Origin of the sequence: Paraclostridium sordellii, assembly GCF_000953675.1 — a bacterium.
Classification (GTDB): domain Bacteria; phylum Bacillota; class Clostridia; order Peptostreptococcales; family Peptostreptococcaceae; genus Paraclostridium; species Paraclostridium sordellii.
The window spans coordinates 914,954-1,376,326 of record NZ_LN679998.1 but is presented as its reverse complement, the minus strand read 5'-3'; the positions used below and the strand labels follow the sequence as shown (position 1 = coordinate 1,376,326).

Below are 461,373 nucleotides of genomic sequence, written 5' to 3'. Positions count from 1 at the left end.
AGTTTTATAAAATTAAAGAGATAAGTATATATGTTAATTAATAATATAATTTAAATATATACTCATCTCTCTTTTTCAATATCTTACTTTTTCAATTTCGCTAAAGCTTCAGCAAAAGGATTATTAAAAGTTTCTTCTTTTTTATTTTGGGTTTTTAAATATTTATTTATATCTCTTTTAGAGGCCTTATTACTTTCCTCTTTCTTTCTTTTATTAAAGCTACTTAGCTTCTCACGATGCCCACAACTACAAACAAACGTCTTTCCTTCTCCTTCGCCACGAAGTTCTAATCTCTTATGGCAAACTGGACATCTAGCATTAGTGGTTTGTGAAATTGTCTTTCTAGTATTACAATCTCTATCTTGGCAAACTAACATTTTTCCCCTTTTACCATTCACTTCTAGCATATACTTACCACACTCTGGACACTTATTTTTAGTTAAGTTATCATGTTTAAATGTAGCATCACTGCCTTTAATATCTTTTACAATATCTTTTGTATAATTTTTCATCTCATTTACAAATACATCTTTTTTCAGCTTTCCATTTGATATATCATTAAGTTTTCTTTCCCAAGAAGCAGTAAGTTCTGGTGATTTTAACTCACTAGGAACTAAATCTAATAGCTGTCTTCCTTTAGAAGTTATAAATATATCCTTACCTCTTTTTTCAACTAAAAAAGAATTGAATATCTTCTCAATTATATCTGCACGAGTTGCAACAGTTCCTAATCCATCCTTTTCCATTTGAGCAAGTAATGTTGCTTCATTTAAAGGTTTTGGAGGCTGAGTTTTTCCACTTGTCATAATAGCCCTACTTATCTTTAATATATCACCTTTATTTAAATTAGGAAGTTTTTGTTCTTTATCATCATCTTCATCAAAATTAGTATAATTTTCTTTCCAGCCAAGCTTTATAATTTTTTTGCCTTTGGCAATAAATACTTCATCTTCTATAATTGCTTTAATAGATGTTTGCTCATATTCAAAAGGTTCACTTAGAACACTTAAAAACCTTTTAACAACTAAATCATATATTTTTCTTTCTTTATCACTTAAATCTCCTAAAAACACTCTTTCTTCAGTAGGTATTATAGCATGATGATCAGTAACTTTTGAGTTGTCAACAAAAGATTTATTTCCCTTTATATTTCCTTTTAATATTTTTGTACAAACCCTAGTATAATCACTTACATTACAAGCTTTTACCCTATCTTTTAATGTATCTACTATATCAGTACTTATATACTTAGAATCTGTTCTAGGATAAGTAAGAACCTTATGATGTTCATATAACTTTTGCATTATTGATAAAGTTTCTTTTGCTGAAAAATTAAATATTTTATTTGCATCTCTTTGAAGTTCTGTTAAGTCATACAATCCTGGTGAATATTTTTTCTTATAAGATTTATTGACGTCTACTATATGTGCATTTTTATTTTCTACTCTAGCTAATATTTTTTCTATTTTTTCTTTATCAAAACTATTTTGACTATTAGTTTTACTATCTACCCAAGCTAATTTAAACATAGGAGCTTGTAATTCTATACCATAAAACTCTTTTGGTTTAAAGTTTTGAATTTCTAGTTCTCTTTTATAAATCATATTCACAGCAGGTGTTTGAACTCTACCACAAGAAAGTTGAGCATTGTATTTTGTAGTAAGTGCACGCGTGGCATTTATGCCTACTAGCCAATCAGCTTCAGCTCTTGCAAGTGCTGAACTATATAAATTTTCATACTCTTTTCCATCCTTTAATTTATTAAACCCTTCTTTTATAGCCTTATCTGTACTTGATGATATCCATAAACGCTTTATAGGCTTTTTAACTTGTGCTTTATCTATTATCCATCTAGCAACAAGCTCTCCTTCTCTACCAGCATCTGTTGCTATAACAATTTGTTCTACATCATTTCTATTAAGCTGTGCCTTTACTGTGTTAAATTGTTTCGATGTTTTTTTAATTACTATAGTTTTTAAATATTTAGGAAGTATTGGCAAATCATTTATATCCCAATTTTTATATTTATTTGAATAGATTTCTGTTTCAGCAAGTGTAACTAAATGCCCAAGTGCCCAAGTTACTATATAATTACTTCCTTCTATATATCCATTTTTTTCTTGTTTACAATTTAAAACTCTAGCTAAATCCCTTCCTACAGAAGGCTTTTCAGCTAATACTAGTGTTTTTCCCATTATTTTTTATTTCCTTTCATAACTCTTTCTTATATAATACCATAATTTTCATCAATGTATAACTACAGTAGTAGTATCTAGTATATTATCATAAATCCACTTAGCATTATCTAAGCTTAATCTTATACATCCATGACTTAATGCTTCTCCTAATCTGCCATCTATAACATAACTTCCTGTTGAATCATAAAGTATAGAATGATAATAGTATCCATCTTTTATTCTTGTTGCATACTTAACCATATATTCATCAGTTCCAAATGAAGGTTTTCTGCCAGATATATAAAAAATACCTGTTATGGTCGGAGTGCTTGGCTTTCCTACTGTGCTTTTCCATTTATATATATTTTCCCAAATATTGTTATTCTTCTTAAATACATAAGTATATTTATTTTTTAAATCTGTCACTAGTAAATAATCTGTTGTACTCTTTATGTTATTTTCATTAACAAATCTTGTTATATCGTCATAAAAATAAGTATAATCTAACATACCAGGTTTATTTCCATCATCAGATAAAAAATAATTAAAAACATAGCCAGATAAGTCACTGTAAATTATCTTACTCCAGTCTCCAAGATTTTCAATAACTTCTACCTTACTTTTTTTAGGAATTATTAAAATAGAATTTGACTCAGTTGATGGTCTTTCCCTTAAGTTTAAGTTACTCCATGTATACTTGCTTATAGATAGAAGTTCATTGTGTATATATCCTACATCAAAGTTATATTTAATTTTGCTCCATTCATCATAAGCTTCTATAAGTTCTACCTTTGATAATTTAGGTATAACAGTTAAAATTTCAGAACTGATTGAGCTTTCTTTTCTCAAATTAGAATTAGCAATTGTATATTTATAATTTGGTAACATATCTATTTGTATAAATTTTTTATCTATCATTTAATATTAACACTTCCTTGTTATATAATTTATAATCTATTATATGAACACAGACAAAAAAGGCTTATATACTTTTAAATATTTAAAAATATATAAGCCCTTTTCTTATAATTTTTTTTCTAATTCTTTTATTTTTTTCTCAATTTCTTTTATTCTTGCTTTTAACTCATAACATTTGTTATCTACCTTCATTGCTGAAGTATAATTCATTTCATTACTATGATATTGTCTCCATAGTTCTTCATACTTGTTATGATGCTTATCAAATTCTTTTTCTAAACACTCTTTTTCTAATTTTAACTCATTTATCTCATCTTTAATTTTTTTCTTACTTCCTTTGAAAAAATCTAAAAAAAACATAGCCATATATCCCTTCTATTTATGATTAAGTTTTTAATTTTAATATTCTTGATAACCTTTACCCACATTTTCATTATATGAGTACCATATTTAATATTATACCTTTTTTTTGCATAATATTACAAGGAATTTAATTTTTTGATTATTTTATTAAATTTTTCTAGTTATACTTAAATTTGTATTTAATTCTAGGTAATCTTCCATCTTTAGAATATCTCTCTTTTTTTTGTTTAATTTTCACAATTTATTTCAATTATATATCCATAACTCATTATATTTCATCTGTAAATACTAATACTTTATCAAAATATATAATAATTAACCACTTATAAAATTTTTAAATATTAGAAATCTATATATCTATACTTTATATCATAATTTATATATGTTATTAGTTTATTTCTATATATACTAATATTAAATAAAATTGATATTGTTATAAATATAGTTAATCTAACTATATTATAAATTGTAATATAACTAACATTAATAGTATTATAGATATCCTTATAAAAAATACTCTTATACTGTATAATTTCTCCTCTTCATATCTTTCATTATTTATTACACTATAAACTATATCAAGGATACCTTAATTATTCCTTAATAATATTTTAATTTATTAAGCTCAATTTAGGGTATATTATATTTATAAAATCTATAAAAAGGAAGTGGTTTTATGATTATAAATATTAGTAATCCTGCTAAAGATGAGTTAAATAAGATGTTTAATGAGTATAAGCTTAGCAATAAAATTTTCCGTGTTTATATAAAAGAATTAAGCGCTTGATACGGTCCAATCTTTAGTTTAGCTCTGGATGAGCCTACAGAAAAAGATACCGTATTTGATTGTGATGATTTTAAAATTATCATTAATAATGATTTATGTGATAAAATAAGTGTTATTAATATATACTATAAATCAGCTTTATCTAGTGATATTTTTAGAGTTTCAACCGATTTAATTTGGAAAGAAGAATATTATGGATTACCTTGGACTAAACCCTGGTAATTTATAAAAACTTACTCAATATTTATAAATTTTATGCACTAAATACTAGTTTAATTTATATCAAATTTGTAACCTTAAAATTTTAAAGTGTAATTTTACTTTTTTTGGGAATATATTAATATATATTTAATGAAGAAATAATTTATATACTTATGGTAATCATATCAAAAATATCTTTTGATATGATTAAATTCGAAAGGAGTTTTTAATAATGAAAAAAATATCTTTATTCATAGTGGTTAATGCTATATCCTTATACTTAGTATCATTACTAATGAGTAGTGTTCAAATTAGTTCATTTGGGTCTTTAATTGTATTAACAATTATATTTGGAGTTTTAAATTTAACTATTAAACCTATACTTCAATTTTTCTCTTTACCAATAACATTTTTAACTTTAGGTTTATTTTCTTTAATTATAAATGCAATTGTTTTAAAATTAGCCTTTAGTTTAGTTCCTGGTGTTTATTTATATGGATTTTTAAGTGCTATAGGAGCTTCTATACTACTTTCTGTAGCAAATACTATTATATATAATGTATTAGACTAATAAAAAGCATATAGACTAATTTTATACGGATATAAAAAAAACAATTAACTTATATAAGTTAATTGTTTTTTTTATATTTTATTAAACTACATATTCTTTACTTTCGTTTTTAATATTTTCTTTAACCTTTTCAACTTTCTTTTTCATAGTGTGATGAGTTATCATAGTAAATATTCCACTACCTACTAATACTGCATAATATACAAATCCTCCATATAAGAATACTGCATAGCCCATAAGTGGCTTAGGAAATACGCTTTTAAATATAGCAAAGAATGCTAACTCGCTTGCTCCAGCATTTCCAGGAGTTGGTATTGGAGATATGGCCATATATAAAAACGCTTGTAAAGTTAACATATGAACATATGTGTGTCCAGTTAAATTAAATGCTTTATATATCCAAAATGAAATACTAAAATAAACACTTAATTGAATTACTGTTATAATTGTAGTTAAAAATAATGCTTTTTTATTTTTTATAAATAAATTAACAGAAGTACTGTATTCATCTGCAAAATTTTCTATTTTATCTATTTTAGTTTCTAAAAACTTAAATAATTTAAATTTAGCTAAACGCTTTATTACAAATTTAGTAGCAACCTTTACTTTTTCTGGATTATATATAACTAACATTGACATAATTAAAGTAAACGCATTTATAGCTATCCCAATTAAAATTAATGGCATAATCCCTCTTAATTCTTTTAATATTGTTGTATTTAATAATACTAATATTGAACAGTAAACAGTAACTACGACTTGATATATTATAGATTTGTTCATGATAACCGCTGTGGCTTTACTTGCAGGCATCTTACATTTATTTAGAACATAAATTTGCATTGGTTGGCTACCTGATGCAAAAGGTGTTATTAGATTATAATAAAATCCCATAGTTGCTAACTTAAACCCTATAAATCTTGTTTGAACTTTGTGTATACTATCTATCACTATTTTTAAAACTAAACCTTCAAGTAGCATATGAGCTATTACTGCACACATACCTAAAAATATAAATTTTTTATCTACCATTTTTACAACTTTTCCAAGCATGTTTATATCTAAAGTTTTATAAACTAAATAACTTGTTATTCCTAATATAAATACTAAGAAACTATATTGTATTATGTTTTTATTTAAAAACTTCTTTGTCTCCATAGACAACCTCCATCCCTATAATTGTCAAATGATTATTCGATTTTTTAAATATTTTTTATCTGATTCTCTTATTATACAATATATTTATGGTTTATAGTATTACATATTTCTTACTTTTTTGTAATAATAAAAAAACTACTCTAAAAGAATAGTCTTTAATTTAAATTTCAACTCAGTTCTTTTAAAGTAGTTTATATATTTTTTATAATAAATTGCTATTTATTACTTCACTTATATTTGCCTTTTCTAAAATCAAGCTTATAGTTTTTACATTTGAACTTAAATCATTTATAAATATTGCTCCAGTTAAAATATCATCTTTAAAGAATAATTTTTTATATTTATTATCATTATTTAAACTTATACATCCATTTGAATTCTTTATATCTCCAATGCTGAATACTTTTGTGTCAAATACATCAAGCATTACAGAATAATTTTCAACTTTAAACGAAGTATTATCTCCACATGCATTAGCTCCTGCTACTTTACCCATGTCTATTGCTGCTGGCCATATTGCCCAAACCATTGAATCAATTTCAGCAACATCTCCACATGCATATATATCATTTACTGAAGTTTTCATATTTTTATCTACTATTATACCCTTATCTATCTTTATATTTGTTTCTTTTGTAATGCTTGTGTTTGATCTAACTCCTATTGAGAAAAGAACCATATCTGCATCTAAATAACTTCCATCTTTAAATATTACTTTAGTTACTTTTTCTTCTCCTTCTATACTTTCTAAAAACGTATTTGTCATTAAATTTAATCCATTTTCTTTAAGTATATTCTCTAGTATTAAACTTCCATCTTTATCTAATTGTTTAGATAGTAAGTTTGGCATAGCCTCTATAACTGTAACATCTTTTTGTGCTAATTTCATTTCATAAGCAGCTTCTAATCCTAAAAGTCCTCCACCTATTACTACTATTTTATTAGCATTATTTAAATTATTTTTAATTTTTTCTAAGTCAGATTTATTTCTTAAAGTATATACACCATCTAAATCATGACCTTTTATAGGTGGTATAAAGTTAGAACTACCATTAGCTAGTATCAATTTATCATAGCTAACTTCAGTATTATTATCTAAGTTAACTTTTTTAGAATTTTCATTTATTTTATTTACAGTTACTCCAAGAATTACATCTATATTATTTTCATTATACCAACTTTTATCAACTACATAAAAATCCTTGTCTTTAACTTCTTCATTTATAAAATCAGATAATGCAGGTCTAAAATAAGTTAGCTCATCTTCATTAGATATCATTGTTATTTTAGCTGTATTATTTCTCTTTCTTATCGCATCTGCTGCATAAAACCCTGCTGCTCCATTCCCAACTATAACAAAACTTTCATTTGTATCATTTTTATAAGATATTTCTTCTTCTATAACTTCTATAAATTGGTCATGCTTTGCTCCACATACAGGACAAACATCAGGAGCTTCATCACCTTCGAATACTTCATTACAAATTACACATTTCCATTTTTTACTACCTTCTTTTTTAGTATAAGCATCTATAGTTTTCTCAACAAACTTTTTACCTAAAAGCTGAGCTTCATATAAATCTTTTTCACTTGGTTTAAAGTTTACAACTAATGGTTCTATAGTTTTCATACGAAGCTGTCTTAACCTATCCATAACATTTGGAATTCCTTCTCCACTCCATCCATAAGATCCAAAAGCTGCTGCTAATTTTGTACCATGTACTATAGGATTTAAATTAACCAATATATCCCATATAGGTTTTAATGCATCTCCATTTATTGTAGGTGTTCCAAATAATACACCTTGTGAATATGTTATAGAATTTAAAATCTCTGCAATATCATGATGTATAACATCATACATTTTTACATCGTAATCACTATGCTCCTCTATTCCTTTTTTAATATTTTGAGCTAATTCTTCCGTGTAACCATATGCACTTACATAACAAATAGTTATATCTTTTCTTGGTATTACAATTTCTTCTTTACTCCATTTTTCATATATATCTACAATTTCTCTTGGATTTTCAACTAATACTGGTCCATGTCCTGGGCATATAATATCTAGTTTTAAAGCTCTAATTTTATCTATAGCTTTTAATACATATGGTTTAAATGGCCCCATTATACACTCATAATAATATCTTAAAGCTTCCATGTAATGATCTTTATTTTCTATTTTAGTATTTATTATTCCTTCACAACTATAATGACTACCAAATGAATCACAAGTAACTAATACTTCATCTTCTTTTATATATGTGTATATAGTATCTGGCCAGTGAAGCAGTGGAACAGAATAAAACTTTAATGTTTTATTGCCAATTTTTAGTTCATCATTATCTTCTACTTTTATATAATTAAAATCACAGTTGACTATTTCCTTTAAATAATTTATTGCATTTTGGGATGCTATAACCTTTGCCTTTGGAGATAATTTTAATATTCGTTCAACACTTCCTGCATGATCTGGTTCAGTATGACTAACTACTATATAATCTATTTTCTCTAAATCTATATTTAAACTTTCAAGTCTAGCTAAATAACTGTCAAAATGCTTAGCTTTAACTGTCTCAAATAATATCGTTTTCTCATTAGCTTTTAAAACGTATGAATTATATGTCGTTCCATACGGTGTATACATTATTATGTCAAACACTCTTAAACTTGGATCAAGCGATCCCACCCAATATAAATCTTTTTTTAATTCAAGTGATTTTAATTCCATATATACCCTCCTAATATTTTTATAAGTTTTTGTTTATTTATTATTTAACTTATGTTTGATATATACCTTTTATTTTTTAAAATAAACACTTTTTTATATTTTTATTTAAATAATAAATATAAAAATAATAAAGGGTTATTCCATGGATAAAATCCATAAAATAACCCTTTATTATTTTTATATTTCTGTTTTTGATCTAACCGCATTTATTATTCTTATAACATCTTCTTTAAATATATCTACATCATCAAAACACACTCTATCACCTACAGTATCATCCATAAGATGCTCCATTTCATCTAGCTCCTCTTTGGATAATGTCTTGTAGTAGGCTTCTAATTCCATTAAATACTTTTTATATTCTTCTTGTGTTGTCATATGTACACACCTCTTTAAAATTTATTTAAATAAATTATACAACTTTTAAGTATACATATGTCAATGTTTTTTATTTAGAATATAAGTATATATATAAAGTGTGCTGATATACCTGCACATAATCCACCTATAGTATGAGATATTATCGCTTTACTTGTAAGATCTCTTGCATTTAATGCATCCATCATACCTACATGTGTACTTAAGTATCCACTCCAGCACATACCCATTGCTGTAAATACTGCTATATCATTAGGAGTTATAACCCCTTCACTTATAAACTTAGGAACTAAACTCATTGCAGCTCCAACTGCACCTAATGATGTTATAGGGAATGCCATTGCTTGTGGATTTGTAAATCCAAATAATGGTCCTAATATAAACATTAATTTATTACCTAAAGCAGGAAGTAAAGCTATTCCTTCATATGCAGCTCCTGTATAAATTTCTGCTCCTGTTTTAGGATCTACTGATGGTCCAAATGTTAAAAGCATAACTAGTGTACATACAACTAAAACTCCTGGTATTATTGCCATACCTAGTTCCACTCCATTTTTTCCACCTTCTAGCATAGAATCTAAAACTCTTTGGAACAAGCTTCCATTTCTTATTTCTCTATATTCCATAGCATCAATTTTGCCAGATGCCTTTACTTCAGTTTTTGGATTATAATTATAATATTTTTTAGTGAATATAAGCATTATCCTAACACTTATTATACTACCTATAATTGCAGCTAAATTTCCAACTAATGCAGGTGCAACATATTCTGCTCCCTGAGTCATCATAAAAGTTGTAACTATAAGTCCCATACCAAATGATGTTCCTAAATTACATAAAGCTGGTATTTGATAATTTTTAAAATATTTAGTGAAACTTTTATCATTAGCAAATGCTATTATAGCTGGGTTGTCTGATAAGTAAGTAGTTACTGCTCCGGCTATACTAGCTCCAGGCATGTTGTATAACGGTTTCATAAAACCTGCAAACAATTTATTAAGAAGTGATGTAACTCCAAACTCAGAAAGTAGTGTACTTAGTGCTCCTGCAAGAACTGCTAATGCCATTATTAAAAATACAGTGTTTAATAATAAATCGTGGGCTGTATTCATTATAGACTTAAACATAAGCCCCATCCCCATTTTGCTACCTACATATCCAAACCCAATTAATAAAACTCCTATAAACACAAATGTTTCTGTGCTTACAGCTTTTACCTTTCGTTTGTCACTAGAAATTTCCTCATTAATGGTGTTCTCCCTACTCGTAGTAACCTCCATTGTATTCCCTCCTTAGATATTCTAGATAAAAATAAAATGATTTGTTAAATAAAATTTAATTTTTGTTTTATCTTTAACAATCAAAAATAATAATTTTTTTGTTTACACAAATTATACTATATATATCTATATTTTTCAACTTTTTTGAATTATCTTGTATTTTTACACCATTTATACTTTTCTTAATAATAAAAAGACTATATAAAATTTATTTACATAGTCTTTTTATTATTAAAATAAGCCATATATGATTGTGCTTACCATAGTCATTATAAACCCTACAATAATTTCATAAGGTATAAGCTTAAACCTCTCTTCTATTCTCATATTTATACCGCCTGCACTTGAATGAAATAAAGATCCATGAGGTAAATGTTCAAATACACTTGATCCTGCATTTATCATAGCTCCTCCTGCAATAGGACTTATTCCAACTCCTATTATAGTATCTGCAAAAGTAGCAGACGCTATGGTTGCTCCTGCTGTCGAAGAAGCTGTAGCTAATGACATAAGCATCCCCGAAATAGGTGCTAATAAAACTTCTGGCATATCAAGCATATTAAGTAAGTTTATAGTTGTTTGTTGTACCTCAGAATTTTTTATTATACCAGCTAAAGTTCCTGTTCCTAATAATAATATAGCAACGCCTATCATTTTACTTAGTCCATAAGACATATATTCATTAAAAAATTTAACTTTTTTCATTGAAATAAGGCCTATAAACCCTCCTAGTGGAAGTGCTATCAAAGGATCTATTTGAATTTTTGTAAAAGTCCCTAATGATAATAATATTATTGCACTTAAAGGTCCTATTATAGCTGAAGTAAAACTTGGTAAGTCCTCTCTTTGACTTTGTAAATCTTCTTCTTGTATTTTATCTCCCTTAAATAAAATTAAATTGCATATTATTATAGTAACTATAAGTCCAAATATAGAAGGTATAAAATTTGCAAACATTAATTTTGCTAAATCTATATTAAAGTTTTCTGATATAGCTATTGTATTAGGATTTGGAGATATGATATTTCCTGCCTTTCCACCTCCAACCATAGCTAATAAAATAGCTAATTTAGAATAATTTAGTTTTTTACCTATAGATAAAGCAATCGGTGATACAGTTATAATAGCCACATCCAAATTAACTCCAACCCCTGCTAAAATCATAGCTGATAAAGCTAGGGCAAGTATAGCATGTTTTTTCCCCAGAACTCTTATAATCTCTTCAGATATTTTATCAACTGCACCAGTTTTTATAAGTATCCCAGCTAATACTCCAGATGTTAATACTCTAAGTATAGAAGGTGAGATATCCTTAGCTCCACTCATCATTACTTCAACAGTTTCAGTTAAGTTAAGTCCTCCTACAAGTCCTCCTACTAATGCTCCTAGCATTAAGCTATACACTGGTTGAAACTTTCTTATAATCAAAAATATAGCCATACATAATCCAACTATTGCTCCTAAAGTACTAATTTGTACATTCAATTTTCATCCCCCCGATGTGTTAAATATATTTCACTTTTGTTAAATATAATATAACAAAGTAAACACTTTCTGTCAATTCTATTTTTTGATATAATTTAAATATATAAATTGTTAAGAAAGGAATTATATATGGATAATATAGATATAGGTGAAAAAATATCACATCTAAGAAAAGAAAAAAACTTAAGTATCAGAGACTTAGCTAAACTAGCAGATGTTACTCCATCTTTATTAAGTCAATTAGAAAGAGGTTTATCAAATCCATCATTAAACACTATAAAGGCCATATCTAAGGCTTTGGATGTTCCATTGTTTTCATTTTTTATTGATGAAGTTAATAACAAAGATTTAATTGTAAGAAAAGATTCTAGGCGTAAAGTAATATTTACTAAAAATAACGATATAGTCTTTGAGATTCTTTCTCCTGAATCTGCCAATTCTGTTGAATTTGCAATAGTAAATTTAATACCATACTCTCAAATATCAAATGAGTTAATGTCTCATAAATCAATAGAACTTGCATACGTCTTAGAAGGAAAAATAAAAATTTATATAGAAGATGATGAATTTATATTAGAATCTGGAGATAGTGTAACTCTTCCTCCTGGCACAAATCATAGATGGGAAAACCCATTTAACGAACAAGCCAAAATTATATTTTCTATAAATTTCAAATAAAATAAAAAAATGATTTATCAAAATTAATACTTATTTTGATAAATCATTTTTAATTTTATCTTATCTTATTATTTTTACAATTTTCCTATAGCTTCATTCCAGAATTTATCTATATTAACTACTTCTTTGTTTAATCTTGAATATTCTGCTGCAAATGCCATTATATGACTTTCAACAGACTTAGTTGCACTAGTCCTTCCTTCACCTCCATTTTCAGCAACTAATTTCACAAACTCTTTCATTATTCCATAGTCTCCACCGCCATGACCACCTTCAACTTCTTCAGGTATTATAGTTTTTATTGTATTTTGTCCAAAATGTTCAAATTTTTTAACTTCTATTGTATTTTTAATATGGTTTCCTCCAACTTCTCCATGTGTAAACATTAACTTTATAGTTCTATTACAATCTTCTGTAAATGCCGATAAATTAAAAGTGGCTGTTATATCATCTTCAAATTCAAGAATAGTTACCATATGGTCTACTACATTATTATCACACTTATATACGCATCTTCCATAAGGTCCTGTTTTCAAAGCTATTTCTAAATTTTTCTTTGTTGGTTTAGGATGTACAACTTTTGCAAATATAGGATTTTCTGATAAGTATAATTTCTTTGCTGAATATGGACATTTCTCTTCTACTTTACAGTCAAGACATCTATCAGCCATTCCATCTTTAAAGTTTTTATCTCTCATATGGGTTAAATGACCAAAAGATGATATATTTTTACACTTTTTACCTGTTAGCCATAATAATATATCCATATCATGACAGCTCTTTGCAAGTATCAAAGGACTTGTTTCATTGCTATTTCTCCAATTACCTCTAGTGAACGAATGTGCAAAGTGCCAATATCCTATATTTTCATTGTGTTGTACACTTACTAAGTCTCCTAGTTCTTTGCTTTCAACGATTTCTTTTAATTTAGAAAAAAAAGTAGTATATCTAAGTACATGGCAAATCATAAATACTTGATTTTGGTATTGCTTAGCAAGTTCTCCTAATCTTACTATATCTTCTAATTTATTTGACATAGGTTTTTCAAGAAGTACATGATATCCTTTTTCAAGTGCAAGTTTAGTAGGCTCATAATGGGATTCATCATTATTAGCAATTATTATAGCATCTGCTAATTTATCTTCTTTTAATAAATCTTCCCAACTTCTAAATATATTTTTTTCATCTATACTATGTTCTTTAACGCATATCTCTCTTCTTGTATCATGAGGCTCTGCAACAGCAACTACTCGCCCTAGTTCCTCATGTTGTTTAAAATATGGTGCATAAGCATACATTCCTCTTGCTCCAGCACCAATTATAGCCACAGTAATTTTTTTCATTCCCTAATACCCCCCTCGTATTTAAACTATATATTTTCTTACTTATATTTTAATATTTTATATAAATTATGTATTTGTACTTTTGTGTAAATATTTTATATTTTTATGCTTTTTGTTAATTAAAATATTCATAAAATCTTAATTTATATAAAATATGTATGTAATATATAATTTTTTATATTAAATTATCTAAATTCTATAAATAAAAAACATCAGTAATCTAAGATTACTGATGTTTAATACTAAGCAATAACTTCATCTGAACTTTCGTCATCGCCAATCATATTAGTTAACTTTTTATTAAATGTTAAGATTATAAATACTCCAACTATTAATATTACAGGTATTGCTATAAATGTTTGCATAAGACCCATCTTGTCTATTATCATTTGTACATATCCTGCTGCTTTATTTGCAAAGAATGTAGCACATGCCCAAACTCCCATAAGTAATGATAAATATTTAGCTGGTGCTATTTTGCTTACTAATGAGTTTCCAAGTGGAGAGAAACACATTTCTCCTATTGTTTGGAATATTACAAAGAATACTAACCATAAAACACTAGCCTTAACAGTAGCAGGTGATCCTACTCCTCTTACAAATTCAGCCGCTATAACAAATCCAAATGCTACTGCTAAAAATGCATATCCTAAAGCGATTTTTTGAGCCATACTTAAATCGCCCTTTTCTCTTTTAGATAATTTAGTCCATATAGCTGCCATAACAGGTCCTAAAGCTACACATAAAAATCCATTTAATGCAGTTTCTATCCACATTACAGGTATCTCAAAGCTTCCTACATACATGTTTACATAATCTTTCATATATAAAGTTAATGAAGAACCTGCTTGGTTATAAAACACCCAGAAGAAAATTGAGAAAAATGATAATATGAATATTACTTTTACTCTATCTTTTTCTCTCTTAGTTAAAGGTCTATCTCCAGTTTTTCCAGTTTTTCCAGTTTTTCCAGCTTTACCACTGTTAGTTTTTCCAACTTGCTTATCAAGCATTTTTTGAGGATATTTTCCAGCTTCCCCTAAATACTTCATAGTACATGTAAATAATAATCCACCTAAAAGCATAACTATAGCTGCCAACATAAAACATTGTCTAAATCCATATTCAACTAAATGACCATTATCTATAACCGCAAAAGTTTTTGTATATAATATACCTATAGTTAAAGATCCTATAAATGAACCTAAATTAACAAATGTATATAATATTGAAAACGCTGCATCTTTTCTAGTGTTATCATCATATAGTTCCCCTACTAGTGCATTTAAATTTCCCTTAAAGAAACCAGTACCTATCGAAATTAAAATTATCATTGCATGAACCCAAATTACACTAGTTGCAAAGTATCCTAATGCATACCCTGCTGCCATTATAACCGAACCTATAATTACACAATATCTAGCTCCTATCCATCTATCACATATCATTCCCCCAAATATAGGTGCTAAATAAGTAAATGCTGCTAAATTTGCTGCTATAGCTGTTGCATCAGCATAGTCTATACCTAGACCACCCTTTGCTACCATTTCTGCTAAAAATAATAACAGTAATGTTTTAGATCCGTAATATGCGAATCTTTCAAAAGTAAAAGTTAACCCACAAGTATACAATCCTTTAGGATGCTTCGCAGGCGAAGATGTTGTATTTGCCATTTGTCAAATCCCCCTTAAAATGATATTTATAGTAAAGTAGCTTTGAAAGCAAAGCTACTTTATTATTATTTTTAAATTTCTTTAGTATAATTCTTTAACCATTGAACTTCATCTTCTTCTAAATAAGGAGATATATTTTTATAAACTAACTTATGATAATTATTTAAATACTCCCTCTCTTCTCTATTTAGATCATTTACGTCAATTGCATCTATATCAATTGGAGCAAATGTTACAACTTCAAACTCCATAAATTGACCATATTCATTTTTTTCTGCTTTTTTAGTAATTAATTCATTTTCTATTCTTATTCCATGAGAACCTTCTATATATATTCCTGGTTCATTAGTTGTTACCATTCCTTCTTCAAGAGTTGCTGTTTCTAATCTTTGAGGATTTATTCTCCATCTAAATCCATTTGGTGCCTCATGAATAGTACCTAAGAAACCTACTCCATGTCCTGTTCCACATTTATAATCTAATCCTATATTCCACATTGGTCTTCTTGCTAATATATCTAAATTATATCCTTTTACCCCATATAAAAATTTAGCCATTGATAAATCTATCATACCCCTAACAACAGCTGTAAAATGTTTTTTAAGCTCACTACTTATCTCTCCAAGTGCAATTGTTCTAGTTATATCTGTAGTTCCATCATAATATTGGCCACCTGAGTCTATTAAAAATAAATCTTTAGGCTCTAATTTATAATCGCTTTCTTTTGTAGCACTATAATGCATCATAGCTGCATGGTCTCTATATCCTGCTATAGTGGCAAAACTAGGTTCTATAAATCCTTCCTGTTCACGTCTTAATTCCTCTAATTTTTCAGATGCACTAATTTCAGAAATTTCGATTTTACCTATATTCGTTTTTAGCCAATACATAAACTTGGTAAATGCTACACCATCTTTTAAATGGCTGTTTCTTATATTTTCTAATTCTATATTATTTTTTACTGCTTTGAAGTTCATAGTAGGATTAAATCCATTTATCTTTTTGACTTCTCTCGGTAAATTATTATATATTGAATAACTAACTTTATTTTCATCTAATAATATTTTTTCATCTAAATTTATTGATTTAACAAATTCATATATACTGTCATAAGGCTTTATTATTACATTTTCTTTTGATAGCTCAGTTATTATCTCTTCATTTAATTTATCTTCATTTATAAATAAATAAACTTCATCTAAAGTTATTAATGCATAAGATAAAACAACTGGAGTGTATTTTACATCTCTCCCTCTAATATTAAATAACCAAGCTATATCATCAAGGGTTGTTATAACATGTACATTTGCACCTTTTAACTTCATTTCATCTCTCAGTCTTTTTAATTTAGAACTAAAAGTTTCTCCTGCATACTTAATATTTAATAAAAATGCTTTTTCACCTGATAATGAAGGTCTATCCTCCCAAACTTTATCTACTAAATCATATTCATATTTTATGCTAACATTTTTACTTCTTAGCTTTTCTTTTAACTCGTTACCTTCTTTTGCAGATATTAATCTACCATCAAACCCTAACACTGAGTTTTCCTTCATAGTATTAACTATATATTCTTCAGTAGTAGGAACTCCTTCTTCTCCCATTTTAAAAAGCTTAATTCCAGTATCTCTTAACTGACTTTCTGCTTGTATGAAATATCTACCATCTGTCCATAATCCTGCTTCTTCCATAGTCACAACTAATACCCCTGCTGAACCTGTAAATCCTGATATATATGCTCTTGATTTAAAAAATTCTCCAACATATTCACTTTGGTGGTTATCAGAAGATGGTATTATATAAGCATCTATACCATGTTCTTTCATGTTCTTTCTTAGACTTTCTATTCTTCCCCTTATCATAATAAGCCCCCTTATTATTTAATATAAATTTTATACATATCAATTTCCTTTTATAATATTACCATGCCATGACATCGTTTTCAATATATTTACAAAATTTTTCTTATTTTTAAAATTTTTTATTAGATAGTGAAAACTCTAACAATTTTTAACTGTTTGATTTCTCTACAACTTAAATAATTTTAATATTTTTCTAATTTATTAATAAAAAAATAGCACATGATTTTAAAATCATGTGCTACTTATATGATATTTATTATATTGCTTTAGTATATTCTTTTAACCAAGCCTTTTCATCCTCTGTTAAGAATGGTGATACCTTATTGTATACTAATTCGTGATACCAATTTAAGTATGCTTTTTCTTCTTTATTCATTTCTTCTGGATCTATAGCATCTAAATCTATTGGAGCAAGAGTAACAACTTCAAACTCCATAAATTGTCCATATTCATTTTTTTCTGCTTTTCTAACAACTAACTCATTTTCAGTTCTTATTCCGTGAGAACCTTCTACATATATTCCCGGCTCATTAGTTGTTACCATTCCTTCTTCTAAAACAGCACTATCAAATCTATCTGGAATTATTCTCCATCTAAATCCGTTTGGTGCTTCATGAACATTCAATAAGAATCCTATACCATGACCTGTCCCACACTTATAATCTATACCCATATTCCACATTGGTCTTCTTGCTAATATGTCTAAGTTATATCCTCTAACTCCATATAAGAATTTAGCCATTGAAAGATTTATCATCCCTCTAGCAACAGCTGTAAAATGTTTTTTAAGCTCATCATTTATTTTTCCTAAAGCTATAGTTCTAGTTATATCTGTAGTTCCATCAAAATACTGTCCACCTGAATCTATTAAGAATAAGTCACTTGCTTCTAGTTTAGCATCACTTTCCTTTGTTGCACTATAATGCATCATAGCTGCATGATCTCTATATCCTGCTATAGTTCCAAAACTTGGTTCTATAAACCCTTCTTGTTCACGTCTTAAATCTTCTAATTTTTTAGATGCACTTAATTCAGATATTTCTATTTTTCCTACATTATTTTTTAGCCAATACATAAATTTAGTAAATGCTACCCCATCTTTTACATGGCTATTTCTTATATTTTCTAACTCAATTGGATTTTTTTGAGCTTTCATAAACATTGTAGGGTTAAATTCATCTACTTTCTCAACTTCACTTGGTATATTATTTAATATAGCATAGTTTATTTTAGTTGAATCAAGAAGTATTTTATCATTTTTATCTAAAGTTTTTATAAATTCATATATATCATTGTAAGGTTTAATTTCTACATTTTCTTTTGATAACTCATTTAATATTTCTTCATTTAATTTGCTTTTATCTAAAAATAAGTAAACTTTATCTAATGTTATTAATGCATAAGATAATACTACAGGATTAAATTTAACATCTCCTCCTCTTATATTAAATAACCATGCTATATCATCTAATGTTGTTATAACATGAACATTTGCATTTTTTTCTTTCATAGATTCTCTTACTCTATTTAATTTAGAACTAAATGTTTCCCCTGCATATTTAACATCTAATAAAAATGCTTTAGCTGTTGATAAATCAGGTCTATCATTCCATATCATACCAACTAAATCATAATCATAAACTATTTTTATATTCTTCTTAGCTAATTTTTTTTCTAAATTAATTCCTTCTTTTGCACATATAACTCTACCATCAAAGCCTAATGTTTTACCTTCTTTTAGAGATTCATATAAATACTCCTCAGTAGTAGGAACACCTTCTTCTCCCATTTTAAATAGCTTTATAGTACTTCCTTCTAACTCTTTTTCAGCTTGTATAAAATATCTACCATCAGTCCATAGTCCGGCTTCTTCCATAGTTACTACTACAGTACCTGCTGATCCTGTAAACCCTGATATAAACTCTCTACATTTAAAATGATCTCCTACATATTCACTCTGATGATTATCTGATGATGGTATTATGTAAGCATCAATATTTTTTTCACTCATGTATTCTCTAAGTTTAGCTAGTCTTTCTTTGATCATGTTAAAGCCCCCTATTTTAATTTTTATATTCTTAAAGGAGATTAACTAATAATCTCCTTTATTAGCTTATTAACTATACCTATAATATATTAATTTATTTTTCATTTACATTTTGTTATTTATTTGTCTAAATAAATTTTACCACTTGCTGACATCGTTTTCAATGAAATGCACACATTTTTTTAAGTTACATGCAAATCATTTTATATTTTAATGATTTTTTTTAATTTTAAGTGTATACTATTATAAACAAATTTGAAAGGGCTGAAATTTTGGATTCATATATTGTAAAAATTGCTGAAGTAGAAGATATTAAAAGTATAATTGATTTGATTTATGAAACAGAGTTAAATCCAAATTATGAATGGGGTTATGGTACAGAAGCAGATCAAAAAGAAAAGCTTAATATCCTTTTAAATACTACTAATACTAGATTTAAATTAAACAATATCCTTGTTTGTAAAAAAGAAAATCAGTTTTGTGGATTTATATTATCTTTGGGTGGAAAAAACATAAAAAAAGAAACACTTGTATCAGATTTTAATCTTATTAAAATGGAAAAAAAACTTAATTTTAAATTTAAATTTTTATTAGATACTATTTGTTATATTTTTTATAAAGAGTGTGCTAAAAATGAATATTATATATCTAATATAGCTGTAAAAAAAGAATTTAGAGGAATGGGTATAGCTCATAAGTTATTATATTCAAGTTATGAGCTCGCTAAAAACAAAGGTTATAATAAGATTGTTCTTCATGCTAATAACGATAGACTTGTTGATTATTATAAAAATTTTGGATTTAAAATTGATGATTTAAAATCAAAAAAAATGACTAAGGATTTATAAATCCTTAGTCATTTTTAATTAAATTCAATTATTCCTTTTTCTAAATTGTATATGTTTTTAAATCCTTCTATTTCTAATAAATTACAAGCAGTTATACTTCTATGTCCACTTCTACAATACACAATAACATTCTTATTTTTAAATTCCTCTATTTCATCAATATCATACATTAAGTTTTGAAGAGGTATATTAATAGATCCTAAAATATTTCCTTCTTCAAACTCTTCTTTTGTTCTTATATCTATTAATACAGTATCTGATTCTTTTACTAATTCCTTTAATTTATTATTATCTATATTTATATAATTCATTTCATTCCTCCATAATTAAATCTTATTTTAAATATACCCAAATTACCCTAATAAAAACAAAAAGAATAGTAATAATTATTACTATTCTTTAAATACTAAGTTTATATTTAATCTATCCATTCCTAATATAGTATTTTCAAATATATTAGTTGCATTTTCTATATAAATACTTGGATCTTTTAATATAGGGCTATAATGAGTTAATAAAAGCATTTCTGATTGAGAGTCTTTTGCAATATTTGCACTTTCACTAAAAACCATATGTTTATTTTTTATAGCTCTATCTATATCACTATTATCACCATACATACCTTCACATATTAATAAATCACTGTTTTTTACAAATTGTTCAATAGCTTTATTAGGTCTTGTGTCTGTTACAAGACTTACTTTTAATCCTTTCCTAGGTTGTCCCATAACCATGTCTTTTGTATATAATGTATCTTCAACTCTTATATCTCTTCCATTTTGAAGTTTATTCCAAAGTTCTTTTGGAACATTGTTCGAAATAGCTTTTTCTAAGTCAAACTTAGCCTTTCGCTTTATATAAAAGCTATAAGCTATGCAAGGTGTTGAGTGATCTACCTCTAGTGTTGATATTATAATATCTTTACAAATATAATTGTTATTTACAATTATATCTTCCTTTGGATTTTCTATAACTCTTAATTCATATGGAAGATCTCTTACTATTACCATAAAGGCATCTACCGCTTCTTTTATACCTTCTGGTCCTATTATTGTGAGGGGTTCTTCTCTTCCACTATTTCCAATAGTCGATAATAATCCAGGTAATCCTATTATATGGTCTCCATGTATATGAGTTATACAAATGTAGTCAATAGATTTAAATCCAGAATTTACAATCTTCATAGAAACCTGTGTTCCCTCTCCACAATCAATTAGTATTTTTCTTCCTCTATAACTTATAAGTGTTGAAGAAAGATATCTATCTGGTGTAGGCATACTTCCTCCACACCCTAATAAAGTTATATCTATCATAATCTCGCCTCTTTATATTTTAATTTTAGGCAATAACATTTTCGCTTTTTTTATAGTATTCTTTTTTTACTTTGTTAAAATAATTTGCTAAAGTTTGGTTTTTATATGGGTTAACCCATATAGATGCTAATTTAAAAGTAAATATATCTAATATTAACCAAGGTACAAAGCTTAAAGTTATTCCTATATATTCAATTAATCTTCCTCTCATCATTAGCATACTATCTTTTAAAACTTCAGTTCCCTTAAGTTCCTTATTGCATACCATTATATAATATATTTGAGAAAGATAAGTTTGTAGTATAAATGATGGTATGAATATAACTATAGCCATTATAATTGGAACCACTGCCTGATTAGGCTTAAGTATCATGATTATAGTTGTTGCTAGTGTTACCAAAGATGAAGTCATTAAATATGTTATCATACTTTTTATTACGTATACAATCCCTTGACGCTTTAGGTTTTCCCTGTATCCATAAAATAAATCTGCTAATTTAACAACCTGTCCATCTAAAGTACAATTATAATGTATATATGCTATACCTAAAAATAGTGGCTGAACTAATATCATTATTATAAACTTTAAAACTGAATTTAATTCAGTGTTAGATATAATCTGTATTATTGGTATTAACATTGTAAGTACTGTAAATATTAAATTTGAAATTATTAGTATTCCTGTGTTACCTTTCATCTGTGATTTTGCTAAGTTTTTTAATTCACCTATCTCCAAAACCTTTTCCTCCCCTGTGAAATTTAATGTCTTAAAATTTTAATTTGTATCTAATTATATTATACATTTTAAATTTTATCTATATTAAAATTTTTAAAATAATAAATTTTCTTAAAATATTTTCATTTGAATGGTCCATATTGTAGAGAATATTCTAAATTTTTGTTAATATATTATTAGCGATTAATTTTTTATATGAAATGTGGTGAAATTTTAATGAAAGATTTAACAGTTGGAAAAGAAAGTAAATGTATTTTTAACTTTGCTCTACCAATGCTTATTGGAAGTTTGTTTCAACAGCTATACAATACAGCAGACAGCATAATAGTAGGAAGATTTGTTGGTAAAAGTGCGATGGCAGCAGTTTCTGGTGCAAATCCAATAATGTTTTTATTAACATCTTTTTTAATGGGAATAACTTTAGGCTTTTCTATTTTAATATCTCAATACTATGGATTTAAAAATATGGAAAAAGTAAAATCCGCAATAGATACCACTTATGTATTTATATTTATCGCATCATTTTTTATAACTTTTATAGGAGTATTTTTTAGTGGTAAAATTCTTGAAATTATGAACACCCCAAGTGAAATTTTTGATCTTTCCAAAGGATATCTTATCATTATATTTGCAGGAACATTATTCTCAACTGGATACAATTCAATTTGCGCAATTTTAAGAGGCCTTGGAGATTCCACTAACCCTTTATATTTTTTAATAATTGCTACAATATTAAATATTATCCTAGATATAGTATTCATAATTTATTTTAATATGGGAGTAAATGGAGTTGCCTTAGCTACTATAATAGCTCAAGCAGTTGCATTTATATTTAGCGTATTATATCTTAATAGAAAACACGAGGTCTTAAAAATTAAAGTTAGAAATCTTAAATATGACTTAGAAATTTTTAAGACAGGTTTAAAATTAGGATTGCCTTCAGCTATACAACAAACTCTTTTTTCTATTGGTAATATAACTCTTCAATCTTTAGTTAATAGCTATGGAACTTCTGCAATGGCTGCCTTTGGTGCTGGTTCTAAAATAGAAACTTTTATTTCACTACCTATTATGAATTTAGGTAGTGCCGTATCAACTTTTGTAGCTCAAAATATTGGTGCAAATAAGGTGGATAGAGTTAAAAAAGGAGTAAAATCATCTATAAATATGTCACTTTCAATTTCTTTGTTTGTTATTATTATATTTTTCTTATTTAAAGAAAATCTAATTAAATTATTTAATACCGATCCTGAAGTTGTTTCTATAGGTTGCCGTTACTTACTTACTATAGGCCCATTCTTCTTCCTTATAGGTACTTCATTTATGTTAACTAGTGCAATTAGAGGTGCCGGTGCCTCAATGTTTGCAATGATTAGTTCTATGATATCTTTATGGATTGCCAGAATACCAGCTTCCTATTTACTATCCTCTTTTTATGGAGTTAACGGCATATGGATGGGTATTCCTATTGGTTGGTGTGTTGGTTTAATAGTTACTGGAATTTACTATAAAAAGGGTTATTGGAAAAACAAAGCTGTAGTAAATATTAATAGTAAAAATAAAATAAACCCAGAATTCGCATCTACTAAGTCTGATTAAAAGAAAGAGACTTTTAAATAAATTATTTAAAAGTCTCTTTCTTTATAATAAAAAATAATAATTGATTATTTTTATTTTTATAGTATAATCTAATTATCACTAGGTACTAATACTTAATATAACCATCTAGTGAAATAGTTTTTTGGAGGAAATAAATGAAACCATTGATTATAGGAGATTTAATAGCTAAAGTACCAATAATTCAAGGTGGTATGGGCGTAGGAGTATCTAGGTCATCACTTGCATCAGCTGTAGCATCTTGTGGCGCAATAGGAGTTATCTCAGGTGCACAAGTTGGTTATGATGAAGATGATTTTGAAATAAATCCACTTAAAGCAAATTTAAGAGCTTTAAAAAAACACATATTAAAAGCGAAAGAAAATTCAAAAGGGGGAATAATAGGAGTTAATCTTATGGTAGCCATGAACTACTATGAAGAACACGTAAGAACTTGCATAGAGTCTGGAGTTGATTTAATTATATCTGGTGCTGGTCTTCCAACTGCTCTTCCTAAATTAGTTAAAGATAGTTCTGTTAAAATAGCTCCTATAGTATCTACATCTAAAGCCTTAAGTGTCATATTAAAAATGTGGGATAGAAAAAATAATGTTACAGCAGATATGATAGTAGTTGAAGGCCCTAAAGCCGGTGGACACTTAGGTTATCATAATGAAGAACTCGAAAATATAGATAGTATAGATTATGATAGTGAGTTTCTTAAAATACTAGACATAGCAAAAAATTATGGAGATAAATTTAATAGACATATACCAGTTGTAGCCGCTGGTGGAATTTTTACTGGAGATGATGTAAAAAAGTACATAGATATGGGAGCTAGTGGAGTTCAAGTTGGAACAAAATTTGTAGCAACTCATGAATGTGATGCATCTTATAATTTTAAGATGACCTACGTAAACGCTGATGAAAAAGACATTAAAATAGTTAAAAGTCCTGTTGGTATGCCCGGACGTGCTATTGAAAATAAATTTATAAAATCTGTTTCCAATGATAAAGTAAAAATTACAAAATGCTACAATTGCTTAATCCCTTGTAATCCAGATAGTACTCCTTACTGTATATCTAAAGCACTTATAGATGCAGTTCGTGGTGATACTGAAAATGGACTTTTATTCTGCGGTAGCAATGCCTATAAAATAGATAAATTGCAAAGTGTTTCACAAGTTATAAATGAATTAACATCAAATCTATGAAAGCAAAAATAGATCTTGATTTAAATCAAGATCTATTTTTTTATTTATGTATATTTTCTTCTTAATTAAAAGTATTGTATTAAAAATAAAAAAATTGTATATTAAAATTCATCGCATTTAACTTCAAAAAATGCTTTTGGATGTTTACATATAGGACATACCTCTGGAGCATTTGTACCCTTGTGTATATGCCCGCAATTTTGACATCTCCACTCCATTGTTTCTTCTTTTTCAAAGATTTTATTAGCCTCTAAGGCCTCAAGTAATTCATTATATCTTTTATTATGTTGCTTTTCTATAGAGCCAACACCTCTTAATAAAAATGCAATTTCTAAAAATCCTTCTTCCTCAGCTTCCTTTGCAAATTTCTCATACATATCAACCCATTCATAGTGCTCTCCTGCCGCTGCATCTCTTAAGTTTTCTTCAGTTGTGCCTATTCCATCATGAATTAACTTAAACCACATTTTTGCATGAGCTCTTTCATTATTAGCTGTTTCTTCAAAAAAGTCAGCTATTTTATTATAACCTTCTTTTCTAGCCTTTGAAGCATAATATGTATATTTATTTGTAGCTTCAGACTCTCCAGCAAATGCAGTAACTAAATTTTGTTCAGTTTTAGTTCCTCTTATGTCCATGTCCATCCTCCAAATATTAAATATATTTGTCTGGGAATAATTTATTTCCTCATACAAGTGGTATTATATACCATTGATTATTTCCAGTCAATATACTCATATAATCCTACTTTTTTATATTAAAATAATTTTGAATTCCATATTATTAGATTATATACTTTTTAAAGTCTATATATAATATTTTCTAGAAAATTTTATTTTTAATAGACTATTAACAATATATTTATATCTACTAATAATTCTAACATGTAAATATTTCTTCTCCAAACAAAGCAAAACTTTGAAGTACCATAAAAGCCTTAATATCCATCTTTTCACTTTTATTTAATAATTTTTTAGCTTCATCTCTATTTACAAGTATGGGAGTAATATCTTCATCTTCTTCAAGATATTTTGTACTTAAATCCCCACTACATGTGCAGTAAACTAAACTTGCACTTTCTTCTGTCATACCAGGCGATAAGTATAATTGTTTGCTTCCTAATCGATCATTAATTTTTATAATATCTAAGCCTGTTTCTTCTTTTAATTCTCTTTTTATTGTAATAGCACAATCTTCATTATCATCAACTAAGCCTGCTGGAAGTTCATATACATAATCATTTAGAGGTACTCTAAATTGTCTAACTAATACTAAACTTTTAGATTCTTCGTGAAAGGTCGCTATTACAACAGCATCAACTTCATCAGATTTACCATTAAAATATTTATCTGCTAAAACTTCATACCCTTTTCTAGATGCTATCATCCAACTTTTTTCATTTCCATTTTTATTTTCATATTTAGCATCATACATATTTAAAAACCTAGTCTGAACTAGTGGCTTTAATTCTTTTATTCTGTTTATCTTCATATCTTTAACCTCTTTCAAAATATACTTATAATACCCTAACTATACTTATAAAAAATAAGAGTTATATTATTAATATAACTCTTATTTTTATTTTTTTAAATTGTTTTTAAAGTAAATTATATTTTTAGGCTTTATATCTATACTAACTTCATCACCTATATTGTAAAAACTTTCACTTGAACTTGAAATTATTGTTTTAGTTTTTACATCGATTTCGTAGTATGTTATATCTCCTGCATAAGTTTTTTTAGATATAATACCCTTTAATCCATAAATTTTTTTATTATGAATTTTTACATCTTCTCTAGATATCATAAGTTCAATATTATCTATATTTTCATGGCCTTTTAACTCAATATCAAATATATCTGAAATGAAAATTCCATTTTTTATTCTTCCTTTTAAGTAGTTTCGTTGGCCAAATACATTTGCAATATCTTTAGATATAGGCTTTTCATATAAATTCATAGGAGAATCAAATTGAGCTATATTTCCATCTATCATAACCGCAATTTTATCACTCATCATCAAAGCCTCTTCCTTATCATGAGTTACTAATATAGTGGTTATATTTAATTTTTTTTGTAATTCTAAAATGAAGCTTCTCATCTCATTCCTTAAATTTATATCCAAACTTGAAAAAGGTTCATCTAATAATAATACTTTTGGATTTACCGCCAATGTTCTAGCTATTGCAACTCTTTGTTTTTGACCACCAGATAATTCGCTAGGAAACTTTTTTTCAAATCCATCGAGTTTAACAAGTTCCAAAAGCTCCATTACTTTTTTCTGTCTTATTTTTTTTTCTATCTTTTTCATTTTCAATCCAAATTCTATATTTTCAAAGACATTCATATGTGGAAACAAAGAATAATCTTGAAATACTATAACAGCTTGTCGCTCTTGAGTTTTTTGATTTAATATAGAATTTTTGTCAAATAATATATCTCCTTTATCTGGACTTATAAGTCCTGCTATTAACTTTAAAGTTGTGCTTTTACCACATCCTGATTTACCTAAAAGTGTAATAAATTCACCTTGATTAATATCTAGATTGATACTATTTAATACATTTACATTGTTAAAACTTTTAGTTAAATTTACTATTTTAACAGATGCCATCTTAATTCTCCTTATTATAATATTTTTCTAGTGATTTTTTCATTAACATAACTACAATTAAACTGATTATAATAAAGACTATACTATACATAGATGCTAATATTCTATCCCCACTTTGTATATAAGGAAACATCAATAAAGGATAAGTTATTACACTTCCTCCTCCTATTAGCAAGGTTAAAAAATATTGGCTAAAGGAAATTATAAAGCACATGCTAGATGCCCCTATTATTCCTGGCAATATAAGCGGTATAGTAACATATCTAAGTGTATCTATTTTTTTAGCTCCTAACATACTAGCCTGTATCTCATATTTAGCCCCAATTAATTTATATACATCAGCAATTATCCTTACTCCATAAGGTATACAAGGTATTATATTTATAAGAATAACTCCGGTTAAAGTGTTGGCTATCCCAAACTTAATAAAAATTAATTGAATTCCCATAGCAACTGAAATCATTGGAATTATTATTGGTGATAATATCAATAATTCAAAAAATTTTTTCCCTTTAAATTCATATAATGCTATTGCTTTAGCCGCAGGTATACTAATTATTAAAGTTATTATAACTACCACTATTGAAATAAATATACTATTTAATAAAACTTTTATATTTTCTTCATTTAGTATGTACTCAAAACCCCTTAATGAAAATTCATTTGGAATTAAATTTGGATATACCCATGAAGATGTAATAGCCCATATAAAAAGAATTCCTAATGGTAATATAAGTGTAAGTAAAATAATATTAACAATTAATTTTTTTAATTTTTTACTCATTTTATCACCTACAATTTATACTTATATATTTTTTTAAATATAGTATCATAAATTATTAATAATATAAAACTTATACCTGCTAATACTGTATTCATAGCCATAGAAATAGGTCTTTTAGTTAAATCTGATCCTATATAGTATAAGTATGCATTTACAGGTAATGCTTTTGGACTTGTTGCACCTATTAAATAAGGAACTTCAAATGAACCAAATGAAAATGCAAAAATTATTATAAAAGAAGATATAATACTTGGAATAATTTGTGGCAATATGATAAATTTAAAAGCTTGAACATTATTTGCTCCTAAGTTTCTAGCTACATCTTCTAAGTTTTTATCTAAACTTTTTAAAATATTATAAGTTGTCAACGCTATAAAAGGTATCCCTTTATAAATATAAACAAGTATTATACCTATTCCATATTTATCATTAACTAAACTTATAAATTGGTTTGAATCACTTATTAAATCTAGATTATATAATATCCTAGATATTATACCTGATTTTGAAAAAATAGCAAAAGTCAGTAGTATAACTACAATGTGAGGAACTATTATAGGTAAATTTATCAAAAAATATCTAAACTTAGAAAACTTTTCTTTTGAAATAAAGTACGCTAAAATAACGCCCACTAAAACAGATATAATAGAAGATATTAAAGCAGTTCTTAAACTTATATAAATTGATTCTACAAACTGTTTATCACTTAATAATTCTTTGTAATAACTTAAGGTTATATCTGTCATTCCTATTTGAGGAAAATATCCTAAACTTTGACAAATACATGTAAAAATCCCCATTCCTATTATAGTTATTAATAATATAGCTACAGGAGCTATATATAAGTAAGGTTTAAACTTACTCATTGCTATTGGCTACCTCTTCAATCCAAATTTTTTCAATTATAGGTACTAAGCTAGCTTTAATTTCAGGTACAGGATTTTTAATATCTATTGAAGATTTGAATTTACTTCTATCTTCAGATGGCACTTTATTTAAATCTAATATAGTCATATCTCCCCAGTTTTTAGGATTACTCTTAGAAGCTTGAGCATCTATACTAGTTAAGTAATTTATTAAAACCATAGATCCTGCTTTATTCTTTGCATTTTTAGGTATTGCTAAAAAGTGAGTGTTTGATATGTTTCCTTTATCAAAATTTATAAACTGAGTATTTTTATTAAATTCACCTGAATCAATTTTTCCTTTAACCTCATTAGGTGAATAACTCATACTAAAATAAACTTCATTGTCTGAATACATATTATTTAATTGAGCTATAGTTGATGGATATGTCTTTCCTTTATTCCATAAATATGGTTTAATTTCATTTAAATAGTCAATTGCCGGTTGTATAGCTTCTTTGACTTGTTTTTCATCTTCAGGTAAGTTGGCTACTTTTTCATACCCTACAGTATCATATATAATATTTCTTACAAATGCACTTCCAGTAAAATCTGGTGGTGCCGGATATGTAAATTTCCCAGGATTTTTCATTATAGCTTCTTTTAAACTTTTTGTATCTGTAATTTGATTTTCAACTTTTTCTCCATTTTTAAATACTGTAAAAGTTGCCTTACCCCAAGGAGATTCCATATTATCAACTGGAGTACCAAAATCAGTAGTTATATCTTTTGATTTTGTATCTACATATTTTTCATAATTTTCAATTTTACTTGTAAATGGTCCAAAAAGTAAATCATTATCTTTAGCAGATTTGAAGTTTTCTCCATTTAACCAAAATACATCTATATTTCCATTATCATTTTGAAGTTTCTTTTCAGATAACAGTTTATTCATTATCGTATCTATATCCATTCCAACTCTTTTAACAGAAATATCATATTTTTCTTTCATATTAGGTATAACATATGTATCAAACCATTTATTAAGTACTTCGTTTCCTCCCCATCCATAAAAGTTAACTGTACTTCCTTTAGCTGACTTTTCAATTTCTTTTTGATCTTTGTTTAAGATATCTTCTGTGTTTTTTGCACTATTGCTACTGCATCCAACCATAAAGATTAGACTTAACGTCATTACCAAGGCAATAATTTTTTTCATATTAATTCTCCTTTTTTATTTTTATAATAATATAACCTCCTAGCTAAATATTATCAGTCTAGGAGGTTATTTTTACTTAACTAATTTATAATCATGCTCTTCAACACCATCTGTAGCATTGTAAACTTTTTTAAATCCATGCTTTTGTAAAATTTTAGCTGCCTTTTCACTTCTATTACCTGTTTTACAATAAAGTAATACAGGCTTTTCTTTATAATCATCTAATATAGTTAAATTGTTTTCAAAGTCATTAAAATCTATATTTTGAGCTCTATCTATATGCCCTTCATCATATTCCCCTTTGCTTCTAACATCTACAACCGCTATATCATCTCCACTAGCTAATAAATCTTCTGTCTCTTTTGCATTTATATTTTTATAACTACTTTCAGATTTGCTTGATGTATCATTTCCTTTATTTGATGAGCATCCCACTAGGCTAGTAATTGATAAAGCAAATAGCAACCCCATAACTAACATTTTTAACTTTTTATTTTTTTTCATTAATCTCTCCCCTTTAACATTTTTATGATTTTTTATAATTTTCTTAATTTCATAATCAATTATATCAAATTTCTACGTTTTTTTACATTGATATTTTCTATAGTTTTCCAATTGATTATAGTTTTTTTCTATAAAAAAGTAACTTCATTTTTTTAAATGAAGTTACTTTGACTTTAGTACAATACTTACTATTTCAGGTTTACAGTTAAATCTAATCAATACTTTAGATCCCCCTAACCCTTTACTTAGAAGCATAGTTGTATTATTTTTTTCATACTTCCCAAAATCATACTTTGGGAAAAATTCTCTATTAGGAGAAAGTACCCCTCCTATACCTGGTATTCTTATTATTCCTCCATGTACATGTCCCGATAAAACTAAATCAACTCCATATTGTTCATAATCTTCAAAGAAAAATGGTGTATGTGCAAGCATTATATTATAATTTTCTTTATCGATTTCTCCAAGAGAATCACAAATTAAGTTTTTTTCAAGATCTTTTTTCCTATTTTTATAGTTTTTAAAGAAATAGGGATAGTAATCTAGTGGAACTATAAAACCAAATAAATTAATACATGAGTTTCCTTTATTCAAGCAAACTTTATCATTATGTAAATTTATAATAGGTTTTTTTTCTAATTCCTTAAAGTACTCTTTGTATTCTTCTTTGTATTTCTTTATTAACGACTTTTGTTCGTGATTACCTACTATATAATAAACCTCATATTTTTTTGTTAACTCTTCTACTAAATTTAAGGCTACATGATATTTATTATTGTCACCTTCAACTAAATCTCCAGTTATAACTACTATATCAGGCTTTTCATCTTCAACTTTTTTCAAAAGTTTTTCATTATTTTTCCCAAAACTTTTATTGTGTAAATCACTTATTTGTATTATTTTAAAACCATCAAAATCTTTTGGTATCTTGTTATTTTCTACCTCATGTTTTGTTATTTCTAATTTTTCAGTTTCATTTTTTAAAAATAATGTAGTTCCCAAAACTATGGTTGAGCCTATTAGAATTTCTACAAACATAATATTTCCTTTCTAACTTGCTTTAAAATGCATTCTCTAATAATTTAATATATTTTTTTCCTATAATTTTATACAATGGAACACCTATTATAGTTATAACAACAAATTCTCCAAATCCAACTTGTATCATAGATAAAATCAAAGGCATTCCAACGAAAATATTTAGCATAAAACCTATTATAACTGCATTTATAAGTGTTGGCCAAATCGATGCTATTAATATTGCATATTTTTTACCTTTCATAACTTTACCAGTTAAATATATAGCATAAACACTTAAAAATGTAGCTGTTGTCCCAAAAACTATATCAGGAGCCCCATATGGCCCTATCACATTTGCTAAAAAGCACCCTATAGTAAGTCCCCATATATAATCTTTTTTTATAAAAGCTAATAATACCATAATTTCCGCTATTCTAAATTGTATAGGACCATAACTTATAGCACCTAATACTAATGTTAAGACAGCATATATAGCTGCAACTAAAGATGTCATTACTAATTTTTTTGTTTTGTTAGTCATTTATTCTCTCCTTAAAGTCTTAAAATAAAAAAAACCGCAGAATAAAATCTACGGTTTAAAATCTAAATAATAATATAAAATATTACATTTTAAGACTTAACCATAGTTTTGTTTAAAGACAGGAGGCTTTCGAACTGTCAATTTAAGTTTTAACGTAATTTATATATTATCAAAGTAAAATAATTTTTTCAAGTTTATAACTTATTTAAATGTATATTTAACTTCTTTCAATTTGTCTATTATATTTATATGCTGCGGGCACATTGCTTCACATTTTCCGCACTCTATACACATAGATGCATCACTTTCATTTTCTTCTATAAATTTATACATGTTAATTTTAACTGACTCAACATCATCAAACATACTTGCATTATTAAGAGCCTCAAAACATCCAGGTATATTTACTCCTCTTGGACATGGAATACAATATTTACAAGCAGTGCAATCTATTTTAATTTTTGATTTAAACTTTTCTCCTAGATTATCTATTATTTTTTTTTCATCTTTAGTCATAGAATTTGCTTCTCCCTCTTCATCACAAATTTTTATATTTTCAATTACTTGTTCCATGGTAGACATACCGCTAAGTACTATGCCTATTTCACTTTTATTATATAAAAACTTAAATGCCCATTTAGTAGGTGATTTTTTTGTGTTTGCAAATTTTATTATATTTTTAATATCATCAGATAAGTTATTTACTAGCTTTCCACCTCTAAGAGGTTCCATTATTACTATGCCCAACCCTTTTTTATAAGCATATTCAAGTCCCTTGGTTCCAGCTTGATACTCTTCATCTATATAGTTGTATTGTATCTGAGTAAAATCCCAATCATAATCATCTATAATTTTTTCAAATACATCATATTTATCATGGAAAGAAAAGCCTACATATCTAACTTTCTTATTTCTTTTTATTTCATCTAAAAAATCAAAGATTCCATTTTTAACTAAATTATCCCATAGTTCTTCATCTAACGCATGAACTAAATAAAAATCAATATAATCTGTTTGTAATTTTTTTAATTGTTCATTTAGATATTTATCCATATCCTCTCTACTTTTTATATTCCATGATGGCAGTTTGGTTGCTAAATTTACTTTTTCTCTATACCCATCCTTTAATATTCTTCCTACAACCAGTTCACTTTCTCCTCCATGATATGGATATGCAGTATCTATATAGTTAACCCCATTATCTATTGCATATCTAACCATTTTTAACGTTTCATCTTCATTAATTTTTCCATCTGTTTGCGGAAATCTCATACATCCAAAACCTAGTATAGAAATTTTTTCTCCTGTTGACCCAAATTCTCTATATCTCATAATACTCCTCCTTAAATTACTATAAGTTAATTATATAAAAAATATATTAAATTTTCTTAATTACTTTAGTTATATTTTTTATTTAACTTTGATTTAGTATATTATTGTATTGGCATTTATTTTATGGTATTATAAGTTTATGTGACCTCTTAAGCAGTAATGCCGATGTGGTCTTTTTTACTAAATAAAATAGAAGGAGTGATATTACAAATGGACAGTATTCCATTGCGGATATGTTTATTTTTAAAATCGCTTAAGGTAACTTAATAACTGCTTAAATTCCTTTATTTCATTATATGTTTAAGCAATTATGTAGATAATACTTAAGTGATTGCTTTTAAAACTGAATAAAGGAGTGATCAAATGATAAGATACTATAAAACTATCGACTCTAAATTAGAAAAACTAAAATCATTTGAAAATGGTTGTTGGATTAATTTAGTTGAACCTACTACAGCTGAAATCCTAGATATATCAACTAAATTTAATATAGATATAGAGAGTATTAGAGCTGCCCTTGATGAGGAGGAACGTTCAAGAATTGATATAGAAGATAATCATATATTGATACTTATTGATATACCTGTCGATGAAAGTGATGCGTCTTCTGCACATTATTCGACTATTCCTCTAGGCATAATATTATTAGATAATACAATAGTTACTATATGTACAGCTCAAACTAAAATATTAAATGACTTTATAGTAGGACATGTTAAAAATTTTTTTACTTTCAAAAAAACTAGATTTATTCTTCAAGTACTTTATAAGAATGCAAGCTATTATTTACATTATCTTAGAAGAATAAATAAAATGACAATTGCCATAGAGAAAGAAATTTATAAATCAATGAAAAATAAAGAACTAGTGCAACTTCTAGAGTTAGAAAAATCACTTATATATTTTTCTACTTCTTTAAAGGCTAATGAATTAGTTCTTAATAAAATGCTTAGGACTGAATCTATAAAAAAATATTCAGAAGATGAAGATTTACTTGAAGATGTTATCATAGAAAATAAACAAGCTCTTGAAATGGCTACAATTTATGGAGATATATTAAGCAGAATCATGGATGCATTTAGTGCCATAGTAAGTAATAATCAAAATACTGTTATGCAGTTTCTTACATCCATTACACTTATAATGTCAATTCCTACTATTGTATCTGGTTTCTTTGGTATGAACGTAGAAGGATTGCCATTTTCTAACCATGTAAATGGATTTTGGATAGTAATCTTAATAACATGTATAATGTGTTTAATTCTTACATTTATAATGTCTAGAAATAAATTGTTATAAATTGGTTGACTTTTTCTAAAAATTACATATAATTAAATTATAAAAACAAATCCCTAGAAGGGGAGTAGCTTACACTTTGGTGTTAATTGATCGTCATATCAGTGTTTAAAATATCACTCGGTCAATTAGCGAGTTTAATCTTGTTAGCAAGACCTTCTAAATGAGTAGAAATTTTTTCTATTTATTTAGAAGGTCTTTTTTATTTATATAAATAAACTTAAAAGGAGATATTTTTATGGTTTACTTATTTTTATTGCTTGGCTTTTTATTTTTAGTAAAAGGGGCTGATTATTTTGTAGATGGCTCATCTAGTATAGCCAAATATTTCAAGGTACCTCCATTGATTATAGGTCTTACTATAGTTGCCTTTGGAACTAGTGCTCCTGAAGCTGCTGTTAGTATAACAGCCTCTATTCAAGGTCAAAATGGAATAGCACTTGGAAATATTATTGGTTCTAATATATTTAATCTGTTATGCGTTGTAGGTATGTCTGCTTTTATATCAACTTTACCTGTAAAAAAATCCATACTTTTAAAAGAATTTCCTTTTCTTTTATTATCATCAATTGTTTTATTTATACTTTGTAATGATTTTGTATTTCAAAAGAGTTCAATTTCAATTCTATCTAGCGGAGATGGTTTAATACTTTTACTATTTTTCATAATATTTATTTACTATTTGCTAGGAGTTGCACTTAAATCAAGAAAAGAAACAAAAATTGATTATGATGACTTAGTATTATCTAAAGATAATTCTTCATGTAATACATGCACTTGTGAAATATCTCTTTCAAAAGCTCTTATAATGTCTATTGTTGGTATTATAGGCATTATATTAGGCGGAAAGCTAGTTGTAGATTGTGCATCTGATATAGCTATGACATTTGGAGTTAGTGAAAAAATGATAGGTCTTACTATAGTATCTATAGGAACATCATTACCAGAATTTGTAACCTCCGTTATAGCTGCAAGTAAAGGCGAAAGTGACATAGCACTTGGAAATGTTATTGGTTCTAATGTATTTAATATTTTATTCATCTTAGGTTTATCATCATTAATTTCTCCTATACCTGTAGATCCAAGCTTGTTTTTTGATATATCTATAATGATTTTAATAACAATTGTAACTTACTTGTTTTCAATTAGAAAAAAAGATGTTAATAAATTTGAAAGTATTATTTTAATAGCAGCTTATGCTATCTACATGATGCTAGTTATATTTAAAGTTTAAAAAAGAGATATAGGATTAATCCTATATCTCTTTTATTATTTATTAATTATGCTGCAGGAGATGGTGTTCCCTGTTGATTTGGATCAGCCGGTGGCGTTGGTGTCGGTGGCGGCACTGGATTTGGATCTGGTGCCGGTGGTGTCGGATCCGGTGCCGGTGGTGTCGGCGTTGGATTCGGTTGATTTGGATCAGTCGGTGGTGTTGGCTGATTTGGATCAGTTACTGGCTGATTTGGATCAGTCGGTGGCGTTGGCTGATTTGGATCAGTTGCCGGCTGATTTGGATCAGTTGGTGGTTGTTCCTCTGTCGGTGGTTCAACCGGCTTTGGACTTGAACTTGCCCCTTCTGAATATCCTACATCCACATTAGCAAATGGACCTGTTTTATCAAATTGTCTACCTTCTAGTCCACTATGAACTGGGTCCATAATATCTCTCCATAAAGAAGCCGCGATTTTACTTCCTTGTGATAAAGAGTTAGCTCTATCATTTCCTATCCAAACAGATGCTGTGTAATATGGAGTATATCCACAGAACCATGCATCTCTATTGTTGCTTGTTGTTCCTGTTTTCCCGGCAACTGCCATACCTGATAATCTAGCAGCTTTACCTGTACCATCATTTACTGCTCCTTCTAGCATTTTTGTCATATAATATGCTGTATTTTCAGAATATACTCTTTTTTTCTTTGGTTTATTTTCTAATAAAGTACTTCCATCTGATAATTCTATTTTTGTAAATGTCATAGGTTCTACATAAACCCCACCATTTGCAATAGTTGCATATGCTGCAGTCATCTCAAGTGGTGAAACTCCTTTATCCATACCTCCAAGTACAGTAGGATAATATTTGTCTTTTGTGTCATTTATTGTAGTTATTCCAACATCTTTTAATGCTTTAAGTACTATTTCCATAGATTCAGATTCATTTTTACCTAACATAGCTGCCCCTTGAACTACAGAAGCATTGTATGAATGTTTAACTGCTGTACTCATTCCTACTGTTCCATAATATACTCCTGCAAAGTTTCTAGGCCAATCTTTTCCATTTAATTTTTTTATAGGTTGATCTGGAAGATTTGACTGAGGAGTCATTCCCACTCTTTCCATTAAAGGTAAATATACAGCTAATGGCTTTATTGATGATCCTGGTTGTCTTGGATTTGTAGCTCTATTATAAAGGCTTTCTCCTCCTATACCACGACCTCCTATCATAGCTTTAATTTGACCATTGTTATTATCCATTATAACCATTGCAGATTGAGGTTGAAGATTTCCATGTCCATCTGTATATGTTCCTGGGAAATTAGAATCATCTTCATATTCTTTCTCTACTATATCTTGAGTAGCAGAATCTATAGTAGAATATATTCTAAGTCCTCCATTATATAACATGTCTTCTGCCTCATCCTTAGTATATCCTTCTTTAACTAAAGCTTGCATAACATCTTTTTTAACTAAACTGTTAAAATATGATGAGTTTTCATTTTCGGCTTTATCACCTAATTTTATTTTAATTTCTTCTTTTATAGCTTCATCATATTGACTTTTTGTTATATACCCAAGCTCTAACATTCTTGATAATACAACTTCTTGTCTTTTTTTAGACTCTTCATTGAACTTAGCTTGATAAATAACTTTTCTACCTTTTCTTAATGCATCATATGTTAAATCATCTACTTTTCCATTTTCATGTAAGATTCTATACATTTCAAGATCATCATCTGTTGGTACATAATCTTGAGAGTATATTAAAATTTGAGCATTATCAAGATCATCATTAAGATTTAATTTAGATGTTTTATATGCTGAATATTTACTAGGATATTTAGTTATTCCTGCAAGTAATGCACATTCTGCTAAATCTAGCTGTGATACATCTTTGTCAAAATATTTAGCAGCTGCAGCTTTTACACCTCTTGTTCCTTGTCCTAAAGATAGTGTATTTAAGTAAGCTAATAAAATTTCATCCTTACTTAATTCTTTCTCTAATTTAAGTGCATAATATAACTCTTTTATTTTTCTTTTATAAGTTTTCTCATTAGTTAAATACATATTTTTTGCTAACTGCTGAGTAATAGTACTTGCACCTTGTGATTTATACCCAGATTTAAAATTTTGTACAAATGCACCCATAGTTCTTTTTATATTTATACCATGGTGTTCATAGAAAGTGTGGTCTTCTATAGCAAGAACAGCATTTTTCATGTTACTTGGTATTTCACTCATATTTTTAATCACATATCTTGATTCAGAAGGTCCTTTGATTTTTTCTGTCACCTTCTTGTTTGCATCATAGATAATAGAATTTTCTGCAAACACCATTTTATGTGGATCTATATCTGGAGTAGTTATTAGTATTCCTATAATAAATAAACTAACAGCCGCAACTCCACAACCAAATAACACTAAAAAACCTATTGCTATTTTTTTTGCAAGGCTACTTTTCTTTCCTGTTTTGTCACTCATATTTTCGTTATTGCCCCCCATCTTAAGTTTTGATATGGTTTGTTATCATGTAATATAATTGCATATTTATAAATATTACATATATAAGTTAAATTTCCTTCATACTTTTACAAAAGTTTTCATAAATTCACTTTATATTTTTACTTTTTTGAATGTTTTTTTAATATAAGTATTTTTAAATAGCTTTTTTGTATTTTACTGAAAATCTAATATCCAGTTTGATATACTAAAACATCCACACCCATAACTTTTTAATAATATATATTTTTATGTATTTATCTATCTGGTTACAAGATTCATATCGTCTATTATAAGTGGTATTTGCATTATTTGCAAATATTAACTGCCTATTATCCCTATTTGATAGACAAGCTTATCCTTAAAAAATAGTCATTTACGTACATTTGTTCTTATAGCAAAAATATTTTAATTTTAATGCTATACTTATGTTTGTAATTTTATGATTAGATAAATTATTTTATTCCTTTTAGGTTTTTCATAACATATATATTACTTATTTAATATGTTCTAAGCTATAATTTTAAAATTTTTCTTAATTTGATTTAAGTAATACATTAAAAATATATATTTTTTCTATTATACAATAATTGTTAAAGTTTTTCTATTAACTTCCAAATTTTTCTTAATACATAATCTAAATTATAGGAATACTAATTATATAAAATTATATAGGAGGTATTTGCTATGAATGATAGTTATTTAAGAAGAAAAGCTGTTGAAGAAGCTAAGTCTATATATGAAGATTATTTTTCTGCATCTAAAACATTAGATACTTTTAATTCTATTCCCGGCATAGAAGTTTATGCAGTTCCTAAATATTACCATAGTACTTGTTGTAGATGTCTTAACCCTTATCCTCATAATGAAAAAAATTATTTTCCCAATGAAGGCTTTATATGTGATGATTGTTTAAATAATACAAATACACTTTCTTAGCTTAATAAATCTTGTTAATTTATCTAATTTACCTTATTATTGTATAAGTAAATTAAAATTTAACCTAGGAGATTTAAAATGAATATACAAATTTATAATTCAGCAAAGGTTCAACTTGATAAATTGCTTAAAAATGAATCAAGTAAGAAATACATCAGGATATTCATTAGAACAATAAGCTTTTGATGTGATGCCCGAGTGCATTTAACTCTGGATGAGTTACAGAAAGATGATCAATTATTTGAATTTGATGGATATAGTATAATTATAAGTAAAAGATTAGCATCACAAATTAATAACATATGTATATCTTTTGGTGGGCTTCTAAGCCCTAATGAATTTAGTGTAGATTGTGATTTTAATGAGTACTATTAAAAAAGAGTGTCTATAAGACACTCTTTTTTATTTTAGAAAAACTTTCATACCATCTGCAACAAATTCTACATTTGTTCCAACTATAACCTGAGCACTTGTTTTGTTTAATTTAACAATTCCTTTTGCTCCTATAGATTTTAATCCTTTTTCATTTATTCTATCTGTATCTAATAATTCTAATCTTAATCGAGTAGCACAATTCTCTACCTTAACTATATTTTCTGATCCACCTAAAAACTCGATATATTTCTTTGCTACAGCTTCATCTCCACCTACATTAACTTGTGCTCCATTTTGATCAAACTCATCGCAATCTTCTTCTCTACCAGGTGTGGGTAAATTCAGTTTTATTATTAATATATAAAATACGATAAAATACAATACTCCCATTCCTAAGCCAACTAATAATAAAGTCAGTGGATTTGTCGCTAGTCCAAAGTTCATTAAATAATCTATAGCTCCCGCTGAGAATGTAAATCCATGTAATATACCTAAACTATCTACTATAAAAAATGATAGTGATGTAAGTATTGCATGTGCAACTAATAACATTGGTGATAAGAATATAAATAAAAACTCAATTGGCTCAGTAACTCCTGTTAAAAAAGAAGTAAGTGCTAATGATAAAAGCATTCCTCCTACAGCCTTTCTTTTTTCCTTATTAGCTGCAAAGTAAATAGCAAGAGCTATTGCTGGTAATCCAAACATCATTATTGGGAAAAATCCTGCCATAAAATGTCCCGCTGTTGGATCCCCTGCAAAAAATCTAGCTATATCTCCTGTTTTTCCATTATAGCTTCCTAATTGGAACCAGAAAAATGAGTTTAAAACATGATGTAGGCCTACAGGTATTAATAGTCTATTAAAAAGTCCAAATATTGCAGCTCCTACAGCTCCAAATCCTACTATTGACATTGAGAATTGAGTCAATGCTCCCTGTACTGTTGGCCATATCATAGCTAAAGGTATAGCTATTATAACAGATATAAGTCCTGCCACTATGGGAACTAGTCTTCTTCCTCCAAAGAAAGCTAAAAACTCTGGTAGTTTAACTTTCCTAAATTTATTATAGCAAAGTCCTCCTATTAATCCTGCTAGTATACCTCCTAAAAATGATATATTTAGGGTTGATACTAAGTCTGAGCTTAAGTTCATAGTCCAGTACTGTTTCGTAACATTTGTTAATGTAAAATATGATATGACTCCTGCTAATGCAGATGCTCCATTTTGATCATCTGAAAAACCTACAGCAACTCCCAGAGCAAATAATAATGGAAGATTATCAAATAAAGCTGATCCAGCAGCTCCGAAAAATGGTAGTATCGTTTGCATAAATGGTATACCACCTAGAGCATTAACTACATCTGCTTGTCCAAGTCTTAACATTATCCCAGCAATAGGTAAAGTTGCTATTGGTAGCATTAATGATTTACCTATACGTTGTAAAAATTTTAACATGATATATTCTCCTTTTTAAAATTTAATTTAATATTCGCCTTAATTATACGATGTATTTTTCCATTTTTCAACAATTAGGTAAAATGATATCAATTTTCAATTATTTTTGAAAAATTTTTTAAATCATGAAATTTTATTAGTTCTTGTATGTCTCTTTTAAAGTCTAAATTTCCACAATTCATATTAACTATATTGCATTTACCTAAATATCCACCATTTATAGTTAAGTATAAAGGATCATTACATGTTATATAATTTGTTACTATTTCTTCGTAATCTTCAAAATCACTTTCTTTAAATTTATGATTATTTATATCTACAAATCCATTGTAATCAATACTTTTAATTAAAAATTTATTTATACTAGTCAAATCAACTATATAACCTTCATCTTTTTGATTAATTACATCTATATATGCATTAATATAATCCTTTACTAAGCTTGACTTTATTATAGGAGGTGCATATTTCCCTTGCATATGTTTAGGATTAAAACTATTGGCAGAATTAAATGTTATAGTTTTAATATTCTTATAACCTTTATTTACTAAATCATAGGTTACATACTGAGCTAATAATCCTCCTAAAGAATGTCCACATGTATATATTTGTACATTTTTATTTATAATTGGCTCTGTGAACTCTATAGCATATCCTCTTTGAGGGTGAGGCATAAATTGAGTTGTAAAGTTTTCAATCCAATCTCTAAAGCTTCTAGTTGGCTTATATGAGACTATAATGCTATCGCCTAAATTAAGTGCAATTGCTCCAAAGCCATTTTCACCACTTTCAAATCTTATTATTTTAAAATTTTTTATAGATTTATATTTATCTAAAAAAACTTCTCCTACAGTTTTACCTGTAGGATTTTCATAAAACTTTTCACTTGCAATTTGACAACTTTCAAATATCATTTTTTCCGTTACATTTATTTTATTATTTAAATCAAAATTATCACTTATATATTTATTATTAAGCTTATAATGATAATTTCTATTTAAATCTCTAACATTAGGATCAAGTCCTAGTTTTATTTCTTCTTCATCATTTATATTGTCTTTATCACTATCAAAATTATATTTGTCTGTACCTATTAATTCTTCAAAAGCATCTGGTAAACCATCTTTATCACTATCTATATCCCACTTAGGATTATTTTCATCTAATAAGTCTAATTTATTAAATCCAATCATACAAATTGACAAGCAAAGTATAAGTGTTAATTTAATTATTTTCATAATTATTTACTACTTAAATTTGGATTTAACATATAATCTATATTAGATATAAATCCAACTTTGTGATTATATATATAACTAGATCTTACTCCACCTACTAATTTATTATCTTGTATAATTGGAGATCCACTCATTCCACCTATAACTCCGCCTCTATATTCCTTTAATTCTTTGTCTTTAACTTTTATTTTTGCTCCGTCTTTATATACTTTTACTATTTCTATTTCGTGTAATTTTTTTTCATTTGTTATTGGTGATTTACAATAAATATATGCAGTTCCTTTTTTAGGTCTTCCTATTTCCATTGCTTTGTTTGAATTAAATTTATTTTCTTTTAACTTTCCATGTACTCCATAGTCACTATACCCTTCTATATCTCCCATATAATTTAATTTTCCATCTTTACCTTCTTTTATATGTGGTTTTAATCCCCCACTATTAAATAATTTTGCTTTTATAGAATGAACATATGAAGTTTCATAAACTTGTGTACTTTGAGCAGCTTCTGATCCTTCTATATTATGACTTAATCCAACAAAACTTCCATCTTCTTTAATAGCAGTTATAGTTCCACAAAATTGTTGAACAAAGCTTAAGTATATTCCTCTAAAATCAGTAGCTGTAAATACTTGTGAATTTTCTTTTTTATCTCTTATAAATCTAACTAAAACTTTTTCATCTTCTTGTTTATAAAGTTCTGTTAAATCGTTTAAATCATAGACCTTCTTTTTACTAAGTGAAATTACAGATAAAATTACATCGTCCTCTTCAAAATCACTATCTTTACTTAATTTGCTCTGAACTATCGGAAACTTTAAGTTTAAATTTACAAATACCACTTCAGCAGAAGGCATAAGCTTTTCTACTTTTTCTTGTGAAAAACATATATTAGTTGGTAAAAGTATAGCTATAATCGCTGTAATTATTATTGTCTTAAAATTTTTCATAGCTTATCCTTTCTTAAAACATTTTATATTCTTTATTATTTTTATATAAATAAGAACTTTTTATTATACTTTTATAAATTTAGGAATATATTTTATTATTTACTAATATATAGGTGGTGTTTTTATGAACTTCAATCCTAATAAATTAAAAGTAAATTTTATAAATTCAGATATTATTAATTCTCAAATAAAATATAGAAAATATACTCTAAGATATGATTTTGATTTAAATAATTCATTTTTAGATATAGCTAATTTTTATAATTATAATAAAATTGACTTTACTTTAAGAAATGAAGTTTTAGGAGAATGGATTCTAATAAATAAAAATAAATATACACTATGTTTATATATTTATTTAAAGGGATATTTCCCTTATGAAATAAAACTTAAATATGAAATGTTTAAGGCTTATTTGCCTAATATAATAAAATCCATTTTATACGGAGATAAAAATTTTATTTATATAAATGATTTTTTATTAAACTCAGAAATTATTGTGAATTTTAATTCTGACTCTTTTATGTTTAATACAAGTGAAAACTATAAAAAGGTAAAAAGCTATTTTATAAATTAAATTTTTATAAATAAATTAGATTATTATTCTATTTATATTTTTATCCTTTATTAAGCCTAAAAATAAACTAAGGTTAATTAACCTTAGTTTATTTTTTATCAAATTCATATAAGACTTTGTACGTATTTAAAAATGAATTTGCTAGTTCATTAACTTTTCCATTCCAATTTTTATTTAATCCCTCATCAGGACAATAATTAATTTGAACTGCATCTACGGATAATCCATTATAATAAATTGAATCTTTAGTTAGATAGTTTTCTTTTAAATGTTTTGCAGTTTGTAGTATAGACTCATATTGACTTGTAAATAACTTTCCTTCAGAATCATCATTATATACTTCATATCCTGTTAAATTGTTATCTTCTATAGCTCTTCTTGAAGTTGCAAATCCACTCTCAAGTGCAACTACACCAGCCATAAAAAATGCATTTACTCCATATAAGTTTTCTGCATCTACAAAAGCTTTTGCTAAATGAGACATAGTTTTTGCCCCAGTTGTATTTATTAACACTTCTCTCATTTCATCTTCCGTTATTCCTGTTTTAAGAGTTACATCGTCTCTTAAATAACTTATATTAACCGTATTATCTTCATCCATTTTAGATATTTTAAATTGATTATTATCTTCTTGTATTTCTTTAATTTTTATATTATTTATATTTTGTATATTCAACCTATCTTGTTTTTCTTTATATCCTATATTAAATCCAACTAGCATAGATGATAAACAGACTAATATTACTATTTTTTTTAATAATTTCACATTTATCTATCCCTTCATTAAAAATTTATACTTTATAAAAATTCAATATATATGTTTAAATCACCTTTTCGCAAGTTTCCTCAATAATTAATGATTATATACATTTTTATACATTTTTAGCTTTCATACGCATTATAGTTATTATTATGTAATTTAAAATTTTTAAATATTAAATATAATTTTTTTAAAGGGTTATAATAAAATCAGAACTTCATAGAAAATATAATGTCAAACAATAGGTAGGTAAATACTATGTTAGTTATATTTTTCTTAATTTGACTATTTATTTTCATAGTTTTTTCCGTATTACCTGATAGATTTAAGTATTTATTTTCTATAAGTTTATCTATAGTTAGTAAAGCAATTTGCCTATTTTTAGTCTTATTGTTGTTAATATATAGCTATAATTTATTAATTTAAATTTAGATATATATTAAAAAAGGTGTAGCATTTATATGCTACACCTTAAACTTATTAAATATTTAGCCTAATTATCTAATCTATACGTTCTAATTTCTTTTCAATTAATATAAATTCTTTAACAAATAAAGCAATAGTTTTAATTACTATATATCCTATAACAGCAACCGATACAATCACTTGTATATATAAAATATACCTTAAAATTTCTTCCATTCCTGAGCCGATACTATTTAAATACTTTATATACCTTTGAGCTGCAGTAACTCCTATACCTAATGGAAATGTTAAAGGAGCTAAAGCAAGAGTGAATTTAGTATTTATTAATCTAGGTAATAATATGAAACTATATATTATTGATGCATATCCTAGTAAAGCTAGAATTTGTAATAAAACAATATTTGGTTTTTCATATACCGCCAAGTATCCCGCCAAACAAATATTAGCTGGAGCAGTCATTATCATTAATGTAAACTTTTTATTTCCTTCTAATTTTTCCATAAAAATAAGTCTATATGTCATTATAATCCCTAGTACAATAAATAATATTAAAGAATAATAAAATATAGCTCTTGATAAGTATGGCATTTCCATAGGTTTACTAGTAACTGCTGCTAATCCTATACCTACCGTTGATATAAACCAGCTAGGAAGCATATTTGTTATTTTAAAATTTCTTAACATATGTACAGTAAACATAATAAAAATGACTAAATGTAGAATTGTTGCACCTATCCACAATACTTTTGCAAATTGAAGGTTAAGTTTGACTATATATACAGCTATTAACATAATAGTCATAGAAATAGTTGGATATATACTTCCAGCTAATGGATTTTTAAGTTCTTTCCAAACTTGTTTAGGATGTAGGAAAGTTTTCATTAGTAAAATTAATATAGATATGCTAGAAAATATAACAGCTAAATGTCTAACCCAAAATATATTAAACTCTACAAGAGCCGTTGATATACTCATAAATCCAAGTGATATACCCGCTATAGCTATTGGTATATTTTGAAAATCGCTTTTAGAAATTTCTTTTCTTATAGTTTTCATATATACTCACCTATTACTTTAATTGATCATCTTCAATTAATTTTTCGGCTATATATGCTGCTACCTCTCCAGTTATTTTTATACAATGAGCTTTTCTCTCTGGTGATTGAAATTCAAAATTTCTAGTAATAACTCTACAACAAGTACTTTTATATAGTTTCTTTATGTGATCATGTAAATCTGCAGATGCAGTAAACATTTTGTCATTCATAGGTTCTTTATGACATCTTCCATAAACCATTCCAAGTGCCATTACACCTCCACTTACTGCTCCACATAAACATCCTGATTTTCCAATACCAATAGGAAATCCTGATGCTAACTTAGTTACGTCATCTCCAAAAGGTTTACCAAGTTCATCATTTATAGTTTTTACTACAGCTTCTGAACAGTAAAATTCTCCTCTTTCAAAGTACCCTTCTGCTATTTTTCTTATTTCTTCTACTCTTGATTGTTTTGTCATAATTTTTCCTCCATAGCATAATTTCATTTATCTTTAATTATAAATAAATTGCATTTTCTTGTAAAATAGATAAAATCTATATTTGATCTTGTCATTATAAGTTTTATTTATACAAAAATTATTTTTACATAAAATCAACAAAAAAGTTCCTAATTAAAGGAACTTTTAAAATAAATAAATTTAATTTTAAAATAATTTTTTTACTTTAAACCATTTTATTTTGTATTATTATATCGATTAGGTTTTCTAAATTCAAATTATCAGTATCAATATTTTCTACTTCTAGTATATAGTCTTCAAATTCTACTTCTACAAATCTATTAGATTTATTGTCTTCATCAATGTAATCTATTACTTTAAAATCTTTAATTGTTTCCTCTAAGTATTCTTTAAGTTCATTATATTCTTCTTCGCTAATTTTATTTTTATTACATTTACAATTTGGACATCCCATAATTATTACTCCTTTTTATTTATATTCATCTAGGTTTATAGTAAGTTGTTCAAATAAAATTTTATTTTTTGCTTCTTGATTAATTTTTTTATCTTTTTCTATTACATTCATCTTTGTAAGTAATTTTTTTAAAGATGCCATGCTATCTATAGATATACTTTCATTATTTACTTCCATAGCATATCCTACTCCAGTTTTCTTTATAGTAAAGCTTGGATTATACATTTTTATAGATAATACTCTAAAGTTTTCATACTCTACAGAAAAATTATTTTTTTGTTTAGAAAACAATTCTACTAATGGATCTTTTTTTGTATTTTCTTTTTTTAATTTATGCTTTTTATTTTCTATTGCATTCATTTTTATAAGAAGTGGTTCTATATTCTTTAAATCATTAAAAAATATAGGCCCTCCTTTTAAATTTATACAAAATCCTTTACTTGATGCTTCTATTTTTATATCTTTTTCCTTAATATAAACGTCAATAATTTTTCCATCTATATATTTAACTTCATAAGGTTTATCTATTTTAGCTAGTACACTAGTAATTTTATTCGGCAAATACATACAAAATCCTCATTTATTTTAGTTTTTAATTAAAATATATCATTTATTCGACTTTATTACAATATAATAAAATAGACTATTAAAAATAGTCTATTTTATTATATTTCATTATTATCTTTATAATCATAACTAAATTCATTCATTCTTTTATAATTACCCTTTACTAATAAATAAAAATTAGCCATTGTCATTTGATAGTAAGGAACATACCATAACAAACCTATTCCAAATGGTATTGAAGCTAATATTAACCATCCTATAAAGCTTAATTGAAGTACAAAGAAGTGAAATTTGTAACCTTTCATCATATTAATACTTTCTTTTATACATTCTATAGCTGATTGCTCTGGATTTTCGGCTAATATATAATTGGCTTGAGAGAACATTATTCCAAATATTATACCAGGTATAATAAATAGCATTGACCCAATTACTACACATACACTTATTATTAAATTCATTACTAATGCTTTTATAAATACGTCAAATCCTGAAAATAAATCATTAAATTGAGTAGTCTCATCTTTATGAGCTAGTTTTAAAGTAAATCTGCACATACCAACTTCAATAGATCCAAAAACTAATAACCCTACTATATTTAAAGATATCCCAAGCATTGATCCTTCCATTGAATTTGTAAGATCTATATTTATTAACTGTAATATAACCGAATAGCAAATAAAAACTAAAACTGCTAATAGCCATTTTCCTCTTAATTGATCTTTTGCTCCATTTTTTAATTCTGCTCTTGAAAACATATTAAGCCTCCATATTTAATTTTTTGTTATTTTTATATATACCAATAAATTCCTAATTAAAACAAAGAAAATTTATTTCATATCAAAAAAACTTATTATTAAATATTATTTTCATTTTGTATATAATATAAGCTATAAAAATATCCCTTTAAATTTATTAGTTTTTCAAAATTTCCTATTTCAATTACTTTTCCATCTTTCATAACTATAATTTCGTCATAGCTTATTAGCAAACTTTTTATAAGCTTATGTGTTACAACAATCATAGTCAAATCTTTTAATTCAAGTAATGATTTTTCCAAATTATATGCTGTTTCATTGTCTAGTGCAGAAGTAGACTCATCTAATATAAGTACTTTTGCTTTATTAATTAATGCCCTTGCAATTGCTACTCTTTGTTTTTCTCCTCCAGATAGCCTATTTCCATTTTCACCAGCTAAGGAATCTATTCCATTCCCAAGTCTATTTATTAGTCCCATTAGCCCTGCTCTATCACAGCTTTTTATAACCTCATCATCACTATGATTAGAGAAAAGTTTAATATTTTCTTTAATAGAATCATCAAACATAAAAACATTTTGTTGTATCATAGATATATTTTTATATAAATCTGAACTATATATACTATTTAAGTTTTTGTTATCTATAACTATATTTCCTTCATATTTAGTATAATATCTCATTATCATCTTTATTAGTGTACTTTTCCCACATCCACTTTCACCTACAATTGCATATTTTTTATTTTTTTCAAAGGTTAAATTTATATTATCCAATGCTAATCTATCTTTTGAATATGAAAATTTAACATTTTCAACGTTTATACATTGTTTAAAATCTTCCAAACTTTCATTTTCTAAATTTTCATTTGGTGAATCTAATATAGTTTTAATTTTTTCTGATATTAAAGTTACTGATTTTATCTGGTTTATCAAAGATATACTTGTTTTAACAGGTCCTACGATATGTGTACTCAATTGAATTATTATTATAGCTGTACCTACGGATATATTTTTCTTATACATTAAATATCCACCTAATATTAAAACGCCTAAGTATATAGTTACACTAAAAGATAAAGAAAATCCTTTTATTAATGCTTCTAGTATAGATGATTCTCTTTTTGCATTTTCAACTTTTAAAGAATTATCTATAAATATTTTGTTCATTTTCTTTGTTATATTAAAACATTTAATAACCTCAAAACCCGAAAATAAATCTTTAGTTATAGATGTTATATCTTCTAGACTTTTAGAATATTCATTTTTTTGTATTATTAACTTTTTAGACAATCTATTTGGAATTATAAATCCTAATATTCCAAATATCACTATAAATATTACTATGTAAGGACTTATATAAAAAAGTGCACATAATGAAATTATAAAAGACAATAATGATGATATAACTAAAAATATATTATTTAAAAAACTGTCTTCGATTAATTTTACATCATTATATAGTATAGAGATATATTTTCCACTATTATCTAATGAAAAGTTCTTAATATCTTTACTTATTATTTTAGAAAATATATCACATCTTAAATAATTAACAGTATTTTTTATATATTTAGACATTACTAATCCATCTAAATACTCAGCTAAAAACATAACAATTATGAGTGTTACTGTAACTATAATTATAGGTATGAATTTTTCAACCTCCCCATTTGAAAATATATCTACGATAAATCCCATCATAAAATCAAAACATATACTTGCTAGCGCTACTAGTGATATGGTTATTACCCTTGCAAAAAAATGCCACTTATATTCTAGCGCATACTTAAAAAGCATCCTCATATTTGTATTACTCCTATATTCTTAATATTTAAATAGAAAGAGTGTGAACTTATTATAAGTTCACACTCTTTCTATTTAAATATTAACAAATTTATGTTTCTATTACTATATTTAATTTTAGTGATGACCGCAACCATCATGAGAACAAGTATGGTTACTTGGGAACTCTTCTAATTTATTTTCTTCAAATAATTTTATATTTTGTCCAACTGTATCAGCATTAGCTTTATATACTTTTACTCCCATAGAATTTAGTTTTACTATTGCCCCTTGACCTATTCCTCCTACTATAACTGCATCTACTACATTTCCTAATAATGCTTTTATAGGTTGGCATTTACCATGTTCATGTTCTAAATCTCCATTATCTAGTTTTGATAACTCTTTGTTTTCTGAATTATAAACTAAAAACATAGGAGCTGAACCAAAGTGTCCAAATGGTTTACTTTCTAATCCTTCATTTAATTCTACAGGTATGCAAATTTTCATAATTAAATCTCCCTTCTTTTACAACACTTTTTAAATGATTTACAATTTTTTGTACAATCAGTAGTGTCCAAGTTAATATTTGATTTTTTTAAAATATCACTATTTGTTTTTCCAACAGATCCAAAAAAGGTTATACATTCATCAAATGCATCTTCATTTACATGGTAAAACACATAATAACCTTCTTTATATCCAGTAATTATCTCAGCTTCTTTCAATATTTTTACATGCTGAGAAACTGATGAATCAGTTATGCCTAAGTATTTAGATATACCCTTTTGGCATATATCCCTCTTCGAAACTAGTAAAAGAACCTTTAATCTAGTTTCATCACTTAAAGCTTTAAATTTTTTAGCTAACTTTTCCATATTAACCTCTTTTTTACTTAAGTAATTACTTAATTAGATTATAATATTCTTAATCATTTTTTTCAAGTATAAATATAAAACTATTATTAAAATTTCTTTTTTATATAGCTTCTTACAATTAAAATCAATAGTAAAGCCTCTATATTTAGTTTTTGATTTTTAACTAAACACAGAGGCTTTACTTATTTATATGAAATTTTTATTTTTTTATTTTTACTATCTATATATCTAATAAATAAAGATATATTTCTCTTTGCAACTTCTTGATTTATAAAATCTATTTTTCTTATTTCTTTTCCATTTTTTATTAAAATATCATCTTCATTGTATATATTGCAATTTATATCTTTAAGAATTTCTTTAAATGTTTTTACCTTCCAGTTCTTAAAGTCTCTTGCCACACTGTTAACTAAACATGATTTATCCATCTTTTGTATATTACAATTATGTAAATCAGTTTGAAGTTTATTAAATGTTTTGTTATTGTTTCCAATATCTAAAATAATAAAATATCCATAATCATACTTACTTCTTATAAGTCTACCATAAGCTTGTTTTACTTTAATACTTAATTGTGGATAATTAATATCTTCATAGTTAATCTTTTTAAAACGCCTTATTGATGAGTATAATGGATCATCTAAACTTTTATTTGGAAGCTTATCTAAAATCACACATGTTAGCCCTTCTCCCTGTATATCAATTCCTTCAAAACAGCTCTTTGATGCTAAAACAACACATTTTTTGCTTAAATCCCTCAATTGATTTACTGATGATTTATGTTTATAAAGTTCTATATTATGTTTATTAAGGTTATGAATAAGAATGTCATGTACTTTTTCCAATCTATTTTTACTGTTAAATAAAGCTAAAATATGTCCATTACTGTTTAAACAAATTTTTTCTATTAAATCAGCTGTTTCTCTTACAAAATCCTCTTTTATATCATTGTATTTAGGAAATTTATCCATAGCAATTATTTTTGTCTTTCCTTCATAATCATATATAGAGTCTATAGTTCTATCATAGGTAAAATGTTTATTTAAGCCTAGTGTGTTTTTAAAATTTTTCATAGTATTATTTATATTAAGAGTTGCAGATAAAAATACAACTGTATTTATATTGCTTAAAAACATACTTTCAAACATATCAGCTATATCAATAGGTATAACTCTTATATTAAAATATTTATATTCAAAATCTATATCCATCACTCTACAATAATTATCTGAAATTTCCTCTTTAAAGTTTTCTATAGTAGATATTAAACTATCTATATCTGTAGTTTTAGCACTTATACTATTAAATATATAGCTATCATCTTCACCTTCTTTTTCACACTGGTCTATTATATAATTTAATATAGATAAAATTTCTTTTAATGATATTACTATACTTTTTAATTCATTCCTTATAAAACTACTTATATCAATATTATTATTTTTTGCAAATTCATTTAGTGGAGCCTGTTGTCTATTTATCTCCCACGAGTGGTTGTATAGATCTCGTTTTAGTGATTTATTACATCCTTTTAAAATATTTTCTATATGTTCCTTTACCTTAACAATTTTTTCTTGAAGCCTTTTTCTAATAGTAGGATCTAATTGTAATCTACCTGAAAAACTTATATATAACTTATCTATTAGGCTTACATTTTTATGACTTATTTCATTATGAGGATAAAGATCTTCCATTAATTTAAGCAATATTTTACTATCGCACTCAAGAGTAAAAAAATCATAGCTTTTTTCCATAAGATTATGAGCTTCATCTATAATTAGATAGTCTAGTTGCTTTTGCTCTTTATATGGCCATTTTGCTAGTAATGAATGATTTATAACCGTTATATTTTCTTTTTTTAATTCATTTACACGCTTTTTGTAAAAACACCTTTCTATGCACTTTTCTGGATAACATATATCAGGTTCACATCTTAAGTTATAAATTAATTCATCTATATTTTCAAATACAAACTTTACACTATCCGGTATTTCTTCTATATCTCCATAATCTCCACTTTGTATTAATCTCTCAATATATATATATTGAAGTAATTCTTTTTTATTTTTAAATACAGTATTTTTCCTATATTCATATAGTCTTTTATTGCATAAGTAATTATTTTTACCTTTCATACAACCATACTTTACTTTTTCATGTAGATTCATTGACTTTAAAATTGTTGGTATGTCTTTGTTTATAAGTTGCATTTGCAAATTTTTTGTATCTGTAGATATAATCAAATTTTTATTATTATATAAAGATTCCATAATTGCAGGAATTAAATATCCAACACTTTTACCAATACCTGTTGGTGCTTCAATACATCCTATTTTAGGGGTCTCTTTGTTGCTTTGAAAAACATCTTTAATAAATTTAGTAAATTCATACTGTCTTGTTCTAAAAGTATAACTAAAATTTTTTGATTTTGACCATAGATCTTTTATTTTCAATAACTCTTCATATGAATTTCTATATTTAATAAAATCAACTTTATGCTTATTTTTTTCAATATTTACATCTTCTTTATATATGACATAATTTTCTTTAATAGAATTTTCGTCTATATCTTTTAAATATTTACTCCAATCCCATTTAGAAAGATTTGCAGTTTGAAAATATTGGTCTAAATTAAAATATAATTTATCTAGTTTCAATTCTTCATTCTTCGATAGCCTCAAAAGTAAAGCGTTAACTATTCTTATATTTAATTTGCAATTATTTAAAGTTCTGTTTTTTATTTTTCCATCGTATTTAGTAATTGTATTTAATAAATACTCAAATTTATAATCTTTATGATAAGGCTCTAATATCATAGCTAACTCCATTATATCTAAAACTTCATTTTTTATTTCGTCATTTGAATATATAAATTTTTTCAAAAAACTCTTTTTAAAATTTAAATTATATAAAATGATAGGGTAATCCTCTATAAATTCTAAAAATTTGTTTTTTATTTGATATATAGTGGGAGCATTCTCTAAATCTTTTGGATTTAAATCTTTACAGTTTCCAAATACATTTGCTGAGACTTCTTCAAAGGGTTTAATTAATGTATTAAACTTTGAAATTTTATCATCAGTTATCTTTATAGCTGATATTTCAATTATCTCTGATATATTAGAATTTGTTCCACTAGTTATAATGTCTAGATATATTACATTTTTTAATATACTTTGCATTTTTATTTCTCCTATAAATTAGTATAATAATTATAGCATTTAAAATAAATTTATCAAAAAGTTTATAAAAATAAAAATCTACTTAACTTATTGATAAGTTAAGTAGATTTTTATTTTTAATGCATCATCCCTATAATAGCGCCAATTATATATGGTATTAACCATAAAAACCATACAACTATGCTGAATTTATGAAAAACTAGTTGTTTTTCTTCATCATTTTTGTAAATTACCCAAGTTGCCCAAACTGCATGAAACAACATAAGTAATATAGCAATAGTTCCTGTCACCCCATGTATAGTCTGTGCTGTAGAAGAAATATTTATATTTCCTGATTTAGCTATTTGACTCATTAAAAAAGTTCCAGTTGTATCACAAATTAGTCCTAAATAAAATATAACTACATGACTTTTTTTCAATTTTTTGGCTTTTCTTTCACTAAATACACCTACTGTATAAAATACTAAAGCTAGGGTTATCGTAATTATAGCAAATATCAATTTTGTACTCATATATTCCTCCTATAAAGTTTGCATGCAAACTATTTTTATGTAATAAATATATACCCTTCACTTTATTTTGTCAAACAATTATTTTAATCTCTCTTTTATTAAATTTAAAGTATCCATAATTTTATTTATTTCTTCTTCACTTAAATTTTCAAAAATATCATCAAAAGTCTCTTCTTTTTTAATTCTAAATTCCTTAGCAAATTTTAAACCATTATCTGCAAACTGTATATAAGTATTTCTTTTATCATTATCATGTTTAATCTTTTTTATATAATTTGAATGTTCTAATCTGTTTACGATGCCAGACACAGTCCCTTTTGATAAATTCATTTTTTCACATAATTGACTTATGTTAATCTCTTTATTGTGTGCAACAAATTTTAAAACCATTATTTGCTGATGTGTAAGACCACTATCTGCTAAGTTTTCTTCTATCTTTCCCATAGATTTTGAATATATTTCTCTTATTAACATCAATATCTTAAATGAATCGCTCATTTCAACCTCCTATTATACTTATTTAATCTAAATTTCTATAAATTTTCATATCTATTTTTATACCCAATTATAAATAGTGTATAATAAGTTTTTTTAAATAAGTTATGAAGACTCTTTGTCTTCATAACTTATTTTATAGAGTTTAATCTAATTAAATCTAGTTCTTCAGCTGAAAAGATATTATTATTATAAAGCATTAAATACTCTTCACTTACATTAGAGCCAAACACAATTAAATCATCTGTATTTATACTTATATCAACACCTTTATTAAATAGTTCCTTTGCTGGATGGTTTTTTATATTGTCTATTGCCTTTAAATATAAATTACTCGTAGGACATATATTTAACCTTATGTTCCTTTCTTTTATCATATCCACAACATATTCATCCTCTATAGCTCTAAATCCATGTTGAATTTCATCTAAATTTAAAACTTCTATAGCTTCTTTAACATTATTAGCCCCTAAAAACTCACCTGCATGAGCTTTTAATTTTAACCCTTTTGTCTTTGCGTATTTATAGTAATCTTTATATCTTTCAAAACCTGTAATTGCTTCATCTCCATATAAATCAATAGACCTAAATACACCACTTTGTATAAGTTTTGAAACTAAATTTTTTAAATTTTCATCTGTTATACTTTTTGCTACTCCTATTTCTGGTTTAAACTCTATTTTATCGTTATACTTATCAACTATACTATATATACTGTTAAAAAAATCATTTTCATCTTCAAATCTAAGAATTTCATGACAATCTATACTTGCTTCAAGTTTAGTTATCCCATCATTTATAGCCTCTTTTACAGTTGCTTCAATAGTCCATAAAAAATCATTTTTAGTTTTTATATGATTTATATACTCATTAAATATAAAATCGTCTAACCCTTTTATTCCATACATATTTTCACTTGGTCTTTTTATTTGTTTATCAGTATATTTGTATATTGTTTCAAATTTCATACCTAAGCCACCATGATTATGTAATTCTCCCTTAGGTATACTTTTTAATCCTTCTATATCTTGATTTGTTAAGTACTCTTTAAATTTTTTACTATTATTCATATATATCTTCCTTTCAACATACATCTAATTTTTTTATTATATCATATATACAATTTTTTTAAATATAAGTACATATTAAAATTACTTATATATTTTTATTTTGGTACAAAACATAACTGAAGTTAATATTATAAATTATACATGTAAAAGAGGTGATATTCATGAATGAAGTTTTAAAAGTCAGCAACTTGTCAAAAACCTTTTATACAAAAGATGGAGAACTTGAAGTTTTAAAAAACATAAATTTTACTCTTAATGAAGGTGAAATATTAACATTTTTAGGACCTTCAGGTAGTGGAAAGTCAACTATTCTTAATATTTTAACTGGATTACTAATTCCTTCTGAAGGAAATTTTTTCGTTGATGGAACTGTTGGATATATGTTTCAAAAAGACCATCTTCTTGAGTGGAGAAACGTTATGGATAATGTGTTGATTGGGCTAGAAATACAAAATAAAAAGTCTAGTAAATATATTAATTTTGTTGAAAAATTACTAAAAACCTATGGTTTATGGGATTTTAGAAGTATGTATCCAAAAGAACTTTCTGGAGGTATGAGACAAAGAGTTGCTCTTATCCGTACTTTAGCAGTAAATCCTGATGTGTTATTGCTTGATGAGCCATTTTCTGCTTTGGATTATCAAACAAGAATTTTAGTTAGTGATGATATTTATAAAATAATAAAGAATGAAAATAAATCTACTATTTTAGTTACCCATGATATATCAGAAGCTATTTCTATGTCAGATAAGGTCGCAGTTTTATCCAAACGTCCTGCATCTATAAAAAGTATCTATAATATAGATTTAAAAATATCAGAAACTAGAACTCCTATAATATCAAGAAGTGCTGAAAATTTTAAAGACTATTTTAATATCTTGTGGAAGGAGATTGATTCTAGTGAAACAAAATAATGTATCACAAGGTCATAAACAATATTTAAAATCGCTAAAAAAAGAAAAGAATCTAATCTTTTTTTATCAAATATTTATATTGGTTGGATTTATAGCTCTTTGGGAATTACTTGCTAGACTTAATATAATAGATGTATTTCTATTTAGCAAACCTAGTGATATTTACAATCTTTTTATAAAATATATTCAAAATGGAGAATTGTTTAAGCATATATTAATATCTAGCTATGAGACAATAGTTGGATTAGCAGTTGGTACAATTTTGGGAATATTAGTAGCTATAATGCTTTGGTGGTCAGAAAGATTGTCTAAAATACTTGATCCATTTTTGGTTGTACTAAATGCACTTCCTAAAACAGCATTAGCACCAATTTTAATAGTTTGGGCTGGAGCTGGTTTAAATGGAATAATAGTTATAGCTATTACTATATCTGTTGTTGTTACTATATTATCCGCCTATAATTATTTTATAAGTGTTGATGAGGAAAAAGTCAAAATGCTTAAAAGTTTTGGAGCATCAAAACTTCAAATTCTTACAAAATTGATATTTCCTTCTAACATAGGAAATTTAATAAATTTAACTAAAATTAATATAGGTATGGCTTGGGTTGGCGTAATAGTAGGTGAATTCTTAGTATCTAGATATGGGCTTGGGTACTTAATAGTTTATGGTGGCCAAGTTTTCAAATTAGATTTAGTAATGATGGGAGTAATAGTATTAGCCCTTTGTGCTTTAATTATGTATCAAGTTTTAAATATAGCAGAAAAAATTTATAAAAGTAAAAGATAAAATTTAATATAAAAACAAAATAACTGAGTTCAAGTTTGTTATAAACAGGCTTGAGCTCAGTTATTTTTTATATATTACAATATCCTATTATTTCATAATCTGTTGGTACGTCATAATTTCTATTACCGTTTTCTAGAGTCCATTTTAAATCAAACATAGTTGTATCAATTATTAATGAAAAGTATAGCATAACTATCCCTACATCAACTTTACCTTCATACTCACTTGCAAATTCATCTTTTCTTACTGCAAGAATCACTTTGCCTCCATCAATTATAAATCTCCAAGGTTGTCTATTTAATGTAGATGGTGCCATTCTAGCAAAACTAAATGCATCTAATAATCCTCTTTCTTCTAATAATTCTATGGTTGCATTTTCTCCCCATTTATCTATATAAACTATCTTTTCTACACCTAATCTAGATGAGTCACTAGTAGCTAATTTAGTTTTTACAGTATCTCCATAACCTAGTGCAATAATTGCTGTAACTTCCTTATCTGATAAAATTTCAAGTTTTTCTTTTATAAGCGAACTCTCTTTAAAGGTAACCCAACATGAGTCGATTCCTAAGTCCATGGCCTTTAAAGTTAAGTTTTCTCCTATATATCCTGAATTTTCTATGTATCCTTTATCTATATCAGATAAAATGATTACATAGTTTGGTGCTTCTATCATATGTCCATTATATCCTGCTATTTTATCAAGTTTTGGATAAACTTTATCTTTATTAAAAACTTTAATTTCAGTACTTATTTCTGGTACAAGTTTTTTAGACATATTTATATATTCTTCTATTATTCTGAAATCTGATTTTTTTATTTCTTGATTTTTAAATTTTCTTACTGACCTTTTATTGGATATAAGATATTTGTAATTCATAATTTCCCCTCCCTAAAGTTATATTAAATTTTATTTTATATTTTTTATACCCAAAATCAACACAAAGCAAACATTTTCCTGGTAAATATAGTATTTTTACAAATATCTAAAATAGTTTTATCACCAATCAATTTATTTTTTAATAATATACATTATCTTTAATTTTAAGGGGTGATTTTTTTGCTAAAAAAATTAATAATATTAATAACTTTAATTACTAGCCTATCTTTGCTTCTCATCGGATGTACTCCTAAATCTAAAAGTATTAAATCTAAAAATTTAACTAAGCTAACTGTTGCAGAGGTAACCCATTCAGTATTTTATGCTCCACAATATGCAGCTATAACTCAAGGTTTTTTTGAGGAAGAAGGTATTGAATTAGATCTTATAAATACTCAGGGAGCAGATAAAACAATGGCTGCACTTCTTTCTGGAGAAGCAGATATAGGACTTATGGGGCCAGAAGCATCTATTTATGTATATAATAAAGGAAATTCAAATTATGCAGTAAATTTTGCTCAATTAACTCAAAAAGATGGAAGCTTTTTAGTTGCCCGTGAAAATACTGATAATTTTTCTTTTGAGGATTTAAAAGGTAAAGAAGTTTTAGGTGGTAGAAAAGGTGGAGTTCCTGAAATGACATTAGAGTATGTTATGAAAAAAAATGGTCTAACTATAGGCACTGATACTCAAAATGGTAAAGTAAATGTCAGAACCGATATTCAATTCAACGTTATGAGTGGTGCATTTGCTGGAGGTGAAGGAGATTACGTTGCGTTATTTGAACCTTCTGCTTTAGAGCTTGAAAAACAAGGTAAAGGATACGTAGTAGCTTCTATTGGTGAAGAATCCGGTTTAATACCATACACTGCTTACTCAGCTCCCGTAAACTATATTAAAGAAAATAAAGATACTATTCAATCTTTTACAAATGCAGTTTATAAAGGGCAAGTTTGGGTTCAAAACAACTCAGCTGAAGATATAGCAAATGCTATAGAACCATTCTTTACTGATTTTAATAAAGAAGATTTAATATCCGTTATAAATAGATATAAATCTATAGATGCATGGTCACATACACCTATACTTGAGGAAGAAAGTTTAAATCTCTTAATGGATGTTATGGAAGAGGCAGGAGAATTAGATAAAAGAGCTCCTTACGATAAAATAGTAGATACTAGTTTTGCTAAGGAAAGTATAAAAAATAAAAAATAATTTATTATTTTAGTAACATTTTAGTAAAACTTTAATATAATTTAATATATACAATTTGATGTATATGGATTCGACCTATATAAAATAAATTTTATTAAAGGCGGATACCTCTAAAGGAAAATGTAAAAAACATTTTCCTTTTTTTCTTCTCTTCTAGTATACTCTTAGTATATGAACAAAGGAGGAATATTTTATGAAGAGAATTGATGAAAGAGATATTATATTTTCAAGAGCAAACTACAAAAAAGGATCCCCCTCTTATAATGACTATTATAAAAATAATCCTGATAAAAAATTAATTGACGATAGTATACGCTCTCGCCCAAATATTTGTAGTGAAGGTTCTATGACATATAACGAAATTAATTCACCAATGGCATCTTCAGCATTTGACTTTCTAAGTGATATTAAACACCTTTGTGAAGGAAATAAAAGTCCATGCAAAATTGAAATAGATAAATATACAATTACAAAAAGATTAAAAGGTCTAGCTAATCACTACGGTGCAAAATTGGTAGGAGTAACAAAGCTTAAAGATTATCACTTTTATACACATCGAGGTAGAAATGAAAATACTTATGGAGATGAGATTAAATCAAACCATAAATATGCTATAGCATTTGCTGTACCAATGGATGTTAATATGATTAATAGGGGACCTATGTTAGCTGAAGTTGTTGAAACTAGCAAAGCTTATGTAGATGTTTCAATAATTGGTATGATACTTAGCTATTATATAAGAAATTTAGGATACGATGCCAGAAATCACATGGATTCAAACTACCTCTTAATGCCTGTTTTAGTAGCTAAAGATGCAGGTCTTGGTAGTATAGGAAGAAATACTATCCTTACATCAAAAGAATATGGATCTTGTATAAGATTAGGAGTAGTTACTACAACACTTGAGTTAGAAGTAGATGAACCTAAGGACTTTGGACTAGATGATTTTTGCTCTATATGTAAAAAGTGTGCCTATAACTGTCCTTCTTCATCTTTATCTCTTGATAAAAAGTTTCAAGAAAATAAAAATTATAATTGGAATATAGATGCTGAATCATGCTATATAAAATGGAGATATCTTGGTACTGATTGTGGAATATGTATATCGGTTTGTCCATTTTCTCAACAACTAGACTCAATTAAAAATGTAACTACCTTTAAAGATAATCTACCTTTGATAAGTGAAGTTTTAAAAGAATATACAAAAAAATTTGGCAAAAGACCATTTGTTCCAGGCAACCCATCTTGGATGAGATAATTTTAGCCGTCTAAATAATATCTCCATATTATTTGACGGCTACTTAGCTTACTTCTTTAAATTCTTCACCATTTCGCAAAATATTTTTCACACCACCCTATAGTATTTTTTACTTCTATATACCTATCTTTATATTTTATATATCCAAATATAATACCTACTTTTTGAAATTCCTTAAATCTAAAAAAGATTGCGTTATGACTTTTATTATTATCTTCAATTATTTTAAAATATAAATTCACTTCATCATTTTTTAAAGATTTTATATTTATTAATTTTTTATTTTTATCATAATTAAAGCAAATATCACTTTTAAATTTATATATTTTATCATTTATTTTAATACAATTTTCATTTAACCCTGTGTTATCAGTATATTTATCTACCAAATTTATTGATATATTTTCATTTTTATCAGATTTAAACCATGTGATTAATCCTTCCCACTCAGCTTTTTTATTCCAAACACCTCTCCCATAATCTATAAAACAATTGCTATTATCTAAATCATATTTTTTGCTTTCTATATTTAAATAGCCTTGTGTCTTAAGTCTCATATGCTTAGATGTATAGTGAAAATACTTGCAGTCCCAAGGGACTACTAAATTTAGAGATTCATAATCTAAATATACCTTAGAATTTAAATCCATATCATCCCATTTAAAATCTATATTTATATAGTTAGAACTTCTTAATATATTTATAAATTTATTTCTACTTTTAAAATGTACATATGAGTTTATTTTATCATCTAAAATAATACTTTTACTTATAGGATACTTATACTTTTTACTAACTTTTAAAAAATTTTCTAAATCAAAAAAACTCATATTCAAAATAGATATATATCCTAAATCAAATATAGAAAAATTTAATATAAACTCTTTGCTAATCCACATATACCTATTCCATATTTTTTTTATGAATATATTTTTATTTATACTACAATCCTTGAATGGAATATTCCCCCATCCAATAGAATATTCGTTTAAACTACCATTTTCATTACATAAATATTTAGTATTTTTTATTTGCCTCATCCTAATCCCCCTATACTAAATTATTAAATTAATATATGATTTTAAAGGCTAAATAGTTCCTATTTTTACAATATAAAAGAAAAAAGACCTATAAAATATAATAGGTCTTTTCTTTATGCATTTTTATACATATATAAAGCTTCTACTCTAGCAGTATATATATCTTTTTTATCATATCCTATATACTTTGCGTACTTCTCTACTTTCTCTTTTTCAAATTCAATATCATAACTAGGATTTAAATTTATAGATTCTACGTATTTATCCATTAAAAGTTTTTTATAACTCTTTATATCATATCCTAAAAATTCTGTTAGTCTCTCTATTTCTTTATTAAAATCTCCATCTTCTTTTATAAAAAATTCATAAATATCTTGTCTATACGGATTTAAACTTATTATTTGATTTATTACATAGCATTCATTAGTTTTATCTATAAACCCATCTGTGTAGTTATTAAATAGTGCATTTCCTTTCATTTCACTGTTTGAATCTATGTAGTTTGATACAATATCTACCCCATTATCTAAAAGTGCATCTATTACCGCATAATGTATTTTAAAGCACTCTTCATATATAAAACTTCCCAACGAATATATAAATCTTTTATCTTCTACGGATTTTTGTCCTAAACTAATTTTTTTACACTTTGTTTGTATTGAATAATCTTTTATTTTATTTTTTAAATTTTGTAAATTTACATATTTATTACAATAATTTTTAGTAAAAAGATTTACATCTAAAGTAATTATTCCATAGTTTACAATTATCTCTACACCTTTTTTTATACAGTTTCCTATATAACGTTCATATAATTTTATTCCAGCTTCATTTAAATCTTTAGTTTTATAATTTTTTCCAAACTCCTTAATAAACTCTTCACTATAATTTTTAGCTTGTTTTAAAAACTCTTTTCTAATACTATTATACCTAACCTTTTCTTCTGAGAATATTATTATAGAACCATTTATATCAAATTTTTCACTCAAATTTATCCCCCCTAAAAAAATTGCTAATATAAACATTATATATACTTTGCTAAAAATAGCTTTTTTCCTTCTAATTCTATTAACTTATTTAATATATTTTTCTCAAATTAGAACTATTTTCTTTTTTTTACATATTAATATAATTATCAACATTTTATAAATAGGTGATATTTATGTCAAATATATATACTTCACGTTTTATTATATTAAATGATGAAGTAACTAATATATGTTTTATGAAAATTCCTTATAATTGGGTTAGTAGAAAATATGAATATAAATGGGCAATGAACTTTATAGATTCAGATGATATTTGTTTAGATTCAGCTTGTGGTTTACCACATCCATTTAAATTTTTTCTTGCTAGTGTAGCTACAGAAGTTTATGCTTTTGATATATCTCCAAATATAGTAGATAAATCTTATATACTACATTCAATTTCAAAATTTTTTGATAAAGATGATATTGATAAAGCAAAAAAGTATATTGATAAAATCAACTTTTCTGTTGCTAATTTAATTTCCTTACCTTACCCTAATAATTTTTTCACTAAAATATTTTGTATAGGTGCTATAAGTAATCTATCTAATATTGATTTAAATATCTGTATAAAAGAATTTTATAGAGTATTAAAAAATAATGGTTATTTAATTTTAACAACAGATGTACCTCCAACTAATATTATAAAATTAATTAATTCAATTTCTAATAATGGTTTCTCATTTGTCGGAAATCTAGATTTAACAAAAAATGAAAATATATTCACAACTTCTTTGCCAAGTTGTAATAACTGTTTTAGATTATTAGCAAAAAAATAAAAAGATCTCAGTAAAACTTTTACTGAGATCTTTTCATATTATTTTACAAATTCTAATGCTTTTTCATAATTAGGTTCATTAGTTATCTCATCTAAGTATTCAGTATAAACAATTTTATTGTTTTCATCTACAACTATAACTGCTCTAGATACTAAGCCTAATTCTTTTATATATAACCCGTATGCTTTTGAAAATGCTCTATCTTTATAATCTGAAACTGTAACTACATTTTCAATTCCTGAATTTCCACACCATCTTGCTTGTGCAAATGGTAAATCCATTGAAATAGTATATACCTTTACATTATTTAATTTTGATGCTTCTTGGTTAAATTTTCTAACTTCCATATCACATACAGGTGTATCTATAGAAGGTACTGCCACTAATATTTTTTTACCTTCTATATCACTAAATTTTACCGGATTTAAATCATTTCCTACTACTGTAAAGTCTGGAGCTATATCTCCAACTTTAACTTGATTCCCTTCTAATGTTAATGGTGTTCCATTAAATGTAACTTTCATATCTATATCCTCCTATACCTATAGTTTATTTTTATCTTAATTCTTAATTTTATACAAAATAAAAGAAGTATAAAATTTTATACTTCCTTTATACCCGCCTATTAACTTGTTAAACCTATTTTAATTTTATTTTTTCATAAAATTAACTATATTTGCATTTTCATCTATTATCCCTTCTATTTTAGGAGTTTTACTAACCATTATAGTTGTTACTCCAGGTCCATGTCCAAGTGTAACACAATCACTATGAACTATAACACCTATACTAACCGCTCCTTTTAAATAACCTCTTCCATATGTATTATCACAATCTTCAAGCATAACTAAATCCCCAAATTTTAATTTATCTAGTCCTAGCCTTTTTATCTCTTCAAAATCAGCCGTCATTATATCATAATCTCCTGTATAAGCATTAGTAGATCCTATTCCTGAACCCATTAAATATGGTGGTACCTTAGCTACAACTGGAACATGTAGTTTTCCATTTTTTTCTTCAACACCTAATTTTTCAAATAAATCTGGATCTATACTCATTACATGAACATCTTCATGTCCTTCTATATTTAACCCTTGCCCATAAGCTTTAACCATAATCTTATCATCAATTGACAAATTATCTAAAACATCATCTTCAAAATGTATAAGAACATGTTCTATACCTCCATGCATACCAGTAACATATCCTTTAGAACCTTTTGCATCTCCACTTACTACTTTTGCTTCATTACCTATACATGAAAATGTCATAAGAGCATTGCTTTCTCTATTCTCTTCATTTCTTATGGATACTCCTGGCTCAACATGATCACCAGCTAAACCGTATACACTATCTCCTACCTTTACATTATAAGATATACCTCCTGTTGATGGTAGTACTACAGGTTTTCCTTCATGCGTGACTTTATAGCTTAATGCTAGTGGATGATGAATTTTGCCTTGTACTGACCATTTAACTACTTTTTCTTTATTTGTTTTTATCATAATAATTCCCCCTATTTTTCAATTTAATAATATACTTTTCATAAAATAAAAAAATCCTTTAATAATATATTATTAAAGGATTTTTTTATTTATTCTAATTATTATGTTTAGCTTCTATTTTATTATTTATTTTTCTTCCTATTAAAAATGATACTACTATAAGTAATGACACGAAAATTATCTTCATAGGGCTATGTAAAAAGCCATATAAATCATTTCCAATATAGCTTGCAACTAAAAACATTACTATTCTCCCACTTATCATAGCTGGCACGAAACTATCTGCTTTCTTTTCTGATATACCACAAGCAATCGTCACTAAACACCCTGGTATAAACGGGCAAGAATAGGCTATAAATAAGCTCACAAATCCTTGGTATTTAACCCACTTTATAACTTTATCAACTTTATCATTATTTTTCTCTATCTTTTGAAAAACTTTAAGATGTCCAAATTTATTAGATAATAAAAAAAGTAAATATGTTGCTCCACAAGAACCTATTGTCGATGCTAAAAGCCCAAATCCCCAACCTAACACCATGCTGTTTGCAACAACGATTCCCATAAGAGGAAGGGCTGGTATAAAACTTTCTAAAAAACTTGCACAGGTTCCTATTATAAATACTAATAAATAATTGTCTCTAGCTAATGTAAATAGCGTCTCTATATGCTCCATACTTCTATCTCCTCAATATACGCAAGTAATCTTTTAACTTTAAATTAATTCAGTATTTAAATTACTACTATTTTACTCCTAATATTTTTTTATAGCAATATGTATTACATAATTGTAATATAACTACATAAGGTTCTAAAATCTCTTTTTTTATATAAAAAAATGACAACTCAAACGAGTTATCATTTTTTATTAGTTATATCATATATATATATATTACTTTCAGTATAGCTAGCTCCGTCTACAAAATAAGCTAATTTATTATTATCACTTATATCTATATATGGAATGCCTTTTATCATAGGTATAGATCCAAGCTTATAAAAATCAAAATCTGAATCATATCCACTTATATTATAAACATCTATAGTACTCTCACTATTTCCAGTATAATAAACTGTAACTAACTTTGTTTTATCTTTACTAATATACATATCATCTAGATGTATCCCTTTTATAACCTTTTTTTTATGGTTTTGAATATTGTAAACACATATATAATTTTGTTTTGAATTAGATGCTTTGATTAAAATATTATTATCATTTAAAACTTCAAAATCATATATATTTTTTACAGAGTTAATTTTCTTAGTTGTATCATTTTTCAAATCATAGATACAAATTTCATTTTTAGAGATATTTAGACTATATAGTTTTGTTCCATCTTGTGAAAATGCAATTTTATCTATATATCCATAACTTTTTAAATTATATTTGTATTTATTATTTATTTGATTATCATCTATACTATATTCAAATAATTCACCTTTTTTATAACCATAAAATCCACTGCTATCAGGTATCCACCCTAATATATTAAAGTAAAAATCTAATGTAACCTTACTTTCATCTGCCATATTATAAACTATACTTTTGACATTATTAAATTGATTTGATTTATTTTCACTTATAGTATCATACACTATAATATCTCTTGAGGGTGATATACTTCCCATTTTATACATAATATCATTTTCACTTTTTATAGTTTCTACATTTTTAATTTTTTTATTTTCAATATCTATATCATATATATTTATTTCAGACTTATTATTAGATATATGATCACTTATAGCCATTAATTTATCTCCATTAAATTTCATATCTAAAATATAATCTTTTACAGATATCATAGATTCTAGTTTTATTGTTTCATCTTTAACTTGAGATTCACTATTTTTATAGTTATATGTTTCTATGTTTAAATTAACATTTTTAGTATATTCTTTGTGGGAATACACAGTTACATATACAATGAGTGATAGTATTCCTACAATAAAAAGTAAAAGTATTATATTCTTTATATCTTGCTTTATATTTTTTAGCATTATATATGTCTCCTTAACTTATTGTAGGAAGCTTTACAATAACTTGAGTTCCTTTGTTAACTTCACTTTTTATATATATTTTTCCATTATAGCTATCAACTATAGACTTTACAATTGCTAGACCTAGCCCAGTACTTCCAAGTTCTCTAGTTTCACTCTTTGATACTCTATAAAAAGGCGATAGTATATTGTCTATTTCCGAAGCTTCTATACCTTCACCTGTATCTAAAACAGATATATTAACATATTTTCCATCTCTATGAGCATCTAAATATATATCAGAGTTCACTTGGCCATACTTAATTGAATTATCTAATAAGTTTATTATAATCTCTTTTATTTTATCCTCATTAGCTATAATTTTTATATCACTCTCTACATCAAATTTAATATCCATATTATATTTTCTAGCTTTGTGTATCATATCTTCACACATACTAATAATAATTTTTGATAGATCAATTTTTTTCAATTCGTAGTCGAAATTTTTATTAGTATTTTTAGATATTTCTAAAAGTTGAACTATCATCCGATTTAATCTATTAGCTTCAGATATAATTCTATTTATTCCTTTATTAAAAAATTCTATATCACTAAACTCATTATCTTTTATAATCTCACTATATCCAATTATAGTTGTCATTGGAGTTTTAAGCTCATGTGTAACATTATCAAAGAATTTTTTCTGTTTTTCTGATAATTCTTTTAAGTTATCCCTATCAGTTTCTATAGTCTTTATTTGTGTATTTATAGTTTCTAGCATATTGCTAAAATCTGAAGCAAGTATTCCTAATTCATCTTCAGACTCAATATCTATTTTCACATCAAAGTTTCCTCTTGTGACTTCTTTTGTTTTATTAGCTAATTTTTTTATAGGTAATGTAATTTGCTTAGAAATTATATATGCAATAATCATACTTATAGCAAATATCATTATTGAGAAAATCAAAGTTTTATCAACAAAAGATGTTGTCTGTTCAAATAAAGGAGTGTAATCACTTACAAACCTTATCATACCAATAAACTTATCATCTCTTAAAATAGGATAGGATACATAAACCAATGCTTTATTGTCCTTATACTCTATAGTATATGATAATTCTCCATTTCTGGCATTTTCCATATCTTTAGTAACCTTAGGTATTTTATGTGCATCTACTTTAGGATACACTAATCTGCCTCTATTGTTGTATATATATACGGTTTTTCCTAATCTATAAGTTAAATCTTTAGAAATATGGCTACTTTCCGCTGTAAATGCAATTTTGTTAAATTCCATTTTATTAAATCTAAAGTACTGTTCTAGATATAAATTTATACTCTTTGTTGTTTCTTTTATTTCATTACCAATTAAATATTCTACTATTTTATTTAAAGAAGAATTACTATACATTACGATAGAAAATATAACAAAGAAAATTATAACTAAGAAAAACATCATTATTTTATTAGTTATTGACTTATTCATACTTAAATTTTATTCCCAGATAATTTATAACCAGTGCCTATTACAGTTTGTATACAGTTATAATCGCCTAATTTTTTTCTTAGTCTTTGAATATGAGTGTCAACCGTTCTACTCTCACATTCAAAGTCTATTCCCCATATACTATCAAGTAATTGAGCTCTGGTTAATACTGTATTTATATTATCAACAAAATATAAAAGGAGTTCATATTCTTTACTAGTTAGATGTATAATTTCATTATCTATTCTTACTTTCATTTCTTTTTTATTTATCTCTAATCCATTATCTAGCCTTACTAATTCTATATCTGTTTTAATATTATCAGATAATAAACTTATTCTTCTAAATATAGATTTTACTCTTGCGATTACTTCTCTTATATTAAATGGTTTTGTTATATAATCATCAGCTCCTAGTTCTAATCCTAAAACTTTATCTATAGTGTCTGACTTGGCAGTTAACATTATTATAGGAATAGAATACATAGTAGTTACTTCTTTGCATATATCAAGTCCATTCATATCAGGTAGCATTAAATCTAATATTATTAAATTAGGTCTGAAACTCGAAGTCCATTCAAGAGCTTCCTTTCCTGTTCCTGCTATTTTCGTTTCATACCCTTCTTTTTTTAAAGAATATGAAAGTATATCTGATATGTTTTCTTCATCTTCAACTATTAATATCCTTTTCACTTTTATATCCTTCTTTCATTTATAAAGAATCTATGCTAATTCCTTCAACAAATATTTGATGCCATAAACAAAATGCAAAAACTGTCCAAACTTTTCTTGAGTTATCTTTAAATCCTCTTATATGTTCATCTAATAAATTTATAGCATATTCTTTATTTATAATATCATCCGTTTTTGAAGTATTTATAACATTTCTTACATATTTTCCTAAATCAGATTTTAACCATACTCTTATTGGCGTAGGGAATCCTAATTTTTTCTTTTCTACCATATGAGGAGGCACTGCATCTTTAAATGCTTCTCTAAGTAAAACTTTTGTATTTTTATTACTTATTTTTTGATCTAATCTTAAATTTTTAGCAACTTCAAATACTTCTTTATCTAAAAACGGAACTCTAAGTTCTATTGATGATGCCATTGACATTTTATCACCTTTTAATAAAATGTCTCCTTCTAACCATGTATTTATATCTATATCTTGCATAGTTGTTACATAGTCATAATTTTTCTTCTTACAATCATCATATAATGGCTTTAATAACTTATCGTAAGTATTATTTTTATCAAAATTATTAACTATTTCTTTTACTTCATTATTTTCAAATATTTTAGCATTTCCTATATATCTTTTTTCAAGCGGAGTAGTAGCTCGTAGAAGGTAATTTTTACCTCTTACATTAGGTAATTTTTTAAATATTTTATTTAAAGCATGATTCATATTGTCTGATAAGTTTAAAAATGGTTTTACACTGTCATATTCTTTGTATATGTTATATCCTGCGAAAAACTCATCAGCACCTTCTCCTGATAAAACAACCGTTACATGTTTTCTTGCTTCTTTTGATAAGAAGTATATTCCAACACAAGATGGATCTGCTAAAGGATCATCTAGGTTGTACATAACTTGGGGTAAAGCTTTTATATAATCTTCTTGGTTTACTCTTATTTGTATATTTTCTATATTTAAAGCATCAGCTGTTTTCTTTGCAACTTTTAACTCATTATACCCATCAACCTCAAATCCTACAGAAAAAGATTTTATTTTTGGATTTATTTTAGATGCTAAACTAGCTATTATAGTTGAATCTATTCCTCCTGATAAGAATGTTCCAACTTCAACATTAGATATCATATGATGCTTAACTGAGTCATTTAATATGTTATACACATCTTCTTTTGTAACTGTTTTTTCATTTGTAAAGTTTGCTTCGAAATACTTTTCAAATTTTATTTCATTATTTTCTATAGTAAAACAAGTTCCATTAGGTACCTTTTTTATATCTTTCATCATAGTTTTATAATTTGGAACATATTGGAAAGATAAGTAATTTTGTAGGCTTTTATTATCTACATCTTTTTCTTTTACTAAAGGTATTAAAGATTTATATTCTGATCCAAATGCTATATATTCATCATTTTCAGTATAGTATAAAGGTTTTATACCAAAATGATCTCTTGCTCCAAATATAGTATTTGTTTCTTCATTATATATTACAAATGCAAACATACCTCTTAAATCTTTAACTGCCTCCTTTCCATTTTCTATATATGAAGTTAATAAAACCTCTGTATCTGAATCCGTTGAGAATGTATGCCCTTTTTCTATAAGATCATCTCTTAATTCTTCATGGTTATATATTTCACCATTAAAAATTATAGTAGCTTGTTTTTTGTTAAATGGTTGGTGTCCATGAGCTAAGTCTATTATACTTAATCTTTTAAATCCAAATCCAACGTTATCTTTTACAAAGTATCCCGTGTCATCTGGTCCCCTGTGATTTATCTTTTCTGTTAGCTCTTCTAATAAATGTCTATCTACATTGCCCTTTTTATTGTATATAAATACGTGTCCACACATACTAACTCTCCTCTTCTCATCTGTTATATCTATTATTCTACTTTTTTTTATTATTAATTGCAAATTTTAACACAATCATGTGACAAAATCGTTACATAAGTGTAACAAAAATGAAAATTTAAAATACTTTTAAAAATAAATTAAAAAAACAAAAAAAACTAGAGAAATATCTCTAGTTTTATTCCCTAATTGTGTTTTATATATAAACTCAATTATTCTGCTATAGTTACGTTAGCAGCTTGAGGTCCTCTTGCTCCTTCAACTATTTCAAAGTTAACTACTTGACCTTCTTCTAAAGATTTGAAACCATCTTTTTGTATAGCTGAGAAATGTACGAATACATCGTCTCCACCTTCTACAGATATAAATCCAAATCCTTTTTCATTATTAAACCATTTAACTGTTCCATTCATCATTTCTGAATCCTCCTAAAACCTTGTTACACTAAAATTTAACATTTATTAATGTTAGTCTTAGTGTACCATAATTGGCTTAAATTTACAATATTTTTATACTAAAATTTAACAAACTTCATCGCATTCTTCAAACTGACTATTGTATAAAGATGAGTAGAATCCTCCCTTTTCTAATAGCTCCTCATGACTGCCTTGTTCTACTATATCTCCATCCTTCATAACAAGTATTAAATCAGCATCTTTTATAGTTGAAAGTCTGTGAGCTATTATAAAGCTAGTTCTACCTTCCATAAGATTTTCCATAGCTTTTTGTATAAGTACTTCTGTACGAGTATCAACAGAACTTGTAGCTTCATCCAATATAAGTATTTTAGGGTCAGCTAAAATAGCTCTAGCTATAGTTAAAAGTTGTTTTTGTCCTTGTGAAACATTATTAGCCTCTTCATTTAATTCCATTTTATATCCATCTGGAAGAGTCTTTACAAAGTGATCTACATGTGCTGATTTAGCAGCCTCTATAACTTCTTCATCACTTGCATTAAGCTTTGAATATCTTATATTTTCCATTATACTTCCATTAAATAACCATGTATCTTGAAGAACCATTCCAAATAGACTACGTAAGTCACTTCTATTGAAGTCTTTTATATTATGTCCATCTATTAATATAGCTCCTTTGTTTACATCATAAAAACGCATTAATAATTTAACTATTGTAGTTTTACCTGCACCCGTTGGTCCCACTATAGCTACTTTTTGACCAGCTTTTATATTAGTTGTAAAGTTATTTATGATTATTTTATCTTCACTGTATCCAAAGTTTACATGGTCAAAACTTACATTTCCTTCTATATTTTCAACGCTTGCTGGATTTTCACTTGTTTGAACTTCTTCATCTTCATCTAAAAATTCAAAGGCTCTCTCAGCTGCAGCGGCCATAGATTGCATTATATTTGCAACCTGAGCAGTTTGTGCTATTGGTTGGTTAAAACTTCTTACATATTGTATGAAAGATAATATATCTCCTACTTCTATAGTCTTTTTAATTGTAAAGTATCCACCTAATATAGATACTAAAACATATCCTATATTACCTATAAAACTCATCATAGGCATCATCATTCCTGATAAGAATTGAGATTTCCATGCTGATTCATATAATTTATCATTGAGTTCATTAAATTCATTTATTGCAGCTTCTTCCCCATTAAAAGCCTTTACTATATTATGTCCTCCATAAGTCTCTTCTACTTGACCATTTACATGACCTAAGTACTCTTGTTGAGATTTAAAGTGACTTTGAGATTTTTTTACAACTACAGATATTAATATTCCTGAAATAGGAAGTATTAATAATGCAACTATAGTCATTTGCCAACTTATAGATATCATCATTATAAGTACACCTATTACAGTAGTAACAGCAGTTATAACTTGAGTCATAGTTTGATTTAAGTTTTGACTTAATGTATCTATATCATTTGTCACCCTAGATAAAACTTCTCCATGAGTTTTCTTATCAAAATATGATAGTGGCATACGATTTATTTTTTCTGAGATCTCTTTTCTTAATTTATATGATACCTTTTGTGATATCCCAGACATTATAAATGACTGAACATAGGAAAATAATGCACTAATTACATAAAGGCCTAAAAGTATTCCAAGAATCTTACCTATATAATTAAAATCTATTCCTCCATTACCTTCTCCACCAATTTTTCTTACTACTCCCTCAAAAATTTCTGTAGTAGCATTTCCTAATACTTTAGGTCCTACAATAGAGAAAGCTGAACTCCCTATTGCAAATATAATAACTATTAATATAGATAATCTATATGGTTTTAAATAGTTGAAAAGATTTTTCATAGTGCCTTTAAAATCTTTTGCTTTTTCTCCACCTTGCATGCCTTTAGGTCCACCCATTCCTGGGCCTTTTGGCATAGTTTTTTTATTATTAGCCATTTGCAAGTTCCTCCTTTGAAAGCTGTGATAGTGCTATCTCATTATATACTTCACAAATTTTAAGAAGTTCTTTATGAGTTCCTATTCCTACAACCTTACCTTGGTCTAAAACCACTATCTGATCTGCATTTATTATTGTACTTATTCTCTGAGCTACTATAAGTACTGTAGAATCTCCTGTTTCTTCATTAAGTGATTTTCTAAGTGCTGCATCTGTTTTTAAGTCAAGTGCAGAAAAACTATCATCAAATATATATATTTCTGGATTTTTAGCTATTGCTCTAGCTATTGATAATCTTTGCTTTTGACCCCCAGAAACATTAGTACCACCTTGTGAAATTTCTGTTTCAAATTTCTTAGGTTTAACATCTATAAATTCACTTGCTTGAGCGATCTCTGCTGCTTTTCTTACAGTTTCTTCACTAACATCCTTCTTACCATATCTTAAGTTAGAGTTTATAGTTCCTGAGAATAATACACCTTTTTGTGGAACATATCCTATCTTTTCTCTTAATTCATGTTGAGTAACATCTTTTACATTTACTCCATCTACTAATATTTCACCTTCTGTTACATCATAAAAACGAGGTATTAAATTTATAAGAGTTGACTTTCCTGATCCTGTACTACCAATAAAAGCTGTAGTTTGACCTGGTTTTGCCGTAAATGTTATATTACTTAAAACATCTTCTTCTGCGTTAGGATATCTAAAACTTACATTTTTAAATTCAACTATACCTTTTTTATTTTCATCAAAACTTTTAGTTTCTTTTTTATCTTTTATTACTAAGTCAGTAGATATAACTTCATCTATACGTCCCATAGAAACTACTGCACGAGGTAGGATCATAGAAACCATTGATATCATTAAAAATGCCATTATTATTTGCATAGTATATTGGATAAATGCCATCATATCTCCAACTTGCATGCTTCCCGAATCAACACTATGAGCACCATTCCAAACAATTACAACTGTTATTACGTTCATTATAAGCATCATTGTTGGCATCATCATTGACATTGCTCTATTTACAAATAAATTAGTTTTCATTAAATCAGTATTAGCTTTATCAAATCTTTTTTCTTCATGCTTTTCAGTACTAAAAGCTCTTATTACTAACATTCCTGTTAACATTTCACGAGTTACTAAGTTAACTTTATCAACAAGTTTTTGTACAGATTTGAATTTAGGCATAACTAATCCAAATAATACTAAAACTACAGAAAGTATTGCAAGAACTGCTACCCCAATTATCCATGCCATAGATGTATTTGTATTTAATACCTTTATAAATCCACCTATTGCAAGTATTGGAGCATAAAATACTATTCTAAGTAACATTACCATAAGCATCTGTACTTGTTGTATATCATTAGTACTACGAGTTATTAGTGATGCTGTAGAAAATTCATCCATCTCTTTGTTAGAGAAAGATACAACCTTTCCAAATACTTGTTTTCTTAAATTTCTACCAAGTTTTGCTGCTACTCTAGCTCCTAAGTATCCAACTGCTACTGTTGCTACCATACTTATAAGTGCTATTCCAAGCATTATAGCTCCAGCTTTAAATATATAATTAGTTTGTAGTTTATCTACGTTCATACCAATAGCTTTATATTCAGCTTTTACATATCTTATTGCACTTTGACTTACCATACTTTCTGGCATCTTACTTATTTTTTCTTCAACTGAAGATTTCATATTATCTAAAGCTTCAGTTGGCATTGTTCTAAGTACAGACATAACATCTGTATTTTTATTTACTGGTACTCCTGGCGGTGTAATTTTTTTTAATATTTGTGTTTTGTTTTGTTCAATTCCAGAAGCAATCATCATAGATTTAGCCATTATAGGGTCTAAGTTATCTATTACTGATTTATCTTTTGTGTTCAGTTCATAAAGTTTTTCATCTACATTACTATCTTTATATTCACCTTTGTTTAATAATGTATAATATTTCATTACTTCGTCTTTATCGCTTTTGCTCATGAACAAAGTAAGATTGTTCATTTGACTTTCTCTTATGACCTTTGGAACTGCATTTTCAATTCCGCTTTGTTGTATACCAACATTTACTATATCAGATGTATAATCTGGTAAAGATAGATCACATGTTGCTTGAATTGCTAAAAGTACAACAATAAGCAACACAGAACCTATTGAGTTTCTTAAATGTTTAATCAGCTTAATCATTTCGCTCGTTCTCCCTTTTAGATATTAATTAGTTATGTTTTAATAATAATTATATTTTTATAATAATTATAAGTCAATAACTTTTTTAAATTGTACAAAATATTATTTTGGTTTATAATAGTAATATAATTATACATTAAAGGAGTTTTTTTATGAGTAATGTAGATTTAACTAAAATAACTGATGAGCTATTTACTTTGCTAATGCAATTAAATAGCAAAGTATTCAATCAAGATAAAATGGTTAAATGCTCGCCGCTCCCTCCGTCTCATGTAAAGGTTATTTTCTACCTTTATAATAACGGATCATCATCTATATCTGATATAGCTGCTAGGCTTGCAATTTCAAAACCTAATATGACTCCTGTCATAGATAAACTATTAAAAGAAGGTCTTGTATATAGAACAGAAGACCCTAATGATAGAAGAATCGTTAGAATAGATTTAACTCAAAAAGCCCATGATCTTACACTAGAACATAAAAGAAAGTTAAAAGAATTACTTTTATCCCAGTTAACATCCCTATCTCAAGAAGATTTATTAAAAATGAGTGACTTGGTATCTGAACTTACTAAAATTATTGTTAAATTAAATTAAAAAAAGAACTCCTAGGAGTTCTTTTTTATATAATTTATCTTTATTCTACAGTTATAGCACTTACAGGACATCCATCTTGTGCTTCAACAGCACTTTCTTCTAATTCAGCTGGAACCTCACCTTCTTTAGCTACTGCTAAACCATCATCTTCCATTTCAAAAATTTCTGGACATATACCTGTACATGCTCCACATCCAATACATACGTCTTTATCTACAAATGCTTTCATTTTATTGCCTCCATTTAATTAAATATTATTTATGCTAGCACTATATATACTAGTATTATTTATTTACCCTTCAAAGACAAAATTAAATCATATATATTTATTATTTTTTTAATTTCACAATTATATATAATATGTAAATTAAAAGAGGTATCCAAATTGGATACCCCTTTTAATTATTATGTTAATATTTTACATCAATAGGTATTTTTAAAATTACCTTTTTTTCTTTTTGCCAACTTCCATAATCTTTTACAATTTTACCTTCTATTACTTTGTATATATATCTAAACTCAACACTATCCTCTAACTTAATATGTTGATTCTTATTTATTGGTTTATATTCATTTAAATTTAACTTTAAAGAATGGCCTATGACATCAAGTTCATCCTTAGATAAATTTACATTATACTTAATTTTATAGTCTAAACCATTATTTAAGTTTAGCAAAGGACCTTTTTCAAATTCTTCTTTGACTTTCTCAAAATACAAATCATAGTAATTTATACTATATACATTTATATTAGAGAAAATAAAGCAGACTATGAGTATAAAAAATATTTTTACTAGTTTTTGCATAATCTCACCTCTAAAGACTTTTACCTTATATTATGCACATTTTTTGTATAATTATTTTGTTTACTCTATTTTTTAATATCCTTACTTAAAAACTTAAAAACTATAAAATCTGCAACCTCTAAAGCTATTAAAATTAAAAATAACTTCTTATTATTAAAAAATGTTAATATGTATAATATTGGTGTGGTTATTATAGTAAATAACCCTAGTTTGGCTAAGCTTTCTGACTTTTTGTCTTCATATGGTTTTAAAAACTTATCAAACAACTCATCTATGTCTATGTTATTTGCTATTATTAGCAAATTAATAAACCTATCTATTATAACAACTATCCAAAATAGTTTTTTAAAATAGTTATATAAAATTGTATAGGTAGGTATATATAAAACTTCTTTCCATAGAATTAACCTTAACAAAATTTCATTAGATTTGTTGCTCATAAACTCGTACTCCTTTTTGAATTTCATAAAATATATTATAGTATAACAATACATATTAGTCCAAATTTATTTGTATAATCTAATACATTTTGAATTAAACTGAAATTAATGTTATACTATAAATCTAATTCAGAAATTATATATTTAAAAAGGAGTAAAAAATGAATAAATCTTATGATATTAACTTAGATTTTAGCTTATCTAAAGCTTTACAAAAGCAAGGTATAAAAAGTCTAAATAAAATACAATCACTAGTCTTTGATGATATAAAAGACCATAAAGACTTAATAGTTCAAGCCCAAACAGGAAGTGGTAAAACATTAGCTTACTTACTACCTTTATTTCAAAAAATAGATACTTCAAAGCGTGAAACTCAAGTTTTAATTTTAGCTCCAACACATGAGCTTTCTATGCAAATAGTAAACCAAGTTAAATTACTATCTGAAAATTCAGGCATAAATGTAACAACGCTTCCTTTAATAGGCGAGGTTAATATTCAAAAACAAATAAAAAATATAAAAAGCATAAAGCCTCATATAGTAGTTGGAACTACAGGAAGAATTTTAGATTTAATCCAACAAAGAAAATTAAAAGTTCATACTGTAAAAACTATTGTATTAGATGAAGTAGATAGCTTAATAGGAGGAAAAAGCTTAAGATCTGTAAAAGACGTAATTAAATGTACATTAAAAGATAAACAATTGTTAGCATTTTCAGCTAGTGCAGATGATAAGTGTGTAGAAATTTTAAAAGATTTAATGAAAGATCCTAAGATTGTTAAAACAGAAAATAAAGTAAGTGTAAACAAAAATATAAATCATATGTACTTATTAGGTGATAAAAGAGATAAATTTAAATTACTTAGAAAATCTTTAGCTGCTGTAAATCCTAAAAAAGCTATAGTTTTTGTAAATGATGAAGAAAGCATAGAAGTAATAAATAATAAGTTAAACTTCCATAATAGAAACTCAGTTTGTATATATGGAAGAATGACTAAAGAGGATAGAAAAAATGCCTTAGATAAATTTAAATCAGGTAAATCTAATGTTTTAGTTTCATCAGATTTATCAGCTAGAGGTATAGATATTAAGGATGTTACACATGTTTTTAACCTAGACTTCCCTGTTAGTAGCAATGAATATATACACAGAGTAGGTAGAACAGCTAGAGGTACAAATCAAGGAGATGCAATTTCTATAATAACTCCAAAAGAACTAGCATCAGTTAGATTTTTATCAAAAGAATTTAACATAAAAATTTCACATAAAGATTTATCTGAAGGAAAACTAATAGATTTTAACAAATAAAAAAACCTCATAATGAGGTTTTTTTATTTGTTCTTTTTCATATATTGATATGCCTTTAAAGTTCCCATTTTAGAGTGATCAAAAGTTAATCCACCTTGGAAATATACATTATATGGTGGTTTTATAGGAGCATCTGCACTTAATTCTATAGATGATCCTTGTATAAATGCACCTGCTGCCATTATAACTTCACTATCATAACCTGGCATAGCCCATGGTTCTGGTTTTACAAATGAATCTACTGGAGCTGCAGCTTGTACTCCTTGACAAAAATCTATAACTTCTTGTGCATTATTTAATCTTACACATTGAATTATATCACTTCTTAAATCATCATATTTTGGTAAAACTTCATATCCTAATTTTTCAAACATCCTAGAACAGAAAATTGCTCCCATTAATGCTTGTGATACCACATATGGAGCTAAGAAAAATCCTTGTAAAACAGTTCTACTTGTTCCAAATGTAAGTCCACATTCTTTTCCTATTCCAGGAGATGTAAGTCTATATGATATAAGTTCTACCAACTCTTTCTTACCTACTATATATCCTCCAGTTAAAGCTAATCCTCCTCCTGGATTTTTTATAAGAGATCCTGCCATTATATCTGCACCTACATCAGTTGGTTCTTTAGTCTCAATAAATTCTCCATAGCAATTATCAACCATTACTATAACTTCTGGTTTTATGCTTTTAACAGTCTCTATAACTTCTTTTATATCTGATATTGTTAAAGATTTTCTCCAAGAATATCCTTTAGATCTTTGTATCATTACTAATTTAGTTTTATCATTAATTTTTTCTTTTATTCCCTCTAGGTCTACCTCTCCATTTTCTAAGAAGTCTACTTGATTGTATGTAACTCCAAACTCTTTTAATGATCCTTTTTCTTCTCTTATACCTATAACACCTTCTAGTGTATCATATGGCTTTCCAGTAACTGATAAAATTTCATCCCCGGGTCTTACAATCCCTTGTACACATAATGTTAATGCATGAGTTCCATTAACTATTATCGGTCTTACTATAGCATCCTCAGTATTAAATACTTTAGAGTATATTTCCTCTATTTTTTCACGCCCAATATCATTATATCCATACCCTGTTGTCCAGTTAAAGTGATTATCACTTAAATTAGATTCTTGCATAGCCTTTAAAACTTTATATTGATTGTATTCTCTTATTTCCTTTATCTCTTCAAATCTTCCTTTTATATCATCCATAACTTCATTAGATAAGTTGAAAATTTCATCATCCAATTCATAAAAGTTTTTTAATAATTCTTTTGTCTCATTTAGCATTTTATCACCTGTTTCTTATATTATTAAATTAACATTTGAATTTTAACATATATAGTATATTAGTGCAAGCTAGCCTTTTCAATAAAATAAGGACTACCATAGTAGCCCTTATTTTACAAATTGATTTATAAAATCTATCATCATTAACTTGAACTTTCCACTATAATCAACAACTTGTGCAATTTGTTGATTATTTGCTGCTTCCCAATTAAAGTTAGCAATTTTAAAACAAATTTCATTATCATTTTTTTCTATAATATATCCAAAATCTTTAGTTTGTGATACATCTAAATCTCCCATATCCACATTTATGTCAGTAATAACTTCTTTATTAGCACACATTATCTCCCTTGATTGAGAATCGGATTCTAATCCAAATAAAACATACATACTATCAGTTTTTAATATATCTAAAATCGATTGTTCTTTTAAATTACTTAGGTCTATTTCTGTACTTTCCTTTACAAAAAGTCTATCTGTTAAATTACTTTTTCTCATTTTTAAAACTATAGAATTAGAATCAACTTCTTCCTCTAAATTTTTTATAGTTTCTTCTAAAAATAAGTTAAAATTAAATTTATTTTCTTCTATTTTAAGTATATTTAAGTTTTCTATATTTTCTTTAGGTATGTATTTAATAACATTTTGAAATACATCATATATATCACAAATTTCATAGCCTTTTTTTATATAGCTTTTCTTAATTTCATACTCTTCATCAAAATCTTCTAGTAATTTATCTAAGTTTTGTTTTGTTTCACCATCTTTTATAGAAGTTACAAATGGAATTACTTTATTTGGCTTCATTAAAAATGTTTCTAAAGGTTTTATAATATCATTTGCCTCATTTATATCAGCTTCTTCAAATGCTTGCTCTATGCCATCTTCTAAAAAAGCAACTTCTACTTCCATTTCATATTCTTCTTCACTCATAGTGTTCTCCCCAACAGGGCACATAACTATTAATTTACTCTTATCAAATACATATCCAAACGAATATGATATTTCTAAACTTTTGCTCATTACAAACTCTCCTTATTACGTCTTTATTAATCAATAAATGTTACTACTTCTTCTAGTGATTTTCTTTTAGCTCTTGGATGTTTTTCATCTGTAGGTACTCCTAAAGGAGTCATACATGCTAATTCAAATCCTTCTTTTTCAAATCCTATTAATTCTTTAATTTCATCTCTTGCAAAATTAGGTCCTGTCATCCAACAAGTTCCATATCCCATAGCACTAGATGCAAGTAAAATATTTTCCATAGCTGCACCTATATTTTGAATACCCGGATTTGAAAATAAAGCTTTTTGTAAATATTCATCAGATTTATTTGCTAATTTTAATATATTATACTCTGTATTTGGGTATTCACTTGCGTAAACTAATATTAAAACAGGAGCACTTTTAAATACTGTATAGTATGGCAACATTTTTAAAAATGATGACTTTGATTTATCGTCATTTACTTCTTTAATTAATTTATTACCTTTGTTTATAACACATTCAGAAATTTTTTTTATTTTTCCAACATCGGAAACTACTATAAAATGCCAGTTTTGAAGGTTTTTCCCTGAAGGTGCATAAGTTCCGGCTTTTAAAATTTCGACTATATCTTCTTTTGGTATAGCTTCATTTTTATATTTTCTTACACTTACTCGATTGTAAATAAACTCTAACTTATTCATTATAGCATCTCCCCTTAATTATTAATATTAAAATTTATTTAACAGTAATAAACTTCTACTATTTTCCCAAATTTTTTAAGCGTTTTTTCTAATTGTTTTATAACTTCTACTTTGGGATTTTCTATTTCATTATTATACATACACTTATTAGCTGAATTTATAGCACATCCTACTATGAATTTTATATGAGTAGATTGTTCTAAAAGTATTTTTACAAGTTTTGAAGCTCCATCATCCTTTAACTTTGTGTTTTCTCCATCCTTTATGCTTTCTAATATTTCTATAGACCTTTTTAAAGTTAGCATTCCCTCTGTTACAAGGTCAATTCCTTTTATTCTAGCAATTGGAGGTATATCTTCATCAATTATATTAAAATTCATATCTATTTTTTGATTTAACTTTCTTGCTATAATTTTGGCAGAAGTTCCCCCACATATGACTTTTCTCCCTTTATTTTTTAAAAATTCACTTGCTACATATTCATCATGCTTTTTATCTTTAGGAGGACCTGTAAATATAGTTGTATATTTAGGTTTTGATATTTTTATAGTTGCTACAGTAGTATCATCTCCTGGTTTTTGCATATATAATTGATCACAAGCTCCAATTAAAGTTCTTGTAATTTCTCTAGATGTCATATTAACCGCAATAAATTTTTCAATATATGCTTTTACATCTTCCCATTTCCAGTTTAAGTTTAATACTGTTCCTCCTCCAGCATATATAACTCCATCACTTACAAATATAAGTATATCATCTTCTTTTATTTTAAATCTACTCTCTCTTATTTTTCTATTGTTTATACTAAGTTCTATCCAATTTATATCTTGAACTTTTTTATTGCTTAGGTAAAATATACTTGGATTATCAAACTCAGCTATATAAACCATACCCTCAAAATCTATTGTAATTATCGTGAAAGTTGAATATGCTAAATTTCTTTCTAAACATACTGGAAGAGTTTTTAAAATAGTATCAACAACTTCAGGTAGTTCAGCCCCTTCTTTCAACATAGTTATAGCTATTTTAGATGTTAGTGTAGCTAAAATATTAGCTTTAACTCCACTTCCTAATCCATCTGACAATACAGCTATAAACTTTTCATCACTATTTAAAAATTCAACTTTATCACCACAAAGTTCTTCATTATATTTATTCATACTAAAACTTGAAAAATCAAAGTAGTAATTCATTGCACTACCTCTTCCTGAATAAGTTTTTTTAATTTATTCAATGTAACTTTAGTTTCTGCTGTTGTCTCACCTAAAAGACTTGCGATTTCCTGGGCAACTCTCATTTGCTTATCTATTACAGCCTGAGTTATATTCATAGCATCTATTTTCTTTTCCATAAGTTTTTTTTCAAGTTCTTCATTTTCAGTTATGTCATCCGCTATCCAAAGCATAACCTTATTATGTTCTAGCCATAATATACTTTGAATTATAACTTTAGAACTATCTTTTAAAAATACTTTTTCTTTTATTATATTTTTTTTATTATCTAGTACATACTCAAAAGGCTTTTCGTCCAAATATAAAATTACAGGCAACCCTTTATACTTTTCTACATTTGTATTAAAAAACTTTTCACTAGATTTATTCATCTTTACAATATCTAGATTTTTATCTACTATAGTTACCATATTTGGAGTTACATCAACTATAGTATTTGCTAGATTTTCAGCCTTATCTCTCATATAAGGAAGACACATTTCAATCTCAGCCATATTATTATATACAGCAACAGCTTTTTCTCTACAAGTAGAGTATCCACAACTGCCACAGTTTAACTCATCTTTTTTTATATATTTTCCCATACTTTTTAAAATTTCTCTAAGTTCTATTGCATTTGGTATTTTTAAATCTTTCTTTAAACACTTATACTCTCTATTCATATTTATACTAAAATTATTTAATGGATATATTTCATCTACCTTCTCATCAGTATTATTTCCCATACTATTTGCATAATTTCTAACTCTAATTCTTCGTTCATAACAATTTATATTGTCTTTTGGCATACCAGAACCACCTAAACAACTATGTCTACAAAAACTTAATTCTAAAAGAGTATTTTTAAATTTTCCTATTTTAATTGCCTTGAGCATTTTTATACAATCTTTACTTCCTTCAACCTGAATAATTGTTTTTCTAGGATTTTTATTTTCTATACTTTTAGTGGGTTCCCCTACTATAGGAAATAATCTTTTTTGCGAGTTATTACAATCAAAATTCTCTATTTCTAATTTCTCTATGTTTATATTTTCATAGTTTATCCATTCTATTAACTCAACAAAAGTTAATACATTGTCTATATTCCCGGATTCAACTCCTTCAATTTTTTTTGACAAACAAGGTCCTATAAACACAACCTTTACATCTTCTCCATATTTAGCCTTTATTAATTTACTATGACAAACCGCTGGAGATATTATAGGAATCAAATTTTTTATAAGTTCTGGGTAATGTTTTTGTATTAGTCCTGTAACAGAAGGACAAAAACTTGTTATATAGCATAAATCATCTTCTTTATTTGCATATTCTTCATATGCTTTTTCTACTAAATCGATTCCATAAATAGCTTCTTGTGCATCATAAAATCCAAGCTTTTTTAATAAAGATTTCAATTTATTACTGTGTTCTCCAAATATAGCTGAAAAGCTTGGTGCTATAGATGCAATAACTTTATCTCCTTTTGATATATACTCTTTTACTTTATATACATCTGATTTAATTATTTTTGCATATTGAGGACAAACCTTAAAGCATTTACCACATATAATACACCTTTCTTCTATAACCTGGGCATGTTCATTTTTTATTTTTATTGCATTAACTGGACAAACTCTAGCACAGGCATAACAATTTTTACAATTTGCTTTTGAAAAACGCATAAACCACATAGAATCTACCCCTTATATGTTTTCATATACTCTTATAATTTAATTATAGTTATTTATAAGTGTAAACTTCAATAATTTTGTTAAATTTTTATCTTTTTATTCATATTAATTAACTTCATAAAATATAAATATTTAATAAAAATAACCTTGTAAAGTTATATGCTTCTTTATAGAAGTCAAACACTTTACAAGGTTATTTTTAAAATGGTAATGTAGCTTCATCTATACTGTTTTTTTCATCTAATTTAAATACATCATTTCCGCTAAATATTTTTTTACTATGTTCTAATAAATGTACCTTATATGTAGTTACTTTAGTCATATATTTATTGTTCCCATTACTATCTTTATATTCATCTATTCTTAGTTCTCCTGTTACAGAAACTAAACTTCCTTTTTTAAATCTATCTATAGCTAAGTCTGCAGCTTCTCTCCAGGCTTCTATTTTTATAAAATCTGTTTTTTGACCTTTACTTTCTTTTTTTAATTTTCTATCAACCGCTATTGTAAAATTAGCAACTGGTATTCCTTTTTCTCCAATATATTTAATTTCTGGGTCTTTTGTTAATCTTCCTAATAATATTATACTATTCAAAATCTTAGCCTCCTCTTAGCTTATTAATAAGATTATAGCCAAACATACGTTCATTTATACTTTATCATTATTTATATTTTTAATTATTTTATGATATAATTATTTTCATATATAAATTGGGAGGTAAATTTAATGAGTAAAAATAACTTTTTTTCTAAATTATCAAATTTATTTAGTAAACCTAGCATAGAAAAACAATCTAATGTAGATATAGATCCTAAAATGCTTCCTATAGCATATATATCAGTAGAAGATGTTGGCGTTATAGAAGCAGAACTTTATCCTAATATAGCTCCAAATACAGTAAATAATTTTATATCTTTAGCTAATGATAATTTTTATAATGGATTAATATTTCATAGAATAGTAAAGAATTTTGTTATTCAAGGTGGATGTCCAGAAGGGTCTGGTATAGGAGGTCCTGGATATACAATAGAAGGAGAATTTAATAAAAATAAATTTAAAAATAATTTAAAACACACTGAAGGTATTTTATCAATGGCTAGAAGTCAATCTAAAAACAGTGCTGGTAGTCAATTTTTTATTGTAACAAAAGCTGCACCTCATCTTAATGGTAAATATGCTAGTTTTGGAAAAGTTATAAATGGTTTAGATTTAGTTCATAAAATAGAAGATTTAGGTTCAAAAGGCAAAACATTTGTGATATCTTCTATAAAAGTAGATACTAAAGGAGTAAACTACAATGCTCCAGTAAAATATAAATAAGGCTATAAGTAAGCTACAGCTTACTTATAACCTCATCTATACATTCTTTGCATACATTAACCATCTTATCCATATCTTCTTCAGTTATAATATAAGGAGGATTAAAATATAATATATTTCCTAAAGGCCTAAGAAGTACCCCTTTTTTAAGAGCTATTTTATAAATTTGATACCCTATTCTTAAGTTAGAATCAAACATTTCCTTATTCATTTTATCTTTTACTAACTCAATAGCATTAATTAGACCTATAGATCTTATTTCTCCTACATTTTTATGTTCATTTAAACTTTTAATAATTTTTTCATTAAATTTTTTCGCTTTTTTTTCATTTTCTACAAGTATATTTTCATCTTCAAATATATTTAAAACTTCATTTGCTATACTGCATCCTATTGGATTTCCTGAATATGTATGGCTATGCATAAATGCTTTATAAGTATTATAATCATCATAAAAAGCATTATATATTTTATCTGTTGTTAAAACTAATGCCATAGGTACATATCCTGCTGTGAGCCCCTTAGACAAGCACATAAAATCAGGTGATATATCAGCATGTTCACAAGCAAACATCTTACCTGTCCTTCCAAACCCTACAGCTATTTCATCAGCGATTAAATGTATATCAAATTTATCACATAATAACCTTAACTTCTTTAAATATATAGGCGAATAAATTTTCATTCCTGCTGCACCCTGTACCATAGGTTCAATTATTATAGATGCAACTTCTTCATGATTTTTATTTATATACTCTTTCATATATACAAAACATTCAGCATTACAAGTTTCTCTTTTTTTATTAAACTTACATCTATAACAATCAGGCCCTTCAATCCTAGCTGTATCTAACATTATAGGTTTATATACTTTACTATATAAATCTAAATCTCCAACAGAAAGTGCTCCTATAGTCTCTCCATGATATGCATCAGTTATAGCAACAAATTTAGTTTTTGATGTGTTTCCAACTTGAGCATGATATTGAAAACTCATCTTTAGAGCGCATTCTACAGAAGCTGATCCATTATCTGTAAAAAATACCTTACTAAGTCTATCTGGAGAAATTTTTATTATTCTCTCACAAAGTTCAATAGCTGGAGTATGAGTAAAATTTGCAAATATAACATGTTCTAAATCATTAACTTGATTATTAATTGCATTATTAATTCTTTCATTAGCATGTCCAAATAAATTACACCACCAAGAACTTATTGCGTCAATATATTGATTACCTTCTATATCATATAAGTTTATACCTTTTCCCTTTTCAATTACTATAGGTTTAAAAGTTTCATAGTCTTTCATTTGAGAGCATGGATGCCATATATATTTTAAATCTTTTTCTACTAAATTCATATTTTATAAATCCCCCTAATTTTTATTAAATTATAACCTTGTTTATATCTATATCAATTTCTTGACTTTCTTTATACATCTTAGGAACATAAGCTATAATTTTAACTCCAGTTAACAACTCTATTGTTTTTGCATTATCTAAATGAGCAATATTTTCTCTATCAAATTCGTTTAAAATAATTCCTTTAATTTTAAAATTCTTGGATTTCAAGTATTTGACAGTAAGAAATGTATGGTTTATAGTTCCAACTGATGATCTAGCTACAAGTATTATTTCAAATCCAGTCATTTTTACTATATCTTCTAACATTAAGGTTTCGCCGTCTTTGATTTTTATAGGACATACTATTCCTCCACTTCCTTCAGCTAAAATAAAATCATATTTTTTATATAAATTTTGAAAATCATTTTTTATTTTTTCAAATTTTATATCTATATTCTCTATATTTGCTGCTAAATGAGGTGATACAGGATTTTTTAAAGAATATGAAACTATATTTTCATATTTTTCATCAAGTCCTGAAATTTCGCATACATGTTTAGCATCTCCTGGTATTAATTTATCATTTTCCTCAATTGCTCCACTTAATACTGCTTTATAATAAGTAGCATTAATATTTTTATCAATCAACTTTTTCATTAGAATTGCACTAATATACGTTTTCCCCACATCAGTATCCGTTCCTATAATAAAAATTCCTCTAGATTTCATATGTCCTCCTATACTTCAAATCCCATTGATTTTACTAAATTCAAGTCATTTTCTATACTATTTCCACAAGTGGTTAGTAAATCTCCTGTTATAGTTGCATTTGCTCCTGATTTAAATGCATGCTCTCCATAATTAGTTAATACATTTCTTCCTCCTGCAAGCCTTATAAAACTTTTAGGATTTATAAATCTAAAAATTGCAATGGTTTTTAATACTTCATCTTCAGTTATCTGATCTTTAATTTTTATACTCGTTCCCTCGATGTAATTTAATACATTAATAGGTATAGATTTAATATTTAAATCTCTTAATTCAAAAGCCATATCTATTCGATCTATAAAAGTCTCACCTAGCCCTAGAATTCCTCCACTACAAACTTCTAACCCTGCTCTTTGTGCAGCTTTTATAGTTTCAATTTTTTCATCATATGTATGAGTTGTACAAATTTTATTAAAAAAATTTCTAGAAGTTTCTAAGTTATTATGATATCTTTTCACCCCAGATTTTTTTAACTTTTTAAGTTCATTTTCACTTAATAGACCATGGGATGCACATATCTTTATGTCTACATTTTTTCCTATCTCTTTGTATGAATTGCAAATTTTATCTAATTCTGATTTATTTAATTTTTTACCTGATGTAACTATAGAATATCTTTTAACTCCTTTTTCAAAATGATATTTAGCATCTTGTATAAATTTTTGTGTTTCTAATAATGGATATATCTCTATATCTGTTTCATGAAAAGATGACTGAGAACAAAACTTGCAATCTTCACTACATCTTCCACTTTTCCCATTTATAATAGAACAGGTGTCAAATTGATTGCCTAAAAAGTAGTTTCTTAATTCATTTGCATATTTAGCTAGTTCACATGTTTTTAAATTTAAAAGTTCTATAGCTTCTTTTTTATCTATTCCATAACCATTTTTTATAAGTTCATATAGTTTACTTACCATATTTTTTCTCCTTAGCAATAAATTATTAATTTTATTTTAGTATTTGTTTTTATTTTAGTCAACCTTTTTAATTTTATAAGTTAACCTATTAGAATAAAAAAAAGCCGCTATTTGCGACTTATATTTTTAAATTTAATTACTTTCCTTTTTAAAATACTCAAACCATATATTCACTATTTCAGATGTTTTTAAACTTTCTAGTTTTTTTCTAGTTACCGGGTGTCTCCTAACATTTACAGAATGTAAATCTCTTATTAATTGGCTTTTCATAATTTTTCCCCCTTAGTTTAAATAAAAATAAATTCTATATTAAAATTTATGCACTAAGATTCAAAAAAATTACTATATTTATAAAAAAAGAGTCTAAAATTTAGACTCTTTTTAATTACTTAACTATTTCTACTTTACCAGCTTCTCCTACATTTACAGGACCTTCTGTCACTTTTATAGATTCATTAGATTCTAAGTTTGTAAATATAACTGGACTTATAGACGATTTAGCGTTTGCCTCTATAAATGGTAAATCCATCTTAACTAGTTTATCTCCAGCTTTAACTTCATCACCTACATTTACAAATACTTCAAACCCTTCACCTTTTAAGTTAACAGTATCTATACCTAAGTGTAAAAGTATTTCTTTACCTTCTTTAGATTCTATTATTATTGCATGTTTTGTTTCAAAAACCACTCCTATTTTACCATCTACAGGAGATACTATAACACCATCTGTTGATTTTATAGCGAATCCATCACCCATCATTTTAGTTGAGAATACCTCGTCTGGAACCTTACTTATATCTAGTAATTCTCCATTTGTAGGTGATACTATTCCTTTAGCAGACTCTTCTTGCTTTGATTTTTTGAATATATCAAATAGACCCATATTTTACACTCCTTAGTATTGAATTACGTTTTCATAAACAAAATAAAATTTTATTTAATTTTATTATATCTATTATTATATAATTAAATTTTTGTAGAATCAAGTGGTTTTGATTAATATATGATAACTTTTTCTCAATTTATTTTTTCCATTAAATGTAAATATATTTATTCTTTTATTAAGTGTTTTTATTAACTTAGCTTATCTTATAAAGTATATTTTATTTTTAGTTGCAATTTTATTTTTTAATTATTCATATCAAAACATTAACAAAAATGTTTTCCTAGGTTTTTACAAGGTTTTTAATATTGATCTTTTGTTAATTTTGTTGTATAATTTAAAAAAATGAATTTTAAATTTTAAAAATTTCTTTTTTAAGAATTTGATAAATTAAGTTTTATTAAGGAGGTATTTTAATTGAGTATGTTTAATAATTTAGTTACATCTTTAAACAATATTTTATGGTCGTATGTCTTAATTGCTTTATTATTAATCTTAGGTATTTATTTCACGATTAAAAGTAATTTTGTTCAATTTAGGTATTTTAAAGAAATGATTAAGTTGCTAGGTGCATCTTCTACAGATAAAAAGAAAGGACAAATTTCTTCATTTCAAGCCTTTTGTATAAGCACTGCATCAAGAGTTGGTACTGGTAATATAGCTGGTATTGCAATAGCAATTACTCTTGGTGGTCCTGGTTCTGTATTTTGGATGTGGTTAGTTGCCTTAATAGGAGCTGCATCTAGTTTTGTAGAATCTACTCTTGCCCAAATATATAAAGTAAAAGATGGAGATGGTTTTAGAGGAGGTCCTGCATATTATATAGATAAAGGACTTAATAATAAGTTTTTAAGTGTGACGTTTTCAATACTTATAACAATTTGTTTTGGATTTGTTTTTAATGCAATTCAATCAAATACAGTTGCGGAAGCTTTCCAATCTGCATTTGGCTTAGATAAAATGTTTATAGGTATAGTCTTAGCAGTTTTAACAACTGTAGTAATTTTTGGGGGAGTTCATAGAGTTGCTAAAATATCAGAAGTTATAGTTCCTATATTTGCAGTTGCCTATATAATAGTTTCAATACTTGTTGTTGGTATGAATATAACTAAACTTCCTGATATCTTAAAATTAATAATAGAAAATGCATTTGGAATAAAAGCAATTGCTGGTGGTGGAATTGGAGCTACTATACTTATGGGTGTAAAAAGAGGTTTATTCTCTAACGAAGCAGGTATGGGTAGTGCTCCAAATGCAGCAGCTACAGCGTCAACATCTCATCCTGTTCAACAAGGACTTGTACAAGCTCTTGGTGTGTTTACAGATACGATAGTTATTTGTAGTTGTACAGCATTTATAATTTTAACTTGTTCAGACTACGGTTCTAGCAATCTATCAGGTATTCAATTAACGCAATATGCACTTTCATCTCAAATAGGATCTATAGGACATTATTTTATAGCTATTTGTATATTCTTATTTGCATTTAGTTCTATAGTAGGAAACTATTACTATGGGCAATCAAATATAGAATATATGACAAAGAGTAAAAGCCTTTTAAATGTATATAGAATATTCGTTATAGGAATGGTTATATTCGGTTCTTTAACTGCAGTAGAAATTGTTTGGAACCTTGGAGATTTATTTATGGGCTTCATGGCTATTATAAACTTATTTGCTATAGCTAAGTTAAGTAAATTTGCTTTCCTTGCCTTAAAGGATTATTCAAACCAGAAAAAATCAGGTATAAAAGAACCTAAATTTGAATCTTCAAGTATAGAAGGTCTAATTGGTTGTGAGTGTTGGGAATCGAAAAAAGATTTAACTAATGATGTAGCTTAAATAAAAAAGGATTAATACAATTGTATTAATCCTTTTTTATTTAAGACTCTTTTATAAGCCCTTTTCTATATGCTAAAAGTAGTAATTTTAAATCTTTTATACTTTCACAAATATCTTTTCCAATATCAGTATCTCTTATATATTTTCGATTTAGATTTCTCTCTACTATAGATGTAGTTGACAAAATATCACTTTCCTCATATATTACTTGTTCTGTAGTTGTAAAATGCTGATGTGATACCAATTGAAGACTATAAGAGTTATATATAAGTGTGTATCCAGCTATACCAGTCTTTTGTTGATAAGCTCTTGAAAATCCTCCATCGATAGCTATTAATTTCCCATTAGCTTTCATAGGACTTTCTCCTTTTTTACATTCAACAGGTACATGTCCATTTATTATATGCGATTCTTTTTTATCCAGACCAAACTCTTCAAATATCATATTGCACATATTTTCAGTATCTCTTAATTTAAAATATGCATTTTTATTTTCTTTATGGGTTTCTTTTTCTTTTATAAAATATCTTTCAAAAGTTGCCATATCATCTTTTCCAAATAAAGGTGATGCTTCTCCTGTCCATAAGTACCACATAATATCCATTCCATATTCTTTTTGTGAGTTTCCTTCTCTATAGAAATACCCTTCTCTAGCTAAAGAATCAAATTTATCCATTAATTCTTTTCCTTTATATTCAATTCCTTCTATTGTAAATTTTTTAAAACTTCCATCTTCATTTAGTGGTATACATCCATGAAATAAAAGATTAGAGTTAAAGTTTAAATATATACTTCCTTTTGAGAATAAAAACGAAGTATGCTTTTGAAGTTTTTCACTATTAATAAATGATGACTTCAATTTATCTATAACTACTTCTTCCTCTTTAGTTAATTTATAAGGATTTTTTGGATCTATTGTAGGAAAATTAGTATCTTTAAGCTTATATTCTTTTCCTTTTAAAGTTATAATTCCACGTTCATAGTTTATTTTTTCTAATAAACATCTATGGTTCATATTAAATTCAGGTCTTCTTTTTATAATTTCATGTTCTAATTTAAATTGTATTATAGATATAGCTTTGTGCATTTTAGCTATTAATGAAATTTCACTTTTATTATATTCACCCTCAGATATTTTAGGTAAAAAAGCCTCACAAGGATCATCTTTATAAATATTTAATGCAAAAGTTGCTAGAGGAAGAATATTTATTCCATATATATCTTCAACAATATCTAGATTTGCATATCTAGCTGAAATTCTTAGTGCATTAGCAATACATACCTTTTGCCCTGCAGCTGCTCCCATCCATAATATATCATGGTTACCCCATTGTATATCAACACTATGATAATCCATTAAAGTATCTATAATTATATCCGGTCTTGGCCCTCTATCATATATATCTCCAATAATATGTAATCTATCTATTACTAACCTTTGAATTAGCTTAGATATAGCTGTTATAAACTCTTTTGATCTATCCGTATCAATTATAGTATTTATAATTTGCTGATAATATTTTTTCTTATGATCTATATTACAATCTGTATTTAAAAGTTCTTCAATTATATATGCAAAATCTTTTGGCAGATATTTTCTAACTTTATCTTTTGTATATTTTGTTGATGCATATCTACACAATTCAACAATTCTATGAAGAGTAACTTTATACCAATCATCTATATTTTCTTCTTCTTTTAAAACTATTTCTAGTTTTTGTTCAGGATAATAAACTAAAGTTGCTAAAGTTTTCTTTTCACTTTCCATTATAGAATCACCAAATAGTTCTTCTATCTTTCTCTTAACTACTCCAGATCCATTTCTTAATACATGGACAAAAGGCTCACTTTCTCCATGTATATCAGATAAAAAATGTTCTGTTCCTTTAGGTAAATTTAAAATTGATTCTAAATTTATTATTTCATTTGCGGCTTGAGATATTGTAGGATATTGTTTAGAAAGCAAATTTAAATATCTTATATTATCTCTGCATAGCTTTTCTGACACTTCTAAGCTCATTTTTTTCCCCCTAGTTCTTTTAAGTAATTAATATATATTTAATTATATCATAACTATTCTTTAAATATAAAAAAGTAAGATTTATTACCTTACTTTTTTAGTAAAATCAATATTCTCGATTTTAATTGTTTTAATACAGCTTTAACTTCTTTTATATTGAAAATCACGCTTAAAATCAAATAAATTAATGCACCTATTGTTGTAGCTATAGTTAATCCTAAAAATATTAAGTGTTTTTTTTCATCTATAAAACTATCTCCTATTATTATAATAAATGTATATAGCTTATTAACTGTAAATCCCATTATCAAAGATGCAGTTATAGCCTTTAAAAAAGTTATAACACTACTTTTTATTCCTAATCTTCCTATCTTTTTTCTTAGAGCAACCATAAGTAGTATTGCTCCAAATGTAACAGATATAGATGTAGATAATGCTAGTCCACCTATTCCCATTATCTTCACTAAAATTATAGAAAAAACTATATCAACAAATACAGCTGCTACAGCATTTTTAACTGGTGTTTTAGTATCTTGTAAAGAATAAAATCCTCTAGATAGCATGTCTCTTATACCAAAAGATACCATTCCTAAAGCATAAAACAAAAGTGCTGTTGATGTTAAGAAAGTATCTCTACTGCTAAAGGATCCACCCTCAAATAATAGGCTTACAATAGGTGTTGCAAATACCATCATACCAACCATAATCGGTAACATTATAATTATAACTAGATTTATACATCGTATTAAACTTCCTTTAAAAGCTTTCATATTATTTTGACTAGCAAATTTAGAAAGTATAGGATACATTATAGTAGATATGGATATAACTAAAATTCCTATAGCAAATACATTTAATTTATTTGCATAATTAAGTGCCGTTATACTACCTGTATCTAGTGTAGATGCTAAAGTTCTATTTATAACATTATTTATTTGATCTACATATGAACCTAAAAACACAGGTATAATTAAATAAATTATATTTCTTACATTATTATCTTTCATATCTACTTTTAAATTGTGTTTATATCCAGTTTTTTTTAGAAAAGGTATCTGAAAGATCAATTGAGCCATATATGCAAATAATGTTATCCATACCATAGTGTAAGAATTAGTAAAGCTTCCAATAATTATAGCTAATATGCATATTATATTAAATGGTATAGATACAATTCCTGATATATAAAACCTTCCATTTGCTAATAAATAAGATGAAACTAATCCATTAGCTGCAATAAACATTATAGATGGCATAAGAATTTTTGAAAACTCAGTTGTAATTCTTAATTCTTCACCTTTAAATCCCATTGCAAATACTTTGACAATATATGGAGTAAACAGAGTCCCTAAAACTATAATTATAAAACTTAGTATGAGAACTATATTTAAAACATTACTCGTAAACTTATTAACTCCTTCTTGACCTTGCTCTTCTTTAATTTTAAAGTACATAGGTATATATGTAGTCCCAAGTGATGCACTTATTCCGGTGAATAATACTACTGGTATATTTAAAGCTGTTATATAGGCATCTGTTACAATACTTGCACCAAAATGTTGAGCTAATATTATGTCTCTTAAAAAACCAGTTATTTTAGATATAAACGTTATAATCATTAAAACAACTGCTGACTTCTTAGCATTTGACATACGATACTTCCTTCTTCCTTATGTTAATTATAGCTTGATAAAGTACTTATTTTATTTTTCTTCCACAACACCCACAAAAAACATCATTTTCATCTATGTAGTTTAGGCAATAGTCACATTTTAAAGTAATTTCTTCATCTACTTTCTTTCCACAATTACAGCAAAAATTACTTCCTTTAATTAATATATTTCCACATTCACAAGTTTCATTCTCTTTTTGACTGATATCATTAATATTTAAATTAGCTTCATATATTATTTCATCCCAATCAGTTATATGATCAAATAAATCAATAATTTTTTTATTTTCTACCTCGTTTCGTCTAATCATTTCATATATTTTGATTCCTGAATTTAAAAAAATCTTAATTTTTTCATCTTCAGCTTTTTCTATTATCTTCTTTAACTTAGATATTTCTTTCACTTCTTCTATCTTTTCTCTATTTTTATTTATAATATTCACTATACTATTCATTTTATTTCTCCTAATCCTTAATACTATTCTTTATTTAGTTTATATCCTATGAATAACATTATATAACAGTATAAAAAAGAAATCATCATACCTAAAATTGCACTTGAACCTATATAAGAATAAGTTTCATAACTTTTAGATTCAAGTAAAGATATTGTTCCATTTGTATCTATTTTAGTTAGATGTATACTGGCTCCAATTACTATAGAATATATTAAGCTAAAAATCTTTATGTATTTCTGATTTTTAAACTTATTTTTCACATCATATCCTGCAACTATAAGTAAAATAGCATTAAACAGTATAATAGAGTATATAACCAATAGCATATTATCATTTATGTACATAACTAAATTGCTCATGCTAAAAATCGATATTATAGAATTTATAATTATCATAGGTATTAAATTAGCTAAATGAATTATATAAGTAGATATTTGAACCAACATAACCAAAGTCATTATACCTTTACTATTTAAATATAATTTATTAAAAACAAAACAAACAATTAAGGTTATTAAAATTATTATTAATAAAGTTCCTATTGTTTTTAATACTTTATTAATAATTTTATAAATATTTTCTTTTGGCTTTACTTTGTTATAAAGTGTTATGTATGTAGGTATAAAACAAACTAAAATTCCATTTATGAAACTTTTACAAAGACTATATCTTAAAATAATTGATAAATTATAGTATTCATTCATAGATAAAGAAATAGTCCTTTTTCCTAAAACAGATACAAATGCAATAAATGCACCATAAATAATACTAATAATCAAAGTTTCTTTTAATATATTTGTTTTATCAATTTCATCTTTTTTTATAAAAATAATACTTGAAATTGTTATACATATAGCAGGAATAATAATCCATAAAATTATACCTAAGTTTATATTTATTTTTCCAAATCCTAAATTCGAAGATGATGATATATCAATTGGAACTAAATTAATTCCCATTAGTATATTAAAAACATTTAAGTATTTATTTATATCCGATTCTACAAATCCTAAAATACACTTAATTATTATAGATATTAAAATTAACATTAAAATAGAGACTATTGGAACTTTAAAACGACTTTTTATAAAAGCTTTTATATTATCAGGGTCTTTAAAATTCCACTTTATTTCTTTATCCTTATCAATAAAACTCAAATTGTTTCCACATTTACTACAATACCTATTACCTTTATTTTGTTTTTCTCCACAAATTTCACAAAAATCATTTTTATAAAATTTAATTGTATTAGTATTGTATTTTTTTAAATCATCTCCACATAATTTACAGTAATTTTGCTGATTAGAGCATTTTAATTCGCAATTATTACAATTCATATTTTTCCTCCATAGCTTAAATAGCCTTAAGAAAATCTTAAGGCTATTTTTCATAACTATATTATATCAAAAGGATTTAAATTTACATCACTTTTTATAATATCCATATCAAAATTTTCATCTAAATATTTAAACATTATATCTGCAAATACTTTTTCAGTATCAAAGTGTCCACAATCAATTACTTTCATACCCATATCTAAAGTATCTTGTGCATCATGATATTTCATATCTCCGGTTATTAATACATCACATCCAGATTTAAAAGCTTTTTTTACCATATCGGCTCCTGATCCAGTAACTATTGCAACTTTAGATATTTCATCTTCTAAATTTCCAACTACTCTTAAATGCTTTATATCTAGTTTTTCTTTAAGAATCATACCTAAATCTTTGAAAGTCATTTTTTCCTCTAGCTTTCCATACCTTCCAAGCCCTACAGCTTCACCTTTATTTTCTAACTTATACAGATCATATGCAACTTCTTCATAAGGATGAGATTTAATCATAGCATTGATTACTCTTCCTAAAATTTTTTGAGGAACTATAGTTTCAATTTTAACTTCATTTACACTCTCTAATGCACCTTCTTCCCCTATATAAGGGTTAGCTCCTTCACATGGCTTAAATCTTCCTTCACCTTCTATACTAAAAGAACATTCCTTGTAATTTCCTAAATGACCTGCATCGGCATTTCCTAAGGCTGATCTTACCTTATCTAAATGAGTTTTAGGAACATAAACTGCTAATTTATATAAAACCTCACTATTAGTCTTTTCAAGTATCTTCGCATCTTTTAAATTTAATAAATCAACAAAATAATCATTTAATCCATCAAATGCAATATCAAAATTTGTGTGCATAGAGTATATTGATATGTTATTTTTTATAAGTTTATGTATAAGTTTTCCTTTTAAATCTTGAGTCGTCACTTTTTTCATTTTTGAAAAAATAAACGGATGATGAGTTATGATTAAGTCTATTTCTTTTTCTATAGCTTCATTAACAACTTCTTCATTTGCTTCAAGAACTACCATAATCTTCTTTACTTCGTTTTCATAGTCTCCAACTAAAAGTCCTACATTATCCCAATCATAAGCTAAGTTTAAAGGATACTTTTTTTCTATTTGTTTAATTAAACTTTTAAGTTTCATTATATCAACCCCTTAAGTTTGTCTATTTTTTCCATAGTTTCTATTCTTTTTCTTTCTACTCCTTCTCCAATTTTTCCATCTAACTTATCTAATAATCCTTTGTATGCATTTATTTTCTTATCTAAAAACTCTTCCAATAAGTCATCTTTATTCTCAATAAGCTTTTTCCCCACTTCATAGTATATATCATCTGTAACTTCTGTGTTTTTACCAGTATATTTAGTTTCAATTATCTCATATATTCTAAAATCTTCTTTAACTAAAACTTCATTTATTATTTCGTACCCATTATTGTATAAATATTTCCTTAACTCACTTTGAGCTTGCATAGGTTGTAAAATAAGCTTTTCAGCACTTTGTGAAACATCTTTTTTTACATTTAATAATTCGCTTATTAATATACCACCCATACCAGCTATTATTATTTCATCTACCTCATTTATTTTTAATACTTCAAGACCTGAACCTAATCTTAAATCAACTTTATTTTCTAATTTATTATGCTTAACTTCTTTTCTAGCATTTTCTAATGGCCCTTTGTTTACATCTGCTAGTATTGCATAATTTATCTTATTATTATTTAATAAATAAACTGGTATATACCCGTGATCAGTTCCTATATCAGCTATTTTTTTATTTTCTCCTACAAGACTCGCTATCTTTAATAATCTATCTGTTAACTTCAACGTTTTAATTCCTTTCAAATATATTCTGCATATATAAAAATTCGCCCATTATAGACGAATTTTTATATTAATCTAAGTAATCTCTAAGTTTTTTAGATCTACTTGGATGTCTTAGTTTTCTTAAAGCTTTAGCTTCTATTTGTCTTATTCTTTCTCTTGTTACATCAAATTCTTTTCCAACTTCTTCAAGAGTTCTTGCACGACCATCTTCAAGTCCAAATCTTAGTTTTAAAACTTTTTGTTCTCTCTCATTTAAAGATCCTAAAACTTCTTCAATTTGTTCTTTTAATAAAGAATAAGCTGCTGCTTCAGCTGGTGCTGGAGCATCATCATCTGGTATAAAGTCTCCTAAGTGACTATCTTCTTCTTCTCCTATAGGAGTTTCTAATGAAACTGGGTCTTGAGCAATTTTCATAATTTCTCTAACTTTATCTTCTGTCATATCCATTTCTTTTGCAATTTCCTCAGGCTTTGGATCTCTACCTAACTCCTGTAGCAATTGTCTTGAAACTCTTATTAATTTATTTATAGTTTCAACCATATGAACTGGTATTCTTATTGTTCTTGCTTGATCTGCTATAGCACGAGTTATAGCTTGTCTTATCCACCATGTAGCATAAGTACTGAACTTAAATCCTTTTGTGTAGTCGAATTTTTCAACAGCTTTTATAAGACCTAAGTTACCTTCTTGGATTAAATCTAGGAATAACATACCTCTTCCTACATATCTCTTAGCTATACTTACAACTAATCTTAAGTTTGCTTCTACTAGTCTTTGTTTAGCAATTTCATCACCTTCATGCATTCTTCTTGCAAGTTCCGCTTCCTCATGAGGTTTAAGTAAAGGTATTTTACCAATTTCCTTAAGATACATTCTAACAGGGTCATCTATGCTGATTCCTTTAGGTAGAGTTAAATCAATTTGTTCTATTTCCATGGTATTTTCTTCTTTAGAACTTTCTTCATCAATACTGTCATCTATATCTAGACTAGACATATCTACGTCTTCTACACTAAATTCTATATCTGCATCAGCCTTTTCTTCTTTCTTTTGTATTACTTCTATTCCTAAATTTCCTAATGTTTCATATAAATTCTCAACCTGATCTTTATCAAGTTCTGTTTCAGAAAAAGCTTCCATTATCTCCATTAATGTAAGACTTCCTTGCTTTTTACCTTTTTCTATAAGAGATTTAGCGGTTACTCTCTTTGATTCTTTTTTTGGTGTTTTAGTTTCCATGCTCAATCCTCCCTTCATTTATATTTGTTGTAATAATCTTCTTAATTCAACTATTTTTATAGCAATTTCCATAACTTGTACATCTACCTCTTTCGCATTTGAATTATCATTAGATTTATTTGTTTCTAATTCTTTTTGCATCTTCAATAAATTATCTATATCATATTGAAGTTTATTTCGTTTTACCTTCTTTATTACTTCTTCTATACTTTTATTATCATTTAAATTTATATTTTCAATTTTAATAGAATATAAATTTTCAAGATATTCTTCGGATAAGTTTAAACTTTTCAATTTGTCAATAGTTATTTTATCCAAATCTTCATTTTTAATTATAAATTTTAAAATTTCTTTATTTTCTTTTAAAATAAAGTCATTTTCATCAAACTTTAAATTTATCCAAGTTCTTAAATCTTTATTTTCTAAAATTATTCTTATTAGAGTTTTTTCTATAAACTCGTTTCCATTATTTATTATGGAAGGTTTTTTATAAGCATTTTCGTCTCTTTTTACATATTTTTGATTTTTAAATTTTTCATTATATCTTGGTTTATAGTTATTTCCGTAAACTTCTTTTTTCAATGAATCTTCACTAATTTTACTTTCTAAGCTTAAAAATTTAATATAGTAATCTATATCTACAGCACTTTTTAAAGTTTTTATTATTTTTGTACTTTCTTTTGTAAACTTTAGTCTGTCTTCATCTTTTGTTAAGTCATAATTTTTTTTACATTGAACTATTTTGTATTTTATATAATGAACTGCATTTTCTATAGCTTGTTGATATTCAACTAAACCATATTTTCTAATAAATTCATCTGGGTCCTTTACATCTTTTAAATTCAAAACTTTAACATTTATATTTGCGCTAGTTAATATATCTATAGCTCTTAAAGTTGCTTTAACTCCTGCTTCATCTGAATCATAAGAAATTACTACATTATCTACATATCTTTTTAATAATTTCCCTTGTTCTAAAGTAAGGGCTGTTCCAAGTGTAGCACAAACATTTCTTATACCGTATTGATATAGCGAAATTAAATCCATATATCCTTCAACGAGGATCATTGTTCTATTTGATATATTTTTTCTAGCAAAGTTAAGCCCATATAAATTATATTTCTTGTTAAATGCTAATGTATCTGGTGAATTTAAATATTTAGGAAGCGCATCATCTAAAACTCTTCCACCAAAACCTATTACATTTCCTCTATAATCAAATATAGGAAAAATCACCCTATTGATGAATCTATCATAATACTTATTTCCATTTTCTTTATATGTAACAAGACCACATTCAACAAGGGTATTTTTATCATAGCCCTTGCTTATTAAATAATCCATAAGATTAGTCCATGCTTTAGGTGCATATCCTAATCCAAACTTTTTAATTATCTTATCATCAAGACCTCTTTTTCTTAAATATTCATACCCATAATTCTTATCTTTAATTAGATTTGAAAAATAATATCTAGCAGCTTCTGTATTTATATCTTGGAATTTCTTTATTTTTTCCATCCTAATTTTAGATTGCTCGTCCATATTTGTGTTTATTTCAATTCCACAATCTTTTGCTAATAATTTGACTGCATCCATAAATTCAAGATTTTCAATTTTCATAATGAAGTTGATAACATCTCCACCTTCTCCACACCCAAAGCATTTATAAATTTGTTTTGAAGTGTTTATATAAAATGAAGGAGTTTTTTCTCCATGAAATGGGCATAAACCTTTATAGTTAGATCCTGACTGCTGTACTTTGATGTAATCTGATATAACCTTTACTATATCAGACCTAGATTTGATTTCTTCTATCGTATCTTTTATATCAATCATATTACCACCTTCTGGTGTAATTTTTTTAACATTACTATTTTACAATATATTAGAAATTTGTCAAATGTTCATTATACATATTTCGACTTTTTTTATAAAATTCCTTCTTTTTTATCTAAATTTTTTTAATGTATAATTTACTTGAATTAATTTCTACTTAAAAATTTGTCACTTTATTATTTTGCATAATATTTATCATTTCAATACCTTTTTTTATAAAATATAAAAATAAAAAAGAGGCTTTTAGCCTCTTAAATACTAATATAATCCTTTTATACTATTCATTAAGTCTTCAAACTCATCAAAATTAAGCGACTGTGGCCCATCTGATAAAGCTTCACTTGGATTTGGGTGTACTTCTATCATAAGACCATCTGCTCCAGCTGCAAGGGATGCTATAGACATAGGTTTTACCAAATATCTAACACCAGTTGCATGACTTGGATCTACAACTACAGGTAAATTTGTCTCTTTTTTTATTATAGGCACTGCAGCTATATCTAAAGTGTTTCTAGTATAATCATTGTAGGTTCTTATACCTCTTTCACACATTATTATATTAGAATTACCACCTATTGCGATATATTCAGCTGCTCCAATCCATTCGTTTATAGTAGAGCTTATCCCTCTTTTTAGCATAACAGGCTTATCTTGTTTTCCTACTTCACTTAAAAGAGTAAAGTTTTGCATATTTCTAGAGCCAATTTGAATTATATCTGTTACATCATATATTTTTTCTAAATCTCTAGCATCCATAAGTTCTGTTATTACAGGTAATCCTGTTTCTATTTTTACAGCTTTTAAAATTTCAAGGCCTTCTTCTTTTAATCCTTGGAATGAATTTGGTGAAGTTCTTGGTTTATACGCTCCACCTCTTAGCATATTAGCACCTTGTTTTTTTATAAATTTAGCCGTTTCTAAAAGTTGTTCATAACTTTCTATGGCACATGGGCCAGCCATAATTATTTTATTTTTTGGTAGTTCTAAATTTTCATTTATCTTTATATTTAAATTATTATTAAATAGGTTTTTCTTCATTACCTATAAACTCCTTTACTTCTTCTCTTTCCTCAGCCGTCAAAGATTCTAGGTATTCATTTATATGCACATCATTTATTTTTAAATTGTTGCTTATATCTAATAATGGAATTAATACAAATGCTCTTTCCTTTATTCTTGGATGAGGAATTTCTAATTTTTCTTCTTGTAAAATTATATCATTAAAAAATAATATATCAATATCTATAGTTCTTGGCCCCCATCTAATTTTTCTCTCTCTATTTAATTCTAGTTCAACCTTTTGACACTCATTTAAAAGTTCAATCGGTGATAAATTGGTTTCTATTTCAATGCACATATTTAAAAAATCATCTTGTTCTGTATAACCCCAAGCCTTAGTTTCATATAATTTAGATTTTTTAGTTATCTTTATATCTTTGTTAGATTGTAATTTTGATATTGCTTGTTTTAAATAATTTAATCTATCACCTATATTAGTCCCCAATCCTAAATATACTTTATTCATATCTTCGTCTCCTTATTTCAACCCCAAAATAATCATATATTCCAGGTACTGGAGCTTCTGGCTTCTTTACTCTAACCATAATTTCTTCTATTAATTCAAATCTTTCAAAAACTTGTTTTGCTATATTTTCAGCTAATGCTTCCAATAAATTAAATCTTTGTTTTTCAACTATATCTTTTACCACTTCATAAACATCTCCATAGCTTACAGACTTCTCCATATCATCTGTAATTCCAGCTTCTTTAGTATCTAAGTAAAGTTCCATATCAACAAAAAACTTTTGACCTAACACGCTTTCTTCCTTGAAGACACCATGATATCCATAAAATCCCATATTGTTTAATAGTATTTTATCCATAAAGCACCTACTTTCTACATATAGCATCTGTTACTTTAATAGCTCTTAAATTGGCCTTTATATCGTGTACCCTTACTATATCTACCCCTGCATTTATACCTAAAACAGTTGTAGCTATAGTCCCTTCAACTCTTTCCTTTGGTTCTACATTAAGAATATTTCCTATCATAGATTTTCTAGATGTTCCTAATAAAATCGGATATCCTAATTTCTTTAACTCATTTAAACGACTCATAACTTCAATATTTTGTTCAAATGTTTTTCCAAAACCTATTCCTGGATCTAGTATTATTTTTTCATTACTTATACCTGATTGTTGTGCAATTTTGATACTTTCTATAAAAAACTCCTCTATAGACTTCATTATATCTTTTTCATAATCAGTTCCATCTTGATTATGCATTATACAAACATAGGCATCATATTTAGCTATAGTATTTGCCATTTTAGGGTCTTTTCTAAGCCCCCAAATATCATTTATCATATCCGCTCCTAACTTTAAGCTTTCCTCTGCCACCTGAGCCTTATATGTATCAATTGAAACTTTTACATTCAATTTTTCTTTTAACGCTTTTAAAACAGGTATAACTCTTCTTAGTTCTTCATCTTCATCAACCGCTTCATGCCCTGGTCTTGTTGATTCTCCTCCAATATCAATTATATCCGCACCTTCATTTATCATTTCTTTTGCATGATTTAATGCTCTTTCTAAACTCGTGTAACTCCCTCCATCTGAAAAACTATCTGGAGTAACGTTTAAAATTCCCATTAAATAAGTTTTTTTGCCATAGTCAAACATGTAATCTCTCCTATCTCATATTTATTAAACTCATCGCTTCAGCTCTAGCGGCTATATCTTTTTCAAATATTCCTCTTACTGCAGAAGTTATAGTCTTTGATCCAGGCTTTTTTACACCTCTCATAGTCATACACATATGTTCAGCTTCTAAAACCACTATTACTCCATACGGTTTTAATTCCTGCATTATAATATCTGCAGTTTCCTTTGTTATTCTCTCTTGTAATTGTGGTCTTTTAGCTAAATCTTCTATAACCCTAGCAAGTTTAGACAGCCCAGTTAATCTACCATCCTTAGGTAAATATGCAATATGAGCTTTACCAAAAAACGGAACTAAATGATGCTCACAGCATGAATAAAAAGGTATATCTTTTACTAAAACTAGTTCTTCATGTTCCTCAGATTGAAAAAGAATTTTTAAATGTTCTCTTGGATCCTTATGTATTCCCGAAAAAATTTCTTCATACATCTTAGCAACCCTACTAGGAGTATCTAAAAGGCCTTCTCTATTTGGATCTTCACCTATTGCTTCTAGGATATCTCTTATCGCATTTTCAATTTTACTTTTATCTACACTATACATATGGTTAACCCCCTTAATTTTTTCAACTAATATTTTTATTTATTAGAAAATACATACTCGTATACATTTTTTAAGTCTCTATAATCATGTTTTTCATATACCTTAGTCACTAATTTAAATAAGTCTTTTTCATTTTCTCTTAAATATTTAAATATTTTTTTATCTTTTAGTATCCATTTTCTATTTTTTATAAAGTATCCCTTTATTATATCTTTTAGATATGTATTAGTCAAAAACTCATATTCATAATTTTCAAAACTATCTTTTTCTTCTAAGCTAGATATATTGCCATATAAAATGTTTGCCATAATATCTATTTCTTCTTCAGATATTTTTTTTGGACCTTCATTATACTTAATAATTGATGAGTTTATAAGTTCACTCGATAAATTACTTTTATCATATATAACTTTTGCATCTTTCATTTCATTTATAAAAAAATATTCGCCATTTTCTATCATATGTTTTGTATAATCTATAGAAAATTTATTAATATCAAACTCTATATTTTTTATTTTTTTTATATATCTTATTTGATTATTTTCTTGATTGCAAATTACAAATATGTCAATGTCATTAATATTTTTTACTTTCATGTTTTCAATATTTTTACTTGATCCAACTAAGAATATAGCTAAAGTATTTTTATCATTTTTTATAACCTCAACTACTTCATTATAGCAATGTAAAATTTCATTTAAAGTTGTAAGTGTTCCCATATAGATTTAAACACCTCACTATAATTTTTAAATTTAAAACTGTCTATTTGTACAACTTTCATAACTTCCATCAAGCTATTACTTACAAAGCAAAAATCAAACTTTTCTATTTCCGTAATTTCTATATCACATTCTATAATCTTGATATCTAATTCTTCACATATTGATTTTACCCTTTTTTTCATCGTTCCATTTAGAATTGGAAGATTGCTGTTAGGAGTGTAAATTTTATCATCTTTAACAAAATATATATTACTTATAGAACATTCTAAAATTCTATTTTTATGGTCTATAAATATAGAATCATTAAAGCCTTTACTAATAGCGTAATCTCTGCTATATATATTTTCAAAATAATTTGTTGTCTTATGTCTATATAATATACTTTCACCTCTTATAATAGGTGATACTGTCAGTTTAAAACCCCTATCATAGGAACTTTTGTCATATGTTATATCTCTCGTCGTTATGTTATACCCTTCATCAAATAAAGTTAATCTCAAAGCTTTATCTTTTATATTTTTTTCATTTATATAATTTTCTATAATATTAATTATTTGTTTCTTATCTATATCTATATTTAACCTTAGTTCTTCTATTGAATTTAAAATTCTATTTATATGCATATCTAAATAAATAGGTTTGCCTTTTTTTATTTTTATAGTTTCAAATACTCCAATTCCAAATTTACATAAATCACTATTAAAACTTACACTATTATTCATAATATCCATTTATAGCCTTCATTATAGACTTAGCCTTATCTAAAGTTTCTTGATATTCATCTTCTGGATTAGAATCCCAAGTTATTCCTCCTCCAACTTGAAAATGTATATTAGAATCTTTTTTGATTAGAGTCCTTATAGCTATATTAAAATCCATATCACCATTAAATCCTATATATCCTATAGATCCTGTATATACATTTCTTTGAGTAGGTTCTAACTCATCGATTATTTCCATAGCCCTAATTTTTGGAGCTCCTGTTATAGATCCACCTGGGAAAGTTGCTTTTATTAAATCTATACTATCAAGAGAATCTTTAAGCTCTCCTGTTACTGTAGAAACTAAATGACTAACATTTGCATATGGTTCAATAACAAATAGTTCAGGAACTTTGACAGTACCAACTTTTGAGACTTTTCCTAGATCATTTCTTTCTAAATCTACAATCATTAATAATTCAGCTTTATCTTTTTCACTATTTCTAAGTTCCTCTTGAAGTAAAACATCCTCTTCTATTGTTTTTCCTCTAGGTCTAGTACCTTTGATTGGTCTTGTTTCTATATTTTTAGAAGTACATTTTATGAATCTTTCTGGAGAGTTGGATAAAACTTGATACCCTTCAAAGTTTAAAAATGCAGCAAATGGAGCTTTACTTACATTTCTTAGTCTTTTATATAAATCATAACTAGATAAGTTTATATTTCCACTGAATCTTTGAGTTAAATTTGCTTGGTATATATCGCCTTGTCTTATATATTCTCTCACTTTCTCAACAGAGTTTATATAATCCTCTTTTGTAAAATTAGATGTTAGTTTTATTTTCTCTGTAATTTCTTTTTCATCTGTATTTGTTCTACATTTTTCAAATGTTTTTATAAGTGCTTCTATTTCATCTACTACCTTAGCTTCTAACTCTTTATTCAAATTTGGAGTCGCAATATATTTTTTATTTTCTAAGTGATCAACTACTATAACAAAGTTATAAAGTCCAAAATATAAATCATATACATCAGTGTCATCTAAAGCTGTTCTTGGAAGATTTTCCATATAATTACCTATATCATAGGATAAATAGCCTACAGCCCCACCTATAAAAGGTAAACTTGTGTTATTATCCACTTTATATTTTTGCATTTTTTCTTTTAAAGTATCTAAAGGATTTTTTTCACTATTTTTTAATTTAACAATTTCAAATGGTCTAGAACTTATAAACGAATATCTACCTAACTTTTCTTCATCCATACCACTATCTAGTATAAAACTATTCTCTTCATCTTTAAATATTGTATATATTTCAAAGGAGTTTAAGTTTGTTTTCAATTCTCTTAACATTTTGATTCCTCCTTAGTTAATCTTGCCTGATTTAAAAAATTTCTTAAAAGTTCATGCCCCTGCTCTGATAAAATTGCTTCTGGGTGAAATTGAACACCTTCTATATTATAATTTAAGCATTTAATTCCCATTATCTCTCCATCTTTGCTTTTTGCTGTGACCTCAATTTCTTCTGGCAATGTTTTTTCATCTATTATAAGAGAATGATATCTAGTTACATTTAGAGGGTTTTTTAGTTCATTAAATACACCTTTATTAATATGATTTATAGGATGAACTTTACCATGTACAGGCTCTTTAGCCTTTATAATTTTTGCTCCAAATGCATGTCCTATTATCTGATGTCCTAGACATATACCCAGTATAGGAATACTTTCTTTAAAATATCTAACTACATCTATACATATCCCAGCCTCATTAGGTGAGCATGGGCCTGGTGATAATACAATGATTTCTGGATTCATATCCATAATATCCTTTATCTTAATTTCATCATTTCTTTTAACTATAACTTCTTCACCTAATTCACTCAAAAACTGAACTAAATTATAAACAAAAGAGTCATAATTATCTATCATTAGTATCATAAACTGCCCCCTTAAAATTAACATTTTACACAAAAAATCATTATTCTTTAAATTTTTTATATTTATTATATATTAATTATATATTCCTTAAGAAATTAATGTCAACATAGTCATTTTTGATGAAATAGTCAAGAATATGTTGAGTATATTTATTTAATTAAATCAAAAAATACTATCTATAATAATATAAATAGTAACACATATCTTAGGAGGTTGTATAATGAATAAATATATTATAATAAGATCTGACACAAAGTCAATTTCTCTTCCCATGTCTCAAAAAGAAGCTATAAAAAAAATTCAAACTTATGAAAAACAGGGAATATCATCTTTAATAATATATGATAAAAAATATGCAAATTTAACTCCTCTAAAAAATTAAATTTAAAAGGAGCCTATGAGCTCCTTTTTGTCCATCTATAACCAACATTATAATATTTTTCTTTCTTACCTTTTTTATTTCTAATTTCAATTAACTCGTTTATTTTTTCAATATAATTTTCATCATTTGTAAGCCTTATTAAACTAGTTAAATAATATACATTTGTACTTTTGGGTATCTTTTTACTTATGACTAAGTCTATAGCCTTTTTTGCTGCATCAAAGTGCTTTAGGTGTGTATGTCCTTCCTTAAAATCTTTTTTTGTATTATAAGCTATATAACCTTCCTTTACTTGAAATATTATAAACTCTTTTCTTTCAAATATTTTATTATACATACACTTCACCCTTTTTAGAAATAGTCTTATTATATAATATTAATTTCTAAGGAAAAGTGTATCTAAAATTTAATTATTTTCAAATTAATTATAAAGTTCAGATACAGTTACAAATTCATACCCTCTCTTTTTCATTTCTGGTATAAATATGTCTAAAGCCTCTACAGTGTTATTAGTTGCATAATCATGTAATAAAATTATATCTCCATTTTTAGCATTATTTATTATAGCATTAGCTATATTTGATGCTCCTGGATTTTTCCAGTCTTTTGTATCAACAGTAGTCCATAAAACAACTTTATATCCATGTTTTTTAGCAATATTTGATAGTTCACTTTCTTTATAGCTTCCATAAGGAGGTCTAAATAAAGTAGGTTTTTTCCCAGTTATTTTGGTTATAATCTCTTCACACTTAAGTATTTCATTTTCTATTTCCAAAGGACTCATATTTGAGATATCCGGATGATTAAATGTATGATTTCCTATCTCATGACCTTCTTTGCTAGCCCTTATAAAAGGTTTTGTATACCAGTTCACATGTTTACCTGCCACAAAGAAAGTTGCTTTTACATCATGTTTTTTTAAAACATCTAAAACTTGTTCAGTTTCTTTAGGATGAGGACCATCATCAAATGTTATTGCTAATTTTTTTTTATCTCTAGGTCCATTTTTAATAAAAATTTCTTCATTTTTACTAAGTGCTGTTACTGAAACCATAGATACCATTAAAAGTAATGTAATTAGAGCTAGTGAGTATTTTTTTTTTGATTTCTTCATAATTATACGTCCTTTCATTTTGTCAATTTATCTACTATAAAAATTTTGTGTATAATATATTTTATAGTGTCCACCAAAACTAACTCCTACTCCTACATTCTCATAATCCCCTAAAATATTTCTTCTATGCCCTAATGAATTCATTAAAGCCTCATGAGCATAGACTGAATTTATTTGCCCTGCTGCAATATTTTCTCCAGCAATGCTGTATATTATATCTTCTTTTTTCATCCTATCAAATGGAGTTTCATTTTCCTTATTTAAATGATCAAAGTAATTATTTTCTTTCATATCTTCACTGTGTTTTTCAGAGCTTATTTTCGCCTTTTCACTAAAAGTTAACCTATCTAAATCATTTTTATCTCTTTCACTATTTATTAAATCTATAGTTTGCATTTCAAAACTATATTTTAATTGTTCATTGAAAACTGGATATATATCACTTGTTTTATTTTCTATATTTTTATCTATTATTTGATATGATCTTACTTTAGAATTATTATGGATATCATAAAATAAAGTTATATATTTATCGTCTTCTAACAAGATATCAAATTGATTTTTTGATTCAACTACAAATTTAATATTTCCCTTTTTTTTATATTCTATTGGTTTATATTTTTCTCTTACATCAACTAACTTGTCTCCTATCTTTATTCCTTTAGTTTCACAAGAGTTCAAAGAATTACTATATAACCCAACAACTTTTTCATTTTCTATTCCTACCATAATAAAATTATTTTTAAATCTATTATATACGTACCACGTAAATCCATATTCACTTAAATCTTTTCTATCTGGTAGTCCAATTTTACTAATTACGCTTTCTTTGTCATCTCCAATTTTAATATATTCATAGCTTTTTATATTCTCTGTATCTAATATTATAGTTTCTGTGTATTCATTTGAGTTTTCGTTGTATTCATTTATAAATACATATCCTAGAGATAGAACTATAAATAATAATATGCATATAATTTTCTTCAAATCTTCACATCCTCAATTAATATAACTTTTAAAGCTTTTTAAATTATATACACTTATTAATATTTATATTCTTTTTCTAGTATAAAATAAGCCAACCTAAAATTAGGTTGGCTTATTTTATACTAGAAAGGATTTCATCTAAGCTTCGATTGAATATACTCGGCTTATCAAACTTCCAATTACCTTGATATGAAATTTCATTATCTATATAGAAAGTGCCTTGTCCATGTTTTTTCCCATGTCTAAATTCACCAATATATTTTTTGTTATCTGGCCATATATAAGTTCCCTGTCCATGTGGAAGATTATTTTTAAATTCACCTTCATATATAACATTGTTATTTTCATCATAACAAGTTCCTATTCCATCCATCTTTCCATTTTTAAAGTCTCCAATATACATACCTGAACTTTTCCATATGTATACTCCATTGCCTTCTTTTTTACCTTGCTTCCAATTTCCTAGATACTCATCCTCACTCTTATATACCATCTTTCCTATTCCATCCATTAAATCGCATTTCCATTCTCCTATATAAATACAACCATTGGGTAATTCACACATTCCATGGCCATCTTTCATGTCATCTTTAAAACTTCCTATATATTCTAAATCTTCTTTTTTATCTTGATGAAAAATATATATACCTTTACCATTCATTTTTTCATCAACTAATTTTCCAATATATGTATCTCCATTGTAAAAAGTATGAATTCTGCTAGAGTCTTTTTTGCTTGAAACAGTTATACTTTGTCCATTCTCTAATGCTAGCTGTTCTTGCCCGCAATTAATCATTTTTTTAGAAGCAAATTTATTAAAAAGACTTATACGTTTAATTTCTTTTTCAATATTATGTATAGTTCTCCTATACATATCTAATAAATCTTTGTTTTTTTGATGTGCATTCATATAACTACCCCACTACTTTCAAATTATAAGTTTATATACTATTATATATTAAAAATCTACTTTTTTTCCATACTTTCAATAAAATTTATTTTATTACAACAATAAAGCATACTATATAGTATGCTTTATTGTTGTAATAAGTTTTCCGTTTAATTGTTTTTAATACTTCCGTTCTAAATAATTACCGTACAAAATAATATATTAAATTTTCAATTTAATATGTACTTTAATCGATACCTTTTTAACAAATCTAGATTTTGTTTTATGTGATAAAATTTACCACATTTAATATATTATCTAAATTTTTAATTTTTATTCATATTTTATAAATATTTTTCTTTAAAACCTCTACCTTTAACTTCATTTACATCGTTTACAGATATAAACGCTTTTTTATCATATTTTAGTGCAATCTCTTTTATTTTAGGAATTTCATTAGATGCAACTATACAATATACTATTTTCTTCTTTTCATGTGTATAAGCACCTTCAGCTTCAATTAATGTTACTCCTCTTATAAGATCTTTCATTATACATTTTGAAATATCATCACTTCTGCTAGATATTAGCATTACAGATTTTTGTGTATTCATCATATCTTTAACTATATTCATAGAATACACATTTAAAAACATTCCTATTAAGGTATATAATCCTAATTCAAGTCCAAAAAGTGCTGATCCTAAACATACTATAAGAAAATTCATAAAAAGACCTGTATCTTTCATAGGAATATTTTTCTTTATTTTTAGTATAGCAGCTATTATATCTGTTCCACCTAATGATGACTTAGCTTTAAATACTAAACCTAATCCTATTCCTCCAAGTATACCTCCATAAACAGTTTGAAGTAATACATCATTTACAGGTATATAATGTCCTACATTTTGCGTTAATCCTAATACTGTAGAGAATATAAGCATATTCACTAAACTAGTTATGCAAAATTCCTTTTCTAGAAATATAAATCCTAATATAAATATCGGTATATTAATTAAAAACGATAAAACCCCAATATTCATATTACTAACATAGTTTAGTGCAACAGATAGCCCTGCTACACCTCCACCTAATAAGTGGGCTGGCTTTAAAAATCCATTAATGCCTATTGAAGATATTGTTATTCCTGCCGTAATTACAATGTACCTCAAGAATATATTCTCATCCAAAGTATTTTTTACCTCGCTCATTATAATCCTCCATTCAAATAATTAAGCTTATTACTTCATAAAATTTATTAGTATAGGTACAAGAATTACTGTTATAGTTCCTGATATACCTATTGCTAAACCACTCATTGCACCCTCAATTTCTCCTAACTCAAGAGCTTTTGTAGTTCCTAATGCATGTGATGCTGTTCCTAATGCTATACCTTTTGATACAGGATGCTTTGTATTTATAAATTTAAAAACAGGAGTTGCTATCATTCCACCTATAATTCCTGTTAATATAATCGCTACTATTGTTACGGATTCAATACCGCCTAATGTAGATGTTAGCGAAATTCCCATAGGTGTAGTAATAGATTTACCTAATAATGAGTTCATTATTAATTTATCAGAATTAGTTAGTTTACTTATAATTATTATACTTATAAATGAAACTACTACTCCTGATGTTATTCCAACTATAATTTCATAAAAATGTTTTTTTAATAAATTATATTGTTTATATAAAGGTAGTGCAAGTACAATAGTAACTGGTGCTAAGAAAAAGTTTATTGTATCTCCACCTGATTTATAACTTTCATATGGTATATTACATATTTTTAAAAATACAATTATCGCTAAAATAGCTATTAATAGTGGATTGAATATAGCTAATTTCGTTTTCTTTTGAATATATAATCCTAAATTAAAAAATAATATAGTAACTACAATTCCAAATACTGGTGTTTGTAATACATTATACATGTTATTAACCTCTCTTACTTTTTATTTCTATCATTTTCTCAACTATTATAGCTGTTACAACCATAACTAAAGTAGTACTAATTAATATAGTTGCTGCAAGTACAATTACATTTGAACCTATTAATCCTAAAGACTTTATTAGTGATACTCCCGCTGGAACGAAGAATATGGCCATATTGTCTAAAAAGAAATTGCTAAGTTCTTCTATAGATTCCACTTTTACAACTTTAATTTTTAACAGTACAAATAATAAAATCATACCTATTATACTTCCAGGTATAATAATTATATGGCTTAAAAACGAGCTGATGTACTCTCCTATAGCCCATATTATAAGAATTAAGGCTAGCTGTCTTAATAATTTCATTTATCCTTCTCCTAAACTTATTTTTTTGCAAAATTAAAGGGAGATTTTTTAACTCCCTATAACTTCCTTATATATATTACTACTATATCTTTATTTTTTCAAACTTAATTTTCACATGTTTTTGGCTTAATTTATTAAAATTTCTCCATTTTTATCTATATAGTTATTGTTATCTCCTTCAATTATCTGTGCATATCCATTTTCAAAATCCGAAACCGCTTTCAAAGTTGGCAATATTTTAATTTTTCCTTCTTTATTCAAAAAACCCCATAATCCTCCTTTTGGTATACACATTCCTCTTGATAAGGAATCTGATCCTATATTAAACCTTGCCAATCCATCAGAAAATTCACATGCATAATCAAATATAGGTTCTATTACCATTTCTCCTAATGTATTAATATATCCCCACTTATCATTTATACATACAGGTGCTAACCCTTCACTAAATGATTTTGCTCTATCATATTTAAAATCTATAATATTATCTCCGTTTTTATCTATATATCCCCACTTATCATCGATTTTTATTCCTGCTATTCCTTCTGAAAAATCATTTGCTATATCATATTTAGGTTTTATTATAAATTCTCCACTTTTATCTATATATCCATATTTATTTTTACTTTCAACTAAAGCTATCCCTTCCTTGAATTTATTTACATAACTAAAAGAAGGTTTTATAATCATATCTCCATTCCTGTTTATAAATCCCCATTTTTTATTTATCTTCACCCCCGACATACCTTCACTAAAGTTAGATGCCCCTTCATATTTAGGCTTTATGCTTTCATCTAAATTCAAATCTAAAAATCCATACTTTCCATTAATTTTAATCTTAGATAAACCTTCGCTAAAATCTGAAGCACTATCTAAGTGTAGAAATATATTGTTATATCCATATTCATCTATGTATCCAAAAACCCATTTTACAGACTTTCTTATTCTTTTTATATATGTAACAACACAATATCCATCTTTAAATCTTTCTGAAACATATTTAAATTTTGGTTTTATTACTATTTCATTTTTATTGTTTATGAAACCATATTTGCCATCTTTTAATATAGGAAGAAATAATTTTTTATTTGTCATTTTTACCTCCTTAAAAAAATAATACCTATATTAATAATTAATATTATAAAATTTAATTTCATATACTATTTTTAAAAATTTTAATAAAAAAAAGAGCGTATCCGCTCTTTTATCTTTCTTTTAATATATCTTCTACTTGTGAATTATTGTACATACTATCTGGATCTTCGGCCCTTAAACTATAAAATACTTGTTGAGCTTCTTCTAAATCCCCTTCTTTATAATAAAGCATTCCTAAATTATAATAACTATCATCATAATAATTGTCAGAAGGTTTATAAGTATTTATATATTTTTTATAATATTTTATAGCTTCTTCATTATTTTTTTCATTTTCATTTAGTAAAGCTAATTGATAAATAGCTTCTGAAACATATTTTTTAGTTTTACCATTTGATACAACTAACTCTAAATATTTTATAGCTTCTTGGTTATCTCCTTCTTGCTTTAAATCCATAGCTTTATTAAATAAATCTTCTTCATCTCCAACTATGACTTCCGTATTATCTTGAGATTCTTCTTTTTTCTTTTCATCTTTAGCTTTATTTAATTCATTTTTTGTTTTATCTAGCTTTTTATTAGTTTTATCTATTTGTTCATCCTTTTTAGTAATTTGGTTAGAAAGCTTATCTAATTGTTTTTTATTATTTAAGTATAATGCTCCAGCTACAATTACTAAAACTACAATTAATGCATATAGTGTTTTATGACTCTTAGCTTTTTTAGGTGATACTGTTTCTTCATTTTCTTTGACTGGTTGAATACTTGCTTCTTTTTCAAATAAAGGATTATCTTTATCAACTTTCCTCAATGCACCTAAATATTCATTTGCTTTTTCATTGTTTCCTAATTTTTCATATATTAAATGTAAAACTAAATATGGCTCTATAAGTTCCGGCTCTTCATTAACTATATTTTCAAGAATTTGTATACTTTCTTGATTTAAATCATTATTTATAAATCTAATAGCATGATTATATCTGCTTAAAAATATTCCAAACTCTTCAGATGTTAAAATCTTTACATATTTCTGAGCTAGTTCATTATTATCGTAACATGTGCTCTTATAGAAACTTTCAAAAGATTCATCAAAGTTACATTTTAAAAATTTTAATAATCCTTTTAAATTTAGTATATCAACATCTTTTGGATTTAATTCTAAAGCCTCATCTATTATTTCTGTAGCACTTGTTATAAAGTCTCTATCAATCATATTTAAAGCTTCATTAAATTTCTTGTATGACTCAAGTTTTAATGTTCTAGTATCTTTAATTTGTTTTTTTGTTTTGTGCTTTAAGTTAAGTATAGTTTCATCTTTGCTATTTGATGTTACATAGGTCTTTTTTAAAGTTTTTAAAGTTTCATGTATTTCTTCATCATCTATATTAAAAAAGGTAATGTCGTTACTATCTTCACTTATAAGAGCTATATCGATTATCTTTTTATGTAAACTTTTTATATCATTTTTTATATTTAACTTTAAAATAATAATCACCCTTTCATTAATTTCTTATGTACTATAGAATACCATATTAAATTAATTTAGTCAAAATTATACATTTTTTACTAAATTTTTATAAAAAAAAATAAAAGCGTATTACTCACGCTTTTATTAAATCTTGCTAATTTTATCTTCTGAAACTTTATATATTTGTTTAGTATATGGATTTATTAAATATACTTCTTTTGATTTAAAAAATCCTCTATTTACAACAGCATAATAGTAAATATCATTGTTTTTTCCTATAAATTTATCTAATTGTTCTTTATTTTCGATATATTTTAATGCATTATTTTTTTCTTCAATTGTAACGTATTTATATTTTTCACTATGTTCTTTTAATTTTTTCTCTAGAATGCTAATTGCAGTATTTTTGCTTATAGTAAATTCTACACTTCCATCTTTTGTCGCTCTCCAATAACCATCACTATAATTATTGTTATAAGTTTTTTTCTCATCTAAATAAGAATATACTTTTTTATTTCTAGGATTAATTAAAAATTCATCTACTCTGTCTTTATTGACAAAAGTTTCAACATAGTAATATTTACTTCCATTAACCATTTGTTGGAATATGTTTGTTATTATATCAGCTTTGTCCATTCCACTTTTTTTAGATATTAATGCCACTATTTCATCATTAGTCATAGAATACATTTTTAAATTTTTCTCATATTTACTTGATAATTCATTTAAATAATCATCATCTAAGTAATATTGTTTTAAGTAGTCTATATATTCTAAAGCTTGTTGATAATTTCCGTTTTCATTTTCTGTATTTGCTTTTTCTATATAATAATCATACATATCCTTTATACATTCTTCTTTTTTATCTTGAGCTAAATCATAATACTTTTTATCTTCTGACATAACTTTATCATAATTTGAAATTGCTTCTTTATACATTTTCTTTTCTTGATCTTTAACTCCTAAATTATATACTTTTCTAGAGTCCTCTATTACATCAATTTTTTTTGCATAAACATAAATTTCATTTTTAGATATCTTAAGGGTTGATACTGCTTGTATATACCCCATAGCTGTTTTGTAACTTATTTTTTCTTGTAAGTATAAATCATTTACTCTTTTAGCTTGATCTATTATATTGCTTGCATCTATATATACTGTGTCTAATTCATTTATTATGTTTATAAGTGATATAAAATAGTCTTTGCCTATTTCTCCTTTTATATATCTATCTCCGTAATTAACAAGTATTTTATTAATTTTTTTAGATAAACTCTTACTAAACCTATCCATCTTACTTTCAGAAAATTCCTCTTTGACTTTATTATAATAAGATGTTGCTTCGCCATAGTTTCTTTTTTCAATATAATCTACAAGTTTGTTACTTTCACTACTTACACTAAAACTATTAGCACTAAAAAATATAGTCAAACTCAATAAGATAACACCTAAAATCACAAGAGCTGTTTTTACTATAACTTTATTGTGTTTATCTACAAATTCTACTATTTTTATAAAAAAATCCTTCATAATCATTATCTTACCTTTCTTAAACAGTAATATAAATGTTTTACGATTTATTATAACATATAAAAAGAGTATTAACCATATTTTGTAATTCAACTCAAAAAAACAACATTTTAGATAATGTTGTTTAAAATATAAACGCTATAGTAATATCATCTTTGCTTTTATTTAAAGTCAAATACTCTAAGTAATTTTTATATTGTTTTTTTAAATTATATCTTGAAAATACACTTTTTTTATATCCTTCAATAGTATTTGATATACTCTCACTTAAATTAATTAAACTTCCAAAACTATTTGTAAATCCATCTGAAAATAAAACCACTGATTTTAAATCTTCATTTTCTAAAATATCAAATTTTATATCAATATATAAGTATGCATCATCTAAATACATTGAATTTAAGACTCCTCTTACTTTATTTTTTTTATTATATTCTATAATCTCTATATCTTTTGAAACTTCTAATATATTTCCATCTCCGATTTGCATATACAATTTCATTTTATTTGTTATTAAAACTCCTATAAGAGTAGTCCCATAAAGTATATAATCAATATTGTAAACATTTGGAATATGTTTTATGAAGTGATTTTTTGCATAATCTCTCCAAGTATCTTGAATTTTTCTTTGTATTGATTTATTTTCTATCATACTTTTAACCCTATCCACTTGAATTTCTTCACTATCATTTTTAATATTTTCATATAAGTCTTCTATTACATCCATAAATGCACTACAAGCAAGTTCTGATCCTTTTTGACTATACATACACCTATTAATTCCATGTCCATCTCCAATTGAACAAATAATGCCTTTATCTAATTTTTTATATTTTAAAAAATCTTGTGACTCCTTATTTTTAGCTTTATTTTTATATCCAGTTACACTTTCATAAAAAATTTCAAAGTTCATATTATCCCCCCATCCCATATTTATTATATTGTTTATAATAAAAAAAAAGCACAGCATACGCTGTACTTTTTATGATATTTTTCTTCGTCTAATAGGTTCTTTACTTCTCGAAGTCCTTTTATTTCTAACACTTTTGCTTTTAATAACTCTACGTGGCTGTCTTCCAAAGATTCTTTTACAATCACATAAAATCCAACATGGAGTCAACATAATAATCATTCCTAAAGCTAACATAATATAATATCTAAATCCTATGAATACCCCAGTTACTGAGTTAATTATTAATAAAATACTAGTAATACTTACGGATATTGCAGATGATAAAACAAATATTCTTGAAATGTCTGAAAATGTCTTCATAAATCTTGGCATTTTTTTAGTTTTTCGGCTATTTTTCATCTTTCGCCTCCTAATAACAACAAATCATACATATATTCTCATATAATAAATATACCAAATTTGTATTAAAATAGCAATTCTTATTAGTAACATTAATTTAACTTAATTAATAAATTAAATTAAGACTAACTTTAAAAGGAGTGATTTAATTGCCATGTCTTCCTAGTTTAGGTACTAAAGCCCCTAACTTTAGTGCTAATACAACCTTTGGCCCTATAAAATTATCCGATTATAAAGGAAAATGGGTTGTATTATTTTCTCATCCAGGTGACTTTACACCAGTATGTACTACAGAATTTTTATGTTTCGCTAAATACTATTCAAATTTTCAAAAAAGAAATACGGAGTTAATAGGCCTTAGTGTTGATAGTAATAGCTCTCATTTGGCATGGGTTTATAATATCTATAGAAATACAGGTGTTGAAATACCATTTCCTATAATAGATGATAGAAAGATGGAAATTTCACAACTATACGGTATGATTTCTGAGCCTATGAGTGATTCTTCAACAGTTAGATCTGTATTTATAATCGACCCTAACCAAATTCTAAGAACTATTTTATATTATCCTTTAACTACCGGTCGAAATATTCCTGAAATAGTAAGAATAATAGATGCTCTTCAAACATCGGATGAACAAAAAGTTGTTACTCCAGCAGATTGGTTACCAGGTATGCCTGTTATATTACCTCCACCTAAAACTTACAAAGAATTAAAACAAAGAATTTCTAGTTGCGAAAAAGATAAGGAATGCATAGATTGGTATCTTTGTTTTGTTCCTGATAAAAACTTAGGAATAAAAAGTAATAAATCTATAAATAAAAAGAAGTTAACTGCTAAATCAAGACCTCAAATAAATTCTCCAGAAGATTATGTTCCACAAAACCCTAATTGTCCAGATATAAATAGATTAGTTGGAACATATGTTCTTGGCGATCCTTCAAGTGTAGATGCTTTTTTACTTGATTTTGTTATATATGCATTTGCAGAAATAAAATCTGATGGGACACTATTCATACCAACGCCTAGATATTTGCGTCAATTATTAGCTCTTAGACAAGATAATCCCGATTTAAGGGTTATAGTAGCTATTGGCGGCTGGGGACAGGATGGATTCTCAGATGCTGCCCTAACACCATCCTCTAGATATAATTTTGCAAGAGAAGTTAATGCTCTTATTAAGGAATATAATTTAGATGGAATTGATATTGACTGGGAATATCCAGCAACTAGTGCTGCCGGAATAAAATCAAGACCTGAAGATAGGGAAAACTTTACTTTATTATTGACTGCAATTAGAGATGTAATAGGTTATGATAAATGGCTAAGTGTTGCAGGTACTGGAGATAAGGCCTATATAAATCAAAGCGTAGAAATTGATAATATAGCACCTTTAATTGATTACTTTAATTTGATGAGCTATGACTTTACAGCTGGAGAAACAGGACCTAATGCTAAAAAGCATCATTCAAACTTATATGATTCTAATCTATCTATTCCAGGCTATAGTGCAGATGCTATGGTTAGAAACTTAATAGCTGCAGGAATGCCATCTCAAAAAATTTTACTAGGAATTCCTTTTTATGGTAGGTTAGGTGCTACAATTACAAAATCATATGATCAACTTAGAAAAGATTTTATAAATAAAAATGGTTATACTTATAAATTTGATAGAGATGCTCAAGCTCCTTATTTAGAAAGAGAAGGAGAATTTGCAATGTCCTATGATGATATACTTTCTATATATATAAAAGGACAATATGTAATAGATAACTGCTTAGGTGGTATGTTCTCTTGGATGGCTCCATATGATAGAGCTAATATACTTGCAAGAGCTATGAATGAGGGTATTAATGATCCAAATAAATTAAGACAAGAAATTGAAGATACGTACGGTCCTGGTTTCTTAAAATAAAAAATAGTCTATCAAATTTGATAGACTATTTTTTATTTTAAGAAAATTTTAATTTTTTAAAATTCACCTTTACTTTTATTAATATTATGCTATAATGTATATTACAAAACAGAATATAACTAATGGTAGAGGTTGCATTATTAAATAGTACTATTATCGAGGTCAAAGCGCTTATGACGTAATAGGAAAGGTAATAATGCCGAAATATATAAACTATGCTTAAAGTTTATATGTTGGGGTTATGCATAATATGTATAACACTGTCACTTATGTGAAGAGCTATCTTTAGATTAAGTTATTATATTAATTTGTAATTTCAAGTCTAGAAGTATCTCTATACCTTCTAGACTTTTTTTATTACTCATACTCCATTCATTGTTATATTCTTATAAATTATTGGAGGTTATTATGGTAAAAAGAGAAAAAAAACAAGCTTCACTGGGAGATTCTATTTTATGTATAGGATTTCTGATTTTCATATTATGTATTTCACTAACAAAATTGGGAGTATCTGCTCATATCCCCCTTGCACTAGGTGGTATATTTACAGGATTTATAGCAGTTTTTAAATTAGGTTTTACATGGAAAGAATTAGAGGAAGGAATTTTATCTACTATAAGTTCAACGATGCAGGCTATTATAATTTTATTGATAGTTGGTATGCTTATTGGAACATGGATAATATCTGGTGTTGTTCCTAGCATGATTTATTGGGGACTAAATATATTATCACCTGGAATTTTCCTAGTTGCTACAACACTAATATGTTCAATAGTATCAATTTCTACTGGTTCTTCTTGGACTACAGCCGGTACTATAGGTATAGCCCTTTTAGGTATAGGTAGTGCTCTTGGCATTCCTAAGGAAATAATAGCTGGTGCAATAATATCAGGTGCCTATTTTGGTGATAAAATGTCTCCACTTTCTGATACAACAAACTTAGCTCCTGCTATGGCTGGAACTAATTTATTTACTCATATAAAACATATGCTTTATTCAACAATACCAGCATATTTAATAGCTTTAATTATATACGGATTTATAGGATTTAAATATGCAGGTCAAACTATAGATAACAGTCAAATAACTCAAATACAACAAGCTCTAGCTGCTAGTTATAATACATTATCTCCATTTTTACTACTTATACCTGCTGCAGTTATCTTAATGGTAATACTTAAAGTACCAGCTATTCCAGGTCTTATAATAGGTACATTACTAGGTGGGTTTGTTGCAGTATTTTTCCAAGGAGCTTCATTTAAAGAAGTTTTAGAAGTTGCTCAGGTTGGATATACATCTCACAGTGGAATGGCTTTTGTTGATGAACTATTAACTAGAGGTGGTCTAAACAGTATGCTAGGAACAGTTTCGCTTATGTTATGTGCACTAGCTACAGGTGGTATTCTTGAAAAAACAGGTATGCTAGAAGCTCTAGCCAATGCTATTCTTAAATTTGCAAAAGGAACTTTTGGTTTAGTAGCTGCTACAATATTTACTTGTATAGGAACCAATCTAGCTGTTGCAGATCAATACTTAGCAATAGTAATGCCAGGAAGTATGTATAGAGAAGCTTTCAAAAAACAAGGACTTTGTCCTGAAAATCTATCTAGAGCATTAGAAGATAGTGCAACTATTACATCTCCACTTATACCTTGGAATACATGTGGAGCTTATATGAGTGCTACACTTGCTATAAATTCATTTGCATTTTTACCATTTGCATTTTTCAATCTATTATGTCCTTTAGTTTCTTTAACACTAGCTGCTACAGGATTTGGCATCACTAAATTATCAGATGAAAAACCAGTTAAAACAGAAGAATCTATTGCATAAAAAATAAAGGGTGGCTAAGCCATCCTTTATTTTTTATATCCTACAATTGCAGCCCCTAAAGCTCCTATTATTTGCGTATCATCATATATATATATATCTTTTTTTAAATTTTCTTCTAACATTTTTACAAGTATTTTACTTTTTGCAACTCCACCTGTAAAAGCAACTTTATCTACTATATCTATTCTAGATAACATTGATTCAGACCTATTTGCAATTGATTGTAAAATACCAGCTGCTATAGATTCTTTTGATATATCTTTTGCTAATAAACTTATAATCTCTGATTCTGCAAAAACAGTACACATACTTGATATTACCTGTGGCTTTGCTCCATTTGCCAAATTATCTATGCTGTCAACATCTGTACCTAGTAAGTTAGAAGTTACTTGTAAAAATCTTCCTGTACCTGCTGCACATTTATCATTCATTATAAAATTAGATACATTTCCTTCATTATCCAGATTTATAACTTTACTATCCTGCCCACCTATATCTATTATAGTTCTTACATTCCTATTTAAAAAATGGACACCCTTTGCATGGCATGTTATTTCAGTTACTTTTTTATCAACAAAATCCATACTAACTCTTCCATATCCAGTCCCAACAATTTTTTTTACATTTTCTTTATCTATACCTGTGATTAAATTCTCATAAACTTCCTTTGAAGCAATTTTAGGACTCCATCCTGTTGGTATTATTATTTTTTTTACTATATTCTCTCCATCAAATAATACACCTTTAGTTGCAACTGATCCAGAGTCTATACCTATACTATACATAAAATCCCCCTAATTAATCTATCATTTCTATAAATGCCTCGAATCTAGTTCTTAATTGTTCTGTATCAGATTTTGAATAATCTGTTTCAATAGCCATATAAGGTTTATGTTTAACATCATTTACAAATTTCTTAATTCTGTAACTTTCCACATTAAACGTATGACAAGCTTGTAAAATAACATCAATTACTCCATCTACTTTATACTCATCTATTAATCTATCTAAAAGTTCGATTCTTCCATCATTATTAGACATACATGAGCAAGCTATATTTATGTATTTTTTAGCTATAGCGTCAATTGGGTCTGGATTGTTTTCATCTACAAGTTCATCATTTGATCTAATACCTCCACAAAGCTCATAAGCAACTACAACAGCTCCACTTTCTTCTAATGTTTTTACGATTTTTTCACTTACCCCACCAATTGGACATCCTGTAATTAAAATTCTTGGTTTATCTTCACTTACTGGTCTCTCTCCATTTTCATATTTTTCTTTTATAGATTTAATCATATCTCTTATACTATCTTTTAATTCATCTCTATCAAATTTAAATCCAGAATTATATAAAACTTGATGCATTTCAAAACCATTCATTGGTGGTGGTACTAATTTTCCTAATTCGTAAAATTCTTTTAATAACTTTCTCTCTTCATTTTTATCTCTAATTGCTTCTTTTAAATCTTCTTCTGTTATTTCTACATTAAATCTTTTTTCTATATCATTTTTCAGTTCAATAATTTCATTTTTCCAAAGCTCATAAGCATATTTTCCATTTTTACTATTTGGAAGTTGCATTAAATGTAGGTCTTTAATTTTCTCTAGCTCTTCGTACATTTTTTTCTTTCCATCGCATGTTGTTTCTCCTATTAGCAAATCTGAAAAATAAAAATATGGACATGTATCTGTTATAGCATGTCCAAAACTTGATTTTATAAGTGGACAAAGATTTCTCGGTAATATTTTTTCAGCTTCTGGAATTGGCTCTTCACTAACTCCACAAACACCTACCGTAACAGCTTTAGCTGCCATTGGAATCTCAACTGGCGTAAATGCACAAAATACCCCTACTAATTTTTTACCACTCTCTTTTAATTCTTTAGCTTTTATAAATCCATTTCTTCTAGCTTCACTGAATTCTTCAAACTTTTCTGGTAATGATATCATATTGTCTCCCCCAATAATTATAATGATTTACAATGCAATTTTAACATAGGGGCCCTTTTTATGTACAATAGTAAAAACCTATAACTTTAAATATATATATAGGTTTTTACTATATACTATTGTCTAATTATTATAAATACCATGTAAGAAATATAAATCAATACCATTAAAAGGCCTTCAAATTTATTAACTTCTCTCTTTGTAGTTGCAAATATATATGCAATTATAGAAATTATAAACATAATGAACATATCTACAAATACTATAGGATGTACTGATATTGGATTTATAAATGCCGATATTCCAAGTACAAATAAAATATTAAAGATATTAGACCCTACAACATTTCCCATAGCTATATCGCTTTCTCCTTTTTTTGCTGCAACTACACTAGTTACTAACTCTGGTAAAGAAGTTCCAATAGATACGATAGTAAGTCCTACTAGATTTTCACTCATTCCTATTGATAATGCTATATTACTTGCACTATCTACTACAACTTGTCCTCCAAATATAATTCCTATTATACCTAATAAACTAATCATTAAGCTCTTTGGAATAGATGCTTTTTTACTTCCTTGTTCTACTTGCATATCTTCTTTTGATGTTATAGCCATCTCTAGTAAGTAGTACATAAATATAGAAAATAGAGCCAATAACATAAGTCCATCTGATTTTGTTAATTCATTGTTACTATATCCTTGAAATTTAGTATCATGAGATAATATTAATAAAACTAATGATGATAAAAGTATAAATGGAAATTCTTTTAAAATAGTAGTTTTTTGAACCTTAACAGGCTTTATCATTGATGCAATACCTATAACAGCCAGCAGGTTAAAAATATTAGATCCAACTACATTAGCTATTGCAATATCATTGTTTCCTTTTAAAGCAGCTGTAACACTAACTGCTGCTTCAGGAGCACTGGTTCCAAACGCAACTATTGTAAGACCTATAATTATGGTTGGTATTCTTAATGCTTTAGCAATAGAAGATGCCCCGTTTACAAAAAAGTCTGCTGATTTAATAAGTATTATAAATCCAATTATAAGTAATATGTAGCTCATATTGTTTCTCCTTTTTTGCTTTTACATTTATTTTATCCATATATATTAAATTTTATTTACAAGTCTTTATCTAAAATTGTACTAATACAATTTGTTTTTTTACTTATTAATATATTAATTTGTTTTTTTTCATAGTAATATATAATTATAATTAATTTTAAAGGAGTTTTTAATATGATAAAAAAAGTGGCTGCTATTCATGACTTATCAGGAATTGGCAGATGTTCTTTGACAGTTGCTATTCCTATTTTATCAGCTTTGAAAATTCAATGCTGTCCTTTTCCAACAGCTATATTATCTGCTCAAACAGGCTATCCTAATTATTCGTTTTTTGATTTAACTAATCTGATGAATGATTATAAAGACAATTGGAATGAATTAAATATAGAATTTGACTGTATATATAGTGGTTTTTTAGGATCAATTGAACAAATAGATATAGTATCTGACTTTATAAAAAAAAATAAAAGTACATTAGTTGTCATTGATCCGGTTATGGGTGATGATGGTAGTTTATATCCTGTTTTTAACAATGAAATGTGTACAAAAATTAAAAATTTAGTTAAAAATGCTAATATAGTTACACCAAACTTAACTGAAGCACTTATTTTAACAGATAAAGACTATACTAATACAAATCTAAAAAAAGAAGAGCTTTTATCTCTAGCAAGAGATGTTTCAACTCTAGGTCCATCAAAGGTAATCATAACAGGTATAATTATAGATGATAAAATTCATAACCTAGCATTTGATAAAGATTTAGATGAGTTTTACTTTACCTCTGCTGAGTTTAATAATATATCTTATAGCGGAACAGGAGATATATTTACCTCTATACTTACAGGCTTATTGCTTAATGGTGAATCGTTAAAATATAGTATTATTAAAGCTAGTAGCTTTATTCATAAAACAGTTTTATATACATCGCAATTTGAAACGGATAGAAATGATGGTGTAATGTTTGAAATGTTTTTATCAGATTTAATAAAATAAAGAACTCATATAAATATGAGTTCTTTATTTTATTAAGTATTATTTAAAAGTTTATAATTAACTTTCAACTTAAATTTATTGTCTTTTATAATTATTTTATATCCACTTAAATACAATTGTTTAACTTTATTTAATAATTCTGGTTTATTATCTATAAATTTAAACTTATGAATTTGTATTTCATTGTATTTAATTTTATTATTTAACATATTTAATTCTGATTTTAAATTTTGTTTAGTTTGAAGATTTTTAACATTATTTATATATACATCATCAAAACTTTTTTGATAATCGTTTATACATTTTTCATTATATAATATAAATTTGTTTAATATTATTTTTTTCATCTTTCTATTTTCAATATTTGAATAATTACAATCTAAATAAGATAATATATATTTTGAATCAATTTCATTATTAATAAACTTATTTAACTTATTATTAATATTTTCATCATTACAAAAGCCATATATATTTATATTCAAAATTATAATAACAATAAAAAAAATTAATATGAGCTTTTTCATGTTTGTCTCCTTTCAATGTTTTATTCATATATATTCTTCCTTTAAATAAACTTTTATATCCTATATTTTCTTAGGTTATATTTATAAAAACTGTAAAAAATATATTTAAATGCTTATTATAGAGGTGATTATATGAATAATAATACAAATATAAAAAATTCTTTTTTTATTATCACAATTTTTGTACTAGCTGGATTTTTAATTAGTGGAGAATTTGGAATTTTCAATAAATTAAAAACTCAAATTTTTAATCCTAATTCTCAAACTAAAGAATACAATTGGTATTTTAATCCTAGAAATGATGGTAAACAACCTACTCCAATAAAAGAAGCATCTTTTTTTAATAAGTACGGTGCATATTATGTTGGAGATCCAAAGGAGAAGGTAATATATCTAACCTTTGATGCAGGTTATGAAAGTGGTAATACAGAAAAGCTATTAGATACTCTAAAAAAACACAAGGTTCCAGCAGCTTTCTTCGTTGTTGATCATTATTTAAAAACCAATCCAGATATGGTAAAAAGAATGGTGGATGAAGGTCATCTAGTTTGTAACCATTCAAAGAGGCATCCTTCAATGGCTAGTATAACTGACTTTGAAAAATTTAAAGAAGAAATAAATTCAGTTGAAGAATCTTATAAAGAAATTACCGGTAAAGATATGCCAAAATTTTTTAGACCTCCTATGGGTAAATTCAGTGAGCTTAGCCTAAAATATACTCAAGATTTAGGATACAATACTATATTTTGGAGTTTTGCATATGTAGATTGGTATGAGGATAAACAACCATCACATGAAGAAGCAAAAGAAAAGATTTTTTCTAGGACACACCCTGGTGCTATAGTATTATTACATCCTAATTCTACTACAAATACAGAAATTTTAGATGAGGTAATTACTCATTGGAAAAAAGAAGGTTATACACTAAAAAGTTTAGATTATCTTACAAATAAAAAAACTAGCGATAAATCTAAAACTCAAATATTAGATAATAAATAAAAGCAGATATAATTTTATATCTGCTTTTTTAAGCTTCTAATACTACTGATTTTCCATTGTATGTACCTATCCAATAAGGTTTATATATACTCTTAATATCTATAACTTTTATATCGTGTATATGCCCTTTTTTATTAATTATATTTTTTCTAAAGAGTCTTAAAATTTCATCCTTCATAATCTCAAGCATTTCACATTCATTTATACAGGATTTTTTTATAATTTTTTTTGATATATTTATTCTTGAAGTTTGAGGTAGTTTAGTTATAGACTCAGAAAACCCTGTATAAGTATTAACTAACATTATAACCTCATTATTACATATATCCTGTTTAAATAAGCTTTTTCCTTTAAATTTTAATGATATATTATATCTTACAACTTTATACTCTATATACTGTAGTGTTGAATTTTTTATCCTAGGATTTAATTGAACTACTTTGCTCATTAAGGGTACCTTATCTCTTTCGATTTTTCTTACATCACTTTTTTTTGTTTTAACTGCAATAGCATCGATTAACATCCTTGCCCTCCTAAGCTATATTTATCCTTTATAAATTATATTATCAATACTATTAATTTAATGTATGTACACTTACAAATAAAAAAAGAAATAAGCTAAAACTTATTTCTTTTTTATTATAAAACACTTTGAGCTATATTAACTGCATGATCTGAAATTCGTTCTAAATTGCTTAAAAAATCTAAATAAATTATACCTGCATCTATATCACAATTATTTTGATTTAGTCTAATCATATGATTAGCTCTAAAAGATTTGTTCATGGCATTAACTTCTTCTTCAATTTTTAAAACATTTCTAGCTATATTCTTATCATTTTTTTCTAATGATTTAAGTGATAAATCCATTCCTTCTAAAACCTTTTTATACATATCTTTAATTTCTTCTTTCCCCTGACTAGATAAACTTAATTTATCATCTATATATTCTTTTGAAAGTTCTGCTATATTTTCGGCATGATCACCTATTCTTTCAATATCATTTACTGTATTAAACATTAGATCTATAATCTCTCTTTCATTGTCATCTAAAGGCCGTTTTGAAAGCTTTAATAAATAATTTAATATTGATTTTTGAAGATTGTTTATAATATGTTCTAATTCCATAGTTTTATTAACTTTATTCATATCTTGACTCATAAAAGATTCAATCGAACTTTCTAAGCTTAGTTTTGACTTGTTACCCATTCTTATTATTTCATTTTTAACATTTCCTACAGCTATAGTTGGTGTTTCTAATATTCTTTCATCTAGATACTTAGTTTCTTTTTCATCTATTTCACTTTCATTTTCAGGAACAATTTTCATAGCTATATTAACTATCACTTTAGCAAAAGGAATTAAAATTATAACATTTATAACATTAAATAAAGTATGAGCATTTGCAATCTGTCTAGCAACATCATTAGGATCTAACCTATTTACTAAAGCCACAATAGGTTTATTTAATATAATCATAAATAATAATGTTCCTATTATATTAAAAGTTAAGTGCATAACAGCTGCTCTTTTTGCATTTATATTTGCACCTATACTAGATATTAAAGATGTTACACATGTACCTATATTATCTCCATATAGTATAGGCAGTGCTGAGGTTATAGGCAAAAGACCTTGCGTTGAAAGTGCTATTAACATTCCCATTGAAGCACTTGAACTTTGAACTATTCCAGTAATTGCAAATCCCGCTAATATTCCTAAAATTTGATGTTTTCCAAAATATATAAGAGCATCTCTAAATCCTTGATACTCTGCTAATGGCTTTACTGCATCTTTCATAAATTCCATTCCAGTAAATAATATTCCAAATCCAATTAATATTTCAGCTATATTTTTTATTTTTGGCTTTTTAGAAAATAAAAATAAAATTATTCCTATTCCCAGTGCAATAGGTGCAAGTTCCTCTAAGTTAAACGATACTAACTGAGCTGTTACGGTAGTCCCTATATTAGCTCCCATTATAACCCCAATAGCTTGATTTAAGGTCATAATACCAGCATTAACAAACCCTACAACCATAACAGTAGTTGCACTACTGCTTTGTATAACCCCTGTTACCAATGTTCCCACTAATACCCCCATAAATATATTACTAGTTAGTAAGCCTATGATATTTTTTAACTTCTCGCCTGCAGACTTTTGAAGCCCATTTCCCATTAAGTTCATTCCGTATAAAAACAAACCTAATCCTCCAATTAAACTAATTGCAATATCCAATTTTTCACCTTCTTATTTAGTTAATATTAAATTAAAACTCATTATTATTTTGTTTATTTTTAACTTTTATATACTTTATTTATTGATAAGTTTTGTATTTTTGTATTTTTTTTACACGCATTTTATAAATTTATTTGATAAATATAATAATTAAACACAGTTTGTAAAGGATGGATTTTTATGACATTTACAAAAATTATAATATTAGTAATTACTTTATTTAGTTTTTCATATTTTGATATTAATTCACTAAATTCCAATGATACTATACCTCCAAAAGTGAATATTATTTCTCCTTGTAATGCAGAACAGTATATAGTATCTAGACCTATTATAAAAGCATCTTTTTCCGATAATGTAAGAATTAATAAGAGTTCAGTTAAACTATTTTTAAATTATAAAGATGTAACTAGTGATTGCTCTATAAGTGAAGATATTATAACATACAAACCAAAATTCAAACTAAAAAGAGGTAGTCAAATTGTCAAATTACAAGTTAAAGACACAAATAATAATAAAACAAACTTAGAATGGTATTTTACTGTAGGATCACCAAGTTATAATCACTACTATGGACTACTTCACTCTCATACATTAAATAGTGATGGTCATGGTACCTATGAAGATGCCTATTATAAAACAAAACTAAAATCAAAGTTAGATTTTTTTGCAATAACAGAACACTCAAATATGTTTGATAATGATTTAAGTTGTAATTTAAAGGATGGATCTAAAAGTAAAAAATGGGAAAATTTAATACGTGTATCAAAACAATATAACTCTGATGGAAGTTTTTTAGCTTTGAGAGGTTTTGAGATGTCTTACCCATATAAAGATGTACCTAATCCAATTGGTCATATAAATGTATTTAATTCTGATGGTTTTGTTTCTTCAAATGACATTAGATATTCTAATTTAAAAGATTTTTATGAATTAATATCAAAAGAAGATAAATTAATAGCTCAATTTAATCATCCTTGCGATATTTTTGGTAGATTTAATAATTTTGAATATAATAAAAATGCAGATAATATAATTTCATTAATAGAAGTTTGTAATGGATATAATAAAGAAATTAGTAAAAATAAATTGTCTTTTGATGACTATCAGAAAGCTTTAGATATTGGTTGGCATTTAGCTCCCTCAGCAAATCAAGATAATCATAGAACAGATTGGGGTAGTGCAAATGAATTTAGAACAGTTGTTTTGTGTACAGATTTAAATGAAAATAGTTTTTACGACTCTTTAAAAAATATGAGAGTTTATGCAACACAAGATTCTAATATTAAAATAGATTTTACTATAAATGATGTAATTATGGGTTCTACAATTAAAAATACATCTAATTTATATTTTAATGTAAGTGTAATAGATAAAGATGTAAAAGACAAAATTAAAAAAATTGAGGTTGTATCAAACAACGGTAAAGTAATTGCTTCTCAAGATTTTAATTCTAATTTATCTAAGTTAGAATTTAAGCTTATTGAATTAAAAAATTCATTTTATTACGTTAAGGTATATCAAAATAATAATAAAGTCTCTGTTACTGCTCCTATATGGATTGAATTTGATAAAAAATAATGATGAAGGATATTACTTCATCATTATTTTTATATAAACTCCAACTCCTTTTGAGGTATCAGTAGTTATTACATGAGATAGAGCACCTATTATTTTATTGTTTTGAATTATAGGTGATCCACTCATACCTTGCACTATTCCTCCATAAGTATTTAATAAATTTTTATCTTTTATTTCGAATTCAAAATTTATTAAATTCTCATCAAAATTTTTATTTATTTTTGTTATATTAATTTTATATAGTTTTGCTTCTTCATCTTTATTATGTTTCATGACTATATATGCTTTGCCTATATTAACTTCACTTTCATTTGCCACCTTATACTTCTTTTTATTTAGCATGTTTTTATTTAACCGTCCACTTACTCCAAATTTATTTATACTTTCTATATTACCTTGCAAATTATCTATGCTTTTTCCAACTATATTTCCTACAGACTTTTTACTAGATTTGGTTATAGTTTTTACATTCGCATTATAAATACATCCTTTTTTACTTAAAGCTTCATTATTATAGTCAAACTCTATATTATGAGCTACTGCTTTAAATTCATTATTTACAGGATTTAAATAAGTCAAAGTAGCAGTGTAAGGTATTTTATCTATTAAGTTATCAAATTTTATCTCGTTTTTAGTCACTTCAACTTTATTTAAAGTTTCATCTCTTAATATATCTAAATTTACTTTTTCATTTTCTTTCATTGATATTAATATAGATGTTAAATCTTTTTTTGATTTTATGCCTATATTATTTTTATTAAATACTCTATTAACTACATTTCCACTAGCACTTAATATTAAATCATAATTTTTTAACTTTGATTTATTATTCATATCAAATAGCATTACATTATTGGTTTTTAATTCAAGATTTATAAGTTCTCCACCTATAATAACTTCATTAGGTATATTTTTATATTTTTGAATTGAATAACAATAATCTGGAAATACTATTATTAAAATATTTATTACAAAAAAAATAAAAAACTTAATTACTTTGGATGATTTCATTTTATGTCACCTTTCTTAAGTTTATTTTTTTGTTAAATTTATTATTGTCATATATATAGTTTTGTATAATGGTAAGTGTTTTACATAGTTCCCATATATATTTTTTCATAACATAAAAAAGCTACTTTAAATTTAAAGTAGCTAAATTATTATAAAATATCTAGATGGGCATACCCATTTTCTAAAACTTTACCTTTATTTTCAAATTCTATAGGCTGGCTAAATAAAGGTCCATTAATTACAAAAGTATGATATTCTCCATTTTCTCCACATATATCTGCACCAGAGAGTTCTATTTCTTTAACAACTGATCTATCTAAAACTTTTCCTAAATATTTTTCGTCTAAATATTTTAAATTTATTGTTTTTATAATAGTAGTAAACCCACTATCTATAAATTCATAAACTAATTTTCCTCTATCTTCTTGCCATAGTGGAAATTTTGCTTTTAAACCTGTATTTTCACATCTTAAAATATCCCATTGTTTATGTTCTTCTATATCAATATCTCCAAATACACAAATTTGAGCTCCCATTTTCTTGCCTTCTATTAAAGCTTTTTCAAATTCAGTTTCGTACTCATCTATGTCACACTCTACTTTCAAAATTGGAATTTGCAAGCTCTTACTAACCTTTTCTAGTAAACTATTAGTTATTCCATGAGTCCACGATTTACCTTTGTTTTTTTTTAATGTTGTTAAAAGTGCAACTGGTTTATATCCTTTTTTTATCATTCTATATAACGCTAATGTACTATCCTTTCCTCCACTAAATGACATAATAAATCCATTATCCATTAATCAAACCTCGCTTAATTTTATATTTTTAATATAATTTTAGCATATATGTATATTAACTTAAAATAAAAAAAGTTCCTGAAATTAACATGAAAATTCCAATAAACTTATATAGATGTATTTCTTGAGTATTTAATATAAAAATATCAATTGCAAATCCTAAAATTATTTGAGATATTACTATAATAGTTAATGTTTTTGATAATCCCAAATGAGCTACGGCTTTAACTGTAAAAAATATAATACACCCTCCAAATATTCCACCTAATAAAAACTTTGGTGTAATTTTATCTAGTGTAAAAAATGCTTTAATATCTCCAGTTATAAACATAATTATTAAGAAAAATATTGACCCTACTACTAAACTTAAAAATGTGGCTATCATTGGTGTTGTTTGTTCTCCCAATTCCCCATTTACAAATGTTTCTAATGTAGTAGATATACCTGCTAGTACCGCAAATAATATCGCTATAATTTTTTCCAAGTTATCCACTCCTTTACATAATAAAATTCTATGAAACAACTTGTCTTTAGATTACAAATTTATATAAAATTTTAATAAACTATTTTATACTTTTTATTTTTTTGTTATAATCTCTTTAATAATTAAAGAGGTGGTAAAAAATGAATATTAATTTTAACTTTAATAATTTTAATCAAAAGAAAAATGCAAATAATTTTATTATGCTAGGAATACTACTACTGGTAGTTGGAACTATAACTTTATTATTTGAAAATTTTGGTATCAAATTATTGTCATTTGGATTAGGTGCTATTGCTTTATTTTTAGCATACTTAAATTTAAAAGTTATAAATGAGCTTAAAAGATATGAGTCAAAAGAAAATATAAAACCTTATACTCGTAGAGAAATTATACTTATAGTTGTAGCTATACTATTTTTCGTATTTCCACAACAAATTCAAGGATTTTTCTCTTCTATACTAGGTGCATACCTTTTAGTAAATCAAGTTATGATATTTATAAAAAGCAGAAAAAATGTATATATAAAATTTAATGCTTTTAACGGATTCTTACTAATTTGTGGAATTATATTAATAGTATCTCCTTTATTTTTATCTGGATTTATTGCTACATTTTTAGCTTTAATATTAGTTTTAATAGGATTCCAATTAGTATCTACTGGAAATAAATTAAAGAAATTATAAAAATAGTGCCTTAAAGGGCACTATTTTTATAATTTCAAATTTGTACATAATTAACTTTTATGATAATATTGTATAATAAATTTAATACGAATAGAAAAGGTGATTAATTTGACAGATTTTAAATATGCCTTTGATAACAAAAGGTATCATACTTGGAATTATTACCTTAGAAGCAATTTTGGTGAAAAAGTTTTTAAGGTGTCTATAAATGCAGGTTTTTCTTGTCCTAACATAGATGGAACAATAACATATGGCGGTTGTACTTATTGTAGTAAAGAAGGTTCTGGAGACTTTGCAGGTAATCCAAATGATAATTTAATAAAGCAATTTGAAGATATAAAACAAATGATGCATAAAAAATGGCATAGTGCAAAATATATAGGATATTTTCAAGCATTTACTAATACTCATGCTCCGGTTAATATCTTAAAGGAAAAATATGAAACTATATTAAACTTGGAAGATGTAATAGGACTTTCTATATCTACAAGACCGGACTGTCTTCCTGATGATGTTGTAGAATATTTAGCAAAGCTTAATAAAAAAACTAATTTATGGGTTGAGTTAGGCCTTCAAACTATTCATGATAAAACATCTAAAGTTATAAATAGAGGTCATGATTATGATACATTTTTAGAGGGTGTTGAAAAATTAAAAAAACATAATATAAAAACTGTAGTTCATATAATCAATGGTCTTCCTGGAGAAGATTATAATATGATGATGGAAACAGCAAAAGCCGTTTCTGAACTTGGCGTGCATGGTATAAAAATCCATCTACTTCATGTTTTAAAAAATACTCCTATGGAAAAAATGCTTGAAAAAGAAATGTTTACGCTAATGGAAAAAGATGAGTATGTAAATCTAGTTTGTGATCAATTAGAAATTTTACCTCCTGAAATGGTAGTTCATAGACTTACAGGTGATGGTAAAAGAGATGAAATGGTAGGTCCTATGTGGAGTTTAAAAAAATGGGAAGTTTTAAATGCTATTGATGACACTATGAAAAAAAGAAATTCATATCAAGGAATTAAATACAATAAAAAAAATAATGCTTAATAGGATTATCCTATTAAGCATTATTTTAATGAGCAGTTTTTAACTCATGTTCTTTTGTGTTATATTTTACTTTGTGTTCTTTAGGTTTTTTAATAGCTATAAAAGCTGATATTATCATAAATAAGACTCCTATTGATTTAACTATTGAAAAATCTTCACCTAGTAAAGTCCATCCTATAATTACAGAAACTATTAACTCTGTAGATGCTAAAATTCCTGCTATAGACAAATCTATACCTGTTGAAATTCCATTTAGATAAAATATATATGCAGCAGCTGCTGGCACTATTCCTAAGCCAATCATTATAAATAGTATATTTATATGTTTTGTGTAACCAACTAACTGAACTGGATTAGCCAATGGTATCATAAGTATAGCTCCAACTAAAAATCCATATATTAATAAAGTTATTCCTTCACACTCTTTAAGTGCTCCTTTACTTATTATAGACATACATGCATAAGTTATTGCAGACATTACACCTAATAAAATACCACCCATGCTTAGTTGTCCTAAATCTAAACTACCTCCTGTTACTGCTAATATAGATCCCATAAAACATACAATCAATGATGTTACTTTAATTTTATTTAATTTTTCTTTAAATATTACCATAGATAAAATAGTCAAAAATAAAGGAGAAGTATATAAAAGTACTGCTGAAGCAGAAACTCCTATAGTATTTATTGAATTAAAATAAAATACATTAAATCCTGCTTGACTTATTATCCCAACTAATATGCAATATCCTAATCCTTTCTTGCTTATTTTTAGAGCATTAGGCATTTTTATAAAACTATAAATAAATAATATCAAAAATCCTAAAAACAATCTTAGAAATGCAACCTGCTCTGGTGTTAATCCTGCTCCTAATAATGAATTAACAAAAAGTCCTAGGGTAGCCCATAAAACTCCAGCTGTTACTACAAATAAATATCCTTTAATTTTTTGATCCATATTCTAACCCCCTTCTCTTTAATTGATACTGTTCTTATTAAGCAAATTTCATGCCAAAGCAAATTTTTAATAAATATATTGAAATATCAATATCTCTATAGCATTAAAATTCCTTTTAAGTTGTTTTTGACTTATTACTTATATTTGTACAAGTCTAAATTAACTTATTGACTATAAATTTGTAAAAAATACTATTTTAATCAAGTTGATTTTGACTTATGTGTGTACTATAATGAAATAGGTTTATTTATTAGAGTAATTTTAGGGGGATTTACAAGTGAAATACAATAACAATTTTTTCGAAAAAATATTAGAAGCTTCTCATGATGAAATTTTTGTTTGTGATAAAGATGGTTATATGATTTATTGTAACAAAGCATTTGAATCTAATTACGGTATTAACAGAAATGATATGCTAGGAAAAACAGTTATGTTTTTAAATGAAGAAGGTTATTCAAACCAAAGCCCAGTTCCAAATGTATTAAAGCATAAGAAAAAAATATCTATGGAACAAAAAACTATAACTGGCAAAACATTAATTATAACTGCTACCCCAGTTTTTGATGATTTAGGGAACATAGAATTTGTAGTGGAAAATTCTAGAGATATAAGTGAGTTGAATAATATAAAAAATAAACTTGAACATACAAAAGAAAAAATAAAAGAATACGAAAATAAAATAGACTCTTTAAATAAATCTCAGTCATTAGTTTATAATGATACTACAATAAAAGGTTCTAGTATGAAATTACTTTTAGAAATTTCAGAAAATGTGTCCAAAGCAAATGTTAACGTTTTATTGCTAGGTGAATCTGGTTGTGGTAAATCTACATTGGCTAAGCATATACATTTAAATAGTCCTAGAGCTCATAAGCCCTTTATAACTATAAATTGTTCTACCATTTCTCCTAATTTACTTGAATCAGAATTATTCGGATATGAGTCTGGAGCATTTACAGGAGCTAATAGTAAAGGAAAAATCGGCCTTGTTGAACTTGCAGATGGTGGTACTTTATTTTTAGATGAAATAGGAGATATTCCTCCTGAACTTCAATCTAAATTTTTACAGTTAATTCAAGAAAAGACTTTTACTTCTGTAGGCGGTGTTAAAAATAAAAAAGTTGATATAAGACTTATATCTGCAACTAATATTGATTTATTAAATTCTGTAAATGAAAAAAAATTTAGAGAAGATTTATATTATAGAATAAATGTTGTGGAGTTAAAAATACCTCCACTTAGAGAACGTAAAGAAGATTTACTAGAACTAATTTTTCACTTTTTTAAAAAGTACTCAGAGTCATTTAATGTAAAAAAAACATTATCTACACAAGTTATTAATGCGCTTTTAGATTATGATTACCCTGGTAATATTAGAGAACTTGAAAATATAATTCAAAATATTTTAGTTACATCTAACACAGATGTTATAGAAATTTCTAATTTACCAAAATCAGTTCTTAGTCACATAACACTATTTACAGATGAGTATAATCACTCACTAGATGTTTTAATGAATAATTATGAAAAAAACATAATTTGTAAATCATATCAGAAACATCCAAGTTCTTATAAGCTAGCAAAAGTATTAAATATATCTCAATCAAGAGCTAATAGACTTATTCAAAAGCATATACATAAAGAAACAAAGTAGGATTTTCCTACTTTGTTTCTTATTTAAATTCATTATAAAAATTAACTAACATTCCTTCTCTTATATCTTCATATTCTTTTTCATATCCTAATTTTTTAAGTATTGTTAAAGCAAATTCAATTGCTGTTGCAGGTCCTCTACTAGTTATTATATTTCCATCTTCTACAACCACTTTATTTTCTATATAATTTACCTTTTCTTTATTTTGAACAAATCCAGGATAAGACGTGCATCTTTTATTTTCTAATAATCCAAAACTTTCTAAAGCTTCTGGAGCTGCACAAATAGCTGCAACAATTTTATTATTTTCATTAAATTCTTTTACTAAATTAGCTACATCTTCACTGTCTCTTAAATTATAAGCCCCTGGTAAGCCTCCTGGTAATGCGACTCCATCATAATCAGTTGCTTTTATTTCTTTTATATTTACATCTACTTTTATTTCTATATTGTGAGTGCCTTTTACATATTCTTTATCTAGTGAACACATATCACATCCTACATTAGCTCTTCTCAAAACATCAACGATAGTAAGAGCTTCAACTTCTTCAAATCCTTCAGCTAATAAAACTAATAACCTTTTCATAATATCCTCCTATATTAAAAATCTTTATTTATATATTTTATTTTTGAAATAGCATCACTTACAGACTTAGCTGTATAGTTTGCAGCATCTAATACTTCTTTTCTAGAACTTTCCATTGCAAAACTATATTTAGTAGTGTTTAACATACTAATATCATTAGGAGAATCCCCTATAGTAGCTATCTCATCTAAATTTGCACCTAATATTTCACATACTTTTTTTATTCCTTCATGTTTGGATACTCCTTTAGGAACTAAATTAAGAGTATGTTCTGAAGAGAAATATATATCTAAAACATCGTTAAATTCCTCTATAAAAAATGATTCTAATCTATACAGTTCATCTATATTTTGAGAAACTATACCAATATTACCTACTAAATCATTATAACTATCTTTTTGTGAAAAATTTTCATCTACTACATAGTCATTTGAATATGTAGTAAAAAATTTATTTTCTTTTAAAAGAACTACTTTTCCATCATATTTAAAATACATAGTTGCATCATCTGAATCATACTCAGCAATAACTTTTTTTACTATATTATCATCTATGGTTCCTCTAAAAACTAAATTTTTATTACTATCATATATATAAGATCCATTTTCACAGATATAATATCCATTCATATCAATATCATTTTCAATCATTTTAACAGCTTGTACAAATATACGACCTGTTGCTATATTAAATTTAATGCCCTCTTTTTCTATATCTTCAATGGCCTTAGAATCCTCTTTTGATATTCCATTATGATATAGAGTTCCATCTAAATCACAAAATATATATTTTATCATTGATCTTCTCCTTTTGCTTTATAAAAGTTCTAGTCGTAAAAAGTTTAAAGCTTCTTTGGTAGCTTTAACTCGTATTTTTTCTCTACTTCCAGCTAAATTAAGTTTTTTCACTTTTGTTTTACCATTTATATAAAGTCCTATGTAAACTAAACCAACAGGTTTTTCAGTAGTTCCTCCTCCAGGACCTGCAATACCTGTAGTTGATAGTCCAACATTTGTTTTTAAATTCATAGCTACTCCTTTAGCCATTTCTATTGCTGTCTCAGTACTTACAGCGCCAAAATTATCTAGAGTTTCTTTTTTAACTCCCAATCTACTCATCTTAGCTTCATTTGAATAGGTAACACAGCCTTCCATAAATACTTGAGATATTCCTGGATAATCTATTAACATTGAAGATACCATTCCACCTGTACAAGATTCACTTACTGCAATGGTTAAGTTTTTCTCTACTAATAATTTTGCTACTGTTTCTTCTAATGTAGTTTCTCCATAACCATATAAGTATTTACCTACTAATGTTTTTATTTTGTTTTCAACTTCATCGATTAAATTATCTGCATCATCTTTTGTATAAGATTTTGCTGTAATTCTTAACGTTACTTCTCCCTCTTTTGCATAAGGTGCTATAGTTGGATTCGTTTGATTATTAATAATATCACTTAACTTATCCTCTAGTTCTGATTCACCTATTCCAAAAAATCTTAATGTTCTGGATATTAATTTATAATCCGTTAGATTTTCTAAATGTTTTTTTAATTCATTATTAAACATTGGAATCATTTCCTTTGGAGGTCCTGGTAACACTATTATCATTTTATTTTCTTTTTTTAAAATAGCACCTGGAGCTGTTCCATTAGAGTTATTTAAAATAATGCAATCTTTAGGAAAATATGCCTGCTTTTTATTATTCTCTGTAGGCTCTACACCTATTTTTTCAAAATATTGTTTTATATCTTTCCATATATCATTATAAAAAACTAACTCTTGATTAAAGCACTTAGCTGCAACTTCTTTTGTTATATCATCATTTGTAGGCCCCAAGCCTCCTGTTGTTATTATTATATCACTTCTATCTAAACTTTCATTTAAGGTATCCATTAATCTACTTTCATTATCTCCAACAGTACTTTGGTAGTAAACATCTATACCTAAACTAGCCAGTTCTTTTGCTAAAAACTGAGAATTAGTATTTACTATATCGCCTAACAATATCTCTGTTCCAACTGTTATAATTTCTGCTTTCATCGTCTCACCCTTTTTTTATTATTTTATACCCTAATATTACCATATTTAAAATTCTAATTGCCTACCATTTTAAATAAAATGTCCTTAATTAATTATTATCCCTGTATATCCTATTTTTATTGCATATATCTAAATCTATATATACAATTTATATATGATATATAATATTTAAGGTGGTATTTTATGTTCAAAAAAACTACATCTCCGCAATTTGATAATTTCGGAATTTCACTAAAGAATGAATCTTATCAAAATCACACAAAAAACTTATATACTTTTAAAAATAAATCTATAAATAGTTTAAAATTTACAAATGATACTAATCCATTGATTTATGTTACAGAAGGTGTTGTCATGATTTTAGTTTCAAAAGACTCAAAACATATATCTAACTTTATAATTAATAAACCTATTAAGCTTGATAAAAATACATACTTTAACTTAATATCTATATCCAATTCTTCTTCAGTTTTCATTACAAAATCATTTGATGATTTTAATTCTGTTATGTTAAAAGAGGATTTTGTATATTCTTCAATGTCTCCTTCTTTAAATATATCAGAAATATATACAAAATTTTATCAAGAAAAAGGAAGTAATTATAAGTTTAGTGGAGAGTATCATTCATACTGGGAGCTTACTTATGTTGATAAAGGCATTTTAGAAACTACAATTGATAAAAAACCTTATACACTTTTTCAAGGAGATTTAATTTTCTATGCTCCATATCAATTTCACACTCAATCAACTAAGTCTAGTAATACAACTTCATATATTACAATAAATTTTAATATGGATTTTGACAATTGTAATTTACTTTGCAATAAAGTTTTTTCCCTAGATAGAAATGCTTATAATTCAATGAAACTTTTAATTAAAGAATTATCTGATACAAACTTATATTCTAATGACTTATCTATATGTTATTTAAAACAACTAATTATAAATATTTTGCGTATTGAAAATGAGATTTTAAACAAACCTACAACTAATATGAAACAAATTTATGAAAACAATTTATTAAACAAAATTTTAAACTTTATAGATTTAAATATTACCAATAAAATATTCGTAGATACTATTTGTTTAGAATTTAATATAAGTCCTACCACACTACATTCTTTATTTAAAAAAAATGTAGGAATAACAGTAAAAAATTATATAAATAAAGTTAAACTTAATAAAAGTAAAGACCTTATAAATAAATCAGAATACACATTTAGTGAAATTGCCGATTACCTTGCATTTTCTTCAATTCATTATTTTTCTAAAAAATTTAAATCTGAATTTGGAATTTCACCTACAGAGTATGCAAAATCCATATATAAAAAATAGAGGTAAACTTAGTTCACCTCTACTTTTTATATTATTATTTAAATATAATCATAGACTTTTATTTTATCTATAAGTTCATTTACATCATCTAAATTTATATCACCAGTTGATAAGTGCATAGCATTTGATATTCCACATGCATTTGCTAATTTCAAAGTATCTTTTATTTTGTATCCTTTTGAAATTCCTAATGCAAATCCTGCTATACTTGAATCTCCACTTCCTACAGTATTTAAAGCTTTTACTTTTGGTATCTCTATATTATATATATTATTTTCATTTATAAAAATCATTCCATCTTTTCCTAATGAGACACATACATTTTTAACATCTTTAAGTAAGATTTCTTTAGATATATTAACTATCTCATCTAAACTACTAAGTTCTTTACCACTAATAGCTTTAAGTTCTTCTATATTTGGCTTTATAAGATATGGCTTTGATTTTAACCCTAGTTTTAGACTTTCTCCACTAGTGTCTAATATATACTTTATATTTTTTTCTCTACACATTTGACCTATTTTAAAATAATAATCTTTTGGAAGTCCTTTAGCCAAACTACCTGATGCAACTAAAACTTTTGTATTTTCTAAACATTCACTTAAGACCTTCTCAAAATTTAAAATTTCCTCTTTATCTATAACTGGCCCATTTTCTAATATTTCAGTACTTATCCCATTAGAATCTATTATGTTTAAACAAATTCTAGTTTCTTCTTTTACTTGTGTGAAATTATTTGTAATACTTGCTTTTTCTAGTTGACTTCTTATATAATCTCCATTAAATCCACCTAAAAACCCTATGCAATTTATATCTGCTCCAAGTTTATTTAAAACTTTTGCAACATTTAAACCCTTCCCTCCTGCAGTAGGATTAACAAAGTTGGCCCTTTGAACAGAGCCAACTTCAAATTTATCAATTTTATATAGTCTATCTATTGAAGGATTAAATGTTATAATTGTTATCATATGCTTTATTTTCACTTTTACACATTTTTATTTTTTCAGCTACTACATCATACATAGCATTTTTAGCAGGAACTAAATATTGTCTTGGATCTGAGGCATTAGGATTTTCTTCAAAGTATTTCTTTATTGCATTTGAAAAAGGTATCTTTAATTCAGTAGCTATATTTACCTTACATATACCATTTTTTATAGCCTCTTGTACTGCACCATAAGACACCCCAGATGCTCCATGAAGAACTAATGGTACATGTACTAATCTTCTTATTTCCTCAAGCCTTTTAAAATCTAGTTTTGGTTCACATTTATATAATCCATGAGCTGTTCCAATTGCTACAGCCAATGAATCTACACCTGTTAATTTAACAAATTTTAATGCTTCATTTGGATTTGTCAAATATGCATCTTTATCATCAACTTCTAAATTATCTTCTACTCCGCCTAGTTTACCAAGTTCTGCCTCTACAGTAGTTCCATATTTGTGAGCAAAGTTAACTATATCTTTTACTATACTAACATTTTCATCAAATTCATGTTTAGAAGCATCTATCATAACAGACTTGCACCCTAATTTTATTATTCTTTTTATATCATCTGCATTTTCATGATGATCTAGATGAAATGCTATAGGTATATCATTTAATTCTGTAGCTTTATTCATTATAGCTAATAAATAGTTTTCATCTGCATATTTAACTGTTGATGGTGTTGCAGCTAATATTACTGGTGATTTTAAATCTCTTGCAGCCTTAAGTACAACCTGTATTGTTTCTAAATTGTGTATGTTAAATGCTGGAACAGCATACCCCTCATTTTGAGCTTTTTCTAATATTTCCTTAGTTGATATTAAACTCATTTTCTATCCCCCTGTTTTAATAGTTTTATTTATTTAAATCGTGTAGTATAACTCCTTTAACTACCCTATTTACTTCACCTGTAGGACATGGATTATCTGGTGTTATTCCTAATTTTTCTGATTTTAAAAATGATACCATCTGGCCAAATATAATTTGTTGTATTGGTAGTAATGCTTGATTTTCTAAGTTATATTTAATATTTTTTAATTCAAATACATAATCAGCATCTTTTTTTAATTTTTCTTCTATTTCACTTCCAACTAAAACAACCTTATCTTTTTTTCTATGTGCTAACATTTCTTTAGCCAAATCCAAATCATATAGCTTAGTGTAATTATCATTTGAAATATATATAACGGTCATACTATTATCATTTATTACAGATTTAGGGCCATGTCTAAATCCCAGTGGAGTATCATAACTTGCATTTACAATTCCAGCTGTTAATTCTAATACTTTTAAGGCACTTTCCCTAGCTATTGCTTTTGATGTCGATGCCCCTAAGTAAATTATTCTATCAAAATCCTCACTAACCAACTTATCTATATTTTCTATATTTTCTTCCATAAATAATTCTACAGACTCTGAAAGTTTATCAATATCTTTTATAAATTTTTCTATATTTTTAATATTAAACGCACCTATACAACTTAAAACCATAGTTGTAAAACTACTAGTCATCGCAAACCCTAAATCATTCGTTTTTTGAGGTAAAAGTAATAATAAACTTTTTTCATCCTTTGACGTATTTTTTGCTAGTTTCCCATTTTCATTGCAAGTTATTACTATTTGATATAGTTCATCAACAATTTGACTTGCTAACTTAACAGCATGAACACTTTCTGGTGAGTTTCCTGACCTTGCAAATGATATTAGCAAAGTTGGAACATCCTTAATAAAATAATTTTTAGGACTTGCAACTAAATCTGTAGTAGCTATTGCCTCTACTTTTTTAGATAATAATTTGCTTAAGTAAGGCTCGCAAGTTTCTCCTGCAAAAGCTGATGTTCCTGCCCCAGTTAATATAATTCTACTGTTTTCTTTTTTTAAAAATGTATCAATAAATAAATTTATGCTATCCTTATTTTTATATAATCTATCTCCAGCTTCTTTCCATATGGATGGTTGTTGAATTATTTCTTTTGCAGTGTTTAATCCTTTACAATTTTCTAATCTTTCTATATCTATTCCTAACATCTTTTTTGATACAGTTTCCAAATATATCCCCCCTAATAAAACTTTATACTAATATTATATATATTCATTTATTTTATGTATTTGTAAATTTATACTTACATTTTGCACTTTTATACACTTGAATTTATTTTGATTTAGTAAGTTTTTGTATAATTAATTTGATATAGGTTCATCCTCTTATTAAGTAAATTTTTAGGAGGCTATTTATGTTTTTTCTATTAACATCAAATAAATCTATTAGGCAAAATACTACCTATGCTACAGGTGAAGATCTTTTAAATAAAGTTGATATTATTTTAGGTAACAATTTAAATAATCCTCAAGAATTAAATAATTCCCATATATTCAATAATACTAATTTCCCTGAAAATGAAAATGAACTAGAAAATTAATTTTCTAGTTCATTTTCATTTTTTATATAACTATAATATAATAATGTTTATAGATTTAAGGAGGTTAATTATGAGTTATTTATTTATTTATTTTTTAATAATGTCTTCGATTACTTTTTTTCTTATGTACATAGATAAACAAAGAGCTATAAAAAAAGAATGGAGAATCCCAGAAATTAATTTAATGGCTTTATCGTTCTTAGGCGGGTCTTTTGGAACCTATCTTGGAATGTACTTTTTTAGGCATAAAACAAAACATATAAAATTTACGCTCGGTGTTCCAGTAGCAATATTTTTTAATTTAATAATATATTTTTACCTTATTAATCTAATATAATTTCTAATAAAAAAGGATATGATTTTATCATATCCTTTTTGTTTATCCAAATAAACTTAAAAGTATTCCTGCTGCAACGGCTGAACCTATTACTCCAGCAACATTTGGTCCCATAGCGTACATAAGTAAAAAGTTTCCTGGGTTTTCTTCTTGTGCAACTTTATGCGCTACTCTAGCTGCCATAGGAACTGCAGACACTCCTGCTCCTCCTATAAGTGGGTTAATTTTTACTTTTGTAAATTTATTCATCAATTTTGCAAATAATACTCCTGTCCCTGTTCCTATACTAAATGCAACAATTCCAAGTGCAAATATTTTTATAGTCTGCATACTTAAAAATATTTCAGCTTCTGCTGAAGCCCCAACGGATAATCCTAAAAATATTGTAACTATATTCATAAGTGCATTAGTTGCAGTATCTGATAGTCTGTCTGTAACTGTACATTCTTTAAGTAAATTTCCAAACATAAGTAACCCTATTAGTGTAGCTGCTGACGGAAGCAGTAATGATACTACTATTGTTACTACTATTGGGAAAATAATTTTTACTTTTTTAGATACAGGCTTTGATTGAGCCATAACTATACTTCTTTCATCCTTAGTAGTTAATGCCCTCATTATAGGAGGTTGAATAATAGGTACTAGTGCCATGTATGAATAAGCTGCAACAGCTATAGGTGCTAGTAAATGTGGTGCTAATTTTGTAGTTAAAAATATCGCTGTTGGCCCATCTGCTCCACCTATGATTCCTATAGATGATGCCTCCAGACCTGTAAAGCCTAAAACTAATGCCCCAATAAATGTAAAAAATATTCCAAATTGTGCTGCTGCTCCTAATAATATACTCTTTGGATTAGATATCATAGGCCCAAAATCAGTCATAGCTCCAACTCCTAAAAATATTAGTGGAGGAAATATACCTAGTTTACAACCTTGATATAAGTAATATAGTAAGCCTCCTGGAGTTTTGGTTGAAATTGTTCCATTAATTGAATCAGGTGTCAATGAAAGATCACTTATAGATGATATTGGTGTGTTCATAGCCCCTGCTAATGGAAGATTAGTAAGCAACATACCAAAAGCTATAGGCACTAGTAATAAAGGTTCGAATCCTTTTGCTATTGCTAAATATAGTAATATACAGGCGATTAAAATCATAACTATTTGTCGCCAATCTATATTAACAATACCCATTGATTGAATAAAATTATTTATAACTTCTCCCATGGGTAAATCCCCCTTCTAAAATTTTCTAATTTAACCTATAGTTATTAAAAGATCTCCTGCACTTACTGATGCTCCTTTTGATACGTTAACAGATTTAACTGTACCATCAGAGTTTGATATTATTTCATTTTCCATTTTCATAGCTTCAAGTATAAGTAATACTTGACCTTTTTTTACACTATCTCCAGTTTTTACACGTACATCATTTATAGTTCCTGGCATAGGTGCACAAACATTTCCACCTGAATTATTTAATCCTTGATTATTTTGTTTTGGTTTTTGAGCTACTTGAGGTTTTGGCTGTGGTGATTGTTGTGTAGCTTTAGGTCTTTGATTTTGTACTTCTGATCCTAATTCTTCCACTTCTACTTCATATGTATTTCCATTAACAGTTATATTATATTTTTTTATCATAGTAAATTACCCCCTGTTTTACTTACTTGATAGTATTTTGTGACATTCTCTCCCAACTTGATTTATTGTTATTACTTCTTTGAATTTTTCTAACGATTATATTATTAGTAGAGTTTCCAGTTGATGCTGCTATAGAAGCAGTTATTACTGCTACTAGCTCTTTAAAATCATCCTCATTTGATTTATTTTCATCATCTTCATTTTTTACTATAGCTAATTTAGTTTTACTACTTCTATCTTTTTGAAGTATAGTTATTATTAATGCTATAATAACTAAAATTATAAAAACAACTCCCATAGAAAGTAGCGCTACACTAATTCCTCCTAATAACTTTTCCCCTGTTGAAAGTACTGATGAAGGGTCTTTTAATGCTTCTAGTAATTGGCTAATATTCATATTTATTCACCTTCCTATAAAGGTATATTTCCATGCTTTTTAGGTGGTCTATCATCACGCTTTGATGCTAATGTATCTATTGCGTCTGCTATTCTTATTCTAGATAATGATGGCTCTATCACATCATCTATATATCCTCTTTCAGCTGCTTTATATGGAGTTGCAAATTCATCTGTATACTCTTTTATCTTTAACTCTCTCATCTTTTTAGGATCTTTAGCATTTTTTATGTCGTTTTTAAATATTATATTAGCTGCACCACTTGGTCCCATAACTGCTACTTCTGCAGTTGGCCATGCTAATACCATATCTGCCCCTAAGTCTTTTGAACACATAGCAAGGTAAGAACCTCCATATGCTTTTCTTGTTATCAACGTTATCTTAGGTACAGTTGCTTCGCTATATGCATAAAGCATTTTAGCTCCATGTCTTATAATCCCTCCATATTCTTGAGAAGTACCTGGTAAGAATCCTGGAACATCAACTAAACTAAGTATAGGTATATTAAAAGCATCGCAAGTTCTTATGAATCTAGATGATTTATCTGAAGCATTTATATCTAATGATCCACCCATTACTTTAGGTTGATTTGCAATTATTCCTATGCTTTCCCCATTTATTCTAGCAAAACCTGTTATAATATTTTGAGCAAAAAATGGTTGTACTTCATAAAAATCACTATTATCTACTATTTCATATATTATTTCTTTCATGTCATATGGCTTGTTTGAAGCCTCTGGAATTATACTATTTAAAGTTTCATTTTTTCTATTTGGGTCATCTTCACAATCTAGTATTGGTGCTTTTTCAGAATTATTTGATGGTAAAAATGATAATAATTTTCTTATCTGTACTATACAATCTTCATCATTTAAAGCTATAAAATGAGCTACTCCTGAGGTTGTATTGTGAGTTGAAGCTCCACCTAATTCTTCTGATGTAACTTCTTCTCCTGTTACAGTTTTTATAACTTGAGGTCCAGTTATAAACATTTGACTAGTTTGATCTACCATATATATAAAATCTGTAAGTGCTGGAGAGTATACAGCTCCCCCTGCACAAGGTCCCATTATGGCTGATATTTGTGGAACTACTCCTGATGCAATTGTATTTTTATAAAAAATTTCTCCATATCCAGCCAAAGCATCTACAGCTTCTTGAATTCTTGCTCCTCCAGAATCGTTAAGACCTATAACAGGTGTGCCTAGTTTTAATGCCATATCCATAACTTTGCCTATTTTTTTAGCATGCATTTCTCCAAGTGATCCTCCTAACACAGTAAAATCCTGAGCAAATGCACATACTAATCTTCCATCAACTTTTCCATATCCTGTAACTACACCTTCACCGGGTATATCTTGTTTTTCCATTCCAAAGTTTGTACATCTGTGTTTTACAAAAGCATCTAACTCTACAAAAGTGTTTTCATCAAATAATTTGTTTAATCTTTCTCTTGCTGTTAATTTTCCTGATGTATGTTGTTTATCGATTCTTTTTTGTCCGCCGCCTTCTTCTACTTTACGTCTTTTTTCATAAAGTAAATTTAATTTTTCTTGTGACATAAAATCACCCCCCAAAGATTTTATTTAGCAGTTATTTTCTCTCACTTAATTCTAATAATACTCCATCAGTGCCCTTTGGATGACAAAAGGCTATCTTTGCATTCCCTGCTCCATATCTTGGTTTTTCATCTATCATTTTATATCCTTTTTCTTTAACTTCTTCTATTGCTTTTTCTATATCGTCAACTCTTACTGCAACATGTTGTATTCCTCCACGTCCACCATTTTTAGCTATGAATTTTGCTATTGGTCCATCTTCACAAGTTGATTCTAATAACTCTAACTCCGTATCTCCTACAGGTAAAAATGCTACCTTAACCTTTTGATCTTCAACAATCTCCGTACCTTCGCATTTAAGACCTAAAACATCTTCATAAAACTTTAAAGTTTCTTCTAAATTATTTACCGCTATACCTACATGATCTACTCTTAATATATTCATTCTACTTCCCCCTAATAAAACAAACTAAATTTTAGTAACCTTTTCAAAAATCATATTGCTTATAGAATATGGATCTGATTCTTTAGTTATAGTTTTTCCTAATAGTTGTTCAATTTCATCAGTATATTCTAAATCTTTTACTAGTTTTGATACTTTTCTTTGAACTAGTTCTTTAACTTCAATTCTATTTCTTTCTAATCTTTTAGAGTTTAATTTATTTGTATCTATTAAAAAATCTCTATGCTTTAAAATATTTTCATATACTTTTTCTATTCCATCTCCATTTTCTGCAGTAACTAAACTTACCGGTGGTCTAAACTCCCAATCTTTTTTAAAGTCTAACATCATTTCAATTTCTAATGAAGTTCTCTTAGCTCCATCTTTATCAGCTTTATTTATAGCAAATACATCTGCAATCTCCATGACTCCCGCTTTTATAGCTTGTATATCATCTCCAAGTCCTGGTACCATTACCATTAAAGTTGTATCGGCTGTTTTAACAATATCAATTTCTGATTGTCCAACACCTACAGTTTCTATAAATATGTAATCACATCCATATACATCAAGTACTTTTATAGCTGCTTGAGTTGCATTTGAAAGTCCACCTAAGCTTCCTCTAGTGCCCATAGATCTTATAAATACACCCTTGTCTGTATTTAAATCATTCATCCTTATTCTATCTCCAAGAATAGCTCCTTTTGTAAATGGACTTGTTGGATCTATAGCTATAATACCTACTTTTTTATCTTGCTTTCTAATTAATTTTACTAACTTATCAGTTAGAGTAGATTTTCCAGCACCTGGAGGACCTGTTATACCTATAACATAAGCTCTTCCAGTATGTTTATAAATACTTTTTAAGTAATCTTCATATCCTAACTGTTCATTTTCTACAATAGTGATAAGTCTAGCACAATCTCTTTTTTTTCCTTCTAGAACCCTTGTCACTATATCTTTCATATTATATCTCCTTTTAAGCTAAGGCTCTTTTAAGATTTTCTCTTATAAAATCTATAGTTACTGATGTTGGAGTTCCTGGTGTAAATATTTCAGCAATCCCTTTTTCTTTTAAATAAGGTATATCGTCTTCTGGTATTACACCTCCGCCTATAACTAAAATATCTTCCGCTTCTTCTTCTTTTAATAACTCTACAACTTTTGGTAATAAGTGATTATGAGCTCCTGACAAAATGCTCATTGCAACAACATCAACATCTTCTTGTATAGCCGCTGCTACTATTTGTTCTGGAGTTTGACGAAGTCCTGTATATATAACCTCCATACCTGCATCTCTTAATGCTCTAGCTATTACTTTTGCACCTCTATCATGTCCATCTAACCCCGGTTTAGCAACTAATACTCTTATTGGTCTCATATAAAATCCTCCTATATCATAACTGTTTGTTTATATTCTCCAAATTCTTCTCTCATAACTCCACATACTTCTCCTAATGTAGCATATTCTCTAACTGCATCTAGTATATATGGCATTAGATTTTCATTAGAATTACAAGCTTTTCTTAAAGCTTCAAGAGATGTTTTTACTTTTTCATTATCTCTTATTGATTTTAACTCATTTATCTTTTCTTTTTGTCTTTCTCCAACCATAGGATCAACTTTTAATAATCCTTTTGGAGCTTCTTCTTCTATTTGGAATTTATTAACCCCAACAATTATTCTATCTTTATCTTCAATTTCTCTTTGATATCTATATGCACTATCCATTATTTCTTGTTGTATAAATCCTTTTTCTATAGCTTGTGGTGCACCACCTAATTCATCTATTTTTTCTATTAATCTTATAGCTTCTTCTTCTATTTGATTAGTTAAACTTTCTACATAATAAGAACCTGCTAATGGATCTATACTATCTGCAACACCACTTTCGTGTGCTACTATTTGTTGTGTTCTAAGTGCTACTCTTACTGAATCTTCTGTTGGAAGTGCTAGTGCTTCGTCTTTTGAATTTGTGTGTAGTGATTGAGTACCTCCAAGTACTGCTGCTAGTGTTTGAATTGCGACTCTGACGATATTATTTTCGGGTTGTTGAGCTGTCAATGTACAACCTGCTGTTTGAGTATGGAATTTAAGAGCCCATGACTTTGGATTAGTTGCTTTAAATCTTTCTTTCATAACTTTTGCCCATATTCTTCTTGCTGCTCTAAACTTTGAAACCTCTTCTAGTAAGTTATTATGCGCATTAAAGAAAAACGATAGTCTTGGTGCAAAATCATCAACATTTAATCCTGCTTCTATTGCAGCATTAACATAAGCTATTCCATCTGCTAATGTAAATGCAACTTCTTGAACAGCATTAGCTCCTGCTTCTCTTATATGGTAACCTGATATACTTATAGTGTTCCATTTAGGAACTTCTTTTGAACAATATTCAAATATATCAGTAATTAATCTCATGGATGGTTTTACTGGAAATATGTATGTTCCTCTTGCTACGTATTCTTTTAATATATCATTTTGTATAGTCCCTCTTAATTTATCAGGTGATACACCCTGTTTTTCTGCAACAGCTATATACATTGCTAAAAGTACAGATGCTGGTGCATTTATAGTCATTGATGTGGATACTTTATCTAATGGTATTCCATCAAATAATATTTCCATATCCGCTAAGGAATCTATACAAACTCCAACCTTACCTACTTCTCCTTCTGCTATTGAATCATCCGAGTCATATCCCATTTGAGTTGGAAGGTCAAATGCAACAGAAAGCCCCATGGAACCTTGATCTATTAAATATTTATATCTTTTGTTTGACTCTTCAGCTGTTGCAAAACCTGCATACATCCTCATAGTCCAAAATTTTCCTCTATACATAGTAGGCTGAACACCTCTTGTAAAAGGATATTGTCCTGGATAACCTAAATCATTTTCATAATCAAGTTCAACATCTAATGGTGTATATAACCTTTTCATTTCTTGACCTGTGTCAAATTCAAATTTTTCTTTTCTTTCTGGAAACCTTGAAATAGATTTGTTCACTTTACTTTCTTCCCACTTTGAAAATCCAGATTGAATTTGCTCTTTGTTATTTGTCATATGAAATCCCCCTATATATTTACAAAATTAAAATCTCAAATTACCCTTTTAAAATGTCCCTTCACTAAAATTATTACATATATAGTATACTTTTTGCAATCGTTTTTACTCCACCTTAATTTCATGATTTTGATAAATATAAAAATTTGAAATTTTCTAAATTTCAAATTTCATGTTTTATATTTATTGATATTTTATCTATTGATAAATACACTTTAAGATAAAAGTTTAAGTAAGATTGTACATAGTTCATGCAATAAAATATAAATTTTTTTCATTAGTTTTCAAAATTTATTTTCCATATTAAAATTTTATAGTCTTTATATTAAATATTTATATATTAATTTGTTGCTTTCAATATATTATTATAGAGACCTTTGATATTACTTATAAGTATATGATATAATCTAATACATATTAAATTGAATGGAATTATTGATTTGATATAGAATATGTTTAGAACAAGAAAATTATAAGGTGAAAAATATGTTTAGAAATTTGACAAAACAAGAAATTTTAAATTTATTTAATGGTGCTAAATACATAGTAAAAAAATTTGATAAGGAAGATATTATAGCTCTTGAAGGTCATTCGTGTACTTCTATAGGGTTAATTCTTGATGGAGGTGTAGATATTAAAAGAATTTTACCTGGTGATAAAGTTATTTTAATATCATCGTTTACTAGAGGAAACTTATTTGGAGAAGTTATTACATTTTCTGATGTAAATGTATATCCGGCTACTGTTATTTCAAACTCAAAGAGCGAAATTATGTTCATAAATAAATATGATTTTATAGATTTTTGCTCTAATAATAAAGATGTTTTAGTTTCCTTTTTAAATGATATAACAAATAAGATTATTGAACTTAACAAAGCTGTAAAAAATGTATCTTTTGTTAGTATTAGACAAAAAATCACAAGTTTCTTGCTAGATGAGTACGACTTACAAAAAACAAAATTTATAAAAATGCCTAAAACTAAAACAAAATTAGCAGAAAACCTAGGTGTTCCTAGACCCTCTTTATCTAGAGAATTTATTAATATGAAAAATGATAACTTAATTGACTACACTAATGATTATGTTAAATTACTAGATATTCAAAAGCTTAGAAATATTTTAATAGAGTAGGATTTTCCTACTCTATTATTTTTAAAGATTATTTATTTAAAGTTCTTTCAATTTTCATTTGTGCATAGTTTAACAAGGATTCAATGTTGCCATTATCTTTTCCTCCACCTTGTGCTAAAAATTGACTTCCTCCGCCGCGTCCATCTACTAAAGTTATAGCATCTTTTATAAGTTCACTCATATTTAAATTACTAATATTTTTTGATGATGCAAATACAAAATTTGACTTATCATCATTTTTTAATGCTATTAATGCTACTACATTATCTAATTCTACTAGCTTAGAAGCCATTTTTGAAATATATTTTACATTTTCATTTTCATATATTTTCTTAATTAATGATATTTCTCCTATTTTATCAGCTTCTTCTATCATTTCTTTTATCTGATATTTTGATATTTTTTCTTCTAATTTTTTATTTGTATGCATTATTTCTTCTAATTTATTATGTAAACTTTTTATTCCACTTATAGCTTCTTTTTCAGTAGAACTTAAATATCTGCAAATTTCAATTAAGTATCTGTCATTTTTTAAGCTATCATCAACTGCTCTTTTTCCTGCTAAAAATTCTATTCTTGTTGCATTTCTACATTTTTCATATTTTTTAATTTTTATCATTCTAAGAGATAAAGTTGATTTTGGATGAACTCCACAACATGCATTTATATCTAAATCACCTATTTTTACAACTCTTATTTGTTCATTTGTATTAGGTAAATCTCTTCTTAGACCTAATTTTTTAAGTTGTTTTCTCTCTGGAGTTAAAAATTCAACTTCTATATCATTTTTTATAATCTCATTTGCATATTCTTCAGCTTTTCTTATTTGTTCTTCTGTAAGAAATCCGTTTATATCTACTGTACTGAACTCTCTTCCTAAATGAAAACCTACAGTATTTGCATTAAATAGTTTAAAAAAGCAACCTGAAAGTACATGTTGTCCAAAATGTTGATTCATTCCATCTTCTCTTTTTTCCCAATCTATTAAACACTTGACTTTATGTATTTTTATAGGTTTTGTAGTTGTTATATGATATATAGTTCCATTTTCCTCACAAACATCTATAACATCGTGATTATCTATTTTTCCAGTATCACAAAACTGACCTCCTCCTCCTGGAAAAAATGCTGTTTTATCTAACTCTACATAAAACTTTGAATCTTTTTCTTTTATATCTACTATTTCTGCAGTAAATTCTTTTATATATTGATCTTTGTAATATAGCTTTTCCATATAACTCTCCTTATGTATAAAATATCCTTTTAATATTTCAAGTATAAACTAAAATCCACATTTTTATCAATGTGGATTTTAGTTTATTTATTTAATTCCTAATATTTGAACACCTTGTTTATCACATTTTATATGAAGAGGAAATTCTGGGCCTCTTTCTCCATCTATATCAGTTACTATATTTTCTTCACATTCTATGTATAGTTCATCTGTCTTAAAATATATAATTTCATTGTATTTATCTATAGGTGCTCCTTTAATTATATCTAGTAATAATGGAATTGTTTTTTGTATTGGCATAGCTTTAAAAATTATAACATCTAAATATCCATCATCTAACATTGCATAATGGGCTAAACTTATATTACCTGCAGTTCTTCCATTTAAAATTAGTATAAGATACATATCCCCTTCATATTTTAACTCTTTTGATTTTACAGTAATATTAAACTTTCTAAGATGAAGTGCATCTTCTAATCCCTTTATAATATATGATACTCTTCCTATAGAATTTTTCCAGTTTTCATCTACTCTTTGTGATACATCAGTAAACATTCCCGTACTTGCTATATTTACAAAATAATCATCATTTATTATTCCCAAATCAATATCTTTAGGTTTTGATTTTATTATTTTATCTATTGCTTCTTCAATATCTAATGGTATGTTGAGTACATTAGCAAAATCATTTGCCGTTCCCGTTGGAAGTATTGCTATTGGTAAATCTATATTATTTTTTTTCATATGATTTACCAATCTATCTACGCTACCATCTCCTCCAGCAATTAAAATATATTCATAATCTTCATTTATATCCTCTAGCCCATTTTCTATATTACTTTCTTTTGATAGTCTATATGGAACTACAGTATATCCGTTATTTTGGAACTTAGAAATTATATTATCTAGTTTATAAACTATTTTTTTATCACCAGAGTTTGGATTATATATAAACTTAATTTTTTTCATTTATATCACCACTTTTCAAAATGTATGTTTTAAGACTTATTTATATTTTAATATTATGTTTATTTATAATCAAATATATTATATATTTATCCGTCTTATTCTATATTAACCTTAATTTTGTTAAATAAATTTATTAGTCACTTTTATAATTTATACTCATATTATAATTATATATTTATAAGGAGGTTTTATGTCTAGAAAAACACAATGCCTTGATAATTGTAATGCATTAGCAAATCAATATATGGTTTTAGTTGCAATTTTTGCTTCACTTCTTTCTCAGGAAATAGAGGATGATGAAGATTTAGGTATACTAGGCTCATTTTTAATTGCTTTGGGAGAAGAGCTTTCTTTAGCATCTGAAATTAGAATCTTATGTAAATCAAAACTTGAAAAAAATAAAAACAACATAGATACAGAAATCATAGATACATTTGATAGAACTTACATAAAAAGAAAAAAAGTTAAAAAAATCATAAAAAAATAAGATGTTTCTTTTAAAGTTACATCTTGTTTTTATTTGATAAATAATTACAAAGTTACTATTAAAACTGTTATAATAATTTAGGTAAATTAAAATAATAGTAAGGGTGGTAACATGAATTTAATATCATTAGAAAATATAACAAAAAGTTACTCAGAAAAAGTACTAGTTAATAATATATCATTAGGAATAAATGAAGGTGAAAAAATAGGACTTATCGGTGTTAATGGAACTGGTAAATCTACTCTACTTAAAATAATTGCAGGTGTTGAAGAACCCGATGGCGGTACTATAACTAAACCTAATAAAGTAAGGATAGAATATCTTCCTCAAAATCCTTATTATGATGAAAATGCAACTGTTTTAGAACAAGTGTTTAAAGGAACATCTAATGAAATGAAAATCCTTCGTGACTATCAAAATACATTAGATAGATTGAGTTTAAACTATGAAGAAAACTTAAATAGCGAATTATTAAAACTTCAAGAAAAAATAGATGCACTTAATCTTTGGGACTTAGAAAGTGAAGCAAAATCAGTTTTAACAAAGCTCGGAGTTACAAACTTCTCACAAAAAGTAGGTGAATTATCAGGAGGGCAAAGAAAAAGAATTTCTCTTGCATCTGCACTTATAACTCCCTGTGAGCTTTTAATTCTTGATGAGCCTACAAACCATTTAGACAATGATACAATTGACTGGTTAGAGGAATATTTAAATAATAAGAATTTATCACTTCTTATGATAACTCACGATAGATATTTCTTAGATAGAGTTACTAATAGAATAATAGAACTAGATAAAGGTAAATTATTTAGTTATGAAGGAAATTATTCAATATTTCTTGAAAAGAAAATGGAAAGACTTGAATTAGAATCTAGTATGGAACAAAAAAGACAAAATTTAATAAAAACTGAACTAGCTTGGGTAAGACGTGGAGCTCGTGCCCGTACTACAAAACAAAAAGCTAGGCTTCAAAGATTTGATGAACTTGTAAATAATAAAACTGATGCTTCTAAAGAAAACTTAGAAATTACTACTGCATCTAGCAGACTAGGTAAAAAAATTATAGAAATATACAGTATATCAAAATCATTCAATGATAAAAAAGTTATAGATGATTTAGAGTATGCGGTTACTAGAACAGATAGAATCGGTATAATTGGTAAAAATGGAATGGGTAAATCTACTCTAATAAATATAATTAATGGTAAGTTAAGTCCAGATAGTGGACATGTAGAAATTGGTGAAACTGTAAAAATAGGTTGTTTCTCTCAAGATGACTCTCATATGGATCTTGATATGCGTTCAATTGATTATATCAAAGAAGTGAGTGATCATATTGAAACTTATGATGGTCAAAAAATAACAGCATCTCAGTTGTGTGAAAGATTTTTATTTGATGGAACTATGCAGTACACACAAATTAGAAAGTTATCTGGTGGTGAACGTCGTAGACTTCATCTACTTAGAACTTTAATGAGCGCACCTAATGTACTCCTTTTAGATGAACCTACAAATGATCTAGATATAGAAACTCTAAATAGATTAGAAGATTACTTAGATGAGTTCCCAGGTGTTGTAATATGTGTTTCTCATGATAGATATTTTTTAGATAGAATTTGTAATAAAATATTTGCATACGAAGGATTAGGTAAAATTAATATATATACAGGTAACTATAGTGATTATCTAATATTTAAAGAATCTCAATATTTTGATGATACTGTTGAAGTTAAAATGCCTAAGGAAAATGTAAAAAAAGAAAAGCCTAAAAACAATAAAAAACTTAAGTTTAGCTTTAATGAACAAAGAGAATTTGATAGCATAGATGATGATATTTCTTTATTAGAATCTAAAATAAAAGATATCGATGATAACCTGGATAAATATTCAAGTGATTTCACAAAATTGCAAGAAATGCTTAATGAAAAAAGTAAACTTGAAAATGAATTAGAATACAAGTATGAAAGATGGGAATATCTAAATAATTTAGCTGAGGAAATTGAAAAATCAAAAAATAATTAATATAAGAAATTGGCACCTATATTTTAAGGTGCCATATTTTTTATATTTTTTTAAAACTGTTAATTATGTTTAAAGCTACCTTTTCATAATCTTCTTTTAAAAATTCATCTACTGAAACTTTTAATTCATATATTCCCCTTTCTACTTTTGTAATTAAAATATAATCTTTTATTCCATTTGAAGGTTTCGTTTTTACAAGTTTCCCACTTACATTTTCATTTTCATAATCTATGGTTTCTTCTATATTTGTCATATGTTTTAAAATGGATTCAATAGATATCAAACTCACACATTCTCCTGGAATTTCTATGAAAAATCCTTGAGTTTTTATATTATATAAATTATATTCTTTGTCTTTTTCTAAAAATATAGTGTCAAAGCATTTATCATTTACAGTTTCTTTTTTTTCAAAATGCAGTGGGATATCAATTTTATAACCTAAATCACTTGTAATAGTTTGATATTTAAAATTATTTAAATCTAAATTTTTCTTATGTTCTTCACTTCTCTTTTTTCTTAAATAATACTCAGTTTCTTTTAGTTTTTGTATTTCATTAATATATACAGTCCCATTTATATTTTCAATATTACTCAAATTAATCCTCCCCCAATGTATGATAATTACTATATATAATATGCTAAGTAAATTTTTAAAATTCATTCTTCTTTAATTTTTTAAATTTTGAAATTATTTTTTAATTTTTATTGACAATATTGATTTTTTTTATTACCATAAAGTAAATTAAATATTTTAAATTCAGTGAAAAAGAGAGTAACTTAAATGAATTTTATAGAGAGCTAAGGATGGTGGAAGCTTAGCATTGAAATTTAAGTGAAGAGAGCTTTGGAGAATATAGTTTGAAACTAAGTATGACTATAGGTTTTCTCGCCTTAAGAGATTAAGTGGATAGGATTAAAATTTAATTCTATCAACCAGAGTGGTACCGCGGAAATTTTTCGTCTCTTGGCTTTTAGCCAAGGGACTTTTTTAATTTTAAAATATAAATGCATTTATATAAATTATTTTAATTTCATTTAAAGGAGATATTGTTTTATGGAAAAAGATATTAATTTTATTCAAAATAAATCAAGTAGTTTTTTTAAATTTTTAATTCCTTCTTTAATAGGATTGCTTCTATTTGTTATTCCTTTACCTTATGGTAAATTTATTCCAGTTGAAGGTATATCATCAATAAATATAGGAATTGGCTTTTTAGCAGAAATTTTGAAAATTTCTTTTGCTAATTATTTAAATCATATAGCTCTTGTAGTAATTGTGACTTCAGCTATTTTATCTATTTTAAGTAAGTTTATAAATATAAAAAATGAATTTTTAAAAAGTGTTTTAGACGTACCTTTATTTTGGTTAGTTTTTAGAATATTAGGTGCAATATTTATCTCTATGACTGTTTTAAACTTTGGTCCTACTTTTATTAGATCTGAGGTTACTGGTCAAACAATTTTAGGTGTTTTACCTAGCTTATTAGCAATATTTCTTGTTTCTGGATTTTTATTACCTTTAGTTGTTGATTTTGGACTTATGGATTTTGTAGGTACTTTAATCTCTAAATTTATGTATAAGATATTTAAAGTTCCAGGTCGTTCTGCTGTTGATGCAATATCATCTTGGTTGGGAGATGGAACTCTAGGTATAATGATAACTAATACACAATATAAACAAGGATTTTATACAGCAAGAGAAGCTTGTATAATATCAGTTTGCTTCTCTTTAGTTTCATTACCTTTCTCAACTGTAATAGCTGACCAGTTAGGTTTAATGAATTTATTTGTTCCTTTTTATGGTACAGTTTGCGTTGCATCACTTGCTTGTGCAATAATAATGCCTCGTGTATATCCTTTAGCACATATTAAGGATAAAACTTATAATGATGTTGACCACCTTAAAGAAGATATTATCCCTGATGGAGAAAATTTATTTGAATTTGCATTAGGTAAAGCTTTATGTAGAGCAGAAAATGCTCCATCTTTAAATACAATATTAAAAAATGGATTTAAAACTGTAATAGATATGTACTTAGCATTACTTCCATTAGTTATGGCCTGGGGGACTTTAGCTCTTATGGTTGCGGAGTTTACACCATTCTTTAATTGGATTTCATTCCCTATAGTATTTGTACTAAAGCTGTTACAGGTTCCTAATGCTATAGAAGCCGCTCCTGCTGTTTTAGTCGGATTTGCAGATATGTTTTTACCTTCTATAATGGTATCAGGGGATACTTTTGATATTTTAACTAAGTTTATAATAGGTGCTTTATCTATAACTCAACTCCTTTACTTAACAGAAACAGGAGCTGTTATACTTAAGTCTGACATACCACTTAATTTAAAGGACTTATTTTTAGTATTTCTAGTAAGAACTATGATTTCCTTACCTATAATAGTCTTATTAGCTAAATTTATATTAAAATAAATTCATATAGATGGCCATAGTGCCATCTTTTTATTTCTTATATATTAAATACCTTTTGGTTATAATTACTATATATTTTAAATTATATTGTATAAAATTTTTTAATTTTTTATTGACTTTTCAGAGTAAAAACATTATAATTTAAATTCGTTAGAAATCTTACTTTTGGAGGTGAAAATTTTATTGAAAAATATATTTAATATATTTAAAAAGGATATCAAAGATATATTTACTAACTATGCAATACTTATAGTTGTAGGTGCACTTTGTATATTACCATCTTTATATGCATGGTTTAATATAAAAGCTTCTTGGGATCCCTATGGAAATACTAGTAATATATCAGTAGCTATAGTAAATAATGATAAGGGGACTATGATTAAAGATGAGCATATAAACATAGGTGATGAGTTAGTTAAAACTTTAAAAGAAAATGATTCTTTAGGTTGGAAATTTGTAAATAAGCAAACTGCATTAAAAGGTGTTAAAGATGGTAAATATTATGCCTCAATAGAAATACCTAGCAATTTTTCAAAAGATTTAACTTCTCTTATTACTTCAGATGTTAAAAAAGGAGAGTTAATTTACACAGTAAATGAAAAAATAAATGCTATCGCTCCTAAAATTACAGATAAAGGTGCATCTACAATACAACTTCAAATAAATCAAACTGTGGTTGAAACAGTTAGCCAAGTTTTATTTGAAGCTTCTAATGAATTAGGTATAGAACTTGAAGGTCAAATTCCCAAATTATCAGAAATAGAAAATTCTTTAGTTCAAATACAAAGTAAATTTGATGATGTAGAAGAAACTGTAGATTTAGCATCTAATGGAATTAACAAAGCACAAAATTTAGTTAAAGATTTACAAAAGGATATTCCTCTTATAAAAGAAACTATTACTAAGTCTAAGAGTTTATCTTCAGATGTTAAAGAGTTCTTGAAAAGTTCTCAAAGTAGTATAAACGGAATTACTCCAGTTATAAAAAATGATATATCTTTAATGAACGATGTTGCTAGTTCTATTACTGATACTGCAAACTCATTATCTAGTGCATTAAATAATCATTCAGATGATGCTTTGGCAATAGCCGAAAGATTATCTGGTAAGTTAAATAATCTATCAAACATAAATAAATCTGTAATAGAGTTTTTAGGTAAGTTAAATAATCTTACTCCTAATCATCCTTTAACAGATACTATTAATAGATTAAAAGATGTAGATTCAAAGATATCTCAAGGTCTAAGTGCCTTAGACTCTGTTAAAAACCAAATTCAAGGAGGTCAAGCTCCTGCATCTAATGCATTGGATTCTGTTTTAAAAATAGGAAATGATATAAAATCAATAACTTCTTCAATTTATAATAACTTTGATTCTTCAATATCTACACCTATAAATAATATCTTTGAAAAAGGATATTCAGTAAGTGATGATGTAATAAAAACATTAGAAAATGCTGAAGCTAAATTACCTCAAGTTGAGGATATATTAAATACAACTTCTAAATTATCAGCTAAAGGCTCAGAAGGTATTTCTTATGCTAAAGAGCAGTTACCAAAAGCTGAAAAAATAGTAAATGAACTTACAGATGCTATAAAGAAAGTAAATAATGAAGATGATTTAAAAGATCTTGTAAATTTATTAAAAAATGATATAGTATCACATAAGAATTTCTTAAAAGAACCTGTTACAATTAAAGAGAATAAATTATACCACATAGCAAACTATGGTTCTGCAATGACACCATTTTATACAGTTTTATCTTTATGGGTTGGTTTACTTTTATTATCGTCTCTTTTATCAGCAGAAGTTCATGGAGATTATAAGTCTTATGAAGTATACTTTGGTAGAGGGCTTACATTCCTTACTATCGCTATTATACAAGCACTAATAGTAAGTGTAGGTGATATATACATACTTGGAGTTAATGCAGTAAATCCGCCATTACTTGTATTAGGTTCAATTTTTACAAGTATTGTATTTACTTGTATAGTATACTCTCTTGTATCTGTATTTGGAAATATGGGTAAAGCTGTAGGAATAATACTTTTAGTAATACAAGTTGCTGGTTCTGGAGGTACTTTCCCTATAGAAGTTACACCAGAGTTTTTCCAAACTGTAAATCCATATTTACCATTCACTTATGGAATATCTCTTTTAAGAGAATCTATTGGTGGAGTTTATTCACCTGTTGTAAACAAAGATTTATTAGTATTATGTCTATATATAGTTATATCATTAATATTTGCCCTTCCACTTAAAAAGCCTATAAATAAAGTTTATAGTGTATTTAACAAGAAGTTTGGCGAAAGTGATCTTTCAGAGCACTAAAAAAGAGATAGGAAAAATCCTATCTCTTTTTAATACTCATAACTAGTTGTATTTTCACACATAGTTATATTTATAGTCTTGTTTAATACTTTTTTATATGATAATAAAAATTCATTTAACTGAGCATCTATTAAATTTATCTTTCCTTTACTTATTAAGACTACATTTTCTTGATCCATTATTATTTTAATATCGTTATGATCATTTTTGATATACGCTTCTACAGATGCCTTTGGTTTTATTTGTTCGCTGTATTTTTCATAAAATCCTATACTTTTTTTTATGTCTTCAAAATTAGAATTATTAATGTCTTCAAAATTAATATTTTCAGGATCTATTCCAAAATTTTTTAATTGAGTATCTATTTCTGCAGAATCCATTCCATATCTTTCCATAAATTTCTTTTGTATATTTAAAAACTTTTCTTGTGATATATTATTTTCTTTCATATAATCCATTATTTTTTTAGAAAATTCAACCATGCTTAAATTACCTGACATTACTGAATTGTATAAGCTATATATATATTGTTCAAATTTATCTACGTCTGAATCTTTGACTTTATTTTTTAATTCATTAAAATCTATTATTCTATCATCTGACATTTCTCTACCTCCTGATTAACCATCACTTTAAATCTTATTACTATTATATTCTAATAAGGTTTTAATGTCTACTATATGAAATCTATAGTATATTTTATTAAAAAATACTTTATGTGTTTATTTTTTATAATAAATTTTTTGCGTTATTATAAATAATTTATAATCATTTGTTTTTATATAGTTTTTATTCCTTAAAAAAATAAACGAGATTTCTCTCGTTTATTTTATATATTAAATACTAGAATTCTGCATTTTTTGGAGTTCTTGGGAATGGTATTACGTCTCTTATATTTGCCATACCAGTCATATACATTATGATTCTTTCAAATCCTAATCCAAATCCTGAGTGAGTAGCTGTTCCGAACTTTCTAAGTTCTAAATACCACCAATAATCCTCTTCGTTAAGATTCATTTCTTTTATTCTCTCTAACAATACATCGTGTCTTTCTTCTCTTTGAGATCCACCAACGATTTCTCCAACACCTGGAACTAAAAGATCCATAGCTCTTACTGTTTTTCCATCTTCATTCATTCTCATATAGAACGCTTTTATATCCTTTGGATAATCAGTAACAAATACTGGTGCTTTGAATACTTGCTCTGTTAAATATCTTTCATGTTCTGTTTGAAGGTCATCTCCCCATTGTACTGGGTATTCAAAATCATGTCCTGACTCTTGTAACATTTCAACAGCTTTAGTGTAAGTTATTCTTGTAAATTCAGAATTTACAACATTGTTTAATCTATCCATTAATCCTTTATCTACAAAACTATTGAAGAACTCCATTTCTTCTGGAGCATTTTCCATAACATAACTTATTACATATTTTATCATGTCTTCTGCTAGTTCCATGTTGTCTTCTAAGTCTGCAAATACTATTTCAGGTTCTATCATCCAAAACTCTGATGCATGTCTTTGTGTAAATGAGTTTTCAGCTCTAAACGTAGGTCCAAATGTATAAACATTTCTAAATGCAAGAGCCATTATCTCAGCATTTAATTGTCCACTAACTGTTAAGTTAGCCTCTTTACCAAAGAAGTCTTTAGAGTAATCTATTGCACCTTCTTCAGTTTTAGGTATGTTATTTAAATCCATAGTTGTTAGTCTAAACATTTCTCCTGCACCTTCACAGTCACTTCCTGTTATGATTGGTGAATGTGCATATACAAAGTTTCTCTCTTGGAAGAATTTATGTATAGCATATGCAGCTAAACTTCTTACTCTAAATACTGCAGAGAAAGTATTACTTCTTGGTCTTAAATGAGCTATAGTTCTTAAGTACTCTAAAGTATGTCTTTTCTTTTGAAGTGGATATGAACTATCTGACTCCCCTTCTACTTCAATTTTAGTTGCTTGTATTTCTACCGGTTGTTTAGCACCTTCTGTAGATACTAATTCCCCTTCTACTAATATTGATGAACTTATTGGAAGTTTAGTTATTTCTTTGAAATTTTCTAATTTATCTTCAGATATTACTATTTGCATATTTTTAAAGAAACTTCCATCATTTAATTCTATAAATCCAAAGTTCTTAGATGATCTAGATGTTCTTATCCATCCAGCTACTTTTACAGTTTTTCCGATATATTCTTCTTTGTTTCTATAAAGTTGTTTAATTTCAATAAATTCTCTTTGCATTTTGTATCCTCCTATTATTTTAATTTTAAATATAAAAAAAGCCCTTCATCCCTAAAAGGGACGAAAGACTATTACTCTCGCGGTACCACCCTAATTGCCTAAAAGGCCACTTAGCTAAGCTTTGCTTAATGGTCTGTAACGGGACCTCCCGTCTAAGCCTACTCTAAAATTATTTCGGTTAGAGACTCCGAGATGTTCTTCAGTACAAACTTCGTATTGAGCTTTCACCACCCTCAATTCGCTGTGACTACATTTTATACTTACTCTTCTCTTCATTGTCTTTATTTTTTTACTATTTCCATTATTTAATAAGATTATACCAACATATATTTTTGAAGTCAACGTTTTATTTTTTTATTTTTACTAATACATGTTTAATAAAATTTTATTTATCAATAATCATTATATAGGAGGTGTTGAATTTGAAATATGTTTTAATTTTTTTATTAATATTATTTTTTATTGCTCCAAGTGTAGATGAAGCTAAGTCCATACCTCAGGTTTTAAAAGCCGGTGTATATAATTATATAACTTGTTTAGATAAGTCTGTTGATTATTTATCTGAAAATTATCCTGTTTTTAATCAGCTCACTGAACTTCCTTATAAAAAATCTTATACTAAGGTTATGAAAAATAGAACTTTTGTAAAACACTTTGTTGAATCTGGGGAAACACTAGATGATATAATTAAAATCTATAATAAAGATATTGATAATATAGAAAATTTTAGAAAGGTTGTGTATAAGGAAAATTCTAATGTTATATCTGATGATTATAAATTAAAATCAGGAGAATATATCCTTATTCCAAGTGAATAAATAAAAGTAGTATGCTTTTATAAAAAGCATACTACTTTTATTATAATCTACTTCCATTATCTACCCAATCTTTAGCTTCCTCTACATTAGTTAAAGGAGGTATTGATACTTTACTTTCTTTTTTTAAATGTTCTGTTCCTGCCCAAGCTGCAGTAGCCTCATTCGTAATTGGTCTGTGGGCTTTCAGCCTTTTATTATTTTCTCCACTTAATGCTTTACTTTTATTATTCAAACTAATCACCTCTTTTCTTTAGTATTAGTTTTTACATTATGCTTGATAAAATTCATATTATTCAAAGTTATTTGCAATAGCAATAATAGTATCTTTTAGATTTAAAATTCCATATCCTTGAGATATATTAGGGTATTCATATATATCTTTTTTAGTTGCTCCAAGCATTAAATAAGTCTTTAGTTGTTGTGTATACAAAACTTCTTTATAAAATGCATTTTGTTCTCTTATATATTGAACAATTAAAGCTATTACTCCACTAACAATAGATGAACTAACACCCGTACCTGTAGATGTATTATACTCACCATCTATATATGGAGATATGATATCAATTCCAGGAGCTACAATATCTGGCTTTATTCCTTTTTGTTTTACTGGTCCTTTTGATGATCCAATCCATATACTGTCAGTTTTGTCATTATAAGCGCCTATTGTTATTACCTTTTCTGTAGCAGCATACATGGTTATTGTCGATGTAGATGCCGGGTCAGAAAATCTAGTTTGACTTGATATTAAATTTTTATTAGGTAAATATACATCATAAGATCCATTTAGTATAAATTCAGGTATTAACCTTAGAGTCCATATCCCTGGCTTTATGTTAAATAAATTTATAGTTAATTCTTGATGAGCTGATTCTAACCAAGGGTAAATAAGTCTCATTTCATAATCTGTATCTTCTAAATTAAACTTTCCCCTATAAACATAATAATCAGGAGAATACATAATTTGATAGCTTAATTCTCCTGATGGTGATATAATCGATGCTCCTATTTTATCCGGTCCAATATTTGTTAATGTAATATCTAAATTTTTTTGTTGTCCTACTTGTATTATTATATCTTGGAATCCATTATTAACTGAAAAATTTCCTTCATAATGTATATCTGTGTTACCTTCATTTCCAGCACCACTTATAAATATTACACCTGCTTCATTAATTTCTCTAAATGTTTCTAGTAATGTAAGTTCTATTATTGATTTTGCAGCTAAACCTATAGTAAAATTTATTATTAAAAATTTATCTTCTCTTTTAGCTACATCTAAAACGTAACTTATGGCAGATAAAAAATCAGATTTTTGATAATTTATTCTTCCTTCAGTATAGGTATCTTTATATTCTCTTAGCTTAACAACTACTAACTCGCTATCAACTGCTACTCCTTTATATTGAGAGTTTAACCGTCCATTACCAGATGAAATACCTGCTGCAATAGTTCCTGTACCTATATTATCTACACTTAAAGTTTTGTCATTTTCCATTATAGCTGTATTTATATCTTCACGTGTAAACTCACTTCCAAATATAAATCCTTTAGGAGGTTGCTTTTTATTGCTTTCTTGATCCCATATAGATACAATCTTACTAGTATTATTTTCATTTATAAAGTCAGGATGTAGATAATCTATACCTGAATCTATAATAGCTATTAAAACTTCTTTTCCAGTTGTTGTTATATATGGATTTTTATATATATAATCGGTACCTGCAGAATCTGTTATACTAACTCCAGTAGTCATATTATTTGTAACTTCAATTAATGAGCTCATTGGCATTGACCTTTGCCACCAAGCTACTGTCTCTATAGTAGTTAAAATTTCTTCTCTAAAATTAATTGGAACATATATAGCCAATAGCTGATTATTTATTATTACGTATCTCTCTATTCCATTGCTTTTTAAATCCTTTTCTACATCCTCTATCTTTCCTTGATAAATTATAAGGTAGGATTTTTCCAAAACAAAATTCCCCCTCTTTAATTATTTTAATTGATTAAAAGCGCCTCTCATATCTAAAAATCCATAACCATAACTTTCATTTGGATAGCTTATATCCTGATTTCTATTTGCTCCAGCTTCTATAAAAGTCCTAACCATAGTTGCAAATGCTTTTTGAGGATAATATTTATCTCCTAATGTGTATTGAAAGTATAAAGCTATTGCTCCTGAAACATGAGCTGCTGCTGGAGCTGTTCCAGTAATTGTTGCATAAGTATTTCCTGGATATGTCGATATAATATTTACTCCAGGGGCAACTATATCAGGTTTTAGCAATCCAGTTATAGTAGGTCCTCTTGATGAAGGAGGCCATATACTTCTATCAATTATATTGTATGCTCCTGCTGAAATTACATAATTATATGTTGCTGGATAGTTTATAGTTTGTGATGGAGTTGAATCTCTAAATTTAGTCCCAGAATTAATTAATGCTTTATTTGGTAAATACGCATTAAAAATTCCATTAGTTATATATTCTCCTTTTAATCTAATTTTCCAAATTCCTTTACTTGCATTTCTTAACATTATATTTACTTGCTGTTGCCCAGAGTAAGAGGTAGGATATATATATGTTATTACATACCATGTAGCTTCTAAATCAAATAATCCCGATATTTCGTTGTAATTAGAAACCTTAATAAACTTACTTTCTTCCCCACTAGGTGAAACTACAGCAACACTAACTTTATCTGGCCTACTTACCCAAATATTTATTTCTAATAATTTTTCATTTTCTAAAATTTCCAATTCTATATCTTTTTGTGCTCCTGTAAATTCAACTTTTCCTGTTGAATGAGTTTGAGTATTTCCTTCATTACCCGCTGCTGCAACTAAAGCTAGACCTCTTGTAAATAGTGGTTGTTCATATATTATACTTTGTGTAGCACCTGTTAAACTATTACTTCCTAATGAAAAATTTATTACTATAGGCATATTCATATCAACTGCTTTTTCAACTGCATATCTAACACCTGCCTCTACCAAAGTAGAATTGTAGTTTCCATCTATTTTTTTTAATTTAACAATTATAAGTTCTGATTCAGGTGCTACCCCTAAGTATTCTTTATTTATATTGCCAAGCCCTGAACATATTCCACTTAGCATAGTCCCATTTCCTTCTTCATCCTTTGATAAAGTAGAATCATTACTTCCTATAGCTTTATTTATGTCTTCTCTAGTATATTCAGTTCCAATTTCATACCCATTTGGAGGCTTACCATCTTTTGTTTGGTCCCATAAAAAAACAATTTTAGAAGTTTTGTCTGGGTATATAAAATCTTCATGTAAGTAATCTATACCTGAGTCTATAATAGCTATTAAAACCCCTCTTCCTGTTATTGGAACATTGGAGTTATTTTGTAAAAAATTTGCTCCTATTTCTTCTCTAGCCACAACACCATTTTCTACTCCTCTATTTATTACTCCCAATTGATTCATAACAATACTCAAATCAATCTTTTTTATAGATTTAATTGATGCTAATTTGTTAAATTTTGTTTTATCACTTACAGGAAGGATTAGTATTCCAGTATCGTAACTTATTGGATAAAACTGATAATTTAAATTGTTTGCAGCAAGTTCTTCTTTGAAATTTGGGCTATGACTTATTTGGTATTTAATTACTAAGTCTTCAGGTATAGCAAGTCTAGTATTTTTTACTTTTTTTTTTACTTTTTTTCTATAAAGCAAATCATATCCTTGGTTAACTTGAGATATATCTACTAAATTTACATTTGACATATCTAATATTCCAAAACCCATAGAATTATTTGGATAAGTATATAAAGGGTTTCGCCTTGCTTCTTTTATTAAAAATGCTCTTATTTTTTGAGAGTAAAAAAATAAATCATTTCTATTTACTATTCCCCATTCCATTAAAAGAGCTACTACTCCCGTAACATGAGGAGTTGCCATACTGGTTCCAGTAAGCGCTCCTACACTTCCTCCTGGGAGAACTGATAGTATATCTTCGCCTGGAGCTAATAAATCCGGCTTAAAGACATTTTCTTCTATATCTCCTTCCCCTGAAAATATAGATACTGTATCAGTTCTAGAATTAAAACTTCCAACAGTTATAACTTTACTCGCTGTTCCAGGAACTGTCACAGTAAGATTTTTACTTGATGCTAAAAATCTTGTATCTTTACTTATTCCTTCAGAAGTAGGTAAATATATATTTACATTTCCCATTACTATTTTGATAGGAGTAAAAACTAATTTCCATATTCCTGAGTTAATATTAATATTTGAGCTTAACTGAATTGTAATTCTTCTTACAAGAGAAAATGGCGATATTGGATAAAAATATCCTCTTACCCTAGTACTACCAAGTACATTTCTAATTTCTCCAGAGGTCAACGATATCTCCTGACTTTTTACATTTGATGGGTTTACTATATGAACACTAAAATCATCAACAAAGTCTGGCCATATATTTACATTTAATATTTTTTCATTCTCCCCAACTACAAACTCAACTTCAACCTCATTATCACCTAATTTTATATTTTTATGTCCATCTTTATCTGCATTGTTACCTGCTGCCACGATAATATTATTCTTCCAAAATGAACACATATCATCAATATATTGTTCAAATAACGATAACCCTCTATGTGACCCTTCATTACTTCCATAACTGATATTTATAGCTACTGGCATCTTTAATTCTAAAGCTTTATCTAATATAAATTTAATTGCTCTCATAAATTCAGTACTTTTTGAAAAAACATCAGTAACTGTACTTCCTACCCTTACAAAGATTATATTGGCATCACTTGCAATTTGGCATGCTATTCCAGTTACATGAGTTCCATGAGTACTTGTTGGAGATATAGGAATGTTAATTTCATTTTTTATAGCTTTGTTTATGTCTTCATTTGTATATAATGTTCCATCTTTAAATCCTTCTGGTGGATTTCCATTTATCGATTGATCCCAGTAATATAGTATTTTTGAATTTCCTTGACTATCTCTAAACTCTTCTAAGGTATAATCTATTCCTGAATCTATTATACCTATTATAGTCCCTTTTCCAGTTAATCTATTTGTACTTTTAAACCTAGTTATTCCTGTTCTTGAAAAACTTTGTATATCTTGTGTATTTAATATAAATGGTTTTTCTACATATTCTATTTGAGGATAATTAAGTAGCATATCAATGTTTTCAACATTTTGAGATGTTATTATAGCATAATTGTAACCAAGTAGTTCTACAGATACACCTAATTCTGTTGTAAGTGCTAATATATCTCCATTATATCTAACAATTACTTCATACTCTATAAGATCACCTCCTATCAAAATTTACAATTATATAAACTTACTTAATATTTATTTTCATTAATATATATATTCATAATGTTTTTATTGTATAATAAATATATTAATTTAATTTTTTTAGTCTAGTGGAAGGGGTGTTCTCTTTGAGAGATAAAAAAATTTATTTAAATGTAGTTTTAACTGTGGCAGTTTCTTATATAATTATAAAATTAATAGATAATTATAAATACTTTTTTAATACTGTCGAGCTGTTAATATCATTACTTACACCATTTATATTGGCTTTTGTTTTAGCTTATATATTTATACCTGTAGTAAATTTTTTAGAAAACAAACTTAAATTTAAACGGGTTTATGCTCTGTTTCTAACCTATGGTGTTTTAATATTTTTAATAGGTTCTTTTATATTTTTTACTGTACCAATAGTTGTAAGTAGTGTTGCAGATATAGTTAGTGAATTTCCACTGTATGCTAGTAAAACTCAACACTTTTTTTCTCAAATTGGAGATAGTTTAAAAAATGTTGATCCTAAAACATTAAAAGAAGTAGGAAATAAAGTTTTTTCTGCCATGCCTCAAATAAGCAACTTACTTATTGGATCTTTGGGAGAAATATTCTCTACAACTTTTTCAATCTCCAAATTTATAGTACAATTTGTTTTATCTTTTATAATTTGCTTTTATATAATTCTTGAAAAAGAAAAATTCTTTTCTTTTTATAAAAAAGTTTTATTTATATCTGTTGGTAAAAAAAGAACTGAATTTATACTTAATCTTGGACATACAATAAATGAAAATATAGGTAAATATTTTGCAGGTAAAGTTTTAGACTCCTGTATAGTTGGGATAATATCAAGTATAGGACTTTATTTTATAGGTTCTCAATATGCATTGTTATTTGGAATTTTAATAACTTTTATGAATATGATACCTTACTTTGGTCCAGTAATAGGAATGACACCTGTTGTAATTATAAATTTATTTTATAGTCCAAGTATAGCATTATTCTCTTTAATATATCTAATCCTCGTTCAACAAGTTGAAATAGCTTTTATTGAACCTAATATTGTCGGCGGTCAATTAGGTCTTAGTCCTTTTTTCACAATATTAGCAGTTACTATCGGAGGAGGATTTTTTGGAATACCAGGTATGATATTATCAGCTCCTTTTATGGGAGTTATAAAAATATATTTAAGTGAATTTGTAAATAAAAAATATAATTCTATAAAGGATTAAGCATGCAAAATAGCATGCTTTTTTGTTTACAATTTAGTAACCTTAGGTAACAAGGGTGTAACTGTTATAATATATATAGTTTATGGTAATATTTAAATATAGAAATAATAAATATGTGAAAAGAGGTAATGACCATGAAAAGATTAGTTCCTGTTTTATTTGTATTATCTGGTGTTTTATTTGTTAGCAATCCAATTTTAAAATCTTCATTTGCTAACAATGATTCAAATTCAAATAATTCAATTTTAATAAATTCTACTAAAGATTTAAATAATGATAAATCAAAGGAATCTTTAGAGCCTGTAAATTCTGTTGAAAATACAATAAGTAAAAATAATAATTCAAGTCAAAGTAATGAAATAAAAGAAGCTAGCAATAATAATATACATAATGAAAATAAACCTAATAAAGAAATTAAACAAGAAAGTAACATAAATAAAAATTTAAATAACGATATAAAACCAAAAGAAAATCTAAGCGAAAATTTAGATACTGATATTACAAATCAACAAAATAAGGAGAATGAGGTCACTAATAAAGAAAATCCTTCAAATGAAAATAGTATTACAGTTAAATCACTAACAATGGAAGATGCATTAAAATTATTAAATGAAATGAATCCTAATTTAACATATGAATATAAAGGTGATGAAAATACATTTACAACATTAAAAGATAAAGGTCTATCTGGATATGTTTTCCTACCTAATATAGATACTGATTTAGGATATTTTGTAGATAAAAATACATCTAGTATATATTATTTCCATCCTAGTGGCTATCTTGAAAAAATAAAATAAAAAAAATCCTGAGAAATTCCTCAGGATTTTTTTATTCAGTTTTGTTATCAAGTTTTATTTTTGATATTTTGACTGTTTTGCTATTTTTACTAGACCCATTTGATGAATTAGCAACAACATATATATCAACATCTATATCTTCATCTTTATTCATAGGTATACTTATATTATTCTTACTTATTCCATGTTGATATAGAACATATCCTCCATCTGGAGTTTTTATATTATCCTTAATATAAACACTATACGTGCAGTCAAATTTATCTAACTTATCCCATGATAGATTTATTTCATTTTCATCATTTATATCTGCTTGTAAATTTTCAACTTGATAATCTTCTATATTATCTGGTTTTTTATCTGGTTCTCCAAATTCTTCTCTTACTTTCACAACATTACTTCTTTGAGTATGCTTTCCATTGCTATTACCAACTACATATATATCCAAGCTTAAATTTTTCATATCTTTTAAGCTTAATGATATTGTAGCACTTATTTTCTTATCTTTACCTATATCTGATTTATTAACCTTAATTGACTCAAATAAATTAAAGTCTTTATCTCCTAAAGAGTTATTTTTTAGATATATTTCATAATCTAATATATCATCTAAATAATCCCAAGTTAAAGTAATCTCTAGGTTATCTCCAACAACTTTAGACTTAGCCTCTAGATTTTCAACTTTTTGAGATTCTACATCCTCTTTTAAAACATTTACTGTTACTATTTTTGTCTTTCCTCCACAAGCAATCTTAACCTTTTCTGTTCCTTCTCGTATACCTTTAATAGTTCCATCAGTAGTTGATAGACTTATAGCCCTTTCTATTGGCATTTTAAATCCTAATAATTCATATGTTATTTTTGGATGTTTTAAATTCTTAGGCACAGTTTCCACATTGGCATCAATATTTTTTTCTTCATTTACTCTTATGTTTATATTGTCATTAGCATATATGTCTGATACTCTAGCTTGGATATTAAAAGTATATTCTTTAACTTTATCACCTGCATTTATATATAATTTAGATGTTCCTACGCCTATAGCTTTTAAGGTATCTCCTTCTATCTGAAGTACATTATCATTTGATATTTCATATGTACATTTCTCTTTTTCCTTAAAATTAAAATCAACATCTACATTTACATTTATAGGTGAACTATCTCCTACGTATTTAAGTTGATTTATTTCAACATCTAAATTTTCAACTTTTGGTTTTACAACTCTTACAGTTGTTTTCCTAATTGCCCTTCCATCTTTGGTTATCATAAGTGCTGAATATCCTTCTTTTACTCCTTTTATAGTATCTCCATCGATGGATAATACATCTGGATCAGAAGCTTTAAATCCAATTTTAGGCTTTGATGCATATGGTGGTATAACTATATATTTACCACTATTTACTTTTATAGACTCTCCTAATTTAATTACATATTCGTCTATATTTTGAATATAGTCTCCTTTTGATATTGTTAGTTCTATACCCTTTACTAGTGGACTTATAATTCCATATTTGAAAAGAAAATACTGGCTTATAAATATAGTCAATACAGTTATAACAATAATATAAATTCTATTTTTTTTCTCCCTCCAAAAATTCATAAAGCCACTTCCTTGTTAGTATAAAGGACTGTCTCTATATGACAGCCCCTTATTTTAAATTTCTTATTAAAATTATATACCATAATCAATGATTTTAAAACTATTTAGTCTTATTTTCTATATTTTATTAAGTTTTAGCTTATTTTTAATGATTTTTCTAAATTTAACTTCTCATTAAAGTAAGCTATAATATCACTTCGCTTAATAATGCCTATAAATATATTTTGATCATCAACTACAGGAATAAAATTTTGATTTGTAGCTAAGGTTATTAAATTCTCCATGTTAGAGTTTGCTGATACAGTCTTATAATCATTATATTTGTCTATATCTTTAATAGTTAAAGTTTCTATAACCTCTACTTTATCTCCTCTTTTTTTATTTTCATAATTTGACTTTATCTTCCAGAGTAAATCTCCTTCTGTTATAGTAAATTCATATTGGCCTTTTTCATTTATAACTGGTATAGATGTATAGTCATTATTTTCAATTTTATCAATAGCTTCCTTTATCGTGTAATAGTCATATAAATATTCAACTTCACTTTTAGGCGTAATAAAAAATAGTATATTCATATATTTTCCCTCCATTTTGCCTAATCATATTCTTCATATAAAATTATACATAACCTAGATGAATAATATATGAAATTTTAATAAAATCAACTTATTTTTATATGTAAAATTTAAAAGCCCACAGTAATTTTACTGTGAGCTTTATAAACTAATTAATTTATGCACTAACTTTATTTGAAACTAAAAGTTCTTTTGCAACATATGCAACTAAGTCTACCGTTCTACATGAATATCCCCATTCATTATCATACCAAGCAACTACTTTAACTAAGTTACCATTGTTAACCATAGTTGATAGCCCATCAACTATAGAAGAGTCTGATGTTTGTTTATAATCTACTGATACAAGAGGTAATTCTGAGTATCCTAAAATTCCATTTAGTTCTCTTTGTGAGGCTTTTTCAAATGCATTATTTATTTCTTCTACCGTAACATCTCTACTAAGTTCACAAACTAAATCTACCATAGAAACACTAGGTGTTGGAACCCTAACTGCAAAACCATTTAATTTTCCTTCTAAGTCTGGTAAAACTTTTGCAACAGCTTTAGCTGCACCTGTTGTTGTTGGTATCATTGAAACACCTGCACTTCTTGCTCTTCTTAAATCTTTATGAGTTTTATCTAGTATTTGTTGATCATTAGTATATGCATGTATAGTTGTCATTAACCCTTTTTCTATACCAAATTCTTCATCTAGTACTTTAACTACTGGTGCAATACAGTTTGTAGTACAAGAAGCATTAGATATTATATGATGTATACTATTGTCATATTCATTTTCATTTACTCCCATTACAATAGTCTTGTCTTCATTTTTTCCTGGTGCAGTTATTATAACTTTTTTAGCACCAGCTTTTATATGCTTTTGTGCATCTTCTCTTTTAGTAAATTTACCTGTAGATTCTATAACTATATCCACATCTAATTCATTCCAAGGTAAATTTTCAGGATTATTTTCTTTTAATACTTTTATTTTTCTATCATTTATAACTATATTATCATTATCATCTACTTCTACTTTTCCTCTAAATATACCGTATGAAGAATCGTAAGTAAACAAATGAGCTAATGTTTTTGCATCGCTTCTAGCATTTATGGCAACTATTTCAAAATTATCAAATCCATTTTCTTCAACTATTCTTAAAACCATTCTTCCTATTCTTCCAAATCCATTTATTGCAACTCTTGTTTTCATTTTGAGTCCTCCTAGTTATATATATCAATTTATAGTATGTTTTATTTATATATTTAGTGTATACTTTTTAACACTTTATACTTATATATATAACACTTTATATCTTTTAGGTCAACACTTTTATTGAAAAATATATACTAATAATAAAAAAAGTATTGCTTGATATTAATATCAAGCAATACTTTTTAATTAGACTTTTCTTCGATTTTTTTATTTAATCTAGCTAACATATTCTGTGAAAATTTAGCTATATCATTTGGTACTCCTAAACTTGTAGCAAGTATTGTATAGCACTCTATAGCTCTTTTATAATCTTTTTTACCTGCATATGCTTTAAAAGCTTCTTCAGATAATGATTTACAAGCTAATTTAAGTCTTTCATATCTTCTATTCAAATCTAATCCTCCTGTGAAAATAGTATATACATATATATATGCTTATCTTTGTACTATTTCCACAAAATAGAGTTATTTATTTTATAGCATCTTCTATACAATCATAAAAATTATCTACTATATTTTTTGCATGTACTTTTAAACTTTCCTCCGAGTAACTAAAGGTATATGAGTTTTTGTACTTTTCAAACATACTTAAGTCATTCCATGAATCACCTATTACAAATACGTTATCTTCTTTTACTCCAAATTTATTCAAAACCTTATTAATTCCTTCTCCCTTTGAAGTATTCTTAGGAACTATATCTATAAAAGATAAATTCCTATAAACAGATACCTTTTCAAAAAACTTCTTCTCTATATCTACCTTTTTGTCATTAGCTTTATTTATACATTCATCTTTAATATCTATTCCAACTATATTTGCACAGTAACTATTTTTATAAAAATCTGACTCTTTTATTTTTATAATATTCATTTTATTAGTCATATCTGCCGAACTTATAATTGGATGAGAATTATACCCATCTATAATATATAAGTTTTCTCCATCAGCAAAATAAAAATTGTATATAGAATTGTCTTTTGCTTCTTCAAATAAAGCTTTTATAGTCTCATCATCTATACTTGTATTATGTATAGTATTTAATTCTTTATCTAAAACTATAGCACCATTACATAAAACAAACCCATCTACTTCAATGTCATATTCTTCAAATAAATGTTTTACTCCTCCAAAGTTACGTCCTGTACATAATAAAAATATATTACCTTGTTCTCTAAATTTCTTTATGTAATCTAAGCTTTTATTATGTATCTTCTGATTTACATAAAGAGTGCCATCTATATCAGATGCTAATAATTTTTTCATATGTTACCCCCATAAAATATTGAATTCAATTATATTTTACACTCTTATTTTAATTTATTCAATTTATACATCTAATTTATTTGTTAAAATAATATTCCATCACATTTTTAACCATTTCAGTTGGTATGTGACTTCCACCCCTATCCTTTACATTTTCAATAATCATAGATATAGCTAATTTTCCTTGATCAGTATCTACTGCCGCAAACCATCCATTTTCAGTTCCATTTTGATCATCTTTACTTTTTTTAATTTCAGCTGTACCAGTTTTTCCTGCTATATTAACTCCATTAATTTTAGCACTATGTCCTGTTCCTTCTTCATCATTTATTACAGCCGAGAAGCAATCTATAAGTGTAGGAAGGTTTTCTTTTTTTATAGATTCTTGATAAATTTTAGGTTCACTAGGCTTAGTTATATCTAACTTAGGCATCATTATGTTTCCATTATTCCCTAGTGTTGAATAAATCATAGTCATATCTAAAGGTGTTATTAATACCTGGCCTTGACCATATCCTGTAGCTGCAAGTAATGGTTTATCATTTAGATTTCCACTATTTGATATCTGAGATTTTTGTATAGGATATCCAAATTTTATATCCTCACCTATACCAAACTTTTTAGCTCCTTTTACAAAGTCTTCTCCACCTATTTTTAGTGCAGCCTTTGCAAAGTATATATTATCTGAAAACTTAGTTGCATCTTTTAAATTAACAGGTCTTCCTGGATCTGTTACTCTAGTTATTCCATCCCAATCTTTTCCTTTTATATCTATAGCTTCATTTGGATCAATAGCTTTAGTATCTAATCCTATAGATGCTGTAACAAGCTTCATAACAGATCCTGGTGAATATGCATTTTTAAATCTTCTTTCAAGTTGAGCATTTGAATCATCTTCCCATTTTTGCTTTTCACTCTTAGTTATATAAGTAACGTAACTATTTGGATCAAATGATGGCGAACTTACCATAGCTAAAACTTCTCCTGTTTTTGGATTATTTGCAACACTAGCTCCTTTTTCACCTTTCATTTCTTTATATATTTCTTGTTGTAAGTCTAAATCTATTGATAATTTTACATCTTCTCCATTTTTAGCTTTTTTCTCTGCTATAACTATTTTTTTACCATCTGGTTTTAGTATATATACTTTTCCTCCATCTATAGCTCTTAACTTACTTTCATAAACTTCTTCTATACCACCTATACCAATTTTACTATACTCATTATAATCTTTTCCTTTATTTTCTTTAAGCTGTTCTTTTGTTATATTCCCAATATGACCAATTAGGCTACCTATAGCTTCTCCACCATTATAAATTCGAGTGTTTTTTATGGTAGAAATTTGAACTCCAGGTATCTTAACTAAACTATCAATTTTTTCTTTTTGTGAAGGTAGTAAACTGACAATATCAATTGCATGATCTGGATTTTTATTTTGGTCAATTTTATTTTTAATATAATCAGAACTTATATCCAATATATTCGCTATTTGATTTATACTACTACCTTCATCTGAATCTTTAAATTTATTCATATTGATTTGTATTTGTTTTAATTCACCTTCGCCTGCCAGTACTTTACCGTTTCTATCATATATTGTTCCTCTTTTTCCTCTATATTCATCAGTTTCAATTCCAACTTTATCCCCTTTTTCCATTTGAGGAAGTATTAAACTTTCATTCCATACAACCTTATAATCTCCATTGTCTTTTGTAATTTTCATTTTTGCATTAGATGAATCAATTTTCCCTGCAATAGTATTCATCTTAACTTTAATGTTAAAATCTTCATTTGTACCTATGCCATCAACTTTAGATATTTCTAAATCATTTGCTTTTACTAAACTATATGTTTTTTCATATTCCTCTATAAAATTTTCTTTGGTTATATTTTTCTTAGATTCAGATGATAACATAGAATACATTTTTTCAAAATCTTTATTTTCCCAATATTTAACATATTCATTAAATGCTTTGTCAACTTTAGATTGCGATGAACACCCAACCATTAATAAAACACTTAATATAATTAATAAATTTACAATAATAACTTTTTTACCATATGCCTTCATATTACTTCCCCAATCTAATTTTCATATTTGTATATATTGATACCCTAAAATTTACATATAATAGCATAAATTATAAATAAATTCTCTTTTAAAAATAAGTACTTAAAAAATAAGTACTTATTTTTAAAATTTATACTAATACTGTTTCATCATTATCCTTACCTTCATCATCTATATCGTTATATATAATGCTTATTATTTTCCCACTTATAGTTACTGCTATAATCGAAAACATAATTTGCTTAAAATCTAAATATATAAGTGACATAAGTAAAACAATTCCATCACTTATTAAATATATATGATTCACTTTAAGAGATGTAAATTTGCTACCAACTAATGCTATTACATCATCTCCTCCAGATGCTCCTCCTCCTCTTACAACAAGTCCAACACCTATCCCCACTCCTATTCCCGCCATTATACTAGCTAAAATCATGTTATTTGATAAATTTGGAACTACAAATCCTATATTCTCACATAATTTATAAGTATTAGAAAAAGTAACAGTAGACAATATAGAATATATTAGAAAATATTTCCCAAAGAATTTAGTTCCTATAATAAATAAAGATAAGTCAATTATTAGACTAGTAATGGATGGCGAAATATTTAATACGTTTTTTATTAATAAGAGTAATCCCAACACTCCCCCTTCTGTTATATTATTTTGATAATTGAAGTTATAACTTCCAAATGCTAATATAGATGCCCCTAAAACAACAAGCCCTATATTTTTTAACTCTATCCGCAAAATATCACTCCTATTTTTATGCTTAAATTTAACTCTTAATTTTATTATATAATGTTTATATTAATAATGCACCGATTTTATCAATACTAAAAAAGACTTAAGATTCATCTTATCTTAAGTCTTTTTTTCTTAATCTTTTTTTTCTTTGTTATTTTTTTAGTATTTCTACCTAACTCATTAACTATAACATCTTCAGGAATTTGAATCGAACTAGATTCCTCTACTACCGTTTGTTCAGATGCTTGCTCAGCTTGTTCTGCAAGTAGTTTTTGTGCATAACCTCTTTTTGTTCTTATAAGAGCTAAATCTGCTGCTATTTGACTTAAAAATACCAATACGAAATCTAAATCGTCGTCAGTTAATTCTTCAGCTACAGCATAAGAAAGTGTAGATGATAATATAACATAATCTGCATATGTAAAATTTGCTAACCCTAAAGTTTTCTTATTATTTTTACAATTTATTTTTGAATTTCCAATCGGGTTATTTGTTACTTTCTTTTGATTATTATCCATAAATCACCTCTTAAAAGTAACTACTAATATAAATATACATATGTATAATTTTCAAATAATATTATTTACATATTTATTTAGATAATATTTCTACTCCATCTTCTGTAACTAAAATCATATGCTCCCATTGTGCTGATAATAATCCATCATCAGTATATGCAGTCCACTCATTTTCTGCATCTATATATAGTTCATATGTACCTTCGTTTATCATAGGCTCTATAGTAAATATCATTCCTGGAACAAGTATCATCCCTTCATTTTTAGCTCCATAATGGAAGACAAATGGATCTTCATGGAATTGTAGCCCTATTCCATGGCCCCCAAAATCTCTAACTACTGAATATCCATTCTTTTCTGCATGTTCTTGTATAGCTGCTCCTATGTCTCCAATATGTCCCCAAGGCTTAACTGCTTTTATTCCAGCTTCTAAACATTCTTTTGTAACTTCTACTAATTTTTTAGCTTTATCACTTACATTACCTATCATAAACATTCTTGATGCATCTGAGTAATATCCGTCATATATAGTTGATACATCTATATTTATAATATCTCCATCTTTTAAAATTACATCTTCACTTGGTATACCATGGCAAATCTCTGAGTTTATAGATGTACATAGACTCTTTGGAAATCCTCCATATCCAAGTGGAGCTGGAATAGCACCTTTAGAAACCGTATATTCATGAACAATTTTGTTTATATCTTCTGTGCTCATACCTGCTTTTATATTCTTTGCTACTAAATCTAATACTTCATTATTTATTTTCGCACTTTCTTTTATTTTATCTATTTGCTCTTTATTTTTTATAATATCATGACTAGGTACTTCATACCCTTGTTTTTTTAATTCTTTTAATTTTTCATCAAATTCCATATGGCACTTTTTATACTTTTTACCACTTTTGCACCAACAATCATCATTTCTATTTAAATTCATATCATCATCTCCTTACTTAACCTATATTAAATTATACTACGTAGATTTAATAATTGCTAATAATTTATAAAATAAAAGCAACCTTATATTTTTGTAAGGTTGCTTTTATCTTATATTATTTTTATAATATCTGGCTTATCATTTTTATTGTACTTATTTTTTTCTTTATAATAATCTTTATATATTAATGATATAGTAAATAATATACAAATAAAAATTGAATTATATACTATACTAGATTCATTTAGTAAAAAACTTACAAAATCACCTATAAAAAAACCTAATAATATAAAAAGTATAGGTTGTATATATTTAATATATATTAATTTTAATAATTTATATACATTAAATTCAACATATACATTCTGTCCTGTTTTTGCATTTACATTGTTATTAACTTCTATTATGCGCTCTTTTGAATCTTCAATCTTAATTTTAGCACTATTTTCATTAGAATATATAACAAGTCCTTTTTTTTGTATTTTCATTAAAACTCCCCCAACTTGGCTAGTGCTTTGCCTTTATTATATTTTATGATGACTTGGGAGATTTGTTACTTAATAAAATAAAAATAGCGTATATAGATACGCTATTTTATTCTTCATTTTTTAATATTTTATTCATTATCGTTATTAAAAATGGTATAGCTATATATAACATAGTTGTTGCAGATGAAACTACGCCTGAATCATTTACAAGTAATGTTACAAATGCTCCAGCACCTATAGATATTAGTGCCTTTTTAAAATAAGCAGATTCCTTCATTAATTTTTTAAATACTTTAGAGTATAACACTCTCATTATTATTAAAGCAAAAATACCAATATATATAACATTTACCCATGCACTATTTTGCATTAATTTTATATTCATAGAAATTTTTCTTGTGAATGTTTCTATTATAGCAGCTGGCCCATCTACTAATATTTGATTTATAAATAATGATAAGTGTGATTCTGATCCAGTAAATATATCTATAGCTGCAAATCCTAAAACAACTAATCCAGCACCTATTAATATTAATATTGCTTTTTTTAAGTCTATCTTAATATCAAATATAAGCATAGTAAATAATATCAATGCTACACTCTCAGATATTGCAGATCCTACATTTGCACCCATAGCAGGAGATGCACTAACAAATAAAATTATACATGAGATTATAGGTACAAGTATTTTAGGAAGCTTTTTATTTTTTATTAGTATAGCCATGGCTATTATAGAAGATCCTATAGTTATACCTTGATATTCATTTCCTATTCCATAATATCTAGCCCCTACTATAGCATCGTATGACATTATACTATTTTTCATTAAATAAGATCCTAAAAGAGAATCAAGTATAATGGCTACAACAGAAACTAAAGCATAAAATCCAATTTGTTTAGAATCTTCTTTAAATATTAATCTACCTATAAAGTATATAAATAGCGATATAGCGGATATAGATACATATATACCTATAGGTGAATTTAAATTCAATATAGGAGCTAATAAAAATCCTAGTGGTAATATCAATCCAAATTTAGAAATTTCCTTTGCTAAATTACAAGCTTTTTCATATTTTACATTGAATTTATTTTTTAATGGTTTCTTAAATGCTAGTAAAGCTATCATTATAGCTAGTAGTATTGCTACTGAATTTGTGAAAAATTGTATTATACCACTTCTAACAATAGATATATTAACTATTTTACTGTATTCCTTTGATATAAATTCTATATTATCTGATTTTTTAATTTTTTCTAAAAATCTTCCTACCATATTTTCAGATTTTAAATTATAATCTTGTAATATATCAACAGCTATATCTACATTTCCTATAATACCATCTCTTCTTGTAGTTGCTGATGTTAATAACCCTTTTCCGTCTCCATCAAACTTAACTACCGGAGATAATCTTCTTTTATTTTTATAGTCTATATCTTTTGGAAAAGCACTCATTATGTATACCTTATCATCTTTATTTAATGTTTTGAAAACATCATTTAAATATGAACTTATATTTTTATGTATTGCTTTTTCCATTTCTTTGTATGTATTATCATTTAAATATTGCTTATATAAATCTAATCTGTATGTATCACCTAATTCTATAAATAATACGTCACTTTCATCTAAGCATTTTTTAGTTTCATTTTTTAGTTTTTTATAGTCTGTTTCTAATCCAAATGGCATTTTATTATTTGTTTTATTAATTTTATCAATATTACCTATGTCTATTCTTCCGAAATTATCCATAGCCATTGCGCCTATATTTCTGTTAAAATCTTTTTCTTCTATACTTGTGTCAGCATTTCCTAAAACAGAAACTTTTTTATTATTAGTACTTAGTGTTTGACCTAATGCTCCAAGGGTAGATCCGTATTTTCCACTTTCTACATTGCTGTTTATAGATAAGTTTATAGCAGTGTTGTTTACTCCTTCAGCTTTTTTACCAGTAGCACTTTCATATAAAATTCTACTTGCATCATCTACATCCTTAAAGTCTTTAAAGTCATCACTATAAGTATTTACTCTTCCTCCAGCTCCGATTGTTGCATATGATCTTTTATCATCCGTACCTTGATCACCTCTTACATTCATTAAACCTATGTATCCACGTTTTTCTAATTCACTTTTTAAAGCTGGTATTTCTAAAAAGTCTACAAAGTTGCTTCTATTCATATTTATAACAATAGTTTTATGATTATTGTCTGCAAAGGCATTTATCGGCGTTATACAAAGTACCATTATGAAAACCAAAACTAAAGATGCTATTTTCTTCTTCACTTCTCCACCTCCAAATATATATAAATTTATTATAAATTATATTTAAGTTTTACACTATAGTATTCCCCTAAATAAATAAAAAATTCTAGGTTAAATTTATGTAAAATATTATAGGGAGATATTTTAATTAAAATATCTCCCTATAACCTAATTTTTATAAAACTCTTTTAGCTGTTACAAATGTACTTTGCCAGTATGATGAATTAGAGTTAGTAACTTTAACAACATCTCCTTCTTGTGGTGCATGTATCATTTGTCCATTTCCTATATATATACCTACATGTGTAACTCTACCGCTACCGTCAGTACTTGAGAATATTAAGTCTCCAGGTTGTAATTGAGATTGACTTATAGTAGTCCCTACGTTAGATTGTTCTCTTGCTGTTCTTGGTAAGCTTACCCCATTTTGTCCATATACATAATAAGTTAATCCTGAACAGTCAAACGCATTTGGTCCTTCAGCTCCCCATACATATGGTTTTCCAAGTTGTGCTTTTGCTAAATTTATTATAGCTTGAGCTTTATTAGGATTTGTAGTTTCTCCACCACTTGTGTTTCCACTATTTCCATTATTACTTGAATCTCCTGATGTACTTAAGTATTGAGAACTAGCCCATCCAACTTGTCCACTTGAAGTTTTTATTTTGCTCCATCCATTTGAATTCTCTAATATTTCAACTGTATTTCCTTTATATACTGTTCCTATTACACCATTGCTAGTTGATGGCCCACTTCTTACATTTAATGCACTAGCTGTTACTGTTGCTTTTTGCCCTTTAGATGGAGTTTCAGTACTTCCTCCATTACCACTATTTCCAGCATCTCCTGATAAGCTTACATATTGCCCACTTACCCATCCAACTTGTCCATTTGATAACTTAACTTTATGCCATCCATTTGAACTTGTTATTATTTCTACTGTATTTCCTTGATAAGTTGTACCTATTACATTATAACCAGTTGATGGCCCACTTCTTACATTTAATGCACTAGCTGTTATTGTTGCTTTTTTACCTGCTAATGAATTATCTGTATTTGATCCTGAATTTGAGTTGTTATCGTTTCCACCATTAGTTGATCCACCTGATAAACTTATAAATTCTCCACTTGACCAACCTACATGTCCACTTGGAGTTTTTATTTTATGCCATCCATCTGATGATTCTATTATACTAACACTTTGACCTTGGTATACTTTAGTTAACTTACTGTAGCTAGTTGATGGCCCTGTTCTTACATGTAATGCATCAGCTGTTACTATTCCTGTTTTTCCTGTTGTTGAAGTATTATTATCTGATTCTCCAGATACAGATATATACTTACCACTTCCCCAACCTATTTTTCCATTTGCTAACTTAACTTTATACCATCCATTTGATGTTTCTAATATTTCTAACTTATCTCCCTTATAAACATTAGTTATTACAGAATAACTAGTTGATGGTCCACTTCTTATATTTAACGCACTAGCCGTTACTGTTCCTGTCTTTGAATTAGCAAATACAGCTGTTCCTGATAATACTATCCCTAACGATGTTATTGATACAGCTGTTGCAATCTTTCTATCAAACATACTTAATCTCCCTTCAAATTTAACCTATACTAAATTATCAATAAATTTTCAAAATTTGTAGTTTTTTTGTAACCTTTAAATCGCAAAACTTCATATTTTTACTTCATATACTATATTATACGTCTAATATGAATTTTTTGTGAATTTGTGTATAATTTCCTATATTTAGATTATTTTTCCTCATACATTATATATTATAACTTATTTTACCATTATTTTTAATATATATATTAAATTTTTATATAAAAATATAAAAAAATAAACAAGATTAGTAAGTTTTTACTAATCTTGTTTGTTTTTAAGCCTTTATGGTTTTTTTAATATCATTTATTTTTCTAACTTCTTTAGGCATTAAATTCCATATGTATACAGATAATCCAAAATCAAGCATACTATGAATTATAGTTCCAATTCCAACTAACATTAATACCGATGTAATAAACCCTTTTTCATAATATCCACTTGATAGTCCATTTCCAAAGTAAAATGGTAAAACAACCAATATCTCTCCTAACGCATGTATAGCCCCTATAATAAACGAAAAACCTAAAGATGTTTTTATACTTTTTATAGTATTTTTATGCTTTTTCAAGTAAAGTGACCCTATAAAAACAAATATTAAATGGCTTAGTGCTCTAAATACAACCACTATAGGAAATCCCCCTAATAAAAATCCAACTGTTGCTCCTAATGTAACGAAGATAGCTGTAGATGGTGAAATAAACATAGCTATAAATATAGGAACATGGCTAGCTAATGTAAAAGATGCTGGCTCAAGTATCAATTTAATTGGTGAAAACATTGGTATTATAATTCCTAATGCACATAATAATGCTGATAATACAATAGATTTAGTGTTCGTTTTACGATTCATCATATATCCCCCTATACACTTATATATCAATATGTAAAGACACCTTTAATTACAAGTGTATAGTCATAACCTTATTTTGTCAACTCTATAAAGCATACCCTTTTTCTTTTAATGATTTTAGTACGCTTTGTAAAATTTCCTCATTCTCACACTTTATTGTATGTAAATGTATTCCATCTGTTAATTGCGATAAAGGATTTGCAGAATCATTTTCTAAGTTTTTAATAAATGATTTAACATCCCTTCTAGATGATATATGTAGATTGCCTGTTAATTGTCCATATAGGCTATGCTCTACTATAACATTTAATATTGTTGCTCCTTCATCTACTATTAGATTAAGTTCCTCTTCAATACAGTCTTTTGGGTGATTACAAACGATAGTTTTGACTATGTAATCATCCTTTTCTTCACTTTTTATTAAATATCCTTTTGGAGTAGATATAATTTCTTCTCCTGAAGCTCTAAGTAAACCTATATCTCCAACTATAACCTGTCTACTTACATTTAATAACTTAGATAAGCTAGCTCCACTTGTAGGTTCATTTGATTTTTTTAATATTTCTAAAATCTTTCCTCTTCTTTCCTTTGCATCCATTATTCAACCCTCCATGCTCGATATATAATTATCTTAATTATATACCAATTTATATAAAATCCTCTATATAAATAAAAAGTCTTAAATATCTTTAATATTTAAGACTTTTAATCACTTAATAAAATTTTCATTATACTTTCTATATAGCTTTCATCCTTTTCACCTATATAGTCTCTTAGTAAAGGTTCTATATCCCTTTTTATTACTTGCCTATACCAACTATGTACTTGATATTCATCTATTTTTTCATTTATCATAAAATAACTTTGACCTATCCTATATTTTTTACCTAAACTTGGTTCATCTTCTATTAATTTATTTACTTGACTCATCTTACAAACAACCTTATCTGCCATTTCAACTCCAATATAATCTCCCATATAATTTCTTAAATCTATATTTTCAAAAACTGGATCTATATCTATAAATCCAAATCTTCTTCTTATAGGATATTCTATTTTATTTAAATTAATATCAGATGTATTTAGAGTTCCTATTATATATACATTTTCAGGTATATAAAAATTTTCATCAAAATTACTATATAAGAGTTTTATTGAATTTTCTCTTCCTCTTTTATTATTTTCTATAATAATAGATACCTCTCCAAATATTTCATTTATATTACATCTATTAATTTCATCTATTATAAAATAATGCTTATGTTCCGGAAATTCTTGAGCTTTCTTTATAAATTCATAAAATATACCATTTTTTATATAATCTTCTCCACTTTTCCCTTTTTTATATCCTCTTATAAATTCTTCATATGTATAATTTTTATGAAATTGAATCATCTCTATATTTGAATTATCTCTATTACCTTGATGGAAATAACAAATACGTTTAGCTATAAATGTTTTTCCAACTCCAGTTGGCCCTTGTAATATTATATTTTTTTTAGTGTTTAAATTAAAAATTATATCATCTAAAACTTCTTCATCCATAAATACTTCTCTTAATAATTCATTTTTAGTATATCCAAAGTTTCCCGTAAAATTAAATATAGCATCTACATACTTTTCAACTATTTTCTCAATAGATGTTTTAAACTTTAAAAAAGCATGAAAATATAACTTTCTATACTCCATAAGTTCATTGAAGTTGTCTACATCTATTTCAAATCCCATTCTAACCCAATCTTTATTTTGTTTTCTTTCACTGATTACAATTTCATATCCTACTTTTCTTGAAATTAATTCATGTTTCTCATAAAATATATCTTTTAAAAATTGAGCTCCCTCAGAATCTCTTGATTCTAAATACAACCCTAATTGCTGTTCTTTTCTAAAATACTTAAATACATAATATATAGGTTGACCTAATATCTTACCACTAGAAAAGTAATCTCTTTGCTGGCTATAATTGATATCTATATCTGCTTTGCTTTCTATATCTGCAGATAATTTTGTTAAAAAATCTATAACTATATCTTTAGCCACCTAAATCACTCTCCTTTATATATTATACCTTACTTAAAATATATGAATCTCTTAATATTTATATGATTATGTTTTATAATTATAATAAATTTAAAAATTATATACTTAGGAGGATTTATGCTTACAATTATATTTCTTTGCATAGGGGGATTTTTAGCTGCTTTTGTTGATTCTATAGCTGGTGGAGGTGGCCTTATAAGCATGCCTATACTTTTAATGGCTGGTTTACCTACTCACCTAGCCCTTGGTACAAATAAATTTGCAGGTTCTTTTGGTTGCTTCTCAAGTGCATACAGATATGCTAAATCTGGAAAAACTAATATTGAGTTACTAAAAAAACTTATACCTTTTACAATTATAGGATGTTTTTTAGGTGTTAAATGTGTATTATCTATTAGTGATACAATTCTTAATATATTAGTTTTTATAATGATACTTGTAGTCGCACTTTACACATATTTAAAAAAAGAATTAGGTACTATTGATAATTTTCAAGGTATAAATGATAAGAATTTAAAAATAGGCATAATTATGGCTTTTTCTCTTGGATTTTATGATGGATTTTTTGGTCCTGGTACAGGAACATTTTTGGCATTTTCACTTATCAAAATATATGGTTTTGACTTTCTTAGTGCTTCTGCAAATACCAAAATATTAAATTTCACAAGTAATTTTGTAGCTCTTATATTGTTTATGATTAATGGTCAAATATTATATAGTGTAGCCATATTATATGCTATATCTATGATTTTAGGTGGGTACATAGGTGCTAAAGTTGCTATAAATAAAGGTTCTAAACTTATAAAACCTATATTTTTAATAATGTCTATTGCTGTTGGGTTTAAGTTAATATATCAAATAATAAAATAGGGTCTTAAAATTTTATAGACCCTATTTTACTTCTATTATAAAAACTTGAGTTTGTGGAGGTATACTCATTGTCATAGCGTTTGAATGATAAGCCAGTATTTGATCTCCTATATTTAAATCTTCTAAACTTATTTCATTATATTCACAGTCTAATATTAGAGTTTGGTCACTGTAAATTAACTTTGTAAAAGTATATATATCTTTTGGATTTGTAGCTATTGTTATAAATTTATATGGTTGACCTTGTATATCTTCAATATCTATAATAGTTCCTACTCTAAAACTTGCATATTTCATTTATTACACCCCATTTTAATTTTTATAATTATTTAAATTTAAATCTTTAATCTTATTTATACTATGACTATATTTATTTATTTGTTAATAATATAAATAAAAAAAGCATGATGTTTAAACATCATGCTTTTTTTAGTATGTTCCTTTTTTACCTATTTTATCATATAGTTTTTCATCTCTAGTTTTAGTTGAGCCTGAATTTCTAGCTCCGATTTTCTTTCCATCTTTTATCCCAATTTCAGAACCATGTTCAAATAACATTTTTCTTTTTTCTGCGTTAGTTTTAGGTCTATCTTTATGTCTGTTTTTATTATTTTTCATAATAAAACCTCCTAGATGTGAATTGCTACTTATATATTAATTTATCCAAATAGACTATTTCTATTCTATATACATAGACATTCTTTAATCTGAATTTCTTTTTTTATTTTCATTCCATCTTTTTCGTTTATTGTAAATCCATATTTTCTATAAATTTTATTTAAATTTTCTTGGCTTATTATACTCTTAAAAGGTATAGCGATACCTTCTATATACTGTATATAATTAAAGATACAATTGTCATTATAATGATTGTAATAATCTAGTATAGTATTGATTTTATTAACTATATAATCTAAGTTTGATAGTATAATCTTTCCATATCCAAATTTTGGTTTACCTGATGTAAATTCATTTATATATAAAATTCCTCTTTTTTCAATATTATAGTAAGTGCAATTCATATATGTATCTTTAGTATCTCCAGTCAATACTCTAATATCAACTTTCATGAATTCTTCTATTTCACTTTTTTTTATTTTAATCATTAGACATACCATTTTATTTATACTATGTTCTTTTGTTTCTAAAAAAATACAATCTCCATCTAATAAATATCTCTTTACTTTTTTTACTAACTTTACATAGTAATTATATAGTTCACTTATTTTTTTAGTTTCTTTTCTTATCTCTTTTGCGGGTATTGTTTTATATTTACTTTTCTTTATAGATTCTATATCTCTTGAATTTAAAATTCTTTTAATTTCATCTATTTTAAATAAGAAAGTTTCCATAACTCCTCCACATATAAAAAGCTTTATTAATTTTTATATGTAAAAAATTAAACTTTATTACTAATTTTATTAAAGTTAAAAATAAATAAAAAAGTATCTATAACTAATCTTTTAATATAGTCATAGATACTTTTTTATTTATAAAGTTTTTATAATCTTACATGGATTTCCTACAGCTACACAGTTAGCTGGTATATCTTTTGTTACAACACTTCCAGAACCTATAACTACATTATCCCCTATATTTACACCTGGATTTATTATAGCTCCTCCTCCAATCCATACGTTATCTCCTATAGTTACAGAAGCTCCATACTCAATACCTGAATTTCTAAGTTTTGCATCTATTGGATGATATGCCGTATAAATTTGAACGTTTGGTGCTAACATAACATTTTTTCCGATTTTAATTTCGCAAATATCTAGCATTATACAATTAAAGTTAGCATAAAAATTATCCCCAATATAAATATTAGATCCATAGTCACATTTAAAACTTGGTTCTATATAGATATTTTCTCCAGTAGCTCCAAATAACTTTTTTAATAAAACCACTCTCTCATAATCATCTTCTTCTGTAGTTTGATTAAATAATCGAGTTATTTTTCTAGCATATTTTCTTTCCTTAACAAGTTCTTCATCTGATGCTATATAGGCTTTTCCACTTAACATCTTCTCTTTTTCAGTCATATAATTCCCCTTTTATTAGATTTTGTACATTCTACATTCCCAAGGTTTTAGTTCAATGCTATTTGTTGTTTCATGATTCTTCACTTTTAAATTGGCTATCACTAAATTCTCATAGTTTAATTTTATATCTTTATAATTATACATAACTTTTTCATTAGACATATTTGTAATTATTATAAATTCGTCACTTCCTAAAACTCTTTTGTATGCATATATATTTTTATCATCTTCTAATATTAACTTATATTCACCATAAATTAATGCTTCATTTGACTTTCTTATCTTTATCATAGTTTTATAAAAATTAAGAATTGAATATTCATCATTTATTTGATTTTTGACATTTATAGTTTTATAATTTGGATTTATATTTATCCATGGCTTACTTTTGCTAAATCCACCAAAATTGCTATCATCCCATTGCATAGGAGTTCTTGAGTTATCCCTTGATAATCTCCAAGCTCTTTTTATAAGATTTTCATGACTCTCTCCAGATTCTAATCCTAAATAATAATTATTTTTAGTTTTTACATCATCATAATCTTCTATATTTTCAAATTCAACATTAGTCATACCAATTTCTTGACCTTGATATATAAAAGGAGTACCTTCTTGCATAAAATACATAAGGCCTAAGCAAGTTGAACTTTCATACCAATATTTTTCATCATTTCCTAGCATAGATACAATTCTAGGTATATCATGATTTTCTATAAACAAAGCATTCCAACCTATATTATGCAAATTATTTTGCCACTTAGATAATACTTTCTTAAACTTAAGTAAATCTAAAGATTTATCCATATTGTTATTCCATAAATCTAAATGTTCAAATTGAAACACCATATTAAATTTACCTTCCTCTTCAGATACCCACAGGTGAGCATCCTCTGGAGTTACTCCGTTAGCTTCTCCAACGGTCATCACATCATATTTACCATAAGTATTATCCTTTATATCTTTTAAATATTCATGTATACCCTCTACATTCATATGCTTATCAAAAGAAGAAACATATTTTAAATTATTAGGATTTGGCATATCTAAAAGCCCTTCTTCTTTATTTATATGACTTATGGCATCAACTCTAAATCCATCTATGCCCTTATCTAACCACCAATTCATCATTTCATAAATAGCACTTCTCATATCTTTATTCTTCCAATTTAAATCAGGTTGTTTTTTAGTAAATAAATGTAGGTAGTATTGATTAGTTTTTTCATCTTTTACCCAAGCTGATCCTCCAAATATACTTTCCCAGTTATTTGGTTCTTTATCCTCTTTACCATCTCTCCATATGTACCAATCTCTTTTTGGATTATCTTTTGAAGATTTTGATTCTATAAACCAAGGATGTTCATCGCTAGTATGATTTATTACTAAGTCAATTATTAATTTCATCCCTTTTTTATGAACCGCTTCTAATAATTCATCAAAGTCTTTCATATTTCCAAACTCTTTCATTATATCTTGGTAATCGCTTATATCATATCCATTATCATCATTTGGAGATTTATAAAAAGGAGACACCCATATAATATCTATTCCTAATTCTTTTATATAGTCTAATTTTTCTATTATTCCTCTTAAATCTCCAACTCCATCATTGTTTGAATCGTAAAAACTTCTTGGATATACTTGATAAGCTACAGCTTCTTTCCACCAAATTTTTTTCATATATGTCACCCTCCATAACTTGTGTTTTTATTTTACGTTTATACAAACTTCTACTCCGTAGTGATCTGATACTACTTTTTTATTTATTCCATTAAATATTACATTAGAACTTTCAACATCAATTTCTTTATTAGATAAAATTAAGTCTAACCTTAAATCTAGTTTATTATCATCCCAGCCTGCAATTTTACCTTTAACTGTAATTCCTTCATCTTTAACTTTAGAAAGCTTATATGTGTCAAAAAATTTATTACATAGATATTCATAACCTTCGCCTTTTATATTTGCATTATTATTAAAATCTCCCATTAAAAAAACTAGTTTTTCATTATCAGTTTCATTAATAAGTCTTTTTACTTGTTCTTTAAATGGTTCTTCATTATCATTCCACCATCCTAAGTGACAAGATAAAAATCTAATTTCTTTTGATTTATAAATAACATCTATTCCAACTATTTTTCTTGTTTTCCAAAAATCAAGTTTTATTGAATTTGTAATATAAAAGCTTTCTTTATTAACTATAGGAAGCTTTGTCATAAGACAAAGCCCCTCTTCATAAATATCATATCCTATATGTGCTACATCCCAATAAAATTCATATTGATTATTACCCAAACTTTTTAATTCATTTTGTAATAGCAATGCAAAATTATCACTTTTAACATTTTCGTGCACTTTATCTTTTTCTATTAATTGACTTACCTCTTGTAGAGCTATTACATCATAATCTTTTTCATTAATAGTTTTTGCTATATATTTTATTTTTTCAATTTGATTTTCTTCTTGCCATGAATGACAATTTAATGTTAAAAGTTTCAATTTGCTACGCCCCCAACATGTCTAGTATATTTGATTTTAAAACATCCGCCTTAGGTCCATATATAGCTTGAACACCTCTATCTTTAACTATTAATCCTAATGCTCCTAATGCTTTCCATTCTTTTTCATTTCCAACTAAGCTAACATCTTTTACTGTTACTCTTAAACGTGTCATACACGCATCTACATCTTCTATGTTATCTGCTCCTCCAAGTAAATTAATTATTTTACTTGATAAAACATCTTGTGCCATATTTGTATCAGCTTTTTTATTATCCTCTTCATTACCTTCTTCTATATAATTACCTCTGCGTCCTGGTGTTGCAATATTAAACTTCTTAATTAAGAAATTGAATATTCCAAAGTTTAAGAAGAAAAATACTGCACATGATATGAAGAAATTGATTAAATCCATAGTAAGTCCTGCTTTTATCATCATTGGAGTACGAGTTAAAAATTCTATAAATCCAAAGGCATGAACTCTTAAATTGATTATATCTGCAAGTGCAAATCCAAGTCCAGTAAGTACTGCATATACTAAGTATAAAACTGGTGATATAAACATAAACATAAATTCAATTGGTTCTGTTACTCCTGTTAGAAAACAAGCTAACATGGCAGAGATAAATATAGGTTTATATTTTTTTGCTTTATCTTTATCTACATTTTTATACATTGCAAGTGATATACCTGCAAGTGATGCAGTTGATAATATTACTTGACCTGCTTTAAAACGAGCTGGAGTTATACTTGTCAATAAATGGTTGTATGCTGAAGTATCTCCTGAAGCTTTTAAGTTTACTAAATCTGTTATCCATGCAAGCCATAATGGATCTTGACCTGCAACAGTAGTTCCAGCGGCTGCTCCTGTTGCTATTTGATATATTCCTCCTAATTCCGTATAATTCATAGGAACTGTTATCATATGGTGAAGTCCAAATGGTAATAATAGTCTTTCAAGAGTTCCATATACAAAAGGTGCTAATACTGGAGCTGTATCTTTAGAAGATGCAATCCACATACCAAATGCATTTAGTGCACCTTGTGCAAATGGCCAAACTATAGCTAAAACAATAGCACCCACTACTGACCCTAAAATTACAACAAATGGTACAAAACGTTTTCCATTGAAAAATGCTAAAGCTTTAGGTAGTTTATCAAAGTTATAGAATTTATTGTAAAGAACTGCACCCATAAACCCTGAAATTATACCTACAAATACTCCCATATTAAGAGCTGGTGCCCCTAATATAGATGTGAAGTAATCTTTTACTAAAAGTGTAGCTCCTGTTAATGATGTTACTGTTGCATTTGGATCTAATAACATCTCTGGTGTAACACCAAGTATAACTCCTGTTATACGATTTATTAATATAAAAGCAATTACTGCTGCAAAGGCTCCACCAGCACGTTCTTTTGCCCAAGATCCTCCTATTGCTACTGCAAATAATATATGTAAGTTCCCAATAATTCCCCAACCTATGTCTTCTACAACTTTAGCAGTTGTCATTATAAAATGGGCATCTGATGACATACCTATAAGTTTACCTATAGAAACCATAAGCCCCGCAGCCGGCATTACTGCTATAACTACTAAAAGTGCTTTTCCTAGCTTTTGCCAGAAATCAAAAGATATTAGTTTAGTTTTACTACTCATTATAAATCCCCTCTCTTTTATGCAACCGATTGCATTATTTCTTAAAAAAATATATTACTTCACTTCGCTAAATTGATTTTTATGTGTTTATTATAGCACCTTATGAAAATGTTTTCAAGAATTTATTCCTATTTATTTTTATATTTCCAAACTTTAGGCAATCGATTGCATATAATAAACCACATATATACATATGTGGTTTATTATATAAACGATTCTCTTTCAATAAATTCAGTTTTTACAATATAGTGGTTGTTTATAGCGCGATTATTCTCTAACTTATCAATTAAAAGTTTCGTTGCATAATATCCTAATTCATCTGCATTAATATTTACCGATGCTAATGGTGGATTTTGATACTTATCTAATTTAGTATCATTAAATCCAACTAAAGATATATTTTTTATATTTTTTTCATTTAATAATTTTCTAACTCCAAATGCTAATAAATCATCCGTAGTTATTATTGCACTTAAGTCATTATTTACAAATAATTTTTCCATACAAATATATCCTTCTTCTTCAGTAAAATCTGTTCCATGTATTATAAGGTTTTCATTTAAACTTATTCCATTTATTTCTAGAGCCATAGTATAACCTTTTAGCCTGTCTTTAGACATATTTAAATTTTCAATAGCTCCAATAAAACCTATATTTCTATGTCCTCTTTGAACAAGTTTATTTACAACATTATAAGTAGCTTGAAAATTATCATTATCTACCCATAATATATCATTAGAATGTTCCGGCCTTCCAATTACTGAAAAAGGAAAATTAATTTTTTTTAAGTAATTTATACTTTTATCATTTTCCTCTGACCTTAATAGTATTATTCCATCTATTAATTTTGCATCAATAATATCTATTATACTATCTAACTCTTTTTTATTTTCTTTTGTGAATACATAAGTTATATAATAACCTTTACTTTGTGCATAAATACTTATTCCCTTCATTGCATTTAGAAAAAATGAATTATCAAGAAATTCCTGAGCTTCATTTGGCAAAATAACACCTAATATTCTAGTTTTGTTATTTGCTAAACTTCTAGCTATAGCACTTGGTTTATAATTTAATTTTTTTATTGCTTTATGTACCTTTTCTTTTGTTTCATCGCTTATTTTTGAATTGTTTGATAGAACTCTAGATACAGTAGACGTCGCTACCCCAGCTTCCTTTGCCACATCTTTTATTGTAACTTTCATAATGTTAAATTTCCTTTATATTTTTATTTACCCTTTTTAATTTTCTTCTATTATAACATATTAAATTTTTATTTATATAATTTCATTACATAAAAATAGCCTTAAACTATATAGTTTAAAGCTACTTTTTACATTAGTGAATCATTTCAGCTTTTATACTTATTTCCTTCAACCTTTTACATATTTTATGTAATTCAGCATTACTATAAAGTTTTGAAACTTTTATTAATGCTGTGTAACAGTCATATACGTCATATTGTATGTATCTCCCTAAATTATCTTCTAATACTATAAGCTCATTTTCTTCATCTAAAAAAGTATTTTTAATGTTAGATTCATAATCAAAATTACTTTTTAACATATCTTCTGCTTTTAATAATAATTGATATGATTCATTTAGCACTTTAATATTATTCCCCATGGTTATAATCTCCTCTCAAAATATATGGTCCTTGAATATTATAACTCATTTTGTGTATTATTTAATGTATTTTAGGTCTATTCCAAGATTTACATATAATAAAGGGAGCATCTCTGCTCCCTTATTAGTTACTATTTTCCTTTGATGTTTTCTTTTACCTTTTTACCAACATTAACCCCAGTATTTATAGTTTCTTTTGCTATATTTCCAACACCACTTAGTACATCTTTTCCTACATTTAATCCAGTATTTATAGTTTCTTTTCCTATATTTCCTGCACCATTTAATACTTCTTTTCCTACATCTGTTACAGGCTTAGTTACTTTTTTAATATTATCTTCAACTTTTTTCTTTCCCATTTATATACATCTCCAGTATTATTATGAAAGTAGATAAATCTACTTATATAATAATATGTAGAAATTTAAACTTTGGTTACATATCAAATTCAGATATAATATTTCAATATAAAATATTTAACTTATTTAAGTAAGTTGATTAAATCTTCATTATTAAGCTTATTTAATATATTTGAATTAGACAATTTTTCATCTATTATATTATCTATAAGCTCTTTTTTACTTTCTTGTAATAATACTATTTTCTCTTCTATTGTATCTTTTGAAATTAATTTTATAACTTCTACTACATTTTTTTGTCCTATTCTGTGAGCTCTATCACTTGCTTGATTTTCAACAGATAAGTTCCACCATGGATCAAAGTGTATTACCATATCAGCACTGGTTAAATTAAGCCCTGTTCCTCCTACTTTTAATGATATTAAAAATACTTTTATATTCTTATTTTCATTAAATTCATTTACTAATTTAATTCTATCTTGAGCATTAGTTTTACCATCTAAATATAATTTTTCTATGCCTTCTTTTTGAATTTCTTCTTCAATGATTCTTAAAATACTCGTAAACTGAGAAAATATTAAAATTTTTCTACCACTTTCAATAGCTTCTTTAGTTATTTCCATACATACTTTTAACTTTTCACTTTTACCTTTATAATCTTTTAGCAAAGTTTTTGGATGCAAGCATAGTTGACGTAATTTAGTTAAATAAGAGAATATAGTAATTTTATCACTTTTGCCTTTATTATTTTTTAACTTTTCTAATACACTTTTATTATATATATCATATATTTGTTTTTGTTCTTTATTTAATTCTACAATAAATTTTTTCTCAATTTTATCAGGTAATTCTTCTATTACTTCTTTTTTAGTTCTTCTAAGTATAAATGGCTTTATTAATTTTTTTAATTCATTTGTATTTTCATTTATTATAAATTCATTTTGAAATTTCACTTTATCATATAAATATCCTGGCATTATAAAGTCAAATATTGACCATAGCTCCAATAAATTATTTTCTATAGGAGTACCAGTAAGTGCAAACTTAGACTTAGAATTTATACTCTTAACAGCTTTAGAACTTATAGTTTGTGGATTTTTAATATTTTGAGCTTCATCTATAATTAAATAATCAAAATTTATATTTTTATAAAGTTCTAAATCATTTCTTATTGTTGAATATGTAGTTATTATAACATCATAACTTTTATAATTTTCAATTACATTTTCTCTTAAACTTTTATCCCCATGTATAATTCCAACTTTAATTGAAGGTGTAAATTTATTAAATTCATTTTTCCAGTTATGAATTAATGATGTAGGTGTAATTATCATAGTTTTAGAGTTTTCATTCCCCCTTATAAATGCTATTGTTTGTAAAGTTTTTCCTAGGCCCATTTCATCAGCTAAAATCCCTCCAAAACCATAATAACTTAAGTTATTAAACCATGTAACTCCATCCTTTTGGTATTCTCTTAATATATTATCTAATTCTTTATGGATTTTATTTTTATAATTATCTTTTTTATTAAACTTTTCGCATATATTTTTAATATACTCTTTTCCACTTACAAAATTTATACTCTTTTCTCTTATATATTCATCTATATATAATGCTTTATTACTATTTACTTTAAAGCTACTTCCTTCTCCAGAAAATCCTAAAGTATCTATTAATTTAAAAAGATTTTGTATTTCTTCATCATGTAAATCTAGATATATAGATTCTTTTAAATGGTATAACCTTTTATTTTGTTTATATGAATTATATATATCTTTATATCTAGATTGATTTAATTTACCTATATTAAATGAAATTTCCAACATATCAAATTCATCTTTTGATATATTTATACTTGTATTTAACTTTGCATATTTTATTTCATTTTTACTATGACTTATACTACTACTTTTTTTACTTTTTTTCTTGTTCAAATCATCTAGGCATTTATATATTGCAGCTACCATGTGTTTACATATAAATGTATTGCTCTCTCCACTTTTACATAGCCAATCATTACAGTCACAACTTGTACTTACTATACGTTTTGTTTTCTCACTTAAAACTATAAATACTGTATTTTGATTTAAAAAGCTTTCATCTCTAATAGTTGCATAGAAATTTATATTTTCGCTTTCTTTTTTTATATAACTATTACTCACTAAGTTACTTTTATATAAAATAACTCCTGAGTTGTATCTATTTTTTTCAGTATTATTTTCAATAATTTCTTTTACTTCACTTATCTTCATACGTTCACCTACTTTATTAAAATATTTTATATAATTATGTATTTAAATATCACATATATTTGTTAACCTATAGTAATATAAAAACATAAAGACCTGTATATACAGGTCTTTATGTTTTTATATTACTTATCTGCTTTATCAAATTTATTTTTCTTTAATTCAAAATACACTTCTAAATTTTCAGATGAATTATCCATTTCTCCACTTAAATTATCTATGCTAGAAAATATAATGTTCTTCTTTAAATTATCTAGTTTTTGTTCTTTTTTTAATTTATTGTTTTTATTCATTTATAACTCCTTTTTATACTATATTTATTACAATTTATTTTTCACTTATTAGTTAATAGTATTCATGATTTATAAATGACAATAATTGTTTATATTATATAAAAAAAGCATCTAAAATCTAGATGCTTTAAAATATTGGCGGAGAGGGTGGGATTCGAACCCACGGCCCCTTTCGGAGTCACTGGTTTTCAAGACCAGCTCCTTAAACCACTCGGACACCTCTCCAAACTCATATATAATATACCATCTTTATCATATTTTGTAAATACTTCTTTTATTTAAATAACTATATAAAAAAAGAAGTGTGTAATTACACTTCTTTTTTTATAAATTATGATTAATTGCTTTTAGTATTTTGGGTAACTGGAAGTATTATAATAAAATTACTCCCTTCACCTAGTTTACTTTCAACATATATTTCTCCATTATGAAGCTTAATTATATGATTGGTTATAGTAAGTCCAAGTCCACTTCCGGCCTTCACTTCATTATTTATATCGACAACTTGACTGAATCTATCAAATATAGCTTTATGATACTTTTCATCTATACCAACACCTGTATCTGATACACTAATTTTAACTTTATCATCTAAATCTTTAATAGTTATTGTTATTGTTCCTCCTTCAGGAGTAAATTTAGCTGCATTGCCGACTAAGTTAACAATGCATCTTTCAATTTCATAACTATCACACATTATAGTTTTTTCTTCAATTTCTGGATCTATTATTAAATCAATTCCTTTAGCACTTACATAATCAATTAAAGTTAATGCAGTTTCTTCTACTAAATAGACAATATCCACTTTCTTTAATGAAATTACATACATATCATTTTGAAGCTTTGTACTATCTACTATATTATTAATTAAGTTTAATAGTCTTTTGCAATTTCTTTGTGATACGTCTATGTAATGGTTTAATCTGTCCTCTTTAATACCTTCATCTTTTTTCATTAATCCTAATATAAGTTGATTTGTACTGCTTATAACATTTAAAGGAGTTCTTAACTCATGAGATAAGTTTACAAAATAGTTATTTTTATTTTTTTCTAGTTTTATATTTTTATTTAGTAAAACTGTATTTCTCTCCATCTCTTCTCTTAATCTAAGAGTTTTTTTCTGTACTAGTTTGTCAAGCTTCTTTACTTTATATTTATGATTTATTATAAATGCAATTACTATTAATATGTATATTAAACATGCATATCCACTTAACCAAAAAGGAGGTTTTATAGAGAAACTAACTTGACTTTCGTCACTTACATTTCCGCTTGTGTCTATTGCTTTTACTTTAAATATGTAATTACCAGGCTGTAAATCATTATAAGTAACATGATTATCTTTTGTTCTTGTTATTCCTCCACTACTACCTTCTAATCTATATTCGTATGTAGTACTTTTTTCACTTGAATAATTTGGAGTAAAAAACTTTATACTTATTGTATTTGTTCCTTCACTAAACTTCTTGTTGTTTATATCATGAAATTCTTTATTATCTATTAAAAATTTATCAAACAATACTTTAGGTTTATCTCCTGATTTAATTATGTCATTTGGGTAAAATGAGTTTAATCCATTAACGCCTCCAAAAAAAAGTTCTCCTTTTTTATTTTTATATGCTGCATTACCGTTAAATTCATTTCCTTGTAATCCATCAGTTACACTTAAATTGATAACTTTATCATTATTTGAATCAATTTTAGAAATCCCCTTATTTGTACTTATCCATATACTATCATCATTATCTACTAAAACACCATATATAGTATTGTTTGCTATTCCATTTTTAGTTGTATATCTCTTAAACTTACCACTTTTTTTATCTAGTTTATTTAATCCATAGCTAGTACCAACCCATATGTTTCCTTTACTATCCTCGTTTATATATCTAACATGATTATCACTTATGCTTTCATTATCACTTTCGCTATGCTTATAATGTTTTATAGTTCTATCTTTTGGATTTATAACACATAGTCCATTTTGTTTTAAAAGTCCTAAATAATAATTACCTTGTTTATCTTCATATATATGTCTAATATAGTTATTTTGATTTTTACCTTTATTTATTTTATCATTTATAATTTTATTTATATCTATGACTTCGTCAGTTTCTGGATTTAAAATACTTAATCCATCTGTTGTCCCAATCCATAGATAGCCTTTACTATCTATCATTACATCTTTTATTTTATTATCTACTAAACCGTCTTTTGTACTATAATTTTTTAATATCTTTCTTGATTTGTCTAGTTTAATAAGTCCATTATCAGTTGCTATATAAATAATATTGCCTTTTCCAGTTATATCATTTACAGAATCATTTTTAAATGCTTTATCTATACTACTGTTTAATTGCTTAGATGTATTATTTTTCCTATCAATTATATTTACACCTTTTGAATTTGTACCTACCCAAAGATATCCATCCTCATCTTCATATACACCATGTACTATATTTTCATTTAGCAAATAATTATCATCAAGTCCTGCTTTATAATGATTTATCTTGCTATCTGTGTCAAATATACTTATACCTGAATAGGTACCAACCCATATAAGGCCTTTACTATCTTCCATTAAGCTTTTTATATTATTATTTACTAAGCTATTTTTATCATATATTTTATGATGATAAACATTAAAATTATCACTTTGCTTATTGTACTTTGCAAGTCCATTTGCAGTACCTATCCATACATTGTCTTTACTGTCTTTTTTTATACAACCTATATTGTCATTTGGTATAGATTTTGAATCATTTAAATCATGCGTATACCTAGTTATTTCATCTGTTTTTGTGTTTATTTTAGATAATCCTGAACTAGCACTTCCTACCCAAACATATCCATTTTCATCATCACAATATACATTATAAATCTCACCTTCTCCTAAAGAGTTCTTTTCTGTTGATGTAGGAAAAGTTTTTATGATTTTAAAATTTTTTGATACTTTTATAACTCCCTTTTTAAGACCTAACCAAATATTACCTTCAGAATCTTCATCTATAGAGTAAATATATTGACAATTAATATCGTTATTTTCGCCTAAAACCTTCTTAAATTTATCCAAGTTTTCCTCATATAAATACAATCCTTCATCAGTAGCAACTAATACTTTATTTTCATTAGTTACTAATACTTCCATAGCGTTATTGCTTCCTATAGAATTATCTTTAACTTTATAGTTTTTTATCTCATCATTTTTAGGATTTAACTTACTTACGCCACCTATGGTTGTTATCCATATATTTCCATGACTATCTTCATCTATATCACTTATATGATTATTACTTATACTATTTTCTCCATATTCATAATTGTACACCTTAAAATCATATCCATTGTACTTGTTTAATCCATCATTAGTTCCAAACCAAACATAGCCTTTGCTATCTTGAAAAATCACGTCTATGGTAGATTGACTGATGCCTTGTTCTATATTTAAGTTATTAAATGTTATCCGCCTATCTTGAGCGTTAACCTTATTAAATAAACATAAAAAAATAAAAAAATTAATTAAAATCACTAAACCAATCCTACTAAATAAATTAACTTTCCCCATATACTTTCCTTTCAAAGAAAAAAAATTCCATTTACACTAATATTATATAGTAAATCCTAAATTTCAACAATATTTGAATTATTGACTTAATTTTAATGTAGTTCATATATATCCGAAAGTTCTAACTCAATCTTTTGCATATCTATTGTATATTCTATTTCTTTATCTATTAAGTCATCACCTAGAAGCTTTTTATTTGGAAGTAATATTTCAAATTCAGTACCATTTTCCCCATCACTTTCTAAATAAATTTCTCCTTCATTTAATTCTATAATAGATTTGACTATACTAAGTCCTATCCCACTACCTTCGTTCATTCTATTTAAAGATTTATCAGCTTGTACAAATCTTTCAAATACTAAATCTTGCATATGAATAGGTATTCCAACCCCATCATCTTCAAATATGATTTGAACCCATTCTTTATTTACATATATACTTACAAATATATTTCCATTTGGTTTGGTAAATTTAATTGAATTTGATAGTAAATTTAGTACTGCTCTTTCAATCATTTCAGGATCACATTTTATTATTAACTCTTCTACATCAGTATCAAATATTATATTTATATCCTTTTGTCTTGCATAAATTATAACTGACATAGTTATAGCTTCTACTAACTTAACAATATCACAATTTACAATATTAGGTTTTGTATACCCTACATCTATTTTTGTTATATCTACAATATTATTTATAAGTCTTAACATTCTTTGACAATTTAGCCTTAAACTAGATCTGTATTTATTATAAGACTTTCTAAATTCTTCTTCATTGTTATTTAGTTTTATATCTAATAATTGAACAGTAGAATAAAAAATATTTAATGGTGTCCTAAGCTCATGACTTATATTGGCAAAGAATTCACTTTTAACTTTTTCATGATCTTTCATTTTTTCATACTCTATTTTATATTTTTCCATTCTATCTTTTTCTGTTACATCAGTGAATGTAACAACAAATCTAGCAGTTCCAGATTTTTTATTTGAATTAGTCAACCTTGAATCTATTATTGTCTGTACACTACAATCTATTGTTGTACTTCCAGACTTTAATTCTATTTTTCCATTCCAGCAACCTCTATCATATATACTTTTTTTAATACTTTCAAGCATATCAGTATTTATAGTATTTATTTCGTCTTTGACTTTTTCAGTTAGAATATCTACCTTTATTTCTTCATTTTTAAATAGATATTTTTTCATCTTTTTATTCGAATATAAAACATTTCCATTTAAGTCACTTATATATATACAACTATGTTTATTTTCTTCAACTAAGTTATAAAATACTTTTATTTCTTCTTTTAACTCTCTGTTTTTCTTTATAGTAAGTATAAGTTCTAAAAATAATCCTACTATAAGAACTATAAATGACATATATGTAATAGATATAGATATATATTTTATATCCATTATTGGCTTGTCCGACCCAACAATAGCATATATGGCTTTAATCCATAACATAAGAATACTTGCACCTATTACAGAATAGGTATAATCATTTTCTTTTATACTTTTTCTAAAGAATATAAAACTAGATATCGTGTAAATAAGGATTAATAAAAAATTGTACTCCCTAAAAAACTCTGTATCCTTATTCATAGGAAAAATTATACTCTCTCTTTCCATATATCCAAAACATAAAGCAGTTAATAATATAAATATTATAACTTGAGTTTTATTTTTCATTATAAAACTTCTAATTTGCTTAATTGGAAAAGCTGCTACTAATATAATAATAATTCTCATTATAGAGGTGGATATTGCAATATATCCTTTCATACTTATAATAGTATTTTCTAATGTTAAGTTATCAAATACACCTAATAATATATCTATTAAAAATATCATATACATTAGAGAAATAATAAATAACTCTTCTTTCTTTGTACTATCATAGCAAAGTAAACAACTTATAATTGCTAAAAAAGATAACATTATATTAAAAAATCGAATAAAATATTCAGGTTTTATACTAAAATTTAAATTACTATGAAAAGTAACCATTAAACTAATTATATATATAAAAACTAAACAAACTGATATAGCTATAGTTAACTTTGTTGCTACCCTATTATCCATATCAATTTTTTTGGCTCTATCTAATTCCAACATTACTCTCTCCCCCATTAATTATTAATACAAACTATACCACCATTGGTTGAAATAGTCTATATTTTCGACAATAAAAGACAGACTACGAGCCTAGTAGTCTGTCTTTTATATTAATTTTATTTAATTGACTTTATTGCTTTTGATAATTGGTCTGGACATGAAGTATTTTTAGTTCCACATCTTATTCCTTCTAATATCGATGCTACTTCATCTGCTTTTTTACCAATAACTAATGATTTTATTCCAATTAGATTTCCAGCACAACCACCAATAAATTCAACATTTTTAATAATTTTATTTTCATCTATTTCTAAATTTATTTTACTACAGCAACATCCAGATGTATTATAACTTATCTTCATGATAAACGCTCCTTAAATATAATATAACTCAATAAATATTATATTAGTAAATGTTGCTATTTGTTACTTTATTTATTTTTTTTATCATCTTCTAAGAGTTCTTCTATCTCATATTTGTTAGGATGTATAAAAGTATACGGTGTATCATCTGTTAACTCTTCTATAGCTCCTCCCTCAAAAAGTTCTTCATATCCTCGTTGTTTTGGTATAAATAACTCTTCGTATGAATTTCTCTTTGTAGGTATGTTTTTATCATTTTTTTTCATTTCGTTTCGTTGCCTCTCTTACTATAGTTTTACTTATTATTATAACTAATTTTGTTATATATATAACTTTTACCCAAAATTAGATTTTATAAATATAAAATTTAATTAATTTTTTAATTTTCACTATAAATTTCTAGCTATTTGTCTAAATGTGTTTCTCAAATTTAAAACACCATACCCTTGTGATATATTTGGATATGAGTATATTTCCTCTCTAGATGAACCAAGCATTAAGTAAGTTCTTAAAGCTTCTGTAAATAAAGATAATTTAGGTACTCTACTTTCTCTTTCAAGATACTCCATTATAAGAGCCATAACTCCACAAACAACACTACTACTTGCTCCACTTCCTGTAGATGTTATATAATCTCCATCAATATAAGTTGATATAATATCAACTCCTGGAGCTATTATATCTGGCATAATTTTATAGTTATCATAACTTCCTTTTGATGATCCAATCCATAAGCTATTTGTTTTTCCATTATAACAACCGATTGTCATAACTCTTCTTGATAAAGCCATTTGAGTTATTGTTCCTGTTGATTTAGAATCTAAAAATCTCGTATCTGCAGATATGATATTTTTATTTGGAAGGTAAACATCAAAATTTCCATTTATTATAAATTCAGGCCTTAACCTAAGAGTCCAGACTCCGGGTTTTATGTCCCTTAAATTTATTTCTAAAGCCTGTTCTCCTGTTTCTAACCAGGGAAATCTATTTACTATTCTATAAAATGTCTTTTCAATATAAAATTGTCCTGTATATATTTGATCATCAGGACTATAAATTACATTTTGACTTACATCTCCAGATGGCGATATTATCTGTATTGAAATTTTATCAGGTCCAGTTCCACTTAAAGTTATATCTAAATTATTATTTTCACCGCTTTGAAAAAGAACATCAATATATGCATTTTCACCTTTTATATTATTAGAGTAATGGATATCAGTATTCCCCTCATTTCCTGCTCCACTGATTATAACTACCCCTGACCTTTCTAAAGCCTGATATGTTTCTAATATAGATGCTTCTACACGTATATCTGATTTAGTACCTAATGTTAAATTTATTATTATAGGTTTTAATTCCTTCCTTGCAATATTTATTACATAGGTTATAGCAGCTAAGAAATCTGATACTGTATAACTTACTTTGCCTGGATAATAATATCCGTTTTGACTCCTAACTTTTACAACTATTAAATCAGCATCTGGAGCTATTCCTCTATAGTTCCTATTTATATTTCCTTGGCCTACTAAAATTCCACAAACTGCCGTACCTGTTCCTATTTTATCCTCACTTAAACTACTATCATTTTCTAATATAGCTTGATTTATTTCTTCTCTTGTATATTCACTTCCAAATATCATTCCCTCTGGAGGATTTTTTTTATCACTTTCTTGATCCCATAAATATAAAATTTTACTTGTATTGTCTCCATTTATTAAATCCTTGTGCAAATAGTTAACTCCAGAATCAATTACAGCAACTAAAATTCCCTTTCCACTTACATTTATATACGGGTTTGTTTCAATATAATTGGTTCCTGCTGCATCTGTAATAGTTTCTCCGCCTTGTACATTATCTGTTATTTCTATAAGAGAACTCATCGGATCAGATCCACTCCACCACTCTACTTCTTTTATAGTATCTAATACAAGTTCATCAAAGTCAGAGGGTACATATATAGCTGCAAGTTTGTCATTTAAAATAATATATTTATCTACGTTATTTTTACTTAATGCTTCCTCAATATTTCCTCTATATATTAAATAGAAAGACTTTTCATTTTCATCCATACTACGGCCCCCTATTTTAATTGATCAAACATCCCCCTGAAGTTAAACACTCCATAGCCCCAAATATTATTTGGATAAACTACGTTTCCAATTCTATTAGCTCCACCCTGAATAAAAGTTCTAATTATTTGTATGAATCCTTTATTAGGATAATTATCTTCATTTATAATATATTCTAAGTAAAGAGCTATTGATGCAGACACATGAGCTGCTGCTACTGAACTTCCAGTAACAGTAGCATAAGAGTTATTTAAATATGGTCCAATTATATTTACTCCTGGAGCAACTACATCTGGTTTTATTCTATTTGTTAAACTAGGTCCTCTTGATGACGAAGCCCATATGCTTCTTGTTATGGAGTTGTATGTTCCAACAGTTACTACATCTGGTTGTACTCCAGGGTAATTTATAGTACTATCTGGATTAGATTCTCTAAATCTAGTTCCTGGCTTTAAAAAAACTCTATTTTGCAAGTAAACATTATATATTCCTCCTGTTATATAAGCCCCTTCTAATTGTAATTTCCATATTCCTGGTTTTGCTCTTTGTAGGTATATAATAGTATGTTCTTGCCCTGAATATGTGGCTGGATAAGAATATCTAATTGAATATTCAGTATCTTCAAAATCAAATTTTCCTGTTACTAAATCATAACTAGATAAATCTACGGCTTTTGTTGTTTCTCCAGTTGGCGAAACTATGAATATATTTACCCTATCTGGCCTACTTAACCACACCTCTATTCTTAAATTAGGTTCTTCTTGTTGTATCTGTATATCTATATCAACTATCTCCCCTTCTCTTAAAATTCTTCCTGATGCATGTGTTCCTGTATCACCTTCATTTCCTGCTCCAGTTACTACACATACTCCATTTGAAAAGTAAGTTTCTCTACTATTTGTTCTATTTGCATATCCTGCTAATCCATTACTACCCATGGATACTTGTATTGAAGTTGGTATGTTAAGCTCCTCACCTTTTATATATGCATATTGAAGTGCTGCAAATAACATTGCACTATTATAATCTCCATTTACTTTAGCAAGTTTAATTACTATTAATTCAGCTCCTGGGGCAATTCCTTCATATGATTTATTTACATTTCCTAATCCTGCACATATTCCACTTATAATAGTTCCATGACCATCTTCATCTGTTGATAGATTTTTATTGTTTTCTTTTATTGCATTATTTATCTCTTCATTTGTATATTCTGTCCCTAAGAAAAAACCCTCTGGAGGTTTGCCTTCTACAGATTGATCCCATATGTATCGTATTTTACTAGTTCCATCTGGATATATAAAATCTTTATGTAAATAGTCAATACCAGTATCAATTACAGCTATTATAGTTCCTCGACCTGTAAGTTGGATATTTGGATTATTTTTAAAAAAGTTAACACCTATTTCTTCCTGCCCTGAAATTCCATTTTCAATTCCTCTAGTTATAGTTCCTAAAGGAGTAACTTTTACTACATTTTCTATAATTTCAACTGAATTTAATCTTAAAACTAACTCGATATTTCGTCTACTTAAGGTATCAAAAAACATTAAGGTTCTATCGTTACTAAGTCTTATGATCTCATATGTAGTATTTAAATCTTTTAATTCATCAATAAAAGCATCATTATGTGAAACTAATATAGCGTTTGCTATATCTTTATTTAAATTTATCTGTCTAGTTAAGCTTTTAGTTTTTAAGGTGATAGTATCGTAATCTTTAATTTCAATTAAAGTATTTTTTTTAGCTTTTGAAAAACTCTTTTCACCTTGACCTTTTAATTTAAATATTTTTTCTATATTTTTAATTTCAGGAAAATTTTTCAGTTTATTTATGTCTTCTTTGTTTTTTAAAGTTATTCTCGCGTAAGAATTGCTTAATACATCTACTAATGCATCTAATTTGTCTTCTATTAATTTAATATTTGAATTATATTTAACTATTACTTCATACTTTATAAAAACCACCTCTCATAATTTTCTGATATTAATAATATATTCTTCGTGTATTCATATATGTATTGTTATTTGCAAATTAATTTAAATATCACAATTTATACTAATTAAAATATAATAAATTAAATATAATAATTTAGGATGTGGTTTTATTGGCAAATTTAAGTTTATCAAAAGTCAATGTTACGATTTATGAACCTTATACACTGACATACCCTATACGATTTAGACGCTATACCATATTTCATACAGAAAATCCTGAAGTCGTGGATTTATCAATCTCACCTTACTTTTATAACTTAGATTTATCTACAGTAAGCACTAACTTAATTTATGGTCAGTGGCATTGGTTCTCTGGCGATATTTATCAACTAGTTCTATTTGTTTTTATTGGAAATTATGAATTTGATATAGTCAATGAAAGATATGAAAAATTCGTTGAAAAAATACACTTATCTATTGGTGCTGTCGTAAATGGGGATAGAGTATTTTTAGAAAATAGACCTCAACTTTTAAAGACATCTGTTTATGTAAGATACATTTCATCCTATCCGAGGTTTAATAAATTAGTTACTTATAATAAAGTTGAGAGTTATCTTGATAGTAATGTAGTAGTTGAAATAAAAAAAGGTGTATAAATTTATACACCTTTTTTATTAAAATATATTAACTGCTCTATTTAATATACCTGTAAAATAAGCTATAACCATTCCATAATTAGTTATAGGTACATTCTTTTCTTTACATATATCAATTTTATTCAATATACTTTTTCTATTTACCATACATGCTCCACAGTGAATAATAAGATTATAATCCTCTACATTTTCTTTAAAATCATATCCTACCTTATAATCTATAATTAAATCTCCACCAGCTATTTTTCTTAACATATTTGGTATTTTAACTCTACCTATGTCCTCATGAGACACATTATGAGTACAACTTTCACATATAAGAATTTTATCTCCCGGTTTTAGTGAATCTAATTTTTTAGTACCTTCTAAAAAATCTTTTATTTCCCCTTTTTGTCTTGCAAATAATATAGAAAAACTTGTTAGTTTCATATCACTTGGAATTATAGATTCTACCTCTTTAAAAGCCTGCGAATCAGTTATAACTAAGTCAATGTCTTTTAAATCATTTAAAGCTTGGCTTAACTCAGTATCCCTTACTACATAAGTTTTAATTCCATGGTCTAGACAATCTCTTATAACTTGAACTTGTGGAAGTATAATTCTTCCTTTAGGAGCTTCTGAGTCTATTGGAACTACTAATACAACTTTAGATCCATAAGGTAGTAAATCTCCAACTATAGGCTTATCTTCTTCCTCTTGTTCTAAGTATTTTATAAGTTCTTCTTTTAGTTTATCTATACCCTTGTTTTCTTTAACTGATATAAATATAGGATTTTCAAATATTTTTTTTATCTCATTAATTTCTTCTTCATTTAAAGTATCTATCTTATTTACAACAACAATATGTCCTACATTATACTTATTTGCTTGTCTTTTCCAAATTTTATAAGTTTCTATATCTATGTTTTTTCCATCTATTACATATATGGAAAAATCAAGTCTTTTTAAATAATCATAACTTTTTTTAATTCTTACTTCTCCAAGTTCAGATTTATCCTCAAGACCTGCTGTATCTATTAGTAATATAGGTCCAAAAGGTATTAATTCCATAGCTTTTTGAACTGGGTCTGTAGTTGTTCCTTCAACACTCGATACTAATGATATATCTTGGCCTAATATAACATTCATAAGTGAAGACTTTCCGCTATTTGTATTTCCATATATACCAATATGTTTTCTATTTGCATTTGGAGTAATGTTCATATATGCCTCCTATAAGTAAAAATCTCTTTCTCCGTTTTTCATTTTTTCCATACTTTCTTTAGTGTATGTCTTTAAATCATCTCTTTGTATATTTTCAGTTTCTCTTTTTATAACTTCCTGTGCCTTTTCATATAATTCTTCATCTCCATAATCTAGAGTAAACTCATGTAATGTCATAAGAGCATTTGGCTCACAAACATATTTTATATTTCCAGATTTCGCAAGTTGCATAAATCTATCTCCAGTTCTTCCTTTTCTATAACAAGCAGTACAGTAACTTGGAATATACCCATCATTTAATAACTCTTTTAGTATTTCTATAGGACTTCTTTCATCACTAGTTTTAAATTGCTTACTTTCATTTCCTGCTTCTCGTTCTTTATATCCTCCAACACCAGTTGATGATCCTGCTGATATTTGACTTACCCCATAATGTAGTAGTTCTCTTCTCATATCTGCAGTTTCTCTTGTTGATAATATAAGTCCTGTAAATGGAACAGCTATTCTTAAAATAGCTACTATCTTTTTAAACATTTTATCGTCTAATAAATGTGGATAGTTTTCTAATGTTACCCCTGTAGCAGGTTGAAGTCTTGGAACTGATATTGTATGGAAACCTACTCCATATTTTTCCTCTAAATGTGCATTATGCATCATAAGTCCTAAAACTTCAAATCTAGGATCTGCTAATCCAAATAAAACTCCTGCTCCAACGTCATCAATTCCAGCTTCCATAGCTCTATCAAAAGCTGTTAAATGATATTCATAATCTCCTTTTAATGATTTTGGATGCATTTTTTCATAAGTTGGCTTATGATATGTCTCCTGGAATAATATGTATGTTCCTATTCCCTTTTCATGTAATGCCTTATAATTTTCTACAGTCGTTGCTGCTATATTTACATTTACTCTTCTTATTTCTCCATTTGCATTTTGAGTTTTATATATTGTATCTAGACATTCTAATACATAATCTATTGGAGCATTAACTGGGTCTTCTCCAAGTTCTAGAGCTAATCTCTTATGCCCCATTTGTTCTAGTATTTTAACTTCTTCTGCAACCTCTTCCATAGTTAATCTTCTTCTACAGAATTCATTGTTTCTTCTATATCCACAGTAAACACAGTTATTTACACAGTAATCACTTACATATAATGGAGCAAATACAACTATTCTTTTTCCGTATATATCTCTTTTTATTTCACCTGCTAAAGAATATATTTCTTCTAAATCTTTTTCATCCTCTGTTTGTAGTAAGATAGCTATATCCTTATATGATAAGCCTTCTCTTTTTTTAGCTCTATTTAAAACCTCTTTAATTTCTTCATTTGATGGATTTTTAGTTTCTTCTAAAATTTTATATATTTCTTCATGATTTATAAACATAACTTAATCTCCTTTTTATTTTCTAAACTCTGGATTATCTCCTCTACTTACTTCAACTTCAAAACCTGCTTCATTTATCTTTTTTTCTATCATAGTTCTATATTCTGCATCTTCATCTAATATATATGCTTTGTTATCATATAAAGAATATTTTCTCCTAACAGACATAGGAGATAGATTAGGCATTATAACATTTCCACCAGCCTTTAATCCCTGTTCTCTTCCACTTTGGTCAATACTTGATAAAGCAGTAGTTGCTGGTAATAAAACATTTGGAAGTAATAATCTAATTAAACTTAAACATATTACCGTTTTTTCTAAACTTCCATGTTCAAATTCTCTAAGCGGTGTATCCTTGTGAGGTATAAAGGGCCCTATTCCACACATAGCTGGTTCAAATTCTTTTACAAACCTTAGGTCATTTACTAAATCCTCATTAGTTTGATTTGGTATTCCAACCATAAATCCAGCCCCTGATTGATATCCAATTTCTTTTAGATTTTTCAAACAATGTCGTCTTTTCTCAAAAGGCTCTCCAGGATGTATACTTTCATATAAAGCTTTACTTGCACTTTCATGTCTTAATAAATATCTATCTGCACCTGCTTCATATAGTTTTTTATAGGATTCATAACTTCTTTCTCCTAGCGATAAAGTTATTGCATTATTTGGAAATTCATTTTTTATGGCTTTAATTATTTCTATAATTTTATCATCAGTAAAGTAAGCATCTTCTCCACCTTGTAAGACAAAAGTTTTATATCCTAACTTGTCACCTTTTCTAACACACTCTAGTACTTCTTCTTTTGTTAATCTATATCTTTCAGCATTATTGTTATGTCTTCTAAGTCCACAATATAAGCAATCTTTTGTACAAAAGCTTGTAAGTTCTATAAGTCCTCTCATGTAAACCTTATTTCCATAAACTCTCATTCGAGTTTCATGGGCTCTTTTAATTAAAAGTTCTTTTGAATCCTCATCTATATTATTTAATAAATATAATAATTCTTCGTCACTTGCATTATTTGTTTCATAAAGCTTTTCTATTATTGCCTTGACATTCATATATTCACCTCGATTTTGATTATTAAATAATTAATACCCAAATATAATATTTAAAAAAGTCTTTTTTAAATATTATATTTATATACTAACTACTATATTTAAAAAACTAAGGTGATATGGTTATGTTATTTGTTTTAAAACAAATAACATAACCATAGAACCCTTAATTTAAAGTATTAATTAACCTATATCACTTACATCACTATCTTTATCTAATCCTAACATATCATGTTTAGATTCAAAAGTAGTATGTAAAAGTTCATGTGACACATGAGATAAAGGTTCTTTAAAGAATTCTTTATATACATTTATTACATCTGGATTTTCATAACTACATTTTATAGCTATGTGTTTATCTTTGTCATATAAGCTTTCTATACGCTTTAATCTCATTTCATTAGTAATTCTAGCTTTCATCTTAGGTTGTCCAGCACCACCTATGCATCCACCTTTACAAGTCATAACCTCTACAAAATCGTATTCAACTTCTCCAGCTTTTAATTTTTCTATTAACTTTCTTGCATTTGCAGTTCCTTGAACAGCTGCTAATCTTAAAGTCTTATCCCCTATAGTTACTGTAGCTTCTTTAACATCCTCAAGTCCTCTAACTGGGTGGAAATGTAGAAAATCTTTATGAGGTGTTTCATGAGTTAGTATATTGTATACAGTTCTGACCGCAGCTTCCATAACTCCACCACTATTACCGAAAATTACACCAGCTCCACTTCCAAGACCTAGCATATTATCAAATTTTGAACCTTCTAATGTTGTAAAATCTATTTCTTCTTCTTTTAACCATTTAGCAAGTTCTTTAGTTGTTAAAATTATATCATTGTCTCTCATGCCATCGACTTTATTGAATTTTGCTGATGCATTCATTTCTGGTCTATCTATTTCATATTTTTTAGCAGTACATGGTGTTATAGTAACGTTTACTATTTTAGATGGGTCTATATTTTGCTTTTGAGCAAAGTATGTTTTAACAACAGTACCTTGTATAGCTATCGGACTTTTTGTAGTAGATAAGTTTGGTATTAGTTCTGGATAAAATGTTTCTGCAAATTTAACCCATGATGGACAGCAACTTGTGAATTGAGGCATTTTACCATCTCCACTTAAAAGACGACTAACTAATTCACTACCTTCTTCCATTATTGTCATATCAGCTCCGAAAGTTACATCAAATACATAATCTCCTCCAAGCTTTCTTAGAGCTTGAACCATTTTGTCTTCAACATAAGAACCTTCTTCCATGTTAAATTCTTCACCAAGTGCAACACGAACAGCTGGAGCAGTATTGAATATAACTATTTTCTCAGGATCATTTATAGCTTCTTTAACTCTGTCTATATCTTCAACTTGAGTTATAGCCTTTTTAGGACATGCTTGTACACATTGTCCGCAGTTTATACATATAGCTATATCACCAGTTTTTTCTAAATCAAAGTAATTATTAACCCCTATTTCATTTTCACAAACTCTTTTGCATAACCCACATTTAATACATTTATCATAGTCTATTTGTATAGATGGATTATCTAGTTCGATTGGAACTACCTTTTCTGTAAATAAGTGCTTCATGTCAATCTCCTTCATTATGATTAATTTATACTGTAAAATATTAAAGCTATTTTAATTGTATTTTTCGACAATTAAACGCTTAATATGCTTATACCCATTTTTTAAATTTTATATCATATATTATTTAATTTTTTTCACAAAAAAATATCGCCTACCCTAAAACCATTAGAATAAACGATATCTTATAAACTTTTTTTATTTATTTTCTTCTATTAATTCTTCTATTTTTGATTTACATCTTCCTCCATGACAGAATCCTGTTGTTGCCCCTGTCGCCTCTTTAACAGCCTCTATTGAATCTGCTCCATTTTTTATTGCTTCTACTATAGTATCTTTTGTTATTCCCTTACATAAACATATTTTTTCTGACATAATAGTCCTCCTATTTAAAATATATATTATATTTTTTATTTTTTTTATTTTTTCTATATTCATTATTATACCCACTTATTTTCTCTTTAAATATTTTTTTATATATTTTGTAACATATATGTATATATACCCATATTTTAATAAGTAGTTAAACTTTTAAAGGGGGGCTATATTATGGATTGTTTTAAAACTAAGGATGGAAATTCTATTGTTAGAGTTTTTCATGCTTCACCAAATGCACCAGGCGTTGATGTATATATAGATAATGTTTTAACTTTAAGCGATTTAAAATTCACAAATTTATCTGATTACACTTATTTAGAAGAAGGACTTCATAAAATAGATATTCATCCTGCTGGAGATGCTAATACTATTGTTTTAAGTAAAATGGTTGATGTTCCAGATGACAGAATATTTACAATAGCCGCTGTTGGAAATTTAAATGACTTAGAGTTAATGTTAATAGAGGATGATATTGATGAAATACCATCAACTAAAGAAGCAACTTTTAGAGTTGTTCATTTATCTCCAAATGCACCTAAGGTTGACGTGTTAGCTAATGGTAATTCTATATTTGAGAATTTAGGATTTAAAGGGAATACAGATTATATAAAAGTTCCTTCTAATTCTTATGATATCGATGTAGTTTCAAGTGATAGTAAAGATAAGGTTTTATCAAATAAAATTAACCTTAAAGCAAATAGAATTTATACAATCTATGTCGTTGGAAACCCTCCAAACTTAAGCCTTATTCAAGCTGTAGATGTAAATTCTTATTTATGCAGATAAAAGCAGGATAATATTATCCTGCTTTAGTTTGATGTTTTTATTATTAAATTTATTAATTCTATTACACTACTTCCTATTTTAACTTCTTTATAGGAAGCCCATAATATGTATTTTTTTAGCTTTTCCCACTTTAAGTTTTTATCTATCTTTTCATCTTTAATTAAACTTATAGATTCAATATTTTTTAATATTTCTGCTTTTTCACTTGTGCATAAATCTTCTTTTATAGATATATAATCTTTTATATTTTTTATAATGTAGTTTATACTTTCTTCATTATATATATATTGATTTAAAATTTCATTTCTTTTATTTATTAATTTATCTGTTATATTTTCTAAATCTTTTTTACTATAATTCCAAACTCTTCTGTTATCTATATTTATATTATCTATTTCAGACTTGTATTTATCTATTATTTCTTCTAATGTTATCACTATTTCTAAATAATCATTAGTTCTTAATACCTTTTCACATCTTTTTATATCAAAGTTTAATGTTATTAAAAAATCATCCAAATCTATGCCCTTCTTTCTACACTAATTTTAAATTATATTATAACACTAGCGTGCATATATTGTTAATTTATATTAATATAATATTGAAATTAAATTAAAGGAGAATCATTATGAGTAAATGTAAATTATCAGTTATACAAATGCATATTAAAGATGATAAAATAAAAAACCTTGAGACTTTAAGTATTATTTTAAAAGAAGTACTTAAAAATAATGTTGATTTAGTTGTACTTCCAGAAATGTTTTGTTGTCCTTATGTAACTAAGTTATTTCCTTTATATGCAGAGGAGGAAAGCGGTGCTACTTTTACATATCTATCAAAATTAGCAAAGGATAATAACATTTATTTAGTTTGTGGTTCTATGCCAGAAGTTGATGAAAATGATAAGGTTTATAATACCTCTTATGTATTTGATAGAAATGGAATTTTAATTGGAAAACATAGAAAAATACACTTATTTGATATGCAAATAGGAGAACAGATTATAAAAGAATCTAAAACAATAACTCCAGGTAAAGATATAACAGTATTTGATACAGAGTTTGGAAAGTTTGGTCTTTGTATTTGTTACGATTTAAGATTTCCTCAATTATTTGAATTAATGGTTAATAAAGGAGCAAAAGCTATAATAGTTCCTGCTGCATTTAACATGAAAACTGGTCCAGCCCATTGGGAGTTATTATTTAAAGGAAGAGCTGTTGATAATCAAGTTTATACCATAGGGTGTGCTCCAGCTAGAAATTATGATGATTCTTATGTTTCATTTGGAAACTCTATGGTTGTATCTCCTTGGGGTGAAATCATAAATAAATTAGGCTCTGATGAAGGATATTTTATTTGCGACATAGATTTTGATTATGTTGATTCTATAAGAGAACAGTTTCCATTTTTAAAACATAAAAAGAAACTTAGCTTTTAAATATAATGGCAGCCAATAAGGCTGCCATTATATTAATTTTCTTTATACTCTGCACCAGCTCCAACTTTAGTTACTTGTACTGCAACCATTTCAGAGATTCCATTTGTAATTTCATGCCATTTACCAGCTTTTACAAATATAGTACTGCCTTCATTAACATCAAATGTTTCTTCTTCAACACTCATTTTTCCATTTCCCTTTAAAAAGAAAAATACTTGTTCTCCATTTGGATGTCTATGAGCTTTTAATACTTGTCCTGGTTTAAAGTAGTAAACTTCAGATGTTATATCCTCTCCTGCAAATACAGGAATTTTAGGAACAACACTATCATTATATTGTTCTATGCTTCCATTTAATAAATGTTTCATTATTTCCATAAAAAAACCCTCCTTTATGTAATTTAATCTTATATATATATTGTCATTTTTAGTGATATAATATTCAATATATAATATTTGTTAAATGTTTATAGACATCTAATTGTAATAAAGTTACAATAGTTAGATGTATAATATATTTATTTAAATTTTTTGGAGGAATTATGCAAAAATCACATACTATGCCCATATATCAAAAGATTGCCCTTGATATAGCAAATAATATATATAGCGGTAATATAACTGAAGGTTCTACACTTCATGGTCGATCAGCTCTTGCTGCTAAATATAATGTTTCGCCTGAAACTATTAGACGTTCTGTCAAGCTTCTTGAAGATATAAATGTTGTTCAAAGCATTAAAGGAAAAGGAATTATAGTTTTATCTTCTTCTAATGCTGAATCTTTTTTAAAAAAATATCAAAATATAACAAATGTTTCATCTTACAAATCAGAATTATTTACTTTGCTTAATAGTAAAGCTAAGTTAGAAGCTCAAATACTGGAGACTATGAATAAAATAGTAGATTACTCTAGTAGATTATCTACTATAAATCCATTAGTACCTTTTGAGTTTGAAATAAAAGCCAACTGTAAATACATAGGTAAAACAGCTGGACAAACTAATTTCTGGCAAAATACTGGAGGAACCATAGTTGCTGTAAAACGTGGTGGAGAGCTTATTCTTTCCCCAGGACCGTATATTGAATTTATCGAAAAAGATATATTAATGGTTATTGGAGACGTTAATATACATACATCAGTTCCAATGTTTTTATATGGACATGATGAGTAAAATCTAAGGCTAATTATCTAATTCACAAAAGGGGGATTTTATATGTACACTTATATTTATGTAAAATCTAGAGCTAGTTCAGTTTTTAGAATATCGGAACATAGAGAAATAATAACTAGATATAGCAAAGAAGGTTGGAGATTTGTAACTGCAATACCAAGTGATTTTGAACTCAATGGAAAAGTTATTGAATTTGATTTAATATTTGAAAAAGAGGTTTAAAATTTATTAATTATATTTATCAAGTTAAAAAGGACTATATCAATATTTTATTATTGATATAGTCCTTTTTGATTTTATTGAATGATGATTCTAATTATTATAAGTATGTCATTAAGACTTAATTAATATACTTACTTTTGAGTTTGCAATTTTGCTTGATTATATTTAAATTCATAATATTTTTTTGTTTTTTCTACTTTAACTTCTTCTTTTAAAGCTTTCATAGTAGATACTATACTAAATATCATTATTATAGCAAATGGAAATGCAGAAATTATAGATACTTTTTGTAAAGTGTCTAGTCCCCCTGAAATTAACAGAGCTATTGCTAGTAATGCTTGTATTATACCCCATGTAACTTTCTTTTTACAACTTGGATTTAAGTCTCCATTTGATGTAAACATTCCAAGTACATAAGTTGCTGAATCTGCTGAAGATATAAAGAAAGTACATAAAAGTATCATAGCAATTATAGATAGTATATTTCCAAATTGATAGTTAGAAAAGACTTTAAAAAGTGCTGTTTCCGTAACCATAGTAGCATCCTTTGCAAAATCTAATCCTAAATTCATGCCAAGAGTTCCAAATACAGCAAACCATATAATACATACTAATGCAGGCACTAATGTTACTCCTATTATAAACTCTCTTATTGTTCTTCCCTTTGAAATTCTAGCTATAAATATCCCTACAAATGGTATCCATGCTATCCACATAGCCCAATAAAATACTCTCCATTGTGCAACCCATTCACCCTTAGGATCAATGTATAAACTTTGTGATATAAATTGTTCTAGATATAATCCCATTCCATTTGAGAAGTTAGTTATCATATCAATTGAAGGTCCAACTAAAATTGCCCCTATAAGTAAAGCACAAGCTAAACCTAAGTTTAAATTTGATAAAAATTTTATTCCTTTATCTAATCCACTTGTTGAACTTTTAATGTATAAAACTGTAGCCACTGCTATTATAATTATTTGAACATATATAGTATTTTTTATACCAAACATATATTCAAGTCCACCTGCTATTTGCATAGTTCCCATTCCTAAAGATGTAGCTATTCCTGTTACAGTTGTAAATACAGCTAATATATCTATTGTTTTACCTATTGGACCTTCTACCCCTTCTTTACCCAATATTGGTAAAAATATACTACTAATTAATCCTGGTGCATCTTTTCTAAATTGAAAATATGCTAAAGATAATCCCATTACTGCATATGCAGCCCATGGAGTTATCCCCCAGTGCATAAAAGATTGTTGCATTGCAAAGTTTACTGAATCTACACTTCCAGGATTTGTCCCTAGTGGAGATACCATATGTTTTAATGGTTCAACTGCTCCAAAGAATACTAATCCTATACCCATACCTGCTCCAAATAACATGGAAAACCAAGATAAGTTACTAAATTCCGGTCTATCAGTGTCTTTCCCTAATCTAATATTTCCATATTTACTAAAAGCTAGAAAAATTGCAAATATAACTAATGCTAGCATAACTACTAAATATATCCAATTAAAATTTCCTACAATTAACTTAAAGCCATTATTAGCAACATTTTTAAACATACTTGGTGATATTAATCCAAACCCTACAACAAGACTGGTCAGCATTAATGATATTTTAAATACATTATTTTTTTCCATATTAATTCCTCCGATATATAATTATTTATATTAAGTAACAACTCGATTATTAATTCAAGTTTTTTCTTTCAACAACTTATATATTATCATAAAGTTGTTACTTTTGCAAATCTTCCATTATTATTTTGAATATCTATTGCTTTATATATTTTTTTAAGTAAAAAAAAAACTATCTTATAAAAGATAGTTTCTTAATAAAAACTTAAAACTGATGTTAGATTTGGATCGTCAAGTAAATGGTTGAAGTAACTATGAGCTGATGTATATCCAATTCCATATTTATGATTTTTTTCGTCTACATTTTTATATTCATGAAGAGCACTTTCAACTTTATCTCTTACATCTATAGTATTGGCTTTATAAACATCTCTATCTTCTTCAGGGATGTCTTTAACATATACTGGTTTAACAAAGTATCTAGCATCTGCTACTTTATGTTCATCACTTAATCTTTTTAAAACTTGACCATTTTTTCTATGCATTATATGGTTATCGTATTTATAATGATGTGCTACGTGTGTAACACTTCCTAGTTCCTTTTCAAATTTTAATATAGTTTTTTCCATTAAATCATAATGTGTTCCTGGTTTATTGGATTGATCTGCAAGTATGATTATATTATTACTTTTAACTCCTAATTGACTTAAACAAGATCTAAACTCATTATTTCTAAGAGTTTCCTTTTCTTTTCTAGTTAAATCTTTAAATTTAGGATTTTGCTTAAATACATTAACTCCAGATCCATCTGAAACTAATACAACATATACATTATCAGCACCACATTCTTTTATTGCATCTACTATAGCTGTACCTCCCCAAAGAACTTCATCATCTTGATGTTGTGGGTAGAATACAACATGATCTTTAAATCTTTTATTTTCTACTTTTTCATTTTGAGAATATACAAATTTACATCCAAATCCAATAACTGCAATCAACATTATAACAATAGCTATTCTAGTATTTTTCTTTTTCATAATAATCACCACCTAGTATTTTGTCGAAACTAGTCGTTTTTCCCGTACTAAGTGTATATTTTAGCATACTTTTTTGCTTAAATATACCATTTATATGCTATTGATACTAAATTGTTACATTTATCTAATTATTGATACCAATTTTTTAATTTTATTTTATATATCATCTATATTATTTTGTTTCTTTCGACTTATTTTATTCCATTGATATTTTCTTTTTCTATATCCAATAAATCCAGTTATTCTATACCATGAACATAATTGCCTATATCCAAAGCTTTCAAGAATAGAAAAAATTATTAATTTAATTAAATTTTTTGGCTTTATCGTATATTTAAACATATAATTTTCAAGTATTATTGAAGCTATAGAAATTATTACACTATAGAAAATATATACTAATAAAAAAGTAAATAAAAATTTTATATTTAAAAATCCTGCAAAATAAGAAATAAGTATTAATGCAAGTCCAAATACATCTATTATGCATGAAAACATTTCATATACTACAAAGTATAAGAAAGAAAATATTCCTACTATTCCGTATTTAGGATTTAAAAATATATATCTATGACTACTTAGGCTTGTGATTAATCCTATATGCCATCTTCGTCTTTGATTTTTTAAATCTTTTAGCTTTTCTGGAACTTGAGACCAACATATGGCATTGTGTTCATATTTTATAGAATATGCTAGCTTATTTTTTCTATAAAAAGAATGTAGTTTAACTACTAAATCCATATCTTCTCCAACAGTATTAGTATTATATCCACCTATATTTAAAACTGCTTTTTTTTGAAACAATCCAAAAGCACCGGATATTATAAGGTTCCCATTAAAGCTATTAAACCAAACTCTAGTTGTTAAAAATACTCTATAATATTCTATCATTTGAAAAATTGTAAGTAGCTTCTTTGGAGTCATTATTTTTACAACCTTACCTTTATCTAAAGCTACTTGGTTTGCAACTTTTATATTTCCTCCAACTGCAATAGTTGTTTCATCTTCCATAAATGGTATTACTATATTACTAATAGAATCTCTTTGTAAAATAGAGTCTGCATCTAATGATACGAATAGTGGAAATTTAGATATATTTATTCCCATATTTAGGGCATCTGCTTTACCTCCATTTTCCTTTCTAACTAATGTAATCTTTACATTATCTTTTATTGTCCCTTCATATACATATTCTTCATCTTTGCACTTTACTAGTCTTCTTATAGGTCTAGCTACTTTTCTTAAATTAAAATAGTCTATAGCTATATTAGAAGTATCATCACTAGAACCATCATCTATTACTATAATTTCGTATTCTGGATAATTTAAATATGATAGTGAATTTATACAATCAATTATAGTTTGTTCTTCATTGTAAGCTGGCACTAATATAGATACTGGAATATAGTTATCATCGCTTTTTAAAGACAATTCATTTAAATATTTCCTTTTACGATTCTCTTCATTTAATGCTACAACAGAAAATATAGTAGATATAAAAAATACTATAGCGTATATCAATATATAATACATAAAAAAAAGATTTAAATAATCTATAAATAACCTTAACATTGATATTCAACCTCTAACTTCCCTGATTTTTCTAAATAATCTTCATAAGATAATCTTTCGTCCATAAACATAGCATAAAAAAGTATATCTTTAGCATAGTTATCATCTTCTTCTAGTATATAATCAATTAAACTTTCATCATTAAATTCAAGTATACTTATTGCTGAATTAAGTCTTACATGCCAGTTTTTATCATTTATACTTTTTAAAAGTTCTTCCTTTGTTAAGTTACATTTATAATTACTAAGAGCTTTTGCACATATTGCCCTATACTCCCAGTCATTACTGTTTAAAAGCTGTATTAGCTTATATTTACAAGCTTCTAACTTTATATTTGAAAAATATTTGATTATACTTATATCTACTTCTTTATTTATACTTTTGTTTAAAAATTTGAAAAGTTCTTCTTTTACAAACTCAATTTTATTATTCTTAAAGTGCTCAACAGCCACTACTTGAATGCTTTCGTTAAAATTTTCAAAGTTTTTTATTAAGAATTCATCTAATAATTCTTTATCTGATCCAAATTGACTTATTATGTCTGTAAAAACTTTATTATTTATATAACATTCTTCATTTGATATATAATCAATTGCTCTCTTTAGAGTTTGTATATTTCCTATTTTAGATATGGATTCTAAAGATGCTACTTTTAAATATATGGACTTAGACTTAATACAGTTTAATAAAAATTCACTTATTTCATAGTTACTTATTTTGTATTCCCCTAAAGATACAGCTACATAAGTTTTTATAGTATTATCTTTTAGTTTGACTCTTTTGATATTTTTATTAATTATGTCTTCGAAGTTTTCTATATATAGTTTTGTATAAATTTGATTCTCTTTTAATTTATTAAATTCCTTTATTGTATCATTAAATACCTTAATATATGGCTTTTGCTTTAATTTTTCTCTAACATAAGCTATATCCATTTTGGATATAGCTTCATTAGATTTTATAGTATTTAGATTTTTTAAAATTACTTCTTCAAATTCTGGTTTTATTTTTTTCACCTTTTTATTGAATCTAAAACTTAAAAGATCTTTTGATATTATATAAATAATAGAACAAGCTATTATATATACAAAGAAGCTTAACATAATATATATATCTGCAATATTTCTCATAATATTTCCTTCTTTTACTTTTTACTTAATTCTTCTTTTAATATGTAATAAGATTTTTTTAATCTTTCATGATACTTTGGAACTGACCAACCATTAAGTTTATACGGAGTACTTTTTATTCTTGTTATAACTTTTTCATTTTCCTTTATAGTAACTCCTACATTTATGTCATTTATCTTCATAGGTTTAGTCTTAAAGTTTTCATAAAAATCATCAGCAATTTGTTTTGTTGATGGATCCATAAAATTTAAAAGTGCCCATGGTATACGCACTTCTACATAATCATTTCCCATGTAATAATCTGCTGCTGAGTTAAAATCTTTGCTTTCTGGATTTGAGTTACCTTTTGTTAATTTCCCTGTCTCATAAGTAACTTTTTCCTTAGTTTCTCCTTGAGATTTTATAAACATCTTAGGTCTTGTTTCTATATATATTGGTGAAAAGTAATCCATATCTGGAGTATGTTTTATTAAATCTGGTCTTTTTTCATACAAAGATTTATTTTCATAAAAATCAAAGCCATTGTAATACTCTTGTGCCATTACCAATGAATTTCCTTGATCATTTATTTTTATTATAAAATCTACAGGGTTATCAAACTGTAATCCATACTGAGTACTTTTTTTACTTCCTGACTTAGGAGTTGTGTCTAAATCTATGTATATATCATCTTTTTTCAAACTTGTTTTATCTCTTGATTTTATCATAAAATATAAGTATTTTTCGTCACTTTGCATGGATAAACTATAATCTTTTTCCTTACTTATAACATTCTTTTCACTCCATTCATCTAATTTATCATCAGTATATGGAGTTACTTTTAATCTACCTGGTTCAAACGTCATAAGTCCAAAACTTTGACTATATGTTTGTGCATCACTCCAATAAGCAGATCTATCTAATATTTTATTGTCTTTTGTATTCCAAGATGACGAGTACCAACTATCTTGAAATTCAAAGATAAAGCATCCAGCTAATTGAGATTTTTTTACAGCTTTATATATATCAACTAAAGCCTTACCTTGTTCTTGTTCTGTTATATAGCCTTTATCTATATTCTCATTGAAATCTCCACCAGCTCTACTTGATGGTACTCCAACTTCACCAATTATAACTGGTATTGAATAGTGCTTATTTATATCTTCAAAGTATTTGTCAATGTTTCCATCATATTCTTTTAGTTCTGTATATGATGGATATATATTGTAACTTGCAACTATACCAGTTTTTAAAGCTCTTTTAGATTTTATATCTTCTACATCTATAAAGTTTTTGAATTCTTCATTTGTATCCTTAGAACTCAATATATTTTTTTTATTTGGATTCTCTACACTACTAGCAATATGATGAGCTGATGTTCCTATAAAACTAATAAGGCTTTGTTTTTTATATGTACTAAATTCATAATCAACAGCATAGTCTCCCATTTTTGCTAAATAAGCTTCAAAAGAAGATGAGTTTTTATCAGTATACATGTATTTACCATCATAAGGCTTTTTATTATTCATAATTTCTGTATATATTAAATCATGTTTTGCAAATTGAATTCCTAAACTATATCCTATAACATATTTTGATATATCCGTTTTATATACTTGAAGTATATCTGGTTTTTCCTTGTTGTATGGATTACTGTGAACAGAGTCAATTACTAATTTTATATTATCTTTAAAAGCACTAGATGCTTTACTTCCTTGAGGATCTTTACCATTTTTAAGTAGTCTTTCATCAAAATATATGCCTTGCATTAAATATATAGGATTTTTCTTATCTTTATTAAATGTATCTAAAGCTTTATAAAAATTTGCTCCCATTAAATTTGAAACCTTTATACAGTTTGCTCCCATATCATAAATGTCTTTTATCCATCTTAAGTAGTCTTCTTCACTTACTAAATTCTCACTTGGAAATACTCCCGGTTTAGTTGAATCTAGTCCAACTCCTACTATTTCTAACTTTTCCCACTTATCATTTTTAACAATATAAATATCTTTGCCTTTAGTTTTAGTAAAGTAAGTTCCATCCTTTGGAGCAGATTTACTAGATAGTATATTTCCTATTGTAAATAAAGCTACTACAAATATGACTATACAAATAGCTAAAAACTTTTTCATTATATTTCACTCCTATTAATTTGCCCACTTACTAAGACTATCTATATTTTTATCCATCCAATTACCTCTATTTTTTATAAAGTTTTTCATTAATTCAAGTTCTTCTTTATATGATTTAGCCTTCCCTTCGGTTGGTTTTATTAGATGTTTATTCTTATTTAAAAAGTCCTCATATTTAGACTTATCTATTGAATAATTTCCTGTTACATCATTGTTTTCTTCAAATACCTCAGCTTGATTACAAAGGTCTATAGGCCACTTTTGAAAGTTCCTATAAGCTGCATCTCCTATTTTTTCACTTGCCTTATCTATTTCTTTAGTTAAATATTCATCACTTAAATATGTTTTTCTTAACTCCTTATATCTTTTTACTACTTTATCTGCAAAACTTTTATCTTCCATTAATCTATCAAATATAGGTCTTTGATTCATAAAAAATCCTTCATATTCATAAGGTAGACCAATATCTTCAGTATGATTTCCTAAAGATTGATTAAAATCCCAAACAGGTCCAGCTTTCATTTTACTGTTATAGTCTTTGTAAAAGTAAGTACTATAAATTCCAGCATCTGTATTTTTGAAAAATTCATTTATTATGTAAAAATCAACAAAAGAATCAACATCGATAAACTTGTTATATCCAATTGCTGGGTCATTAAATTTATCAGAGTAAAGCATTCTTTCAAACTCACTTAAATATTTTTGTATGTACTGATACTTTCCAGGAGTTAAATCTTTTTTTGGATATTTAACATTAAACCCATGATTGTATATCGATGTTTCTAGTCCATAGGTTTTAAGTCCTATTTCTCCACTTTTTTGTCTGTCTTTTGCTACTATAAAACTTGTTTCATCCATATTGTCTATGGTTTTTTTTATATCAACTCTATCCTCACCTCTGTTGATTTTTTCAATCATAACATAAACACCTTGATAATCTTTAGGTTTTATTTCTAAACTTTTATCATTAACTATAAATACCTCACAAAATTTAGTTTTTGAAGCATATCCCATAATTTTATTTGAAGTATTTAGTGCTAGGTAATTTCGCATTAAAGATTTATCTGCAAAAGGCGCATTTAAAATCCACTCTGAATCTTTTGGCATGCCTAATATGCTTTCTTCTTTTTCATTTCCTTTTTTGTTTAAAAGTTTTATACTAAATTGTTTTTTAGGGTATTTACTACTACTATTTCCTCTTATTTTAAAACTGGCTCTACTTACAGTTTGAGGTATATCTGTTAATTTATTTATACCAGACTTACTATTATATATTTGAATGTCTCCATTTATAGTATCATCTCTTTTTAAATTTTCTCCATCAGTATTTATAACTACTATTGGAAGATTATAATCTTTATTCATTTCATCTGATTTATAAAGCTTTGTAATCTTTTTTATTCTTTCACTTTTTAATGTTTCTTTTGCTTCCTTTTTTATGTTACTTAAATTTGCTACTAATATTAAGGCTAAAACTAAAAACCCAAAGGCAACTATACTTTTGAATATATCTTTTTTCATGGTTCATCCCCTAACCTATGGTTTCTCCATTTTGAGCAACTATGTTTACTGTATTTACACCTTCAATTTTATATAAATCATCTAATATGTTCTTATCTTGATTATTCTTAATTTTAATTTGATAAATTATTTCTATGTTATCTTTAACTGAGTTTTTAGCTCTTAGCTGACTTCCTTTAAAAGAGTTAAAGACACATCTCATTATCTCTTCTTCTTTTTCTCTAAGACCTCTTATTATAAGTATATATCTATCTTCTTTTCCAAAACCACTAAAGCTAAATAAAGATAAAACTGTAAATAAAAATAGTGAACCAATAATTGCTATCATGTAATTAGAACTTCCTACGCTAAGGCCTATAGCTATACACCAAAATATATAACCAGTATCTCTTGGATCTTTTATTGCTGTTCTAAAACGAACTATAGATAGTGCCCCTACCATACCTAAAGATAGAGCTATATCACTACCAATTACAATCATAACCATAGTTGTAACTAAAGTTATCATAACTAAAGATACATTAAACTTTCTATTATACATAACCCCACTAAAAGTTATTTTATACGTCCAAAATACTACCATAGACAGTATAAGAGCTATAAACATTGTTTCTAGTGCATCAAAAGTTGTTATTGTTCCACTTTGTGATGTTAAATATTTATATAATGTTTCTTTCATTTTATTACTTCTCCCTTTATAATAAATAATTTTCAAAAAGTCTTCTTGAACTACAATACTTACTTAAAGACCTATTAGTTGTATCTAAGTCTGCTAAAGCTTGGGATATCCAACAAAATAACTCCCCATCAAATTTTACTTCTAAAACTGCATTATAATAATCTACAATAGGAGTCATGGATACATCTTCACTAAACATATTAAAGTCAAACTCATTAGATCTTATATCACTATCTAGAGTAACTCTGATATTGTTTTCTGTGTGTATGTATGCAATTCTATTATAGTCAACTAAAACTGCCGGCCTGTATTGTCCCATTGTCATAATATTATAAGCGCTATTTGCTATATCATTATTGTATTTAAGAAGTACACTGTAATCCATATTTATAAGTTTTATTGCGTCTTCTCTTGTTATTGTTACAGTTTCTTTTCTTTGGCTTATATTTATTTTCCGCTTGATTTCAAGCTTTACCTTATCGGTTTTTGTGTCATAAATTCTTAGTCTTATTTTTTTTCTTACTTCCTCGCCATTAATTTTTGCATAATAATCATCATCATTTAAACTGTCAAAATACAGACTTCTTATCCTATACCCATATTCTTTATTATTTGGGTCTGGATTTAAAACTCGTTTAAATAAATCATTTACTTTGTAATAATCCATTTCCCCTATAGGGTATTTCAATTCCCTTCTATTTACTATCACTTACTAATTTCACCTCCACTAACATTTTTATTTTATCACATTTTCAACTTTTTTATTTTTTGTCTAAATAATAAAAAAGATATATTTTGCTAAATCAAAAATATATCTTTTCCTCTTAATTATATAAACTTTTCTATGCAACTTTGTAAACTATTTATTATATCTGTTGCATTTACAGTATATAGTTTATCTGATAATTCATCACCTATAAATCCATGTATATAAGCTGCACAAATAGCAGAATCTATAGTTTTCATGCCTTGACCAATAAATGAAGTTATAATTCCTGTAAGAGTATCTCCCATACCTCCATTTGCCATTTTATGGTTGCCTGTTGGATTTATGTACGTTAAAACTCCATTTGTTATAACTGTTTCATAACCTTTTAAAAGAACTATTATATTATGTTTTTTTGCAAATTCTTTAGCTACATCTATTCTATTTTTTCTTATATATTCTACATCTAATCCTGTTAGTCTAGACATTTCTCCTAAATGTGGCGTTATTATTATATCTTTTTTCAGTTTGAATACTTCTTCATATCTATTTTCAAGAACATTAATTCCATCTGCATCTATTACTATGGGGCATTTAGATTTTTTGATTATATATTTTAATTTTTCAAATGTACTTTCATTATTTCCCATACCACAACCAAATCCGATTGCATTACAAGAGTTTAATAATTTTTCTAATCTTTCATCTTCAAAACTACAAGTCATAGCTTCTGTTAGCCTAATACTTGCTTTTTCTAAAACCTCTTTATCACTTACTAATGTTACTAAGCCACTTCCGCTTTTTACTGCTGCTTGTGTAGCTATATAACTTGCACCGTAAAATCCATCACTTCCAGCTATTATTAAAACTTTTCCATAATCACTTTTAAAACTATATGTATCTTTTTTAAGCATACTATTTTTAATATATTCATTATTTGTTATATACTCTTTTGTATCAAATTTATTTAAAACATCTTTTGGTATCCCTATATTTTCAACTACTACTTCTCCTAAGTATTTTTTTACTTCATAGTTAAAAAATCCTCTTTTATAAAATTCAAAGCATATAGTTTTATTTGCTTTTACACAAATACCTAAAACTTCTCCATTATCACAATTAATACCTGACGGTACATCTATTGAATATATGTTTTTATATTCATTTATAATATTTATACACTCTTTAAAAACTCCAATTACTTCTCTTTTTAAGCCTGTTCCAAAAATTGCATCAACTAGTAAGTCACTTTTGTTTATACCCATTTTAAGTTTATTCAAATCTTTGGTATCATTCATATCTTCAATAGTATTAATATCAATTTGCATATTTTTTAAAATTTGATAATTTATCTTTGAGCATTCACTTAATTTTTCTATTTTCCCTACTAAAAATACTTCGACATTTTTACCTTGTGCTATAAGATGTCTTGCTATAGCAAGTCCATCTCCTCCATTATTACCTACTCCACATACTATCGTATAATTTTTAAACTCTTTTTTATTTATATGTTTGTATGCTTTTAATGCAGCATTTTCCATCATTACTATAAGCGGTATTTTTAAAGTTTCACTACAATAGTTATCAACATATTTAGTTGTACTTGAAACCCCTATTCTCATTTGTATCTCCTCCTTTTTATTGTCAAAAAAATATCTATATTAAAATCAATATCATTTTTCACTTTGACTTTAATATAGATATTTGATTTTATTTCTTTAAGTACTGTTCTATTTTATAAGGAACAAATGGTTTTTTATTAAATAAAATAGCATTTGTTGGACATCTATGTATACATTTTTCACAGCCTATACACTTATTATAAAACTCTATATTTTTATTTTCTATATATATATTTTTAGTAGGACACTCATGTTCACAAATTTTACAATCTATACATTTATTTTTATCTAAAGAAAAATTTCTCTTTGCATATTTTTTAGCATAAACTAGAAAAACATCATAAACCATTTTTGTTGCAAAAGTTGACTTTTTATAGTTAATATCACTTCTATTTTCATTTAAAAAATCTTTTACAATTTTATCTACCTTACTTGGAGCTAGTGATAATACTCTTTCAATTTCTTCATCACTATCTCTTTTAAAGAACTTGTGATAATAATTATTAGGCATTTGGATAGAAGTATTTATAACTACATCTAAACCTTTTTTATTTAAAATCTTGGCTAAATATATTCTACTTTCACTATGTCTATCACCTGCTAAAGTATGATAAATTATACATTTTTTATTTTCATTTTCTATGTTTTTGTTTATCCAATCAACTAATATCTTTGGTATCATTTCTGCATGAATTGGTCCTCCAAAAACATAAAAATCATAGGTTTTATTTAACTTATCTTCCTTTTGTATGTCTATAAGATCTGTATTTATATTTTCAAGTTTAAACTTTTCCTTAAAAAGCTTTGCAATATATTTTGTATTTCCTGTTCCAGAAAAAAATATAATAGCTCCATTTAACATATTTTAATTTCCCCTTTTTGTTTATTTAAATTTTATTAATAAAATTATATCACTTAAGTCTAAAATATATTATTTTTTTGTTTCTATGTTAAAAATAGTGCTTATGAAAATTTTCATAAGCACTATTTTTAACTATATTTCTAAAGATAATTTAGTTAGTTTTATTAAACAAGTATAATACTTGATTATATTTATCAAATTGTTCATTATATACTTTATAAACATTGGTGTTGAGGTTAGTATAAGTGTTGTCATTATACTTATTATAAACTCATACATAATTGACCTCCAAAAAAATTTATTTATACATTATATGAACTTTTATAATTTTTATTATACTAAATAGATCTAAAAGTAAATTTTTGCCATGGTTTTATAAAATCAAGTATAAAAATTTCATCTTCTCTTATATGACCTACAACATTTGCTTTCCCATTATTTTTTATATCGCAAAGTGCTACCTGTAATTCTCCTACATAATTTTTACCTTTATCGCTTTCAATTAAAACGTCACCTCTTTTTATAACTTGAGGAGTATTAAATATCTCAAATTCATAATCTTTATATTTAGATCTTGATTGAGTAGATCTTATCATATTGCTAGATACATCTCCTCTATTAAAGTGAAGTTCTTTTAATACAATATCTTTTTCTATATAAGGTAAGTTTTCTATTAACTCAATATCAAAAGTAACTACATCTTTTCTCATAGAACCTACTTTTTCTAATTCTTCATCAGTTGGATAACAATTAGAAATTATTATATCATCTATATTACCTAATGCTATTAAATGCTTTACTTGTACATCTAAAGGTAAGCTTCTATGTACTTCAAGCGTTGGTAATCCTTCTGTAACAGGCCATGGTCCAAATGTATTTTCATTTTGACTTGTAACAAATGATGCTGTTTTTAATCCATATTTTTTAAATTTATCACTACATTTAATAAAATGTTCTAATGTTAATCCACTATTTTTATTTGGATAAAAATTATGACATCCTATTATATTTTCTTTTTTAGGCTGATAATCCATTATAGTATCTATATATTTAGTATAGTCACTCATATTTATTTCAATTTTTAAATTATGTGGGTTAAAAGTCATTAATGATTCTTCAAGTCCTGTAAATCCCATATCCAACCTTATCCCGTAACTACCAGATTCTTTGAAAAATGTTAAATCATCATAACTTATCCCAAGTTCATCAAATACTTTTGGATTAACATCTAATATTATTTCAAATCCCTTAGAATGAGCATATTCATTTATAGCTTTAAATTTATTTAAAATATTTTCTCTGTCATCATCTACTGATAGTAGACATGAAAATATACGGCTAAAGCCATTTTTCTCAGCTCTATCAATATAATCTTTTAGTTCTTCTTCATTAGATTTATCTACGTATATTGATATTCCTAATCTTCCCACAATTAATCACTCCTTTTTCTAAAATGCTTAATTATTTATATACCCATATTGTTAAAAACAATAAAATTGTATACATAATACTTTTTTAATAAAAAAAGTAATGCTAAATAACTTAGCATTACTCCATTTTTTATATTTTATCTTCTATTTTTAATAAATTTACTTGAATTTCCTCAACTCTTCTGTTTTTAACCTTAATTGCCGTAAACTTGACTTTTTCAAGTTCTACTATTTCATTTTCCTCAGGGATTTTACCAAGGGACTCAGTTAAGTATCCATTTAAAGTATCGTAATCCCCTTCTTCTATATCTAGGTCAAATCTATCATTAAAGTCATTTACACTTAAATACCCTTTTACCATAAAGGTATCTTCACTTATCTGACTTATATCCTCACCTTTATCGTACTCATCTTCTATGTCACCCATTATTTCTTCTATTAAATCTTCCATAGTGACTATTCCTGAAAAGCCTCCATATTCATCAAATAATACAGCTAGATGTACTTTAGTTTCTTTTAAAAGTTTAAATAATTCATTTACTGGCTTTACCTCTGGAACAAAGCAAGGTTTATGAAGTATTTTTTCTATTTTTATATTGTCAAAACCTACTTTACTAGCTTCTGCTAATAAGTCTTTTGTATAAAGTATTCCTATTATATTGTCTGTATTTTCTTTATAAACTGGTACTCTTGAAAAATTATACTCTAAGATTTCAGATAAAATAGACTTAAAATCATCATCAATATTTATTAAGAAAGTATCACTTCTTGAAGTCATAATTTCTTTTGATAGCCTATCGTTAAACTCAAATACTTTATATAGCATATCTTTCTCATCATCTTCTATCAATCCATCTTCTGTTGATCTATATATTAAAGCTTTTATTTCTTCTTCTGATATAGTTTCTTCTACATCAATAGAATTATTTCCTGTTAGCTTTAATATAATTCCTGTTGAAAATGAAAGTATCTTTATAAATGGTTTTGCTATTTTAGATAAAAGATATATTGGTTTTACTGAAAATAATGCTATACTTTCTGATTTTTTAAGTGCTATTCTCTTTGGTACTAACTCACCAAATACTAAAGTAAAATAAGAAAGTATTAAAGTTATACCTATCATTGATATTTCATTACTATATAAGATATTTAAAGGCTTTAATATATCTGATACATAAGTCGATAACCCAGTAGCAGCAGATGCACTCGAGAAAAACCCAGCTAATGTTATACCTATTTGTATAGTTGATAAAAAGTTACTTGGCTCTTTAATAAGCTTTTCTAGTAATTTTGCCTTTTCATTACCTTCTTCACTTAAAGCCTGCACTTTCGATTTATTGACCGAAACTATGGCCATTTCTGCTGATGCAAAAAATGCATTTATAGCTGTTAATATAGCTATTAAAATTAACTGGGTGAGTATCCCTCCGGGGTCTGAATCTAAATTATTCATATTTTCCTCCTAAAACTTAATTTTTATATAATTATATTCAAAGAGTGCAGACTTTGTCTACACCCTTATTTAAATATCTTTAATTATTTTTTCTTTATAACTTTGCTAACTTCCATTAATAAAGTAGAAGTTATTGCTAGACCTAATGATATAGCTAAGTTTGTAAAATTAAAGCTACTTGGCATTGTAAATACATCTCTCATAAATGGTAGTAATGTTAATGAGAACATTCCTAAACATACTACTACTGCACCTAATACGTATTTGTTGCTCTTAAATCCTAATTCAAATACTGTTTCTGAATTTGATCTTGCTGCAAATGTCTGAAGTATTCTAGATAATGTAAGTGTTGCAAATGCCATTGAAACTCCAAGTTCTACTGAATGTTTCATACCGATAAGTTGAGCAGCTATTGTAACTATACCTATTATAAATCCTCTAATTGTAACAAATCTTATAGCATCTTTTGAGAATATACTTTCAGCTTTGTCTCTTGGAGGATTTTTCATAACACCTTTTTCTGGTTTTTCAAGACCAAGTGCTATTGCTGGTAGCGAATCTGTTACTAAGTTTATAAATAATAATTGTATTGTTGTAAATGGATTTGGAAGTCCTGCAAATACTGCAAATAGTATAGCAATTATTCCGCCTAAGTTTCCTGAGAATAAATACATTATTGATTTTTTAATATTTGTATAAACTGTTCTACCTACTTCTACTGCTTTAACTATTGTTGCAAAGTTATCATCTACTAATACCATATCTGATGCATCTTTTGCAACTTCTGTTCCACTTCCCATACCTATACCAATATCTGCTTGTTTTAGAGCTGGTGCATCATTAACTCCATCACCTGTCATTGCACAAACTTTACCTTTATTTTGCCATGCTTTTACTATTCTTATTTTATTTTCTGGTGAAACTCTTGCATATACTGATATATGTTCTAAGTTTTTATCTAATTCTTCTTCACTTAAAGCATCTAATTCATTACCAGTAAGTGCCATATCACCTTCTTCAAATATTCCTATATCCATTGCAATTGCTTTTGCTGTTGTTTTATGGTCTCCTGTTATCATAACAGTTTTTATACCAGATTTTCTTGCATTTTCTACTGCTTCATATACCTCATCTCTTGGAGGGTCTATCATTGCAGTAAGTCCTATTAATGTTAAATTATCTTCATCTTCAATTGAAGGTACAAAACTTTCATCACTTACTTTTTTAGTTGCAAATGCCAAAACTCTTAAAGCTTTGTTTGAAAATTCTTCGTTCATTTTTTTGTATTCATTTATTATTTCATCAGTTGCTTTAACTACTTCATCACCAACTAATACATATTTACATCTACTAAAGATTACATCTGGTGCTCCTTTAGTAAACATTACTACTTCATTTTCTATTTTGTTAACAGTTGACATTAACTTTCTGTCACTATCAAATGGTAATTCGCTTACTCTTTTATTTATTTCTCTTATTTCTTTGTAATCAAATCCTTTTTTGTTAGCATAATGCATAAGTGCTACTTCTGTAGGATCTCCTATTTCTACACCTTCGTTAGTTAAATCTGAGTCATTACAAAGTGAAGACCCAAGTATTAAATAACTTTCTTGAAGAGATACTGCTTCTGATGCTGCAACTTCTTCATATTCATTATCTACTAAAGCTTTTTTCGGATTATATATATAAGTATCTACAACTGTCATCTTGTTTTGAGTTAATGTTCCAGTTTTATCTGTACATATAACACTTGTTGAACCTAATGTTTCAACTGCTGGTAATTTTCTTATTATAGCTTGTTTTTTAGCCATAGAGTTTGTCCCAACTGCTAAAACTATTGTAACTATAGAAGATAGTGCTTCTGGTATAGCTGCAACTGCTATTGCTATTGCAAACATAAATGAATTTACTAAGTCTCCACCTCTCATAACCTCTATACCAAAGATTAGTGCTGCAAGTAGTACTATCCATATACCTAATTTTTTACTAAATTCATCTAGTTTAACTTGAAGTGGCGTTTGTTTATTTTCTGCATTTTCTAGTAAATCTGCTATTTTACCCATTTCGCTGTCCATAGCAGTCTTTGTTACTACATATACTGCTCTACCATAAACTACCATAGATCCACTAAATACTAAGTTCTTTTGATCTCCTAATGCTACATCTTCATTTATTATTTCTTCATGTTTTAAAACAGGTTCTGCTTCTCCTGTAAGCATTCCTTCTACTACTTTAAGATTTTGTGATTCTATAACTCTACCGTCAGCTGGTACATAATCTCCAGCTTCTAAAATTACTATATCCCCTGGCACAATATCCCTTGAAGGAAGTGTAATCTTTATTCCATCTCTTATAACTTTTGCATTTGGTACTGATAGCTTTTTAAGGCTTGCAAGTGAACCTTCTGCTTTTTTAGTTTGAACTACTGATAATACAGAGTTTAGTGCTATAACTGCAAATATTATTAAACTTTCTGTTCCTTCTCCTAAAAATACTTGAACTAAGGCTGCTATTAACAAGATGATTACTAATGGGTCTTTAAAAGTCTCTAAGAATAATTTCCAAGTTGGAGTTTTAGCCTTTTCCTTTAATTCATTGTATCCATGTTTTTCTAGTAAGTCTTTTGCTTGATCTGATGTTAAACCATCTAAACTGGTGTTTAAGTGATTTAATGTTTCATCGATACTTTTTTTATAAAACATACTTAACCTCCGAAAAATTTATTTAAATAATAAAGACCTCCAAGCAAACTTTAAAAGTAAAATTTGCTTGAAGGTCTCGCTAACAAGGTTTTATCTTGCTAATCAACCGGGATATGAAATATCCGAAATTGACGATTGATTATCGTTTTAACGAAAGCTACTCCCCTTCAAGGAGTACTTAATTTATTTATACTTTATATTATATATGTTTGTTACATTTTTGCAACACTTTTCAAAAGCTTTTAACATAGTTTTAACACTTGAACTTCTCTCCCTTTAAAGTAATATATTTTTTTTAAATACACATAATAATAAAAAATCTTAAGGTAGGTATTGTTATGAAAACTAAATCTTTAAACTTATTTAAATGGATAGTTTATCTTATATATATTTTTTCTTTTATTTATTTTTTATCTATAAATGAAAAAGGTAAAGCTTTTATATGCTTTATTTCTTTTTTAATAGCTTTTATTTTAAGCAAGTTTTACTTTAGAAATTTTAAGGTTGTAGATAAACCTCTTTATATAGTTGGTAATCTATTTATTATATTGTCTTTTTTGCTAGGCTCTAGTTATAGAATGTATGATGTTTTTAAACCCTATGATAGTTTTTTACACTTTTTATCAGGGTTTATAACGGTTAAGATTTGTCTAAACATACTTAGATATATATTTGTATCCCCACCAAGAAACTTACTGGATAAAATACTATTTTTCTTAGTTGTTTTTTTCTTTAGCTTGGGAGTTTCAGGTGTCTGTGAAATAGTTGAGTACTTACTTGATACTTACTTAAATATGAAAACTCAAGGTGGAGGGCTAACTGACACTATGAAAGACATGATATATGCATCAGGTGGAGCAATACTTATGATTGTTTATTATCTTAAAAAATATAGTATAAAATAAAAAAGATACTACTTAAGGTAATTATTCTTTTCTAAATCCTTAAGTAGTATCTTTTTATTATTTATATTTAAAACTTTAACTATTCATTTATTGGCTTTTTAAGAACTGCTAAAAGTATCATTCCTACAACAGAACCTATAACTATAGCTCCTAAGTATGCTAGAGGATGACCAACAACTGGTACAACAAATATTCCTCCGTGTGGTGCTCTTAAAGTTACATTAAACATCATACTAAGTGCTCCTGCTATAGAAGAACCTACAACACAAGCTGGTATAACTTTTAGAGGATCTGCTGCTGCAAATGGTATAGCACCTTCAGTTATAAATGATAACCCCATTACATAGTTAACTTTACCTGATTCTTGTTCTTCTTTTGTAAATCTATTTTTAAAGAAAGTTGTAGCAAGTGCTATAGCTAAAGGAGGTACCATACCACCTGCCATAACTGCTGCCATTATCTCATATTGTCCTGATTGAAGTGATGCAACTCCAAATACATAAGCTGCCTTGTTTATAGGTCCACCCATATCTATTGCCATCATACCACCTAGTACTAATCCAAGTATTAACTTAGAACTTGTTCCTAGTCCATTTAAGAAATTAGTTATTCCTAAGTTAAGTGCTGCAACTGGAGGTATTACTATAAATGTCATTATTATACCCATTAAAAGTGTCCCAAATAAAGGATATAGTAAAACAGGTTTTATACCATCTAATGAATCTGGTAAAACACTAAATACTTTTTTAAGTCCTACTACTAAATATCCTGCTAAGAAACCTGCAAGTAATGCTCCTAAAAATCCTGAACCACCTGCATTTGCCATAGCCCCACCTACAAAACCTACAACTAAAGCAGGTCTATCAGCTATACTATATGCAATATATCCTGCAAGTACTGGTAGCATAAATCCAAAAGCAACATCTCCTATAGATTTAAAGAAAGCAGCTATTGGTGTATTTGAACCAAAGTTTGCTGGGTTTATAGAATAGTTATCTAGTAAAAATGCTAGTGCTATTAATATACCTCCACTTACAACAAATGGTAACATATTTGATACACCATTCATTAAGTGTTTATATACTTTTCTAAATGCTGTTTCATTTTCAACTTCTTCTGAAGCTTCTGCGTTTCCTTCATGGTTATATATTGGAGCATCTCCATTTTGTGCTTTAGTTATCAACTCTTCTGCTTTGTGAATTCCATTTGCTACCTTAGTTATTATGACTTTCTTTCCATTAAATCTAGCCATATCAACTTTTTTATCAGCAGCAACTATTATAGCCGTTGCATTTTCTATTTCTTCTTTAGTTAAAACATTTTTAGCACCTGATGAACCATTTGTTTCTACCTTTATGTTAACACCCATTTTATCCGCTTGTTTGTTTAAACTTTCTGCCGCCATAAAAGTATGTGCTATTCCCGTTGGGCAAGCTGTAACTGCTAATACTGTTGGATATTTTGAAGAAGAACTTTTTGAAATATCTACAACCTCTTCCTTTTCTTCTTCTGGGAATTTCTCTTTTTCTTTATAGTCTATTAAGTTTAAAAACTCATCTACATTTTGAGCATTCATTAATTTTTCTCTAAACTCTTCGTCCATAAGTATTGTAGATAACCTTGATAATACTTCAAGGTGAGTATTATTAGCCCCTTCTGGTGCTGCTATCATAAAGAATAAGTGTGAAAGACTACCATCAAAAGATTCATAATCAACACCTTTTTTAGAGACTGCTGCAGCTAAACATGCATTTTTAACTGCTTTAGTTTTAGCATGAGGTATTGCTATTCCTTCTCCTATACCTGTCGTACTTTGATTTTCACGAGCTATTATAGCTTCTTTGTATTCTTTTTTATCATTTAAGTTTCCACTATTGTTTACTAGTTCTACTAACTTATCTATAGCATCACTTTTATCTTTTGCTTTTAAGTCAAGGCTTATGGATTTTTTATCTATTAAGTCTACTATTTTCATATATTTTATCTCCCTTCTATTTTTATTTCATCTATTAAATCGTATATATATTCTTTTGTTGCTAAATCATTTGAAAATGCTGTTGCTCCTCCACTGGCTGCTCCTAGTCTTAAAGCTTCTTCATAAGAGTTTGATTTTAAGTATCCTGCTATAAAACCTGCTACCATAGAGTCTCCTGCACCTACTGAATTTTTAACTTTTCCATTTGCTACATTACTTATTAAAACTTTTTCGTCTTCTGTTATTAGTAATGCCCCATCTTTTCCTCTAGATACTAATACATTTTTAGCACCCATTTCTTTTAATTTTTTAGCATAGGTTATTATCTCATCAGTAGTTTTAAGCTTAACATTAAACAATTCTTCTAATTCATGATTGTTTGGTTTTATTAAAAATGGTTTGTGCTTTAACACATTCATTAGTAAATCTTTTGTTGCATCTACTACTATTTTTACATTTTTTCCTTCTAGCCTTTTCATTATATTTTCATAAAGAGAAGAATCTAGGGTTTTTGGTATGCTACCTGCTAATACCAAAATATCATTTTCCTCTAACTTATCAAGCTTTTCATATAACTTATTTAAAGCTAATTTATCTATATTTGGACCTTGTCCATTTATCTCTGTTTCTTCACTACTTTTTACTTTTACATTTATTCTGGTAAATCCATTTTCTAGATTTATAAAATCTTCTTCTAATCCTTTATTTATTAAAGTATCTTTTATATATGCTCCAGTAAATCCACTTACAAAACCTAGTGCTCTACTTTTATATCCTAATTGTTTTAATACTAGTGATACGTTTATACCCTTACCACCTGGGTATACGTATTCCTCGTCAGTTCTATTAACTTCTCCAGTTTTTAGATTATTAAGTTTTATTACATAATCTATTGATGGATTAAGTGTTACTGTGTAAATCATGTTATCACCTCGTTAGTGTTATCTTATACATTTATAATACCTTTGAATACATTTTCCTAAAAGACAAAAAATTTCTCTTAGTTAAAAGAGAAATTTGTCGTTTTATGTTTTTAGTTTTTAAACATAGCTATAAATTTATCGTATTTTTTAGACTCACAAATGCTTATAACTTTTGCTATTGAATCTATTCGCTTATATATATTAGAAAATAAGTCTTCATAGTTTAGTATACTTTCCTTTTGCAGACAAAGCATAACAACTAACCTTACCTGTCCAATTTCCCAAGGTATAGGATTTTTAAGTATTCCAATTGCAACAGCATTTTTAAAAACCTTACCTTTAGCACCATGAGGAATTGCTACCATGTTTCCAATTTCAGTTGTGGCTATTTTTTCTCTGTCTATATAAGAGTTTTTCATTTCCTCATCTATATAATTCTTTTGAAGTAAAATGTTTGACATATAATTTATAACATCAAATTTGTTATCAAAATCTAAATCTGTAAAAAACAATTCTTTATTAAAGATTTCAGATAAATTTATATTATAATATATTTTTCCTGTATCTAAAAACTTCTCTATAATCTTTATTTCCTTATCATCTAAAAATGGTGATACATTTATTACAGGTATATCTTTAATATTAACAGGTACTGTAGCTATTATAAAATCTACATCTAAAACCTTTACATAGTCTATTAAATAAGATGGTATAACTTTTAATATTTCAATTTTTTTATCAAACTTAGCTTCTAATTTTGCTTTTATAAGCATTGAAGTTCCTACTCCAGATGCACATACTATTATAGCTTTTAAGCTTTTTTCGTTTATGTTTTCACGAGACCGTTGAAGAGCTCCACCTATGTGTATAGCAATATTTGCAGTTTCATTTTCGTCAATTTCAAGGTCTAAATCTTTTTCTAAAGTAGTTTTTGCAATAGTTGCTAACTCAAAAGCAAATGGATATTTTAGTTTTATTTCATTTGCAACTATACTTTGATTGTTTACCCCAAAGTCTTTTTTTATGCAAAAGCTTTTTATATGTCTATATAAATATTCTTTAAAAACTCTATCATTACTTAAATCTATAGATGTTGCAAGTTTTAAATTTTTAGTGAATTTTTCTATTGAGTTAAGTATTTTTTCTTTATTTTCTTTGTTATTTTCTTTTATAAATTTGTTTTGATAGTTTGTTATATAATCTTTTGTATAACTTTTATAATCTTTATTTTCTTCTATAGATAAAGATATTAATATGTAATTGAATATATTATTAAATTCATAATCTGTAAGTATGATATTTTCTTCTTGAAGATTATTTAAAATTTCTAGTCTTATATTTCCTATGTTTAATTTTACATAATCAGAAAAAAAGCCTTCTAGACTTAAATCCTTATATTTAATATTTGATTCTAATATACATCTTTTTAAATCCTCAATATCTCCATCTAAGCTAATTCCTAATTTATGTTTTGATATTATTTTCAAATTATAATCTTTTAATATATCTTTAACTTCTTTTAAGTCATTTTTTATTGTTGATAAACTAACATACATATCATCAGCTAAATTTTCTAGTTTTAGAGTTTTATTTTTATACAAAGTTAAAATTTGTTTTAATATATAACTTACCCTATCCACATCATTGTAATTTGTATTGTTTTCTAGCTTATCAACTGATTTAATGTCTCCAACTAATTTATATCCCATTCCTCTTATTGAGTCTATTTTTACTTTTTCTAAAGTAGAGTTTATGTTTTTAACTTCTACCTGTATAGTTTTTGTAGAACAACCTATATCAGTAGCTAGTGCTTTGCTGTTTATAGGTTCGGTACTATTTTTTAGTATTTCAATTATTTTTAACTGTCTTTTATTTAAAATATACTCCAATATTATCAACCCTTATCATAATTGTTTTAGTCAACTTTATTTTACTACATTATTTATTTTTTTTCAAAAAAACTTATATAAGTTTATATTTATTTAATTGTTATAAATTTTAAGTTTAAAAATTTCAATTTTAATGGTATACTACTTTAAATATTAATTTAGGAATAACTTTAAGGAGGATACATGAAAAAGTTTTTAGATGAAGTCTCGAAATCTATACGATATATTGTTCCAATTATAATTTTTTTCATAGGAGTAATTATCTATAAAAATTTCAATCAAATATTAAGTTTTATCACAACTAACATTCAGACAATATCTGGGGTGTTAACACCTTTTGTTATAGGTTTTTTTATTGCTTATATATTAAATAAGCCTATGAATCTTTTACAAAAAAAGTTCAAATTAAATAGAGGTATTAGTGTTGCCATAATTTATGGTGTTCTTTTAATAAGTTTAGTATTTGTTTGGATATATATAGTTCCAATAATACAGACAAATATAACTGATTTGTATTCACTTATGCCACATAGTATAAAAGATGTTGAAAGTGTAATTACTTCTGCACTTGCTAATTTTAATATAAGTGTAAAAAATCCAGAATCTGCACTTCAAGTTAAGGATTTTATAACAAACACTTTAATTCCATCAATTACATCTATTGCAGGTGTACTTAGCCAAACTTTATTAGAGTTAATAGGTTTAATAGTTACTTATACAGTTAACATATTCTTAGGTATAGTTATTTCAATATACTTATTATTATCTAAGGAAAGAAATATAGAAATAGTTAATGATTTATGTGAATGTTTATTTGGTAAGTTTTACTTAAAGGCTAAAGAATTTGGTAAAATTCTTGATAAAAATATAGGTTCTTATATAATTGCAAAGTTTTTAGATTCTTTAATTTATGGTACTGCTTGTACTATAATTTTATTCTTATTAAACTCTCATTATCCATTATTTGTTGGGATAATAGTTGGTATAACAAATATGATTCCATTCTTTGGTCCAATCATAGGAACTATAGTTGCAACATTTATAAACCTATTCTTCTCTTTTGATAAGGCTTTAATAGTTTTAGTTGTTATGATTATAGTTCAGCAATTAGAAAGTGCAATACTTGAACCTCACTTTGTTGGAAAACAAGTTGGAGTTCCTCCTATACTAACTATACTTGCAGTTACTTTAGCTGGTAAGTATACAGGTTTTCTAGGAATGATGTTATCAGTTCCAGTTACTGGAGTAATTATTATATATATTAATAGATTTATTGAAAAGAAAAAATCAAAGATTATACAATCTGAGGAATATATAAATTAAAAAAGAGCCTTTATATAAGGCTCTTTTTTAATTTAATCCCTTTATAAGCAATTTGTATGCTCTAGATTTTATATTTTCAATTGTTTTTTTATCTTCATTTTTAATACATATTGTATGACCAAATCCCGTTACCACACTTTCAAATACCATAATTTGATAATCTTTATCTTCTTGTTCTTTTATGATATTTTCCAAAACTCCAATTGATAATAAATCATTTATAGATTTTTTTAATAATTCATATCTTTTATTAATATAATCTTTGTTATTTTCTAATATTCCCTTAAATTCATTGTGACTTAAATTAGAAAATAATATATTACTAAAAGAACTATAATCAGTTGTACTTTTTTCAATTATATCTAATATAATATAAACTTTCTCTTTGAAGTTGTTTCCTTTATTTATTTTTTTTATGTTTTCATAAAGTTCTATATCCATATTATAAAGAAAAGCTCTTTCTAAAATTTCTTCTTTAGATTTAAAGTAATCGTAAATAGTTCCTTTTCCAATTCCAGCCTTTTTCGCAATATCAGCAACTTTTACTGTGTGAAGTTTTACTCCTTCATTTAAAAGTTCATTTACTGCATTAAAAATTAATATTTCTTTTTCAGAGTGAGTGTTGTTTTCCACTACATCTCCTCCTCATCAATTATGTTTTGTTTTAATTCTTTTCTATTAAGTATATCATACATAATAGGAACTATAAATAAGGTTAAAACTGTTGCATAACTAAGTCCACCTATTGTAACTATTGCCATTGGCTGAATCATCTCTGCTCCTGTACCTATGCCCATTGCTAGTGTTAAAAGTCCAAGTATTGTTGTAAGTGCTGTCATAAGAATTGGTCTTATTCTAGTTTTTCCAGCTAATACTAATGCACTTTTTTTGTCTAAACCACTAAGTCTTAGTTGGTTAACATAGTCAATAAATACTATACCGTTGTTAACTACTATACCTGCAAGCATTAAAAATCCTAGCATTGATATCATACTTAGTTCAAATCCTGTTACTAAAAGACCTAAGAATCCTCCTGTAAATGCAAGTGGTATTGTAAATAATACTATAAATGGTGATAATAATGACTGGAACTGTGCAACCATTATTAAGTAAATAAATAATATTGCCAGAGAAATCATTTTTATTAAATCACCAAAAGCACTATTCATAGACTCAAGCTCTCCACCCATATCTATAGTGTAACCATCAGGTAGTTTATAATCTTTTAATTTATCTTCAACATCTTTACTTACAAGGCCTATGTTGTGTTCACTATCTATTGATGCTGTTACTGATATATTTCTTACTTGTCTTTCATGATTTATAGAATTTAAGCTTTCTACTTCTTCAATAGTTGCTATGTTTTCTAATTTAACTTCAACTTCTTCGTTATCTTTAGTTCCTTTTATTTTGTAATTGCTTAAACTTTCTCTACTTAACGAATTATTTTCATCATCTACAACAATTACTGGATATTCATTTGAACCAACATTTAATGTAGTTGCTGTATTTTCACTTTTTAATGCTTTCGATACTTCTTGATAAACTTGTGCTACTGTTAAAGAGTACTTCATAGCTTTTTCTTTATCTACTATAATTTTTGTTTCTTTATTTCCATCTCCTAGACCATTATCTACTTCAGTTACACCTTCTGTTTTTTCTAGTATTTTAGATACGTCTTTTGCTATATCTTTTAATTTATCTAGGTCGTTTCCTTTTACTATTAAATTTATTCCCGATCCACCTAATGCTGACATATCCATATTTGATGAATTAACTTTTATATCAGCTTTTAAGTCTTTTGTTTTTTTAGTTATTATATTTGCAACTTCTTTACTTGATAGTTTTTTATCTTCTTTTAACAATACATAAAAAGATACGCTATTTCCACCCTGACCAAACATAGAACTTGTTCCATCACTTTGAAGTGCTCCTACTGTATCTACATCTTCAATTTCTGTTATTCTATCTATTATTGTTTCACTCATGTCTCTTGCATCTTGTTTTTTAGCTTCTTTTGGCATCTCAAGGGTTACTGATAACTGTGTACTATCAGTTTCAGGCATTAGTATAGTTCCTTTAGATACTACTAAAAATCCACTTCCCACTAGTAAAACTAATGATCCTATTAATACTATAAATTTGTGCTTAAGACTTACTTTAAGTAATTTTTCATATAAGTTAACAAATTTATCAAATAGTCTATGTTCTTTTTTAGTATTTACATTAAGCATCTTTGATGACATTGCTGGAACTAATGTAAGAGCTACTATTAAACTTGCTAGTAATGAATAAGCAATTGTAAGTCCCATATCCTCAAATAATTGACGAGAAAGTCCATGTGTAAATACTATTGGTAAAAATACACATACTGTTGTAAGTGTAGATGCAAATATTGCTCCTGCAACTTGGTTTGAACCTATTACTGATGCTTTTTTAGCACTCATTCCATCATTTCTTAGCCTGTATATATTTTCAATAACAACTATACTGTTATCAACTAACATACCAACACCTAGTGCTAGTCCTGATAGAGATATTATGTTCATAGTTACATTACTAAAATACATCATGGTAATTGCAAATAAAACACTTATTGGTATACTAAATGCTATTACTATAGTTGGTTTAATACTTTTTAAGAATACAAATAGTATTATTATTGAAAGTATTCCACCTAATATTAGGTTACTTAAAACTGATTTTATAACTATATCAATATAAACTCCCTGATCTTGTAGAGCTGTTATATGAATATCTTTATTTTCACTTGTAAGTTTATTCATTGTTTCATTTATTCTCTTTGAAACCTCTGATGTTGATGATGTACTTTGCTTTTGGAAAGTTAATAGTATTGCATCATTTCCATTTATTTTTGCATACATTTTATCTGCATTATTTGTAAGCTCAACATTTGCCACATCTTCAACAGTTATTTCTCCTACTCCATCAATATTTAGTAGTTCTAAATTATTTAAATCCTCTAAGCTTGAAACCTTATCACCTATTTTAACTATGTAATCTTCTTCTCCTTCTTTTATATACCCTGCTGGCATTGCAAAGTTTTGAGCAGATAAAATATTACTTAGATTTTCTTTAGTTATGTTTTTTCCAAGGTCTGCATTTTTATAAGCTTCTTTTTTGGCTTTTTCTAGTTCCTTAGATGACTTTTCAATTTCAGCTTCACTGCTTGAAAGTGTTTGTGATGCTTTTTCTAGTTCTGAATTTAGAGTCTGTTTTCCAGCTTCTAATTGTTTTTCTTTATCATTTAGTTCTTTTAATTGACTGTTTAAAGATGATTCCTGATTAGTTATTTCATTAAGCTTTTCATCAAAAGTTTTAATTCCAGTTTCAATTAAAGCTAAAGCTTCTTTTTGTTCATCACTTACTGGAATATTGTTTTCTTCTTGATTTTTAATCATTTGTTCTAGTTCATTTTTTTTATTTAATAATTCACTCTTTTGATTTTCTAATTCTTTTTTCCCACTAGATAATTGGTCGATTGCACCTTGAAGTTGTGATTTTCCTGTCTTTATAGCACTACTACCTTCATTAAGTTCTTTGCTTTTATCTTCACTTTGATTTTTAAGTTCTGCTTTTCCCTTTGCTATTTCGTTTTTTGCTTTGTTTAATTCATCTTGTGATGATTTCATTTTTGAATCAATAGAACTTTTTAACTTATTATTAAGTTTTTCAATTTTACTATCATCTAAAGTTACTTTTACACTTTCTTCTATTACTCCCATTGCATCAACTGAAGCTACTCCATCTATTCTTTCAAAGCTTGGAATAATATCTTTTTTTACTATGTTAGATGCTTCTTTTATGTTTTTGTTGTTTATATCAACACTTGCTACCATTATAGGCATCATATCTGGATTCATTTTCATAAGTGTTGGTGCACCTACTTCATCATCTAATTGACCTTTTACTAAATCTACCTTTCCACTTAAGTCAATCATTGCACTATCCATGTTCATGTCTTGGCTAAATTCAAGCATAATCATACTTGAGTTTTCACTTGATACACTGTTGATATCTTCAATACCACTAGTTGTTGCTAAAACCTTTTCCAAAGGCTTAGTAACTGATTCTTCTACTTTTTCTGGACTTGCTCCTGGATAAGTTGTCATTACTATAACGTAAGGCAAGTCTATCTTTGGAAGTAAGTCTGTTGTCATTTCTGTAAAGGATACTCCCCCTAAAATAATTACTAGTATAACCGATACAAAAACTGTAAATGGCCTTTTTACACTAAATTTTGAAAACATATGTAATTCTCCCTAATATTTTTTCTGACCGACCAGTCGGTCGGTAATTTAAAGTGTATCATTTAGAAAAACTTTTCGCAATATTTTTAACTTTATTTATTTTAAAATAAAACTAAAAAATAATTAATATACTAAATTTATTTTTATAATCTATTATTTTAAATTTAAAAGTAGGTATGAAATTAATCACACCTACTTTTGATTTATCTATTAGTATGGAATGTTCTATTTATAATATCTAATTGTTGTTCTCTTGTAAGCTTTGTAAAATGTACTGCATAACCAGAAACTCTTATTGTTAATCGAGGATATTCTTCTGGTCTTTCCATTGCATCTTCAAGCATAGCTCTATCAAATACATTTACATTTAAATGATGTGCTCCTTGTCCAAAATATCCATCCAACATTGCAGTTAGGTTGAAAACTCTTTCTTCTTCATCCTTTCCTAAAGCTCCTGGAATTATAGAGAAAGTATTAGATATTCCATCTTGAGAATACTCATAAGGCAATTTAGCAACAGATGATAATGAAGCCAATGCACCACTAATATCTCTTCCATGCATAGGGTTAGCTCCTGGTGCAAATGGCTCTCCTGCTTTTCTACCATCAGGAGTATTTCCAGTTTTCTTTCCATAAACAACATTAGAAGTAATTGTTAGTATTGATTGAGTAGGGTATGCATTTCTATAAGTCTTATTTTGTTTTAGTTTATTCATAAAGTTTTTCACTAAATCTATAGCTATGTCGTCTACTCTATCGTCATTGTTACCATACCTAGGGTAATCTCCTTCTACTTCAAAATCTATAGCAATACCTTGTTCATTTCTTATTGGCTTAACTTTTGCATATTTAATTGCTGATAGAGAGTCAACACATACAGATAACCCAGCTATTCCACAAGCCATAGTTCTAAATACATCTCTATCATGTAATGCCATTTGTAAAGCTTCATATGAATATTTATCATGCATATAATGAATTACATTAAGAGTGTTTATATATAAATTAGCTAACCAATCAGTAAACAAATCAAACTTTTCCATTACCTCTTCATAATCTAGATACTCTGAATTTACCTTCTCAAACTTAGGTCCCACTTGAGTACCTAGTTTTTCATCAACTCCACCATTTATTGAATAAAGAAGTGTTTTAGCTAAGTTCACCCTAGCTCCAAAGAATTGCATTTGCTTTCCTATTCTCATGGCAGAAACACAGCATGCTATTCCATAATCATCACCCCAATATGGTCTCATAAGATCGTCATTTTCATATTGTATAGAGCTTGTATCTATTGAAACTTTAGAGCAAAAGTCTTTAAATCCTTTTGGTAGAGAATTTGACCATAAAACAGTTAAGTTTGGCTCTGGAGATGGTCCTAGGGTATATAATGTGTGTAAAACTCTAAAAGAGTTTTTTGTAACTAATGTTCTACCATCTATTCCCATACCTCCTATTGATTCTGTTACCCAAGTTGGGTCACCTGAAAATAAATCATTGTACTCTGGAGTTCTAAGAAACTTAACCATTCTTAGCTTCATTACAAAATGATCCATTAACTCTTGAACTTCTTCCTCTGTTATTTCACCATTTTTTAAATCTCTCTCAAAATATATATCTAAGAATGTACTAGTTCTACCTAAACTCATTGCCGCACCATTTTGGTCTTTTATAGCACCTAGATAAGCAAAATATAACCACTGAACAGCTTCTCTAGAATTATTAGCAGGTCTAGATATATCAAATCCATAACTTTCAGCCATTCTTTTTAAAGCTTCTAATGCTTTTATTTGATCTGATATTTCTTCTCTTAATCTTATAGTGTCCTCATCTATAACACTTACATCTAAACTACTTTTTTGACTAATTTTATCTTCAATTAATCTATCAACACCATATAATGCAACTCTTCTATAATCTCCTATTATTCTACCTCTTCCGTATGCATCTGGTAATCCAGTGATAATACCTGATCTTCTTGCTGCTCTCATTTCATCAGTATAGGCATCAAATACACCTTGATTATGTGTTTTTCTATATTTAGTAAAAATTTCTTTTACATCTTTATCTAACTCAAACCCATAAGCCTTACAAGATGATTCTACCATCCTTATTCCACCATAAGGCATTATAGCTCTCTTTAAAGGTTCATCAGTTTGAAATCCTACAATAACCTCTTTTTCTTTATCCATATAACCTGGTTTATAAGCATCTATTGCTGATACAGTTTTCGTATCTACGTCTAAAGTTCCTCCATTATCTCTCTCTTTCTTAAATAATGCCATCATCTCATCTATTAATGAGTTTGTTTTTTCTGTTGCATTAACTAAAAAAGAGTCATCTCCTTCATATGGAGTATAGTTTAATTGTATAAAGCTTCTAACATCTATCTCTTTGCTCCACTTGCCATCTTTAAAACTTTTCCAAGCTGTATTATTCATCTAATTTCCTCCTGTATCTTGCATTTCATATATTTTATAAACTTGTTTACTTTATTACTTACCTTTATATAAGAATTTATACTGTACATATTTATTTTGGAATAATTTTATTATTTTAATCTGTTAATTATTAATTCAATTGGTGATTTTTAACTAACTTTTTAAATATTTATTTATCTTTTAATAGTAATTTTTAATTTACAAAAATTGTAATTTAAAGTCTTAGCTAAATTTATATAATTAGAAATAGACTAGGTATGTCCTAGTCTATTTCTAATTAACACTTATATTGTATGATTTTAATATTTCTTTAAAACTTTTATCTTCTCCACTTATTACAACTACAGTTTCTTTTGGAACTTGGTCAAATAACCAACTTATCTCATCATTGTGCATTCTAATACATCCCCCTGATACACTTTTGCCGATACTATTTTCATTACTATTTCCGTGAATTCCATAAGTTGTTCCATCAGTATCTCCTACTTTAAGTCCTAGCCACCTTTTTCCTAAAGGATTTCTTGGATCTCCTCCAGGTATATTATCTTTATAATAAGGTCTATTTACTATTTTATTTACTATTTTAAATTTTCCCTTTGGAGTTGGAGTGGATTGTTTACCTGTTGCTACATCAAATTGTTTTATAAGTACTCCATCTTGATAGTATGCCATTGTATTAGTTATTGTTTTTATTGCTATACAATGCTTACTTTCTATGACTTTATTACTTTTAGAATCATTTTTTATGATTTTTTCTTTATGTTCAATTGTCCCCATTATAGATTGGCTTAAATAGTCTTCTCTACACCATCCATATCCATCTTTAAATTTTATCTTGTACCAGTTTGATACCTTAAACAAAACTTGAACTTTTTGATTTTCTTTTAGAACCCCTATTTTTTCATAATCAAGTCCTGGCCCATTTCTTACATTTAGGTTATCTGCATATACTTTTTTATATTTTATGACTGTACTTTCTTTATATTGATGGCCTTCTTCATTTGCATTTAAAGAAAATACCTTAGAAGGAAATATGGTTATGGCTATAAATAAAATAATTACGGCTACAAACTTTTTTATTTTTATCACATCCTTTTTAACTCTAATAAAATACTATGGAATTAAAATTTATCTGTTACAGATTTTAAATAGGTTAAAAAATTGTAATAAATAAAAAATGGCTATCAAAATTTGATAACCATTTTTATATTAATTTTAAACATTAAAATTTATATTTTTATGAGCTGAAACATCATCTTTTAAGTTAAAGTTTTCAATAAGTTCTCTTAAAGTATGCGCTTGGGCTGTTAATTCTTCACTTGCTGCAGCACTTTCTTCTGATGTTGCTGAGTTTGTTTGTACTACTTCAGAAATTTGACCTACCCCTACAGTAACTTGATTTATAGCACTTGCTTCTTCTTCAGATTTTTTAGCTATATTATCAACTAAAAGAGTAGCTTCATTTGTTGTATATATTATTTTTTCAAGTGACTTAGCTGTACTATCTACAATTGTAGTTCCTTTTTCTACAGCTTCTATTGAATTTTCAATAAGGACTTCAGTATTTTTAGCTGCCTCTGCTGATTTTGCTGCAAGGTTTCTAACTTCATCTGCAACTACTGCAAATCCTTTACCAGCTTCTCCAGCTCTTGCTGCTTCTACTGCTGCATTTAAAGCTAATATGTTTGTTTGGAATGCTATATCATCAATTGTTTTTATTATTCTTCCAATTTCACTTGAAGATGCTGATATTTCTTTCATTGCATGTACCATTTGTTTCATTTGATTATTTCCATCTTTGACTTGCTTACTTGAATCTCTCATTAATTCATTAGCATTTTTAGCATTTTCTGCTGTTTCATTAATTTTTTCTGATATTTCTATAAGAGTTGATGATAATTCTTCTACTGCTCCAGCTTGTTCAGTTGTTCCTTGAGATAACATTTGAGATCCACTTGAAACTTGTTGTGATGCAGCCTCAACTTCTTGTGCAGATGCATTTATTTGATTCATTATTTGACTTAAGTCAGTAGTTATCTTTTCTATTGATTTTTCTATATTTTCAAATACTCCAATATAAGTAACTTGAGGTCTAGCGTCAAAGTTTCCTTCTGAAACCTCTCCTAATACACAAACCATATCATTTATAAGCTCTTTAGTTTTTAAGCTCATAGTTCTTATACTATTAGCTAGAGAACCTAATTCATCTTTTGCCTCATATTCTATATTTATATCAAAGTCTCCACCAGCCATTTTATTTGCAGCTGCTTCTATTTCTTCAACTGGCTTTTTAAGAGTTTTTGTAACATACATACAAATAATAATTCCTAATAATACACTTATAACATTTAGTACTGTTGAGAAAAACTCTGATTTTTTAACTGCTTTAGCTACTCCACTATCAAAGTTTGAGCTAATATTTTTTGATTCTTTATAAAGGTTTTCTGCTGTTTCATTACATTCTTTAAAAACTTTTGCATATCCACTAATATCAAGTTGAGTCATTGGTCCTTTAAAACCTGGTTGTTGTGTAGCATTGTAAATTTTGTCATATTCTTGTTGTAAATCAACTACATATTTTTCAAGGTTATTAATATTTTCAGTAATTTGCTTATTTTTTTCAGAGTTCATAGTATTATCATTTAATTTTTCAATTCTTTTGTTAAGACTATCAAATTCTTGTAATACTAATTGTCTTGTTTGTACATGTTCATTATCTGCAAATCCACCATTGATTCTTCTTGATATTCCAACTAAGTCTTTACAAATTCCCATAGCTTCATCCGTTAACTCATAAGGTCCTTTAAACAATTCATGGCTTAATGTGCCTGCTTGTTTTAAGTCATGTAGGGTATTAACGTTTGCAAGCGTCATGATAACTATTAAAACAATAAAACTTAAACCTAATTTGCTTACCATCTTTAGATTTTTCATTTGACTACCTCGCTGTAATATAAATTTTAATCTTTTACAAACTTTAACTTATGTTATTTTTTTATCATTCGTTAAAATTCACCTCATTTATTTATTCGGATATAAATTGTACTTACTTTAGTTTTTTAAATTAAGTTTAAATTTTCAATTTATTTTTTATGTTCAAATTTAAAATTCATATATGAAAATTAACTCATTTCTTTAATTTGGTATATTTTTATTAAAAATACATTAAAAACATTTAAAATTTTTTGCTTAATCTGTATTTTCTAGACATATGAAATAAATCATATTACAGTTTCAAATTATATTGTAAAATTGATTAATTTAATTATATTGGTAGTTTGAGATTGTAAAAGATTAGAAGTTATATAGGTTGAATGAATAAAAAAATTAAAGCAAGACATTTCAAGTAGGTGTGTGAAAAATGTCTTGCTTTAATTTATATATAAATATTAATAATGCTAGCTTAGTTGTTTGTTTTCTTCTCTTAATTTTTTAGATTTTATTGCAAATAATACTGTAAATACTATTGCTATAAATACTCCTATTGCATTTGATACTCCTGCATGTAATCTAAATCCTTCTGGGGCTTGCATTATATATGAAAATGTAACTGCTGTCATAAATATTGCTGGTATTGTACTTATAAAATGATTTTTATTGTGTTTTACTAAGTACGCTGAACCTGTCCATAACATTATCATTGCTAATGTTTGGTTTGCCCAAGAGAAGTATCTCCATATTATGTTAAAATCGATAAATGTTAATGCTACACCTATTATAAATAGTGGTATAGATATCATAAATCTATTTTTTATACTGCTTTGGTCTATCTTCATAGCATCTGCTATTGTAAGTCTTGCACTTCTAAATGCTGTATCTCCACTTGTTATCGGACAAACTACAACTCCTAGTATTGCAAGTGCTCCACCTATTGGTCCCATTAAAGTATTAGATATTGTATTTACTACTGTTGCAGGTCCTCCAGCTGATAATATTACATCTAGTTGAGGAACTCCTCCAAAGAATGTCATAGCTGCTGCTGCCCATATTAGAGCTATAATTCCTTCAGCTATCATTGAACCGTAAAATACTCTTCTTGTTTCACTTTCTTTTTCAACACATCTTGCCATCATAGGTGATTGTGTTGCATGGAATCCTGATATTGCTCCACATGCTATTGTTATAAATAAGTATGGGAATAATGGTTGTCCATTTGGATTTAAGTTTTGAAGTGTTACATTTGGTATATCATATCCTTTAAATATTAATCCTCCTGCAACTCCTATTGCCATTATTAAAAGTGCTGCTCCAAATAATGGATATATCTTACCTATTACAGTATCAACTGGTAAAACTGTTGCTGCAATATAGTATAAAACTATTATTACTACCCATATTTTTGCATCTATTGATGTTAATGTTGTAAGTAGTGCTGCTGGTCCTGTCATAAAAACTGTACCAACTAATATTAAAAGTACAACTGTGAATATTCTCATTAATACTTTAGTTGAATTCCCTAAATATTTTCCAACTAGTTCTGATGCTGATGCACCTTCATTTCTCATTGATAAGTATCCTGATAAGAAGTCGTGAACTCCTCCTGCTAATATACATCCAAATACTATCCATAAAAATGCTGCTGGTCCAAATAAAGCACCTTGTATTGCTCCAAATATTGGCCCAAGACCTGCTATGTTTAAAAATTGTATAAGGAATATTTTTCTCCACTTCATCGGTACATAGTCTACACCATCTTCAAGTGCTGTTGCTGGTGTTGGTATACTATCATCAATACCGAAAGTCTTTTCTACAAATTTACCATAAGTAAAATACCCTAAAATAAGTAATACTATTGACCCTAAAAAACTTAACATAGGCTCACCCTCTCCTTTTAGTAAAATAAATAATTGCATTTTTTCTACCTTTATAATACACCCTTATGTTAAGTTTTTATTTTTTATGTAGTTAAATGTAAATATTTGTGAATGAAATGCATTTTTTCATACATTAAATGCAAATATTAATTATTTTTTTCATAAAATGCATTTTTAATATTAAATTTTATATTTTAAATTTAATTGCATTTCTATAAATCCAATAACTTGAATACTCTTTATTATAATAGTTTTTTAGTTGTTTTTTATTATACCTAAAGGAGTTTTTTTATGAGAAATTTTAATTTTAGAAAATTAGATTATGTAATATTTTATTTATTTTTTGCTGGCTTGTTTTCATCTCAACTTATACATACTTCCCTTTTTATCATTTATAAAATTTTAGTAATTTGTATTGTTCCATCTTTGATATTTGGAACTTTAACTAATTTTATATTTAAGAGGAAAAAGAAAAAGAATAATTAAACTAGGTGAACGGAGGGTAAATATATAATCTACATCGACGCGATATGAATGTAGTTTATATATTTATCCGAAGCGATCATCTAGTTTAATTATTCTTTTTAGTTATATAGCTTATGCTTCTAGTTTTGAGTTACTTAATTTTTTAACTTTTATTGAGAATAATACGGTAAATAATATTGCTGCAAGTATACCTATTATATTAGATATTCCAGCATGTAATCTAAATCCTTCTGGTGCTTGCATTATATATGAAAATGTTACAACAGTCATAAATATTGCTGGTATTGTACTTATATAATGATTTTTATTTTCTTTTGCAAGATATACAGACCCTGTCCATAACATTATCATTGCTAATGTTTGGTTTGCCCAAGAGAAATATCTCCAAACTATATTAAAATCTATAAATGTTAAAGCTATACCTATTACAAATAGTGGTATAGATATCATAAATCTACTTTTTATACTAGTTTGGTCTATTTTCATAGCGTCTGCTATTGTAAGTCTTGCACTTCTAAATGCTGTATCCCCACTTGTTATTGGACAAACTACGACTCCTAATATTGCAAGGATTCCACCTACTTTACCCATTAATGAAGTAGATATAGTATTTACAACTGCTGCTGGTCCACCAACTGCAAGTATAGTATCAAGTTGTGGAACTCCTCCAAAGAATGTCATAGCTGCTGCTGCCCATATTAATGCTATAATTCCTTCTGCTACCATTGCTCCATAAAAGACCCTTCTTGTTTCACTTTCTTTTTGTACACATCTTGCCATCATAGGTGATTGTGTTGCATGAAACCCTGATATTGCCCCGCATGCTATTGTTATAAATAAGAATGGGAATAGATGTTGACCTTCTGGATGTAGATTTTGAAGTCTTATTTCTGGGATTTGATATCCTTTAAATATTAATCCTCCTGCAACTCCTACTGCCATTATTAAAAGTGCTGCTCCAAATAATGGATATATCTTACCTATTACTTTATCAACTGGTAAAACTGTTGCTGCGATGTAGTATAATACTATTATTACTACCCATATACTAGCATCTAGTGATGTTAGTGTTGTTAAAAGTGCCGCTGGTCCTGTCATAAACACAGCCCCAACTAGTATTAAAAGCACTACTGTAAAAACTCTCATTACCGATCTTACTTTATCCCCTAGATATAGACCTACCAATTCAGATGCTGATGCACCTTTGTTTTTCATTGATAGATAACCTGATAGAAAATCGTGAACTCCTCCTGCAAATATACATCCAAATACTATCCATAAAAATGCTGCTGGTCCAAATAAAGCCCCCTGTATTGCCCCAAATATTGGTCCAAGCCCTGCTATATTTAGAAATTGTATAAGAAATATTTTGTTCCACTTCATAGGAATATAGTCTACACCATCTGTAAGTGTATTTGCTGGTGTTGGTTCGTTGTCATTTATTCCAAAAACTTTTTCGACATACTTACCATAAAAAGCATATCCTACTAGAAGTAATACTATTGACCCTAAAAAACTTAACATCTTTCACCACACCCCTTTTTAAGTGATTTTAGATAATTGCAAGTTTTTAAGAAATGTGTATTTCTTACTTATAATGATACATTCATTTTGTAATTATTTGTCGATTTAGGAACTAAATGTCTTTTTTAGGGAACTAAGTGTCTTTTTTTAGGAACTAAATACTTTTATAAATGCATAATTCTTCTAAATCCTTTCACTTTACTTCTACTTACTTCTAGTTCTTGTTTATTTTTTAGCCTTATAATATAAGTATTATTAATCCAAGGTATTATCTCTTCTATTTTAGTTATATTTACTAAATAGGATCTATGGCATCTATAAAAATTATTATTACTTATTATATGTTCGACATGTGAGATACCTTCTTTAATTTCAAATCTTTCATCTTTGGTATGTATATAGGTAGTTTTCTTATGTGCTTCACAGCAATAGACATCACAAATATCTATTACTACTATTTTTTCATTTTTCCATAAGCTTAATTTATTTGAAATACTATCTATAAAATTAGACTTTATATATTGTTTGTTTGAACAATCATTGTCTAGTTTTTTAAATAATTGTATTAATCTTTCTTCTGAGTAAGGTTTTAATATATAATCATAGATATCTAAGGAATAGGCCTTAGCCGCATATTCTTTATATTTTGTTGTAAATACAATTTTAGGTTTGTTTTCAAATTTATTTATAATATTTGCAAGTAATATTCCATCTAATTTTTCAGTGTTTATATTTAAAAAAATTAAATCTACATTATTATTTTGTAAAAACTCTAAAACTTCTATTCCATCAATACACTCTTTTGCTATTTCAATGTTACTATGTTTTTTTATAATCCTTTTAAGTTCTTGCCTCTGAGTTAAATCTGATTCAACAATTATAGCTTTTATTTCTTTCATATCTATCAACCTCATCATGTTTTTTGATATTTATATTTTACTATAAAATAGTAAGAAACAATATTATCTTTTATTTCAGAAAATTTTAAAATTTCATTGACATTTTTTAAATTTCATAATAGTATATTATAAATAAAATATTAATCCATTGATAAGGGGTAGTAATTAAGTTTAGGTTCATTACAGAGAGCTGGTTATGGTGAGATTCTAGCATGAAAAAACTTAATGAATGGGCCTTTGAGGAGTAAAGGGAAATCTATTTAGGAGAGTACTATTTACCGTGTCCTTCACGTTATAGAAGGCAAAGTATGATTGTACTTTAGTAAGGTGGCATAAATTTTTATGCAATTTAGGTGGTATCGCGGATATAACTTCGTCCTATTTTTTAGGCCGAAGTTTTTTTATTTTTTAAAATAAATTTATTAAAGGAGGTGATTTTGATGATGTGAACTCTAGATTCTAATAAAGACGATAATTGTCATTGGTTTATTAATTTTTTAAATATTTTAAGGAGGTTTTTCGTTTATGAAAACAAGAAAATTAACAATAAATTCAATACTTTTAGCTATAGGTTTAATACTTCATCAAATAACTCCTACGCTTTTGATACCTATGCAACCAGATTTTTCAGTAGCTATGTTAATAGTTATAATACTTTTAAATAAAAATGATTATAAAACTTGTATTATTTCTTGTATTGTAACTGGTGTTTTTACAGCTTTAACAACAAAATTTCCAGGTGGTCAAGTTCCAAATTTCTTAGATAAATTGGTTACTGCTAATTTAATTTATATAATTATTAATTTATTTTATAAAGTAAAAGCTTTTGATAGACTGTTAGAACATAAAAAAGAAGCTTTACTAAGTACTTTAATATTTCCTATTGGTACTTTAATAAGTGGAACTACATTTTTATACATTGCAAGTTTTATAGTTGGTCTCCCAGCATCTTTTTTAACTTTATTTATTACAGTAGTTTTACCTACTTGTTTTTTAAATTTATTCGTTGGAATATTTTTATATAAGACTATTAAAATTTCTATTAAGAGATTTTCTGTTAAAGATTTTTAATAATTTCAATAAGTAAAAATTTTCTACATTAATATTTAGTTGTTGGAAAATTTACTATATTGTTATTTATTATTGTATAAATTTGTAATATAATCATATTAAAAGGGGGTAATTATTTGAAAAAGTGGTTTTTGCCTTTTGTAATTACTTTTTTATTATTAGTTGGATGTAAAGGTGTGAGTAAACTTAGTATTTTCAATAATATTACGGATATGTCTGAAGTTAAATATGAGAAAATCTCAAAATATAAGAATTCTTACGTTGGGGATAATAATGCAGTTGGTAATATTCTTTATAATTTACCGGGGAATAACTACCATGTAGGGTTTAAATTAAAAACCGATAAAAAACCTTACTCAATAACTGTTAATTATAATTATAGTAAATATCATCCAATGGATTTTAAATATATTTGTGAAAAAAATGCCTTAGTTATGTTTTCTCTTATACCTAATGCAGATGAAATAGTTTTTAATGTGAGTACTGATAGCTATTCTCACAAAAGAGAAGACCTTGAAAAATCCCACACTAAGGATTTGTCTACCATAGTAGAAAGCAAAGAGTCTTGGAAAGCATTTTTAGCATCTAAACATATAAAAAAAGAAGTGGCTTATTAAGCCACTTCTTTTTTATTCCATTCCACCAAGTACTAAACTTGTTAAATTTTCATCTTGATTTATTTGCCAACCTTTATCAGATTTAGTTAAATTAATTTTTCCTTTTCTAGTTTGAGGTTTTCCATTTTTAACTTTTTCTAATAATTGAGCATTTAACTGATCATCAGTAGGTTGTTCTCCTCCAAATACATTAGCTAAGTTATCTTGTATAACTTCTACCATAAGTTGAGCAAAATTTAATCCTTTTACTTCAACTTCTACTGTAGCCTTATCTCCATCAATTTTTTCAGATAATACTTTTACATCTAGCTTTGATAAATATAGTTTAACAGCCTCTTCTGTGTTTTTATCTATCTTTGAATCTTTTTTATCACCTTTATCTTCTTTATTTTCAACATTAGCAAATAAGTGATTAGCTGCTTGTGTATTTTTTCCAGATTTTAATTCTTTAAAATAAGAATCTACAACCTTTGTAGGACTATCTCCTCCACAAGCTGTCAATATAGTCATTGATAAAACTATCATTAGCATTAATTTAATTTTGTTTTTCATAAATACTCTCTCCATTCTTGATAAAATTTATTGCAGTCATTTTTTATTATACCTGAAAGTTTTGTCATATTTTGTCATTTTTTATATTTTATACATTATTTATTAAATAATATATAAATAAAAAACCTCCCAAATCAAATTTAAGAGGTTAATCTAAATATTAATTACGATTTCTTTGTTTATCAATAACATCATCAACAATTACAACTAAAGCTAATATAAAAGCTTCATCTTCAAAATCTATATCTATATAATAGTTATCTGTTATAGAGAAAAATTCTTTGATTATAGTGGCTATTTCTTTACCGTCTTTATAAATTTTATAATTATAATCAAGTATATCTCCTTTTATCAAAAGCTCTCCATATTTACTATCTACTTTTAATTTATCTTTTACAAATGTTAATTTACGACTTACATGTCCAATAACTTTTCCAGATTCTATTATTTCGTATTTTCCCAAAAAAGCCAGTAAGTTTTCCTTAACTGAATATATAATATTATCATCTTTTATTAAATCAAAACGTAGACCTAGTGTTAAAAGCTTAGTATCTACAAAAAATACTTTTTCTTTATACTCATTTATAATCCAAAAATCTTCTTTTAATTTAAAAATTTTAGATTTCATATAGTATTTCATCACAATTCTCCCTTTCATTTTTATACTGACTATACTTTGTTAAAATAATATAAATCTCCTTAAAATAAGTAAAAAGGAGTAATTTTAAAAATCACTCCTTTTCTTAGGTTGGTTTTATTATTTTTATATCTCTTTTTCTATTTCTACAAATAGATTTCTTGAGTTTTGTATATTCTCTTTTATTTCTATAATATCTACTAAAATAAGTTTGCTAAAATTATCTTTTATATGGTCAAAATAGTTTATAGCATCTTCTTTTGTAATATTATCTTTTTTATTTAATAAATCTATTTCTTCAAATAATTTTAAATGGTTTCCATCTCTTTTATTAAACTTTCTAAAATTGTTTACTAAAAATCTCACCTCATTCATAAATATGCGTTGATTGTATAAAAAGTCATTAATTTTATCTGATAATAAGGTTGCATTATTAGCTCCAATTTTTTTATTAATTAGCTCATTTACTACTAAAAGTTCTTTTAATTCTTTATCTGTATTTGATTTAGTTTTACCTAGTTCATACAATTTCTTAACTATATTTTCATTCAATTTTATAGATTTGTCAACTTCATTTTTAGTAACATCAGTCATTTTATAAGGAAGTATAAATTTATTTGCATATAAAGCTATTACAGTACCTGTAATTACAAATATAATTCTATCTATTGATAAAGTTTCTATATTTCCAGTTGATAATGCTGCTGAACCAAGTGCTGATATAGTAGTGCATATCATTTGATATCTGTATCTTGTTTGGTAGTTACTTAAGTATCCAACAGCAAGTATAATAAGAGTTCTTCCTGATGGATCTTTTACTATAAAAAATAATATTTCAAATACTAATAAACCTATTATAGTACCTATAAGTCTATCTTTACCTTTTAATTTACCTGATTCAAGGTATGGTTGAACTACTGAAGATAAACTAAATACTAACCATTTTCCATATTCTATATCAAAGGCACTTACTATAAATACACCTATACTAGTTAATAGAGCGCCTCTTAGTGCAAAAGTAAATTTAAGTGAATCTTTGTGCATATTATTTTTAAGTTCATTTAATTTACCTAAAAAATTAGTTAAAAAGTATTTTTTACTAACTTTTGAAACGTCCCCGTCCTTTGTATTATTTAAATCGTGTTTTAAAATACTTGCAGCATCGTGAAGTTCATAAGTTAAATAATATTTTGAGTTAATATCTTTATTTTCATTTAGATATTCTTTTATTTTATCTGTCATTGTATCTACAGTTATGCTATTGTCTATAAAATCACTGACATTTGATAATAATTTTTTAATATTTTTTAGAGATTCTTCATAACCCTTATCAAAATCTTTATCTTTTCTTATTTTATCTAAAGTTAAATTTATGCTTTCTAAAAAATTACTTACAAATAAAGCTTGCATAAGATTCATTGGCAAATCTACATCTTTATCTATTCTTCTGTATATATCTGATGATAAATTTCTTACATTTGAGTATACTTTATCATTTAAATTCTTTAATGAATCTAAATCTTCATTTTTAATCATAAGTGATATTTCTTTATCTATGATATTTATAGAGTCTTTTATAATAGTTTTTGAACCTTTTTTAAGTTTATTTTTATTAGCTATAAACTGTAATATCATTATAGCTAAACCACAAAATGCAAGTCCCTCTAATCTAAGAGGTAATTGTTCTAAACTTACTGGTGTATATAGCATAAATAAATAACCTAAGGTAAAAGCTACATATGTAGGCTTTTTAGTATTATAGGTAAATGAATATAGTATAAAAAATATTACTATAAATGTAATTATTAATCCTAATACTGCATTAGTTGAAGATAAGTAAGCACCAACTCCAAGTAATACTTCAAGTCCTATAAATCCTATAGTATTTCTTATAGGATTTATGGTATAGTCCGTTCCTAAAAGTGATAAAGCAGCTGTAATCCCAGCTACACCAACTAAGGTATTTGCATCTCCAAATACAGATTTAAAACCAACTATAGCTAAAACTATAACTATAAACATTATAGTAGTAGATATAATCTGCTTTTTGTCAATTTTCATTTTAAAACTCTCCTTCTTATTTTAATATATCTTAATTTATTAATATATTAAATTATAACAGTTTTTATTTTATATTAAAATAATTTGTTTCTAAAACATTTTGGGCATATTTTTTTACTACAACTATATATTTATCCACTATACACTAGATTAAACCGTTTTAAAAATATTGTTTTTTTCTTAATATTTTTAAAAAGCACACAAGTTATATTATTGATTTATTTTTATTTTTGAAACTAAAATATAAAAAAAGAAGCAACTTAGTTGCTTCCTTCTAAATTTTCTATATTTGACTTTATTTTATTACTAGTTAGTATGGCATAAATATATTGTGGCCCTCTTGTTATCTTTTGAATATTTTTAAGCTCTAAATCTGGCATAAACCTACAAGCTAATTTAAAGTATTCTTTTTTTATAGTCTGATTGGTTTCATTTATTATTATATAATCTGTATATGCCTTGTAAGTAAATGGGACACCTATCTTGGTTTTAAATACTTCCCCTTCATATAACTTTATGATTTCCCATATTAAACCTACATTTTGGATATAAAAGTTGTCGTAGTCCATATAATTCATCTCCCTATACCCATATTTTAACATAATTTACTTTGTTTTTGAAGAAAATGCCTTTCTTAACATAGTGTATGAAGTATAAGATATTACAAATATAACAACCCATTTTAATATATTCATAGGCATTGATTTAACTATAAATGCAGCTATTAAAACACCTACTACTCCACCTATAGTTATAAATAAAGAAGTTTTCTTTGCATAAGCATTCTCTTTTATAAACTTAGTACTTGCTATTGGCATAAGCATTGCACAAGATCCCATCATTATAGGGAAAGCTACATCTGGTGACATTCCTAAGAAATATACCATAGCCATACATGGAGAATATAATCCAACCCCCGCTGTCATTAATGCTCCTAATATAAAGTTACCTATTATACCTATTACAAGTTTTGCTCCTGTTAATCCTGTAGCTACTCCTCCTCCTGGCATTAATCCAAGTTGTGCTAATAACATAAGTACTGCAGTTACTGCAAGTGCAAGCCCCATTATTATTTGGATTTTTCTCTCATCCATTTTCGATATTACTCCAGCTCCAAGATAGGAACCCACTACTGCTGCTGCAATTAAACTTATTAATGTTAGTGGGTCAACTTCTATAACTGTTGTAAATATAAATGCTTCTAGTACAACTGGTATTGTATGACATACATTTAACGTTCCAGGTATCAATCTATCTGAAATATTCATTTTTAAAGCATTAAACATAGCAACTGTAGGTGCAAAAGAACCTATTCCCAATGTATCAAAAAAATCTGTTACAAATCCTGTTGCTGCTGACTTTATTGCAGGTATGTCTTCAAACTCATTTTTAGCCTTTGCTTTTGATACATCTTTTACATAATTGAAAGTAAAGAAGGCAGTAAATGCACCTAGCAAAATTCTTATTACATTAATCATATATAATTCCTCCCCTTTTAAATATATTTTTCTTTAATTACTCCTTATATATTGTTAAAAAGCAAGTTTTATGCCATTTTTTGCATTTTAAACTTGTTTATATTTTATCTAAGAGTAGTCATTTTTCAACATTTTCCATTTGCATTTTGTAATAAATTTTGTAGATTATTTTTTAATTTTTATATATTAATGTCTATATACTGACATTTTGTTAAAATTTTATATAAAATTATTTTTGTATAGTTGTAATAACTTGATTTTCAAAGCATTTTTAATCTCTGTCAATTTTCAGACTATTGTCTCTTTTTTGACACTTCATTTTAGTATCTAAAATCCTATTTGAGTAAAATAAAAAGTGTTTGAAAATAATTTTTCAAACACTTTTAATAATTACCAAGGTAATAATATTTTATTCTTTTTAAATTTTTTAAGATTGAATATGTTAATTATACTTTAATGATTTCTATTTAATCTATTAAGCATTTCTTTTAGATTTTTTCTTTTTATAAATTGTAAAACCAGCTGCTCCTCCAACTACTATTATTCCAGCTACTGCTACTTTGTCATTTTTACTTGTTTTTTTACCTTCATTGTACTTTGATTCTATTTCTGATTTTATTGGTTCAAACTTTTTATCAATTTTTAAAGTTTCACCTTCATAGCCTTGGTTATAAGCAGACTCTAGCATTTCTTCTCTATCTTCATTACCTTTTTTGTAGCCTTCTTCATAGCTATTTTTAAATTTTTCGTCTATATTTTTGTTAGGTTTATTTATAATTCCATCTGTGTAGCCTTTAGCTTTGAATTCTTCATTTTTAAGTTCTATATGTCTATCTTCATAAGCTTTTTTATAAGCATCTATATATAAAGAGTCTACATTATCTTCAAATGTTCTCATTTTTTTATTTTCTTCACAATCTTTTATTCCAAGGGATTCATATTCTTTTTTCTTGTTTTCTTTATATTCTTCATTCCCTCTAGAATAACTTTCCTCGTAAGCTTTTACAACTGTTTCTTGTGTATATGTATTATCGTGGTTATTTTCTTTTCCGTCTTTATATCCTTTTTGCGATGCTTCTGACTTTTCTTTTTCAATTTTTAATTTTCCCTTTTGATAAGCTTCGTTATAGGCTTGTCTATATTCTGATTCGTAACTTCCTGTATAACCATATTCGTTTTTTGTATTTAATTGATAACCATCATTATATCCATTGTTTGTTCCTTTTTCTTCTATACTTTCTTTTGATGGACCAGTTGGTTGTGTTTGAGTATTAGAACTACCTGAGCCTTGAGAAGTTGCTGAACTTTCATCTGATGAGTTTGAACCTCCACCTTGATATGGACATCCGTTTGTATGTAAGTGTGCTGGGTGTCCTCCACAGTGATAATGATATGGACCTAATCCTGATCTGTTTTTATTGTCTCTGTGACCTCCTGATGCGTCCGTTCTTCCTGGATGTGCATCTACTATTAAAGCTTGAGAGCATATCATAAGTGCTGATGCAAATATTATAAATCTTTTTTTCATATTTTGATAAATCCTTTCTAGTTTTTTGCCTCAACTATTTTACCATTTTTTGGATAATTATTTAAGTTTTTTTATTTTACATTTTTCGACATTTAGGATTTTAAAAAAGAGCTATTAAGTTAATTTATATCATTAACTTAATAACTCTTTTTTATCTTAATGTTCTTTTCCTTTTATATACATTAAAGTCCCATTACTTAAACCCCATACTTCATCTGTATAGGAAGTTACTACTTTTGAATTCGTTGAAATTATTATACACTTATTATTTTCATAAGCTAATCTTGACATAATTTCCATTATATTAATTTCATTTTCTTCATCAATATCTTCAGTTATGTTATCCATTATTATAATGTCAGTATCATTGGCTATTACTCTAACAATAGATAGCATAATACTATCTATATAAGATAATTTATTAGATTTATAAAAAAGTTTCTCTTTGTCTATATTTAATTTTTCCATAATATCATAAATCAGTTGTCTTTTATTTTTTTCCGTACCTTTTTTTAAATCCATAGATATAAGTATATTATCAATAACAGTTACATTTTTCAAAAAATTATAATCTTTAAATATAGTTCCTACATGATTAAATCTATACAAATCTAGTTTTAAATTTTTTATATTGTTTTCTTTAAAATATATATTTCCACTTGTACATACATCTAATCCAGCTATTATAGACAATAGTGTACTTTTATCCGATTCATTATTACCTATTATTGAATATATTTTACCTTTTTCAAATTCAATATTAATATTCTTTAATATATATCTATTACTGCCTTCAAATTTATATTTTAAATCTTCAAGTTTTAGTATTGTCATTAATTCACCTAATTTCTATCATCAATTATTTCTATAGGTTTATAAATTATAGTATTGTATATAGCAACTATACTTGTAAGTAAGCTTAATAAAATACTTAAAATTATAATTTTTGATATAAAGTCTTTATCTATTTTTACTTTAATACTATCTATTTCTTTTTTTGTATCAGTATTATTTAAATCCTTATATACTACACTTTTATCTAAAGTAATATCTATATTTTTATCAACATGATTTTGGTATTCATAAATATAATTTGAAACAGGTTTAACTGAAACTACACAAATTCCACTTCCAATTACTAAGCATATAAAGGTCATTAATATACTTTGATATAAGAATTTTTTTGCTATTTTTAACTTTGGTATCCCAAAATTTCTAAAAACACCTATATCGTATTTTATATTATTTGTAGATAACATAGATATGATAAATAGTATCAATGCTCCTAGTATCAATGCTCCTAAGGTAAATATAAATGATATGTTATGTACATATTCTATAGGTTCTATAACTTTTCTGTATGTATTTTCATCTATAGCAAATTTATATAAATTGCTTAACCCTTTTTCTCTTAACTCTTTTTCAAATTTTGATCTATCTTTATAACTATTTAATATAAATTTAGCATTTGTATATACAAGAGGGTATGGAGACTTTAAATTATTATCATAATTAGCTAATGTGTTATAAGTAGTTATTACCTCATTATTAATTCCTGTATCTAAAGCTGTAATCTCATTTTCATTAAAATTTTTATTTGACTTTTCATATGAACCTACTATTTTTAATACTAATTTTTCGTTATCTTTTCCATTTGATATTGTTATTTTATCCCCTAATTTAAATTTGTTTTCTTTTAAAAATGATTCACTTACTATACATTCATTATCATTTTTAAACATACTACCATTTTTTATATTTATATTAGGTATCATATCTTTATAATCATTTGAGTATCCCCTAACAAATCCATTTATAAATGAAGTATCATTAGAAATATCTAATGTTTCATCTTGAGACTGTATTTTCCTTTTAATTAAATCACTTGATGGCTGTTTAACGTCATATTCTATTCGTTGATTAATATTATCTTTTTTAAAATTTAATTCTTCGATGTTTACAGCCATATTACCTGTAAAAAATGCTTTTTTTACATATTTAGATTTTGAAAAATTCAAATACTCTTTAGACGTTATCCATTTGCTTTGACTTAATAGTTTATTAAATGAACTATCAGTTAATTTTTCTTGATCTACAATAATTTGTACTTCTGATTCAAATTTTTTCTTATAACTTGATAAAATTATATTTGTACTAACATTTACTATTTCTGAAATTAAGACTGAAGATATAATTATTATCATTATTATTATATTAAGTGAATTACGTAATTTATTTTTTATTAAATCTTTAATTATCATTTTTAAACTATACATTTTATCTCTCCTATTTAAACATAATTTCTAGTTCATATACTTAATATTTTAAAATATATTATCTATTTAAATTCTTTGAATACTAGATAAAATGTTGAGCCTTTATTTTCTTCACTTTCTAACCATACAAATCCATTACATAAATCACATACATGCTTAACTAAACTAAGACCTATCCCATATCCATCTTTGTTTAATTCATTTACCCTGTATCTATTGTCAAATATTTTTCTCATACTAGATTTGCTCATTCCAATTCCATTATCTTTAACTGATACTATTACGCTTCCCTTTTCATTTTTAACATTTATATCTATTTCTTTTCCTTCACCATATTTTATAGCATTATCAATAAGATTAGATATTCCTCTATAAATCCATTTTTCTTTTCCATATATATTCATATTTTCATCTTCTTCAAAATTAAAACTTATTTTATCGTATACCTTTTTATAGTGGTCACATACTTGTGCACATACTAAGGCTATATCAATTTCATACATTTCATCATCACTTTTTACATCACTTATTGCAAGTACATCTTCTATATTATCTGTTACCTTATCGAGTATATTGATTAATTCATCATTTTTATTTATTTCTAAATTAGTTCTAAGTATTGAAATAGCATTTTTCTGCTCATGAGATAAATAAGAATTTAATCTTTTATAATCTTCAATATGAGAATCAAACTTATCTTTTAATTCTTTATATACTTTAGACATAATTGGATCTAGAGTTAGAATTTCTTCTTCATCCTCAATACTTTTTATGTTGTTTGCAATCTCTCGTCTATTTTTAATATCAAATTTTTTAAAAATAAATAATAATAATAAATTAGATATAATAGTAAATATAAAAAACAGCATTATAACTAGAATGTATTTACTATTGAACTTATTTTTATAACTATCCATTAATTGAGTATCTTTAACTTTATCTTCATTTGATGTAGACAAAGTATATTCACTAGTTTCTGTATATATATCTGGATAGATTTCTGAATTTATTTTTCTTAAATCATTAGTTCCAAATAAATCTACAATATAACTTGCCCCAAATATAAATATGATTAAAGATATAACTGAGTAAGCAACTAAAACTATTGCTGTTTTATCTCTTACTCTTCGCATATAGAATAACCTATGCCTCTTGTAGTTATTAGTATCTCTTTTCCTGAAACCTCTTTTAGTTTTTTCTTTAATCTTGCTATATGTACTCTAAGTACAGATGATAATGGATCAAAATATTCATCATATACATGTTCAGCTATATCAATTCCTGATACAATATCTGGGTTTCTACTTGCAATATACTCTAATATATCAAACTCTTTAGTTCCCAACTTCACTTCATTACCGTAGACATATACTTTTCTCGAAGATGGATTTATACTCAAAGGTCCTACTTCTATAGTAGGGTTTGTTCTTCCATAAAATCTTCTTATTACTGCTTGTATTCTAGCTCTTAGTTCTATAATTTGAAATGGCTTTATTATATAATCATCTGCACCTAAGTCTAGTCCTTTTGCTAACTCACCAACTCCATCTCTAGCTGTAACTATTATTATAGGAGTATTTAATTTATTTTTTCTAAAAAATTCTAGCATTTCTATTCCATCTTTATCTGGTAAATTCAAATCTAATAATATAATATCATAATCATTTATAAATGCTTTTTCATCTCCATCTTCTCCGTTATTTGCAATATCTACTACTAGACCTTCTTTTTCAAGTCCTAGTTTTACATTACAAGCAAGCTCTTTATTATCTTCTATCATTAATACTCTCATATAATCATCTCCTAAGATAAACATTATATATTATAAATGTTTACTGAATGTTAACAATACTTTATAATTATTTCCTATTATATATTAATCATAATTATAGTCTATAATTAAATACCCTTTTTAAAGTATTTGTATATCAATTAGTTACAATATCTATGCTGTTTTGGGTGTAAAAAAATAAGCCTAATATATTTTAAATATATTAGGCTTATTTATTAGCTAAGTTTTATTTTTCACGTATTACAGTTCCATCTTCAAGACCTTTTTGAATCTCTTGTTCAGACATTTTTGGCATATTCTTTATTTCACTTTCTGTCGGCTCCATTCCTTTTCCATTTGAGTCTTTACTCCCACATCCAACTGCACTAAGTGCTACCATTGATACTACTAATGCTACAGATAGTTTTTTATTTAATTTCATATTTATTCTCCTTTTATTTAAAATATTTATTCTGATTTTAAAGCTACTATTGGTTGTAATTTTGAAGCCTTATTTGCTGGGGATATACCAAATACTACTCCCATAAATACAGCAAATCCTACTGATGCGAAAACTACATCCCATGCTATATAAAACTCTGCTCCCATTGAACTAAGAATTGGCATTGATCCAAATATTCCAATTAATGCTCCTATTATTCCGCCTATAAAACTTATAGTTAGAGATTCTACTAAAAATTGAACTAATATAAATTTTCTAGGTGATCCTAGTGCTTTTCTTATACCTATTTCTTTAGTTCTTTCTGTTACAGATACTAACATCATGTTCATTATCCCTATACCTGCTACAAATAAAGATACACTTGCTATTGCTCCTACCATCAGGTCCATAATAGCATCCATTGACTTCATAGAATCTATCATTTCTTTATTACTTGTCACATAAAAATCATTTTGTTTCATACCTTTTTTTGTAAAATGAGCTTTTATTGCTTTCATTACATCAGTTACATTATCTTGTGAACTTGCTTGTACATTTATCTTAGTTATATCACTTAGGCCTAAAACAGTTTGAGCTGTTTTATAAGGCATGTATATAGTATCATCTTCTGGGCTATCATAAGATTCATCAACCTTATCTAATACACCTATAATCTTATATGGTATTGACTTAATACTAATTGTTTTACCGATTGCATCTGTCCCTGGAAATAATTCATTAGCAGTTTTATTACCTAACACTACTACCTTAGTTGTTTTATCATTGTCAATTGGCATAATAAATCTTCCACTTTTTATTTTACGATTATTGATTTTTGCATAGTTTTCATCTGTTCCAACTATACTTTTATTACTATCCTTCTTTTCATAACTTACTGTTGTAGAATCACTTATTTCTGGAGATATATTATTTATATTTTCATTACTTCTTATTGCCTTTATATCAAATTCATTTATTTTTTTATCACCATAAATACTTGCACTTATTAAATCTAGTGGCTTAGCTTCAAAGCTTTTATACATACTCTGTCTACTACCCATAGATATTGTAACGAATAGAATAACACTTGCCGTACCAATGGATATACCTAATATAGTAAGAAATGAACGTAATTTATTAGCTTTGATTTCTCCAAGTGCCATCTTAATTATTTGAAAAAGATTCATATACGACACCTCCTATTCAAAAATTTCACCATCTTTTATTCTTATCATCCTTTTAGCATTTCTTGCTATATCCATATCATGTGTTATCATGACTATAGTTTTACCTTCTTTGTTTAGACCTTCTAATATTTCAAGTATCTCTTCACTTGTTTTACTATCTAATGCTCCTGTTGGTTCATCTGCTAAAAGTATTCTTGGATTTGTGGCTAATGCTCTAGCTATTGCCACCCTTTGTTGTTGTCCACCAGATAATTGATTAGGTCTATTGTTCATTTTTTCTTGTAATCCAACTTTTTTTAGACAATCTATTGCTATCTCTTTTCTTTCTTTTGGAGTTTTCCCTTGATATATAAGAGGAAGTTCTACATTTTCCAAAGCTGATAATTTATTTAATAAGTTAAAGTTTTGAAATATAAATCCTATAGTTTTATTTCTTACTGCACTTAATTCATCTTCACTTAAAGAGGTTATACTTTTACCGTCCAGTATGTAATCTCCATTATCAGCTAAATCTAAACACCCTATAATATTCATAAAAGTTGACTTACCAGAACCTGATGGACCTATTATAGATACAAATTCTCCTTGTTTTATATCTAGTGAAACTTCTTTTAAAACTGTTATCTTTTCATCTCCTATGCTATAAGATTTTAATAAATCTCTAGCCTGTATTACATAATCACTCATAAATTATCACCTCTTTATTCTATTGCTGTATCAGGTTTTGAACCTGAATTTTCTTTTTGGGCAGGAGATACAAATGATTGCATAGTTATATTGTCATTTTCCAAAAGTCCCTTTGTAACTTCTATGCTTTCTGAATCACTTTCTCCAACTTCTACATATCTTTTTTCGTTTGTATTTGCCATAGTTACAAAGTATCCCTTTTCATCTTTTTGAATTGCTGATACAGGGACCTTTAATATATCCTTCTTCTCACTAACTAATATTGTTCCTGTTACAGACATTCCATCCTTTAATTTTTGTAAAGCTAAATCGCTCTCTTGTACCCATCCTGTAAGTTCATCATTAACTACTACCTTGTACCAGTCATCTTTTTTATCTATTATTTTAACTTTTTCACCTTGTACTAGCTTTCCAAGACTTTTACTTCCTGATGAATTGCTGTTTCTAATATTTACATCATTTTTAGATATTTTTGATTCTATATTCTCTTGTTCTAATCCATTTGTCTTAACAGAATCTTTTGGTACCCAACCCTCGCTGTTATCTTCCATTCTAATTTTTATCCAATTATTTTTCTTTTCTAGTATTTTAACTTTATTTTCTTTTTCTAGCTTAGTAACATTACCATATTCTTTAGATGGTCCTTTTTTAACGCTTACTTCTGAGTAAGTTATTTCACCTAATTCAAGTATTGGCTTAGATACTTCTACTTTAACCGTATATGTAGGACTATCGCCTTCATTTGCTTTGTTAGCTACTTCAGTTATAGTTCCATTTACAATTTCATCTGGAAATGCTTTTGATTTTATCTCAACACTTTGATTAACCTGTAGCTTAGATATATCGTACTGATTTGCAGATAATGTTATTGTTATAGAGTTTGGATTGTTCTCATCACTTAATGAAGCCTTACCTCCAGCTTCAACAACTGTTTTTATATCACCTTTTTCAACTTTTATTGTATTTATTGATTGGTTGATTTCTTGTGGTTGATTTGCTTGAGCCTTATTATTTAATCCTGTATAGGCCCCTACTCCACCTATTAAACTTAATGAAACTGCTGTTATAACCATAAATTTTTTTGGTTTCTTCATAATATCTTATCCTCCCTAAGTATTTTTCATATCATGATTGCCTTTTATTGATTTCTACTGTTTTATATAAAGTGTTACTTTTTGTTTATATAACTCCTTGGCTTTGAAATGAGTATAGCACCTTAATGTTAATCTAATGTTTATTAGTAAATCTTCTATAAAAAAGAGCTATATCTAAAAGTGATTTAATACTTTTAAATATAGCTCTTTTTATTTATCTATAATTTTTTTGTATATTTACATTTTGGAAAGTTGCTACATCCTAGAAAGTCTCCATATTGTCCTTTTCTTTCAACTAGCTTTCCTCCACATCTTGGACAGGAATCTGAATCTAGTTGTGTAGTTATATTTTTTACATGGCTTATGTTACTTTGACTTACTGTAGCCATGCTTTCAAATATTTTATCTCTTATTTCATTTACTTGCGAGTTTGTTAGTACTATTTCTTTATATTCTTTTATAAGGTTTAAAAGGTCTATTTCATTTATAACCTTTATGTTCCTTTGATTTGTTATTTCTACTTTTCTTAGTATTGCTCTATCGCTAAATACTACTACTGAATATATGTGTTTGTTTATACCTATTATTTCTTCTATAGCTTTTATGTGTCCATAATTTTGAAGTAGTGGGTTATAAAATTTATTTTTGTACTTTCCCATTACTTGCGTCCAGGTTTTGTCATATTCGCTTCCATAGATGTTTCCACTATAATTTTTGTTTTCTATTACGAATATTCCATAGTTAGATATTACTAGATGGTCTATTTGGGAAGTGGCTTGTCTATTTGGTATTATTATGTTGTTTATTACCTTGTAGTTTTCTCTTGGTAAGTATTCTAATTTAAATTCTTGTCTTACTTCTCCAAAAGTTCCTTTTATAGTGTTTTTTATTTCTTGAGGTATTGGTTGTGGTTTTTCTTTGTAGAAAAATTTTTCTAGTACTGTTTTTATCAATTTCATCCCCGCCTTGATTTTGTTGAGTTTAATTTTATATTATAAATATATCATTTAGTTAGATTTCTTTCAATTTTGCTTAATAAAAAAGTGTAGACTTAATCGTCTACACCCTTTTATTTTATTAATTCAGTATTATTGGCTAATTTTAAATATTGTCCTTCAGATACTGTTACATATTTTTCTCCCTCAAAGTTATCATTTGATACAATTTCATTTATATTTCCATTACTACTATTAGTAACTTCCACATATCCTGTAGCTTCATTTGACGTTACTTTATATTCTCCAGCGGGTATATCAACACCTACCTTATACATTCCATCTTTTAAAGTATTTGCCTCATCCATATTTAATACTATTTCACTTGGTTTTACTATTTTACAACCTTTTGTTTGTAAGTATTGTCCATCACTTACTGTTAGATATCTATTTGTACTAAAGTTATCATTTGATATTATACTTTCAGCGTCTCCTGTACTGTCATTTGATACTTGATAATAAGCGTAAGGTCCATCCCCTACTAATAGATATTCTCCTGCATCTATATCTTCTCCTACTTTGTACATTCCATCACTAAGTTCAAATGTATTTTTAGTTTCTTCACTTACTTTTTCTACTTCTTGATTTGAATTTGATTGATCGTTACTTATATTTATCATCACAATTATCAAAGCTATAATTATAAATGATCCTCCGGTAATTCTTCCTTTGTCTTTATTCTTAATTCCATCAATTAATATGTCTATTCCTATTAGTGTTAATAGTATTGGAAAAAACATAACCCCTATTATTCCTACTATTATTTTTTTACCTTTACTCATTGAGTTGAATTTTTCTATCATTTATGTCCTCCTTAAGTGTCACTTCTATGAAATTATACAATATATTCTTGTCGAAATTTGTTGTAGGTTGTAATATTTTACCAATTAATTTTAAATCTAACTATTTTTAACTGTGCATTTAAGTTTTAAATAAAAAAGAGTAGCTATTGCTACTCTTTATCTGTGCTTTAGGTAAACTAAATGTTTTTCTATATTACCATTGTTATTTATTGTTACTTCGTATTCGTTATAATGTGCGTTGTGTGGTTTTGTGTATTTACATTCTAATACATTTTCATTATCTTCTAGTTGCAGTAGTTCTGTGTCTTTTAAAAACTTTCTACTTATTAATCTCATTAATTCTTCCAAGCTATCCCCCCTCCCTCGTGAAATACGAGGTACGGTATTTAGTTGATATTTGAAGTTTTTCACTAAGATTTCAATATTAATTATATTTTCATTAAAATATATCTTTCCTATACTGTAAGCTTTAATCAAATTTTCATTTATATATTTTCTACATCATAAATTTCTTCTAATACTTCCTTTAATCCTTCTTGCATCTGTAAATATGTTGGTTCTTTAATTATTTCTCTCTTACTAACTTCTTTTTCAATAATAGGTAGTAATAAATCTTGTGCAAATTTTAATCTATCACTTGAAGCATACATATCCTTAAGCATTTTGCCATCTAGTATCTCTTTTAATGAATCAACACTCTTTTCTGCTTCCTTTTTTGTAAGCAAATAATCAATTGCTAAATCTGAAAACTTGCCTTCTATTATCTTAACCATTTCATCTGCATCATCTTCAACAAATTCATTCAGTATTGAACTTGTAACCTTTCCTGACATCGCTCCTGCGCCTAAAGACCCAATCAACCCACCTACTACAGTACCAACTCCAGGAAATATTGCAGAACCAATAGCGGCTCCACCCATCCATCCTGCAGTACCTCCCCCTACAGTTGTTATTGTACTTGTAATATTTTTAAATAATTGCTTTCCTGAAATTCTTCCGCTAAATATATTAATAATATCAAATGATGATAAAACAATTACAGTTACTCCTCCAGTTATAATATTTCCTCTTAATAGCTTCGCTGCACTTTTCATAGCAGCTGCACCATATATATTACTTCCGCTTCTAAAAGCATTTACTAATACTGCAGATGCTTTTGGTCCCATAATTCTTACTATAGTTTCGGAACTTCCTACTAATGCACTATTTAACCCTGCTTTAGATAATTGACTAGATAATACCGATGTAATAAATGCAGTTCCTCCAACCTTTATCCCTGAATAAGTAGCGTTTTTAATTGCAGTATCAAAGTTTTCCCCATTCCAAATAGAATTTGCAAATGTAATTATAGAACTTACTCCAAATGAAGAACTAGCAATAATAACACCATTAACAGAATCATAAGTTAAGGATTCAATAGTACCAGCTTTGGCTATATTCCTTGCCTGTGCATACGTAAAATTGCCTTTTCTAACTATATTTTTAGCTTCACTTGGATCCGTAACACCCGGAACTTGGCCATTTTTTATTCTATTTTCCATTGATCTTATAGCATCTTGATATTTATCTGATGGAACTTCTATTTGCATAGGCTTAGTACCATTTTCTATAGTATATCTCATCTTGCCATTTTCAAAGCATTCTGATATACAGTCAGAACCTGTTTTGCAATACTTTGATTGAATTTCTATCCCATTAACCAGTCTATCTGCTCCATTTTTAATGTTAGAATCGCCTAATATCTTAGCATCTTTTCCTGTTAATTTGTCATATAAATGATTTGCTCGTTCAGCAGCAAAACCATGACCTTTTGAAGCATTAAATCTTTCCTCATCAAATATCTTATTCACTGTACCATAGTTACCTATAGAATTTCCTGCAGAAATCGCTCCATTATCCTTATACTTTTTAGAGTATTCAATTTTAGTTTTACATTCTGATTCCATTTTGATTATTTCATTTAAAAACTCACATAAAGGTGTTTTATTTAAATGACATGAGGTAAACTTTATAATAGATTTATCTTTCATTTTAATTTCTAATTCTCTATCACAATCTTTTTTCTTATGTGTATTTTTTACTTCTACACTCTCAATATCTTCATACCAAATTTTTTTACCTTTTTCTAGTACCTCTTTGTAATAAATTTTATCATCAGTAAAAATAAAACCTTCCTTACCATTGCCCCTAAGTGTAGTATCATAAAAACCTATAATACTTTTTCTATCCATTCCTTGTGCAAAAGAATTTAAAGCATTATCAATTTTTTTACTTGGAATACTTCCTTTTATATGAAAAGTAAAGTTAGTTTTAATATCATAACTATACTTATCTATCAAACTTATTTTTTTATCTATATTGTCCATTTTAATCCCCCTTCTTATATATATCTAATTTTTCATCTATTTCTTATTTTGTAATATCTAGATTTGTAAATATATATTTTATTCTTTTTCCTATTAAGTAGTTCATATTGCTCCTCTATTTCCTTATAATAATTTTATAACATAATTTATTTTTTTTTCAAGTTTTATGTTATCGTTTCAATCATATTGTTCATTTTAAATAAATTTTGTTCAAAACTAAAATAAAAAACAAAGGTAAGAATACATATATATTTTATTCTATGTATTCTTACCTTTGTTATATATTTAAATCTATAAATAATATCTTAATTATGTAATTTTTATAATGGCTTTTTAAATAAAAGAACTACTTTTTGAGGTCTAACATTTGGTTGTAGTCCAGTAACATATTCTGAGTTACCAAAGTTAGGGTATGCTGTTTCATTTTCTATATGAGAAGATACTAATTCCCAACCTTGTTTTCCTAATTCATTTAATTCATTTTCTGGTATACTAACAGTTGATGGATTTAAAGCACCTGATCCTGTTCTACCTGTTTGGTCTGAATAATATTCAACCACTTTATAATCCCATTTTTGTGCAGTTACACTTTTTCCAGCAATTATAAAAAGACTTATTGTTATTAGAAACAATAATGAAGCTAAAATTGTAAACTTTTTATTACTTTTAACTGCTTCTTTAATCTTGCTTTTCTTTTTAGGTTTTTCTATTAACTCATCATTATTTGTTAATTCTTCAATTTCTTTTTCATGCTCATTTTGATTATTCATAAATACACTCCTATAATTTTAATCACTTTTAAATTTAAACCCTATATATTTTCAGTTTTCATATGTATTGTTATCAAATACTTAAAAAGGCGATCTTCCTTCAATTAATTGATTTGTTTGTATTATGAATATTCATAAGCTTTTTTAAAATAATTATTCATTTTAAAAACTCCTCTTCCAAATTTTTACATTATTATATTAACATGATTGTAGATGTTTTTTTGTCTAGTTTTGTCGATTTATTTAAATAATTATTTTATTTTGTTTAAATCTATGTATTTATCAATTAAGCTCATCAATCAAAATTTATAGTTTTTAAAATTATAGGAATTTTCTAATCTTTTTTTCCTTATATTAAAGAAATCTTTTGCATGATGTTTTAAGATAAAAATCATATACACTTGGTTTACTAAAATATTATATTTACTAATGTTTTTTCAACTTAAAAATAGCTTTACTTTCACCAACTAATTCCTTTTTATGATTATAAACTCTTAAATTATAATCATCATCAAAATAATCTAAATCTTCACTAGGTATAACACCTAACTGATGTAGTAGTTCAATAAGTACAACATTTCTCATAGGTGATAATCCATCATTAGTTTTAATAGCAAATCCTATTCCCTTATCAGGTATTGCTCCCCCAAAATATCCATTTGCTCCTGATTTTACAACCACCTTATTTGGATACTTTTTCATTACTTTAAAATCTATTCTATCTGAACCTGAAGCATGTACTGGATTATTCATAACAGCATTAACAACCCTAGTTACTGGCTCTCTATACTTTTCATCAAGACTAGAAGGATCAACCATACGTGCCATTCCATAAGCAAACTTATTTAAAGGTAGGGCATGAACAGGAACACCACATCCATCAAGACCTATTCCTATATCATCTGGATTATAATCACAAAGATTTCCTATCATTTCTATAATTCTTATTTGATGTGGATGATTAGCTTTGTAATATGTATCTAAATCTTCATTAAGATACTTTACTGTTGCTAACATTCCAGCATGTTTTCCACTACAATTATTATGAACAGCTAGTGGCTCTTCTCCTTTTTCCTTCATAAGCTTTGCTACATCTTCTTTAAAAGGATAATGCTCTCCACATTGTAGATAATCTTCATTTAAATGTATTTTATTTAAAATATCTCTAACTGTATCAACATGAATTTTCTCCCCTGAGTGGGATGCACAAATTTGAGCTATTTCTTTATCATTTATTTTATACTCATCTACTGCCCCACATAAAACTGGAACTACTGCCTGCATTAATTTAGCAGATGAACGTGCATATGCTACTTCATATGGATCTCCCACTGAATAAATTAAATTTCCCTTTGAATCTACAACAGCAATAGAACCTGTTGTAACAAGATCAACTAAATCCCCACGATATGTATTTACTAAAACTTCCATAATACCTCTCCTTTTTGTATACTAAAAAATTACAACTTCTAAACTAAAGCAAATCGAATTTTATACCTGATTACATAATTCTAATTTTTCTTTTTCTTCTTCAGTGTATCTTGCCATACCTATTCCTGTAATCCCACAAAGTAGTGAAAATATTGGACATAAGTAACATAAAAATGCGTAAGGTGCATACTCTGCAAAAGAAATATTAAGAGTACTCATTATAAACACTGCTGTAACTCCCCAAGGAATAATTGTTACTCCAATAGTTCCACAGTCTTCACATATTCTAGAAACATTTTCTGGTTTAAGACCTTTTAACTTAAATAAATCTAGCATAGTAGATTGAACCATTATAGCTGAAAAACAATGTGAACCAGTAAGCCCTATAGATAAATAACTTATTCCCATGGCACTTGCAACTAACCCAGCAGTTGATTTAATCTTTTGTGCAAACTTTGAAACAAGTACATTTATTATTCCTATCTCTTTTATCATTCCACCAATACCAGTTGTAAATATAACAGCTTGAACTGTACTGTTCATACTATTCATTCCACCACGATTTAAAAGTGTTGATAAAAATTCTAACTTAAATTCTTTTTCAAATCCTTTATAAAAACTATCAAAAACTAAGGTATGTTCAAAGCCTTGATAAAATATTGCTACTAATATTCCTAATATAACACCAGCTAAAATTGATTGTGCTGGAGATTTCTTTTTTAATAACATTATAATAACTATAACCATTGGTAAAAGTGTTACAAAACCTAATTTAAAGTTATCTGCTAAACCTAGAGAGATTTGTTCTATTAAAGTAAAATCTGCTGTTCCAGATACCTTAAACCCTAAGAAAAGAAAAATTATAGTAGATACTATAAGTGCTGGTACTGTTGTATAAAGCATATGCTTTACATGTGTTAATACATTAACATTCATTACTCCAGCTGCAAAGTTAGTTGTATCTGAAAGAGGTGAAAGTTTATCTCCAAACCAAGCTCCACTAATAATTGCACCTGCTGTCATTCCTGCTGGTATTCCAAGCCCTGTCCCAACTCCAAGAAGTGCAACACCAACTGTTCCCATAGTTCCCCATGAAGTACCTGTAAACATAGAAACTATAGCACATAAAAGAAGTGATGTTACTAGAAAGTACTTTGCATTTATTATTTTAATTCCATAATATATAATCGTTGGAACTGTCCCCGATGCAATCCAAACTCCTATTAATGCTCCAACAGCTAACATTATAACTACTGCTTGCAAGCTATTTCTTACGGTATCTAATGCTTTAGTTTCTAGCTCTTGATATGTATATCCTAACTTTAGAGCAAAAACATTTATTAGTATCCACGCTAAAAACATCGTAACATTTAGATGAACTCCTAAAACTGTAACCCCCAAAACCATAAATGTTGCTAAGCTAAGTAACGTAAACAATGAATAAGCAAAAGTCGGTATCTGTTTTTCTCTCATAATTCTCAATCTCCCCTTAAAAATTATTATTATCTACTTTATTAAAGTCACAACCTTTACTTATTGTGGCTGTTAACTTATAATAATTATACTTATTTTTATTTTTTAAGAAGTATAATTTTAAAGTATTTACTTTATTATAGCATCTATGAAATCGTTTTTAAAGTAAATACTTTGAATTTTCAAAAAATAAAATCAATATCAAATATTTAGGAGTTAATACATTTAAAATGAATATTATAGAAATTATAAAAAGTAATTATGGTTCTTTAACCAATAAACAAAAAAATGTGGCAGACTATTTAATTGATAAGCCATCTGATATATGTTATGTTTCACTAGCTACCTTGAGTAAAAAAATAGGTTGTTCTGAAGTTACTATATTAAAGTTTTGTAAAAGAATAGGAATTGATAGTTTCATTGATTTAAAAGAAGCATTTAGAAATTATAATCAAATTCTAGTTAATAAGCACTCTGTTTCTTCATATTCAGTTCCATCTGAAATAACAGATAATAACTCTAAGATAGATTATCTAAAAAATATTTGTAGCGAAGAATTAGATAAAATGATTAACTTTTATAACTCAGTTGATTTAGAAGGTATATTATCTATAGCCAAACTTATATATAAAAAGCATATAATATACCTATTTGCACATGATGCTTCTAAGACACTGGCTTCTTTTCTTAAGGTAAGGCTTGATGTTTTAAATTTAAATGTTGTATTAGTTGATTTATCAGATATGAAGGAAGTTGAGTATATAATGAAGCAAGTCACTAAAGATGATGTTTCTATATTTTTAAGCTTCCCTAATTATTATTTTTCAATTAAAAGTGTTGCTGAAAATATTAGAAATAATGATTGTGATATTGTTTTACTTACAGATAGTTTAAATTGTCCTGTTTCTGATTGTACGGATAATATTTTAATGTGCAATACTAGGACTAAGATATTTTATAATTCATGGCTATTACCTACTGCTTTGATAAATATTCTTACATCAATTTTGGCTATGTTAATTGAAGATAGTAGTGATTTTTAATTTTATTATTTTATTTCCTATCATACCTAAAATAACTATATTAAATTATAAGAATTTTTTAGTATAATATGGTGTGTTAAATATTTTTAATAAAATATGAATAGGAGATGAGGATTAAAATATATGAAATCTACAAACATACTAGATAAAATTTCAGATGGAAAATTATATGATATTGAAGACATGGTAAAAGCAGATACATGTGGCTGTAATGGATGTAATGACTGTTGTTTAGATGTTGGAGATCTAGTTGTCCTTACACCTTTTGATGTTTATGAAATAGTAAATTGTTTAGGTGTTACTTTCGATGATTTGCTAGGAGATAAGATTGAACTTCGTCAAAATAATAAAATCTTACTACCATATTTAAAAATGCAAGATAATAATAGATGCAGCTTTTTAAATGAAAAAGGTAGATGCATAATCCATTCTAAACGACCAAATATTTGTCGTATGTTTCCTCTTGGAAGAGTGTACCAAGATAATGATTTTAAATACTTTTTACAAATAGGTAATTGTCCTAAAGAGGATTTAAAAGATGTTAAGGTCAGCGATTGGGTAGGAATTGAAAACTATGATGAAAATAAAGAATTTATTTTAGAGTGGTATAAGCTTACTAAGGCATTAGCTTTTCGTTTAAAGTTTGTGAGAGATGAAAAAGAAATTGAGGAAATTAATCAAATTCTATTAGATAGCTGTTATCATATTGATATAGAAGAAGGAAAGAATTTTTATTCTGTATTTTTACAGTGTTTACCTAGTATAAAAAATAGATTAGGAATTATTTAAATTTTAAAAACCCCTAGGTCGTAAAGGCTTAGGGGTTTTTCTCTAATATTTCATTTTATCAGGTATTACCCCTCTTACCCCACCTTTGGGACAATTTGTATCTCCAAAGTATCTTGGGATTAGGTGAACATGAACATGCATTACAGTTTGTCCTGATACTTCCCCACAGTTTACTCCTACGTTGTATCCATCTGGTGAGTATTTTTCATCTAGTAGTTTTTTTCCTTCATCTATAAGAGAAAATATTGCTTCTCTTTCTTCTTTTGTTATGTCAAAAAAGTCTTTTATATGACGTTTTGGGATAAATAACATATGCCCTTTGTTTACTGGGAATTTGTCAAATATAGCATAGGCTAAATCATTTTCTAAAATATAATCTTTCATATCACAAAATATACAATTCATAATTTACTCCTTTCTTACCCCTACCTCGTAAAACACGAGGGGGTTATAGATAGGTTGTCGTGTTTCACGATAACCTATCTTTACTATTTATATTTATGTTATTATAAAAATCTATTAACACCACTAATTTATATATGTAATTACATTTTCTCAAAATCTTTAATATATACTATCTCTTCATTTACATATATCTTATTATCACTATGTGGTTTTACTAAGTTTTTACCTATATAAAATCCATCTTTATCTTTTATTAATTTTAAATTTTTATTTACAGATATGTGTTTTAAAATTTTATATAACTTAATTTCTTTTCTATCTTTCATATATAGTTCATGCATTGTTGTAGCATTATTTAATAAATACATAGTAGTATAATTAACATTAACTGGCCCATACTCAACACTTGATATAGGTCCTATTTTTACAAGTTCTTCTAATTCAAATCTTATGTATTCATCTAACTCTTTACTTTTTTCACACGTAAGTTCTAAACATTCTCCTCTTTTATACTCTATAATATCCTTGATCTTAGCAAAGTAATATATTCCGCTTTCTTCTTTAAAAGTAGTTTTAGGCTGATAAAATGCTATATAATCAATTCCTAATCTTACCTTTGATAAAGTTTTCTTAGGAATATGATAGAAGCAATTTTCTTTATATTTTTCAAAATGGATTTTATCCTTTGCATTTACTATCATTATATTTTTATTTTTAAATTTATAATAATCATCTTCTTCATCAAAAACTGGATTATTATTTATGGCTTCTACGTATGACTCATTTAAGATTTTACATATATGCTTTTTCATAAGACTCGTTGATCCTGGAAGCATTGGTAATGCTCCTATATTGACTTTATCTATACTATTGTAATATTGGTGATTTTTAAAATTTTCTTCATCACTACATGGAAACATTACATATGCTCCAAATGTTTCATACTTAAAGCTATCAATATCTTTGCTATGGCTTACAATAGCATCCCTATATCTATGCATCACATTTATATCATCTTCCATAGGTCCTATAACTCCATTTTTATCAATGTATAATCTATACTTAGCATCAAATATATAAACTCTATCCTTAAATCTATCACCTTTTAAGCACAACACTGTATCAGGTCTTTGATTTGTTGTAGGAAGTCCATAGTATGGCTTGTTGTACCAAAGCTCTACCTTATTTCCATTATTATTTTCATAAATACATTTAGCTTTCTTACTTTGCATAAGTGATAATGTAATACCATTAGATGTCGTTTGTATAATAGATGAATTTCTAGGAGTATATCCTAGCTCTTTAATAATATTATGAATCTTTATATAGCACCATATCTCATATAAATTCCATAACTTTTTGTGGCTTATATCATACAATCCTTTACAAATATCTAATCCCTTTGATAAAAGTGAATAATAGAAATACACTTCTTTGTATCCACTTGCCATTTTAAAAACTAATGACATAGATCTCTTTCCACTTATATCACTAATCTCTTTATAAAAAGTATTCAAATGAAAACTAAGCTTACCTTCAAATAATTTAAGCTTCTTATAATAAATATTATCTATACCTTTTTTATTTTGTACCTCGCACTTTACATGACTTATCTTGTTTAAGATTCTTTTAATCATGTGTTTAACATATTGATTTTCATAAATATCTAAAGTAGTTTTTTTCTTAACTTCTATAACTTTATCTCTACTTTTACCTTTTCTCCAAAGCTTTATAGTTTCTTTTGTAGATATAGATTTACTTCTATGTTTATCCTTTAAATTATATTCAGTCAAAACACCATGTTTAGGATGTCTTTCAATCCTTTTTATAGCTCTTTCTAACTTATCGAATATATTAGTTAATATAACTATAAACTCTAAATTTGTTTGGTTATTTACATCTTTAATTTCTACGTTAGAAAAAGTCTTAGATATAAACTCACAAACTAGAGAGTTAACTTCTTCATTTATATCACTTAAAATTTTATTATAATCATCCATGTAATCTAATTTAGTTGGAAATACTTGTATTGTAAAACTTAAAACCTCAGTTTTATTCTTAAAGACTTTAAAGGTTGAATGTCCTATATCTCCATTGAATCTAAATGATCCATAAATATTTTTACCTCTATAAACTAAATTTTCTCTTATTTCTTTATCCTCATGATATATTTCAAACATATCTTTAGTTTCATTCTCTAAATATATATCATAAATTCCATCTTCAAAAAAACTAGGTAACATACTACTATCATCATTTAGCTCTAACTCAGAAAAATTATTTATAGTGTATGTTTTTGTATCTTCATAATTAGATATTATTCCTAAATATGAAGATATATTTTTATTGTTATTAGTCGCTCTAAACTTCTTATTTTCACTATTCCCTGAAATATATATACTAAATTCTTCTGTACATATTTTTAATATATCTTTATTAGTACCAGTAACTAATGTAGCCATCATTTTGATACCCCTTTAGCATATATACTATTTTTTGTGCACTCTTTTTATATTTTGCACTTTCTATATGTTTTTGTGCTTCTTCTATGTCTATGTCATCTATTACTTTACCTTCACATGTAAAGTTGAATAGATCTATTAGTACTTGCGCTATAGATTGTTCACTTCCTGTTATTGCTGGAAGTATTTTTTGCATTATTTGATAGTCAAACGCTACATCTTCATTTAGTAACTCTGACTTCTTGTTTTCTATCATATAAAATAGTATTTCATCTCTTACCCTGTATGCAAATTGTTTTTGAGATTGTTTTAGTATGTTATTTATCTCAATAATTTTTTTATTTATTTCTTTTGCATATTCTCTATACTCTTCTTCTATATCCATAGTTTTTAAATATGTTGTTTTTAAAAATCTATTATCTACTTTTATAGGAGTTATTTCTTCTTCTGTAATTTCTTCAAATAGATTTTCTAGATTTACATCTGAAAATTCTATTGTATTAGCTCTGTCTAGTACTTTTCTACTGAATGTAAATGTTGTATCGTCCATGTTTACTGTTCCTATTAGGTATATATTATCTGGTATTTGTAGTTCTGAGTCTGTTATTATGTCTTGTCCTACTTTTTTTCTACTTTCTATTATGCTTAGATAATCACTTAAGTAGTATTCTACTCTTGCTAGATTCATTTCGTCTAAGCATGCAAAGTATGGTTTGTTTTTATTTTCTGGTTTTGATGCTTCTTTTATTATCTTTGTTAAACTACCATCTATAAAATCATCATTTAAATTTTTATACCCCATAAGTTCTGTTCCATCATTCCAATCTGGTCTTACTGATATCATGTTGAACTGTTTATTTTCTGTTGTTGCTCCTATTGCTTCTGAAAATAGGCGTACTATTTTTGATTTACCTGTTCCACTTATTCCTGCTAGTATTACAAATGGTTTTGTTTTTAGACTTAGGAATAGGTTTGATAGTTGATCTTGTGTGTATGCATATCCTTGATTTTGTATGTAGTTATATATTTGGTTTATTATTGTTGGTGTATCCTCTGGTATATATTCTATTTTTTCTATATCTAATTGTTCGGTATCAACATCACCATATTCTCCATTTATAATTTTAAATATCTCTTCTATAAAATCTTTATATTGAGTTATATTGGTTAATACCTTTATTGCAAAGGAATTATTAGAATTAGAACTTAAATTCCATTTACCTGTTTTTATCCATTTTACTTTTCTAGAATGATTCCATGTTTTTTTATCCTCGTAATACATATAATCAGATACAACTATTCCATACCCTAATATAAAACTTTTTCCTTGCTTAGCTACAACAATATCTCCTATCTGAATTTCCTTTAAAAACTGGTATACAGCTAATGAATTATTTGTTGGATTAACTTCTTTTTTGTCATGCTCCTTTATAGCTTTAGTTATTTCATCTTTACTTTTATATTTATTTAAATTTCCTAAGTAATCCCAGCCAATTAATATCTCCTCATCATTTCTACATTCATCCCAATACTCAGCATTTTTACCTAATCCCATAGTCCAATAACTTACATCTTCAATACTTTTATAATTTCTATGACCTTGCCATATCTCTTTTATATACCTAGCTTCATGATCTTGTAATTTATAATTTGTTCCATTTGGTTGCTTTATTATTAGCAATTCAGATAATATAACATCATCTTTCATATCTATTCGCTTCATCATATGATTATATTCGGTTAATCTTACTTCGTCTATCTTTACATCGACTAAATAATTATTATTAACTTCATATGGCTTACTTGAAATAACTCCATATGCAACAATTCCTCCAGTACCTTTTTCGTTCCCATCTGATCTCCATATATAAACTTCATCATTAAGCTTAATTCTATCTACATGGTATTTCTTCTTTATACTCCATGATACATTTTTATCCTTAATTAGGTCTTTATTAAAATCAAATTTTTGTTCATATATTGGATTTCCTTGAAATATCCATGTTTCTTTTTTATTTATTATATAATCTTCTACTATACCTTTATATTTTAAAAACACTTGTAAATATACATCTGTATAATTGATTATATTCTCTAAATCATCTATATCTATTATTATCTCTAATCTTGTCCACTCTTTATTTTTTACACCTTTGGATAAATCTATTTTGTATCCTAAGTTTGCTAATTCATTTCTTCTATTTACATATATTTCTTTTATTAGTCTAGAGCCTTCATTTACACTAGATTCTAAACTAATTACTAATTTATTATTTTTAGGGTTAACTCCAAATACAAATTTTATATGATTTCCTAATATATTTTTCCCACCGAAACAATTTCGATCTCCAGTATAATTGGCTTTATAATCAGTTTTTTCTCTTATTAGTTTTTCTATTTCACTTAAAAACTGTACTGTTTTTTTCATAATAATACTCCTACTTATAATCTAATTTATTACTCAATCTTCCTTGTATTTCCTTTTATCTATATATGAACATTTTTTATTTTGATCTTTAAACATTCTAATTCAAATATACCATAGATGACTATTTTTTCAATAATATGGCAATCATTTCTAAAAATAAGTCTTTTGTGAGTTTACCTCACAATATAACCTTTCTAAATATTTTAGAATACACTCATACATCAATGTGAAAGGATTAGCTTTTATGAAAAAAAGAAATTTAATAGGAACAAACTTAAAAAATATTAGAAAACATAACAATCTTTCACAGGAGCAACTTATAGCTCAATTAAATTTACTTGGACTAGATTTAGATCGTACTTCTTTATCAAGAATAGAAAATCACAATAGAGAAGTTTATGATTACGAGCTTGTGTATTTTTCAAAAGCTTTAAAAGTTAGCATTTTAGATTTATACAAAGATATTGAAATTTAACTTAAGTGCTCTCTATGTTAGTGAGCATTTTTTATATTTTTAAACTTTTAGTTAAGAGGTGATGTTTTGAGTAAAGTTATAGTTGATCAATTTATAATAGATCAGCCTACCCTAGATTCATACTTTAGAGGTATAGTATTATTTGGTAAAAACGCAGCTACATATAAATTTGCTCTTGGTAAATCAATAATAGAGCTTGCTTCAAATGGAACTGACTTTATTTCTTTAAAGGATTTGGCAATTCCATTTATAAAGTATACTAATGAACATGTTTTAAATGGTAATAAGCAAATAACTTCTAATTCTAGTAAATACTTTGATGCTTTTAAAAAGTATAATTCAAATGATTGTGATATTGATGATCTTGTAAAGTTAACACTTAGTAATCCATTTCAAAATGTTATTGATAGATTTCATAATGTAAATGGAGCTGAATTAGATACTAAGTTTTATGAGGTTACTACTCGTGATAAGGTTAAGGGAATTGTTTTAACTGATAATTTATATAAGATTAATGAAAATAGTTCACTTGATAATTTATTTATTGAAACAGAAGCTAGATGGAATTTAGTTGAAAATGCTTGGTCTTTAAGTATTAATCCTGCTCTTTTAAATGTTTCTTTTGATAATATTGATAATTCATTATTTATTACTGATAATAAACTTGGTAGAAGGATTGATATAACTTCTTGTAGAGATGCTTTAAATGGTTATCAAAGAGGTAAGTGTTTTTATTGTGGCGCTCCTATTAGTGTTGATCCTAATAGTGATAATTTGTGTGATGTTGATCATTTTATACCTCATACTCTTCAACAAAGTGTTGATGAGGATATTAATATTAATGGTGTTTGGAATCTTGTTTTAAGTTGTAAGAGTTGTAATAGAGGGGAAAATGGTAAGTTTGCAAAGCTTGCTGATTTTGACCCTTATCTTAAGAAGTTATATGATAGGAATGAGTATTTTATAGGTAGTGATCATCCACTTAAAGAGACTCTTATTAATCAGACTGGTAAAAGTCGAGAAAGTAGGCGTACATATTTAAATGATAGATATAATTTAGCTTTAGGTAAATTATTTGTTACTTGGAGACCATCTATTATTTTTGAATAATTTTATTTGGAGGTGTTTTTATGAAGGTTTATGATAAGTTGGTTAGGGATAGAATTCCTGAGATTATAGAGGCTAGTGGAAATAAGTGTGAGATAGAGGTTGTTAGTGATGAGGTGGCTCTAGAGTATCTTTATAAGAAGCTTAATGAAGAAGTTGGTGAGCTTTTAGAGGATAAGAATCTTGATGAGATTGCTGATTGTTTAGAGGTATTATTTGCTATTGGGTCTAAGTATGGTTATAGTGAGGATGAGGTTTTAAGTAGAAGGAATGAGAAGAAGTTAGAGCGTGGTGGATTTGAAGATAATTTAATATTGAAAAAAACTTATTAATATATTTAGTCTTATAATAAGTTTAAATAAAAAAATATAAAGTTTTATAGTTATAAAACTTTATATTTTTTACAAATTTAATGATATAACTTATTTAAATATTCTAAATTAACTTTTATAATTAATATATCCACAATACCTTATCCTATTAATATTAAATCTAAAAATTTGCATATTATTCATTATTTTTCTATCATATGCTATCGCTTTTCTTAAATATCTCTAAATATATTCTTTTCATTTCTATCAATTTATCATTTCATATAAAAAATAATACTTACATTTTAATTTAGTATACTATCTTTATCAAACTTATATTAAACCTACCTTATCTAATAAACTTTTAAATATATAAAAGAAGTTAATTATTATTTTTTAGATTATATTGCTCATATTTGTCTATCATTATATTTTTTATATATTGTTCCATATATTCATAATCAGGATTTCCTAACTTATTAATAGGCAATACGATCTTTTCTCTAGAGATTCTTTTATCATTGATTTCTCTGTTAAAATTGTATTTTCCAGATAATCTACTTGTTAAAGTAGCAATGAATAAATATACATATTTGTTCATATCATCATTTTTTAAATGCGTTATATGATCACTTGCAATAAATTCAAATGGTTGATAAAAACTTGCTCCTACACTCCCACTATTAGCAATTGTCAGGCAGTCAGAAAATTTCCTAACATTTTTATCATTAGATATATAATTATCAACTCCATTATTTAAAGAAGTTGAAGATATGTAAGGAATATTCCCATCAATTTGATTCGCTTTTGTAAGTCTTTTACCCCTTTTAATAACCGGGAATAAATCTGTTAAAAAGAATTCTTCCCAAGTTTTTTCGTTTAAAGGAACTATTGATTTATATTTAATTGTTTTAACCACTTCTTTTACATATTTTTCATATGCCTTTTCTTTGTCTTCATAGTGTTTTTTTATATAATCTCTCATAAAACTCCAATCTGGATTATTACTGTCGTCTACCGGTAAGAATATAGTTTCTCTCTTGACAACATTCATTTGTGCTTGTCTTCCATAAGAATATTTAATTCCTTGCCTTTTTATCATAGTTGCAACAAATAAAGAAATATACTTGTCAAGATTTTCATTTTGAATAACAGAAACATCATGCGAGCAATAATAATCATGTGGCTGATAATATGCTGATAGTGAAATTTTTTCAATCGTTATTGTATCTTTTGAAAATAGAACCCCGTTCCCAATAAAATCATTAATACCATTATTTGTAGAAGTAGCTGTAATATATGGAATATTCCCATCTATAATATTTTTGTTATTTAAGTAGATACCTTTATTAACAGCAAATAATTTTTCAATTTTAAAAGGCTTCCATTCTCTATTACTTAACTTCATTTTCTTCATTCTCCTTCTGCTTATCTGTATCCTGGAATAAATACTCCCTATTTTGCATTATCATTGAAAATTCAAATGATAAATAGTCCCCAATTATTTTTTCAAAATCTTCATCTATTGGAATTTCATCATTAAAATAATAAAAACTATGAAGCCATTCGTCAGTTGCTTCTACAGTTGTTTTAACACAAAACTTTGTTTCTGATTCAATTCTATCAAACCAAACGTCCAATAAATGTTGTTTTTTATCTTTTGCTTGCTCTGTTTCTATTAATCCTATATGAGGACTAACTTTATATCCATCATCTCTAAAATCAATGAATTTTGACTCTTTATTTGCAGGATGCGATTCTCCAGCCGTAAATACAGCGATACATGGCATTGTTCCAACGCCATAAAATGTATCTTTATTTAAAGTTATAACACCTTCTAACGTGTGCTTCTTAAATATATTTTCTTTTATACTTTGTTCTTCTTTTGTTTTACCTGTCATAGATGATTGAGGCACAATAACAATACACTTTGCTCCTACCGTTAATGAATCAAGTAAATGCTCAGTAAATGATAGTTCATATAAATCGGGATTTTGTTTTGATCCTTGTGAATAAGGAGGATTCATCATTCCCAATGTTGATTGCTTTAATTGTAACTTATTTGTATCTTGCTTCAAGAAATCTTCATTTATAAGATTACTTTTACCATCCCCTCTTAAAATCATATTTGTAGTTGCAATGGTAAACATATACGGTTGTAATTCAAATCCATGAAGTTGCTTTTGCTTAATATTCTTTCTCTCAATTTCACTATCTGTTTGTTTTAACATATGATGCATAGCTGCTATTAAAAATCCACTAGTTCCACAGCATGGATCTAAAACAACATCATTAGATTTTATTTCTGCTAGATCACAAAATAAGTCTGTAATATGCTTAGGTGTAAGAACTATACCTAGTGTTTGTCCATCTCCACCTGAATAAGACATGAATTCTCCATAAAATCTTCCCAAGTAATCCTCCGAAGAATTTGTATACTTTATACTTTTATAAATCTTTTCATTTAGAAACTCTGTATAATGTTTTAAAGGTGTTTTATTTAACTTTTGATTGACTTCATTTAAAACCTTAGTATCTTTGATAATTGCAAATTGACTAAGCACTTTATCTTTTTTAATATCAGGAGAGACATTAGATCTTGTTAAATTTGAACAAATAGCATCATATATTTTTTGTCCATCAGTTTTAATAGTATCACCTGTTAAATCATCTATTGAAAAGTTTTTAAATTCACATTCTCTTAATGCCAGCAAAATTCCTGAAACAATCAATGGTTTATCAATATCTTTAAGATTTCCATAATTTCTTAAGTCTTCGTGTAATATTGCAGCATCTTTTAAAATCTCTACAGTTTCTTTTTCTTCATCTGTAGATTCTTTTAAAATCTCTCTTGTGTAATACTCTTCTATATTATGTTCATTAAAAGATATAAAAGACTCCACTTCTGGTAATTCTCTATAGTATTCTGTCTCATCAATGTAAATTGGGCTAATCTTGTGTTTTTTTTCGATTCCTGAAATACCAAAAGCAATTATTTTTTTATATGTAGTATGCTTTGCTAAATGTTTACCATAAAATAAAGCCCCATTAACAGCATAATTTTTAATATCATTTTGATCAGTACTAATCAGACCTTTATCATTTAGCTTAATATGTTTTGACAAGTCAGCTTTATCTTCTATAACAATTAAAAAATCTTTAACTACTCCTACATATTCTGGAAATCCAACGTTTCCAGTTCCATTTTTCGAAGCACTTTTCAATGCATCATTAATCTCAACAATCGAACTTCCTTGAGGTTCTAATTCAATCTGTGCCTCTTTCAATATATTATAAACCCATAAATCTGTTTTAGCTTCTTTCTTCGCCATTTTTATACACTCCTATGTCATAATTTACTTTTTAATTATATTAATTCATATTCATTTTTATTTAATATATTTTATACTTGTAATTTTTAATACATATATAATTTAACATAAAAGCTTATATTAAATCTATATGATTTCAAATTTACATCATTCTACTATGCTTATTTGTATTAAATAATTTTTTCCTTCAAGCATGTAAACATAAGTTCCATTGGTATTATGATTCTTTTGTCCTTAGCTAATCCATATGTATACACCTCAACCTCACAGCGTTTAGTAAATTCTTCATAATACTCCTATCTACCTCTTATAAAAATAGAACTCAGTACATTTTTTATAAACTTCTCCACATATCTATACCTTAATATTTTTCATTTGTTTCCTCATATGCATTTTACCTAAACTTAATTATATCATTAAATTAAAACTTACTAATGTGATCTTCATATTTTAATATTTACTATATTTTTCAGATACTACATTGTCCCACTTCACACCTACTATGATAATATTTCCTAAACAATAAATCCTAGGAGGTAAAATATGAAATGGTATTTAGACTTTGGTCATGGAGGCAAAGATCCTGGTGCTTTAGGATCTAATAACACAAAAGAAAGTAATACAGTATTAAAAATTGGTATGCTAGTTAAATCCAAACTTGAAAAACACTCAGAAAAAGTAATGACAACTCGTGAATCAGACACATTCTATTCCTTAGAATACAGAACCAATAAAGCAAACAAAAATTCATGCGACTACTTTATTAGCATCCACATGAACTCATCTACAAATAAAACTGCAAAAGGAAGCGAAACTTGGGTATATGACTCAAACAGTAAATTATATAATTTAGCTAAAAATCTATCATCAAATTTATCAACTAATCTAAACACACCTAATCGTGGGGTAAAAGAATCTAAAAAATTCTCAGTACTTAAAAATACTAAAATGCCCGCACTACTTATAGAAATAGACTTTATATCTAACCCAGAAGTAGAAAGCTTATGTACTAATGACTCTTATATAAAAAATGTAGCTGATACAATAGCATCTACGCTACTTTCATTTGTGGGAAAAGATATTGTATTAGATGACGATATGATTGACTCCAAACTTTATAAAGTATGTATAGGTGCATTTAAGAATAAAAGTAATGCTACTCGTATTAAAAATGAAGCTATTTCAAAAGGTTTTAAAGATACCTATATAATTTGACCCCCCCCCTCGTGAAACGCTACCCCCTATAATTACAATACAAAAATAGGAGTTAGAATTGTTTTATCAACAATCTCTAACTCCTATTTTTATTATAAATTTAATATAAATTTTCTAATCGTAATCAACTTATATTAAGTTATATTTTTGTAATAATTCTTCAATTACAGTTCCTGAAATTTCTTTCTTAATTATATCTAATTTAATTTTATCTAATAATGGTAGCTTAACTTCTTTTAGTTTTTTACCATCCATCATCTTAGAAGTTGAGTCAAGTAACACCCTAATGTCATAACAAGAATTAAACACTTCAGGAACTCCACGGTCAACATCAAGTAGTGTATATACAGCTTCCATAGCAGTTCTTACAGAGTACTCTGTTGTAAATACAGTATCACGGACAGTATCTGCAAATTGACCAATAAATGCAAAGTTAACAGCTTTATCTGGTACTACTTTTGGTCTATCTCCAGCTGTTCTTGGCATAAAGAATGAAGTAATGTATGGCATCATACAAGGAATACAATGAGCAGATTTTTTTGCCATCTCAGGAATTTCATCTACTGGAACTCCTAAGTGATATAGCCATTCTTGAGTAATTTCATATCCTGTACATTCTTTCATTGGTTTTTTTATGAAATCTCCATCTACATCAGTAAATAATCCATAAACCCATACAACAAGCTCATTATCTGGTTGAGCTTTAAAATGTGGTTGTCTGTTTAAAGTATAGCTCATTAGCCAAGATGAATCTTTAACTGTAACAATTCCTCCTGTAACAACTTTTCCACTAAATGGGTTACGTTTACATATTTTTTCTATATATGGTGGAATCTTATTATCTAAAGTAGTTATAGTAGCAGATTCCCAATTAGTTTTATTTATATCAGTACAGAATTTATCAGGTCTACCAAAAGAAGGATCTTGTGCGGCTATGTTTTTCCAAAGTCTCCAGCAACCACCTTCAGTAGTGTTTAAAACTGGTGCATGATCATCATCACCTAAAGATGAATTTTCTGTACAGCTACCATTTGTAATAAATACTAAGTCATCTTCTACTAAATCAATAGTTTCTTCTTTTCCATCCTTAATGCAAACAATTTGTTTTGCTACTTTTTTATCTTTTGTTATTTCAAATTTTACATTGGTAACAGTTGTATTATATTGAAAATGAACGCCATTAGATTCTAGATATTTAACCATAGGTAAAATTAATGATTCATATTGATTATATTTTGTAAATTTTAAAGCTGAAAAATCAGGAAGTCCACCAATATGATGAATAAATCTTTGGATGTATCTTCTCATTTCAACCGCACTATGCCACTCTTCAAAGGCAAACATAGTTCTCCAGTATAGCCAAAAGTTTGATTCATAGAATTCTTTTGTAAATACATCATCAATTGTTTTATCATATAAGTCTTCTTCTTTTGCCATAAATAATTTAATTATTTCCATAGATGCTTTTTCTGTTAATCCAAATTTTCTATCTGTGTGAGCATCTTCTCCACGGTTAACTGTAGCCCTCATTAAAGAATAATTTGGGTCTTTTTTATTTAACCAATAAAATTCATCTAATACAGAAATTCCTTCAGTTTCTATTGAAGGTATTGATCTAAATAAATCCCATAAGCATTCAAAGTGATTTTCCATTTCACGTCCACCACGGATGATAAATCCCTTCTCAGGATTATCAATTCCATCACAAGCTCCACCTGCTATGTCCATTTCTTCTAATATATGAATATGTTCACCTTTCATTTGTCCATCACGAACTAAAAAACATGCAGCAGCTAAAGATGCTAAACCAGCTCCAACTAAATATGCTGATTTTCTATCCACACCTTCAGGTTTTAGTGGACGTGCAAATGCTTCGTAATTCCCATTACTATAATACATATAAGTCATCCCCTATACTTTAAAGCTTATTTATTGTAAAAGCTTTATTAGTTTGTTCATTAATATAATATTCCCATTTAAGATTTTATTATATAGACAATATTAAGGTTTTGTAAAAATTTTAAGCATATGTATAAATCTGTAAAAAAATTAGACAAATGATAATATTTGTCTAGTTTATAGCTTTTATTTATTTTTGTACTAATCCCATTTATCTGTTCTGTATCGCTCTAAAGCCTCTTCTATATTTCCACAAATTAATGTATTTAATCTCTTAATAATATCTTTAGGGTCTTCTTTCATTCCTTTTTTAATCCATTCAAGGACAAGTCCTACAAATCCATATTTATAAAAATCTGCAATGAATTCTTTATCTTTTTCCCTAACTGCCATATCTTTTGCTTTTTCTTCTACTACTCCCATAAGAAGTAATTGTGCTTCATTGTATAAGTAACGTTCTAGATGTTCTCTACTTACAGAGTTGAATGTGTTTAATACAAAGGATTTATTTTCTAATATGTAGTCAAATATATGTTCAAATCCTTGTTGCCAAGTATCATATGTCTTTTTACCATCTAAAGCTCTTGTTGCTTCGTCTGTGTAAACCCAATCTAGTAAATCGTAAATATCCTTGAAATGATAATAAAATGTCTGTCTATTTACTCCACAATCTTCTGTTATATCTATTACTTTTATTTTTTCTAATGTTTTTTGTGCTAGCATTTTTTTCAAAGATGCAGCAAATGATTTTTTAGTCATTTGAGACATCTGTATCACCTCCATTATTTTAAACTTATAAATTTTTTTATATCCTTTTTATCAAATATTTTTTACTATTTTATTCTTTTTACCCAAATTATCACAATAATATTATGATTCAACCTGAAACATGCCTTTATTTCAAATTATTCTTTCAAATATTTTTTTCAAATACTTTCTTTGATGGCTTAAATACCTTCCCCCTATAATTATCTTAACAATACAAAAGGAGGTGAAACACATGGCTGTTAGTGAAACTAAAAATCCATCTGCTTTAAAGATAAAGCTAGATTGTGGACTTAATGATAATGGTAGAACTATTGTAAAATCTAAAACTTATTCTAACTTAAAACCAGATGCACAGGCTCAAGATACATTAGATGTTGCAAGAGCTATTATATCCCTACAAGTTCACGATGAACTTGAGATAAATAAGCAAGATAATACTATCTTGAATTAGTTATCTAATAAATTTATTTGAAAGGAGGTATTTTAATGGAAACTACAAAGAGGTTGGTAATGTCTTTTAAGAATACTTTGGGAAGAGTTGTTTCTATATCAGTTGATGATCCTAGAGAAGATGTAACTGAAGCTGAGATAAAAAAGGTTATGGACATGATAGTTGAGAAGAATATATTTGTTCCTAATGGAGCTGATATAGTAGAAACTGTTGAAGCTAAGGTAGTTGTGACAGATACTACTGAGTTTGATTTAGTTGTGTAGTAAGTAGGATATGGTTGGCTTCGGGATAAGGAGTTAGAGTTGTTTCATTCACACAAAGACCAAAGGGCGGTCTTTAAGTGTTTCTTCAACAATCTCTAACTCCTTTCCCTTTGCCTTATTCTTTACTACTTTTTTTGGAGATTATGATGAGGGAGGTATTTTTATGAATTCGGAAATTCAAACACTTATTGCTTCTGTTGGTTTTCCTATTGCGCTTAGTATGTATTTACTAATTCGTATAGAGGGAAAGCTTCAGACTTTATCTGATAGTATTAATGAACTTAGTAAAAATATTAATATTATGAAGTTTAAGTAAAAAAGACAGGCTTTAGTAACCTGTCTTTTTTTATGTTTTAATTAATTATTTTTTCTTAAATTCCTTGTTATCTAAAATAATAACCCCTGATGTATCTTCCTTTGCTACCTTCTTTGTGTGATTTACAAGTTTTATAATATCTTTATATGATTTTTTTGCTCCTTTTACAAGTAAAGGTACTCCTATAAAATCAATTTTTAGCCACCTAGAAAATAGTCCCCCAAATGTCATTGGTAATGGAACAGTTGGGGATGTATTTGAAAATATAATTTTTTCATCTAATACCTTTTGTTTATGAAGCATAGAAGCTAAGTTATATAATCCTGGAATTAATACCTTTGAACGACCTCTTCCTATAGTATATACTTCGTTTCCATCTTTATCTTTTCCATGATAAAAAAGTTCTCCACGATTTCCATATACTAACTTATTAAAGTTAGGTAAATTAAGTATTTCATCCTTAGTCGGTTCTCGAGTTTCATCTAACATTTCTAAATGATAAGCCATTGCTAAAATAGATGAGTGAGTACCTCCATAACAATTGTATATGTATATCATTTAAATCACCTAATTTCTTATTTTTACTTTATTTTAATAATTGTAGTATATACCTTAAATCTTGGAATTAAACAACATATTAACAAGTTATATCTAAGGTCTTCAATATTTTTATAATAAAATAAATTTGGATTTAAAAAGGCTCTAGTATAAACTGCTAGAGCCTTTAACTTTATATATTAAAAAGTTTTTTTAATTACCTTTTACCTTAAGCCATTTTAATGCATTTTTTAATTTTACTGGATTACCATACATTAATGTAGCCATTCTATATATCTTAGCACCACCAATTCCTGCTAATACTGTTGATGCTATTAGTATTAATGCAGATATTATAAACTCCATTAATGTAGCATAACCTGTTGCAACTCTTACTAGCATAGTCATTGGAGATGAAAATGGTATATATGAACAAACTTTTATTAGTGTACTATCTCCATTATTTAACCCGTATATACTAATAAAAAATACTACAACAAATATCATTACTATAGGTCCAATACTTGAGCCTATGTCTTCTGTCTTTGATACTAAAGCTCCTAATGCTCCAAATATAAATGAATAGAATAAATAACCTAATATTCCAAATATAGCAAATGTAACTATTAATTCTGTAGGTATTTTAAATACATTATCTAGGATTCCATTCCAAACGTCACTATTTACCTTATATGCAATAAGCGCTGATGACATTATTACTCCAACTTGCACTATACTTGCTATAGCACCTGCAATGACTTTACCAAATATTAAATTATTTGTATTTGTACTTGTTACTAATACCTCTATTGCTCTATTACTTTTTTCTGCAGTTATACCCATGGCAATTAATTGGCCATACATTATTATCATCATATATATAATGAAAATTAACATATATGCGTAAAAGTAATTATTAGCACTGTCTTTACCTAATATTTCAACATTTGAAACCACTTGAGTGTTATAAATTGAATCAACCTTATTAAAATCTATTCCTTCACTAGTGATTTTATTTTCTCTATATTCTTTTTTCAAAAGTTCATCAAATATGTATTTATTTTCATCATTAAACTTAGTATTTTGAACAACATAATCATACTCAGTTAAACTTTTTACATTAAATCCTGCTTCTACATCTTTATTTTTTACTAACTTATCTAATTCATCTTGGTTTTTTACAACTTTCCAATTTGAGTTTTTAAAATAAGTATTTAACTCTTTTTTATCAGGAATAACATTATTTTTATCATATATTGCAAAGTTAGTTTTATCTTCATCTACAGACTTTTCTGATTTAGCTTTATCTCCTACTGGTAATATAGATGACATATCTATAAAGTTAGGTAGGGATAGACCTATTACAATTGCTGCTGCAATTATTACAGTACTTATTATAAAAGATTTCTTTTGAAAATAATTGCTAAGTTCAAATTTTAATACAGTAAGAAATTGCTTCATTATTCTTTACCTACTTTCTTTACAAATATATCTGTTAAGTCTGGTTCATATACAGCAAATTTTTCTATGTCTATATTTTCTTTTAGTATATTTTCTAAGAATTGATTTTTAGTTGTACTGTTAAGTAACTCTAATACTAAATAATCTTTTTTAATCTCATTTACAATTACTAAATCGTTAAACTTCTCTTTGCATATAGATTCTAAATCATTTAGTGACAAGTTATTTGCACTTAATATTAATCTATTGTTACCGAATTCTTTTTTTATTTCTCTAAGATTTCCACTTAATACAATCTCACCTTTATTTATTATAGCGATTTCTTCACAAAATTCTTCGACATAACTCATTTGATGACTAGAGAATATAACTATTTTTTCTTTACTTATTAATTCTCTAACAGTATCTTTAAGTATTTGCGCATTTACTGGGTCTAAGCCACTAAATGGCTCATCAAGTATAACTATTTCTGGGTCACATACTAGGGTTTGTGCTAGTTGAACTTTTTGCTGATTTCCTTTTGATAAACTATCTAATGTTCTATTTGCGTATTCTTCTATACCTAGTTTTTGAAGCCATATTTTTGCGCTTTCTTTTGCTTTCTTAGCTGGGATTCCTCTAAGCTGAGCTAAATAAACTATTTGTTCTGTAACTTTCTTTTTAGGATATAGTCCTCTTTCTTCTGGTAGGTATCCAATTTGATAGTCTCTTGGCTTAAACTTCTTTCCATCTATCAATATTTCACCTGAATTGGCTTTAAAAACATCCATTAATATACGAATTGTTGTAGTTTTTCCTGCTCCATTTCTTCCTAATAATCCAAGTGCCTTGCCACTTTCAACTGAAAATGATATGCCATGTAGTACTTCGTTTTCTGAAAAACTTTTTCTTAGCTCTTTTACTTCTAGCTTCATATTTTCCCCCTATTTTAAAAAATGATTTCCATATAATAGTATATTAACTACCTTTATATTACAACTAAAAAGACACATTTCTATTAATAAACAGAAATGTGTCTTTTTAATTATTTTATCTAGAATATAAATGGTGGGAATATAAAAGGATATGCTAGTAGTGATAGACCTACTAAACGAGAAAACGGAATTCTTCTTCTTCTATATCTTCTAAATCTTCTAGGACCAAATTGTCTTTGATTCCCTTCACCTTCTCCTTCTACCATATCTTCTCCAATCAACATAGTAACATTATCATCATCGACACCTTCAATGATACCATCAAGCATACTTCCATCTCTCATTGTAAAAACTACATGATAATTCATTAACTCTCTACATTTATCTTGAAGATTACTGTCATTTCTATTTGAATTTCTATTTAAATTTGATTTATTTGAATTCATTTTTATCAACTCCTCTCTGTATATGATATTCATTTTTGTCAAAAAGGGAACTACTTGTTTATATAAATATTTATTAAAAACTTTTCTTTCAAACTATTCTCAATCAACCTATCATTCACCCTTATGTTCCTACTATCCACAATTTTATCTATAATTTATATTTATTAACTTACTGTTATAATCAATATTTTTTTCATCTATTTTCTTAAAATTTAATAATCATAACAATCATCTACTAAAACTAAAAAAGAGTTTTATCAAAAATTAAAAAAACCGCATCATTTATTTATGATACGGTTTAAATGTATACTAATATCTAAAATCTAAAAGCTTATTTTTTAATTGTTCTTCAATATTTCTTAATTCTTCTTCAGCTTCTCTACGTTTTTGACGTCCTTCTGTTTGTATATTAAGTATTTCATCAAGAGTTGAAATTAATGATTCATTAGTAGCTTTAAGTGTTTCAATATCAACAATTCCTCTTTCAGATTCTTTTGCAGTTTCTATAGTTGAAGTTTTTAATATCTCTGCATTTTTACGTAAAAGTTCATTTGTCATATCTGTTACTTCTCTTTGAACTTTTGCAGCATTAGCAGCATGGGCAACTCCAAGTGCTAAAACCATTTGATTTTTCCAAAGTGGTATAGTATTTATAATTGTCGATTGTATTTTTTCAGACATTAATGAGTCATTATTTTGAATTAAACGGATTTGAGGAGCCATTTGTAAAGAAATCATTTTAGTTAATTCTAAATCGTGAATTTTCTTATCAAATCTATTACAAAGAGCAACAAAATCATTTAATTCTTGAGCATCCTGAGGGTTACCACTATTTTTTGCTTTTTCTTGTAATTTAGGAAGTTCTTCTTTTTCTAATTTTTGAAGTTTCTTTTTCCCAGCTAAGATATACATAGAAAGTTCTTTAAAATATACTTTATTTATTTCATACATCTTATCTAGCATAGCGATATCTTTTAAAAGTTGTATTTGATGCGATTCAAGAATGTTACACATTTTACCAATGTTATTTTCTACATTCTCATATTTTATTTTCATTTGGGAAATCTTATCCTTACCTTTTTTAAAGAAACCTAAAATCCCTTTTTTATCTTCAGAGTCTTCAAAGTTCTTTAATTCATAAACTACACTAGATAGTACTTCCCCTATTTCACCTAAATCTTTAGTTTTTACATTACTAAGTGCTGACTGTGAAAAATCAGAAATTTTCTTTTGAGCACCTACCCCATATTGTAAAATAGAATTTGAATCCTTTATTTCTATTTTATCTACAAATTGATCAACCATCTTTTTTTCTTCTTCTGTAAGTTGGATTTCATCAACTATTTTTTCTTCTACCTTTTCTTCTTTTAGTCCTAAATCAATCACTTCATCTTGAAATGGTTGAAAAGTTAATTCTGGTTTTATGTCAATAGACCCTTCTTTAAATTCATCACTCATTTTTTATGCCTCCCTTTTGTTTAAAAATTACTTTTTAAAATCATCTTCTGCTAGTCCCTCTTGTTTGAATAATGTTTTAAGAACAGAGATATCTGTAGAAATATCTAAAACAACATCTTCAAATAAATCATCTAATAAATTTTCAAAGGCGCTATTAATAAGGTCAATACTCTTTTCAATTTCAATCTTAGCATTTTCTATATTCTCACCTTGAACTAATTGATTATTTATATCTTTGTATGAATTAATTAATTTTATAGTAATAGGAAGATAATGATTTATAAATTTATTAACTTCTTGTATCTTATTAGGATTTTTTTCAACCTGAATTAAGATTTGGTTTGAAATATTTCCTAATTTGTCTAACTTTACAGCTATTTCTTCTTTAGAAAGCTCATTTCTTATATTTTTTATTTGTTCAATATAATTTCTTCCTATCTTAATAGTAGATTCTACTTCATTTTTTTCTAAATTTTCTATTTCTTCATTTAATTTTTCATTATTAGTTTCTTTAGCTATTTGTTGCTTTTGTAAGTTTAAATAGTCATTATAAACTTCATCATTTAACATAAAATAAGTTTTTTCTTCATCTATATGACCTTCTAAGAACATACCTAAATCAATCATTTTACTTAGGTCTTTAACAACAAAACTATCTTTCTCTTTAGCAAATTTAGCTAGGTCTTTAATTAAGAAATAATTATTGTCCTCAATAAATCTTACATACTTCTTAAAACGTTTTACTCTTTTTCTTAAAGTTATTCCTCTTAGTAATAAACCTATACTTACTACAAGTAATAAAAATGCAGATACAAAGAGAATGTTGCTTCCTATCATACCAAATAATATCTTAAATATTATAAATATCAACACTGAAGAACCATAAACTAAACATCCACTAATACCAAATAATATATAAAGTATTCCCGACATACTTCCAGCTGGTCTTTTACTAATATATTTTGATATATCGTTTTTAGCTTTTTTATTTAAACGCATATATTTTTCACTATATCCATTAAATTTTGATTTAACTTGGTTTAAAGTATTCTCAGTTTTATCGTTAATATCTTTTTTCAAATTAGCAAAATCTATTGCTTTTAATGCATTGCTAACTGTAGACATAATTTGATCTTCTAAATTAGATAAATCTTTTTTATCCATTATCTTGCCTCCAGATTATTTTTCTTATATTAACATAACTATAGATATATACTATACTGTTATTTTAATATTTTAAATCTATTATATCTTATAATTTAGCTAATTGTAACTACTAACTTAAAAATACACTTATTGGAATTATTTTAAAATACGCTTTTAGTCTTAAAGGCAAATATTATATAAAAAGTAGTTTTTTTAAGTAGTAATTTCTATAAGATAATTTTTAAAAAGTTGATTTATTCTATTATCTTAAATATAGCAATTCATTATAATATAGTTTATAAATATATTACTACTTATGATACTGTATTTTTCTAAAAAAAATAGCCCTAGGCAATTTATATAAATGCCTAAAGCTAAAGGAATTATATGTTTTTGATTTACTCACCTTTTCTAGTATCATACTTACTAATGTGTTGCACTCCTATAAATATAAGATTTATTAGTTCTGTTAGGTTTTTCCATTGTGATTCCTTTGAATCTAGATAATAAAAGTTTTTTGTTCCTTCTTTTCGTACATTTACAATTTCTGCTTCTTTAAGTATTTTAAGATGATGAGATACAGCTGGACGTGAAAGATGAGTTTTTTTTGTAATTTCCCCTACTCTAATTCCATTAAAGTCACTTTCTAGTAGTGTAAGTAAAATCAACTGCCTTGTTTCATCACCCATAGCAGAAATTGCCTTTTGACATAGTTTAAATTTTGATGTTATTTCTTTTAATCTTTCTTCACATTCTTTTTCCATAATATTTACCTCACACTTATAAGTATCTTACATTAGCTGTCTCTTTTTGTGCGCTACGTCTATATTTAACATCTGGATATCCAATAACTAGAGTTGTAACCACATTATCGTTATGTTTTAGGTTTAATTCTTTTTTTAGTTTTGATGAACGATTTGCTACAACTGTAAAAAATCCACTATAAAGTACCCCTAGACCATAAGACTCTGCCATTAATGCCATGTTTGATGCTGCAAGTGAGCCACTAATTTTATCTTTAGTTACTACCATTATTGCAATAGGTGCCTTTTTGAAAAAGAAGTCATCATCAATTTCAACCTCTTTTGCACTTTTCATAAAAAGACTTACAATTGGTTTTATTTTTCTAAAAAATGTTACTGCAGTTTTTTCATACTTATCTTTGTTATTATCTAAAACAATGTATGATACATCTTGTGTATTTTTAGCACTAGGGGTAAATCTACCTGCTTCAATAATTTGTTTTATAATTTCTTCAGATACTTTTTTATTTTTAAATTTACGAATAGTTCTTCTTGATTTAATTGCCATTAATAATTCATCTGGATTTAAAGTAGGTTGTTTTGAATATTCTATTGGTTCTTCATCAAATCCAGTTAGTGTAATAGCTCCTGTTGGACATATTGCTGCACAGTGACCACACTTTATACAGTCTTGATTTTTTATTACTGATTTTTTATCTTTAATAATTATATTATTTACTGGGCAATCATTTTTGCAAAGACTACACCCAATACAAAGGTCTTTGTTAACTTCAATTATGTGTTGTTTTTTCATAATATATTCATCTGCCTTTCGTTTATTTGTTTAAACTATTATAGCATTTAAATATTTAAAAATTTCATTGGTAAAGAATTTGTTTACCATTAAATTATTTTACTATACAATAGTAACTTCTTTGAAAATATCCACGCCAAGATTTAGTCTTTTTTTCGATTTTCACTTTATCCCCTAAATAAGTCCCTATATTTTTTGCTATGTTACGATTTTCTATTGTAATTTTTCTATATCCATTATTCTCAACAATTATATGTGTATCATAAATATTCGCTCCTATTACTTTCCCTGTTAACATGATTTTTTCAGTTTCAATGCCAGTAAAAAATAGCACACAGAGTAAAAAACAAATTGTTTTTGTCTTCTTTGACATCCTTTAACCCCTTCTCATAAAACAATACCCCTAAGTATTAATTGTTAGTTTAAGTATATCAGTTATAGTCTAGTAAAACACTATACCCTCTAATTTAGTTTATTTATAGTACTTATCAAGCTTTTATTTTCATTTTAATAATTTAAAATAGAAAATCTAATCATAGGATAGTAAACAGTATCTTTTCCACTTTAGCACATATTTTTATTTATTATTACCTAAACTATTTGTAAATTTTAAAAAGGAGTAATATCAAATGAAAAAATTCTATTTTACTTTATTTTTATTCGCTACTCTCTTAGTAGGCACTGTCTATAGTCAAAACCATTTATTTGCTCAAGCACCTTCTTCAAGTTCTGAGCAATCAAAAGACTACCAAAGTGCTTATACTGATATTTTTAATAAAATGAAAGAAGGCATGAATGCTGCCCAAAATACAGGTAATGTAAATTTGGATTTTGTTTTAGAAATGATACCACATCATGAAGGTGGCATTGATATGGCAAAAGCTATTATAAAATACGGTACTAATGAGGATGTAAAAAAAATTGCCCAAAACATTGTTACTTCTCAAGAAGCTCAAATTCCTTTAATGCAACAGTTAAAAGCTAAATTTGAAAAAGAACCTCTTTCAACAAAAGAGGATTCTCAAAATTATATAAAAAATTATGATGAAATAAAATCAACTATGTTTAAAGAAATGGAGAGCGTTCCTTTAACTGGCTCTGCTGATGAAACATTCCTAAGACAAATGATTTATCATCATGAAGGTGCAATTGCTATGTCAAAAAACATTCTTAAATATACTCAAAATGCTAAACTTAAATCTCTTGCAGAAAATATTGTAACTACTCAAAGTCAAGGTGTTAATGAAATGAAAAATCTATTAAAGACTATGAAGTAGTTATAAATTTATTAATTAATAAATAAAAAGGATTAAGCCAACACCGACTTAATCCTTTTTTATTATAATTATTTTAATAGTGAAATTTTTGTATCAATTATTTCTGGCTCTCTTTTAAATAAGAATTCACCTTTTCTAACAGAACAATTAACTCCAACTCTTTCTAGTATTGCATCAAATTCATCTTTTGCATTTAATACTATAAAGTTGGCATCCTTGCCTTCTTCTATTCCGTATTTATCTTGTATATGAAGAGTTTTAGCACCATTTACTGTTATTAAATCTAGGGCATTTTTAATTTCTTCAAATGACATCATCTGGCAAATATGAATTCCTGCATCTAGAATATTCATTAAGTTTCCATTTCCAAGTGGATACCAAGGGTCTGAAATTGAGTCTTGTGCAAAACAAACATTAATACCAGCATCATTTAATTCTTTAACTCTTGTAAGTCCTCTTCTCTTTGGATATGTATCATATCTTCCTTGTAAATGAATATTTTCAGTTGGGCATGATATAAAGTTGATTTTTGATAATGCTAAAAGTTTAAATAGTTTAAAAGTATATGCATTATTATATGAACCCATAGCACAAGCATGACTTGCTGTTGTAAGTTCTCCTATTCCATTCATATAAGCTTCAGCAGCTAATAGTTCAAGAAATCTTGATTGTTCATCGTCTGTTTCGTCACAGTGAATATCAATTAACTTGTTGTATTTCATAGCAAGTTCTACAGTTTTCTTTACAGATTTTTCTCCCATTTCTCTTGTAAATTCAAAGTGAGGTATAGCCCCTACTACATCAGCACCCATTTTTAATGCTTCTTCTACTAATTTATCCCCATCTTTATATGAATACATTCCCTCTTGAGGAAATGCTATGATTTGTATATCAACTAAATCTTTTACTTCTTCTTTTAATTCCATAATTGCTTTTAAACAAGTAAGCTTTGGATCTGTTACATCTACATGTGTTCTAAGATATTGAGTCCCATATAATATTTCTTTTTTTAGTGCAACTCTTGCTCTTTCTTTGATTTCATCTACTGTCATCTTTGATTTTGTCTCAGACCATCTTTGAATTCCTTCAAATAAAGTTCCTGTTCCATTAGTTGCACCATCCATACGAGCTGTATATACATAATCTAGATGAATATGTGGGTCAACATAAGGTGGAACAACTAAATTTCCTTCTAAATCATAAGTCTCTACATCTTTATATCTTTTAGAAAGATTAGGACCTATTTCTTTGTATTTTCCATTTTCAACAAGTAAATCAACTAATGTTTCATTCCCTTTTAATCTAGCGTTTTTAAATAATTTTTTATTCATTTTAATAATCCCCCTTCTATTATTTTTAATATTTCATTAGTTACATCCAAAGTCTAACATGAAAATATACACTAGTCATTGTACTAATCATACAATAATCCTTTAATATGACTGTGCACATAAAGAACATATTTTAGGATGTTTATTTGTATTTTTTGCACATTGTAATGTGGCATTTCCAAAGTATATACTGATAGTGCAATGAAATTTCTTGAAAATAAAAAAGCTCATTGTATAAAAAGTACTTAAGGGAAAAGGAAAATTTTTTAACTTAAAAGGGGGACGTTATTATGTACGAAAAATTTAAAATGAGAAACATGACATGGCAAGAATTTGCTAAGAAAAAAGATGATGTAATTATATTACCAATAGGTGCTACAGAGCAACATGGTCCTCATCTACCTACTTGTGTAGATGCTGTTTTAGCAGAGGAGTTTGCTTATCGTATAGCTGAAAAAATTAATGGTGTAGTTGCTCCAACACTTTCATATGGATATAAATCAAAACCATTAAGTGGTGGGGGACCATTATTCCCAGGAACTATTGATTTAAATGGAGCTACATTACAAGCTTTAGTAATGGATATAATTGATGAGTTTGTTCGTGATGGATTTACAAAAATATTTATTTTAAGTGCTCACTTTGAAAATGAAGCATTTATTATAGAAGCAATGGACCTTTGTTCTGCAAAATATGGAGATAAAGTAAAACTTCTTCTTACTAACTGGTGGGATCCAATGTCACCTGATGTAATAGATAAAGTATTTGATGAAGTTGAATTCCCAGGATGGGCTCTAGAACATGCTGCTGTTACAGAAACATCATTAATGATGTATTTTGCACCAGAACTTGTTAGAGAAGATAAAATATTAGATACAGAAAATGCTAATCCAGCAACTTACTTTAGATATCCTATAGAAAAAGATATAGTTCCTGAAACTGGAATACTTGCATCAGCTAAATCATCTTCAGCTGAAAGAGGAAAAATAATTGTAGACGATGTTATTCCAAATATCGTAAAAATAGTTGAAGAGGCGTTTAAATAAATCTTTTAGAAAGAGATAGGTATATTTATGAAATTAAAAGGAATAGTTCTGACAATGCTATCCTCTATTACCTTTGGTTTCGCTTTTACATTAGGTCCTATGACCTATGGTGCTGGAGGAAGTAATCCTGTAACATTAACTTTTTTAAGAAACTTTTTAAGTTTACCATTTTTATTACTAATAGTTTTATTCTTAAAAATTGATTTAAAAGTAACAAAAACTCAACTTAAAAACTTAGTAATATTAGGATTTGTAGGAAATGCAATAACAACATTAATGTTAAATATAGCTTTTGCTCATGTAGATGTAGGAATAGTTACTCCAATTCACTTCACTTACCCAATATTTGTAACACTTGGATGTGTACTATTCTTTAATGAAAGGCTAAGCAAACAAAAGATTATAGCTTTAATTATAGCTATGTGTGGTATAGGATGTTTCTTTGTTGAATCAGTAAATTCTGCTTCTTTTGATTCATCTACATTACTTGGATTAGTTTTAGCAGTAGCTTCAGGAGCATTTTATGCATTTTATATTATATTTATGGATAAAAGTGGCCTAAAAGGTGAATCTCCATTTAAAATAACATTTTATGTAGCTATTGCTTCAAGTATAGGTATGTTTTTCTATGGTATATCTACTCATGAACTTGTTTTATCTTCTTTAACAACTGAGTCATGGGTTATATCTTCAATATTTGCATTTTTATGTACAGTTGTTGCCTTATCACTTTTACAAGTTGGTATAAAATACATTGGAGCAAGTGAGGCAGCTGTTATAAGTACTTTTGAACCTATAACAAGTGTAATCTTTGGAGTTTTATTATTAGGCGAAAGAGTAACACCTCTAAAAATTGTTGCCTGCATATTAATTTTTGCAGGAGTCTTAATACTATCTTTTGCAAAAGAAAATACAAAAGATGACCCACCAGAAACCAATATGGAATTAGAAGTTTAAAAATAAAAAGCCCCTATGTATTTATAGGGGTTTTTTATTTTTAAGATTAATAAATTCATAAATTAATATACTATTAAAAAGTTCTAAATCTATCATTGCATCATCTAAATCTATTTTTAAAAGTTCCTTAATTGTTGATAATCTATAAAGTAATGTATTTCTATGTATAAAAAGTTCTTGGGAAGTTTTTAACAAATGTCTATTGTTTTGAAAGTAACATTTTAAAGTTCCCATTAAATCCATTCCATGTTTTTTATCATATTCTAAAATAGGTCCTAAGTTTTCATAACAATACCTTTGAATTTCTTTAATATCAGAAAGTTCTACTAACCACCTAATAATTCCCAATTCTTTATACTTAATAATTTTTGAGTCTCTATTGTATATATCAATCATAGATAAAGCTTTAAATGCTTCTTTATAACTTATTTTTATATCAGAATTTAATTCTCTTATCCGACTAAAGCTTAAGCTATTTTCAACTTCTGCATATCTAGAGTTTACAAGGTTAAATACAGCCTCTACTGCTTCTACTGATTTTTCCCCTTCGCTATAATCATTTGTAAATATTAAAAACATTAAGTTGTTTGCGTATTCCATTGGAATTAAAGTTTGATTTTCTGTATTTATTGCTTCTTCTAGTGAATGAATTATATGTTTGTTAATTTGTTCTAAATCATATGAAGCATTGGATGGCGTTTTGATTTTAAATATACATACATAGTGAAAAGGCCTTAATTTTATATTATAAAATTCTGCTAGAGCATGTATATCTTCTTGTAGATGGTCTTGAGAAAAGATAATTGATTCTAAAAAACGCTTTGCATTCTTTTTTTCTTCTTGCTTTTGTTCTAATTTAAATAATATTTCTTGTGTAATATCTATTAATTTAATATTCCAAGGCATTACAATTATAGGAAAATCCTCTTCATTTGCCTTGTCTATTACATTTTTAGGTATACTTTCTATATCTTTTTCATCAATTAAAACTACAATTCCAGAAAGCTTTTTTTCAATACATTCTTCTATAAGTAATAAAAAGCTATCATCATCTGTTCTCAAATCTGTGTAAATAACAAATATCAGTTCTTCCCCATAAAGCCACTGTGAAATAGACTCTGTCGTTCTTACGTAAGGCCAAGAAATTTCACGGTTTAATCCCTTTTCCCCAGCCAGTAGTTTTGCTTTTGAAAAATTTTTAAGTTGAAATAAATCCCTGCAACAAATAGCCATAAACCCCATTCCCTCTTTCTCATTTAAAAGTATCTGTCTTTTAAATTATATTATAAATTTTAAATTGATACAATTTATAATGTTTTTATTATTTCGCTATGTTTAAAGATAATGTTGAAAAATAAGATATTATTAAAGGTGTGAACTTTTGTATAAACGGTGTAGGTCTATATCTTTATGATAAAAAATAAGTGCTAAGTTAATCTAATATAGAATAACTTAGCACTTTATATAATATTAGAAATCAATTTTATTTAAATTAATTAGCATCCTTCATTTCATAATCGTTGATATTATTAGCTTTATGAATTTTTACCATAACCATTCTTGCTATAGGTTGTGCAATACTAGTTTCTACAGCGAAAGCTATTGCAAAGTTTCTAGGCCATTTATAGAAGAACGTATAAATAGGTTGCATACTTATTTTACCTGTACCTATCCAAGTACCTATTACAGTTAAAAATATTGACATAAGGAAAACTGTACATAATGTTTCAACTATAATGTGAGCATTAAAGCTATCTTCTTTTGCAATAATTTTAGATTTCATCCATGATGCTGGTTGATGAGTTAATAAAACTAAAATTATAACACTTACCCATATTAAAGGCATTGTTTTAAATGTATTAGCCCATACTTTCATGCTAAATCCCACCTCAAAGCAAGTAATAAGTGGAGCTATTATATTTACAGATATTATTGAGATAATAGCTAAAAATAAAGTAAATTCTTTTTTGTTACGTGGTAATTTCATATAAAATTCCATAGTGTTCATCCTCTTTTCTTTTATTATTTTGAGCAAAAAATAAAGCGCGAGCCTATTTACATAGGCTCGCGCTGAACAATTATACGCGCAAATCTTATATCCTTATTATTATAATAACATATATTATAATAATCTTTCAATCATGAAATTTTTTCCAATATGTATGTTTTTTAATAGATATTTTATTTAAAACTATATAAAATTACTTCGTATTATATAACAATTACGAATAATATAACAAATAAAACCTATACATGCATAACTCTATCCATTTAAACCAATACATATAGTTATTTAAATACTTTGTTGCAACACCATTAAATCCATCCATCCACTTTTTTAAAATTCTGAAATTATATTCCCAGTTCTATCTATTGCACACATTACAGCAACTTGATTTCTTGATATACCTCTTGGTTTAGGTTCTTCATTTTCAGATTTTTTACTTTTTGGACCTCTTAAATTAGGTTTTCGAGGCATAGTAACCCCCTTACTCTTACTATGATTTCCTTTATATGATAATCTAAAGAAAGTTTCATCTGCTTCAACAAGACCAGATACATGACCTGTTCCTATGTATAATCTTAATGCATCTAAAATCTTATGTCTCCAAGCAAATGATGTAGGTACAGTTATTTCAACTATTTCTGCACATTTTCTTATTGAATATCCAGCAACCATGCATTTTATATACTCTAACCATTTTGAAAATTATATACATTTTTAAATTAGTATGGTTATATTTCATTATAATTAGGCTTAGCTATTAAGTCTTAATATAGAAATTAAAATCAAAAAAAGATGCTCAATCCTTAAAAGATTAGCATCCTTTTTGTTAATTTAGATAACTCTAATATAAAATAAACATACATAATTTATTATTTAATATTAACTATATTAAAACCTTGCTTATTAGCCTCTTCATCAAAATTATCTCCATCAATATGAATACAGTAAACCTGATTTCTATATTCTTTAGGAACTAATTCACTTAACTTTCTTAATGATGTATGAACATTCCCTTTTGAATCATCAATACATGTATCATGATATACTAAATTTCCAACTTTCAAAAATTCAACTATATCAATATTAGTTTCATAAGTATCTCCACTATAAAAAATATTATTTCCTGTATCAAATTTTAAAATGTATGAATAGGTATTAAGTGTTTCAACATGTTTAGTTAATTTACAATTTATATTTAATCCTAAAGCTTCAATTCTATTGTTATTTGGGTCTAGGACTTCAAAAGCTTGGTTCTCTTTTAATCCTAGTAATTCTAAAAAAAATTTAATTTTTTCTTTTTCCTTAAAATATACTTTTGATGTTATTTTATATTTCCAAAAGCAAAAACCAATAAATCCACCTAATGAACCTACATGGTCTGAATGCATATGAGTTATTAATATATGCACATGTTTAACTCCATCCATTAAGTTTTTTTCTAAAATCTTCTTAAATACTGTTTCTCCACAATCGATTAATAATAATGTTTCATTTTCTTTAATATATGCTGATGTATTAGCTTCTGTAGAGTGATACCCCGAACCTCTACCTAAAAATGTTAAAGTATTCATAAATTAATCCCCCGTTTAAACTATAATTCTAAATTTATCATAACTCAGCTTATTACCCCTGTATACTACTTATAAGTTTTTTCTAATTGGTATCCATACTTCAAACTTTGAATTCATTGGATCTTGATTTAAATATAGTTCGATATCTGGTGCATCTGCATATTCATATCCTGATGTTGGTAGCCATTCTGTAATTGCTCTTTTTTCAATATCTTGAATTGCAGTTGGCATTTGACCTTCTCCTGGAAAAACTGCCCATGTACATGCTGGTATTGTGTATTCTTCCAATCCTTTTGGCGCTTCTTTATCTGTTTCTACCGCTATGTAATATTCCCATTTATCTAAGTAATCCATACAAGCACTAACTCCTAATACACCTTTTGAATCTGGACCCATAAGAGATGCTATTTCCATAATCTTTCCACTTTGAGCTACTTCTTGCCATAACATTGGTACAGTGTTAAAATTCTCTTCAACATTTTTCTCTAGTAATGCTTTTGCTCCCACTATTCTCATTTCTTCTTTTTTTACTATTCTATATTCCATTTCTTCCACGCCCTTTATAGTTATTTTAAAACTTATAGGTGGATATGCTTTTAAAAAGGTTCCTTCTTTTTGTGCTACTGAAGGTGATACATTATGTATTTTTTGAAAAGCTCTATTAAAAGCTGTTGGCGATTCATATCCATAACGTATTGCAACATCGATTACTTTCTCACCATTTTGTAAATCTAATGCTGCTTTTGTTAATCTTCTGTTTCTTATGTATTCAGATAAAGGAGTTCCTGCTATATATGAAAACATCCTTTGAAAATGATACGTTGTACAACAAGCTATATTAGCTGCTTTTTCATATTTAATTTCCCCATCTAAATTACCTTCAATATATTGTAGTGCTTCATTTAGTTTTTCTAACCATTCCATTAAGCTATCTCCTCCCAAATAATAGTATAATAAATTTTAAATTTAAAAACCTCTCATTTGATGCACAAATATGAGAGGTTTTTATCCAAGTTATAGCATATTCGATTTATTTAATATAGTAAAGAGCCCTTATCTCCTACTTGTGATACTTTACTCTAGGAAGCATATTTTATCTAACTCCAGGTTCTAATATTTTAAACATAGATTTATCACAGTCAATTTCTGCTAAACATCCATAAGGTATAGTTATCATAGGTGATGTATGACCAAAGTTCATATTATATATAATCGGTACATGTTTCAACCCTAATTCATCTCTTACTATTTTTAATATTACTTGTTTATATTCTTCATAATATTTATTATCATAAGGCTTACCTACTATTATCCCTTTTACTAAATTCAAAATTCCCTGAGAACCATAATTTCTTAACCAATATTCTAAGTATGTAGGCTTTGGTGTATCTTCTGATGTTTCAATAAATAATATTAAATTTTTCCATATATCTTTATCTGGCCATATTTCAGTTCCTTTAATCATCTCTAACACTTCTATACATCCACCTATTAAGCGACCTTTAACTATCTCATTGCCTTGTAATATTTCATATCCTTCGTTTTTATAGGTATTTCTTTGTATGTTTTTATTATTAATATCCCATGGTAGATAATCACTAGTCCAAATATCAGAAGGTATTATTTCCCCTATTGAATTAATATCAAATATAGCTTTTTCAAACCAGTATTTTGTATAATCAAACATCTTAACATTTTCTGCAAATTCAGCTAATACAGATGGCCCATAAAAACTAGATATACCAGCCTTCAAGCATATAAAATGTGATACTGTTGTGTCCGAGTATCCTATAAATACTTTAGGATTTTTTCTTATTATATCATAATCTATATATGGTAATATTCTTATACTTTCATTTCCCCCAATGCAAGAAAAAATCCCCTTTATAGATTTATCTTTAAATGCATTCATTAAATCTTCTGCCCTTTTTTGTGGATTTTTATATATATAGTCACTACCTTTTAAAGTATTTTCCATTTCTATAACTTCAAATCCAAATTCTTCTTCTAATCTTTTCTTTCCTTGTTTGTATCTCCATAATATTTCTTCATCTCCTGCTCCTCCCCAAGATAGACTTACTGTTGCTATTTTATCTCCTCTTTTAAGTGCCTTTGGTTTTATTAGCTTTTCCATTGATATTCCCCTTTATTTGTATTTTAAGATTAATCGAACTTGATACAGAAATTACATTAAGAAAAAAGCAATCCATACGGCAAAGATTAGTTCTGATTTCTTAATATTATCGCTTAAATTTTATTCATATATCTCTAAAACAAAATATAAAAATTATCATCCATAATAAATATACATGATAATACATGTTTTATTGAATACTAAAAATGAGTAATAAAAAATATTACTCATTTCTATAAATACGTATTTTGCCTATGAGCTACGTACAATATAATTATCAAACAATCTAAATGTAACACTTCTCTTCACATAATCAAATAACCAGTAGAAGAACTTTGTCCCATAAGACTTTAATATATTATTTAAGTAATATCCTGCTCCAGTTAATACAATTGCTACTAAAATCTTTAGTACAAATATATCACTACCAAACCCTATTGGTAAATTTGGCATAAGAATATTTAGTCCTAAAAATATTGGTGTAGCTAACAATACTATATCAATTAAATATGCAGATAAGATTATAACTGCTAAAGAAAGTATTATTGGCATAGGTATTAATATATTTAATACTCCTAATAAAAAGCAAATAATGCTAGATACTATTCTATGTCCCATATTTCCACCGCCTTTCACATTAATTGTAGCATAAACATAATAGCTTTATTTGATACTTAGTTAGCAAATTACAACATTAAAAAAACACATAATTTTAAGTAAGTGCAGATACTTCTATTAGCAATATATTTATTGAACTAACTTAAAATAAGATATTTCACTTTTAATTAACGAAATTATTTTATAATTGGAAAACGTTTAAACATTATGTATAATATAATCAAAGTTCCAAATTGCTAACAAGGGGATAGAAAGTTATAATTTTATGGGGGTATAATATGTTTGAGTATAAATTTATAGAAGTACCATTAAAACAAGGGTTTAAGATAAAAAAAGGCGACCATTTTGAGAAATGCAAAAACATTATTAATGAAGAAGCAAAGAATGGATGGAGATTAAAACAGATAGTTGTTCCACCATCAGATAGCAATGGGATGTATATTCCCTATTGTTATCAAATAGTATTTGAGAAAGAAATAAATTAGTTGCAAATTTAATATTACCACTTGTAGATAATTACATAGCCTTTATAGGTATTATAATTTGTAATCTTAATATATTACAAATAAATTATAGTAATTTAAAAAACAAATCTTAGAATATTTAAAATACTAAGGTTTGTTTTTTATTTTTCCTAACAGAAAAAAGGGCACTAAATATTACTGCCCTTTACTATTAAGTATAATAATTTATTAGTCTAATTTTACATATTACTATCAGTTGAAACTTAGCTATTAGAATAATATATATGCCATAATTATTGATATAACTATTGTTAATAAAGCAACACCTATTACAATCGCACACTTCTGATATGGCCTCTTTCCATACTCTTGATGTTTTTGAACTTCATCCATATTCTTTCCATCTATGAAAGTAAGTATTTCTCTATATGTTTGGATATTATTATCCTTTTTATGTTTTTCAACTTTAATAGCATAATACATTGATGCTATGGCAATGATAATCCAAATTACAAAACCTGCATTTCCCATGAATTTGTTAAGTGGTACAGCTGACACCATAGTTGTAATTAACAAAATAGAAAAAATATTACCATCATGTTTGAATTTTTCAATATCCTCTGTTTTAATTTCCTTTTTCATTTCTTCAAGGTCTCCTTTAATTAATACGTCAAGAGAGACATTAAAAAGTGAGCTTAGTAATAATAAACTTTTCACATCAGGGTAGTTTTTATTATTTTCCCAATTTGATATAGTTTGCCTAGATACAAATATCTTTTCAGCTAATTCATCTTGTGAAAGTTTCATCTCTGTTCTATATTTTTTTACTTGTTTTCCAATCTCCATACAATGCCCTCCTGCAATATAATTTTATGACCTTAAGTAAATTTTCTCTATCAAAAGTACTTGATATTGCCTGTTTTCACTATGTCAAAAGTGTTTTACATAGTAAAAACTCCTATATTTTTTATAACTTTATCCAATAACGTTTTTTAATTGTTCCATCTGCTTCTATATCACTCTCAAATACTCCCCCATTTGCAAGTATTACCTTTTCACTACATACATTGTCATAGTCACAAGTTATAAGTACCTTATCTAATCCATATTCTTTGCAGTTTATAATATTTTGTCTAAGCATTTCTGTTGCATAACCTTTTTTTCTTTCACATGGACGAACAGAGTATCCTATATGTCCTCCCCATACACTTAATATAGGATGATTATCAATGTTATGTCTAAAATCAATAACTCCAACAATTTTATTATCTGTTAATCTAACAGCTATATATGTATTAGAAGTTACCATATCTGATGGGCAAGTTGTTTTACTTTCAAGTAAATCAATTCTATCAATCCATTCTTTTGCTGTAGAACAATCTCTTAGGTTTCCACATCCTGCCATATCATCCCCTAATTCTAGAAACTCTCGCCTGTATTTCATAATATCATTAGCATATTCTAAAGTTGGTTTTATTAACTTTATCTCCATTTCACAAATACCTCCCTAAATTTTTATTTATCGATACATCTTTATTTACTTTAATATATAAATTAATTATAGCAGAACTTAAATTTCATTAAGTATCTAAAAAACAGATGTTTTTTTAATATTAAAAAGGAGCATTAAACTTTAATACTCCTAATACTTAGTATCGTTATGTTATTGGAAAATAAATAATTCATCTACCGTTACTTCTAATACACTAGCCAATTGAAAAGCTAGGGAAAGTGTAGGGTCATATTTATTGTTTTCAATTGCATTTATAGTTTGCCTTGACACATTACATAATTTTGCTAAATTTTCTTGAGATATATTTTTTTCTTTACGAAGCTTCTTAATATTATTATTCATATTAATTTCCATATTTCCTTTTATTAATAAAAATGCTCACAGTAAATATAATAGATATTAACCCTAAAGAAACTATAGGTGTATTTTCCATAACAAAATTGCTGTATTTTTCAAAGAAAATTGTGTATATTACATCAATAAATAATATTCCTGTATATACTAAAAAGGATTGTGTACAAGACTTTGATAATATATATTTTTTTCGCTCATCACCTTGTTTTGAAATTGATATTAACATAAAAATACTACAGATAAATGATACTACTAAAAATATCATAGCAAAATAGACAGAATATAGTTGAAACATTTGTATATTAGATAAATTAGTATCTATAAAACTCACCTCCTAAAATGTAAAAAGTATTTTACATTTTAGGAGGTGAGTTTTATTTGTATATAGTTCATATCTTTCTATATTTCTAAGTAATTTTTATTATCTTAAAGTTTATAGCTTAAAAGGATGTCCAGTAAAACAGATGTTTTTTGAACACTAAAAAAGCACTTAATTTTAAGTAAGTACTTTTTATTATTAATATCGAGGTTTCTTATTTCTTTTGTATCCATTTATAAAAAATACTACTGATGCCATCAAAGAAACAACTCCCCAAAATATATTATTTTCAGGCTCTGTTAGATTAAATTATTGATATACTCCTATGTAAAAAGATATATGTACTAAATTTTTTATAATTCTATTTATTTACAATTTCTTTTAGTTTACTTAAAATAGTATATTCTTCGTCATATATATCTTTTATCAACACTGAAAGTTCTTTCAAAAGATTTCTATTCAATGTTTCTGACAACTCCCACATTAAATTTCCAACCTTATCCCATTTATTTGATACAGATATATATTTATTTCCTATCTCTTTAAAATCCTCGATTTCAATTATGTTACTTGATTGTATTAAGAACTCTCCATACATTTTTCTAAAAATTCCTCCACCTGTTCCACCATCAGCACTTATTTGAAAATAGTTAGTAATACCTGCTATATTAAGTTTTACATCATCAAATTTATCCCACTTTAAAACTTCTTTAGAAAACTTCTTTATACCATTCAATCCTAATAGTTGTGCTGGAGCATTTAACATATTTTCGCAAGTTTCATTTATTGCTGAAAATATTATAGATTTAGTTATAGTAGTATGTTCGTTAAAATTTATATCGAGGTATTTATTTTTAGCAGGAAATGGTCTATGATTACTATTACGAGCCATCTCTACTTGGTCATAAGCCACTAAATGAAAGTCTTCTGAAATATTTCCTTTAGGGGTTCTAATAGCGTAGTCAGAGTTATCTCTATCACTTATATAGAATTTTTCATTTTCATCATCGTATCCAAAGATAACTATAGCATGTCCACCAAAATGGTTATCTTCATCCAAATTTAGATAATCAAGATAAGGCATATCAGCGTATATCAAAACTGGTTTATCTTCATTTAAAAGTTTAATGGTTTTATCAAATGCAGACTTATACTTACCACTTGATTTGCATTTAATTTCAATATTAAGTCTTTCCCCAAGTTTTTTTTCAAATTCAAAAGGTTTTGTTCTTCCTGATACCATAGGTGATTTATCAAGATTTATATAACAAAATGATAATCCAGAACCAATACCAAAAATCATTTCCTCTGTTATCGGATAATCATAATAGTTAAATACTTGTTTTAATGCAGTTGTAATACAATGCTTACCACCTGTAGGTTTAAAATTCTCAATTATTTTCTTCATTTTCAGTCCCCCCCTTTTTTTACCATAGTAACATATATAATAAGACAACGTTATGTCATATTTGTATAATTAAATAAAGTTAGTAAACCCTACTTTTATATCCTTCAATTTTTGTGTCTATAAACGGAATTATGCTATGTATCAATATATTCTTTTTTATAACTTCTTTATCAGTATTAAAACTTTGTAACCACTTGTACCCACTCACATAGTTCGGTAAGAATTTAGTTGAAACACCTTTAAATCTGTACATCCATCATAAAGTCTTTCAAGTGCATTATAAATAACCATTCCATTTCTACTATACCATCTATATCACCAACACCCACAAATGATTTTATACAATCAAAAACCTTATTTCTCATATAGAATGATGTTTTAACACTTACCCCTACATTTTCGGCATTCTTTCTTATAGAAAGACCTCTTATCATCCCTTTATTTACTACAAAGGTATATTCACAATGTGGACAACATGCCTTTTGCTAAACCGTGCTTCTCTGAACTCTTTATTAAGTTTAATTGAACGCTCAAATGAATGCGCCTATTGTTAGTACCCTATATATCCTACAAGCTATACTTTTATTATCTGCTTTCCATAGTAAAAATCATTAAGTATATCTGCTAATTTCTCTGGAGCATCATTATTTACTTCATGTTTAGCATTTTTTATAAATTTCATTTCTGCTTTTGGTATACTTTCAGCTAAATTTTTTGTAGCCTTTTTATTTGCCTTATCTTTTTCTCCACAAAGCAATAAAACTGGGCATGAAATATTTTTTAAACCTTCATTAAAATTTAAATCCATCATTGAATTTGTCAGTTTAATAAAATCATTCTTCTTTATCCCCATACTTTTAAATGACTTCTCTGGTATAAACTTAAAAACAATATTTTGTAGCTTAAGTAATGTTTTGGGCATTTCATATTGTGCCGCTATTAATACTAATGAATTAACTTTTTTAGGATTATCTATAGCATAATTTAATGCAAGAACTGCCCCCAATGAAAGCCCACATAGATCTAGTGGTTCTGAAATACTATTACAATAATCTGAAAAAGCTTTATACAGATTTGAATATCCTACGTTTTCTCCCTTAACAAATGAAGATAACTCTGGACAAACAATATTGTCTTGTCCAATCATATATGAAGTTGTTTCATTAAAGCTTGATGAATTTTGTCCTAGACCATGAATTAGTATACGTTGCATTACGTAGTTCCTCCCCGTTTATACCTTTTTTTATAGTTATATATAAGCTTTTTTATTAATTATATCATTATAAAAATATAAAAATATATTTTATTAATTTTCATCTTATAATTTCTAAATACATATTTTAATATATACCCTAACTCGTATTTTACGAGGTGGGGTATATGGTAAAACATGAATTTAGAAGAGATTGTGTAAAGTTCTTCATTTTAAAAATTGAAAGGATGTGTATAACTGTGAAAGATGAAAAACAAAATGAATTTAAAAAACCTACTCCAAAAGAATTTAACGAAATGCTAAAGGATATAGGCTTCGTAGCCTCTACACATAAATATGAAAATTTTTATATTGAAAGAGATTTAGTCAAACATAAACAGTTTGATGAGGAAGTTGATGTAAATAATGAAGATAAAAATACATCCAATTAGTGTTACCTTTTAGGTACTACTTAGTTTGATTTAATTGTTATATCTATTTATATATATATAAGCTTCAGATTTTATATAGTAGTAATTAAATTAGTAAAAATATTATTATTTAAAGTATTAAAAGAAAGTTATAGGATATAATCTTAATACAATTTATAACTATATTATTTTTTATAAAAATATAAATTTAATTTCTTAGGCAATATATTATTTAATTATAATAAAGTTTATAATTAACAACTCTAGATTATAACATCTGTTTTATAAACAAAATAATAACATATTGATTTTCTTATTTAATCTATTCATTAAATTGAAATTTACTATTACTCATAACTCATACTTACATACTTCATTTTAATTGATACAAACTTTAATAAATAATTCATCAACCAAAACGTGGCAACATAATAACATGCAAAAAAACTTATACTCTTAATAGTCATTACACTCTCAAAAACTAGTAAAATGCAATTAATTATACAAAATAACAATTGTAAAATATAATAAGAATCTTTTTTAACCCTAATCTTATTATTCTTTATAGTGTAAATAATAAATTTCTTTTTATATGCTATTAAACTATATATTAAAAAAATCAATGGTATTAAAAGGGCACAAACCACAAGTACTATATATTCTATTTTAATCTCCCCCTTTTTAATATTGAAATCATCTTCTCAAATAAATAGCCTAAAATATATGCTACTAAACAGTATTTTAAATATACGTTTGCAGAATCATTCATATATATTAATATCACAATGAAAAATGCAGTAAGTGATGTAATCAATGGAATTATAAATCCTATTTTTTTCCTAGAACACATCACGCCCTCTATAAAAAAAGATAATGGTACAATACCTACTAATCCAATTATAAATACTCCCTTTAATTTAAAACCCACTCCTAATATAATAACTACTAACATAGTTATTATAGGAATAAAATTCCCAAATACATTTTTCTTCACCTTATCCCCCTATACCTTATTTAATTTTTACTAAATTAACTACCCCTTGTTTATAACCCTCTATATGTTTATTACTTAAAGAAATTATTAATATTCATATTTTTTATATTTTATCCATAAATTCTTCTATGTCTTTTGATTCTTCCCAAATCTCTACTGCTCTAGGATCAAGTAAATAAAGTATAGAACCATTTAAAACTTCTACATATTCTCCATCTTCAGAACCAAGGGCAGACCTTGTAATTTTCAATCCTTTACTCTCATAATATTTTTTCGTTTCTTTATATAATTCTTCTCTTTTTTCTATATAACTTTTAACTTCATTATTTGAAAAACTATAAGCATCTACCATTGTTTCCCCTTCTACAAAAGTTTCTTTTGTAGATTCTTTTTCATCCCAAAGATGAATTTCTCTCCAGTTAAAGTATATCTCCCCTTCATCTGGTATAAATGAGAATTTCGAAATAATATATATGTAATTATTGTAGTTTACCTCATAGTAATCAGGTATATCTTTAAAGTTCATAAAATAGTTTATATAATTATCTGGAAAAACTTCTTTTTTTACGAAAGGAATACTTTCAATAAATTTGTATATTGATTCTTCACTTTTAAAAACTCCTATATCATAGCTTCTTTCATATTGTTCTATTTTTAATAAGTATGCCATAATTCCTCCTTAATTATAGTTTGTTTTAATATAATGTAATTTAAATTTATAACTTATTTACATCTATAAATCAGTTAATCTATATCCTTATCATAAAATGCAGAGTATAAAACTTTAGTACGTTTTTCAATCATTTTCTTTGTTATCTCAGTGTTTAAAAATGCATCATAGCCATGAAAAACACTTTTAACATCTTCTAACTGAACCTTTACCCCTGCTGATTTCAAAGATTTAGCATAATCTATACCTTCATCATGAATACAATCATATTGGGCTATCTCTATATATGCAGGTGGCAATTTTGAAAATCTTTTTGCCAAAATTGGGCTTATATACTCTTTCTTTCCCTTAATTCCATTTCTCAAATAGAATTTCCACGACTTTTTTCTTATAGAAGAATTCCATAGAGGACAGTCTGAATATTTTTTCATAGATTCAGTTTGCATACGTAAATCAGTTACTGGATAAATCAACATTTGAAAACACGGTTTTATGTTAGTTTCATCTCTACACCATAGTGTACACGAACCTGTTAATGCACCTCCAGCACTATCTCCACCTAATGCAATTTTCTTTTTGTTTACGTTAAATTGTTTAGCATTTTCCCATATATATTCAATTGCATTGCAACAATCTTTAAACGGTGTTGGAAATGGATATTCATCAGAAGTTCTATAATGTACAAATACAACCATACATTTTGCTTTTTTAACATATTCACAAACAAGTCTATGCATGTATGCCTCATCTTTAAAGAAAAATCCACCGCCATGAAAATAAATAAGGCAAGGTATATTGCTATTCATATCTTTTAGCTTATAAATGCTTAAAGGTATGCTTTCTTTATCCTCAGTCTTAATATATCGTATTTCTCTGGTAATATCATCAGGGATTTTGGGTAGTCCTTCTTTAGATAATAATTTATTAACTAATTTTATATTTGATAATGTCACTACTTTATCTGGTATACTGAATTTATTCATTAGATAATAGCCTTTTGTCAAAGGGTATTTCTTGTCACGATAATAAAACCATAATCCTATTAGCCCAGCAATACCTGCTGATATAACAAACCTTTTTTTCATTATAGTTTCTCCTTTCTATAACACAGGACACCTAATTTAAAATTGTGAAATTATGCAAAAAGCCTTCATTGTACTAATACTTAATTTCACTGTTATATGCTTATATTTTGTATAATTTCATAGTATAATACCCCAAATTATAAATTATCCAGTAGTTTAATAACCAGTTCCTATAATTATACAATAGCTAGTCCTCATTTATATATCATTAATACCTTATTGTTACATTTATTTCTAATTAATAATCTACACATATCCATATATTGGATTTTATAAGAAAAATCCAATTTTAAATAATTGAAATTAACCTTAAAAAATGGTATGCTATCAAAAGAAATTAAAAAAATGTCGTTACTGTATATACTATCAATTACAGGATTAAGATTGATTATATATTAAAGAGCTTATTTTTATAGGCTCTTTTTATATCTTATTAAGAATCAGACCTTTAGGTCATTGGCTAGGTGAATTGATTTGCCTAGACTTAGATTAAATAAAACGAATTTTTTTAAATGATAAAGAGAGGTAATTATATGATAAAAATTGACAACTTGTCCTATTCATTTCCGCAAAGAGATCTATATAATAAGGTTTCATTTACATTAGAAGATGGACAACATTGTGCTTTTATAGGAGCAAGTGGTAGCGGAAAAAGCACACTTATAGATATAATAATGGATCCAGAAAAATATATGTTTGATGGTAATTTAGAAATGGATCCAAATTTAAGAATTGGTTATGTAAGTCAGTTCTCACAACTAGATAAAATAAAAGAAATTACAGTTTTTGAATATATAGCACAAGAGTTTATAAAGCTACAAGATGAAATAACATCTATTTGTAGTGAAATGGAAAACTCTACTGATATTGATGCTTTACTAGAAAAGTACCAAGAAGCTTTAGATGCATTTGATGCAATTGATGGTGATGATTATGAAAGTAACATTAATAAGAAACTAAATGTTGCAAATTTAGCTAAGCATAAAGATAAAATGATATCTGAACTTAGTGGTGGAGAATTTAAACTTATTCAAGTTATTAAAGAAATGCTTAATAACCCAGATTTAATGATTATGGATGAGCCAGATGTGTTCTTAGATTTTGAGAACCTTAATGCTCTTAAAGATTTAATTAATTCTCATAAGAAAACAATTTTAGTTATTACACACAACAGATATTTATTAAATCATTGCTTTAATAAAATTATCCACCTTGAAAATACAGAGCTACAAGAATTTGATGGTAGATATATGGATTACAACTTCTCTCTTCTTCAAACTAAAATCGAGTTACAAGAAATGTCTATTGCTGATGAAGAAGAAATTGCAAGAAATGAAGCTTTAATAGAAATATTAAGAGAAAAAGCAACTTATAATGCTGAATCTTCTAGAGGTAGAGCTCTAAAGGCTAGAGTTAAAATTCAAGAAAGATTAGAAGCTAAAAGAATTAAAGCACCATTTGTAGATATTAAACAACCATATATCAATTTAGAAACAAATAATGAAATTGAAGAAACTATTGCTCTAGAAGCTTGTGACTTTGGTGTATCATTTGATGAAGTTCTTTTAGAAAACGTTAACTTCGAGATAAAATCTACTGATAAAGTAGCTATTATTGGTACAAACGGTGTAGGAAAAACTACTTTATTAAAAGAAATATTTAAAAATAATAATGAATCTATTAAAATAAATGAAAATATTAAGCTAGCTTACTTATCTCAAATGCAAAGTGAGGTAGTAAATGAGTCTAATACAATACTTGAAGAGTTTTATGATGTTGGATTTGAGACTTATGGTGAAATTAGAAAATATGTTTCAAGATATGGTTTTGGTTCAGATATACTTACACAAAAGATTGAGTCTTTATCTGGTGGAGAAAAAAATATACTTCAATTGGCTAAGGTTTCTGCTAGTAAAGCAAATATGTTATTAATGGATGAACCTACAAGCCACTTAGATATTTATTCTCAAATGGCTCTAGAAAAAGCCATAGCAGATTACAAAGGTGCTATTTTAATGATTTCTCATGATTATCATTTTATAGTTAACTGTGCGGATTATGTTTTACTTATTGAAGATAAGACAGTTAGAAAAATGAGTATGCGTAAGTTTAGAAAGATGATTTATGCTAATCATTTTGACAAAGATTATTTACAGATTGAAGAAAAGAAAAAAGCAGTTGAAATGGAAATAGCTTCTGCTTTAAAGGATACTGATTTTGAACGTGCAAAAACTTTATCTACAAAGTTAGAAGAGTTAATTAAATCACTTTAAATAAATAAACCCCTTAGAATTGATAGTGTCAATTTTAAGGGGTTCTTTTGTAAATTAAAATCTATAGACTATCTTATCAACAATTCATTTTTTGTTTTCTATAAACAGATGGTGATACTCCTGTTTTCATTTTAAATTTTTCAATAAAATAACTAGTACTACCAAATCCACACTGATAAGCTATATCTGAAATTGAATCATTAGTTGTAGTTAATAAATCTGAACTAACTACCAATCGGTAATTAATAATATATTCAAAAATAGTACAGCTCATATACTTTTTAAATTCACGACAACAAGTACTTTTAGATAAATTAACTTCTTTTGCTAAATCATTAAGTTCAATTTTTTCCATATAATGATTACATATATAGCTAATTATATCTTTTATATACGAACTATTATTTTTAGCATTATCATTGGGAAATGATACAAAATAAGATTTTATTAAAATATTCCATACCTCTACTAATAATATAAATATTTGTAATTCAAACCCAATATCTTTCTTATTATATTCTTCATAAATTTTAAAAATATTATTTAGTATAACCGATTGCCATTTAATATCATTTTTCAAAATACAATAATTAATCCTAGAATTATCTATATAAGGTTGTATATATTTTATATTTATAATACTGCCTGTGAAACTAGATATAAAATCTGAATGAAAAGCTAAACATATATAAGAACAATCACTTCCCTTATAATTTTTTGCCTGGTGTAATTGTCTTGAATTTATAAATATTCCTTCTCCTTCAGATAAAATTATTGAGTCTCCATCAACATTAAAATTAATATTCCCTTTTGTTACAATACAAAATTGCAATTCTTCATGCCAGTGCCAATCAATATATCCCAAAATATTTTCACTTATTTTAGTTTTATAAATTGTAATTGGAAATTCAAATGAACCCTGTTGTGTTATTTCTTTTTTATTTTTATTAGTAATAATATTATTAGCCTGCATAACTTCACCCTCTTTTTGCTAATTTTAATTTTTTAAATTTATATGTAATTTAATCATAAAGATAATATAACGATATTTATTGCTTATATTATTATATATTTTCTCTAATTTAGTCAATATAATTATAATTAATAAATAAATAATTTTAGGAGATAAAAACTATGAGAAATATAAAAGATATTAAATATATACAAAATGAAAACGCGAGAAATTTACACAAATCTAAAACGAGTATAGACTTTCTTAACAAAGAAGAAATAGAAAAAATTAGAGAATTTCATAAGAGTTTTTCAGAATATAAAGTAACTCCCCTTCACAGTTTAAATAATTTAGCGAAGGAATTCGGTGTTAGTGATATATGGATAAAAGATGAGTCTTATAGATTTGGACTTAATGCATTTAAAAGTCTTGGTGGTTCATATGCTATTGGAAAATATCTAGCAAAAAAACTAAATATGGATATTTCAGAACTTTCTTTTGAAATATTAAATAGTCAATATATAAAAGAAAAGCTTGGAGATATAACTTTCGTAACAGCAACTGATGGAAATCATGGGAGAGGAATTGCTTGGGCTGCGAATCAAATTGGACAAAAATCAGTAGTATTTATGCCAAAAGGATCTTCTGAGATAAGATTAAATAATATAAAAAAAGAAGGTGCAAAAGCATCTATAACAGACTTAAATTATGATGATGCAGTAAGGTTAGCTACTAAATATGCTCATGAAAATAATGGTGTTATTATACAAGATACTGCTTGGGATGGTTATGAAGAAATTCCAACTTGGATTATGCAAGGATATGTTACTCTTATTGATGAAGCCATTGAGCAAATAAATTCTTTAAATAAGGGAATTCCTACTCATGTATTCCTTCAGGCAGGGGTTGGATCTTTTGCTGGAACTGTACAAGGATATTTAGAATATGTATTTGGCAATAATAGACCAATAACTACTATAGTTGAACCAAGTGAAGCAGCATGTATATTTAAATCAGCAGAAATAAATGATCAAAAACCACATGCTGTTACAGGTTTTATGGAAACTATAATGGCAGGACTTAATTGTGGTGAGCCTAATACTATAGGATGGAATATTTTAAGAGATTATTCTGACATGTATATTTCTTGCCCTGATTATGTATCTGCAAGAGCAATGAGAATACTTGCTAACCCATTAAAAGGAGACCCTAAAGTAATATCTGGAGAATCTGGTGCAGTAGGTCTAGGAGTTTTAAGTTTAATTTTAGAGGAAGATAGTTTAAAAGAAATAGCGGATAAATTAAACATAAATAAAGATTCAAAAATACTTATTATAAGTACAGAAGGTGATACTGATCCTGAAAATTATAAAAGAATAGTATGGGATGGTGCTTATACATCAATTTAAGAAAATAAGGTAGATGAGGGATTAATACCTCGTCTACCTTTATTGTATTTATTTTGATATATCACTTATTTGTGATACGGTTCTACGTATCGGTATTAAGTGAGGTTTTTCCATTTTATAAAACTCCTCAATAGTATCTCCGTTACCTCTAACTATTTATGAGGGATAATTGCAATGTTACCTATATGAAAACCTCCATTCTGATATTTTTAAGCCTTCCTTTTAGTAAACCTAGCTTTCAGTAATATGTTTTATACTCACTCTTCTAATAACAGCTACAAATGTATCATTTTTATTCCCATTTAAAGCACTTAATTGCAACTATTGAAGAAATAGCAGTTATTATTAACATAATAACTATTGGTATTATAATATTATCAACATATTGTCCTAAAATTGCTGCTTTTAGTATTTTTATTCCTTGTGTAAGCGGAAATACATCTACTATGTTTTTCATTATATTTGGCATAACCTCATATGGTATTGTCGCCCCTGAAAATATCAACATAGGAAAATATAATACACTTGCTATAACTCCAGCAATTTTTGAATCTTTTGATATACCACCAACCATAATTCCAATACTAAACATTGAAATCATAACAAGTAGCCATCCTAAAATGAAGTTTAAAATACTTCCTTGCACATTAAATTTAAAGAAAAGTTTAGATACTAAAAATAATGAAATCATAGATACTAAAGAGTATAGAGCATATATGGTCACTTGTACTAATAATATAACTATTGGATTAACAGGTGTTACTTTAAACCTCTTTAAAATATGCTTACTTCTATAATCTGAAACTACTAAAGGTAATCCCATAACTCCTCCCGCGCAAATTGCAATAGTTGTTATTGCCCCAAATGATTGCTCTAAAAATGTATAATTTGCACCTTCGAAAGCAGGTTTGCTTCCATAAATAATACCCATTACTACAAGTACAACTATAGGCATGCATATAGCAAATATAAACATATCCAGTCCTCTTAATGATAACTTCAACTCTGTTTTTAACATTGTAATAAATGACCTCATATTACACTACCTCCTCATCCGTATACCAAAGATATGCATCTTCTAATTTTTCATAAGGGCTTGCTTCAATAGCCTCTTTAACTGTTCCATGAAATACTACCTTTCCTTTTTTAAGAATACAAATAATATCACATAATACTTCTACCTCATCCATAAAATGTGAAGTTAACACAATTGTTAAACCTTTTTTCTTTAAGTCTTTTAATATTTGCCATACATCTCTTCTTGCTCTTGCATCAAGTCCAGTTGTAAGCTCATCTAAAAATACTACTTCCGGATTAGGAATAAGTGCAAGTATAATAAACAATCTTTGCTTTTGTCCTCCTGACATCTCCTTTACTAAAGTTTTACTTTTTTCTTCAATTCCGAACCTTTGTAATAGCTCCTTATAATTAGCTGGATTTTTATAAAGTGATGATGTCACTTCACAAAGCTCTTCAACTCTTATATTTTCTTGATAATTAGCTTCTTGAAACTGAACTCCAACTCTTTCAAATAACTCTTTACGATTATATATTGGATTTAATCCTAGTATTGAAACTTCACCCTTATCTATCTTTTTAGTTCCAAGTATACATTCAATACTTGTACTCTTCCCTGCTCCATTAGCTCCAAGTAACCCAAATACAGTTCCTTTTTTTACTTCAAAACTTAAGTTATCTACCGCTACATAACTTTGATAATTTTTTGATAGTTTATCTACCTTAATTGCATAATCCATTTTTACATCCTCCTCTTGTTTGATGTAAAAATAATAACACCAAACAAAAGTATGGTGTTAAAGTGGAGGGTTTGAATATTTTCTTTTCATTTCATATAACATTTCTAATATTTCCTCAGCATTTTGGATAGCTAAATTCAAAGAAATTATAAGCTTGTCACATACTGAAATAATATCTTCATTTTCATCAGGTGAATTTAATATTTCATTAATATCAGCTTCATTATTCTCTGATAATTTATTAAGCATTCTAAGTATAGCAGAAAGAGAATAATTACCACATTTAAGAGAACGAATAACCTTTAAGCGTTGGATATCTTCATAAGTGTAAATCCTATATCCATTTTGCTTTCTCTTAATATTTACCAATCCATTCATCTCCCAGTTACGAAGAGTATCCATAGATATTCCAAGCAATTCTGAAACTTCTTTACGCTTTAAATTAAAGTCTTTTTCATGATTTAATCCATTTATTAATTTTCCTGCAATATCTACAGCCTCATTAGCATTATCAATCTCTTTTTTAATAGATTTAATATACTGATTAGTTAATACAATAGCTCCATCAAAATCTTGTTTAGCTAACATCTTAACAATAGCTATAGCCTTTTTTCTTAATCCATTTTGTAGAACTTCAACTTCGAAAACCTTACGTGCTAACTTAAACTGATATATATGCAAATCTGTAAATACACGATACCCATTATCTTTTCTACTAGGTTTTGATATTAACTCTAAATCCTCATACATACGTACAGTATTTGGATGTATTCCTATCATTTTAGCTACTTCACTTGTTTTATAAGTTTTCTCTATAGTACTCACTCCCCTTATAATAATTTTGGTGTTATTTCATCTTTATTTTTATTATTATCATAATATCTAATTCCATTTTTTATATAATATAACAATATAAATTTTTATGAAAAATAAATGTAAAAATTATTTATTATATAAACTTACAGATAAATTATAATTTGAAATATTACTTATGGTACAGTTCACTACTATTTATACTAAATAATTAACTTCGCAATATATAACAACCATCATTTATTATAACATAACAGTTAATTACCTTTTATCCATAAACCCTAAAATTAAGCTTTCTCCCCTTCATCTCAACCAAATAATCCTTGCTCATCTCAATTAACCTACTACCAATTGCCTCATCAATATCCAACAACTCATCTACACCCTTTTCACAACTTACAATCATAGGCAAATTATTAAAATACCTAAAATTAACTATTTCAAAGACAATATTAACATCACTTTTACTAATACTCCCCTTAAACAAATCATCAATCAAAAGAACTTTAGCATTTTTATACCTATTAACAATCCTCTCATACTCCTCACCATTCATTACATTTTGCTTAATCCTAGTTATAACGTCCCTATATGGCATATACAAAACACCAAAACCATCATCCATAAGCTTATTGGCTATAGCCAGGGACAAGTGAGTTTTCCCCGAACCCACTTGCCCTAAAAACATAATAGAATTTTTCCTACTACTTCTAATATCTAAAAAACTACTATAATACCCAATAGCCTTACTATAAGCATCAATAGTCTGTATATCATAAGCATAATTAAAACTATCAAAAGTCTTTTTCCTAAACTCCTCACTTATCCCACTTAACTTTAAAATACTCTCAGTTTGTCTTAAACTTCTACAATCACAAGAAACAGCAACATCACCATCTAATATAAAAGTTAAATCACGACATTTATCACAATTATAGCTTTGTATTTTCTTCAAGGAACTTTTTAAATTCTTTAAGCTCTTTTTCTGTTGGCTTTCTATAAAATTCTTGTTCCTCTTCATCAACTGCTCTTTGATACTTATCATGATTAGCTCCCCCTTTTTTATCCTTATTTAACTTATAGGCATTTAAATCTTCTAAACTCCTAATATTATTACTTCTCCACTGCTTTAAAATCCCATTAACATAACCCTGATTACAACAACTATTACAAGTAGCTATCTCTAAAGCTTTTTTAAACAATCTAATATCAACATTTTCACTAACTTCAATTAACCATTCACTAGCTATCCCATTAATAAGTCCTATATTTTCTTCATAAAGCTTAGCATACTGACTTATATTATTTTTTATATACATACTTAAATTAATTTTTTCATTTTCGTCTTTTTCTTTATATTTTTGTTTTTCTTTTTTTTCTTCTTTTTCTTTTTCCCCATAGTCTATAGATAGGGTATCTATACTATATTTAATCTCTTTGCATACATCTAAAAATACACCTATAAACTCTTTATTCTTAATCTTATTTAATTCTTTTTCTATACACTTTTTAACCTGTGGACTATTTGCCTTATTATGCTTCATCCAATTTAAAAGAAAAATCTCCTTAGTCTCTTCACAGTAAATAATCTTTTCATACTCCTTAAACCTAGAAATTAGCTTCTCAATAGTTTCTCTGTTATATCCTGTCTCTGTTTCCATAATCCTTTTAGGAAGCTCATAAATTCCACATTGACTTGTCTTACTATTAGTCATTAAATACATATAAAAGTACTTCTCCTCTGGTGTTAAATCAAGTACAAAACCATCTTGCCAAAAATCTATGTGTATATGCCTGTAAACTGCCATAAATATATTCCTCTTTTCTTTTATTTATTTTTCCTCAACCTACATATAGGCTTGTATTGGAGTTATATAGCAATCTGACAAAACGTTAAAGCCGTGCTCTTTAGGCTTTACAGTGAAGGAAGATACTATATAACTCCAATACAACCAATTCCCTTAACACTTTCATCTACAGATACTGACTTTTGAAGTTCAATACTTAGTGGTGCATATTTAAGTAACTTCTTTATAACTGTTTTTTTAGCCATAGCATCAAATTCACTTTCCCATAAATCACATCCAAAACTTCTACTATATTTTCTAGAATGACCTAAAATTTCATCACGAGTCATAAACACAAAGCTAGCTCCCCTATTATCCATTTGATAAACTGCATAATATCCTATAACTTCACCTCTATCTCCACCTAAAAATGGTTTGTGAATAAGCTTTTGATCTAGACCATAGTCTATATGAAATTCATCCTTTTCAAAAACTTCATTAGCATACAAACTCTTAATCTTACCACTTCTATATGCTAGTTCTATAAGCCCCTTATACCCTAGTTGAAACTCAACCTTATTAACTCCATCAACACAAACTGGAACTAAATAAGCTTGTCCTAAGATATTATTAGGCTCAAGTCCTAACTTTGCACACTCTATCATTGCAGATATAAAAGTTGTTGCTTCACATTCTTGTAAAGACTTATCTAGGTTATATGTGTTAATAGAAGACTTTTGAAAATTATCTATACAGAAATGACTTGGAAGTACTTCTTTAATATCATTTTTCATCTTTATCATCAACTGTTTCATAGCATAACTTTTACTTACAGTTAATCCATCTCCCTTAGCTTCCTTACTTTGAAGTGCACTTTTTAACTTACTCATAATAAATATCTCCCCTTTATTGAATTTTTTATATATAGTAACTACAATTAACTTATAAATATATAAGGAGGCTTCCCTTTTGAAAAATTTCTTCTCCCCTAAAGGTAATTTTAATATTTTCATTGTAATAGGACTTTCAATTATGTTCGCATGTATAAATTTACCTCGTAATGTAGCTATTCCCTTAGTACTTTTAGCTATAATTATTAGTTGGATTCCAATTATTTATCAAGGACTTATATCTTACAAAGAATCTAAAAAAACAAGTAAAATAATAAGACCAATACTAGCCCTTTTATTTATCATTTTTTTAATCATATTTCAAATTATATAATCTCACTTGCCTACCATTTAAATTAAGCTAGAGTATTGGATAAGGTAAAAGCCTTCTACTTCACAAATATAGTTTAGTAACTATTAAGTGATGTGGTTATATCAATTTGACGAAACGTTAAAGCTTCTACTTTACAAATATAGTTTAGTAGCTACTAAGTGATGTGGTTATATCAATTTGACGAAACGTTAAAGCCTTGCCCTTTAGGCTTTCAGTGAAGGAAAATGATATAACCACATCACAAGGCTAGCTAACTCATCCTAAAAACCCTTGATGTAGTAGTTTTCATATATCTATCCACCAACTCAGGATATTCTTTTTTAAGCTTTTTACTATCCAAACTATTTCTAATCTGAGTTTTCCAAGTAATCTTTCTATCCCCAAGATAAGCTACTTCATAATCTTTCATCTGACTTTGAATATATTGTTCTATAGTCTTTTTCTCCTTAGAAATATCCTTTGAAAGCTCACAAACTTCATCATACCTACTCATCAAATCATCTTTTTCAAATAAAATAAGCTCTTCTTTTTTACTATCTTTATAAATTCCTTGAATCATATTAGAATAATCATCACTTCCATCTGGATTTGGTAAACTTTCACCTAATACACACTCATCCCAAAACCTTTTTTCCAAATTCATAACCTTATTTATAAGTTCTTCATCCCTATAAATCTTATGAATAACCAAATCTTCATTACCTATAAGTGCTGCAACATAACAATGAGTAGCACCAGTTACAGCCATATAATGAGTCATTTGAATTTGATAATGCATAGGAACTTCCTTTTTCCATAACTTCTTTGAAAAACTATTAGTAACCTTACACTCTAAAAATGCTTTCTCCCCAACTACAGCTCTATCAATATTAGCTAGAGCAAATGGATAATTATCATTTTTAAGTATTCCATTTATATTCCTAACCTTTTTACCAGTTTTTAAAGTAAATTCACGAGCTACAAATTCTTCTAACTTATTTCCTAGCTCCATCTTATAACTTACTTCTTCTTTAAATTGATTTTTATTAATTAAACTTATTCCATCCTTTCTTTCCAAGTCCTTAGATAAATTATTATGTTGAATCTTTTCCAAATAAACACTTATTGAACTTTTGTATGGATTAAAACCTAATACTGAACTTGCATCACTTCCCCCTATACCACCTCTTCTTGCTTCTAACCATTCCTCTTTGGTCATATATTTTGTTTCATGTGATATAATCGCATCTAAATATTTTCTCATTATTATCCCCCTATTGTTTGTACTATTTTAACAACTAATTAAGTATGAAATCTTCTTCTATAGTTTCCATAAAATATATTTGTCCCTTACCTGTTATAAGTGGTGTGATTATTAATTTATCCCCATTTTCAGTTTGAACAACTCTTTCTACAACTCTAAATAATCCCATATCTATATATTTTTGCTTTGGATTATTTTTTTCTTTACCACTTTTAATTAAATATCCATTTTCTCTAAACCAATGATAAAGTCTATTTCTTCCTATATTTATATAATTATTATTAAGAAGCTTAGCAAAAGAACCTATACTAATTGCACCTTCCACACTACTTACAGTTTTTGAAAAATCTACATAAGGCTTATTGGATATTATATTTCCTTTTAATAAATTTACTTTTCTCTCTGCTTCATATCTTTTAGATTTTTCATCTGATAATCTTTCAGTCAACTTCCTTAAAAGAATTGGGTCATCTAAAACCTCATCAATTATATCTTCATTAATATATTCCCCATGCTTTCTTATAGTTGGTAAAACTTCTTCAAATACCCACATTTCAAATTTTCTTACTTTTTTTAGCTTAGATTTAAGAATTAATCTATATAAGTTTCCTTCATCTATAAATTTCTTACTTACAAACTGCATAATAGCATCTCCACTTTTATATTTTCCAGTTTCTACCCCTACCTCGTGAAACACGACCCCCTCTTTTTGACAATGTCTCATTAAAGCATCATGTGGATTTGAATATCCTAAAGTTTTTGCAATTGGTATAGCATCAAAATACTCCTTACCATTTACCACTACTAATCTTAAATCCCCAAACTCTTTGCTTTTAAAAATTTCCATTTTTAATCCCCCTCTATTTATTTTTTACCTAATTGGTAACCTTGAGTTAAAAAAATATAATCAATACTTAAATTTAAAACCTTAGATAATTTCATAGCTTCTTTTATATTAAAGTAAGATTTTTCATTTTCTTTTTTTATATAGGTAGACCTAGGCATATTTATTAGTTTTGCTAAATCCCCTTGAGTTAACCCCCTACTTACTCTAATACCTTTTAAATTATTTTTATAAATAATCTAAATCATCCCCTTTTTATTTTTCCATTTTGGTAACTCTTTGTAATTTAATTGTATTACCATATAGGTTACTTGTCAACAGTATTTTTATTATTTTCGGTTACTTTGTTTTACTTTTAGGTAACTTAAACTATACTTATACTTGAAAGAGGTGAACAAATGGAAACTTTATCTACTAGATTAAAAGAATTAAGAAAAGAAAAAGGATATACCTTAGATCAAATGGCACAGGATTTAAATACCACTAAGGTTACACTTTCTAGATATGAAAATGGTACAAGAGAGCCTAAAAGCGAAACTCTTAACCAACTATCAGATTATTTTAATGTATCAATAGATTATTTATTTGGAAAAACTGATGAAAGAAATCCTAAAACTAAGGATGAAATTATAGATGTGAAAAAGGCAATTGAAGAAATAAAAGACGAACTTGAAAATAGCAATTCTTTAATGTTTGATGGGGAATGTTTAAGTGAAGATGCAATTTCAAGTTTACTTTCAGCTATGGAAGTAGGTCTATCTATTGCCAAGAAAAAACAAGAAGAAATGAAAAATAAATAAAAAGGATTTGTGGGTTATATGGGGATTTTAGATAAAATAAAAGATAGTATAAAAGGTTTGGTTAATAAAAATAAAACAAGAAACCCATTTGAATTAGCTGAAGCTTTGGGGATAATATTGGTTGAGGCTCCTTTAAAAGACGGTCTAAATGGATGTTACCATGAAAGGTCTGGATTTCAATTTATATATATAAATAGCGATTTGCCATATGAAAAAAGACTTATGGTAGCAGCTCACGAACTTGGACATGCTATACTTCATAGGGGTAGAAATATTTTATATCTAAGCAATAATACTTATTATACCAGGGGAACTTTTGAAAGAGAAGCTAACTTGTTTGCTGCAGAACTTTTACTTGAAGATGATTTTTTTGAAAAGTATAAGCACATAGAAAATTGTACTTTAGAATATGTAAGTCAATGTGAGTGTGTATCTCATGAACTTGTTGATTATAAGCTTAAATATTTAAGTGAATAATTAAAAGGTGTCTAGTATTTAGACACCTTTTAGTTTTTTAATTAGGAGTTACTTTAAAATTATATTTTACAGGTGAACTTCCATATCCATATACTTCTAAATAATAAGTTCCTACCTTTAAATCCACTTTCCCATTTAATTTATTATCTATTGATTCTGTTGGTGATGCTATATAGTTTTCTAAATCACTATCTTTAAATAACAACCAATTTACACCATCACCTTCTGTTTTTTCTAAACTAATATTTAATTGAGCATCTTCTTTTACTTCAAATTTAAAATAATCCGAAGTGTCTTTATTATTATCAAGTTCTCCTTTTACTAATTGATTAATGCTAAAAGGATTTGCTTTTTCAAAGCTATTATTATCTTCTTGTTCAACTCCATCATCATTGTTATTGCCAAAATTTACTTTTAAATTGTAATTTGCAATTGATTTATCATGGTTATATACTAATATATAATATTTTCCTGGTTTAGTTGCATTATAATCCCCATTTAAAATTGCTCCACTAGTTGTAGGATAAGCAACATAATTGTTTAAATCAGATTCATGGAATAATTGCCATGATATGCCCTTATTATCAAGATTTTCTAGAGTTATATTAATATTAGAAGGATTATCTAAATTAAAGTAATAATAATCTTTATTATCAGTATCACTTAAATCTCCACTGTAATTAGTATTAATTTTTATAGGTCCATTTGCTGTTTCAAATGTATCATCATTTCCAACTTCTTGGCTACCCTTAGGTAAAATACCTGTGAAAACTATCCTAAATTCGTAATTGCCATTTTCATTAACCTTATAATCAGTATGATATGCGTTTACTGTTTCATAACCAGACCAATCAATTTGTTCAAGATTTTTTAAAGTTGTATTTAAAATTTCACCCATTTCCTTGTTATCATTTGTTCTTCCATTACTCTTTCCACCTTCAAATACTCCTGAGAATGTATATGTGTTAAATAAAGGACTTTTTTCACTTTCAATTGCTGATTTTCCACGTTTTCCTGATACTTTATATTTATTAAGAATAGCTTTTTTATTAGTTTCAACCTTTGAATTTTTAAGTTTTATAGTTTTATCAATATCCTCTTTTATCTTAGAAATGTCTCTAGATGGGTGATCCTTTAAGTAATTATCAGAAACAAAAGGTATTGTTAGATTATCATAATTATCAACTAGTTTTTGCATATATGCCTGGTATCCTTTATTTAATTCAACATCCTTACTTAATTCTTCAACATATTTATCATAACCTGCTACATTGTTTGTTATCATTAAATCTGTGAATTTTTCAAATATTTCTGGTCTTTCTCTATAGATGAAGTCTACAAAAGCAAACCCATAATTATAAAAATCCCATGAACCGTATTTAGAATGCATAAGTTTATCTACAGTAAATCTATCACTTGGATTTTTTGATATTCCAGAAACCATAGATTTTCTTGGTATTACATTATCTGTTCTTGTAGACCCAGCCCAAAACTCTGCTGATCCCTCTTCAAACCATGTTATTCTCCAATCTTTATCTTGATAAAAATCTCCTGTTCCAAAATAACCTTCTATTAAATATCTACTTTGTAAATAATGAGTATATTCATGTCTGAATAATTCTTCTAGGCTGTAAATACTTTCTTGTGGAGTTCTCTCGTAAGTGTAAAATGTTCCTTCTCCTTCTATATACATTCCGCCATTATCTGTTGAGTAGCCGTATAAAATCTGGTTCATTTTGTATTCTTTTGGACTATTGTAAACTACAACTGTTAATATATCATCTGCATGACCTACTTCTAAAGCTTTATCACTTCCAATAATTTTAAAGAATTGTGATTGAACTTCTTTAGTTGCCCAATATAATCTCTCAACTTTTTCTGCAGTTACTTTGTCTCCTGTTTTTATAACAATTTTATCATCTTCAAATTTATATTCATTTGGTAAATAATATTTCTTTGCTTTTTCTTTTATTTCTTTTGAATTAACAGGTGTTCCATCTGACAATGTACCTCCCATATACCACTCTATTAAATCAACTGCTTTTAGATATAACCAAGACATTTCCTCATTTATTTCTAAAACCTTATCCATTTTTGCATGTATTTGCTTAGGTGCTGAGTGGAATTTATATAATTTAGAAGTGTAATACATTCCACACTCTATAAACCACTCTTCTGAGTCATTCTCTGGTTTATTTGATATATAGTCACTTACAATATCAATATACTTATCTATTTTTTTAGCAAATTGTGTTTCTTCTGGTTGTAATTTACTGTCATATGCATATGCGTTTAATCTATATTCGACACCCTTCATTATGTTGTAAATTATATCTGACTTAGCAAAATTATTCATATTATTTTTCAAGTCTTGGTTATATTGTTCAAATACTGGAATCATATTATTTACTACATCTACGCTTACGGCACTATTTCCTATTAACATACCTAATGATTTTATAACTTCATTTTGACCATTTTCTCCTAGTTTAAAGTTTGGATTTTTTTGTATAGCTATCATTGCTGGTAGACATTTTTCTCTCGTCTCTAGTTCATATATATAACTTAGTCCTTCATTATAGAAACCTAGATAGAACCCAGCTCTTATAACCTCTACGAATGTAGGTATTCCCTCATGGTTTTGAGATGTATATTTTGTACCTTTTTGTTCAAGTGTTTTAATTAAAAAGTCAAACTTTTCTCTATTTCCATAAAACTCTTGTGCATCTTTGTTATATTGAAATAAGTCTGTAATATTATACCAATTAACTTTTTCTAATGTATTTACAAGTTCTTCATTACTCATTTTATTTAAATCTGCCATAGTATAGTTTATACTCTTCTTATCTTTTTTTACGTTATCTATACTTTGTTTTCCCATAATTTTGACTTTTTTATGAACACTTGCTTCCTCAGCTGTTAGCCTATCTGCTTTATCTTTATTATTTTGAGTTGTGGTATTTCTAACTTCTTTATCGTTGTTATTAAACATATTTATATTTTTTGCGTTCTTAGAATCCATTGCATGTGATAATATTGGGCTCTGTATTGTAGTAACACCAAATGAGCATATTAACGTTCCTGCTATATATTTTGCATGATTCTTATATTTCATAAAAGTATCCCCCTATAAAAATTAATTTATGCCTTCTCATTATTACGTTGCGTTTTTTATTTCTGAATAGATTTGATTCACAATATAAATGTATTTTTCTCTTATTCATACTAGGGATTTTCTAAAAGCTTCTTACTAAAGATTATGCCTTTGGTAAAGTATTAGCCTATTTCTAGACATATACTAATATATAACTACTCATAATAATACGCGCCCCATTCCCCCCTCTCCCTACTACAAGTAAGTTACTCTATACGCATAGCTTTTTCCAAATATTCAATCAATTTAAGTTTTAATACTAGAATTAAATAAAGATACTTTATAATATTAATTGTTTAATTATAAATAAATTTCATAATACTATTTATACTAGTTGCCTTTTAGAAGATACTTTTTTGAAAAGTATAAATACATATAAAATTGTACTTTATAGTATGTAAGTCAATGTAAGTGTGTACCTAATGAACTTGTTGATTATAGACTTAAATATTTAAGTTAATAATTTCGCTCTTTTATACAATTTGAATGTTAAATTACTTAATATTTTAATATAAAATGTTATTATAAATATAAATAGACTTAATTTACCAAAAACTATAATTTGTAGTATAATTAATATACAATTTCATTCGCAATTGTTATATAAAGCAAACTAAAAATAGTAAGATACAACACATTTTATTGAATATAGTATCTTGCATATAAAAGATTTTTAAGGGGGAAAATTTGTGGAATATAAATTTAAACTGACTATTGAAGAGTATTCAACGGCATTAAAGCTCTTAGATGATGTTAATATTGAAAAACAATCTATACTCAAGTTAGTTAGAAAGTGTGTTATCGGAGGACTTTTATTTCTAACTATCCTTTATACTTTGTATTTCTACATCAAATATAATGCTTATTACGGCATCCTAACTTTTTTAGTGTTAGGGTTCATATGCGTAATAATATTCAGTATATATTCTTATTTATTGAGACCAGAGCGTATTAATAAGAATAGACTTAAATCGGTTAAGAAACAGATAGCTGAATGCCCAACTATACTAGATTGGCAAATTGTAAAGATAAACGAGGATGTTATTGAGTATATTTTTAACAAAAAATCTTTAAAAACAAATCTTGTAGATGTAGGTAGGGTTATCGAAGAAGATGGTGTTATTCTTATACTTGCTTGTGATGGTGCTATGTGTGCTATTATTCCTTGTTCATGTTTTATTGATATAGACAGTAAGAAAAATTTTATCAATAATTTAAATGTAAGTAGATAAAGTTTGTAAAGAAGATAAATGCACTACTAACTTAGTGTATAAAGTGAAAGATGTAGTGTTTTTCGTTAATATGCTTCACATTCATAATGAAGAGGGGAATTGCAATCTAAAATCTGTTTCAGGGATATCATTACCGAGGTTTGAAATTGATATGAAATGGAAAAGTAAATAAATAAAATAAATAGTATTGTTAATATAATGCGAACTTAAGGTAGGTCTATTCCTACCTTTTTAAATTACTTAAACTAATTCCATAAATCTTTTCTTTATAATATCAAATGTTAAGTTACAATCTAAACTATCCATTTTAATTAATAAATCATTGGCTTTATCAACAAGTTTCTCTTTTTTAGTTATCTCTTTTAACTTCATCCATGACATATAATTATCCAAATATTTCGTAGAACCCCCTCTAAACTTACTCATAAATATCTCTAAATTATTGTGTAATGCATTTATGTGTTGAATATGCCATATACCGTTTACATGGTACTTACCATTGATTTGCTTGTGATTTAAGTTGAAGTCTTTATCCATTTTTTCATATCCTTTGTGTATATCCGTACAAAAAATAGAATCTTTATCTATTCTTCCATTATAAAAAGTCTTTAGTTTGTTAGCACTAACATTACCTAAAGATATTTTTCCTAACAACATAGCCCTATTTCTGTCCATAGCTGTTTCAACTGCTACTTGCTCAACAGATAATCCTCTTACATTAGATTCTAATTCCTCTAATTGGTTCATATTTAAATTTTCAACAAGTTTAATTAATTGCTTATTAAGTGACATAATATTTCTCCTCTCGATTAGTTTCTATAATACTATTTATGCCACAAATTATATTCAAAAACATTTAATTTATTAGTATGTGTAAAAAAACCACAATAAATTAGTTAGATTTATTATGGTCTTATATTTAACATTCAAATTGTATAAAAGAGTGAATAATTTAAATTTAAAAAGGTGTCTAGTATTTAGACACCTTTTGTTTGTTTATCTAGTATATTTCTTATTTGAGACTGGCTTATATTATATCTTCTGGATAAAATTTTGTAGTCTCCATTAAAATCTTCTTTTATTATTCTATCTCTAATAGGTCTTGTTAGAGAAACTTCTTTTGGAATATACAAAGAGTTTCCACCTAATAGTTTTACTAATTTTTTAAATGAATCTATTCCTATTTCCTCTGCAACATCTTTGTATGAATCTGGTAAGTCTTCTATTTTTAAATTTTCAAGCATAAAATCCCCCCTATAACTTTTTTCTTTAAATCTTATATATATTATACTATTTATTTTTATAAGTTTTTATCATAAGAATACAAGTTATTCCAACATATACAGTGCTTTTTAGAGGAAAATGACCTTATATGGTAATATAAAAAGCCCTACCTCGTAAAACACGAGATAGGGCTTTTTTATATTCTAAATTTGAAGTAATCCTAAATAAATTTCATCTTTTAAATCATCAATTTCTTTTTTATCTTTATTAGTTAACTTATCTGAATCAATCTTATCTATTGATTTTTTTGATTCCTCATATTTTTTATCTTTTATTAACTCTTTTATATGTACTATTTCCTTATCTATTTTTTCTTGTTCATGTATTTTAGCTTTTAAATCATCTATATCATTTTTTATAGAATCTTCTATAGTTCCTTCATCTATTTGATTCATAAATTTATTAGCATCATCTATATTATCTTTTTCAAATTCAACATTGGCTTTATTATAATTATTTATTAAAGTTGTTAATCTTTTTGCTTCTTCATTGCTACTGTCTTTATCTAATGCAACTTTAAATGAAGATAAAGCTTTGTCATATTCTTTGTTTTTCATTTCTACTTTACCTTGTTCTACTGCCTTTTTAGATTCACTATTTTCACATCCTACCAAACTTACAACTAATAATATTAAAGTTATAATTATACCTATCTTCTTCATTTAATTTCATCCCTTTTTTCATTTTTTAAATTCTAATATACTTATATATTTACCACATTGTTTATATTATCAATCTAAAAATTTCCAAAATAAAAGGAAGTAGATTTAAATTTAAACCTACTCCCTTATATTTCAAACAACTACTTCTCTATATCTTTTATGTAATTTATATTATTATTTTTCTTACCTTCTTTTGAACCATGTGTATATCCAATAACCTCAAAATGCTTAGCAAACTCTTTTGCATACTCTTCATAATGACTACATCTACCTCTTATACAAGTAGATATATGCATAACTTCAACATCTGCTTTTTTAAGCTTTTCAATCTTTACATCCAAACTCTCTACTGGATCTTGATCACATCCATTACAAGTATTAAAAGCAACCAACTTACATCCATCTTCCTTATATCTCTCAAAAGAATCTTCCATAGCATTAAAAGTTCTTAAGCATCCATTAGCGGTACACTTTCTAGAAACTTCTCCACACACGTATATCGCAACTTTTTTCATTAACGTCCTCCTGCAAACCAATTTCAAGTCTTTTATCTAAGTCATTATACATCTTTCTTATTATAATATAATTTGATTAAATATTGCGTATCATATGGTACACTTTTTTAATATTTTTTTTAAAACTTACAATTATCTTAAATAATAGCCCATTTTACTCAATTTATGGCTTATTACTGTATATATGCTATTAATTTTGACTAAAATATGGCAAAAGTGATACAATAATTGTTGTAAACGTTTTTAAGGATAAAGAGGATGGTGATGGGAATTGATTTTAAAAAACAAGAAATACAAATATCTTTTCGAACTTATAATTTTAGCACTAGGATGCTTTATAATGTCTGTTGGACTTAACATGTTCTTGGAACCATATATGATAGCATCAGGGGGACTTACTGGTCTTGCAATAGTCCTTAAAAATCTTTTTAATACCCCTTTATGGTTTATAAACTTAGTTTTTAACATACCTTTATTTATATTTGGTATTAAAATACTTGGTAAAAGAGATGCTATTAAAACTTTAATAGGAATTTTATTTCTTACATTCTTCTTAAAAGTTACAGAACCCCTAACTTCAGCTTTTCAAACTAACGATGTATTATTATCATCAATTGCAGGTGGTATAGTTGTTGGTATCAGTCTTGGAATGTTATTTAGGATAGATGCATCTACTGGTGGTACAGAACTTGCTTGCCTTATCTTAAACAAGATATTTCCATTTATATCTATTTCGGTTTTTATGTTTATAATAGATGGTTTGGTAATAGCTTTGGCTGGTCTTGTTTCTAGAAATATTCAAATAGCTTTATATGCTATAGTTTCTTTATACATTTCAGTAAAGATTTGTGATACCATCGTTGAAGGCTTTGATTTTTCTAAATCTTTTATAATTGTAACTGATCATTCTGATGAAATTTCTGATTCAATTATGGAAAACTTAGAAAGAGGAGTAACTTTTTTAGAAGGTCGTGGAGGATACTCAAAGCAAAGAAAAGATGTTATATTAGTAGTAGTTTCTAGACGTGAGGAAGTTGTTTTAAGAAAACTAGTTAATGAAATAGACCCTCTAGCATTTGTTATAATAAATAATGCTTATGAGGTACTTGGGGAAGGATTTACTAGAAAAGTTTAAAAAGTAAAGGCTATAATTTTTATAGCCTTTACTTTTTTGCTTAATGAAATTATATTATTTTTCTACCCATTTCACTTATTTCTCTTATTACATCAATTTCAAGAATCTTTACCATATCTTCTTCAAAGAAAACATCCTTATATGACTTACACCCTACTACAAAAGGTATCCCTAATTTTCTAAATAAAAATATTTTAGACTCTTCATTATACAACACATCAAAGCCATTATTTATAACTGATACAACTTGTTTTAATTCTTCTAAAGTTATAACAGACTTAATCAAGTATTTTTCTATTATACTAAGTATTAATATTTCCTTTTTCCCTATATACTTAACGTTAGTAATTTGTTCAAAAATATTTTTAGTACTTTCACATATTGCATTCTTTGCCATAATTATATCTATATCAAACTTTTTATCACTATCTGATTTAGCAAACATATTTGCCATATCATCTAAAGATATTTCATCCTTCATTGATAATATATACTCTATTCTTTCTAATATCTTATCCTTAGGTAGATAAGTTTCTTGACCTGTAAAACTTGATTTTTTTATAAACCACTCTTCAGGTATAATTTTTTTTCTTTTCCATCTATATAATTGTCCATAAGAAATATTAGTAACTTCTAGTAATTCTTTTTTAGATATTAAATTTTCTTCCATGATTCCTCCTTAAACCCTGCTACTACTTGCTACCGTAGAATTATCTGAAACTTCTAGTAAGTCATTATATTCTACATTACCAACATTACATTTATTAATCAACTTAATTTCTCTACCTCTTATATTTTCTACATTAGATCTTTCTAAGTATATACGATCTCCTTCAATTAAGTTGCAATCTAAAGTTCCCATTTTATCAAATAAAGTAATAGGCTTAAATATTCCTTTAGGTTTTTTTGTAACTTCTATAGTACTTGCTCCAATTTCACTACACTTACATCTTCCCCTTGGAATTATAATTACTTCTTCTGCATTTAATAATCCATTACAAACAATTTCTCCATATATAGTTATAGTTTCTGATTCTATATTTTTATCTACATTTAAATCACCATAGGATTTTATATGCTTAGCAGTTATACTTTCTTTGCATCTTAGAGAACCTTTTATTGTAACATTGTTACACTCCATATTATAAAAAGACTCCATTTCTCCAGTTACAACTAAATCATTTATTTTACAACTTCCTTTTACAACCAAGTCACCCATTACCTTAATACTATCACAAATTAAATCTCCATCTATTCTAACATTACCCATCACTTTAAAATCCTTACATTTTAAAACACCTTTTGTCTCAAAATCTCCAGTTACTTTTAAACTTTCAAAATCTAAATTTCCATCAAAATTGCAATCTCCAAGTATTTTCACTTTATTTGCAACTATATTCCCTTCAGATTTTCCATCTCCTACAATCTTTATATTATTATATTCACCTTCAGAGATGAATCCATCACCTATCAATTTTATATTTGATCTTTCCATTTTTTCCTCCTATATTTTATTTATATTATCAACCTTAGATAATTCATTTATATCAATGCTTTCGCTATATTCTACTTTATCTATTTTACAGTTTTCACCTATTACTATATTTTTACCTCTTACTATACCTACATCACAGTTTGATAACTTTATATTGTCACCTTCAATTACTTTAATATATGCGTGGTTATTTTTAATTCTTTTAGGTATAAATATTTTTAATAGATTTATAGATTTTTCTTTAGCACATATTTCTATATTAGTTGCTCCTATTTCACCGATTTTTGATTCTCCTTCTGTAAATAAGTAAAAATCTTCACAGTTTATAAGACCATGACATATAATATTTCCTTGTAAATCTACCTTTTCACTTTCAATATCTTCTTTTACCTTTATGCAACCTTCTCCTGAAATCTTTTGAGACTTTATATTTTTCCCAATAGTTGCAACTCCTGAAACATTTATATCATTTGCTTGTAATGATTCACTACTTTTTAATACACCTGATACTTTAAATTCTTCACACTGTATATTTTTACTATCTTTTAATACCCCTGATACATAAAATTTATTACATATAATATCTCCTTTTAGTGAGTATACGCCTGATATATTCATATCTTCAAACTTTCCGCCACCACTACTTCCTACTCCATCTAAACTTATAGAATGTAATTTATTATTCATATTTACTCCTTTCAAAATACTATCTTTTATAGTTATTGTAACAATGTTTTATTTAATATATTCATAGTATCAAAACATTGTTACATTGTCAAACAAAACAACCATAATAATTTTTTAAAGCATAATAGCCATGAGTATTTAAATTATCCCATGGCTTATTTTATGTTAGAGTTTTTGTAAAAATGTTTTAATAGTGTATATTTCTCATCACTCATTTTCATATTTTCTTCATAAACAAATTTTTCTAAGTCTTTTTTATTTAATTTATTGTAGTTTAATATAAGCTTATTTTCAATTTTATTTCTATCCATAGATAAACTCATTAATTTTGCTGTATCATGTTTCTCTTCCATAATAAGATGTATTTCTTTTAAAATAGCTTTTGTATTCTTTTTATACTTATGTTTAAGTTCTTTTATAGAATCCTCAATTTGATAAGGTAGGAAATAATTATTAAATAAAAGACCTATTCCTATACCTATACTTACAAATGCAAATCTACTTAAAGATGTCTTATCTATATTTTCAACTAAAGAAATTGAACTTAAGGATAATATTGTAGTCATTATTACTTTTTTACTATAATCTGTAAAATAAAAATAACCTGTAAATGAAAATAAAAGTATAACAATTACTGGTACATAATCTTTTATTAAACTAAAAGTAATAAAAAATATTATTGCACCTTTTGTTACTCCTATAAATCTCTTCTTAGCCTTTACTACTCCATCTTCTTGGTATGGTTGTAAAACTATATAAGCACTGATTATAACCCATGCTTTATGTTCTATATTTATAATATTTCCTAAAAATATTAATATGGATATAGCCATAGCTAACTTTATTGAATATCTAAATCTTAGGGATTTTATATTAAAGTTTTCTTTCATAGATTCAACCATATTAAATCGCTTTGGCATATTTACAGTTTTATAAATTTTACTTGAAATTGTGTTATCAGATTCTTCATTTACACTTATTCTCTTTAAAAATATTTTTAAAACATAAATACTTTCATCTACCAAGTTTATTTTTTTACCTAACTTTTTATATCTATTAGCAAAATCATCAATATTTTTATTTATAATTTCAAAGCTATTAAGTCCATCATTAAACTTATCAATATTAATTATTTGTAGTTTTAAATTATTTAAATACTCATCTCTTTTATCTTTATCCATTTTATATTTTGACATATGATTTATTATTATATTTAATCTTGATAAGCATATAGCTATATTAAACATGTTTACTTCATGCTTATTTTTTTTGAAAGAATTATTAATTCTTTCATTTATACATATTACTAAAGACCTAATTTTTTGATTTATTTTTATAGATTTTCCTTCTTCATACTTACCGTCTATTAAATCATCTATCTGTTCTAAAATTTCTTTTACTATATTTTTTATTATATTTGTAGACTTTTTTTCAAATTGCTTTCTATTGAGTATTATTTGAGGAAGTATAATAAAAATAACTCCCATAGATACAGCTAATAATCTAAGTGGAAGCTCATCTATATTTATTTTCATACACACCATAAATATGTAAGCCATTAAAAATGTATATGATGTGGGATGTTTATAATCATTCATATATACATATGTAACCATAAATATAGTAATAAAGTTTATAACTAGTCCTATATATATATTTGTGGTAGCAAAATATGCTGCAATAGCCAAATATAAATTTATGATTAAAAAGGTTATTGTTCTATATAATATTTGTCCAGTAAAATCTCTTTTAATAAAACCAACTGCTGCTAATCCTAAAATTATTCCTATGATTATATTGTGCCTTCCAAATATTGTTATGTAAAATATTTGAATGAGTATCATATATAGTGCTTTTAATAGTGCTTCTATAAATTTCTTATTAATAATTTCACCTTCTTTCTATATATATCTTTATCTTAGTAAAAATTTATTATCCATATATCATATTAGTTGACTTATCAACTGATATAGTATACTTTATTTAAGTTGATAAGTCAACTTTACTCTATTAATAATCTATACTATACTATTCTTATAATATTAATGACTTGAAATGGGGGTATTGTCTTGGAAATAATTGATACTTTAAATTTAATAAGAAGCACTTCTTTACTTAGAAAAAACTATGCTAACTTTGTTAATAAGTCGCTTTCTAACTCTGATATAACTTTATCAGAATTTGCATATTTAAAAGAGGTAGTTAACTGTGATGGAATAGCTCAAGATGAGCTTATTAGAAACCTTTCAATTGATAAAGCTGCTGCAACTAGAATTGCACAATCACTAGAGAAAAAAGAAATAATACAAAGAATTAGAAATGAAAATAATAAAAGGTTTTTCAATGTATTTTTAACTGATAAAGGACATGAATATGCTGATTTTATAAAACAAACTTTAAATGATTTTTATAATGTACTTAATAATGAGGTTAGTTCTTCTGATATGAAAACTTTCATGACTATTTTTAAAAAGATTAATAGTAATTTTGAAGAATAAATTACCTATAAATTTTAAATATATAATAATAGCCATGAAGATTAATATCCCCATGGCTTATTTACTACTCTTTTTGTGTTTTTAAAGCTTCACTTAAAGCTATCTTCTCAATTTTTCTTGAACATATTGCTTTAGATATTTCAAAAGTTAAAGCTATTATAACAAAACCTATAAGTATATAAGGTAATGTAATTTTAGCTTCTAATGCTATATCTAGTTCAGCAAATATCTTAAATATCAAATCTATTATAAAGTACCCAATAGGAACACCTATAATATATCCAATTACTACATAAATCCTTGAACCATTTAACATCATTGAATTTATTTCTTTTTTCTTATAACCAAATACCTTCATTAAAGCTATATTGTTTTTATTTTCATCTATACTTATAGATGCTATTATATATACGATAATTATTCCTATAATAAAGGCTACAACTGCTATTGCATATATAAAGGTTTCCATTAAATCCATATAATCTGCTAACATATCTTTCATATTACTAGGTGTGTTTGTCATGTAAAGTAAGTCTTTATCTATATTAATAGGTGATTTTGATATAATTGCACTATGCTCACCTTTTTTAAGTCCCATCATTTTATTAAAATTATCTAGAGAAGTAAACACATAATCTCCAGTATTACTTTTAGCAATATCAGTAATTGTTAAAGAGTATTTCTTATCATCCATTATATTAATAAAAGATAGTTTATCTCCAACATCTAATTTATATTCTTTTGCCATCTTAGAAGTAATAATAAATTTATCATCATCAATACTTATTTTGCTTCCATCTTTATTTTTCAAACTAACCATATCTGAGTTTTCACTTACTCCCATTAGCTCAAACTTATCTTTTAGAGTACTATCAATTGCAAATCTAGTTCCTGATATCGCCTCTGAATCTTTAGGAGGTTTATCTGTTGTAGGTTGTTTTAATATATACTCATAGTTGTAGCTAAATATATTATTATCTTGATTTATAGCATAATCCATAGAACATTTAGCAATAAATCCATACATTAAAAATATTGTAGCTATGGCTACTCCTATTACTAAAAATGCTAATCTAGGTATTGAACGTAGTTGTTCTCTTATAGCAAACTTTGTTTTAAATTTAAATCCTTTTAAGTTTATTTTTCTTTCAATTATATTTACTTTTTTAGTTTTAAATTCATTTTTCATTAATGATACTGGTGATGCCTTTAATATCTTGTTAATAGATATATAGCTCCCTACAACAGTAAATAATACACATAAAACTATTCCTAATATAAAGTACATAGGGCTATATGATAATTTTTCTACTGGTATTGGGAAAAATGTAAGAAATAAATCAAAGATATATTTTTGTACTATAATCCCAATCACGCCTCCAACTACCCCTCCAGTTAATGAAAGTATTATAGGGTAATTTAGGTAATGCCTTATTATTTCTTTTTTTCTATAACCTAAGGCATATAATGTACCAATTCCAGCCATATCATTTTTTATCATTCTTCCTAAAACAATACTTATTAATACAACTGTTATTAATAATATTACTGTAGGTAATACAATTGAATAAGTACTTATTGCCATAACTTCTATATCTAGTACTGATATTTTTAAATTATTTTTAGCATATACCCAGTCAATTATATTTACTCCATTTTCATTTAAATAGCTTTTTAAAGGTTTTGACATATCATATACATTTTTATTTTTATCATTATATTTTACTGAATATAAATATGTAGCTCCTTTAATATCTTCTTCATTTAATATTCCTATCCCAAATTTCTTTGGATTGTTTATAATATCTCCTTCTTTTTCAAGGATATAAGCATAATTTGGTATACCAATGAACCCTGATATTTTATAAGAAGAATCCCCTATCTTATAATTATCCCCAATACTCAATTTATTTGCTTTAGCAAACTGTGGGTCTAGGGCTATTTCTCCAGCTTTAGGCATAGAACCTTCTAAAACTGCTGTAATATTTACCTTGTCATTTGGCGTAAATAATCTTAATGTTTTACCATCATATTTATAATCTTTTACAAGGGTTTCATCCATTTTTAAATTAAATTTTTCTTCTATTTTACTTATATCATCAATCTTATTTAAAGTATAAAACTCTAAGTCTTCTTGAACATTTTTTGTTACATATTCATCTTTGTTATATCTTAAGTTTTGAGCTGTAAGGTTTAGTGAAACAAATAAAAACACAGATAGTATTAGCATATATAACATTCCTAAGTATTTTCCCATGTTTTCTTTCATTACACGTAGTATGCTTTTGTTTAGCTTCATTACCACTTAACCTCCCTTGCATCAACTGGGTTGTTGTTAATGATAAAATCGCTCACCTCGCCACTTCTAAATTTATAAACCTTATTTGCCATAGCACTTATTGAAGCGTTATGTGTAATTATTAAAATTGTAGTGTTAAACGTTCTATTTATTTCTTGGATAAGAGAAAGTACATCTATTGCCGAATTGTAATCTAGTGCACCTGTTAATTCATCACAAAATAGTATTGCTGGATTTTTAATTACAGCTCTGGCAATTGCAACACGCTGTTGCTCTCCCCCAGATAGTTCTTTGGGAAACCTATTGGCTTTATTTATTAAGCCTACTGCTTGAAGTACTTCATTAATATCAAGAGGTGATTTACTTATGTTTTCTATTATTTCTATATTTTCTAGTACTGTTAAATGAGGCATTAGGTTATATGATTGAAATATAAAACCTGTTTTCTCGCGTCTATATTCTACTAATTCATCATCTGATAGTTTTAAAATGTCAACTCCATCTACAATTGCCTGACCACTATCTCCTCTATCTAATCCCCCAAGAATGTTCATTAAGGTAGACTTACCACTTCCTGATGGACCTAGTATTACCCCTATATCCCCTTTATCAAGTGAAATATTTGCATTTTTTAATGCTATAGTTTCTACATCCTCAGTTTTATATGACTTACATAGGTTACTAGTTTTAATAAACATTAGTTTTCTCCCTTATAGTATAATTTTTTATAAAAGTTTATATAATTTTCTACTTCTTCAAATAAGCTTTTTAAATCGCTCTCATAATTTTCATAGGATAACTTATCCATCCACTTCATTGATAGTCCATCAAAGGTAAGTTCTATAGTCTTTATTGCCATATCAATGTCTATGTCATCTCTAAATTTACTTTTGTCATAATCTCCTATAAAGTTTAATACTAATTGATCTTTATTTTTAAGTATATTTTCTAGCCATTTTTGTGCTACTTGTGAATCATCTGAGTATAGTGTTTTAAAGAATTTAAATATGTATGGATTTTTTTTAAGTATTTCAAACTTAACACGTGCTGCCTGTTTGTATAGTTTAAAAAAGTCATTTCCATTATTTTCTTTTTGTTTAAATACTTCATCTGTAATTATTTTTATTTGATAATCACAAATGTATAGATATAATCTTTCTTTATTTTTAAAGTATTGAAATATAGAGCCTTTTGAAATCCCTGCTTTTGATACAATATTGTCTACTGTTGCACGTTTATAGCCTTTGTTTGCAAATTCTTCTATTGCTGAATTTATTATTCTTAATTTCTTTTCTTCGCTTAGATTTTCAAATGTCTTATTCAATATTATTCCTCCTTGTATATAGTTATGACTAAGTTAGTCATATTTATATCCTATTGAATAGGACTGACTTAGTCAACATTTTTATATAAAAAATACCCATATCAATTTTGATATGAGTACTTTTAAATTATAACTATTTATCAAATCTATCTACTTTAAACAATTTCATATTTTCATCTTCTCTGCCTTCATATAGTTTAGTTAGCATCATAGCCCCTAATATGGCAAATAAAATTCCATTAGCTCCATAACCTAATAAATACCATAGATTTTTATGCTTATGATCTGGACCTACAAATCCTAAATTATCAGGAGTTGATGCAAAAGTTCCACAGTATTTAAAGTCTATTTCTATATTATCAATATCTTTAAACCATTACCCAGAGCTACTTCTAATAGTTGATTTGTATATTTGTATGGGTCTAATTCTGCTCCCCCATTTTTTGCTATTATACCTGCTTTTAAATCAAAACTAAATTCGTTGGTAGTCTCATCTATATACTCAACATCAAATCCATTTTCTTTTCTAAGGTCATACTCTATTTTTATACTATTTGCTTCACTGTTTTTAGCTGTATATAACAAAGCGTCCTTTTTTTTATAGTCACATTTATTCCCATATGTATTTACAAACTCTTCAATTTCATCAAGTGCCCTAAGCCCAAGATTATAAGCTTTTAATGAATTTTCTAATCTTGTATATTCTTGAAGATCTGATAAATTATCATCTAGTTCATATTGTAAAAGAGATGTAGTTACACTTGTGCTTAAATGTGCTATTCTTTTTTTCTCTAATATAACCGTTTTAATATTTTGTTTACTAAAATAATAAGATGCTATGGCTCCTGTAACTCCACCACCTATTATACATATATCAGTTTCTATATCGTCTGTTAAATATGGATATTGTTTTTTATTCTTATTTATAGTTGTAAATAATGGTTTACCTTGTACATATTGAATTTTCATTATGTTCCTCCTAGGTTTTCTTATTATATATCAACTATTATTCCGTATATTTTTATATATTATTTCTTATTTTGTTATTTTTATAGTATTTTATATATATATATTAATCTTTTCAACCTTACCTAAATTTTTGCTATTCTTTTAACTTTTTTAAGAGAAAACTTATATATTATAAACATAAATAATATCACTAATAAAATAATTAATAATCCTACCCCAAGAACTAAAAATTCTCCTTGTGATATATTACCTCTACTATTTCCAATGAATATAGTAATATATATCATATAAGTAAAAATACTACCTATAACTGTTGGATATATAAATATTTTAGCTAACTGCTTCTTAATATTTTTTTCAACATATTTTTTATTCGCTCCAAGCTTTTTAATATCTGAAAATAACTGCTTATTATCTATTCCAATAGTTATTGCTCTAGTATAAGCTATTATTGCTGTTGATGCTAAACATATTATTGCTATATAAGTGAACAACATAAAAAATACAGCCATATTCTTAAATAAATCTTGCTTATCTAAAGGCTTAAATATTGGATAATACTTCCACTCATCAAAGAGTTGATTATTATCTGGAGAAAGTTCTACCTTAATATCATAAGAATAATCTTCTCCATTTTTTTGTGCTAACATTTTTTCATACTCATCGAAATGATTTAATACTGCCACATCTTTTGAACTTCTATTTATAATTTCTTCTTTTAAAGCTTTGGCAAATTTATAAGTTTCATCAGGATTTATAACATTAAATAAAACAAACTTATCATATTGTTCTTTTGGTAATCCTTTTGATAGTCTTAAATAATCTTCATCTGATATTATATATCTTCCTTGATGTTCTTTTACAAAAGGTCTAAAAGAAACTGTTCCCTTGAATTTTATTTTCTCAGATTTTTCTGTTACTGTATTAGTTATTGTATCTAAATCATTAAATTTATACAACATACTTTCAGACTCTCCATTAGATATAACTTTATAATACTCACCTTTATTAACATCAATATTTTGTCCTGACACTTTATTAAAATCACTTTCTTTAAAAAACTCATCATACTGCATTTTTTTTACATACTCATTTATAAGCATATTATTTTCATCATAATCTCTATAGTACCCATTTGTAATAAGCGAAATAGAATCTACTTCATAGTAATCTGTTATATCAACATTATTATCCTTAGCAAGAGAGTATATTTCTTCTTTATTTATTTGATTTTCATTTCCTTTATAATAAAAAGCATAATCTATAGGATTTGTTTTTATATCTACTAAGACAGCAGACATAATTGTAGGCCCATAAAATGATGCAAATAATCCTCCTGCAATTAAAAAGGTTATTACACACATGTTTTTAACTGTCTGTTTTCCTGAAAATCTCATCATATTTGTTGATATAATATTTTTATAATACTTTTTAGGATTTTTTCCTTTTTTACTATAGATTATTGCATGAGTTAATACCATATAAAGACCTACAAATGATAATAAATACACAACATTCCATATAGACGGCATATTATATCCTGTTAACTCTATTACTAGAGTAGGGATACCATATCCTAAAAGCAACCCACCTATAACTAATATCCACCCAACTACACCAGTCCAAGGTTTAATATCTTTTACAACCTCAGACTTTCTTTGTTCGTAAATAACATCCATAATATTGCTTCTTTTTATAAACTTAGCACCATTTATGAATATACATATTGTTACAAAAATACAAAACCCAATTCCAAATATAAGTCCTGTAGCTCCAAATTGATATGCCATTTCTTTTGTATCTATAATAAATATCTGAAAAACTTTCCATATTATATAAGAAACGGGAATACTAAGAACCAATCCAACTATTAAACATATAGGTATAATAAATAAAAGTTCTTTTAATAAAACTTTCTTAAGCTTTGACTTTCTTTCTCCTAGTGCCATTAAAATTCCAAACTCACGACTTTTATATTTAAAAAATAAAGAAGATGCATAAGTTGTAAATACTGCACATCCAATAATTGCTATAGAAAATATCATATAACCTTGCTTTCTACTATCTCCTCCTGATGGTAGAATATTCATAACTGTTGGACTAAAAAACATTAATGCATATGAAGTAACTAATAAAACTGATAAGGTTATACAAAAGGCTAGCATATAATAATTTTTTATACTGTTTTTTCTAAGCTTTGATATAACACTATTCATTGTCATAATCATCACCTCCTAGTTTTTTCAATGTATCTAGGAGTTTATCCATAAACTCAATACGGCTTGTAGTTTTAGTAAGTTCTGTATATACTTCTCCATCTTTAAGAACTATAACTCTATCACAAAATGATGCTGCAAAACTATCGTGAGTTACCATAAACACAGTTGCGCCTAATTCTTTTTTTGCTTGAACAAATGAATCTATAACGGCTCTACATGATTTACTATCTAAATTTCCAGTTGGTTCATCTGCTAAAATAATATATGGTTTATTAATAAGAGCTCTTGCAACAGCGCTACGTTGTTTTTCTCCTCCTGATATTTCTGCTGGATATTTATCCTTTATATGTGAAATCCCAAAAGTGTTACAAAGTTTGTTTGCTAATACCTCCATCTTAGTAACATCTTTATCTGCTATAATCTGTGGTAAGCAAATATTTTCTACTACACTTAACCCATCTAATAACATAAAATCTTGAAAAACAAATCCTAACTTTTGATTTCTTATATCTGCTAAACTTTCTTCATTTAATCCTGATATATTTTCTCCACTAAGTAGTATTTCTCCCTTTTCAAAAGGTACAAAGCAAGATATACAGTTTAAAAGTGTAGTCTTTCCACTTCCTGATGGCCCCATAACGGCTACAAACTCTCCCTTTTTCACGTAAAAAGATATATTTTTCAATACATCATAATTCATATTCCCTGTTTTATAACTTTTATATAAATTGTTAACTTTAAGCATAATGTTCCCTCCTAATATTTTATAAGTTAATTGTATATTTTTAAGGTGCAATTAAAAACTGTACCAAATGTAATCTTTTGCAGTGATATTGTAATTTTTGGTATGCTATAATGAAAAAATAGGGGGGATAATTTTTATGCTTAAAATTGCAATATGTGATGATGAAAAATCTCAAATTAATTTACTAAAAAACATATTATCAATACATTTAGATTTAAAGGGGTTAGATTATAGAATCTATGAGTTTGATTGTGGGGAAAGTCTTATTGATTCAATTACTAAAGAAAGTTATGATATTATATTTTCAGATATAGAAATGAAAGCTCTAAATGGAATAGATACTGCTAAAAACATTAGATTACATAACAAAAAATCTGTAATTATATTTGTTACATCCTATCCTGATTTTGTTTTCCAAGGATATGAAGTTAAAGCCTTTAACTATATATTAAAGCCTTATACATCAGAAAAAATTGGTAAAGTTTTAGACTCAGCACTTGAAGAATTAAATGAAATTCAAGATAAGTTCTATATAGTGGAATCAAAATCAAAAACTGTAAAAATAAATTTAAGTAATACCTATTATTTTACTAGCGATAAACGTAAAGTAAATGCAGTTACTTTTACAGAAACTATAGATTTTTATGATAAACTAGATAACCTTGAAAAAAATCTACCTTCGTTTTTCGTAAGAATTCATCAACGTTATCTTGTTAATATAAATCATGTATCTTCAGTAGAATCTAGTAGTTTAGTTATAAATAAAGAAATCTTACCTATAAGCCGTGGTAGGTATAATTCATTTATGATTGAGTTTGCAAAGACAATGTTAAGGTAGGTACTTTTATGTATAATATAATTTACAAGCTTACAACTTTAATACTTTATATAGTAACAAGCTACTATTTTTATAAGGTTATAGTAACTTTTTCATCAGTTAAAGATAATAAATATGCTAAATTTGCTTCTATATTTGGAGCTTTTATTGTTCCAAATGTAATTATATATACTTCAGATATGGTTAATATTTTCTATACTATGATTGGTTTTATTTTGATAATGGTTGTTTTTTATAAATCTAGCTATATTAAAAATATTTCTGCTGTAATGATTTTTTATCCTATTGTAGTATCTATAAATTTAATGGCCAATGACTTTTGTGCTAAGGTTTATTTGTATTTAGGTAAAACTTTATGGATGGATTATTTTGCTCATACATTAGAAATGTGTATTATTTCATTTTCTTGGTTTTTAATTTACCATTTTTCTAAAGACAAGCTAAGTAATATAGGTAGATATATTGATATAAAAACATGGATTATGATAGATATTATATGCTTAGCACCTTTTATCTCTATAATATCAACAAATATAAATACACCAATAGGAAAAGAACATCAGGCATATCCCATAGCAATTGCATGTATAGTTACTAGCTTGAGTATGATATTTCTTATTGAATACATAGTTAAAAGTGTTAAAAATAGACTTGAAAATCAAAACCTAAAGCTTGAATATAGCTATTATAGGGAGCTTGAAGAAAATCAAAAAAATGTAAGAAAACTAAATCACGATATGAATAACCATTTATCTGTAATATATTCTTTTTTAGAGTATGATAATTTAGAAGGTGCAAAAGAATATTTTAATGAACTTTCAGATAAATTTAATGTAAGTAATAGGGTGTTTTGCAAAAATAGTATAGTAAATGCAGTTATAAATTCAAAGTATAATTTAGCAATTAAAAATCAAATTGATTGTTTCTTTAATATTGATATAGATGAGATTCTTCCTTTAGAAGATATTGACCTTTGTTCTATTTTTTCAAATACACTTGATAATGCAATTGAGGCTTCTTTGAAGTTAGATGATATTTCTAAAAGAAAAATATCTTTAAAAGCTCGCTGTGATAAAGGTTATTTTAGCTTCTCTATTTGTAATAATTACAATGGTATTATTAAATTTAAAAAAGGAAAATATAGTTCTACTAAGCCAGATTCAAGTATGCATGGCTTTGGTCTTGAAAACGTATCTGAAATTGTAAATAAATATAGTGGAACTCTTGATATCAATTATTCTGAGTTTGAATTTAATATTTTGGTAATTATAAAAATTAATTAGTGAAAAATAGCTAGACTTTTGATAATTTCAATAGTTCTAGCTATTTTTATTTATTATTTTTTTAATAATTTTAATTTATGAAGAATGTATTAATACTCTACTCCACCTTCTAATTTGTTCATTCTAATTTACTTTTAAATGTCACAAAATTGATACCCGTTTTCCCTTTTGTTTCCTATAAATTTATACTACCATATATGTAAGACTACTAGTTTATATCATAATTTTAATAATTTTTTCATGGGAGATGTTTTTATGGATACAGTAGAGATTATAAGACTTGTTGTTGGTATAGGCTTTATATTGTATGGCTTAGGATTTAATGCTTATGAAAAATTTCATGAAATGAAATTTATTGACCAAAGAAATGGAGTTATTAACGGTAAAGTTTGTATTCTTGTTGGAGTTTTTCTATGTGCCTTTAACTTAAAGTTTGGAGTTATTTCAGGGGTAATAGCTTTATTGTTATGGATAATTGAAGAAATTATATTAAAGAAAAAAATAAAAAAATCTGCTAAATAGAAACATATATACCCTACCTCGTAAAACACGATGTAGGGTATTTTATATTTATTTTTAATTGCTTAGTTATTTAACATCTATTTCCATACCGTCATAGGCAAACTGTATTTCATTATATTGACATTCTAATTTTAAGTAATCATTATATGATTTTCCCCAATCTTCTTCAAGATGAGTAATTATAACTTTTGATATATTATATTTTCTTTTTATGTATTCAATTTCATCCATAGTAAAGAAATCATTTCTAAGTGAATTATCATCTTTTAATACAAAACCATCTTTAAGAACATCGCCTACAATAGTACTTCCAATTATCAATACATCAGCATTATTAAATATATCATCATTAGGAAGTGGTTTTACATCACAAGGAGCATATATTACTTTTTTATTATTTTCTTCAAAAACAAATATAGTTGCATGATTCACTTTTATACAACTTATCTTTATCCTATCTATAAATATAGATTTATCAATAGTTTCTCTCTTAATTAAATTTCTTGTATTTTCATAGTAATCCAAATATGCTCCAAATTTGAACTTAATAGAGTTCATGTCAAACATTACAGACTCCATTGCATATACATTTATAGGGTTATTGCATTCTTTCCCCTCTGAGACCTCAAGCCAATTTAACCTAAGTTGCTCAAAAACTCTCATTCCAAGCGTATGGTCTGGGTCAACGTGACTAAACAATACATTATCAATGTTTTTAATATTTGAATGGTTAATTGCATGTACAATATCTTCAGGTGTATCAACTAATAGGCTTATATCTTCTAAAAATATGCTACATCCATACCTTGAAAAAGGTGCCCCTTTAATTCTTGCTTCTTCACAAATACTACACGAGCACAAGGGCTTGGGTAATGCAACACATCCTCCACTCCCTATTATCTTAAACCTCATTTATATCCCCCCTCATATTCTCAAATTATATACCACTTTTATATTTAAAACTTATAGTTTTTATTATACTTTAATTTATATACTATTAATATTTTTAATGACTAATTATTTTCACTTCTAGATTTATTAAATTTACGTAAATGAATTTCAGTTAAAATTATAGGTCCAACTAAAATTAATACTTCTACTATATAATAAACTACTTTTGAAATTTTCAAATCCAATAAATTAGTTAATCCAATAAAGCTAATAGAAAATATTAAAGATATTATACAAGCCTTATAAATATAACTATTTGCCTCTTCCCATGTTTCTTTATCCTTCATAGCAGACCCAATTTTATAGCCTGCGTGTATATTAGGATATTGCTTATAATCATCATGTAAACATTTACAAATTAGACCAATAAAGTACATGATTATCCCCAGTAAAATTATTACCATTTCCAATTTTCCTCCCTAAAATAAGGTGATGTATAATAATTGTAAACTTTCATCACACTAACTACCTAATACTTCATTAAATAACTTTTCCTGCTCAGATAAATCATCCACTTTATTAATAATTCTAATCTCTAATTTTCCATCTTTAATATAAGCACTCTCAGAAGACAATGATTCATTATTGCTATAATTTAAATTTTTGATTTTATTTTCTACTTTTGAATATGCAAGTGTTAAATATTCCTTGTCTTTATTAAATTTATAAACTACAATATCGTCATTCATTTCCTTTTTCTCATAATCTTTAAATTTTTCTTCTATTTCTTTTAACTTCTTGTCTATATCGCTATTTTTCACTAATTCTTTTAAAACACTCTCATAAATTGCATGTATTTTTAATTCCTTAATATTATTTTTACATACCTTATTTTGTAGCTGAAAATCATCAGTTGTAACTATTATATTGTTATTTCTTACATCATTTTCACCTTTTGCATAGTAGTTTAGCCCAATAGTATTTTTATGATTAGTTGCCTCATAAAACATATGGTCATTATTTACAATCAAAAGCTTTTCCATAAGTCCAAAATCTTCTAATGTCTCAAGTATTGGTTTATCCTTAGCTTGGCTATAATCATAAGGATAATTTTCTACTATATATGATTGAAGGTCACTTAGTAAATTTGTAGCTTCATCTTTATTTTTAATATTTTCAAGCTTATTAAGTACTGCAAAATAGGCTATGCTTTGTGGATATGTCTCTTCAACATTTTTAACTTCTTTAGAAACTTCTTCATTGTTATTTATAACCTCTTTAAAATCATTTTTAGAATCTTTTTTATCCTTATTTATAACTTGTTTAGATTCTTCTTTAGAGTCTTTTTCATTACTTGAAGAACAACCCGATAAAGTTATAATCATAAGAAATGCTAATACTATATATATTTTTTTCAATTTAAATCCCCCTCATTTTAACATTTACTAAATATTATAATATTTTTTAATATTATGAAATTTCCAGTACTATATTATTATAATTTGACAATATTTATGTTTATCCTTTTTAGAAATATTTTGTTGTTTATTGTTATAAAAACTTTAATTTATAAAACTTAATTTTTTCACTAAAATTTATATTTTAAGCATTAAAAAAGAGCATTTAATAATTAATGCTCTAATACTTATACAAATTAAGGTCTCCAATATACTCCATTTGGTAATCTACGTATATATCCATCAAATTTATCTTTTATATTTCCTGTGTTTAAATCTCGAACTATGACCATCTCATGATAATCTGGGTCTTCATACCACTTAGAAAAATATAAATCTTCTCCATCACGAAATAGTAACCCCTCTGTACTTCCTATCTCTATCTTTTTATTTTCTGGCCAAACAATCTCACATATCCCATCATTCGCCTCCCTACAAAGCATGATTGGTGATATTTTTAACATAAGATTATAACAATCTTTAACTATATCTAATGGTAGTTCTTTAATAAGTTCAATTTTTTTATTATCTGGAATGTATCGATTTATCTCAATTGTTTTCTTAGAAAAATCAACACTTAAAAAGAATAACTTATCATTATCCCAAACAGGACTTTCTATATATAAATTTTCCCTAGCTTCAAATGGACTGTGAACAGTTCCCTCTGGAAAATGAATCAAATGACAATTCACACCATCGAAGTTTTTTCCAGATTTAATTGTTTCCTCTGCATCATATAAATCAAAACAGCTATCTTTACTTTCTTTGCAGTAATACCACTCTATCGTACCTTCTATTTGTTCAGGATAACAGTCTTTTAGTTTATCTATCTTTATTATATTCATTAAGTTTCTCCCATTTATACATTTTAATTTCTTAAGTATTTTAACTTACATATAAATTCTTATTTAATAAAAATTTTATTGTGAATATTGAACATTATTATAGCATTCTCTTTCTTTATCATCAAAAAATCTATAGTCTTTCACAATTTTATCTATTACCTCAATATTTAAACTTTTAGCCTTACAATTTGTATCTCCTGATTTTTGAGCAACTATGTCGTGTAATTTTAAAATATCCTTATCAATAACACCATATTTTATTTTGTCTATTAGATACCCTATATCCCTGTAAGTTTTAATATCCCCTTTACCATAAATTTCTTTTTCAGATAGTTCACTGCCTAAAGTTCTAGCTTCATTAGTTGGAGCTATTATTTTCACAGAATTTTTATTCGTTTTAACAAATGCATGAGTAAGTTCATGAGTAAATTCATAAACATTTAAATCAGTACTTTTATTTTTTATAAATTTAGCATTTTTTAATTCTGATATTGGTTCTTTGTTTGCTTCAGTTATAAAGTTTGCACCTATCAAACATAATATTAAATTAGCCCCTAATAAACATAGTATTAAACATATTCCTATGATCTTTTTCATTTTGCCTCCAAAATAGATTTATCTTATTAATATAATACGGTGAGTATAAAGCTTAACTATAATATTCTAGTAAAATAATAAAATCTAAATCTTAGTCCTAAATAACTCTATTTTAGTCCAATATTTAAAATTTTCTAAAAATATATTATATAATTAATTATATAATATTAAAGGAAATTACAACAACGGAGGTTATCATGCATAAAAAATTAATAAGTTCATTGTTATTAGGTTCTATTTTAATTACACCTATCTATACCTATGCTAATCCTAAGCTAAGTGACATTTCTGGACATTGGGCTAAAAAGGAAATAAATCAATTTATATCTAGTGGATATGTAAATGGATATGAGGACAATACTTTTAGACCGGATAATTCAATAACAAGAGCAGAGTTTGTAAAATTAGTAAACAAATATTTTGGATTTAATAATAAAGAAGATATAAATTTTTCTGATATAAATACAAATGATTGGTACTATAACGATATCTGCATAGCCAGTAAATCTGGTTATATAAATGGATATGAGGATAAAACATTTAAGCCAAATAAAACGATAACTAGAGAAGAAGTTTCTAAAATACTTATATCTATAAAAAATAAACAAGATAATGTATATGATAAATTAAATAAATATCCTGATAAAAATAAAGTTTCCAATTGGGCTAAGCCATATGTTGAAGGAGCTATAGAACAAGGATATTTAAAAGGTAATGATTTAGGATTTCTTAATCCTACAAATAATATAACTAGAGCAGAATCAATAACAATATTATCAAGAGTGTCAAAAGAAAAACCTGAAATTAAGGATGAAACTAAAAACGAACCTCCAGTTATAACTGCAAAGGAAGATTTAATACTTGAAGTTGGTCAAAAATTTGATACTTCTATGTTAAATGTTAAAGTTTCTGATAAAGAAGATAAAAACTTAGATGTCAAATATGAAGGAAATGTTAATTCTGATTTACCTGGAGATTATACTATAACTATCACTGCCACAGACAGTAAAGGATTAACAACTACTAAAAAAGTAACTGTCTTAGTAAAAGCAAAACCTGAAATTAAAAATGAACCTCCAGTTATAACTGCAAAGGAAAATTTAATACTTGAATTTGGTCAAAAATTTGATACTTCTATGTTAAATGTTAAAGTTTCTGATAAAGAAGATAAAAATTTAGATGTCAAATATGAAGGAAATGTTAATTCTGATTTACCTGGAGATTATACTATAACTATCACTGCCACAGACAGTAAAGGGTTAACAACTACTAAAAAAGTAACTGTCTTAGTAAAAGCAAAAGCTGAAATTAAAAATGAACTTCCTGTTATAACTGCAAAGGATTTAACAATAAAACAAGGTGATAAATTTGAATATAGTATGCTAAGTGCTCAAGCTAAAGATATGGAAGGAAAAAATATATCTAATTCTATAGTTTATTCAGGAAAGGTAAACACTTCTAAACCAGGTGAATACCCTATAGTTTTAACTGTTAAAGATGAAAAAGGAACAACTAACAGTTTAAAAGTTAAAGTAATTGTTAAATCAATAAATAAATTACCTATAGATAATAAGAATAAACTTATACTACAAAATATATTAGATGATAAAACAAGTAATATTAAAGTACATAAAGACATCCATGGAACAATAGAAAGTTATGATGTTTTTTCAAAAGGAGTTACTCCACCAAGTGATGATGATTATACTATCTTAAATTTAGCTGGGTACACAATCCCTGTTACTCCATATAAACCAGGAATGGGTTGGTATGATGCTAACAAAGTTTTCCATATGGCTGGAGATGATTACCTTTGTTCTGGAGCTGCAGCAGCAAACATGTTAAATTGGTGGATGGATCAAAATACTGATTACATAAATAGATATTTAGATTTACATGGAGAAAATTCAACTTGTATTAACCAAAAATGGGGAATTTCTCAAAATGCAACTATTTCTAACTTTAGAAAAAATCCCGATGATTTATTTAGATATATTACAAAATGCTTTGGAAATCCAGATAAAAAAGGTATCCACCCTAGGAACGCTCTGTTTTGGTTCTTAAATGGTCATGATTTAAATTATAGATTACCTGAAAATAAAATAGATGATCGTGGTGGATTTTTCCAAGATGTATTTGATGATTTTAGTATAACAGGTCAGATGGGATGTTCATATTTTCCAGATCTAAATTATTGTTTATTAGACAATCTACATAAAAATAAAGGTATTGGGATATCTTATGACACTCCATTTGGATCTGCTCATATAGTATCTTTATGGGGGGCAAAATTTGATATAAATGGTAATCTTCTCGGAGTATTTGTCACAGATTCAAATGATAAAGACACATTAATTGATAGCAAAAGTGGTAATACTTATGGAATGATATACATGAATGTAGTTAAAGAAGCCAATACTGGAAAAGCTAGATTAACCAACAAAGTTACTCCTAACGGAAACATAGGAGCACCTGTTCTAGATTTATACACACTTGATACAGGTAAATCAATTTGGGAAGATTACTTTAAATCTATAAATGCAAAATAATAATATTTTTTAATATAATTATTAGGCTATGAATATAAAATCATAGCCTTTCTTTATATCTACCCCTACCTCGTGAAACACGCCCCCCTCTTTTTTATCCTTTATTTTTAGATAAAACATAGTTATGTAGTTATCTCTAAGTATTTTTTTATTTTTGGAAATTTGTAGAAATTTATATGTAAAATCAACTACCATATAATTAGGGCTTGTAATTTTAATAATTGCTGATTATGTTTTAGCTACTCTATTAATGTTTAAAACATGATAAAGGAGGAGTTTTTTGTTATGCAGCCATGGAATTACTTATATATATTTCTTGGATTATCTTATATTTTAGGCATTTTTATTAGAAGTAAAGTAACTTCTTATTATAAAAATATTTTAGAAAAACTTGAATTAAAGTATGGAGATATAGATAGGAAAAAAGCTATTAAGCTTGAAAAGTTTTATGACTATTTAACAAGTGGAACTTTTCTTTTTATGGGAATTTTTATAAGAAATTGTGTTTTTGCATTTAAGGCTATTTTATTGATTTTAATTGTAAATACTATAGTTTATTATTTGGTTAGAAGAAAATATATTTTAATTAATAATTAACTTTTTAATATGTAAATGTGCATTACTCATTTACAACTTTATAACACCTTATTTTTCTATATATAAATAATATTTAAATACCCTATGTAAAAAAGACCCTGAAATTCACTTATTTAAATTCTAGGGCCTTTAACTTTACTATAAAATTTTCAATTTGTTTAATCTATAAATTACATTACCTCTACAATAACTACCTCAGATACAGAATTAAATTCTCCATCATTTACAGTTATAACTACAGGATATTGACCAGGTCTATGTGTATCAACTTTACCTGAATAAGTTATAGCATTAGAAATATCCTTTCCTACATAATCCTTAGCTGTAGCACCTATCATTTTATAATCAAATGCATCTCCTAAGCGTAGTGGTAAATATTTATTTGGATATTGTATTGAAGGAGCGTCATATCTAGCACCTAAATTATCTTCAACAAAGACAATAACTTCACTTTCAGAATATACTCCTTCAGAATCTTTAGCCATAGCTGTTATTATAAATTTACCTGCTATATTAGTATCTACATATCCAGCATACTCAACTTTTAATGGGTTACCATTTTTATCATGAGCCATAGGATTTAATACTTCATCTAAGTTGTAGTTATCCCAGTAACCACCTTTTGGTATATGGAATTCTACATCACGCATAAATATAACTGGCTTTCCATTATAATTTTTATCCTTTGCAAAAGGTGGTAGTGGATAACGATCATCATCTGGATATTCATTGTCTGGATCTACCGGATAACGATCATCTGGATATTCATTATCTTCTGGATTTACTGGATAACGATCATCATCTGGATACTTATTATCATCTAATACCTCTGGTTTTACTTCTTTATCCTTTTTATCTACTACTTCTGGCTTTACTTCTTTATCTTTTTTATCTATTACTTCTGGTTTTACTTCTTTATCCTTCTTCTCTACTACTTCTGGTTTAACAACTACTTTATCTTCTATTCTAGATAATAAAGTAACTGATTCAGCTCTTGTTATACGGTTTGTAGGGCGAAGATTTTTTAAGTCATCTCCTTTTAAATATCCATTTTCTATTGCACCTTCTACATATGGTTTTGCCCAATTTGAAACTAAATGTTTATCTGGGAAAGTATTTAATTTATCATATGTATTATCTTGTTGATTTTTTATACTAACAATTATCTTAGCTGCTTCTTCTCTAGTAATTAAATTATCTGGTCTAAATGTATTATCTTCATATCCATTTATGTATCCTGCTTGAATTGCTATACAAACATCGTTATAATACCAATTTTTTGGATTTATATCTTTAAAATTAGAATCTCCTTTATCGTTAAATCCAAAGTATTTATTAACTAATTTTACAAACTCTGCTCTTGTTATTTTATTATCTGGTCTAAATGTATTATCTTCATATCCTTTTGCATATGAATTTTCTATAAATTTAGAAATTTGCTTATGAGCCCAATGCCCATCAATATCTTTTACTTTATTATCTGCGTGTACGCTTAATGTAGTTGAAAGAATTATTCCTAAAGCTAATGTACTTATTAAGTGTTTTTTCATAAAAACCTCCGTAAATTTAATTTTATTCATTTTATTTTGTTAAATTTTAAACATGTAAACTAAAAATTCCCTTAGAACATATTTTTTAACTTTAAGGGTTCTTTTAATTTATAACTAATTCTTAATTAAATTTTTTAAATTACAACCTTTTAACTTCTATTCATTAACCTATCCCTAAATATATCTTATAATTTAATCTACATATACAAAAACTAAAAGTGTAGATACTAATCCTTTGCTATCTTTTGCACTTATAAATATCGGGTATCTACCTTCTTTATTTGTATCAACATTTCCTTTATAAGTTATAGTATCAGCTATGTCTTTTTCATTTACATCAGATGCAGTTGCTTCTAACATTTTATAGTCAAAATGATCACCCTTTTTTAACTCTAAATCTCTAGACGTTATTAATGGGTAGCTTAATCTGTTTTCTACAAGATGCGGATCTTCAACTTCAACATACACTTCCTCTGTAGTAGTTCTACCTTCAGCATCTGTAGCTGATACCTTTAGTGTATAATATCCTGGAGTATTAATATCCACATCACCTTCATAATGAACTTCAAGTGGTTTATGATTTTTATCAAAAGCAGTAGCATTTATTCTATCATTATTCCACTTCTCACCTTTTACTAAGTTATATGTTACTAAATGGTAGTCTAAAATAGGATATTCATCCTTGTTATCTATTTCAGGCTGAACAAGTTCATTATTATCTTGTTCTTTTACAACTGGTTGAACAACATCTTCATTCTCTATAACTGGTTTATCAACAACCTTATTTTCTATTCTAGATAATATGGTAACTGATTCTGCTCTTGTTATACGATTTGTCGGACGAAGATTTTTTAAATTATCTCCTTTTAAGTATCCATTTTCTATTGCACCTTCTATGTATGGTTTTGCCCAATTAGAAACTTTATTTTTATCTGGGAAAGTATTTAATTTATCATATGTATTGTCTTGTTGATTTTTTATGCTAACTATTATTTTAGCTGCTTCTTCTCTAGTGATTTGCTTATCCGGTCTAAATGTATTATCTTCATATCCATTTATATATCCTGCTTTAATAGCTATACAAACATCATTGTAATACCAATTGTTTTTATTTATGTCTTTAAAATTTGAAACTCCTTTGTCATTAAATCCAAAGTATTTATTTACTAGTTTAACAAATTCCGCTCTAGTAATTTGCTTATCTGGTCTAAATGTATTATCTTCATATCCCTTTGCATATGAATTTTTTATAAATTCAGAAATTTGATTATGTGCCCAGTGCCCATCAATATCCTTTACTTTGGTATCAGCGTATACGCTTAATGTAGTTGAAAGAATCATTCCTAAAGCCAATGTGCTTATCAAGTGTTTTTTCATAAAAACCTCCTTATGTTTAATTTTATTTGCTTTGTTATGTAATATTATATCATAATTTGTAGAAATTTGTCAGTTTATTTGTAAAAAATAGACAATTTAAAAAAATCTAAATAAATAGTCATTTAAAATTTTAAATTATAATAATTCAAAATCTAACCTTTTTAATAATTGTCTTAAACACCAAACTCCCATTTATGATAATTAAGATAATACGACCTTTAATTAAATTCATTTAATTAAGTTCTATTTTTTTATAAGTTTAAATATATAAAATTATCTTAACATTTAAATTTAAATAAAAACAAAAACTGGACTAAGATTTAAATATTTAGGACTAAAATGTGAATATTTTTGTAAAAATAAATAAAAATATCCTTCAAAATCAAAAAAAGTTGATTTTAAAGGATATTTATTAATTTAATATGAAAAAATTCTCCAGTTATAAAATAAAAACTCTCCTAAGACAGCTAATGTAATATATACAATAGCTTCGTTTTTAGATATAGAAATTGGCTTTATATTAATTATACTGTTATCTATAACTTCATTTTTAGATACAGCAAAAGCTTTTTTACTTATACTATTAAATAAATTGATTACACCTACCCATATAAAGTACCCCAAAATAGCACCTAAAGAGTTCATAATTAAATCATCAATATCTGTTGTTCTATGATTAAATAACTGACAAATCTCAATTGCTAATGAAAACCCCAATCCAACCAAAAATACTCTAAGAGGATTTCTAAACTTTTCCCAAATCAGTGGAAGTAAAAATCCTAAAGGCATAAACATAATAATATTTAAAATGTAAGTCATAATACCACCTGATTTAAATGGGATTAAATTTATTTCTTCCATTCTAATAATTTCTCCATATTGACCTATTTCCCATATACTTCCTATACCAGCTACACTAAAAGCCAAGTAAATATAAATTAAGAAAATATATACCCATATTAAATGTGGTATTAAGTATTGTTTTTCTTTTAAATTTTGCAATCTAATAATTATTATTTGATATACTGCACAAGGTAGCATGATGCAAATAAGTGGATAAATAATTGACATAATCATAAGTTATCTCCTTTTTAAATTTAATTTCTTTACCTAATATAAATACTAGCATCATTTTGCCTTTATAAATCTTAAGTTTTTCTTACGTTTTCTAAAGTTAATTTAATAAAAATTAAAAAGCCGTTAAAGTTTAATTTAACGGCTTTTATAACACATAAATCTATAATATAAGTATAAAGTAATTATAGTTTTAACACATTATCCAAACTATAAATGGAGCATACATGAAAAGGCACAGTACACGTTGCCACAGTCCTTCTAATGCAAATACTGTATTTTTAAACTTAGGCTTTTCTCCTATAACAAAACAAATTAAAGAAATGAAACTTAAAATAAAAAATATAGATAAAATATACCCCAGTATAACATCTCCCCTTTTAAATTCTAAAAGCGCAATAAACATAGGTGCAAATTGAAGCGCTAAAAATCCTATAACAGAACCTATACCATGTATTTTAGATGAAAGAGTAACATCTTCTTTTTTCTCATTTAAAGGGAAAATACCTGATATTATAGCATCACAAATTCCATATAATAAAATTAATATAAATATAGTGATTGCTAATACAAAATTTTCATTACTATAATATAGAAAAACATTATATCCTAATAAACATATACCTATACCTGAAATTATCATCCAAATATTATATACAGTTCCTAAAGGACTATTTTTACAACCTAATACACTCATTACCATTTTACTATGACTATATCCTTTATAAGGAATAGCAATGAAATAAGGTATAATCAAATCAATAATCATAATAATTAAAAATAATATATTATTCAAAATATCCCCCCTAACAAACGAACTAATTGTTAAGTTAATTATAGCAGAACTTTAAAATTAAAAGTGTGTACTAAAACAAGTCTTTTAATTATCATTTATCTTATTTTCATTTAACTTTATGCCTTTTATAAAAAACTTATTTATATTTTAATTTATAAATATTTTAAGTTTAAATCTGTATCAAAATTGTAAATCAACAAACAATAAAAATAACTTAATTAAAAATACAATATGATGAGAGGTAAAATAATGTTTAATCCTAAAAGAGTTATATTTGAAAAAGGGACATTAGATACAGATATTGGTAAAAATATTTATAATAAAATAAAAAACAATCCAGATATTGAAATTATAAATGCTAGCTCTAATAAAATTAAAAGTCATATTCCTGGAGATAATTTATATGAACAATATAGGTCTGGAAAAGAAACATTAGTTGTAGGTTATCGTAAAAGTTTAAAATTTCAAACATGTAAGCCATCAGCAAACTATCAATTACCACTAGTAAGTGGATGTATGGGAAGATGTGAGTATTGTTACTTAAATACACAATTAGGAGATAAACCATTTGTAAAAGTTTTTGTTAATACAGATGATGTTTTAAAAAAAGCAAAACAATATATAGATGAAAGATTGCCATCAATAACTATATTTGAAGGTGCCGCAACATCAGACCCTGTTCCACTTGAGCCTTATACTAATTCTCTAAAACAAACTATAGAATTTTTTGGTAAAGAGGAAAAAGGTAGATTTAGATTTGTAACTAAATATAATGATATAGATAGCTTACTAGATTTAAATCACAATAATCATACTGAGATTAGATTTAGTATAAATACACCACGAATAATCTCTACCCATGAACACCATACAGCTTCTGCCGATAAAAGAATTGAAGCTGCTATTAAGCTTGCAAAAGCTGGATATAAAATAGGATTTATAATAGCACCTGTATTTCTTTATGAAAATTGGCAAGAAGAGTATAGAGAATTAATGCATAGTATAAAAGAAAAACTACCTAAAGATTTTAACGAACAAATTATATTTGAAGTTATATCACACAGATATACAACTAAAGCAAAAAATAGGATACTTGAAATATTCCCTGAAACCACTTTGCCTATGGAAGATGAAGATAGAAAATTTAAATATGGTCAATTTGGATATGGTAAATATGTTTATACTAAAGAACAGTTAGCTCAAATGAAGGATTTTTTCCTTTTAGAAATAAAAAATGTATTTCCTAATAGTGTTATAAAGTATGTAATATAGAAATTATTAATTTAAAATGAATTTTTAGACTAACACTATAAAAAATTCTACTAGACCTGTTTATGATTTAATTCTATAAAAAATCAAAATACGTAAAAACTTAATAAAATATATATAAATTAAAATAAAAAGAGTAATAATTTAATTATTTTTCAATAAAATTATTACTCTTTTTATTTTATATATTATTATTTTAATTTTCATTTCAAACACTCCCTTTTCAATTAAATAAATTTACTATAAATAATAGCAGAGTTTGTTTAAAATCATAATTAAAACTAATACTAATCAACTAACTATACCTAATTCATTAAAGGAAAATAAATTTAGCATCCATAAAATTCCAAATATTTTTCAAGATTAGATTCTATATATTTTGCACTATGATTCCCAGAAAATATATGATTTTGAGAGTTAATACCTTTTTCTTTTAATAATTCATGTAACGCCAAACACCCTTCATAAAATCTACCTTCATCTCTATCTCCAGCATCAAGATAAATATCCATATCATTTAAAATGTCATTGTTTTTTGCAATATATATCGGATCATATTTATCCCATACAGCTAAATCGTTATAATATATCTTATCTTCATCCTCAAGTTTTAATTCTAATGCAGGCATATGACCTCCTACTTTTGAAAATATATCCTGATGTCTAAATGCATTATGAAGAGCTATATAACCCCCAGCAGACGCTCCCCTATAAATCTTTGTTTTCTATCATTTATAGTGTTAAAAGATTTATCGATTAAAGGAATTATCTCTTTCATAAAATAATCTTCATACATTCCTAAGTTTATTACTCTATTATCTTTTATATTTATTACTTCTTTACAAATTAAAGATGAATTTAAGCCCCTACTATTTTCCATTCTTGGACATACTATTATCATAGGGTTAATTTCTCTATTTTTTATCATTTTGTCTGCCTTAGATTTTATATCCAATTCAAACATTATATTTTCATTTCCACTTCTTCCATGTAAAAAGTATAATACAGGTAGAGGTGTTAAATTATCATAGCCTTCAGGTAAATAAACAAATACTTTCATTTCTTTACCAAGTATATTGCTATTAAAATTTAAAATTTCTACTTTTGACTGACTCATTTTTATACCACTTCATTTTAAATTTTAAACTTTTATATAATATCTATCTAAACTTAGTACTATCATTACTTAAAATTATATTAAACAATAAATTTGACCTACTACCCAAATTCCAATTAATATTAAATTAACTAATGAACCAACTTTTTCTATAGGAGATAATAAGCTATATTCCTTATATATATCATCAAATATTTTTATTTCAGGTAAAATTAATCTAAGCAAAAATAATAAAAACAATGGAGCACATATTATTTATAATACTTCTAGATCAATTATAATTTTATTACATTTTTCACATCTAAGACATTTTATTCTTGAATTACTGCTTAACTTTTCTCCTCCGAATATTGTGTGTTTTTCTAAAATACCCATATTTTCATTATGCCATTTAAGTGAACCTCTACTCCCGTCAATAAAACCTTGAGTAAGCTCACTTTTACAGTAAGGGCACGTCTTTTCCATCATATATAAAACCTCCATAATTTAAAACTCAATATATACTTAATTTTTTTAAATGACACTAAAAGTAAATTTATATATAACTTTATCATAGTACTAATATAGAAATTTACGTCTTTTCCTATTAATTACAGCCATCTCTATAAAAGCTAAAATAACTACTAAAATAAGCATTATCGCCCCTACTTTTAAGGGTAAATGGAAAAACAATTCATTTAAAGTTGAAAGTACTCCCCATATAATTACACTTATACCATTTACAAGATACATCTTATAAAATAAATCTATATATCCATCTTTATCTTTTACATTTCTCTCTGGATCCCAACCCATACCATTTATTTTCTTGGTTTTCTTTAATTTTTTCCCCGAATTTATAATCCAAACTCCAGTTAAAATACCTAAAATATCAATTTATATCCCTCCCTTGTTTTAATTTATATTATATCAAATATATAAATTAACATTTTAAATTTGGACTAAACCGTATAATATATGGACTAAAATATAATTATTAACCAAACTTTACAGTGTACTTCAAATAAACCCATTAATAAACCTATATAATTTCATTTTCTTATAATAAAATTAAAGGCCTTAACTTAAGTTAAGACCTTTAATTACTCTACTTTATATCTACAACAAACTCTGAACCAGTTTTTTCCCACTTATCAACAGAATCACTATCTAGAATATATAAACAAAGTTTTAACTGCGTTGCCTCTTTTTTTATATTTCCAACAGCATTATCCAACTTAAACAATCCATAAGGTCCACTACTATAACTATTATAAAATTCTATAGGATTGCCTAAATTATCACTTCCTACAAGTTTTAACCCATACTCTGTACCATTTTCACCTTGTTCAAATTCAATCTTACTACCTAAACTATTACTAATATATTCCTTTAGCTTGATTGACTGACCATTTTCAAATTTAAAGCTTTTATCTAGCTTTTTAACCATAGTATTATTTGCTAGCGAATCAGTATCAGTTTTAAAATCAAAAACCCATGAGCCTTTTATAGACTCTGCACCTGTATCATCCATTAAGTTAATACTTAAATACTCAACTTTTATATTTACTTCTCCACTTAGCTCTTCATCTAAGAAATAAGTATCAATATAATTTTGAGTATAGCTATTACCACTTTCAGATACACCATTTGAATTTGCCATTATTTTTTTCCCATTTATATAAATATTCTTTGATACTTCAGGGTATCCATTAAAAGGCCCTGTTTCTGATTTCACAGTTGATGATATGATTAATTCTTTCTTGTCTAATACAACTTCATTTAGTTTTATAGTATATCCATTATCAGTTATAGGCTTATTTATTACTGTTTTATAATTTCCTAAATCATTATCTAAACCAAAATAGCTAGCTATACTCCAAAAAGCTTCCTTAACATCTGCTAATACTTTGTCATTATAAAATACAGTACTTACTATGATAATTATAGTTAGTGAACATGTAATCGCAATATTTTTTATACGCTTTCTTCTTTTTTTATTAACTGCTTCATTTATACCTTTATTTATAGCATCATCAATACTTGAGGATACCTCTATATTTTCAAAATAATTACATTTCATTTAGATACTCCTCCTTTAATATACTTTTAATGCTTGATTTAGCTCTTCTAAGATATGTTTTAACTGTATTTGGACATATATCCATTACCTCTGAAATATTATCTATTGTCATATCATCAAAATACTTAAGTATAATTACAGTTTTATATTCAGGTTTTAACAAGTCTATTGCATTTTGCAAATCAACTTTCTCTACAATAGATAAATTTTCGTCCTCACAACTTAAAACCTCATCATCTATTTCTAAAATCTGATTTTTAGATTGTTTGTAATATGTATCTATTGCAATATTTACAAGAATCCTTGAAACCCAAACTTTAAATGAAGAATGCTTTTTTAACTTTTTTATATTTAACCATGCCTTATATGAACATTCTTGAATTAAATCTAGTGAATCCTGTTCATTTTTTGTATAACTATAAGCTATTTTATATAAGTACTGTTTATATTTTTTTAATAAAACTTCAAAACTAGAAACATCTCCCCTTATTGCTTTTTTAACTAAAATCTCTTCAGATAAATTTTGTTTCTCCCCCAAATTAGATAATATAGATAGTTTAATCTCAATTCCCCCCTAACATTTTACACCTACAATTATATAGACCTATTTAATATATGAAAAGGTTTCATTTTTTTATATTTTATTTATAAAAGTCTATAAAATAATTACTGTGTATATACTAAATAATACTAATAATTATTTTATAAGGGGTGAATTATGAAAAAATTAATATTAGTTTTAATTACATTAATAATTGTTAACTTAATAGGGTGTTCAAATAGCAATACAACTACTTATTCAATTCCTAAAGACCAAGGTCTTAAAGTAGGAGAGGACTTACCTTCTGGAACATATATTTTACAAGCGAAGGAAGATAACTTACCTGTTAATGTAACTAAAAAAGATGGAACTTCTTTAATCTCGCAATTTATAACAAATCCTACTGGAGATAAATTCGTTGAATACAAAATTAAATTGCCTAAAGATACTACTATAACTACTGGAGCCGATGCTATTTTAATAAAAAAATAATAAAAAGGTCTTAACTTAAGCTAAGACCTTTCATTGTTTTTTTACTATAAGGTATATATAAAATCACACCTATTAAACATGTTATTACTTCTGTTATTGTAATGGACCAAACTAATCCATGCAGTCCAAAGTAATAATGAAGTACTATAACCATAGGTATATATAAACAGCCTTGACTAATAGCCATTATACCTGTTGCCATTCCTTCTCCAGATGCTTGGTATATTGTCATAAATAAAGTTGTCATACCATTAAATAGTGCTGATACTAACATTGCTACTAATATATATGCTCCTATTGAAAGAACAGATGGGTCATCTGAAAATGCTTGGATAACTTGTCCTCTAAACATATAAACAATTCCTGCAAATACTACTGCTATTGAAATTATAAATATAGAAGAATATTTTATCCCTTCTTTTAAACGAGATATATTTTTATTAGAAAAGTTATAAGCTATAAGTGGCATAACTCCTAAAACTATACCCATAGTGAAAAACTCTGGTAATTGAGCTATTCTAAGAGCTATACCAAAGCTTGCAACTACACTATCTCCATACTCCATAGCAAAATTATTTAGTAATAAAGTAGTTACAATTAAAAATGCACACTGAATTAGCTCAGATACACCTATTTTATATATTTCAATTTGATCTTTTATACTTATTTTAAAATGATACAAAAATCCTTTTAAATTTTCACTTTTAGCATTTAAATACCAAATGTAATAAATACTAGATGCAACATTTGCAATTACCATAGATAACGCAGCTCCATATACATGAAGGTCAAGCACTAGTATAAATAATATATCAAGTATAATACTAACTACTACACTTACAAACATACCATACATAGATTCTTTAGAAGCACCTTCTGACCTTACTATTTGTTCAAGTGCGAAATTTAATATAACAGCAAACCCACCAATAAACAATGTAGTTGAGTATTGTGTTGTATAATTTAATGTATTTGAGTCTGCTCCTAATAATTTAACAATTGGATTCATTAATAAACAAGCAAATACTGCTATTAATAAACCTACAATAATGCTTGTATAGAAAGTATATCCTGCTACCTTTTTAGCTCTATCTACTTCATTTTGTGCAACCAATCTTGTTACAAAAGTTCCTCCCCCTACACCAAACATATTTCCAAATGCCATTAAAACTGTAAATATAGGAAGCCCTAAAGTTATAGCACTAAGCATTGCTGTATCATGTACTAAGCCTATAAAATATGCATTTATAACATTATAAATTGTTCCTGCTGACATACCTATCATCATAGGTATTGATAAATGAGCTATTGCCTTTTTTATTGGCTCATCTTTTAAATACTTTATATTTGATTGTGTATTTTCCATGTTTACCTCCCTCATATAATTATATAACTTCTAATTATTAGAGTCCTAACATTATTGTTATAAAATTGCATACTACAATTAAATCTAGTATTAGATTTCGTAGTATATTGAAATATATTTTATAATTTTAATTACAAACATCAATATCATTTCATTTCTAATTATTAGAACTCTAACTGTTTGTTTATTATATTCTTATTTCATATTTATGTCAACTAATTGATAAATTTTTAATCCAACATAAAAATAAAAGTAGTAATTTATATGAAAATCACTACTTTTACTTTAGGTTATTATTAATTTTTATAAGTATATTTTTAAATGATTCTTTTTCTTCATCAGTAAGACAATCAGTTACCTCATTTTCAATTTGCATAAATACTTTGTCAAATGTCTCTATAAGGTTTACTCCCTTTTCTTCTACATAAATATTTTTTTGTCTTTCGTTATTAGCAGGAATCTCTCTTCTTATATACCCCTTTTTTTCAAGTCCTTTTAACATACTAGTAATACTTGCAGTGGTTCTCCCAAAAGTATCTGCTAAATCTTTTTGGATTAGACCTTCATCTTGGTGTTCATAAATATATTTAATTATTCTACCCTGTTGTGCATTTAGTCCTAATTTCTTTATTTTTCTATCTGATGAAAACATTAATTTTCTTGATATTGTACTAATTAAATATGTAAAAATATTATTCTCATTCACTCTTATCACCTCATTTAATATAATGTATATAATTATATCATATTAACAATTAGAACTCTAATTGTAAACATTATAAATATCTTAATAATTACTTATAAATTTAATATAATTTATCTAATATATATATTATATTGCAAAAAAATAAGATAAAAAATACCAGTTCGTAGGCACCTTTTACCCTTATTTAGAAAAAATTATCTTAAATTCAGTATACTCCTCATTACTCTCTACATAAATCTTACCATTATTATTTTCAACAGTTTCTTTAACTATGTATAAACCATATCCATGATTTTTTTCATAATCTTTTTTTGTTGTAAATCCTAACTCAAATATTTTAGTTATAATATCTGGATCTATTTGAGGTCCATTATTTTTTATGCTTATGTATGTACTATTAAAAATTTTATATGTTTTAATAACTATCAGCCCTTCATGATTTAAAGCTGTTAAAGAATTATTTATTATATTTGAGATTATTTTATGTAAATCGTATTCTGATATTTCAAGTAATTTTAAATCCACTTCTTCATCTATGATTACATGTACATCTTTTACATCTAAAGAATTAAATATATCAGTAATAATGGAATCCTTATTGCTAATACATTTTATATGTGTAGATACAGAATTATTCCCATTGATTATTTTTTGCAGTAATTCTCCTAGTCTATCATATTGATTCATTATATACAAACCATTAATATATGAAATTTGTGATCCATAATCGTGTTTTATTTTTCTTAATTCATTGTTTTTTTCAATTAATAAATTATTTAGCCTTTCAATTTCTTCATACTTACTATTTATACCTTTAATATATATTATAGCTACTGCTACAAATATGATAAACGTAAATATAGTTACATTTGCTAAAATAGTATTTGCCCAAGAATGTAATCCTATTGATAAGCATATTATATAATCTAGCGAAAATATAAGTAAAAAACTTATTTCAAAAGAATATTTATATCGTTCAAAAAAATTATACACAGAATATATTTTTTTTGAATTAAATAATAATACAAATTCACAAACTATTATAGGTATATACATACCTATAATTTTTGATATGTTCTCGTCTGAAAAAATATCTTTTGATATAGGCCATGTTATACTACTAAATAAAATAACTCCTGATTGTAAAAAAAAGTATGCTATAAAGTACGCAAGTAATGCTTTTTTATAGCACTCTTTATACACAACTCCAATAATTATCATATTTAAAATACTTATAGTCAAAAGTGATAAATTATTACTATTTAGTACTTTTGTACATATACAAACTGAAGCAACTATACTTATACTACTTATGATTAATTTGGCATATCCTTCTTTTTTATTTATTAATTTACTATTAACTAAAAATGAATATGGAAGAAAACTTATTATTAATGATTGCAATATAGTATTTATAGTATCTAAAAATAGCAGGTTCAAATTATCTTTTTTCCTTTAATGATTTTGGCATATCTTCTACTCCAACAGCTAGCATAGACGCTGCTCCTGCTCCCACTGTAAATACTGTTAATAAAGCCATTAAACTCCCTATTTTTTTCTTGAAATCCATAATTATACCCCCTTGTATTTTTATTAAATATCCCCACATATTAAGTGCAATATACAAGCTTTATATTTCTATAAAGCTTGTATATTTTATAATTCTTATTAATAATTTAGTATTTTTAAATTATCTTTTTTCTTTTAATGATTTTGGCATATCCTCTACTCCAACAGCTAGCATTGATGCTGTTCCTGCTCCTGCTGTTAATAATGTTAATGAAGCCATTAAATCCCCTATAATTTTTTTGAAATCCATAATTATACCCCCTTGTGTTTTTTATTAAATCTTAAGCACATATAGTGCCATATATAAGCTTTATATTTCTATAAATCTTATATATTTTATAATCTCCATTACTAATTTAACATTTTAAAATTATCTTTTTTCTTTTAATGATTTTGGCATATCCTCTACTCCAACAGCTAGCATTGATGCTGTTCCTGCTCCTGCTGTTAATAATGTTAATGAAGCCATTAAGTCCCCTATAATTTTTTTGAAATCCATAATTATGCCCCCTTGTGTTTTTTTTGATTAAACATTAAGCACACATTGAGTGTTAATGTCCATGTTATTATATTTCTATAAAGCGTATACTTATGTAGAAATATAGAAATAGCAAATAAAACTATATAATTAACTATTGCTATTTTTTTATTTTTTTTAATCAAACTATCCTTAGTTATCGGCATGCAAGCGTTTACTATAGGAGCCTGATTATATACACTAAATATGTTAATAGCATTTATTATTATAATACTTATAGTATTTAAACTGCTGTTTTCAGATAATATTATAATAAATAAAGATAAAATTATCGTTGCTACTAAACATCTTTTTTGTGAACTTTCATGGTATCCACCTGTGAATGGTTTTGTACATGTCATTACACCTACAACTAATAAAATTTCTTTTGTATAACCAAAAAGAGAAAATAAAATTATAGTTATTAATATCTTAATAATTTCTAATGAAGTTACTCTCATTATATATTTTATTTCTTCAGTTTGCTCATCTGGAAATTTATTATATTTGCAAATGTTTTCTACAAAATCATCAAATTTTTTCATCATCATTCGATTTAAGTCTCCATAATAAGTTTATATACTTAATATTAACACATTTTACCTGCAATAGAGAACAATTTTTGTAGATTTTTTTAATTTAATTAATATAATTTTCAAATTGTATTTCATTTAATAAGGTTTCATAATTTATCTAAAACAATATATTTTTTCCTAGGCAAATAATACTCATTAACATTAATAGTAGCTGTTTATATAAAATATTATTGAGCTATTCTCATCTTTATTAAAAATCCTCCAAAATAAATACTATTCCAAGCAAATTTATATACGTTATCTATCTTTATAATTTTTTCTCCAATTTGATAAAATGCTTTTCACTATAATAATCAATGTTACCCCCTCGTAAAACACGAGGCAGGGTAAACTTTAAAATAATTTATCTTTAAACAAACTTATACCAGATAAAACACATATTCCCCCCGATAATATTAATCTTAGCCAATTCATAGAAAGCTAAAACTCACCCCCAAGTACTACATCAGGAGATGTGTGAAACTCGTCAGCATAAATTGCTAAATTCAAAAATAGCTTAAGTGATATTATTAAGCAAATAAGACTTAATACAAATATACTTATTTTTAAAATTTTATCTATCATATTCCCTATTCCCTTTCATTTATTATTCAATTATAAATATAATTTTTATGATTTTATTATATATAAGTCCCTTTAAAATCACAAATTTAAAGAAAATTCAAAAAAGAAGGTTTTTTAACTATATACAAAGAATAAATCATACTACAAGGTCTATGAAAATACTAAATAGGAGGATAAAAAATTGTATAAATTAGATATTCGTGAAGATTTTTACCTTAATAATAAAAAGATAAAAATAATTTCAGGTGCGCTACACTACTTTAGAGTAGTCCCTGAGTACTGGTTGGATAGACTTGAAAAACTAAAATCCCTTGGATGTAACACAGTAGAAACCTACATACCATGGAACTTTCATGAAGTAAAAGAAGGTATATTTGAATTTGAAGGACAAAAAGACATAACAAGATTTACTAAACTTGCACAGGACCTTGGTCTTTACGTAATCCTAAGACCTAGCCCATACATATGCGCAGAATGGGAATTTGGAGGTCTTCCTGCATGGCTTTTAAAATATTCTTCAATTCGTATTAGAAGTAACTGCGAAATATTCTTAAATGCTTTGGACAAATACTACAAAGAGTTGTTCAAAATTCTATCCCCACTCCAATCAACTCAAGGCGGACCCGTCATAATGATGCAAATAGAAAACGAATATGGCTCCTTTGGAAATAACAAAACATATTTAAAAAACTTAAAAAATATGATGATTAAATATGGATGTGAAGTTCCTTTATTTACATCTGATGGTGCTTGGAGAGAAGTTTTAGAAGCAGGAACTATATTAGATGAAGATATTTTACCAACAGTAAACTTTGGTTCTCGTACAAAAGACCAATTTGGTTATTTCCTAGAATTTTTAAAACAAAATAATATTAAAAAACCTTTAATGTGTATGGAGTTTTGGCTTGGTTGGTTTAGCAACTGGGGTGATGAATTTAAAAGAAGAGATGCAGATGATGCTGCAAAAGAATTAAAAGAAATACTTGATATAGGTCATGTTAATCTTTATATGTATCATGGAGGAACAAATTTTGGATTTTATAATGGTTGTTGCTATCGCGATGAAATTTATCCACAAATTACAAATTACGACTACGATGCTCTATTAAATGAACATGGTGAATTCACTAATAAATATTATAAATTTCAAGAAGTAATTTCTAAATATACTGATATTCCTAAAGTTAAATTTAGTACAGTTATAAATAAAGTTTCTTACAATAATATTAAACTTAAAAACAAAGTTAGCTTATTCTCTACATTAGACAAACTAGCAAAACCTATATACAACGAAGAAACTTTAAATATGGAAGCTATTGACCAAAATTATGGATATATACTATATCGTTCTAATATAGCTAAAAGAAATGATTTAGAAAGATTTAAGTTAGTTGGAATGGATGATAGGGCTCAAGTATTTATAAATGAAAATTATCACTCTACTCTATACAAAGAAAAGTTTGTAAGCAAAAATCAAACTTTATCTCTAGATAAAGAATTTGATAACATACTAGATATTCTAGTTGAAAACGTAGGAAGAATAAACTATGGCCCTAACTTACTTTCACCAACTCAAAGAAAAGGTATAAAAGGTGGAGTTATGATTGACCTTCATCTTCATACAGGATGGAATCATTATTCTTTAGAGCTTGATAATATAGATAAAATTGATTTTAGTGGATATTATAAAGAAAATACACCAGCCTTTTATGAATATGAATTTGAAGCTAATGAAATTGGAGATACTTTCTTAAATACAGAAGGTTTTGGTAAAGGTGTTGCATTTATAAATAACTTCAATTTAGGAAGGTTTTGGGATATAGGGCCTACTAATTACTTATACATACCTGCTCCACTAATTAAACCAGGCTTAAATAAAATAATCATATTTGAAACGGAAGGTAAATACAAAGAATCTATATCCTTAGATGATAAACCTAATTATTATAAATATTAATTAAAATTTTAAAAGCTAACTTAAATTTAACTAAGTTAGCTTAATTTCCCTGTAAATGAATCATTGAATATACTCCCATTACGCCTGTTAAAATACTTAAAATCAATATAATATTATATAAAGAAAAGTTAGCTGTTTCAATAATCATAAAAGCTGAAAACACATTTAAAACCATTGAAATAAGAATTAATGAATTAAGATTTAAAACTGCGCTTCCATTTAAAGTATCTAAATTAACATCCATTTTTATAAAGTTTAAAACAAATAAATTATATAAAATATAAGCATATACATAAAATTTAGGATTTATCCTTTGCATAAATTTCTTCATTTAGTATTCTCCCTATAATATATATTTTTAATAAGCTTAAATTTATTTTACTTTATATTTATTGTATATAAATTTATAAGTTAACATTAAAGTAACTATTAAAAATGGTATAATTATTACTAAAACCATACTCCCCAATTGTTCTCCTAATATTGGAATTAATAAAAATAATAAACCATAACAAATCCACATAATCCCATTTGCTTTATTGTATGCCTTAATATCACTTATTTCTTCACTACTTACATCAACTCCAGTCCAAAAGAACATAGGTGTCTTTCTTTTAAATGAATATATTCCTAAACAAATAAAAATTAATGCTCCTGGAATTATTCCTAGATATACTATTAGATTATCATTTGAATCAACTAAGAATTTATCTTCATTAACTTTTAAATTTTCTTTTATATTGTATCTATTTATTAGCTCATTATAGTCATTTACTGTATCAATACTATCTTTATCATTATATATAAATAGTTCATTTTTAGTTATGATTTTTATATAAGGTTTTTTATTGTTATAAACATACACTGTTGCCTTTTTATTTTTATCTATTTCAAAAATTCCTCTTAAATAAGTAATTGTACTAGTTCCATTTATTTTATTTCCTATATGTACATTTTCTAAAAGTTTAATACTTTTAATATCATCAACTTTTATAGCTTCTCCATTAATAGTTATTTCATCTTCATAGAATTTCATTTTATGACCTGTTGTATCTATATTTAAAACTACTACTAAAAATATAGCCATAACTATAATAATACCTATTAATATTTTTTCGGCATTACACCTATTTCCCATATAATATCTCCCTTTATATAATATATTTACTATATTATAGCAGGTTAAATTTAATATAGATATTGTTTTATAAACTATATAAAACAATATCTATATTAAATTTATTTTTTACTAAACATTCTTCCTACTTGAAAGTATACCTAATATTGCAACTAATGCTAATCCTATATATCCAATAACTCCAACCTGTCCTGTACTAGTATTTTTAGTATCCGATTTGCTATTTGGTTTTATACTGGTTCGTTCCTTAGCTGATATTTTTTCAATTTTATTTAAAGTATTTAAGTTATTTTGTGTTTTTGCTGTTACTTCTTTCATCAAATTAAAGTTTACTCCTTGATTTATAGCTTTATCATATGATTCATCTATAACTTTGCTTTCATATTTAGAACTACTATCTACTGTATTGCTATTATTAACATCTAAATCATTTGCAAATCCTATTAATGGATTTAATTGGATAATTAATGCTGCAGATGTTATACTTACTGATATCTTTTTTATCTTGTTCATATTAAATCTCCTCTACATATTAAATCTATAATTTTATTCTTTTCATAACATTAATTTTACCCTTATTTTTTCAAAGTAAATTTTATAGAATTATAAAAATGTTATATATATTTTAATATGTAAGTATATTGCAAAGTCTTATATGAAATTTTAATTTTTAATATATTGTCAATTTTTAGATTAGTAAGTTTTAATAATTTTACTTTACTACTTTACATGATTTAGTTTAAGAGTAAACGTTGACTGATTACTAGCAACATTAAACTTATCATTTTCATCAGGGTATATAGTTAAAATACCATCTTTAAACTCGGACTTATCAAAGATAAAGTCTGTAAATAAAGTTTTTTCATAACCATATAAATGACAAACAACTTTTCCATCATTCATAAATATCATTTGAACAGCATCACCATTTTTTGCTTTTTTTATATCCCTATGCTTATAACCTATAGTTTCATATATTTTTTCTGGAGAAGTATTAATATCAAATGCATAAAGCTTATCCCACTCAAAAGGAGTTAAATCTTTTAAACTAAAGTTTTTGCACTCTCTTCCATTATATTTTTCTGAAAGTTCTAAAGAAGTATCTGTAACTTTCTTATTTAATATATCAAAGTTTATGTCTTCATCATCTTTTTCAAACTTAGTTACGCTACTTGATTTATCGGCTATAACCCATTTATTATCCTTTTGTTCTAATTTAAAGTTAATTTTAGAAATAGCTTCTCCATTTTGTCCCGGCTGAGTTACTATAACGTTTTCACCAGCTTTATTAGTATAATCATGTTGATCGAAATGCTTATGAGTATGTCCCGCAACTATAGCATCTATTCCATTAACCTCTTGTGCTAAATCTTGAATCTTATTTCCAGTTTCTTTTTCATTTTTTTCTTTTTCTCCAGAATGGACAACAGCTATTATGATATCTGGATTATCCTTTTTCATAACTGGCACCCAATATTTAGCTTCTTCAACTAAATCATTCATATACAAAGAACCATTGATCCCTTTTAAATCTTTTAACTCATATGTTACAATTTTTTCTTCTCCATTTAATAAGGTTTCATATCTTTGATCTATCTCTTTTATAGTAAGTCCTAAAATTCCTACTTTAACAGTCCCTTTAGAAGTAGGTACCGTTTTCATAATGTAAGGTTTTACATAATTATCTCCATTTTTTTTATGTGTATTAGCTGATAATACATCAATACCTTGTTTGTTTAAATCTGAAACTATATCATCTACTTGGTCTTTAGTACTGTATAAAAACTCTTGATTTCCAAGTACCACAGTATCATAACCTGTCTCTTTCATTTCTTTTGCTATTGGAAGTTCTATATAGTTACGATTAGATTTATTTATACTAAATTTATCAAAACAATATCTACTCATATCTGAACCTGGTCTTCCAAAGTCTAAAAAATCTCCTGCATCAACTAAAATTGTATTTTTGTTTTTGGACTTTTCCTCTTTTATATGAGAAGTTAATTGATAGGGCATAAACCCATTTAAATCAGAAGTTGCTAATATATTTATTTCTGAATAATCTTTTAAACTATACTGCCATATTAATAATAAAATAAACACGCCTAAAATCCCTATAGTTAATTTTAGTTTCATAATATCCCCCTAGTGTTACTTTTTTATGTCTTGTGTATATTTTAACATATAACTAACTAAATTTAGCAAACTTGGACTAAGATATTCTTATATAGTACTAAAATATACATAGAATAATTTTACTAGGCTCTTTTTATCTATAATTTCATAATATAACTATAAAAAATTAATCCATTTTAATATATTCATTATTTTTTTAATATTTTTACATTTTTAAAAAATATAATTATAGGGTAGACTTTTAATAACAAGGTTTTCTATATTAAAAATTCTAATCTTTATATAAATTTATAGATTATAGGAGGTTTTATCATGAAATTTTCTAAAGTAATTTATATGTTTCTATTAGTATCTATATTGGTGTTAACTCCAATAACTGCTTTAGCAGGTACTGAAGCAGTCATTAGCAATTTAAGTTCTAAAGGTATTAAAATTGTTGACTATATAGCCCTAGCTGGCACAGGTTTTGTAGTATTTGTTTTAAAAGTTTTACGAAGTGAAGGTTTTAAGCTTAAGGAAAACGATATACTTCCACTTATAAATAAACTTTCTGCTAAAAATCCAGACTGGCATCTTGATAATATAAAAGAAGTTGTTGAAACTACTTTCTTTTCAATCCAAGAATCTTGGACTAATAACACTTATTATAATGTAAAAGACTTAATGACTTCAGACCTATATAATAAACACATTACTCGACTTAATGAAATGACTTCAAATTATAAAACAAATGTCTTAAAAGATATAAAAATAAATGAACTTTATTTAGTATCTGCTGCTGAAAGTGATGATAATAATCCAGGATTTATCTGGATAAATATTAAAGCTTCTATGATTGACTATATACTAGACATTAGAACTAACAAAGTATCTTCAGATAATAAAAATGCAAATAGTTTTGAAGAATATTGGAAATTTATATATATAAATAATAAATGGCTTCTTTGTGAAATTCTTCAAAAAGATTCAGTAATAAATATATCTCAATTAAATTAAAGTAGTATTTTAATTAATAAAATCAAACTTTGTTAATTTTTTATCCATAAAAGATTATTTGTATTAAACTTAAAGATACTATTCAGTTTATTTATTATTTAAATTTAAAAATTTTTAAAAATATTTTTTTATTTTTTCAAAGTTCTATTATATGTTAAAATCTGGATATAATCTATTTTTTAAAGGAGTTGTTCATAAATGTATGAAAAATACAGAATAAATGGAGATGGTACTCCAAAGTATGATAACGGAGAATACCATATAGTTCCAGAACGTCGGTTAGAGGATTCAACTGATGAATGGAATAGAAGGCTTGATGGGAAAACAGGTAGGCTTCCCAGAAGGAAAAGTAAAAAAAATTCTTCAAAAACAGCTTTTGCTCCATTACTTTGCTTAATAGGTTGTATGACTTTAATTATAATAGTTAATCAAGAAAATATAAGTAAGCTAAACTTTTTTAATAAAAATCTACAAAGTTCAGTAAATACTTGTAATTTAAAAATAAATACAGTAACCTCTGATTTTGGAAATGAATTTGTTCATCCATCAGAAGGTACTAAATTTTTATATGTGAATACTACTCTTGAAAATTTATCGGATAACCCTAGACATATAACTCAAAATGACTTTACTTTAATCTGTGATGATGGTCAAAAGGTTAAGCCAGTTAATTTATATTCAGATTCCAATGAAGCTAATTTAAATCCACATAAAAAGCTTTCTCAAAATCTTACTTTTCAAGTTCCTAAAAATTATTCAGGAGATATAAAAATAGAATTGATAAATCATAATTTATAAAATAAAATGCTTAGAATCATGTTTATTCTAAGCATTCTATTTTTAATTTAATAATATATTTACACACTATTTTCTAAATTTTGCAAATTTTAAATTCATAAATACAATTAAAATGATATAATTCTCTAAGAGATAACTTTTAAGGGGGATACTTAGTGGATATACAATTTTTTCTAGTTTTATTAGCCTTTGTTCAAATTTGTTTGGTATTAGGAGTATTAAGTTTAGGATTTTATGCACTTATATTATTAATTAAAGCTTTGAAAATTTATATTAGAAATAATTCTTAATAATAAAAAGGGCTAACTTTAGCCCTTTTTTAATATAAGTATAATTTTAACTTATAACTTAATAAATTAAATTACAATTTCTTACTTAAAATATTAAATACAACTACTCCACAAACATACATAAAAATTAATAATATCCATAAAGTAACTATTACAAAAGTATCTACTTTAAGTATAGTAAATACAAAAGTTATAATAAATAGAGCACATAAAGAAATTACATAAGTAATTCTTCCTGACTTATCTCTTAACATTACTTTTCTTTCATCATTTCTATTTATTTCCTCATTTTTCAACTTAGTTTCATATTTTTCTTTATTTTCTGGTCTAGACCAGTATATATATTTTGATATCATCATTATCCCAGGAACTATACAACCTCCAACCATTCCCCATAAAAAACTTTCATATCCAAATGAAGATCCAAAGATTCCAAATAACATAAGTATAACCCCAAATGCAAAGTATCCTATCCCTACATATAATAAATCTTTTTTCATCTTACTCCTCCTCATATATAAATATATCTTCTATTGCCATATCAAAGTATCTTGCAATCTTAAATGCTAAAATAATAGATGGATTATATCTCCCTTTTTCTAATGAACTAATAGTCTGTCTGGAAACCTCTAAAACATTTGCAAGTTCTTCTTGAGTAATTTCTCTTTGTTTTCTAATCTCTTCTAATCTATTTTTCATAAATAGTATACTCCTTTACTTCTTATGTAAAGTTAACTTTACATATTATAATATTAGTATTTTAAAATCACAATGTCAAGTTAGCTTTACATATAATCCTAAAAAAAGCCACAAAATTTAGTTGGCTTTTAATATTCATTTCTAAAATCTAAACCTATAGCTTTACCACTTTTTATATTTAATGCTTGTATACAATCATTATAAACCTCTACACAATTGGTAAAATCCCCTTCCATCCAACTGTTTACAACTTTATACACTCCACTTTCCAAATAGAATTTTTCCGTACTATAAGTATTTAAGTAATATTTATAAATTCCTTGTTGAAAAGCTTCAAGATTTGCTTTATTTATCTCTATAGTATCATTAATCTTTCCATCAGCTGGAATTATCATTGTACTAGCCATTTTATACAATATCCTAGGTATATCTAACTCTTCATTTACTGTAAGTTTATCCATTATACCATCATCTAACTTACCTTCTTTTAATGGAACTATCCATCTTCCGTTTTTTAAATACATATCTGTATCAACTATATCTTTATTAGAACTTATGTATACAAGTGAAACAAGTGCTATACTAGTAATTGCTATAGATAAAAATATATAATTATTTTTGATAACTCTTTGAAAAACCTCCACCTTATCCCCCTATATTTTTATATTTTTAAAATTCACCTCCATATTTTTTACTTTAACAATATTTTAAGTTCTAACTTTTCATATGAGGATAATACCACAACATTATATATAATTTCAACTATCAACACCTTCTAATCTAAATTTATTTTAAGTTAAAAATTTAAAATATAAAAATAAAAAAGATATGCAAATTGCATACCTTTTTATTTTTAATTTATTTTATTGTCCTAAAAACATTTTTAAATCATCCTCAACATTAGTTATCCCACCAATTCCAAAGTTCTTAACTAAAACATTAGCTACATTTGGTGATAAGAAAGCTGGAAGTGTAGGTCCTAAATGGATATTTTTAACTCCTAAGTATAATAGTGATAATAATACTATTACAGCTTTTTGCTCATACCAAGCAATGTTAAATGATATTGGTAAATCATTTATATCTTCTAATTCAAATACTTCTTTAAGTTTTAAAGCGATTAATGCTAGTGAATATGAGTCATTACATTGACCTGCATCTAAAACTCTAGGTATTCCATTTATATCTCCTAATGGTAATTTGTTATATTTATATTTAGCACATCCTGCTGTTAATATTACTGTATCTTGTGGAATTGCTTTAGCAAATTCTGTATAGTAGTTTCTAGATTTAGCTCTACCATCACATCCACCCATTACAAAGAATCTTTTTATTGCTCCAGTTTTTATAGCATCTACTATTTTATCTGCAAGTGCAAATACTTGATTGTGTGCAAATCCACCTATTATCTCACCAGTTTCTATTTCTTTAGGTGCACTACATTTTTTAGCATGTTCTATTATTACTGAGAAGTCTTTATCAGCTTCTGAATTACCTTTTATATGAGTACATCCTGTAAATCCAGCTGCTCCAGTAGTATATAATCTATCTTTATAACTATCTTTTGGAGGTACTATACAGTTTGTAGTCATTAATATTGGTCCATTGAAACTTTCAAATTCCTCTTTTTGTTTCCACCAAGCATTACCGTAATTTCCTACAAAGTGAGAATACTTTTTAAATGCTGGATAGTAATGAGCTGGTAACATTTCTGAATGAGTATATACGTCTATACCAGTTCCCTCTGTTTGTTTTAATAATAGTTCTAAGTCTTTTAAATCATGTCCTGAAACTAATATTCCTGGGTTATTTCTAACTCCTATATTAACTTTAGTTATTTCTGGATGACCGTATGTTCCAGTATTTGCACTATCAAGTAAAGCCATTGCATCTACTCCAACTTTACCAGTTTCTAGAGTTAATCCAACTAATTGTTCAACTGTTAATTTATCATTTAATGTATCTGCTAATGCTTTTTGCATAAATGCATTTACTTCTTCACTATCATATCCTAATGCATTTGCATGCTTCATATATGCAGACATACCTTTTAATCCATATATTATAAGTTCTCTTAAACTTCTAATATCTTCATCTTTAGTAGCTAAAACTCCTACTTTTGTAGATTTTTCATCTAATAATTCTCTTACTTTGCTATCAGTTTCGTTACTTGCAAATATAGAATTTTTTATCTTTTGTAAGATTCCCATTTTTCCGTTTATATCATCTTTAGTTGATGCATCCCATAAAGCCGCTTCTGATAAATTTTGTTTATTACTTAATTTATTTAATAGTTCTCTCTTTGTTGATAATGTTTGTTTTACTCTCTCATAAAATACTTCATCATCAAAGTTTGCATTTGTTATTGTTGTAAATAAGTTTATAGTTATTAAGTTATTAACTTGTGCATCTATAAGTTGACCTTCATTTCTAAGTTTAGTCGTTACTTCTGAAAGTCCTTTAGTTGTGTATATTAAAAGATCTTGCATTCTTGCTAAATCTGGTGATTTTCCACACACACCGAATTTTGTACATCCTGTGCATCCTGCTGTCTCTTGACATTGAAAACAAAACATCTTATTTTCCATGATTTTTACCTCCGATTTAATTAATCTAATGTTTTTCCATATACACATTGTATAATTAATACTTAAAATCCTCTGTAACATAGGTTACGTTTAATTTTTTAATAAAAAAAGGACTATCAATCCAGTTGATAGTCCTTTAATTTCTATGCTTCATTTAATTCTTTTAAAATTTTCTCTAAATCAAGACCATGTATTTCACATGCTTGTTCTAATTTTTCCATTTGAGCTGAAGGGCATCCTATACATCCCATTCCATATCCCACAAGTATTTCAACTGCCTCAGGTTTCATTTTTATTATATCTGCTATTATTGTATCTTTAGTTATCATATTATTTAACTCTCCTTTGATTTTTATATAAATTTGTCTATTCTTATTTTATCTTTAAAAGCTATTATTTCTTATATATTAATGTCTATAACCATAAAAGTTTAGTAATATTTTCTCTAAATACTATCTTTAATATTCATAAGCTTTTTTAAGAAAGTGGCTGTGATATTATAACTAAAACTTTACTAATTTCCTTAGCTATAACATTATGTTCTACTCTAGCATCAAAAGGTAGAAAATCTCCTTGTTTTAATTCAAACTTTTCTCCACTTTTAAATTCAATATCTACACTACCATCTACTACATAAATAGCAGCATATCCATTGTGAGTATGGTTTGGTAACCCCTTACCACTTTCAAATTCAAAATAAACTGTTTTAAACTTCTCATTTTGAACTAATATTTCTCTGTTAGTATCTAAACTTTTAACATTAATAGGATTTAACTTAATATTATTTATATTTAACATAGTGATTACCTCCAACTTATTAATCTTATATCTTGTACTCTTAATATACACCCTGTATAAGTAAATTTACGTAACCCTAGTTACAAATGTATTAATTTTTTATTTTTATATAAAAAGCACTAATATCTATTAAATACTAGTACTTTTAATTAGATTAATAATATATTTTTTTATCTATATAATTGGTAGATTAAGATACTTTTCTATTTCATCCCATGTAAGTTTAAACTTAGGAATCCCAGTGCTATATGGAGCAATATCATATAGTCCAAAGTAAACTACTATTCCATCATTGTCTATATAAAAAGTTTGATTATCTCTTATACCTTTAAAACCATCTTCTCCTTGGAAATACACATCTTTATTTTTATCGATTTCTTTATTTATATGTTTATTTATAATGTCTTTGTAATCTACATCATCTTTAAACATATCTTTTAACTTTATAGGCTCTCCTGTTTTTAAATTATAGTTAAAAGGTTTTAAAGTGGTAAATCCATGTGCTCCTCCTGTAAATTCATACATTGTTATAGGTATACTAATTATATTGTTTTTATTATAACCAATATCATAATCTACATAGGCTTCATACTTATATTTATATTTTCCCTTTTTATTGTTTTCTTTATATTCTATAGCTTCTTTTTTTATTCTATCACTAAAGTTAGTTACAGTATTTGATATATCTTTATTGATTCTTTCAATATTCTCCCTATAAATATCATTTTTACAATTATCTTTTATTGATAAAACTGGATATTTTATAGATACTTTTATAAATTCATTTTCTTGTTCTATTTTCATATCTTTTATAAACAAACAATCATTTACACTATTATCATTTGCATATAAAAAGCTAGTTCCTATTACAGTAAATATAAGAGCTATATAAATTACCTTTCTTAATGATTTCATATCAAGCACTCCTTTTGAAATTTATATCAAACTTATATTTCCCTATTTATTGACTTATATATGCATATATTTCATATAAATTAATAACTATTATATAATTTAAATTTATGTAAATAAATTAAAGGCATATTTAAATATGCCTTTTAAGATTATTTTATATATTTATAAGCATTATATACATTACCTATTTCAACAACTATGTCATTTACAGACTTTGCATAACTATTTTCTTCATCTCTTTGAACTTCATCTATAAATTTATTAATAGACTTACCAACTTTTTTATAGGAATCAACTATATCCGAAACTAAATCTTTACTTTTTATTGAATCAGCTTTTTTTGAAATCTCCTCAAAAACTTTTTTATCATTTTCAATTGTTTTATAAATATTTTTAAAATTTGATAAATCTTTTCTAGTAAAATTTGGATTACTAAAAAAATTCATTGTAAGCTTTAGTGACTCTGATGTAAGGTGTTTTACAGAGGTTTTTATTTCTTTTTTTATATCATCTGTCGTATATAATTTTTCAGAAACTACATTGTTTAAATTTCCTACTTTACTAGATGCCTCACATCCAACCATACCAAATATTCCTAAAGATATAGTTAATATAATAGCTAATTTTTTATATAATTTTATTTTCATAAATTTTCTCTCCTCATTTGTGTTATAGCTATATATTAAAATAGGAAACTTAAATTAAATTTATATTAACCTTAAAAAATTCTTAAATCTTTTTTGTAAATTTATTAATTTCATCTGAAACCTCATCTTTTTGATCATAAAATGGCGCGTGACCACTTTCTATAAGTGGTACTAATTTTGAATTTGTAATCATTGTATTCATATATTCAGCAAACTCAAAAGGACATACTAAATCATGAGTTCCATGTAATATTAAAGTTGGAACACTTATATTTCTTAAATCATCAAATAGGGTTTCATCTCTTAACGCCATTAAAGAGTTAACTGTTGCCCATCCTCCTGCACTTATACATAAATCATAAAACCATTGCCCTACTATTGTTGGAACATATTTATAAAAGAACTGATCTCTGATATTTTCAATCATCTTTGGTCTTTCACTATTAGCTTGCTTTATAAGTTCATCCACTTGACTTTTAGTATATCCATAATCCCATTCACCTTGTTTTGTCCATGCTGGTGCTGCAGCTCCTAATAATACAAGATTTGAAAGTCTTTCTGATTTATACTTAGATGCATATCTTATACATATTGCCCCTCCCATAGAGTGTCCTACTAATGTAACATCTCTTAAATTAAGTGCATTTAAAACATCCATAATATCTCTTGCCATAATATCATAATAATATCCAGACTCTGGTCTATCTGATTTTCCATACCCCCTAAGATCTATTGCTATACATCTGTGACCTCTTCTTATTAGTCTCTCTACCTGATATTCCCACATATTATGTTCTAATGGCCACCCATGAACAAATAGTATAATATTTTTCCCTTTATTATTTATATCTTCAACAAATATCCTAGTTCCATCTTGTGTTTTCACATAATATTTCATATATTTCCCCCTTTTAAATAATAAATAAAACAGTTCTTATTTATTATCATATTATTAATAAATTTTTTAAAAAGTGCTTGTATTTACTAATACACAAACTAAAAGCAATATATTAATAGCTTTTTACTTTCAGTTAAACTACAATTTACTTAATAAATATATAAATTTTTATAATTTCGGAGGTTTTTAATGCATAAATTAGAAAATATTATGGATAATACTTTTGATTTTTTATATAAATCACAGGAAAAAAGAAAAAGAAATGCTAAATTAAATAGAGAGGGAACTTTATTTTTATTTAAATGCCTACTAATACCTTTTACTAATTTAAAAGATTGTTTTTCAATTAAAAAGTGATAGGTTAATAATAACCTATCACTTAAATCTATATAAAACTATTCTTTTTCATAAATAGTTATAAAAACATCTTTTTGTCCTAAATTTTTCAACTCTTCTAATTTTTCTTCTGCATAAACCTTATTATTATAAGAACCACAAACTACCCTATAAAATGTTTTGCTATCAACTACAGGAGGATTTACTGGAGGTTGTGTTGATTGTGGTTTATATTCTACATTTAAGTATTTACATATACCTTTAGCTATTCCTGTTGCTAAATCATCTTGTCTTTGAGTTAGTATTTTAACATCTTCTACATTATCTATAAATGCCATTTCTACCAAACAAGCTCTCATAATAGAATTTCTTAGCACATAAAAGTTTGCTGTCTTAGTTCCTCTATTTACAGTATAAGCTTTTGTGTTTAACAATTCACTATGAATATCACTTGCTAAATTTGATGTATTTTCATTAAGAGAATAGGTCTCTATACCTTTTGCATTACCATCAAAAGCGTTACAGTGTATAGAAACATAACAGTCTGCTTTCCACGAATTTGCCATATCAGTTCTATCTTTTAACGCCAATGTTTTATCAATATCTCTGCTTAATTTAACTTCTAATCCTTGTTTTTTTAGTAATTCTTCAACTTTCTTTGCAACTTGAAGTACTATATCTTTTTCATATAAATTATTAACTCCAATTGCACCTGTGTCATTTCCTCCATGACCTGGATCTAAAAATACTTTTTTAGGCATTTAATACCTCCTTGATTAAAGCTTGTGAGAATATATAAATTTACTCTCTGTATATTTTATTGAAATTTTACTGATTTTGTTACATAAAGATAATTATTTTTAAAAAATGTTATAATTTGTCTATTTATAAAACATATAGATTTAATTTTCCCATATAAAAATAACTAGAATTATAGATTATCCCCATAAACACTGTACTTACCAATAATTTACTACGATTGAATGAACCTTAATATAACAAAACCTATAAAACAGAATATTATCTCATTTCTGCTTAATTACCCTATACTTATTATCCGATGGTTTCTCCAGAACTTGTACTTCATCAATTCTTTAACACTCTTCATAAATCATAAAATAATAAGTATTTGACCAAATCATAAAGAAAATGACTACGACTTAAAACTCTGCTATAATTAGCAACAGGATTATAATTATAAACAAAAATTTGATATTGGGGGCTATTGATTAGAGATGGAAAAGAAAATCACAGGATTAGATTATTTATACCTTTCTTTGTATGCATTTGCAGGGATAGGTTTAGAGCTTATTTTAGTGGGAATTATAGAGCCTTTATTTGGCTTATCTTTAGAAACTTATACAACTATGCAAAATCTTCTTCACTGGGTGGTTATCTGTATAATATGGTTAATTGTAGGAATTTTTCTTATAAATTTAGCAAAGAAAAAGTATGGCTTTGACTTATTAGAAAACAAAATCAAGCTAAAAGGCTTGCAATATGTAGGAATAGTTTTATGCTTAATTGTATCTATTGCATCTCATTACATAGACTGGGGAGGATTTAAGCCTATTTTAGAGTTTCAAAGATTAGGAGTATTAAAATTTATTTTCCAGTATATATATTATCTTTTTGAAGTCTTTTTAATTACCTTAATTGTAATTTTTGCACAAAAAGCTTTTGAAAAGTGGTTTAAGAACGAAACTATTCCTTACGGTGGTATTGTTCTTGCTTTAACATGGGGGCTTATGCACATAGTATCAAAAGGTAGTATTACCGTTGGATTATTATCTGCTTTTGGAGGATTTCTTTATGGTTCTGCTTATCTTGTAGTAGGAAAAGATTATAGAAAAGCCTTACCCTTAATGTATTTAATGTTCGTGCTTTAATCAAAAATTTACTCTGTGTTTATATAAAAAGAAGTAAAGATAAGTAGCTAATTATCTTTACTTCTTTTTATATAATATATATTTAATTTTCTTGATATCTTTGAAATTTCAATCAAAATTTAAGTAAGTAAAAATCTTAGCTATATAGTAAGGTTGTTGTCTTCTTTTATTCTTATGGCTTCATCAAATGAATCAGATATTACAAAGCATATAAGAGCTACTATAAAATATACTGCCATTCCAATAGTAATAAAAATTCCAGGAGCTAAGTCAAAAATACTAATACCTGATACTCCATTAACTAACATAGTTATATATTCATTTATTCCATTTACAAATAGCATATACCCTATGAATCTAAACCTTTTTACATTTTCACTTATAAATATACTATTCTTTGAACTACTTGCTATCTCTAATAATAGAATTAAAATTATAAAAAAAGTAATTCCTAAAATAAAAAAGCTTAATGCTGATGTTATATCTTTAAAATTACCAATATTCTCAAGAATATATGGTATTCCTGCAAAAACACTTATTATAAGAGCTACCCCTAAAACAAATGTTATAATCGTTATTAAAGTAGTAAGTGCCCTCTTTGCCAAATTATTTTTCAATAACCAAACCTCCTTTATTAGTTTATAATATAATAGTAGTATATCCCATATCGTTTTTCAATATGTTTTTATTTTTTTTTAATATAGCTATGAAATATAAAAAACTATTTAAATAATATAAAAATAGCACTTGTAATTTTACAAGTGCCATTTTTATAAATTAATTTAAGTAAGTATCTCTTAATTTATTTAACTCTTCTTTTCCTAAATCATATTCAGCTTCAAAGTATTCTTCATAAGTTCTATATTTTTCTTTTATTGAATTTAAACTAGCTTTTATAAATGATTCCTTAACTCCTAATATACCTTCTATCATTTGTTTTGTTTTTTCATCTTTTATATAATCTTTGCAAGCTTTAATTATCTTCTTATTTAAACCTTCTCTATTATCATTACTTTCCAAATAATCTTTTATTACTGTTTCTTCATCAACATTAAGTGCTAATAAAATTAAGGCAGATCCTACTCCTGTTCTATCTTTACCAGCTGTACAGTGTTGAAGTATAGCAGTGTTTTTAGGATCCTTAAATAATTTAAATAACGCTTTATAAGCCGGATTATCTAAAGGCATATTTTTATAACCTTGTTTTAATAATTCTTCTGGATTAATATCAATTTTATTTCCTGATAATATCCCCTCTACATAAGTTGTCATATCCAAATTGTCATTTCCACCTAAGTTCATACCTGATATATTGATATTTTTAACTGACTTTACTTCAACATCAGGATTTTTTAAAACCTCATCTCTAGATCTATAATCTAGAACATATTTTATACCTAGGCTTTCAAAATATTTTAAATCCTCACCTTTTAAATTTGAGAGGTCCTCTGATCTATAAAATAATCCCCATTTAACATTTCTTCCATCTTTTGTTTCATATCCCCCTAAATCTCTAAAATTACTAAAGTTTTTTAATGGAACTATTCTCTCTGCTAAAGTGATTTCTTCATCTCCTGAAACTATCTTGTAAAAAGTTCTATTTTCAGGCTTTGGGTCTTTAAATTTAATTATATCTGTATTTATAAAATCCATTAAACATATATCTTTACTATCTAAATTGTCTTTATAAAATATTTTTCCACTTTTACATATATGATTTAAATGAATTACTATATCATCTTCATTTTCTCTAATTATCTCACCTTTTAAATTTTCCATCTTTCTTGCTCCTCTCAACTTTACCTTTATTTCCAATATTAATTCTTAGCCTTAAAATAATTCTTATAGCTAAAATCACTTTTTTAACCACAAGAAATATTTTAATCATATTTGATTACACTCAGCTTATTAATATTTACTATATACCCTATATAATTTAGCTATATCATATATATTTATATACCCTGCAAGTATCTACAAAAACTATATAAAAAAATAAAGTAATATATAGATTTTTATCACTTAGAATATGTATAATGAAATTATAGTCAAAAATACTAGAAGGTGATTATTATAGAAACAGTAACTAACATTACAAATTTTATATTTCTTAAAGATGAACCTGAAAAGTCGGATATTATATTTATACCTGGAGGTTCATTTCCCGAACCATCAGAAAATGCAGCAAGCCTTTTTAAAAATAACTATGCTTCACTAATACTACCATCAGGAAAATACAGTACAACTAGAAATCACTTTACTAAACCATCATCAAAGTCATATTTATACAATGGTATTTATATAACAGAATGGGATTTTTCAAAAGATGTATTATTAAAAAATGGTGTTGATAAAAATTCAATTTTAAAAGAAAATTGTGCTCAAAATACATATGAAAATGCCTTCAATTCTCGTAAAATAACAGATACACTTGGATTAAATATTTCAAAAGCTATTATATGTTGTAAAAGCTTTCATGCAAGACGTTGCTTTTTATACTATAAATGTGCTTATCCTAATACCAAGTTGTTAATCTGTCCATCTGATGTTGACGATATTAGTAGATATAATTGGTTTGATTCTGAAAAAGGAATAGACCAAGTTTTAAGCGAATTATCAAAAACAAAATTTCAATTTAAAGATTATCTAAAAAAAAATTTCATCTTAGCAAAAACTAAAGGCTGTACTAAGTTCTTTAGTATAGCCTTTGAATTCCTTATATTTTTAAATACTTTTTTCCATTATATATTCTTCATATCCAGAGTCTTCATTTAATTGTTCTTTAATTATTTTAAATCCTCTACTTATATAAAAATCTACTGATTTATTGTTTTCTTTATACACTGCTAAACTTAAATGATTGTATTTATGCATTACGAAGTCTATTAATTTCTTTCCTATTCCACTACCTTGATTATCTATATCAACAAATAATGCACCTATAAATTCATTGTTTATAATGCTTATAAATCCCTTTACACCATTATCACCTTCATAAACAAAGCTATCAGCCATAGGTATGTATATATTTTTTACTGTATTATAATTATCTTTCCAATATTTTTCTTCTATAAAATCATGAGCTTTTATTGTGCTTTTTAACCATATATCCATTATTTTATCTATATCTTTATTTTCTAACTTTCTTATCATTTTAACTAGTTTCCCTTCTATATTGCTTACATTTATTATTTTATATAAAGTTTTAATAAATACCATAGCTCTTCATATTAATATCTAAATATTATCTTTTAATAATTTTATAGCATTTTCATAATCTTTAATTCCAGATAAAATTTTCAAATCAGAATCATTTATAAGAGATTTGTATAGGTTTTTCCTTATAAGACTTTGTCCGCTTTCATCTACTTCTAGTTTAATATCTTTAAAATACTTATTATTTTTATAATCATATCCTGTATTTAATAGTTTTTCAACATACTTTTTAAACCAAATTGAAGCATCTTTAAGTTCATTATTTTTTAAAAACAATCTACATTTACCATAAATTCCAGAGCCAAGTCCTACCCCAAACTCATCTTCAATTTTACAAATTGCATCTAAGAAAAATAAAGAATCTTTTTTACAAACTTCCCTATCTATTTTTGATAAAGTAGCTAACATGCTTATGCTATTGTTTAAATATTTTAAAAGCATTTGTTCACAAAGTGTTTTAGCTTCTTCACTTTTTCCTTGAGCATTTAAAACAACAGTGTATATTGGCATTGGGTCTATAAAAGAATTAGATAATTCTTTTAATGCATCTTCACTTTCCTTATAATTTTCAAGCATCATATGAATTCCAGCTATTGAAAACAAAGCTATAAATACATACTTACTATCCTGACTTTTTACAACTTCATTAAGTAATTTTAAACTATATTTTAATCTTTCCTTCATTATTTCTTCTTCATCTTCTTTAAGTCCAAGCATCCCATACATTTGAATCAATTCAGCTACTTGTAACTTAAGATACACATTATTAGGATAATCACTTAAATACTTTCTACATTCATTTTCTCCATAAGAATATCCTTTATATAAAAATATATCTGTTAAATCTTTTTTTATTTTTCTCACTTCTAAATCCGTTAAATTTTCTTTAAATGATAGTAAATCATCTATAGATGTTTCTAAAGCTCTGGCCAAAGGCGAAAGCATTAAAATATCTGGCATTGACTTTCCTGTCTCCCACTTACATACAGCCCCTGCTGAAATTCCAATCGTACTTGCTAATTGTTCCTGCGTCATATTTTTTTCTTTTCTTAAATTAAGTATTTTATCTCCAATATTCAAAATTTTAAGTCCCCTTTTTCTTTGATTTATAACTTAATTATAAGTTAAGTTATTTCTCTATACAATCGAGGGGAAGTCACAAATAAGTTAATAAAACTTGAATACTATTCAATAAAAAAAGAATAATGTTTTAACATTATTCTTTTAAATATAAATATTTAATTATTTTTTAATCTTTTCTTACCCATATCTCTAATCTTTTTCCATTCATCGCCTGAAAATGCAGTTAATATAAAATCTGAAATAACTATTCCAATATTTATTAAAGTATCCATAACTAAGCACTCCTTTAAAATTAATATATTCCCTATTAAATAAAATAGTACTTTATAATCTCAAATCTTGCTTATTCTATTTATAATTAAAGTATATCCGATAAACATACATATAAACATTTAATAAAAAAGTCCCTAGATAAAATACCTAAAGACTTTTTAATGTTTAAGCAACCTTTTCTTCTGATTTTTCATCTTCACCTTCAACAAGACTGCTTAATTTTTTATCAAATACAAATAACAGTATAGCTGCAATAAATAATATTATTGGTATAGTAATATAAACTTTTATCATGTTAAATTGTAATGTAAAGTTATAAATCCAACCATAACTCTTACCTGCTATAAATGTAGCAACTGTCCATACACCCATTAAAACAGCTAACATTTTCTTAGGCGCATACTTACTTACAAATGAGTTTCCAAGTGGTGAGAAGAACATTTCTCCTAAGCTTAATAATACACCAAATGCAACTATCCAAAGTATGCTAGCCTTAACAGTATCTGGAGCCCCTATTCCTCTTGAAAACTCAGCTCCAACAAGCATAAAGAATGCCAATCCTAAAAATATAAATCCAAAACCTATCTTTTTAAATAAACTTAAATCCCCTTGTGGTCTTTGAGAAAGTTTTAACCAAAGTGCTGCAAGAACTGGTCCTAAAGCTATACAAGTTAAACTGTTTAAAGAGTCAAACCAAGATAGCGGAACTTTGTACCCACCAACATTAAGGTCAACATATGCAGCTCCATAATCATAAACTGCAACATAAGTTAAGTACCAAAATACCCAGAACAATACAGAAAATAATGATACAAGTATTATAGCCCAAACTCTTTTTTTCTCAATATGAGTTAAAGGTCTCTTTTCTTCTGTAGAATCTGATTTTTCATCAACTAATCCTTCTTTAAAAGGTCTTTTACCTGCATTACCTAAGAATCTCCAGCCTATCATAAACCATATACCACCAACTGCACAAAGTATAGCAGCAACAAAGAATGATTGAGAAAATCCTAATACTCCATTATGTGCAAAAATGTTAAGATATAATACCCCAACTGCTATAGTTCCTACGAAAGAACCTATATTTACAAAAGAATATTGAACTGAAAAGGCTGAGTCCAATTCTTCTGGGTCATCAAATAATTGACCAGCTACAGCTGAAACATTTCCTTTGAAGAAAGCTGTACCAATAGAAACTAAAATTATCATAATATTAATCATTGTAGTTGAAGTTGCAATGGAACCAAAATAATACCCAACTGCCATAACAAACATACCAAAAGGTATAGTGTATCTTGCACCTATCCATTTATCTGATATATAACCACCAATTATTGGTGAAAGATATGTAAATGCAACAAGATTAGCCTGCATCATTGCAGCTTCTCCTTTACCAATTCCTAAACCACCCTTTACAACTGAAGCTGTAAGAAATACATAAATTAAAAACTTAGCTGAATAATACGCAGCTCTTTCAAATGAGAATGTCGTTGCACAGAAATAAAATCCTAAAGGATACTTATTTCTTTTCTTTCCCACTGTTGTACTCATAAACTCAGATCCTTTCTAATTAAGAATATTAACTTTGATGACCTTATGTAATCGACTTAGATGATGCTTTTATAGCGTTAATATAATAACACTATTATTTTAAATCATTTTTAACGTTTTCCCCTTATGCCCCCTTTACTTCTTCTTATGTCATGGTAAATATTATCATATTTTGTCTTTATATACAATATTTTAAAGAATACGGTTTCCCTTTTTACCTTCTAAATTTTAATATTTATAATCTTTTAACAAATTTTTATTTCGTAATCTAACTAAATTACTTTTTATTTTTAAGTATTTATGTATATTTTTTATAAATTTATTAATTCTTTTAATTTTCATTTTTATAAATTTCTTTATATATTTTTTCACATGTATATAATTTGAAAGCCACTAACCTTAAGTGTCTTGTTTATTTCTACACTTTAATTTTTCATAAATAAAGCTTAAATAAAAATAAGGAAGCTAAAATAGCTTCCCTATTTTTACATCTATTTATATAGCTATACCTAAGTACGTATAAGTTTTAATAAAGCTTTATAAATTCTTCAAGTAACGTACTAGCATTTTTTGCAGCTATTGGTAAAAACTCTTCATAAGATAAATCAGCTTCTCCATTTGCCTTATCTGATATAGAGCGAAGTATAACAAATGGTACTTTATTTAGATAAGCAACTTGTGCCATTGAAGCCCCTTCCATTTCAACTGCTGCTACATCTCCAAAGTTTTCTTTTATTCTATTTGCTACTTCTCCACCAGCTACAAACTGATCTCCTGAAGCAACACGCCCTTGAGTTATATGCAGTCCTGAAACATTTTTAGCTGCTTTTTTAGCAGTATCTATCATATCTTTATCAGCTTTAAAGAAAGTAATACCTAGTCTTGATATTTCCCCTAACGGATCTCCAAATACAGTCGTATCAAAATCGTGTTGAACTGCATCTGTTGATATTACTATATCCCCTTGATTTAACTTAGTATCCATAGTTCCTGCAACTCCAGAATTAACAAGCGCAGATACCTTAAACTCATCTATTAATATTTGAGTGCATGCTGCCATATTTACTTTACCAACTCCTGAACGAACTAATACTATATTCTTTCCATCCATAGTTCCTTCATAAAATTCCATACCTGCAACTTTTTTAGTTTCCTTTATATCCATTTTCTTTTTCAAAATTTCTACTTCTTCTTCCATTGCACCTATTACTCCTAAAACCTTGTCATCTTTTACTTCTGCCTTTGTAGTGCATCCCACAAACATAGTAACTGATATTAATAATAACACTGTACAAATTCCTATTAACTTTTTCATGATATAATTCCACCCTTTTTGTCATTTTTTTACGAACATTAATTATTTTTTATAATTATTCGTACGTTATATTAATATATATACCATATCCATTCGTATATATCAACAACATTTTTTATTTTTTGACAATTTTTGTTCGTGTTTTTCTCAAAAAGAGTGTTTGTACATATTTTTTATTTTATATATAAATTAAATATTATTTTAACATTTAATTTTATACATTATTTCTTCTTTATAACCAACAACTACCTTTGTATAGCCACTTAACCTTTTATTAGTTTCCTCATTTGAAGTATCTACATAAAGTGGCTTAAAGTTTAAACTTTTTAACTTATACAAGGTAGATACAACTATTATATTTTCTCTTCCTATTTCATTTATAACTTTGTAACTTATTTGCTGATTACCTCTACCTAATAAGTATCCTTGTCCTCCAGTTGGGGTTATTATAAGCATTGATTTTTGATTTTTTATAGCTTCTAATATATCACTTTCATTAGCATCCTTTTTCAATAATTTTTTATTTTTTAAAATATCTACTCCCAAAAGTGTATTATCTAAATTTAAAACGTCCATTAAAGCTCTAGTTGTAGTTCCTGGTCCTATTATATAAACTATATCTTCTTTCATATTATCAGCTAAGTATAATCCTATAGCCTTTTGAGAAGACTCTTCACTTAAAGGTGTTGGTGCTTTTTTATTTTGCATAAAAGATTTTTCTACTGGAACTTTTAAATATCCATAAAGATTGGTATTAACCTTTCCACATCTATACATTTCCTCATCTAAGTCTAATACTTCTTTCTCTTCTACTTTTTTTATTTCTTCTTTTATGAATTTAAGTGCTAAATAACCTCCAAACTTTGGATTTATAGCGTATACTGGAGAGTGAATTTTAACCCCTGCTGGAATTCCTATTGTAATTAAATTATTCTTAACTCCACTATATATATCTCTAGCCGTTCCATCTCCTCCAACAAACAGTAAAAGCTTTATATCCTTATTTAACATTTCTCTTGAAATATTTATAGTATCTCTTTGAGTTGTATTTTGAGAATTTTCAACATTTATAACTTCCACATTAAAACATAGCTTTCTTGCTTCATCTTCTCCCATACTTCCTTGCCCTGTCACTATTTTTATATCATGTTTTATAGGTTCTAATTCTTTTAAAGCTTCCTTTGCCTTTTGGGATGCTTTTGGCTTTGAGCCTAAATCTATAGCTTTTTTAAGTATATCTTCCCCATCAGTTCCCTTAAGTCCAACTAAGCCTCCCATTCCTGCTATTGGATTTATTATAAGACCAATTCTAATCAACTGTATCGCCCCTCTTTAGTTTAGTTTATGTTAAAGGAGTTGTGTACCATTGTTAGGTCGCTCAGGGGAATGAGGTAAGTTTCGCTCCCAAAGCGGGAAAAATGCTTTGAAATGTCGCTGAAACTTACCGCCTTCCCCCTTCGCTGTCTTTGGTTTTACAACTCCTTTAATAGTGTGGTATTTATTTTATTTTTGAGCTTTCTTTTGGTAAGCTCTCCATGTTATAGCCCATTTATCACTGTCGTCTAATTCTGATTCATCTACTTTGTGTATGCTGCTTCTGTATGGTGCGTTTATTGCTATTGATGAATCTTTATATGCTTCATCTATAACATGAGTTAGTGTAGCAATATATTCATCTAAATCCTCCTTAGATGGTGTTTCTGTTGGCTCTAATGTAAACGGTTCAGGTATATAATATGGATGGTGACTAGTCCAGTAATGCATTCCAAAGTCCATCATTCTTCTTTGTATATCTCCTGTACCAACTCCTGTTTCTTCTTTTAATGTTTCTAAAGTATATCTTACTTGTTCTATTCTTTGCTTTCCTCTTATATAAGGTGCATCTACTGCATTATGTTTTATTAACTTTTTAAACATGTAGTTATTATTTAAAACAGCTATTTTAGAAACTTCATAAAGTCCTTCTGCTCCTAGACTTCTCATCCAAGCATAAGCTTTTAAAACAACTTGAGGAACTCCTGTAAACATTCTTACCTTTCCTATGCTATTTTCTAAATCGTAATTTAAGAAATATCTATTTTCATCACTATTAAAATCTACTAATGGAGCTGGTAAAAATGGAACTATTTTTTCAACTACTCCAACTGCTCCACAAGCTGGACCTCCACACCCATGAGGAGCTGAGAATGTTTTATGTATATTAAAGAAACACATATCAAAGCCTGCTTCTTTAGCTCTTGTTACTCCAAGTAATCCATTTGCATTTGCTTGGTCATAGCAGCAAAGTCCACCAAATTTATGTACTAAATCTGTAAATTCTTTAACTCTTGTATTAAATACTCCAGTATCTTCTGGGTTTGCAACTATAAATGCTGCTGTTCTTTCAGATACAGCTTCTTTAAAAGCTTCATAATCTGGGTATCCATTTTCATCTGGGAATATTTTTATTATTTTATATCCTTTTAATGCTGGAGCTGCTGCATCTGATGGATGTGAATATATAGTAGTTATTATCTCATCTTTAATATCAGAATCCCCATTTTTATCATGATAGGCTCTTACTAAAGAGGCCATAGTCATTATTGCTTGACTTCCTCCACCTGATTGAAATGAGAATCTATCCATACCAGATATTTCTTTCATATACTCTTCAGTTTTGTTCATTATTTCTAATATACCTTGAGTAGTACTTTCATCTTGATGTGGATGAAGTTCAGTTACTTGAGGTAATCTAGCTAATTTTTCATTTATTTTTGGACTATACTTAACTGTACAAGTTCCTTGACCTATTTCTATGTTTAAATCAGCACCTAATGTTTGTTGTGATAATCTTAGGTAATGTCTTAAAACTCTATGCTGAGCTATTTCTGGCAAATTTAAAGACTCTCTTTTCATACCTTTAGGTAATACGCAAACGCCATCTCCAACTAAATTTTTAACTTCTTCATTTGCACCAGGTGGTATAACTCCTCTTTCTCCACTTTGTGATAATTCAAATATTATAGGTTCATCCCATTTTGCTTGGTGAAAATTTCTAACTTTATAATCTCTATCTATTTTTTTCAAGTTTCATCATCCTTTCCCTAAATTAGTTTAATATTTTTTTTAATTCTTCTACTAAAGTATCTATCATTTCTTTTGTGTGAATTTCCGTAACACAATAAAGTGCACATCCTTCTAAATCTTTGTACTCTGTACTTAAATCTTTTCCTGCAAATATATTTTTTTCTAGTAAAGCTTTATTTATTTCTTTTACAGTTTTATTTGTAGAATTAAAATCTAATACAAACTCTTTAAAAAACGGTGATGTAAATCTTAACTTAACCCCATCAATTTCACTTAATCTCTTTGCTGCATATTGACTATTTTGCATTATTGTTTGACCTACTTCATACATTCCTAAAGGTCCCATTAAGGATAAGTAAACTCCTGCTGTTATTCCAAGTAATGCTGATTGAGTTCCAACAAATTCTTTTCCACCTTCTCTTAAGTTACCAAAAGATGTTCTATCATAAGCAACATCTCCAAACCCATACTCACCTTCAACATCAGTAGGTGCTATACCAAATAACCTAGATGGATACTCCATAACGAATTTTTCTTCATCTCTAGTAGATATAAATCCTGATTGTCCTCCTCCAAAGTTCATATGATTGCCTAAAGTTTGAACATCTCCAACTACTATATCAGCACCATATTGACTTGGAGGTGTAAGTACTCCTAGTGATATAGGGTCTACTCCAACTATGCTTATAGCTCCACTTTCATGAGCTATCTTTGATATTTCCTCACCTTGAGTTTCTATAAATCCAAGTGCTGATGGATTTTCTATGTAAACTGCACATACATTTTCATTCATTTTAACTTTTAAATCTTCTAAATCTAATAATCCTGTTTCTTCATCATAATTTACAAAAGTAAATTCTACATTTGGATGACAATAGTTTTTCATTACTAAAAATCGTTCCATATGTATAGTTTTTGGAACTAAGGCTTCTGTTCTGTTGTTTATTCTTGAAGCCATTCTAACTGCAGTTGAAGCAGCTTGTGCTAAATCGAAAGTAGGAACACTTACAACGTCCATATCTACAAGTTCTGCAACTAAACTTTCATATTCAAATAAGCTTTGAAATCTTCCGTGGTCGTTATATGGTTCTCCACCATAAGCTGTTAAAAACTCAGCTCTTGTATTTACTTCATCACATACAGCTGGTACATAGTGCTTATAACAACCATATCCTAAAAAATTTAAGTTATCCTCACAAGTACTATTTTTTTTAAGTATCTTTTCTATATGAGTTTTAAGTTCATATTCAGAATGAATAGCCTTAGGTAAGTTCATATTTCTATTTAATTTAATATCGCTAGGCACCTCTTCGTGTAAATCCTCTAGAGATTTTAACCCTATTTCTTTTAACATTTCATCTTGTACTTCTTTTACTGAATTTGGAATATATGGATGTGAATTTAATCCTTTTATAGACATTATTTTTCCCCCTTTATAATAATTAATTTAAGCTATTCCCCCGCCGTCTACTACTAATGCAGTTCCTGTTATCCAAGTTGATAAATCACTTGCTAAAAATAACACTGCATTTGCTATATCTTCAGGTAGTCCAATTCGCTCTATTGGTCTTCCTAATGCTGAACATTTGAAAAACTCATCTTTACCTATCCCTAATTGTCTTCCTTCTTCTTGTAACATACTTGTAGCAGTATCTCCTGGATTTATAGAGTTAACTCTTATATTGTCTTTTCCATGGTCTATTGCCATAGCGCGAGTTAAATTAACTATGCCACCCTTAACTGCACAATATGCAGCAGCTTTATCGCCTCCTTTAAGTCCCCATCCAGAACCAGTATTTATTATGCTACCTCCACCATTTTTTCTCATAACAGGTATAGTAAATTTTGATAATAAATATGTACCTTTAAGACCTACATTAAGAACGAAATCCCATTCTTTCTCTTCTAATTCTTCAACAGTTTTTCTAACTGTTACTCCTGCATTATTAAATAATATGTCTATCCTTTTATAATCTTTTTCTATATTAGATATAACTTTCCTGCAACTTTCAAAAGAAGTTACATCGCATTTATAAAACTTTGCATCTCTTCCTTGATTTCTTAACTTTTCAGCTTCAACTTGTCCAACTTCATTAATATCAAGCATCATAACTTTAGCTCCATAAACTGATAAAAGCTTTGCTGTAGCAAGTCCAATTCCCGAAGCCGCACCTGATATAACAGCAACCCTATCACTTAGGTTCAGTACATCTTTTTTATTTAGCATACTTTTCCTCCTAAAAATACATTAGGCATACTTTTACTTACCTACTATATGTATATTGAAAATGGATAAAGTTAATTACTAATTTTCTAAAAATTACAAATATTTTCATTTAATTATTTTTATATAAGTAAAATAATTTCATATAAAAAATCTTAAAATATTAATAAAAACTATTTTTTATTCAATTTTTTATACTATGTTATAATTAAAATTAAAAAGGGGTCTTAAATATGTTTGATAAAAAAGATAAAAGATTTGATGTTATTTATAAAGAAGGCGGTATTTCAGGATCTAAAGTAATGATAGATAGAGAAACAGGAGTTAATTATCTTTTAAGTTGGGAAGGTTATGCAGGTGGTTTAACTCCTTTATTAGATAAGAATGGGAATCCAGTTATTAGCCAAATCAATGAATAATACTTTAATAAAATAAAAAACTCACTATTAAAATACATTAATTTTAATAGTGAGTTTTATTTATCTTTTTGAATATCTTAATATAACTATACCACTTTCAGTAAAATACTCATCTAAATGCAAATCTATTTTAGGATTATTTCCTAAAAATAAAGGTCTTCCCTTTCCTAATACAGTAGGAATTATTCCTATTATATACTCATCTATAATATCAGCTTTTAAAAAGCTATCAATTAAAACTCCGCCTCCAAATAAGAATATATCTTTTCCTTCATTTTTTCTTTCTGCTTCAATATTCTTAACTATATCATCATTTATAAAATATACATTATCATGATTTTTCAAACTACAAGAAGTAGCTACATATACTTTTTTATCTTTAAAATCCTTATGAAAATTTTGATCATAGCATTTTTTACCCATAACTACTATATCAATATTTTTTAAAAACTCATTAAAGTCCCATTTATTTTTAGTATCTAATTTATCGTCTCCATCTCCAACTATCCAGTCAAATCCCCCATCTTCTGAGGCTATATATCCATCAATACTCATTGCCAAATTTAATATTATTTTTCTACTCATATTTTTTCCCTTCTTTAAATATATCCCAATTAATTATAATTTTTTATAATGAATTGCTTAATCATTATTTATATTATACAGTCTTAAGGTTAAAATTTATATAAGTAGATTATTGAATTTTATCTATCTAATAAATTATAAATTTTTTCAATAATAGTGGAAACTAATATATAAAGTACTATCCACATTGAAAAATCAATTATTAATTTAAAACTTAATCCATCTTCAAACAAAGAATATTTAAATCCAGTAAAATATCCAACTATTCTTACCAAAACTATAGTACATATTATTTCTAGTCCATTTTTTAAGCTATTTAAGTATTTAGAGTTATTCATTAATGCCTCCCTATAAAATCTTGATATTACAACTTATATAAAACTTACCATACTTAAATAAATATTTTATTATTTTGGCTTAAGATTTAAGTTTCTTGCACCAAGATATAAATTACAATTTTGTCTTTAATACTGATTTTAGCTAAATATCTGTGCTACAATTTATATACAATAGTAAAAAATATTTATTTTATGTTATAAATCTAAATTAAACTCTAAATTTAAATACGTTCTATCAAAATCTAATTTATAAATATATAAAAGTTCAAAAGGGAGATTATAACAATGAATAAACAAAACAAACACAATTTAAAGGATATTTCAAAATACTTAATCGATGAGTTCAAAGCTACAGAAATTAGTACTGATGAGTTTTTAGAGATAAATCCTAATTTAACTTTAGAAGATTTAAATTATAATTCAAAAATTTTAAAAATAACTGATGAAACCTTAATACAAAAGCTATTAACTCAAAAAGAAAAAGAAGAAATAGAAATTACTATAGATCATTTTAATAAAAATTTTCCTGAAATAGATCATTCATCTTATGATTATAAAATAAGTACTGGAAAACTTATAACTATAATTTTAGAATGTGATGATGATAAAAATCTATCTGGTTTTATAATGGATGGAAGTGGAGAACTTCTTTATAACTATCTATTAACTTTAATTGGTGAAGATATAGAAAAAAGCATTAATCCTTTAGATGAAGTTATTGAAGAACTAAGTCAATTCAGACCTTATGGAAAGTACTTCAAGTAACTTAATACTAATTATAATTCTAGCCTAACCATATAAATATAAAAAAAGAAGTATTAATTTTTAATACTTCTTTTTTTATATCATAATTATTATTCTTGAAATTTAGGAGCCTTAACCATAATTTTATATATATATCCAAATATGGCAAAAATAGTAATTATATTCATAATTAAAGCTACATCATTAAAAGATTTATTATATTTTGCTAGTAAAGAAATTATTCCGTAAAGAACTTCTATAATTCCTATTGTTAAACTTATTCTAAAATTAAAATTTATATATCCTTCTTTATCTTTAATCTTCTCAATCTTAACCATATTGTTTTTTACTAATTTCATATCTTTAGTTCTTTTCAATTTAAACGCTAAATTTATATAACTTATTCCTAAAATAATAAATCCTACTCCAATGATTAATCCAAACATAATATTCCTCCTTAAGCTTTATTGAGTTGAGTATATCATATTTTATAAATCAAATTTCAAATAAATACTAAAATGTTTTAATTATGGATTAAAATATTTATAATAATAATTCATTATAAAATCATGTTAGTCTACTTTAAAGTTTTTTAATAATTTATAAGATAAAATGAGTATATGTTTTGATAATTAGGAGGTTTTATATAATTGATTTTTAATATTCACTTATAATTAAATATGGATAATAATTGATAGGCATAAATTATATAGTTAGATTAAGAATGAGTAAATTTATAGAATAAACTAAAATAATAAATATAAATAGTTTTGTAACTAATGTTAGAAGTTAATCTAAAATATAGTTTATAAATTTTTAAAACTGTATTTTTTATCTTAATTTATATAATAGATTATTGTTAATTATGATAACAAATTAGAATTTAAATAGAGCTATAGCATATTTAATCTAATGATTTTATATACTATAACTCTATATCTACTATCCTTGAGAAAGTTGTTGTTTTACTATTGATACTTCACTTTCTGCAGCAGGTTGAGCTGGTATGTAGTAGCCCTTCTCTTTAGCTTTTTTAAATAAATTATATTGACGAATCTCATCTTGATCTCTCATATCTTGTAATGTTTTACGAAGTTGTTCATTTTCAGTTTGAGCAATTATACCTCCGTATCCAGCTAAACTTGCATTTATACTACTAAGGTAATCACTTATCATTTCTTTTTCTTGCATATATATACCTCCTATCCTAAAAATTTCATTAAATTTTCTTTACTATTTTTTGCGTCTTGAGCATCTTTTGTAAGCATTTGTACTAGCTCAGGATCAGTACATTTTTGAGCATAATCATTTAACTTTTTCTCAATAGTGCAGTGAGCACCGATTAAATGACGTAAATTTTGTAATTCTAATTGATTTAATTGATGTATCATATTAGCACCTCCTTTTTATTAAGTTCAATAGTATTATTCCATATATAATAATTATTATACTTTTAGATGTTAATTACTTATAGTAAATATATACCAACTAAAGAGTATTAATTAAAACTTTACACTTTATAAAATCTGCTAAAGAGTATAGATTAGTAAGTGAAAGTATATAAACTAAAAATTTCCATGGAAAAGAATATATATATAGTTAAAATTCCAATTGAATTTTTTCACCTAAATATGCATATGTATCCTTTTAAATTACTCAATTCAAGTATTACTTGATTTAATTAAATATATAATTGAGTGTAAAATTTTAATATATATTATAAAATTAACTTAGGAAACTAAAGGAGTGATCATAATGGAAATATCAGAAAAACTAAAATTATTAAGAACGGAGTCAGGTTATTCTCAATCTCAAGTAGCTAAAGAATTATTTGTTTCATTTCAAGCAATCTCAAATTGGGAAACAGGTAAAACATATCCAGATATTCGTAATTTAATTAAACTATCAGACTTTTATAAGGTATCTTTAGATGAACTTATTAAAGAAGATGAACTTCTTAAAAAAAAGTTAGAAAATAATACTTCAAACATAGCAAAAACTATAGGATGTACTTTATTTTTATTTATTGGAATTATATTATTTTTAGGATGTATATATGTTTATTTTTCAAAGGGTAAATTTCTATGGCTTGCAACTATTGGAAGTATATTTTTTATAATTGATGCATTATTAGAATTCAAAAAAATAATTTCTAATTAATTTTATTAAAAATTGCTGGTTATATAAATATGTCTATAATCATTTTAAAAAAACTTATAATAAAAAACACCCCTACCTCGCGTTTTACGAGGTAGAGGTGTTTTTTTATTATTATATACAATGTTTTAAATCATGACCATTACAACCATCATTTAAATGTAAACTATCCATAAATTTTGCACTAACAACATCTACTCCAGTTCCTAAAACATCTTTTATTATAATATCTCCAACATTAACTGGAGCATTTACTACAACATTATCTAAAAGTCTCATAATATCAAACATAAGCTCTTTAGAAATAGAATCATTAGTTTTAACAGGAAGTAAGTTCAAATAAGAACCATTTAATTTAACAGTAGTAGTTATAACTCTTCTAGGATTTGTAACTTCCTCTACTCCATATTTAGCTCCTCTTTTACAAGTATTTCCTTCAACTTTATATTCACCATCAACCTTACTAACAACTAAAGAACACCCCATTGGACAAACAGTACAAGTAATATTTCTCATAACTAAGCCTCCTCAACACTTACAGTTATATTTCCTTTAATATCTTTAAATAAATCTTTACTAATTTTTATATTTTCCATCTCTGAAGGTATCATATGAAGTCTCTTCTTCTCTAAAATTACCTTATAATCACTTTTTACAACTAACTTTTTATTTTTATAAATTTGTCTAACTCTCATAAATAAGTTAACATCTTCATCACCATCTACATTCACACTTTGAGGAACTACATATATAATCCCTTCACCTGCAGATGTTTTTACTTCATTACCTTTATTTAACTTATTTAAAGAATATAATGCCGCATTTTTACCTGCTATTTTACTTTCCTTTGTAACAAAGTCTACTAAGTCATGAACGTGGACAACATTACCACAAGCAAATACTCCATCTACATTAGTAGCCATAGAATTATTAACTATAGGGCCACTAGTTTTAGTATCTAAATTAACCCCTGCTTCAACACTTAACTCATTTTCTGGTATAAGTCCTACTGATAAAAGAACTGTATCACAACTTATATATTCCTCAGTTCCTTTTATAAGATTTCTCTTTTCATCTAATTTACAAAGAGTAACTCCCTTAACTCTTTCCTTACCATCTATATGAGTTATTCCAGTACTTAGCATTAAAGGTATATTAAAATCATCTAAACACTGAACTATATTTCTAGTTAAACCACTTGAATGTGGATTTATTTCAACTACAGCTTTTACCTTAGCTCCTTCAAGGGTCATACGTCTTGCCATTATAAGTCCTATATCCCCAGAACCATATATAACTATTTCTTTTCCTACCATATAACCTTCCATGTTAGAAAGTCTTTGTGCTGCACCTGCATTATAAACTCCTGCTGGTCTATATCCTGGTATATCTATTGCTCCTCTTGTTCTTTCTCTACATCCCATAGCTAAAACTATAGCATCAGCTTGTATATTTATTATTCCTTCTTCCCCTAAAGCTTCTATAGTCTTATCTTCACTTATATTTAAAACCATTGTATCTAGCATATAATCTATTCTTTCTTCTTTAACCATTTCAATAAATTTATGAGCATACTCAGGTCCAGTTAATTCTTCTTTAAATTCATGTAATCCAAAACCATTGTGTATACATTGGTTAAGTATACCACCTAGTTCTCTATCTCTTTCTATTATAAGTACATCTTTTGCACCATTTCTCTTAGCTTCAACTGCTGCACCTAAACCTGCAGGTCCTCCTCCAACAACTACAACATTATATCTCAACTAACTCACCTCTTAATTCTTTTGATTTTCCTACTACTGCATTAGAGTTTTCATAGTCTTTTAATACATCTTCAACATCTATATTAAGTTCCCTAGCTAATATTTCTATTACCTTAGGTCCACAAAATCCACCTTGACATCTTCCCATACCTGGTCTTACTCTTCTTTTTACTCCATCAACTGTTCTAGCTCCACATAGTGAGTTTATAGCTTCTACAATCTCTCCTTCTGTTACACTTTCACATCTACAAACTATTTTTTTGTAGCTTGGATCTTTTTTTATTATTTCTTCTTTTTCTTGTGGGCTCATTTTCATAAAAGGTTTGTTCTTCTTTCTTTTAGGTTTAAAGTTTAATTTTTCATTTAAATCTAAACCTTCTTCTTTAAGAATTTCTACAACGTATTTTGCAACTGCTGGCGCTGATGCAAGTCCTGGGGATTCTATACCACCAACATTTATAAAGTTTTTGCATTTATCTGAAGCAAATATCATAAAATCTCCTGTATTTGGAGTTGCTCTAAGACCTGCAAAACTTGTTATTGTTTTTCTAAAATCTATATTTTCGATAGTTTTTCTTGAACTGTTTACTATTTCACTGATTCCATCTCTTGATGTTGATATGTCCTCTTTTTCTTCAACAACTGTAGCATTTGGTCCAACTAAAAGATTTCCATGCACAGTTTGAGTAACTAAAACTCCTTTTCCTTTTTCACTTGGACATTGGAATAAAACATGATTTGCAATTTTACCTTCACTCTTATCTAATATCTTATATTCACCTTTTCTAGGTATTATAAAATATTCATCTCCACCTATCATATTGTTTATTTTATCAGCATAAACTCCTGCTGCATTTATAACATACTTAGCTTTTATATCATATTTATTTCTTATTTTTATATTAAAGTAATCATCTATCTTTTCTATATCTACAACTTCTGATTCTAATTTTAAATCTACTCCATTTAACATAGCATTTTCCATAAGTGCTATATTTAAATTAAAAGGACAAACAATTCCTGCGCTTTCACAAAGTAGAGCTCCTACTACATCTTTATTAATATTAGGTTCAATCTCTATTACTTCTTCACGGTTTAATATTTTAAGTCCTGTTGCTTTATTTTCAAGACCTCTTTTATATAAAGCTTTTACATGCTTCATTTCTTCATCACTAAAAGCTAAAACTAAAGATCCTATTTGTTTAAAATCTACATCTAGATCATCACATAAATCTTTGTATAAACTATTACCTTTGACATTTAGCTTAGCTTTTAAGCTTCCTACTTTAGCATCATATCCACCATGTACTATAGCACTATTTGATTTAGTAGTTCCTTGGCAAACTTCAACACCTTTTTCAATTACTACAGTTTTTAAATTGTATTTTGATAGTTCTCTAGCTATAGAACTACCACTTATCCCTGCTCCTATTATTGCTATATCATACATAATTTTGCCTCCTTGAAAAAAAATAGAGACCCCCCTATACAATGTATAGAAGGCTCTCTCATCTCTTAGCCATAATATTTCATTTTTAATGTTTTTAAATCGTTTTCCTATTTTGTAATTCTATTGTATCATAAACATTTTTCTTTGTCATTAATTTTTTACACTTGCTAATTCTTTTTCAAATTCTTCATCTTCTTTAGCCCATAAAAGTGATCTATCTACTGCTCTTTTCCATCCTTTATACAGTACTTTTCTCTTCTCTTCACTCATATGTGGTTCAAATTCTCTTTCTATTACTACAGATTTTTTTATATCTTCTTTATTTTCATAAAACCCTACAGCAAGCCCGGCTAAATATGCTGCACCCATTGCAGTAGTTTCAAGTACTTTAGGTCTATTTATATTTACATTTAGTATATCTGATTGGAACTGCATTAAGAAGTTATTAGCACTAGCTCCACCATCAACTTTAAGATTTTTTAAGTTAAGTCCTGAGTCTTCTTGCATTGCATTTAATACATCTTTAACTTGATATGCAATTGATTCTAATGTAGCACGAACTAAATGTGCTCTATTTGCTCCACGAGTAAGCCCCATAATACATCCTCTAGCATACATATCCCAATAAGGAGCTCCAAGTCCTGCAAAAGCTGGTACTACATACACACCATTAGTATCGCCTATACTTTGAGAATAAAACTCACTTTGCTGAGCATCAAATAAAATTCTAAGCTCATCTCTTAGCCATTGTATAGCAGCTCCACCAATAAATATACTACCTTCAAGAGCATACTCAACTTTTCCATCTACTCCCCAAGCTATAGTTGTTAATAATCCATTTTTAGATTCAACCATTTTTTCTCCTGTGTTCATAAGCATGAAACATCCTGTTCCATAAGTGTTTTTAGCACATCCTTCTTCAAAACAAGTTTGACCGAATAAAGCTGCTTGTTGGTCTCCTGCACATCCTGCTATTGGAATTTGAGCTCCTCCTAACATATGTTCATCAGTGTGTCCATATATATAACTAGATGGTTTTACCTCTGGTAACATACTCTTTGGTATATCTAACATTTCTAATATTTCATCATCCCATTTTAATTTTTTTATATTATATAGCATAGTTCTTGCAGCATTTGAATAATCAGTTACATGAACTTTACCACGAGTTAAATTCCATATTAACCAAGTATCTACTGTTCCAAATAATAATTCTCCATTTTCCGCTTTTTCCCTAGCACCTTCAACATTATCAAGTATCCATTTTATTTTAGTTCCTGAAAAATAAGCATCAAGTATTAGTCCTGTTTTTTCTTTTATTTTTTCTTTATATCCCTTAGCTTCTAATTCGTCACATATTTGAGATGTTCTTCTACATTGCCAAACAATAGCATTATATATTGGTTTTCCCGTATTTTTATCCCAAATTATAGTTGTCTCTCTTTGGTTTGTTATTCCAATTCCACAAACTTGTTCTGGTTTTATACCATTAGTTTCTAAAACTTCTCTCATTACACCACTTTGACTTCCCCATATTTCCATAGGATTATGCTCTACCCATCCTGGTTTTGGATAAAATTGAGTAAATTCTTTTTGTGAGGTTGCAACTAAATTACCTTCCTTGTCAAATAATATAGCTCTTGAACTTGTAGTTCCTTGATCTAATGCCATCATATATTTTTTCATATTGTTTGCCTCCAATGATTATATATTTAAACCTTTAGTATTTTTTAGTTCATATATCTTTTAATTCCTTTATCAAATACAAATCCTGCTAAAACTGCTCCTATTATCGGTCCGACTATAGGTACCCAGAAATACATATTAGGACCTAGTGCACCACTTCCCCATCCTGATATAACAGCAAACATCTTAGGTCCAAAGTCTCTTGCTGGATTCATTGCAAATCCTGTTAAAACTCCAAAACTAGCTCCTATTATAGCTATTGTTATACCTATAAAAACTGGTGCTAAGTTTGACATAGGTTTATTTGAATTTTTTTCTTCTCCAACCGCTAATATTACAATGACTAATAACATAGTTATGAATGTTTCTACAAGTAATGCGTCAAATGAGTTTAATGCTGCATTTGGATAAGTAGAAAATATTGAAGCTGTTTTAAGTCCATTTGTACCTGATCGCACTATATTATGAGTACTCTCAAAGGATGTAAACAACTTATTAAACAATAGGTAAACTGTTGCAGCTCCTGTAAAACAGCCTAATATTTGAGATATGATGTATGGCAATATCTTGTTTTTGGGAAAATCTCTGTGTACTGCTAAAGCAATAGTTACTGCTGGATTTATATGTGTACCTGATACTGCTCCGGTTACATATATAGCTATTGTAACTGCTAGGCCCCATATTATACCTATCTCCCATTGGGAAACACTTGCACCGCTTAAAACCATTGATGCTACTGCTCCACATCCTATAAATATTAGAATCCACGATCCAATAAATTCAGATATGCACTCTCCTAGTAATGTCTTTTTCAACTAAAATACCTCCTTTAAATTTTCATGTAATTAGTCAATTAATCCAAAAAAAACAGAGAGCCCCCATAGTTTTATAGGGCTCTCTTCTCTCTAGCCAGTATTAATTTTAATTAAATGCTATCACGAAAACATTTTCCAGTCAATAAAATACTTCGTTAGATATTTAATAAACCAATTTATCATAATAACACAATTTTTTATTAAGTTTTTAATTACCACATATTTATATCTGTAGTAGATATAGCCATAGCTCCAGCTGCTAATCCATTTATTATTTCTTCTTTTCTATCTATAAGCCCACCGCATATTATAGGTATGTTTGGATATGTCTTGTTCATTTTTTTTATTACTTTTTGAATTACTCCAGGCATGATTTCAATTGCATCAGGTTTTACTCTTCTTAAACTTTCAATTGCATTATCAAGTGACATTGAGTCTATAAAGAAAAATCTTTGAACAACTTTTAAGTCTAATTCTATTGCTCTTTTTACTATATTTGTTTTAGTAGTTATAATTCCATCTAGGTTTAATTCTTTTTTCATATAATCAACAGCTATAGGACTTGATGATATTCCCGTTATCATATCAATATGTACAAATACCTTTTTATTATGGTTATGTAATAGGTCTATTTTTTCCTTTAAATTAAGAATATCTTCATTTAATAAAAATACAATATCTCCATCCGAATTTGCAGCATCTTCTAGATGCTCATCACTTTTTATAGCACAAATTATAGGATTTAGTTCTAACAAATCTTTCATATAAGCCTCCACATTTGCTTTTTTTAATTAATTATATCACTTTTCTTTATTATTTAATTGTTATATTTTTACCATATATATCTCTGTAAGTTATTTTTATTGTATAAATTCTATATATGTTAAATATTATATTAACTTATTTTATAATTTAATTATAATTTAAAACCTCCATAGATGCGTTGAAACAACACACATATGGAGGTTTTATTATATATTTAATTTACTAAATTTAATTTTTTTAATAAATGTAAATTTTTCTTAGTTAATAAAAACTTTTTACCTAAATTTAAAATATATCTAACTAAAGCTAAGCTTGTTATTAGCATAACGAATATAATTGCCATCTGTATTAATGTATTAAATACATCTCCTGACTTTAACATTAATAAATCATTAAAGTATACAAATAAGCCAATTATACATGCTGATGAAACAATACATACTGCTTTTTTTAAGATACTAGATGGTTTAGATACTTTAAATATGACAATCAATCCACTTACAGCTATTGTATAAACGCATAGTTTTGATATTTCATTTTGTGCTATGTTAAAATTACTTCCATACATTATAACAAGAATACAAATCAATACTGCTATCCCATATGGCAATGAATTATCTAATACATTTTTTAAGAAATTCCCTTTAACCTTATTTTTATTTGGCTCTAGTGCAAAAACAAATGAAGGAAGTCCAATAGTAAAAGCACTGATAACGGTTAACTGCACTGGTACAAATGGATATTGCATATTTATTAAAGCTATAACTATTGCAAGTAGTATTGAATATATTGTTTTATTTAAAAATAATGAAGCAACTTTTTCAATATTATTTATAACACGCCTTCCTTCGTATAAAACAAAGGGAAGTGATTCAAAGTTGTTATCTAATAAAACAAGATTAGAAGCACTCTTTGCCACATCACTACCATTAGCCATAGCTATACTACAGTTTGCTTCCTTTAGAGCCATAACATCATTAACCCCATCTCCAGTCATAGCAACTACATGACCATTACCTTTTAATGCCGAAACTAAATCTTTCTTTTGTTCTGGTGTAACTCTTCCAAACACAGAATATATTTTAGATGCTTTTTCTATATCTTTTTTATTTTTTAACGTAGTGGCATCTACACATTTATCTGAATTCTTTAAGCCTACACGCTTTGCAATTTCACTTACAGTAATATGATTATCTCCTGATATAATTTTAATATCTAATCCTTGTTCCCTAAAATATTGTAATGTTTGCTTAGCTCCTTCTCTTATTTTATCTACAATCAAAATAATTGCCACTAACTTAACATCATCTAAATTTTCATTACTACATTTAGCAAGTACTAAAACCCGATTTCCTTCTTTGGAATAATTTTCAATATTTTTGACTATATTTTCATCTTTATTTTTAAATATAAATTCATAGGCTCCCATTATATAAGTTCCCTCTTTAAATACTGCACCGCTATACTTTTTCTGAGAAGAAAAAGGAATACTTTTAATTAGATTAAATTTATCATTTTCTTTAAACCTATCTTTTATAGCTAAAAATGTGAAGTTATCATCATTTAAAGCATAAACTAAATTTCCCATAATTTCATTTACATCATAATCTTTATCTAGTGAAACAACATCCTTTACTTCCATCTTCCCTTCAGTTATAGTTCCTGTCTTATCAAGACATAATACATCAACTCTTGCTAATGACTCTAGACAATTTAGTTCTTGTACTAAAGTTCTTTTTTTAGCTAAATTAATAGCCCCTACTGCTAAAGAAATGCTAGTTAATAGTATTAACCCTTCTGGTACCATTCCTATTAAGGCTGCTGTAGTTGTTAAAATACTTTGATTAAGGTCAATTCCATTTATAAAGTAAGATTTTGCAAATAATGTTATCCCCAGAGGTAGTATTATTATACTTACAAACTTTAAAATTTTATTTAGAGAATCATTTATTTCTGATTTATATTTTTTAAATTCTTTTGCCTTTGTTGAAATTTTACTTGCATAGTTATCCTCTCCAACATTTTCAACCTGAACCTTAGCTTTACCTGATGTTATAAAACTACCTGAGTATATAAAATCTCCAGGTGATTTTTTTACAATATCACTTTCTCCTGTTAATAAAGATTCATTAACTTCTAAATATCCTTCTTTTAAAATTGAGTCAGCTACAACTTGATTACCTGTACTTAATATTGAAATATCATCTACTACAACTTCATCCATCTCAATTGTTTGTTCTTTCCCATCACGTATTACCTTTACTTTTGTAGATACTAACAAAGTTATTTTATCTAATATCTTTTTAGCTCTTATTTCTTGTATAATCCCAATTGCTACATTTAGTACCACTATACCTATGAAAAATAAGTTTTTAAAAGAACCAGTAAATGCTACTAAAATAGCTAATACTACATTAACAAGGTTAAATAAAGTAAAAGTATTATCCATTATTATCTGTTTATATGATTTTGAATTTTTTATATTTAATCTATTTACTCTACCTTCCTTAATTCTTTCATTTACTTCATGGCTACTTAATCCATTTTCTATATTTATATCAACTTTTTCAATCATAAAAGTTCCCCCCTAAGTTGTCAACATACAGTAATTAATAAAATTTAATTATGAGCTGATTTTATAGTTTTTAAATTTATATTCTATTTCAAATCTTTAATAATATGTTAACATATAAAGTTTTAAAGAACCCTAACAGATATGTAATACTACTCTTTTAATATTACATAATTGTTAGACTTCTTTAAAATCAGCATTTTAGAGGCATTTAAAAGATATAAAAAGCCCCTTATAAAATTTTATAAGGGGCAAAATCTTCTATAAAGATATAACCATATTAATAAGCTTGTTGTTTCTCTTTATAAACTCATCTAGTTCTTTTGCATCTAACTCTTTGTTAGCAAGTAATGCAATATCTAAAATTTGATTACATATTAAACTAACTTTATCTTTTTTACTTTCATCATCTTTTATGTCCATAAGTTTTTTAATTATAGGACTATTATCATTTATAACTAAAGTCTTTTCTTCTTCAAAATTCATTCCAAGATCCATTCCAGCAAACTGAGATTTCATTTCTGCCATTCTTCTTGATTGTTCTGATACTAATATTATTGCTGTAGTATCTTCACTTTTTAAACTTTCAACAGAATAAGCCTTTACCTTATCTCCTACAACCTCTTTAAATAAGTTTTCTATATTAACTTTTTCTTCTTTATTTTCATCATCTTTTTTATCTTTTAAAACCTCAGATAAGTCTGCATCTATTCTATTAAATACTACACCTGGATTTTTATACTCAATAAATGACATAAAATGATTATCTATAGTTGAATCTAGTATAACTGCATCAAGATTATAGTCTTTAAATAATTTTATATATTGAGACTGTTGTTCTTCATCACTTACATAAAATACTTTATTTTCATGTTTTTCTTTACAATTTTCTAGATATTCATTTAAAGTCAAATATTCATTATTTATTGTTTTATATAATATTATATCTTTTATTTTATCGTAAAAACTTTCATCTTTTAAGCATCCAAATTTAATAAATACTTGTATATCATCCCAGAATTTTTCATAGTTTTCTTTTTCGTTTTTGTGTAATGCTTTTAATTTATCTGCAACCTTTTTAACTATATGTTTAGAAATTTTACTTACATCTTTATCATTTTGTAAGAAACTTCTAGATACATTTAATGGTAAGTCTGGGCAGTCTATTACACCTTTAAGTAGTAATAAAAACTCTGGTATAACTTCTTTTATATTATCTGCAACGAAAACTTGATTGTTGTATAATTTAACTTTTCCTTCTATTAATTCAAATTCATTTTTTAATTTAGGGAAATATAATATTCCTTTTAAGTTAAATGGATAATCTACATTTAAATGTATCCAAAATAACGGTTCATCAAATGTTTTAAATACTTTTCTATAAAACTCTTTGTATTCCTCATCTGTACAATCTTTTGGTGATTTTAACCATAATGGATATGTATCATTTAATGTTTTTTCATCTTCTTCTTTCTCTTCTTTTCCTTTTACATGTAGGTATATATCTACAGGTAAGAATGAACAATACTTATCTATTATATTTCTCACTTCATATTCTTCTAAAAATTCTTTGCTATCCTCATCTAAAAATAAAGTTATAGTTGTTCCTCTTTCTTTTCTTGAATCACTTTGTCCTATTTCATATTCAGTTTGCCCTTCGCTAATCCATCTAACAGCTTGTTCATTTTCTTTATATGATAGTGTGTCTATTTGAACTTTTTTAGCTACCATAAAAGCTGAGTAAAATCCAAGTCCAAAGTGACCTATTATATCACTTTCTTCACTTACTTTATCTTTATATTTATTTACAAAATCTTCAGCTCCAGAAAAAGCAACCTGATTTATATATTTCTCAACTTCCTCTTCAGTCATACCTATACCATTGTCTTCAAATATAAGTAATTGATTTTCTTTATCTATAGTTACATCTATTTTATATTCTTCTTGATTGCTATTTTTTACTTCTCCCAAAGAAACCAATTTTTTATATTTGTTTATCGCATCACACCCATTACTTATAAGTTCTCTTATAAAGATGTCCTTATCAGAATATAACCATTTTTTTATTATTGGAAATATATTTTCCGTATGTATTGATATATTACCTCTTTTATTTTCCATATTTTATCTCCTCCTTATTCTCTATGTAAATAAATTTCGGGATAAAATTTTTCCCCATATCTAATATTCTAGCATCTTTGTTAGCACTGTCAAGTGCAGAGTGATAAATTACTTTTAAAAATTTTTATTATTTTTTTAATAAATGGTATTAAATTCTTATTATCTGGAAATACTTTTACTAAGCTCAATTTCTTTTTTATATGGTTTGTTTCAATACAAATACATCTGATACAATTTTTCATTAATCCACTAATAAAAAAAAGACAGGAATCGGTACCTGTCTTTTTTGTTATTTAATATTACATATTCTCATTCATATTAAAATAGTCTTCATCATTAAAACTTAAAGTTTTTTTTGAATCTTTACTTCTTTTTAATCTAAAGTTTTCAATAAGTGATTTTAACATTTGAGCTTGTCCACTTAATTCTTCACTACTAGCTGCACTTTCTTCTGAAGTTGCAGAGTTAGTTTGAACTACTTCAGAAATTTGTCCAACGCCTTGTGTAACTTGATTAATAGCATCTGCTTGTTCTTCTGATGCCTTAGCTATATCGTCAACAACTGTCTTAGTTCTATTAGAAGTATTTATTATTCTTTGAAGTGATTCTGCAGTAGAATCTACTATTTCAGTTCCTTTATCGACTGCTAATATTGCATTTTCAATAAGTGTAGCTGTATTTTGAGCCGCTTCAGCAGATTTAGCCGCAAGATTTCTAACTTCATCTGCAACAACTGCAAATCCTTTACCAGCTTCTCCAGCTCTTGCTGCTTCAACAGCTGCATTAAGTGCTAGTATATTTGTTTGGAATGCTATATCATCTATTGTTTTTATTATTCTACCTATTTCATTAGATGTAGTTGAAATCTCTTCCATAGCCTTAACCATTTGTTTCATTTGTTCATTACCTGCTTTAACTTGACTAGCAGAGTTAGTTGTTAGTGAATTTGCTTTTTTAGCATTTTCTGCAGTTTCATTTATCTTTTCAGATATTTCTATTATAGTTGCAGATAATTCTTCTATTGCACTTGCTTGTTCCGTTGCCCCTTGTGATAACATTTGAGATCCACTTGCAACTTGGTCTGATGCCGCTCCAACTTCTTCAGCCGCTCCATTTATTTGAGCCATTGTTTCACTTAAGTCTTCAGTTATATGAACTATAGATTTTTCTATTTCTTCAAATACTCCAACATATTCTACATTAGGTTCAACATCAAAATTACCTTCTGCCACATTTGCAAGTACTCTAACTGTATCTCCTATTATCTCTTTAGTTTTACAACTCATTCTTCTCATGCTGTCAGCTAAAGATCCTAATTCATCTTTTGATTCATAAGATATATTTATATCGAAATCTCCATCTGCCATTTTATCTGCAGCCTCTTCAATTTCTTTTACAGCTTCAGTTAAAAGTCTTGTTATATATAAGCATATAACTATTCCTATTATTATAGTAATTACACTAATTGCTATAGATGCTACAATAGCACTGTTTGACTCATGTTTTACACCTTGATTAAATTCTATACCATACTTTTCTGATTCATCATTAACCTTAATAGATGCCTCTACAGATTTATCATAAGCATTATAATATGCTGTACCTTTAGCTGTCATATCTTTTGCAGCTTTATAATTTCCTTGTTGCATTATAGGATATACTGCTTCATATTGTTGTCTTAAATTATCTATTGAATTTTTAAGATCATCTACTAAAGTACTTTCTCCTTTAAATGACTCACGAATTACATTTATTCTTTGATCTATACTTTCAAAATCTTTTAATATCACTTCTCTGTATTCTTGTGGATTTTCTCTTAGCATTGAGTTTCCAATATTTCTTCCTATAGAAACTAAATCTCTACGAACTCCCATAGATTCTGTAGTAGTTTCATATGGTCCTTTAAATAATTCATCACTTAGTTTTTCTGATTTTTTTAGCTTTGATATTGTATAAATACTAGTACAAGCTAATAATAAAAGTATTATCATAAAAGATATACTTAATTTTCTTCCTATTTTTAAGTCTCTCATATTTTCTTCCTTTCTATAGCTTATTTTAAAATTTAATTTATTTTTTTATTTTATTTTCAAGGCATAATTTTACTTAAGTTTCTTATATATCTGGCTAAATATTTAATTTCTAAAAACCTAAATAAAAAATTGCAAATTTCACTGTGTATGTTATACGTAAGTTAAATACTTTTCTTTAGCCCTATATTTATTGTAAAATAATGGTAAATAAGGCGATTTTACCTAAAAATCATGAAAAAAACATTTTCAATTTAAATATTATCGTTTTCTTTTTTAATTCTGTATATTTAAATATTTTTTTATTTTTTATAAATATTTTTTTAACAAATTTTAATCTTATCAATTACTTCTTAAAAGTCATGATTAAATATTAAATAGATAGTATCGATTTAATATACTTTGGATATAATCTAAATACATAAATTTTTTTTAGATAGTACTTCTTTCAAAATTTTATACACAAAAAAGACAGGCATCAGCACCTGTCTTTTTTATATTTATTTAAATTTGGGCAACCAGTCTCCATGTTCTTTGATTAAGTCATCTACTAAATTTTTAATCTCATCTATACTTAACTCTGACGAAGTATGTGGATCTAACATAGCAGCATAATAAATATAATCTTTATTTCTTGTTAAAGCTGCTTCTACTGTAAGTAACTGTACATTTACATTAGTTCTATTAAGTGCTGCTAATTGAATAGGTAATTCTCCTACATAACATGGAGTAATTCCATTTTTATCAGCTAAGCAAGTTACTTCTACACAACAGTCATTTGGTAAGTTAGTTATAAGCCCCGTATTTAAAACATTTCCTCCAAATGTATAAGGTCTACCAGTCTCTATTGCTTCCATTATATATGAAGCATATTCTTTTGTTCTCTTATGATTAATTTTTTCATTGTTGACTAAATCCTTTTTACGTTTATCCCAGTTTTCAATTTGAGATATACATCTTCTTGGGTATTCGTCTAGTGGTATATTATATTTTTCTATAAGCTCTGGATGTGTGTTTTTTATAAAATACGGTAAATATTCTGCATTATGTTCACTAGATTCAGTTACATAATACCCAAATTGTTTCATAAGTTCAAATCTAATCATATCATCATGTTTACCCAATGCATTTGCTCTTTCTTTTATTTCAGGATATAAATCTTTTCCATCTTTAGTTATTTCAAGTAACCAACCCATATGGTTTATTCCTGCAATTTTATAACTAATACCTTCTGTTGACATATTTAGTTTTGATAATAAATCTGATGCACAAGTTTGAACAGAGTGACAAAGTCCTACCGTTTTCACTTTAGTTCCTTTTATCATAGCTAGCGTAATCATAGACATTGGATTTGTATAATTAAGTAACAACGCATCTGGACATACTTCTTCTATATCCTTTGCAAAGTCTAGCATTACAGGAATTGTTCTAAGTCCCCTAAATATGCCTCCAATTCCCAATGTATCTCCAATAGTTTGTCTAAGTCCATATTTTTTAGGTACTTCAAAATCAGTTATAGTACATGGATCGTATCCTCCAACTTGAATTGCGTTAACTATATATTTAGCTCCTCTTAAAGCTTCTTTTCTATCTTTATATTTATTAATATTAGCTCGAGACTTGTTTAAAGTTTTATTTATAATACTCAACATATTATAAGATTCATCCAATCTTTTTTCATCTATATCGTATAAAGCTATTTCAAAGTCTCTTAAAGCTTCAGTTAACATACAATCCCCTAAAACATTTTTTGCAAATATAGCACTTCCTACTCCTAAGAATGTTATTTTCCCCATAAATACACCCCTTATTTACAAATTTATAAAATTACTATTTCACTCCAGAAAAACTCAATTTTAATCCATTTGTGTATTATTTTCAAATCAATTATGATATCTTTAAAAAGTATTTCCCTACATCATTACAATACACTTATAAAGTTTTATTTTTAGCTTTAGGATTAAAAATAGGATATTTAAATAATAAATTTCCTATTTTTAATCCACTTCGTTAATATTATAATATTTAATTCTAGCTTTAAAATATCATAACTTTCCACTTTTAGCAAACATTTTCACATCTTAAAATAAGAAAACGCAACCTACTATAGATTACGTTTTCTTCACCTTAATTAAACACCTTTAATTTCTTTTAAATTTAGCAATAATTCATTATGTAAGTTTAATAAAGTCTCTACATCTTTTGGATTCATTCTTGCAAGTGCAGAATTCATCGCATTAAAGGAATACGCTTTTTCTTCAGATTCAATAGCTATATTTAAACCAGCTTCTGTTAATCTTAGCTTAACAGCTCTTCTGTCTTGCTGACTTATTTCTCGTTCAACTAATTTTAACACTACTAATTTTTCAACTATTAAACTTAATGAGCTAAGTGAAAGTTGCATAGGTAATTTTTCTGATAATTTCTTTAAAGTTACACCAGGATATATTTTTAAAGTATTGATTACTGATAATTGTTGAAATGTAACACCTAGTTCTTCTGCATTTTTCCTTGCAAAGTCATTGGCAAGTTTAGCTACAGAAAAAAATGACTGTAAAACTTCTCTTGCTTTCCTAATTCTTCGGTCTTTATTGTCCATATGTCTGTCCCCTTTAATGTTGGTTTTATATTAAAACATTTAGTTTATTATATAATTTAATATTAAACTATTCTAAAACTAATTTTATCATTATTTCTAAGTTTGTTCAATGTATCCACAAAAAACTGAAATCTTTTGATTTTTCTATATTGTTATTTTTCTAATTAATATTTATTTCCGCGGAAATTTCTTCAATAAAATTATTTCTGCATCATATATATCACTTTTATGACATAATACATAATTAATTTCATATTAAAATAGCTTATATATTAAACTATTTTTAAAGCCACTATGATATTATATAAAAACAAATTTATAATAAAAAAGGGATATATCAAAATATTTATGTTTTCTAAAATATTTTGATACATCCCTTTTTATTTAATGAGTCATACCTATTACTGCTCCTATTATATAAGGTATTAACCATACACACCAAACAAATATACTGAATTTATGGAATACTTTTTGTTTTGATTTATCATTTTTGTAAAGTACCCATGTAGCCCATACGGCATGAAATAACATTAATAAAATTGCAATTGTTCCTGTAACACCATGAATTGTTAATGCAGTAGATGAAATTGGAATTGCTTTTGATTCTGCTAATGATTTCATAAGCATTGTCCCTGTTGTATCACATATTAAACCTAAATAAAACATTATAACGTGATTTTTCTTTAATATACCAGCTTTTCTCTCACTAAAAACACCTATTGTATAAAATACTAATGCTAGTGAAATTGCTATTATAGCAACTATTAATTTAGTACTCATTTTGATTACCTCCAACTTAGTTTGCATGCTAACTTATTATTTTACATTGGTATTTATACCACTAAATTGGAAGTTAAAACACTTTTGTTAAATTTTTACTTTAAATTACTTTAAAAACTTTAAATCATGACTTATAACTTTTTTATCTTTAAAGTCATACTTAAAAGAGTATGATAAAACATTTCCCTTTTTTAATTTTTCTAAGTTAGTTGCTGTTATAGCTACTACTTCACTATTTGATTTGTCTTGAATCTTTTTTAATTTATTTTTTTGTACTTGCTCTCCAATGCTATAACGTAAATTATTTTTATCTATTTTTACAGAATATATCTGTTCCATTTTCTTGTTTGCAAATTCAATCATTTGATTTTCAGCTTTTGTGTAAGTACTTTGGCTATAAGTTAATGTTCCAACAATAGTCGTTACTAATAAAACTAAACCCATAAAACCAGTTAATCTTTTCATTATCTACCCTCCTGTATAAATTTCTTTATGAGATAATTATAGCTAATTTTATAGGTTAAAAACATCGATGTTTGTTACATCTAGATTACATTTTCGTAACATTACTATTTATTGTGTTTACATAATTTTTAAAATATTGATAAAATAGTATTATAAATAAAAATGGGGGTAAATAAAAATGGATATTGATAATAATAAAGAAGATTTGAAAAATATTATAATAAAAGAAGCTTCTAAGCTTTTTATAAGTCAAGGTTATACAAAAACTACAATAAGGCAAATCGCTGAGGTATGTAATTTAGGCAGGGGACATTTATATTACTATTTTAAGAAAAAAGAAGATATTGTCCTTTTCTTATATAAAGACCTTATAGAAAAGATCTACTCTTATATTAGTAAATCATCTAATGAATCTTTAGATCCTCTACTTAGTTATGCAATAACTCAATACATATATATAAAAGTAATCGCAACTAACCAACCTTTATTTAGAATGTATATAGAAGCATCTGAAATTGACTCTGTTAGAAAAGAATATTTAAAAACTTTAGAAGATATTTTAAAAGCTAATCTTAAAAATATAAATTATAAATTTAGTAATGAGCAAATAAGTTTAAGTGTTGTAATAGGTTCTGCTGGTGAAAATGAGTTACTTAGAAGATTTTATAAAGATAATATAGATTTAACATTAGACCAAATAATTGAAAGCACTATAAAGACAAGACTTTTACTACTTGATATATCTCATGAAAAAGTCTTTGAAATAATATCAAAAACTAAAGAAGAAATCAAAGATATAGATATTTTTAATATAACAAATAAAATAAATGTACTTGACAGATAGGTTGTACTCCTCCTACAATCTATCCTATAAACCAATTTGGGCATGCCTAATATTTTTAAAGGGGGAAATAGGCTATGAGGGGATTATCTAAGTTAATAGCTAAAAAAAGCAAATTAATATTAGTAATAGCAATACTGTTACTAATCCCATCAGCAATAGGATTTTTAAAGACAGACATAAATTATGATATTTTAAGTTACTTACCTGATAACTTATCAACAACTCAAGCAGAAAAAATTTTAAAAGAAGATTTCAATTGTGGATCACTTGCTATGTTGATAGTAGAAAATATGGAAGACAAAAATGTTTCTAAGTTAAAAGAAAAAGTATCTAAGGTTGATGGAGTTGTAGATGTCTTATGGATAGATGATTTTCTCGACTTATCAGTTCCAAAAGAAATGCTTCCAAAAGATATAAACGACCTTTTATACACGGACAATTCAACTTTAATGGTTATAAAACTTGAAGAAGGCTCTGCTTCATTGAAAACTCTAAATGCAGTTGAAAGCATAAGAAATATAACTGGTAATCAAGCCTTTTTAAGTGGTATGGCCAGTATTATAAAAGATACTAAAGATATATCAGATAAAGAAACTCCTTTATATGTGGTAATTGCAGTTATATTAACTTTAATCGTTTTATCTTTTACAATGGATTCCTATGTTACACCTTTTATATTTTTACTAAGCATAGGTTTTGCAATAATTTATAACTTTGGTAGTAATATAATATTTGGTGAAATTTCCTATATAACAAAAGCCTTAAGTGCAGTTTTACAACTTGGAGTCACAATGGATTATTCAATATTTTTACTACATAGGTATGATGAAGAGAGAGATAAATATGATAGTCATATAGATGCTATGGCTATAGCAATTCAAAATACTACAACATCAATATTTGGTAGTTCTTTAACTACTATTGCAGGATTTTTAGCACTTTGTGCAATGGACTTAGCACTAGGCATGGATATGGGCTTAGTTATGGCTAAAGGAGTTTTGCTTGGTGTTATATGTACAGTTACAGTTTTACCTGCATTAATATTAATTTTTGATAAACAAATTCATAAATACAAACACAGACCAATCCTACCTACATTTAAAAAATCATCTGAGATAGTTGTTAAACATTATAAAAAATTAGTAGTTTTTTTCCTATTACTTTTTATTCCATCAATAATAGGTTCTACAAATGCAAAGGTATACTACAACCTAGATGAATCACTACCTGATAACTTACCTTCTATTATTGCAACAAATAAGTTAAAAAAAGATTATAACATGAATAGCACTAATATAGTGTTAGTCAAAGATAGTCTTAAACCTTATAAAGTGGAACAAATGATAAAAGAAATTGAAAATCTTGATGGAATAAATTCAGTTGTAGCCCTTGAAAAAATAATAGGTCCTTCAGTAGTTCAAGATATCCTTCCAAGTAATCTACTAAATTCAGTTAAATCAGGTGGATATGAACAACTAATAGTAAATTCTAAGTATAGAGCTGCAACAGATGAAGCTGGTATTCAAATAAAAAAATTAAATGAAATAGTTCATAAATATGATAAAAATGGTTTAGTAGGTGGCGAAGCCCCTCTTACTGATGACTTAATAAAGATTGCTGATACAGATTTTAAAACTGTAAGTTTTGTATCTATAATTGCTATATTCGTAATTATAGCAGTAGTATTTAAATCTATTTCGCTTCCAGTTATCTTGGTTTTAGCTATTGAATCTGCAATTTTTATAAATTTGGGCATACCTTATTACACTAATACTATAGAACCATTTATAGCTTCCATTGTTATAGGTACTATACAACTTGGAGCAACTGTTGATTATGCTATTTTATTAACCTCTAGATATAAAGAAGAATTATCTGTTAATGAAAATAAATTTGAAGCTATGAGAGTTTCAATTCAAAGTAGTGCAAGATCAATAGTTACAAGTGCTTTATCATTTTTCTCAGCAACTATTGGAGTTGGACTTATATCAAAACTTGAAATGATAAGTGCTTTATGTAGTCTTATGGCTCGTGGAGCAATTATAAGTATGTTTATTATAATTTTTATGCTTCCTGCTATACTATTAACTTTTAACAGTTTAATCATAAAAACTAGTAAAAACTTTATACCTAAAAAATCTTCAAATTTAAATAAGGGGGAAATTTAAATGAAAAAAGTTAATTTACCAAAGGCAACAATAGCAACTTTAACAACTTTGATGATATTTTTAAATACTGGCATAGCTTTTGCTGATACTAAAAAAGATGAAACTGTTTATACGATTTTAAAAGAAGATGGTAATATTGATAAAACTATAGTTTCCACTTGGATAAATTCAGATAAAAAGCTCGGTGAATTTAAAGATTACAGCAACTTAAAAAATATAACAAATGTAAAAGGAGATGAAAAACCTAAAATAGATGGTGATAAAATAACTTGGAATGTAAATAATGAAGATTTATATTATAAAGGAGATAGTAAAGAAAAACTACCTATTGACGTTGATATAAAATATGAATTAAATAATAAGAAAGTTACTGCTAAAGATATAAAAGGAAAATCAGGTAAATTTAAAATAACTATAAAGTTAAATAATAATGAAAAACGAAATCGTAAAATAAACAATACTACAAAAGAAATGTACGTACCATTTTTAACGGCTACTGAAGTGTTATTCCAAAGAGATAATTTTAAAAATATAAAAATTAATAGCGGTGAGCTTATTGATGACGGTAAAAATAGTAGCATAACTTTTACATCTTTCCCCGGGCTAAAAGAAACACTAGATCTTGATAAAGATTTACAAAAGTATATTGATTTAGAAGACACTCTAGTAATAGAAGGTCAAACAAACAAATTTGAAATGCCTAATATAATGATAGTTTCTACTCCAAAACTACCTGAGCTTAAAGGAATTGATGAAAACTCTACATTAAACGATTTATCAAAATCTTTAAATAACTTAAAAAAAGGTGGAGATGACCTTTTAGATGGTTCAAAAAAATTACTAGATGGAAATAATGAATTAAATTCAAACTTTGCAAAATTTGATGAAGGTGTAAAATCTTTAGCCAAAGGGTCAACAAGTTTAAGCGAAGGAATAAATAAACTAAATCAATCTGCTCCAACACTAAATTCAGGTGCAAAAAGTTTAAGTTCTGGACTTAGTCAACTAAATTCATCTCAATCTAAGTTTAATGAAGGAGTTAGTAGCTTTTCATCAAACACAGATAAACTTTACGAAGCTTACTCAAATATAAATAATGGTATATCAAATGCAAAGAGCGGTGCAGATAATTTATCCTCTGGTTTAAATAATGGAGTTGGTGGAATCGATGGCTTAATAGGTTCAACAAATAATATTGATCAACTTGCTGGAGGCTTAGTAAATTTAGCTTCTATGATTGAAGAATCTAATCCAGATGTTGCTGGTCAATTAAGAAATATCTCCGGATCACTAAATCAAGTATCTCAAGGTCAAAGAGATGGCCTTAGCTCTTTGAAAAACGGAGTTTTAACTGCTGCAAATGGTGCAAGCAGTCTAAGTGATGGTTTAAGTAATTTAAAGGCTGGATCTGATAGTTTTAATTCTAATTTAAAAGCTCTATCCGATGGTTGTAAAACCCTTAGTGAAAGTTCAAAACAGTTATCTTCAGCTACAAATCAGTTAGAAGAAGGTAGTAAAAAACTTGTATCTGGAACTGATGAATTAAGTAAAGGTACAAATCAATTAGCACAAGGTGGAAAAAGTTTAGTAGATGGAACAAATAGCTTAACTACTAATTCATCTAAATTGCTAAAAGGAACTAATGCCTTAGCAAAAGGCTCTAGCGATTTATATAATGGTGTATCAAAATTAAAAACTCAAGGATTAGATAAACTTTATAAAGAAGGAAATACAAAACTATCAAATATAAATGGTTTAATGGATATAAAAGATGAAATAGTTAAATTATCTAAAGAATATAATAACTTTGCTGGTAAAAATAAAGATATGAATGGCAGTGTTAAATTTATAATGAAAATAAACAATTAAAAATAGCTGTTTCAAAGTTAACTAACTTTGAAACAGCTATTTTTTATACTAAATAATGTATAAACATAGTTCCTAATCCTAAGAAAAAGAAAAATCCTAATACATCTGTAAATGTAGTTACAAATATTGATGATGCTAATGCTGGATCTATTTTTAATTTTTTAAGTGCAATAGGAACTAAGTATCCAGAAACAGTTGCTACTACCATATTTAATATCATAGCTATTCCTATTACTAATCCAAATATAATCTTTCCTTCCCATAAATACCCAAGAACTGCTATTATTGCACCAATTGAAATACCTGTTATAGCTCCTATTCCCAACTCTTTAAATAAAGTTCTTTTCATATTACTATAACTTAATTCACCTAATGCCAAACCTCTAACTATTATTGTTAAAGTTTGTGTTCCTGCATTACCACCCATACCAGCTACTATTGGCATAAATGTAGCTAGTGAAACAACTTTTTCTATAGTACCTTCAAATAATCCAACTACGGAAGATGCTAAAATAGCTGTTGCAAGATTTATTACAAGCCATGGAAGTCTACTTTTTACAGACTCCATTAATGTTCCATTTATTCGTTCTCCTTCGTCTACCCCTCCAAGACGATGTATATCTTCAGTAGATTCATCTCTTAATATTTGAATAACATCATCAAATGTTATAATTCCTAATAATCTTTGATGGCTATCTACTACAGGCATTGTTAAATACCCATACTTTTCAAATATATGTCCAACTTCTTCTTGGTCCATATCATAGGGGATACACTCAACTTCAGTTTTAAGTATTTCAGAAATTAATGTCTCAAATTTATGAGTAACTAATTCCTTTAGAGAAATGCTTCCTTTTAATTTATAAAGTTTATCAATTACATATAATTCATATATATTTCCTATTTCTCTACCACAAGTTTGCAAATATTCTAAGGTAGATCCTACTGTCATATTTTCTTTTATAGATATAAATTCAGTTGCCATTATACCTGCTGCTGTATCTGGCGCATAACTTAATAGCTGACGAACATGTCTTGCATCTTCATCTGTCATCTTTTCTAAAATTTTTCTAGTATTTTCTTCATCTAAAGAACCCAATAAATCTGTTAATTCATCTGAAGACATCTCTTCAATAATATTTTTTTGCTTATTTTCAGAAAATCTTCTTAAAATTTCATATTTTTCTTCAATATCAGCTTCATCAATTATAGAAGCTATATAGTTTTCTGGCAATCGATTTAAAATATCATAACTATCAGCTTCATTTTCTCTTATTATATCTAATACATCAACTGGATGAATAGATTTTACATGCTCTATTACCTTATCTTGTGGAGCATGAAGTAAAAACTTCTCTAGTTCTAATTTACTTATATTTGTTTTCATATTATTCTCCTACTATTAGATAGGACAAAAATAAATAATGGTATTAATGTCCTTATCTAGTTTATTTTTTGATTTCACTAAATTTTTCCTCTCAGGGCTCGGATCCATTAATACCACCTACTTTCTATATTTTAATTGTATATTTCAAATAATATTTCTAACTTTTTTATAATATGCTTATATGTTGATAATGTCAATAACTTTTTTGTGATATATTAAATGTCTGACATTTCTAATTCCACCATTCTTTTTATATCTTCAATTTTACATGGATTATAATCTGGAATATTGTTTTCTAAATTAATAGGTATATAAATTCTAAAGATAGACCCTTCTCCAACTTCACTTTCTACCTCTATTTTCCCACCATGCATTTGTACAATTTCTTTTATTATGCTTAGACCTATTCCACTTCCTTCACTACTTCTTGTATATAGATTTTCAATCTGATAAAAACTATGAAAAATTTCGCTTAATTTCTCTTTAGGTATTCCAACTCCACTATCCACAACTTCAATAACTATATTATCTAGATTTTTCCATATAAATAAATTTATATTTCCATTTTTAGGCGTAAACTTTATAGAATTTGATAACAAATTTAAAACAACTCTCCTAATTTGTTCTATATCTACTGCTGTTTTTATTTCTTCACAAACAGTATCAAAAGTCATATAAATATTTTTTCTATTAGCAACTTCAACACTTATATCAAAAACATCCTCTACTATACTTACAATATTACAAGTTTCTAAATTTAGTTTAAGCATACCTGACTCAGCCTTTGTCATATCTATTATATTATTTGATATTTTTAATAATCTATATGAGTTTAAATTTATACTTTCCAATTTATTTAATAGATAATTTTTATCTAAATTATCTTTTTGAACACTACATTCTAATACTTTACTAATTCCTAATATAACATTTATAGGGGTTCTAAGTTCATGACTTAAATTTACTATAAAGTCTGACTTCAATTTTTCTCGCTCTTTTGCTATCTTAATTTCTTCTTTTTCTTCTTGTTTTCTCTTTCTGTTTTTAGATAAAAACTTTACTCCTATTATGCCAATAGTAATAAATATAATTAAAATCACTAATATTGCATTTTTACACCAAGTAGGTATTAAAAATTCATATACTTTTTTATTTATTATATTAACATCTTTTCCAACATTTAATGGATTTATATTATATTCATATATACTGTTATAATCCACAAATCCATTTGCTCTTGGCTCTACAGTATTTTCTATATCTCTAATATTTATACCTTTTTTTAAACTAGCTATCATGCTACAGATTATTTTTGCATGTTCTCCACCTATATCCATATATCCACCAACTATACCTGCATGCATATAACTTGGGTCGTTTGAGTATATAGGTCTTTTTGTATATTTTCTAATTTCTTTTATAGCATCTTTAGGCTCTATATATTTTTTAGAGTTTTTGTATTGAAATTCTCCTGCAATAATATTTACAGTTTCATTGTTATCCTCTAAATTTTTTAATTTATTATATATGTCTTGTATATAATTACTTTTTATATAATTTACTTTCATTTCATCTTTTAGATATGTATCTATCAAGTTATCAATTTCAGCTTTTACGGATTCTCCATATCTTGAATCCTCTATTATTAAATTTATATTTTTAACATTAGGACTTAACTCCATGATCATGTTCATTAAACTTAAACTATCGTCTCCATGATAAATCCCAGCCATATATTCTTTTTCTTCTTTATTCCCACTTTCTTTATAGTCTACTCCACTAAATAATAGAGGAATTTTATAAAAGTTACTTTCTTCATCTACTACATCTTTATAGAAAACCTCATAAGCTTCATCATTTACAGTATATATAGCATCAATACTTCCTTTTGGGTATTTTTCTTTTAACATTTTCTTTAATGAATCTATATATTTATCATTATAATTATTTCTAAAATCTAAATATTCTATTTTAAAATTTATCCCACAATCACTATTTTCCTCTATATATTCATCTAATCCCTTTAAAATGCTTGACTCCCATTTATAGCCTTGATGATAAGAATTTAAAACTAAAACATTAAAACCTTTATTTGTATCATTATGTGAATATACCTTACCTCTTTTTCCATTAAGAGTTGTGGCTATAGTAAGTAAAATAACAAAAAATAATATATATATTATGCCCCTAATCTTTTTATGCATTAACCAATCTCCCCATAATTTAAATGTATTTTCTAATATATAATATAATTCTACATAAAATATATTTTTACCTTTATATATATCGTACTTTTTTCCAAATTACTTAATTTTTTGTATAATTTTTTTCAAATTCACCAAATATTTTAAAACATAATATATTTGATATTTATGTAAAAAGGTTCAAATTTTGCTAAAATCAGTTGATTATAGTTTTATTATGTATTTTATTAATAAAATTTATCTATCAGTCAATAAAATTACAGATAAAAAAAGAAGGTTAATTTTAACCCCCTTTTTTATTTCTACTATTTATAAAAAAACTATATCTATACTATGTTATTTCTTTTATTAATCTTTTTATCTTTTTTCATACTCTTTAAAAGAGCTATTATAGCTGATAATGCAAATATAAACAATAAACCTGTTACTAAAGTTTTAGTAGTTCCAGTTAATACTCCTCCTATATAAGAGTATATAATTGTTGCTGGTAATTGTCCTATTCCAGTTGCTATAAAGAATGCAGAAAATTTCATTGATGTTAGTCCTGCAGCATAACTAACTATATCAAAAGATATAAATGGTAAAAGCCTTGCAATTAAAATTGCATAATTACCATACTTTCCAAAAAATTTATCAACTTTATTTAAACCTTCATTAGATGTAAGCTTTATAACAACATCTCTACCTAAAAATCTAGCTATATAAAAACAAAGTGTAGCTCCTATCATAGAACTTGTCCATGACAGTATAGCTCCATTTATCCAACCAAATAATCCAGCATTTGCAAAAGTAATAATAAAAGCTGGTATTGGTGCTATAACAGATTGAAGTATCATAAGTATAAAAGATACTGTTGGTGCCCACATTCCAAAACTTAATATATATTTTTTTAACATATCAACATCTAAATTATTTAATATAGATACAGCTTGATTTACATTTTCTTTTATAGATGGAATAAAAAAGTATAAACTTATAACTGCTATTACTATAATAACTTTAATTAAATTTCTCTTAGTGGATTTATTCACTTTTTCCTCCTAATTTACTAATTTTTAAGAATTTTATACATATTTTACTATTCAATTTTACTACATATAACTTTTTTCTTAAAATAGTTTATATCTATATTAATTATAGTTATTATAGTTTTTTTCTATAAAAGGTTAAGGTGTGAATTAAAATAACCCACACCTTAACCTTTTATCTCTCATCATATATAAAATTATCTATTAATCTAGTCTTTCCTATAAATACAGCTACAGCAACCAATACTTCATGTTCTATTATATTTATATCTTCCAAACGATTGATGTCAACTATATTAATATAATCAATTTTAGCCAATGGCTCTAAATTAATCTTATTTTTTATAAAATTTATTATATTCTCAGAATTTCTTTCCCCTTCAATTATTAGCTTCTTGGCTTCATTTAATGTTTTATTTATTATAGTAGCGGCTTTTCGTTCTTCTATTGTTAAATATGTATTTCTTGAGCTTTTTGCAAGCCCATCTTTCTCCCTGATTATAGGACATCCTATAATTTCAATATCCATATTTAAGTCTCTTACCATTTTTTTTATAACAGCAAGTTGTTGAGCATCTTTTTGTCCAAAGTAAGCCCTATCAGGGTTTACTATATTAAATAATTTATTAACTACAGTACAAACGCCCTTAAAATGAGTAGGTCTACTTTTTCCACAAAGCCCTTTTGTTAAGTTTCCTACCTCAATAAAAGTTGAAAAATCTTCGTTATACATTGTTTTAGCTTCTGGGTTAAATACTATATCAACACCTAGTTTTTCACATATATCAATATCTTTTTTTATATCGGTTGGATAATTTGATAAGTCTTCATTTACTCCAAATTGGATTGGATTTACAAATACACTTACAACTACTTTATCATTTTCTATACAAGCCTTTTTTATAAGGCTTTCATGCCCTTCATGTAAATATCCCATAGTAGGTACAAATCCTATACTTAACTCATCTTTTTTATATTTCTTAATACGTTTTTTTATGTTATCTATATCATGTATAATATTCATTTCTTATATTCTCCTAGTACAATTTTTCAATTATCTCATCATTTATATTAAAACTATGTTTTTGAGATGGAAAATACCCATTTTCTACTTCATCTATATATGTTTCAAAAGCACTTTTCATTTTATCTCCTAATGATTCATATTTTTTAACAAACTTTGGTGTAAAGTCACTAAACATACCCAGCATGTCTTGATATACTAATATTTGACCATCACAATCAACTCCTGCCCCAATACCTATAGTTGGAATACTTAACTTTTCAGTTACTATCTTAGCTAGTTTTGATGGTACCCCTTCTAACACAACCGAGAAAGCTCCTGCTTTTTCAACAGCTACTGAATCTTCTATAAGTTTTTTTGCCGCCACTTCATCTTTTCCTTGGACCTTAAACCCTCCAAATGCATTAACTGACTGTGGAGTTAATCCTACATGTCCCATAACAGGTATAGATGCTTTAACAATAGCTTGGATTTGTTCAAATACTTCTACTCCACCTTCTAGCTTTATAGCTTGAGCTCTTCCTTCTTTTATTAGTCTTCCTGCATTATATACAGCATCATAAACAGATGTTTGATAAGACATGAAAGGCATATCTGCTACTATTAAAGAATTTTTTGCACCTTTAGCTACAGCTTTTGTATGATGAATCATATCTTCCATAGTAACAGATAATGTATCTTCATACCCTAGACACACCATTCCTAATGAATCCCCAACTAAAATTCCATTTATCCCACAACTATCTATTAACTTAGCTGTTGAATAATCATAAGCTGTAAGCATTGTTAGTTTTTGTTTGTTTTTCTTAGAATCTTTAAAAGTTATAGTAGTATTTTTCATTTTTATTCCCCCAGAAATTCTTCAATTTTTGAATAATCTTTATCTAAATTTTTTAATTTTACTATTTTAAGCAAATTTTTAGATAATATTTTATATAATTCTTTTTCATCATTATTCAATACATCACAATGATTTTTTATGGTAATTAAATCTCCTCTTTCTACAGGCCCAGTTATGCTTTTAATAATTCCTTTATTTTTAATATTTGCTACATTAAACTCTATAAGTGGATATAAAGCTTTTATAGCTTCTTCTTCTTTAAACCCACAACTTTTAAGATTTATTATACTGTTATTTATAAGTGGAATTATTAAGTTACTTACATTTACACATGCCTGATGATATAAAATTTTATGTTTCTCTTCCATAATAAAAACTTCATTTCCCATAGATATAAACATATCTTTTAAAGTTTTTATATGTTTTTCATGACCTTCAATAGTTATACAAGCCTTAGAAAGATTTTTATAAGAATTATATTTATCCGAAATTGCTAAAATTGGGTGAATAGAATAACCGTATGCACCATACTTGGTTATATCCGAAAAGATATTTGAAGATATTGCGCCACTTAAATGGCATATTATTTTGTTATTAATAGGAAAGCTAATTAGATTCTCCCAAACCTCTTTAATTTTAGAGTCAGGAGTAGTGATTAGTATCATATCACTGTCTTTTGTTAATTCTTCTAATTCAATGTATTGTTTGGTTTTTGTAAAAGTTGAAGCTTCTTTTGAAGAATGCCCACTACTGCTATAATACCCAACTACATTTTTATTGTTTTCTTTTAAATACTTACCTAGGGAAAATCCTACTTTTCCCGCTCCAATAAATCCAATTTTTATAGTTACCACCTCCTATAGAGTGTGATACTAACTAGTCTCATTCTAAAAGATATGAGCTATCCTAATAATAAAATAAAAAAATCATATTTTGGTGCAGTTTAATTAAAATACCACCCAAAATTAAATTTACACGTTAAGGAATACGTTGTCAACATTTTTAATCTATAAAAATAAAAAATCCATATAATAGATTTTAATTTAAAATTTATTATATAGACTTTTTATTTCATTTTACATATCTTGTAATTCTTCTTTTAAATTACGTTCATTTAATTCTGCTCTTAATTTAGCTGGATTTGTTTCTTCTTCAAATTCAAAGTTTCTATGCTCTCTATCTAATATTTCTTGACCTAATTGTTCTCTATCTTTCTCTTCTTCATCTTTTTTAATTGCTTCATATTCTTTTTCTTTTAAATTGTTGTTCATATTAATCTCTCCAATCAGTATATTTATATTTATAATATACCCCCTATTTAGGTATTAAATCTAAAATTTTAATTAGATTTTCTGTCATATATATCATAGGAACCTCTATAACATATACCTTCTATATTTGTTTTTTTCATAAAAATATTATTAATTGGTTTAAAAAGCTCAACTCTAGTTTTTGTTAAGCAGGAATTCACCTGTGCGATTATTTTTTTATTATCTTTGTAAACAATATGTTCTGGAGCAAATTCAAAACTTATACAAAGGTAATAAAATATAAATTTAGAAGAATTTTATATTTTTACTAATTTTCATAAAAACAATTGGTAATAAGATAAGCATTGCCCCACTTATTAAATATCCTCTATCAGAAAAGTGTAATATATTAGCAGTTAATATTATAACGAAAGATAATAATATAGGCATAAAGCTAATTTTTCTAATCATCTTACTTTCTTTTTCATAGTACTCTTTAGTTTTAGTCAAATATTCTAATTTTCCTTTTACAAATCTTACATGTCTGTACTTATTATTCTGTTTATGTATATTTGTAATTAAATATACTATCATCCCCGTTAAAAATATTAATATATCATTCACTGCTAAATCTCCTTAATCAATAAAATTTAATTTTGTTTTTTATAAATTTTTAGTTTTCACTTTTTTACCTTTTATAAAGTCGAATATAAATCTAACTATTAAACCTATAATTCCTATGAAAAATAATAGGTATGCAGTTGGTATTAAGAAAAATGGCTCTGATAAAGTTCCATCCTCTAAAACCTTACTCCCTATAATACTAAAAGATCCTAAACACCCGATTCCTAATATAAATGGTATTAAATTTATTATATATTTTTTCATTTTTTAGCCTCCATATATTTTTTATTTGTTTTTATTATATCTACACTTTTTCGTTAAGTCAATATATTTTTATCGAAAAACAATAATTAATTATTATTTATTTTATATCCTATGTCGTTATATTTTAAAACAAATAAAAAATAGCTAAAAGTAAAATTACTTTTAGCTATTTTTCATTTATTTATTTACACATTACTCTATATATTGCTCGGCCTCTAAATTGTCTGTTTACTTGCTTTACTTTTGATTGAGAATTATAGCTTTCTCTAAATATTTATAGATTTTATCATGTGTTTTATAATATCCATTTAATTCTTGTTCATTTAAATCATATTTTGGTTGTCTATAGTATTTATTAAATATATGAGTTAATTCATTATCTCCTTTATCTATAAGTATTTGTTGCTTATTTGCTAACCTATAATTCTAATTGTAGTATTATATATCATTACCACCCATATGTAATTGGCATCATAACATCAAGTATAGCTAGATTTATGTTTTCTCAAATACATTTATGGCCTCTTTTCAATCTTTTACCTTATATATATTAAGCTTCTTTGTTTATTCTTAATAATATCTTTGAAACAATAAATAAAACTGGTAACTCTATTAACGGTCCTATTATAAGTGCTAAAGATATTAATGGTTTATTAGGAAATGTAGCTACTGCTATTGCAAGTGCTATTGGTGAATTTCTTGCTAAAGTAGTAAAATTTAAAGCCACATTATCTTCTTTACTAAGTTCTAATTTTCTTCCAATTATTTGTCCCACAATTAAATTTATAATAAAAAATAATAATACTGGCAAAAGTAATAATAAAAGAACCTGTGGATTTCTAAGCAATACTTTACCTTGTGATGCAAACATTGCTACTATTGCTATATTTAAAAAGTACCCTTGATAGTCACAAGATTTCGGAACTATTTTGTCTTCAAGATAATTTAATCCCTTATTTTTTATAGTAAAGTTTCTATAAAGTAAAGAAGCTATAAGCGGAATAACTAAACTAAATAAAACTCCTTGTAAAAGATTCATCGCATCTAATTCAACACTAGTCCCGCCTATTAAAAATACATATACAGGAAGTAATAACAACTGAAGAATTAAGTTTAAAGGTAGTATAGATGTCCCCAAAGCAACATTACCTTTTGCTATACCCGTAAAAATTAAATACCAGTCTGTACAAGGTGTTACCATAAGCATAATAAATCCTATTAATAGTTCTGGATTATTTCCCAAGAAAATTTTGCCTAAGATAGCTATAAGTATCGGCGTCCATATAAAATTTATAAATATGGCACTTAAAGTAAATTTTTTATTCTTAAAAGATTTAGCTATATCCTTTATAGGTATTTGTATAAAAACTAAAAATAACATAATCATTAATGCTGGCATTATTATATACTCTGAGTAAACCTGTATAAAGCTTATTTGGCCTATCATTATTCCAGTCAAAACCATACCTAATATTACAAAACTTTGAAATTTATTTATATTTTCCATATATACCTCCATATCACATTATAAAGTATACCATAGTCGATATATATTATCATTTAATTTTTCATTTAACTTGAAAATAAATATCATTTTAGAAAAATAGTAAATTCATTAGTTTTGTATTTTAATTGAGAATAAAATAAAGTATTCATTCAATATTATTATATAAGCTACTGTAAAATGTTTGATAATTTTTATTTTAATTAATATGTTATTTTAGATTTTTTTAGAGTTAATAATTTTTTTTATAAAATAAGCAACTAATACTATTAATATAAAAATCAAAATAACTGCAGAATATTTTTTTATTAAAATACCTATTAAATTTAAATTATCTCCTATAATATATCCTAAATAAATTAATGTTAAATTCCATATGCCAATTCCTATAGATGAAAATATTATAAATGAAAATATATTCATTTTACCAACTCCTGCAACTATAGATATAATAGTTCTAGCAACAGGTACTATTCTTGCAATTAAAACTGATGCTTTATCGTATTTTGTTATAAATCTATAAGACTCATTTATTGATTTTTTAGTAGTTGGAAATTTTTTTATAATTTTATCTAATAATGGTTTCCCAAATTTAATACCGATATAATAGTTTAGTAAACATCCAACTAAGCCTCCTAGTATACTTATAATTAGAACAAATATAAAGTTCATATTATATTTAGTCGCAAGTATTCCAACCATAGGCAAAATAACTTCGCTAGGTAAAGGTATATTTGAGTATTCTAAAGCCACAATAATAAATATACTTATTAATCCATAATTTATAATAAAGTATTCTATCATAACACGTAAATTCATTTAACTTTCCCCCATAATTTAAAAAATAATTTAAAACTAAATTAAAAAACATCTCAAAAGTAATTAATAACCATATAATTATTAATTACCTTTAAGATGTTTATTCTAATCAATAAATTTCATAATAAAAAAAGAGACTAATTAGTCTCTTTTCATTATCCTAATATTTGTATCTCTATATTTTGTCTACCAAAATTATTACAATCAGCTTCATTATTCATGAATATATCTATTTTATTACCTTTTATAGCTCCTCCACAGTCTTCTGCTGTAAATACCATATCAAGCTTAGGTATATAAACCCTAGTTCCATAAGGTATTACTGAAGGGTCTACTGCTATTGTTCCCCATTTTGGAGTTGTTCCTGTTGATGTTACAGAATGTCCTGAATATGCACTAGCATTTACAGTCATTAATCTTCCTGTTTTATTGTTAGAAGTTGACTCTTCTTTAGTATTATTTTCTACTTCATTTTTATCAACTACATTATTGTTTGTTTTTTCTTCACTTTTAACTGGTTGAGTTTTTTCTTCAACTACATTATTTTGGTTATTATTTGCAGAGTTTTGATTAGTTTCTGCATTAGCTACCAAAGATTCAGTTTGTTGCTCTTTTTGTTGCTCTTTATTTTTTTGAGTTGGAACTACAGCTGCTTCTACTACAGGTTTAGCTTCTTGCTTTGTTGAATCAGCTTGGTCATCTTGACTCTTATTATTTTGAGCTTTAGATTGACTTTCTTTTAATACATAGTCTCCACTAACCCATCCTGTTGTATTATCATCTAGTTGTACTTTATACCAGTTATTATTTTCTTCTAATATTTCTATTGTTTTACCATTTTCTAATGATCCTATTTTATCATTTTCTATAGATGGTCCTTTTCTTACATTTAATATATCAGCAGTTACTGATCCTTTTTCTTTAGTAGTATAATCAGCACTTACCCATCCTTCTTCACCATTTGCAAGTTTTACTTTATTCCATCCGTTGTTAGATTCTAATATTTCAACAACCATTCCTCTATCTAATGATCCTATCTTTTCATTATCTGTTGATGGCCCTTTTCTTACATTTAACTTATCAACTTTTACTACTTCCTTTTCTGCTGCATATATATTATTTGTTGATGCGTATAATCCTCCAACTACTAATCCTAACGTTAAAACTAATGATCCTTTTACTCTTTTATTCATACTCATATAGCTTCCTCCCTTTGTTTAAATAAAAATTGTATATAATTGACTAATCAGTCCTGAAATTTTCTTGTTTTAATATAAAGTTTTGTTACTTTTTCGTAACTTTTTTTAAGTTGTTATTAATGTTAATACAATTTTTTATATTTGTAAATACCTACCACTTATAAAATGGTAAAAAGTTACAAAACAGTTACAATCTTTACTTCAATTAAATCGTTGGAATTTCAATATGTTGGTAATTTAACTGTACTATGCAAATTTTTCCAAAAAATTTTTTTTATTTTTTGTTTTTAATATAGGTTTTATAATGTATTTTATATTTTTTATTCACTATTAAAATTGTTTTTATTAAGATATTTTCGTTTGATTGTAACTTTTTATAGTATTATTAAAGTTGTCTATTATTTTTAAATTTATAGTATTTATTTTATATAAATATATTTGTAACAATGTTAATATAACTATAAATTTCAAGCTTAAATTTAATATCGTTTATCTTTTGTCATACTTAGCTAATATTTTTCTTTAATCCCTTTAAAATACTTGATTACAAGCATTTTTATCTTCTATTTTTTAATTTTTTCTTCTATAATAAATATCTATCTAATAATTCCTATAATTTACTACATTTTCATAATTTAATTTAAACAAAAAATAAGCCAAGATAGTCTTTTATCTATCTTGGCTTAAAATATTATCCTAATATTTGTATTTCTATATTTTGTCTTCCGAAAGTATTACACTCTGATTCACTATTCATGAATATATCTATCTTATTGCCTTTTATAGCACTTCCACAATCTTCTGCTATGAATACCATATCAAACTTAGGTATATAAACTCTAGTTCCATAAGGTATTACTGAAGGATCTACTGCTATTGTTCCCCATTTTGGAGTTGTTCCTGTTGATGTTATAGAGTGGCCTGAATATGCACTTGCATTTACAGTCATTAATCTTCCGTTTTTATTACTGCTTGATGTATTTGTTTCTTCTTTAACTGGTTCACTCTTTGAAACAGTATTTGAACTTTCATTTGTAGTAGTATTTGATACTACAGCTTCACTTTTTTCTTCCTTAACAGTTGATTGAGCTTTTTCAGATTTAGCCATTTCAGCTTGCTCTTTAGCTTGAGTTTCTGTTATAACATACTCAGCACTTACCCATCCAGTTTTGTTATCTTCTAATTTTATTTTATACCAATTATCATTATCTTCTAATATTTCGATAACTGCTCCATTTTCTAATGATCCTATTTTGTCTTCTTTAGCAGAAGGACCTTTTCTTATATTTAATTCATTTACTTTAACTGTAGCTTTTTCTTTAGTTGTGTATTCTCCGCTTACCCAACCTTCTTTGTTATCTGAAGTCTTTATCTTATTCCATCCGTTACTTGTTTCTAATATTTCAACAACCATACCTCTATCTAATGATGCTATTCTATCATCATTTATAGAAGGCCCTTTTCTTACATTTAATTTCTCCGCTCTTACTACTTCCTTTTCTGCCGCATAGATATTACCTGCTGAAGTGTATAACCCTCCAACTACTAATCCTAATGTTAATACTAATGATTTCTTTGTCCTCTTATTCAAACTCATAAAACTCCTCCATTCAAATTTCTAAATTTTTAATATATATTACTAGACTCTCTCGTCTTATTTAATTGGCTTTTTAATTTTAAGCTTTTGTTACCTTTTCGTAACTTTTTTAAGTTGTACATTTATGTTAATATAATTTTTCTCATTTGTAAACACCTGATACCTATGAAAAATAAAATGGGTTACAAAACAGTTACAAATTGTAATCAGTTTAATATATTGAAATTTCAATGTTTTTTCATTCTTTGTTCGTATGTGAATTTTTGATGAATTTTTTTTAAATTTTTTTTAATTTTATTACTTTTTTGTAATATTTTTAGTCATATTAACCAATAATAAGTAGTTTAAGATGTTTATTCTTATTTATATTTAATATTTATGTTAACGATTTTTATATCTCTAATATGCATAAATTAAATATAATATTTTATTTATAAGAATCTTAGTACTAATTTACTAAAAATAAAAAAGCTTGATGCAATTTAAATTACATCAAGCTTTTTTTATTTTTAATGTCTTTAATTCTGCTAATATTAATGGCTTACTGTAGAAATATCCTTGTATATACATTTTATTAGATACAGTATTTCTTATAATCTCCATTTGACGCTTTTCTTCAACACCTTCAACCACTATAGTTTTATTTTTGGTATAAGATAAATAATCAGCAGTATCTATTACAGTTCTTTTTATATCAGAATTAGTTATACCATCAATAAAATATTTATCTAGTTTTATAATATCAAATTTAAATCTCTCTAATATAGCAATATTAGAATATTCTACACCTAGATCATCTAAAGCTATTAAAAAGCCAGCTTCTCTTAACTTATCAATGTTATTTTTCACTCTAATTTGACTTTGGTAATATGTGTCTTCAGTTATCTCAATACATATAGATTTTTCCTCAATTCCAGAGTTTTTTAATTTCTCTATTAAATTAACTATAATATATTCATTTTCAATTTCTTTTAAAGAAATATTCATAGATATATAAAATCCACCTATTACATCCTTAATTTTGCTTATTTCTTTATAATCTTCTACTATCTTATTTAAAATCCATAAGGAAACTTCTCCTAGCATATTAGACTTTTCCATATCTTTTATAATATTATCTGGCATAAAAATTTTATTTTTTAATTTTAATCTAATTAAAGCTTCAAATCCTACAATTTTATTATTTTTAGGATTTACAATAGGTTGATAGTTTAATATATATTTATCTTCAATTAAATATTTTCTTATTTTACTCTTATTCAGCATATTGACAATGCGTGGATATATATTAAATAAGAATAAAATAGTAATTAATATAATAATTAATATTGATAATATTAAATTTCTTACTTTTATATTTTTATTTTCTTTATTAGCTATTCCTTCTTTGTATTTATAAATTGCATTTTTATAATAACTTTTAGCAAAACTCTTATTTACTATATCCTTAAATTCAACAAGCTTCCTTCCATATTCTTTCTGAGAATCCAAATCTCCACTAGCACTATAAATGTTATATAAGCTTTTAAGTGATTTTTCTATACATTCTCCATTTTGAGTATCCTTAGCTAACTTTAAAGCTCTTTTAAAGCTTTCTTCTGCTTTGCTAAATTTATGTTCTTTAAACTCTAACCCACCTAAAGCTAGATAATATTCCGTATCTTTATCTATATAAAATACCACTTTATCTTCATCCAATATACCCTTAGCTTTCTCTATATATTTTCTAG

At 26.7% G+C, this 461,373-nt stretch carries 442 protein-coding genes, 1 tRNA gene, 2 pseudogenes, 1 riboswitch and 3 other annotated features (1 of these 449 running past the window's edge); of the genes and pseudogenes, 90 read left to right on the top strand and 355 right to left on the bottom strand.

Annotation, left to right across the window (positions count from 1 at the left end):
- Positions 1-83: 83 nt before the first annotated feature.
- The 3 genes from ATCC9714_RS06650 to ATCC9714_RS06640 form a co-directional block, all read right to left on the bottom strand.
- On the bottom strand, positions 84-2,195 hold the full coding sequence (locus ATCC9714_RS06650) for a DNA topoisomerase III (RefSeq protein ID WP_057544807.1): 2,112 nt from the start codon (positions 2,193-2,195) through the stop codon (positions 84-86).
- Positions 2,196-2,246: 51 nt separating this feature from the next.
- Positions 2,247-3,095, bottom strand: a complete 849-nt coding sequence (locus ATCC9714_RS06645) for a L,D-transpeptidase family protein (protein WP_021124157.1) — start codon at positions 3,093-3,095, stop codon at positions 2,247-2,249.
- A 105-nt stretch (positions 3,096-3,200) separates the two neighbouring features.
- Entirely contained in the window at positions 3,201-3,461 is a 261-nt protein-coding gene (locus ATCC9714_RS06640; protein WP_021130052.1) for a hypothetical protein, read from the bottom strand.
- 1,217 nt (positions 3,462-4,678) lie between these two features.
- Between ATCC9714_RS06640 and ATCC9714_RS06635 the strand changes: the two genes are divergently transcribed.
- A complete protein-coding gene (locus ATCC9714_RS06635) occupies positions 4,679-5,017 on the top strand; it encodes a phage holin family protein (protein WP_021124156.1) in 339 nt (112 codons plus the stop codon).
- An 81-nt stretch (positions 5,018-5,098) separates the two neighbouring features.
- Here the strand turns inward: ATCC9714_RS06635 and ATCC9714_RS06630 are convergent, their stop codons facing one another.
- The 5 genes from ATCC9714_RS06630 to ATCC9714_RS06610 form a co-directional block, all read right to left on the bottom strand.
- Positions 5,099-6,175, bottom strand: a complete 1,077-nt coding sequence (locus tag ATCC9714_RS06630) for a lysylphosphatidylglycerol synthase transmembrane domain-containing protein (RefSeq protein WP_021130053.1) — start codon at positions 6,173-6,175, stop codon at positions 5,099-5,101.
- 202 nt (positions 6,176-6,377) lie between these two features.
- Complete coding sequence (locus tag ATCC9714_RS06625; RefSeq protein ID WP_057544806.1) at positions 6,378-8,906, bottom strand: FAD-dependent oxidoreductase; 2,529 nt, start codon at positions 8,904-8,906, stop codon at positions 6,378-6,380.
- A gap of 177 nt (positions 8,907-9,083) precedes the next feature.
- Positions 9,084-9,284 carry a hypothetical protein gene (locus ATCC9714_RS06620; RefSeq protein WP_021127173.1) on the bottom strand — a complete coding sequence of 67 codons (201 nt, stop codon included), beginning with the start codon at positions 9,282-9,284 and terminating at the stop codon, positions 9,084-9,086.
- Between the two features lie 74 nt (positions 9,285-9,358).
- Positions 9,359-10,564, bottom strand: a complete 1,206-nt coding sequence (locus ATCC9714_RS06615; protein WP_021127174.1) for a CD0519/CD1768 family membrane protein — start codon at positions 10,562-10,564, stop codon at positions 9,359-9,361.
- Positions 10,565-10,795: 231 nt separating this feature from the next.
- A complete protein-coding gene (locus tag ATCC9714_RS06610; protein ID WP_057574283.1) occupies positions 10,796-12,049 on the bottom strand; it encodes a GntP family permease in 1,254 nt (417 codons plus the stop codon).
- A 129-nt stretch (positions 12,050-12,178) separates the two neighbouring features.
- Here ATCC9714_RS06610 and ATCC9714_RS06605 point away from each other — a divergent pair, with 129 nt between their 5' ends.
- Positions 12,179-12,727, top strand: a complete 549-nt coding sequence (locus ATCC9714_RS06605) for a helix-turn-helix domain-containing protein (protein WP_057544804.1) — start codon at positions 12,179-12,181, stop codon at positions 12,725-12,727.
- Positions 12,728-12,801: 74 nt separating this feature from the next.
- Here ATCC9714_RS06605 and ATCC9714_RS06600 read toward each other — a convergent pair whose 3' ends face one another.
- The 4 genes from ATCC9714_RS06600 to ATCC9714_RS06585 form a co-directional block, all read right to left on the bottom strand.
- Positions 12,802-14,070, bottom strand: coding sequence for a Gfo/Idh/MocA family protein (locus ATCC9714_RS06600; protein ID WP_057544803.1), 1,269 nt, complete (start codon positions 14,068-14,070; stop codon positions 12,802-12,804).
- A 242-nt stretch (positions 14,071-14,312) separates the two neighbouring features.
- Positions 14,313-15,743, bottom strand: coding sequence for a peptide MFS transporter (locus ATCC9714_RS06595; RefSeq protein ID WP_057544802.1), 1,431 nt, complete (start codon positions 15,741-15,743; stop codon positions 14,313-14,315).
- 71 nt (positions 15,744-15,814) lie between these two features.
- The gene (locus tag ATCC9714_RS06590) at positions 15,815-17,605 is read right to left on the bottom strand and encodes an aminopeptidase P family protein (protein ID WP_057544801.1); all 1,791 of its coding nucleotides are present in this window, start codon (positions 17,603-17,605) and stop codon (positions 15,815-15,817) included.
- Positions 17,606-17,861: 256 nt separating this feature from the next.
- Entirely contained in the window at positions 17,862-19,652 is a 1,791-nt protein-coding gene (locus ATCC9714_RS06585; protein ID WP_057544800.1) for an aminopeptidase P family protein, read from the bottom strand.
- A 272-nt stretch (positions 19,653-19,924) separates the two neighbouring features.
- On the opposite strand from ATCC9714_RS06585, the gene ATCC9714_RS06580 reads away from it, so the two are divergent.
- Entirely contained in the window at positions 19,925-20,500 is a 576-nt protein-coding gene (locus ATCC9714_RS06580; protein WP_057544799.1) for a GNAT family N-acetyltransferase, read from the top strand.
- Between the two features lie 14 nt (positions 20,501-20,514).
- Here the strand turns inward: ATCC9714_RS06580 and ATCC9714_RS06575 are convergent, their stop codons facing one another.
- From ATCC9714_RS06575 to ATCC9714_RS06565, 3 genes are all read right to left on the bottom strand, one after another.
- Positions 20,515-20,811 (bottom strand): rhodanese-like domain-containing protein, encoded by a 297-nt coding sequence (locus ATCC9714_RS06575; protein WP_021124132.1) that lies wholly within the window; start codon positions 20,809-20,811, stop codon positions 20,515-20,517.
- A gap of 81 nt (positions 20,812-20,892) precedes the next feature.
- Positions 20,893-21,813, bottom strand: a complete 921-nt coding sequence (locus ATCC9714_RS06570; protein WP_057544798.1) for a ribonuclease Z — start codon at positions 21,811-21,813, stop codon at positions 20,893-20,895.
- A gap of 25 nt (positions 21,814-21,838) precedes the next feature.
- On the bottom strand, positions 21,839-22,549 hold the full coding sequence (locus ATCC9714_RS06565) for a DUF975 family protein (protein WP_055341655.1): 711 nt from the start codon (positions 22,547-22,549) through the stop codon (positions 21,839-21,841).
- A 216-nt stretch (positions 22,550-22,765) separates the two neighbouring features.
- Here ATCC9714_RS06565 and ATCC9714_RS06560 point away from each other — a divergent pair, with 216 nt between their 5' ends.
- The gene (locus ATCC9714_RS06560) at positions 22,766-24,148 is read left to right on the top strand and encodes an MATE family efflux transporter (RefSeq protein WP_057544797.1); all 1,383 of its coding nucleotides are present in this window, start codon (positions 22,766-22,768) and stop codon (positions 24,146-24,148) included.
- Positions 24,149-24,360: 212 nt separating this feature from the next.
- Positions 24,361-25,359, top strand: a complete 999-nt coding sequence (locus ATCC9714_RS06555; protein ID WP_334291132.1) for an NAD(P)H-dependent flavin oxidoreductase — start codon at positions 24,361-24,363, stop codon at positions 25,357-25,359.
- A 101-nt stretch (positions 25,360-25,460) separates the two neighbouring features.
- Here ATCC9714_RS06555 and rbr read toward each other — a convergent pair whose 3' ends face one another.
- The 10 genes from rbr to ATCC9714_RS06505 all read right to left on the bottom strand — a co-directional run bounded on the left by rbr (position 25,461) and on the right by ATCC9714_RS06505 (position 34,217).
- Positions 25,461-25,997, bottom strand: coding sequence for a rubrerythrin (gene rbr, locus ATCC9714_RS06550; RefSeq protein WP_054629717.1), 537 nt, complete (start codon positions 25,995-25,997; stop codon positions 25,461-25,463).
- Between the two features lie 241 nt (positions 25,998-26,238).
- Positions 26,239-26,850 carry an NUDIX hydrolase gene (locus ATCC9714_RS06545; protein WP_057544795.1) on the bottom strand — a complete coding sequence of 204 codons (612 nt, stop codon included), beginning with the start codon at positions 26,848-26,850 and terminating at the stop codon, positions 26,239-26,241.
- Positions 26,851-26,937: 87 nt separating this feature from the next.
- Positions 26,938-27,972: an ABC transporter ATP-binding protein gene (locus tag ATCC9714_RS06540; RefSeq protein ID WP_057544794.1), complete on the bottom strand. Its 1,035-nt coding sequence runs from the start codon at positions 27,970-27,972 to the stop codon at positions 26,938-26,940.
- A 1-nt stretch (position 27,973) separates the two neighbouring features.
- Entirely contained in the window at positions 27,974-28,756 is a 783-nt protein-coding gene (locus ATCC9714_RS06535; RefSeq protein WP_055339150.1) for an ABC transporter permease, read from the bottom strand.
- 8 nt (positions 28,757-28,764) lie between these two features.
- Positions 28,765-29,622 carry an ABC transporter permease gene (locus tag ATCC9714_RS06530; RefSeq protein WP_057536118.1) on the bottom strand — a complete coding sequence of 286 codons (858 nt, stop codon included), beginning with the start codon at positions 29,620-29,622 and terminating at the stop codon, positions 28,765-28,767.
- On the bottom strand, positions 29,615-30,820 hold the full coding sequence (locus tag ATCC9714_RS06525) for an ABC transporter substrate-binding protein (protein ID WP_057544793.1): 1,206 nt from the start codon (positions 30,818-30,820) through the stop codon (positions 29,615-29,617). The genes ATCC9714_RS06530 and ATCC9714_RS06525 overlap by 8 nt, the downstream gene beginning before the upstream one ends.
- A 72-nt stretch (positions 30,821-30,892) precedes the next feature.
- Positions 30,893-31,324, bottom strand: coding sequence for a rhodanese-like domain-containing protein (locus tag ATCC9714_RS06520; protein WP_021127193.1), 432 nt, complete (start codon positions 31,322-31,324; stop codon positions 30,893-30,895).
- A 162-nt stretch (positions 31,325-31,486) separates the two neighbouring features.
- Positions 31,487-32,362 (bottom strand): metallophosphoesterase, encoded by an 876-nt coding sequence (locus ATCC9714_RS06515; RefSeq protein ID WP_055331861.1) that lies wholly within the window; start codon positions 32,360-32,362, stop codon positions 31,487-31,489.
- A 22-nt stretch (positions 32,363-32,384) separates the two neighbouring features.
- Positions 32,385-32,885, bottom strand: a complete 501-nt coding sequence (locus tag ATCC9714_RS06510; RefSeq protein ID WP_055339145.1) for a QueT transporter family protein — start codon at positions 32,883-32,885, stop codon at positions 32,385-32,387.
- A gap of 201 nt (positions 32,886-33,086) precedes the next feature.
- Positions 33,087-34,217, bottom strand: a complete 1,131-nt coding sequence (locus ATCC9714_RS06505; RefSeq protein ID WP_057544792.1) for an aldo/keto reductase — start codon at positions 34,215-34,217, stop codon at positions 33,087-33,089.
- Between the two features lie 363 nt (positions 34,218-34,580).
- Here ATCC9714_RS06505 and ATCC9714_RS06500 point away from each other — a divergent pair, with 363 nt between their 5' ends.
- On the top strand, positions 34,581-35,516 hold the full coding sequence (locus tag ATCC9714_RS06500) for a magnesium transporter CorA family protein (protein WP_057544791.1): 936 nt from the start codon (positions 34,581-34,583) through the stop codon (positions 35,514-35,516).
- Positions 35,517-35,751: 235 nt separating this feature from the next.
- Complete coding sequence (locus ATCC9714_RS06495) at positions 35,752-36,747, top strand: calcium/sodium antiporter (RefSeq protein ID WP_057544790.1); 996 nt, start codon at positions 35,752-35,754, stop codon at positions 36,745-36,747.
- Positions 36,748-36,793: 46 nt separating this feature from the next.
- Here the strand turns inward: ATCC9714_RS06495 and ATCC9714_RS06490 are convergent, their stop codons facing one another.
- Positions 36,794-39,214 carry a transglycosylase domain-containing protein gene (locus ATCC9714_RS06490; protein ID WP_057544789.1) on the bottom strand — a complete coding sequence of 807 codons (2,421 nt, stop codon included), beginning with the start codon at positions 39,212-39,214 and terminating at the stop codon, positions 36,794-36,796.
- Between the two features lie 705 nt (positions 39,215-39,919).
- On the opposite strand from ATCC9714_RS06490, the gene ATCC9714_RS06485 reads away from it, so the two are divergent.
- On the top strand, positions 39,920-40,171 hold the full coding sequence (locus tag ATCC9714_RS06485; RefSeq protein ID WP_021124099.1) for a hypothetical protein: 252 nt from the start codon (positions 39,920-39,922) through the stop codon (positions 40,169-40,171).
- Positions 40,172-40,369: 198 nt separating this feature from the next.
- On the top strand, positions 40,370-40,546 hold the full coding sequence (locus ATCC9714_RS17550; protein WP_021124098.1) for a hypothetical protein: 177 nt from the start codon (positions 40,370-40,372) through the stop codon (positions 40,544-40,546).
- Positions 40,547-40,573: 27 nt separating this feature from the next.
- Here the strand turns inward: ATCC9714_RS17550 and nagE are convergent, their stop codons facing one another.
- From nagE to ATCC9714_RS06465, 3 genes are all read right to left on the bottom strand, one after another.
- Entirely contained in the window at positions 40,574-42,004 is a 1,431-nt protein-coding gene (gene nagE / locus ATCC9714_RS06475) for an N-acetylglucosamine-specific PTS transporter subunit IIBC (RefSeq protein ID WP_057544788.1), read from the bottom strand.
- 89 nt (positions 42,005-42,093) lie between these two features.
- Positions 42,094-43,242: a lipase family protein gene (locus ATCC9714_RS06470; protein ID WP_057544787.1), complete on the bottom strand. Its 1,149-nt coding sequence runs from the start codon at positions 43,240-43,242 to the stop codon at positions 42,094-42,096.
- Between the two features lie 2 nt (positions 43,243-43,244).
- Positions 43,245-44,189, bottom strand: a complete 945-nt coding sequence (locus tag ATCC9714_RS06465; RefSeq protein WP_057544786.1) for a SpoIVB peptidase S55 domain-containing protein — start codon at positions 44,187-44,189, stop codon at positions 43,245-43,247.
- 124 nt (positions 44,190-44,313) lie between these two features.
- Between ATCC9714_RS06465 and ATCC9714_RS06460 the strand changes: the two genes are divergently transcribed.
- A complete protein-coding gene (locus ATCC9714_RS06460; protein WP_021124091.1) occupies positions 44,314-44,766 on the top strand; it encodes a staygreen family protein in 453 nt (150 codons plus the stop codon).
- A gap of 88 nt (positions 44,767-44,854) precedes the next feature.
- Here the strand turns inward: ATCC9714_RS06460 and ATCC9714_RS06455 are convergent, their stop codons facing one another.
- From ATCC9714_RS06455 to ATCC9714_RS06395, 13 genes are all read right to left on the bottom strand, one after another.
- Positions 44,855-45,532 carry a glucosaminidase domain-containing protein gene (locus ATCC9714_RS06455; protein WP_057544785.1) on the bottom strand — a complete coding sequence of 226 codons (678 nt, stop codon included), beginning with the start codon at positions 45,530-45,532 and terminating at the stop codon, positions 44,855-44,857.
- Positions 45,533-46,027: 495 nt separating this feature from the next.
- On the bottom strand, positions 46,028-47,008 hold the full coding sequence (locus ATCC9714_RS06450; RefSeq protein WP_021124089.1) for a TDT family transporter: 981 nt from the start codon (positions 47,006-47,008) through the stop codon (positions 46,028-46,030).
- A 13-nt stretch (positions 47,009-47,021) separates the two neighbouring features.
- On the bottom strand, positions 47,022-47,471 hold the full coding sequence (locus ATCC9714_RS06445; RefSeq protein WP_021124088.1) for a C-GCAxxG-C-C family protein: 450 nt from the start codon (positions 47,469-47,471) through the stop codon (positions 47,022-47,024).
- A gap of 205 nt (positions 47,472-47,676) precedes the next feature.
- A complete protein-coding gene (locus tag ATCC9714_RS06440; protein WP_021124087.1) occupies positions 47,677-47,925 on the bottom strand; it encodes a hypothetical protein in 249 nt (82 codons plus the stop codon).
- Positions 47,926-47,940: 15 nt separating this feature from the next.
- A complete protein-coding gene (locus ATCC9714_RS06435; RefSeq protein ID WP_054629699.1) occupies positions 47,941-48,492 on the bottom strand; it encodes a hypothetical protein in 552 nt (183 codons plus the stop codon).
- Positions 48,493-48,590: 98 nt separating this feature from the next.
- The gene (locus tag ATCC9714_RS06430) at positions 48,591-49,250 is read right to left on the bottom strand and encodes a DUF975 family protein (RefSeq protein ID WP_057544784.1); all 660 of its coding nucleotides are present in this window, start codon (positions 49,248-49,250) and stop codon (positions 48,591-48,593) included.
- Positions 49,251-49,348: 98 nt separating this feature from the next.
- On the bottom strand, positions 49,349-51,055 hold the full coding sequence (locus ATCC9714_RS06425) for an ABC transporter ATP-binding protein (protein WP_057544783.1): 1,707 nt from the start codon (positions 51,053-51,055) through the stop codon (positions 49,349-49,351).
- Positions 51,056-51,172: 117 nt separating this feature from the next.
- The gene (locus tag ATCC9714_RS06420; protein ID WP_021124080.1) at positions 51,173-51,544 is read right to left on the bottom strand and encodes a NifB/NifX family molybdenum-iron cluster-binding protein; all 372 of its coding nucleotides are present in this window, start codon (positions 51,542-51,544) and stop codon (positions 51,173-51,175) included.
- A gap of 2 nt (positions 51,545-51,546) precedes the next feature.
- Positions 51,547-51,912: an ArsR/SmtB family transcription factor gene (locus tag ATCC9714_RS06415; RefSeq protein ID WP_021124079.1), complete on the bottom strand. Its 366-nt coding sequence runs from the start codon at positions 51,910-51,912 to the stop codon at positions 51,547-51,549.
- Between the two features lie 182 nt (positions 51,913-52,094).
- The gene (locus ATCC9714_RS06410; protein ID WP_057544782.1) at positions 52,095-55,094 is read right to left on the bottom strand and encodes a helicase C-terminal domain-containing protein; all 3,000 of its coding nucleotides are present in this window, start codon (positions 55,092-55,094) and stop codon (positions 52,095-52,097) included.
- A 116-nt stretch (positions 55,095-55,210) separates the two neighbouring features.
- On the bottom strand, positions 55,211-55,606 hold the full coding sequence (locus ATCC9714_RS06405; RefSeq protein ID WP_021124074.1) for an HsmA family protein: 396 nt from the start codon (positions 55,604-55,606) through the stop codon (positions 55,211-55,213).
- Between the two features lie 78 nt (positions 55,607-55,684).
- A complete protein-coding gene (locus tag ATCC9714_RS06400) occupies positions 55,685-56,104 on the bottom strand; it encodes a MarR family winged helix-turn-helix transcriptional regulator (RefSeq protein WP_021124073.1) in 420 nt (139 codons plus the stop codon).
- Positions 56,105-56,232: 128 nt separating this feature from the next.
- Positions 56,233-57,171 carry an amidohydrolase family protein gene (locus ATCC9714_RS06395; protein ID WP_021124072.1) on the bottom strand — a complete coding sequence of 313 codons (939 nt, stop codon included), beginning with the start codon at positions 57,169-57,171 and terminating at the stop codon, positions 56,233-56,235.
- Positions 57,172-57,332: 161 nt separating this feature from the next.
- On the opposite strand from ATCC9714_RS06395, the gene ATCC9714_RS06390 reads away from it, so the two are divergent.
- Both ATCC9714_RS06390 and ATCC9714_RS06385 read left to right on the top strand, forming a co-directional pair.
- A complete protein-coding gene (locus ATCC9714_RS06390; protein WP_057574285.1) occupies positions 57,333-58,085 on the top strand; it encodes an ABC transporter ATP-binding protein in 753 nt (250 codons plus the stop codon).
- Positions 58,072-58,875, top strand: a complete 804-nt coding sequence (locus ATCC9714_RS06385) for an ABC transporter permease (RefSeq protein WP_057544768.1) — start codon at positions 58,072-58,074, stop codon at positions 58,873-58,875. The genes ATCC9714_RS06390 and ATCC9714_RS06385 overlap by 14 nt, the downstream gene beginning before the upstream one ends.
- A 67-nt stretch (positions 58,876-58,942) precedes the next feature.
- Here the strand turns inward: ATCC9714_RS06385 and ATCC9714_RS06380 are convergent, their stop codons facing one another.
- Positions 58,943-59,755, bottom strand: a complete 813-nt coding sequence (locus ATCC9714_RS06380; protein ID WP_057544767.1) for a nitroreductase family protein — start codon at positions 59,753-59,755, stop codon at positions 58,943-58,945.
- A 171-nt stretch (positions 59,756-59,926) separates the two neighbouring features.
- Between ATCC9714_RS06380 and ATCC9714_RS06375 the strand changes: the two genes are divergently transcribed.
- Positions 59,927-60,970 (top strand): ABC transporter substrate-binding protein, encoded by a 1,044-nt coding sequence (locus ATCC9714_RS06375; protein ID WP_334291097.1) that lies wholly within the window; start codon positions 59,927-59,929, stop codon positions 60,968-60,970.
- Positions 60,971-61,163: 193 nt separating this feature from the next.
- Complete coding sequence (locus tag ATCC9714_RS06370) at positions 61,164-62,228, top strand: 4Fe-4S dicluster domain-containing protein (protein ID WP_057544765.1); 1,065 nt, start codon at positions 61,164-61,166, stop codon at positions 62,226-62,228.
- Between the two features lie 65 nt (positions 62,229-62,293).
- Here ATCC9714_RS06370 and ATCC9714_RS06365 read toward each other — a convergent pair whose 3' ends face one another.
- Together ATCC9714_RS06365 and ATCC9714_RS06360 are read right to left on the bottom strand one after the other, a co-directional pair.
- Entirely contained in the window at positions 62,294-63,268 is a 975-nt protein-coding gene (locus tag ATCC9714_RS06365) for a DUF2804 family protein (protein ID WP_057544764.1), read from the bottom strand.
- A gap of 113 nt (positions 63,269-63,381) precedes the next feature.
- Complete coding sequence (locus ATCC9714_RS06360; RefSeq protein WP_055339093.1) at positions 63,382-64,257, bottom strand: hypothetical protein; 876 nt, start codon at positions 64,255-64,257, stop codon at positions 63,382-63,384.
- A 173-nt stretch (positions 64,258-64,430) separates the two neighbouring features.
- On the opposite strand from ATCC9714_RS06360, the gene ATCC9714_RS06355 reads away from it, so the two are divergent.
- Complete coding sequence (locus ATCC9714_RS06355; protein ID WP_021124058.1) at positions 64,431-65,075, top strand: class I SAM-dependent methyltransferase; 645 nt, start codon at positions 64,431-64,433, stop codon at positions 65,073-65,075.
- Positions 65,076-65,113: 38 nt separating this feature from the next.
- Here the strand turns inward: ATCC9714_RS06355 and tpx are convergent, their stop codons facing one another.
- From tpx to ATCC9714_RS06305, 10 genes are all read right to left on the bottom strand, one after another.
- Entirely contained in the window at positions 65,114-65,599 is a 486-nt protein-coding gene (gene tpx / locus ATCC9714_RS06350) for a thiol peroxidase (protein WP_057544763.1), read from the bottom strand.
- Positions 65,600-65,725: 126 nt separating this feature from the next.
- Positions 65,726-66,580: a DUF4438 domain-containing protein gene (locus ATCC9714_RS06345; RefSeq protein ID WP_057544762.1), complete on the bottom strand. Its 855-nt coding sequence runs from the start codon at positions 66,578-66,580 to the stop codon at positions 65,726-65,728.
- Between the two features lie 94 nt (positions 66,581-66,674).
- The gene (locus ATCC9714_RS06340) at positions 66,675-67,256 is read right to left on the bottom strand and encodes a TVP38/TMEM64 family protein (protein ID WP_057574286.1); all 582 of its coding nucleotides are present in this window, start codon (positions 67,254-67,256) and stop codon (positions 66,675-66,677) included.
- A 182-nt stretch (positions 67,257-67,438) separates the two neighbouring features.
- A complete protein-coding gene (locus ATCC9714_RS06335) occupies positions 67,439-68,584 on the bottom strand; it encodes a hypothetical protein (protein WP_054630949.1) in 1,146 nt (381 codons plus the stop codon).
- A 13-nt stretch (positions 68,585-68,597) separates the two neighbouring features.
- Complete coding sequence (locus ATCC9714_RS06330; RefSeq protein WP_057544761.1) at positions 68,598-70,052, bottom strand: sensor histidine kinase; 1,455 nt, start codon at positions 70,050-70,052, stop codon at positions 68,598-68,600.
- A gap of 2 nt (positions 70,053-70,054) precedes the next feature.
- The gene (locus ATCC9714_RS06325) at positions 70,055-70,744 is read right to left on the bottom strand and encodes a response regulator transcription factor (RefSeq protein ID WP_198682208.1); all 690 of its coding nucleotides are present in this window, start codon (positions 70,742-70,744) and stop codon (positions 70,055-70,057) included.
- A gap of 19 nt (positions 70,745-70,763) precedes the next feature.
- Positions 70,764-72,602, bottom strand: a complete 1,839-nt coding sequence (asnB, locus tag ATCC9714_RS06320; RefSeq protein ID WP_057544760.1) for an asparagine synthase (glutamine-hydrolyzing) — start codon at positions 72,600-72,602, stop codon at positions 70,764-70,766.
- A 212-nt stretch (positions 72,603-72,814) separates the two neighbouring features.
- Positions 72,815-73,018, bottom strand: coding sequence for a cold-shock protein CspD (cspD, locus tag ATCC9714_RS06315; protein ID WP_021124043.1), 204 nt, complete (start codon positions 73,016-73,018; stop codon positions 72,815-72,817).
- Positions 73,019-73,123: 105 nt separating this feature from the next.
- Positions 73,124-74,983 (bottom strand): ABC transporter ATP-binding protein, encoded by a 1,860-nt coding sequence (locus ATCC9714_RS06310; RefSeq protein WP_057538107.1) that lies wholly within the window; start codon positions 74,981-74,983, stop codon positions 73,124-73,126.
- Positions 74,976-77,180, bottom strand: coding sequence for an ABC transporter ATP-binding protein (locus ATCC9714_RS06305; protein WP_057544759.1), 2,205 nt, complete (start codon positions 77,178-77,180; stop codon positions 74,976-74,978). The genes ATCC9714_RS06310 and ATCC9714_RS06305 overlap by 8 nt, the downstream gene beginning before the upstream one ends.
- A gap of 152 nt (positions 77,181-77,332) precedes the next feature.
- Between ATCC9714_RS06305 and ATCC9714_RS06300 the strand changes: the two genes are divergently transcribed.
- Positions 77,333-77,776: a MarR family winged helix-turn-helix transcriptional regulator gene (locus tag ATCC9714_RS06300; RefSeq protein ID WP_021124036.1), complete on the top strand. Its 444-nt coding sequence runs from the start codon at positions 77,333-77,335 to the stop codon at positions 77,774-77,776.
- A gap of 40 nt (positions 77,777-77,816) precedes the next feature.
- On the opposite strand, the gene ATCC9714_RS06295 is transcribed toward ATCC9714_RS06300, so the two are convergent.
- The 3 genes from ATCC9714_RS06295 to ATCC9714_RS06285 form a co-directional block, all read right to left on the bottom strand.
- Positions 77,817-78,005 carry a ferredoxin gene (locus ATCC9714_RS06295; RefSeq protein ID WP_021128306.1) on the bottom strand — a complete coding sequence of 63 codons (189 nt, stop codon included), beginning with the start codon at positions 78,003-78,005 and terminating at the stop codon, positions 77,817-77,819.
- A gap of 181 nt (positions 78,006-78,186) precedes the next feature.
- Positions 78,187-78,582, bottom strand: a complete 396-nt coding sequence (locus ATCC9714_RS06290; RefSeq protein ID WP_057544758.1) for a hypothetical protein — start codon at positions 78,580-78,582, stop codon at positions 78,187-78,189.
- 65 nt (positions 78,583-78,647) lie between these two features.
- Entirely contained in the window at positions 78,648-79,022 is a 375-nt protein-coding gene (locus ATCC9714_RS06285) for a hypothetical protein (protein WP_021128308.1), read from the bottom strand.
- A gap of 161 nt (positions 79,023-79,183) precedes the next feature.
- Here ATCC9714_RS06285 and ATCC9714_RS06280 point away from each other — a divergent pair, with 161 nt between their 5' ends.
- A complete protein-coding gene (locus tag ATCC9714_RS06280) occupies positions 79,184-80,329 on the top strand; it encodes a DEAD/DEAH box helicase (protein WP_057544757.1) in 1,146 nt (381 codons plus the stop codon).
- A 23-nt stretch (positions 80,330-80,352) separates the two neighbouring features.
- On the opposite strand, the gene ATCC9714_RS06275 is transcribed toward ATCC9714_RS06280, so the two are convergent.
- From ATCC9714_RS06275 to ATCC9714_RS06250, 6 genes are all read right to left on the bottom strand, one after another.
- Positions 80,353-81,630: a methionine gamma-lyase family protein gene (locus ATCC9714_RS06275; protein WP_021128310.1), complete on the bottom strand. Its 1,278-nt coding sequence runs from the start codon at positions 81,628-81,630 to the stop codon at positions 80,353-80,355.
- Between the two features lie 108 nt (positions 81,631-81,738).
- A complete protein-coding gene (locus ATCC9714_RS06270; RefSeq protein ID WP_057544756.1) occupies positions 81,739-82,653 on the bottom strand; it encodes a hypothetical protein in 915 nt (304 codons plus the stop codon).
- A gap of 26 nt (positions 82,654-82,679) precedes the next feature.
- The gene (locus ATCC9714_RS06265) at positions 82,680-83,318 is read right to left on the bottom strand and encodes a nitroreductase family protein (RefSeq protein WP_057544755.1); all 639 of its coding nucleotides are present in this window, start codon (positions 83,316-83,318) and stop codon (positions 82,680-82,682) included.
- Between the two features lie 38 nt (positions 83,319-83,356).
- Positions 83,357-84,511: a SpoIIE family protein phosphatase gene (locus ATCC9714_RS06260; protein ID WP_054630826.1), complete on the bottom strand. Its 1,155-nt coding sequence runs from the start codon at positions 84,509-84,511 to the stop codon at positions 83,357-83,359.
- The gene (locus tag ATCC9714_RS06255; protein WP_057544754.1) at positions 84,508-86,220 is read right to left on the bottom strand and encodes a [Fe-Fe] hydrogenase large subunit C-terminal domain-containing protein; all 1,713 of its coding nucleotides are present in this window, start codon (positions 86,218-86,220) and stop codon (positions 84,508-84,510) included. The genes ATCC9714_RS06260 and ATCC9714_RS06255 overlap by 4 nt, the downstream gene beginning before the upstream one ends.
- Before the next feature lie 199 nt (positions 86,221-86,419).
- Complete coding sequence (locus ATCC9714_RS06250; protein ID WP_057536023.1) at positions 86,420-86,815, bottom strand: single-stranded DNA-binding protein; 396 nt, start codon at positions 86,813-86,815, stop codon at positions 86,420-86,422.
- A gap of 222 nt (positions 86,816-87,037) precedes the next feature.
- Here ATCC9714_RS06250 and ATCC9714_RS06245 point away from each other — a divergent pair, with 222 nt between their 5' ends.
- A complete protein-coding gene (locus ATCC9714_RS06245) occupies positions 87,038-87,541 on the top strand; it encodes a peptidylprolyl isomerase (RefSeq protein ID WP_334291060.1) in 504 nt (167 codons plus the stop codon).
- 13 nt (positions 87,542-87,554) lie between these two features.
- On the opposite strand, the gene bioA is transcribed toward ATCC9714_RS06245, so the two are convergent.
- The 5 genes from bioA to ATCC9714_RS06220 form a co-directional block, all read right to left on the bottom strand.
- The gene (gene bioA, locus ATCC9714_RS06240; protein WP_057544753.1) at positions 87,555-88,901 is read right to left on the bottom strand and encodes an adenosylmethionine--8-amino-7-oxononanoate transaminase; all 1,347 of its coding nucleotides are present in this window, start codon (positions 88,899-88,901) and stop codon (positions 87,555-87,557) included.
- A 25-nt stretch (positions 88,902-88,926) separates the two neighbouring features.
- Positions 88,927-89,613 (bottom strand): dethiobiotin synthase, encoded by a 687-nt coding sequence (gene bioD / locus ATCC9714_RS06235; RefSeq protein WP_057544752.1) that lies wholly within the window; start codon positions 89,611-89,613, stop codon positions 88,927-88,929.
- 8 nt (positions 89,614-89,621) lie between these two features.
- Positions 89,622-90,572, bottom strand: coding sequence for a biotin synthase BioB (gene bioB, locus ATCC9714_RS06230; RefSeq protein WP_021124015.1), 951 nt, complete (start codon positions 90,570-90,572; stop codon positions 89,622-89,624).
- A 132-nt stretch (positions 90,573-90,704) separates the two neighbouring features.
- Entirely contained in the window at positions 90,705-90,842 is a 138-nt protein-coding gene (locus ATCC9714_RS06225; protein WP_021124014.1) for a hypothetical protein, read from the bottom strand.
- Positions 90,843-90,957: 115 nt separating this feature from the next.
- Positions 90,958-91,455: a PTS sugar transporter subunit IIA gene (locus ATCC9714_RS06220; RefSeq protein ID WP_021124013.1), complete on the bottom strand. Its 498-nt coding sequence runs from the start codon at positions 91,453-91,455 to the stop codon at positions 90,958-90,960.
- 423 nt (positions 91,456-91,878) lie between these two features.
- Between ATCC9714_RS06220 and ATCC9714_RS06215 the strand changes: the two genes are divergently transcribed.
- Positions 91,879-93,297: an alanine/glycine:cation symporter family protein gene (locus tag ATCC9714_RS06215; RefSeq protein ID WP_130624508.1), complete on the top strand. Its 1,419-nt coding sequence runs from the start codon at positions 91,879-91,881 to the stop codon at positions 93,295-93,297.
- Between the two features lie 40 nt (positions 93,298-93,337).
- Here the strand turns inward: ATCC9714_RS06215 and ATCC9714_RS06210 are convergent, their stop codons facing one another.
- From ATCC9714_RS06210 to ATCC9714_RS06130, 17 genes are all read right to left on the bottom strand, one after another.
- Positions 93,338-95,317 (bottom strand): fructose-bisphosphatase class III, encoded by a 1,980-nt coding sequence (locus ATCC9714_RS06210; protein WP_057536020.1) that lies wholly within the window; start codon positions 95,315-95,317, stop codon positions 93,338-93,340.
- 89 nt (positions 95,318-95,406) lie between these two features.
- Positions 95,407-96,969: a murein biosynthesis integral membrane protein MurJ gene (murJ, locus tag ATCC9714_RS06205; RefSeq protein WP_054630813.1), complete on the bottom strand. Its 1,563-nt coding sequence runs from the start codon at positions 96,967-96,969 to the stop codon at positions 95,407-95,409.
- 46 nt (positions 96,970-97,015) lie between these two features.
- Positions 97,016-97,444, bottom strand: coding sequence for a zinc ribbon domain-containing protein (locus ATCC9714_RS06200; RefSeq protein ID WP_057544751.1), 429 nt, complete (start codon positions 97,442-97,444; stop codon positions 97,016-97,018).
- 23 nt (positions 97,445-97,467) lie between these two features.
- Positions 97,468-98,784, bottom strand: a complete 1,317-nt coding sequence (locus ATCC9714_RS06195) for a hypothetical protein (RefSeq protein ID WP_057544750.1) — start codon at positions 98,782-98,784, stop codon at positions 97,468-97,470.
- Positions 98,785-98,840: 56 nt separating this feature from the next.
- Entirely contained in the window at positions 98,841-99,938 is a 1,098-nt protein-coding gene (locus ATCC9714_RS06190) for a Nif3-like dinuclear metal center hexameric protein (RefSeq protein ID WP_057544749.1), read from the bottom strand.
- On the bottom strand, positions 99,938-100,624 hold the full coding sequence (locus ATCC9714_RS06185; protein ID WP_054630806.1) for a tRNA (adenine(22)-N(1))-methyltransferase: 687 nt from the start codon (positions 100,622-100,624) through the stop codon (positions 99,938-99,940). The genes ATCC9714_RS06190 and ATCC9714_RS06185 overlap by 1 nt, the downstream gene beginning before the upstream one ends.
- Positions 100,625-100,691: 67 nt before the next feature.
- The gene (gene rpoD / locus ATCC9714_RS06180; RefSeq protein WP_021128327.1) at positions 100,692-101,864 is read right to left on the bottom strand and encodes an RNA polymerase sigma factor RpoD; all 1,173 of its coding nucleotides are present in this window, start codon (positions 101,862-101,864) and stop codon (positions 100,692-100,694) included.
- 18 nt (positions 101,865-101,882) lie between these two features.
- Positions 101,883-103,700, bottom strand: a complete 1,818-nt coding sequence (dnaG, locus tag ATCC9714_RS06175) for a DNA primase (RefSeq protein ID WP_021128328.1) — start codon at positions 103,698-103,700, stop codon at positions 101,883-101,885.
- A 258-nt stretch (positions 103,701-103,958) separates the two neighbouring features.
- Complete coding sequence (gene aroF / locus ATCC9714_RS06170) at positions 103,959-104,738, bottom strand: 3-deoxy-7-phosphoheptulonate synthase (RefSeq protein WP_054630802.1); 780 nt, start codon at positions 104,736-104,738, stop codon at positions 103,959-103,961.
- Positions 104,719-105,225 (bottom strand): 2-amino-4-hydroxy-6-hydroxymethyldihydropteridine diphosphokinase, encoded by a 507-nt coding sequence (gene folK / locus ATCC9714_RS06165; protein ID WP_054630801.1) that lies wholly within the window; start codon positions 105,223-105,225, stop codon positions 104,719-104,721. The genes aroF and folK overlap by 20 nt, the downstream gene beginning before the upstream one ends.
- The gene (gene folB / locus ATCC9714_RS06160) at positions 105,218-105,583 is read right to left on the bottom strand and encodes a dihydroneopterin aldolase (RefSeq protein ID WP_021123993.1); all 366 of its coding nucleotides are present in this window, start codon (positions 105,581-105,583) and stop codon (positions 105,218-105,220) included. Before folB ends, folK begins: the two co-directional genes overlap by 8 nt.
- A gap of 7 nt (positions 105,584-105,590) precedes the next feature.
- Positions 105,591-106,382 (bottom strand): dihydropteroate synthase, encoded by a 792-nt coding sequence (gene folP, locus ATCC9714_RS06155; RefSeq protein ID WP_054630800.1) that lies wholly within the window; start codon positions 106,380-106,382, stop codon positions 105,591-105,593.
- Positions 106,383-106,392: 10 nt separating this feature from the next.
- Positions 106,393-106,965: a GTP cyclohydrolase I FolE gene (gene folE, locus ATCC9714_RS06150; protein WP_054630799.1), complete on the bottom strand. Its 573-nt coding sequence runs from the start codon at positions 106,963-106,965 to the stop codon at positions 106,393-106,395.
- Between the two features lie 35 nt (positions 106,966-107,000).
- Positions 107,001-107,684 carry a hypothetical protein gene (locus tag ATCC9714_RS06145; protein ID WP_057540175.1) on the bottom strand — a complete coding sequence of 228 codons (684 nt, stop codon included), beginning with the start codon at positions 107,682-107,684 and terminating at the stop codon, positions 107,001-107,003.
- Positions 107,663-108,418, bottom strand: a complete 756-nt coding sequence (locus ATCC9714_RS06140; RefSeq protein WP_244465162.1) for an aminotransferase class IV — start codon at positions 108,416-108,418, stop codon at positions 107,663-107,665. The genes ATCC9714_RS06145 and ATCC9714_RS06140 overlap by 22 nt, the downstream gene beginning before the upstream one ends.
- The gene (gene pabB, locus ATCC9714_RS06135) at positions 108,402-109,742 is read right to left on the bottom strand and encodes an aminodeoxychorismate synthase component I (protein ID WP_057540177.1); all 1,341 of its coding nucleotides are present in this window, start codon (positions 109,740-109,742) and stop codon (positions 108,402-108,404) included. The genes ATCC9714_RS06140 and pabB overlap by 17 nt, the downstream gene beginning before the upstream one ends.
- Positions 109,736-110,329: an anthranilate synthase component II gene (locus tag ATCC9714_RS06130; RefSeq protein ID WP_057540179.1), complete on the bottom strand. Its 594-nt coding sequence runs from the start codon at positions 110,327-110,329 to the stop codon at positions 109,736-109,738. Before ATCC9714_RS06130 ends, pabB begins: the two co-directional genes overlap by 7 nt.
- A 220-nt stretch (positions 110,330-110,549) precedes the next feature.
- Between ATCC9714_RS06130 and ATCC9714_RS06125 the strand changes: the two genes are divergently transcribed.
- A complete protein-coding gene (locus tag ATCC9714_RS06125; RefSeq protein WP_021123981.1) occupies positions 110,550-110,711 on the top strand; it encodes a hypothetical protein in 162 nt (53 codons plus the stop codon).
- A gap of 13 nt (positions 110,712-110,724) precedes the next feature.
- Here the strand turns inward: ATCC9714_RS06125 and ATCC9714_RS06120 are convergent, their stop codons facing one another.
- From ATCC9714_RS06120 to ATCC9714_RS06065, 12 genes are all read right to left on the bottom strand, one after another.
- Complete coding sequence (locus ATCC9714_RS06120; RefSeq protein WP_054630795.1) at positions 110,725-111,048, bottom strand: hypothetical protein; 324 nt, start codon at positions 111,046-111,048, stop codon at positions 110,725-110,727.
- An 84-nt stretch (positions 111,049-111,132) separates the two neighbouring features.
- Positions 111,133-111,825 carry a polysaccharide deacetylase family protein gene (locus ATCC9714_RS06115; RefSeq protein ID WP_057540181.1) on the bottom strand — a complete coding sequence of 231 codons (693 nt, stop codon included), beginning with the start codon at positions 111,823-111,825 and terminating at the stop codon, positions 111,133-111,135.
- 27 nt (positions 111,826-111,852) lie between these two features.
- The gene (locus ATCC9714_RS06110) at positions 111,853-112,812 is read right to left on the bottom strand and encodes a CAP domain-containing protein (protein ID WP_057544748.1); all 960 of its coding nucleotides are present in this window, start codon (positions 112,810-112,812) and stop codon (positions 111,853-111,855) included.
- 112 nt (positions 112,813-112,924) lie between these two features.
- Positions 112,925-113,722: an MORN repeat-containing protein gene (locus ATCC9714_RS06105; protein WP_021128340.1), complete on the bottom strand. Its 798-nt coding sequence runs from the start codon at positions 113,720-113,722 to the stop codon at positions 112,925-112,927.
- Positions 113,723-114,045: 323 nt separating this feature from the next.
- Positions 114,046-114,912 (bottom strand): YitT family protein, encoded by an 867-nt coding sequence (locus tag ATCC9714_RS06100; RefSeq protein WP_021128341.1) that lies wholly within the window; start codon positions 114,910-114,912, stop codon positions 114,046-114,048.
- A gap of 30 nt (positions 114,913-114,942) precedes the next feature.
- Positions 114,943-115,635 (bottom strand): LrgB family protein, encoded by a 693-nt coding sequence (locus ATCC9714_RS06095; protein ID WP_021128342.1) that lies wholly within the window; start codon positions 115,633-115,635, stop codon positions 114,943-114,945.
- Between the two features lie 4 nt (positions 115,636-115,639).
- Positions 115,640-116,002 (bottom strand): CidA/LrgA family protein, encoded by a 363-nt coding sequence (locus ATCC9714_RS06090; protein ID WP_021123972.1) that lies wholly within the window; start codon positions 116,000-116,002, stop codon positions 115,640-115,642.
- Positions 116,003-116,128: 126 nt separating this feature from the next.
- The gene (locus ATCC9714_RS06085; RefSeq protein ID WP_057544747.1) at positions 116,129-117,097 is read right to left on the bottom strand and encodes a WG repeat-containing protein; all 969 of its coding nucleotides are present in this window, start codon (positions 117,095-117,097) and stop codon (positions 116,129-116,131) included.
- Between the two features lie 109 nt (positions 117,098-117,206).
- Complete coding sequence (locus ATCC9714_RS06080; RefSeq protein WP_057544746.1) at positions 117,207-118,592, bottom strand: tetratricopeptide repeat protein; 1,386 nt, start codon at positions 118,590-118,592, stop codon at positions 117,207-117,209.
- Positions 118,593-118,709: 117 nt separating this feature from the next.
- Entirely contained in the window at positions 118,710-120,095 is a 1,386-nt protein-coding gene (locus ATCC9714_RS06075) for a UbiD family decarboxylase (protein ID WP_155485674.1), read from the bottom strand.
- A 124-nt stretch (positions 120,096-120,219) separates the two neighbouring features.
- Positions 120,220-121,008: a protein phosphatase 2C domain-containing protein gene (locus tag ATCC9714_RS06070; RefSeq protein ID WP_057544745.1), complete on the bottom strand. Its 789-nt coding sequence runs from the start codon at positions 121,006-121,008 to the stop codon at positions 120,220-120,222.
- A 69-nt stretch (positions 121,009-121,077) separates the two neighbouring features.
- Positions 121,078-121,407: a hypothetical protein gene (locus tag ATCC9714_RS06065; protein ID WP_057536006.1), complete on the bottom strand. Its 330-nt coding sequence runs from the start codon at positions 121,405-121,407 to the stop codon at positions 121,078-121,080.
- Between the two features lie 149 nt (positions 121,408-121,556).
- On the opposite strand from ATCC9714_RS06065, the gene ATCC9714_RS06060 reads away from it, so the two are divergent.
- A complete protein-coding gene (locus ATCC9714_RS06060; protein WP_057544744.1) occupies positions 121,557-123,323 on the top strand; it encodes a peroxiredoxin in 1,767 nt (588 codons plus the stop codon).
- Between the two features lie 118 nt (positions 123,324-123,441).
- Positions 123,442-123,613, top strand: a riboswitch (Lysine riboswitch).
- Between the two features lie 118 nt (positions 123,614-123,731).
- The gene (gene nhaC, locus ATCC9714_RS06055; RefSeq protein WP_057544743.1) at positions 123,732-125,156 is read left to right on the top strand and encodes a Na+/H+ antiporter NhaC; all 1,425 of its coding nucleotides are present in this window, start codon (positions 123,732-123,734) and stop codon (positions 125,154-125,156) included.
- Between the two features lie 26 nt (positions 125,157-125,182).
- Here nhaC (ATCC9714_RS06055) and ATCC9714_RS06050 read toward each other — a convergent pair whose 3' ends face one another.
- The 3 genes from ATCC9714_RS06050 to ATCC9714_RS06040 all read right to left on the bottom strand — a co-directional run bounded on the left by ATCC9714_RS06050 (position 125,183) and on the right by ATCC9714_RS06040 (position 128,179).
- Positions 125,183-125,941, bottom strand: a complete 759-nt coding sequence (locus ATCC9714_RS06050; RefSeq protein WP_057544742.1) for an acyl-CoA dehydratase activase — start codon at positions 125,939-125,941, stop codon at positions 125,183-125,185.
- A 13-nt stretch (positions 125,942-125,954) separates the two neighbouring features.
- Positions 125,955-127,109: a double-cubane-cluster-containing anaerobic reductase gene (locus tag ATCC9714_RS06045; protein WP_057544741.1), complete on the bottom strand. Its 1,155-nt coding sequence runs from the start codon at positions 127,107-127,109 to the stop codon at positions 125,955-125,957.
- Between the two features lie 116 nt (positions 127,110-127,225).
- A complete protein-coding gene (locus tag ATCC9714_RS06040) occupies positions 127,226-128,179 on the bottom strand; it encodes a calcium/sodium antiporter (protein ID WP_021128351.1) in 954 nt (317 codons plus the stop codon).
- Positions 128,180-128,353: 174 nt separating this feature from the next.
- Here ATCC9714_RS06040 and ATCC9714_RS06035 point away from each other — a divergent pair, with 174 nt between their 5' ends.
- Positions 128,354-129,172, top strand: a complete 819-nt coding sequence (locus ATCC9714_RS06035) for a pyridoxamine kinase (RefSeq protein WP_057544740.1) — start codon at positions 128,354-128,356, stop codon at positions 129,170-129,172.
- Between the two features lie 32 nt (positions 129,173-129,204).
- On the opposite strand, the gene ATCC9714_RS06030 is transcribed toward ATCC9714_RS06035, so the two are convergent.
- Positions 129,205-129,699 (bottom strand): hypothetical protein, encoded by a 495-nt coding sequence (locus tag ATCC9714_RS06030; protein ID WP_057544739.1) that lies wholly within the window; start codon positions 129,697-129,699, stop codon positions 129,205-129,207.
- Between the two features lie 132 nt (positions 129,700-129,831).
- Between ATCC9714_RS06030 and pdaA the strand changes: the two genes are divergently transcribed.
- Positions 129,832-130,698 carry a delta-lactam-biosynthetic de-N-acetylase gene (gene pdaA / locus ATCC9714_RS06025; RefSeq protein WP_057544738.1) on the top strand — a complete coding sequence of 289 codons (867 nt, stop codon included), beginning with the start codon at positions 129,832-129,834 and terminating at the stop codon, positions 130,696-130,698.
- A gap of 28 nt (positions 130,699-130,726) precedes the next feature.
- Here pdaA and ATCC9714_RS06020 read toward each other — a convergent pair whose 3' ends face one another.
- Together ATCC9714_RS06020 and ATCC9714_RS06015 are read right to left on the bottom strand one after the other, a co-directional pair.
- The gene (locus tag ATCC9714_RS06020) at positions 130,727-131,221 is read right to left on the bottom strand and encodes a hypothetical protein (RefSeq protein WP_054630312.1); all 495 of its coding nucleotides are present in this window, start codon (positions 131,219-131,221) and stop codon (positions 130,727-130,729) included.
- A 116-nt stretch (positions 131,222-131,337) separates the two neighbouring features.
- A complete protein-coding gene (locus ATCC9714_RS06015) occupies positions 131,338-132,936 on the bottom strand; it encodes a Na/Pi cotransporter family protein (protein ID WP_057544737.1) in 1,599 nt (532 codons plus the stop codon).
- Between the two features lie 180 nt (positions 132,937-133,116).
- Here ATCC9714_RS06015 and ATCC9714_RS06010 point away from each other — a divergent pair, with 180 nt between their 5' ends.
- Complete coding sequence (locus ATCC9714_RS06010) at positions 133,117-134,517, top strand: CehA/McbA family metallohydrolase (protein ID WP_057544736.1); 1,401 nt, start codon at positions 133,117-133,119, stop codon at positions 134,515-134,517.
- A 12-nt stretch (positions 134,518-134,529) separates the two neighbouring features.
- On the opposite strand, the gene ATCC9714_RS06005 is transcribed toward ATCC9714_RS06010, so the two are convergent.
- From ATCC9714_RS06005 to ATCC9714_RS05995, 3 genes are all read right to left on the bottom strand, one after another.
- Positions 134,530-135,528 (bottom strand): SpoIVB peptidase S55 domain-containing protein, encoded by a 999-nt coding sequence (locus ATCC9714_RS06005; protein ID WP_057544735.1) that lies wholly within the window; start codon positions 135,526-135,528, stop codon positions 134,530-134,532.
- A gap of 149 nt (positions 135,529-135,677) precedes the next feature.
- Positions 135,678-136,325, bottom strand: a complete 648-nt coding sequence (locus ATCC9714_RS06000) for a Dph6-related ATP pyrophosphatase (RefSeq protein WP_054630309.1) — start codon at positions 136,323-136,325, stop codon at positions 135,678-135,680.
- 55 nt (positions 136,326-136,380) lie between these two features.
- A complete protein-coding gene (locus ATCC9714_RS05995) occupies positions 136,381-136,818 on the bottom strand; it encodes a DMT family transporter (protein ID WP_244465161.1) in 438 nt (145 codons plus the stop codon).
- 131 nt (positions 136,819-136,949) lie between these two features.
- Here ATCC9714_RS05995 and ATCC9714_RS05990 point away from each other — a divergent pair, with 131 nt between their 5' ends.
- Positions 136,950-137,492, top strand: a complete 543-nt coding sequence (locus ATCC9714_RS05990; protein WP_021123936.1) for a DUF308 domain-containing protein — start codon at positions 136,950-136,952, stop codon at positions 137,490-137,492.
- A gap of 108 nt (positions 137,493-137,600) precedes the next feature.
- Entirely contained in the window at positions 137,601-138,551 is a 951-nt protein-coding gene (locus ATCC9714_RS05985) for a TIGR01212 family radical SAM protein (protein WP_021128361.1), read from the top strand.
- A gap of 25 nt (positions 138,552-138,576) precedes the next feature.
- Here ATCC9714_RS05985 and ATCC9714_RS05980 read toward each other — a convergent pair whose 3' ends face one another.
- On the bottom strand, positions 138,577-139,509 hold the full coding sequence (locus ATCC9714_RS05980; RefSeq protein ID WP_021128362.1) for a DMT family transporter: 933 nt from the start codon (positions 139,507-139,509) through the stop codon (positions 138,577-138,579).
- Between the two features lie 277 nt (positions 139,510-139,786).
- Here ATCC9714_RS05980 and ATCC9714_RS05975 point away from each other — a divergent pair, with 277 nt between their 5' ends.
- The gene (locus ATCC9714_RS05975) at positions 139,787-141,163 is read left to right on the top strand and encodes a sigma-54 interaction domain-containing protein (RefSeq protein WP_057544733.1); all 1,377 of its coding nucleotides are present in this window, start codon (positions 139,787-139,789) and stop codon (positions 141,161-141,163) included.
- A gap of 19 nt (positions 141,164-141,182) precedes the next feature.
- Here ATCC9714_RS05975 and ATCC9714_RS05970 read toward each other — a convergent pair whose 3' ends face one another.
- The 3 genes from ATCC9714_RS05970 to ATCC9714_RS05960 are packed head-to-tail and all read right to left on the bottom strand — an operon-like array spanning position 141,183 to position 143,794.
- Positions 141,183-141,749: a DJ-1 family glyoxalase III gene (locus tag ATCC9714_RS05970; protein WP_021123928.1), complete on the bottom strand. Its 567-nt coding sequence runs from the start codon at positions 141,747-141,749 to the stop codon at positions 141,183-141,185.
- Positions 141,750-141,763: 14 nt separating this feature from the next.
- Entirely contained in the window at positions 141,764-142,546 is a 783-nt protein-coding gene (locus ATCC9714_RS05965; RefSeq protein ID WP_057544732.1) for a Cof-type HAD-IIB family hydrolase, read from the bottom strand.
- 18 nt (positions 142,547-142,564) lie between these two features.
- Positions 142,565-143,794, bottom strand: a complete 1,230-nt coding sequence (locus ATCC9714_RS05960) for a competence/damage-inducible protein A (protein WP_057544731.1) — start codon at positions 143,792-143,794, stop codon at positions 142,565-142,567.
- Between the two features lie 183 nt (positions 143,795-143,977).
- Between ATCC9714_RS05960 and ATCC9714_RS05955 the strand changes: the two genes are divergently transcribed.
- The gene (locus ATCC9714_RS05955; protein WP_057544730.1) at positions 143,978-145,129 is read left to right on the top strand and encodes an AraC family transcriptional regulator; all 1,152 of its coding nucleotides are present in this window, start codon (positions 143,978-143,980) and stop codon (positions 145,127-145,129) included.
- 38 nt (positions 145,130-145,167) lie between these two features.
- On the opposite strand, the gene pfkB (ATCC9714_RS05950) is transcribed toward ATCC9714_RS05955, so the two are convergent.
- Genes pfkB (ATCC9714_RS05950) through ATCC9714_RS05940 form a run of 3 tightly spaced genes read right to left on the bottom strand, consistent with a single transcriptional unit; the run spans position 145,168 to position 148,169 of the window.
- On the bottom strand, positions 145,168-146,097 hold the full coding sequence (gene pfkB, locus ATCC9714_RS05950) for a 1-phosphofructokinase (protein ID WP_057544729.1): 930 nt from the start codon (positions 146,095-146,097) through the stop codon (positions 145,168-145,170).
- Complete coding sequence (gene gatY / locus ATCC9714_RS05945) at positions 146,075-146,950, bottom strand: tagatose-bisphosphate aldolase subunit GatY (protein WP_057544728.1); 876 nt, start codon at positions 146,948-146,950, stop codon at positions 146,075-146,077. Before gatY ends, pfkB (ATCC9714_RS05950) begins: the two co-directional genes overlap by 23 nt.
- A gap of 25 nt (positions 146,951-146,975) precedes the next feature.
- The gene (locus ATCC9714_RS05940) at positions 146,976-148,169 is read right to left on the bottom strand and encodes an SIS domain-containing protein (protein ID WP_206541460.1); all 1,194 of its coding nucleotides are present in this window, start codon (positions 148,167-148,169) and stop codon (positions 146,976-146,978) included.
- Between the two features lie 185 nt (positions 148,170-148,354).
- Between ATCC9714_RS05940 and ATCC9714_RS05935 the strand changes: the two genes are divergently transcribed.
- Together ATCC9714_RS05935 and ATCC9714_RS05930 are read left to right on the top strand one after the other, a co-directional pair.
- Positions 148,355-148,540 carry a hypothetical protein gene (locus ATCC9714_RS05935; protein ID WP_021123915.1) on the top strand — a complete coding sequence of 62 codons (186 nt, stop codon included), beginning with the start codon at positions 148,355-148,357 and terminating at the stop codon, positions 148,538-148,540.
- A gap of 70 nt (positions 148,541-148,610) precedes the next feature.
- Complete coding sequence (locus tag ATCC9714_RS05930) at positions 148,611-148,877, top strand: DUF1294 domain-containing protein (RefSeq protein WP_021123914.1); 267 nt, start codon at positions 148,611-148,613, stop codon at positions 148,875-148,877.
- 42 nt (positions 148,878-148,919) lie between these two features.
- Here the strand turns inward: ATCC9714_RS05930 and ATCC9714_RS05925 are convergent, their stop codons facing one another.
- The 8 genes from ATCC9714_RS05925 to ATCC9714_RS05890 are packed head-to-tail and all read right to left on the bottom strand — an operon-like array spanning position 148,920 to position 155,979.
- Positions 148,920-150,104, bottom strand: coding sequence for a sodium ion-translocating decarboxylase subunit beta (locus ATCC9714_RS05925; protein ID WP_057544727.1), 1,185 nt, complete (start codon positions 150,102-150,104; stop codon positions 148,920-148,922).
- Positions 150,105-150,134: 30 nt separating this feature from the next.
- Positions 150,135-150,518, bottom strand: a complete 384-nt coding sequence (locus tag ATCC9714_RS05920; RefSeq protein ID WP_021123911.1) for a biotin/lipoyl-containing protein — start codon at positions 150,516-150,518, stop codon at positions 150,135-150,137.
- Between the two features lie 22 nt (positions 150,519-150,540).
- Positions 150,541-150,915: an OadG family protein gene (locus ATCC9714_RS05915; protein ID WP_021123910.1), complete on the bottom strand. Its 375-nt coding sequence runs from the start codon at positions 150,913-150,915 to the stop codon at positions 150,541-150,543.
- Between the two features lie 14 nt (positions 150,916-150,929).
- Positions 150,930-152,477, bottom strand: a complete 1,548-nt coding sequence (gene mmdA / locus ATCC9714_RS05910) for a methylmalonyl-CoA decarboxylase subunit alpha (RefSeq protein WP_057544726.1) — start codon at positions 152,475-152,477, stop codon at positions 150,930-150,932.
- A 31-nt stretch (positions 152,478-152,508) separates the two neighbouring features.
- Complete coding sequence (mce, locus tag ATCC9714_RS05905) at positions 152,509-152,919, bottom strand: methylmalonyl-CoA epimerase (protein WP_021123907.1); 411 nt, start codon at positions 152,917-152,919, stop codon at positions 152,509-152,511.
- Positions 152,920-152,943: 24 nt separating this feature from the next.
- Complete coding sequence (meaB, locus tag ATCC9714_RS05900; protein WP_057544725.1) at positions 152,944-153,882, bottom strand: methylmalonyl Co-A mutase-associated GTPase MeaB; 939 nt, start codon at positions 153,880-153,882, stop codon at positions 152,944-152,946.
- Between the two features lie 13 nt (positions 153,883-153,895).
- The gene (locus tag ATCC9714_RS05895; RefSeq protein WP_021128377.1) at positions 153,896-154,297 is read right to left on the bottom strand and encodes a cobalamin B12-binding domain-containing protein; all 402 of its coding nucleotides are present in this window, start codon (positions 154,295-154,297) and stop codon (positions 153,896-153,898) included.
- 11 nt (positions 154,298-154,308) lie between these two features.
- Positions 154,309-155,979 (bottom strand): acyl-CoA mutase large subunit family protein, encoded by a 1,671-nt coding sequence (locus ATCC9714_RS05890; RefSeq protein WP_057538131.1) that lies wholly within the window; start codon positions 155,977-155,979, stop codon positions 154,309-154,311.
- 486 nt (positions 155,980-156,465) lie between these two features.
- On the opposite strand from ATCC9714_RS05890, the gene ATCC9714_RS05885 reads away from it, so the two are divergent.
- A complete protein-coding gene (locus ATCC9714_RS05885) occupies positions 156,466-157,110 on the top strand; it encodes a Crp/Fnr family transcriptional regulator (protein WP_021123902.1) in 645 nt (214 codons plus the stop codon).
- A 28-nt stretch (positions 157,111-157,138) separates the two neighbouring features.
- On the opposite strand, the gene ATCC9714_RS05880 is transcribed toward ATCC9714_RS05885, so the two are convergent.
- Both ATCC9714_RS05880 and ATCC9714_RS05875 read right to left on the bottom strand, forming a co-directional pair.
- Positions 157,139-158,344, bottom strand: a complete 1,206-nt coding sequence (locus ATCC9714_RS05880; RefSeq protein ID WP_057544724.1) for an alanyl-tRNA editing protein — start codon at positions 158,342-158,344, stop codon at positions 157,139-157,141.
- A gap of 87 nt (positions 158,345-158,431) precedes the next feature.
- On the bottom strand, positions 158,432-159,313 hold the full coding sequence (locus ATCC9714_RS05875) for a YegS/Rv2252/BmrU family lipid kinase (RefSeq protein ID WP_057544723.1): 882 nt from the start codon (positions 159,311-159,313) through the stop codon (positions 158,432-158,434).
- A gap of 190 nt (positions 159,314-159,503) precedes the next feature.
- On the opposite strand from ATCC9714_RS05875, the gene ATCC9714_RS05870 reads away from it, so the two are divergent.
- Together ATCC9714_RS05870 and ATCC9714_RS05865 are read left to right on the top strand one after the other, a co-directional pair.
- Positions 159,504-159,800, top strand: coding sequence for a hypothetical protein (locus ATCC9714_RS05870; protein WP_021128382.1), 297 nt, complete (start codon positions 159,504-159,506; stop codon positions 159,798-159,800).
- A 111-nt stretch (positions 159,801-159,911) separates the two neighbouring features.
- Positions 159,912-161,822: an ABC-F family ATP-binding cassette domain-containing protein gene (locus ATCC9714_RS05865; protein ID WP_057544722.1), complete on the top strand. Its 1,911-nt coding sequence runs from the start codon at positions 159,912-159,914 to the stop codon at positions 161,820-161,822.
- A 40-nt stretch (positions 161,823-161,862) separates the two neighbouring features.
- On the opposite strand, the gene ATCC9714_RS05860 is transcribed toward ATCC9714_RS05865, so the two are convergent.
- The gene (locus tag ATCC9714_RS05860; protein WP_054630291.1) at positions 161,863-162,417 is read right to left on the bottom strand and encodes a hypothetical protein; all 555 of its coding nucleotides are present in this window, start codon (positions 162,415-162,417) and stop codon (positions 161,863-161,865) included.
- 156 nt (positions 162,418-162,573) lie between these two features.
- Positions 162,574-162,790, top strand: a binding site (T-box leader).
- An 86-nt stretch (positions 162,791-162,876) separates the two neighbouring features.
- Between ATCC9714_RS05860 and ATCC9714_RS05855 the strand changes: the two genes are divergently transcribed.
- A complete protein-coding gene (locus ATCC9714_RS05855) occupies positions 162,877-164,253 on the top strand; it encodes a YjiH family protein (protein ID WP_057544721.1) in 1,377 nt (458 codons plus the stop codon).
- A gap of 183 nt (positions 164,254-164,436) precedes the next feature.
- Positions 164,437-166,584 carry a YhgE/Pip domain-containing protein gene (locus ATCC9714_RS05850; RefSeq protein WP_054630289.1) on the top strand — a complete coding sequence of 716 codons (2,148 nt, stop codon included), beginning with the start codon at positions 164,437-164,439 and terminating at the stop codon, positions 166,582-166,584.
- Positions 166,585-166,613: 29 nt separating this feature from the next.
- Here ATCC9714_RS05850 and ATCC9714_RS05845 read toward each other — a convergent pair whose 3' ends face one another.
- The gene (locus ATCC9714_RS05845) at positions 166,614-167,189 is read right to left on the bottom strand and encodes a DUF3867 domain-containing protein (protein WP_021128387.1); all 576 of its coding nucleotides are present in this window, start codon (positions 167,187-167,189) and stop codon (positions 166,614-166,616) included.
- Positions 167,190-167,427: 238 nt separating this feature from the next.
- Positions 167,428-168,828, bottom strand: a complete 1,401-nt coding sequence (gene asnS / locus ATCC9714_RS05840; RefSeq protein ID WP_055329159.1) for an asparagine--tRNA ligase — start codon at positions 168,826-168,828, stop codon at positions 167,428-167,430.
- Between the two features lie 53 nt (positions 168,829-168,881).
- Positions 168,882-169,113 (bottom strand) — a binding site (T-box leader).
- 137 nt (positions 169,114-169,250) lie between these two features.
- Between asnS and ATCC9714_RS05835 the strand changes: the two genes are divergently transcribed.
- A complete protein-coding gene (locus ATCC9714_RS05835; protein ID WP_057544720.1) occupies positions 169,251-169,646 on the top strand; it encodes a hypothetical protein in 396 nt (131 codons plus the stop codon).
- 40 nt (positions 169,647-169,686) lie between these two features.
- Here the strand turns inward: ATCC9714_RS05835 and ATCC9714_RS05830 are convergent, their stop codons facing one another.
- Genes ATCC9714_RS05830 through cspBA form a run of 3 tightly spaced genes read right to left on the bottom strand, consistent with a single transcriptional unit; the run spans position 169,687 to position 174,963 of the window.
- Positions 169,687-169,878 (bottom strand): CDIF630_02480 family spore surface protein, encoded by a 192-nt coding sequence (locus ATCC9714_RS05830; RefSeq protein WP_021123880.1) that lies wholly within the window; start codon positions 169,876-169,878, stop codon positions 169,687-169,689.
- A 57-nt stretch (positions 169,879-169,935) separates the two neighbouring features.
- Positions 169,936-171,621, bottom strand: coding sequence for a bile acid germinant receptor pseudoprotease CspC (gene cspC / locus ATCC9714_RS05825; protein WP_057544719.1), 1,686 nt, complete (start codon positions 171,619-171,621; stop codon positions 169,936-169,938).
- 21 nt (positions 171,622-171,642) lie between these two features.
- The gene (cspBA, locus tag ATCC9714_RS17695; RefSeq protein WP_261291302.1) at positions 171,643-174,963 is read right to left on the bottom strand and encodes a bifunctional germination protease/germinant receptor pseudoprotease CspBA; all 3,321 of its coding nucleotides are present in this window, start codon (positions 174,961-174,963) and stop codon (positions 171,643-171,645) included.
- Between the two features lie 122 nt (positions 174,964-175,085).
- Between cspBA and ATCC9714_RS05815 the strand changes: the two genes are divergently transcribed.
- A complete protein-coding gene (locus tag ATCC9714_RS05815; RefSeq protein WP_054630283.1) occupies positions 175,086-176,177 on the top strand; it encodes an AI-2E family transporter in 1,092 nt (363 codons plus the stop codon).
- Positions 176,178-176,311: 134 nt separating this feature from the next.
- Positions 176,312-176,977 (top strand): hypothetical protein, encoded by a 666-nt coding sequence (locus ATCC9714_RS05810; protein WP_081013609.1) that lies wholly within the window; start codon positions 176,312-176,314, stop codon positions 176,975-176,977.
- 31 nt (positions 176,978-177,008) lie between these two features.
- Here ATCC9714_RS05810 and ATCC9714_RS05805 read toward each other — a convergent pair whose 3' ends face one another.
- From ATCC9714_RS05805 to ATCC9714_RS05735, 15 genes are all read right to left on the bottom strand, one after another.
- A complete protein-coding gene (locus ATCC9714_RS05805; protein ID WP_057544717.1) occupies positions 177,009-178,577 on the bottom strand; it encodes a hypothetical protein in 1,569 nt (522 codons plus the stop codon).
- Between the two features lie 134 nt (positions 178,578-178,711).
- A complete protein-coding gene (locus ATCC9714_RS05800) occupies positions 178,712-179,152 on the bottom strand; it encodes a CBS domain-containing protein (RefSeq protein ID WP_021128396.1) in 441 nt (146 codons plus the stop codon).
- A 157-nt stretch (positions 179,153-179,309) separates the two neighbouring features.
- The gene (gene gap / locus ATCC9714_RS05795) at positions 179,310-180,347 is read right to left on the bottom strand and encodes a type I glyceraldehyde-3-phosphate dehydrogenase (protein ID WP_057544716.1); all 1,038 of its coding nucleotides are present in this window, start codon (positions 180,345-180,347) and stop codon (positions 179,310-179,312) included.
- A 185-nt stretch (positions 180,348-180,532) separates the two neighbouring features.
- The gene (locus ATCC9714_RS05790; protein ID WP_021128398.1) at positions 180,533-180,742 is read right to left on the bottom strand and encodes a hypothetical protein; all 210 of its coding nucleotides are present in this window, start codon (positions 180,740-180,742) and stop codon (positions 180,533-180,535) included.
- Positions 180,743-180,818: 76 nt separating this feature from the next.
- A complete protein-coding gene (locus ATCC9714_RS05785; RefSeq protein WP_021123861.1) occupies positions 180,819-181,613 on the bottom strand; it encodes a Cof-type HAD-IIB family hydrolase in 795 nt (264 codons plus the stop codon).
- A 76-nt stretch (positions 181,614-181,689) separates the two neighbouring features.
- A complete protein-coding gene (locus ATCC9714_RS05780; protein WP_057544715.1) occupies positions 181,690-183,684 on the bottom strand; it encodes a penicillin-binding transpeptidase domain-containing protein in 1,995 nt (664 codons plus the stop codon).
- Positions 183,685-183,814: 130 nt separating this feature from the next.
- On the bottom strand, positions 183,815-184,438 hold the full coding sequence (locus ATCC9714_RS05775; protein WP_244465160.1) for a YitT family protein: 624 nt from the start codon (positions 184,436-184,438) through the stop codon (positions 183,815-183,817).
- Between the two features lie 104 nt (positions 184,439-184,542).
- Entirely contained in the window at positions 184,543-184,953 is a 411-nt protein-coding gene (locus ATCC9714_RS05770; RefSeq protein WP_057544713.1) for a hypothetical protein, read from the bottom strand.
- Between the two features lie 73 nt (positions 184,954-185,026).
- Positions 185,027-185,896 (bottom strand): methionyl aminopeptidase, encoded by an 870-nt coding sequence (locus ATCC9714_RS05765; protein WP_055329171.1) that lies wholly within the window; start codon positions 185,894-185,896, stop codon positions 185,027-185,029.
- Positions 185,897-186,006: 110 nt separating this feature from the next.
- Positions 186,007-186,384, bottom strand: a complete 378-nt coding sequence (locus ATCC9714_RS05760; protein ID WP_057544712.1) for a SoxR reducing system RseC family protein — start codon at positions 186,382-186,384, stop codon at positions 186,007-186,009.
- 106 nt (positions 186,385-186,490) lie between these two features.
- The gene (locus ATCC9714_RS05755) at positions 186,491-188,668 is read right to left on the bottom strand and encodes a hypothetical protein (protein WP_057544711.1); all 2,178 of its coding nucleotides are present in this window, start codon (positions 188,666-188,668) and stop codon (positions 186,491-186,493) included.
- 154 nt (positions 188,669-188,822) lie between these two features.
- Positions 188,823-190,241, bottom strand: coding sequence for a C40 family peptidase (locus tag ATCC9714_RS05750; protein ID WP_057544710.1), 1,419 nt, complete (start codon positions 190,239-190,241; stop codon positions 188,823-188,825).
- Positions 190,242-190,539: 298 nt separating this feature from the next.
- Complete coding sequence (locus tag ATCC9714_RS05745) at positions 190,540-191,115, bottom strand: hypothetical protein (protein WP_242854616.1); 576 nt, start codon at positions 191,113-191,115, stop codon at positions 190,540-190,542.
- Positions 191,116-191,200: 85 nt separating this feature from the next.
- The gene (locus ATCC9714_RS05740; protein WP_021123845.1) at positions 191,201-191,713 is read right to left on the bottom strand and encodes a transcription repressor NadR; all 513 of its coding nucleotides are present in this window, start codon (positions 191,711-191,713) and stop codon (positions 191,201-191,203) included.
- Between the two features lie 107 nt (positions 191,714-191,820).
- A complete protein-coding gene (locus tag ATCC9714_RS05735) occupies positions 191,821-193,155 on the bottom strand; it encodes an AAA family ATPase (RefSeq protein ID WP_057544709.1) in 1,335 nt (444 codons plus the stop codon).
- Between the two features lie 117 nt (positions 193,156-193,272).
- On the opposite strand from ATCC9714_RS05735, the gene ATCC9714_RS05730 reads away from it, so the two are divergent.
- Positions 193,273-194,025 carry a sulfite exporter TauE/SafE family protein gene (locus ATCC9714_RS05730; RefSeq protein WP_055329177.1) on the top strand — a complete coding sequence of 251 codons (753 nt, stop codon included), beginning with the start codon at positions 193,273-193,275 and terminating at the stop codon, positions 194,023-194,025.
- Between the two features lie 21 nt (positions 194,026-194,046).
- Here the strand turns inward: ATCC9714_RS05730 and ATCC9714_RS05725 are convergent, their stop codons facing one another.
- The 19 genes from ATCC9714_RS05725 to ATCC9714_RS05635 form a co-directional block, all read right to left on the bottom strand.
- Positions 194,047-194,322, bottom strand: a complete 276-nt coding sequence (locus ATCC9714_RS05725; protein WP_021123840.1) for a hypothetical protein — start codon at positions 194,320-194,322, stop codon at positions 194,047-194,049.
- Positions 194,323-194,454: 132 nt separating this feature from the next.
- Positions 194,455-194,643 (bottom strand): hypothetical protein, encoded by a 189-nt coding sequence (locus tag ATCC9714_RS05720; protein WP_021128411.1) that lies wholly within the window; start codon positions 194,641-194,643, stop codon positions 194,455-194,457.
- A gap of 65 nt (positions 194,644-194,708) precedes the next feature.
- Positions 194,709-195,377 (bottom strand): hypothetical protein, encoded by a 669-nt coding sequence (locus tag ATCC9714_RS05715; protein ID WP_057544708.1) that lies wholly within the window; start codon positions 195,375-195,377, stop codon positions 194,709-194,711.
- A 138-nt stretch (positions 195,378-195,515) separates the two neighbouring features.
- Positions 195,516-196,067: a sugar O-acetyltransferase gene (locus tag ATCC9714_RS17875; RefSeq protein ID WP_021123836.1), complete on the bottom strand. Its 552-nt coding sequence runs from the start codon at positions 196,065-196,067 to the stop codon at positions 195,516-195,518.
- 15 nt (positions 196,068-196,082) lie between these two features.
- A complete protein-coding gene (locus tag ATCC9714_RS05705) occupies positions 196,083-197,744 on the bottom strand; it encodes an alpha-glucosidase (protein WP_057544707.1) in 1,662 nt (553 codons plus the stop codon).
- Positions 197,745-197,771: 27 nt separating this feature from the next.
- Positions 197,772-198,563 carry an endonuclease/exonuclease/phosphatase family protein gene (locus ATCC9714_RS05700; protein ID WP_057544706.1) on the bottom strand — a complete coding sequence of 264 codons (792 nt, stop codon included), beginning with the start codon at positions 198,561-198,563 and terminating at the stop codon, positions 197,772-197,774.
- 4 nt (positions 198,564-198,567) lie between these two features.
- Positions 198,568-200,220: a PTS transporter subunit IIBC gene (locus ATCC9714_RS05695; protein ID WP_057544705.1), complete on the bottom strand. Its 1,653-nt coding sequence runs from the start codon at positions 200,218-200,220 to the stop codon at positions 198,568-198,570.
- Between the two features lie 203 nt (positions 200,221-200,423).
- Positions 200,424-201,425: a LacI family DNA-binding transcriptional regulator gene (locus ATCC9714_RS05690; protein ID WP_057544704.1), complete on the bottom strand. Its 1,002-nt coding sequence runs from the start codon at positions 201,423-201,425 to the stop codon at positions 200,424-200,426.
- 133 nt (positions 201,426-201,558) lie between these two features.
- Positions 201,559-201,846 (bottom strand): hypothetical protein, encoded by a 288-nt coding sequence (locus tag ATCC9714_RS05685; RefSeq protein WP_021128418.1) that lies wholly within the window; start codon positions 201,844-201,846, stop codon positions 201,559-201,561.
- 131 nt (positions 201,847-201,977) lie between these two features.
- Positions 201,978-202,205 (bottom strand): hypothetical protein, encoded by a 228-nt coding sequence (locus tag ATCC9714_RS05680; RefSeq protein WP_021123825.1) that lies wholly within the window; start codon positions 202,203-202,205, stop codon positions 201,978-201,980.
- Positions 202,206-202,327: 122 nt separating this feature from the next.
- The gene (locus ATCC9714_RS05675; protein WP_057544703.1) at positions 202,328-204,457 is read right to left on the bottom strand and encodes a DEAD/DEAH box helicase; all 2,130 of its coding nucleotides are present in this window, start codon (positions 204,455-204,457) and stop codon (positions 202,328-202,330) included.
- Positions 204,458-204,579: 122 nt separating this feature from the next.
- Positions 204,580-204,747 (bottom strand): hypothetical protein, encoded by a 168-nt coding sequence (locus ATCC9714_RS05670; protein WP_155485672.1) that lies wholly within the window; start codon positions 204,745-204,747, stop codon positions 204,580-204,582.
- Between the two features lie 136 nt (positions 204,748-204,883).
- A tRNA-Ser gene (locus ATCC9714_RS05665) sits at positions 204,884-204,972 on the bottom strand.
- Positions 204,973-205,084: 112 nt separating this feature from the next.
- Positions 205,085-208,312: a ligand-binding sensor domain-containing protein gene (locus ATCC9714_RS05660; protein WP_057544702.1), complete on the bottom strand. Its 3,228-nt coding sequence runs from the start codon at positions 208,310-208,312 to the stop codon at positions 205,085-205,087.
- Positions 208,313-208,404: 92 nt separating this feature from the next.
- On the bottom strand, positions 208,405-210,432 hold the full coding sequence (locus ATCC9714_RS05655) for a sensor histidine kinase (protein WP_196333202.1): 2,028 nt from the start codon (positions 210,430-210,432) through the stop codon (positions 208,405-208,407).
- A gap of 116 nt (positions 210,433-210,548) precedes the next feature.
- On the bottom strand, positions 210,549-210,794 hold the full coding sequence (locus tag ATCC9714_RS05650; RefSeq protein ID WP_054629263.1) for a TIGR03905 family TSCPD domain-containing protein: 246 nt from the start codon (positions 210,792-210,794) through the stop codon (positions 210,549-210,551).
- 68 nt (positions 210,795-210,862) lie between these two features.
- Positions 210,863-211,060 carry a hypothetical protein gene (locus ATCC9714_RS05645; protein WP_021128424.1) on the bottom strand — a complete coding sequence of 66 codons (198 nt, stop codon included), beginning with the start codon at positions 211,058-211,060 and terminating at the stop codon, positions 210,863-210,865.
- A 123-nt stretch (positions 211,061-211,183) separates the two neighbouring features.
- Complete coding sequence (gene cspC, locus ATCC9714_RS05640) at positions 211,184-212,866, bottom strand: bile acid germinant receptor pseudoprotease CspC (RefSeq protein WP_054629262.1); 1,683 nt, start codon at positions 212,864-212,866, stop codon at positions 211,184-211,186.
- A gap of 11 nt (positions 212,867-212,877) precedes the next feature.
- A complete protein-coding gene (locus ATCC9714_RS05635) occupies positions 212,878-214,833 on the bottom strand; it encodes a S8 family serine peptidase (RefSeq protein WP_054629261.1) in 1,956 nt (651 codons plus the stop codon).
- Positions 214,834-214,964: 131 nt separating this feature from the next.
- Here ATCC9714_RS05635 and ATCC9714_RS05630 point away from each other — a divergent pair, with 131 nt between their 5' ends.
- On the top strand, positions 214,965-215,459 hold the full coding sequence (locus ATCC9714_RS05630) for a staygreen family protein (RefSeq protein ID WP_081013610.1): 495 nt from the start codon (positions 214,965-214,967) through the stop codon (positions 215,457-215,459).
- Positions 215,460-215,477: 18 nt separating this feature from the next.
- Here ATCC9714_RS05630 and hydF read toward each other — a convergent pair whose 3' ends face one another.
- The 5 genes from hydF to ATCC9714_RS05605 form a co-directional block, all read right to left on the bottom strand.
- Positions 215,478-216,662, bottom strand: a complete 1,185-nt coding sequence (gene hydF / locus ATCC9714_RS05625) for a [FeFe] hydrogenase H-cluster maturation GTPase HydF (RefSeq protein ID WP_057544701.1) — start codon at positions 216,660-216,662, stop codon at positions 215,478-215,480.
- Positions 216,663-216,671: 9 nt separating this feature from the next.
- Complete coding sequence (gene hydG, locus ATCC9714_RS05620; protein WP_054629259.1) at positions 216,672-218,048, bottom strand: [FeFe] hydrogenase H-cluster radical SAM maturase HydG; 1,377 nt, start codon at positions 218,046-218,048, stop codon at positions 216,672-216,674.
- Between the two features lie 15 nt (positions 218,049-218,063).
- The gene (hydE, locus tag ATCC9714_RS05615) at positions 218,064-219,113 is read right to left on the bottom strand and encodes a [FeFe] hydrogenase H-cluster radical SAM maturase HydE (protein WP_038293482.1); all 1,050 of its coding nucleotides are present in this window, start codon (positions 219,111-219,113) and stop codon (positions 218,064-218,066) included.
- A 180-nt stretch (positions 219,114-219,293) separates the two neighbouring features.
- Positions 219,294-220,694 (bottom strand): [FeFe] hydrogenase, group A, encoded by a 1,401-nt coding sequence (locus tag ATCC9714_RS05610; RefSeq protein WP_021128431.1) that lies wholly within the window; start codon positions 220,692-220,694, stop codon positions 219,294-219,296.
- A 195-nt stretch (positions 220,695-220,889) separates the two neighbouring features.
- Positions 220,890-221,066, bottom strand: a complete 177-nt coding sequence (locus ATCC9714_RS05605) for a (2Fe-2S)-binding protein (protein WP_038293617.1) — start codon at positions 221,064-221,066, stop codon at positions 220,890-220,892.
- A 174-nt stretch (positions 221,067-221,240) separates the two neighbouring features.
- Here ATCC9714_RS05605 and ATCC9714_RS05600 point away from each other — a divergent pair, with 174 nt between their 5' ends.
- Entirely contained in the window at positions 221,241-221,855 is a 615-nt protein-coding gene (locus ATCC9714_RS05600; protein ID WP_021123795.1) for a DUF4397 domain-containing protein, read from the top strand.
- 23 nt (positions 221,856-221,878) lie between these two features.
- Here the strand turns inward: ATCC9714_RS05600 and ATCC9714_RS05595 are convergent, their stop codons facing one another.
- On the bottom strand, positions 221,879-222,373 hold the full coding sequence (locus ATCC9714_RS05595) for a hypothetical protein (protein WP_057544700.1): 495 nt from the start codon (positions 222,371-222,373) through the stop codon (positions 221,879-221,881).
- A gap of 110 nt (positions 222,374-222,483) precedes the next feature.
- Between ATCC9714_RS05595 and ATCC9714_RS05590 the strand changes: the two genes are divergently transcribed.
- A complete protein-coding gene (locus ATCC9714_RS05590) occupies positions 222,484-223,293 on the top strand; it encodes a carbon-nitrogen hydrolase family protein (protein ID WP_057544699.1) in 810 nt (269 codons plus the stop codon).
- 32 nt (positions 223,294-223,325) lie between these two features.
- Here the strand turns inward: ATCC9714_RS05590 and ATCC9714_RS05585 are convergent, their stop codons facing one another.
- Positions 223,326-223,670, bottom strand: coding sequence for a cupin domain-containing protein (locus tag ATCC9714_RS05585; RefSeq protein ID WP_021123791.1), 345 nt, complete (start codon positions 223,668-223,670; stop codon positions 223,326-223,328).
- Between the two features lie 164 nt (positions 223,671-223,834).
- Here ATCC9714_RS05585 and ATCC9714_RS05580 point away from each other — a divergent pair, with 164 nt between their 5' ends.
- On the top strand, positions 223,835-224,464 hold the full coding sequence (locus ATCC9714_RS05580; protein ID WP_054629255.1) for a TrkA C-terminal domain-containing protein: 630 nt from the start codon (positions 223,835-223,837) through the stop codon (positions 224,462-224,464).
- A 42-nt stretch (positions 224,465-224,506) separates the two neighbouring features.
- Positions 224,507-224,686 (top strand): DUF4177 domain-containing protein, encoded by a 180-nt coding sequence (locus tag ATCC9714_RS05575; protein ID WP_021123788.1) that lies wholly within the window; start codon positions 224,507-224,509, stop codon positions 224,684-224,686.
- Between the two features lie 131 nt (positions 224,687-224,817).
- Here ATCC9714_RS05575 and ATCC9714_RS05570 read toward each other — a convergent pair whose 3' ends face one another.
- From ATCC9714_RS05570 to ATCC9714_RS05505, 14 genes are all read right to left on the bottom strand, one after another.
- Positions 224,818-226,338 (bottom strand): BCCT family transporter, encoded by a 1,521-nt coding sequence (locus tag ATCC9714_RS05570; RefSeq protein ID WP_057544698.1) that lies wholly within the window; start codon positions 226,336-226,338, stop codon positions 224,818-224,820.
- Between the two features lie 191 nt (positions 226,339-226,529).
- Complete coding sequence (locus tag ATCC9714_RS05565; protein ID WP_021128439.1) at positions 226,530-227,315, bottom strand: PIG-L family deacetylase; 786 nt, start codon at positions 227,313-227,315, stop codon at positions 226,530-226,532.
- Between the two features lie 156 nt (positions 227,316-227,471).
- Positions 227,472-228,887 carry a glycosyltransferase family 2 protein gene (locus tag ATCC9714_RS05560; RefSeq protein ID WP_055338972.1) on the bottom strand — a complete coding sequence of 472 codons (1,416 nt, stop codon included), beginning with the start codon at positions 228,885-228,887 and terminating at the stop codon, positions 227,472-227,474.
- Positions 228,881-230,017, bottom strand: a complete 1,137-nt coding sequence (locus ATCC9714_RS05555) for a HEAT repeat domain-containing protein (RefSeq protein ID WP_057544697.1) — start codon at positions 230,015-230,017, stop codon at positions 228,881-228,883. Before ATCC9714_RS05555 ends, ATCC9714_RS05560 begins: the two co-directional genes overlap by 7 nt.
- 14 nt (positions 230,018-230,031) lie before the next feature.
- Complete coding sequence (locus ATCC9714_RS05550) at positions 230,032-232,131, bottom strand: hypothetical protein (protein WP_057544696.1); 2,100 nt, start codon at positions 232,129-232,131, stop codon at positions 230,032-230,034.
- A gap of 15 nt (positions 232,132-232,146) precedes the next feature.
- Positions 232,147-233,652, bottom strand: coding sequence for a CotH kinase family protein (locus tag ATCC9714_RS05545; RefSeq protein WP_057544695.1), 1,506 nt, complete (start codon positions 233,650-233,652; stop codon positions 232,147-232,149).
- Between the two features lie 10 nt (positions 233,653-233,662).
- A complete protein-coding gene (locus tag ATCC9714_RS05540) occupies positions 233,663-234,331 on the bottom strand; it encodes a DUF4956 domain-containing protein (protein WP_057545355.1) in 669 nt (222 codons plus the stop codon).
- 16 nt (positions 234,332-234,347) lie between these two features.
- On the bottom strand, positions 234,348-235,040 hold the full coding sequence (locus ATCC9714_RS05535; RefSeq protein WP_054629250.1) for a polyphosphate polymerase domain-containing protein: 693 nt from the start codon (positions 235,038-235,040) through the stop codon (positions 234,348-234,350).
- A 119-nt stretch (positions 235,041-235,159) separates the two neighbouring features.
- Entirely contained in the window at positions 235,160-236,659 is a 1,500-nt protein-coding gene (locus ATCC9714_RS05530) for a bifunctional ADP-dependent NAD(P)H-hydrate dehydratase/NAD(P)H-hydrate epimerase (RefSeq protein WP_057574288.1), read from the bottom strand.
- An 88-nt stretch (positions 236,660-236,747) separates the two neighbouring features.
- Complete coding sequence (locus ATCC9714_RS05525) at positions 236,748-237,521, bottom strand: EFR1 family ferrodoxin (RefSeq protein WP_021128447.1); 774 nt, start codon at positions 237,519-237,521, stop codon at positions 236,748-236,750.
- Positions 237,522-237,653: 132 nt separating this feature from the next.
- Positions 237,654-237,800 (bottom strand): hypothetical protein, encoded by a 147-nt coding sequence (locus tag ATCC9714_RS05520; RefSeq protein WP_021123764.1) that lies wholly within the window; start codon positions 237,798-237,800, stop codon positions 237,654-237,656.
- Between the two features lie 59 nt (positions 237,801-237,859).
- A complete protein-coding gene (locus ATCC9714_RS05515; RefSeq protein ID WP_021128448.1) occupies positions 237,860-238,951 on the bottom strand; it encodes a DUF871 domain-containing protein in 1,092 nt (363 codons plus the stop codon).
- 130 nt (positions 238,952-239,081) lie between these two features.
- Positions 239,082-240,404 (bottom strand): hemolysin family protein, encoded by a 1,323-nt coding sequence (locus ATCC9714_RS05510; RefSeq protein WP_057574289.1) that lies wholly within the window; start codon positions 240,402-240,404, stop codon positions 239,082-239,084.
- An 83-nt stretch (positions 240,405-240,487) separates the two neighbouring features.
- On the bottom strand, positions 240,488-243,106 hold the full coding sequence (locus tag ATCC9714_RS05505) for a cation-translocating P-type ATPase (protein ID WP_057574290.1): 2,619 nt from the start codon (positions 243,104-243,106) through the stop codon (positions 240,488-240,490).
- Between the two features lie 338 nt (positions 243,107-243,444).
- Between ATCC9714_RS05505 and ATCC9714_RS05500 the strand changes: the two genes are divergently transcribed.
- The gene (locus ATCC9714_RS05500; RefSeq protein ID WP_021128451.1) at positions 243,445-244,011 is read left to right on the top strand and encodes a hypothetical protein; all 567 of its coding nucleotides are present in this window, start codon (positions 243,445-243,447) and stop codon (positions 244,009-244,011) included.
- 79 nt (positions 244,012-244,090) lie between these two features.
- Here ATCC9714_RS05500 and ATCC9714_RS05495 read toward each other — a convergent pair whose 3' ends face one another.
- From ATCC9714_RS05495 to ATCC9714_RS05485, 3 genes are all read right to left on the bottom strand, one after another.
- Complete coding sequence (locus ATCC9714_RS05495) at positions 244,091-245,986, bottom strand: PTS fructose transporter subunit IIABC (RefSeq protein WP_057574291.1); 1,896 nt, start codon at positions 245,984-245,986, stop codon at positions 244,091-244,093.
- A gap of 5 nt (positions 245,987-245,991) precedes the next feature.
- Positions 245,992-246,909 carry a 1-phosphofructokinase gene (gene pfkB, locus ATCC9714_RS05490; RefSeq protein WP_057544689.1) on the bottom strand — a complete coding sequence of 306 codons (918 nt, stop codon included), beginning with the start codon at positions 246,907-246,909 and terminating at the stop codon, positions 245,992-245,994.
- A gap of 110 nt (positions 246,910-247,019) precedes the next feature.
- Entirely contained in the window at positions 247,020-248,798 is a 1,779-nt protein-coding gene (locus ATCC9714_RS05485) for a BglG family transcription antiterminator (RefSeq protein ID WP_057544688.1), read from the bottom strand.
- Between the two features lie 183 nt (positions 248,799-248,981).
- Here ATCC9714_RS05485 and ATCC9714_RS05480 point away from each other — a divergent pair, with 183 nt between their 5' ends.
- Complete coding sequence (locus tag ATCC9714_RS05480) at positions 248,982-250,121, top strand: AI-2E family transporter (RefSeq protein ID WP_021128455.1); 1,140 nt, start codon at positions 248,982-248,984, stop codon at positions 250,119-250,121.
- 27 nt (positions 250,122-250,148) lie between these two features.
- Here ATCC9714_RS05480 and ATCC9714_RS05475 read toward each other — a convergent pair whose 3' ends face one another.
- From ATCC9714_RS05475 to ATCC9714_RS05440, 8 genes are all read right to left on the bottom strand, one after another.
- On the bottom strand, positions 250,149-250,754 hold the full coding sequence (locus ATCC9714_RS05475) for a TetR/AcrR family transcriptional regulator (protein WP_057574292.1): 606 nt from the start codon (positions 250,752-250,754) through the stop codon (positions 250,149-250,151).
- Positions 250,754-254,392 carry an efflux RND transporter permease subunit gene (locus tag ATCC9714_RS05470; RefSeq protein WP_057574293.1) on the bottom strand — a complete coding sequence of 1,213 codons (3,639 nt, stop codon included), beginning with the start codon at positions 254,390-254,392 and terminating at the stop codon, positions 250,754-250,756. Before ATCC9714_RS05470 ends, ATCC9714_RS05475 begins: the two co-directional genes overlap by 1 nt.
- A gap of 203 nt (positions 254,393-254,595) precedes the next feature.
- Positions 254,596-256,830, bottom strand: a complete 2,235-nt coding sequence (gene pflB / locus ATCC9714_RS05465) for a formate C-acetyltransferase (RefSeq protein WP_057574294.1) — start codon at positions 256,828-256,830, stop codon at positions 254,596-254,598.
- Between the two features lie 273 nt (positions 256,831-257,103).
- Positions 257,104-257,919 carry a L,D-transpeptidase family protein gene (locus ATCC9714_RS05460; RefSeq protein ID WP_057574295.1) on the bottom strand — a complete coding sequence of 272 codons (816 nt, stop codon included), beginning with the start codon at positions 257,917-257,919 and terminating at the stop codon, positions 257,104-257,106.
- 126 nt (positions 257,920-258,045) lie between these two features.
- Entirely contained in the window at positions 258,046-259,764 is a 1,719-nt protein-coding gene (locus ATCC9714_RS05455) for a methyl-accepting chemotaxis protein (RefSeq protein ID WP_057574296.1), read from the bottom strand.
- 464 nt (positions 259,765-260,228) lie between these two features.
- Entirely contained in the window at positions 260,229-261,644 is a 1,416-nt protein-coding gene (locus ATCC9714_RS05450; protein ID WP_021128461.1) for a carbon starvation CstA family protein, read from the bottom strand.
- A gap of 597 nt (positions 261,645-262,241) precedes the next feature.
- Complete coding sequence (locus tag ATCC9714_RS05445; protein ID WP_021128462.1) at positions 262,242-263,654, bottom strand: carbon starvation CstA family protein; 1,413 nt, start codon at positions 263,652-263,654, stop codon at positions 262,242-262,244.
- Positions 263,655-263,818: 164 nt separating this feature from the next.
- Entirely contained in the window at positions 263,819-264,553 is a 735-nt protein-coding gene (locus ATCC9714_RS05440) for a LytR/AlgR family response regulator transcription factor (protein ID WP_021128463.1), read from the bottom strand.
- 139 nt (positions 264,554-264,692) lie between these two features.
- Positions 264,693-264,937: a binding site (T-box leader), on the top strand.
- A gap of 141 nt (positions 264,938-265,078) precedes the next feature.
- Here ATCC9714_RS05440 and ATCC9714_RS05435 point away from each other — a divergent pair.
- Together ATCC9714_RS05435 and ATCC9714_RS05430 are read left to right on the top strand one after the other, a co-directional pair.
- On the top strand, positions 265,079-265,624 hold the full coding sequence (locus ATCC9714_RS05435) for a tryptophan transporter (protein WP_021123725.1): 546 nt from the start codon (positions 265,079-265,081) through the stop codon (positions 265,622-265,624).
- 116 nt (positions 265,625-265,740) lie between these two features.
- On the top strand, positions 265,741-266,241 hold the full coding sequence (locus ATCC9714_RS05430) for a DUF4825 domain-containing protein (RefSeq protein ID WP_054629233.1): 501 nt from the start codon (positions 265,741-265,743) through the stop codon (positions 266,239-266,241).
- A gap of 12 nt (positions 266,242-266,253) precedes the next feature.
- On the opposite strand, the gene ATCC9714_RS05425 is transcribed toward ATCC9714_RS05430, so the two are convergent.
- The 21 genes from ATCC9714_RS05425 to nhaC (ATCC9714_RS05325) all read right to left on the bottom strand — a co-directional run bounded on the left by ATCC9714_RS05425 (position 266,254) and on the right by nhaC (ATCC9714_RS05325) (position 287,792).
- Positions 266,254-266,793, bottom strand: a complete 540-nt coding sequence (locus ATCC9714_RS05425; RefSeq protein ID WP_021123722.1) for a DUF4878 domain-containing protein — start codon at positions 266,791-266,793, stop codon at positions 266,254-266,256.
- Positions 266,794-266,953: 160 nt separating this feature from the next.
- The gene (locus ATCC9714_RS05420; RefSeq protein WP_057544681.1) at positions 266,954-267,433 is read right to left on the bottom strand and encodes an LURP-one-related/scramblase family protein; all 480 of its coding nucleotides are present in this window, start codon (positions 267,431-267,433) and stop codon (positions 266,954-266,956) included.
- 123 nt (positions 267,434-267,556) lie between these two features.
- Entirely contained in the window at positions 267,557-269,491 is a 1,935-nt protein-coding gene (locus ATCC9714_RS05415) for an FUSC family protein (protein ID WP_057544680.1), read from the bottom strand.
- 260 nt (positions 269,492-269,751) lie between these two features.
- Positions 269,752-270,060, bottom strand: coding sequence for a hypothetical protein (locus tag ATCC9714_RS05410; protein WP_021123717.1), 309 nt, complete (start codon positions 270,058-270,060; stop codon positions 269,752-269,754).
- A gap of 36 nt (positions 270,061-270,096) precedes the next feature.
- Positions 270,097-270,969, bottom strand: a complete 873-nt coding sequence (locus ATCC9714_RS05405) for a sulfite exporter TauE/SafE family protein (RefSeq protein WP_021123716.1) — start codon at positions 270,967-270,969, stop codon at positions 270,097-270,099.
- 475 nt (positions 270,970-271,444) lie between these two features.
- Entirely contained in the window at positions 271,445-272,497 is a 1,053-nt protein-coding gene (locus ATCC9714_RS17840; RefSeq protein ID WP_057544679.1) for a YHYH domain-containing protein, read from the bottom strand.
- Positions 272,498-272,653: 156 nt separating this feature from the next.
- Positions 272,654-273,331 (bottom strand): ATP-binding cassette domain-containing protein, encoded by a 678-nt coding sequence (locus ATCC9714_RS05395; protein WP_057544678.1) that lies wholly within the window; start codon positions 273,329-273,331, stop codon positions 272,654-272,656.
- 8 nt (positions 273,332-273,339) lie between these two features.
- Positions 273,340-274,773, bottom strand: a complete 1,434-nt coding sequence (locus tag ATCC9714_RS05390) for an ABC transporter permease (protein ID WP_057544677.1) — start codon at positions 274,771-274,773, stop codon at positions 273,340-273,342.
- A gap of 62 nt (positions 274,774-274,835) precedes the next feature.
- Positions 274,836-275,906: a sensor histidine kinase gene (locus tag ATCC9714_RS05385; protein ID WP_057544676.1), complete on the bottom strand. Its 1,071-nt coding sequence runs from the start codon at positions 275,904-275,906 to the stop codon at positions 274,836-274,838.
- Positions 275,894-276,565, bottom strand: a complete 672-nt coding sequence (locus ATCC9714_RS05380; protein ID WP_057544675.1) for a response regulator transcription factor — start codon at positions 276,563-276,565, stop codon at positions 275,894-275,896. The genes ATCC9714_RS05385 and ATCC9714_RS05380 overlap by 13 nt, the downstream gene beginning before the upstream one ends.
- 226 nt (positions 276,566-276,791) lie before the next feature.
- Complete coding sequence (locus ATCC9714_RS05375) at positions 276,792-276,986, bottom strand: hypothetical protein (RefSeq protein WP_021123704.1); 195 nt, start codon at positions 276,984-276,986, stop codon at positions 276,792-276,794.
- Positions 276,987-277,012: 26 nt separating this feature from the next.
- Positions 277,013-278,173, bottom strand: coding sequence for an ABC transporter permease (locus ATCC9714_RS05370; RefSeq protein ID WP_057544674.1), 1,161 nt, complete (start codon positions 278,171-278,173; stop codon positions 277,013-277,015).
- Positions 278,174-278,185: 12 nt separating this feature from the next.
- Positions 278,186-278,860, bottom strand: a complete 675-nt coding sequence (locus ATCC9714_RS05365; protein WP_021128477.1) for an ABC transporter ATP-binding protein — start codon at positions 278,858-278,860, stop codon at positions 278,186-278,188.
- Positions 278,861-278,874: 14 nt separating this feature from the next.
- Entirely contained in the window at positions 278,875-279,954 is a 1,080-nt protein-coding gene (locus ATCC9714_RS05360) for an SH3 domain-containing protein (protein WP_057544673.1), read from the bottom strand.
- Between the two features lie 218 nt (positions 279,955-280,172).
- Positions 280,173-280,907 (bottom strand): NERD domain-containing protein, encoded by a 735-nt coding sequence (locus ATCC9714_RS05355; RefSeq protein ID WP_057544672.1) that lies wholly within the window; start codon positions 280,905-280,907, stop codon positions 280,173-280,175.
- A gap of 116 nt (positions 280,908-281,023) precedes the next feature.
- Positions 281,024-281,752 carry a hypothetical protein gene (locus tag ATCC9714_RS05350; RefSeq protein ID WP_057544671.1) on the bottom strand — a complete coding sequence of 243 codons (729 nt, stop codon included), beginning with the start codon at positions 281,750-281,752 and terminating at the stop codon, positions 281,024-281,026.
- 156 nt (positions 281,753-281,908) lie between these two features.
- Positions 281,909-282,100, bottom strand: a complete 192-nt coding sequence (locus ATCC9714_RS05345) for a hypothetical protein (protein ID WP_021128481.1) — start codon at positions 282,098-282,100, stop codon at positions 281,909-281,911.
- 137 nt (positions 282,101-282,237) lie between these two features.
- Complete coding sequence (locus ATCC9714_RS05340; RefSeq protein ID WP_057544670.1) at positions 282,238-284,118, bottom strand: hypothetical protein; 1,881 nt, start codon at positions 284,116-284,118, stop codon at positions 282,238-282,240.
- A 320-nt stretch (positions 284,119-284,438) separates the two neighbouring features.
- Positions 284,439-284,888, bottom strand: coding sequence for a DUF4177 domain-containing protein (locus ATCC9714_RS05335; RefSeq protein WP_055332066.1), 450 nt, complete (start codon positions 284,886-284,888; stop codon positions 284,439-284,441).
- A 426-nt stretch (positions 284,889-285,314) separates the two neighbouring features.
- The gene (locus ATCC9714_RS05330) at positions 285,315-286,319 is read right to left on the bottom strand and encodes an asparaginase (RefSeq protein ID WP_057544669.1); all 1,005 of its coding nucleotides are present in this window, start codon (positions 286,317-286,319) and stop codon (positions 285,315-285,317) included.
- A 60-nt stretch (positions 286,320-286,379) separates the two neighbouring features.
- Positions 286,380-287,792: a Na+/H+ antiporter NhaC gene (gene nhaC / locus ATCC9714_RS05325; RefSeq protein WP_057544668.1), complete on the bottom strand. Its 1,413-nt coding sequence runs from the start codon at positions 287,790-287,792 to the stop codon at positions 286,380-286,382.
- Positions 287,793-288,022: 230 nt separating this feature from the next.
- Here nhaC (ATCC9714_RS05325) and ATCC9714_RS05320 point away from each other — a divergent pair, with 230 nt between their 5' ends.
- Both ATCC9714_RS05320 and ATCC9714_RS05315 read left to right on the top strand, forming a co-directional pair.
- The gene (locus tag ATCC9714_RS05320) at positions 288,023-288,835 is read left to right on the top strand and encodes a MurR/RpiR family transcriptional regulator (protein ID WP_057544667.1); all 813 of its coding nucleotides are present in this window, start codon (positions 288,023-288,025) and stop codon (positions 288,833-288,835) included.
- A 123-nt stretch (positions 288,836-288,958) separates the two neighbouring features.
- Positions 288,959-289,624, top strand: a complete 666-nt coding sequence (locus ATCC9714_RS05315; protein WP_057544666.1) for a YkgJ family cysteine cluster protein — start codon at positions 288,959-288,961, stop codon at positions 289,622-289,624.
- Between the two features lie 42 nt (positions 289,625-289,666).
- Here the strand turns inward: ATCC9714_RS05315 and ATCC9714_RS05310 are convergent, their stop codons facing one another.
- From ATCC9714_RS05310 to ATCC9714_RS05300, 3 genes are all read right to left on the bottom strand, one after another.
- Positions 289,667-290,029, bottom strand: coding sequence for an HIT family protein (locus ATCC9714_RS05310; RefSeq protein ID WP_021123682.1), 363 nt, complete (start codon positions 290,027-290,029; stop codon positions 289,667-289,669).
- 140 nt (positions 290,030-290,169) lie between these two features.
- The gene (locus ATCC9714_RS05305) at positions 290,170-292,494 is read right to left on the bottom strand and encodes a DUF2357 domain-containing protein (protein ID WP_057544665.1); all 2,325 of its coding nucleotides are present in this window, start codon (positions 292,492-292,494) and stop codon (positions 290,170-290,172) included.
- On the bottom strand, positions 292,466-294,919 hold the full coding sequence (locus ATCC9714_RS05300; RefSeq protein WP_057574297.1) for an AAA family ATPase: 2,454 nt from the start codon (positions 294,917-294,919) through the stop codon (positions 292,466-292,468). The genes ATCC9714_RS05305 and ATCC9714_RS05300 overlap by 29 nt, the downstream gene beginning before the upstream one ends.
- Before the next feature lie 244 nt (positions 294,920-295,163).
- On the opposite strand from ATCC9714_RS05300, the gene ATCC9714_RS05295 reads away from it, so the two are divergent.
- The 3 genes from ATCC9714_RS05295 to ATCC9714_RS05285 all read left to right on the top strand — a co-directional run bounded on the left by ATCC9714_RS05295 (position 295,164) and on the right by ATCC9714_RS05285 (position 296,833).
- Positions 295,164-295,394, top strand: a complete 231-nt coding sequence (locus ATCC9714_RS05295) for a helix-turn-helix domain-containing protein (protein WP_021123673.1) — start codon at positions 295,164-295,166, stop codon at positions 295,392-295,394.
- Positions 295,395-295,460: 66 nt separating this feature from the next.
- Entirely contained in the window at positions 295,461-296,504 is a 1,044-nt protein-coding gene (locus ATCC9714_RS05290) for an HNH endonuclease domain-containing protein (protein ID WP_155485668.1), read from the top strand.
- 20 nt (positions 296,505-296,524) lie between these two features.
- Complete coding sequence (locus ATCC9714_RS05285; protein ID WP_057544663.1) at positions 296,525-296,833, top strand: nucleoside triphosphate pyrophosphohydrolase; 309 nt, start codon at positions 296,525-296,527, stop codon at positions 296,831-296,833.
- Between the two features lie 361 nt (positions 296,834-297,194).
- On the opposite strand, the gene ATCC9714_RS05280 is transcribed toward ATCC9714_RS05285, so the two are convergent.
- Complete coding sequence (locus ATCC9714_RS05280; protein WP_057544662.1) at positions 297,195-298,220, bottom strand: restriction endonuclease subunit S; 1,026 nt, start codon at positions 298,218-298,220, stop codon at positions 297,195-297,197.
- Entirely contained in the window at positions 298,207-300,144 is a 1,938-nt protein-coding gene (locus tag ATCC9714_RS05275) for an HsdM family class I SAM-dependent methyltransferase (protein WP_057544661.1), read from the bottom strand. The genes ATCC9714_RS05280 and ATCC9714_RS05275 overlap by 14 nt, the downstream gene beginning before the upstream one ends.
- 543 nt (positions 300,145-300,687) lie before the next feature.
- Here ATCC9714_RS05275 and ATCC9714_RS05270 point away from each other — a divergent pair.
- The gene (locus ATCC9714_RS05270; RefSeq protein WP_057544660.1) at positions 300,688-301,359 is read left to right on the top strand and encodes an N-acetylmuramoyl-L-alanine amidase family protein; all 672 of its coding nucleotides are present in this window, start codon (positions 300,688-300,690) and stop codon (positions 301,357-301,359) included.
- A 129-nt stretch (positions 301,360-301,488) separates the two neighbouring features.
- Here ATCC9714_RS05270 and ATCC9714_RS05265 read toward each other — a convergent pair whose 3' ends face one another.
- Entirely contained in the window at positions 301,489-303,258 is a 1,770-nt protein-coding gene (locus tag ATCC9714_RS05265) for an oleate hydratase (protein ID WP_057544659.1), read from the bottom strand.
- A gap of 201 nt (positions 303,259-303,459) precedes the next feature.
- Entirely contained in the window at positions 303,460-304,026 is a 567-nt protein-coding gene (locus ATCC9714_RS05260; protein ID WP_021128498.1) for a TetR-like C-terminal domain-containing protein, read from the bottom strand.
- Positions 304,027-304,258: 232 nt separating this feature from the next.
- Here ATCC9714_RS05260 and ATCC9714_RS05255 point away from each other — a divergent pair, with 232 nt between their 5' ends.
- The 3 genes from ATCC9714_RS05255 (at position 304,259) to ATCC9714_RS05245 (ending at position 305,056) form a co-directional block, all read left to right on the top strand.
- Positions 304,259-304,477: a DUF1659 domain-containing protein gene (locus ATCC9714_RS05255; RefSeq protein ID WP_021123657.1), complete on the top strand. Its 219-nt coding sequence runs from the start codon at positions 304,259-304,261 to the stop codon at positions 304,475-304,477.
- Between the two features lie 35 nt (positions 304,478-304,512).
- Positions 304,513-304,740, top strand: coding sequence for a DUF2922 domain-containing protein (locus tag ATCC9714_RS05250; RefSeq protein ID WP_021123656.1), 228 nt, complete (start codon positions 304,513-304,515; stop codon positions 304,738-304,740).
- A 163-nt stretch (positions 304,741-304,903) separates the two neighbouring features.
- Positions 304,904-305,056, top strand: a complete 153-nt coding sequence (locus ATCC9714_RS05245; protein WP_021128501.1) for a YvrJ family protein — start codon at positions 304,904-304,906, stop codon at positions 305,054-305,056.
- Positions 305,057-305,101: 45 nt separating this feature from the next.
- Here ATCC9714_RS05245 and ATCC9714_RS05240 read toward each other — a convergent pair whose 3' ends face one another.
- The 9 genes from ATCC9714_RS05240 to ATCC9714_RS05200 form a co-directional block, all read right to left on the bottom strand.
- The gene (locus ATCC9714_RS05240) at positions 305,102-305,614 is read right to left on the bottom strand and encodes a DUF3189 family protein (RefSeq protein WP_057544658.1); all 513 of its coding nucleotides are present in this window, start codon (positions 305,612-305,614) and stop codon (positions 305,102-305,104) included.
- Positions 305,615-305,806: 192 nt separating this feature from the next.
- Entirely contained in the window at positions 305,807-307,054 is a 1,248-nt protein-coding gene (locus ATCC9714_RS05235; RefSeq protein WP_057544657.1) for an ABC transporter permease, read from the bottom strand.
- On the bottom strand, positions 307,054-307,968 hold the full coding sequence (locus ATCC9714_RS05230; RefSeq protein ID WP_057544656.1) for an ABC transporter ATP-binding protein: 915 nt from the start codon (positions 307,966-307,968) through the stop codon (positions 307,054-307,056). Before ATCC9714_RS05230 ends, ATCC9714_RS05235 begins: the two co-directional genes overlap by 1 nt.
- 119 nt (positions 307,969-308,087) lie before the next feature.
- Positions 308,088-308,414, bottom strand: a complete 327-nt coding sequence (locus tag ATCC9714_RS05225; RefSeq protein WP_021123650.1) for a hypothetical protein — start codon at positions 308,412-308,414, stop codon at positions 308,088-308,090.
- A 309-nt stretch (positions 308,415-308,723) separates the two neighbouring features.
- On the bottom strand, positions 308,724-309,872 hold the full coding sequence (locus ATCC9714_RS05220) for a toxic anion resistance protein (protein WP_057544655.1): 1,149 nt from the start codon (positions 309,870-309,872) through the stop codon (positions 308,724-308,726).
- Positions 309,873-309,899: 27 nt separating this feature from the next.
- Positions 309,900-311,036, bottom strand: a complete 1,137-nt coding sequence (locus ATCC9714_RS05215) for a 5-bromo-4-chloroindolyl phosphate hydrolysis family protein (protein WP_057544654.1) — start codon at positions 311,034-311,036, stop codon at positions 309,900-309,902.
- A gap of 380 nt (positions 311,037-311,416) precedes the next feature.
- Positions 311,417-311,782, bottom strand: coding sequence for an ArsR/SmtB family transcription factor (locus ATCC9714_RS05210; protein ID WP_021123647.1), 366 nt, complete (start codon positions 311,780-311,782; stop codon positions 311,417-311,419).
- A 16-nt stretch (positions 311,783-311,798) separates the two neighbouring features.
- Positions 311,799-312,575, bottom strand: coding sequence for a nitroreductase family protein (locus ATCC9714_RS05205; RefSeq protein WP_057544653.1), 777 nt, complete (start codon positions 312,573-312,575; stop codon positions 311,799-311,801).
- Positions 312,576-312,669: 94 nt separating this feature from the next.
- On the bottom strand, positions 312,670-312,948 hold the full coding sequence (locus ATCC9714_RS05200) for a hypothetical protein (protein ID WP_057544652.1): 279 nt from the start codon (positions 312,946-312,948) through the stop codon (positions 312,670-312,672).
- Between the two features lie 256 nt (positions 312,949-313,204).
- On the opposite strand from ATCC9714_RS05200, the gene ATCC9714_RS05195 reads away from it, so the two are divergent.
- Positions 313,205-313,852, top strand: a complete 648-nt coding sequence (locus ATCC9714_RS05195; RefSeq protein WP_057544651.1) for a DUF305 domain-containing protein — start codon at positions 313,205-313,207, stop codon at positions 313,850-313,852.
- A 68-nt stretch (positions 313,853-313,920) separates the two neighbouring features.
- On the opposite strand, the gene codA is transcribed toward ATCC9714_RS05195, so the two are convergent.
- Entirely contained in the window at positions 313,921-315,183 is a 1,263-nt protein-coding gene (gene codA / locus ATCC9714_RS05190; RefSeq protein WP_057544650.1) for a cytosine deaminase, read from the bottom strand.
- A 290-nt stretch (positions 315,184-315,473) separates the two neighbouring features.
- Between codA and ATCC9714_RS05185 the strand changes: the two genes are divergently transcribed.
- On the top strand, positions 315,474-316,229 hold the full coding sequence (locus tag ATCC9714_RS05185) for a creatininase (protein ID WP_021128518.1): 756 nt from the start codon (positions 315,474-315,476) through the stop codon (positions 316,227-316,229).
- Between the two features lie 27 nt (positions 316,230-316,256).
- Positions 316,257-317,186, top strand: a complete 930-nt coding sequence (locus tag ATCC9714_RS05180) for a DMT family transporter (protein ID WP_057544649.1) — start codon at positions 316,257-316,259, stop codon at positions 317,184-317,186.
- Positions 317,187-317,207: 21 nt separating this feature from the next.
- On the opposite strand, the gene ATCC9714_RS05175 is transcribed toward ATCC9714_RS05180, so the two are convergent.
- The 7 genes and pseudogenes from ATCC9714_RS05175 to ATCC9714_RS05145 all read right to left on the bottom strand — a co-directional run bounded on the left by ATCC9714_RS05175 (position 317,208) and on the right by ATCC9714_RS05145 (position 323,517).
- Positions 317,208-318,428: a PucR family transcriptional regulator gene (locus tag ATCC9714_RS05175; RefSeq protein ID WP_244465159.1), complete on the bottom strand. Its 1,221-nt coding sequence runs from the start codon at positions 318,426-318,428 to the stop codon at positions 317,208-317,210.
- 250 nt (positions 318,429-318,678) lie between these two features.
- Positions 318,679-319,185, bottom strand: coding sequence for a hypothetical protein (locus tag ATCC9714_RS05170; RefSeq protein ID WP_021123636.1), 507 nt, complete (start codon positions 319,183-319,185; stop codon positions 318,679-318,681).
- 259 nt (positions 319,186-319,444) lie between these two features.
- A pseudogene (locus ATCC9714_RS05165) lies at positions 319,445-319,890 on the bottom strand (IS1595 family transposase); the annotation flags it as partial.
- Between the two features lie 173 nt (positions 319,891-320,063).
- Entirely contained in the window at positions 320,064-320,765 is a 702-nt protein-coding gene (locus ATCC9714_RS05160) for an MBL fold metallo-hydrolase (RefSeq protein ID WP_057544647.1), read from the bottom strand.
- 69 nt (positions 320,766-320,834) lie between these two features.
- Positions 320,835-321,689 (bottom strand): AraC family transcriptional regulator, encoded by an 855-nt coding sequence (locus ATCC9714_RS05155; protein WP_057544646.1) that lies wholly within the window; start codon positions 321,687-321,689, stop codon positions 320,835-320,837.
- Positions 321,690-321,858: 169 nt separating this feature from the next.
- Positions 321,859-322,899 carry a S66 family peptidase gene (locus ATCC9714_RS05150; protein WP_057544645.1) on the bottom strand — a complete coding sequence of 347 codons (1,041 nt, stop codon included), beginning with the start codon at positions 322,897-322,899 and terminating at the stop codon, positions 321,859-321,861.
- A gap of 252 nt (positions 322,900-323,151) precedes the next feature.
- The gene (locus ATCC9714_RS05145) at positions 323,152-323,517 is read right to left on the bottom strand and encodes a hypothetical protein (protein ID WP_057544644.1); all 366 of its coding nucleotides are present in this window, start codon (positions 323,515-323,517) and stop codon (positions 323,152-323,154) included.
- Between the two features lie 278 nt (positions 323,518-323,795).
- On the opposite strand from ATCC9714_RS05145, the gene ATCC9714_RS05140 reads away from it, so the two are divergent.
- Positions 323,796-324,002 carry a DUF4177 domain-containing protein gene (locus tag ATCC9714_RS05140; RefSeq protein ID WP_021123626.1) on the top strand — a complete coding sequence of 69 codons (207 nt, stop codon included), beginning with the start codon at positions 323,796-323,798 and terminating at the stop codon, positions 324,000-324,002.
- 249 nt (positions 324,003-324,251) lie between these two features.
- Here ATCC9714_RS05140 and ATCC9714_RS05135 read toward each other — a convergent pair whose 3' ends face one another.
- The 6 genes and pseudogenes from ATCC9714_RS05135 to ATCC9714_RS05110 form a co-directional block, all read right to left on the bottom strand.
- Positions 324,252-324,827, bottom strand: a complete 576-nt coding sequence (locus tag ATCC9714_RS05135) for a helix-turn-helix domain-containing protein (RefSeq protein ID WP_057544643.1) — start codon at positions 324,825-324,827, stop codon at positions 324,252-324,254.
- A 121-nt stretch (positions 324,828-324,948) separates the two neighbouring features.
- Entirely contained in the window at positions 324,949-325,473 is a 525-nt protein-coding gene (locus ATCC9714_RS05130; RefSeq protein WP_057544642.1) for a GNAT family N-acetyltransferase, read from the bottom strand.
- Between the two features lie 171 nt (positions 325,474-325,644).
- Positions 325,645-325,836: a helix-turn-helix transcriptional regulator gene (locus ATCC9714_RS05125; RefSeq protein ID WP_021123621.1), complete on the bottom strand. Its 192-nt coding sequence runs from the start codon at positions 325,834-325,836 to the stop codon at positions 325,645-325,647.
- 692 nt (positions 325,837-326,528) lie between these two features.
- Complete coding sequence (locus tag ATCC9714_RS05120) at positions 326,529-327,575, bottom strand: BtrH N-terminal domain-containing protein (protein ID WP_057574298.1); 1,047 nt, start codon at positions 327,573-327,575, stop codon at positions 326,529-326,531.
- Between the two features lie 79 nt (positions 327,576-327,654).
- A pseudogene (locus ATCC9714_RS05115) lies at positions 327,655-328,092 on the bottom strand (hypothetical protein); the annotation flags it as partial.
- Between the two features lie 57 nt (positions 328,093-328,149).
- Positions 328,150-328,788, bottom strand: coding sequence for an alpha/beta fold hydrolase (locus ATCC9714_RS05110; RefSeq protein WP_057544640.1), 639 nt, complete (start codon positions 328,786-328,788; stop codon positions 328,150-328,152).
- A 167-nt stretch (positions 328,789-328,955) separates the two neighbouring features.
- Here ATCC9714_RS05110 and ATCC9714_RS05105 point away from each other — a divergent pair, with 167 nt between their 5' ends.
- On the top strand, positions 328,956-329,219 hold the full coding sequence (locus ATCC9714_RS05105) for a hypothetical protein (RefSeq protein ID WP_021123613.1): 264 nt from the start codon (positions 328,956-328,958) through the stop codon (positions 329,217-329,219).
- A 640-nt stretch (positions 329,220-329,859) separates the two neighbouring features.
- Here ATCC9714_RS05105 and ATCC9714_RS05100 read toward each other — a convergent pair.
- The 3 genes from ATCC9714_RS05100 to ATCC9714_RS05090 form a co-directional block, all read right to left on the bottom strand.
- Positions 329,860-330,192 carry a hypothetical protein gene (locus ATCC9714_RS05100; RefSeq protein WP_021123611.1) on the bottom strand — a complete coding sequence of 111 codons (333 nt, stop codon included), beginning with the start codon at positions 330,190-330,192 and terminating at the stop codon, positions 329,860-329,862.
- A 103-nt stretch (positions 330,193-330,295) separates the two neighbouring features.
- On the bottom strand, positions 330,296-330,862 hold the full coding sequence (locus ATCC9714_RS05095; protein ID WP_057574299.1) for a hypothetical protein: 567 nt from the start codon (positions 330,860-330,862) through the stop codon (positions 330,296-330,298).
- 74 nt (positions 330,863-330,936) lie between these two features.
- Entirely contained in the window at positions 330,937-331,947 is a 1,011-nt protein-coding gene (locus ATCC9714_RS05090; protein ID WP_057574300.1) for an alpha/beta hydrolase, read from the bottom strand.
- Positions 331,948-332,480: 533 nt separating this feature from the next.
- On the opposite strand from ATCC9714_RS05090, the gene ATCC9714_RS05085 reads away from it, so the two are divergent.
- A complete protein-coding gene (locus tag ATCC9714_RS05085; protein WP_057574301.1) occupies positions 332,481-334,220 on the top strand; it encodes an ABC-F family ATP-binding cassette domain-containing protein in 1,740 nt (579 codons plus the stop codon).
- Positions 334,221-334,296: 76 nt separating this feature from the next.
- Here the strand turns inward: ATCC9714_RS05085 and ATCC9714_RS05080 are convergent, their stop codons facing one another.
- Complete coding sequence (locus tag ATCC9714_RS05080) at positions 334,297-335,193, bottom strand: AraC family transcriptional regulator (protein WP_057574302.1); 897 nt, start codon at positions 335,191-335,193, stop codon at positions 334,297-334,299.
- Positions 335,194-335,363: 170 nt separating this feature from the next.
- Between ATCC9714_RS05080 and dpaL the strand changes: the two genes are divergently transcribed.
- Positions 335,364-336,581, top strand: a complete 1,218-nt coding sequence (dpaL, locus tag ATCC9714_RS05075) for a diaminopropionate ammonia-lyase (protein WP_445934165.1) — start codon at positions 335,364-335,366, stop codon at positions 336,579-336,581.
- Positions 336,582-336,873: 292 nt separating this feature from the next.
- Here dpaL and ATCC9714_RS05070 read toward each other — a convergent pair whose 3' ends face one another.
- The 9 genes from ATCC9714_RS05070 to ATCC9714_RS17935 form a co-directional block, all read right to left on the bottom strand.
- The gene (locus tag ATCC9714_RS05070) at positions 336,874-337,617 is read right to left on the bottom strand and encodes an ABC transporter permease (protein ID WP_021123599.1); all 744 of its coding nucleotides are present in this window, start codon (positions 337,615-337,617) and stop codon (positions 336,874-336,876) included.
- Between the two features lies 1 nt (position 337,618).
- Positions 337,619-338,338 (bottom strand): ABC transporter ATP-binding protein, encoded by a 720-nt coding sequence (locus ATCC9714_RS05065; protein WP_057574304.1) that lies wholly within the window; start codon positions 338,336-338,338, stop codon positions 337,619-337,621.
- A gap of 57 nt (positions 338,339-338,395) precedes the next feature.
- Entirely contained in the window at positions 338,396-339,163 is a 768-nt protein-coding gene (locus tag ATCC9714_RS05060) for a MerR family transcriptional regulator (RefSeq protein ID WP_330374695.1), read from the bottom strand.
- A 256-nt stretch (positions 339,164-339,419) separates the two neighbouring features.
- Entirely contained in the window at positions 339,420-340,196 is a 777-nt protein-coding gene (locus tag ATCC9714_RS05055) for an ATP-binding protein (protein ID WP_057574305.1), read from the bottom strand.
- A complete protein-coding gene (locus ATCC9714_RS05050) occupies positions 340,084-340,959 on the bottom strand; it encodes a DnaD domain protein (protein ID WP_057574306.1) in 876 nt (291 codons plus the stop codon). Before ATCC9714_RS05050 ends, ATCC9714_RS05055 begins: the two co-directional genes overlap by 113 nt.
- 125 nt (positions 340,960-341,084) lie before the next feature.
- Positions 341,085-341,828 (bottom strand): recombinase RecT, encoded by a 744-nt coding sequence (locus tag ATCC9714_RS05045; protein ID WP_057544633.1) that lies wholly within the window; start codon positions 341,826-341,828, stop codon positions 341,085-341,087.
- A gap of 584 nt (positions 341,829-342,412) precedes the next feature.
- Positions 342,413-343,405 carry a YqaJ viral recombinase family nuclease gene (locus ATCC9714_RS05040; RefSeq protein WP_077065664.1) on the bottom strand — a complete coding sequence of 331 codons (993 nt, stop codon included), beginning with the start codon at positions 343,403-343,405 and terminating at the stop codon, positions 342,413-342,415.
- A gap of 34 nt (positions 343,406-343,439) precedes the next feature.
- Complete coding sequence (locus ATCC9714_RS05035; protein WP_057544631.1) at positions 343,440-344,252, bottom strand: phage antirepressor KilAC domain-containing protein; 813 nt, start codon at positions 344,250-344,252, stop codon at positions 343,440-343,442.
- A gap of 17 nt (positions 344,253-344,269) precedes the next feature.
- Positions 344,270-344,461, bottom strand: coding sequence for a helix-turn-helix transcriptional regulator (locus ATCC9714_RS17935; protein ID WP_261290839.1), 192 nt, complete (start codon positions 344,459-344,461; stop codon positions 344,270-344,272).
- A 186-nt stretch (positions 344,462-344,647) separates the two neighbouring features.
- On the opposite strand from ATCC9714_RS17935, the gene ATCC9714_RS05025 reads away from it, so the two are divergent.
- A complete protein-coding gene (locus tag ATCC9714_RS05025) occupies positions 344,648-345,049 on the top strand; it encodes a helix-turn-helix domain-containing protein (RefSeq protein ID WP_057544630.1) in 402 nt (133 codons plus the stop codon).
- Positions 345,050-345,067: 18 nt separating this feature from the next.
- Positions 345,068-345,526: an ImmA/IrrE family metallo-endopeptidase gene (locus ATCC9714_RS05020; protein WP_021128550.1), complete on the top strand. Its 459-nt coding sequence runs from the start codon at positions 345,068-345,070 to the stop codon at positions 345,524-345,526.
- 37 nt (positions 345,527-345,563) lie between these two features.
- Here the strand turns inward: ATCC9714_RS05020 and ATCC9714_RS05015 are convergent, their stop codons facing one another.
- Positions 345,564-348,641, bottom strand: a complete 3,078-nt coding sequence (locus ATCC9714_RS05015) for a collagenase (protein ID WP_057544629.1) — start codon at positions 348,639-348,641, stop codon at positions 345,564-345,566.
- Between the two features lie 728 nt (positions 348,642-349,369).
- Here ATCC9714_RS05015 and ATCC9714_RS05010 point away from each other — a divergent pair.
- A complete protein-coding gene (locus tag ATCC9714_RS05010; RefSeq protein ID WP_057544628.1) occupies positions 349,370-349,912 on the top strand; it encodes a hypothetical protein in 543 nt (180 codons plus the stop codon).
- Positions 349,913-350,152: 240 nt separating this feature from the next.
- Here ATCC9714_RS05010 and ATCC9714_RS05005 read toward each other — a convergent pair whose 3' ends face one another.
- The 4 genes from ATCC9714_RS05005 to ATCC9714_RS04990 all read right to left on the bottom strand — a co-directional run bounded on the left by ATCC9714_RS05005 (position 350,153) and on the right by ATCC9714_RS04990 (position 352,373).
- On the bottom strand, positions 350,153-350,704 hold the full coding sequence (locus ATCC9714_RS05005; RefSeq protein WP_021123575.1) for an IS1595 family transposase: 552 nt from the start codon (positions 350,702-350,704) through the stop codon (positions 350,153-350,155).
- 185 nt (positions 350,705-350,889) lie between these two features.
- Positions 350,890-351,156, bottom strand: a complete 267-nt coding sequence (locus ATCC9714_RS05000) for a Mor transcription activator family protein (protein WP_055338898.1) — start codon at positions 351,154-351,156, stop codon at positions 350,890-350,892.
- A 183-nt stretch (positions 351,157-351,339) separates the two neighbouring features.
- Positions 351,340-351,858, bottom strand: a complete 519-nt coding sequence (locus tag ATCC9714_RS04995) for a hypothetical protein (protein ID WP_021123573.1) — start codon at positions 351,856-351,858, stop codon at positions 351,340-351,342.
- A 140-nt stretch (positions 351,859-351,998) separates the two neighbouring features.
- Positions 351,999-352,373: a CGGC domain-containing protein gene (locus tag ATCC9714_RS04990; protein ID WP_021123572.1), complete on the bottom strand. Its 375-nt coding sequence runs from the start codon at positions 352,371-352,373 to the stop codon at positions 351,999-352,001.
- 271 nt (positions 352,374-352,644) lie between these two features.
- Between ATCC9714_RS04990 and ATCC9714_RS04985 the strand changes: the two genes are divergently transcribed.
- Positions 352,645-353,508, top strand: coding sequence for a YitT family protein (locus ATCC9714_RS04985; RefSeq protein ID WP_077065662.1), 864 nt, complete (start codon positions 352,645-352,647; stop codon positions 353,506-353,508).
- 49 nt (positions 353,509-353,557) lie between these two features.
- Here ATCC9714_RS04985 and ATCC9714_RS04980 read toward each other — a convergent pair whose 3' ends face one another.
- From ATCC9714_RS04980 to ATCC9714_RS04965, 4 genes are all read right to left on the bottom strand, one after another.
- Positions 353,558-354,178 (bottom strand): DUF4004 family protein, encoded by a 621-nt coding sequence (locus ATCC9714_RS04980; protein WP_055341461.1) that lies wholly within the window; start codon positions 354,176-354,178, stop codon positions 353,558-353,560.
- Between the two features lie 9 nt (positions 354,179-354,187).
- Complete coding sequence (locus ATCC9714_RS04975; protein WP_021123567.1) at positions 354,188-355,003, bottom strand: polymer-forming cytoskeletal protein; 816 nt, start codon at positions 355,001-355,003, stop codon at positions 354,188-354,190.
- Between the two features lie 9 nt (positions 355,004-355,012).
- Positions 355,013-355,690, bottom strand: a complete 678-nt coding sequence (locus ATCC9714_RS04970) for a hypothetical protein (RefSeq protein WP_057544627.1) — start codon at positions 355,688-355,690, stop codon at positions 355,013-355,015.
- A gap of 155 nt (positions 355,691-355,845) precedes the next feature.
- A complete protein-coding gene (locus ATCC9714_RS04965) occupies positions 355,846-357,534 on the bottom strand; it encodes an FUSC family protein (RefSeq protein ID WP_057544626.1) in 1,689 nt (562 codons plus the stop codon).
- A 225-nt stretch (positions 357,535-357,759) separates the two neighbouring features.
- Here ATCC9714_RS04965 and ATCC9714_RS04960 point away from each other — a divergent pair, with 225 nt between their 5' ends.
- The gene (locus ATCC9714_RS04960; RefSeq protein ID WP_057544625.1) at positions 357,760-358,188 is read left to right on the top strand and encodes a MarR family winged helix-turn-helix transcriptional regulator; all 429 of its coding nucleotides are present in this window, start codon (positions 357,760-357,762) and stop codon (positions 358,186-358,188) included.
- A 64-nt stretch (positions 358,189-358,252) separates the two neighbouring features.
- On the opposite strand, the gene ATCC9714_RS04955 is transcribed toward ATCC9714_RS04960, so the two are convergent.
- The 7 genes from ATCC9714_RS04955 to ATCC9714_RS04930 form a co-directional block, all read right to left on the bottom strand.
- On the bottom strand, positions 358,253-360,487 hold the full coding sequence (locus tag ATCC9714_RS04955) for an ABC transporter permease (RefSeq protein ID WP_057544624.1): 2,235 nt from the start codon (positions 360,485-360,487) through the stop codon (positions 358,253-358,255).
- A complete protein-coding gene (locus ATCC9714_RS04950; RefSeq protein ID WP_054629147.1) occupies positions 360,487-361,185 on the bottom strand; it encodes an ABC transporter ATP-binding protein in 699 nt (232 codons plus the stop codon). Before ATCC9714_RS04950 ends, ATCC9714_RS04955 begins: the two co-directional genes overlap by 1 nt.
- Positions 361,185-361,811: a TetR/AcrR family transcriptional regulator gene (locus tag ATCC9714_RS04945; RefSeq protein ID WP_021123555.1), complete on the bottom strand. Its 627-nt coding sequence runs from the start codon at positions 361,809-361,811 to the stop codon at positions 361,185-361,187. Before ATCC9714_RS04945 ends, ATCC9714_RS04950 begins: the two co-directional genes overlap by 1 nt.
- 133 nt (positions 361,812-361,944) lie before the next feature.
- On the bottom strand, positions 361,945-362,160 hold the full coding sequence (locus tag ATCC9714_RS17870; RefSeq protein WP_334291058.1) for a hypothetical protein: 216 nt from the start codon (positions 362,158-362,160) through the stop codon (positions 361,945-361,947).
- Positions 362,161-362,162: 2 nt separating this feature from the next.
- Entirely contained in the window at positions 362,163-362,780 is a 618-nt protein-coding gene (locus ATCC9714_RS04940) for an NAD(P)/FAD-dependent oxidoreductase (protein WP_330374694.1), read from the bottom strand.
- A 122-nt stretch (positions 362,781-362,902) separates the two neighbouring features.
- Positions 362,903-365,002 carry an ABC transporter permease gene (locus ATCC9714_RS04935; protein WP_057544623.1) on the bottom strand — a complete coding sequence of 700 codons (2,100 nt, stop codon included), beginning with the start codon at positions 365,000-365,002 and terminating at the stop codon, positions 362,903-362,905.
- Entirely contained in the window at positions 364,989-365,744 is a 756-nt protein-coding gene (locus ATCC9714_RS04930) for an ABC transporter ATP-binding protein (RefSeq protein WP_057544622.1), read from the bottom strand. The genes ATCC9714_RS04935 and ATCC9714_RS04930 overlap by 14 nt, the downstream gene beginning before the upstream one ends.
- Before the next feature lie 136 nt (positions 365,745-365,880).
- Between ATCC9714_RS04930 and ATCC9714_RS04925 the strand changes: the two genes are divergently transcribed.
- The 3 genes from ATCC9714_RS04925 to ATCC9714_RS04915 all read left to right on the top strand — a co-directional run bounded on the left by ATCC9714_RS04925 (position 365,881) and on the right by ATCC9714_RS04915 (position 368,387).
- A complete protein-coding gene (locus ATCC9714_RS04925; RefSeq protein ID WP_057544621.1) occupies positions 365,881-366,582 on the top strand; it encodes a LytR/AlgR family response regulator transcription factor in 702 nt (233 codons plus the stop codon).
- Positions 366,583-366,590: 8 nt separating this feature from the next.
- Complete coding sequence (locus ATCC9714_RS04920; protein WP_057544620.1) at positions 366,591-367,865, top strand: sensor histidine kinase; 1,275 nt, start codon at positions 366,591-366,593, stop codon at positions 367,863-367,865.
- Positions 367,866-368,120: 255 nt separating this feature from the next.
- Complete coding sequence (locus ATCC9714_RS04915; protein ID WP_054629140.1) at positions 368,121-368,387, top strand: hypothetical protein; 267 nt, start codon at positions 368,121-368,123, stop codon at positions 368,385-368,387.
- 66 nt (positions 368,388-368,453) lie between these two features.
- Here ATCC9714_RS04915 and ATCC9714_RS04910 read toward each other — a convergent pair whose 3' ends face one another.
- The 5 genes from ATCC9714_RS04910 to ATCC9714_RS04890 form a co-directional block, all read right to left on the bottom strand.
- The gene (locus ATCC9714_RS04910; RefSeq protein WP_021123543.1) at positions 368,454-369,299 is read right to left on the bottom strand and encodes an MBL fold metallo-hydrolase; all 846 of its coding nucleotides are present in this window, start codon (positions 369,297-369,299) and stop codon (positions 368,454-368,456) included.
- Between the two features lie 101 nt (positions 369,300-369,400).
- A complete protein-coding gene (locus tag ATCC9714_RS04905) occupies positions 369,401-369,742 on the bottom strand; it encodes an SdpI family protein (RefSeq protein ID WP_057545350.1) in 342 nt (113 codons plus the stop codon).
- Positions 369,743-369,799: 57 nt separating this feature from the next.
- Complete coding sequence (locus ATCC9714_RS04900; RefSeq protein WP_057544619.1) at positions 369,800-370,696, bottom strand: hypothetical protein; 897 nt, start codon at positions 370,694-370,696, stop codon at positions 369,800-369,802.
- A 236-nt stretch (positions 370,697-370,932) separates the two neighbouring features.
- Complete coding sequence (locus ATCC9714_RS04895) at positions 370,933-371,580, bottom strand: hypothetical protein (RefSeq protein ID WP_057544618.1); 648 nt, start codon at positions 371,578-371,580, stop codon at positions 370,933-370,935.
- Between the two features lie 75 nt (positions 371,581-371,655).
- On the bottom strand, positions 371,656-372,177 hold the full coding sequence (locus ATCC9714_RS04890) for a hypothetical protein (protein WP_057544617.1): 522 nt from the start codon (positions 372,175-372,177) through the stop codon (positions 371,656-371,658).
- 197 nt (positions 372,178-372,374) lie between these two features.
- Here ATCC9714_RS04890 and ATCC9714_RS04885 point away from each other — a divergent pair, with 197 nt between their 5' ends.
- The gene (locus tag ATCC9714_RS04885) at positions 372,375-374,726 is read left to right on the top strand and encodes an IdeS/Mac family cysteine endopeptidase (protein WP_054629134.1); all 2,352 of its coding nucleotides are present in this window, start codon (positions 372,375-372,377) and stop codon (positions 374,724-374,726) included.
- Between the two features lie 285 nt (positions 374,727-375,011).
- Positions 375,012-375,323, top strand: coding sequence for a hypothetical protein (locus ATCC9714_RS04880; RefSeq protein WP_021123533.1), 312 nt, complete (start codon positions 375,012-375,014; stop codon positions 375,321-375,323).
- A 170-nt stretch (positions 375,324-375,493) separates the two neighbouring features.
- Here ATCC9714_RS04880 and ATCC9714_RS04875 read toward each other — a convergent pair whose 3' ends face one another.
- The 4 genes from ATCC9714_RS04875 to ATCC9714_RS04860 all read right to left on the bottom strand — a co-directional run bounded on the left by ATCC9714_RS04875 (position 375,494) and on the right by ATCC9714_RS04860 (position 380,120).
- On the bottom strand, positions 375,494-376,873 hold the full coding sequence (locus ATCC9714_RS04875; RefSeq protein ID WP_057544616.1) for an S-layer homology domain-containing protein: 1,380 nt from the start codon (positions 376,871-376,873) through the stop codon (positions 375,494-375,496).
- Positions 376,874-377,065: 192 nt separating this feature from the next.
- The gene (locus ATCC9714_RS04870) at positions 377,066-378,250 is read right to left on the bottom strand and encodes an S-layer homology domain-containing protein (RefSeq protein WP_057544615.1); all 1,185 of its coding nucleotides are present in this window, start codon (positions 378,248-378,250) and stop codon (positions 377,066-377,068) included.
- A 417-nt stretch (positions 378,251-378,667) separates the two neighbouring features.
- The gene (locus tag ATCC9714_RS04865) at positions 378,668-379,327 is read right to left on the bottom strand and encodes a VanZ family protein (protein WP_155485665.1); all 660 of its coding nucleotides are present in this window, start codon (positions 379,325-379,327) and stop codon (positions 378,668-378,670) included.
- A gap of 190 nt (positions 379,328-379,517) precedes the next feature.
- Positions 379,518-380,120: a DUF998 domain-containing protein gene (locus tag ATCC9714_RS04860; RefSeq protein WP_244465158.1), complete on the bottom strand. Its 603-nt coding sequence runs from the start codon at positions 380,118-380,120 to the stop codon at positions 379,518-379,520.
- A 249-nt stretch (positions 380,121-380,369) separates the two neighbouring features.
- On the opposite strand from ATCC9714_RS04860, the gene splB reads away from it, so the two are divergent.
- Complete coding sequence (splB, locus tag ATCC9714_RS04855; RefSeq protein ID WP_057574307.1) at positions 380,370-381,392, top strand: spore photoproduct lyase; 1,023 nt, start codon at positions 380,370-380,372, stop codon at positions 381,390-381,392.
- A gap of 326 nt (positions 381,393-381,718) precedes the next feature.
- Here splB and ATCC9714_RS17835 read toward each other — a convergent pair whose 3' ends face one another.
- The 6 genes from ATCC9714_RS17835 to ATCC9714_RS04830 all read right to left on the bottom strand — a co-directional run bounded on the left by ATCC9714_RS17835 (position 381,719) and on the right by ATCC9714_RS04830 (position 385,106).
- Positions 381,719-382,042, bottom strand: a complete 324-nt coding sequence (locus ATCC9714_RS17835; protein ID WP_330374717.1) for a hypothetical protein — start codon at positions 382,040-382,042, stop codon at positions 381,719-381,721.
- Between the two features lie 29 nt (positions 382,043-382,071).
- Positions 382,072-382,506, bottom strand: coding sequence for an alpha/beta hydrolase (locus ATCC9714_RS17830; protein ID WP_021123520.1), 435 nt, complete (start codon positions 382,504-382,506; stop codon positions 382,072-382,074).
- A 255-nt stretch (positions 382,507-382,761) separates the two neighbouring features.
- Entirely contained in the window at positions 382,762-382,974 is a 213-nt protein-coding gene (locus tag ATCC9714_RS04845; protein WP_057544613.1) for a PF20097 family protein, read from the bottom strand.
- A 90-nt stretch (positions 382,975-383,064) separates the two neighbouring features.
- Positions 383,065-383,301 carry a hypothetical protein gene (locus ATCC9714_RS04840; protein ID WP_021123517.1) on the bottom strand — a complete coding sequence of 79 codons (237 nt, stop codon included), beginning with the start codon at positions 383,299-383,301 and terminating at the stop codon, positions 383,065-383,067.
- Between the two features lie 292 nt (positions 383,302-383,593).
- Positions 383,594-384,568 carry a DUF4179 domain-containing protein gene (locus ATCC9714_RS04835; protein ID WP_057544612.1) on the bottom strand — a complete coding sequence of 325 codons (975 nt, stop codon included), beginning with the start codon at positions 384,566-384,568 and terminating at the stop codon, positions 383,594-383,596.
- On the bottom strand, positions 384,558-385,106 hold the full coding sequence (locus ATCC9714_RS04830; RefSeq protein WP_244465157.1) for a sigma-70 family RNA polymerase sigma factor: 549 nt from the start codon (positions 385,104-385,106) through the stop codon (positions 384,558-384,560). The genes ATCC9714_RS04835 and ATCC9714_RS04830 overlap by 11 nt, the downstream gene beginning before the upstream one ends.
- 180 nt (positions 385,107-385,286) lie before the next feature.
- Here ATCC9714_RS04830 and ATCC9714_RS04825 point away from each other — a divergent pair, with 180 nt between their 5' ends.
- Entirely contained in the window at positions 385,287-385,601 is a 315-nt protein-coding gene (locus tag ATCC9714_RS04825; protein WP_057544610.1) for a hypothetical protein, read from the top strand.
- Between the two features lie 10 nt (positions 385,602-385,611).
- Here ATCC9714_RS04825 and ATCC9714_RS04820 read toward each other — a convergent pair whose 3' ends face one another.
- From ATCC9714_RS04820 to ATCC9714_RS17520, 8 genes are all read right to left on the bottom strand, one after another.
- Positions 385,612-386,967, bottom strand: a complete 1,356-nt coding sequence (locus ATCC9714_RS04820; RefSeq protein WP_057544609.1) for an MATE family efflux transporter — start codon at positions 386,965-386,967, stop codon at positions 385,612-385,614.
- A 280-nt stretch (positions 386,968-387,247) separates the two neighbouring features.
- Positions 387,248-387,673, bottom strand: a complete 426-nt coding sequence (locus tag ATCC9714_RS04815) for a MarR family winged helix-turn-helix transcriptional regulator (protein ID WP_021123509.1) — start codon at positions 387,671-387,673, stop codon at positions 387,248-387,250.
- 180 nt (positions 387,674-387,853) lie between these two features.
- Entirely contained in the window at positions 387,854-389,113 is a 1,260-nt protein-coding gene (locus tag ATCC9714_RS04810) for a sensor histidine kinase (protein WP_057544608.1), read from the bottom strand.
- Position 389,114: 1 nt separating this feature from the next.
- A complete protein-coding gene (locus ATCC9714_RS17690) occupies positions 389,115-389,243 on the bottom strand; it encodes a hypothetical protein (RefSeq protein ID WP_257790823.1) in 129 nt (42 codons plus the stop codon).
- Positions 389,244-389,363: 120 nt separating this feature from the next.
- Positions 389,364-389,492: a hypothetical protein gene (locus ATCC9714_RS17685; RefSeq protein WP_257790822.1), complete on the bottom strand. Its 129-nt coding sequence runs from the start codon at positions 389,490-389,492 to the stop codon at positions 389,364-389,366.
- Between the two features lie 120 nt (positions 389,493-389,612).
- Complete coding sequence (locus tag ATCC9714_RS17680) at positions 389,613-389,741, bottom strand: hypothetical protein (protein ID WP_257790822.1); 129 nt, start codon at positions 389,739-389,741, stop codon at positions 389,613-389,615.
- A 2-nt stretch (positions 389,742-389,743) separates the two neighbouring features.
- Complete coding sequence (locus ATCC9714_RS04805; protein WP_055332159.1) at positions 389,744-390,310, bottom strand: accessory gene regulator B family protein; 567 nt, start codon at positions 390,308-390,310, stop codon at positions 389,744-389,746.
- Between the two features lie 465 nt (positions 390,311-390,775).
- A complete protein-coding gene (locus tag ATCC9714_RS17520) occupies positions 390,776-390,919 on the bottom strand; it encodes a hypothetical protein (protein WP_021123503.1) in 144 nt (47 codons plus the stop codon).
- Positions 390,920-391,100: 181 nt separating this feature from the next.
- On the opposite strand from ATCC9714_RS17520, the gene ATCC9714_RS04795 reads away from it, so the two are divergent.
- Positions 391,101-392,876, top strand: coding sequence for a glycoside hydrolase family 35 protein (locus ATCC9714_RS04795; protein WP_057544607.1), 1,776 nt, complete (start codon positions 391,101-391,103; stop codon positions 392,874-392,876).
- A 40-nt stretch (positions 392,877-392,916) separates the two neighbouring features.
- Here the strand turns inward: ATCC9714_RS04795 and ATCC9714_RS04790 are convergent, their stop codons facing one another.
- The 4 genes from ATCC9714_RS04790 to ATCC9714_RS04775 all read right to left on the bottom strand — a co-directional run bounded on the left by ATCC9714_RS04790 (position 392,917) and on the right by ATCC9714_RS04775 (position 396,150).
- Positions 392,917-393,207, bottom strand: coding sequence for a hypothetical protein (locus ATCC9714_RS04790; protein WP_057544606.1), 291 nt, complete (start codon positions 393,205-393,207; stop codon positions 392,917-392,919).
- A 42-nt stretch (positions 393,208-393,249) separates the two neighbouring features.
- Entirely contained in the window at positions 393,250-394,014 is a 765-nt protein-coding gene (locus ATCC9714_RS04785; protein WP_021123498.1) for a PH domain-containing protein, read from the bottom strand.
- Between the two features lie 111 nt (positions 394,015-394,125).
- Positions 394,126-394,527 carry a hypothetical protein gene (locus tag ATCC9714_RS04780; RefSeq protein WP_057544605.1) on the bottom strand — a complete coding sequence of 134 codons (402 nt, stop codon included), beginning with the start codon at positions 394,525-394,527 and terminating at the stop codon, positions 394,126-394,128.
- Positions 394,528-394,734: 207 nt separating this feature from the next.
- Entirely contained in the window at positions 394,735-396,150 is a 1,416-nt protein-coding gene (locus ATCC9714_RS04775) for a metallophosphoesterase (RefSeq protein ID WP_057544604.1), read from the bottom strand.
- 312 nt (positions 396,151-396,462) lie between these two features.
- Here ATCC9714_RS04775 and ATCC9714_RS04770 point away from each other — a divergent pair, with 312 nt between their 5' ends.
- The 3 genes from ATCC9714_RS04770 to ATCC9714_RS17675 all read left to right on the top strand — a co-directional run bounded on the left by ATCC9714_RS04770 (position 396,463) and on the right by ATCC9714_RS17675 (position 398,234).
- Positions 396,463-397,146 carry a Tim44 domain-containing protein gene (locus ATCC9714_RS04770; protein WP_021123493.1) on the top strand — a complete coding sequence of 228 codons (684 nt, stop codon included), beginning with the start codon at positions 396,463-396,465 and terminating at the stop codon, positions 397,144-397,146.
- A 198-nt stretch (positions 397,147-397,344) separates the two neighbouring features.
- Positions 397,345-397,944 carry a DUF4352 domain-containing protein gene (locus ATCC9714_RS04765; RefSeq protein ID WP_057538258.1) on the top strand — a complete coding sequence of 200 codons (600 nt, stop codon included), beginning with the start codon at positions 397,345-397,347 and terminating at the stop codon, positions 397,942-397,944.
- Positions 397,945-398,099: 155 nt separating this feature from the next.
- Positions 398,100-398,234: a hypothetical protein gene (locus ATCC9714_RS17675; RefSeq protein ID WP_021123490.1), complete on the top strand. Its 135-nt coding sequence runs from the start codon at positions 398,100-398,102 to the stop codon at positions 398,232-398,234.
- Between the two features lie 71 nt (positions 398,235-398,305).
- Here the strand turns inward: ATCC9714_RS17675 and ATCC9714_RS04760 are convergent, their stop codons facing one another.
- From ATCC9714_RS04760 to ATCC9714_RS04720, 9 genes are all read right to left on the bottom strand, one after another.
- Positions 398,306-398,734 (bottom strand): hypothetical protein, encoded by a 429-nt coding sequence (locus ATCC9714_RS04760; protein WP_021123489.1) that lies wholly within the window; start codon positions 398,732-398,734, stop codon positions 398,306-398,308.
- Between the two features lies 1 nt (position 398,735).
- On the bottom strand, positions 398,736-398,933 hold the full coding sequence (locus ATCC9714_RS04755) for a helix-turn-helix transcriptional regulator (RefSeq protein ID WP_021123488.1): 198 nt from the start codon (positions 398,931-398,933) through the stop codon (positions 398,736-398,738).
- Positions 398,934-399,061: 128 nt separating this feature from the next.
- Positions 399,062-399,577 carry a DUF6241 domain-containing protein gene (locus tag ATCC9714_RS04750; RefSeq protein WP_057544603.1) on the bottom strand — a complete coding sequence of 172 codons (516 nt, stop codon included), beginning with the start codon at positions 399,575-399,577 and terminating at the stop codon, positions 399,062-399,064.
- 219 nt (positions 399,578-399,796) lie between these two features.
- The gene (gene hcp / locus ATCC9714_RS04745) at positions 399,797-401,521 is read right to left on the bottom strand and encodes a hydroxylamine reductase (protein WP_057544602.1); all 1,725 of its coding nucleotides are present in this window, start codon (positions 401,519-401,521) and stop codon (positions 399,797-399,799) included.
- 143 nt (positions 401,522-401,664) lie between these two features.
- Positions 401,665-401,850, bottom strand: a complete 186-nt coding sequence (locus ATCC9714_RS04740; RefSeq protein WP_021123482.1) for a DUF1858 domain-containing protein — start codon at positions 401,848-401,850, stop codon at positions 401,665-401,667.
- A gap of 148 nt (positions 401,851-401,998) precedes the next feature.
- A complete protein-coding gene (locus ATCC9714_RS04735) occupies positions 401,999-402,319 on the bottom strand; it encodes a cupin domain-containing protein (protein ID WP_021123481.1) in 321 nt (106 codons plus the stop codon).
- Positions 402,320-402,493: 174 nt separating this feature from the next.
- Positions 402,494-403,234, bottom strand: a complete 741-nt coding sequence (locus tag ATCC9714_RS04730; RefSeq protein WP_021123480.1) for a DUF3298 and DUF4163 domain-containing protein — start codon at positions 403,232-403,234, stop codon at positions 402,494-402,496.
- Between the two features lie 149 nt (positions 403,235-403,383).
- Positions 403,384-403,881, bottom strand: a complete 498-nt coding sequence (locus ATCC9714_RS04725) for a hypothetical protein (RefSeq protein WP_021123479.1) — start codon at positions 403,879-403,881, stop codon at positions 403,384-403,386.
- A gap of 82 nt (positions 403,882-403,963) precedes the next feature.
- Entirely contained in the window at positions 403,964-404,779 is an 816-nt protein-coding gene (locus tag ATCC9714_RS04720; RefSeq protein ID WP_057544601.1) for an alpha/beta fold hydrolase, read from the bottom strand.
- A gap of 189 nt (positions 404,780-404,968) precedes the next feature.
- Here ATCC9714_RS04720 and ATCC9714_RS04715 point away from each other — a divergent pair, with 189 nt between their 5' ends.
- Entirely contained in the window at positions 404,969-405,136 is a 168-nt protein-coding gene (locus ATCC9714_RS04715) for a hypothetical protein (RefSeq protein WP_021123476.1), read from the top strand.
- Between the two features lie 38 nt (positions 405,137-405,174).
- Here ATCC9714_RS04715 and ATCC9714_RS04710 read toward each other — a convergent pair whose 3' ends face one another.
- Complete coding sequence (locus tag ATCC9714_RS04710; protein WP_054629103.1) at positions 405,175-405,876, bottom strand: N-acetylmuramoyl-L-alanine amidase; 702 nt, start codon at positions 405,874-405,876, stop codon at positions 405,175-405,177.
- Positions 405,877-406,350: 474 nt separating this feature from the next.
- Between ATCC9714_RS04710 and ATCC9714_RS17440 the strand changes: the two genes are divergently transcribed.
- Positions 406,351-407,004: a hypothetical protein gene (locus ATCC9714_RS17440; protein ID WP_077065661.1), complete on the top strand. Its 654-nt coding sequence runs from the start codon at positions 406,351-406,353 to the stop codon at positions 407,002-407,004.
- Between the two features lie 140 nt (positions 407,005-407,144).
- Here the strand turns inward: ATCC9714_RS17440 and ATCC9714_RS04700 are convergent, their stop codons facing one another.
- Both ATCC9714_RS04700 and ATCC9714_RS04695 read right to left on the bottom strand, forming a co-directional pair.
- Entirely contained in the window at positions 407,145-407,621 is a 477-nt protein-coding gene (locus tag ATCC9714_RS04700; protein ID WP_054629102.1) for a DUF2975 domain-containing protein, read from the bottom strand.
- A 160-nt stretch (positions 407,622-407,781) separates the two neighbouring features.
- Complete coding sequence (locus tag ATCC9714_RS04695) at positions 407,782-408,783, bottom strand: tyrosine-protein phosphatase (RefSeq protein ID WP_054629101.1); 1,002 nt, start codon at positions 408,781-408,783, stop codon at positions 407,782-407,784.
- A gap of 285 nt (positions 408,784-409,068) precedes the next feature.
- Between ATCC9714_RS04695 and ATCC9714_RS04690 the strand changes: the two genes are divergently transcribed.
- Positions 409,069-409,779 carry a YdcF family protein gene (locus ATCC9714_RS04690; RefSeq protein ID WP_077065660.1) on the top strand — a complete coding sequence of 237 codons (711 nt, stop codon included), beginning with the start codon at positions 409,069-409,071 and terminating at the stop codon, positions 409,777-409,779.
- Here the strand turns inward: ATCC9714_RS04690 and ATCC9714_RS04685 are convergent.
- The 8 genes from ATCC9714_RS04685 to ATCC9714_RS04650 form a co-directional block, all read right to left on the bottom strand.
- The gene (locus ATCC9714_RS04685; protein ID WP_021123466.1) at positions 409,729-410,157 is read right to left on the bottom strand and encodes an N-acetyltransferase; all 429 of its coding nucleotides are present in this window, start codon (positions 410,155-410,157) and stop codon (positions 409,729-409,731) included. The genes ATCC9714_RS04690 and ATCC9714_RS04685 overlap by 51 nt on opposite strands.
- A gap of 84 nt (positions 410,158-410,241) precedes the next feature.
- Positions 410,242-411,300 carry a helix-turn-helix domain-containing protein gene (locus ATCC9714_RS04680; protein WP_243115014.1) on the bottom strand — a complete coding sequence of 353 codons (1,059 nt, stop codon included), beginning with the start codon at positions 411,298-411,300 and terminating at the stop codon, positions 410,242-410,244.
- Between the two features lie 441 nt (positions 411,301-411,741).
- Positions 411,742-413,127, bottom strand: a complete 1,386-nt coding sequence (locus tag ATCC9714_RS04675) for a peptide MFS transporter (protein WP_054629099.1) — start codon at positions 413,125-413,127, stop codon at positions 411,742-411,744.
- 526 nt (positions 413,128-413,653) lie between these two features.
- On the bottom strand, positions 413,654-414,442 hold the full coding sequence (locus tag ATCC9714_RS04670; RefSeq protein ID WP_021123458.1) for a 5'-methylthioadenosine/adenosylhomocysteine nucleosidase: 789 nt from the start codon (positions 414,440-414,442) through the stop codon (positions 413,654-413,656).
- Between the two features lie 201 nt (positions 414,443-414,643).
- Complete coding sequence (locus tag ATCC9714_RS04665; RefSeq protein ID WP_057544600.1) at positions 414,644-415,759, bottom strand: ATP-NAD kinase family protein; 1,116 nt, start codon at positions 415,757-415,759, stop codon at positions 414,644-414,646.
- 186 nt (positions 415,760-415,945) lie between these two features.
- A complete protein-coding gene (gene gcvPB / locus ATCC9714_RS04660) occupies positions 415,946-417,508 on the bottom strand; it encodes an aminomethyl-transferring glycine dehydrogenase subunit GcvPB (RefSeq protein WP_054629097.1) in 1,563 nt (520 codons plus the stop codon).
- Positions 417,509-417,530: 22 nt separating this feature from the next.
- Positions 417,531-418,928: an aminomethyl-transferring glycine dehydrogenase subunit GcvPA gene (gcvPA, locus tag ATCC9714_RS04655; protein WP_196333199.1), complete on the bottom strand. Its 1,398-nt coding sequence runs from the start codon at positions 418,926-418,928 to the stop codon at positions 417,531-417,533.
- A gap of 27 nt (positions 418,929-418,955) precedes the next feature.
- On the bottom strand, positions 418,956-419,735 hold the full coding sequence (locus tag ATCC9714_RS04650) for an SDR family NAD(P)-dependent oxidoreductase (protein WP_021123452.1): 780 nt from the start codon (positions 419,733-419,735) through the stop codon (positions 418,956-418,958).
- A 230-nt stretch (positions 419,736-419,965) separates the two neighbouring features.
- Between ATCC9714_RS04650 and ATCC9714_RS04645 the strand changes: the two genes are divergently transcribed.
- Positions 419,966-420,151: a DUF6440 family protein gene (locus ATCC9714_RS04645; protein ID WP_021123451.1), complete on the top strand. Its 186-nt coding sequence runs from the start codon at positions 419,966-419,968 to the stop codon at positions 420,149-420,151.
- Between the two features lie 60 nt (positions 420,152-420,211).
- Here the strand turns inward: ATCC9714_RS04645 and ATCC9714_RS04640 are convergent, their stop codons facing one another.
- Positions 420,212-420,736: a dihydrofolate reductase family protein gene (locus ATCC9714_RS04640; RefSeq protein ID WP_021123450.1), complete on the bottom strand. Its 525-nt coding sequence runs from the start codon at positions 420,734-420,736 to the stop codon at positions 420,212-420,214.
- A gap of 119 nt (positions 420,737-420,855) precedes the next feature.
- Complete coding sequence (locus tag ATCC9714_RS04635) at positions 420,856-421,074, bottom strand: hypothetical protein (RefSeq protein ID WP_021123449.1); 219 nt, start codon at positions 421,072-421,074, stop codon at positions 420,856-420,858.
- Positions 421,075-421,359: 285 nt separating this feature from the next.
- Here ATCC9714_RS04635 and ATCC9714_RS04630 point away from each other — a divergent pair, with 285 nt between their 5' ends.
- Positions 421,360-421,839, top strand: a complete 480-nt coding sequence (locus ATCC9714_RS04630; RefSeq protein WP_054629094.1) for a hypothetical protein — start codon at positions 421,360-421,362, stop codon at positions 421,837-421,839.
- 89 nt (positions 421,840-421,928) lie between these two features.
- On the opposite strand, the gene ATCC9714_RS04625 is transcribed toward ATCC9714_RS04630, so the two are convergent.
- The 3 genes from ATCC9714_RS04625 to ATCC9714_RS04615 all read right to left on the bottom strand — a co-directional run bounded on the left by ATCC9714_RS04625 (position 421,929) and on the right by ATCC9714_RS04615 (position 423,209).
- Positions 421,929-422,264, bottom strand: a complete 336-nt coding sequence (locus tag ATCC9714_RS04625; RefSeq protein ID WP_021123447.1) for a hypothetical protein — start codon at positions 422,262-422,264, stop codon at positions 421,929-421,931.
- A gap of 496 nt (positions 422,265-422,760) precedes the next feature.
- Positions 422,761-423,009 (bottom strand): spore coat protein, encoded by a 249-nt coding sequence (locus tag ATCC9714_RS04620; RefSeq protein ID WP_021123446.1) that lies wholly within the window; start codon positions 423,007-423,009, stop codon positions 422,761-422,763.
- A gap of 11 nt (positions 423,010-423,020) precedes the next feature.
- A complete protein-coding gene (locus ATCC9714_RS04615; protein WP_021123445.1) occupies positions 423,021-423,209 on the bottom strand; it encodes a hypothetical protein in 189 nt (62 codons plus the stop codon).
- A gap of 364 nt (positions 423,210-423,573) precedes the next feature.
- Between ATCC9714_RS04615 and ATCC9714_RS04610 the strand changes: the two genes are divergently transcribed.
- Entirely contained in the window at positions 423,574-423,978 is a 405-nt protein-coding gene (locus ATCC9714_RS04610; protein WP_021128633.1) for a helix-turn-helix domain-containing protein, read from the top strand.
- Between the two features lie 111 nt (positions 423,979-424,089).
- On the opposite strand, the gene ATCC9714_RS04605 is transcribed toward ATCC9714_RS04610, so the two are convergent.
- The 13 genes from ATCC9714_RS04605 to ATCC9714_RS04545 form a co-directional block, all read right to left on the bottom strand.
- Positions 424,090-424,491 carry a DUF1667 domain-containing protein gene (locus ATCC9714_RS04605; protein ID WP_021123443.1) on the bottom strand — a complete coding sequence of 134 codons (402 nt, stop codon included), beginning with the start codon at positions 424,489-424,491 and terminating at the stop codon, positions 424,090-424,092.
- Between the two features lie 2 nt (positions 424,492-424,493).
- Positions 424,494-425,738, bottom strand: coding sequence for an NAD(P)/FAD-dependent oxidoreductase (locus ATCC9714_RS04600; protein ID WP_057544596.1), 1,245 nt, complete (start codon positions 425,736-425,738; stop codon positions 424,494-424,496).
- Positions 425,728-427,188 carry an NAD(P)/FAD-dependent oxidoreductase gene (locus ATCC9714_RS04595; protein WP_057544594.1) on the bottom strand — a complete coding sequence of 487 codons (1,461 nt, stop codon included), beginning with the start codon at positions 427,186-427,188 and terminating at the stop codon, positions 425,728-425,730. The genes ATCC9714_RS04600 and ATCC9714_RS04595 overlap by 11 nt, the downstream gene beginning before the upstream one ends.
- Before the next feature lie 150 nt (positions 427,189-427,338).
- Positions 427,339-428,874 carry a glycerol kinase GlpK gene (gene glpK / locus ATCC9714_RS04590; protein ID WP_057544593.1) on the bottom strand — a complete coding sequence of 512 codons (1,536 nt, stop codon included), beginning with the start codon at positions 428,872-428,874 and terminating at the stop codon, positions 427,339-427,341.
- A gap of 44 nt (positions 428,875-428,918) precedes the next feature.
- Positions 428,919-429,689, bottom strand: coding sequence for an MIP/aquaporin family protein (locus ATCC9714_RS04585; protein WP_021123435.1), 771 nt, complete (start codon positions 429,687-429,689; stop codon positions 428,919-428,921).
- 212 nt (positions 429,690-429,901) lie between these two features.
- Positions 429,902-430,453, bottom strand: coding sequence for a glycerol-3-phosphate responsive antiterminator (locus ATCC9714_RS04580; RefSeq protein ID WP_021128639.1), 552 nt, complete (start codon positions 430,451-430,453; stop codon positions 429,902-429,904).
- Between the two features lie 215 nt (positions 430,454-430,668).
- Positions 430,669-433,029 carry an HAD-IC family P-type ATPase gene (locus tag ATCC9714_RS04575; RefSeq protein ID WP_077065659.1) on the bottom strand — a complete coding sequence of 787 codons (2,361 nt, stop codon included), beginning with the start codon at positions 433,027-433,029 and terminating at the stop codon, positions 430,669-430,671.
- Between the two features lie 258 nt (positions 433,030-433,287).
- On the bottom strand, positions 433,288-435,147 hold the full coding sequence (htpG, locus tag ATCC9714_RS04570) for a molecular chaperone HtpG (RefSeq protein ID WP_057544591.1): 1,860 nt from the start codon (positions 435,145-435,147) through the stop codon (positions 433,288-433,290).
- Positions 435,148-435,446: 299 nt separating this feature from the next.
- A complete protein-coding gene (locus ATCC9714_RS04565; RefSeq protein WP_057544589.1) occupies positions 435,447-437,180 on the bottom strand; it encodes a methyl-accepting chemotaxis protein in 1,734 nt (577 codons plus the stop codon).
- 497 nt (positions 437,181-437,677) lie between these two features.
- On the bottom strand, positions 437,678-438,973 hold the full coding sequence (melA, locus tag ATCC9714_RS04560) for an alpha-glucosidase/alpha-galactosidase (RefSeq protein WP_057544588.1): 1,296 nt from the start codon (positions 438,971-438,973) through the stop codon (positions 437,678-437,680).
- A 335-nt stretch (positions 438,974-439,308) separates the two neighbouring features.
- Positions 439,309-439,776, bottom strand: a complete 468-nt coding sequence (locus ATCC9714_RS04555) for a MarR family winged helix-turn-helix transcriptional regulator (protein WP_021123419.1) — start codon at positions 439,774-439,776, stop codon at positions 439,309-439,311.
- A 384-nt stretch (positions 439,777-440,160) separates the two neighbouring features.
- A complete protein-coding gene (locus ATCC9714_RS04550; protein ID WP_021123418.1) occupies positions 440,161-440,556 on the bottom strand; it encodes an HsmA family protein in 396 nt (131 codons plus the stop codon).
- 105 nt (positions 440,557-440,661) lie between these two features.
- Entirely contained in the window at positions 440,662-441,021 is a 360-nt protein-coding gene (locus tag ATCC9714_RS04545) for a hypothetical protein (RefSeq protein WP_021128644.1), read from the bottom strand.
- A 178-nt stretch (positions 441,022-441,199) separates the two neighbouring features.
- On the opposite strand from ATCC9714_RS04545, the gene ATCC9714_RS04540 reads away from it, so the two are divergent.
- The 3 genes from ATCC9714_RS04540 to ATCC9714_RS04530 all read left to right on the top strand — a co-directional run bounded on the left by ATCC9714_RS04540 (position 441,200) and on the right by ATCC9714_RS04530 (position 445,902).
- Positions 441,200-441,865: a TetR/AcrR family transcriptional regulator gene (locus ATCC9714_RS04540; RefSeq protein ID WP_021128645.1), complete on the top strand. Its 666-nt coding sequence runs from the start codon at positions 441,200-441,202 to the stop codon at positions 441,863-441,865.
- Positions 441,866-441,939: 74 nt separating this feature from the next.
- On the top strand, positions 441,940-444,033 hold the full coding sequence (locus ATCC9714_RS04535; RefSeq protein ID WP_057544587.1) for an efflux RND transporter permease subunit: 2,094 nt from the start codon (positions 441,940-441,942) through the stop codon (positions 444,031-444,033).
- Positions 444,034-445,902 carry a hypothetical protein gene (locus ATCC9714_RS04530; protein ID WP_057544585.1) on the top strand — a complete coding sequence of 623 codons (1,869 nt, stop codon included), beginning with the start codon at positions 444,034-444,036 and terminating at the stop codon, positions 445,900-445,902.
- 43 nt (positions 445,903-445,945) lie between these two features.
- Here the strand turns inward: ATCC9714_RS04530 and mgtE are convergent, their stop codons facing one another.
- The 14 genes from mgtE to ATCC9714_RS04460 all read right to left on the bottom strand — a co-directional run.
- Entirely contained in the window at positions 445,946-447,289 is a 1,344-nt protein-coding gene (mgtE, locus tag ATCC9714_RS04525) for a magnesium transporter (protein ID WP_021128648.1), read from the bottom strand.
- Positions 447,290-447,504: 215 nt separating this feature from the next.
- Entirely contained in the window at positions 447,505-449,493 is a 1,989-nt protein-coding gene (locus ATCC9714_RS04520) for a sensor histidine kinase (protein WP_057544583.1), read from the bottom strand.
- A gap of 326 nt (positions 449,494-449,819) precedes the next feature.
- Positions 449,820-450,524, bottom strand: a complete 705-nt coding sequence (locus tag ATCC9714_RS04515) for a TVP38/TMEM64 family protein (RefSeq protein ID WP_057544581.1) — start codon at positions 450,522-450,524, stop codon at positions 449,820-449,822.
- A gap of 172 nt (positions 450,525-450,696) precedes the next feature.
- Complete coding sequence (gene panC / locus ATCC9714_RS04510; protein ID WP_057544580.1) at positions 450,697-451,545, bottom strand: pantoate--beta-alanine ligase; 849 nt, start codon at positions 451,543-451,545, stop codon at positions 450,697-450,699.
- A gap of 13 nt (positions 451,546-451,558) precedes the next feature.
- Complete coding sequence (gene panB, locus ATCC9714_RS04505; protein WP_021123399.1) at positions 451,559-452,386, bottom strand: 3-methyl-2-oxobutanoate hydroxymethyltransferase; 828 nt, start codon at positions 452,384-452,386, stop codon at positions 451,559-451,561.
- A 2-nt stretch (positions 452,387-452,388) separates the two neighbouring features.
- Positions 452,389-453,240, bottom strand: coding sequence for a Rossmann-like and DUF2520 domain-containing protein (locus ATCC9714_RS04500; protein ID WP_244465156.1), 852 nt, complete (start codon positions 453,238-453,240; stop codon positions 452,389-452,391).
- Positions 453,241-453,462: 222 nt separating this feature from the next.
- Positions 453,463-453,657 (bottom strand): hypothetical protein, encoded by a 195-nt coding sequence (locus tag ATCC9714_RS04495; RefSeq protein WP_021123397.1) that lies wholly within the window; start codon positions 453,655-453,657, stop codon positions 453,463-453,465.
- Between the two features lie 285 nt (positions 453,658-453,942).
- Positions 453,943-454,260: a hypothetical protein gene (locus ATCC9714_RS04490; RefSeq protein ID WP_021123396.1), complete on the bottom strand. Its 318-nt coding sequence runs from the start codon at positions 454,258-454,260 to the stop codon at positions 453,943-453,945.
- Between the two features lie 39 nt (positions 454,261-454,299).
- Positions 454,300-454,524 (bottom strand): DUF3955 domain-containing protein, encoded by a 225-nt coding sequence (locus tag ATCC9714_RS04485; protein WP_055329391.1) that lies wholly within the window; start codon positions 454,522-454,524, stop codon positions 454,300-454,302.
- Between the two features lie 550 nt (positions 454,525-455,074).
- Positions 455,075-456,031, bottom strand: a complete 957-nt coding sequence (locus tag ATCC9714_RS04480; RefSeq protein WP_057544578.1) for an arsenic resistance protein — start codon at positions 456,029-456,031, stop codon at positions 455,075-455,077.
- Between the two features lie 213 nt (positions 456,032-456,244).
- The gene (locus ATCC9714_RS04475; RefSeq protein WP_057544576.1) at positions 456,245-456,847 is read right to left on the bottom strand and encodes a DedA family protein; all 603 of its coding nucleotides are present in this window, start codon (positions 456,845-456,847) and stop codon (positions 456,245-456,247) included.
- Positions 456,848-457,002: 155 nt separating this feature from the next.
- Positions 457,003-458,046: an SH3 domain-containing protein gene (locus ATCC9714_RS04470; protein ID WP_057544574.1), complete on the bottom strand. Its 1,044-nt coding sequence runs from the start codon at positions 458,044-458,046 to the stop codon at positions 457,003-457,005.
- Positions 458,047-458,737: 691 nt separating this feature from the next.
- Positions 458,738-459,643, bottom strand: coding sequence for an SH3 domain-containing protein (locus tag ATCC9714_RS04465; RefSeq protein WP_055329399.1), 906 nt, complete (start codon positions 459,641-459,643; stop codon positions 458,738-458,740).
- A gap of 492 nt (positions 459,644-460,135) precedes the next feature.
- Positions 460,136-461,373, bottom strand: the 3' portion of a protein-coding gene (locus tag ATCC9714_RS04460) for an EAL domain-containing protein (protein ID WP_057544572.1). Its footprint extends 943 nt past the window's final position; 1,238 of the gene's 2,181 nt are visible here — the last part of the coding sequence; its start codon lies beyond the right edge, outside the window; the stop codon is at positions 460,136-460,138.

Coding starts and splice junctions, on each gene's coding strand:
- folK (WP_054630801.1), bottom strand. CDS start 105,225: ATGAATAAAGTATATTTAGGATTGGGGACTAATATAGGTGATAGATTA.
- ATCC9714_RS04765 (WP_057538258.1), top strand. CDS start 397,345: ATGTATGAAAAATACAGAATAAATGGAGATGGTACTCCAAAGTATGAT.
- ATCC9714_RS05155 (WP_057544646.1), bottom strand. CDS start 321,689: ATGGAATGGTTAGAAAAACTAAATGAAGCACTACAATATATTGAAGGT.
- ATCC9714_RS06530 (WP_057536118.1), bottom strand. CDS start 29,622: ATGAGTAAGTTTAAACCTTACTTATATATAGCTCCTGTAGCTATATTA.
- ATCC9714_RS06290 (WP_057544758.1), bottom strand. CDS start 78,582: ATGCAAAAACTAGTAAAAATATTTTTTATACTCATAGTCTGCTTTATT.
- ATCC9714_RS17690 (WP_257790823.1), bottom strand. CDS start 389,243: ATGGATTTCAAGAAAAAAATAGGGAGTTTAATGGCTTTATTAACAGTA.
- ATCC9714_RS04555 (WP_021123419.1), bottom strand. CDS start 439,776: ATGGACAATAAAGACCGAAGAATTAGGAAAGCAAGAGAAGTTTTACAG.
- ATCC9714_RS04930 (WP_057544622.1), bottom strand. CDS start 365,744: ATGCTTAAAGTTAACAATTTATATAAAAGTTATAAAACAGGGAATATG.
- ATCC9714_RS06300 (WP_021124036.1), top strand. CDS start 77,333: ATGAGTAATGTAGATTTAACTAAAATAACTGATGAGCTATTTACTTTG.
- ATCC9714_RS04610 (WP_021128633.1), top strand. CDS start 423,574: ATGGAAATATCAGAAAAACTAAAATTATTAAGAACGGAGTCAGGTTAT.
- ATCC9714_RS05130 (WP_057544642.1), bottom strand. CDS start 325,473: ATGGAGATAAAGTTAATAAAACCAACTTTAGAATATGCTAATGATATT.
- ATCC9714_RS05385 (WP_057544676.1), bottom strand. CDS start 275,906: ATGCGAAGAGTAAGAGATAAAACAGCAATAGTTTTAGTTGCTTACTCA.
- ATCC9714_RS05360 (WP_057544673.1), bottom strand. CDS start 279,954: ATGAAGAAACCAAAAAAATTTATGGTTATAACAGCAGTTTCATTAAGT.
- hcp (WP_057544602.1), bottom strand. CDS start 401,521: ATGGAAAATAAGATGTTTTGTTTTCAATGTCAAGAGACAGCAGGATGC.
- ATCC9714_RS06410 (WP_057544782.1), bottom strand. CDS start 55,094: ATGCAAAGTATATTAAAAAATGTAATATATCTAGACATTATAACTAGT.
- ATCC9714_RS04565 (WP_057544589.1), bottom strand. CDS start 437,180: ATGAGAGACTTAAAAATAGGAAGAAAATTAAGTATATCTTTTATGATA.
- gcvPA (WP_196333199.1), bottom strand. CDS start 418,928: ATGTCTATAAAAGGATTAAATTCACATCCATATATTCCAAATTCAGTA.
- ATCC9714_RS06490 (WP_057544789.1), bottom strand. CDS start 39,214: ATGAGTGACAAAACAGGAAAGAAAAGTAGCCTTGCAAAAAAAATAGCA.
- ATCC9714_RS05040 (WP_077065664.1), bottom strand. CDS start 343,405: ATGAGAAAATATTTAGATGCGATTATATCACATGAAACAAAATATATG.
- ATCC9714_RS05725 (WP_021123840.1), bottom strand. CDS start 194,322: ATGAAATATGCAAGTTTTAGAGTAGGAACTATTATAGATATTGAAGAT.
- ATCC9714_RS06405 (WP_021124074.1), bottom strand. CDS start 55,606: ATGAGTACAAAATTGATATTTGCTATAATTACGATAACCCTAGCTTTA.
- ATCC9714_RS05575 (WP_021123788.1), top strand. CDS start 224,507: ATGTACACTTATATTTATGTAAAATCTAGAGCTAGTTCAGTTTTTAGA.
- ATCC9714_RS04905 (WP_057545350.1), bottom strand. CDS start 369,742: ATGGTAATAATTTTACTGGGGATAATCATGTACTTTATTGGTCTAATT.
- ATCC9714_RS05150 (WP_057544645.1), bottom strand. CDS start 322,899: ATGGAAAAGCTAATAAAACCAAAGGCACTTAAAAGAGGAGATAAAATA.
- cspD (WP_021124043.1), bottom strand. CDS start 73,018: ATGATGAATGGAACAGTTAAATGGTTTAATAATGAAAAAGGATTTGGA.
- ATCC9714_RS06415 (WP_021124079.1), bottom strand. CDS start 51,912: ATGGAAAAGTTAGCTAAAAAATTTAAAGCTTTAAGTGATGAAACTAGA.
- ATCC9714_RS05435 (WP_021123725.1), top strand. CDS start 265,079: ATGAAAACAAGAAAATTAACAATAAATTCAATACTTTTAGCTATAGGT.
- ATCC9714_RS06435 (WP_054629699.1), bottom strand. CDS start 48,492: ATGTATTTGCCGAATAAAATTACTAGTGTACTAGCTAAAATAGATAAA.
- ATCC9714_RS06500 (WP_057544791.1), top strand. CDS start 34,581: ATGATAAGATACTATAAAACTATCGACTCTAAATTAGAAAAACTAAAA.
- ATCC9714_RS05055 (WP_057574305.1), bottom strand. CDS start 340,196: ATGATAAGTATCAAAGAGCAGTTGATGAAGAGGAACAAGAATTTTATA.
- ATCC9714_RS04895 (WP_057544618.1), bottom strand. CDS start 371,580: ATGAATATAATAAAGATAGATAAACTAAAAGACTGTTATCCTGAACAA.
- mce (WP_021123907.1), bottom strand. CDS start 152,919: ATGAATATATTAAGAGTAGATCATGTAGGTATAGCGGTAAATAATTTA.
- ATCC9714_RS06225 (WP_021124014.1), bottom strand. CDS start 90,842: ATGAAAAGCCAATTAATAAGAGATTTACATTCTGTAAATGTTAGGAGA.
- ATCC9714_RS04820 (WP_057544609.1), bottom strand. CDS start 386,967: ATGGAAAATACACAATCAAATATAAAGTATTTAAAAGATGAGCCAATA.
- ATCC9714_RS17875 (WP_021123836.1), bottom strand. CDS start 196,067: ATGACTGAAAAAGAGAAGATGTTAAGTGGAAAAGCCTATATAGCATCA.
- ATCC9714_RS06470 (WP_057544787.1), bottom strand. CDS start 43,242: ATGAAAATAATTAAATTAACACTTATACTTTGCTTGTCAATTTGTATG.
- ATCC9714_RS06575 (WP_021124132.1), bottom strand. CDS start 20,811: ATGAATTATATAAATATAGATAATAATAAATTAAAGGAATTAGTAAAA.
- ATCC9714_RS05285 (WP_057544663.1), top strand. CDS start 296,525: ATGAAGGTTTATGATAAGTTGGTTAGGGATAGAATTCCTGAGATTATA.
- ATCC9714_RS06255 (WP_057544754.1), bottom strand. CDS start 86,220: ATGTGGTTTATGCGTTTTTCAAAAGCAAATTGTAAAAATTGTTATGCC.
- ATCC9714_RS06120 (WP_054630795.1), bottom strand. CDS start 111,048: ATGTATAATAAAATATTTGAAAGAAAAGAGTTTATAATATTTCAAGTA.
- ATCC9714_RS06420 (WP_021124080.1), bottom strand. CDS start 51,544: ATGAAAATTTGCATACCTGTAGAATTAAATGAAGGATTAGAAAGTAAA.
- ATCC9714_RS05240 (WP_057544658.1), bottom strand. CDS start 305,614: ATGATATACATATACAATTGTTATGGAGGTACTCACTCATCTATTTTA.
- ATCC9714_RS05560 (WP_055338972.1), bottom strand. CDS start 228,887: ATGTTAAGGTTATTTATAGATTATTTAAATCTTTTTTTTATGTATTAT.
- ATCC9714_RS05545 (WP_057544695.1), bottom strand. CDS start 233,652: ATGAAAAAAGATATATTCAAAAGTATAGTTGCCTTTGGGTTTTTAGTT.
- ATCC9714_RS05295 (WP_021123673.1), top strand. CDS start 295,164: ATGAAAAAAAGAAATTTAATAGGAACAAACTTAAAAAATATTAGAAAA.
- ATCC9714_RS04695 (WP_054629101.1), bottom strand. CDS start 408,783: ATGGAAAATTTAAAAGGTGAGATAATTAGAGAAAATGAAGATGATATA.
- ATCC9714_RS04825 (WP_057544610.1), top strand. CDS start 385,287: ATGAAAAAATTAATATTAGTTTTAATTACATTAATAATTGTTAACTTA.
- ATCC9714_RS06265 (WP_057544755.1), bottom strand. CDS start 83,318: ATGAATAAGTTAGAGTTTATTTACAATCGAGTAAGTGTAAGAAAATAT.
- nhaC (WP_057544668.1), bottom strand. CDS start 287,792: ATGAGAGAAAAACAGATACCGACTTTTGCTTATTCATTGTTTACGTTA.
- pdaA (WP_057544738.1), top strand. CDS start 129,832: ATGAATAATAATACAAATATAAAAAATTCTTTTTTTATTATCACAATT.
- ATCC9714_RS06650 (WP_057544807.1), bottom strand. CDS start 2,195: ATGGGAAAAACACTAGTATTAGCTGAAAAGCCTTCTGTAGGAAGGGAT.
- ATCC9714_RS05340 (WP_057544670.1), bottom strand. CDS start 284,118: ATGGACAATATAGATAAAAAAATAAGTTTGATAGATAAGTATAGTTAT.
- ATCC9714_RS05335 (WP_055332066.1), bottom strand. CDS start 284,888: ATGAATAATCAAAATGAGCATGAAAAAGAAATTGAAGAATTAACAAAT.
- ATCC9714_RS17685 (WP_257790822.1), bottom strand. CDS start 389,492: ATGGATTTCAAAAAAATTATAGGGGATTTAATGGCTTCATTAACATTA.
- ATCC9714_RS06275 (WP_021128310.1), bottom strand. CDS start 81,630: ATGCTAAATGAGACAAAAGAATTATTAAAAAACTTTTATGAATTGGAT.
- ATCC9714_RS04620 (WP_021123446.1), bottom strand. CDS start 423,009: ATGCAAGAAAAAGAAATGATAAGTGATTACCTTAGTAGTATAAATGCA.
- ATCC9714_RS04865 (WP_155485665.1), bottom strand. CDS start 379,327: ATGATTATGTCAATTATTTATCCACTTATTTGCATCATGCTACCTTGT.
- ATCC9714_RS05425 (WP_021123722.1), bottom strand. CDS start 266,793: ATGAAAAACAAAATTAAATTAATGCTAATGATAGTTTTATCAATGACT.
- ATCC9714_RS06380 (WP_057544767.1), bottom strand. CDS start 59,755: ATGAATTACAAATATCTTATATCCAATAAAAGGTCAGTAAGAAAATTT.
- ATCC9714_RS06285 (WP_021128308.1), bottom strand. CDS start 79,022: ATGAGCAACAAATCTAATGAAATTTTGTTAAGGTTAATTCTATGGAAA.
- ATCC9714_RS05230 (WP_057544656.1), bottom strand. CDS start 307,968: ATGAAGCTAGAAGTAAAAGAGCTAAGAAAAAGTTTTTCAGAAAACGAA.
- ATCC9714_RS05410 (WP_021123717.1), bottom strand. CDS start 270,060: ATGGACTACGACAACTTTTATATCCAAAATGTAGGTTTAATATGGGAA.
- ATCC9714_RS04670 (WP_021123458.1), bottom strand. CDS start 414,442: ATGAAAAAGTTAATAGGAATTTGTACAGTGTTATTATTAATATCAGTT.
- ATCC9714_RS05650 (WP_054629263.1), bottom strand. CDS start 210,794: ATGAAGATAAGTTATAATACATCTGGATGTTGCTGTAGTAAAATAAAT.
- ATCC9714_RS05420 (WP_057544681.1), bottom strand. CDS start 267,433: ATGAAATACTATATGAAATCTAAAATTTTTAAATTAAAAGAAGATTTT.
- splB (WP_057574307.1), top strand. CDS start 380,370: ATGTTTAATCCTAAAAGAGTTATATTTGAAAAAGGGACATTAGATACA.
- ATCC9714_RS06510 (WP_055339145.1), bottom strand. CDS start 32,885: ATGACTAACAAAACAAAAAAATTAGTAATGACATCTTTAGTTGCAGCT.
- pfkB (WP_057544729.1), bottom strand. CDS start 146,097: ATGATAACAATTATAACATTTAATCCTTCAATAGATAGACTATATAAA.
- ATCC9714_RS04605 (WP_021123443.1), bottom strand. CDS start 424,491: ATGAGAAATATTACTTGTACTGTTTGTCCAATGGGGTGTTCTTTAGTT.
- ATCC9714_RS05250 (WP_021123656.1), top strand. CDS start 304,513: ATGGAAACTACAAAGAGGTTGGTAATGTCTTTTAAGAATACTTTGGGA.
- ATCC9714_RS06045 (WP_057544741.1), bottom strand. CDS start 127,109: ATGATATCATTACCAGAAAAGTTTGAAGAATTCAGTGAAGCTAGAAGA.
- ATCC9714_RS05895 (WP_021128377.1), bottom strand. CDS start 154,297: ATGAGACCAATAAGAGTATTAGTTGCTAAACCGGGGTTAGATGGACAT.
- ATCC9714_RS05760 (WP_057544712.1), bottom strand. CDS start 186,384: ATGAAAATACAAAAAAAAGGACTTGTTATATATTCTAATGAAAATAGT.
- ATCC9714_RS04840 (WP_021123517.1), bottom strand. CDS start 383,301: ATGGGTTGGGATCCAGAGAGAAATGTAAAAGATAAAGATGGATATATA.
- ATCC9714_RS05730 (WP_055329177.1), top strand. CDS start 193,273: ATGCTTACAATTATATTTCTTTGCATAGGGGGATTTTTAGCTGCTTTT.
- ATCC9714_RS04550 (WP_021123418.1), bottom strand. CDS start 440,556: ATGAGTACTAAATTAATAGTTGCTATAATAGCAATTTCACTAGCATTA.
- ATCC9714_RS05080 (WP_057574302.1), bottom strand. CDS start 335,193: ATGCAGGCTAATAATATTATTACTAATAAAAATAAAAAAGAAATAACA.
- bioB (WP_021124015.1), bottom strand. CDS start 90,572: ATGGTAAGTAAACTATATGAACTTATAAAAAATGGTTATGGAATAGAT.
- ATCC9714_RS05305 (WP_057544665.1), bottom strand. CDS start 292,494: ATGATGGCTACATTAGTTACTGGTACTAATAAAGATATATTAAAAATA.
- ATCC9714_RS05110 (WP_057544640.1), bottom strand. CDS start 328,788: ATGCAACGTATACTAATTCATGGTCTAGGACAAAATTCATCAAGCTTT.
- ATCC9714_RS04880 (WP_021123533.1), top strand. CDS start 375,012: ATGCAGCCATGGAATTACTTATATATATTTCTTGGATTATCTTATATT.
- ATCC9714_RS05920 (WP_021123911.1), bottom strand. CDS start 150,518: ATGATAAAAAAATATAATATAACTGTTAATGGAAATACATATGAAGTA.
- ATCC9714_RS06075 (WP_155485674.1), bottom strand. CDS start 120,095: ATGAAGGATTTTTTTATAAAAATAGTAGAATTTGTAGATAAACACAAT.
- ATCC9714_RS05660 (WP_057544702.1), bottom strand. CDS start 208,312: ATGGGGAAAGTTAATTTATTTAGTAGGATTGGTTTAGTGATTTTAATT.
- ATCC9714_RS04730 (WP_021123480.1), bottom strand. CDS start 403,234: ATGAAATCATTAAGAAAGGTAATTTATATAGCTCTTATATTTACTGTA.
- ATCC9714_RS05000 (WP_055338898.1), bottom strand. CDS start 351,156: ATGCTTGAAAATTTAAAAATAGAAGACTTACCAGATTCATACAAAGAT.
- ATCC9714_RS05955 (WP_057544730.1), top strand. CDS start 143,978: ATGTTCAAAAAAACTACATCTCCGCAATTTGATAATTTCGGAATTTCA.
- asnB (WP_057544760.1), bottom strand. CDS start 72,602: ATGTGTGGACACGTATTTATATACAATAAAAAGGGCAATGTAGATAGA.
- ATCC9714_RS05105 (WP_021123613.1), top strand. CDS start 328,956: ATGGTAAAACATGAATTTAGAAGAGATTGTGTAAAGTTCTTCATTTTA.
- ATCC9714_RS05875 (WP_057544723.1), bottom strand. CDS start 159,313: ATGAAAAAAATTAAGTTTATATATAATCCAAACTCTGGTGATAAAAAA.
- ATCC9714_RS04645 (WP_021123451.1), top strand. CDS start 419,966: ATGTTTGATAAAAAAGATAAAAGATTTGATGTTATTTATAAAGAAGGC.
- ATCC9714_RS05520 (WP_021123764.1), bottom strand. CDS start 237,800: ATGTATGAGTTTATAATAAGTATAATGACAACACTTATACTAACCTCA.
- pflB (WP_057574294.1), bottom strand. CDS start 256,830: ATGAATAATACAGCTTGGAAAAGTTTTAAAGATGGCAAGTGGAGCAAA.
- ATCC9714_RS06450 (WP_021124089.1), bottom strand. CDS start 47,008: ATGAAAACTATAAGAAAAGAAATTTCTAAAAGCGATTTTCAAAATATA.
- ATCC9714_RS05310 (WP_021123682.1), bottom strand. CDS start 290,029: ATGAATTGTATATTTTGTGATATGAAAGATTATATTTTAGAAAATGAT.
- ATCC9714_RS06540 (WP_057544794.1), bottom strand. CDS start 27,972: ATGGCATCTGTTAAAATAGTAAATTTAACTAAAAGTTTTAACAATGTA.
- ATCC9714_RS06095 (WP_021128342.1), bottom strand. CDS start 115,635: ATGTATAATGTATTACAAACACCAGTATTTGGAATTGTAGTTACTATA.
- ATCC9714_RS04520 (WP_057544583.1), bottom strand. CDS start 449,493: ATGCATAAAAAGATTAGGGGCATAATATATATATTATTTTTTGTTATT.
- ATCC9714_RS06210 (WP_057536020.1), bottom strand. CDS start 95,317: ATGAGCTTAGAAGTGTCAGAAAAGCTATGCAGAGATAATATAAGATAT.
- ATCC9714_RS06070 (WP_057544745.1), bottom strand. CDS start 121,008: ATGAACTTTGAAATTTTTTATGAAAGTGTAACTGGATATAAAAATAAA.
- ATCC9714_RS05965 (WP_057544732.1), bottom strand. CDS start 142,546: ATGATAAAATATATATTTTGTGATTTAGATGGAACTCTATATCATAAT.
- ATCC9714_RS05585 (WP_021123791.1), bottom strand. CDS start 223,670: ATGGAAATAATGAAACATTTATTAAATGGAAGCATAGAACAATATAAT.
- ATCC9714_RS06035 (WP_057544740.1), top strand. CDS start 128,354: ATGATAAAAAAAGTGGCTGCTATTCATGACTTATCAGGAATTGGCAGA.
- ATCC9714_RS04465 (WP_055329399.1), bottom strand. CDS start 459,643: ATGAGTTTGAATAAGAGGACAAAGAAATCATTAGTATTAACATTAGGA.
- ATCC9714_RS06245 (WP_334291060.1), top strand. CDS start 87,038: ATGCTTCCTATAGCATATATATCAGTAGAAGATGTTGGCGTTATAGAA.
- ATCC9714_RS05135 (WP_057544643.1), bottom strand. CDS start 324,827: ATGGAGATTGGAAAACAAGTAAAAAAATATAGAACAGAGATGAAACTT.
- folP (WP_054630800.1), bottom strand. CDS start 106,382: ATGTTTGACTATGGCAAAAAAACTTATTTAATGGGAATTTTAAACGTT.
- ATCC9714_RS05045 (WP_057544633.1), bottom strand. CDS start 341,828: ATGAGTAAGTTAAAAAGTGCACTTCAAAGTAAGGAAGCTAAGGGAGAT.
- ATCC9714_RS05455 (WP_057574296.1), bottom strand. CDS start 259,764: ATGAAAAATCTAAAGATGGTAAGCAAATTAGGTTTAAGTTTTATTGTT.
- ATCC9714_RS05645 (WP_021128424.1), bottom strand. CDS start 211,060: ATGAAAAAAAATGATAAAAACATACCTACAAAGAGAAATTCATACGAA.
- ATCC9714_RS04890 (WP_057544617.1), bottom strand. CDS start 372,177: ATGAAAAAGATCATAGGAATATGTTTAATACTATGTTTATTAGGGGCT.
- murJ (WP_054630813.1), bottom strand. CDS start 96,969: ATGTCAAATGCTAAGAAGTCAGCAGTTGTTTTAATGATTATAACGTTT.
- ATCC9714_RS04870 (WP_057544615.1), bottom strand. CDS start 378,250: ATGAAAAAACACTTGATAAGCACATTGGCTTTAGGAATGATTCTTTCA.
- ATCC9714_RS06050 (WP_057544742.1), bottom strand. CDS start 125,941: ATGTATAGTATAGGTATAGACTCTGGATCAGTTGCAACTAAAGGTGTA.
- ATCC9714_RS04760 (WP_021123489.1), bottom strand. CDS start 398,734: ATGAAAAAAGATTTATTATATGTAGGGATAGGATACTTTGCATTTGGG.
- ATCC9714_RS17840 (WP_057544679.1), bottom strand. CDS start 272,497: ATGAAAAAAAGATTTATAATATTTGCATCAGCACTTATGATATGCTCT.
- ATCC9714_RS06425 (WP_057544783.1), bottom strand. CDS start 51,055: ATGAGGATGCTTTTTAAGTATGCGCTAGAATATAAGTGGCATTTTTTT.
- ATCC9714_RS05525 (WP_021128447.1), bottom strand. CDS start 237,521: ATGTTAAATGGAGCTATTATATTTTTTTCTGGAACAGGAAATACAAAA.
- hydE (WP_038293482.1), bottom strand. CDS start 219,113: ATGAATGTCAAGGCAATAATAGAAAAGCTTTATGAAACAAATAATGCA.
- ATCC9714_RS06390 (WP_057574285.1), top strand. CDS start 57,333: ATGAATGAAGTTTTAAAAGTCAGCAACTTGTCAAAAACCTTTTATACA.
- ATCC9714_RS06330 (WP_057544761.1), bottom strand. CDS start 70,052: ATGAATAAGTCAATAACTAATAAAATAATGATGTTTTTCTTAGTTATA.
- ATCC9714_RS06040 (WP_021128351.1), bottom strand. CDS start 128,179: ATGAGCTACATATTACTTATAATTGGATTTATAATACTTATTAAATCA.
- ATCC9714_RS06125 (WP_021123981.1), top strand. CDS start 110,550: ATGAATAAATATATTATAATAAGATCTGACACAAAGTCAATTTCTCTT.
- ATCC9714_RS05480 (WP_021128455.1), top strand. CDS start 248,982: ATGAAAAAGTTTTTAGATGAAGTCTCGAAATCTATACGATATATTGTT.
- ATCC9714_RS05780 (WP_057544715.1), bottom strand. CDS start 183,684: ATGAAGGCATATGGTAAAAAAGTTATTATTGTAAATTTATTAATTATA.
- ATCC9714_RS04480 (WP_057544578.1), bottom strand. CDS start 456,031: ATGGAAAATATAAATAAATTTCAAAGTTTTGTAATATTAGGTATGGTT.
- ATCC9714_RS04990 (WP_021123572.1), bottom strand. CDS start 352,373: ATGAAAAAAGTTGCGATATACGTGTGTGGAGAAGTTTCTAGAAAGTGT.
- codA (WP_057544650.1), bottom strand. CDS start 315,183: ATGAATAAAAAATTATTTAAAAACGCTAGATTAAAAGGGAATGAAACA.
- ATCC9714_RS05035 (WP_057544631.1), bottom strand. CDS start 344,252: ATGGAAATTTTTAAAAGCAAAGAGTTTGGGGATTTAAGATTAGTAGTG.
- ATCC9714_RS05265 (WP_057544659.1), bottom strand. CDS start 303,258: ATGTATTATAGTAATGGGAATTACGAAGCATTTGCACGTCCACTAAAA.
- ATCC9714_RS05375 (WP_021123704.1), bottom strand. CDS start 276,986: ATGAAATTAAATAAAAAACTATCTGTAGCATTAGTAGTATCAATGGTA.
- ATCC9714_RS06085 (WP_057544747.1), bottom strand. CDS start 117,097: ATGACAAATAAAAAATTATTTCTTCCTATATTAAAAGATGGCAAATAT.
- ATCC9714_RS04785 (WP_021123498.1), bottom strand. CDS start 394,014: ATGGGAAATAGGTGTAATGCCGAAAAAATATTAATAGGTATTATTATA.
- ATCC9714_RS05655 (WP_196333202.1), bottom strand. CDS start 210,432: ATGTTGGAATTAGATAGAGCCAAAAAAATTGATATGGATAATAGGGTA.
- ATCC9714_RS05675 (WP_057544703.1), bottom strand. CDS start 204,457: ATGAAGATAAGTGAAGTAAAAGAAATTATTGAAAATAATACTGAAAAA.
- ATCC9714_RS05610 (WP_021128431.1), bottom strand. CDS start 220,694: ATGAAGCACTTATTTACAGAAAAGGTAGTTCCAATCGAACTAGATAAT.
- ATCC9714_RS05720 (WP_021128411.1), bottom strand. CDS start 194,643: ATGAAAAATAATAAAAACAGACATAAAGATAGACCTAAAACTAACGCA.
- ATCC9714_RS04975 (WP_021123567.1), bottom strand. CDS start 355,003: ATGGAAAGATCAAATATAAAATTGATAGGTGATGGATTCATCTCTGAA.
- folB (WP_021123993.1), bottom strand. CDS start 105,583: ATGGATAAAATACTATTAAACAATATGGGATTTTATGGATATCATGGT.
- ATCC9714_RS04940 (WP_330374694.1), bottom strand. CDS start 362,780: ATGAAAATTCAATATGTACAAGGTAAACCATTATTTACAACTATAAAT.
- ATCC9714_RS05880 (WP_057544724.1), bottom strand. CDS start 158,344: ATGGAAAAGCTATATTACAAAGATCAATATATAAAAGAATTTACTGCA.
- ATCC9714_RS05160 (WP_057544647.1), bottom strand. CDS start 320,765: ATGAATACTTTAACATTTTTAGGTAGAGGTTCGGGGTATCACTCTACA.
- ATCC9714_RS06430 (WP_057544784.1), bottom strand. CDS start 49,250: ATGTTTTCAAGAGCAGAATTAAAAAATGGAGCAAAAGATCAATTAAGA.
- ATCC9714_RS17440 (WP_077065661.1), top strand. CDS start 406,351: ATGGAAAAGAAAATCACAGGATTAGATTATTTATACCTTTCTTTGTAT.
- bioD (WP_057544752.1), bottom strand. CDS start 89,613: ATGAAATCTAGAGGAATTTTTATTATAGGAACGGATACTGATGTGGGG.
- ATCC9714_RS06615 (WP_021127174.1), bottom strand. CDS start 10,564: ATGGAGGTTACTACGAGTAGGGAGAACACCATTAATGAGGAAATTTCT.
- ATCC9714_RS05065 (WP_057574304.1), bottom strand. CDS start 338,338: ATGGATTATGCAATTAAGGTAGATAAACTATCAAAAAATTATCAAAGT.
- ATCC9714_RS05090 (WP_057574300.1), bottom strand. CDS start 331,947: ATGAAAAAAAGGTTTGTTATATCAGCAGGTATTGCTGGGCTAATAGGA.
- ATCC9714_RS05750 (WP_057544710.1), bottom strand. CDS start 190,241: ATGTTTGATAGAAAGATTGCAACAGCTGTATCAATAACATCGTTAGGG.
- ATCC9714_RS05970 (WP_021123928.1), bottom strand. CDS start 141,749: ATGAAAAGGTTATTAGTTTTATTAGCTGAAGGATTTGAAGAAGTTGAA.
- ATCC9714_RS04915 (WP_054629140.1), top strand. CDS start 368,121: ATGGATACAGTAGAGATTATAAGACTTGTTGTTGGTATAGGCTTTATA.
- ATCC9714_RS06515 (WP_055331861.1), bottom strand. CDS start 32,362: ATGTTTGTAGAAATTCTAATAGGCTCAACCATAGTTTTGGGAACTACA.
- ATCC9714_RS04770 (WP_021123493.1), top strand. CDS start 396,463: ATGAAATTTTCTAAAGTAATTTATATGTTTCTATTAGTATCTATATTG.
- ATCC9714_RS06145 (WP_057540175.1), bottom strand. CDS start 107,684: ATGGGAACACTTACAACTTTAAATGAAATTTTACATTGCTATAATGAA.
- ATCC9714_RS06115 (WP_057540181.1), bottom strand. CDS start 111,825: ATGAAGAAATCAAAAAAAAAATACTCACTAGCTCTAATTACATTACTT.
- ATCC9714_RS05565 (WP_021128439.1), bottom strand. CDS start 227,315: ATGAAAAAGAAAAATACTAGAATAGCTATTGTTATAATGTTGATTGCA.
- ATCC9714_RS04580 (WP_021128639.1), bottom strand. CDS start 430,453: ATGAAAGATTTGTTAGAACTAAATCCTATAATTTGTGCTATAAAAAGT.
- ATCC9714_RS04685 (WP_021123466.1), bottom strand. CDS start 410,157: ATGATAAGAAAGTTAGAAAATAAAGATATAGATAAAATAATGGATATA.
- ATCC9714_RS05715 (WP_057544708.1), bottom strand. CDS start 195,377: ATGGAAACTTTCTTATTTAAAATAGATGAAATTAAAAGAATTTTAAAT.
- ATCC9714_RS05770 (WP_057544713.1), bottom strand. CDS start 184,953: ATGGATAATAATCAAAAGAAAGTAACAAATAACCCGATTGGAAATTCA.
- ATCC9714_RS06345 (WP_057544762.1), bottom strand. CDS start 66,580: ATGATAAAAACAAATAAAGAAAAAGTAGTTAAATGGTCAGTACAAGGC.
- ATCC9714_RS05805 (WP_057544717.1), bottom strand. CDS start 178,577: ATGAATTTTTGGAGGGAGAAAAAAAATAGAATTTATATTATTGTTATA.
- ATCC9714_RS06525 (WP_057544793.1), bottom strand. CDS start 30,820: ATGAAAAAAATTATTGCCTTGGTAATGACGTTAAGTCTAATCTTTATG.
- ATCC9714_RS05765 (WP_055329171.1), bottom strand. CDS start 185,896: ATGAATTTAAATAGAAATGATGATTGTTGGTGCAAAAGTGGTAAAAAG.
- ATCC9714_RS05605 (WP_038293617.1), bottom strand. CDS start 221,066: ATGTCAGAAAAAATATGTTTATGTAAGGGAATAACAAAAGATACTATA.
- ATCC9714_RS06445 (WP_021124088.1), bottom strand. CDS start 47,471: ATGACAAAACAATCAAGAGTAGAAGAAATAAGAAAAATAGCAGAAGGG.
- ATCC9714_RS05185 (WP_021128518.1), top strand. CDS start 315,474: ATGTACGAAAAATTTAAAATGAGAAACATGACATGGCAAGAATTTGCT.
- ATCC9714_RS06560 (WP_057544797.1), top strand. CDS start 22,766: ATGAAAGATTTAACAGTTGGAAAAGAAAGTAAATGTATTTTTAACTTT.
- ATCC9714_RS04755 (WP_021123488.1), bottom strand. CDS start 398,933: ATGAAAAATAGATTAGAAGAGATTAGAAAACAAAGAGAAATTACTCAA.
- ATCC9714_RS05300 (WP_057574297.1), bottom strand. CDS start 294,919: ATGAAAAAAACAGTACAGTTTTTAAGTGAAATAGAAAAACTAATAAGA.
- ATCC9714_RS05315 (WP_057544666.1), top strand. CDS start 288,959: ATGAAATCTACAAACATACTAGATAAAATTTCAGATGGAAAATTATAT.
- ATCC9714_RS05980 (WP_021128362.1), bottom strand. CDS start 139,509: ATGGATCAAAAAATTAAAGGATATTTATTTGTAGTAACAGCTGGAGTT.
- ATCC9714_RS04910 (WP_021123543.1), bottom strand. CDS start 369,299: ATGAGGTTTAAGATAATAGGGAGTGGAGGATGTGTTGCATTACCCAAG.
- ATCC9714_RS06485 (WP_021124099.1), top strand. CDS start 39,920: ATGAATGATAGTTATTTAAGAAGAAAAGCTGTTGAAGAAGCTAAGTCT.
- ATCC9714_RS06600 (WP_057544803.1), bottom strand. CDS start 14,070: ATGAAAAAAATTACTGTGGCTATAATTGGTGCTGGAGCAAGAGGAATG.
- ATCC9714_RS05500 (WP_021128451.1), top strand. CDS start 243,445: ATGAAAACTAAATCTTTAAACTTATTTAAATGGATAGTTTATCTTATA.
- ATCC9714_RS06585 (WP_057544800.1), bottom strand. CDS start 19,652: ATGATCAAAGAAAGACTAGCTAAACTTAGAGAATACATGAGTGAAAAA.
- ATCC9714_RS04935 (WP_057544623.1), bottom strand. CDS start 365,002: ATGACAATGAATAGTGTTATATCAAAGCTTAGAAAAAACAGTATAAAA.
- ATCC9714_RS06370 (WP_057544765.1), top strand. CDS start 61,164: ATGAAGAGAATTGATGAAAGAGATATTATATTTTCAAGAGCAAACTAC.
- ATCC9714_RS04710 (WP_054629103.1), bottom strand. CDS start 405,876: ATGCCTAAAAAAGTATTTTTAGATCCAGGTCATGGAGGAAATGACACA.
- ATCC9714_RS06065 (WP_057536006.1), bottom strand. CDS start 121,407: ATGAAAAATAGCCGAAAAACTAAAAAAATGCCAAGATTTATGAAGACA.
- ATCC9714_RS05855 (WP_057544721.1), top strand. CDS start 162,877: ATGGAAAAAGATATTAATTTTATTCAAAATAAATCAAGTAGTTTTTTT.
- ATCC9714_RS05705 (WP_057544707.1), bottom strand. CDS start 197,744: ATGAAAAAAATTTGGTGGAAAGAAGCTGTAGCTTATCAAGTATATCCA.
- ATCC9714_RS05005 (WP_021123575.1), bottom strand. CDS start 350,704: ATGTCACTTAATAAGCAATTAATTAAACTTGTTGAAAATTTAAATATG.
- ATCC9714_RS05570 (WP_057544698.1), bottom strand. CDS start 226,338: ATGGAAAAAAATAATGTATTTAAAATATCATTAATGCTGACCAGTCTT.
- mgtE (WP_021128648.1), bottom strand. CDS start 447,289: ATGAAAACAAATATAAGTAAATTAGAACTAGAGAAGTTTTTACTTCAT.
- ATCC9714_RS04965 (WP_057544626.1), bottom strand. CDS start 357,534: ATGATACTCATTCAAATATTTTACATAACAATATTTGGAAGGCACAAT.
- ATCC9714_RS05025 (WP_057544630.1), top strand. CDS start 344,648: ATGGAAACTTTATCTACTAGATTAAAAGAATTAAGAAAAGAAAAAGGA.
- ATCC9714_RS06310 (WP_057538107.1), bottom strand. CDS start 74,983: ATGGCTAATAATAAAAAAACTATGCCAAAAGGCCCAGGAATGGGTGGA.
- ATCC9714_RS05050 (WP_057574306.1), bottom strand. CDS start 340,959: ATGGCAGTTTACAGGCATATACACATAGATTTTTGGCAAGATGGTTTT.
- ATCC9714_RS05365 (WP_021128477.1), bottom strand. CDS start 278,860: ATGAGTGATTATGTAATACAGGCTAGAGATTTATTAAAATCTTATAGC.
- ATCC9714_RS05845 (WP_021128387.1), bottom strand. CDS start 167,189: ATGTCAGATGATAGAATAATAGATTTTAATGAATTAAAAAATAAAGTC.
- ATCC9714_RS05380 (WP_057544675.1), bottom strand. CDS start 276,565: ATGAGAGTATTAATGATAGAAGATAATAAAGAGCTTGCTTGTAATGTA.
- ATCC9714_RS04875 (WP_057544616.1), bottom strand. CDS start 376,873: ATGAAAAAACACTTAATAAGTACATTAGCTTTAGGAATAATTCTTTCA.
- ATCC9714_RS06645 (WP_021124157.1), bottom strand. CDS start 3,095: ATGATAGATAAAAAATTTATACAAATAGATATGTTACCAAATTATAAA.
- ATCC9714_RS05440 (WP_021128463.1), bottom strand. CDS start 264,553: ATGAAAGAAATAAAAGCTATAATTGTTGAATCAGATTTAACTCAGAGG.
- ATCC9714_RS05245 (WP_021128501.1), top strand. CDS start 304,904: ATGAATTCGGAAATTCAAACACTTATTGCTTCTGTTGGTTTTCCTATT.
- ATCC9714_RS05885 (WP_021123902.1), top strand. CDS start 156,466: ATGTTTAGAAATTTGACAAAACAAGAAATTTTAAATTTATTTAATGGT.
- ATCC9714_RS05685 (WP_021128418.1), bottom strand. CDS start 201,846: ATGGGGAATAATATTAAAGTGCTAAATGAATCATATCAATTATTATTA.
- ATCC9714_RS06195 (WP_057544750.1), bottom strand. CDS start 98,784: ATGAATTGTAATAATTGCGAATTAAAATGCTCTAATCAGCAAAATTAC.
- ATCC9714_RS05800 (WP_021128396.1), bottom strand. CDS start 179,152: ATGAATATACTATTTTTTATTACGCCTAAAAGTGAAGTTGAATATTTA.
- ATCC9714_RS06000 (WP_054630309.1), bottom strand. CDS start 136,325: ATGGATAATGGATTTATTATGTCATTTAGTGGAGGAAAGGATAGTACA.
- ATCC9714_RS05085 (WP_057574301.1), top strand. CDS start 332,481: ATGATAAAAATTGACAACTTGTCCTATTCATTTCCGCAAAGAGATCTA.
- ATCC9714_RS05195 (WP_057544651.1), top strand. CDS start 313,205: ATGAAAAAATTCTATTTTACTTTATTTTTATTCGCTACTCTCTTAGTA.
- ATCC9714_RS05390 (WP_057544677.1), bottom strand. CDS start 274,773: ATGTATAGTTTAAAAATGATAATTAAAGATTTAATAAAAAATAAATTA.
- hydF (WP_057544701.1), bottom strand. CDS start 216,662: ATGAACATTACTCCAAATGCAAATAGAAAACATATTGGTATATATGGA.
- ATCC9714_RS04720 (WP_057544601.1), bottom strand. CDS start 404,779: ATGAAATATTATGTGAAAACACAAGATGGAACTAGGATATTTGTTGAA.
- nhaC (WP_057544743.1), top strand. CDS start 123,732: ATGGTAAAAAGAGAAAAAAAACAAGCTTCACTGGGAGATTCTATTTTA.
- ATCC9714_RS05170 (WP_021123636.1), bottom strand. CDS start 319,185: ATGGAATTTTATATGAAATTACCACGTAACAAAAAAGAATTTACTTTA.
- ATCC9714_RS04845 (WP_057544613.1), bottom strand. CDS start 382,974: ATGATGGAAAAGACGTGCCCTTACTGTAAAAGTGAGCTTACTCAAGGT.
- ATCC9714_RS05445 (WP_021128462.1), bottom strand. CDS start 263,654: ATGTTAAGTTTTTTAGGGTCAATAGTATTACTTCTAGTAGGATATGCT.
- ATCC9714_RS05225 (WP_021123650.1), bottom strand. CDS start 308,414: ATGAATTCAAATAAATCAAATTTAAATAGAAATTCAAATAGAAATGAC.
- ATCC9714_RS06495 (WP_057544790.1), top strand. CDS start 35,752: ATGGTTTACTTATTTTTATTGCTTGGCTTTTTATTTTTAGTAAAAGGG.
- ATCC9714_RS05510 (WP_057574289.1), bottom strand. CDS start 240,404: ATGAATAATTTAGATTCAGACCCCGGAGGGATACTCACCCAGTTAATT.
- ATCC9714_RS04780 (WP_057544605.1), bottom strand. CDS start 394,527: ATGAACAAGATAAAAAAGATATCAGTAAGTATAACATCTGCAGCATTA.
- ATCC9714_RS04715 (WP_021123476.1), top strand. CDS start 404,969: ATGCATAAATTAGAAAATATTATGGATAATACTTTTGATTTTTTATAT.
- ATCC9714_RS04675 (WP_054629099.1), bottom strand. CDS start 413,127: ATGAGTACAACAGTGGGAAAGAAAAGAAATAAGTATCCTTTAGGATTT.
- ATCC9714_RS05275 (WP_057544661.1), bottom strand. CDS start 300,144: ATGGCGAAGAAAGAAGCTAAAACAGATTTATGGGTTTATAATATATTG.
- ATCC9714_RS05530 (WP_057574288.1), bottom strand. CDS start 236,659: ATGAGAATAGGGGTTTCAAGTACAACTAAATATGTTGATAACTATTGT.
- ATCC9714_RS04925 (WP_057544621.1), top strand. CDS start 365,881: ATGCTTAAAATTGCAATATGTGATGATGAAAAATCTCAAATTAATTTA.
- ATCC9714_RS06260 (WP_054630826.1), bottom strand. CDS start 84,511: ATGAATTACTACTTTGATTTTTCAAGTTTTAGTATGAATAAATATAAT.
- ATCC9714_RS05695 (WP_057544705.1), bottom strand. CDS start 200,220: ATGAGTAGTAAAACTAAACTAATATCTTTTGATTTCTGGCAAAAGCTA.
- ATCC9714_RS05260 (WP_021128498.1), bottom strand. CDS start 304,026: ATGTCTCAAATGACTAAAAAATCATTTGCTGCATCTTTGAAAAAAATG.
- ATCC9714_RS06535 (WP_055339150.1), bottom strand. CDS start 28,756: ATGAGTAAAAAATTAAAAAAATTAATTGTTAATATTATTTTACTTACA.
- ATCC9714_RS05350 (WP_057544671.1), bottom strand. CDS start 281,752: ATGATAGAAAAATTCAACTCAATGAGTAAAGGTAAAAAAATAATAGTA.
- tpx (WP_057544763.1), bottom strand. CDS start 65,599: ATGAAAGTTACATTTAATGGAACACCATTAACATTAGAAGGGAATCAA.
- ATCC9714_RS06140 (WP_244465162.1), bottom strand. CDS start 108,418: ATGGATATTATGAATAATAGTGTAAGTTTTAATAGTGATTTATGTAAA.
- ATCC9714_RS05470 (WP_057574293.1), bottom strand. CDS start 254,392: ATGTTTTCAAAATTTAGTGTAAAAAGGCCATTTACAGTTTTTGTATCG.
- ATCC9714_RS06505 (WP_057544792.1), bottom strand. CDS start 34,217: ATGAGATATAGAGAATTTGGGTCAACAGGAGAAAAAATTTCTATACTA.
- ATCC9714_RS05280 (WP_057544662.1), bottom strand. CDS start 298,220: ATGAAGTTAAGTAATAGAGAATGGAAGCCTTTTAAAATTGAAAAATTA.
- dnaG (WP_021128328.1), bottom strand. CDS start 103,700: ATGATTGATATAAAAGATACGATAGAAGAAATCAAATCTAGGTCTGAT.
- ATCC9714_RS06605 (WP_057544804.1), top strand. CDS start 12,179: ATGGATAATATAGATATAGGTGAAAAAATATCACATCTAAGAAAAGAA.
- ATCC9714_RS06020 (WP_054630312.1), bottom strand. CDS start 131,221: ATGTTAATCGATGCTATTGCAGTTAAAACAAAAAAAAGTGATGTAAGA.
- gap (WP_057544716.1), bottom strand. CDS start 180,347: ATGAAAACAAGAGTTGCAATAAATGGATTTGGAAGAATAGGAAGAATG.
- ATCC9714_RS05200 (WP_057544652.1), bottom strand. CDS start 312,948: ATGTCAAAGAAGACAAAAACAATTTGTTTTTTACTCTGTGTGCTATTT.
- ATCC9714_RS06590 (WP_057544801.1), bottom strand. CDS start 17,605: ATGATAAGGGGAAGAATAGAAAGTCTAAGAAAGAACATGAAAGAACAT.
- ATCC9714_RS04575 (WP_077065659.1), bottom strand. CDS start 433,029: ATGATTGAAAAAGTTGATATAAATATAGAAAATGGATTAAGTAGCCAT.
- ATCC9714_RS04475 (WP_057544576.1), bottom strand. CDS start 456,847: ATGAATTTACGTGTTATGATAGAATACTTTATTATAAATTATGGATTA.
- ATCC9714_RS06400 (WP_021124073.1), bottom strand. CDS start 56,104: ATGAGCGATTCATTTAAGATATTGATGTTAATAAGAGAAATATATTCA.
- asnS (WP_055329159.1), bottom strand. CDS start 168,828: ATGCAAAGAGAATTTATTGAAATTAAACAACTTTATAGAAACAAAGAA.
- ATCC9714_RS05120 (WP_057574298.1), bottom strand. CDS start 327,575: ATGAAGAAAATAATTGAGAATTTTAAACCTACAGGTGGTAAGCATTGT.
- ATCC9714_RS05930 (WP_021123914.1), top strand. CDS start 148,611: ATGAGTTATTTATTTATTTATTTTTTAATAATGTCTTCGATTACTTTT.
- ATCC9714_RS05810 (WP_081013609.1), top strand. CDS start 176,312: ATGAAAAGATTAGTTCCTGTTTTATTTGTATTATCTGGTGTTTTATTT.
- ATCC9714_RS05925 (WP_057544727.1), bottom strand. CDS start 150,104: ATGGGAGAAGTTATAAATAATTTTATTCAATCAATGGGTATTGTTAAT.
- ATCC9714_RS05070 (WP_021123599.1), bottom strand. CDS start 337,617: ATGAGGTCATTTATTACAATGTTAAAAACAGAGTTGAAGTTATCATTA.
- ATCC9714_RS06295 (WP_021128306.1), bottom strand. CDS start 78,005: ATGAAAGCATTTGTAGATAAAGACGTATGTATTGGATGTGGAGCATGT.
- ATCC9714_RS06440 (WP_021124087.1), bottom strand. CDS start 47,925: ATGGGATGTCCAAATTGTAAATGTAATAAAAATAAAATTAGCGAAGAA.
- ATCC9714_RS05865 (WP_057544722.1), top strand. CDS start 159,912: ATGAATTTAATATCATTAGAAAATATAACAAAAAGTTACTCAGAAAAA.
- ATCC9714_RS06030 (WP_057544739.1), bottom strand. CDS start 129,699: ATGAAAAAGCTCATATTAATTTTTTTTATTGTTATTATAATTTTGAAT.
- ATCC9714_RS17680 (WP_257790822.1), bottom strand. CDS start 389,741: ATGGATTTCAAAAAAATTATAGGGGACTTAATGGCTTCATTAACATTA.
- ATCC9714_RS05320 (WP_057544667.1), top strand. CDS start 288,023: ATGAATATTATAGAAATTATAAAAAGTAATTATGGTTCTTTAACCAAT.
- ATCC9714_RS06280 (WP_057544757.1), top strand. CDS start 79,184: ATGAATAAATCTTATGATATTAACTTAGATTTTAGCTTATCTAAAGCT.
- ATCC9714_RS04735 (WP_021123481.1), bottom strand. CDS start 402,319: ATGTTAAATATAAATAATATTAAGTTAAATCCTATTAATGTTAAAAGT.
- ATCC9714_RS05890 (WP_057538131.1), bottom strand. CDS start 155,979: ATGACAAATAACAAAGAGCAAATTCAATCTGGATTTTCAAAGTGGGAA.
- ATCC9714_RS06640 (WP_021130052.1), bottom strand. CDS start 3,461: ATGGCTATGTTTTTTTTAGATTTTTTCAAAGGAAGTAAGAAAAAAATT.
- ATCC9714_RS04970 (WP_057544627.1), bottom strand. CDS start 355,690: ATGAATAATAAATTACATTCTATAAGTTTAGATGGAGTAGGAAGTAGT.
- panB (WP_021123399.1), bottom strand. CDS start 452,386: ATGAAAAATACTACTATAACTTTTAAAGATTCTAAGAAAAACAAACAA.
- ATCC9714_RS06570 (WP_057544798.1), bottom strand. CDS start 21,813: ATGATAGATATAACTTTATTAGGGTGTGGAGGAAGTATGCCTACACCA.
- ATCC9714_RS05255 (WP_021123657.1), top strand. CDS start 304,259: ATGGCTGTTAGTGAAACTAAAAATCCATCTGCTTTAAAGATAAAGCTA.
- ATCC9714_RS06555 (WP_334291132.1), top strand. CDS start 24,361: ATGGGCGTAGGAGTATCTAGGTCATCACTTGCATCAGCTGTAGCATCT.
- ATCC9714_RS04545 (WP_021128644.1), bottom strand. CDS start 441,021: ATGAAAAGATTAACTGGTTTTATGGGTTTAGTTTTATTAGTAACGACT.
- ATCC9714_RS05270 (WP_057544660.1), top strand. CDS start 300,688: ATGAAATGGTATTTAGACTTTGGTCATGGAGGCAAAGATCCTGGTGCT.
- ATCC9714_RS06545 (WP_057544795.1), bottom strand. CDS start 26,850: ATGAAGATAAACAGAATAAAAGAATTAAAGCCACTAGTTCAGACTAGG.
- ATCC9714_RS06365 (WP_057544764.1), bottom strand. CDS start 63,268: ATGAGGCAAATAAAAAATACTAAATATTTATGTAATGAAAATGGTAGT.
- ATCC9714_RS06335 (WP_054630949.1), bottom strand. CDS start 68,584: ATGCTAAAAAATATAAAGCAAGATATAAAGAATATAATACTTTTACTT.
- ATCC9714_RS05370 (WP_057544674.1), bottom strand. CDS start 278,173: ATGAATCTTTTTCAAATAATTAAGATGGCACTTGGAGAAATCAAAGCT.
- ATCC9714_RS06130 (WP_057540179.1), bottom strand. CDS start 110,329: ATGATACTAATGATAGATAATTATGACTCTTTTGTTTATAATTTAGTT.
- melA (WP_057544588.1), bottom strand. CDS start 438,973: ATGGGGAAAATAACATTCTTAGGAGTAGGAAGTGCTATATTTGCAAAA.
- cspC (WP_054629262.1), bottom strand. CDS start 212,866: ATGGATGAAAATGAAAAGTCTTTCTATTTAATATATAGAGGAAATATT.
- ATCC9714_RS05680 (WP_021123825.1), bottom strand. CDS start 202,205: ATGGGAAAGAAAAAAGTTGAAGATAATATTAAAAAAGTAACTAAGCCT.
- ATCC9714_RS04630 (WP_054629094.1), top strand. CDS start 421,360: ATGAATAAACAAAACAAACACAATTTAAAGGATATTTCAAAATACTTA.
- ATCC9714_RS05670 (WP_155485672.1), bottom strand. CDS start 204,747: ATGAATAAAAACAATAAATTAAAAAAAGAACAAAAACTAGATAATTTA.
- ATCC9714_RS04640 (WP_021123450.1), bottom strand. CDS start 420,736: ATGAGTAGAAAAATAATATTAAATTTGGCAATGAGTATTGATGGATAT.
- ATCC9714_RS04950 (WP_054629147.1), bottom strand. CDS start 361,185: ATGTTTATTAAAACTAGTAACCTATGTAAGTCATATAAAACTGAGGAT.
- ATCC9714_RS04885 (WP_054629134.1), top strand. CDS start 372,375: ATGCATAAAAAATTAATAAGTTCATTGTTATTAGGTTCTATTTTAATT.
- ATCC9714_RS06630 (WP_021130053.1), bottom strand. CDS start 6,175: ATGGAGACAAAGAAGTTTTTAAATAAAAACATAATACAATATAGTTTC.
- ATCC9714_RS04495 (WP_021123397.1), bottom strand. CDS start 453,657: ATGAACAACAATTTAAAAGAAAAAGAATATGAAGCAATTAAAAAAGAT.
- ATCC9714_RS04835 (WP_057544612.1), bottom strand. CDS start 384,568: ATGAAATGTAATTATTTTGAAAATATAGAGGTATCCTCAAGTATTGAT.
- ATCC9714_RS06190 (WP_057544749.1), bottom strand. CDS start 99,938: ATGAAACTTAAAAGTTTAATTAAACAAATAGAAAAAAAGTATCCTTTA.
- ATCC9714_RS04635 (WP_021123449.1), bottom strand. CDS start 421,074: ATGAATAACTCTAAATACTTAAATAGCTTAAAAAATGGACTAGAAATA.
- ATCC9714_RS05205 (WP_057544653.1), bottom strand. CDS start 312,575: ATGAAAAAACAACACATAATTGAAGTTAACAAAGACCTTTGTATTGGG.
- ATCC9714_RS04955 (WP_057544624.1), bottom strand. CDS start 360,487: ATGAAGCTAAACAAAAGCATACTACGTGTAATGAAAGAAAACATGGGA.
- ATCC9714_RS04470 (WP_057544574.1), bottom strand. CDS start 458,046: ATGAGTATGAATAAAAGAGTAAAAGGATCATTAGTTTTAACGTTAGGA.
- ATCC9714_RS05495 (WP_057574291.1), bottom strand. CDS start 245,986: ATGAAAATAGTAGACTTAATAGATAAAAAATCCATAAGCCTTGACTTA.
- ATCC9714_RS06395 (WP_021124072.1), bottom strand. CDS start 57,171: ATGAATAATAGTAAAAAATTTAAAGAGTACTTAACAAATCAAGATATA.
- ATCC9714_RS05690 (WP_057544704.1), bottom strand. CDS start 201,425: ATGAAAGTTACAATAAAAGATGTGGCAAAGGAAGCTGGGGTAGCGACG.
- ATCC9714_RS06010 (WP_057544736.1), top strand. CDS start 133,117: ATGACATTTACAAAAATTATAATATTAGTAATTACTTTATTTAGTTTT.
- ATCC9714_RS05180 (WP_057544649.1), top strand. CDS start 316,257: ATGAAATTAAAAGGAATAGTTCTGACAATGCTATCCTCTATTACCTTT.
- ATCC9714_RS04535 (WP_057544587.1), top strand. CDS start 441,940: ATGAGGGGATTATCTAAGTTAATAGCTAAAAAAAGCAAATTAATATTA.
- ATCC9714_RS06220 (WP_021124013.1), bottom strand. CDS start 91,455: ATGGGTCTATTTGATATATTCAAAAAATCAAAGCAAGAAGAGTCTGCT.
- ATCC9714_RS05990 (WP_021123936.1), top strand. CDS start 136,950: ATGAATATTAATTTTAACTTTAATAATTTTAATCAAAAGAAAAATGCA.
- ATCC9714_RS05450 (WP_021128461.1), bottom strand. CDS start 261,644: ATGTTAAGTTTTTTAGGGTCAATAGTATTACTTATTTTAGGGTATTTT.
- ATCC9714_RS06520 (WP_021127193.1), bottom strand. CDS start 31,324: ATGAAAAAAAATAAAAAGTTAAAAATGTTAGTTATGGGGTTGCTATTT.
- ATCC9714_RS04805 (WP_055332159.1), bottom strand. CDS start 390,310: ATGATGATGAAAAAATTTGATGATTTTGTAGAAAACATTTGCAAATAT.
- ATCC9714_RS05915 (WP_021123910.1), bottom strand. CDS start 150,915: ATGAATATTAGCCAATTACTAGAAGCATTAAAAGACCCTTCATCAGTA.
- ATCC9714_RS06215 (WP_130624508.1), top strand. CDS start 91,879: ATGTTTAATAATTTAGTTACATCTTTAAACAATATTTTATGGTCGTAT.
- mmdA (WP_057544726.1), bottom strand. CDS start 152,477: ATGTCACAAGAAAAATTAAATTTACTTTATGAAAAAAGACGTAAAGTA.
- rpoD (WP_021128327.1), bottom strand. CDS start 101,864: ATGGAAACTAAAACACCAAAAAAAGAATCAAAGAGAGTAACCGCTAAA.
- ATCC9714_RS05580 (WP_054629255.1), top strand. CDS start 223,835: ATGCAAAAATCACATACTATGCCCATATATCAAAAGATTGCCCTTGAT.
- ATCC9714_RS04725 (WP_021123479.1), bottom strand. CDS start 403,881: ATGAAAATAAAATTATATAAAAAATTAGCTATTATATTAACTATATCT.
- ATCC9714_RS05935 (WP_021123915.1), top strand. CDS start 148,355: ATGTTTTTTCTATTAACATCAAATAAATCTATTAGGCAAAATACTACC.
- ATCC9714_RS06305 (WP_057544759.1), bottom strand. CDS start 77,180: ATGATTAAGCTGATTAAACATTTAAGAAACTCAATAGGTTCTGTGTTG.
- meaB (WP_057544725.1), bottom strand. CDS start 153,882: ATGAAAGATATAGTGACAAGGGTTCTAGAAGGAAAAAAAAGAGATTGT.
- ATCC9714_RS06465 (WP_057544786.1), bottom strand. CDS start 44,189: ATGAAAAATTTTAAGACAATAATAATTACAGCGATTATAGCTATACTT.
- ATCC9714_RS06090 (WP_021123972.1), bottom strand. CDS start 116,002: ATGAAATTATTAAGACAGCTAGCCTTAATTCTTATAATATGGGCTATA.
- ATCC9714_RS05555 (WP_057544697.1), bottom strand. CDS start 230,017: ATGAGAAATATTGCAGATATATATATTATGTTAAGCTTCTTTGTATAT.
- ATCC9714_RS06005 (WP_057544735.1), bottom strand. CDS start 135,528: ATGAAATCATCCAAAGTAATTAAGTTTTTTATTTTTTTTGTAATAAAT.
- ATCC9714_RS06100 (WP_021128341.1), bottom strand. CDS start 114,912: ATGAGCGAGGTAAAAAATACTTTGGATGAGAATATATTCTTGAGGTAC.
- ATCC9714_RS04530 (WP_057544585.1), top strand. CDS start 444,034: ATGAAAAAAGTTAATTTACCAAAGGCAACAATAGCAACTTTAACAACT.
- bioA (WP_057544753.1), bottom strand. CDS start 88,901: ATGAATTTAGTAGAAAAAGATTTAAAATATATATGGCATCCATGCTCT.
- ATCC9714_RS04595 (WP_057544594.1), bottom strand. CDS start 427,188: ATGTATGATATAGCAATAATAGGAGCAGGGATAAGTGGTAGTTCTATA.
- ATCC9714_RS05235 (WP_057544657.1), bottom strand. CDS start 307,054: ATGAAGCAATTTCTTACTGTATTAAAATTTGAACTTAGCAATTATTTT.
- ATCC9714_RS05020 (WP_021128550.1), top strand. CDS start 345,068: ATGGGGATTTTAGATAAAATAAAAGATAGTATAAAAGGTTTGGTTAAT.
- ATCC9714_RS06355 (WP_021124058.1), top strand. CDS start 64,431: ATGTCAAATATATATACTTCACGTTTTATTATATTAAATGATGAAGTA.
- ATCC9714_RS04650 (WP_021123452.1), bottom strand. CDS start 419,735: ATGCTAAATAAAAAAGATGTACTGAACCTAAGTGATAGGGTTGCTGTT.
- hydG (WP_054629259.1), bottom strand. CDS start 218,048: ATGTTTATAAATCATGAAGAAATATATAAAATTTTAGAAGAAACTAAA.
- ATCC9714_RS04540 (WP_021128645.1), top strand. CDS start 441,200: ATGGATATTGATAATAATAAAGAAGATTTGAAAAATATTATAATAAAA.
- ATCC9714_RS06105 (WP_021128340.1), bottom strand. CDS start 113,722: ATGAATGCACATCAAAAAAACAAAGATTTATTAGATATGTATAGGAGA.
- ATCC9714_RS05015 (WP_057544629.1), bottom strand. CDS start 348,641: ATGAAATATAAGAATCATGCAAAATATATAGCAGGAACGTTAATATGC.
- ATCC9714_RS05745 (WP_242854616.1), bottom strand. CDS start 191,115: ATGAATCGTAAAACGAACACTAAATCTATTGTATTATCAGCATTATTA.
- htpG (WP_057544591.1), bottom strand. CDS start 435,147: ATGGAAAATAAAAGAGGTAATATATCAATACATACGGAAAATATATTT.
- ATCC9714_RS04740 (WP_021123482.1), bottom strand. CDS start 401,850: ATGATAACTAAAGATACAATAATAGCAGATATAATAAAAATGAAACCT.
- ATCC9714_RS17830 (WP_021123520.1), bottom strand. CDS start 382,506: ATGAGTCAGTCAAAAGTAGAAATTTTAAATTTTAATAGCAATATACTT.
- ATCC9714_RS04775 (WP_057544604.1), bottom strand. CDS start 396,150: ATGAAACTAAAATTAACTATAGGGATTTTAGGCGTGTTTATTTTATTA.
- ATCC9714_RS05175 (WP_244465159.1), bottom strand. CDS start 318,428: ATGGGGTTTATGGCTATTTGTTGCAGGGATTTATTTCAACTTAAAAAT.
- panC (WP_057544580.1), bottom strand. CDS start 451,545: ATGAATATTATACATGATATAGATAACATAAAAAAACGTATTAAGAAA.
- ATCC9714_RS06595 (WP_057544802.1), bottom strand. CDS start 15,743: ATGGCAAATACAACATCTTCGCCTGCGAAGCATCCTAAAGGATTGTAT.
- ATCC9714_RS05785 (WP_021123861.1), bottom strand. CDS start 181,613: ATGAAAAAATTATTAGCATCTGATATAGATGGCACTCTTTATGTAAAT.
- ATCC9714_RS04615 (WP_021123445.1), bottom strand. CDS start 423,209: ATGATACATCAATTAAATCAATTAGAATTACAAAATTTACGTCATTTA.
- ATCC9714_RS05145 (WP_057544644.1), bottom strand. CDS start 323,517: ATGGGACATAGAATAGTATCTAGCATTATTTGCTTTTTATTAGGAGTA.
- ATCC9714_RS06625 (WP_057544806.1), bottom strand. CDS start 8,906: ATGGAATTAAAATCACTTGAATTAAAAAAAGATTTATATTGGGTGGGA.
- ATCC9714_RS05220 (WP_057544655.1), bottom strand. CDS start 309,872: ATGAGTGATGAATTTAAAGAAGGGTCTATTGACATAAAACCAGAATTA.
- ATCC9714_RS05540 (WP_057545355.1), bottom strand. CDS start 234,331: ATGAAAGAAACATTATATAAATATTTAACATCACAAAGTGGAACAATA.
- rbr (WP_054629717.1), bottom strand. CDS start 25,997: ATGGACATAAGAGGAACTAAAACTGAACAAAATTTAGTTACTGCATTT.
- ATCC9714_RS05415 (WP_057544680.1), bottom strand. CDS start 269,491: ATGAAAATTGACAAAAAGCAGATTATATCTACTACTATAATGTTTATA.
- ATCC9714_RS05215 (WP_057544654.1), bottom strand. CDS start 311,036: ATGGATAAAAAAGATTTATCTAATTTAGAAGATCAAATTATGTCTACA.
- pabB (WP_057540177.1), bottom strand. CDS start 109,742: ATGTTAAGAGAATTGAAAACAAACTTAAACTCCTTTGAAATATATACA.
- ATCC9714_RS06635 (WP_021124156.1), top strand. CDS start 4,679: ATGAAAAAAATATCTTTATTCATAGTGGTTAATGCTATATCCTTATAC.
- ATCC9714_RS05140 (WP_021123626.1), top strand. CDS start 323,796: ATGTTTGAGTATAAATTTATAGAAGTACCATTAAAACAAGGGTTTAAG.
- ATCC9714_RS05095 (WP_057574299.1), bottom strand. CDS start 330,862: ATGGCATACTTATTAAAAATAGAACAATATGAAAGAAGCTATGATATA.
- pfkB (WP_057544689.1), bottom strand. CDS start 246,909: ATGATTTACACAGTAACACTTAATCCATCAATAGATTATGTAATAAAA.
- ATCC9714_RS05405 (WP_021123716.1), bottom strand. CDS start 270,969: ATGATTAATGTAATAAGAATTTTGCTAGGTGCATTTACTGCCTTCTTT.
- aroF (WP_054630802.1), bottom strand. CDS start 104,738: ATGAAGAAAAACCTATTTAATAATAATTTAAATATAAAGATAAATGAA.
- ATCC9714_RS05125 (WP_021123621.1), bottom strand. CDS start 325,836: ATGAATAATAATATTAAGAAGCTTCGTAAAGAAAAAAATATATCTCAA.
- ATCC9714_RS05600 (WP_021123795.1), top strand. CDS start 221,241: ATGGATTGTTTTAAAACTAAGGATGGAAATTCTATTGTTAGAGTTTTT.
- gatY (WP_057544728.1), bottom strand. CDS start 146,950: ATGAGTTTAATATCAACTAAGGAAATATTAGAAAAAGCTCAAAATGAG.
- ATCC9714_RS17520 (WP_021123503.1), bottom strand. CDS start 390,919: ATGATAGATAAAATTTTAAAAATAAGTATATTTGTATTAAGTCTTATT.
- ATCC9714_RS04625 (WP_021123447.1), bottom strand. CDS start 422,264: ATGTTTGGATTAATCATTGGAGTAGGATTTATTATTTTAGGAATAAGT.
- ATCC9714_RS06270 (WP_057544756.1), bottom strand. CDS start 82,653: ATGAGCAAAAGTTTAGAAATATCATATTCGTTTGGATATGTATTTGAT.
- nagE (WP_057544788.1), bottom strand. CDS start 42,004: ATGTTAAAATTTTTACAACGTATAGGTAAATCATTAATGCTACCAATA.
- ATCC9714_RS04995 (WP_021123573.1), bottom strand. CDS start 351,858: ATGAAGAAGATAGGTATAATTATAACTTTAATATTATTAGTTGTAAGT.
- ATCC9714_RS04920 (WP_057544620.1), top strand. CDS start 366,591: ATGTATAATATAATTTACAAGCTTACAACTTTAATACTTTATATAGTA.
- ATCC9714_RS05395 (WP_057544678.1), bottom strand. CDS start 273,331: ATGACAATACTAAAACTTGAAGATTTAAAATATAAATTTGAAGGCAGT.
- ATCC9714_RS06340 (WP_057574286.1), bottom strand. CDS start 67,256: ATGGAGCATATAGAGACGCTATTTACATTAGCTAGAGACAATTATTTA.
- ATCC9714_RS05960 (WP_057544731.1), bottom strand. CDS start 143,794: ATGAAAGCAGAAATTATAACAGTTGGAACAGAGATATTGTTAGGCGAT.
- ATCC9714_RS04980 (WP_055341461.1), bottom strand. CDS start 354,178: ATGGAAGAAAATTTAATATCTAAAAAAGAATTACTAGAAGTTACTAAT.
- ATCC9714_RS06200 (WP_057544751.1), bottom strand. CDS start 97,444: ATGAATAGTATAGTGAATATTATAAATAAAAATAGAGAAAAGATAGAA.
- ATCC9714_RS04485 (WP_055329391.1), bottom strand. CDS start 454,524: ATGAAAAAATATATAATAAATTTAATACCATTTATATTAGGAATCGGG.
- ATCC9714_RS06460 (WP_021124091.1), top strand. CDS start 44,314: ATGAACTTCAATCCTAATAAATTAAAAGTAAATTTTATAAATTCAGAT.
- ATCC9714_RS05590 (WP_057544699.1), top strand. CDS start 222,484: ATGAGTAAATGTAAATTATCAGTTATACAAATGCATATTAAAGATGAT.
- ATCC9714_RS06620 (WP_021127173.1), bottom strand. CDS start 9,284: ATGACAACACAAGAAGAATATAAAAAGTATTTAATGGAATTAGAAGCC.
- ATCC9714_RS05330 (WP_057544669.1), bottom strand. CDS start 286,319: ATGGAAGTTTTAGTAAATACATATCGTGGGGATTTAGTTGATCTTGTT.
- ATCC9714_RS05505 (WP_057574290.1), bottom strand. CDS start 243,106: ATGTTTTATAAAAAAAGTATCGATGAAACATTAAATCACTTAAACACC.
- ATCC9714_RS05550 (WP_057544696.1), bottom strand. CDS start 232,131: ATGAAAAAGTTTTTAGCTATTTGTATAGTCATATTTGTAGTAGCTTTA.
- ATCC9714_RS04790 (WP_057544606.1), bottom strand. CDS start 393,207: ATGAAGAAATTTATGCAAAGGATAAATCCTAAATTTTATGTATATGCT.
- ATCC9714_RS05870 (WP_021128382.1), top strand. CDS start 159,504: ATGTCTAGAAAAACACAATGCCTTGATAATTGTAATGCATTAGCAAAT.
- ATCC9714_RS05210 (WP_021123647.1), bottom strand. CDS start 311,782: ATGGAAAAAGAATGTGAAGAAAGATTAAAAGAAATAACATCAAAATTT.
- ATCC9714_RS05740 (WP_021123845.1), bottom strand. CDS start 191,713: ATGGATGCAAAGGAAAGAAGAGGAAAGATTTTAGAAATATTAAAAAAA.
- glpK (WP_057544593.1), bottom strand. CDS start 428,874: ATGAAAAAATATATGATGGCATTAGATCAAGGAACTACAAGTTCAAGA.
- folE (WP_054630799.1), bottom strand. CDS start 106,965: ATGTATAGTGTAGATAAAAGTAAAATTGAAAATGCGATAAGAGATATC.